A 461373-nucleotide genomic window follows, 5' to 3' on the forward strand; every position below is an offset into this window, starting at 1 on the left:
ATCAGAGACAAACACTTCCAATGGAACAAGCGGAGCACACGGAGGTTATCATAGTGCCCATGGTGGTGGATATGCTTATTCGCATGGTACATCTCAGTCAGGTGGACATGGTTCTGGTGCTCGTGGGCATAATGCTAATCCGCATTCCCGTTCTCATGGAGCACAAAGTACACAAGCGGCGGATAAGAATGAATCCAGTGTATATGGTATAGAACAAATGAGAAGGATGGCTTCTGAACTTGGTCTTGAACAAGGAGATGAAGTTGAGACTTTAGATCATACTTTTAAGCAAAATTGGGGTGGTGCTACGCGGGTGCGTATCGGTTTTGCTGCTGATCGCTTTATGCCTTATCTTGCGGGTGGTATTGCTTATGGGCAGTTCCAAGACACTATATCAATATCCGTTAAGGATGAGGAGGGAACAGTTGTTTCTTCTAAGAACTTAACTGATGAAACAAAAACTATGATTGGTTACACTCTTGGTGGTGGTGTTGATTTCTCAGTGCTAGATAATGTGATTGTACGTGCAGAATATCGTTATTCCGATTTTGGTAAAAAGAAATTTTCGAAGGAAAAACTTGAAGTTAACTACAAAACTAATGATTTCCGTGTTGGTGTAGCTTATAAATTCTAATCTTTTTTAAAAGTAAATTTCTAAGAGGCTCCACTATCCGGTGGAGCCTTTATCTTTTAAAGATCATTTTTTGGTTTCTTTTCTTGTGAATTTCATGATAAAGCCCATAGAGTGTGATGATGTATTTTCTTGATCGCTGCTTAATACGAATGATAAGCTCGGCTTTCCCTATAGATAAAAACCAGAGTTGCAGAGTTCAGGGAAGTTATGCAAAAATGAAATCGTAAAAGTGGACAGGAATATTTCACAATGACTGTGAAAAGTGAAACAATAGATTATTCAAAAACTCTTTATCTCCCACAGACAAATTTTCCTATGCGTGCAGGGCTTCCGCAAAAAGAGCTTGAGTTAATGGCGCGGTGGGAAAATATAGGGCTTTATGCGCAATTGCGCCAACAAGCAAAAGATCGTCCATTTTATATTCTTCATGACGGCCCACCTTATGCAAATGGCCATATTCATATCGGGCATGCTTTAAATAAAGTTCTAAAGGATGTGGTTGTCCGTTCATTTCAAATGCGGGGGTTTAATGCAAATTATGTTCCTGGTTGGGATTGCCATGGGCTTCCAATTGAATGGAAAATTGAAGAAAAATATCGCGCACAAGGAAAAAACAAAGACGAAGTCCCTCTTAACGAGTTTCGTCAAGAATGCCGTGAATTTGCACAACATTGGGTAACCGTTCAAAGTGAAGAATTTAAACGTCTTGGTGTCGTGGGAGATTTTAAGGCACCTTACACCACAATGGCTTTTCACGCAGAAGCACGCATTGCGAGCGAATTGATAAAATTTGCTATGTCAGATCAGATTTATCGTGGTTCTAAGCCGGTGATGTGGTCTGTTGTGGAGCGTACAGCTTTGGCAGAGGCAGAGATTGAATATCATGATCATGAATCAGAGGTGATTTGGGTTAAGTTTCCTATTTTTGAAGCAAGTTCTGATGATTTATATGGTGCTTATGTTGTCATTTGGACAACAACACCATGGACAATTCCAGGCAATCGTGCAGTGAGTTATTCTTCGCAGATTTCTTATGGTTTTTACGAAGTTGAAAGTGCTGAAAATGATTTTGGTCCTCAAGTGGGAGAAAGGCTTCTTTTTGCAGATGCTTTAGCGATGAGTTGTGCAGAAAAAGCCAAACTTGTTTTGAAACGTTTACGTACTGTTTCTGCTGACGAATTGAAAGCTCTTATTCTTTCTCATCCATTGAAAGGTTTGGCTGGAGCGTATAATTATAAGATTGCGCTACTTGAGGGCGCCCATGTGACAGAGAGTGCGGGGACAGGTTTTGTGCATACAGCACCAAGCCATGGGCGTGAGGACTTTGAAATTTGGAATGATTATAAGCTTTTATTAGAGCAAATGGGGATTGATTCATCAATACCGTTTCCTGTTGATGATGCGGGTTTCTATACAAAAGATGTTCCAGGTTTGGGACCGGATCGTGAAGGGGGGCCGGCACGTGTTATTGACGATAATGGAAAAATGGGTGATGCCAATAAAGAAGTCATTAATGCTTTAATTAAAGCAAATCGATTGTTTGCGCGCGGGCGTTTAAAGCATTCCTATCCCCATAGTTGGCGTTCGAAAAAACCAGTTATTTTTCGCAATACACCGCAGTGGTTTATTTCAATGGATAAAGATTTGGGGGATGGTTCAACTTTACGCAGTCGGGCTTTGGAAGCTGTTTCAAAAACGCGTTTTGTGCCATCTTCTGGACAAAACCGCCTTGCTTCTATGATAGAAGATCGTCCTGATTGGGTTCTTTCTCGTCAACGTTCTTGGGGAGTTCCTATTTGTATTTTTGCCAATGAGGATGGTGTTGTTTTAAAAGATGAAGGCGTGAACGAGCGTATTTTACGAGCTTTTGAAGTAGAAGGGGCAGATGCATGGTTTGCTGAAGGAGCGCGTGAGCGTTTTTTAGGTGAGCGTGCCCATGAGTCTTGGATGCAGGTTTATGATATTCTGGATGTTTGGTTTGATTCTGGAGCAAGTCATAGCTTTGTGTTAGAAGATCGGGCTGATTTGCAATGGCCTGCTGATGTTTATTTTGAAGGCTCAGATCAACATCGTGGATGGTTCCAATCTTCTCTTTTGGAAAGCTGTGGTACGCGTGCTTGTTCTCCCTATAAGACAGTGATCACACATGGTTTTACTTTGGATGAGAATGGTAAGAAAATGTCTAAGTCTTTAGGCAATACGGTTGTTCCGCAGGAAATTATTAAAACATCTGGTGCTGATATTTTTCGTCTCTGGGTCATGACAACTGATTATTGGGAAGATCAGCGTTTAGGCAAAAAAATCCTTCAAACAAATGTGGATTCATATCGTAAACTACGCAATGCAATTCGTTGGATGCTTGGAACTTTAGCGTATGATGAAGGAGAAGAAATATCTTATGACGCACTGCCAGATCTTGAAAAATTGATTTTACATCGGCTTTTTGAACTGGATCAGTTGGTTAATCGCGCCTACGACGAATTTGATTTTAAAAAAATTATGCGTGCATTATTAGATTTTTCAATCATTGAATTATCGGCATTTTATTTTGATATCCGTAAGGATTCTCTTTATTGCGATGCTCCTTCGTCACAAAAACGTAAAGCTTCTTTGCAGGTTGTTCGTGAGATTTTTGAACGAATGGTGACATGGCTTGCTCCGATGTTGCCTTTTACGATGGAAGAAGCTTGGTTAGAGCGTTATCCAGAAAGCCAATCGGTTCATTTAGAACAATTTCGCTCTGTACCAGAAGAATGGCAAAACCAATCTTTGGCTGAGCGTTGGAAAAAAATTCGGCAGGTCCGTAAAGTTGTGACAGGTGCTTTAGAGCTTGAACGGGCTGATAAGCGTATTGGATCTTCGTTAGAAGCAGCTCCTATCGTTTTTATTTCCAATCCAGTTTTACGAGAAGCATTAGAAAATGTAGATATGGCGGAAATCTGTATCACCAGTGCTCTTACAATGACGCAGGATACAATGCCTTCCGATGCTTTTACTTTGAATGATGTTGAAGGTGTTGGTGTATATCCAGAGAAGGCGTTGGGGAAAAAGTGTGCGCGATCATGGCGTTATACACAAGATGTTGGGAGTGATCCCACTTATCCAGATGTTTCTGCTCGTGATGCAGCTGCTTTGCGAGAATTAAAAATTCTTGGCAAGATTTAAAATTTTACATCAAAGGAAAGAAATGCAAGTAGATTTCTGATATTGATGAATATCGTTTTTTGTGGTACGAGGTAAATTCCGTTGTTTTATCTGCAGGGGGGAAATTTGTGTATGGACCATTCTCTCATAAATAGCGGGAGTATTAATCGGCCATATACTTGGGAAATGGAATAAGCAGTGAGAAAACGTGAAGTAAAAATATTTCCAGCAGGAATTTTAGGTATATGCTTGGTTTTAACTGGATGCAGTTTATCTGCTCCTACCTATGGGACAAATAAACCGGTTTCAATACAGTTTTTTGAAGATGTTGCTAATATTGCTTCATTAACACCAGTAAATAACAGCAGTCAGATCGTTATGAAACCCCGTCAAGAACTTGTAATACCAGGCCCTAGCTCACGCAAATTTTTACCGTTGCCACAACAGGAGAGATCTGCCAATAAAATAGCGGCATCGAAACAGCATCAAGGAAGCCCTTCTTTTCCGCACAAAGGGTCTTCAGTTAATGGCGTTAGTTCAGAAAATCCTTCACAGTTGAATGCAAAACAACGACAAGAATATTTACGTCGTCAGAGAGCACAAGTTGGAAGTCCAAAATATCGTCGTTATCTCACGGAACCGCCTTTAAGTTATCGCCAACCGGCAAAGACTGCACCTATTGGTCGATAGGGAAAAGGAAAAATATTAAAGAATTAAAGTATGTGAGGTGTTCTTCCTATTACTTATAATATCAAGTTCTCGTTCACGCAGATCTTTACTTTTTCAGCAAGGAGATCTTTATTTCCATGAAATAGCAATATAGCAATAGCATCGAGAGAGTGATTCTGCGTTTTTCTCAAAAGAAATATCTCTCAAGGTTTTTGACTCCATTTCACATCCTCGCTCGTGTGGATGGTATAACGTAAAATCCATTGTGCACCACCATTTTATGCTTATGAAAGAGCAGGTTTGTATCATCATTGTATTTGCCAGCCTCTAATTTTGTGATAGCCTTTGCGCTTGCAAGAGTCTTCATAAGGGACATTTTTAGTCTTTTCTAAATAGTTTTTTATACAGATGGGAATTCAGCTTGTGACGTACAAGAAAGAGTTTTTTATTGGTTTACTATAAACAGATTTGAAATGAGAGTATTCTACGATATTTTTGGATTGTATATTTATATACAAAACTAATGAATTATTCTCATAAAGAATGCATCATCTCATAGAAGCAATATGCAGCGTTAAAAGAGGTTTAGAGAAAAAGTATTTCGAAATAGCTTTCAATATATCAGAAGATATAGAATTTTTTCTAAAGAGTGAAAGTTATAGATGAAGAATTGTTTTTAGGATCGCTTTTGAATAAAGAAATCTTTTAATAATTGAGCAGCTTCTTTTTCTTTAAAACCAGAATAAATTTCAGGTTTGTGATGACAGGTTGGTTGCTGATAAAAACGTGGGCCATTTTCTATAGCTCCTCCTTTGGGATCATTTGTTGCATAATAGAGACGTCGTATGCGTGCAAATGAAATGGCAGCAGCACACATGGCACAAGGCTCAAGTGTCACATAAAGATCACAATCCGGAAGCCTTTCACTTTGTAATGTTTCACAAGCCATACGAATTACGCGTATTTCTGCATGTCCTGTAGGGTCATATGCTGTTTTTATGAAGTTCCCAGCACGTGCGATGATAGTTTTTCCACGTGTAATGACAGCGCCTACGGGAACTTCATCTTTTTTTGCAGCCCACTGCGCTTCCAAAAGGGCTATTTCCATGGGTGTCAAAGTCATAATGTTCTTTCTACTGGCAGCATAGAGAATTTAAAGATTTCTAGATAAGGAATGCTATAAAATGAATAATTTATTATTCTTTTATAATGAGAGGAATACCTTTATTTTTTAAGTGTTTAAAACAAACTTGCAAATCAATAAATACATTACTGTCTTTAAAGGATAGAAAATAATAAATGATTATGCTACGTCCTCTTTCAGGATAAGCAGTATGGTGCATGTGAATAATTTTCTGAACATACTGACAAAGATTGGTTTGAAACGCAAATGAATGAAAATAATGAGAGTGAACGGATTGCTAAAAGGTTAGCGCGTGCTGGTGTTGCCTCACGTCGAGATGCAGAAATGATGATTGTTGCAGGACGTGTTTCCGTGAATGGTACAGTTGTGACAACGCCTGCTTTTAATGTTAGCCGCTCTGATGTTATTAAAGTTGATGGCAAACCTTTATCTCCGATAGAACGAACGCGCTTATGGCTTTACCATAAACCAGCAGGGCTTGTCACGACGAACCGTGATCCTGAAGGCAGACCTACAGTATTTAGTCATTTACCAAAGGGAATGCCGCGCGTTGTTTCTGTTGGAAGGCTTGACATTAACACGGAAGGGCTTTTGCTCTTAACCAATGATGGTGGCTTAGCGCGCGTATTAGAACTTCCTGTAACGGGGTGGGTTCGCAAATATCGCGTTCGTGCCCATGGAAGAGTAAAGCAGAGTGCACTGGATAACCTTAAAAATGGTATTGCGATTAATGGTATTTTTTATGGTTCGATTGAAGCCTCAATTGAACGCGAACAAGGGGCTAATATATGGCTTTCTATCGCTTTGCGAGAAGGAAAAAATCGTGAAATAAAGAATGTTTTAGGGGCATTGGGATTATCGGTTAATCGTTTAATACGTGTATCTTATGGTCCATTTCATCTCTCTGATTTAAAAGAAGGAGCCGTACAAGAATTAAAAGGTCGGATGTTACGAGATCAGTTGGGAGAGCGTTTGATTATGCAAGCCAATGCAGATTTTGATGCTCCTATTCTGAAACCCTTTTCAAATTCTCCAGTTATTGCGGAAAAGCAAAGCCAGAAGGATGTTTCTGTTGCAAATGATGGTTGGGTTTTCTCAAGCGAAAGAGTGATACGGCGCAGATCAAATGATGGTTCTGTTGAGCATGATCGCGCACGATTAAGAGCAAAGTCTCATGAGAATATGAATAAGGGGAAAAGTGAAGAAGGAAAAGCAGAGCGTTTTCTACCACGTTCTCGCCGCGCGAATGTTTGGATGGCTCCTGGTGCCCGTCCGCAGAGTGCACGGAGGAAGCCATCTTATAATGAGGAAAAATCGCATGATCATAAGGGCGATACGGCTGATAAAAAATCCTTTTATCGGGGCAAGGAAAAACGACAAGACAATCACTTGCAGAAAGGGAAGAAGGGAAGTTTTGTTCAAAAACATGGCAAAACATCTTATGAAGAGACGCATACCTTTGGTAAGAAAGATCGCTTTTTAAAGGATAAAGAGAAAATGATAAAAGGTGGTCGTGATGAGCGTTCTTTTGAGAGAAAGGACAAGATAAAATCGTTTAGTGGTGCTATGAAAAAATCTAAACCACATCGTGATGGTGCAAAAACTTCGAAGCGATTTGGAGGTCCACGTGCGGATCATCGGCGGTAAATTTGCTGGGCGTGTTTTGTTTTCTCCTATTGATCAGTCGATTCGTCCGACGAGTGATCGTACGCGTGAAAGCCTTTTTAATATTCTTTCTAGCCGTGAAGAACAGTTTTGGACCAATAAACGCATCCTTGATCTGTTTGCTGGTACTGGTGCTTTAGGCATCGAAGCACTTTCACGTGGCGCAAAGGCGGCTGTTTTTGTTGAAAATTCGGTTGAGGGGCGTGGATTGCTTCAAAAAAATATCGAAGCCTTTGAATTACAGTCTATTGGGAGGATTTTGCGTCGTGATGCAACCAAACTTGGCAATATTGGAACAATGCTTCCATTTGATGTTATCTGTGCTGATCCTCCCTATAGCCGTTGTTTAGGTGAACGTGCTTTTGTAGAAGCTTTACGAGGGGGGTGGGCAAAAGCGGATACACTCTTCGTACTTGAAGAAAAGAAAGATACAATCATTCATTTACCTGACGTGTTTTATCTCGATGATGAGCGTTTTTATGGTGAGACAGCAATACGCCTTTATAAATTACGATCGCTGATATCTTGAGAAAGCTCTTTTTTATCCGGTAGGACGAAAAAACGCTTCTTTACAGTTTCCTTTATTTTATATGGTTTCTTTAAAGGTTAAGAAGAAAATCAATAAAAGATTCTCATGTTAAAAAATTGATGCATTTTAATTTTATTATGCTTTTTGTCCCAATTCCTCTATTTTTTGAAGCTTTTTTATAACTCCAAGAGCAAATCTTTTACATTATAATAGAGAGAGAGGTTCTCTAATCTTCTATTCAGTCAAAAATTGCTTTGAGGTAGATACTATTACACCCGAATGGGCAATATGTGTTGCTGCTAATTTTTGTAAGTTATGTGCTGATTTGTTAATTTCAGCGACATTAAAAGCGAAACAGATTGCCAAAGCTTTCGTATATTATGGGCTTTACTACCGCTGAATGTTTCTTCTCGAATAGGATATATATTTCACGACAACAGTTATGATACCTTTTTGTCTCATTTCTTTCGGTAGAACATTAATCATAAACATTTTATCAACAGTGGACAACTTTAATTTATGTAGTCTACATTTATATCTTAAATGGTGTGTAAATTCTATCTTTTTTATTGTATGAAATTAAAAAACAGATATTTTTATTTAAGGTAGACAATAATATTCATTTACAGTGAAAATTTATTTATGTGTTTATTTTGTAATATCGCTTGTTGATTTAATCATTACCTATTAAATACACTTGAGAATATTAAATATCTTATCGTTGTGCAGCTTTAAGGGTAATTGATATATTACTTCTTGTCACTAAAGATAAGTGATTTTGTAAAAAGGGGAGATTATCATGTTTAAATGGACACACAGCGAAGAAATTAGTACAGAAGCAAGTGCAGAGCAGATTTGGTCTATGTGGGAAGACGTAGCAACATGGCCTTGCTGGGATCATGAACTTGAGTGGGTAGAACTTTCTGGTGCTTTCAAAGAAGGCACTGTAGGGCGCATGAAACCTAAAAAAGGACCGAAAGTAACTTTTATGCTTGATAAAGTGATAAAAAACGTTTGTTTTTCTGATTATGCCAAACTTCCTTTTACACGTATGCGTTTTGATCATGAATATATTTGTTCAAAAGAATCTGCTTCTTCAAATAATAAAATTCGTCATACTGTAACGATGTCTGGTTTACTTTCTCCTTTCTTTGGAATAATTATTGGATCGAAAATTAAATTACATCTTCGCGATGCAATGATTGAAATGAGCAGACGTGCTCTTATTGGAAATAAAACTATTTGATGTGTATTCATAAAGAAGTTGATCTTTTAAAAAGCTGCAGAAACTAAACTCATATTAGAAAAAATCAGTTGTGAATATATGACAAGTCGATGAACTACGGAATATTTTCAGTTAGTCATTGAAATTGTACCAAATCATCTTACGAGCTTAATTTTTTCTAAGGATCTTATAAATTTATTGAATTTTATTTTTATATAAAAACTTATAAGGTGCTTTATGGATAGATTTTTAATGGAAAGAATTTTATGACATTCAGCTCTTTTATGCAAATAACAAAACAGTAAATTATTTTTGTAAATCAAATATTTGATTGAAAAACTATAAGAGCATTTTTTTGATCACTTTTCTAGAGAGTATAGCTCTAAAAGATTCTAGAAGATAAAATAAGCATACACTTTACTCCCGTAAAAATAAATCTTGTATCTATATGTTTGGTTCAAATGTTTTAAAAACTGAATTTTTAAAATATTAATAGATATCCCCGCTTCGACAAATTTTTTATATCTGTTAAGACAATTATAAGCGATAAATTTGCCAAAACTAATTGAGCGAATGTGCTTATTGCAAACTTAATTAAGGCATAGATACAATGTTGAGTTTCGTACAAAACTTTTATTGATTATCACTTTCTGACAATATCACGCTTCTTCATTTTTTAATGGAGGGATGAGAAGGAGAATACTAAATCAAAATCTATCCAGTGTCTAGAGATTTTTGTTTCAAGGAAAAAAGAATTTCGTCAAATTATGCTTGGCTCAATAACAAAGTAAACAATCAAGGATGATGAAGAAGAAAAGATGAATGGCTTTCTACTAGACGCACTAAACCTGAGAAAAAATGTTACAATTATAACTTATTTTTACAATTATAAAAAAGGCGTTTTCTATGACATTACTGATTATGGAGATAAAGAAGGTTATGATAATTCATTTTGTTGAAATCATTAAATGAAAGGAAATATTTTCTACGCTGTTGATGTTTTATTTCATAGACACGATTGCTTTTCTCTTATGAGAGAGCTTGTAGAAGTAAGAAGTGTTCAAAAAGAGAAGTCGTTTTCTTGGTTTTTGCTTGAGAATTAAAGAATGCTATAGGAATGAGGAACGTTATTTGACACTCCAGAGGACAAAAGGTGTGTGGTTTAGGTCGTTTTATGCTTTTTGAATTTTTGAGGATTTTTGCTTAAATCCAAGTGTTATCGCTAAGCCTTCTATTGATTTACGAGGTTTTCTGTTGATCTGATTGTGAGTTGCAGATTTGGCTTTTAAAATGATAAGAGCTCATGAGAAACCTTGAAACTAAAGAGATTTTACGACATATTGCGTTTTTTCATAAAGAAGTTAAAAGGGAAGTAACTTGGTGCATTAAAAGAAAAAGAATGCATGAGATATACGTAATCCTATGAATAAACAGATAAGAGTTATATTCTGATTTGTATAAATTTGTCAGAGTGCTTATCAATATAAATAATAAAATATTTTAGGGAGTCTATAATGACTGACAAGAACCAGATTGAGAAAGCGGTTTCGTTGGTTGAAGCAGCAAGGCGTTCTGGGGCGGATGCTGCTGATGCTGTTATTGTTCATACACATTCCACCAGTGTATCTGTTCGCTTTGGGAAAGTCGAATCGACAGAAGCAGCTGAGAGCAGTGATTTTACTCTAAGGGTTTTTGTTGGAAAGAAAGTAGCAAGTGTTTCTGCTAATTTAGCGTCTTATCCACAAGAACTCGCAGAACGTGCTGTTGCAATGGCTAAAGCTTCTCCCGATAGTTTATTTGAGGGGTTGGCAGATAAAGAGTGTTTGGTTAAGCATCCTAAAGATCTTGATCTTTTTGATGATTTTGTACCAAGCAGCCATTTTTTAACAGAAGATGCTTTAAAAACAGAAGCAGCAGCTCTTGAAGTTAAAGGCGTAAGCAATTCTGGCGGTGCTGCAACAGCTTATGGCCGTAGTGGGTTTATTCTTGTGACCAGCGATGGTTTTTGTGGAGCCTATCGCTCCAGTTGCTTTTCACGTTCTTGCAGTGCTCTTGCGGGGGAAGGGACACAGATGGAGCGGGATTATGATTATACAACAGCCTTACATTTTTCTGATTTAGAGGCTGCAGAAACTGTGGGAAAGAATGCAGGGCTTGGTGCAGTTCGACGTTTGGGGGCAGTTCGTGCAGCGACAGGGGATGTCGATGTTATTTTTAATCCGCGTACGGCTCGCGGGATTGCAGGGCATATCGCATCGATGGTCAATGGAGCTTCTGTGGTTCGTAAAACGAGTCTTTTACAGAATCTCTTAGGCAAGGCAGTGATGAAGCCGGATGTTAATGTAACCGATCACCCTTTGCGATTACGCGGAAATGCTTCTCATCCTTTTGATGGAGAAGGGGTAGAGGGGCAACCACTCAATATTATTGAAAATGGTATTTTAAAAAATTGGTTTCTTTCGTCATCTACAGCACGTGAATTGGGGCTTAAAACAAATGGACGTGGTGTGCGTTCGGGGTCATTGGTGCAGCCGACAAGTACAAATTTTGCTATTGAACCGGGTTTAATATCGCCTTGCGATATGATAAAAAATTTACGAAGTGGATTTTATGTAACAGAATTATTCGGCCATGGCATTGATTTTATTACGGGTCAATATAGTCGGGGTGCTTCGGGTTTTTGGATTGAAAATGGTGAAATTTCTTATCCTGTGAGTGAAGTAACGCTAGGTTCTGATTTGCTTCATATGTTAGCACATTTAACACCTGCCAATGATATTGATCGGCGTTATGGGACAGCGGCTCCAACATTATTAATTGAAGGGATGACACTTGCAGGAACATAACACGCATCATTCTTCTGATTTAAATCTTTTGCGTAACGTTTGTCGAGAGGCAGGAGATTTAGCAATGCGGTATTTTGGAGGCACGTTGGATGTTTGGATGAAAGAGGGGAATTCACCGGTTAGTGAGGCAGATTTTGCTGTTGATCATTTTTTGAAAGAAAAGCTTCTTGGAGCACGTCCAAACTATGGATGGATTTCAGAAGAAACAAAAGATAATCGAGAACAACGAGATTATAAACGCTCCTTTGTGGTTGATCCTATTGATGGAACACGAGGTTTTCTTTCTGGCAGTCCTTATTGGTGTATTTCGGTTGCCATTATTGAGAATGGGCGCCCTATTGTGGGCGTTTTACAGTGTCCGGCTCAAGGAGATGTTTATGCAGCGGTCACGGGTGGAGGGGCAACATTAAATGGGATAAAACTTCCTCGTTTAGCCTTTCAGGTTCATCGAAAATATAAAATCTCGCTTGATAAATCGCTCGCACAAAAATTACCAGATGATTTTCGCAATCGCATCAGTCTTTACCATTATCTTCCTTCTCTTGCTTATCGTCTTGTTCTTGTTGCTCAAGATGAGATCGATATCGTATTAGTTCGTCCGAATTGTCATGAATGGGATATTGCCGCGGCTGATCTTATTTTGCAGGAGTGTGGAGGGTGCTTTTTATCGCTTGATGCCCCTTTACTATCTTACGGAACTGAACCTTATCGATATGGACTTTTAATTGCTGGTAAAAATAATTGCTGTCAAGATATGATTGATATTGTTCATCAAGCAAAGTTAGTTTAATCACATAAAAGCGTGCTAGAATTATCTGAGGATATGGAGACACATATGACTGAAACCAACGAAAAAAAACAATATTTACATCTTGTATTTGGTGGTGAGTTAAAAAATCTTAAGAGCAATCAATTTAAGAATCCTGATGATTTAGATGTGGTTGGTATTTTTTCAAATTATCAATCCGCTCAAGAAGCATGGCAGGCAAAAGCACAAAGCAGTGTAGATAATGCATTACAACGTTATTACATCGTAGATTTGCATCAATTTCTTGATGCTGAAACAGATGATGCAGAGTGAAGCTTGAATATTTGGTCATTATATCCGCTACCTCACGCTTGTTTATCGTGCTCTCTCATAAGCGTGTTCTTTTAAAGAATAGAACGCCATAGAACAAAATGCTATTGTTGTTGTAAATTCATAGACTTTCTTAAGAAAATATTTCTCAAGGTATCCAATTCATTTCATAATGGTGTTCGCGCAAGGTACAATCCATTATTGCATCATCATATTTGCACTTAAAATATTAATAAAAATGCAGGCTTACATTATTATGCACTTTGCTAGCCCAAAGTATGAGGATAAAATTTAGCACTTGAGATAGAGCATAAGAGGCATTTTTACTCCTTTTTTCAGTATTTTTTTATATATCTCCTATCCACCAGTTGTGCGTAAGCAAAAAGTTTTGATTGTTTCAACATAAGAAAGTTTTATGCTATTCAAGGGCAAGTTACGCAATGGGAAATAATTATACATCAATATATTGCCTCATTATGCGAATATAGTGTGATTAAGTTTTTGAATTTTATGTCAGAGTGAGTAAAAAAGTTCAAAAAGACGGTATATTTTTAAGCACCTTTGGTAAAATAAGGAGCATTTACTAGCGACAGGTGGTTTGCGCAAGTGTTTGTTGTGAAAGCAATGGGGGATGCTCTTTTATTTATAAGATAAATTTAGATGACAATTGCAAAGGCACGAAGGAACTTGTAATTCATTTATTATTATCGTTTTTTTTCATAAGGAGTATTGTATTGGAATTTTCTTTTTTCTCAAAGTGAGGAAGTTGTTCCTCTATTTTTCTTAGTTGTGCAAAATAAATATGGAGTTTACAAAACAGTGTGAGCGTAACGTGATTGTGATTGGAATGGAATAATGTCTAGCATATCACGTTCATAAAAAATTCAGTATTATTAACATTTGAAATACCTTTAAATCTGAAAAAATATGGCTATGAATTTGGATATTGCATATGAAATAGTAGAGAAAGCTGTAACAGAGGCATTGTATAGTCAATGATCTATTTCTATTATTCTATTGTATCTATGCTATTTTTATAGGAAAGTTTAAAAAGATAGGGATAAAATTATATTTCTTTTTCTTTAGTGCCTTCAATTTTCCCATGGGAGAAATATTCTTTATCCAAGATACGGATGGTATTAAAAAAATCTGGATGCAACCAATAGTATTGATAAATTTCTTAACAAAATAAGCCTATAGATATCTCAAAACAGCTAATGAGGTGATTTTAAATGGTAGAATTAAAGGCACATGCGGCTCTTTTAACCTATCGGATGATTGGCTTTTTCTTATATCCTGTTATCCCTTTTTACTTGTTTTTTCGTGCTATCCGTGGAAAAGAAGAGTGGTGTCGCAAAAAAGAGCGTTTAGGTAAAAGCTCCCTTCGACGTCCCCAAGGTTCGTTAGTTTGGTTGCATGCAGCAAGTGTTGGAGAAACACTTGCGCTTGTTCCTCTTATAAATCATATTTTATCATTAAAAATCAATGTGTTATTGACAACCGGGACTGTGACCTCTTCCTCTCTTGTGAAAAAACATTTTGGTCATCGGTTAATTCATCAATATGCTCCTTTGGATTTAGATTTTGTTGTGCGGCGTTTTATTCGTCGTTGGAAGCCTGATCTCGTTTTGATTTGTGAATCGGAAATTTGGCCTCTTCGTATTAAAGAACTTGCTAAAATGGATATTCCACAGATTTTGGTTAATGCTCATATGTCTGAACGTTCTTTTAAAGCTTGGAAAAAACAGCACGTTCTTGCTAAACATATTTTTAAGGATATTGATTTGGCGATTAGTCAAAACGAAAGAGATGTTATTTATTATCATACACTTGGCGTAAAATCTGTAACGTTTTCTGGTAATCTCAAGGCTGATGTTTTTTTGGTTGAAGATCAAGCATTGCTTGCACGTTATCGTAATGCTATCGGCAACCGCCCAGTTTGGGCCGCTGTTTCAACGCATGAAGGGGAAGAGGAGATTGCTTTTGAGGTTCATAAGATTGTTAAAAATTATTTGCCAGATTTATTAACAATTATTGTGCCTCGACATCCTGAACGTTTAGAAGATCTTATCAAAAAATGTGACAATCAGAGTTTACGTTTTATTCGGAGAAGTAGAAATACTCTTCCAGATATGAATACCGACATTTTATGGGGCGATACGATTGGAGAAATGGGACTTTTTCTTCGTTTATCCAAAGTTTCTTTCGTTGGTAAGTCGTTATGTGGAAAGGGAGGACATAATCCATTAGAATTGGCTTTACTCGGCTCCGCTATTTTAACGGGGCCTCATGTTTCAAATTTTCAAGAGATGTTCGAACAATTTTTAATGCGTGATGCAGCATGTATGGTTCAAGATACAAAACAGCTTGCGATTCAGGTGTATAAACTTTTAACCAATGAAACACGGCGACAAGAAATGGTTGATAAGGCCCATGAGGTTGCAACAGATATGGCAGGAGCACTTGAGCGCACGTTAAAGATTTTAGACCCGTTTTTACAACCCCTTGTCATACAAACAGGTTTACATCAGCGTCAGGGTGGATATGCATATTAGTGCCCCTCATTTTTGGTGGAAAAATAAAAGCTTTTTACGTTTTTTATTAGCTCCAATTTCATGGGGGTATGGCTATTTTTCATGTCGTTTTATGGGAAGACAGCCCCCCGTAATTGATCTTCCGGTTTTATGTATTGGGAATTTTACATGTGGTGGTACGGGTAAAACGCCGGTTGTTATTGCTTTTGCCAAAGTGGCGAAAGAACTTGGTTTTGTCCCTGGTGTTGTATCACGGGGTTATGGTGGAGCAGTTAAAGGAGTGCATCTTGTAAATGAAAAATATGACACCGCGCGCGATGTTGGAGATGAGGCTCTTTTACTGGCACAGCATGCTTTTGTTGCTGTATCGGCTAATCGTTATGCAGCAGCACAACGGCTGAAAAAAGAGGGATGTAATCTTATTCTAATGGATGATGGCTTTCAAAGCCGCCGACTTTATATGGATTATACGTTACTTGTTGTTGATGCGATGCGTGGTTTTGGCAATGGAGCTGTCTTTCCAGCAGGACCTTTGCGTGTACCATTAAAAACGCAATTTTCTTTTATGGATAGTGTTTTATTGATTGGTCACTCAGATGCGCGTGATAATGTTTCTTTTCTTATTGCGCGTACTGGAAAGCCTTTGCATCGTGCTCATCTTAAGGCAAGGGCCTCTGATGAGGTTGCAGGAAAATCATTTTTGGCATTTGCGGGTATTGGCAATCCAGACAAATTTTTTCAATCCATTAAAGAATTGTCTGGTCATGTGGTGCAAACTTATACCTATCCAGATCACTATTTTTTTACCGATAAAAATTTAACAAGCCTTGTACAAAAGGCTCAAATGTACAATTTATGGTTAGCAACAACAGCTAAAGATTATATTCGTATACAGACAATTCATGAGCGAAAAGATTTGAAAAATCTTATTGTTTTTGATGTGGATGTCGATTTTGTTCAAAAAGATTTCTGCCGTATGCTTCTTGAGGAGGTTATAACCCGCTTTAGAAAACGTTCCTGTGAATTTTCTTGTGCGAAAGGCAAAGGCTAAATTTATAGCTTTTAAGGGGCTATTCTTCTTGTGTTTTTAACAATTGCTTGAGATATGGATTGCATTCAAGTTCGCGATGATAGGAGATTTCACAACTAGCATAGGCTTCTTGGCGGTGATGATTCCAATATTTTAAATCATCTATAGGGATTTTTTGTCCGCTAACAGCACAAACGATATAGGTTCCATATTCTACAATATCATATCCGTTATTAGAATAACGAACTTTTGCTTCGCGTTCATCATGAGAAAACATTTTCTACATTTCCTTTTTACTTGACATTATTACTCAAGAAAATGCCATAAGATATATTATACAGTCCAGAATTAATTTAAAAATATTTTTCTTGTTAAAAGGATTAAGCGTTTATTTTCTGCCAAAAAGCCGTTCTATATCTGCTAATTTGAGTTCAATATAAGTAGGGCGGCCATGATTACATGTACTTGTATTGGGTATTGCCTCCATTTGTCGTAACAGTCTGTTCATTTCTTCGGGGCGTAAAAGACGTCCTGATCGTATGGAGCCGTGACAAGCCATCGTTGCTGCAACATAATCAAGCATTGCTTTTAAATTGTTTGTTGTATCGTACTCAGCAGCTTCATCGGCGAGATCTTTAATAAGGGCTTGTACGTTGATCTTTCCTAACATGGAAGGCGTTTCGCGTACAAGAATTGCACCAGGTCCAAATGGTTCTATTCCTAATCCAAATTTTTGCAAAGCATCTTTGTGTGTTAAAAGGCATGTTGCATCCTCTTCAGAGAGTTCTACAATTTCAGGAATGAGTAATAATTGTGAAGGAAGTGGTTTGGCATAAAGTGCATTTTTGAGTGCTTCATAAACCAATCGTTCGTGTGCAGCATGCTGATCGACAATGATCAAACTATCTTGAGTTTGGGCGATAATATAGTTTTTATGAATTTGTGCTCTGGCCGCACCTAGAGGATAAGATAACTCTTCTGATGAAGGTATAGTGCTTGGAATGTATGCATCTCCGCTTGGTGTATTTAAGCCTTCCATAATAGGCGTGGCATTTTCTTTCAAACCAAAAGAGTTGGTACTATCCAACGGTTTGTGAACCATTGAAGCGGTGGCAAAATGATGAGACTGCGGGCTGTAAGAAGAGGATTGGTGAGCATTTTTAAAATTACCCAAAGATTGTTGTGTCAATGGTTTTTGTGTTTGAAATGCAGCAAGCATTGCTTCAGAACGGGTTGAAGTAGGGCGAATACCAGATTGCTGCAATGCTTCACGAATTGCTCCAACGATTAAACCACGAATTAAGCCCGGATCACGGAATCGTACATCAGCTTTGGCGGGGTGAACATTAACATCGACTTCAGCAGGGGGAAGATCAATAAAAAGAATAGCGACAGGATAACGATCCCGTGTCATGACATCAGCATAAGCGCCTCGGATTGCACCCCATAGAAATTTATCACGCACAGGACGCCCATTAACATAAGCAAATTGATGAAGGCTGTTATTTCGGTTGAAAGATGGCAAACAAGCAAACCCCGTTAAGCGTACGGATTCGCGTTCAGCATCCAATGCAATGCTGTTAGGGGCGAATTCTTTTCCCATAATTTGGGTAATACGTTGTAATTGTCCTTGCGTATTATTTTCTGTCGCAGACAGTTCCATAGATGTTCTGTCTAGTCCTGAAAGAGAAAAGCGGATATGTGGAAATGCAATAGCAATTCGTTTAATCATATCACTAATAGCATTTGTTTCAGCCCGATCAGTTTTCATAAATTTTAATCGTGCTGGTGTGACAAAGAAAAGGTCACGAACTTCAACAATTGTTCCCAAATTTGCAGCAGCGGGCTTGGGACCTACAATTTTTCCTGCAGTTACGGAAATTTCAGCAGCATTCTCAGCCTCTTTTGTTCGTGAAATGAGTTTGAGTTTAGCAACAGAACCAATAGAAGGGAGAGCTTCTCCTCTAAACCCAAGGAAGCAGATATTGTGTACATCATCGGTGATCTTTGAGGTACAATGGCGAGAAACGGCTAAAGTTAACTGATCTGCCGGAATCCCACAACCATTATCACTTACCTTTATAAAATTTTTTCCACCATTCGCTGTAATAATTTCAATGCGCGTTGCACCAGCATCAATAGCATTTTCAACAAGTTCTTTGACAACATTTGCTGGCCGTTCAATCACTTCACCAGCGGCGATTTGATTAATAATATTTTCGCTAAGATGGCGTATAATCATCATAAATTCTAACAGGGTTCTTAAGGGGGTTATAGGAAATTATGATAACATTATTTGTGCAACATTCAAGAATGAGAAGGTATGAGAGATCTTATTTCTAAACATTTCTTATTTTTTCGAGAGCGTATTATACTAAATGTTCTTCATTATTCGAAATATTAACAGATTACTTGAAAAAAATAGAAAAAATAATTTTTATCATCCTAAAATAGCTTGCACCAATTTATCATCTAGGTCAAAAAAGAAACAGTGTAAAAAGGGAAGGCAACATATATGGCGCGTATAAGCGGTATTTTAGCAGATAGTGATATACAAGCTTTGATTGATAATAACTTTCTGAAAGCTCAATATCCATTTGATAGATCTCAAATACAACCCGCAAGCCTTGATCTTCGTTTAGGGGAAAAAGCTTATCGTATCCGTGCTTCCTTTATGCCGGGTCTTGATACAAAAGTTTTGGATAAACTTGAACGGTTAAAGTTACATGAGTTTGATTTACGAGATGGGGCTGTTTTGGAAACGGGCTGTGTTTATATAGTTCCACTTTTAGAAAATTTGTCCTTACCAGAATTTTTATCTGCTATTGCCAATCCAAAAAGCTCTACGGGACGATTAGATATTTTTACACGAGTTATTACGGACAATGCTCAAGAGTTTGATAAAATTTGTGCTGGTTATCATGGTCCCCTTTATCTGGAAATTAGCCCACGAACATTTCCAATTTTGGTGCGTACAGGCTCGCATTTATCACAGCTTCGATTTAGAAAAGGGCAAAGTTATTTAAATGAAATTGAACTGCATGCTTTGCAAAGGAAAGAAACGCTGATATCGGATGATCTTCCTAATATTAGCGCTGGTGGTATTGGGCTTTCCATTAATTTAAAAGGAGATGAAAACAGGCTTATAGGTTATCGTGGGAAACATCATACAAGTGTTATTGATATTGATAAACGTGCTGTTGCTCACGTTTTAGATTTTTGGGAACCTCTTTTTGATCGTGGACAAAGGGAGCTGGTTCTTGATCCTGATGAGTTTTATATTTTAGTTTCACGAGAGTTTGTTCATGTGCCTCCACTTTATGCTGCAGAAATGACACCTTTTGATCCTTTAGTTGGTGAGTTTAGGGTGCATTATGCAGGCTTTTTTGATCCAGGATTTGGGCATATGGAAGCGAGTGGTAAAGGGGCAAGAGCGGTTTTAGAAGTGCGGAGCCATGAAGTTCCTTTTATCTTAGAGCATGGTCAAATTATTGGCCGTTTGGTCTATGAGCATATGCTTAATCGACCATCAGCCCTTTATGGACATGATATTGGGTCACATTATCAAGCACAGGGTTTAAAGTTATCCAAGCATTTTAAATGAGCTGAAAACGACGAATTTTGCTAAAATGTATGGAGAAAATATCTTTTAAGTAAGAAATTTGTTCTTCACAAAATCGGCACCATGCACTCTATTTTCAGTTTTAAAAGTTATGGCAGCCCTTGAATTTTGAGGATATGAGAGGCATTTTTACTTTTTTTTAAGAGTTTTTATTCATACGAGTTCTGTTTATGATGAGAAAAAGAATAGTTTCAATTGTTTCATCGTGAAAAGAGCTGAAATGAAAGATTTTTATTGTATTTAATTCTTATTCAATATGTCATGCATATGTATTATAATAATAAATCAACAGCTTACTGAAATTGGATATAACAATAGCTTATTTGTTTTTCAAAAAAACGTGTAAGACTGGGTGTTGCTATTCACTACATTTTAATAACAATTTTTTTAATGAAGAGTGTTTTAATTTTAGCAACCCATTTATAGCCTCGGGATATAATACCGCCAGAAAATTATTCAACTAAAGGTGAATAATTTCTATGATAATGAACATTAAAAAATTTTTTTATGCTCTATGTGAATGAGATATTGTATATTTTTATGAACTCTCACGAATAAGTAAAATATCTCATTTTTGAATATTACCATATGAGAATATTTCTGGACATACGTGACAGCTTTGTTTCCAGTATTAATTAAAGTTTTTTTCTCTCTTTGGGAGGAGATTATGGGTTATGCTCAATGACAAGAGACTCTATATTCTTATAAATGATAATGTAAGGATTCTTTGGAGGAAGAGATGTCTTTAAATTGCAATTAACTTAATTGGTGGAGCAATCGCTTTCGAATATGTATTCATTTAAAATAGAATATAATAATTTCAATTGCCATGAACAATGTGTGAGTGGATACGTTATGGATACTGCTCCATACTGTATATTTTTATATTTGGAAAAGAGAAAGAAGACATTGTTTTTATCAATTAGTTTTTTTAGAAAGTTGCAATCCCTGTTATCTCTATTTATTCAATGGAGCATTTTGTGAGGATATCAAATAGGAGATACAGGGAGCTCTTATGCGTTTTAGGGTATTTTCCCTTTTCATTTAGGAACAATGGTGCCATCAATGATTATTGCTTCAACATTTGATTATCGGAAGGCAGCAAAACGTCGGCTTCCCCCTTTCCTTTTTCACTATATTGATGGTGGGGCTTATGCTGAAGAAACATTGCGACGTAATTGTAGCGATCTTCAAGCACTTGCACTGCGTCAAAGGATTTTAAGGCAAGTTGGTGGTGTTGATCTTTCAATCAAGCTTTTTGAGCAGCGACTTGATTTACCGATTGTTCTTGCACCTGTTGGGCTCACGGGCATGTATGCACGTCGTGGTGAAGTACAAGCGGCGCATGCCGCAACAGCAAAAGGGATTCCTTTTACTCTATCTTCTGTTTCAGTTTGTCCCATTGCAGAAGTGCAGGAAGCGGTTGGGGGAGGATTTTGGTTTCAGCTTTACGTTCTCAAAGATCGTGGTTTCATGCGTGATGCATTAGAGCGGGCTTGGGCATCTGGGGTTCGCACACTGGTTTTTACCGTTGATATGCCAATTCCTGGTGCCCGTTATCGTGATGCGCATTCGGGGATGTCTGGCCCTTATGCTGGATTACGCCGTTTTTTACAAGCTTTTACGCATCCACATTGGGCTTGGAATGTGGGTATTATGGGGCGCCCCCATGATCTTGGAAATGTTTCCACTTATCTCGAAAAGAAGATTGCATTGGATGATTATGTTGGTTGGCTTGGGGCAAATTTTGATCCATCAATTGGTTGGCATGATCTACAATGGATTCGGGATTTCTGGAAGGGAAAAATGATTCTGAAAGGTATTCTTGATCCAGAAGATGCGCGAGAAGCAGTACAATTTGGTGCTGATGGTATCGTTGTTTCTAATCATGGCGGACGCCAACTCGATGGTGTCTTATCAACGGCGCGGGCATTACCAGCAATTGCCGAGGCTGTAAAGAATGATTTGGTTATTTTAGCGGATTCTGGTGTGCGTTCTGGACTTGATGTTGTACGCATGATCGCACAAGGTGCGGATGCCGTTATGATTGGTCGTGCTTTTGTTTATGCACTTGCAGCAGCAGGTGAGAAAGGTGTTGCTCACCTGCTTGATCTTTTTGCCAATGAAATGCGGGTCGCTATGACACTGACTGGTGCTCAGACACTCAAAGAGATTACATGTGAAAGTTTAGTGAATACAGATGCCTTTAAACAATGAAAGTTATGTTTTATACTGCTTTTAGAAAAAAATCTTTTTTATAGAAGAGCATAATTGTATATTTTACAGCTAAGTTGACGGTTAACGTTAAAGAAAAAAGTCAAAACTCTTCTCCATAAAATGACAAGAAGTACCCAATAACTATAATAATAGTAAAGAAAAAATCTTAATAACAATCAAAGCAGAAAAAGCAAAAATGACATTGCTGCATCTTTTATTCACTTTTTTAAAAGCTTATTCTAAGGATAAAAAGGAACAAGCGCTGCGAGTAAAGGCATAACAACTGTTGATATAGAAAAAATAGATATAAATAATGCTGTGAGCATTTTTCCTCTCCTGTTTATAAAAATATAATATATTAATTATGTATTGTTTTAATACACAATTAAATTCATATAGTATATAAATAATTTTATTTAAAAAGTCAATATGTGTTATTAATAATATATAAATTTATAATAAAAAAGTAGATAGATATGTATAATATAAATATTATTATTTCTAATATTAATGAATAATTATATTATATGTATATGGTATTGTTTTTTATGGAATGTATTTTAAAACAATGAAAAATACAGTATAGTATCTTTTAAATAAAACGCATTCATTAGAAAGCGAGACAACGTGATTTAATGTGCTTATCAGCCATTGTTTTCTTGTCCTCTCAATGATTTATGATAGTTTTGAACTCGCGAGCATATTAGGAGGCAGTTGAATATTTTTTGTATAGTATGCTAATGCTATTTACACTTTCTCGATTGACACCATAATTTACCAAAATATCTATTTTGTTTCTATTGCAGATGTGGTTATTTGGTACTGCTAATGATATAAATTGGTATGGAATGTTTTATTCCATAAGCAATCTAGCAATTGCATCTCTAAGTTTTCATTGATATTATTCTCTTAAAAAATAATCACAGTTCTATGGAATTTTCATAACTTTAGCGCTGTATATTATCTAAAGATCAAATTATTAGCACATCTGTAACTTTTTGTATAATTTCTATTTTTGAGCCTTTCAGAAATATCAAGACAAATATGAACAGTTTCACCAGTAGCAAATACAGAGAGTATCTTTTCCCTTTTATGGGGTCACGCCCTTCATGTAAAACAGAACGCCACCCACTTGCCAATTTACGTGCTTTTTTTTAAGAAACATGTCTTAAGGCACCCAATCCCATTTCACGGTGTCGCCCATGAAGGGTATAACGATAAAGCCCCCATGAAATAATATAGCACCACCATCTTTACGATTATGAAGTAGCAAGCCAGCACCATCATTATATTTGCCAGCTCGTGGGAGTTGCGACAGATCTTGGCACTTGAGAGCGTTCATAAGAGCCATTTGGGGTCCTTTCTTGTATAAATTTTACCCACACACCAGCCCCGCTTATGACGTGCAAGCAAGTGATATGAATTGATTCAATCTGAGAGGGGTTAGAATAAGAAAATCTTACGATATTAGGGACTCTCATTCAATATGCAAAACAGCGAATTACCATTATAAATCAATTCCTTGTCCTTCTATGATAGAAGCTTTATAAATACCGATTTTTAAAGCATTCCTTAAATAAAGCATTATTATGAATATTTTTTAACCAACGCGCTTTCTTAAAACTATATAAATGAGCACAGGATTACTGAGAGTAGAAAAAATTGCAATTTTCGTTTGATTGAATTATGACTCGTAAGTAATTGGATAGATAATATTTACTTTATCGCTGAATGAAAAATTTTTTCTCTTTTAAATAGAAGATGGTTTATTAGCTAACCAAAAGAGGTAGTTTACGAGTAGCCTTTTTGATACAAAATTTAATATCGCAGCCATTTTATTATCGCTTGGAGCTGTGACAAGATGGCTATGATAGATGAGAGAACATAAAAAATAATTGGATATATTTTACGATAAAAATTATAATTTTACGAATCTCGTAGCCTCATATCAGCCACCGATATTGGTGATAAAGAATTTGACAAAAATAATCATTAAAATTATTGAGAGGATTTCTCATCGCGCGTACACAAAGCCTTTTGTCGACGTGGGTATATTTTCTTTAGAAAGAAATTCATTCTATTCGTTAAAATCAGCAAGAATTTCTCAAGTGATGTCGTAATTTTTTGGGAAAATGTTACAATGCCACGATCATTCTTTTATGAAAACTGTTAACCTTTCATATGAGACGCCATGGGGGGGCAACGCTTAATAAAGCAAGATCCAGAAACTCTCACGGATTTAGAATAGGTCTCAAGGTTTTATATTGACAGTGATTATTAGCGGGACGGTAGCCAATTTCGTACGATGAGAGTTGAATCCCGTTGTAGCGCGCGGGTTTAATCCTTTCCAATTTGAAGGCGTGTTAAAACTTATTGACTACCTTTTAGCAGGTATTTGCATTGAACATTTAAGCGGAGCTGATTTTATTGTGCGTTATGAATGTTCAAACACATTGTTTTATTTTGACTCACCTTATTATGGTGTTGAAGGCTATTACGGAAAGAATTTGTGTAAGCGGGAGAATGATCAGATGATGACACGGGTTTTGCACAAATAAAAGGAGGATGCTTTTTGTCTTTAAACAATATGCTAGAAGTTCGAAAAACTTTCAGTTAACTTCATAAGAAAGGTTATACAATTTTATACAGACTGCTCTTCAAATAATGCAATTATTGTTAAGGAATGGAGCATCACTAATCTTGATTTCTAAAACAAAGAAACAATGTGCATTAAAGTTTTTTTTAATTTTGAAGGTTTGTTGAGAATCCTTTCATAATCTTTTGAAAAAAGTGAACTGATACAAGATTTTCTATCAAAATATAGAAACTTTTCTAGCAAGTTACGAATAAATCTAAAAAATATATATTAAATATAAAAAATGCTGCAACATGTTCGCAGAAAGGGCTTTAGAAATGAGAAGCAAAGTGTATAAAGATGCGCAAGGACGCATTACTACATATCTTTTTATAATTCAGTAAAAAATAAGAATTATAGAAAAAATCCTATATCAAAAATTAAAGGAAGTCTGAAGAGCGGACCCAAAAAAGTGAACAGGCAATGCGTGAAAAGGTGGACGAGAAGGTGAATTAGGTAAGGAGGCTTCATAGATTCATCATCAGCATTCGCAAAAGCATATCTCCCTCAAGGGGGATATTGTGATGGGGCAAGGGGATGGTTGAATATTCGAAAAGACAATATACGCTTTTGGTTGTTTCATTATACACATCACAACAAGCGCTGTGAAATGGGGCTTGATTCTATACACAAGACTTTTTTTAAAAGAATTACAAGAGCTTGAAAGAATTATGGTGATATTCTCAAAGAAGGCAATGATCCTATTGTCTTTCGAAAAAAGATTATCTTAAAGCAGGAAAGCAATATCTTCAAGAAATTGTGCAGGTGGCTTTTGAAAGTAAAAAAAGCTGAGTTAAAAAATGAAGGGAAAAATGGGCGTTGGTTTTCTCCATTGGAGTTGCATGTCATTTGATGGATAGGAGGCTTAGCTATAGAAAAATTAACAGCCAATATTATCTGCAATGTTTTGCACCCTTTTAGTATAAAAAGTAGATAAGGATTTAGTCTATCTTCAAGAGTATGACGGTAAAAAACTGAAATTACGTTATTTACAAACGTTATTTACAAATCGCATAAAAAACCAATATTCGTGTACAGCTTTGTGGATTGGTTTTCTTAAAGCATGGACAGATCTCTAGATATTGTTTTGGCTGAAGACAACTTTTCATATCATCAGATCTTTGAATGGCAATCACAGGGTGATCAATAACATCTTTTCTTCTCTTTTTTTGATAAGATAACAGAGATACCCTAGAATATATTGATATACTCAATCATTTTACGCGAATATAACCAGTTGAATCCTTTTGTTTCAAGCTACCTCCGCTTGTCACTTCAATTAAATTAAGCCACTCCAATTAAATTAAGAGACCATCAAAGTGCTTTCACCCTTTAAGTGCTTCTGCTTTTAATTTGAATGTACTCACCTCTTTCAAATTTTTCATTGATTAATTTTTCAGAGGAATTTCATTTTTATCATTTCACCTTTCGTGTATGTTTCCACCCACATAAACGCTCACCTTGTTCGTTATGTTTTAGAATATCTCTTGCCAAATTGGGACTAATGACATTGATGTCTTGTCGATTCAAATAAATTGGCAGCCATCCAATACAAGAGGTTCGTTCATTTGTCGCGCAACCAGTTAGAAAGCTTATCGCGCACATCAGCATCACTTTTCTTGTTAATTTCATTTTCTACCTCAAGCCGTGTTTTCGCTATATTAAAAGCTTCCTTTGTTTGTTTCTGCTTCTCAACTCTTTTACCAAGCAAAAAGGCTTTCACTAAAGCTATAAAAAAAGCTGCTATGATTGCTGACGTCGTCGTCAGATATTTTTTTATCCATAAGATCATAGTCGATGTTCCTGAAAACGTTTAGCAATATACACCATAGCTATACAAGCAGCTAAGACCATAATGCCTGCTAAGGCCCATTGGACAGGCCCATTTCCTGCAAAAAGTCCCCCAAGCCCTGAAAAAGAGCCTATGATTGGTGCAAGAGCTTCTATTTTGCAAATACCTGTCACACCTTCTGGTTCTACTACATGATAATTAGGGGCAACATGAGCACCTTTCGCCCATAATCCTGCTTCGGCTGCTCGACGATTGACAAGACCTTGGATACGTTTTCCTCCTACTCTTGTCCATTTTTGCAATTCAGTCGGTACCGCTTCATATTCACCATTATTGAGTTTTTTTAAAAGTGTAGATTTGCAAAACGCTGTTATTCCTACATTGTAGGAAAATGATACTAAAGCTGCGAATTGCTCATCACTTAAAGGAACGGCAACAGCTTTTTCAATAGCGGCTTCACACTCTCTTAAGTCCTGACAAAGGATTTTTTCAGCTTCTTTTTCTGTAATTTGCATGTCTTTATAGACACTTGGGGCACCAGCCGCACTTGTATGTCCATAACCAATTGTCCATATTCCACCAGAATCTTCATAGGCCTTTAAACGTAAGCCCTCCCATTGCTTAATCAGTGCAAGCCCTTCTTTTGATATTCTTCGCATTATCCTTGTCCTATAAAAAACCACACAAAGCAGGATATGAATTGAAAATTTACATCTACTCATTTTAAAGCACAGAACAGTGAAAGAATCTAAAGATCTAAACCCTCTATAAGAGACTCTATTAAGATCCATATCGTTTTATTAATAAAACAAAGATTATGCTAAAAACTATTCATTTTGCAGCAATTGATCTCCGCTTAAAGACAATAACTTTCAATAAATCCAATTTATAATCAGATAAACTTCACTCATAAATTCTTACATTTAATCCAGAATTATTTGAAACACTTTACTTGAAAACAAATTTCAATAATCCTGATGAAGAAAAAACTTTTCAATAAAAAATAAGAGATATAACAACTAATGAAATAAAACATATTAATTTTTTAAGTAATTGCAGAATCCATAAATTACACCATAGAGATTTTCCATAAAAAACAAAGAGACATATTACAGCTTAATACTATATCTACAAAATATCTTAGAATCAGTATATGCAACACGTAACGTATTATACATATTTAACAAAAAAATCTATAGTCAATTTAATTATTCTTTGTTTTTTCCTCTAATTGCTTAATTTTCTTAAAAACATACCTTCATGAGTGATTTGAAATAGACTGTTACATAAATTTTTTATAAATAAAATATGTTTACATAAAAACATAATGGATACTTATTCCTTCTCTTATAGTCTGTTTCCAACTGAAACAATATATTAGAGAAGCATATTCAATATATAGATCAATGATATTTGATGGTTTTTTGAAGAATATTGTACTGTAATAAAATTGAACAATAGTCTTGGTCATGGTATTTTCCATATGAATAACGCCTTCATTTGCTTAATATGAAGCGTTTCGCGACACGTTTGGGTCAATGGTATCATTTTTGTCTGGTGTTTATTGGTTACGTTTCCAGTAACATCTTAAATGAATCAATCAAGCTTTTGAAATCTTTTTAGGCGCAATGATACAAAGAATACAAAAGATTTTGATAAAAGCAGCTTGAGGTTAGGGAGGAAATTTTTTCTCCCAGCATCTTCACCCATTTATGTAATATAGAAATGAGATGCTCTTTGATAATGGTGATAGATATGTCCACCCCATGAATGTGCACAGCTTTTTAGGGTGTTACAACGCCATTATCACCCTTTTATAGAACTGTTAGCGTTTCAAATAAGCAGCCGTGAGACGTTTGAACGCTTACAGACACAAAATCCAGAAACGCTTACGGATTTAGAACGGGCTTTGCGGTTTTTATATTTGCAGCGTTTAAGTTTTAGTGGGAAAGTAGCAGAGCGTACGTTTAGAGTTGAGACAGACCGTAGTGCACGGTTTAATCCCTTCAAACTTGAAGGTATATTAAAGCTTATTTACCGCCGTTTAGCGAGAGTTATCATTGAACATTTAGACTGGTCTGATTTTATTGTGCGTTATGACCGGCCAAATACCTTGTTTTATCTTGATCCACCTTATTTGGGTGTTGAGGATTATTATGGCAAGGACTTGTTTAAGTGGGAGGATTACCAGACGATGTCTATGCTGCTTGCACAATTAAAGGGGAAGTTTCTTCTCTCTCTCAATGATGTGCCAGAGATTCGAAAAACCTTCAGTCAATTCCATATAAAAGAGGTGAGAACAATTTATTCCTGTAATTTGTTAAATAATGCGATTCCGGCAAAGGAACGCATCATTACCAATTGTGATATTTAGGAGAAGAGAAAAAGATCTATTAAAGGGATTTAAACAATCTTTGAAAGGTCTTTGAAGACCCTTTGAGAACCTCTTAAAACCATCTAAAAGAAAATAAATTGGTACAAAACATAGTGTCAAAATATACAAAATACGCTGGCAAGCTACAGTAAAATTATATAAACTACACGAAGAGGTCTAAAAGATGGTCTGAAAACTGCTATTTAAATAAAAAATCTATGTATTAAACACATAACATGGTGCCGCATGCCGGCAGATCGGGCTTTTGCAACAAGAATCAAGTTATGTAAATATGTGCAAGAGCATATTGATGTCTATAATTTTTTATGTTCCAATAAAAAAATTAAGAATTAAAGAAAAAATCTCAAATCAAAAAATTAAGGTGGTCTAAAAGGTGGACCTAAAAAGGTGGACGAGAAGGGAAATTAAGTGAGGGGAATCCATAGATTATCAGCATTACTTGTCAAGTCTGCTTCTCAGGGTAAATATTGTGATGGAGCAGGGCTATGGTTGAATGTTCGAGAAGACAATACGCGCTCTTGGTTCTTTCGTTATACATACCACAACAAACGCCGTGAAATGGGGCTCGGTCCAGTTGCACAACTTTCTCTGAAAGAAGCGCGCGAACTTGCCAAGCATTATAGTGCTATTCTCAGAGAAGGCAATGACCCTATTGTCTTTCGAGAACAAACCGTCTTAAAACAGCAAAGCAACATATTCAGTGAGATTGCAACAGCGGCTTTTGAAAGTAAAAAAGCAGAATTAAAAAATGAAGGCAAAAATGGGCGCTGGTTTTCTCCGCTGGAATTGCATGTTATTCCACACATAGGCGGCCTCTCTATAGAAAAATTAACGGCTAATATCATTCGCAATGTTCTGGCTCCTCTTTGGCATGAAAAAGCAGACACAGCACGAAAAGCACTTAATCGTATTAACATTTGTTTGAAATATGCTGCGGCTCTTGGTTTGGACGTTGATCTACAAGCTTGTATGAAAGCACGCGCCCTTTTAGGAAAACCCCGTGCAACATCAACAAATATCCCTGCTATGCCATGGCAAGAAGTTCCGGCATTTTATCAAAGCTTAGATGATAATATCCTTTCAAATTTAGCACTGAAGTTACTTGTTTTGACAGGAGTACGGTCATATCCATTGCGCTATTTTCGTCTTGAACAAATAGATAAAAATATATGGACAATACCCAAAGAAAATATGAAGGGCATTGTAGGGAAAGTTTCAGATTTTCGCGTGCCATTAAGTCATGAAGCTTTGAAAGTGATTGAGAAATCCCTCCCCTTTGAAAAAAATGGTTTTCTCTTTTCTGGTCTTACAGGCAAGCCAATTTCTGATGCAAGCATGGCAAAATATATGACAGTTTGTGGTTTGACTTATCGTCCCCATGGTTTTCGTTCCAGCTTACGGGATTGGATAGCAGAGACAACGTCAACACCCTTTGAGATTGCAGAAACTGTTCTTGCGCATTCCGTTGGGAGTTCAGTGACAAAAGCTTATATGCGGACAGATTTTTTAGAACAACGACATACCCTTATGGAACAGTGGGCTGCATTTATAACAGGAGCGACTTGACAGGCTTATAACAATGTGTCTATTGTCGAATCAGGTGCCTGAAAAACACCTTGAATCGATAGCGGATAGATTGCCGAAACAATCTTTTCTCCGCACATTAAAGGCTTTGACTCATTGTATGTTACACACATATAATGGCTTTGTCGGGTGTGGTTACGCTATACAATACCCTTTTGGGGAAAGCGTAACGACGGACTATCGACCGTGTTTTTCAGCACCCGGCATCCTTTGTTGGTTGTCAATGAAAAACCTCTAATCGATAGGAGTTCATTATGAACACACTTATAGAAATTAAAGAACAAATCATTGATCAGGAAACTATTCAGACAGTAAATGCACGTGAGTTGCATACATTTTTGGAAGTTAAATCTAATTTTAGAGATTGGATAAAAAATCGCATTGAGGAGTACGGATTCTTAGAAAATAAGGACTTTATAGGTTTCGCTAAAATTTTAGCGAAACCTAATGCCCCTCAAGAAAATCAAGGTGTTATGAGTTTCGGTAAAAATTTACCGAAACCTAAAGGTGGTCGTCCAAGTATCGAATATCACCTTACCTTAGACATGGCAAAAGAGCTTTCCATGGTTGAACGCAATGAGAAAGGCAGACAGGCTCGTCGTTATTTTATTGAGTGTGAGAAAAAGTTAAAAAGCCAATCTATTGATTATGATAATGATACACGCTTTGATTTGCCAAGTTACTGGGAGGGTATGAGTGCTGGTGAAAAAGCTTTGTATCTTTTAGGTCCTATTCATGTTCGTCTTATTGATGCTTTTAGAGTGGATGAAGAGAACAGAAAATATAAAGCTCTCATTAAAGAAGCTAAGCGGGTTTTAGCAAGATCTGTTACGAAAGCTGCTTAAGTTTAAAAGCATGGCCATCTCCCCGTTTTAAAAGCGGGGAGGGGATTATTGGATAAATCTCTTGACATAAGTTTTAAATGTAGTACACTGTAGTACAAATAAATAGGAGGTTTAAGCGAATGGGTAAAATTCAAGCACGCATACCTGATGAAGTTCAGGAAGTTGCAAGCGCAGTTATTAAATCCACGGGCTTAACTGTATCAGATGCGGTGCGTATGTTTATGACCCGTATTGCTAGAGATAGAGCATTGCCGCTTGATCTATTTCAACCCAATCCGGAAACATTGCAGGCTATTGAGGATGCTGAAATGGGACGTGTCGAGCGTACGTCATTGGATGGTCTGCGAGCCATGATTCGTGATGATAAAGCCGAAGTATGTAAGTCTGAAAAGTGACTTTGGCTAGCGATGCGGGAAATTGTTTATACTAAATCTTTTCGGCGTGATCTGAAACGTGAAAGTAAAGGGCGGTATGCTGATACATTAGAGACAGATTTGCTGCTTGTGATCAAAGCATTAGCGGAAAACGAACCCTTAAAAATGCAGTGGAGAGATCACGCACTAACAGGGCAATGGCGAAACTGTCGTGATTGCCATATTAAACCAGATCTCGTTTTGATCTATCGAAAGCCTGATGATGAAACTTTAGAACTTTTACGGCTTGGTTCACATTCTGAACTGCGTTTATGATAATTTTTCAAGTTTTTGAAAACCACTGTTTGAGATGTGTAAAACGATATTATCTCTCGCATCTGTGAGGCGTGCGAAATTGATAATTCATTTGCTAAACAGTTTCGCACGTTTCAAAGTGTATTTAGAGTCGGATATTTGGTTTTTGTGTAAAAATATTTTCTACAGCATCTATAAGACGTGAAAAATCAAGTGCTAATAAGAGTATAATGAGTACAATCCATTTCGTATAACGTGACATCACTTTTATACTTTTGTAGGTCATGATGATTTCTTGAAGGATTTCTTTTTCTCCTTCTGTAAGTTCTATATCGTCTTGTGTTCTTTTCCTAGCCATGTTTCCACCCACACACACGTTCGCCCTGCTTGTTATGCTTTAAGATCTCTCTTGCTAAATTGGAACTGATGACGTTGACATCTTTTCTCTCTAAATAAATTGGTAACCAACCAACACAAGAGACATACTTATTTGTCCCGCAACCAACGAGAGAGAGCAGCACGCACATCAGCATCACTTTTCTGATTAACTTCATTTTCCACCTCCAGCCGTGTTGTTGCTGCCTTTAAGGTTTTTTCTGTTTGCTTTTGCTGTTCTGCCTTTTTCCCAAGGGTGAAAGCTTTTGCCAAAGCTATAAAAAAAGCGCCTAGAGCCGCACCTGTTAACAGCAGATTTCTTTTCATCCATAAGATCATAAACGGTGTTCCTGAAAACGTTTAGCAACAAAGAAAAGACCAACACCTGCAGCTAAAACCATGATAGTGGCGAGCGCCCATTGCACTGGACCGTTGCCTGCTAATAAGCCGCCAAGTCCAGAAAAAGAACCAATGACTGGTGCAAGGGCTTCGGCTTTGAAAAGCCCTGTTGGTGCTTGCGTTTCTACGGTTTGGTAATTCGAGGAAACAAAAGCACCTTTCGCCCATAATCCTGCTTCTGCTGCACGTCGGTGTACAAGACCTTGCAAGCGTTTTCCACCGGCTTTGGTCCATTTCTGTAATTCGGTTGGGATTGCTTCATAATCGCCACTATTGAGTTTTTTTAATAGGGTCGAATTGCAAAAAGCTGTTGTTCCTACATTATAGCAAAAGGAGACCAATGCCGCGAATTGTTCATCGGTTAAAGAAACTTGAACGGCTTGTTCAATGGCATTTTCAAATTGTCTTAAATCGTGGCAAAGAAGTTCTTCTGCTTGTTTTTCAGTGATTGCCATACCTTTATGAACAAAAGGTTTTCCAGCATTGTTTGTATGTCCATAACCAATGGTCCACACTCCAATGGCATCTTTATAGGCATTGAGACGTAAACCTTCCCATTGTTTAATCAGTGCTAACCCTTCTGGTGATATTGTTCTCATGTATTGCTCCTATAAAAAAGCCCCACACAAGGCGGGGCTGAGTGAAAATCTAAAAATAAATTTCTTTCGCTCTTGACAAATATTCGTTTATAAACGAATATACATTATGTTTGAAATACGTCACTACCTTACCTCTGATGGCAAAGACTTGATAGCCGATTGGCTGCGAAAGCTCCGTGATGTGCAGGCTAAAACTGCAATTATTCGCCGTCTTAATCGTTTAGAGCAAGGAAACTTTGGCGATTTCAAGCCACTTCGTGATGGTGTCTATGAACTGCGTATGAATATTGGTCCTGGTTACCGAATTTATTATGCTCAGTCTGGAAAGACCGTATTATTGTTATTATGCGGTGGTACCAAAAAAACACAAGACACCGATATCACTCGTGCATGTGCTTGTTGGTACGATTGGCAAAACCGTGAAGATTAAGGAGTGCAAAGATGAAAGACCGTAGCCATGATGATGCAATGGCAGAAATATTCCATGATGACCCTGAAGTAGCAGCAGCGACCCTTGATGCAATCCTAGCAGATGGTGACCAAGGGGAACTGCTTGTAACACTTCGTCAAATGGCAAAAGCCTATGGTGGTGTTCAAGCTGTAGCTAAAGCAGCCAAACTGAATCCTACACAACTTTATCGTACACTTTCAGAAAAAGGCAATCCAGAGTTCCGTAGCCTAAATGCTTTACTACGTACCATGGGGCTTCGCTTAGCTGTACAACCTCTTGAACGACCCGTTCCACACGTTTAATCCGAGTGTTGAGTGTATTAAGCATTTTCTAGCCCTAAACAACAGTTTTTTACGGCAAATCATGGTAACCTGTTATCTATCTTCCTCATCCATATGGATAACGCCTTCGCCTTCATCACATGCGTTAGGTGGGGCGTTTGGATCAAGGGTATCATCTTTGTCTGGTGTGGTGTTTGCAACGTTTCCAGCCGTATCTTCTTGGGTTTCATCAAAAAGTTCACAATCTATTTTTGTAGTATAACCACCTGTTTTATCAAGCTTGTGTTTAACGCTTTTGATACGCCATTCTACTGGAATATAGGGGCGGAAAGGGGGCTCTTGAACAAGCTTTGCTTCTGCTTGCACAAAGGGATCACCTCCGATATCACACGAGAAAGAAGATTTCCCACGTGATGATTTGTTGCGATAAGCAGCAATAGCCGCAACAGCTTCTGATTGATTGTGGTAGGTGTATTTGAGTTCATGAAACGGTGGTTTGCCAACCTTGACTTCCTTTTTTTCACCAGTACGGATATCATGATAGTTTGCAAGTACACCGCCTTTTTTCTCTTCTTCTTGCTCTTGATTTTCAGGTGTTTTGGCTTCCGTCTCTGCTTTAGGCAAATTGGGGGCGTCACTTTCATCCATATGGATAACATCTTCGCTGTTATCAACTTCTTCTGGTTCTCGTGCATCAGCGGCGGCTTTTTGGTCATCTCCTGCCTCTGTTGCTAAGCCATTGGCCGCTCCTGCTTCATCACGCGCACTGTATTTAAAATCCCAAGAGCTGCAGAGTTTTTCATGGATAACAATAACGGGGAGTGTTTCACCAGTGATGGCTTTGCCTTCACCCCGTTTGGCAAGCACCAATTTGCCATCAACGGGTTTTGCTACCGCATCATAGTCTTCTGCAAGGCGCGTGGCAAAAGCCATATCGCTTTCAGAAGTTTGGTCAATGTGACGCACAACAATTTTTGCAAGAGCAGGGTCAACTTTTGGTGTATAGCCATTGCGCTGTGCTATCTCTTGAATAATACTGCCAAGGGTTTGTTGGTGATAGGATTGGCTTTTGGGTGTTCTATAAGACGTGTTCATAGAGGCGGCGCGTCCTGTCACGCTTAAACTTTGTGGGGGGCTGCTTACAGAGATTTCATCAATCAGATAGGCTCCCATATCGCGGTTTTTGCCGCCTTCATAGCCAAGTGTGACAGAAATGATTGTTCCGATGAGAGGAATATCAAGAAAGCCATTGTCGCTCTCACGCGCGCGGTCATCAAGTTCTATGGTGATGCGGTCACTTTTGTCTTCTGCTTCATCCGTAATTTCAATCGATAAGACATAGTCCATCAGAGTTCTTGTGATGTCCTCTCCATTTGCCATCACTGTGCAAAAAGGTTTCATGATTGACTGCCCCAAATTCTAATCACCGGTGTGGCTTTAGGATAGGGAAGGGTTGGCAAAACGATTGTGATGCCTGCTTTTAAGATGGGTCCATAGTCTGCAAGACCAAAGTTTGCTGCATAAACGCGTTCAACAGCAAGGGCTTGTTGACCCTTGGCATAGTATTTCCAGCAAATGGCATCAACCATATCGCCTTCTTTTGTCACGTAAAGATCACTCATAGCTCTTCACCATATTCTCTCAACTTTATTGTAAATTCTTGTTTTTTTGGGGTCCCATTTTGGTGAAAAATGCTTTGTTTTTCCTCTACGGAAAGAATGACAAACTTTCCTAAAATTTTCCCCTGACCCGTCACAAGGATATGAGGACCATTATGCGCCATTTGTCGCAAATACTCGATTTGTCCGTGACCGCCTTTAAAATCTGGATAGATCACACCGGTTAAAGAAAACTCTGCATTTGCCACAGCAGGCAATTGAAGAGCAGCTTTGCGCCCCAATCGCCCTTGCTCGACCCATGGAACACCATAAGACATGTCAAGGGTTTGATAAGCGGCCGTTTCAATGGAAAAGATAAAACTACCCAAAGCTAACATCATGATGTTTAATCCGAAAGGCTAGAGGCGATAGCCAAGCGCTGTTGTTTGGCATAGTGTTCAAGGGCTTGATTGACTGCGTTTCTGATTTCATCTTTAAGACCATTGGGGACGGAAATATTTAAATTTGAAATCATCACGCGGGCATCGATTTCTACCGGCTTATGAACGGTAATGGGCTTGGGAGCTTTGAAGGCGCCCGCTTTTGTATTTGGAGCTTCCATATGCTTTGTTTCAACGCCCCCTGTATTAAAGCCACTTTTGCGTTTTTCAGGGGGGGTATTTGTAACCACGGCTGTATCGAGCATTTTTTTTGCCCGTGTATTGGTTTCTTCGGTAAAGGTTTTAATGGTCTGCGTTGAAGTTTTGTTGATTGAAACATTAAACCCTAACTTTTCTTTCATCCAGTTTGGCATCCAACTGGTTAATTTACTCATCATGCCGCTGAGCCAGTCAGACAGAGCGTTCCATTTGCTTTTGATGCCATCCCAAAGCCCATTAATCAGATTGGAGCCTGCTTCCATTAAATCGACACCGAACAGCCATTCAATGAGTTCATTGATTTTTTTCGAAATCCAAGAGAGTGGTGAAAAGTTTTTAAAGAGCGCCAAGAGGTTATTGAAAGCATTACTACATAAGCTTGCAAAAGAATCCCATAGCTTGCTTATAAAGCTTATGACTGTGTCCCAATTTTTGTAGAGCAGATATCCGGCAGCAACAAGAGCTGCAATGCCGCCAAGTATCCAGCCAATAGGTGTGGTCATGATAGCAACACCAAGCGATATAAAAGCAGAACCAACGGCGGTTATTGCTGGAATAAGTGAAGTTACAAGAGATACCGCAAGACCCGCAACTGCGGAAGCAGCCGGGACCATTGCTGCAATGAATGATCCGATAAGAATTGTTCCAACTACAGCTAAAGATGCTGCTATCCAGCCATTGAGTTTATCCCAATATTTATAGAGTACAGCAAGTGTTGCAATACCGCCAATGAGCCAACCGATAGGGGTGGTCATCATAGTATAGCCAAGGCTAACAAACGCTACTCCCACGGCTGTTAATGCGGCAATGAGTGGACCAAAAATGAAGGAACCAAGAGCGACAAGCCCCACCTTGAAAAGAGTTATTTCACCAATTAGAGGTTCTAGCCATTGAAACCAGCCTTTAATCCTTTCTGTGAGATCACTGATACCTTTTCTTAAATCAGAGGTAGGATTAAGCAAATCTTGCAAGACTTTTCTTAAGGTTTTAGCCCAGCTCGCAACGGTTGTTTGAATGAGGTCACGGTTTTCATCAATCAACTTTGAAAAACCGTCAACCATATCATTGATCACGGGCATAAAGCGTGCACCAAGAAAGTTCGCGATACCACCTATTTTTTTCTTAAAGGCACCAAGCTTGTCACTTAAATCTGCGGCATAGCGTGCAACATCGGCGCCTATCAGCCACTTTCCTTTTCTCGCCTTTGCAAACAGCTCTTTGATGGGCGCCATGCCTTGTGCAAGCATGGATGCCATCTCTTTACCATCACCCCCAAACAGCAGAGCAGCAATATGCTGTCTTTGTGCTTGATTTTTCATTTTACTCATTTTTTCGGTAATTTCTTCTAGTAAGAGAGAATTTGATTTGAGTTTGCCAGAAGCATTTTTGACAGAAATACCAAGCGCTTCAAATCCCATCATGCCTCTTTTTTGTCCAGCATATGCTTGCGCAGAACGCCTATTTAAGGTTGCCAAGGATTGTTGAAAGAGTTCGGCAGAATATCCTGAATTATCAGCAGCATCACCCCATAATTGAAGTGATGCAACACTCATACCTAAATGGTGTGAGGCATGGTGAAGACTATCTCCCAGATGCATGGTTTTCATGGTGAGGGCGGTCACACTTGCCACAAGCCCCCCACCAGCAAGCCCTAAGACACCGGTAAAGACCGAAGCACGACTTGCAGCTGTGCTAAGAGCACCTTGAACACCATGAAGACTTTTTGTCATGTTTTTTACAGCAGCAGAAAAGCGCGGAATACCCATTCTATGAGAGAGTGTTTTTGACAATGTATTAAATTGTTTTTGTACACGTTTAAGAGGTGCGGTGAGTTCGTCTTCAAGAGACAATTTCACCTTTGCATCGGCAACTTTTTCACTCATTTTGTCTTATACCTTTCTGCTGCTTGTTTTCGCCAGAATATGAGTTCTTGTGGTTCCATTTCCATCATCTCTGAAAGGGACCAATGGAACACAATGGCGATATCGGCTATGAGTTTTGCGGCGGTTTCCCAGTCGAGGTATCCCGCCGTTTGATAAAAGACTCCAAGATCTCTCCAATGCTTGACAAATCATTGATATCAAGTTCACTGATAGCCTCATGCGGCCATCCAGAAAGGCGTGCGATCATAGCGATTGTTTGCTCTACGCCTTCTTTTTTGTCGATTGCTTGCAAATCTTTTGTTTTGGGGCGCTGTAAGGTAATTGTGGTGTGTTCTTTTCCTTCAAAGGTAATAGGGATAAGCAATTGATGGGTAACACTTTGTTGTATAGTCATTTTATAATCCTATGTTTTCTCTGTGGTCTGCGAGTTGATTGACGCCATTGAATTTTCTCACCAAGTTGAGAACGTCTATCTCAACGATTTCAATGTCCTTCTGGACATATTTGAAATATTGCAATGTGAATGTTGCTGTAGAAGTTGCTTTGCCTCCCGGTTGCCATTCTGCCATTTCAAAGCCTTTGCAAAGTCCTCTCATGGTCATGACAAAACCTTCTGCGGGTGTGCCTTGTGCTTGCATTGAACTGCGCAATGAGATGTTGACATCTGTGCGTCCCAACAGTGCCATTAATTCTGGAGAGCAATCAGAAATGGTCATGCTAAGCGTGAGGGTTTCAAGACCAAGATCAACCTCAATGGAGCTATCCATGCCACCGCCGCGATAACTCTCAACGACCAAACTCAAATTTGGTAGGGTGACACTTTCACATTTTGCTTGATAGGGAATACCGTCGACAAAAATGTTAAAATATTTCAAAACTCTTGGTAAAACAGGTACGGTCATTAAAAGATCTCCTCTAGGTAATCATTGATGATTTGTGAACGGAACGTGATGTGTTCTGCGGGTGTTGTCGGGGTAAATTCCACATTGAAATAGACTTTTCCGCTTTCAATGGCGCTTGCTGTATTAAGCTCTAGATCAGGCGTACAACGCCCACCAAGAATAGCGCCTTGTGCTTTCAAATCACGCAAATAGGCATTGACGCTTTCACTGACATCATGCATGTAGGTTTTTTTGATATTGCGGTCGACAGCCCATAGATGTCCGCGCAAAATAGCATCATTGATCATATCCGCGGTGCGCACCACGGATAAAAAAGCAAATTTTGTATCGCTTGAGAGTGTGCGATTGCCCCAAAGGCGATAGCCATTTTCGCGAATGATTGTTGTGATGTTTTGTTCATTGAAAAGGTTGGCACGGCTTGATCTGTCCCCAATGGAAAAATCAATGGGGCGCGCAGTTCCCACAATGCCATTGATCACTTTATTGGAAGGGGAATGCCAAAAGCCATGGGTAAAATCATTTTTGGCAATGACACCAGCAACCGCTGCACTTGCCGGCTGTTCTATGATCTTTCCAGCACGATTTACCTTTACAAACGGGTCAATGAGAATGGCGCGTTTTGAATCAAAATCCTTTGCTGTGCTAAGAGCTGCTTCATCTGTTGTGTTTGGAGCATCAAGCACCACAATGGCGCGCAAACGCTCTGCAATGCCAATCAGTTCTGCTGCGACGGGGTTGGCAGTTGCACCAGTTTCATTCCCTTCAATACCCACACTGGAAGGGCGTTGATGTGTAAAGCCTGGCGCAATCAGAATACGTGGTGTTTGTCCTACAATGGATTGTGCTCCAATGAAAGCATGAACACCTTCATAAGCGCCATTTGCGTTTACACCGCCTAGAATATTGGTAAGTGTTGCATTTTCGTCGTCACCTTCTTTTACACGGACGACAACGACAATTGCTCCTACTTGTTTAAAAATCAGATCAAGGGCATTGGGTAATGTACCTTGACGCTTACCCGTTTTATCGAGTTTTGCGGCTTGTGAAAGAGAGCCTGCGACCAAAACCGGTGTGTTGAGGGGGAATGCTTGTTCATCGGCATCGGGTGCTGTGCCAACAATTCCGATAACGGCAGACTGAACCGCACGAAGGGAGCGGGTGCCGTCGTCAACCTCAACGACTTCAACACCGTGTAAAAAACCTGTTGCCATTTTATACTCCTTTGAAATATTGGCTAGAAATGAATGGGGAAACGAAGGGGATGATTGCTGTGTTTTAAGCGTCCAGCATTTATAGATGAAATTAACAAAAATATAGAAAGGTGCTTGACATTATTTATGCAATGTGTATTTTCGAATCAGGTGCCTGAAAAACGCCTTAAATACCAAGCGGACAAACTACCGACATAGTTTATTTTCCGCACATTAAATACTTTGACTCGTTATATGCTACGTGCGTATAATAATTCTGTCGGGTGTGGTTATGCTATACAATACCCTTTCGGGGAAAGCGTAACGACGGACTTGGTACCGTGTTTTTCAGCGCCCGACACTCTTTAGAGTGTCAATGAAAAACCTCTATTACCAAGGAGTTCGTTATGAACACACTTATAGAAATATCAGAACAGGTTATTGATCAAGAAACTGTTCAAACTGTTAATGCACGCGATTTGCATGCGTTTTTAGAGATAAAAGCCCGCTTCAATGATTGGATTAAAAATCGCATTAAAGAATATAAGTTTCAGGAAAATATAAACTTTATAACGCTTACTAAAAATTTAGTAAACGGTGGAAAGGTAAAAGAATACCACATTACCTTAGACATGGCTAAACACCTTTCAATGATAGAGCGTAATGATAAAGGGCATGAAGCTCGTCAATATTTTATCAAATGTGAACGGCTTTTGAAACAAGTCGCTACTCCACAAGTTGATTATTCCAAACCAGAAGCATTACTGGGTGTTTTGAATCATCTACAAAGCCAAATCGAGCAAAAAGATCATGCTATTGCAGAATTGACACCAAAAGCCGAAGCTTTGGAAGGTTTAAAACGTTCTGATGGTTTGTTTGGTCTTATTGAAGCGGCAAAGATGTTGGAGGTGCGACCAAAGGATTTAACGGATTACTTGCGTAAACATGATTGGGTCTATCGACGGGCTCCAGGGGCGCCTTTGTTACCTTATCAGGATAAAATCAAGAAAGGCTTTATGGATTGTCCTGCTATCACCATTCAAAGACCGGATGGTACAGAAAAGGTACTCCCTTCAACAAAAATCACATCCAGAGGATTGGCATGTTTGAGAGAACAAATCCATGGAGGTGTGCAATGAATACCAGTATAGACTTTTTATGCGATTTGTGGATGGCGTTGTATCAATTTTCTGATCGTGATGATATTGAAGACAAGGCTTTTAATACTCTCATTGAGACTATGGATGCGATAGAAAAAGCTTTAATTTTTAAGCTTCAAGACGAAACCCCAAATGCACTGAAAATTTTGGCAATGATTACAAATTTTGGAACTTTAAGACCACCTCCGATTATAGAGTCTTTGTTAAAATCTTACGAACCCAATTTAGACAGCCCCATTAAAAAGGTTGCTTAATTAAAAAACATGACTCATCTCCCCGTCTTTAGGGCGGGGAGAAGGTTACGAATGGCTATGTTCCATTTGCGCATTCATTTCTCTAGCTGTTAGTGTTGGAACTTTGCTAACATCTGTTTCCCGCTCTGCATGCCAAGCATCATAATTGGCTTGAAGCTGTAGCCAAAGGGCTGGTCCATTTCCTAACAATTTACCAATGCGAGCTGCTGTTACGGCTGTGACTGGACGTTCTCCTTTAAGGATACCGTGCAAGTGCTGGCGTGTTATTTGAAGAATCCTAGCAATTTCGGTTTTGCTTGCATTTAAATGTTCTAAGGATTCAGCTAAAATTTCTCCTGGATGAGAAGGACAACGATTAGGATTACGTGTGGTCATGGATAGTCTTCTCTGCAATTAATTTTAAAACCGTTACAATTTAAACAATATGCCATCGATATTATACCATTTAAAGAAATTTAAAAAATGAACATCAAGCCTATTCGCACTGAACAAGATTATCAAGAAGCCTTAGAAATTGTGTCTGCAATGTTTGATAATCAACCTCAAGAGGGGACTCCAGAATTTGATCAAATGAAAACTCTTGTTTTGTTAATTGAAGCTTATGAAGCCGAACACTATCCTGTTTCTCCAACTCATGCGTAAAGAGAAGCACAAACTCATGGAGGGAATAAACTTGCACGTCAACATCAAGGATTTTACAACCACACCAATAACTGTCTGATCAAATATTGCTAAAAACTCAGATCTCTTACCATCCTTAATAAAGTGAATACGAAGTTTAAATTCTATTGTCATTTTGCTCTCCAAATCAATGGAGAGACCATAACAATCATCTACACTCTCTCATAAGACTGACACTGTCAGTCAAAAAAGCCCTTTAAAGGGCTTTGAAAGATCTTCAAAGGGGGCTTTAAAGAAAGAAAATCATATACGCTCGCTTATACAACAAGCACCATTTGAATTGTGCTCTCTTTGGTTATGTAATTAATCTTTCCACAATCTTATGAGAACAGCGCCATCAGCTCCAAAACCACGTCCTGCTTTTCCTGAACTATGGGAACCTTGTCCCATCCCACCAGAGCCACCTCTTGATGTATCGCCTCCAGCATCACCACCGTTACCACTTATACCGCTTCCAGCATAACCATTGCCGCCTTTGGCAAGTCCTGGATGTTCGTCTGTTGCTAAACCCAAATTTCCACCAACTCCTCCAGCGCCACCAGAGCCTGAGTAACCCGTTCTTGATGATATGTTATAATAAGCAGCAGTTCCATTACATCCTCCTGTAGCGGTAATAAAATTCTTTCCAACGATTGTTGTTCCTCCAGAATTACCTGTTGCACCGCGCGATGCAACAGAAGTTCCTCCTTTACCAATGATGATATCCTCATGACCGTTTAAACTTGCTTTATAGCCATACCACACGCTGCAACCGCCACCGCCTCCCAAATATGGAGTATCCGATCCACCGCCACTACCGCCACCACCCCAGGCTGTAATTTCGACTTTAGTTTTATCCGTGATCCAATCGGGCCATTCAATTTTGCCATCTAGAGCAATTCAGCATCGGCAAGAGCCGGCCAATTGGTGATTTTATCGGTCAAATCTTTTTTAAGACTCTTTATCCCTGCCAATATGGCGGCATCAACTTCACTCTTGGTATAAACTCTTTCACCGTCAACGGTTAGTGGTCCTTTCAGTATGCTTCCATTTGCGCTTAAACGGGTAACCACTGATTCTGAGATTGAAAAACTTCTTCTAAGCCCGGTAGAGCCGGCGGATAAACCAACTAATGGAGATGTGCTAAATGGTGAATTCTTGACGATCTCCAAACCACCACTCATGGTGACTTTGCTGGTAAACTTATTGTAATTTTTCCATTCATTTGGGCTTGTGAGGCGACCATAGCTGGTCAGATCTTGATTGATCTTGGCTCTAAAATCATCAAGCCCCACGATATCTTCAATCTTATGTTGGTGCGCACCTAACAGTGAGACAGCACTACCAAAGGTAAAATTGTTGTTGCTTGATTTATAGAGAACATAATTGTTGGCGGCGTCCTTAGCCCCCTCGATATCGCTTAAATCAGCAAAAGTGAAGGTTTTATCTGCTGCCATCTTGCCATTAAGGGCACTTTCTAGATCTGTGATTTCGCTTATGGTATGCGTGTGTTGTAAAGGCGCCTTTTCGTCTACCTTTTCCTCAACTTGCGCTATTGCCTGATCAATCTTGGTCAAGTTTTCACGCAAAATAGGGAATTCAGAACTGATAAAACGCCCTTCTTGTGGCAATTCCATGTCGAGTTTTTTGGTTTTAGTCATCTCTTATTCTCCCCTCATAATATACCGGCGCCAAAATCACACACCATGGAACGCGCCGCCGGTCCACCGGTAAGCGTGAGTTTAAGGCGTGCTTGTTTGGCTGTTTTGTCGCTGCTTACAAATTTGCGCTCTGTCCAAAGCGGTTCAGCGAGTTGCTCTGTTTCATCGAGTTTCAAAGGGACAAACGCCCCATCATCCAGCTGCATCTCGAGTGTAAAGGTTGCACCACCTGGCAAGAAGGTTTTGATATAGCTGGTCAACCTTGCCTTTTCCCCAAAGGAAAAAGCCCGCGTGATATAAGTTGCTGTTTTATGAATCTTTCCTGCAATCAACTGAACCGGGGCAAATAAGACCGGAGAGAGTTTCTCTGTGCCTTTAAGAATGGCGCGAAGCTTGACCTTTTCACTGATATATTCGCTAAGGCTTAGCAATTGAAAGGGTAGCAGTTGGTAAACCGTGCCGTTGTTGCGTTCAATTTCAAAGATGACAGAGCAATCGCTTGAAGGCAATTCTACCGCTGCACGCACTTGCAAATCAGAACAATCCACAAGATCAAAGGTGCCTAAATCAACCATCTTTTCTGTTTGCCTGTAGCGTGCAGCCAACACCCGAAAGGCTAATGCTTCATCTTGATGGGCGCTCCAGCTTTGTGCATTGACAGAAGAAAAGCGCGGACCCGTCACATAGGGGTGGCTTGAGACATATCTTTGGCTGTCTTTATCAAAATCCCCAAGTTTAGCCAGTGATACGGAATGATCCGCATCATCGGTTTTAATGACAAAGGCGGTCAGACGGTCATCGGGGACGGTTAAGGGTACATCATAGTGTGCGCCAGCCCAGCCGGTTTTGGCACCCTTCATTGAATAGGAGGTTTGGGCTTGAATATCAGCGGTTGGATAACCGTTTTCGGTGGTGACCAAATCAATCACCAGATCATGGTTTTGATTGCCTATTTTACAAAGATGGAAATCAATCCCCGTGATTTGCCGTGTTTCATCAGGGGTAAAGACTTGGGCTTGCGGGTCTACTTGTGTCCATATTTTCACCGTGGTGGTACGTCGCATCACCTTTACATCAATCACCCCTTGACCGGTAAAAAGCCCTGTTGCAACGGTGCCCCCTCTGCCTCGTGCAATCACATTCTTTGTACCAGCCGTAATATTCGCAGGAATGCTAAAGATGCCTTCAAGGGTGCCTTTGCTATCGGCAACAAGGCGGCTGTTGGGTAAGACATCCACACCATCAAAGGTAAGGCTTTCCAAGATTTCACCACGACCAAAGCCTTCAATCTTAAAATTCAGCTTAATTTGTCTTAAAAAATCGATTTGCTCTCGAGTCTCATTGATGAGGTCATCACGTACTTCCGTGTTACGGATCGTTCTCCCGCGATTCCATCCCATATTGAGTTGATTGGTGACACTTGAAAGCCAATCGGTGCGCTGTTCATGCCAAAAATCTGTTGCGGGGGTAAGGGTGACTATTCCAGGGAGAGGTGCAAAATTTTGATAGGGGTTGATCTTTTCGCAAGCCGTTGTCAATTCTTGCGCAATGATCACTTCATTGGTCCAGTCAAGCGTGACAGGGGCGTTCAGGGGGGCAGTATAAAAGGTTGGATCAATGGCAAGCTGTAAAATGCCATGACCAATAGCCCCTGTTTGGGGAAAACCTTCATCGCGATAACTGTCATCGAGAAAAGGGTCTGCAAACATGCCTTTTTTGGCAACGGGCTCTTTAGAGTCAACATTACTTTTAATGCGCTCTAATTGCATCAGGCGATCAAGAGAGAGCACCCGTTGAAAATAACGCCACATCTCATCATAAGGGGCAACACGTGTGCCATCATTAGCCACTTGGGGGGTGCTAAGCCAATTGTTGGTAATGGTAGCAAGGGAGAGCACATCATCCGGGACACTGGGAGCCATGGGTTGGTCTGCCGAGACGCCTTTGATATAGACAACATTGCCTCCTGTGTTGAGACCAATACGGTCAATGCGGGGGAGTTTATAAGTGTAGCTTACAATGATATCACCTCCCTCAGCCCCTCCTGAGACGGTGATTTCCTGCGCTGTTACTTTATCCGCTTTTATGCTCGCGCGGTATCGATAGGTCACTTTATAACTACTGCCGGGGAGTGGTTCATCTCCCATAGGCGCCCAATCAATGGTGTCTCCGGTTTTTTTGAAATCCTTGCCTTCTTTAAATTCCTTGGTTCCTTGAACAATTTTGATAAAAGCGGTGATACTTTTGTCCGCCACCCCATCACGCCCGGAGGCAACCGCACCACGGGTTATCGTCACGGTTTTTTCTTTCGTCAACAAAAGGGAATGAACAGCAGCAATGGGAGCGTAATAGGTTTTAAAGGTAAAGCTTGTCTTGCCCTTTGGAGGTGCAAAAATATGGGTTTCACTAGGAACGGCACTTGTCGAAAAGTCCTCGAGTTCTTCATAGCGCAAAGCAGCCAAGCGCTTGCGTTTGAAACCATTGATATTGGCTTCTCCCTCTTGAATACTGAACACTTGCTTTTGTCCCTCTTGCCCCAAAGCTGTGACACGGCATCCCCCCACGATATAGTGTCCATGAGCGCGATCATACGTCGCAATGGCTTGCATAGCGGGTTCAAGCAGTGAGGGGGATTTTTGATCAATCAAAACGCCATCTTGCAAAATATAAACCGGAAAAAATGTCCCTTTCTGGTCATCATCTTTGAGAGCCCAGACAAGTTTTGCGACCTCGCGTGCCGCACCTCCTTCTCCTTCTGCCAAGGACCCTGTAACTTGTCCTAAGAGTTCTGGATCATCCTCATAGGTCACCCATTTCTTTTGCAACTTTACACCGATTTCCACGCGCCCCATCATGGAAATATTCGTGAGAACAGCATTTGAGACGGGAAAGATATCGCCTGCGATATAAATCTTGCCCTCCGTTAAGGTAACGGTTTTTGTGTCTTTATTGACAAAGGCATCTGCTCGTTCAACGCGGTCTCCTTCTTGTGCCACAAGGCGCCCCAAACGGTCATGACGCCCCCTGATGATGGTTTGCATTTCATTGAGTTCACCACCTTGAAGAAAAGAGCGCCTGCCATAAAACACAACGCTTTGTTGTTCATCTTTGCCTACCGATCTATCAATTGCAAAGGGTAGTCCGCTTTCATGTTTCATGTTAAAACCTCAATAAAATCTTGAATTGTTCGCGAACATCAGCACGCAAAGGAATGTTGATGGGTGTTTTGAGAATTTCTATACCGCCACGTAGTTCATCAGCCTCTAACCAAAGTTTACCAGGGGGTGTTTGTTCTGCGAGACAACCATGAACGAGGAGGGAAACAGAGGCGGCTTGTTTGTCCTCAACATCCTCAAAATCTGTGCGCGCTGCAAGAAACAGCATGGTGCCAGTTGGGGAAGGATTAAATCTGTTGCCGCAATGGCTGTAAACACCCTCGACCGCTTGTTCGACAGGCTGTACAGCATAGCATCTGCGATAGCCAATCAGAGTGTTATCGAGATCTCTTAAAGCCAAATAAAGGGGACGGTTTTGGAACCACTTTGCCATGAGTATATCGCGTTCGTGTTTTTTGACCGAACACCAGGGGAAATTTGCCAACTCCCAAGGGTAATCGATTTGGTTCCAGCTTAATTCCTCGTCAAAGTCATCAATCCAGTTGCCAATAAGCTTGCCTTCTTGTTTTGTGAGCGTGTGATTAATTTCTGTTGTGCGTCCAAAGGAAAACAGTGTATCTCCAGCTGTTAAGCGCACGCCACTCTCAAAATCCAGCATGCTGTCATCAAGGTGTGACATATCGCACTCTATGGTTTCCACATCATAACCATAGGTGCTACGGCGAAAATCAGAGCGCAAACTTTTGGAAAGGTCGACAATGGCTTCAATGGCTTCAAGGCTGCTTTGTTCAGGCAATTGATCAAAATAAAGTTGAAAGGAATTCCACCATGCACGCCCTGACCATGCGGGTGTAAAGTGTGCAGAAAGCTCTAACCATTGAAGTCCCAACTCAATGGCTGCAACAGAGCCACGCAAGCGCTGCCATGCAAGCCCTTGATCAATCAAATCATAGAGGTTTGGAACATAAGGTGTGAGTTCACCAAGTCCATATTCTTCAATCAACCATGGCAAAAAGCGGGGAGGGCGTGTGATCAGTTTTGCACGTGAAATCCCCAAAACAGACCCATCAACATCTTGATGAAAGTCGCAAGCATCGGCAAGGCGTTTCTCAAATTCTGTTGCATGTGAGGGGAGAAGCGAGCCAACCATTAGCGCGCCCGCCCTTTAAAGTTTAAGGTGATTTTGCCAATCGATAAGATTTCTTCATCACAAACCGCACTGTCCTTTGTGGGTGTAATGGCAATCACTTTCTGGACACCAGTTATCATTAGTTTTGAAACCCACCACGAGAGGCTTAATTCGCGACCAATGGCTTGTTCTTGTTTCCAAGCCGTGCGTAAATTTGCCTCCATTGTCGTGAGAATTTTCAAGGATGTTTCCGGGAGCAGCCAAACATCTGCTTCTAAGTCCAGCACTTTTTTAACAGCAGCATGCACAATAATGGTATCATTGGTCATGATGATATTTTTTCTGTGAAGAGCTTGTGAAACTGTTTGTATGAGATCTTCAGAGGCTGTTCCTTCTTCATTATTGCCAAAAACAGCAACATAGATGGTTGGATTTTTGCCTTTACGATAAATAATCGCATCTTTCACTCGACTATCGGCTGTTAAGGCGATAAGTTTGTAATAGGGTTCTGTTCCACTTCCGTTTCCCCCACGGGCATGAAGCTGTATGCGTTCACGATACCTCTCATCACTCTCACCCTCTAAGCGGGCAATACCATGCCAGTTTCCCAAAGCATCAAGGGATTCACCGGTTGCAAAATCAAGAATGTTGTTGCGTGCCGCTTCGTTAATACGCTGTCTTAAAAGCAACTCTCGATAGCTAAAAGCCTCAATAACTTTTACGGCTGGATCACTTTCCAAAAATGTATATTCGGGTAAAAGCTCTTTTAAATGGGTAAGAACAGCAGCGCGGATTTCCTCAAAAGAAAGTTCTGTAATAATTTCCGGTTTTGCAAGCGCTCTACTCATTGTATCAATAATCCTTCCATGGTAATGGGCTTTCCTGATGGCAAATACATGCCCTCAAAGGACAGAGAAACTTGTCCGGTTCCAAGTATTTTAAAATCAATCTTTTTCAGCTTAAAACGTGGTTCCCACTTGTCTAAAGCCTCAGCAACGGCGGCATAAAGAGCAACAGCAAAGGCGTTATTCACCGGCGCATCAATGAGTTCTCCAATACGTGAACCATAATCACGTCGCATCACCCGTGTGCCAATGCGTGTTGACAAGATATCAATAATCGACTGTCGCAAATGTTCTATGCCAACCAATGGCTTTCCTGTTGTACGGTCCATTCCACTGTTCAATTCGGACCTCCTGTCATGGAACCACCAGGGTAAACACCTCCATGAACATGGGTTGCTCCGACATTGGTGCTGTTATGCTTTAATTCCCTTGAATTGATGCAAACCTCATTGCTTGAATGAAGAGAAATTCCATCTTGTGAATGGAGTGAAATGTTTCCCTTTGCTTTTAAACTCAGATCACTTTCTGAAGTGATTTTGATGCCTTCTGGTGCACTAAGCTCTAGCTTACCAGCATCTCCTTTGAGTGATACGCCATCAGAGATGGTTAGGATAAACTTTCCTCCCGATTTTATATTAAGGGCATAGGTGTTTTGTTCATCATTATATTCAAGGCTGGTGCCATCGGGATAAAGTGTTTTATGAATATTGCCTTTATCGGCTACTTGGTTCGCATCGGTATGAATAGAGCCTACAATGACCCCTTGTGATAAATCGCCTGATGATGAGACAACAATGACTTGTTCTCCAACATCGCGCCCTTCATAAGAGCGTGTTTTACCAGCACGCGCTTGGGTATCTGGAATCCAATCACTGATAAGACTGCCGCTTTTTACCCGGTAGCGTGCGTTTTTATGGTCAACATGGCTAATTTTCCCTACCACAACCATATTGGCTACGCGTCTTTTTAAATCGGTGATCTCTTTATCGCGTCGCTCTAACATGGTCACCTTCAATTTTATGGTATTTGTCTTTGTTTCCCATACCTGTTTCGGGTTTAAAACCGACAAGGGGTTCAACAACTCCTACGGTTGCATTTCCTTCATCAGGGCAGGGGATATTGGTGACATAAGTCACGTCAAAGGTTAAAATTGCACCGTGGAGCGCTAGGGCGCCATTATCACCAAAGGCAAAAGCAATATTTTGCAGGCGGCATGTCTCAACAGTGTTGTTAAGATTGGGGTTGGCATGGAAAACCTCCTCCACTTCCCATGCTAATTGGTCAACAAAGCGTGCACCCTCTTCACATGTTGCATAGCATTCAACATCCACCGTTAAAACACGCCGCCTTAAGCCAAAATCATGTCCATCTTCAATGGTTTCACTTTGCGTTGAGATATTAATAGCTGGCATTGTTTCAATAAATAAATTGAAATCACGCATATTGAAAACATTGTCACCAGCCACTGTTTTTGCTGCCTTTATCAAAGCAACAAATGTTTCTCTTATCCTCTCGCGGGGATGCATGGCGGGCTCCTGTCATTCAATATTTATCCTTTTCTTTAAACTGGTATCATGTTATGATACATAAAAGAACGCATAGAGGTGATTTGGTGATTGAATCTTTTGCGGATAAGCGGTGTAAAGATCTTTTAGAAGGCAAGACACCCAAAGGTTTTCCTGCGACATTGGTACGCATAGCACAAAGAAAATTGTTTATGCTCGATAAAGCAGTTGATCTTAAAGATTTGCGCAGTCCTCCAGGAAATCATTTAGAAGCATTGAAAGGAGAGCGTAAAGGTCAATATTCTATTCGTATTAATAACCAGTTTCGTCTTTGTTTTGAATGGCGTACTAATGGTGCCTATGAAGTTGAAATTGTAGATTATCATTGATCTATAGGAGGTCGAGATGAAAAATTATATTGCAATACATCCTGGAGAAATTTTACGGGAGGAATATTTAAAAGAATATGCTCTTTCTGCTTATGCTCTTGCAAAAGCATTGAATGTTCCACGCACGAGGATAGAACGTATTATTGCGGAAAATAGCCCAATAACTCCTGATACCGCTCTCAGACTGGCTTCTTTTTTTGATACGACAGCTGAGTTCTGGCTTAATATGCAAGCTGCTTATGATGTTCATATTTTACAAGCCGAAAAAGCAGATGAATTTGCCAAAATTAATAAATTTGAATGTAGAACTTAACCACCTCCCCATTTTGAGAACGGGGAGGGAAGTTGTGTTTTTGAACTTAAGCAACCTTTTTAATAGGGCTCTCGAAATTTGGTTCATAAGTGCGCAACAAAGAATGCATGCTATGCGGTAGTTCTGAATCTCCGAAATCTGTTAGAACTGTTAAGATTTTAAGCATACTTGGCATCTCATCTTGTAGTTTTAAAATCAAAGCTTTTTCTATGACACTCATAGTATCAACCAGAGCTGTACAATCTTTATCATTCATATTTCCATGTCTAGAAAATTGAGATAATGCCAACCACAAATCGCATAAGAAGTTGGTATCTATCTTCATTGCACACCTCCATGGATTTGCTTTCTTAAACATGCTAATCCTCTGGAGGTGATTTTTGTTGAAGGAAGTACCTTTTCTGTATCATCTGGTCTTTGAATAATGATAGCAGGGCAATCCATGAATCCTTTCTTGATTTTATCTTGGTAAGGTAACAAAGGTGCCCCTGGAGCACGTCGATACACCCAATCATGTTTACGTAAGTAATCCGTTAAATCCTTTGGTCGTACTTCTAATATCCTTCAGCTTCAATAAGACCAAATAAACCATCAGAACGCTTTAAGCCTTCTAAAGTCTCTGCCTTTGGCTTGAGTGTACTCACCTCATTTCTTAAGTCTTCTAATTGATCGATACTCTCTAAAAGGAGCTGTTTAATCGTAAGAGGATTTTCCAAAGCATTGGCAAGATTCATTTGTGGTGTTGCTGTTTATTTTCCAATTCTTGCCAACGGTCAATTATTTTTGCTCGTAAGGCAGTATTGTAACCTGAGACAAGAATTAAACATTTACGCTTTGGAATGGAAGGTTATAACAAGGGCGTGTTTTTCCTTGTTCATCAATATAACTACTTAAAAATTTAGCTGGCTCAAATTTGAGCTCGCTAAATATTTGCTTAATATCATGCAAAACATTTTTATGCTTCTTACTACATACCTCCGCAATTTCAATGCTAGACATAGTTTGAGCTCTTGCATCGTTAGCAACATTTTCTGTAATTTTTATAAGAGTGTTCATTGTAAACTCCTTGGTAGTAAATTGTTTCTTAGTGACACCCTAGAAGGGTATCTGGCGCTAAGAAACACGGTACACAGTCCGTCGCTACGCTTTTCCCAAAAGTGTATTTTATAGCATAGCTACACTCGACAAGGCTATTATATGCACGTAGCATACAACGAGTAAAAATCTTTAATGCGCGGAGAAGAGATTGTTTCGGCAACCAATAAGCTAGTTGTTTGTAAGTGTTTCTTAGACAGATGATTCAATAATAGACACATTGGTATCATTTTATTAAGAGGTGTCTTAAATTTTCTAAAAATATGATGAAAGCGTCTTTATTTTGTTTGCCGACTCACATTAAATCCATTCGCTTTTTATTTATAGCGGAGGGGAGAATAATGCTCGACATACTTGATGTAATTGAAATGATTGTATGTTCGTTGTCGTTATCGGGGATGGTTGTCGGACTTGTTTTAGTATGCAGAAGAAAATGGCGCAAAATGGGTTTGAAAACTCTTGGTGTTGGTGCTCTATTATTTCTCGGCTCTGCAGTATTAGATGCGTTTTTTTTTCATAAAATCAAATCAGATCAAGTTGCATACAATAATGATTTTTTTTCCTCTTCCTCGACTTTATTAATAAATATTGCTACTCAAAATGAAAGTGTGACACGGGCACTACTTGAGAATACCGATAAGAAAATTATTTCCACTCAAGATAAAAAGTCAGACGAAAATGATGGTCTAGGATTTTGGAGATGGTTCAGGTTAATTTTCTTTGCGTTTATTGCATTATCTATTTTTATTCATTGGCGAGATAAACGCAAAAAACGTTTTAAAGAAAAAGTTTCAGAGCAAGTTTTAATGCCTCCCCCTCATATCCATCCTTCTTCTGATTTATCAGTTGTTAATACAACGTCGCCGAAACTTGAAAAAAAACGCTTAGAAAAGAAGGTAAAGATCTTTCTCCTTTGTATTCTACTGGTTGGAGGCATTGTCGTAATAATAAGTATTACACTATGGTTATTAGTCCCAATACTTATCGTTTTAGCTTTGATTATCCCTGTCTATATTGCAAGTAAAAAGGAAAAACGCTTTGAAGAAGAAGTTGCTTTGTGGCAATCAGATATTCCTCCCTCTAATTTTGAGGAAGCATGTGAAATGTTTCAAGAACTTGACGCAAGTGAATATGATTATCGTTTAGTACAAAATGAAAAACTGTTGGGAGTTCAAGAGCGCGTTACCTTCAATATTGGCGAAAATGCTTCACTTTTAGGACGTCTTTTAGTAACAAATCAAGCTATTATATTTGAAAGCCCTGAAGATAATGAAAGGACTACTTGGGCAAGAATTGCATCAGTATCTATAACATATCAAGGATGTCACATCAGTCATCGTACTGGCGCACCATGGAATTACAGATTTAGGGCTATTCCAAATCCAAGGTTTGCAGCAATAATCCGAGCTCTTGGGCAGCCTTATTGATTTTTAAATACACAAAATAATGATAGATCCATTTTTTAGCTCCCGCAAGATAAGCTTATACATACCGGATTCAGAAGCTTGGACATCTGTGATCACGAAGTGCTCTTGAGAGGTATCTTCAGTGTTTTCAGGAGAAATAATCACAACCCTATTTTAAGGTTTTGGGGGTATACTGCCGATATCATTGATACAAACATCAAGTTCCTTTTTTGCGATTGTGGTGGGGATTCTGCCACCAGCCTCCGATTCCGAATGTTTAATGGTGTAAATCGCTGTAATTTGAAACGAGTGTTGATTATCTTTTCGCGTGTAGATGACGGGTTGCCCAAAGGTGTTGCGCACATCTTGAATCATTTGGTTTAGCAACCCGTGCCATCGCATGTTATTTTCCTCCACTGACCGCTTTAAAGAGCATTTCAGGGCGTGTGCAAATATAAAGTGGATAGCTGTACATCACAAATTTGGCCCATGTATTGTGAACAGTATCTGGAATAAGAATAGTGTAAATAGATTTTCCAATTGTATGAGAAAAATTCTCAGTTTCTGCTGGTGCAAAGGTTTTTTGAAACACTCCCGGTGCATTGGCAGGCAAGAATTGACATTCATCAGGCTTAATGCCTATGGCGCGTTTGGTTCCAGCCTTCGCACTCACATTATAGTTGTGAATACTCCGGTAATTAATGAAAGTAACGCCCGCAAAGTCAAAACTGCCAAAGCTCCCAGAGCCAATCGAACTTGGTGTTGCAACACCTCCAGCACTATTTAAAGTTTGTGCAAGAGCTGTGTTGAGATAAGTCTCACGAATTGTTTTATGGTTTTTCAATTTGGAGAAAAATTCATTTCCACAAAGCCCAATAATGCGTGAACGATCAGAAAACGCTCCCTTTGAAGCTTCAATCATTTTCATAATGACTTGATCAACATGGTCTGCAACATTGGTTGTCTCAACATTGAGTTTAAAATCAATTGGCTTTGGGGGAGTAATTTCCCATTCCTTGTACCAATCTACAATCACCGAGCCATCAGCATCAAGGACAACACCTTGAACAGCGCCAAGTTGCATGTTTTCCCATGTCAATTCGATTTCAGAAATCAGTTTCTTTTGTTTTCTGGCAATATATTTCATTGCTGTCTCTAACTGATCTTCTGTGCCAAATTCACGACGGTTCTGGATTTCTTCTGATTTTACGGTATCACTTTTGGCAATCCGTGTTGTTTTGAAAAACCGAAGATTACGACCCTCTCTATCACCTTCTGCCAAAGGTGCGCCACGTTCACTGGTTTGAATAAGGGAAAATGTATTATCACGCCGTTCAATCCCAACCACTGTGGTACTGGTTTCAACTTCCTCAAAAAGATTAAGAGAGCTTACAAGACCAGGTTGAAACTCATAGTTTTCAATGGCTTTCATCATTGTGATGCTTGAGAAAGCGTCGTGTTTAAAAAAGTTCATATCCATGTGCGCATTCTCCTATCGCAATAAAATATTGTTATGGTCTTCAAGAGACTGAATGGCAGCACTTTTTTTTTCATCTGTAATGGCATCTGGCCATAGTAGTTCAGAAGCCTTTACAGTGCATAAGCGTGCTGTCATCACGGCACGTTGATCTGCCTCTGTTGCATCAACAGTGGCAAAAGAAATCCCCGCAGGGATTTGACTGCCATCTGATGCTGCTGGATTAAGGGGGGTATATTTTTTTGACGCGGTAATTTTTCCCATGACAGTTCCTGCTTCAATGAATGCTCCTGAAGCAAAAACCACTTCTTCGTTTGACATATCCGTATCGTAGGGTCCAAGATAAGCGCCATTGCGGATGTCTTCATAAAAAACTTGACTCATTTTATTGTCCTCCAAGCTGTTTCCCATTTTGCATGAATTTTTTCCTTGCTCGTCCCATCTCTATGGGGAGCTGTGGTTGATAGTTTTAAAGATGCGCTTTTCGAGACAGCTGCGGTTAAAACAACATTTTTTGCTTTCTCAACACTCATGCCGCTTTTAATGGCTTTTGCTGCATCAAAAGAAACGCCTAAGCGCTTTGCTTGCCTTTCAAGGTTTGTCAGTGCCTCGCCACGTTTTCTTTCCTTTTCAAGAGCCGCTTTTACGCTTTCTTGTTTATCTTCGTCCTCATCTTCGTCTTCGTTTTCCTCTTCTTCGTCGAAGTCTTGAGTGTCTTCGTCAATGTCGCTCTCGTTTTCGTCCTCTTCGTCCTCATTGATGACGTCGATAATTTTTTCATCATCTTCTTCGGCGCGGTATAGGGTGCGTGCCATGTGTTTTGTCCTTTTTTTGTTGCTGTTGGGGTTTGTGATATGGAATCCGTTAAGGCTTCCAAAGCTTGCGCAAGAGTGCCCTGCGCATCTGCTAATCCAAGCTCTAAAGCTTGGGTGCCTATAAAAGTTTCTGCTTTTGTGTCACGAATTGCGTCCGCACTCAGAGGTCTGTTTTTTGCAACCCAATCGACAAACATTTCGTAGAGCAGGGTGCAATCGGCTTGCATTTTTATCTGTGCTGTATCGCTCAAGGGTTCGTGAGGATTGCCATGCGTTTTGTGATCACCTTCAAAAACAAAGGTCCATTTAAGCCCCTGTTTCTCATCCGCACGAGATTGGTCAAGATGGGCGCAAACAACCCCAATGGAGCCTACAACACCGGTGCGTGTAATCCATATTTGAGAAGCCGCACAAGCAATGGCATAAGCCGCCGAGCAAGCAAATTCATTGGCATGCGCCCAAATGGGCTTGGCATATTGTTTTGAAAGGGTTTGAAACTCTTCAACCAAATCAAAGATGCCACCGGCTTCTCCCCCACCACTATCAATATCAAGTAAGACAGCATTCACATCAGGCTGTGCAATGGCTTCACGAAAAGAAGCCCTTAAACCTTCATAAGAAGTCAAACCCGATAAAGCTCCAAGCCATGCACCGCGGCGTACAAGCGTGCCATGAACGGGTATTATAGCAACATTGTTTTGCACTACGTAAGTTTCTGGTGGTCTGAAAGGAGCCCCATTCTTTTCTAACAATGCTCTCATGGCAAATTTTTCTCCTTCAAAAAGCCGTGGGGCAAGAGCATTAAGGATGATATCAAGCTTTGTCGATGCAAGCATATGAGGAACACCAAAAAGCCGTGATGCCAAAAACGGCATGTCAAGATTATTCACCATTTGCCTGCGCCTTACTGTCTTGGTTACTTTCATAACTCTCAGAAGTCTCTGAATCTTCAGTATCAATTAGTTGATTGCTAGCAGAGGGCGCTAGCGCATTATCGGTATCAAAGGATAAACCCCGCGTGCGTGCATCTGTGCGTTCTTCTTCGAGTTCGGCATGAATGTTATCAATATCAAAGCCGCGCTCGGCTAGTGCCATACGTCGTGTTTTCAAGCCAGCACGAATTTCTTCTTTTTCTGCCGTGATATCCTTGATGGGATCAATCATTTCAAGGGGTGGTGCAAAGCTTTCACATTGAAGCCATGGCAAGGAATTTTCTTCCCATCCTGGTAAATTCACGCATTTGCCAAGCACTGCCATTTCGACAAAGCGTGCCCAAACAATTCGATTAAACTGAAAAGCAATGATATGTTCTCGCCATTGTTTGACGTGCCGTCTAAACTGAATGATAGAGGTTCGCACATTGGAGAAGTTCCCCCGCGTAACATCTCCTGTCACAACAGCATAAGGCATATTGAGAGCAGAACAAATTCTTGAAATATTGCGAAATTGAAAAGCCTCATAAGAGCCACCAACCTCAACAGGATTTGAGAATGTAATTTGTTTTTCACCATCGACCACGTTAACCGAGCCAGGGTAAATTGGATACTCTTCGGGGACCTCTTCAACCTTCTTTTCCACCTTCTGTTCAATTTTCGTTTTTTCACGATTCTCCTCTAACTCTGCCTCATGAGATTCCTTCCCTGTAATAAATACCGCAAAAAGAGCCGCTGTTTTTTTTCGTTCAAGTTCTGCATCATCATAGGATTCGAGTTGAAAGATTTTTGTCATACAGCGCGTTATTTTTGGAGAACCGCGCAATTGTCCAGCAATCCGGCGCTCTTTGATATGAATGACCATTTCAGCAGGCACACGTATGCGCTCTTGACTCTTAAATGCTTTGTTTGCAGGGTAATCATCATAGGGGTGATGTTTCCAGAAATGATAAGCAACGCGCTTACCACTGGCATCGAATTCAATTCCCATACGAATGTAATTGCCTTCAATCTCAGCCGGTTCATTATAGGTGAGATCTAGCATTTCAGTAGGATAAACTTGCAACTGAAGAGGCACACCAGAGCACCCATAAAGGTCAACATAATGCAATCTTACAAAGCATTCGCCGGTTAAAAAGACCTCTCGTGCAATGGTTGCTTGCAGACCATAAAAGCTGGCATCTTCGTCGTAGTCTGCTTCATCAACCCATTGCCACCATAAGTCTAAAAGCTTTTTCTTTTCTTCTTGAAAGCCTTCAATGCGAGGATAAGGTTTAATCCCATCACTGACAGCCGCAGAGACCCATTCCTCCGTTGCAGACCCATAAAGAGATTCATTGTCATAAAGCCATCTTGAACGAGCAACAATGGTATCACCACATTCTTCAATCGCTTTATTGATATGTTTTTTTGCAGGGTCAAAACCACTCATACGGCGGCTTTTGCTTGCCGCTTCAAAATGGGGATTGTGTTGACGAGAAATTGTAAAAAAGCCTGTAATTTTATTGAACAAACCAGCCATTAATAGCCTCGTGAGATATTAAAATAGAACACGCGTGAACCTTTGCGCCCTTCAAGGTCCGCTATTTGCTTATTCAGCATCTCAAGAGCTCTGCGAAGTTCCTCAACAGAGCGGTTGCTTACTTGCTTATCGCCATGACGCACTGATTGCGCTCCCGAATAAAGAGCCTCTTCAATTTGTTCACGCCGCCTTTTTAAACTTTCCAGTCTGTCAATTTTTCTATTAATTGGTTCTAAAGTTTCATCCACAAATTACCTCCAATCCCCTCGCATATAAGGATTTATCACTGTTCTGAATGGCTTCTTTTGAGGCTGTGCTGCCTGCAATCTTTTTGGAGAAGGGGAGGGCACATGTTCTGATGTTGGCTGCTCTAAAGCGCCTTCAATTTTAAGTTTTTCCAAACGCTCTTCTAAGATATCGACTTCTCGGTTAAGGTTTATTCCTGCCGAAATCAGACCTTGCAAAGCAGCATAAGCATAGACCCTACAATCCAAGGCTTCGTTTCTTGCCTTTTCACTTTTTTGCCATTCAATACGCTTGAAGCCTTTAAAATATTTAATGACTTTTCTTTCAGCGGTTAGCTGGTCAAAATATTCCGGGTCAAGGCTTTTGTGAAAGTGTGTTGCACCAGCCCCCGTTGCTTCAGGACCTGATTTTTTAAACCGTGCTGTAATGATATCTTTCGCGGCGTCAACCCCAACAATATAAAGATTAATCTGTCCTTTATTGTTTTTGCTTGGTCGGCGTGGCCAGACCGCACGCCAGCCAGCTTGTCCCTTAATGCCCCAGATACGCCGCCCCTCCCGCGGGCGTACATAATTATAAACTGCCTGTGTATGTCCACCACCAGTATCAATACAAGCCGCTGTTATCCTAATCCCCTCTTTATAGCCTGGATGCGGCCAGCGTTTTGCAAGATATTCATCCAATTGGTCCCACACTTCAAAAGAAGAGGGGTCACCAAGGATAACTTGGTAATCAATATGCCAACTTTCTTCACTACGCCCCCATCCCACCACTTCAAGCTCTAAACGATCATTTTGCACATCAATGCCTGCTGTCAACACGACGGCTTGTTCTGGTGCAAGGGGATAATCTTCGCGTTTTGCATAGAGGCTGTCTGGATCAACAACTTCGCCTGTTCTGTCCTCCCATGGCTCTCCAAGAACTGTATTGACAAAAGGCTGTAGAAGAGCTGGATCATCTTTGGCATTTAAAAACTCTCTTGCACATTCCCCCCATGTAAGCCAAGGTGAATAGAGTGCCGAAATATGATAAGAACGCAAATTCGGTCTGCTTGACTCACTGGTTGGGACCCAGCATGCACCTCTTTCTTCACACATGAGATCTGTTTTTCGGTGTTCGGCATGTTCATGACCACAATGCGCACAAACAAAAACAGCTTTTTCGGGAGCTCCTTTTGGCCATTTGATTTGTGACCAAACAATCGGCTGGAGTGTACCACATTCATCACAAGGCACGTTGTAATATCGCTGGTCTCCTAGCACAAAATCCTTGGCAATACGGCTTGTGTCACGATGGGTTGGGGTGGACAATTTAAAGATCTTTCGTTGTACAAAGGTTGATGTGCGCTTTTCCGCAATCATCACTGGATCACCTTCGTTATCGACACTGAGAGGATAACCATCCACTTCATCCAAAATCAGATAACGAATAGGCATAGAACGCAGACCAGCTGCACTGTTTGCTCCTGTAAGCATCAGTGCTCCACCATCAAACTCTTTCGAAAACATGGTATTCCCGCTGTCACGTGTTCGCGCTGGGGCTATGCGTTCACTTAAAACTGGACTTGCCATAATCATGGGATCAAGCCGCGTCTTTGAAAGCTTTTTGGCTGTCTCAACGGTCGGCATGACATAAAGGGCAGGTCCTGGACTATAATGAATAGCATAACCGCAGAAATTCAATCCTGCCTCTGACATGCCAACCTGCGCTCCTTTCATGACAATGGTTGTTTCAATCGGTTTGTGAGAAGAAAGATTATCCATGATTTCGCGCAAATAGGGGGTGCGTTTTGTTCTCCACAATCCAGGTTCAGCACTGGCTACGGTGCTAAGGTATCTATTCTTATCCGCCCATTGGGAAACCGTATACGGTGGGTCCGGTTGTCTTGCATCATTGGCATGGGCGAAAAATTCTGTAACAGCATTCTCATCCATTATTCATTCTTTGCTCGCTCCAAAACTCTCTCATTCTGGAGGTTGAGGATCATGATAAGGAACTGGAATATGAACAGCTTCAAGCAAAGCCTTTCGTATGTAATAATCAATGGCACCGATCAGACTTGCAGCATCACATCCAACTTGTGCGGCAATGCTTGCACCAAATCGATGCGGAAAATTCAACATGGCGTCACGGTGTGCTCTTCCAAACTCACGCGCTGCTCTCTTGACTTCTTCACGGTCAACGGTTGTTTCGCGTAAGCGTTCAAGGGCAATCTTCTCGCTTTCAAGAGCAACTTGCATTCGCTCCAGTTTAATCTTGTATTCATTAGCGCCCTCTGTAGAGGTTTGTTTGATCTTTGTTCGCGGTTGACCATCCGGTGCTAAAAATGGAGCAGGGCGTTTTGTTGGATTCTCATTCCAGATGGCTGTTGCAAGCGCTTCATTGACAGAACCATCTTCAAAAAGAGCAGCATCAAATTTTCCTGTCTTAAATCGAGAAACCACCGCATTAGGAGAAACACGCATCTTTTTTGCAAATGCCCGAAGCGATAAACCCTTACGCGTTTTCTTAGTCATAGTGGCTCCATTTTGAATGGTTTATACGAATTATTGTACACTTTAATTATTGACAAGGTTTTATTTTTCGTGTACATAAAATATATGAAGATAGTGTGGGATGAACCAAAAAGAGCTTTGAACATTATTAAACATAAGCTTGATTTTGCTGATGTTATTTACTTTGATTGGGAGCATGCCCTTATTGATGCAACCCATTCAAACCGCATGAAGGCTCTTGGACATTTTGCGGATGGCACAACAGTTATTGTTTTTGCAAAGCTTGGCAATGAAGCAATATCCATTATCAGTTTTCGTCGAGCTAATAAAAAAGAAAGAGAGGTTTTCAATGACTATCAAAAAAACCTTTGAAGCAGGATGTGATTACGCAAAAGAAAATTGGGATGCTGTGGATTCTCCACCATTGACAGATGAAGAGCTTGCACGCTTAAAGCCAGCTAAAGACGTTTTACCAGCCTCCTTTTTTAAGTATGTAACAGAAGAGCGCCGTAAACGTGGGCGTCCCCCCGTTGAATCTCCTAAACAAGCGGTTACTCTCCGTCTCGACCCAAACGTTATTGCTTCTTTTAAAAAACAAGGAAAAGATTGGCGCACACGTATGGGTGAAGTCTTAAAAAAAGCAAGCGGTTGTTAAGATAACCCTCTCCCCATTTTTGAGAACGGGGAGGGGACTTCTGTTTTTGAACTTAAGCAACCTTTTTAATAGGGCTCTCGAAATTCGGTTCATAAGTTTTCAACAAAGGTTCCATAATCGGAGGAGGTTTTAAGGCTCCAAAATTTGTAATCATTGCTAAAATTTTGAGTGCATTCGGACTTTCATCTTGAAGCTTTAAAATTAAAGTTTTTTCTATCGCATCCATAGTTTCAATGAGAGCACTAAAAGCTTTATCTTCAACATCATCACGATCAGAAAACTGATACAACGCCATCCACAAATCGCATAAAAAATCAATACTGGTTTTCATTGCACACCTCCATGGATTTGTTCTCTCAAACATGCCAATCCTCTCGATGTGATTTTTGTGGAAGGGAGTACCTTTTCTGTACCATCCGGTCTTTGAATGGTGATAGCAGGGCAATCCATGAATCCTTTCTTGATCTTGTCTTGATAAGGCAACAGAGGTGCTCCTGGAGCCCGTCGATAGACCCAGTCATGTTTGCGCAAGTAATCGGTTAAGTCCTTTGGTCGCACCTCTAATATCTTTGCAGCTTCAATAAGACCAAACAAACCATCAGAGCGCTTTAAACCTTCTAAAGCTTCTGCTTTTGGAGTCAATTCAGCAATGGTGTTATCCTTCTTCTCGATTTGATTTTGTAGGTGATTCAAGACACCAAGTAATGCTTCGGGTTTAGAATAGTCAACTTGTGGTGTTGCTATTTGCTTTTCCAATTCTTGCCAACGGTCAATAATCTTTGCTCGTAAAGTAGTGTTATAACCAGAAACAAGAATTAGACATTCACGCTTTGGAAGGTTGTAACAAGGAAGTGTACGCCCTGTTGAGTCTTTGTATAATCCTGAAAAATCACTCACCCCAAATTTGGGGGCAGTACTTTCAGAGTTTAATTCTCCTAACATTTGTTTAATGTCACGCATGACATGGTCATGTCTTTTACCGCACAACTCAGCAATTTCGCGACTAGACATAGTCTGAGTGGTAGCACTATTAGCAGTGCTTTCTCTAATTTTTATAAGAGTGTTCATAATGAACTCCTTGTTGATAGATGTTTCTTAATGACACTCCAAAAGAGCGCCGGGTGCTAAGAAACACGGCAACAAGCCCGTCGTTATGCTTTTCCCCCGAAAGGGTATTTTATGACATAACCACACCCGACAAGACCAGTATACGCTATACGCGCATAATGAGTCAAAGCCTTTACAATGTGCGGAAGACTGATTATTTCGGCAACCAATCCGCTTGTTGTTTTGAGGTGTTTCTTAGGCACCTGATTCGACAATATGCATAACGTCACTGCCTTGTCAAGTGATAAAAACTTTTTTCTAAAAATAATACGCTATTGTACAGTGTGTATATGAATACACATTAAATTCGTTATTTTTCAATATATTATGTGTACAATGTACAGTCATTTTGAAAATTCTGTCGCTAGCGATAGTTCGCGCTCGTCCGCCCCGCAACGAAGCCAACCCGCTGGGAAGTACCTTTTGAATTGATTTTATTGACTTTTTTATGGAAAAAACAAAGCATAAATGATGGTCTTTTTTTTAAATTGCAATAAGAATAGGGAATGCTTAAACTCATAAAGATATGGAATATAGAGATAAAGCTTGAGAACATGATCTAGCCTTTTTTATTAGCAGCGTATTCTTGACGTTTAAGTTGTCTCTGTATATTTTTGGTTAATCTTTCATTGGCATATTGTGCAATAGCGCTTGCAATCTCTGGCTTGGACATCACTTTAGCAATTGATGGTCCTTCTTGTTTTGCAATGGGGAATTGGTCTCCATCATCTCTTTGAAACACATTCCCTCCCATTTTTAACTCAACACGTTTTGGAAAACTGCCTCCCATGATAAAACCATGGGGCAAGATTTCTTTCTTTTTAAACAGTGTGTAAGTTACGCCGCGTTTTGTTTCTTTTGCCTTAAAAAATTTAAGAGGTATCGGTGTTCCAGAACCAATGATATCTGTCTCGAGAAACTGTGCGGTAGCCTTGTCTTTAATATAAACACCTTTTTTAACGCGCTTTGGTTGGGCGGATGAGAGGTCGGCAACTTGCTTCTCAGTAAAGCGCTCGACTTGCTTTGCTGCAGTGTTTAGAGCATTACGCAGAGCCCAATTAAGGCGAGGGGCTTGAAGGCTTGTGAAGGTATCTTTTGCCTGTTGAAGATACCATTTTTGGTGGATAATTAATTTCAACTTTTAAGCCTTTTGGGGGGTAGATGTTGATGGCTTGGAAGCTTTAGGTGCTTTTGGTTTTTCGAATGAGGGTTCCTCTGTTACTGTTGAGGTTTCCTCTGTTACTATTTCAGATGATGTTTGGTTGGGTTCTTTTTCTACCTGCTTAATCTGTTCAATTGTCTTGTCGGGTTTTATTTTTGTTTTGACATCAACAAAGGGTTTAGCAGCATTTGCACGCTTGAGACGAGCGTAGACTTGATTAGAAATCTCAACAAATGGATTATTGGGAGTTGAAGTTTCAAAACGAACAGTGCTTTTATTATCGCCAACAACACACATTGGCTTGGTGATGATTGCTTTCATCTTCGCTCCTTTTGAGGCAATGAATTAATGACATCATTGGTCACTTAATGGCTTTTGTTATGTGCAAAATAGGTTAGCCTTTTTTATCAATAAAAACAGTGCTTTAAGCCCTCTTGAAAGCTTAAGATTTTATCAAATTTTAGGGGATATTTTTGAATTTTAGACACAATACGACTAGTGCAGTAACGTCATTAAATAAAATTTTTTACACATTGTCAATAGAAAAAATCTATATTTTGTATTTTTTTATTTTTTTGATCAAAACTTGGTATTTTAAAAGCCGCTTTTTAATTTTCTATAAATAACAACATATTTGTTTCATTTAAACATTTTAGATGTTATACTATATTTATGAATAGCCAAGAATTAAAAAGATATCTTACAAAGCATGGTTGCAGTTTTACTTCGGGGAAAGGCGGTCATTTAATTGTAAGACTTGGTTCTAAAAAAACGGTTTTGCCAATGCATGGTGCGCGAAAAGAATTAGGAACGGGATTAGTTAATAAAATTCTCAAAGATCTTGATCTAAAGTAAGTCTGAATATGGAGATGTAAATGAAATATGCACTTAAATTTATCAAAGATGACAATGATACTCTTCTTGTCGTTTGCAAAGACTTTCAAGAATTTATTACCTATGGTAACGATGAAAAAGAAGCTTTAGAAAATGCTAAAAACGCACTTTTAACAGTTATTATGGGGCGTTTCCAAGATCGAGAAGTTGTTCCGTGTGGTATTTATGATGTTACCTATCCTTTTGTTGAAGTCTCTTCATTGGTCACTTTAAAAATTGCAATACATAACGCTATGATTGAAAAAGACTTACGCAAAGCTGATCTTGTGCGTCTTTTAAAACTTCACCCAATACAAATTGACCGATTGTTGGATTTAAACCATGCAACAAAATTAGATGCCTTAGAATCCACTCTCATTGCTCTTGGAAAAGAGATCTCTATTAATATTCAAAATGCTGCTTGAATTTAGCGGTTTTGTGTAAAATGTTTATGAAGCGCATTAAGAGCAATGCGCAATGAAAGCACAAGGTGTGGTAGTGATTGATCTTCTATAACAAGATATTGTAATGCGGCATGAAGGTTATATTGACGGTGTAAACATTGAGCTTCTTGAACAACATCTTTTACAGCTAAAAGATGTTCTGTTGCCTTCTGTACCCATTTCTCTCTTGCTCCGTTATCAGAAGTTGTAGGCATTTCATCATAAATTGCATTTGGTAAGGCTTTTGCACATAGGTAATTGTTTTTCACTTCAAGATATTTTTGTGCAGCATCATACTGATCTTGATTAATCACACCTTGCAGATAAAGCCGTCCGATATAAGTAGCGGAAAGGGGATTTTTTGCTTCTTCTATGGTTAAGCCAAATCGCTTGGCACGCATTTCAATTGCCAATTTATCAATCGGTTCACGCGGTATTTTTGCTCGCGAGATACGACCATTGGGTTCTCTGATACATCCATTAATACGAGGACGTCCACGTTTTGCATGTTTTTTTCTTTTAGCCATATTTTTTCAATCAGAATGGGACGCTATCATTAAGAGATGCGCTATAATCTTGAGTACCTGAGGCAATAGCATAACTTTGAGAAGTAATGGGTGAGGGGTGTGCCGATTGTTCTTTCTTTGCATCAAGCAAATGCAGTTCACCTTTATATTGTGACAAGACAATCTCTGTTGTGTAACGGTCATGACCATTTTTATCTTGCCATTTACGGGTTTGTAATTTGCCTTCTATGTAAACCTTTGAACCTTTACTGAGATACTGAAGTGCTATTTTTGCCAAATGTGGATTAAAAACCACAATGGAATGCCATTCCGTTTTCTCTACTTTTTGATTGGTTTTTTTATCGGTATAGCTTTCAGAAGTTGCTATACTAAAATTGACTATTTCAGCTCCAGAAGTCATGGTTTTGCTTTCAGGGTTAGCACCAAGGCGTCCGATTAATGTCACTTTGTTTAGCATGTTTTTTCTTACCTTAAATTTGTATTTAAATACGTACAAAATCCTAGCATAATTTTATTATTTTTTCAATTATTTCAAAAGGATATTATTAATTATTAACATATAACATTATGTTTTACGGCATACCTATACGATAAGGAGATCAAGGTAATTTATTTTGCTGTTTCTTTTCTATTTTCTTCATGAATTCCTTGAACTCTGTTAGATTTTTTTGTGAAAGGCACTTAAAATTTCTAACAAACGGGTTAGGCATTTCATGGTTAAGTGGATCAGAAGAGTTTATTGTAAAATTCTTGCGATAAATATCAGCTTCTTTTTTTAAGAGAGAAGCCATATCTTGATCTAAATCGTATAATTCTATGACCTTTTCTTCCATACCAACGGGCACAGATTTTTTGCCAATCTCGACAGAAGATAAAAACGCTACAGATATACCTAATTTCTCAGCCATATCTAATAGACGCTCTGCATGATCTATACGAATTTTACGTAAGGTTTTGCCAAATGGTGTAAGCATTTGATTAAAGCTCCTATTCACGCAATCAAGCTGCTTTGAGAAGTGATATTGTGTTCTTTTCTAAGAATTGAGGCATTTTGATTTTAGGCGAAAAAATCATCAGTTCAGTAGCTTGCCTTTTCTCCTGTAGAGAATACTGTATGTTGAATTCTACTAAGGGATATTTTCTGTACAAAGATTTAATTTCTTCTACATTATCATAGGTGATCAACCAGGGCGCATTCACATGTTGGGAAAGGGTATTTTCTAATACCTGATGATCGTTAGCTTGATAAAACGAAGCATATAATCCTCGTCCTTTTTTAAAATAAGGAGGGTCCATATAAAAGAAAATATTTTCATCTTTATCTGTCCCATAACGTAGCAAAAACTCTCGTGCATCTAACCGTGTTAAATGTATCCTATCTTTGTGCGTACTTATGCGAAGAATGCGTTCAATGATGTTTTTTTTGTTAAATCGGCAATTTATTTTATAATTGCCATTTTGTCCTTTGCCTCCAATTGGACCAGAATTTTTAATAATTCCAGATCGATTTGTACGATTTAAAAAGAGTGCAGCAAATCCTAGGCTAAGTACATCTGCTTGTTCAGAAGAAATTTCTTTTTGTTTATACCATTCTTCTAAGCTAACGGCCGTTGTGTTAATTTTTTCTATTAATTCTTCTGTTTTGTGTAAGACACAATGCCAAAAGCTCCAAATGAATGGATCAATATCGTTAATATGAATATCTTTAACGTCATTATTCAAAAGAAGCTTGAGCGCAAGCCCACATCCACCAGCAAAAGGTTCCCTATAGGAACATCCATTTAATCCATTTTTTTCAAAAATTTCTTTGATTTTTCCATAAAGTATGGCTTTACCGCCTGGATATCTCAATGGTGAGCAGATATGAGTCATTGCTACACCCCTTTCAATATGTTTGTGATTTCTTTAGTTGATTTCATTAATAGAGTGTTAAGAAGATACAAATAGAGTGTTAAGAAGATACAGCACCGATTAACCTAAAAAGTCTTAATAAATTGGAAATTTTGCTATGGCTTTTTAGTACAAGACTGTAGTATGTAGATGGATATATTTATTAAACTGCGTGTACGAAACATAAGAAACAATACACAGCATAAAAAATAGTACCAAAGCACAATGTCTAAATACCCAAATACGGTATCCAATGAAAAAGAAAACTGGTGTTCCACGTGCTTAGAAATGACAGGCAAAGAAACAGCCTCTTCATAACTATTTGGAAAAATTAAAACGACAAGCGCTAAAATTATTAGCTTTAAGAGTTTGTGCATATATTGCTGTAAATCATGTGTTAGGATCACCCAACCCGTTGTATCATCATGTTTATATTTTAGATTATTTTGCAATTCAAAAGGAATATGAGAATTGCATAAAATTACAAAAATATTTGTTATTATTATCAAACCAAAAGATGCAAATATCAAAATACTTTGAATAAAATAGGGATTTTTTTTAATGTCTAAAAAGCATAAAAATATAAAGGCTATAACTGCAAACAAAGCTCTTAACTGTTTATCTGTAAACATATTCATTTCCTGCGGTTTTCGATAGTTTTTTGATCTCTCTGTTAATCTCGTCTATAAGAGGCTCGTAATTGAGAACGCTTTTCGGAATAGCACCACCGTATATCCATGCTTTTACTTGTGCCTTGGTACTGAAATCCGCATTCTTTGGTATGGTGTAATACTGACCACCGTCAAACTTTTCACACTCTCTTGTACCATCAGGATATTCATAGAGATTATAAAAATACTCTGCCGCCCCATCTCCCCAAGGAACATACCCAACAGCCGTTGCAATAAATTTTTTGTGCATTACTTGCATAGGCTGTTTACGTTTTTTAAAGAATCGTCGTTTTAATATTTCCATTTTAATTTCTATTTTTACCAATAGGTTAATTTACCTCAAATTTGATCGTACAGAGCGTTTTGTATTGCGGATGTGGTTTTCATCATAAAATTTTTAAATCGCTCTGTACGGTACATTTTTGTCGATTTAAACGCATATCTAATTACAAAACCATCAGCTCTTTTCACTGAAAAGGATTTAAACCAATCTCCGTTTTTTCAAGCATTTGCATCAGTTTATCCCATTTTTCAGCAGAAACAGGTTCTCCTTTCGGCTTAATCTCTGGTCTATCGAGTGAGGTAAATATCCCTTTAACAGTAGTTCGAATATCGTCTTCAAGCTTTTCACAGTAAAGCAGAAGATCAGCAGAAGCGGGCATGAATGTTGTCGACAAGCCTTCTGCTTTACCCTTCATCACATCCCTTGTTGCGGTTTTGATTGCCCAACGGCTTAAACCATCGAGAGAAAAAAGATAAGCAACAGCTGTGGCTTTTTCATCTTCTCCAGGTTGGCTTTTAAGTCCACCAGAAAGCATGAGAAACATAGCTTTTATTTCTTCCTCAGAAGCTTTTTCATCAAGCATTTGCAAAGCTTCTTTACCCAACGAAATAATTCTCTTCGCTTCTGCAGGTGATGGCTTTTTGCCTGGTAGCCAATGGAATGGAGGGTTTTGCATCATCCTCGAACAAAAATTTGTACGGACTGTCTGCATTTTTGAAATCGGACATGTGTTGTGTAATTCTATAGGCACGACCGCGCTGTTGTCCTGTTTGGGAATTGGTTTGTGTTCCATAATTTTCTCCTTGTTTGTAATTTTTTGAATTTCTCACCCAGTTACGCCACGTTGCTTGCCAATCGATTTTGGTTGCGTTTGCTCCAGCTTTTGAACGCCAGTAATCTCGAAACTTTGCGATTTCGACTTTGATACGCTCTGGAGGCAAGCCCTCTTCGATTGCAAAATCGTAATCGGGTTCAAAGTCTTCAGGCAATCGACAGCCCCGATTAGCTTTAACCCGCTTGGCTTTTTCCGGAACGTTTTCTTGCTCGTGAAGGGGTGGTTGGTTGGTCTCTACCGTTTCGATTTGTTCTGATTGGCTTTTGAGAGCATCATCCTCGATTGGCTCTTCAACCAAATCGTTTGTTTCTAAATTTTCAGAACCAATTTCTTTTTTTGCTAATACGATAGTATTAGTTTTTTTATTATATATGTTATTGTTAATGTTATATGGTATCGTTTCCGTATCGCTTTCGTATTCATTCCGTATAGAATTCGTATCGCCTTCGTATTTAGCTTGTATAGATTTCGTATTATGCTTTACGTCTTTTTCTTTAGATTTTTTCCATCTAGCACTAACAGCTTTTGATGCCGCTTCTGATTTTCCGGCGCTATCACTTAATTCTGCTTCAACATCTAGATTCCATAAACGACCGTCTGCTAAACGAATAATATGACCTGTGCTCTGTAAAACGTCTAATGCTTTGACAAATGCCTTTACTGAATAGCCAGTATAATTAGCCCAAACCTTAATGTTATTTAAAAGAGGTTCACCTGTGTGAAGCATTTGCAACCGTAATCTCATGTATATATTGCCTTCAATAGAAGACAAATAAGTGAGATCAAGAATCCATTTATCAGCAAAAAGCCTTGTCCATGGTATTTTACTGGACATGCATACCCCCTTCTTTCTTTAAATATAAAATTGCCAAAGCATCTGCTTCATTGTCATCACAAGGCGCGTGACCTTTTGCACGCATTGCCTTAATCATTTCTTCTTTTGACGCATTCCCTTTTCCTGTCGTCGCTTTCTTAATCGTACCAACGGGAATGCCTTCATACGGTATCTGATGATGTTCACACCAAGCTGTTAGAGTTGCTAGAAAGCCCCCATAAACATGAGAAGCGTCTGTACCCACATGCCGGCGTACTTCTTCAAAATACACCGCATCAATTTCATAAACAGATCTCTTTAGTTCAGTAAGCCATTTCTTAAAGCGCAGATAACGCATACCACCGCCTTCAAAACGGCGTGATTGAAAATGTTCTGTATCGCTTGTGATAAAACCATCTGCATCACGAAGCGCCCAGCCAGTCTTAGTCCCTAGATCAAGACAGAGAATGGTTTGTGCATTAGTGATCATAATCCCCCCTGCTGTTGCGTATTTATATGTGTGCTATGACAGAGCGTGTGTGATTAAGCTTTTAAAAATTGTGCTGCTGGTGCTCGTTATCATCCGTAGGAGCAGTAGTAAAAGAAGATATTTGAGGTGATATAGTGTCATATGATTGCGCCCCATAAAAAAACGAGAAAAAGTCTTCTGCCTTAATTGGTGCTCCAATTCTTTTAGCTTCATTTAAAAGGATTGGGATATGTTTTATCGGAATTCTTCCACCAGTTCCACCTTTTGATACAGGACGGAGCCAGACATACACACGTGTTCTATGAACCCCAAGCAACTGAGATACCTTACGAACCCCACCTAACAGATTTATTATTTCATAAAATTGTTTCATAGCACATTATGTAGCGATTATAAAAACAATGTCAAGAAGGAAAATTGATAATGAAGTTACATGTTGCTAAATTAGAAAATGACGGTTGTATACAACGTACCTACAATAAAGATATGACAATAAGTATCTCTCAATGGTTACAAAATGCCTTATCTGAAGCTGGATTAAGCCAATCAGAGCTTTCAAGACAGCTAACCGCTTCTTTAGGTCGCTCGATAGATCGTGCTGCCGTCAATAAAATGCTAAAAGGAACAAGAGATATTTCTGCTCGAGAATTATTAGAAATATCAAAACTTACAGGTGCTTCTATTCCCACTAATCACTTAGTTCCTTTGATTGGATCTGTAGGAGCCGGCGGAGAAATAATCGCAATAGATTCTGGTTGTCTAGAAGAAGTAGAAGCCCCGCCATCTGCTCCTAAAGGAACTGTTGCTGTTCGCGTGGTAGGTGATTCTATGTTTCCAGCCATTGAAGAAGGAAGCCTTCTTTTTTATTCCTATCATCTGCCACCAGAGAATCTTATTAACAACCGCGCTATCATAAAAACTAAATGTGGAAAAGTTTATATCAAAGTATTACGTCTCGGAAAAGAAAAAGGGAAATGGGTTTTATCCAGTATAAATGGAAAGTATGCCGATATCGTAGATGTAGAGTTAGAATGGTGTGCACCTATCGACTGGATTAAGCCAGCCAGAATATAAATTAATATTTTTATATTTTTTCCAGCAGGTCTTTAGTTTATTACTTTTAAAAAAATTTTTAAAATCGCTACATTTTTCTATTGACTTTGTTTTTAAAATCGCTACATTGGTATCCATAAATTAACACGAACAATCGCCAAGAGGCGTTAGGGAGGGGAAATTATGGAAAAGCCAATTCTCATTCATTCCAATGAAATTTTATTAGTTGCCTACGATAAAGAGCAATACATTGCAGAGTCTGGACCACTTGATGCAAGCCAAGTTTTAAGCATTGTTGATGAGGTAGATGATGCAATCCAAATCTTTCGCATCAATCCCTCTGAGAAGAGTTGTGAAGATATTTCTGAAGAGATTGCAGACGCATATGTAGAAGCAAATATTGAACATCTCTATGAGGATAGTAAGGTTCATTATTTTGTAGGTGAAAGTGATGCTTACCATGACCTTTTAGATGATTTAGCAAAAGAAAAATATAATGATGAGGTCTACGGGACCTATGAACAGCAGCACCGTTTGCGTCCTTGTGATGTGCTTTAAAAATTCTAAAGGGCGTTTTTAAGAGCGCCCCCTTTTTCCCATCAATCCCAGCCAATATGAGGTCCGTAATGGAAAAGCTAATTGCTATCCAGCAAAATACAAATAAACACGAAACAATTCCCACCATGTCTAGCATTGAAATTGCAGAGTTATGCGGTAAAAGACATGCCCATGTAATGCGAGATATTCGTAAACTATTTAGCGAACTTAAAATCGACCTGAGTAATTTTGCTGGATTATACAAAGATTCAACAGGTCGTACTCTTCCTTGTTACCATCTTCCTAAACGTGAATCTCTTATTGTCATTTTAGGTTACAACACTGTGTTACGCGCAAAAATCATAGATTATTGGAAAAAATTAGAAGAGCAAGCAGCTAATCCCCAAATCGATTTTTCGAGCCCTGAAATACGAGCAGCTATCATGATGCATCTTAAAAATAAAATTAAACAGACTGCATAGGAGTTCATCATGAACACTCTCATAGAGATTAAAAAACAAATCATTGATCAGGAAATAGTTCAGACAGTAAATGCACGTGATCTGCATGCATTCTTAGAGGCAAAACGTGACTTTTCAAATTGGATTAAGGACCGTATTACCAGATACAATTTTATAGAAGGACAAGACTTTGTAAAAACACAAGATTTGCGGTCGCCAAATTTGGCGAGCGCAAAATCTAGGGCTGTTATCGCGATTAACTACTATCTCACACTCGATAGAGCCAAAGAACTTTCTATGCTTGAGAACAATCAGAAAGGGAGAGAAGCCCGTTTATACTTTATCGAATGTGAAAAGCGTGTAAAGCAAGTAGTAACACCACAAATCGACTACTCAAGTCCAAAGGCTATGATTGGCTTTTTGAATTACCTACAAGGTCAAATAGATCAAAAAGACACTATCATTGAAGATTTAACACCAAAAGCCATGGCTCTTGAAAGCTTACAGCGCCATGATGGGCTCTTTGGTCTTACAGAAGCTGCTAAAATACTCGAGATGCAACCAAAACAATTCATTCAATTTTTACAGCAAAAAGGTTGGATTTACAGACGTGCAGCGGGTGGAAATTTGCTACCGTATCAAGACAAAATCCAAAAGCAGCTTATGGATTGTCCAACGATCACACTTCAAACTGCAAGTGGAATAGAAAAAGTCATTCCTTGTGCAAAAATTACCACAAAAGGCATGGGGTTGCTGTCTCAAGAACTTAAACGACAAAGCATGCATTAAGAGGCAATCATCATGGAAAAGAAATACGAACTGACTGATGAAATAGACATGGTTTATTTGTATCAATTTTTGAATTTTTTAATTGACAATATACTATTAGTATATATATGCTCGAATCAGGTGCCTAAGAAACATCTTGAATCGATAGCGGATAGATTGCCGAAACAATCTTTTCTCCGCGCCTTAAAGACTTTGACTCGTTGTATGCGTGTAGCATATAAAGGTTTTGTCGGGTGTAGCTATGCCATACAATACCCTTATGGGGAAAGCATAGCGACGGACTATCGACCGTGTTTCTTAGCGCCCGGCATTCCTCTGGAATGTCAATAAGAAACCTCTAATCGATAGGAGTTCATTATGAACATTCTTATAAAAATTACGGAACAAACAATTGATCAAGAAATAGTTCAAACAGTAAATGCACGTGAGTTGCATACGTTTTTGAAGGTCACATCTCGTTTTAACGATTGGATTATTAATCGTATTAAAGAATACGGTTTCCTAGAAAATAAGGACTTTGTGAGTTTTACTAAAAATTTAGTAAAACCTAATGCCCATCAAGAAAATCAAGGTGTTATGAGTTTCGGTAAAAATTTACCGAAACCTAAAGGTGGTCGTCCAAGTATCGAATATCACCTCACTCTAGACATGGCAAAAGAGCTTTCCATGGTTGAACGCAATGAGAAAGGCAGACAAGCTCGTCGTTACTTTATTGAGTGTGAGAAAAAGTTAAAAAGCCAATCTGTTGATTATGATAATGATACACGCTTTGATTTGCCAAGCTATTGGGAGGGTATGAATGCTGGTGAAAAAGCTCTGTATCTTTTAGGTCCTATTCATGTTCGTCTTATCGATGCTTTCAGAGTAGATGAAGAAAACAGAAGATACAAAGCTCTCATTAAAGAAGCAAAACAGGTGTTAGCAAGATCTGTCGTGAAAGCTGCTTAGATTTAAAATATGATCTCATCTTCTCGTCTTTACAGGCGGGGAGGTGTCAAATCACACAGTCCCTAGAAACAGGATTCTAATAACCAAACCAACTTTTAACACATGCGTGATTCACGCCACGGGGGAATTGCGCGCAATGGAGGAAAGCAAAATGAATGAACAAAGCACGAACTTAACAGAAGTAAACAAAACAAACAATTGTGAAGTCAAATCTACAGCTATGGACCTTATTTTAACAAGAGCCTTAGAAAATGATGTCGATATGGACCGTCTCGAGCGTCTTATTGCATTGCGAGAAAAAGAAATAGAACGACAAAACTATCAATACTTTGTTTCTGATCTTTCTGCTATGCAAATGGAATATCAAAAAATACATAAAAACGCTAAGAATGCCCATACAAATAGCCAATATGCGACCCTTGACCAACATATTGATGCTGTAAAGGAAACTCTGTCAAAATACCACTTCGCTTTGTTTTCTCGTATCAAAGAACAAAGTCATGACACTATCGTCATAGAAATGACGTTGACACATCCTTCAGGAAACAAAATATCAACAGAAGGGAAATTTCCTTATGATGTTAAAGGATGCAAATCAACTATCCAATCGGTAGGCTCCACCATCACCTATGCACGTAGATATCTCTTAGGTATGCTTCTTAATGTAGCAAGCAAAGAAGACGATACAGATGGAAACATGCCTATCAAATCTGCTGTTCCACAACAGATCAATGAAATCAAAAGCCTCATATCACAAACCCAAACAGAAGAGGAAAAAATACTTGCTTATGCAAACGTTGAAAAGCTTGACGATATGTCTAATGGACAAGCACAAACGGTGTTACATCTTTTGAAAAGTAAACAAAACAAGAAAAAGGTAGAAACGGAACACTCTTTACCATCACAAGAACAACAAACGGCGGTGTGAAATGGAACAAAGAACAGCAGAGTGGTTTCAAGCCCGTTTAGGCAAAGTTACCGCTTCAAACGTTTACAACGTACTCAGTAAAACAGCAAAGGGAACCCCTACAAGCAAATATGAAGACTATAAAATTAAACTCATTACAGAGCGTTTAACAGAAGAAGTAAGCCAATTTTATACAACGCCTGCTATGCAATGGGGCATTGAACATGAAGAAGATGCTCTAAAAGAATATGAATTTATTTATGACACGATTGTCACAAGATGCGGATTTATCGAACATCCCACAATCAAAATGGCGGGCGCTAGTCCTGATGGGTTTATTGGTGATGACGGTTTAGTTGAAGTCAAATGCCCACAAACCATCAACCATCTACGCTTCTTTATAGATGACAATATAAAGCCTGAATATCGCGCGCAAATGCAATTTCAAATGGCTTGTACGGGGCGTAAATGGTGTGATTTTATCAGTTATGACCCACGTTTTACGAGGCAATCAACATACTTGCGTATGAAAATCAAACGCATCCACCGTGATGAAGAACAAATTGAACAGATTAATCAAGCGGTTGAAGTCTTTTTAGAGGAAATAGAGCAAGAGATGGAAAAGATTTTGACAAAAGCCGCTTGACGTTATGGGGGTGCTCTCCTCCCAGCACCCCCACCCATTTAAGTAATAAGTAATATAAAAATAGAAAGGTAATGAGATGATATTTGATGATGGCGATAGATATGTAACAACCCGTGAATGTGCACAGCTTTTTAGTGTATCAACCACAACGATTCGCAATTGGGTGCTTCAAGGGGAGTTTCCGCAACCTTATAAACTAGGAAGAGCAGTAAGATGGAGAAAAAAAGAGATTCTAGCCTTTACTCCAAAGAAAAATAGGGAACAAATAACAACAAATTAAGTAAAATTGTATAAATCACAAGAGGTGGTCTAAAAGGTGGTCTGAAAAACAGCGAATCAAATAAAAAATTATATATTTCAATATGTTAAAGAGAAAAAATGGTGCCGCATGCCGGATTCGAACCAGCGACCCCATCATTACGAATGATGTGCTCTACCAACTGAGCTAATGCGGCATAGATTTGTAAGTCAGTGAAACAAAACTAATTTGAGGGTAATAGCTAAAAGTACGTATAAAAGCAAGTATGCATTTTTTTCAATTATTTATAAGATTTGATAATAATTGAGGGGGATAGCTGTACAAAGGTCATGGGGGCAGTATTCTCTGATCTTAATGCTATAAAACGTTTTCCGATTTATGATAGTGTTCAAATTAAGATGCTGGAGACCTAGATATTTAGGATAGAAATGGTGTTAAGCTATCTTAGTAAAGATAAAAATATTTTCTGCTTCTAAGACAAGGGAAAAATTTGTTGAATAAGCGCTTAGGAAACTAAACTTTATATAATGTGAAAATAAGACGCTTAAAATTAGTTGAAGTTACTTTTCAATTTTATAGGAAGAAAAGGGGAGAGGGTTAATAAAGTTAATCACGTTTTTTACTTAAGATGGAGTCAGAAACATGTCGGATGAAAATCGGCTTATAGAACTAGAAACGAAGCTAGCTTACCAAGAAAAATTTATTGAGGAGCTTTCTCATATGGTCACTGATCAATGGAAAATTTTGGATGAGATATCTAAAAAAGTTGATGTTTTAGCGAGACGATTTTCAGATTTAGAAGAGCAAAGCCTTACTGAAGCTGTTATTTATTAATAAAGCAACATGCTGATTTATTAATCATAATTTATCGTTATTCAACTTGAATTAGAATCTTGAATACCGTAGGATTCTCTCATTTCAAATCTCTCTCATATCGAATAAGTAAAACCCGTATCTTTTGCATGTTACAAGCGGAGTGAGTCCGTATGGATAAAAAACTATTAAGAAAGGGCTAAAAATGCCTCTTATGAATCGTCTCAAGTACCAAGGAGTGTAGCAGCATTTTAGGGATGGCAAAATATATGATGGTGTCGACTTGTTATTTTACAAGCGAAAAGATGCAGATGCTGAATGGACTCACCATTATATCATTCATGGCCGATGTCGCGAAATGGTCTTAGGCATATTGAGAGATGTTTCTTAAAACAAGCGCATGAATTAGCAACCCAATGGTGTTCTATTTTATAGGAGAGGCGCGCCCCTATGAAGATATTTTGTAAAAAATTTTTCTAGTAATAATCTCGTATTTTTTTAGATATGATCGGGTGAATACCACAATGGGAGAAAGGTATGAAAAGTTCTTTCTCACGATTGTGCGTTATTTACAGATTATTTTTTATTTAATACATTTTTTAGCATGTAGAACAGTTTTCATAAGCTTTAGAAACTTCCTTATTAATTTCAAAAAGTCTCAATCTTATAAGAAGCGCTAATATTGGAAAACATTTTTATATGTGATTTCTATTACTAAAATTAAGAAAGGTCTTTGTAGAGTATAAAACAACAGCCATAGAAAAATATAGAGACTTCAATGGATTTCAATTTTTTCTTTACAGAGTTTTCTTATCGGCAGGAGTTAAATTTATTCTCTAATTTTTTTGAATTGGTGCAAATGAAATGATGTTATCGATTACAAATCGTGATTGAGCTATATATTTTATTATAATAAAGTGTTTTTACCTGTTCTTACGATCAAATGACTTTTAGTTGTGTTGATAGGGTGAGGGACTCCTCTAAGCTAAAGGTTGTGTATTGTACAGTGAGTTCTAGAAGTCTTTTTCAAGATTAAATTTATTCTTCATTTTAAGTATATGATATTTTGTGAAAAGGATTTGGTTTTTCGTAATTTAAGATACAAAATATTATTGCTAAGGCACCAAAGATAGACCAAGCTGGTAAGTAAGTGAGAGTAATGCAAATAGAGGACAGAAAATCAGGCATTATCTTGCATAGAGATTGATTAAGACTATAAATATCTGTTTTCAGAAGATTGACTAGAATTTTATTAAGAGGGGTTATTGACCAATGTGATGTGATGACAGAGTGCGCATTATCAATAACCAATGCTATAATTGTTAGTGTAACAAAAATGAAAGCCATTAATTTGAATAAAGGGCGAAGCATATTTCTTCCTATAATTTCAATAAAACAATTGCATAATGCATAGAAAAAGAAGGAGTTGCATTATGACAAAAAAATAGGTTTATGTTCTTTTTTATAATTTCTGTTGAAAGAGAATATGTCAAAGATATTATCAACCTTTCGTATAAAGTTTAAAATCAATATCGAGGGAGGGGGGAGTAAGGAATAATGCTTAAGAATGCGAATAATGAATTGAAGCGTAGTCTTCAAAATCGTCACATTCAAATGATTGCTTTGGGTGGTGTTATTGGGACAGGACTTTTTTACGGATCAACAGAGGCGATTCAATTGGCGGGACCCTCAGTCATTTTAGCTTATCTCATTGGCGGGCTTATTATGTATTTCATTATGCGAATGCTTGGTGAAATGTCGGTAGAAGAACCATCTTCAGGAGCTTTTAGTTTTTTTGCTTATAAGTATTGGGGAGAATTTGCTGGTTTCATAACAGGTTGGAATTATTGGTTTCTTTATATTCTTGTAAGTATGGCTGAACTTACAGTGATAGGTTTTTACCTTGATCATTGGATTTTGATTGATCATTGGAAATCATCTTTCATTGTTCTTTTATTTGTTACATTTGTTAATTTATTTAATGTTCGTTTTTATGGAGAATTTGAATTTTCCTGTGCTTTGATCAAAGTTTCTGCCGTTATTGGTATGATTATTTTGGGAATTTTTCTCATTGTCACTGGAGTGGGGGGAAATCAAGCGAGTATTCATTATCTTTGGGACCATAGCGGTTTTTTCCCTTATGGAGTAATAGGAGTTGTTTTAGCAACTTCTGTAGTAATGTTTTCTTTTGGAGGAACAGAGCTTATTGGTATTGCTGCTGGAGAGGCAATTAATCCACAAAAAACAATTCCAGCGGCTATCCGTCAAGTTATGTGGAGGATTATAATTTTTTATATTGGTTCTATCAGCGTTATTATGATAATCAGCCCATGGAATATGATTGGAAAAAACGGCAGTCCTTTTGTTACGATTTTCGAGATTATAGGAATTCCTGCTGCTGGCCATATTTTGAATTTTGTAGTCATTATGGCTGCTGTTTCTGTTTATAATAGTGGCATTTATTCTAATGGCCGTATGCTTTATAGTTTAGCTGTACAAAAAAATGCACCACATATTTTTAGTAAACTTAATTCTGCGCGGGTGCCTTATGTTGCTATCCTATTTTCATCAATTTGTACTGCGATGATTATCATCGTTAATGCTCTTATTCCCAATAATAGTTTTATGCGGATCATGGCTCTTGCTACAGCTGCAGCGGTTATCACTTGGGCCATTATTGTTATTGTTCATTTGAAGTTTCGAAAGGCTCATAAGAACAAAAAAGAAGCGTTTATTTATGCGTTTGGTTTATATCCTTACGCTAACTATCTTTGCTTATGCTTTCTTTTTTTATTATTTTGCATTATGTTTGTCAGTGGTTTTGGGCAAAATGGATTGATGACTCAACTTTTTGATATGATAGGAATCAGGGTATCTTTTCTTGAAACATATATCCCTGTACAGATGCCTGATATGAGTTTGGCAGTCATTATTATTCCTCTATGGTGCTTGTTTTTACTTTTAGGTTATAAACTGAAACGATAGCAAAAGAAGAGCTAATACAAATAGATTGATTGGAATAAATCTTGGGGATTATAAAATTTGATAAGGTAACACAAGTTTTTGGTGATTTGTGTGTATTAAGGAATATTAATGTACAGCTTACCGAAAGACGCATCGCCATTATTGGTGCGAATGGTTCTGGAAAAAGTACATTTGTTCGTCTTATCAATGGGCTCCAATTACCATCTCATGGTTTTGTAAGTGTTGATGGGCTTGATACAAAGCGCGATTCAAAAACAGTAAAGCGTAAAGTGGGATTTGTTTTTCAAAATCCTGATAATCAAATTGTTTTACCATTAGTAGAAGAAGACTTATCCTTTGGTCTTAAAAATTTGAAGCTGAGTAAAGATGAAATTAAAGAGCGTGTAGATGAAATTTTACAGCGCTATGAACTTCAAGATTTCAGAAATCACGCTGTTCATTTATTAAGTGGTGGGCAAAAACAACTCGTTGCTATTTCCAGTGTAGTTGCAATGAAACCAGATTACATTATTTTTGATGAGCCGACGACATTACTTGATTTGCGAAATAAGCATCGCGTTACGCAAGTGATAGAAGAATTACCACAAACGGCAATAGTTGTATCGCATGATTTGGAGTTTTTGAAAAAGTTTGATAGAGTATTAGTTTTTGATAAGGGGGAGATAGCAATTGATGATGTACCTTTTGTTGCTATCAAGGAGTATATAAGAAGAATGTCATGATCGGTTTATATATTCCAAGGGATACATTTATTCATAGGTTAAGTCCTGGCGTTAAGTTATTATTTCTTACAGTATGTGGAACTTTTATAATAATGGTTTCATCTATACCGCTTCTTGGACTCTTTTTATTGTTTGTAATTTTATTCTATAGAGTTGCCAAGGTTCCTTTCAAAGCTGTGATCAAGCAGTTTAAATCGATGGGATTGCTTTTAGTTCTTCTATTTTTATTTCAAACTATTTTTATTGGATGGCTTACGGGAGTGGAGGTTATATTACGTCTTGTTGTCCTCTTTTCTTTATCATCACTTATTTCATCCACAACAAAAGTTTCAGATATGGTGGATGCAATTGAAGCATGGCTTCAGCCCTTTCGTTGTTTTGGTATAAATCCATCAAAAGTGAGTATGGTTATCTCTATGGCGATCAGGTTTATTCCTCTTTTGAGTGAAAAGTTTAATGAAGTCCATGAAGCACAGCAAGCACGGGGACTTAATACGAACATTGTCGCTCTTGCAATACCTTTAATTATACGAACCATAAGAATGGCTTCAGAAGTGGCTGAAGCATTGGAAGCGCGTTCTTATGATGCTGATACTATTGATACAGCATCTCATAATAATCCAAGTTTTTTATAGTGAAAGAAGAATCAAATGAATACAAAAGATTTAGTCTATATTTCTTTATTTGCCGCTATTTATGCTATTTTGGGCCTTTTCCCTTCTATCTATCTTCCTTTTCTTCTAGGGGTACCTATTACAGCTCAGTCGATGGGACCGATGTTAGCAGGGTCTATACTTGGGGCTAAAAGGGGGGGGGTAGCATCACTCCTTTTTCTTGTCCTTGTTGCGATTGGATTACCTCTGTTGCCTGGTGGTCGTGGCGGGATCAGTGTCTTTTCAGGGATTGCAAGTGGTTATTTGATAGGTTTTCCATTTGCTGCATTTTTTATTGGTTTAATGGTAGAATTATTTTGGCAGCGGTTAAATTTTATAACATTATTTGTGATAAATACTGTGGGCGGTATAGGAATTGTCTATGCTTTCGGTGTTCCATGGACCGCATATATGACTAAAGTTTCTTTACTGAAGGTTCTAATCGCTTCCTCAGGTTTTTTGATAGGTGATTGTTTAAAAGTGTTGATTGCATCCTCTGTTGCACTCGCGATTAAAAGATCTGTTCCTCTCATTCATTCAAGGAAAAAATAGGTTTTATTTTGAATAGACTATTATAATACATTTAAAAATAAAGCATAATAAGATAAAATAAATGTATCATTTTGTTATGCTGTTATTAGATATTCATATATCACCACAAGTCCATTGAATTGAGCTGTAATGATTTATGAAATAATCGAACATTGCAGAATCTAATATGATTCATATGAGTAATATTATTAAAATAAATTATTATAATATTTTTTATATCTAAAATAATGGAAGTGTGCTTTTATAAAGCTGATATTTTTGCTTAAGTATACAACAATAACAAAAGATTTTCATAATGAAAGAATAGTCCAGTGAATACAAAAGATTTAGTTTATATAGCTTTATTTGCCGCTATTTATGCTGCTTTAAGTCTTTTTCCTCCTGTTTATCTTCCTTTTCTTCTAGGGGTACCCATTACAGCTCAGTCGATGGCTCCAATGCTAGCAGGGTCTATACTTGGGGCTAAAAGGGGAGCTCTCGCATCATTTCTTTTCCTTGTTCTTGTTGCGATTGGATTACCTCTGTTGCCTGGTGGTCGTGGCGGGATCAGTGTCTTTTCAGGGATTGCAAGTGGTTATCTCATCAGTTTTCCATTTGCTGCATTTTTTATTGGTTTATTGGTAGAATTGTTTTGGCAGCGCTTAAATTTTATACTCTTATTTTTGATAAATACTGTGGGTGGTATAGGCGTTGTTTATGCTTTTGGTATTCCATGGACAGCGTATATGACACAAGTGCCTTTATTAACAGTTTTAATAAGTTCATTAGGTTTTTTAATTGGTGGTTTTTTGAAAGTGCTGATTGCATCCTTTGTAGCGCTTACTATTAAAAAAACTGTTCCTCTCATTCATTTCGAGAAAGGGTAATTCTGTTTCTGAATGAAGTTTTGTATGACAGTACGTGAGAAATCTAGAGCACGAATAGTACCAAGATAAAATGTTTTTACCTTACTGTTTGTATTTTAATGAAATATCTAAAAAAGAGAAATTTATTATAAATTTTAATTTTAGCTTATGAAAGATATCTTGATAAATAATATACGCATATTTAAAGTTCTTATTCACAAATTATAAAATTCATTCTTTAAATTTATATAAAGATAATAATTTAATATGAAATTTTATTAATAATAACAATATTAAAAAATTTTTCATATAATAAATAATATTTATTTTTCTTATTCTATATTTAAATTCATTACATATATTTTAAATATAATATAGACACAAAAATATATTTATGTTAATTCCATTATGAATGTTTTATTAATGGAGGTAATTTATAAAAATGACTATAAAATATTTATTTGCTATATGTGCTCTATTATTAATTTTTTTATCTACAGTAAAAGCATCCGAACGTATATTTTTTCAAGGAGAAGCATCTGTTACTATTAATAATACTATTTCTTCATCAGATTTATTTATTAGTAAACAGAGCGATTTTTTATTAAATAAAATTATTTTACCAGCTCATCCTGGTAATCATAATTTATTTTGGGAAAATATGATATTTATTTTTCAAACAGCAAAACGTGTATATACTAATTTAGGAATGTATTTATATTCTTCAATATTTTCCATATTTAAATGGTAGATTATTTATTTTTTGGGATGAGGTAATAATTTTATTATCAATATAGTTAATATAAATTTATATGAATACCTATACATAATAAACAAATTATGTATTTAACATTAGAATAATTTTATATATTGTAGAAATATGTTATAGTATGTAGTCCGTCAAGGACGTACTTAATAAGTTTTTATAATGAGCTTTAAAAAATACTAATTTTTTATCAAACGATGAGGGTGATTAGTTTATTTGCAATAATTATTTTCGAACTTTATGTCAATTGAGTTTTAAATTTTTACCTCGTTGAAAGAGGAGTGTAAGTTTTATTTTGAAAAAAGGTTTGTAAGTCTTTTATTTTTTTAAGATGGATGAGTATCAATTTCATAAATTTTTTAAATAAAATGGTGTGGGGTAGGTGCGAAGCAATCAATCGCTTGATCATTGCCTTTTAATTTGCCTTTCCGACTTTTCAGAAACGCCCACATCGATATCTTTTTAATAATGGAAATTACGCATTGCTTTATGCTTTTTATTTCAAATTTTTTAAGAGGGTGATGTCCCTTATTTACAAAAAGAACAGCTCAAATGCGATATACTTGTTTTGATCAATTTACGAGTTTGTTTTAAAAAAGCACCTCTTAGAGCATGTTTGATTTTACTGGTTAATTCATATTTTTTGCACATAGGGATACCCTCACAATCTAATGTGATAAACGTTTGAGAAAATTTGGAATGGAAAATTTTCTTGGAAAGCAGGCGCCCCCGCACCGCCTGCGCCGTTATTTACGCAGAATCTTTTATAGACTGATCATCATCATAGATATAATTACAAATTTTTGAATGGCTGTTAACCACAGCATTGTCATAAATTTTTACCTGATGATCAATATTGGATTTACCATAGATCCTAGCATTATCACAAATTTGTGCGAGGTGGCCCACACGAGCCGAGCCAGAAGCCTTGGCATTAGCATAGATATTTGCACAATCTTTAATCTAGGCATTACAAAAGACATGAGCATTATCGTAAACCTGGGCATCATTAGAAATATTAGCATTTTCATAAACCGTTGCATTCAAAAGAACCGCGGCATTATCATATACCCAGAAATTGCCATCATGAGATAAGTTGCTTTTATTTTCTATAAAGCTCCCCCTAAATCCCGCAACTTAATATCATCAAAATCTCTTAGAGCACGTATACGGTGTAAAGTGATCCCATCAAAAGAGAGGTTTTCATTAGTAAATTCGTACTTTTTTGCAGGCTCTTGTTTATTAACAGATGCGGTTTCATTTGCATTTAAAGATATAAGGGGGGGGTGTTTGATATATTTGTCATATTTAAAACCTTGATGTTAATATTGTTTTCAATTGACACCCTTATAGGGTGTCGGGCGCTCAAAACACGGCTACAAGTCCGTTGCTATGCTTTTCCCTCGCGGAAGGGTATTGTATAGCATAGCTACACCCGACAAAATCATCATATGTGCTAACACAAGCATAAAAGATAGTCAGTTTTTATAATAGGATTAGGTTTATCGTAACCCATTCGCTATCTGTTTAGTGTTTCTTAATCACTTGATTATTTATATAACAAAATACGTATTTATTGTCAATTAATATTTTATCTTTTTTGATATTTTTTTGTATTTTTTTAATTGCATTATGTATTAATTTTATTATGTTCTTATGAATTGCTTCTTTTATATTTATATGCCTTTAAAGCTATATTATTGGCGTTCTTAAACGATTGCGTTATGTTTTGAATCTATACATTTATAATATTTAGAAACGCTCTCATAATGCGTTTTTTTATCTTTATAACCTATCAATTTTTTACTAAATGAATTTAAAATTTTTTGTGAATTTTGTTTATAACGCATTTATCATTTAAACTGTCTTAATAGGCACCGCGCTCTTATAACCAATGCATTCATTTGCATTTTTGCTTTATTCAAACAAAGCTACAGTTTTTACGCATTTTCTATAGCTGTTATATGCTATAGTCATGGCATCATTTTCATAAGAGAAACGATAAATAGGATTGAAATTTAGAGACTGTTATGAAAACACTTATAAAAATATCTAAAAAGAGATTGATAATTATAGAGATTAGAAAAATCCCTTTTAATAGACCGTGTCAGTGTTGTCAGTTCTTTTTAAAGCTTATATTATTTTTTTAAATGATAAAAAACTAAAACATTATATTTCAATGGGTTAATGTTTTTAAGACATAATTCATATCAAGAGTACAATCTTTAAAGATAACCAATGATGTGAATTGATTAAAACTTGTCAGTTATGTGTCAGTAAATTGAACTGACAAAAGTGATCATTTTAGTGAGTCATTAAAACGTGTCTTATGAAAAGCGTATGAAAGTAAAAACTGATTACGTTATTAAAATCCCTTGTATGAATTTTATCAGTTCATTTGAATAGATAAACTTATGATTTAGAGAATGATTAAAACGTGCTTTATAAAAAGCATATGATCCTTTAAAGCCTTTCAAAAGAAAGGGATTATAATCATAAGAAATGTTATCAAGACTATTGTGGTTATGAGTTTTGAGGTTTTTGAGGGTTCCTTTTACGCCACTTTATATATTTTTTTCAATCAAAAAATAAAAGTTATTATATTTCAATATGTTAATGTTTTAAATAAACAACCCATATTACACACAACACGTAAATACAATCTGTAATATATATAAAAAGGGGTTTTGAAGGTATTTTGAGGGTTTGAGAAACCTTCAAAACCTATAAGTAATATAAGAAAATGAATATATATAACTCTCTTTAAACAAAGCTATCATTTTAGATTACGATATAATCTTTTAAAGGCAATGTAAAAAAATCTAATTATGTAGAGAAAAGTTAGAGTATTTTTAACTTTTCATATAATTATTCTTTGAAAAGATCAGAGTGGGTTCCTGTACGAATAAGATGTAATTTACCTCCTTCTATTCTATAAATAAGCAGCCAATCTGGTTCGATATGAATATCATGATATCCTACCCAATCGCCTTTTAGTGGATGATCACAGTAATGTCTTGGTAATGGCTTTTCTTCAATTAGAAGACTCAATAGTGTACGCAGCTTATTCATATTTTTACCGCGTTTTTCCGCTTTGCGCACGTCACGTTTAAATTGTCTTGAGCGGACGGGTATCAGCATATTAAATGCCTAAATCCTTAAAAAGGGCATCAGCGTTTTTAAATGTCTTACCTTTACCTTCATCTAATTCCTTTATAGCTTTACGTGTGACACTATTAGGTACTTTAAGATCAAAAGGCAAACAACCTTCTTCAGCGACACGCAAAAATGTTATGCGGATAAGGTCTGATGCACTTAATCCCATACGTTCTAAAGTAATCATCGCTTGTTTTTTCATTTCAGCAGGAATGCGAGCGCGAACAACAGAATCGGTTTTCATGATTGGTACCTCCATTTATAACCTTTATTATAATGTAGCTATATTGTAGCCTCAAATCAACTTTTTAGAATTCAAAACCCTTTGGACAGCAGGTATGGGAAAAAAACTCCACGAAAAGAATCCTTGATTTGCAATAATTAAGAGGAATGTTGCTAAATCCTATTCTCTTAACTTTATTTTGTTATCCGTCATAGTAAAGAAGATTTTATGTAAGCAACAGATTATGGTTATAAGCTCTATACCCCTTGTGAGATTAACATACCCATTATGTGAGCATGCTTTATAAGTTATTCAGTTTCTCTTAATACCAAATTTGGTAAGTTCTTAACGATTTTCATTGTTTCTAAACTTACGGTAATCACCCTTTGAAACAACTCTAGAGGGTAGGCAGGATTGCCAATGGTTTCTCAACAGCATAGCGATTAGCATCATTAACAATGCCGCTCTTTTTATCAGTCTTAACGCATTGACGCCCCATAACCCATTCAAGAGCGGGTTTGCCATTGACGATATACTTATAAGCTTCAAGAGGGATATCTGTTATGGTAATATTGCTATTGTAGATAACAGTTGATTTATCCTTTTCGGCTTTGCCTTTCTCTTTACCTGCTTTTGCGAATTTCATTTCGGTCACATAATAGAATTTTTCGGGATTAGAGATCTCAGTCTGTTTTGGATTACCCTTTTTAAAGGTCACTGGATAAGGTTCTATGCTTTCGTAATTCACGTGCAAATGACCCAGTTCATGTCCTGTTGTTACAAACTTCCAAAAATCATCAGCAGTTTTTACGCAAGGTATACGAGGCAATTCTTTGCATAAATTATCAGCATAACGATCACGATAATCTTCTGAATGAAGTAGACCGTAAACGTAATAGAAGATATCGTTTTTTATTATAATTTTAGTAAGATATGTCGAAAGGTGCTTCTTAAACCTAGTTTTATACTCTTATCTGTTTTTTTTGGCTTCTTATCAGGCGATAATCAATGGAGTGTCTCTTGTTGTCTCTAATATGTAACAGTTCCAATAAATCAGATATATTCTATGAATTAAGAGGCTTTACTTTATTCTCGAAATGATATCATATCCAGCACCTTAAAATTAAGAAGTGTATAGTGTGTGTGATTGTTATTTTATAGTGTCATTGTAAAATCTTCAAAAGTGGGGGGGTGATATGGTTTGTGCGACCAATAAAGCGGGTGTATACAATGCGGTCTACGCTTTTCTCTCAGATTTTATAAGTATTATTCTCATCAAAAAATTAAAAAATTGTTACGCGGTTGGCGATTTTTTCTGTGACGCTGATGATGTGGTTCATTTTGTTGCTCACTTTGAGGGCACAATGAATGGGTAAGTTTTTTTTCACTTTTATTTTTGCGGTATTTTTGTGCTTTTTTTCATTAGCGAGTTTTGCAGAAAGCCTTCGTGATCAAGCGATTGATCAATCCGAGAGGATTCAACGTCAACAAACGCAAGAACAGCGTTTTCAACGATTGCATCGTAGAAACGCAACGCATGAGATTTTATTAAAGGATGATAATGAATCTACGGTATTTCAAAGCGATTCAACCCAAAAAAACTGTTTGCTGATCAAAAGTATTGAGTTTGTTGATGCTCAGTTGATTTCTCGCACCGACCTTCATAACACCATTTCCTTTTGGGAGGGACGGTGTCTTGGTATTGCTGAGATCAACGAAGTGCTTAAAGCGGTAACCAAGCTTTATATGAAGCGCGGCTATATTGCGGTACGGGCTTATTTACCTGAACAGGATTTAAGGGGTGGGCGTCTTAAAATTGTTGTTGTTGAAGGACAAGTAGAAGATATCACCTTGGAGGGTCATAAAGTTGAAAGGCAATATCAAGGGGAAATCATTACAGCTTTTCCAAATTTAGTGGGTCAACCTGCTAACCTGCGCCCTATAGAACAAGGACTTGATCAAATCAATCGGCTTTTCTCTCGTCATGCAACCATCAACCTTGGTGCTGGAGATGCTCCAGGTGATTCTATTCTTGATATTCATATTGATAAGCAGAAGCCGTGGTTGTTTACACTTTCCAGTGATAATCTTGGAGCTAAAGCAACAGGGCTTTACCAAACGCGCGTGAGCTTTTCTTTTGATGACTTGTTAGGGATCAACGATCAATGGTCGTTTAGTTATCAGCGTTCCATGAATGGTGGACCGTATCATTTTTCCGGCAAGCGTCCCAATAGTGATACGATAACAGGTTCATTTTCCATTCCCTATGGCTACTGGACGGTAGGTTTTGATGGCAGTTGGAGCCAATATCATTCGAGTATTAAAGGAATATTTTCCGATATTATGACTTCGGGTAAGTCTTTATCGCTGACGCCATGGCTTTCACGGGTTATTGACCGTGATCAAGAGGGAAAGACATGGATTACAGGGCGGTTGACATGGAAATATTCCGATAATTTTATTATGGGGAGCCGAGTTGATGTTTCCAGCCGTAAATTGGCTATTGCAACCTTAGAGCTTGATCATTCGCGCAAATGGATGGGAGGAGAGCTAAGCGCTCATATAGGGTTTCATAAGGGGTTGGCGATTTTGGGCGCTTATGATGATAAAGAGCAAGAAACTTCGACAAAAAATGCTCCCAAAGGGCAATTTTCAAAATTGTCTTTTTCTTTAGGGTATGTGCGTCCTTTTTCGCTCAAACAGTATAATTTTCGTTATAACACGTTGCTTTCAGGGCAATTGTCACCTGATGCGTTGTTTAGTTCAGAACAACTGTCCCTTGGCGGGAGTTCATCTGTGCGTGGGGTGCGTGAGGCGGTTTATTACGGCAATAATGGGGTGTTCTGGCGCAATGAATTGTCGTTATTGTTGCCAGGTTTTTCTTCGAAAATGGGGCGGAGATTTATGAGCCAATTTGCACCGTATATGGCTCTTGATTTAGGGATGATCGCCAATGCCTCCCTTAGAAACAGTTTTGGCGGGAGCCTCGTTGGGGCAACTCTGGGGTTCCATGCAAGCGGAGAGATCTTGGATATGGATCTGTCTTATTCAAATATTTTAACCCAATCGACACCGAGAGAGCAGGGGAATGCGACAGGGTTATTTCAAGTACGGACATTATTGAGATTTTAGAGCAAAGGGGCGGTTAAAAATATCGTCTAGCGCTTTATACCCATTGGGGTGTTTTTTACAAAGATATAGAGGGTTTTTGAGGAGATTAAGATGCGGGGATTGAGAAATCAAAAGCATAAATTGGGATATGGACGTGCGCTAGGGCAGCATATTCTTGGCGTTTTGCAGCGAGGGGCTCACAAGGGGCTTTCTCTCGTTTTAAGTTTTAGTTTAGCTTTTCAGCCTTTGTTCGTGCAAGCACAAGCAATTGGTGCACAAAGATCACCCGTTCAAGAAGCTCAAGGGATTAAAGCGGCCGATGGGGTTGGCTCACTTTTCCGCCCCACGGTGAGTGAAGCCAGCAATGGCGTACCGCTTGTTGATATAGCGCGCCCCAATGGGCAGGGTCTTTCTCATAATAAATATGACAGTTTTAATGTTGATGCTCATGGCGTGATTTTAAACAATTCAACTGAGGAGGTTTCGCGCTCACAGCTTGGGGGATTGGTGCTTGGCAATGGAAATTTACGGGGTACCGGTGCCGCAAAGGTTATTCTCAATGAAGTGATCAGTGCCAATCGTTCACGCCTTGAGGGTATGAGCGAAGTTCACGGGCATGCGGCAGATGTTATTATCGCCAATCCTAATGGAATTACCTGTAACGGTTGTGGCTTTATCAATACGCCACGGGTGACTTTGTCGACGGGGCAGCCGATCATTGGCGCTAATGGGGCTTTAAGCGGTTTGCGTGTTGAGGGTGGAGATATCACCATTGGCGCCAAAGGCGCTGATGGGCGCACATTGGATATTTTTGATCTGGTTTCGCGCAAGATTAGCGTTGCAGGTCCCATCCAGGTCAAAGGGGATTTAGCTGTTATCGCGGGGCGCAATCATTTTGATTATGACAAACGCGAAGCAACGTCTCTTGGTTCAGATGGCAAAGAGCCGGAATTGGCTATTGATTCCAGTGAGTTTGGTGGCATGTATGCGGGTCAGATCCGCGTGCTTGCCAACGATAAAGGTGCTGGCGTTAAAATGCGGGGAGACATGGTTGCCAATGCAAGCGCCATGAGACTAACCAGTGATGGCAAGCTGGTGATCACCAAAGCCCGTGCTAAAGGTGCAGTGAAAGCTCACTCTCATCACGACAGTGTGCATGTGAAAGATCTGCTTTTTTCAGAAGAGGCTGTTGGGCTTAAGGCTTTGAAGCATGTTGAATTAGCAGAACGTACACGGGTTGCTGCGAGTGGTGCTGTTGATGTGCGCGCCGATGTGATCAAGCTTGGATCTGATGCTCTGTTGGCGAATGGCATTGGCAATGATGGCCAACAGTCAGCGACGGGTTCTTTGCACTTACAAGCAACAAAAATTGAGGCCGGGAGTGGGCGAATTGCGGCTGGAGCGCTTTTACAGATCAATGCCACGACCATTGATCTGGATCGCTTGCAAGACAACAATCAGACAGGGGTGTCTTCTCTTGGCGATTTGACCATTAAAACCAATCAAGTGAGCGCTTTAAACAATCATATTGGAGCCAAGGGGAATGTTGTTTTAAAAGCCGATGATGCGCTCACCATAGGGGCTGGTCATTATAGTGCAGGCGGCTCTCTTTTGGTGGAAGCGGCAGATCTTACATCACGTGCGCGCTTAGTGGCAGAGCAAAAAGTTGATCTTTCTGCACAAGGCGGTGATTTGGTCCAAGAAGGCACTGTGTTGTCCAATGGGGAGATAACGCTGGATGCTCTTGGAGCCCTCACTCACAAGGGTGATATTGTCAGTGTGCAGAAGGTTGCTTTGACAGCTGGGGGCATGCTCACAACCAGCACGAACAGTACGCTTTTGGGTCATGACGTAGATTTGAGCACGACAGCTTTAACGCAGGCGGGAACTGTGGAAGCGCAAGGTGGTGCGCTCACCTTTCAGGTGCGTGATGGGGTCATCAATCTTGGCACAATGCGCGGTGAGAGTGTCGATGCCCGTGCTGGTGCTTTGAAAAATCAAGGGATGTTGATTGCCAGCAATGATTTACACTTGGTGATCAGCCCACAAGGGGGCGCGGATAGCCAACAAGCCTTTCTTGAAAATGTATCTGGTGCGGTCATTCAAAGTGGGGGTAGTTTTGTTTTGTCCGCAGGGCAAGTGCACAATGTTGGAGCGCTTGGCTCTAGTGGTGATGCGGTTGTCCTCAATGTGGTAGGAGATCTGAGCAATCGTGGGCTGATTTACGCCAAAAAATCGATGGACGTATCCAGTGATGGTAATTTAACCAACACACAGGGCAGAATTATTGCTGAAGAGGCTCTCAGTATTGGGGGGCTGAAGGAAGCACGTGCTGGTCATGTCAACAATGAGGCAGGTCTTCTCAGTGCTTTTGCCGGTGAGATGAAGCTTATAGCGACATCTTTTGTCAATAAAGGCGCTGAAACGACCAATTCAGACCAACAAAACGCTACACATGATGAGGGTGCACATGTTTTGGCACGGGATGGTTTGCACATTGATGTGGGCAGTTTTGAGAATATTGATGGTCTCATTTCTACACAAGGAGCTGTTCGTGTTGTTGCAGACAGTGTGATCCAAGCAGGACGCATGGAAGTTGAGCGTGGTGATCTTCAACTAACGAGCCACGGTGATTTAAGCAATAGCGGTACGATAGCAAGCAATGGCAAAATAGCTTTGCATGCGCAAAAAGATCTCCAGCAAACAGGGCGCATTGTTTCCAAAAAGCGGATAGAGCTTTCCTGCGATGGAACATTAACAATGGGCGAGACAAGTGAAGTGGGGGCCTATGATGTGCTGTTGAATGCAGGCACCCTTACGAATGCGGGACGTGTGGAAGCACAAGGTGGGGAGCTTCGTCTCAACAGCTATGGTCTTTTAAGCAATTTCGGTACCATGGTGGGGGGTATTGTTGATGCCAAGCTTGGTTCTTTAACAAATTTCGGAAAACTTTTAGCCAATGGAGCTTTGAGGGTTGTCGCAGAAAACCATGATTCATCTCTGGGGCAAGCTGCTCTTGTTTTAAATGCTGAAGGCGGGGTTCTCAAAAGTGGTGGCGCTTTTGTTTTGACGACAGATGCGTTGAACAATGCCGGCAGCCTTGGTTCCAGTGGTGATGCGGTTGCCCTCAATGTGAGCGGAGATCTGAGCAATAGCGGGCTGATTTATGCCAAGAAATCCGCAACGCTCTCCTTGGATGGAAATTTCGTCAATAAGTTTGGCGATGTCATTGCCGAAGACAATCTCATCATCCGTGGTTTAAATGGAGAGCGGGCTGGTCATGTGATCAATAGCTCAGGTCTTTTAGAAGCTGTCTCAGGCGATATGACCTTCGATGTTTCAGCTCTCACCAACATGCGTGAAGGTGGGGTGGAGGTGACCGATAAAGTGATCTCTCACAGGTTCGTTGCGGGACAATGGAAAGGCACCAATGTTAAACACCAACAGATAAAGGAAGATGTTGACACAACGATCATCCATCAGCAGGCACATTTTACCAATAGTGCTGCACAGATTTTAGCAGGGCGTCATCTCACGGTTCATGCTGGTGATATCCGCAATAGCTATAGCTTGATTTCTGCCAATGGCAACATTGAGATGCGAGGCGATACACTGCTCAATGAAGGGCGTGATTTAATCGAAACAACCAAGATTGTAATTGAAACACATCGCAGGAAGAAACATTGTACTATTGCGAATGGAGGCTGTTCTTGGGGAGGCATAACGTATTATGGGAGCAAGACTGATCGCAAAACAACCACGCGCACCTATGATGCGGTTTATGGCACGATTGAAGCGGGTGGTACGCTTGATGCCAAGATAACAGGCACTATTGACAATCATGCGGTGCGTGAGGGGGTTGAGCAAGTTGGCTTAAGCTCTGGTGATAAAGGCTTGGCTGGTGTTAAAAACACCGATTTTGATGGTTCTAAACCACTAATCAGTGATGATCGATTAGACGGGATTATCAATGGGTTGGCGGGGCACAAAGCGCTTTTTACATCTCAGTCTCAAACAGAGGCACCAGAATCCATACAAGTGCCAAAGCAAGATGGGCTTGGCAACGTCCAAACAGAGTTGGCTGGCACCCAAACACCAGATGTACCATTTTTAGTTGAAACACGTCCAGATTTTATCAACCCCAGCAAATTTTTGGGCTCTGACTATTTCCTCAAAAGGGTTGGCAATTATAAGCCTGAGCATCCGTTTAAAAGGTTGGGTGATGCCTATTATGAATATCGTTTGGTGGGTGAGCAAATTTTTGAACTCACAGGGGATCGTAGCCTCATAGATGTGGATGATCCCAATGCTCAAATGCAAAAGCTTTATGACAATGCACTCGCACAGCAAGATCCCTTAGGGTTAGAGCTAGGAAGACCATTAACACAAAAGCAAATTGCCGGGATCAAAAAGGATATGATCTGGCTTGAGAAGCATGTTGTAAACGGGCAAGAGGTCTTGGTACCTCACGTTTATTTGGCGCCAAACACTTCATTTACGCAAGATATTTATGGGGCAAAAACGCAGCAAGCAAGTCTCGCCAGTGCACACTTAAAAGGCAATGGCGTGACTTTAGATGCGGATCGTTTTAGCAATAGCGGTACCATCTTAAGTGAGAATGCATTGCATGTTTTGACTAGGCAAACTTTGTTTAATGATGGTGGTTTTTTGCTTGGCGGCGGTTCTGTCGATCTCAACAGTGGTGATCTTTTAGCCAATTCGTCAGGGGTTATCTTGGGGAATATCATCACCCTCAATGCGAAGACCATCATTGATGGGACTGCAAAAATTCGTGACACGAATGAATATGGTTTTGTTGATCGGATCGCACAGCAGGCTCAAATTATTTCTATAGAGGATTTGAATATTCATTCTCTTGGCGATTTAAGCATGAGTGGTGGGCAATGGAGCAGTGGTGGACCGATGACGGTCATTGTTGATGGTTCTGCTACATTTAGCTCATTGGTGCTAGAGAGTGACAATAAGCAGACATTGGAAAAAGGACATTATGACGCTCAAAGTAGTCTTCATCATTTAGCAGAAGTCAACAGTGATGAAGATCTGACCATTGTTACAGGGGGTGATCTTAACCTGGGGGGAAAATTTAAAGCCAAGGGCAATGGAAATTTCACCAGTGGTGGGGCTCTCAACGTGGTTTCAGAGCAAAATTTTAGCAGTTTTGATTTGGATCTGAGGGGCAAAGAAGGCGACAAATCCAAGCAAAAGAATAAGTTTCGTCAACAATCAACGGAAGTTATCACAAACAAAACCACGATAGAAACAGAGGGCAACCTCTCTGTGCATGCGAAAGAAGGGGATCTCACATTTAATGCCGCAGGCTTGAAAAGTGTTGGTAAGACGCATCTAGCGGCAGATAAGGGGAAGATCAAGTTTCTGACCAACAAGGATCAAGATTTTAAGGACACGTATCAGCGGAATGAAAACCTTGTGTGGTGGAGTGAGAGGGATAAAGGCTATCTGAATGAGACTATCGAGCATGTGACCATCGAAGCTGGTGGGGGCATAAAGCTTGATGCGGGTGATGGCTTTGTTGTTGAGTATCAGGCAACCGGTGATTTTGACAAATCCCTTGAGCAATTGGCACGCTCTCCAGGACTTTCATGGATCAAGCAATTGCGTGATGATCCAGAATTAGCTAAGCAAGTTGATTGGCAGGCTGTTAAAGCTGAATTTAAAGACTGGGATTATAAAGCCCAAGGTCTGACAGAAGCTGGTGCTGCTTTGGTTGCATTGGCTGTCACGGCGGTTACGGGTGGGGCAGCGTCCACAGCGGCGAGTGCTATTACTGGTGCTTTGGGGCTTGGCTCTAGCACGGCCATGAATGCAGCAATACAGGCAGGTGTCCAAGCATTGATTAACAAAAGTGCTGTGGCTCTTGCGAATAATCGCGGCAACATTGCCGGTGCACTCCATGAGCTTGGCTCATCGAAGAATATTCTGGGTATTGTCTCTGCGATGTTAACAGCAGGCTTAACCAGCCAAATAACTGAGATGGCTGGTGTTGGACAATCTTTACCCAAAACGGCACCTTTGGTTGATCGCATCACCCGTGAGGCGGAAAAGAACTTGATCAAAGCAGCCATTGGCACGGGTGTACAAACGGCTCTTGAGGGTGGCTCTCTTGACAAGAACTTTTTTAACAATCTGCGCATCGCCTTGTCTGATACGGTTGGCAAATCGTTAGCGGAAGAAATCGGCACAGCTAAGGCAGAGGGCAAAATAGACACGGTCACACAGATCGTTGCTCACGCCGGTCTTGGCTGTTTAAAAGGCGCTGTTGCAAGCGGTGCTTGCTCTGCTGGGGCGATTGGCGGTGCTGTAGGTGAAGCCACCGCTATGCTCCAGTTTAAACTGTGGATGCAAAGCATTGTGAAAGAGGAAATGGGGGATCTTAATGGTCGCACCCCAACCGCAGAAGAGCAAGCCCGCATCACTGCAAAGATTGATGCGCAGTTTGCTGACTTTAGAAACCACACCATTGATGTAGCGCGTGCTGCCGGCGGCTTTGCCGCTGCCCTTGCTGGTGGCAATGTTGATGCCGGCGCTGATGCTGCAGGCAATGCCGCAGAAAATAACTACCTCAGCAGTGCACAACATGCTCAGATGGAAAAAGAATTAAAGGAGTGTCCAGACATTTTATGTGAAGCAAAAGTGTCTGCGAAGTGGAATGCGATTAGTGCAGGACAAGGTGTAAGTTTTACGGCTGGTATGGTTGCTGGTGTACCGGCTGAAATATACGATACGGTTGATGGTTTTTTGCAAATAGCCAAACATCCCGACGAGACTTTAAAAGCGCTCAAAGATTTTGTCACCAGTGGTGAGATTTTGTCGACGATTGGGAAAACCTTGGGGCAATCCTATGTAGACCGTATTAATAAAATGGAGGAGGAATATGAGCGAGCCGGTGCCGGTGGATCCTTTAAAGCGGGTGTTGAACTTGGAAAATTATTGACGGATATAGCATCCCTAATAACGGGAGTTGCTGGAGCAGCCAAGAGTGGTATAAAGCTTACCGAAAAGGCTGTGATCAAGTTCATTGCTAGGAAAGATTTTGCCCAATTCGCTTCCAAGAAAAATCTTGCAGAGCTTGCAGCTCAAGGAGATTCTGCCAAACTTGCTGCGAGGAAAGAACTGACCAAACTCGCTGCTAAAGAAAAAAAGAATTGGTTAAAAAAGAAACCCATTAAATTTACCGATAGTAAATTTGGTCAGACAAACAAAGTCTATCAGAGAGACGATTTGTTTGATCCTGACAAAATGGTTAAATGGAGAGTAAACAAAAAAGACGTGTGGGGTACCAATGTTGAAAGAATGAGAGCAAGAAGAGCACCTATAGGATTTGATGGTAGGCCTGTTGAATTACATCATCTATCGCAAACGCCTGAAGGGCCCATAGCAGAAATGAGCTATGAATTTCATAAAAAATATACTTCTGTGATTCATAATAATCCTCAAAAACATCAATCGCTTATAGAGAGAAAAAAGTTTGAGAAGCAGAGAGAGGAATATTGGAAGGAACGCGCTAAAGGGTATAGAGAACAAAAAAACAGTAATTTAGGAGGAATAATTGATATGAGATGGGGTATCATAGGTATAGATTTTGATAGATGGGGCCAGGAGCATCGACAGTAAATGCTCTACGGTTAATTGAAAAGAGAAAAAAGAAACTGACAGAATAATTTATGGAGAAGAATTGATGAAAATTTATACCTTAGATGATGTTGCAGTATTAATTGATAAAGTGAATAAATATGATGATGATATTATCACTTTTGGTAGTGAAGATGATGAAGAGAACGAAACGGATGATCTACAGATTGAAAAGGCCGAGAAAACTCTCGGCTTACAATTCACATCCTCTTACAAAGTTTTTTTAAAGAAATATGGAGGAGGGGAAATTGGTGGTGATGAAGTCTTTAGCATTTATGGAGATTATGGGGAAGGTATTCCTGCTGGTGATATTGTTTACCGAAACTTACTCGATAGAAAAGATGGATTTGCGACACCAGAACAGCTTGTTGTTAGCAGAACAGATTTTGGTGAAACCTTTTACTTTGATTATACGCAGTTTCAGGATGGCGAGTGTCCACTCTATGTCATGCTTCCATCTGAAGATTGCGAATATTACGCTAGTAATTTTTATGAATTCCTTTGCAAAAGAATTAAAGAAAGCGTGGGAGCTGAGATACCTGATGGTGATCAACCGATTGAAAAGATTGAGAACACTCCCAGTCCACAACCTCTCCCTTTTTACAAGAGTTTTTGGAAAAAACTATGGAGAAGATGACATTGGAGGTGTGGAAATTCTAGTTTTTTTGGAGAGCATCAGTGTTACGCAAGTAATTTTTATGTAAAAGAATTAAGGATTATGCTGGGGGGAATGATGATGCAAAGCCAAGGCAGAGGGCAAAATAGACACGGTCACACAGATCGTTGCTCACGCCGGTCTTGGTTGTTTAAAAGGCGCTGTTGCAAGTGGTGCTTGCTCTGCTGGGGCGATTGGCGGTGCTGTAGGTGAAGCCACCGCTATGCTCCAGTTTAAACTGTGGATGCAAAGCATTGTGAAAGAGGAAATGGGGGATCTTAATGGTCGCACCCCAACCGCAGAAGAGCAAGCCCGCATCACTGCAAAGATTGATGCGCAGTTTGCTGACTTTAGAAACCACACCATTGATGTAGCGCGTGTTGCCGGCGGCTTTGCTGCCGCCCTTGCTGGTGGCAATGTTGATGCCGGTGCTGATGCCGCTGGTAATGCCGCTGCAAATAACTTTTTGAGTAGCGCCCAACGCGCCCAGATGAAGAAAGAGTTAGAAGAGTGTTCTGACAAATGGTGTCGAAAAGATGTTGCCGAAAAATGGTTCGAGATTAGTGAAGAGCAAGATAGAATTTTTGAGATAGGTTTTGCGAAGGGTACGATTTTTGGTGTCGTCAAGGCAATAGAAAACGAAATATCTGAGACAGCTCATGACATTAAAGAATTAGGAGTAGCAATAGGAAACAGTTTACCCGGTGAGATCTATCAAAATGTTCTTCAAGGCATTGGAACAGCAACATCTTGGGCCACGAGTGGACATATGATTGATGATGTCTGGGAAGCTGCTGGTCAACGTTGGGAAGGTACTACTCAATTCTGGGGCGGTGTTAAAGATTCCTTTATAGGGCATATAGATCACATACATGAAACAATGGAGAAAGGGGGGATGGAGCATTCAGTGCTGGTTTTGAATCTGGCGAAATGCTAGGTAAACCATTAGGAGATGTGGCTTATATAGTGGGTTCTACAGTGCTTACTGACGGTGCTGTTTCAGCAGCCAAGGGAGGCGTAAAGCTTGCGGGCAAGCTTGTAGAAAAAGATCTCATCAAATTTGCTGCTAAAGCTGAAGAAGCGGCTATAACGGGAGCAACTAATTCTGAAGTAAATACTGCGCATGTGGGGAAAGAAATTGCTCAATCACTAGAAAAAATGAGCGATGAAGCTATTGCAACTCAATATTTGGGACAAGAGAGAAAATTCTGGTCAAAACCTATTGAGGTTGGGTTTGAAATAACTAACAAAGGAGAAAAAATTACTCAGATAAATAAAGTCTATAAAAGCGAAAAAGTGTTTGATCCTAATAGAATTTCTGAGTGGACAGTCAACAATAAAAAAGTGACAGGTACAAATATTGAGAGGATGAAAACAGGAAGAGCCCTCATTGGCTTTGATAATAAACCTGTTGAATTGCATCATATGCTGCAAATACATGATGGTCCCTTAGCAGAAGTTACAAATGCATTTCATAATAAACATCATTCTGCTATTCATATTAATCCTAACACAATGGGATCGGGTATTGATAGGGATGCATTTGCTTTGTGGAGACAGAAATATTGGAAGGAACGTGCTAAAGATTATGAAAAGAAAATATAGAAGCTAAAAAATGACAATTTATGGAGAAAAAATTATGAAAACTTATACTATAGATGATGTTGCACAATTAGTTGATAAATATAGCGATCGTATCAATTTTGGTACTGTTGATGAAGCAGTTAATGATGTACTGATTGAAAAAGCAGAAAAAACTCTTGGTTTGCAGTTTACAACTTCCTACAAAAGTTTTTTAAAAAACTATGGAAGAGCAGAGATCTGTGGTGAGGAAATATTAAGTGTTTATAATACAAACTTTGAAATTGCTCGTAGTGATGATATTGTTTATTATCATATAACGGATATAGAAAATGGTTTAGCAACACCACAGCAGCTTGTTGTGAGTAGAACCGATTTTGGTGAGACATTTTACTTTGATTACTCTAAATTTCAAGATGCGGAGTGTCCACTCTATCTTAGATTTCCACCTAGCGATCCCCAGTATTACGCAGGTAACTTTTATGAATTTCTCTGTAAAAGGATTATAGCTAATTTGGAATGACGCTTTTTGTCGGGCGGTTTCTTTTTGAAATACACTGTTAAAGCCGTCATCTTTTTTTGTTTTTAAAAATGCAAGACCTGTTGATTACTTTTAGAGGAATCATCGATGAAAACCTATACCTTAGATGATGTTGCAGTATTAATTGATAAAGTGAATAAATACGATGATGATATTATCAATTTTGGCACTGCAGAGGATGCGCCTGATGATATATTGATTGAAAAGGCTGAGAGAACTCTTGGTTTACAATTCACATCTTCCTACAAAAGTTTTTTAAAAAATTATGGAGGAGGAGAAATTGGAAGCGAAGAAATATTTAGCATTTATAACGCAAGTTTTGAGGAGCATCCTGCTGGTGATATTGTAGACAAAAATTTATATCATAGGAAATATGGTTTTGTGACACTAGAACAGCTTGTCGTTAGCAGAACAGATTTTGGTGAAACCTTTTACTTTGATTATACTCAGTTTCAGGATGGAGAGTGTCCGCTCTATCTTAAATTCCCACCTAGAGATCCCCAGTATTACGCGAGTAATTTTTATGAATTTCTCTGTAAAAGAATTAAAGAGCACGCAGGTGAAGATTCATGAAAACTTATACTTTAGATGATGTTGCAGTATTAATTGATAAAGTGAATAAATATGATGACGATATTATCCATTTTCGTATTAAAGATAATGCAGTTGATGATCTTGTGATTGAAAAGGCGGAGAAAGCTCTTGGTTTACAATTCACATCGTCTTACAAGAGTTTTTTTAAACATTATAAAGGTGGGGATATTGGTGGTGATGAAATCTTTAGCCTTTATGAGCATCCTATAGGTGTTTCTGTTAATGATATTGTTTACCAAAACTTAAATGCTAGAAAACGCGGTTTTATGACAGCAGAACAGCTTTTCGTTAGCAGTACTGATTTTGATGAAACCTTTTACTTTGATTATACGCAGTTTAGGGATGGAGAATGCCCAATCTATGTTATGTTTCCATCTGAAGATTGCGAATATTACGCTAGCAATTTTTATGAATTCCTTTGCAAAAGAATTAAAGAAAGCGTGGGAGCTGAGATACCTGATGGTGATCAACCGATTGAAAAGATTGAGAACACTCCCACTCCGCAACCTATCCCTTTTTACAAGAGTTTTTGGAAAAAACTATGGAAGAGGTGAAGTTGATAGAGGGAATATGGAGCGTTTATCACGCAAGTTTTGAGGATCATCTATGAAAACCTATACCTTAGATGATGTTGCAGTATTAATTGATAAAGTGAATAAATATGATGATGAGATTATCAATTTGGGTACTGCAGAAAATGCAGTTGATGATCTACTGATTGAAAAGGCGGAGAAAGCTCTCGGTTTACAATTTACATCTTCTTATAAGAGTTTTTTAAAAAATTATAAAGGAGGAGAAATTGGAGGTTATGAAATCTGTAGCGTTTATAGGGATTGTGGAATAGGTATTGCTGCTGGTGATATTGTTTTCCGCAACTTAAATAATAGAAAAAGGGGTTTTGCGACATCAGAACAGCTTATCGTAAGTAGAACAGATTTTGGTGAGACTTTTTACTTTGATTATACGCAGTTTCGGGATGGTGAATGCCCACTTTATGTCATGCTTCCATCTGAAGATTGCGAATATTACGCCAGTAATTTTTATGAATTCCTTTGCAAAAGAATTAAAGAAAGCGTGGGAGCTGAGATACCTGATGGTGATCAACCGATTGAAAAGATTGAGAACACTCCCACTCCGCAACCTATCCCTTTTTACAAGAGCTTTTGGAAAAAACTATGGAGGAGATGACATTGGAGGTGTGGAAATTCTAGTTTTTTTGGAGAGCATCAGTGTTACGCAAGTAATTTTTATGTAAAAGAATTAAGGATTATGCTGGGGGGAATGATGATGCAAAGCCAAGGCAGAGGGCAAAATAGACACGGTCACACAGATCGTTGCTCACGCCGGTCTTGGCTGTTTAAAAGGCGCTGTTGCAAGCGGTGCTTGCTCTGCTGGGGCGATTGGCGGTGCTGTAGGTGAAGCCACCGCTATGCTCCAGTTTAAACTGTGGATGCAAAGCATTGTGAAAGAGGAAATGGGGGATCTTAATGGTCGCACCCCAACCGCAGAAGAGCAAGCCCGCATTACTGCAAAGATTGATGCGCAGTTTGCTGACTTTAGAAGCCACACCATTGATGTAGCGCGTGCTGCCGGCGGCTTTGCCGCTGCCCTTGCTGGTGGCAATGTTGATGCCGGCGCTGATGCTGCAGGCAATGCCGCTGCAAATAACTTTTTGAGTAGCGCCCAACGCGCCCAGATGAAGAAAGAGTTAGAAGAGTGTTCTGACAAATGGTGTCGAAAAGATGTTGCCGAAAAATGGCTTGAGATTGATGACCAACAAGATGTGTTTCTTACGGTAGGTACTATGTCTGGTTTTATTGCCGATATACCAATGAGTCTATACGAGTTCGCTGATGGCGCTGTGAAGAACATAATGTTAAAAATAATAATAGCTGCTAGCAATCCATGGGGGAGCGGTAAGACAACTCTTAACGATGTTGGAACTGCAATGTCTTGGGCGGAGAGTGGACATGTGATTGATGATGTCTGGGAAGGTGCTGATCAATTCTTGGGAGGTGTTCAGGATTCCTTTATAGGGCATATAGATCACATAAAAGAGAATTTTGAAAAAGCGGGAGTTGACGGAGCTTTTAATGCTGGTTTTGAAAGCGGAAGATTATCAGCCGGAGTATTAGAAAACTTTGCTGGAGGAGCTGGAGCAGCCAAGGGAGTTATAAATCTTGGCAACAAGGCTGTGATCAAGTTCATTGCTAGGAAAGATTTTACTCAATTCGCTTCCAAGAAAAATCTTGTAGAGCTTGCAGCTCAAGGAGATTCTGCCAAACTTGCAGTGAAGAAAGAACTGACCAACCTTGCTGCTCAAGAAAAAAAGAATTGGTTAAAAGAAAAACCCATTAAATTTACCGATAGTAAATTTGGTCAGACAAACAAAGTCTATCAGAGAAACGACCTGTTTGATCCTAACCAAATTGTTAAATGGAGAGAAAACAAAAAAGAAGTGTGGGGCACCAATGTTGAGAGAATGGAAGCAGGAAGAGCACCTATAGGATATGATGGTAAGCCCGTTGAGTTGCATCATCTCTCGCAAACGCCTGAGGGCCCCATAGCAGAAACTAGTAAGGAATTTCATCAAAAATATACTTCTGTGATTCATAATAATCCTCAAAAACATCAATCGCTTATAGAGAGAGAAAAGTTTAAAAAATAGAGAGAGGAATATTGGAAGGAACGCGCTAAAGGATATAGAGAACAACAAAACAATAGTTTAGGAGGAATAATCAATATGAAATGGGGTATCATAGGTCTAGATTTTAACAGATGGGAACAGGAGCATCAGCAGTAATGCTCTAAGATTGATGAAAAGAGAACAAACAGAGACTTATAAAATAATTGATGGAGAATAATTAATGAAAACTTATACCTTAGATGATGTTGAAGTATTAATTGATAAAGTGAATAAATACGATGATGAGATTATTAATTTGGGTAGTGAAGATGATGAAACAGATGATCTACGGATTGAAAAGGCGGAGAAAGCTCTCGGTTTACAATTCACCTCGTCTTATAAAGTTTTTTTAAAAAAATATGTAGGAGGGGAAATTGGTGGTGAAGAAGTCTATAGTCTTTATAAGGAGTGTGGAGCAGATATTCCGGGTGGTGATATTGTTTTTCAAAACTTAAATGATAGAAAACGTGGTTTTACGACACCAGAACAGCTTATCGTTTGTGATGCTGATTTTGGCGAAACCTTTTATTTTGATTATACACAGTTTCGGGATGGAGAATGTCCACTCTATCTCAAGTATACATCTGAAGATTGCGAATATTACGCCAGTAATTTTTATGAATTCCTTTGCAAAAGGATTATAGTACACGCGGGAGAAGAGATACTTGATGCTGATCAACCGATTGAAAAGATTGAGAACACTCCCAGTCCACAACCTATCCCTTTTTACAAGAGTTTTTGGAAAAAACTATGGAAGAGGTGAAGTTGATAGAGGGAATATGGAGCGTTTATCACGCAAGTTTTGAGGATCATCGATGAAAACCTATACCTTAGCTGATGTTGCAGTATTAATTGATAAAGTGAATAAGTATGATGATGATATTATCACTTTTGGTAGTGAAGATGATGAAGAGAACGAAACGGATGATCTACAGATTGAAAAGGCGGAGAAAACTCTCGGCTTACAATTCACATCCTCTTACAAAGTTTTTTTAAAAAAATATGGAGGAGGAGAAATTGGTGGTGAAGAAATTTTTAGCATTTATGGAGATGGTGGGGAAGGTATTCCTGCTGGTGATATTGTTTACCGAAACTTACTCAATAGAAAACATGGTTTTGCGACATCAGAACAGCTTATCGTTTGTGAGGCTGATTTTGATGAAACCTTTTACTTTGATTATACACAGTTTCGGGATGGTGAATGCCCACTCTATGTCAGGCTAGCATTGGGCGATTGCGAATATTACGCGAGTAATTTTTATGAATTCCTTTGCAAAAGAATTATAGTACATGCAGGAGAAGAGATACTTGATGGTGATCAACCGATTGAAAAGACTGAGAACTCTCCCACTCCGCAACCTATACCTTTTTACAAGAGCTTTTGGAAAAAACTATGGAGGAGATGACATTGGAGGTGTGGAAATTCTAGTTTTTTTGGAGAGCATCAGTGTTACGCAAGTAATTTTTATGTAAAAGAATTAAGGATTATGCTGGGGGGAATGATGATGCAAACCAAAGACGTAACAGAAATTTTAAAAGGACTTGGATGGGAACCTTATCGTGCTGAAGATGGTAGTATGTTTGCGCATTATCATCTTCCTGATCGCATTGTAGGCATTAGTTATGATGTTGTAGATTATGGAGAGGATGGGGAAAAATTCCGACTATCGGCTAATCTTACCACTGCTCCTTATTGCCATGCCTTAGAGTATTCTAGGGGAGTAGAATCAGAGGATAAATATGAAAATACACTGTTTTATGCGAAAGAAGACTTCGATATTACAGCTTCACATCTGTCAGAAAGCCATATTAAGGAAGCTTTAAACAGAGTACTTGCATGGGCGCAAGCACAGGATATTGAACAAAAATTGCGTGAGGAAGCTGCTGATCACTCTCTTGTTGCAAAGGCTTTGCTTGGTGATATAGAAGCTTTAAAAGATTACAAATCTACATCTCAATTACATATACCAGAATTTTCTGATTATCAAATAACGACGCGGTATGATCGCGTTCTTCTTTTTGCGCAAGCCTATAAAAACGGGGAATTGGATGATGTTTTGGCGCGTAAAAAACCTAGAAAAAAGCTGATAAGCATCACTGCGGCAAGCCGTATTTTCAAAACTCAAGGATGGTTCGCCATGGATCCTGGAAAAATGTGGTTGGCTTTGCCTGACCGCTTTGTTGTGCTTAATTTTGGCTTAGGATATCTTAAGGATAAGCACAATGTCCATATTGAGGCAGATACATCTACAGAAGCGATTTCTCTGGCTTGCAATTATATTCACTATGATAGAGAAGATAAACCCAGATCGTTTAGAACTATTTATAAGCCTTTTCAGACGATTGGAGGAGGCATTTATAGTGGCATTGATAATTGTATTGATGTTTGTGTAGAAATGGTTAATGAACAAGAGCTTATCAAAATTTCTGAGCGAGTAATACAATGGGCACGTGCCCAAGATTTACAAGCATCAATAGAAAGCAAAACACGTGTTCAAAAGTATAGCTACAATATAGATATAGTCTGGCATTTGGCTTGTTTAGCATTGACAGGTCAAATTGATGTTCTGAAATCTTATCAAAATTTTTTAGAAGCCGGTACGATTTCTGAGATTTTGGATGACAGTGAAGTAGAGAGATATATTAACCAGGCCGTTCAATTTGCTGAAGAATATCTGAAAATCCTTAATGAGAGAAAAGCCATAGATGATCGTCTTAGTTTGCAAGATTTGTCTTTTCTTAATACAGTTTCTGAAGACTTAAAAAGGATGGACTGGACAGTTTATCGTGATAAAAATTACAATTGCAATGCTTATTTTATAAAGAAAGATCGTATCATTAATATAGTATACGACCTTGATAAAAACGGAGAGACACCATTTGTTACCTTCAAGGTTTCTCTTTCAACACTTGGTTTTTCTACAGCTTATCGATCTATTTTCATCAATACTCCCCAATATACCGTTCTTAAAGAATCAGAAGAAGTTTATGCAGTTTCTAGTACTGAATTGGATGAAGGCAAGCTGAAACAGATCTGTGCGGATATTCTTGAATGGGCTGATCGACAAAATGTGAATCAAATCATCTATGATTATGCGGCTTTGCCAACAAATAGTGAATATGATCTTATAATACGCCATTTTATTGCGCTTATTCTTATTGGGGATGTTGAAAAGCTCAAATTTTATAAAGAGAATTTTAGAAAGGGAAACTCTTTAGGCTTTGTGGAAGGTATCACGAAATATACGATTGACAACGCTCTTACTCTTGCACGGGGTTGTCGAGCAGGTTTTCCGAAAAATGCACCGATTTTGAGCTTGGATCCGCAAATAGCATCTGTTGCTTCTAAAACAACTTCTGTTGAAGTGGATGAAGCGGATGACACTGATGATCGTCTCACCATGGAAAGTGCTCATGCACTTTTGAAAAGCTTAGGCTGGTCAACCGAGAAAATCAATGAGAATGACCATATGGCAAGCTATCAATTGGCTGATCGTGAAGTAGATATTCTTTACAACGATAAAATTGCCAAAGATTGTCCGCAATTTGATAGCGCCTTTTTGATTAGCACAGGCATTTTGGCTTCAGCTTGCAAATTCATTGATCCTACCCACACGGAAGATATCCCAGATATACAGCTTAATTTTGAAGCCAAGGGACTGGAAATCTTTGAACCAGAAGTCACTGCGGATCGTTTAACACAGGCGCTTGATGATGCGCTAGAATGGTCAGTAACGGCTATTGATCTTTCTGAAAGACTTCGCTCTGATTATGGTCTAGCTCCTTGGCAACAGGATGTAACGGATAAGAGAGATAATACAGATGATGCTTTGCTTCATCTTGGCGCTCTTGCTTTGTTGGGTGATGTTGAAACCTTGCATTCTTATCAGCAAAGTTTTGCAACAGGAGATCATCTAGGCTTCGACGAAAGTATCCAACAGCTTCATCTTGAACGGGCAATAGCTTTAGCCAAAGAGGTGGCAAAATCAAAGCAAGTGAGCTACGCCTTGATTGAACGGGTAGCAAAGGGTTTTGAAAATCACTCAGAGCTTTCTAGTGAAGAATGACCTCACTCTCTTGGAAGGAAAAAATCATTCAGTTTATGGGAAAAAAAGACAAGAAATAGTCCTTTAAAATCTTAAAAATGTATAGAAGATAGAGTGTTGTTCAAAGCTGCTATTGCTAGTTGTATGAAATCAACGTGGTAACGAGAGACATTTATAGGCAGATAAAGAACAGATAAGATTATGACTACCAAGGATCAAGATTTTAAGGACACGTATCAGCGGCATGAAAACCTTGTGTGGTGGAGTGAGAGGGATAAAGGCTATCTGAATGAGACTATCGAGCATGTGACCATCGAAGCTGGTGGTGGCATGAAGCTTGATGCGGGCAATGGCTTTGTTGTTGAATATGAGACAACGGGTGATTTTGACAAATCCCTTGAACAATTGGCACGCTCTCCAGGACTTTCATGGATCAAGCAATTGCGTGATGATCCAGAATTAGCCAAGCAAGTTGATTGGCAGGCTGTTAAAGCTGAATTTAAAGACTGGGATTATAAAGCCCAAGGTCTGACAGAAGCTGGTGCTGCTTTAGTCGCATTGGCTGTCACTGCTGTCACGGGTGGGGCAGCGTCCACAGCGGCGAATGCCATTACTGGTGCTTTGGGGCTTGGCTCTAGCACAGCCATGAATGCAGCAATACAGGCAGGTGTCCAAGCATTGATTAACAAAAATGCTGTGGCTCTTGCGAATAATCGCGGCAACATTGCCGGTGCACTCCATGAGCTTGGCTCATCGAAGAATATTCTGGGTATTGTCTCTGCGATGTTAACAGCAGGCTTAACCAGCCAACTAACCGAAATGGCTGGTGTTGGGCAATCCCTACCCAAAACGGCACCTTTGGTTGATCGTATCACCCGTGAGGCGGAAAAGAACTTGATCAAAGCCGCTATTGGTACAGGTGTACAAACGGCTCTACAGATGATCAGATCAAATTCGGGTAAATCATACTTTTTTTTGCGCATCCGAAATCACTTGGATTGAATGGTAAGTTGAAAACACCACCGTCATTGCATCTGCTAGGTTTTCGCAAGCTTCTTTGGCAAGGGCTTGTGCATCCGTGGTAGCAGGGAGAACAAGATCTGATGTTTCCATACCAACAATATCATCTTGGTTTTTACGACGCTTGCCTACTTTCGTATCCGAACACACAGCAAAAGAACGTAACGGGATTTGTGCATCGGCTGTCCATTCATGGATTGTTTGAGAGATAAGAGCAAGAGAGGGTACTAAAAACAAAACACGCTTGCCTTGACCTGCTATGGTTTCTGCTATCTTAAGACTGGTGAATGTTTTACCCGTACCACATGCCATAATAAGCTTGCCACGGTCTGCTTCTTGTAAACCTTCACAAACTCTTTCAAGCGCTTCTATCTGATGATCTAAAAGCTTTTTCTTTGATTTCTCTTTAAGGACGGCTTGTCCTTGTTCTTTATAAGCGCCCCAATCAATTTGACTGTTTTCTAAATCAAACAGATTAATCTGTTGAATACGAACTTCTTGACCATCACAAGTGTTGTTAGCATTATCACTCCAATTGCTTTCGGTGCTATCAACGAGAATACGACGCGTAAAAATCTTTTTCCCTGAGGCAGCGATAAAGCTATCAATATCTTCTTTTTTAATGATGTGAGAAGCATCATAGCATTTACATTGAATAGCCGCATATCCTCCTTGATCACGGATTGTAGCCACCAAATCAATCCCAATATCACGCCCATCTTCATCATGTTCCTTAGCCCATTCCAAATAAGTTTGAACCTTTTCGTATTCTTGCTTTTGCAACGGGTCTTCACTCAAATAAACCATGACAAGGTTTTCAAACAGCGTTCCCAATTCACGGGGTGATTTAGCTTGTTGACGATAATATTCCAACAGAGAGCGTAGCGTGACATGTTCATGATCAGACTTAAGAGATTGCAGCATATTATAACAGAGCTCCGTTTTGGTATGAGAGGGTTAATTCTTTTCAAAAGAATCAAAATGAAGCTTATTAAATCCATTTTGAACGAATTGAGAAAAAATGCAGAAAAATGCATAAAAACGGATAATTTTTTTCAAAAGGGGTTTTTAAAGGTTGTTTATCCACAGCCTATGATGCATGGTTAGATCAGCAAAGTAGTAAAATTTGCTATTCGTTTCACGGGTTAATCAAGATAAATGCACTATATGCTTTAAAATATCAGAATGAGTATTTTGATGCATTTTATAGATAGGTTTTGAAGGTTTCTAACACCCTCAAAATACCTTCAAAAATATATCATGTGTTGTATTTATATGTTGTATTTAATATAGGCTGTTTATTTAAAGAATTAACGCATTGAAATATAATAACTTTTATTTTTAATTGAAAAAATATACAAAGGGAGGTAAAAGAGATCCTCAAAATCTTCAAAAGTCATAGATAAGGCGTTCTTTGAAGGTTTACTCTATGAATAAGGGGACATGGTTTAACAAATTCATTCTTTATTATTGATGGGGATATTGAGGCTTACATATTGACTTTCCAAATAATTTTGGTTAAAGGTTTAGCAGTATAAGTATGGGGGGGAACAGGTCTTCACACAGTTATAATCAAGGCATTTTATCACTTGGTCTTTGGTGACAGAGATATGTGCTTTTATTAAAAGCGTTATAGGGTGGTGGCTGTTTTAATTTCTATTATCAACAAGGGTTGATGAAGCGATATAACGCTTCATGAATGGTAAAAGCGGGGCAATCTGTATTGTTATTCATCTTTTTGCGTAGGAAGAGTTTTTTAAGGTTTTTTCTTGCCTTAGTGTTGTTTGTCCTGTTGCGTGGCGTAAATGTTTATGCGCGCTCCTCAGCTATTTTTCATTCCCCAACCGATAATTTTTCTCGCAGATATTCAGAAAAGCAGCAATTAGAAAGAATTGAGAATTTACGGGCCTTAACGCCTAAAGGTATGACAAGGACTTCTGAGGGAAAACAAGGAGCACTTTTGGGGAGTGTGTACTGCTTCCCAATTCATGATATAGTTGTTGATGGGGTTTATCATATCAAGAAGAGCTCTATAGCCGCTGTAACAAATCCCTATGTTGGAAGATGTATCGGTCTTGTCGATATCCAGCTCTTAATCAAGAAGTTAACCAAAGTTTATTTGGATCAAGGCTATGTAACGGCGCGTTTTTACATTCCTGATCAAGATATCAAAAACAGCAAGACGCTCAAATTTGTTGTGGTTGAGGGCAAGCTTTCGGATATTTATTACAATGGCTTACCAGCTTCTTCTCATAATTATGTTGTTTGGAGTGCTTTTCCGGGTTTGGAAGGGCACATTCTGAATATGCGCGATATTGAACAGGGGCTTGATCAAATCAACAGGCTTTTTTCAGGGCACGCTCAAAGCGAACTTCTTCCAGGGCGTGAAGAAGGGAGCACCATTGTCAATATTAACAATCATCCCGATAAAACTTTCAAGGTTACTGTTTCTCATGACAATATGGGACAATCTTCCACGGGTTATGCGCGTTATAGTGCGGGCTTAAGGGTAGAAAATATTTTAGGGATGAATGATGCGTGGGGTTTTAACTATCAACGCAGTGAGCCCGATTATTGGGGTGGGAGCAAGCAAGAAGGACATAGCAATAACATTTCAGCGAGTGTGAGTATTCCATATGGTTATTGGACCTTTGGATTGAATGGCACTGTTTATAATTACCAAAGCATAATCCCTGGCAATTTTACCGATATTGAGACGACGGGGGATTCCAGTGAGTTGCACGCCAGTACAAGCAGGGTTCTTTACCGTGATAGTGTTTCCCTTACAACTTTGAATTTGGGTCTTTCTTATAAAAGAACCAACAATTACCTTCTTGGCAATAAGATTGAAGTGGGCAGCCGTCAATATAGCGTCGCCAATTTTGGCATTTCGCATTCGCGCCAGATGTTGGGTGGAACTTGGACCTTTGATGTGAGTTATTTGCAAGGGCTTCCTTTGTTTCATTCAGTAAAGAAACATGCGCCAGGAGCAGGGGATGCGGAGCCACAATTTGCCAAATTTACTGGTACGCTTAGCGTCATGACGCCTTTTAAGGTAGGGGGCTTGGACTTTATACTGAGCAATCTTTTGAGTGGTCAATATTCACCGCATAATTTATTGGGGGCTGAACAGATTTCGTTGGGGGGCGCTTCCAATGTTCGTGGCACGCGTGAGAGTTTGCTTTTTGGCAATAACGGTTTTTTTAGCCGGAATGATTTGTTGCTACGCACCATTCCGTGGAGCAATCACGCGACCTTCAAAAAGGTTTTTGGAGAACTTCGCCCTTATGTTGGTTTGGATTATGGGCGTGTGTTTTCGCAAGTTTTGTATGGGATTAAGAGTGACCAGCTTGCCGGTTGGACAGCTGGTGTCAAGCTTGCGGGAGGCATGGTCTCTCTTGATGCCAGTTATTCCAGTATTTTTTGGAGCACAGTTAAGCACAAAAAATCAGGAACATTTTTTATGACATTAACAATGGAACTTTAAGCATTTTTTATTGGGGAGTTAACGTATGAGATATGAGAAGAGAGCAGAAAGAGCAGCTTTATTAGGTGTTTTAGTCTCCAGTACGATGCTCAAAAAGGTTTTATTTGGGGGACTTGGTTTTTCTTGTTTGTTAGCCCCTTCAGCGTTACAGGCGCAAATTGCAGTTGATCCTAACGCGAATGCCGCCCATCGTCCAGATATAGTGGCAGCGCCCAATGGGGTTCCCTCGATTGATATTGTTACCCCCAATGGCAAGGGCTTATCACACAATAAATATTACGATTTTAATATTGGAAATCCGGGTGTGATTTGGAACAATCATGCGCAAGAAGTGGGGCAATCGCAGTTGGGGGGCATTATGCCGGGCAATCCGCATTTGCGTTTCACGGGTTCAGCGAAAGTGATTTTAAATGAAGTGACCAGCAGCAAGCGCAGTGCGCTTCATGGCCCAGGAGAGGTTTTTGGAAGCCCAGCCGATGTGATTATAGCCAATCCCAATGGGATAAGCTGTGATGGTTGTGGCTTTATCAATACGCCCCATGCGACCTTAACCACAGGTGTACCCGAAATTGATGCGAGCGGTTTTTTGAAAGGCTTTGAGGTGCGAGGCGGGGATATCACTTTGGGGACAAAGGGCGCGAATTTTTTCTCAGGAAAAGGAGCGGTTGATATTGTCGATATTGTCTCACGCACAGTGCATTTTGAAGGAGCTGTTGCGGGCAGAGAAATTGGTGTGACAGCAGGGACAGGTCACTTTGATTATGCTTCACGGGAAATGAAAGAACTGACCGATATTACAGGTAAACCGGAATATGCGATAGATGGTTCTGCTTTGGGGGCTCTACAGGCGGATCAGATTAAACTTGTGGCAACAGAAAAAGGTGTTGGGGTTCGCATGCGCCATGATATGGCCGCCAATGCGGGGCAGTTGCATCTTTCTGCTGACGGGAAAATCTCGTTGAAGAATGTTTTTGGTCATGGGGGTGTTGTCCTCAAATCGAAAAGCCAGAGCGTATTGGCAAAGCACATCACCTCGAAAAAGCATATTGATATTGCCGCACATAAGGATGTGACGTTAGAAACGGTTGGTGCTGATGGTCATTTGAAGATAGAGGCGCAGGATGGGCTTTTATCGATTGCCGGTAAGGCAACCTCTGGGGGCAATATGGAGCTTTCTTCGCGCCAGACACTTCAAGTTTCAGGGCTAGGGTCAGGTGCTGATATGGCTCTTGAATCGGGCAGAGACTTGAAGCTTGAGGGGATTGTTTTAGCGCAAGGGAACCTCAAGGCGCATGCCGGTGGTGATATACAAGCTCATTTTTTAGCAGGTGGGGTTGATATGGCGGCAACGGGTGCTGCTGGTGTTGTTGTTCTTGGCACCCAAGGGGATGTTGATCTCCAGAGCAGTCAAGGTGCGATTGTTGCTGAAAGTGTTTATGGAGCAGGAGATATCACCCTGGTTTCTCATAACGGGCTATCTGTTTCTCAAACAATTCTGTCGCATCAAAATGTTGCCATTCAAGCACAACCAGCAACAAATGCTCCCGTTCATTTTGGGCAACTTTTAGCCTATGGCAAGGCAAATATTGAGGGTGGGGCGGTTGACTTTTCTTCACTGATGACGGGTGAAGAAGCTGTTTTAAAGGTTGGCAGCCTTGATGCAGGGACACTGATGACAGGTGTCGTTTCTACGGGCGGTTCAGGGGATCTTGTTTTAGATGAAAAGGGCTTTCTTTTGATTACAGCAAAAGAAGGGGCGAAGGTTGGTCAGATTGCCAGTGGTGGCAATGTTGAAATTTTTGCAGGCAACGACATCTATTATGATCAGGTCATTGGCTATGGCAACGCAACATTGACATCGGTATCAGGAGAGATCAGTGTTGAGAATGTGTTGTCTGCTGAGGGGGATATGAGATTGACAGCAAACACTCTCGATTTAAGCAATAATCGTTCTCATATTTACACGCCGCAAACGCTGTATTTAATTGCAGATCATATTGATGTCTCAGAGAGCGAATTGGCTTATGGCGGTTTAGACTTTCAAAGCACCAATGCCCTTGAGATTCACCATGCGCGGCTACACGCCGTGACAGATCAGGGTGGGACTGGAGATATTCTCTTTGTTGCTCCAAGTGTTATGGTGGATCAGGTAACTTCTGTTTTAGCGGCACGAGATTTCGTGATCAAAACAGGGGAGTTGCACAATAGTGGTCAATTGGCAGCGGGGCAGAATTTAGTCTTTAGCGTGACGGGGGATGTGACCAACAGCAAAACGGGTTTAATCTATGTGAAGGGCAATGGTGCTTTACAAGTTGATGGAGCTTTGTTGAATGATGCTGGTGCCGTTATGGCAGAGGGTGATTTATCTTTCACCAATGCGGCAGGCACAGGAAAAAGCCTTTCCCTTGTCAATAAAGCAGGCTTGATTCAAGGTGGAGGAAACTTATTGATCCAAACCAAAACCTTGCAAAATGAAGCCGATAGTACGCCGGTTATCACGGAAAAAAAGGAATATAGCGATATTTCTTTCGAAAAACCAGACAAATATAATTTTCTCGATGGTAGGGATTTATATCATGATACGAGATCGAATAGCTGGGGTAAAGGAAAGCTTTCTAAGTGGCCGGCACTTAAAGACAAGAAGAATTTTATATTTGAACAGCAGGTTTGGGCGAGCAAAGAAGAAATCTATGGCACCGCAATTTCAAGCGATGGAACAGTCTATAAGGCTTTTACTTGGGAATATAATGATAACAGAAAAGGCATAGAACAGTATTCTTGGAATGGTTCTCGGCAGAAGGGAGGATGGTTAGGGTCAATAAACGAAAATTGGTCACATATGACAGAAAAGACTGTCACGCAAGGGTTTTCGCATAAACCAACGGTTCAGGGGGTAATACAATCTAGTGGCAATCTCATCATTAACGCTGATACCATTGACAACCATTATAGCTCTATGAGAGCAGGGGGAAATGCCGATATCCACGCCAATGTGCTGACCAATTTAGGGGCAACGGCTTATAAAAACACTTATCTTGGTTGTCAGGCTAATACAGACAGTTGTTATGGTTATAAAGCTGATGGAAGCCGCGATGTTTCTTTAGATATAGCCAATGGCAAGGATCGCCAGATTGGTTCAGAAGCTTTGGAGAGCGTTCCTGGTCTTGTCCAAGCGGGCGGCACTTTAAATCTGGTGGTCGATCAACTCAATAACACGGCAGCGGAAGGTTCGATTACAGGGGATGCACATTTTAAAGCACAAGCAGTTGAAGGCAATCCACTGGAGTCCTTAAGTGGTTTAACCGGGGCTGGCGCTCTCTTTACACCAAAAGTCGATCTCAATAATGCGGGGGAACTTGCTGAAGGGCTTCCTTTACCAAAACCCCAATCGGGGGGTGTTGGGGGCACGCTGCCCAATCAAAATTTCATTTATGAAACGCGGGCAGAATTTCTTGATGTCGGCAAGTTTTATGGCTCAGCCTATTATTTGAACAGAATTGGTTATAATCCTGACAGAGAGATTTTTTTCTTAGGCGATGCTTATTTTGAAAAGGAACTGATTGAAAAACAAATGCGTGATCTTGTGGGTCAAGGTTTGGGTAAAGGTTCCTTTATTCCTGGAAGTGATGCCATTGAACAAGTCAAAAGTCTGCTGGATGTCGGGGCAGACTATGCAAAAGCACACAATCTCCCTTTTGGTGAGGCTTTGAGTGAAGAACAATTGGCATCCCTAGAAGCCCCGATGGTGATTTATGTACGCCAACAGGTCAAGGGCATGGATGTTTATGCACCGGTGCTTTACATCCCCGAAAAAGACAGATCCTCCTTTGTTTCTGCTGGGGCTTTGATCATGGGCAATGATGTCAATATCACCAGCCAAAATACAAGCACTTCAACGATTATCAATTCAGGGCGGATTGCGGCAAACCACCAATTGCATGTGCATGGCGGGGATATCCTCAGTCAAGGGGGGCATTTTGCAGCTGGTGGTGATGCTGTTCTCCTTGCGGAGAAGAATATTCGTTTAGATGCAGGGCGCACAACGGTTGACGGCGTGGAGACCGTATTAAACACCGAGGCGCTTTCTGCTGGGGGTAATGCAACGGTGATTGCTAAACAAGATATCACAGCCTCAGGGGTGAAGGTCACCACAGGGGATGATCTTGCTATGGTTACAGAAGAAGGTAACTTAACGATAGGCGCAGCAGAAACCCATCACCACAGCGAGCATAGTGATGCCACCATGCATCAACAATCAGAAGTTAATTCTGGCGGCTCGACGACACTTGTCTCTGGAAAAGATCTGAATATTTTAGGCTCTGAAGTTCAAGCGCAGGATAATCTTTTCTTACAGGCAAAAGAAAACGTTTCGATTGATGCCACGCGCAACAGTGCCAATAGCCAACGGGGGGATCAAACCTCCCATGTTGCTGTGCACAATGGCTCTCATTTAAGTTCTGGAAAAGATACCACTGTTCTCTCTGGAAAAGATATCCATTTTTCTGCTTCTGATATGGATGTGAAGGGCAATGTTGCTCTTGGCGCCCAAGGGGATATCACAATAGATACCAAATCCGATGAGATGGAGTATCATCTTCAAAATAAAAACCTTAAAGTGGATATGCAAGCCTCGCGAGCCGTTGGCTCTTCGATCAATACTGGGGGTGATATCACCGCTATTGCAGGGCAAGATGGCAAACCACATGATCTCACCATCACGGGCAGTTCTGTTACGGCTGATGGCAAGGTGGGGTTGAAAGCCAGCCACGATATTCTCATCAACAATGCGGAAAATAGTTTACAGTATGAGATGTCGTATCATAAAGAGGGGGGAGCATTTAGTAGCAGCAAATCCCAGCATAACAAGACTGATGCGACCCAAGTTTCCGGTTCACTCATATCGGGGGGCAAAGGCGTTGCCATTGATTCAGGAAACAACACGAAAGTTGTTGCCTCGATACTCACAGCCGGCAAGATAGGGGAGACTTCAGGAGCAAAAACGCCAGAAGACCAAGCAAAAGCCGATATTACCATTCACTCTGGTGGCAATATTCTCATCAAAGGGGCGCAAGAGAAGTATGATCAGCAAGCACAATCGTCAGAAAGTGGATTTTTGAGTAGCAAATCTTCCGATACATCTCAATCCCATACAACAACGGTTTCCTCCATTCTTGGGGCGACGGGCAACATTATTACGCAATCAGACAAAGAGACCACAATCACGGCTTCTCATATGATTGCCAATGAAGATATCCATATGGCAGGACAAAGCGTGACGATTGATGGCATGACAGATCACCATAGCAGCCATTCAGAAACTCATGAAACGGGTTTTGGTGTGGGATCAGGCAAGGGCTTTGTCTCAATCTACGGGAGTGAGGGAAAGGTGCAAAATGAAGAAAGTTTTGAACATCAAGGCTCTTCGCTCAATGGTAAAAATATCACTATCACCGCCGAAAAAGAAGATGTGAACGTGGTAGGTTCTGACTTTACCGCAGAGGAAAATATTAATGTTTCGGCAGTCCATAATGTGAATGTTTTGCCTGGTCACAATAGTTATAGCACAAGCTCAAAGGAAGAACGTACAGGTTTTGGTTTTCAGTTTGAAAAGAGCAAAAGTGGTGCTTCTGTGGGTGTTGGGGTTGAGAGCAATAAAGATACGGGCGATCAATGGGAAAAGACGAATACGCCGTCCAATTTCCATGTGGGCAATGATGCGAATTTTAATGCTGGCAATGATGTGAATTTTCAAGCGGCAAATGTTTCTGCAAATCGTGATGTCAACATTGATGCTGGTAATAATATCACACTATCGGAAAGCTATGATACCTCTAATGCGCAAGAAAAGCATGAAAAGTTCTTTGCGGGTGTGACTACGTCTGTCGATATTGGTGTCCTTGGTACGGTACAAGGCTTAAAAGATTCAGCAGACCGCATGAATAATAAGGATGGAAATAACACAGTTATGAATGGCCTCCTGACCGGCATGAAAATCAATCACCTCTTTACCAAAGGCAGGGAGTTTGTTGATTGGTTGAGTGGTAATACAGGGGAAAGGGGAAATATAACCAAAGGGCTGAGTAGTGGATTAGGAAGTATGGGAGGTTCCACCAAAGATGTTCTTGCTAATATGTCTGGTGCTTCTGGCAGTGTGAGCGTGGGCTTTAAGAGCCAGAAAGCAGAAGCCTCTTCTCAAGACTCCACCGCGGTGACCACAACAATAGAAGGTGGGCGTTCTATCAACATGCATGCCAACAAAGGCAGCATCCATGGTATTGGCGCTGATATTATCGCTGGTACCAATCCAATCTATGTGCTGGAAAATGATGCACAGAGCGGAAATATCACCATGGAAGCAGGTAAAGATATCATCTTTGAAAGTGCACAAAACACGCAAAGCACACAAAACAGCAGTGAAAGTGCTTCAATGAGTGTTGGCACCGGTTATGGCACGGGTGGCGCAGGGGCAACGGGTAGTGCTTCTTTTAGTCAAGGGGAAGGTTCCAGTGAGGAAGTTCAACACAAAAACAGCCATATTATAGGCACCGGCACTGTTCATACCACGAGTGGGGCAAACACCACATTGGCAGGCGCCGTGGTTTCTGGAGAGCGTGTAGAAATGGAAGTAGGGGGTGATTTTGCCATTACCAGCCGTAGTGATACGGGACAAACTTCCAGTAAGCAAAACTCTGTTTCTGTTGGGTTTGGTGCTGGACAAACGGGTGGTGGGGGCTCCATGAGCGCCTCTTTCCAAAAGGATAAATCCTCTAGTGATTATCACAGTGTTGTGGAGCAATCAGGCATCAAAGCGGGTGATGGCGGCTTTAATATCATTGTTAAAGACAAAACAACGCTGACCGGAGGTATTATTGAAAGCACCGCGCCGGCAGATAAAAACAGCCTGACCACAGGAAGCATTAGCACCAGTGATATTGCCAACAGTGCGCATGCGACAGCCAGCAGCCATGGTTTTAGCCTTTCTGGAAATGACACGATAAAAAACATTACCAAGAATGTTTTAAATCATGGTAAAGCCAAAGATTCAGAGGAAGGATACACCAAATCTGCTATCAGCGATGGCACCATCATCCTAACCGGTGAAAGCAACCAGAGGGCGATGGGGCAAGATGCTGGACAAATCATTGGCTCTCTCAACCGCAATACTGCAACAGCCCATCAGGCTGTCGCACCAATAGATGCCACACCGCTTGAAGGAGCAGTGCATAATCGCTTAGACATGATCAATGATTTATCCGATGAGGGATTTGGTTATTGGGATAAAATTTACAAAATCGCTTATGCCACAAAACATCCTGAAGGAGAAGTTGCGCATGATGAAAATGGCAATGTCCTCTATGCAACAGATAAAAATGGAAACTATATAAAAGATAGCTATGGAAGAAACATACCTCTATATCGCTATTTAAAACCAGAGGAAGAGGAGCATTTACAAAAAGGCTCTGATGGCGAGGTTCATATGTTTTACAATGGCATTTTTAATTCACCAGATGATGCCGCGCGTTATGCCGTCCAATTTGCTGACAACGATCATGATCATCTTTATTTTACATATTTTCCGCAAGCTAAAGATATGCTAGTAGAGGCAGGTATAGCGGTTTTTCAGAAGTTTTTTGAAGGTACATTTTTCTTTGGATTGACCAATTCGACCAAGAAGTTCCAGAATACAATGTATCTTTATGGCAATGACGGATTACATATTGATGGGCACAGCCGTGGTAGTATGACGGTAGGTAACGGGATGCATGATTTTGAAAAGCGTGGTATTCACGGTATAGCAGGCAACACGAGTATCAATCTTTTTGGTCCAGCTTACAACGCTCAATCGATGGCTAATACACTCGATTATTTAAGTGATGGCAAGCAAACCTCTGTCGGTTTAGAAAACCACGCATATGACTTTGTTGGTATAAAGTTTGGTGGAAATCCAGCTACTTTTGATAAGATCTCTGCTGGCAGTGGTCCCTGGAACGAGGCGTGGAGAATATTTAAAACTTATCCTACTGTCCATGCTTGTTATGGTCATGCGGATGAAAGGTGTCGGCAAGCTTACGAAGACTCTAATCGTATATACATCCCTTCAAGGAGAAAAAAATGAGACAAATTTTTAAATTATTGAGTGGTATAGTTCTATTAAATACCTCGGGATGTAACATCGACAAGCCTCCTTTAGGTAATGTATATGGGTGGGAAAAGCCAGGAGCAGATTTTACAGAAGTAGGAAAAGCCTTGTTAGAATGTGGCATGCCAAGCCCTGAATATCTTGATAGAGAAAATAGGCGTTTGAGTTACAATGATAGTGCAACAATTTATGCTTGCATGATCCAAGCAGGATTCCATGATAAACTTGAAAGAGAGATAGGAACTTGGTGTGAGAATTTTAAAGAAGAAAACCTTCCCATTTGCCAACCTGGTGCTGTCATCCCAAAACGGAGTGTCGAAAAGCGCTTAAACAGCCCGTTTTGTAAAAAACATCCAGAACAACCTGAATGCCAACCTTAAAAACGCAAAACCATTCGCAAAGCGTTTTAATGAGAATGTTGGCTTTGGTGCTGGACAAACGGGTGGTGGGGGCTCCATGAGCGCCTCTTTCCAAAAGGATAAATCCTCTAATGATTATCATAGCGTTGCAGAGCAATCCGGCATTAAAACTGGTAATGGCGGTTTTGATATTACAGTGGCGGGTGCAACAACCATGACCGGAGGCATTATTGACAGCAGCGCACCAGCGGACAAAAATAAACTGACCACCGGAAGCATCAGCACCAGTGATATTGCCAACAGTGCGCATGCGACAGCCAGCAGCCATGGTTTTAGCCTTTCTGGAAATGACACGATAAAAAACATTGCCAAGAATGTTTTAGACCACGGCAAAGCCAAGGATGGAGCAGAAGGAGAAACCAAATCGGCTATCAGCGATGGCACCATCATCTTAACCGGTGAAAGCAAACAGAGGGCGATGGGGCAAGATGCTGGACAAATCATTGGCTCTCTCAACCGCAATACTGCAACAGCCCACCAAGCTGTCGCACCAATAGATGCCACACCGCTTGAAGGAGCAGTGCATAATCGCTTAGACATGATCAATGATTTATCCGATGAGGGATTTGGTTATTGGGATAAAATTTACAAAATCGCTTATGCCACAAAACATCCTGAAGGAGAAGTTGCGCATGATGAAAATGGCAATGTCATTTATGCAACAGATAAAAATGGAAACTATATAAAAGATAGCTATGGAAGAAAAATACCTCTATATCGCTATTTAAAACCAGAGGAAGAAAATCATTTACAAAAAGGTTCTGATGGCGAGGTTCATATGTTTTATAATGGTATTTTTACCTCCCCCGATGATGCCGCGCGTTATGCCGTCCAATTTGCTGACAACGATCATGATCATCTTTATTTTACATATTTTCCACAATCTAAAGATATGCTAGTAGAGGCAGGTATAGCGGTTTTTCAGAAGTTTTTTGAAGGTACATTTTTCTTTGGATTGACCAATTCGACCAAGAAGTTCCAGAATACAATGTATCTTTATGGCAATGACGGATTACATATTGATGGGCACAGCCGTGGTAGTATGACGGTAGGTAACGGAATGCATGATTTTGAAAAGCGTGGTATTCACGGTATAGCAGGCAACACGAGTATCAATCTTTTTGGTCCAGCTTACAACGCTCAATCGATGGCTAATACACTCGATTATTTAAGTGATGGCAAGCAAACCTCTGTCGGTTTAGAAAACCACGCATATGACTTTGTTGGTATAAAGTTTGGTGGAAATCCAGCTACTTTTGATAAGATCCCTGCTGGCAGTGGTCCCTGGAACGAGGCATGGAGAATATTTAAAACTTATCCTACTGTCCATGCTTGTTATGGTCGTGCAAGTGATGTGTGTACATCGTTCTATGGCTCATCTCACCGTATACAAATTAATTCAATTCAATCAGGGGGCAAGAAATGAAATACATCTTAAAATTATTGAGTGTGCTTGTTTTGTTTATGATAGCTGGATGTAATTTTTTTAAGCCTTCTCCAGGGTATATATACATGTGGGAGAAGCCAGGGGCAGATTTTACAGAGGTAGGAAAAGCCTTGTTAGAATGTGGCATGCCAACCCCTTATGATGAGGATTCAGAAAACAGAAAGGTAAGCATTAATGCAAAAGCGACAATTTATGCTTGCATGATTCAATCAGGATTTCGCTATAAAAATGAGGAACTTTCGAGGGTAGGAGGATGGTGTTATACATTTAGAGAAGAAAACCTTCCCATTTGCCAACCTGGTGCTGTCATCCCAAAACGGAGTGTCGAAAAGCGCTTAAACAGCCCGTTTTGTAAAAAACATCCAGAACAACCTGAATGCCAACCTTAACAGCGCAAAACCATTCGCAAAGCGTTTTAATGAGAATGTTGGCTTTGGTGCTGGAGCAACGGGTGCTGGAGGTTCAATGAGCGCCTCTTTGAACAAGGACAAATCCTCTAGTGATTATCACAGTGTTGTGGAGCAATCCGGCATTAAAACCGGTAATGGCGGTTTTGATATTACAGTGGCGGGTGCAACAACCATGACCGGAGGGATTATCGACAGCACCGCACCGGCGAACAAAAATAAACTGACCACCGGAACCATTAAAACGAGTGATATCACCAACAGTGCGCATGCTCAAGCCAGCAGCGATGGGATCAGCATTTCTGCGGGTGGTCCGATGTATCAGGGCAAATATGGTGTCGGGAAAAACATTGCCAAAAATGTCTTAGATCATTCAAAAGCTAAAGATTCAGAGGAAGGATACACCAAATCTGCCATTAGCGATGGCACCATCGTCATCACTGATGAAGCAGGGCAGAAGGCATTGACAGGGCAAGATGTTGAGCAAGCCATAGCCTCCCTTAATCGTGATACTGCCACCGCCCATAAGGGTGTACAACAGCTCGATGCAGGCAAGCTGGAACAAATCGTCCATGAAAATCGTGAAATGGCAACTCAACTCTTAGAAGAAGGGTTTAAATACAGCGATGATTCCTATAAAACCATGTTTATCAAAGAGCACCCCATTGCCGTTGTCGACCGTGATGAAAAGGGCAATATACTCTATGAAATAGATGCAAATGGGGTACCTATAAGAGACGCTCGTGGACAACCAATACCTCACGCACATTATTTAACGGATGAAGAAAAGCAGCATTTGCAAGAAGGCTCTGATGGCAAAGTGCATGTGTCCTTTAATGGCATCTTTACGCCACCCTATGAAGCTGCTGTTTATGCAGAGCAACATGCGGAGAATAAAAATGAACCGCTTTATTTTGTTGTGTTCCCTCAAGCCGATTCTGCTATCTCAGAACTTTTGGTCGCGGGCTACCAGAAGTTTATGGAAAATAACTTTTGGGGTTTGACCAATTCAACACAAGAAGCAAAAGATTTGATGTATAGCTATGGTCTTACAGGATTAGAACTTTATGGACATAGTCGCGGGACAATGACATTGGGGAATATGCTGAATTCTTTCAAACAAGAAGGTGTGCACGGGATAGCCGACAACACGAAGATCAATTTCTATGGACCAGCCTTTAATGTTTTAGTTGCATCCGGTCTGTTAGGTTATGTGAGTGACGGCAAACAAACCATTGTTGGCTTTGATGGGAATAGATACGACTTTGTCAGCAGAATTATTGGCGGCAATGGCTATACTTACGAGACAATACCTGCTGGCAGTAACTGGTGGAAAGAATGGTGGAGAGTGATCATGAATCCCATAAGCTCCCATACCTGTCTTGGAGATGCGGGTCAAAAATGCCAAAAAAGGTATGGCTCATCTCATTTAAAACAAAAACCTTGAATTAAATCATGGAGGAAAAAATGAAACAAACTTTAAAATTATTAAGCGCTGTAACTTTGTTAAGTATAGCTGGATGTCAGTTTAATAAAACTCCTGGAGGATATTTGAGCGCGTGGGAGAAAAATGGTGTTACTGATTTTACTGAGGTAGGAAAAGCCTTATTAGAATGTGGAATGCCAACCCCTTATGATAAGGATCCAGAAAATAGAAAGTTAAGTTTAAATAAAAAGGCGTTTATTGATTCTTGTATGGTTCAATCAGGATTCCGCTATAAAGATACAGAGGCAGGAACGTGGTGTGAGAATTTTCAAGGAAAGAATCTTCCGGCTTGTCGACCAGGGGCTGTTGTTCCACAGCGCAGTGTCAAGAAGCGCTTAAACAGCCCTTTTTGTAAAAAATATAAAAATGCACCTGAATGCAAACCTTAAAAACGCAAAACCATTCGCAAAGCGTTTTAATGAGAATGTTGGCTTTGGTGCTGGAGCAACGGGTGCTGGAGGTTCAATGAGCGCCTCTTTGAACAAGGACAAATCCTCTAGTGATTATCACAGTGTTGTGGAGCAATCCGGCATTAAAACCGGTAATGGCGGTTTTGATATTACAGTGGCGGGTGCAACAACCATGACCGGAGGGATTATCGACAGCACCGCACCAGCGGACAAAAATAAACTGACTACAGGAACCATTACGACGAGTGATATTGCCAACAGTGCGCATGCGACAGCCAGCAGCCATGGTTTTAGCCTTTCTGGAAATGACACGATAAAAAACATTGCCAAGAATGTTTTAAATCATGGTAAAGCCAAGGATGGCGCAGAAGGTGAAACCAAATCGGCTATCAGCGATGGCACCATCATCTTAACCGGTGAAACCAACCAGAGGTCGATGGGGCAAGATGCTGGAGAAATCATTGGCTCTCTCAACCGCAACACCGCAGCAGCCCACCAAGCTGTGGCACCGATAGACGCCACATCCCTTGAGGGAGCAGTGCATAATCGCTTAGACATGATCAATGATTTATCCGATGAAGGATTGGGATATTTTTATAAAATTTACAAAATCGCTTATGCCACAAAACATCCTGAAGGAGAAGTTGCGCATGATGAAAATGGCAATGTCCTCTATGCAACAGATAAAAATGGAAACTATATAAAAGATAGCTATGGAAGAAAAATACCTCTATATCGCTATTTAAAACCAGAAGAAGAAAATCATTTACAAAAAGGTTCTGATGGCAAGGTTCATATGTTTTACAATGGCATTTTTAATTCACCAGATGATGCCGCGCGTTATGCCGTCCAATTTGCTGACAACGATCATGATCATCTTTATTTTACATATTTTCCACAATCTAAAGATATGCTAGTAGAGGCAGGTATAGCGGTTTTTCAGAAGTTTTTTGAAGGTACATTTTTCTTTGGATTGACCAATTCGACCAAGAAGTTCCAGAATACAATGTATCTTTATGGCAATGACGGATTACATATTGATGGGCACAGCCGTGGTAGTATGACGGTAGGTAACGGGATGCATGACTTTGAAAAGCGTGGTATTCACGGTATAGCAGGCAACACGAGTATCAATCTTTTTGGTCCAGCTTACAACGCTCAATCGATGGCTAATACACTTGATTATTTAAGTGATGGCAAGCAAACCTCTGTCGGTTTAGAAAACCACGCATATGACTTTGTTGGTATAAAGTTTGGTGGAAATCCAGCTACTTTTGATAAGATCCCTGCTGGCAGTGGTCCCTGGAACGAGGCATGGAGAATATTTAAAACTTATCCTACTGTCCATGCTTGTTATGGTCGTGCAAGTGATGTGTGTACATGGCGCTATGGCTCATCTCATCGTATACAAATTAATTCAATTCAATCAGGGGGCAAGAAATGAAATACATCTTAAAATTATTGAGTGTGCTTGTTTTGTTTATGATAGCTGGATGTAATTTTTTTAAGCCTTCTCCAGGGTATATATACATGTGGGAGAAGCCAGGGGCAGATTTTACAGAGGTAGGAAAAGCCTTGTTAGAATGTGGCATGCCAACCCCTTATGATGAGGATTCAGAAAACAGAAAGGTAAGCATTAATGCAAAAGCGACAATTTATGCTTGCATGATACAATCAGGATTTCGCTATAAAGATGAACAGGTAGCAAGAGCGGGAGGGCCATGTTATACATTTAAAGAAGAAAACCTTCCCATTTGCCAACCTGGTGCTGTCATCCCAAAACGGAGTGTCGAAAAGCGCTTAAACAGCCCGTTTTGTAAAAAACATCCAGAACAACCTGAATGCCAACCTTAACAGCGCAAAACCATTCGCAAAGCGTTTTAATGAGAATGTTGGCTTTGGTGCTGGAGCAACGGGTGGTGGAGGTTCAATGAGCGCCTCTTTGAACAAGGACAAATCCTCTAGTGATTATCACAGTGTTGTGGAGCAATCCGGCATTAAAACCGGTAATGGCGGTTTTGATATTACAGTGGCGGGTGCAACAACCATGACCGGAGGCATTATTGACAGCAGCGCACCAGCGGACAAAAATAAACTGACCACCGGAAGCATCAGCACCAGTGATATTGCCAACAGTGCGCATGCGACAGCCAGCAGCCATGGTTTTAGCCTTTCTGGAAATGACACGATAAAAAATATTACCAAGAATGTTTTAAACCATGGCAAAGCCAAGGATGGCGCAGAAGGAGAAACCAAATCCGCTATCAGTGATGGAACCATCATCCTAACCAATACAACCGGACAAAGGGCGATGGGGCAAGATGCTGGACAAATCATTGGCTCTCTCAACCGCAATACTGCAACAGCCCATCAGGCTGTCGCACCAATAGATGCCACACCGCTTGAAGGAGCAGTGCATAATCGCTTAGACATGATCAATGATTTATCCGATGAGGGATTTGGTTATTGGGATAAAATTTACAAAATCGCTTATGCCACAAAACATCCTGAAGGAGAAGTTGCGCATGATGAAAATGGCAATGTCATTTATGCAACAGATAAAAATGGAGAGCCTATAGAAGATAGCTATGGAAGAAACATACCTCTATATCGCTATTTAAAACCAGAAGAAGAAAATCATTTACAAAAAGGTTCTGATGGCAAGGTTCATATGTTTTACAATGGCATTTTTAATTCACCAGATGATGCCGCGCGTAATGCCGTCCAAATGGCTGTTTATAACAATGGTCATCTGTATTTTACATATTTCCCCCAAGCTGAAGATCCACTGGTAGAGTTAGGGATAGCGTTTTATCAGAAGTTTCTAGAAGGGAATATTGGGGGGGGTGAGTAATTCGACGAAGAAATTTCAAGATTTTCTCTCTCGTTATGGCAATGAGGGGGCTATTGTTAGTATGCATAGCCGCGGTAGCTTGACAGGGGGCAATGGATTACGTGACCTTAAAAATCGTGGCATCCATGGTATAGGAGAAAAAACAGATATTTATCTTTATGGACCAGCTGATAGTTCTCTATCGATAGCGAATGCATTCTATTATGTAAGTTATGGTAAAAAAGATCATGTTTATTTACAAAACCATGTATTTGATCCCATTGGTATAGGAATTGGTCATAATCTACCTACTGCTTATAAGGTACCCTTGAAGTTCCCCTATGTATTATTTCCACAAGTAATTCCAATGATAGAGCAAGGGAGAGCGCTACGCGGCCATAATCCTAGTACCACCCATAAGTGTTATGGTGATGCAAGTGGTGCGTGTACGAGACGCTATGGAACACATCATAATGCAATAATTTATGCACCTCATGCGATTTTAGATAATTTATGTTTAGGTTATTTATGGAGAAAAAAATGAATACACTGTTTAAATTATTAAGTGGGATAGTCCTGTTAGGTGTCACTGGATGTGACATATCAAATATTGACAAACCTTCTCCAGCATACGTGAGTATGTGGGAAAAACCTGGTGCAGATTCTACTGAGGTAGGAAAAGCTCTTTTAGAATGTGGAATGCCAAGCCTTATCGATCTTGATACAGAAAATCGAGAGAGAAGCAACAATGCAAAAGCAACAACTTATGCTTGTATGATTCAAGCGGGATTCCGCTATAAAAATGAATATATTGGAGGGTGGTGTTATACATTTAAAGAAGAAAACCTCCCCATTTGTCGTTCTGGTGCTGTTGTTCCACAGAGAAGTGTCAAGAAGCGCTTAAACAGCCCTTTTTGTAAAAGGTACAAAAATGCGGATGAATGCCAACCTTAACAAAACAACACCATTCGCAAAATACTGCGCTCAATGTTGGTTACAGCTACGGAAGTGGCGGTCCAGGCTGAATGCTACATTTATATGTAATCAATAACTTATATAAAGGTAAGGGAATTTTAATTCCATTGATTTTATTAACTTATTTCTCTGTCTATCCCGAACCTTTTTGTAGCTTATTCTCAATCATTTTATCCAAATATGTAACCAGATTTTCCAGTACCTTACTTGACTCTTATTTTTATTAATCGTATAGTATTGGTATACGATAAGGGGTGCTAATGGCAATTGTGAGTTTCAAACATAAGGGCTTAAAATTATTTTACACAACAGGTTCCACAAAAGCTATTCGACCAGATCACGTAAAGAAATTACGCGTTATCTTAACGGCTTTAACAAGTGCTACGACACCTGATATGTTGAGAGCGCCTGCCTTTAAAATGCATCCTCTTAAAGGCGAACTTACAGGATATTATTCTATATGGGTGAATGGAAATTGGCGTGTTACTTTTCGCTTTATAGGAACAGATGTGGAGCTTGTTGATTATCAAGATTACCACTGATGAAAGGAACGAAAACAAATGATGCATAACCCCGCACATCCGGGCGAAGTTCTAAAAGTAGCTTTCTTAGAAGAAATGGGGATAACAATACAGAAATTAGCTGATCATCTCCATATGACAAGAGCTTCTCTATCAAGAGTGATTAACGGTCATGCTTCTATAAGTACCGAACTTGCAATTAAATTAGAATTAGCTGGTTTTAGTAAAGCAAAATTTTGGCTGGATATGCAAACAAACTATAATTTATGGCAAACAATGCAACAGACACAACCACCTATTTCTCCTCTGGTTTCTGATGTATCTCAAACGCAGCTTTGATTTCGTTCATAATTTTGACGGGGCTTTGGTGTGTTTTTTAGCTGCCCGCGCATTTCTCTAACCTTTTTGAAGTTTTTTTATGGCTTCTATTGCAAGGCGTTTTCTATCGGCTGTTTTGGTATAAAGGGAAGCCATTTTATCTTCTGACCAGCCAAAAAGCGCTTTCATTTGGGAAACTGTAGCACCAGCATTGGCGGCGCGTGTTGCTGCTAATTTTCGCAAGCCGTGAGCCGATTTTTTAATTCCTGCTGCATTACATGCTTCACGAAAAAGGTTACCAAAACTTTCTTTTACGAGCTTATTTCCACCTTTTCCGCAAATGAATGTTTCATCACCTACGGGACCAGCTTCAAGCGTTTTGGCTAATTCTGGTAAAATAGGGAGAAAAACATCTGTTTTAAATTGGCTCTTTTCTGTTTTGAGATGAATGATATTATCTTTTACATCTTTCCAACCGATACGAACGGCGTCTCCACGGCGCAAGCCCGTATAAAGAAGCACATCAACCCATACGCGTTCATGGGTATCGACAGACCAATGATGATAATATTTCTCAACATCTTCTTCTAACCATGGGGTGAAACCTTCTGCGTTAAAGGATTTTGGCGGTTTTATGTTAAAAGCAGGGTTTCTGTTTAAAAGAGCATTATCAACCGCCCAATTAAAGAGACCATTTAAAGAAGTCAAAAAATGTTTTGCTGCTGCGGGCGTAGCACGCCTTCTATCTACGGCGTCAAGGATATGATGTTTTCCTATGCTTTTATATGCGCGTTCACCAATATGTTTAGAAACATTGTTCAGAATTCTATACTTAACTTTTTTAGTAGATTCTGATTGATTATGCCATTGTATGCTTCGTAAATATTGATGCAACAACCAATCGAAAGAGCCCTCTACAAGTCTGGTTTGTTTTCTTTTCTTGGAGGTGCCATTTTGCGCTTGCTTAAGAGCAAGCGTATAATTATCGACAAATTCTTGCGTTCCATAGGTTCCTTCAATCCGAAATCGTGGTCCATGACCAATACGTACATACCATATGATTTTACCATGGCGTGTGCGTTCACAAACAAGATATGGTGGACGACGTTTTGGCATGGCTAAAACTTTATACCGTCGACAGAACGACAAGTTTTTCTGGTATCGTAGTCTTCTTGTTCATTTTCAAGCGGTGGAAAATCATCAATGCTATAAGTATTATCTGTCGTTCTGGGTGTTACGATTTTATTGATATGAATTAATAATTCACCAGTAGGCTTGATTTCTACAACCTCTGCTCCTTGCTTTTTAGCTTCTCGTAAAGCACGTGCAATGGCTGGTTGCGTGATAGTAGGTGGACGGTGTGCCATATCTGTTCCCCTTGATTTTAGATGTAATTCACATGTGGCGTGAAACACGCATGTTCTGAAAGTTGTGGTAAGAGGGTGGGGGTGCTGGGAGGAGAGAGCACCCCCATAACGTCAAGCGGCTTTTGTCAAAATCTTTTGCATCTCTTGTTCTATTTCTGCTAAAAAAGCTTCGACCGCTTGATTAATTTGTTCAATTTGTTCTTCATCACGGTGGATGCGTTTGATTTTCATACGCAAGTATGTTGATTGCCTCGTAAAACGTGGGTCATAACTGATAAAATCACACCATTTACGCCCCGTACAAGCCATTTGAAATTGCATTTGCGCGCGATATTCAGGCTTTATATTGTCATCTATAAAGAAGCGTAAATGGTTTGGGGATTGTGGGCATTTGACTTCAACTAAACCGTTATCACCAACAAACCCATCAGGACTAGCGCCCGCCATTTTGATTGTAGGATGTTGGATGAAACCACACCCTGTGACCTCTGTATCGTAAATGAATGCATATTCTTTTAGGGCATCTTCTTCATGTTCAATGCCCCATTGCATAGCCGGCGTTGGATAAGATTGGCTTATTTCACCCGTTAAACGCTCTGTCATAAGTTTGATTTTGTAATCTTCATATTTGTTTGTAGGGGTTCCCTTTGCTGTTTTACTGAGTACGTTATAAATGTTTGAAGCGGTAACTTTGCCTAAACGGGCTTGAAACCACTCTGCTGTTCTTTGTTCCATTTCACACCGCCGTTTTTTGTTGTATTGGTGCATATTCAGTATCTTGTATAGGTGCGTTTATTTGCTTTTGTTGAGCTTCTTCTTTTTGCTTTCGTTGCTTTTTTTTCAAAGAAAACAAAGCGGTTTGTGCTTGTTTATAAGACATATCTTTTAGCTTTTTTACTCCTATGAAAGAGAGAAGCCTACTTTCTTCAGATTGTGTTTTTGTAATTAATTCTTTGATTTCATTCATCTGTTCAGGAGAGATACCTGCAAGAAGCGTTATTCCATCTGTATCGTCTTCTTTTCTTGCAACATTAAGAAGCATGCCTAAGAGATATCGACGTGCGTAGCTTATAGTAGAACCAACCGCTTGTACGTTGTTTTTACTTCCAGTAGCGTCAACAGGAAATTTTCCTTGTGTTGATATTTCATTGCCCGATATATGCTTTAAAGTCATTTCTACAGTTATGTCATTTGAACTCTGCTCTTTGATACGAGAGAATAAAGCAAAGTGATGTTTTGCAAGAGGTTCTTTGATTGCATCAATGTATTTATCAAGCGTTGTATAGGTGCTTTTAGTATGTGTATTAAGGGCGTTTTGTTCGATATTTTTATATTCCGTTTGCATAGCAGAAAGATCACGAACAAAGTTTTGGCGCTCTTGTCGTTCTATCTCCTTTTCTCGTAATTCGAGAAGGCTCTTGAGACGGTCCAGATTAACATCATTTTCTAAAGCTCTTTCTAAAATAAGTTCCATAGCTGTAGGTTTGATTTCACAATCGTTTGTTTTGTTTACTTCTGTTAAGTTCGTATTTAGTTCATTCATTTTGCTTTCCTCCATTGGAGCGCAATTCACCCGTGGCGTGAATCACGCTTGTGTTAAAAGTTGTTTGGTTTGGTTAGAAACGTCCTACGTAGTCCACTAAGTGTTCACTTCTAGGAACCATTAGAGTTTTTCCACGAATTTCAAAATTACCAGAAATATTTACTTGATTGGAAACATATGCGTCGTCTAGAATTCTAATATCTCCAAAAATGCGTGCGTTATCACATATAACAGCCTTGCCATAAACACGGGCATTGCCATAAACAAAACCAAAAACTCGAGCTTTGTCGTAAACCAGTGCATTGTCAAAAATCTGCGCATTATATTCAACACTAGCCTCTCCACAAACCTTCGCATTGTCGTAAACACACGCATTATCTGTAATTGTTGCATTTTCAAATATCTGTGCATTACCAAAAACCTTAGCGTCATGACTAACTTTAGCTTTATACCAAATCCAACAGTCTCCTTCATGACTCAGGTTTTCTTCTTTTTCTACAAAGCCGCCTAGGTCACCTTTTTTAACATTTCTAAAGTCTCGTAATGCGCGAATGCGATAAACCTTACGCAAATAAATTTCATCTATTTCATCAGTAAGTTCGTATTTTTTCACCATGCTTTTTCTCCAGTGGATATTCTGCTATTGCCGCCAATCCAATCGTCATAATCTAAATCCGCATTACCGTAAATTTTTGCATTTCCGTAAATGTGTGCATCACCGCCAACTTTTGCATTTCCATAAATCTGAGCATTTTCATAAATCACTGTACCGGAAACACATGCGTTGTCGTAGATACGTGCATTATCAGAAACTTTAGCACCATTGGTAACCTGCGCATTTCCAAAAACCTTGGCATTTTTACTAACTTGCGATGCAACATCAATTATCGCATTATCACAAACTACAGCATCATCATAAACAGCGGACAAACCACGAACCCAACAATTTCCATTATGCGAGAGGTTTCTTTCGTGCTCTACAAAACCACCTAAATCACCAGCCTTTACATCTCCAAAATCTCTCAATGCACGAATGCGATAAGTTAACTTATTTCCGTATATCCAAGTTGTCTCATCAGTAAGTTCGTATTTTTTCACCATGGTTTATTGCCTCTCACCGGTTGAAACAATTTCATCATTGATGATTTCTGTGTTTCCTTGAATAAATGCATCACCACATATGACGGCATCTCCCCCAACTTTTGCTCTGATAGAAATAAGTGGGCAGTCATAAATTTTAGCGTTTCCATAAATTTTAGCTTTTCCACTGATAAATGCCGTATCATAAACGCTTGCATTTCCGTAGATTTGTGCACTGGCAAAAACACGAGCATGTCCAAAGATCTGCGCATTACCAAAAATATTGGCTTCTCCGGTAACAGATGCACTACCAAAAACGCATGCGTTTTCGTAAATATCAGAAATGCCATCAATATAAGCTTCACCATAAACACGCGCTTTGTCAAAAACATGAGAAAAACCACTAACACGGGCATTGCCATAAACCTTAGCATTACCAAAAACCTTGGCATTGTCATAAATTTTTGCCTCACCACCCACCCAGCAATTACCATGATGCGATAGGTTGTTTTCATGTTCTATAAAGCCGCCTAAATTACCTTTTTTAATAACTCCAAAGTCTCTTAAAGCTCGGATACGGTGAAGAGTTACCCCTTTAAACTCAGCTTTCTCATCTGTAAGTTCGTATTTCTTTTCCATGATTTATCCCCCTACCTTAAAATAGCGTCACTTCCATAAAATGCTGTATCGCCGGCTACTATGGCATTACCACGAACTTTTGCGTTATTATAAACTTCGGCATCATCATAAACCTTGGCATTTTCAGAGATATATGCATTTTGATAAATACAAGCATTGCCTCCAACCCAGCAATTATCATCATGGCTAAGATTCCATTCACTCTCGACAAAGCCACCAAGGTCGCCTTCTTTGACATCATCAAAATCTTTTAAGGCGCGTATGCGATAAAGCGTTGTTCCATCAACTTTGATTGTTTCATCAGTGAGTTTATATTTCTTTTTTATCATGATAGCCTCCTCTTAATGTATGCTTTGTCGTTTAAGTTCTTGAGACAACACACCAATGCCTTTTGCTGTGATTTTTGCGCAAGGAATGACTTTTTCTATTCCACTCGAAGTTTGAAGCGTGATGGTTGGACAATCCATAAGTTGCTTTTGGATTTTGTCTTGATACGGTAGCAAATTTCCACCCGCTGCACGTCTGTAAATCCACCCTTTTTGCTGTAAAAATTGAATGAATTGTTTTGGTTGCATCTCGAGTATTTTAGCAGCTTCTGTAAGACCAAAGAGCCCATCATGGCGCTGTAAGCTTTCAAGAGCCATGGCTTTTGGTGTTAAATCTTCAATGATAGTGTCTTTTTGATCTATTTGACCTTGTAGGTAATTCAAAAAGCCAATCATAGCCTTTGGACTTGAATAGTCGATTTGTGGTGTTACTACTTGCTTTTCCAATTCTTGCCAACGATCAATTATTTTTGCTCGTAAGGCAGTGCTGTAACCAGATACGAGAATTAGGCATTCACGTTTGGGGAGGTTATAACAAGGTCGGCTTTCACCTTTGCCATCAAGATAATAACCACTAAAATCAACCCCCTCAAATTTGAGGACGTTAAGTTCTTCAAGTATTTTCTTGATATCACGCATAACATTATCATGTCTTTTTTCACATAATTGGGCTATTTCAATACTGGACATCGTTTGAACTGTTGTGTTTTGAAAATTGTTTGCAGATGTTGTGACAAAATTATGCATGATGGACTCCTTTCAAGAAGCTTGTATTTTTTTCATATGTTCTAATAAAATTTTGCATCATCACTTCCTTAATTAAAGAAAATGCAAGATTTGATATAATTGTCTGCCCATGTTTCTATGGCGTTCTGTTTGAGCAACTTTTCTTGCTGCGTGAATTTTGAAGTGATGATTATCGGTTTTATCTGTTTCTATTTCAGATTTTGGACAAATCTTTTTTTTGTTCCATTCTTGTTTTGTAAAAACAAAATCCACACTTTCTTTTAGATCAAGCTTTTCAACACAATCATTAAACCAAGTATTAAAATCTTGTTTTAAATTTAAGTACCTATGCATGACATGGGCATTGACCATTTGGACATAACCAATACTGTTGTCTGCCTCGTTTTCAGGTATGAGATATCCTTCACTATCATTATCATGTGTGTTCATAAGATTACTCTAATCAATTATTGATGGGAAAAGGGGGCGCTTTTTCAAATGCCCTTAAGAATTTTAAAGTACATCACAAGGACGAAAACGGTGCTGCTGTTCGTAAGAACCATACATTGCATCATCATATTCGCGCTGTTTTATATCGTCTAAAAAAAAACCGTATGCAGTGCTGTGTAAAATAAAGTCGTGTGGTATGTTTCCGTTAAAACACTGTTCTTCATATTCTCTAAGATAAAGTTCTGCAATATCTTCACAACTCTTCTCAGAAGGATTGATGCGAAAGATTTAGATTGCATCATCTACCTCATCAACAATGCTTAAAACTTGGCTTGCATTAAGTGGTCCAGACTCTGCAATGTATTGATCTTTATCGTAGGCAACTAATAAAATTTCATTGGAATGAATGAGAATTGGCTTATCCATAATTTCCCCTCCCTAACGCCTCTTGGCGATTGTTCGTGTTAATTTATATAAAACTTATACGTAAATGTATAAATAAAATCAAGAAAAAAATTACGAATATTTCACTTTTTTTGCATTTCTGTATAAATATCGTCTTTAGAATAATAGAATCAAAAGCTTTACTGGGATTATTTCATAAGTGGGCGATAAGATTTGTGTGGTAGTATTGCAACTATCTCTCCAACCCATTTTATCTTAGCATTTTTAATCGGGTCTGCATTCCATGACTTGAGTACAATACCTTCTAAAGAACGAGTAATTTGTTTGATAAATCGCCTATTATCTTCTGTTAGAACAACAACTTCATCACCGTAATAACCGCTCACTGGTTTTGTTTGCAGATGTTTAACTACAATTAAATCACCATCTTTATATACGGGATACATAGAATCTCCACGAACCATGAATCCTATTGCTTCAAAAGGCAAATCAAATGGTATTTCGATTGTTTCAAGTCCGTCTTCTGGAATTTGTTCAACATTTGTGTCAATCTCTAGCCCTGCTCCTACATATCCCATAAGAGGAACAAGTGTAGTAATTTGGTTATATCCCTTTAAGCTTTTATAAAGTTCTAAAATTGCATCTCTATGTGAACCTCTAGGGTCTGATTCACTTCCCAACCACCTTGATACGGTTGCTTGAGTTACGTTTAGTCTATCTGCAAGATCTTTTTGACTGAGACCGAATTCAGATTGCAATACTTGCAATGTAGCAATGATGTTTTTTGTCATAATTAATTACTTATGATTTCTTAATTAAAAAAAATCTATTGTTTTTTAAATTAAATTTTATACAATTGCGTATATGGTTAAAAATAATGGATTCAACTCAAATGAACACAGAGGAAAAATTAAAGATTAAATCTATTCGAAAGTGCTTATCGCTAACACAAAAGGAATTAGCAGACCTTTTGGACGTTAAGCAAGCTTCTGTTTGTCGTTGGGAACAAGGCAAAGGATTATCACTAAAAAGTTATCTTAAACTGCAAAAGTTGAAAGATAGTTCTAGCTCTATGTCTGCTTTTATTGCTGCTTCTACAGATAACAACAAACACCCACAGCATCATTCACACTCTTAAACAGGCAAAAATAAAGAGCTCAAATTAATTTAAGGGGGGGATTATGATCACTAATGCACAAACCATTCTTTGTCTTGATCTAGGGACTAAGACTGGCTGGGCTATATGCGGTGCTGATGGTTTTATCACAAGCGATACAGAACATTTTCAATCACGCCGTTTTGAAGGCGGTGGTATGCGTTATCTGCGCTTTAAGAAATGGCTTTCTGAACTAAAGAGATCTGTTGATGAAATTGATACAGTGTATTTTGAAGAGGTACGTCGGCATGTGGGGACTGATGCAGCGCATGTTTACGGTGGCTTTCTAGCAACTTTGACGGCTTGGTGTGAACATCATCAGATACCGTATGAAGGCATTCCCGTTGGTACCATTAAAAAAGTGACAACAGGCAAAGGGAATGCGTCAAAAGAAGAAATGATTAAGGCAATGCGTGCAAAAGGTCACGCACCTGTGATGACAATGAAGCAGATGCTTTGGCAATTTTATATTTAAAGAAAGAAGGGGGTATGCATGTCCAGTAAAATACCATGGACAAGGCTTTTTGCTGATAAATGGATTCTTGATCTCACTTATTTGTCTTCTATTGAAGGCAATATATACATGAGATTACGGTTGCAAATGCTTCACACAGGTGAGCCGCTTTTAAATAACATTAAGGTTTGGGCTAATTATACTGGCTATTCAGTAAAGGCATTTGTCAAAGCATTAGATGTTTTACAGAGCACAGGTCATATTATTCGTTTAGCAGACGGTCGTTTATGGAATCTAGATGTTGAAGCAGAATTAAGTGATAGCGCCGGAAAATCAGAAGCGGCATCAAAAGCTGTTAGTGCTAGATGGAAAAAATCTAAAGAAAAAGACGTAAAGCATAATACAGAATCTATACAAGCTAAATACGAAGGCGATACGGATTCTATACGGAATGAATACGAAAGCGATACGGAAACGATACCATATAACATTAACAATAACATATATAATAAAAAAACTAATACTATCGTATTAGCAAAAAAAGAAATTGGTTCTGAAAATTTAGAAACAAACGATTTGGTTGAAGAGCCAATCGAGGATGATGCTCTCAAAAGCCAATCAGAACAAATCGAAATGGTAGAAACCAACCAACTACCCATTCACGAGCAAGAAAACGTTCTCAAAAAAGCTAAGCGGTCAAAAGCTAATCGGGGTTGTCGATTGCCTGCGGATTTCGAACCCGATTACGATTTTGCAATCGAAGAGGGCTTGCCTCCAGAGCGTGTCAAAGTCGAAATCGCAAAGTTTCGAGATTACTGGCGTTCAAAAGCTGGAGCAAATGCAACCAAAACAGATTGGCAAGCAACATGGCGTAACTGGGTGCGAAAGGCTATCGAGGATTTAGAAAAAACAAAAAACACGAACAACAATGGTGGAAATTATGGAAACTTTTCAAAAGATCAAAGAACTCGTGGTGGTACCGGAGAGACAATCCGTAACCTTATCCGTGAAGCAGGATTTAGTGAATCCACTTCAAAACATTGCACAACAGATGGCGCAATACGTCACAAAGGAGTATCCGTGGACCTTGATCAGTGGCATGAAATTGACACCAGCACTAGAGGAACAAGCTTTCGGAGTGTATCAGACAGTCCAAAACTTACTTACCTTGAAAGCGTCTGTTGAAGATATTGCAGAGGCTCTTGATGTGCTTGAAGGCGGTTTGACAATGCAAAAAGTTTCTAATGCACAAGCACGTGCAAAGGCTTATATCGCAGCTCTTAACGGCATTTCACTCTGGGCTTTGTTGCAGGCTGTTAAAAATCTTATACGGGGAGAAGCCAAAGGCATGTCAACAACGTTTGTTCCCTCTTGTGCTGATCTTGCGCAGTATTGTCGCGATTTAGAAAGCAGGCTTTATGGTGCTGCTGAGAAAGTTTTTATCGCTGTTGAAAATACGCGGAACAAAGCACTGGGTGGTAAACGTATTTCATTCATGAGAATAGGCAAGCCTAGTGAAGAGTGTCATGACAGTAGCAGTTCCAAAGCAGCCTAAAAACAGCAAAATAGTGAAAAGTGCTGATGGTTTTGTAATTAGATATGCGTTTAAATCGATAAAAAGGCACCGTACAAAGCGATTTAAAGATTTTATGATAAAACACACACCAGTAATATAAAACGCTCTGTACGGTCAAGTTTGAGGTAAATTAACCTATTGGTAAAAATAGGAATTAAAACATGGAAATATTAAAACGAAGATTCTTTAAAAAACGTAAATAATCAATACAAAACATTCCTAATTTATGTGCTATAGGGTTTTGTTCTTTAAAGTACTATTGGAGATATCATGATATTTACTTCATTTGAATTAGAAAATTTTAAAGGGATAGGAGAACCTGTAAAAATAGATCTCTCAGGAGGAGATAGGAGCTTTCCTTTTATTCTGGTAGGAAATAATGAATCAGGAAAAACAACAACTTTGCAAGGTATTCATCTCTTGTCACAGCTATGTTTAGGGAAACAATTAACAGACGAAGATTTTGCTTCTATACGTCCTAAAACAGCTTTTTTTGATGAAGACATTGTTTTATCTACCACAATTTTATTGGACGAAACAGAGATTGAAAAATTAGCTAAGATTAAAATACTAAAAAAAATCAAGGATGATTTATCTGAAAAAAGCCAGACATTACATTTATCCTTTAGTATATTCATTTGATAATAGTATTTGCACAGAAAAATATATTAAGATCAACGGTAAAAATTATGGAGATGAAATAGCAACGGCTTTTTTAAATTACTTAAAGAATCATATTCCTGAAATTGTCTATTATGATGATTTTATGTTTGATGTGCCCGATAAAATTAGATTTTTAAAAAGTGCAACTCATGCTTCAAATGAAGAATTAAAAGAAGATAGTTTTTTAAGTGATAAAAAAAATCTTTTATGGCATGATATTTTTAATGATTTACTGATTGGTAGCCGCAAAAAGCGAGCTGGGAAAGAACCAAAATCCGATATTAATTTTCAACGTGATATTGTTGATTGTAGTGATGAAGATGCAGTCGATCAACGTTTGTCTTCTATAAATGATTATCTTAACACTGTTATTACCAAGGACTGGGAAGATATAACGGGAGGAAAGACTGTATTTGATAGATTTAGCGTAGAAAAAGTGACGGGATCTAATCCTAATTTTGCAGATTTTTGTTTAAAGGTCAAAGCTAAAGACCGCACTTTTTCTTTACATGAAAGAAGCAAAGGGTGCCGTTGGTTTTTTTTCTTTAAAGTGCTTACAGATATTCGTACCAACAGAAGCAAAAGTGGAATAATTTTCTTATTGGATGAACCAGCAAGCAATCTACATATTCATCCTCAAGAAAAAATATTACAATCTTTACAGAAATTATCATCTTTTGACAAGAATAGCGTGATTTATTCTACTCATTCCCCTTATTTGATTGAAGAAACTCACGTAGATAATTTATTTATTGTCCGCAATGAAGCCTCTGATTGTGACGATCCTAAAATTCTATGTAGCAAAATTTCTCAGCTAGACAAAGGAAGTGATGAATTGGTGAGATCAGTCGAGCCTATTTTACAGAAAGTTGTAATGAATCAAGTTAAGCAGCTTGGTAAAAACTGGCAAGAAAGAATTCTAAAAATTTGTAACACTACTAAAGAAACAGGTATTATTGCTGAATCTGTCCAAAAAATTATTAATTTAGTACAGACTATTTTTTGATAAGTTATTATCAAAATTAGCCATTTAAAACGCAATATTATATGTTAAAAATAATAATAAATGATGATACAAACATGCTAAACACAGTGATGTTAATTAGGTGCCTTGGTGCAATTCCGATAGCAAAACAATAACATGAGGAGCTCATTTATTTTACTATTCCCAAAAATACAGCTAAGCAGCGTTCAATTTCCACCATTTTATCTGCATGAATGGAGCCAAAAGCTGGACTAACTTTTTCACATCTTACCGTCATAATTTTATCAATCATGACTTGAGAAGTTTTTTGTAAACCATTTTTGCTGTCCGGTTGGAGAGTAATGCGAAGTAATGGCGTATCAACAAGTGTGCTGGTAATGGGTAAAACCGTTACGCTTGTATGTTCACTAAATTGATTGGCTTGAATGATTAACGCAGGTCTTGGTTTACCAAAATCGCCTTGCATAGCTATTGTGACGAGAGATCCACGCATCATTCTGTCCAGCCATCAATATCCATTAAAGATTGATCCATTAACAACTGCATAGATGTATCTGTTTTATCCATTTTTGCGACTAAGCGACATTGGCGTCGGCACTCTTCTGCAAAGTTTGGTTGACGAGTATCTGGTACCCAAATTTGCATTAAGCGCAAACCTGCTTTTCTTTGTGCGTTGCGATGTTTTTGAACGCGTTCATTAACGTGCATTGTAGCCATAAAAAATCTCCATTATGTTTCATGTAACGTATAACATAGAAAAAAGTTACATGAAACAAAATTTTGAATAAATTCGCGAAATTCAATTTTTTATCCCGAAGGCTATAAAACATAATGTTATATGTTAATAATCAATAATATATTATTGAAATAATTGAAAAAACAATAAAACTCTGCTAAGATTTTCACATATTTAAATACGAACTTAAGGTAACAAAAAACATGCTGAATAAAGTGATGTTAATTGGCTATTTAGGGGATGATCCCGAAAGCAAAACGATGACTTCTGGAGCAGAAATAGTCAATTTTCGTATGGCAACTTCTGAAAGCTATACAGACAAGGCAACCAATAAGAAAGTAGGCAAAACAGAATGGCACTCCGTAGTGGTTTTTAATCCACATTTGGCAAAAATTGCTCTTCAGTATCTCAGTAAAGGTTCAAAGGTTTACATAGAAGGCAAATTACAAACCCGTAAATGGCAAGATAAAAACGGTCATGATTGTTACACAACAGAGATTATCTTGTCACAATATAAAGGCGAGTTGCATTTGCTTGATGCAAAGAAAGAGCAATCTACGTCCTCTTCGTCTGTCACTTCTCAAAGTTATGCTATCGCTTCAGGTGCTGATGATTATGGCACAGCTCTTAATGATAGCATGCCATTTTGATTAAAAAATAGAGCAAAAATAAGAATGTGGATTTCCACAGATACGGGGGATGTATGAGAAAGAAAGATGCCTACATTTCACAAGCGAAAATATGTCAAGATTCTGTTAATCAATTGGCAATTGAAATACGTGCAAAACGCTTTGGTTTGACTATTGAAGAGGCTAAAAATCCGCTTGCTGGGTCTTATGTTGGGCGGCTATGTTTGCAAGGCGTGCTTACTCAAGATCAGTATGATGCTGCGCAAAAATATCTTGAAGTGAGAAATGATTATTCGTGTGCAAAAGGTTTGCCAAGCGCTGTTTATGATGAAATGCCATCATCTTCTGATGACAAAGCAAGAGAGAAGTGGGTTGAACGTGCAACAGAACAGTTTTCTAGCATGCAAGAGGTAATCAAAGAAACACAATGCCTCTATAAACAGTATAATTTTTATGCAGCTCTACAATATCTTGTTAGTGAAGATCAAACGTTGCCATATCTTATAAATTCATTGCAGATTGCTCTGAATGCGCTTCATAGACATTTTACGCAAAAGCGCAAAAAAGACTATTGAATAGTAGGCTTTAGAGTGTTATATTTTTATATAATACTGAAGGGAGCGTTTTATGCACACAACAAAATTACGTAAAGTTGGAGGATCAGTGATGCTCTCCATCCCACCTGCATTGCTTGATGTTCTTCACTTGACTGAAAATAGCGAAGTTGGTTTGGCTATTGATAATGGTCGTCTTGTCGTGGGACCATCAGTCCAGCCGCGATACACGATGGCTGAGTTATTAGCTGCCTCCGATTATTCGCAACCACAATCACCTGAAGACCGTGAGTGGGTTGATTCCTCTGCTGTAGGGGGCGAGCTTATATGAGGCGTGGTGATATCTATATGGTAGATTTGGAACCAATCCAAGGACGAGAGCAGCGTGGGTATCGTCCTGTCGTCATTGTTTCTCCTGATGATTTTAATCAAGCAACAGGTTTACCAGTTATTTTGCCGATCACAAGCGGTGGAAATTTTGTTCGCCGTATTGGATTTGCAGTGCCGCTTACGGGTACAAGAACGAGGGGTGTTATTCGTTGCGATCAGCCTCGTGTTCTCGATTTGGTGGTGCGCAATGGGCGTAAAGTAGAAAGTTTGCCAACAGTTATTATGAATGAAGTATTAGCGAAGGTTGTCACGATCTTTAGTTGATCAATTATATGTAGGATCCAGTCTTTCAGATAAGATATTACCACATCTTGTAAGTTCATTACGGATTGTTCTAAATGCTCTACAGAAATATTTTGACAAAAAACTAAATGGTAGATGTTTTATGTTGTTTCTTTCGCTTTGACGTGAAACGTTTTTCTGTACAATTCGTTGTATTTGTATTACAATGAATACAAAGATGAGGACTGCGTTATGACGATATCTATTCGGTTGCCAAGTGATCTCGAAACACGTTTGAATAATTTAGCTGCTAAGACAGGACGTACAAAGTCTTTTTATTTACGCGAGATTATTGAACGTGGAATAGAGGAAGCGGAGGATTATTATTTAGCTTCACAAGTAAGAGAGCGCGTTCGAAGGGGAGAGGGTACTTTTTATAGCTCTGAAGAGGTGAGGAAAGAGCTTGGCTTGGACGATTAGATATGAAAAAAAAGCTCTTAGTTTTTTAAAAAAATGCGATAAAAAAGAAGCACGGAGGATTGTTGATTTTTTAGATCAACACGTTGCTCCTCTTGAAGATGTGCGTGTAATAGGTAAGCCCTTAAAAGGACAATTATCAGGTTTATGGAGATATCGTGTAGGAGATTACAGGATACTTTGTGAACTCTATGATAAGAAGCTTGTCGTATTAGTTTTGGCTGTTGGACATAGAAAAAATATATATAAAGGTTAAGGTAAATCTTTTATAAAATATTTTGATTTTCAATCAAGGATTAAAAGGAGTAATACCGCGCAACTAATTAGAGCTGTTGTTAATAAAAAGAAATAAGCAGGAATTTTCAATTTAAAACGCCAAAGTAAGTTAATGATTATGGACATTATACTAACAAATATGAATATTCCTATTATAATGATAAATATAATGATGAAATGATCAAATGTTATATGTCGTTGAGGTTTTTCATAATCAGAAACAGTGGAAAATGAAATGTTATATTGATTAATTCCACTATCTGAAAAAATCTTTTTTGGATGCTGTTCTGCCTCGTACTGCTTTTGTAAAACTTTAATTCTTTCATATAAGCTTTGATAAATATTAGCAGACTGATAATGAGTAGGGAGTTCACTATTGGCATAATCAGAAAGAAAAAGCCCACTGATTACTATGATTAATAAGTAACTTATTTTTTTTGCTGATAAATAATTCATTGTTTCTTTTATGGTTGGAGTTTAAGTATATATTAAAGATTAAGGAAAAATGCTTAGTAAATATTTTGACTGTTAGACAATTTTCCAAATAAATTTGATCAATGCTATAAACGCTACGATCCCTACAATTTCATCTAAATTTTCTATTATTATAGCAATAAAAATTGACACTCCTAAAAATGCTATTCCTAATACAGGATAAAATACAAAGGCTGCTGCCATAGCTGTATAGCATCCTGTTTGGAATTGGAGGGACAAGAGCTCATAAAATGCGCTGTCAATATTTTCATCTTTTAAACTTAGCTTTTCTTCTCTTGCACATGCACGTAGTATCAAAAAATACGATACAAATGCTACAAATATTGGTACAATTAATTTATCTTGTTGTTGATTGTCTAATCCGAAGGGATTAAAACCCAGTATCATAAAGCCAATTATAGCAAAGAAGGGTAAAAACAAAATTAGTGTAAATGTCTTTTTAATTCTATATGAAACTTCTTTTTTGAAAAATAACACTGAAATCCCCCCGGCTTTTATGATTTTCTGATCATATAATTGATTCGTTTAGAGGATACAATTGTGAGTGGGTGCTTGCTGCTAAAGACACTATATTTAGGCAATAAAATAAAAAATATACAATATCGTGATTTTTTTGTTGACAGGATATGAAAAATAGTGTTTTATGGCGCTGCTGTACTGGTCGAATTGCGTCTAAAATTACAGCAGAGAATTCCTCGTCAACTCCTTTTATTAAATTGACATGATGATTTAGAGCCCTGCGTTTTGCGGTTTTTTTTGTTATTTGGAGAAAGTATTTTATGACAGCGAAAAATACAAAGCAGGCTCCACAATCCAAAAAAATGCCACCAAAGGCGTTCCCAATAAGAATACACATTATAAATAAAAACACAATAAAGTCAATATGTTGAGTGTAATTATTTTATATGAATCCACTTAGGAATCCATCCTTTTATACGTGATTCATTTGACTATTTTTTATATAAGATTGCCATGTATGAATAGATCATAAAAAGCAAATCATGATGCAAATATTATAACGCATGTAAACGTTCAAATGAAATGAAAAGCAGTTATCACTCATAACAGTTTATAAATTTTATGATACGTTTTTATCACAGCACAAATCACATTGTTTAAAATTTAATCGTTTGGAATTATCGATAACATATGTTTTAAAGATTACTTCTTATTTTAAAGATTGGATTGTTAATCGCATAAAATAACAAATTAACGTTCGCCAAAATTGGCGAGCGCAAAATCTAAAGAGTGTTATAGCAATATTAGATCATTCTATAAGAGGGTAATCGTTTGAAACTGTTATAAGGTAAATTGTATCAAAAGATACGCATTTATAGAAAATAGAGATCATATAATTTTTCCCAAAATTGGGAGAAACCATTTAAAATGGCATTAAAGAAATTAACTGTTTGAAACTGTCATAAGCTTATAGGTTTAATTTATAAAGATTGCATAAAAGGATTAAGGACAAGATCGCTTTTAAAATGCTGTCTAAAAGTTTAGAAAACGATAGGCAGGCATTATACAGACCCTATCATCACAACAGTATGAAATTCAAAACGTTATATCTTATGAAATGAAAAGCCTTTTAATGAATATAGTGCATAGCTAGTTTTGAAGAACGGAACTGTTCGCTTCCATAAAAAAATGGAGGCGCATAATGCCATAGCAGTAAAAGACTATTTTACCTTAAACATGATACTAAAAAACATTTTAAAAGTTATAGTTTAAAAATACGAAACCAAATGAGGTCTCCTCAAATTTGAGGGCATCTCTTTAGACAAAGATAAGCAGGTAAAATTCAAAATCGTTATAACATCACAAGGCATAGGATTTACTTAATTTTGAGTCAAAAGCGACATTGTTTAAAGAATGCTCTATTCTAAAGATAACGAGCTCGAATTTGAGCTAGTTGATTTTGCCAACTCAAAATTGAGCCAGCTTATTTGTAAAAAGTTACATTTAATGAAAAGTGAAAATACGCTTATGAGAGCCTTTCTAAATGAACTTTTAAACGTTTGAAACTAATGTTTATAACAGTTTTTAAAGCCTTGCGTTTGATAAAAGCGGTTTTATTTGTTTTATGAGATCTTTTTTTAAAAGCCAACGTTTGCAAATGTAAAAAGAACGTTTTTAAAAAAGACATTAGTCTAATAGGCATTTGCTTTTGATTGTATTGAAATGAATCTAAAAAGCGTTTTGATTTTATACAATGCGTTATTTGAATTTACTCAATTTTAAAGTCAGTATATTGAAACGTTTTAAAAGAAGCATTGTGATCATGGGCTTTGTTTTAAATGACCACCTCACAAATGAGGGCGTTATGATTGATACGTTTGAGATTAACAAAAAGCGTTTATAGGCTCTCTCATTCAAAAGAGTGATTAAAGATCATACGCATTATTTACATTCCTTTTGATAAGTTTTCATATTTTTAATAGAGCACTTGTAATATAATACGTTTTGTATATATGTACTCATTACTCCATTATGAGTAATTAATTTTAATCATAAGAATCATTCTTAGAAAGCCGCGTCATATCAGTTGGCACGGCTTTCTTTTATGAATTCTCTCTTTTATGATGGGGTTATAACCATCAAGAAGGCGCTCCCATACCTATTTTTATTCTGTTTTATCAATAATCTTAACGACATTATCGCTTTGATAAACCTCACAAGAGCCCCCCACGCGCGCATTGCCATAGACCTTGCCATAAATCTTTGCACGACCATTAATCACAGCATAATTATAAATTTTCGCATGGCTATAAATGCAAGCAGAGCCACAAACCCTAGCATGACCATAGACGCGTGCATAACTAAAAACCGTAGCATCATAAGAAACATGCGCATGGTCATAAATATGAGCATCAGCAAGAACGCGGGCAGCACCACTCACATGAGCATTGCCATAGACATGCCCACGCACCTGAGAAAGATGGCGTACTTTAGCATGATCAGAAACGACGGCATTGCAAAAAACAGTAGCATCATCATAGACCCAGCAATTGCCATCATGAGATAGGTTAGTTTCATCTTCAATAAAGCCGCCTAAATCACCAGCCTTCACATCATCAAAATCTCTTAAAGCCCGAATACGATAAAGGTTTGTAATTTGCTTAGTAAGTCTATCTTTAATCTGTTTGATTTCACTAGTTAATTCATATTTTTACACATAGAGATACCCTCACAATCTAATGTGATAAACGTTTGATAAAATTTGAAATGGAAAATTGGCTTGGAAAGCAGGCGCCCCCACAACGCCCGCCGCTGCTTTATTGATTAAACCCAGACAATTTCTAACTCGCCATAAGGAGAGAGACGTTCAATATAGGTTTTAACCTTAGTAGAGCCGCCGACATTTTCACGAATAACAGCAATGCCATGGATATGAGCATTTTCAAAAATATGCACGTCATTTGCTATACGCGCGTTTTCATAAACCCTAGCATTGTCATAAATATAGGCATTATCATAAATAATAGCCTTGCCATACACATGAGCATTGCCATAGACACGGGAATTATCAGAAACAACGGCATTGCCATAAACATGCGCATTATCATAAATATAGCCAGCAGCGATAGCATTATCATAAACGCGGGCATGACCATAGATATGACCACAAGCGACAGCCTTGCCAAAAACCCTTGCGTTTTCATAAACGTGAGCATTTTTAAACACAAGAGCATCATCATAGACCCAGCAATTGCCATCATGAGAGAGGTTATCTTCCTTTTCGATAAAGCCCCCCAAGGCACCAGCTTTAACATCAGAAAAGTCTTTTAATGCTTGGATACGATAAAGGGTATGATTACCAAATACACGCGTTTCATTTGTGAGTGCAAACTTTTTTTGCATAACACAATTCCTTTATAAAGAAGATTAAATTTTAGAATGAGATTTTTAAAGAGGGGCGCCCCTGCCGCGCCCGCGCGTTATTTACGCAGCATCATTTTCATATTCGCTGTCATTATCATCGTCATAATACCATTCACAATCAGCATAATATTCATCACGATAATAATCATCTTCACTACCAAATTCTGGATATGCATCATCACAAATATCTTCATTAGCAGTTAGAGAGGCATTACTATGAATATAAGAATTCCCTGAGATAAGAGCATCACAAACCACGGCATCATCACAAATATGAGCATGATCAGTGACGCGGGCGTTATCATAAATTTTAGCATTACCTTCAATTACAACGGCATTGCTAACATGAGCATTGCCTGAAAGTTTAGCATTGTCCTTTAATGTTCTTCCTTCAAAAATAGCATTCCCATAAATTTGAGCATTGCCATAGACATCAACAAAAAAGCTTTTGATTTTCGCATTTCCGAAAACCCGTGCATTTTGAAAGACGCGTGCTTTATTATAAACCCAGCAATTACCCTCATGAGAGAGATTCTCTTCACTTTCAATATAGCCACCTAAGTCCCCTTTTTTGACATCATCAAAATCTCTTAAAGCTCTAATTCGAGTTAAGAAATGACCATCGATATATTCACCATCATCAATAAATTCGTATTTTTTTGCAGGCTCTTGTTTATTAACAGATGCGCTTTCATTTGAAATGTTAGAGAGAACGGAGGCGTTTTTTGATATATTTGTCATATTTAAAACCTGTTTGAATAATATTGTTATTGACAGCCCAGAAGGGCGCCGGGTGCTAACAAACACGGCAAACAGTCCGTCGTTACACTTTTCTCATAAAGAGTATTGTATGGTGTAACCACACCCGACATAATCATTATATGCTAATCATAACATAAAAGACAGTCAGTATTTTAAAAGATGGGAAAGATTGTTTCGTAATCTACCCGCTTGATGTTTAAGTGTTTCTATCACTTGAGTATTTATATAACAAAATACGTATTTATTGTCAAATGATATTTTATCTTTTTTGATATTTTTTTAAATACGTTGTGTATTGATAATATCTTATGCTTATGAATTGCTTCTTTTATATTTATATATATTTAAAGCTATATTATGGGCTTTCTGAAACGATTGCGTTATATTTTGAATCTATACATTTATAATATTTAGAAACGCTCTCATAATGCGTATTTTTATCCTTATAACCTATCTGTTTTTTCACTAAATGAATTTAAAATTTTTTGTGAATTTTGTTTATAACGCATTTGCAACTTAACAGCTTTTTATAGAGATGATTTTTTTATAACCAATGCATTCTCTATAGCTGTTATCTTCTTTATAGCCACAGTGTTATTTTTCATTCTCATAAGAGAAACGATAAATAGGATATAGGATAATTACGATTTATAGATTGTTATGAAAACATCTCAATAGAAACTGATAATTATAGAGATTAGCAAAATCCCTTTTAATAGGCTTTTGTTATTTTGATTAGTTCTTTTTAAAAGATAAAATTATATTTTTAGTGAGTGATTAAAGCGTATCTTATGAAAAGCGTATGACCTTTTAAAACCTTCAAAAGATAGCTTATAACCCATAAGAGATGCTATCAAGATCATTATGGTTATGAGTTTTGACGGGGTTTTGAGTTTTGAGGGTTGCTGCTATTATGTAAAAAAACGATAAAAATTAAAAACATTATATTTCAATGTGTTAAGATTTTATAGACCTTAAAAAAACAACCCATATTGATAACACAACCTATAAATTCAACTAATAATATACGTTTTGAGGGGGGGGGTGACGATTTTTACACCTTCAAAACCTATAAGCAAAATGAATATATATATAACTCTCTTTAAACAAAGCTTTTGAAAACAATAAAGCTATCATTTTAGATTACGATATAACCTCTTAAAGGCAATCCAAATGAGAGTATCTAAAAGTGCAAGTTTCTTCTTTTTAGAATAACGCATGATAAATTATCCTTTTAAAGATTGTATCTAATCAACTTAACAAAAGAGGTATAGATTATGGTTATAAGCTCTATACCCCTTATGCGTTTATCATACCCATTATGTGAGCATGCTTTATAAGTTATTCAGTTTCTCTTATTTCCAATTTTGGTAAGTTTTTTACGATTTTCATTGTTTCTAAACTTACGGTAATAACCCTTTGAAATAATTCTAGAGGATAAGCAGGGTTTCCAATGGTCTCGACAGCATAGCGATTGGCATCATTAACAATGCCACTCTTTTTATCGGTCTTAACACATTGACGCCCCATAACCCATTCAAGAGCAGGCTTGCCATTGACTATATACTCATAAGCTTCAAGAGGGATATCTGTTATGGTAATATTGCTATTGTAAAAAACAGTTGATTTATCCTTTTCCTTACTATTCCCAGCGAATTTCATTTCAGTTACATAATAGAATTTTTCGGGATTAGAGATGTCAGTTAATTTTGGATTACCCTTTTTAAAGGTTACTGGATAAGGCTCTACATCTTCATAATTCACGTGCAAATGACCCAGTTCACGCCCTGCTGTTACAAACTTCCAAAAATCATCAGAACTCTTTACACACGGGATACGAGGCAATTCTTTAGAGAGGTTATCAGCATAACGAGCACGATAATCTTCCGAATGCAAAATTCCGTAAACGTAATAGAATAGATCATCTTTTGTTATGGTTTCATGAGGATAAGCCGCTTTAAAATGTGCTAATCCTTCATCAGTAATGGCATCACGCCTCTGTAAACCAGCTGTTGTGTTTTTCTCTGTAGAATTTGCAAATAAATGGGTTTGTTTTTCATTTTTTAAAGATTCAACAGATTCATAGAAATATCGTGGAAAGCATTGACTTTTTTCTATTGAATCAAAATTAGGTATATCCTTACCCATGAGTACAGAAAATCCTTTCATTGCACCTGTACCTGTAATTTGTATTACTCTATTTTCAACCGCTTGTTCCATCGGGAATATACATGGAATTTGAGCAACCATTTCATTAAAGGCACGATTATAATAGAGCCATTGTTGTGTAAAAGGACGATATAAACTTTGAATAAGGCATGTATCTTCAAATTCAAAAATCTTTCCTTTAGTTAAATGTTTCTTAAGATTAATACTCCAACTAATTTTGCTTTCATCGGCATTAACAAAATTATCTACAGTTTTAGTACGTGTTTTACCGTTATCATGTGTATAAACACCATTAAAACGCTCCACTTCACTATTGTAGAAAGTAATCATATTACTCATATTCTTCGCGAGAGTTTCATTGCTTGCATTGTATGCCCAAGCATCACGATTGGTCTTTAGACCACAAGAATAAATCTCAAACAGTTTTTTACTATGAGGTTTCTTATCACCTATAGCTAAAAAGGCATTGAAACTGTCATCCCGTTGACCAAGCCAATCACCATGTTTATCTGGTGTAATTATTTGCCAACCTTTTTTGCTCCGTGTAATGCCATCAATGCTCCTAAATTTTTCAATTATTGTTAGCTTTTCTTCTCTATTGAGATAATCCCCAATATCACGGAAATATATTTTCCCATGCTGCTGTGCATTTGGATTTTTAACCAAAATAGAAATCGCTATAGGGGCACGAGAGCCAGAACCAAAAATCTTGCCGCCTTCTTTTCGCGAAAGTTCTCCAGACGTTCGTTGATTGCCCCGTAAATGGAAAATATAAAGGCTGCTAAATTCTTCAACAAGGCACTTTCGCAAGCCATTTAAAGAACATGCATTAATAAACCCTGCGTTTGTCACAAAACCAATAATACCACAATCTTTTATACGGTCACTAGCCCATCGAATTGCTCGTATATAGCTATCATAAAGTGCTTGCATATTGATTGATTCAGATTGAGCAGCATAAGTTTCACTGATACGATTATCTAATATGGGATAAGGAGTATTCTTCGCATTATCATTAGCACTTTTTTGACCAGTTGAATAAGGCGGGTTGCCGAAGATAACTTTAATATCCAGCTTTTTCTGATGTTCCAAATATTCACTGTTTTCTTTGAGTATACCTTCCATAAGATCTTGTTTTTCAATCATTCGAAACGTATCAGTCAAACCAATATGCTTGAAAGGGATATAATTTCCTTTCATAAGACCATGATAGGTTGCTTCGATATTAATGGCTGCTATGTAATAGGCTAGCAAGACAATCTCATTTGCATGGATATCATAACGGTATTTATATTCCATATCCTCGGGTTTGATGAGATCTGATTGTAATAGCCTTGTGATAAAGGTACCCGTTCCAGTGAAAGGGTCAAGAATGGAGACACCTCGTGATCCTAGACTTTTTCCAAATTCATTGCGTAAAACATCATCAACAGAATGAATGATAAAATCAACAACCTCAATGGGGGTATAAACAATTCCTAATTTTTCTACTGTACGCGGAAAAGCATAACGGAAAAATTCATTATAAAGCTCTACAATTAAGCTTTGTTGTGCTTCAAGAGTGGTAAATCCACGCGTGTAAAATTGTACACTCCTAGAAATATTTTTGAGAGCTTGAGATTCTTCAGGAGTAACTTGATCAAGGGTATTAAGTACACGTTGTAAGGCACAAGATACGGGATTCTCCTGAACAAACTTATGCCCTTCAAATAAAGCATTAAAGACTGGACGCGTTACAAGATGTTGCGCAAGCATTTCAATTGCATTTTGTTCGGAGATAGTTGTGTTTAAATTGCTCCGCAATTCGGTCATAAAATCATTAAACACCTGCCGTGTTTCAGTTTCTGATTTTGTTAAAACCTCAGTTAAGCGTGTGATATGGGTTTGAGCAAGATCACCAACATTTATTGCCCATTTCTTCCAATAGCTAGGGTCGTAATATCTATTGACAATAGCAGTTCTAATGGCATCTTCACTTTTAGAAAAAAGGGAGAGTTCTCCCTGTTCTTCACATGTGTGAGAGGATTCGTAAGTTGCTAACCCAATATTAAGTCCTGAATACTCTAATTTTGAGCGTATAGGTAAATCATCAATAACCGTGGTCGTATCTTCTAACGCAAGTTCTTGAGAAGCAGCAACGATTTCAAGAGTATCGCTTACGTCTTGTTTTTTGTGCATATGATGAATTATTTTATTAAAGTTATCATCATGGGCACGTAAAGCATTGAGAACTTGCCAGATGACATTATACTTTTTGTTGTTTTCTAAGGCTATTTCTGGTGGAATGTCAGCGGGTATCCCAATGGGTAGAATGATATAGCCTCTTTTTTTACCCTCTGCTCGACGCATAACACGTCCTATTGCTTGGATAATCTCAATTTGACTTTTTCGCGGGTGTAAAAATAGAACAGCATCAAGAGCAGGAACATCAACACCTTCAGAAAGACAGCGTACATTGGTGAGCGCACGACACGTATTTTCCCCCGCATCTTCCTTTAACCAGTCAAGTTGTTTTGTACGCTCTTTAGCACTAAAGGTTCCATCAATATGGGCAAGGGTACAGTTAAGAGGGGGAGTATCTTTATAGTTTTTATGAAGGGCGCACAAAGATTCTTGCACTTTTTCTTTTTTGAATTCCTTGCATATGCGTTTAGAAGTCTCAATATCTTTGCAAAAAGCTAAAGCTCTACGCATAGGCTTGGGGTCATCTTCAAGATCAAGTTTCAAGTCCATTTTAGTAAGGGCTCTATAACAGCCATTAATCTTGGTCCTATCGTCAAGAATAAGTTCATAATTCTTATCGGTAATAAGATGTTGAATGGATTGACTTACTTCTTTTTCATTGACAACTAATATGATCACTTTACAAGGTGATAACAGTTTATCCTCTAAAGCCCTTGAAAAGCTGTAAGTGTAAAGTTGTTTGCCATAGAGTTTTTCGTTATCCATGGACACCAAAACGTTATTGGATAAGAAAGCATTTCTTTTCAGCTTGTCACTAAAGATCTTAGGCGTTGCTGTCATATATAGACGTTTTTTACCCCGAATGATTCTGTTATCATGAACCTTGATAAATTCAGATTCACGCTTGTCTGTTCCTAACACAGCCCCAGTTGTTCTATGTGCTTCATCGCAAATGATTAGATCAAATTCGGGTAAACCATGCTCTTTTTGCGCATCTGAAATCACTTGGATAGAATGGTAAGTTGAAAACACCACCGTCATTGCATCTGCTAGGTTTTCGCAAGCTTCTTTGGCAAGGGTTTGTGCATCCGTGGTAGCAGGGAGAACAAGATCTGATGTTTCCATGCCAACAATATCCTCTTGGTTTTTACGACGCTTGCCTACTTTTGTATCCGAACACACAGCAAAAGAACGCAAAGGTACTTGTGCATCGGCTGTCCATTCACGGATTGTTTGTGAGACTAAAGCCAGAGAAGGGACCAGAAACAACACACGCTTGCCTTTCCCAGCAAGGGTTTCTGCTATCTTCAAACTGGTGAAAGTCTTCCCCGTACCACATGCCATGATCAGCTTGCCACGGTCTGCTTCTTTTAAACCTTCACAGACTTTCTTGATGGCTTCTTCTTGATGGGGACAGGCTCTTTGGTTGATTTCAGAACCACTTCTTTTTTTGTTGCAAATATTTGCCAATCTATCCGACTGTTTTCCATATGACGAAGGTCAATGCGATAAACGGGTATCGCTTGTCCTTTAATCATGGCATTCACATTGTCACTTAATTCCACTTCCGTACTGTCAACAAGAAGACGATATTTAAAGATGTCTTTTCCAGATGCCGCGATAAAGCTATCAATATCCTTTTTACTAATCTGATGATCTGCTTGATAAAACTTACATTGAATAGCGACATAACCCTCTTGATTGCGAAGCTTGGCAACTAGATCAATACCGATATCATTTTTATTCCAATCTTCACGCTCTTTAGCCCATTCATAATAGCTCTCAACTTTTTCGTATCTCCCATAGTGGAGAGGGTCATACATAAGATATTTTGTCACAAAATCTTCAAACACTTTCCCCCGTAGAGCATTTGATGTTGCCTGTTCACGATAGGATTGTAAAAGGGAGCGTAAAGTGACGTGTTCATGATCAGAGTTAACATATTGCAGCATATTATAACAGAGCTCCGTTTTGGTATGAGAGGATTAATTCTTTTCAAAAGAATCAAAATGAAGCTTATTAAATCTATTTTGAACGAATTGAGAAAAAACGCAGAAAAATGCGAAAAAACGGATAATTTTTTTTCAAAAGGGATTTTTAAAGGCTATTTATCCACAGCCTATGATGCATGGTTAGATCAGCAAAGTAGTAAAATTTGCTATTCGTTTTATGATAAAAAAGACAAATGAACTATGTGCTTTTAAGATATCAAAGTAAGTATTTTGATAAGTTTTATAGAGAGGTTTTGTAGGTTCTTACCCCCCCAAAACCCCTACAAAACCCCTTTTTATATATATTATAGATTGTATTTACGGATTGTATTTAATATAGGTTGTTTCTTTAAAACGTTAACATATTGAAATATAATAACTTTTATTTCTAATTAAAAAAATAAAATAATACCTATAAAAAGCACCCCCAAAACTCATAATGGGGAGTGCTTTGAAGAGTTCACTGTTATATTGTTAATGTTCTATAAGATTTCCAAATTGCCTCAGTGTGATGTTTTATGGCTTTTCACTAAGGGATTCCATTCATAGCGTATGGTAGGGCGACCGCCTTGTGAGCTCTTGTCTTCAGAGATTTCACGTATATAGTTACAACGGCATAAAAGCTCTAAAGCTTGCTTAACGGCTCCATTATCTTTGAAACATTTCCAATCACGTTTATAAATATCCCTTGTTGTAAAAACATCGGGTAAACAATCACAACGCTCGACAATTAATTTTGCCCCCTCTGTTGCTAAGCTATCCGCCGCCGCATAAAGCCTTTTGACATGACTTAATAAATATTTTTCCCATCGCAAGGCTCTTTCAAGGGCATCTCTATTGATTTCAAAACGCCCACCATCAGCCAGTTCAAAAATCAACGCAAGGGTTGGTATGGTTTGATTCATTTTCAAAAGATGTGCTTTTAAACTTGATGAGAAATGACCATTCTTTATTCTTTTCTGGAAATCTTCCCACCATTCACGAAACATTTCTTGGGCTTCGGCAGAAAAGCGTATAGTTATCGGATATTTTGGTGATCCTAATGGTTTATCATAAAGAGAACGAAAAAACCCTTGATAACTTTCCCATGCCTTTTGATTGGGAGGTCTATCAATCCATAACTGCTCTTGTCGTTCATCGGGAAAGATCAGCATTTGAAACCGTTGCATAAGACCATCATCGTTTATTCCACGGTGCATGTCTTGAATAATGGGAATAATACGTGCAGGTTGAATACCCCCTATAATAGAGACAGTTGCATTGGGAATAAAAATGGTTCCCCGCCCTATACGGTCATAGGTGTATGACTTATTGCCATTAAAAGCTGTTAGATAGAAAGAACGGTCTGATTGATATTCCTTTCTTTCCAAATTGGCTAAAAAACCAGCCAGTTCATCACGCACCAACAAGAGACCACGGGGGTTTTCTTTTAAGAGTTCCCCAAGCTTTTCAACGGTCACATCATTGACGATAAGGCGTCGTTTTATAGAACTATCATCTTCCTCACTTTCTTTGTGTTCAAGAGCTTGTGAAAGAAGAGCAAGGGCTTGTTCTTCATCTTGATCTTTGAGTGCTTTATAGGCTTGTTTTTTCTTTTCTCGTTTATCTAATTCACTAAGAATCTCTTTTGTTTCTTGCTGTTTTTTCTTCTTTACCCACTCTTGATGCCATTCATCTTGAAATTCATAGAGAGGTTCTAAAGCAGCGTCCATGGTACCTGTTTTCATGGTCGAAGGTTCCCCCACAATGACACCCCAGAGATTAGGAACAATTTTCCAATTGGCATGTTGTTTTGGGGCAACCCGCACGCCATTGCCAATCACAGCAGCCAAAGCACAGAGAGCAGAGATAGCAATAAAATCCATAGGGGCTTGTTGGCTATCCGCAACGTCATAAACATAGTTCATTAATGGCGTTGGCAACTGTAATAAGCTAAAAGGCTCGACGTGTAAGAGAGCCGTATTAATCGATTGCAATTCCCCCCAACCATTTTGTTGCAATGCTTGTTTATAAGGAATGGCTTCTAAACAAGTCTTATCATTTAAAAAAACATTATCGTTATTATTGCATGAAACATTTTGATTGTTGGTATCGACAATATTGTTGTTATTCTCTCTCATTTATTTATACCTTTCAGTATCAAAACATCATTGAAATCTAGACCATAGGGGGCTTGCATGATAAAAACCTCAAAGCCTTGTCTATAAGCACGTGCAGCGAGGGTAAAACCTGCTTTACGACCAGCCTCATCACCATCCATTGCAATGGTGAGACGGGATTTGGTATCGGGTAAATTCACATGCATCATGCCATGGGTTGAAAGAGACGCCCATAAATTCACGGGCTCTGATAACAACCCAGACAGCAGAGCCAGACCGGTTTCAATGCCCTCACAAATGACCAGATGTTTTGGATTACCTTGACTTAATTGCACCGCGCCACCCGTTACAGATCCCAACATGGCTTTGGCTGGTTTTTGATCTGTTTTACAGCCATTGTTTTGTAAAAAGGTTCTATGAATGGCAAAGAAACCAGCCCCCTTAACAAGAGCAATCAACGCGGGCAGTTTAACTCCAGAGAGGTGTAGACATTTGTCGTAAAAGCGTAAATCAGTAGGCAAATCACACGTGATCCCCCGCATACGTAAATAGGTTTCTGCTAAAGTATTTTTGATTGGTTGGCTTTGTTGCCAAATTACTTTTGCTCTCTCTGCTTTTCGTTTTGCTTGTTTGAGATCAGCACAAAACTGTTTTGAGAAAGAAAGCATATGAGTATAAGCTTGTTTTCCAAGCAGCCCAATTCTAATAAGCGCTTGTATGATCTCTCTAAAAGAGCAGCCAGCATAACAATAGAGTAAAAGACGCCCATCATTTCCATTGGCAATCATTTCCATTGGCAAGGGATAAGCTAGGCAGCCTATCATCATGAGCAGGGCAATGAGCAAGTCCATAACGCCCATGCCAAACCCTCGGCACAGCACGTGTGATGCCCCGCGCATTCTTAAAAGAACACATCATTTTTAATCCTATAACGTTGCGTCACAGGACGGATTGTGCTATTGTGAGGGTGATGAGTTTGAGAAAGCCTTGTCCGTCCTTACGTGACAAGGTTTTTTTATGCCGCGTCACTTTGACGTTGCTGTTTCGCTTGTTCGATTACATTCAAAAGATCCGATTGTAACCAACGGGATAAAAAACCGAATTTTAAAGGTTTTGGGAGAGAGCCATTGGTCACATGACGGCGGAATGTTGAGACACTCATATGAAGCAATTTTGCACTTTCACGGTCTGTTAAAAGAATATCATTTTCTGTCATTCTAAAATCCTTTCATAATAAAAAAATGGTAACAAATCATAAGCATTTATTAACCATATTTTTGAATCATTGGAAAGGTATTTAGTCTATAGAAAACAATATTTTATCATACAATTTCTGATGTGATGATTTATGAGTCTTATTGAGAGAGAATGAGAGAAAAGAGAGCTAAAGTTATCCACAGATCATGGGGTTATGCACCCCATATCTTAAGATTGACCAGTGACATAAGCCGCCCATTTATCCATATAGACCCGACGCTGTTCTAAATAGTCAGTACGACGATAGGCACGCTCTACTTTACCGCCCCGTATGACTTAAAATGGTTTCAGCGACCTCATAGGGGGCATCGGTTGTTTCAGCGAGCCAATCACGTAAACTAGAGCGAAAACCATGGGGGCAGGCTTTAAGACCAGTTTGCTGCATGTATTGAGCCATACAATTTACACCAAGGGGACCGCGACCTTTAGCAGAAAAAAAGAAATCATTGCGAGAGAGCAAACGCGCTTGTTTTAAAATATCTAATGCCTCTGTTGATAAGGGCACGCGAAATTCTTTTGTTGTATCACGCTTTCCTTTCATATTTTCAGCAGGGATAGTCCATATATCCCCATCAATCTGATTTTCACGAATATGACGTAAGGGATTAGTACGAACTCCTGTCAGAATAAGCAACCGCAAAGCCAAATGTGTCATAGTTATTTTTTGGCAAAGCGTTTGATAAAAAGCCGGCACATCTCTCCAATCCATGGCTGGTCTATTAATAACATTATGACGTTGTTTGCCTAAGAGCGCGCGTGCTTTTTCTACAGCTTGTAAATCAACATCCAATCCTAAGGCAGCCGCATGTTTGAGACAAAGATTAAGACGATTCAGTGCTTTACGCGCGGTATCAGCTTTTGTATGCCAGATAGGAGCAAGGGTATTGCGTATTTCTGTTTGCGTAATCTCAGAAACGGGCAGACAGCCTAATTTAGGGAGAATATGAAGGCGTAATGGTAAAAACCAATGTCCATCTTTACCGTCACCTTTTAATTCAGCTTTCCGACTTTCAAAAGTATCCAAGGCAATATCTTTTAAATAATGGAGATTACGCATTGCTTCACGCTTTTGTTTCTCACGTTCTTTAATGGGGTCACGACCCTCATGCAAAACAGAACGCCATTGGTTTGCCAATTCACGGGCTTTTTTTAAAGAAACATGTCTTAAGGCACCCAAGCCCATTTCACGGCGGCGCCCGTGAATGGTATAACGATAAAGCCATTGAGCACCCCCATCTTTACGCTTATGAAGTAACAAGCCGGCACCATCATTATATTTGCCAGCCCCCAATGTTGCGACAGACCTTGCATTAAGACGGTTCATAAGAGCCATTTTTAGTCCTTTCTTATACAAATTTGATCCACACACTCATCCCACTTGTTATGTGCAAATGAGTGGTCTTGATTGATTCAAGATAAGCAGGTTTGAAATGAGAGAATCTTACGATATTCGAGACTCTCACTCAACATACAAAACAGTGAATTATCATTATAAATCAATATCTTGTACGGAACATATCGGTTGGTTGCGTCACAATGGCTATGAGAAGGCACTGATGGTTCTCCCCCATGATGGTGCGACCAGAGACCGTGTGCACAATGTGAGTTTTGAGAGTGCTTTAAATGATGCGGGTTTTGAAACGCAGGTCATTCCTAATCAAGGGGCTGGGGCTGTCAAAATGCGAATAGAGGCAGTGCGACGTATTTTGCCTTCAGTTTGGTTCAATGAAGAGACGACTGTAGCAGGGCGTAAGGCACTGAATTGGTATCATGAGAAATGGGATGAGAAGCGTAATATTGGTTTGGGAGCAGAACATGATTGGTCCAGTCATGGTGCAGATGCTTTTGGATTGATGTGCATTGTTTATGAAGCACCACGCATTAAACCGCAACAAGAACGTTATCGCGCTATAGAAAGAGAAGCGGCATCATGGATGGCATTCTAAGTTATAACTCTAAAAAAACGGCAGATTTTGATGAATATGAACTCTATAGGCGCTTAAAATCTTGGTATAAGGAAGATATTGAACACGTCAATGAATGGCGTGAACAAGCGCGTGAAGATTTTGATTTTTATAATGGTCGTCAATGGGCTGAAGAAGATCTTGCGGTTTTGAAGGCGCAACGCCGCCCTGTTATGACCTTTAACCGTATTGCCCCCCTTGTTAACGCAATTGTTGGGGCTGAACGTAATAACAAGCGTGAAGTACAGTTTCAACCAAGGCAAGCAGGAGCCGCAATATCCAATGAATTACTCACTGGAGCAGCAGAATGGTTTCGTGATGAGGCAGAGGCGGAATATGCCGATTCCGATGCTTTTCAAGATATGGTCATTTGCGGCATGGGCTGGACAGATACACGGCTTGATTATGAAACAGAACCTGAAGGAATTCCTGCTGTCCAGCGTTTAGATCCACTGAAAATGGTATGGGATGCCAATGCCGTAAGACCCAATCTCATTGATGCGCAGCGTATGTGGTATGTTGATCGTAAACCCATTGAGGATGCTAAAAGTCTTTTTCCTGATGTGGCTGTTGAAGATCTCCATGCTGATTGGACAACAGATAATACAACCGCTTGTGAGGAGTATCATGTCTCACTTGATGCTTATAATGATCATGCCAATGCAGATTCTTTATCACAGTCGGCTTTTGAAAAACGCTATGTTACGCTGGTTGAATGCCGTTGGTTTGAATATGAAGCTTATTTCAAGGCACCTGATCTTCAAACAGGACAGATGCGCAGTTATAGTAAACAAGAGTTTGAACAGCTTCAAAGGGTTTCACCACAACTACAAGGGGTGCGTTTTAATAAAAAGGTGATCAAGCGCGCTTTTCTGGGACGGCGTCTTTTAGCAAAGCCGGATAAACCCTTAGCACCAGATGGACAGCTTGGCTGGGAATGTATCACAGGCACACTGGATAAGCTTAAAAACCAGTTTTACGGGATTGTTCGCCCCGCAAAAGATCCGCAAAAATGGTCGAATAAATATTTTAGCCAAGTCATGTATATTTTAAACAGTCAAGCCAAAGGTGGTTTGATGGCAGAACGTGGAGCTTTTGATGATGAGCGCCAAGCATTAGAAAATTGGACACGAACCGATACGATTACGTGGGTTAAAAACGGGGCGCTTACAGGAGGAAAAATCCAACCAAAGCCAAGTGCACAATTCCCTAATGGCTTTTTTCAGTTGTTTAATGAATCGCGTGAAGCAATAACACATGTCACAGGATTGTCGGCGGAGTTTATAGGCACAAGAGAGGTTAATCAAGCAAATGTGTTAGAAAATACACGCCGGCAATCAACGCTTAATTTGCTTGCTGGCTTATTTGATAATCTTAAGCTTTATCGATGTCGACAGGGAAAGATTATCCTTTATCTGATTCAAAACTATCTTTCCGATGGGCGTTTGGTTCGAATTTCTGGACCAGAAAATGCGCAGTATGTTCCATTAACACGTGAAGCTGTCACAACGCTTGAATACGACATTATTGTCGATGATTCACCAACAAGCCCCAATGAAAAAGAGAGAACTTTTGCGGCAATTACGCAAATGTTGCCGTTGCTTGGTGGTTTCTTAACACCGGAGATGATTCCAGATCTTTTAAAGCTTTCTCCACTACCGGCAACATTGGTGGCAAATTTAACGGCAAAAGCACAGCAGGCACAACAAGAACAACAGCAGCAGCAAATGATGCAACAAAACCAAGGAGCACAATTAACTCCAGAGCAACAAGCAAAGATTGCTGCTCTCCAGCAAGAAGCACAAGCAAAGGGCACACTTTATCAACTTGATGCACAACAAAAGCAGGTAGCGTTGCAGCAGAAAAATATTGAACTTTTCTTGAAACAAGAACAAGCCCGCATGCAGCTAGAACTTCAACAGGCAAAAAATGAGATAGCGCAGCGCGACCTAGAGCGAAAGGCGTATCGAGCGCAGTTGGAACAGTATCGAGCAACAACAGCAAGAGCGCAAATCTATTAAAGGAGCAAAAGAGAATATGGAAGAAGAGTTTACACCTGAAGAACAAGCAATTTATGACGAACATTTTGCCAGTGATCATGCTGTTGAGTTAGTCGAGCCTGAGCAAGTTGAAGAGGTGTTTGAAGCAGAAGAAAGTTTTGAACAGCCCCCTGTCGAACCGGTTGGCGAAGAGCCCCATTCTGGTGTGATAGAGCAAGAACGACAAGCACGCCAAAAGGCAGAGCAAAATGCTATGGAAGCGCGTGAACTTGCCATTGAGTTTGCGCAGAAATATGCACAAATGCAAGAAGAGGTGGTAAGACGCCGCGATGAAAATATTCCTACCCTAGAAGATGATCCAAAAGCACATGTTGCATGGCTTAGTCATAAGGTACAGGAACAACAGAAATTGCTTGATGAGTTTTCTCGTATAAGAGAGAGCCAAGAACGTTTGAATCAAGAGGAATATGAACGCCAGCAGTTAGGGGATTATTTTGAAGAATCCAAAGCGCAGGTACAAGATAAATATCCAGATTTAGACAGTATCACCGATTATCTCTACGAAAGAGCAGATAGTGTCCTACAAGCGCAGGCAGATCTTTATCCACAATGGAGAGATCCCGCAGCGCGGCAACAGCAAATTGGTGCTGAATTACGTCAAATATGCCAGCAGTGTCAGAAAGCCAGTATAAACCCAATAGAGGTGCTGGTGCAAAAAGCAAAGGCTTTTGGCTATAGTGGAGCACCAATAAAGGATGACGTGGAAACCCTTCAAGAGCGCTCTCAAGCAGCGCGGACACTTACAGCGCGTGGTGGACAAGTTCCAACAGGTGGTATGGACGTGAAAACACTCTTTTCCATGCCAGAAGCCGAATTTGCTGTATGGGTGGAGAAAAATCCCGAAAAATTTGAGCAAATTATGAGCAGAGCGTGAGATGTGCGTGGTGGCGCAACAGAGATAACCAAGTGATTGTTATCGTTTGGTTATGCCGCAAGGCGAGTTTTAAAAACCAAGAAAGGCATTGTTTGAAATGGCAGTAACACAGGTAAATCTTAATGACCCATTAGCCGTTGGCGTTTGGGCTAAGATGCTAAACACAGAAACTTCAAAAGCGTTGCCCATTGCACCGCTGATGGGAAAAGGAAAAAACAGCATTATTCAAGTGTTGGATATGCTAGGAAAATCCGCTGGTGACTCTGTGACGAGCGGATTAAGAGTCCAACTGATGGGGGATGGCGTTAGCGAGGGACAAACACTGGAGGGGAATGAAGAAGCACTCCAGTTTATGAATGAAACGGTGCGTATTAACGAGCTTTCTCATGCTGTACGCGTAAAATATGAAGGCACCATTGATCAACAACGTGTCTTATTTGATTTACGAACAGAAGCAAAGGATGGACTTGTTGATTGGTATGCAGACCGCTTAAGTTTGATGTTCTTCATTCAGGCAGCAGGTTATACAGCACCATGGATTCACTTTGAAGGACGTACTATAACGCTTAAACCGGTTCATTATGGTTTTAATGCTCCATTAGAGCCAAGCAAATTGCGTATTATTCGCCCGAATAAGAAAAAGACTGATGAAGAACTTACAAAAGACGATGTTTTTACATTAGATCTTATAGATCAGGCTGTTGAACGCGCTAAACTTGCTAATCCACGTTTGCGCCCTGTTCGTGTTGATGGAAAATCGGCATATGTGATGTATCTCCACCCAACACAGGTGACCCAATTGCGTACCAATACAAAGAGCGGGCAATGGTTAGACATTACCAAGGCAGCTTATGATGGTTCACGGTCTCAGAACCCAATTTTTGAGGGCTCTCTGGGGATGTATAATGGAGTTATCTTACGTGAAGCTGAACATGTCCCCAATGGTATCAATTCAAAGACACAAGAGCCTGTAACATCTGTTCGCCGTGCTGTGTTGCTTGGTGCACAAAGTGTTATCATGGCTTATGGGCGCGTTGGCAATGGAGCAACAGGAGGCGATGGGAAAGGGGGAACACGCTATAAACTTGTTGAAGAACTGTTTGATTATCAACGTGAATTTGGGGTTGCAGCTAAAACCATTATAGGCATGAAAAAATCACGCTACACCTTGCCTCATTCTGATCAAGGGGGACAGGATTTTGGTACCATTGTTATCCCTTCTTTTGCTGAAGCAAGCTAATTATTAAAGGATGGCAATTATGGCAGAAAAATCGCTAATTACACAGGAACCTGATGAAACCGGTGAGACTGTTGAAACCGTTGAGACTGTTGGCATGATAGATGAGGGCTTGCCTCCTCCTTTGCAAGGACGCAACAATTGTACACAGCAGGTTAGTTTTTTTCGGGCACGTGTTAAATGTACAGATCAAGGGTTGATAACGAAAATTGGTGTTCTACCCCGCGGGGCTTTTATCAAAAGCATTACAGCTTATATCATGGAGGATTTTGAAGATGTAACAGCTACATTTGGAAAAGAGCCTCATGGTAACGATTATGGACAGACAAATCTTTCACAATCTTATGATGGCAATCTGTACCTGCCTGTGGAGGAACGAGATGTTCCGTTAGAAGCTGAAAATGCGATTTATATGACGCGAGACAAGAAAAGCACCAAAGGTGATGCTGAGGTGATTGTTGAGTTTTACACCAATCGTTAAAGGCATAAGGGGGCGTTTGTTTTTTGCGTCCCCTCTTCTCTCAAGATATTCTAAGGCATTTGGAAGAGAGTCATATGACAATAATAGTACAGACGGGTGGTCCGATTGGAGACAAACAGACCATTGTTCCTCATGATAAAAATTTCATTCAGATGGTGAATGATATTCAGGATGAAATTGATGATCAAACAGATGAATATATTGACCAAGTTCAAAAGGCGATATTTTCGGCTATTCGGTTTTGTGAACGATTGCCTTTTTATTTCAATGAAAGCCGTGAAGTTGTTTTGACCACTATGAATGGCAAAAGCCGTTATGGCGCTGAGGAAAATCCAGTTATTCCAGCTGCTGTTCGTATTGTTGATGCGTACATTTATGAGGATAATCACAGCAAATCAAAGCTTTTGCATACAGACCCGCTTGTTATTGAGAGCCTTGTGAATGATTGTAACCATAGCATGCCTACGCGATACAGTTATTTTGAACAAAAGCTTATTTTGTATCCAATCCCAGACCGAATTTATTCTATCAGGCTTATTTTTGATCCGATAAGAATAAAAGACATTGAGAGTGCGCAAGAAGCTTCAATATGGTTTTTGGAAGCCTATGAACTGATCAAAACGCGTGCAAAATATGAAATTTATACCAATATTATTAAAGAACCACAGATGGCAGCTGCAGCTTTTGCCATGTTCCAAGAGCAACTTGATGCGCTACAAATTGAGACTTCACGGCGCAAGAATTTGTTGAGAGTTCAACATACGGATTTCTGATGACCTTTATTCCTATTGCTGAGTTTAGACCAGATGTTGCATTTATTAATAGCGGTTATTCTAGTGAGATCGTGAACGTTTTACCAGCACCCAATTCCTATATTCCAGTTCCCAAAGTTGCGCCGGTTTCAGAACCTTTTCCGGATGTTATTTTGGGGGTCTATGCAGTAAGATCATTGAGTGGTGTGCGGATTATTATAGGGACATCAACAAAACTTTACGAATATGATAACAGCACGCGCGGCTGGAAAGATATTAGCAAGCTTGGGGAACAATATCACGCCAATGAAACGGCACCTTGGTCTTTTGCCGTCTTTGGTGATTATATCATTGCCGTTAATAACAATGATACACCGCAAATATTCGCCTTAAAGACAGCAGAGAGATTTGAGGATTTAGGAGGGAATCCCCCGCGTGCTGGACTTGTTCGTATTTGGGGAGATTTTGTCTGTTTGATGAAATTAACAGATAAGCCAAATCGCGTTCATTGGTCAGGTCTCAATGATGCAACACACTGGAAGGTTGGTGAGAAAAGTTGCGATTATCAGGATTTTCCAGATGGAGAATATATACAAGGAGCAACGCAAGCAACCAACCCGCTTATTTTTATGCGTTCTGCTATTTATCATGCAACCTTCGTTCCAGGATCTAAAATAATATTTAGTTTTGTCAAAATAAAAGACAAAATAGGGGCAAAAAGTAGCACGGCAATTACAAGTCGTGGAGACTATACTTTTTTTGTTTCTGATGATGGTTTTTATCAAATCAACAATACCGGTGAGATGTTGCCTATTGGCTTTGGCAAAGTCGATAAAACAATCTTTACGCTGTACAATAACTTTGCCATTGATGAGATGAGAGCCTGTATTGATCCGGTCTATTCACGCGTTTATTTTTCTATAAATGACGATATGATGGGGATGAATATCTATGTTTATGATTGGCTTTTGCAAATATGGAGCGTCATCAAAGGTCAGAGACTTCTCTTATTTCCTCTCTTTGCGGCAGGTTATACATTAGAAGGTTTAGACGAAGTACAAGAATGCTTGAGAGATTTACGTGCTTCTCTTGATAGTAAAATGTGGCAAAATGGCGCGCCAATGTTGGGAGCGTTTACAGAAGACAATAGATTTGGTTTTTTTGCTGGTTCTCCTATGGAAGCTGTCATTGCTTCACAAACTGTAGGAGATACAGGCAGACAGATTAATCTTATGAATGAGGCTTTTGTTCAAGCAGATACGACAAATGGTCTTTTAAGCGTTGGAGCTGCTTTTATCATTGATAATAGAAGTCAATTAAATTGGGCGAAAGAGCGTTATGCGGGCTATAGTAGTGGGATGTACAATATTCGCTCTAGGGCACGCTATCACGCTTTGCGACTTAGGATACCAGAAAGCACACCATGGACTCATATAACAGGCTTTGATGTGACGCTAAAACCCGCAGGCATAAGATGAATTTTAAAATTTATAACACCGAAAAATGGAGTGTTGAACAAATGGCGCCCTATTTGGATAAGGTTATAAAATCAATATCTTATTTTCATAAAAAATTCCCTGATGATTATACTCCAGAGATTATTTTAAATGATATTTTGAAGGGAGATAAACTTCTCTGGATTATTGTGGATGAGCAGGAAAATTTTATGGCGCATGTCACAACAGAATTACAAAAACTTGTCACTGGAGTTTTGCGAGCGGTTATTATTACGCTTGGGGGAAAAGGAGGAGCGCCCTTAACGAAGCTTATTCCCCAAATTGAAGCCTATTACAAAGAAAAAGGGGCGAAAGAACTTATCATTATCGGTCGGCGTGGGTGGGAAAAATCCCTTAAATCGCATGGCTATTTCGTTAATCTTTTAGAATATAGAAAGCAGCTTTAACATGGGAAAAAGTTCAAAACCAATTCAGAATACCCAAAACACGACGCAAACAAATGCCCCTCCTGAATGGGCAAAAGGTATTTTTGAACACGCAGCTCAAGATGCCATGACTTTTTATAACCAAGGCAGTGGAAAAGCTGTTTATGACGGGCAGCGTGTTGCGGGTTTAAGTGATCAAACAAAGAATGCGATTAATGGGCTTAGCAATAATACGCATAACTATGATAACAACATTTTAAATGGATTAGCCACAGGGCAAAATTCAACAAGCCAAAACTTAAAAAATATGGCTTCAGGGCAGCAAATAGGCAATAACCCTTATTTTAATGAAGCACTTCAAAACACATTAAATAAAGCAACAGACACGATTAACAGTTCACTTTCGGGGGCGGGGCGTTATGGTTCGGGTGCGCATACTGGGGTTCTTGCTAACGAATTGGGGGGCATAGCAACACAAGCTCTCTCACAGCAATATAACCAAGATGTCAACAACATGATGAATGCCAATGGTCTCATTGATCAAGCAAACCAAAATCAGTTGGCGGGTGCCAATAACTTCTTTCAAGGTCAAGGTCAGGCAAATCTCAATGCGTTGACGGGAGGGAGTGTGCTTGATGCCAATCATCAACGGCAATTGGATGAAGAGCGGCAAAAATGGGAGCAGCAGAACAATCTTGATTGGGACCAGTTAAGTAAGTTGCTCGCAGCTGGTGGGGCTGTTGCTGGAAATTATGGAACGCGAACAGGACAAATGACGACATTGACTCCGCAGCCAAAACCTAATCCATGGGAGATCGTTGGAAATGTTGGAACTATCCTTGGTACTTTTGCTGGGCTTAGCGACACCAGAGCAAAAGAAAACATCACAGAAGCTGGACAGAGAAATGGCTATACACTCTATGAATACAACTACAAGGGTTATCCAGAGCGCTATCGCGGGGTGATGGCACAAGATGTTTTGAAATCAAAACCTGAAGCTGTTTTTTACAATAATGCGACAGGTTTTTTGCATGTGGATTATAGCAAGCTTGGATTTGAAATGGAAAGGGTGCAGTGATGGAACAAAACAGCTTTAATACTTTATCACTATTTATGAATCCAAAAGTTTTGCGTCCTTTAATACATCAGGGTCTTTTTCAATTACCTAAATATTTTTTTCAAAAACATTCCACGCCTTCAAACACACCGTTTGAAGGACGATACAAGCCTAGTTTTTTGGAACGTGCTGCTTTTTGCACAAATCCTTTTGATGCGAGCGACGAGTCTAATAAGCAAGAAAAAGTCGATTTTAGTGGGCTTATTCGTGGCTCTCAAAAAGGAGGAGAAGTTGGGAAAAAAACGCCAGCAGAATTGATTATGTCTACGGATGATTTAAAAAACCAAATGCCTCCCTTGCCGGATTATTCAAATTATTTTGTCAAAGAGAAAGAGGGTGTAGAGCAAGATAAAAATGGCATTTCAGAGCAAAAAGTCGTTGAAACATTGCCTTCTCAATCTTCGTTTGTTGCTAACACAGATAAAGCTGATGAGAATGGAGTACAGCAACAGCAGAAAGATGCCATGGATTATATTGCGCAAAGCAATAGGCAGTTTATGACAGAAAATCCGCAAGGAAGCAGCCCTATCAATGAAGAAACACTTTCTCATACGCCTATTTCAGAAGAAGAACATTTAAAAACAAATGATATGCCAGAACAAGCAACGGATTATGTAAACGCCGTTGGGAACTTTATCCATAAAGACGAAAATCCAAGCAACTTATGGGAGCGTTTTAGAAAATCAGAATTTTCCGAGCATCTCATGGATTTTTTTGCGGGGCTTGCGTTAGGAAAGACACCACAGGAAAGTTTTTCAAATGCATCTATTCTTATGCGGCAGGGAAACAAGGAACGCGCACAACATAAACAAACTTTGCAATTTTTACAGTCTAAAGGATATAACGATAAAGATGCGCAAGCAATTATACAATACCCTGATCTTGCCATGAAAATCATTGGCAGCACATTAAGCCCTCAGGCAAGCGATAGTCAGAAAACTTTAGAGTTTTTGCGTTCAAAAGGGTATAGTAATGAAGACGCACAAGCAGTTGCGCAATATCCAGATCTTGCTCAGAAGGTCATAGGCAACACGTTAAGCCCCCAAGAAGGCTATAGAACACTCACAGCGGAAGAAAAGGCAGAGCAGGGATTGCCTGAGGATATGGCTTTCCAAGTCTCAACAAGCACCGGAAAAATTATCCCAGTCCAAGGGGGACAACGTTCCATTGCTTCTGGACTAGGAGGTGATGCTGATAGCATGCTGTCAAAGCCTGAAGCGGGTTATATGCTTGTTAAGGATGAAAATGCCCCTAACGGCATACGTGCGATGCCAATTGCAGGCAGTGGTGCAGAACATAAATTAATCCAAGAGCAACGCGAACAGGAAATTAAAAATCAAAAAATACAAATGCAAATTCTGGATACAGCGGAGAGGTCCAATCGTATACTCTCGGCATCTAAAGAATTGCTAAAAATTGTTGAGGAACACCCGCATGTTACTGGTTTTACGGGTTATTGGGGGTCGTTCATACCTGGTTTTAAGGCAAAAGATTTTGGGCATATGCTTGATTCATTAAAGGCGAATATTGGGATTGATGCCTTGAGAAAAGCGAAAGCATTTTCACCAAATGGTGCATCTGGCTTTGGGAACTTGTCTAATATGGAATTGCAAACCTTACAAAACTCTGTAGCGGCACTGTATCAAAACCTTTCCGCAGAGCAAATGAAAAAATCTTTAAAAACCGTTATTGACACTTTCAATAAATCCAATGCGGCAACACGAGCAATTCTTTTTGGTGGTGCAGAGGCAACAAGCGAACTCGTCCGAGCAGCCTATGGGGAAGATGCTTATAAGGAAAATAACACGCAGTCAGATGTTCTACTAGAAAAACAGATAGAAGCTTTGCCGGAAGGCATACTGTTTATTGATAGTGATGGACGCATTAAGGAGAAACAAACCAATGGCTGAATTAATTCCTCCTCTCATTCATAGAAAAAATACGAGAGTCATTGGGCATGTAAGTGACTATACACCAGAACAGCTTCAAGAGCTTTTTTCAAAAAATAAGGAAAGGTTAAGGGGTTCTGTTACAGGAAATAATGGTGCAACAGAGGAAACAGAAGAAGATGGTCCACATCCAAGTGTTGCGGGTGCTTTTGGATGGGGAGCTCTTCACGGGTTAACTATGGGCTATGATGATGAAATAGCCGGAATATCAGAAGTGGGTCCTATTGCTTATTGGATGGGAGATAAAGAGGCAGTCAAAAAGTATAATGAAGTGACAAAGCGATGGCGTGATTATCAAAGAGCGGCGAACCGAGATCATTTTTATGCATCTCTTGCGGGGAATTTAACGGGTGCTGCGGCACCCGTAATTGCTTCTGCCCTCTTTCCACCCGCAGCAGCAGCTACAGCTGCTAGTCGTGCGGCAATTGGAGCTGATGTGCTTTTGGGAAGCAGAGCAGGTGCCACAGGAGCACAAATAACCAGTAAAGCTCTAGCAGCAGGAGAAAGGGCGGTGCAATCTGCTTTGGCAGAAGGTGCAGAACGCACAGCAGCAAAAGCGGCAGGTGAAGCAGCAATAAAAGCCGCAGCAAGTAAAGAGGCAGCAAAGTTTAGCTTGGGGCGTGCAGCAAAAACTGGAGCCATTTATGGCGGAATAGCAGGCAGTGGTGAGGGAGAAGGGTTTGCAGATACTCTCATGTCTGCTGGGTTTGGTGCAGGGCTAGGTGGTGCAACGCCATTTGTTGCAAGTGGTGTATCAAAAGTGACACCTTTTGCGACAAAATTACTCAAAGCAGCATTGAGAGGACCGGTAAGTCCAGCTGAAATGGCGGCAAAAGCCGCGCAAATGGCAGAAAAAGAAGCATTTCAAATAAGCGATAGAGCGTTTAAGGATGTAAGCCGGACTTTAGGGGATGAAGGCGTTGATAAGCTTGAGAGGGCATTAAAACAGCGTGGTCCTGATTCAATGATTATTGATCTTCATGATGGGCTTGCAGCAAGAGCTTTTAGAGCGGCAAAAAAAGACCCTGATACCTATTCACTTGTGAGTAATCGTTTGAATGAAAGGCAAGATGCGAGTGTACTGCGGGTAAAGAATGCATTGACAGATGTGATGGGTCCAAAGGTCGATACGCTTAATTTAAAGCAAGAGATTATCAAACAAGCACAGAAAAAAGCTGAACCATTTTATGAAAGGGCGAAAGCTTCTCCTATTTCTAATGCTGTCAGTAAAGATTTATCGCGGTTGCAAGAAATTCCTGCCTTCCAAAAAGCCTATAAAAAAGCAATTGCGCGAATGCCAAATGAAGCGGATGCAACAGTTATAGGGAGCAATGGATATCCAAAGCTGAATATGCGAATTTTACATAAGATGAAAGAGGTTTTGGATGATCAAATTAAGTCTGCACGTATCAAAGGAAAATGGGGATATGCTCGAGATTTGACTGATTTCAAACAACGCATTCTGGACGTTTTGGATACATCATCTCCAGAATATATTAAGGCACGGAAAATTTATTATGACGAGCGTACTATCGGTAATGCTTTGGAGCAAGGAAAAAAAGCACTGAATAAGAGTGTTGATCTTGATACAATCAACAGACAACTTTCAGATTTGGGGTTGATGGAAAAAGAGGCTTTTCAAAAAGGTGTACGGTCACAAATAGAAACTGCGGCAGGCAATGCACAGAATTTTGACCACAATCTTTTGAGTTTGTTTGACACAAAAAATGGTCAAGAAAAATTACAGCGTATTTTTGGTGAGGATAAAGCCAAGCAACTTATGAAAGTGTTGCAACCAGAAGTGGAAAGAACAAAGCTTTTTGCACGATTGCCAAACCATATGGGTGAAGTAGAAGAAAAGACAATAGAAGGGGTGAGTATAGGAAAGATTGGTCTCATCAAGGCAGCTATGAAAACTTTTGCAAGGGAATGGAGACGCAAACTCTTAGGCATTCATAAAGAGACTGAAAGGGATATTGTGGCTCTCATAACAGCGCGGGAAAAAGGGGAGTTTGGGTTAGCAAGAGAAAAAGCTGTTGAATTAATTAAGAAGTTTCACGAAGCAGAAAAGAAACGCTTAATAACAAAAGAAGATCACACAAAATTACTCAATTTTGTTGGCATTCTTTTGAATAGCAGTGTTGATAGAACGGTTATAAACTAATGATCAATTTTCATCCCAATGTGAAACGTGCTATCTCACAGGCAGCACAAAAATATGGTTTGCCAGAAAGCTTTCTTGAACGCGTTGCTATGATAGAAAGTAAGGGTAACCCAAATGCAAAAAATAAAAATAGTAGTGCAGGGGGACTGTATCAATTTATCGATTCAACAGCAAAGCAGTATCAACTGAATAATAAGTTTGATCCCTTTCAAGCAACTGATGCTATGGCACGATTAACGAAGGACAACACGCGTTATTTAGCCACAGCATTAGGCAGAGAGCCATCACCAGCAGAACTTTATTTGGCACACCAACAAGGACCAGCAGGGGCTGTAAAACTTATCAAAAATCCCAATATGCCAGCAAGCCAGCTTTTGGGGCGTCAAGCAGTTGTCCTTAACGGAGGAAATGCGGAGGCAACCGCAGGGGATTTTATGAATCATATTTATGGGCTTTACAATAAAACGGGAGATGCTTTGAAGGGTATGACACAATCCCCCCAAGGCAATTGGCTGAATGCACAAAATGAAGTGGTGCCCAGACGCGGCAGACAGGGCTTTAGCAACAAGAATCAAGTCGTATAAATATGTGCAAGAGCATATTGATGTCTATAATTTTTTATGTTCCAATAAAAAAATTAAGAATTAAAGAAAAAATCTCAAATCAAAAAATTAAGGTGGTCTAAAAGGTGGACCCAAAAAGGTGGACGAGAAGGGAAATTAAGTGAGGGGAATCCATAGATTATCAGCATTACTTGTCAAGTCTGCTTCTCAGGGTAAATATTGTGATGGAGCAGGGCTATGGTTGAATGTTCGAGAAGACAATACGCGCTCTTGGTTCTTTCGTTATACATACCACAACAAACGCCGTGAAATGGGGCTCGGTCCAGTTGCACAACTTTCTCTGAAAGAAGCGCGCGAACTTGCCAAGCATTATAGTGCTATTCTCAGAGAAGGCAATGACCCTATTGTCTTTCGAGAACAAACCGTCTTAAAACAGCAAAGCAACATATTCAGTGAGATTGCAACTGCGGCTTTTGAAAGTAAAAAAGCAGAGTTAAAAAATGAAGGCAAAAATGGGCGCTGGTTTTCTCCGCTGGAATTGCATGTTATTCCACACATAGGCGGCCTCTCTATAGAAAAATTAACGGCTAATATCATTCGCAATGTTCTGGCTCCTCTTTGGCATGAAAAAGCAGACACAGCACGAAAAGCACTTAATCGTATTAACATTTGTTTGAAATATGCTGCGGCTCTTGGTTTGGACGTTGATCTACAAGCTTGTATGAAAGCACGCGCCCTTTTAGGAAAACCCCGTGCAACATCAACAAATATCCCTGCTATGCCATGGCAAGAAGTTCCGGCATTTTATCAAAGCTTAGATGATAATATCCTTTCAAATTTAGCACTGAAGTTACTTGTTTTGACAGGAGTACGGTCATATCCATTGCGCTATTTTCGTCTTGAACAAATAGATAAAAATATATGGACAATACCCAAAGAAAATATGAAGGGCATTGTAGGGAAAGTTTCAGATTTTCGCGTGCCATTAAGTCATGAAGCTTTGAAAGTGATTGAGAAATCCCTCCCCTTTGAAAAAAATGGTTTTCTCTTTTCTGGTCTTACAGGCAAGCCAATTTCTGATGCAAGCATGGCAAAATATATGACAGTTTGTGGTTTGACTTATCGTCCCCATGGTTTTCGTTCCAGCTTACGGGATTGGATAGCAGAGACAACATCAACACCTTTTGAGATTGCAGAAACTGTTCTTGCGCATTCAGTTGGGAGTTCAGTGACAAAAGCTTATATGCGAACGGACTTTTTAGAACAGCGACATGCTCTCTTGGAACAGTGGGCTGCATTTATAACAGGAGCGACTTGACAGGCTTATAACAATGTGTCTATTGTCGAATCAGGTGCCTGAAAAACACCTTGAATCGATAGCGGATAGATTGCCGAAACAATCTTTTTTCCGCACATTAAAGGCTTTGACTTGTTATATGCTACATGCGTATAATAGATTTGTCGGGTGTAGTTACGCTATACAATACTCTTTATGGGGAAAGTGTAACGACGGACTATCGACCGTGTTTTCTAGCGCCCGGCACTCTTTTAGAGTGTCAATAGAAAACCTCTAATCGATAGGAGTTCATATGAACACTCTTATAAAAATTAAAGAACGGATTATTGATCAGGAAACTGTTCAAACCGTTAATGCACGTGATTTGCATGCATTTTTAGGAATCACATCAAAGTTTGCAGACTGGATTAAAAATCGCATTAAAGAATGTAAGTTTTTGGAAAATATAAACTTTATAACGCTTTCTAAAAATTTAGAAAACGGTGGAAAGGTAAAAGAATACCACATTACCTTAGACATGGCTAAACACCTTTCCATGATCGAACGTAATGATAAAGGACATGAAGCGCGTCAATTTTTTAATTTTTTGTTTGACAACATGTCAATATTATGTCTATTGTCGAATCAGGTGCCTAACAAACACCTTAAGCAACTAGCGGATGGATTGCCGAAACAATCTTTTCTCCGCAAATTTAAATTTTTGACTTATTGTATGCGTATAGCGTATAAGGAAGTTTGTCGGGTGTGGTTACACTATAAAATACCCTTGCGGGGAAAGTGTAACGACGGACTAGTTGCCGTGTTTGTTAGCGCCCGGCACTCTCTTAGAGTGTCATTAACAAACATCTAACAACTAGGGGGTCACAATGACTCTCATTAAAATATCAGAACAAGCAATTGGATAAGAGATTGTTCAAACCGTTAGTGCACGCGAATTGCATGCATTCTTAGAGGTAAAACGGGATTTTTCCAATTGGATTAAAGATCGTATCAATAAATATGATTTTAAAGAGGAAAGAGATTATATTTTAACGCTCGCCAAAATTGGCGAACGTCAAAATGTGGTATTAAAAGAATATCACCTCACCTTAAGTGTAGCCAAAGAACTTTCTATGGTAGAGAACAATAAGAAAGGTAGAGAAGCTCGTTTATATTTTATAGAATGTGAAAAACGTGCAAAGCAAGTGACAACACCACAAGTAGATCTTGCCAATGCTTTGGAAAATCCTCTTACGATTAAACAGCTCCTTTTAGAGAGCATCAATCAATTAGAAGACTTAAGAAATGAGGTGAGTACACTCAAGCCAAAAGCCGAAGCTTTAGAAGGCTTAAAACGTTCTGATGGGTTGTTTGGTCTTATTGAAGCAGCGAAGATGTTAGAAGTGCGACCAAAGGATTTAACGAATTACTTGCGCAAACATGACTGGGTCTATCGACGAGCTCCAGGGGCGCCTTTGTTGCCTTATCAAGATAAAATCAAGAAAGGATTCATGGATTGCCCTGCTATCACCATTCAAAGACCGGATGGTACAGAAAAGGTACTCCCTTCCACAAAAATCACATCGAGAGGATTGGCATGTTTAAGAGAGCAAATCCATGGAGGTGTGCAATGAAGACCAGTATTGATTTTTTATGCGATTTGTGGATGGCATTATCTCAATTGTCTAGACATGAAAATATGAATGACAAAGATTGTACAGCTCTGGTTGATACTATGAGTGTCATAGAAAAAGCTTTAATTTCAAAACTTCAAGATGAGATGCCAAGTATACTTAAAATCTTAACAGTTCTTACAGATTTTGGAGCTTCAGAGTTACCGCATAGCATGAATTCTTTATTGCGCGCTTATGAATCAAATTTCGAGAACCTTATTAGAAACGTTGCTTAAGTCATAAATTATGTTCATCTCCCCGTTTCAAAAGCGGGGAGGGGATTATTGGATAAATCTCTTGACATCAGCCTTAGATGTAGTACATTGTAGTACAAATAAATAGGAGGTTTAAGCGAATGGGTAAAATTCAAGCACGCATACCTGATGAAGTTCAGGAAGTTGCAAGCGCAGTTATTAAATCCACGGGCTTAACTGTATCAGATGCGGTCCGTATGTTTATGACCCGTATTGCTAGAGATAGAGCATTGCCACTTGATCTATTTCAACCTAATCCGGAAACATTGCAGGCTATTGAGGATGCTGAAATGGGACGTGTTGAACGTACGTCATTGGATGGTCTGCGAGCCATGATTCGTGATGATAAAGCCGAAGTATGTAAGTCTGAAAAGTGACTTTGGCTAGCGATGCGGGAAATTGTTTATACTAAATCTTTTCGGCGTGATCTGAAACGTGAAAGTAAAGGGCGGTATGCTGATACATTAGAGACAGATTTGCTGCTTGTGATCAAAGCATTAGCGGAAAACGAACCCTTAAAAATGCAGTGGAGAGATCACGCACTAACAGGGCAATGGCGAAACTGTCGTGATTGCCATATTAAACCAGATCTCGTTTTGATCTATCGAAAGCCTGATGATGAAACTTTAGAACTTTTACGGCTTGGTTCACATTCTGAACTGCGTTTATGATAATTTTTCAAGTTTTTGAAAACCACTGTTTGAGATGTGTAAAACGATATTATCTCTCGCATCTGTGAGGCGTGCGAAATTGATAATTCATTTGCTAAACAGTTTTGCACGTTTCAGAGTGTATTTAGAGTCGGATATTTGGTTTTTGTGTAAAAATATTTTCTACAGCATCTATAAGACGTGAAAAATCAAGTGCTAATAAGAGTATAATGAGTACAATCCATTTCGTATAACGTGACATCACTTTTATACTTTTGTAGGTCATGATGATTTCTTGAAGGATTTCTTTTTCTCCTTCTGTAAGTTCTATATCGTCTTGTGTTCTTTTCCTAGCCATGTTTCCACCCACACACACGTTCGCCCTGCTTGTTATGCTTTAAGATCTCTCTTGCTAAGCTCGAACTGATGACGTCAACATCTTGCCTCTCTAAATAAATTGGCAACCAACCGACACAAGAGACATACTTATTTGTCCCGCAACCAACGAGAGAGAGCAGCACGCACATCAGCATCACTTTTCTGATTAACTTCATTTTCCACCTCCAGCCGTGTTGTTGTTGCCTTTAAGGTTTTTTCTGTTTGCTTTTGCTGTTCTGCCTTTTTCCCGAGGGTAAAAGCTTTGGCTAAAGCTATAAAAAGAGCGGCTAAAGCCGCACCTGTTAACAGCAGATTTCTTTTCATCCATAAGATCATAAACGGTGTTCCTGAAAACGTTTAGCAACAAAGAAAAGACCAACACCTGCAGCTAAAACCATGATAGTGGCGAGCGCCCATTGCACTGGACCGTTGCCTGCTAATAAGCCGCCAAGTCCAGAAAAAGAACCAATGACTGGTGCAAGGGCTTCGGCTTTGAAAAGCCCTGTTGGTGCTTGCGTTTCTACGGTTTGGTAATTCGAGGAAACAAAAGCACCTTTCGCCCATAATCCTGCTTCTGCTGCACGTCGGTGTACAAGACCTTGCAAGCGTTTTCCACCGGCTTTGGTCCATTTCTGTAATTCGATAGGGATTGCTTCATATTCACCGTTATTGAGTTTTTTTAACAGGGTCGAATTGCAAAACGCTGTTGTTCCTACATTATAGCAAAAGGAAACCAATGCCGCGAATTGTTCATCCGTTAAGGAAACCGTAACAGCGCGTTCAACAGCATTCTCAAATTGTTTTAAGTCTTGGCAAAGAAGTTCTTCAGCTTGCTTTTCAGTGATTGTCATGCCTTTATGAACAAAAGGTTTTCCGGCATTGTTTGTATGTCCATAACCAATGGTCCATACCCCAATGGCATCTTTATAGGCATTCAAACGCAAGCCTTCCCATTGTTTAATCAGTGCTAGTCCTTCTGGTGATATTGTTCTCATGTATTGCTCCTATAAAAAAGCCCCGCAAAAAGCAGAGCTGGATTAAAAAATTGACCTCTTTCCCATTCGGAAGGTTGGCTTGTTAAAACCTATGTAACTTGTTCATCGGAACAAAAGAATGTATTTGACATTATCTATTATGTAGCATATAAACTACAAATATTTATTGTTAAAAAAACACACTATTTTACAGAGTGGTTAGACTCGTTAAAAGACAAACAAGTGCAAAAGAAAATTGCTGCACGTATTTTCCGCCTTGAATATGGGCTTCTAGGAGACGTGAAATATTTCCGTGGCATTGGTGAACTAAAAATAAATTATGGACCAGGCTATAGGATTTATTTTGTAAAACAAGGGAAACAAATCATTTTGTTATTAAATGCTGGTGATAAATCCACACAACAAAAAGATATCGAAAAAGCCCTTCAATTAGTAAAGGAAATGAAACATGGAAATTACTAAATTTGATGTAAGTGAATATTTTAATACACCTGAAGACTTTAAGATCTTATTAGATGATGCTTTAGAAACCAAAAATAGTGGCTATATTGCACATGTATTAGGTATTATTGCGCGTAAACAAGGAATGACAACTGTTTCTCAAGAGACAGGACTAAATCGCGAGTCTCTTTATCGTTCTTTAAGCGATAAAGGTGATCCACGCCTTTCTACTTTTCTTAGTGTGTTAAGTGCATTAGATTTACAAATGAGTTTAACGCCTATTCAAAAGAATAGTAAAGAGCAAACAGCTTTAGAAGAAGCCTCTTAATCCCCTCCCCATTTTTGAGAACGAGGAGGGAGTATATATTTACTTAAGCAACCTTTTTAATGGGGTTCTCTGAATCTGGATTATAAGCGCGCAATAAAGAATCCATGCTATGCGGTAACTCTGAAGCTCCAAAATCTGTAAGAATTGCTAAAATCTTTGTAATATTGGGTAGTTCATTTTGAAGTTTTAAAACTAAAACTTTTTCTATCAATTCCATAACTTCAACTATGGCATTACAATTTTCATCTCCAATGCCTCGATGATTGGAAAATTTAAACAGTGCCATCCATAAATCACATAAGAAGTTGGTATCTATCTTCATTGCACACCTCCATGGATTTGTTCTCTCAAACATGCCAATCCTCTCGATGTGATTTTCGTTGAAGGGAGTACCTTTTCTGTACCATCCGGTCTTTGAATGGTGATAGCAGGACAATCCATGAATCCTTTCTTGATTTTATCTTGATAAGGTAACAAAGGCGCCCCTGGAGCCCGTCGATAGACCCAATCATGTTTACGCAAATAATCCGTTAAATCCTTTGGTCGCACCTCCAACATCTTTGCCGCTTCAATAAGACCAAACAGACCATCAGAACGTTTTAAACCTTCCAAAGCCTCTGCTTTTGGAGTTAATTCTGCAATGGTGTTATCCTTCTTCTCGATTTGACTTTGTAGATGATTTAAGACACCAAGTAATGCTTCGGGTTTGGAATAATCAACTTGTGGTGTTGCTACCTGCTTTTCCAATTCTTGCCAACGGTCAATGATTTTTGCTCGCAAGGCAGTGTTGTAACCAGACACGAGAATTAAACATTCACGCTTGGGCAGGTTATAGCAGTTTTGAGGCTTTCCCTGTTTGTCTAAATAGGTGCCCCCAAATTTGGGGAGACCTCTTTCAGCGTATAATTCTTCAAGTATTCTCTTAATATCTCGCATAACATGGTCATGCCTTTTACCACACAATTCGGCAATCTCACGACTAGACATAGTCGGAACCGCTGCGTCGTTAGCAACGTTTTCGGTAATTTTAATAAAGGTATTCATGTCAACTCCTGCTCGATTAGACGTTTTTGATTGACACTCTAAAAGAGTGCCGGGCGCTCAAAAACACGGCGAACAGTCCGTCGTCACGCTTTTCCCATAAGGGTATTGTATAGCGTAACTACACCCGACAAATCTATTATACGCATGTAGCATATAATGAGTCAAAGTCTTTAATGTGTGGAGAAGAGATTGTGTCGGCAATCTATCCGCTGTTCGTTTAAGGTGTTTTTGAGGCACCTGATTCGATTATTCATATTGTCGCCAGATTGTCAAGAAAATTTCTATAATTTTTTAATTTTGCTTACATAGCCTCCTCATCCATATGGATAACGCCTTCGCCTTCATCACATGCGTTAGGTGGGGCGTTTGGATCAAGGGTATCATCTTTATCTGGTGTGGTGTTTGCAACGTTTCCAGCCGCATCTTCTTGGGTTTCATCAAAAAGCTCGCAATCTATTTTTGTAGTGTAACCACCTGTTTTATCAAGCTTGTGCTTAACACTTTTGATGCGCCATTCTGCTGGAATATAGGGGCGGAAAGGGGGCTCTTGAACAAGCTTTGCTTCTGCTTGTACAAAGGGATCACCACCAATATCACATGAGAAAGAAGATTTCCCACGCGATGATTTATTGCGATAAGCCGCAATGGCCCCAACAGCTTCTGATTGATTGTGGTAGGTATATTTAAGTTCATGAAACGGTGGTTTGCCAACCTTGACTTCCTTTTTTTCACCAGTACGGATATCATGATAGTTTGCAAGTACACCGCCTTTTTTCTCTTCTTCTTGCTCTTGATTTTCAGGTGTTTTGGCTTCCGTCTCTGCTTTAGGCAAATTGGGGGCGTCACTTTCATCCATATGGATAACATCTTCGCTGTTATCAACTTCTTCTGGTTCTCGTGCATCAGCGGCGGCTTTTTGGTCATCTCCTGCCTCTGTTGCTAAGCCATTGGCCGCTCCTGCTTCATCACGCGCACTGTATTTAAAATCCCAAGAGCTGCAGAGTTTTTCATGGATAACAATAACGGGGAGTGTTTCACCAGTGATGGCTTTGCCTTCACCCCGTTTGGCAAGCACCAATTTGCCATCAACGGGTTTTGCTACCGCATCATAGTCTTCTGCAAGGCGCGTGGCAAAAGCCATATCGCTTTCAGAAGTTTGGTCAATGTGACGCACAACAATTTTTGCAAGAGCAGGGTCAACTTTTGGTGTATAGCCATTGCGCTGTGCTATCTCTTGAATAATACTGCCAAGGGTTTGTTGGTGATAGGATTGGCTTTTGGGTGTTCTATAAGACGTGTTCATAGAGGCGGCGCGTCCTGTCACGCTTAAACTTTGTGGGGGGCTGCTTACAGAGATTTCATCAATCAGATAGGCTCCCATATCGCGGTTTTTGCCGCCTTCATAGCCAAGTGTGACAGAAATGATTGTTCCGATGAGAGGAATATCAAGAAAGCCATTGTCGCTCTCACGCGCGCGGTCATCAAGTTCTATGGTGATGCGGTCACTTTTGTCTTCTGCTTCATCCGTAATTTCAATCGATAAGACATAGTCCATCAGAGTTCTTGTGATGTCCTCTCCATTTGCCATCACTGTGCAAAAAGGTTTCATGATTGACTGCCCCAAATTCTAATCACCGGTGTGGCTTTAGGATAGGGAAGGGTTGGCAAAACGATTGTGATGCCTGCTTTTAAGATGGGTCCATAGTCTGCAAGACCAAAGTTTGCTGCATAAACGCGTTCAACAGCAAGGGCTTGTTGACCCTTGGCATAGTATTTCCAGCAAATGGCATCAACCATATCGCCTTCTTTTGTCACGTAAAGATCACTCATAGCTCTTCACCATATTCTCTCAACTTTATTGTAAATTCTTGTTTTTTTGGGGTCCCATTTTGGTGAAAAATGCTTTGTTTTTCCTCTACGGAAAGAATGACAAACTTTCCTAAAATTTTCCCCTGACCCGTCACAAGGATATGAGGACCATTATGCGCCATTTGTCGCAAATACTCGATTTGTCCGTGACCGCCTTTAAAATCTGGATAGATCACACCGGTTAAAGAAAACTCTGCATTTGCCACAGCAGGCAATTGAAGAGCAGCTTTGCGCCCCAATCGCCCTTGCTCGACCCATGGAACACCATAAGACATGTCAAGGGTTTGATAAGCGGCCGTTTCAATGGAAAAGATAAAACTACCCAAAGCTAACATCATGATGTTTAATCCGAAAGGCTAGAGGCGATAGCCAAGCGCTGTTGTTTGGCATAGTGTTCAAGGGCTTGATTGACTGCGTTTCTGATTTCATCTTTAAGACCATTGGGGACGGAAATATTTAAATTTGAAATCATCACGCGGGCATCGATTTCTACCGGCTTATGAACGGTAATGGGCTTGGGAGCTTTGAAGGCGCCCGCTTTTGTATTTGGAGCTTCCATATGCTTTGTTTCAACGCCCCCTGTATTAAAGCCACTTTTGCGTTTTTCAGGGGGGGTATTTGTAACCACGGCTGTATCGAGCATTTTTTTTGCCCGTGTATTGGTTTCTTCGGTAAAGGTTTTAATGGTCTGCGTTGAAGTTTTGTTGATTGAAACATTAAACCCTAACTTTTCTTTCATCCAGTTTGGCATCCAACTGGTTAATTTACTCATCATGCCGCTGAGCCAGTCAGACAGAGCGTTCCATTTGCTTTTGATGCCATCCCAAAGCCCATTAATCAGATTGGAGCCTGCTTCCATTAAATCGACACCGAACAGCCATTCAATGAGTTCATTGATTTTTTTCGAAATCCAAGAGAGTGGTGAAAAGTTTTTAAAGAGCGCCAAGAGGTTATTGAAAGCATTACTACATAAGCTTGCAAAAGAATCCCATAGCTTGCTTATAAAGCTTATGACTGTGTCCCAATTTTTGTAGAGCAGATATCCGGCAGCAACAAGAGCTGCAATGCCGCCAAGTATCCAGCCAATAGGTGTGGTCATGATAGCAACACCAAGCGATATAAAAGCAGAACCAACGGCGGTTATTGCTGGAATAAGTGAAGTTACAAGAGATACCGCAAGACCCGCAACTGCGGAAGCAGCCGGGACCATTGCTGCAATGAATGATCCGATAAGAATTGTTCCAACTACAGCTAAAGATGCTGCTATCCAGCCATTGAGTTTATCCCAATATTTATAGAGTACAGCAAGTGTTGCAATACCGCCAATGAGCCAACCGATAGGGGTGGTCATCATAGTATAGCCAAGGCTAACAAACGCTACTCCCACGGCTGTTAATGCGGCAATGAGTGGACCAAAAATGAAGGAACCAAGAGCGACAAGCCCCACCTTGAAAAGAGTTATTTCACCAATTAGAGGTTCTAGCCATTGAAACCAGCCTTTAATCCTTTCTGTGAGATCACTGATACCTTTTCTTAAATCAGAGGTAGGATTAAGCAAATCTTGCAAGACTTTTCTTAAGGTTTTAGCCCAGCTCGCAACGGTTGTTTGAATGAGGTCACGGTTTTCATCAATCAACTTTGAAAAACCGTCAACCATATCATTGATCACGGGCATAAAGCGTGCACCAAGAAAGTTCGCGATACCACCTATTTTTTTCTTAAAGGCACCAAGCTTGTCACTTAAATCTGCGGCATAGCGTGCAACATCGGCGCCTATCAGCCACTTTCCTTTTCTCGCCTTTGCAAACAGCTCTTTGATGGGCGCCATGCCTTGTGCAAGCATGGATGCCATCTCTTTACCATCACCCCCAAACAGCAGAGCAGCAATATGCTGTCTTTGTGCTTGATTTTTCATTTTACTCATTTTTTCGGTAATTTCTTCTAGTAAGAGAGAATTTGATTTGAGTTTGCCAGAAGCATTTTTGACAGAAATACCAAGCGCTTCAAATCCCATCATGCCTCTTTTTTGTCCAGCATATGCTTGCGCAGAACGCCTATTTAAGGTTGCCAAGGATTGTTGAAAGAGTTCGGCAGAATATCCTGAATTATCAGCAGCATCACCCCATAATTGAAGTGATGCAACACTCATACCTAAATGGTGTGAGGCATGGTGAAGACTATCTCCCAGATGCATGGTTTTCATGGTGAGGGCGGTCACACTTGCCACAAGCCCCCCACCAGCAAGCCCTAAGACACCGGTAAAGACCGAAGCACGACTTGCAGCTGTGCTAAGAGCACCTTGAACACCATGAAGACTTTTTGTCATGTTTTTTACAGCAGCAGAAAAGCGCGGAATACCCATTCTATGAGAGAGTGTTTTTGACAATGTATTAAATTGTTTTTGTACACGTTTAAGAGGTGCGGTGAGTTCGTCTTCAAGAGACAATTTCACCTTTGCATCGGCAACTTTTTCACTCATTTTGTCTTATACCTTTCTGCTGCTTGTTTTCGCCAGAATATGAGTTCTTGTGGTTCCATTTCCATCATCTCTGAAAGGGACCAATGGAACACAATGGCGATATCGGCTATGAGTTTTGCGGCGGTTTCCCAGTCGAGGTATCCCGCCGTTTGATAAAAGACTCCAAGATCTCTCCAATGCTTGACAAATCATTGATATCAAGTTCACTGATAGCCTCATGCGGCCATCCAGAAAGGCGTGCGATCATAGCGATTGTTTGCTCTACGCCTTCTTTTTTGTCGATTGCTTGCAAATCTTTTGTTTTGGGGCGCTGTAAGGTAATTGTGGTGTGTTCTTTTCCTTCAAAGGTAATAGGGATAAGCAATTGATGGGTAACACTTTGTTGTATAGTCATTTTATAATCCTATGTTTTCTCTGTGGTCTGCGAGTTGATTGACGCCATTGAATTTTCTCACCAAGTTGAGAACGTCTATCTCAACGATTTCAATGTCCTTCTGGACATATTTGAAATATTGCAATGTGAATGTTGCTGTAGAAGTTGCTTTGCCTCCCGGTTGCCATTCTGCCATTTCAAAGCCTTTGCAAAGTCCTCTCATGGTCATGACAACACCTTCTGCGGGTGTGCCTTGTGCTTGCATTGAACTGCGCAATGAGATGTTGACATCTGTGCGTCCCAACAGTGCCATTAATTCTGGAGAGCAATCAGAAATGGTCATGCTAAGCGTGAGGGTTTCAAGACCAAGATCAACCTCAATGGAGCTATCCATGCCACCGCCGCGATAACTCTCAACGACCAAACTCAAATTTGGTAGGGTGACACTTTCACATTTTGCTTGATAGGGAATACCGTCGACAAAAATGTTAAAATATTTCAAAACTCTTGGTAAAACAGGTACGGTCATTAAAAGATCTCCTCTAGGTAATCATTGATGATTTGTGAACGGAACGTGATGTGTTCTGCGGGTGTTGTCGGGGTAAATTCCACATTGAAATAGACTTTTCCGCTTTCAATGGCGCTTGCTGTATTAAGCTCTAGATCAGGCGTACAACGCCCACCAAGAATAGCGCCTTGTGCTTTCAAATCACGCAAATAGGCATTGACGCTTTCACTGACATCATGCATGTAGGTTTTTTTGATATTGCGGTCGACAGCCCATAGATGTCCGCGCAAAATAGCATCATTGATCATATCCGCGGTGCGCACCACGGATAAAAAAGCAAATTTTGTATCGCTTGAGAGTGTGCGATTGCCCCAAAGGCGATAGCCATTTTCGCGAATGATTGTTGTGATGTTTTGTTCATTGAAAAGGTTGGCACGGCTTGATCTGTCCCCAATGGAAAAATCAATGGGGCGCGCAGTTCCCACAATGCCATTGATCACTTTATTGGAAGGGGAATGCCAAAAGCCATGGGTAAAATCATTTTTGGCAATGACACCAGCAACCGCTGCACTTGCCGGCTGTTCTATGATCTTTCCAGCACGATTTACCTTTACAAACGGGTCAATGAGAATGGCGCGTTTTGAATCAAAATCCTTTGCTGTGCTAAGAGCTGCTTCATCTGTTGTGTTTGGAGCATCAAGCACCACAATGGCGCGCAAACGCTCTGCAATGCCAATCAGTTCTGCTGCGACGGGGTTGGCAGTTGCACCAGTTTCATTCCCTTCAATACCCACACTGGAAGGGCGTTGATGTGTAAAGCCTGGCGCAATCAGAATACGTGGTGTTTGTCCTACAATGGATTGTGCTCCAATGAAAGCATGAACACCTTCATAAGCGCCATTTGCGTTTACACCGCCTAGAATATTGGTAAGTGTTGCATTTTCGTCGTCACCTTCTTTTACACGGACGACAACGACAATTGCTCCTACTTGTTTAAAAATCAGATCAAGGGCATTGGGTAATGTACCTTGACGCTTACCCGTTTTATCGAGTTTTGCGGCTTGTGAAAGAGAGCCTGCGACCAAAACCGGTGTGTTGAGGGGGAATGCTTGTTCATCGGCATCGGGTGCTGTGCCAACAATTCCGATAACGGCAGACTGAACCGCACGAAGGGAGCGGGTGCCGTCGTCAACCTCAACGACTTCAACACCGTGTAAAAAACCTGTTGCCATTTTATACTCCTTTGAAATATTGGCTAGAAATGAATGGGGAAACGAAGGGGATGATTGCTGTGTTTTAAGCGTCCAGCATTTATAGATGAAATTAACAAAAATATAGAAAGGTGCTTGACATTATTTATGCAATGTGTATTTTCGAATCAGGTGCCTGAAAAACGCCTTAAATACCAAGCGGACAAACTACCGACATAGTTTATTTTCCGCACATTAAATACTTTGACTCGTTATATGCTACGTGCGTATAATAATTCTGTCGGGTGTGGTTATGCTATACAATACCCTTTCGGGGAAAGCGTAACGACGGACTTGGTACCGTGTTTTTCAGCGCCCGACACTCTTTAGAGTGTCAATGAAAAACCTCTATTACCAAGGAGTTCGTTATGAACACACTTATAGAAATATCAGAACAGGTTATTGATCAAGAAACTGTTCAAACTGTTAATGCACGCGATTTGCATGCGTTTTTAGAGATAAAAGCCCGCTTCAATGATTGGATTAAAAATCGCATTAAAGAATATAAGTTTCAGGAAAATATAAACTTTATAACGCTTACTAAAAATTTAGTAAACGGTGGAAAGGTAAAAGAATACCACATTACCTTAGACATGGCTAAACACCTTTCAATGATAGAGCGTAATGATAAAGGGCATGAAGCTCGTCAATATTTTATCAAATGTGAACGGCTTTTGAAACAAGTCGCTACTCCACAAGTTGATTATTCCAAACCAGAAGCATTACTGGGTGTTTTGAATCATCTACAAAGCCAAATCGAGCAAAAAGATCATGCTATTGCAGAATTGACACCAAAAGCCGAAGCTTTGGAAGGTTTAAAACGTTCTGATGGTTTGTTTGGTCTTATTGAAGCGGCAAAGATGTTGGAGGTGCGACCAAAGGATTTAACGGATTACTTGCGTAAACATGATTGGGTCTATCGACGGGCTCCAGGGGCGCCTTTGTTACCTTATCAGGATAAAATCAAGAAAGGCTTTATGGATTGTCCTGCTATCACCATTCAAAGACCGGATGGTACAGAAAAGGTACTCCCTTCAACAAAAATCACATCCAGAGGATTGGCATGTTTGAGAGAACAAATCCATGGAGGTGTGCAATGAATACCAGTATAGACTTTTTATGCGATTTGTGGATGGCGTTGTATCAATTTTCTGATCGTGATGATATTGAAGACAAGGCTTTTAATACTCTCATTGAGACTATGGATGCGATAGAAAAAGCTTTAATTTTTAAGCTTCAAGACGAAACCCCAAATGCACTGAAAATTTTGGCAATGATTACAAATTTTGGAACTTTAAGACCACCTCCGATTATAGAGTCTTTGTTAAAATCTTACGAACCCAATTTAGACAGCCCCATTAAAAAGGTTGCTTAATTAAAAAACATGACTCATCTCCCCGTCTTTAGGGCGGGGAGAAGGTTACGAATGGCTATGTTCCATTTGCGCATTCATTTCTCTAGCTGTTAGTGTTGGAACTTTGCTAACATCTGTTTCCCGCTCTGCATGCCAAGCATCATAATTGGCTTGCATACGTAACCATATGGCAGCTCCATCACCAAACATTTTTCCAAGGCAAGCAGAAATAGCAGGAGAAACAGGCTTTTTTGCCTTCAGGATATCATAAAGATGTTGGCGTGATATACCGAGCATCTGTGCAATTTCTAATTTTGTTTTGCCTGTCTCAGGAATAATATCTGCTAAAACTTCTCCTGGATGAGTAGGGCAGCGGTTTTTATCTCTTTGTGCAGGAATGTCATTCATAACTGTATCCTTAGTGATATTGTTCAAGATCAACACGGTAAGCATTACATGAGTCAAATTCAAAAGTAATACACCATGGTCCGTTAACGTGGACAGTGTAACGAGTGGGTGAATATCCAATCAAAGAATGAAAGTTAAATCCTGGAAGATTCATATCTTCTGGTCTTTCAGAAAAATCTAAACGATCAAGGCGAACCATGATACGTTTTACAAGTCTCTTATCAATCTTGGATGAATTTCCCGTTTTGAATAATTCTGCCAATGTTTTGCTTTTAAACGTTTTAATCATTCCTTTATATAGCGTGAAAGACTATAAATGTCAACAAATAGCTTACATTGCATGTGCTAAAAAAGCCCTATCGCTTAAGTTTTTTTATTTAAGGTGAGGAGGAGTTTAATAGCCCCCCTTGAGTGACTTATTTCAATTACAAAAGATGTTTTTTTCTCCAGTACGTTGTAAAATATCTTTACATAATACATATTATACGTACAATACGTATTATCTATTAAAAGGCTATCGTTATGAAAAAATATAGTTTTACAGATGTCAACCGCGGGGCAGGTGATATTTTAGACGAGGCTATGTCAACACCTGTTGCTTTGACAAAACGAGGGCGTGAAAAAATCATTATGCTTCCTGTTGATTTATATCATGAATTAATAAAAGCGCGTTCTAGTGTACAATCTTTTTCCTATGCAGATGCACCGCAAAATATATTAGATGATTTAGATCGTGGTTTAGATGACATTTTAAACAGTGATGAACATGTTTAAAGCAGGGGATGTTGTTCGGTATTATTATTTATGGCACGAACAAGCGCAAAAAGGTGAACATTCAGGGCGTAAAGCGCGTCCTTCTTGTGTCATGGTTAAAACTGAAAAGCATCTTTTTTTGTTTCCTATCACTTCTCAAGAGCCAGTTAATTTGCAATTTAGCTTAAAAGTACCTGAGATAGAATGCAAACGTGTGGGTTTGCAAAAGCAATCTTGGGTACGTGTTGATGAATTTAATGTTGTTTCTTGCGAATCTTTGTTTGACTTTGAAGATTTAAAACCACAAGGGCGTTTTAGTCTTGCTTTTATGCGTAAAATTGCACTTAAAATTAAAGAAGTTAAAGCAATAAAGCCACTTGGAAAAGTTTCTAGAGACTGAGTTATACAATTAAACAGTATGGAGTGTCGGAACTTTGCTAACATCTGTTTCACGTTCAGCATGCCAAGCATCATAATTGGCTTGAAGCTGTAGCCAAAGGGCTGGTCCATTTCCTAACAATTTACCAATGCGAGCTGCTGTTACGGCTGTGACTGGACGTTCTCCTTTAAGGATACCGTGCAAGTGCTGGCGTGTTATTTGAAGAATCCTAGCAATTTCGGTTTTGCTTGCATTTAAATGTTCTAAGGATTCAGCTAAAATTTCTCCTGGATGAGAAGGACAACGATTAGGATTACGTGTGGTCATGGATAGTCTTCTTTGCAATTAATTTTAAAACCGTTACAATTTAAACAATATGCCATCGATATTATACCATTTAAAGAAATTTAAAAAATGAACATCAAGCCTATTCGCACTGAACAAGATTATCAAGAAGCCTTAGAAATTGTGTCTGCAATGTTTGATAATCAACCTCAAGAGGGGACTCCAGAATTTGATCAAATGAAAACTCTTGTTTTGTTAATTGAAGCTTATGAAGCCGAACACTATCCTGTTTCTCCAACTCATGCGTAAAGAGAAGCACAAACTCATGGAGGGAATAAACTTGCACGTCAACATCAAGGATTTTACAACCACACCAATAACTGTCTGATCAAATATTGCTAAAAACTCAGATCTCTTACCATCCTTAATAAAGTGAATACGAAGTTTAAATTCTATTGTCATTTTGCTCTCCAAATCAATGGAGAGACCATAACAATCATCTACACTCTCTCATAAGACTGACACTGTCAGTCAAAAAAGCCCTTTAAAGGGCTTTGAAAGATCTTCAAAGGGGGCTTTAAAGAAAGAAAATCATATACGCTCGCTTATACAACAAGCACCATTTGAATTGTGCTCTCTTTGGTTATGTAATTAATCTTTCCACAATCTTATGAGAACAGCGCCATCAGCTCCAAAACCACGTCCTGCTTTTCCTGAACTATGGGAACCTTGTCCCATCCCACCAGAGCCACCTCTTGATGTATCGCCTCCAGCATCACCACCGTTACCACTTATACCGCTTCCAGCATAACCATTGCCGCCTTTGGCAAGTCCTGGATGTTCGTCTGTTGCTAAACCCAAATTTCCACCAACTCCTCCAGCGCCACCAGAGCCTGAGTAACCCGTTCTTGATGATATGTTATAATAAGCAGCAGTTCCATTACATCCTCCTGTAGCGGTAATAAAATTCTTTCCAACGATTGTTGTTCCTCCAGAATTACCTGTTGCACCGCGCGATGCAACAGAAGTTCCTCCTTTACCAATGATGATATCCTCATGACCGTTTAAACTTGCTTTATAGCCATACCACACGCTGCAACCGCCACCGCCTCCCAAATATGGAGTATCCGATCCACCGCCACTACCGCCACCACCCCAGGCTGTAATTTCGACTTTAGTTTTATCCGTGATCCAATCGGGCCATTCAATTTTGCCATCTAGAGCAATTCAGCATCGGCAAGAGCCGGCCAATTGGTGATTTTATCGGTCAAATCTTTTTTAAGACTCTTTATCCCTGCCAATATGGCGGCATCAACTTCACTCTTGGTATAAACTCTTTCACCGTCAACGGTTAGTGGTCCTTTCAGTATGCTTCCATTTGCGCTTAAACGGGTAACCACTGATTCTGAGATTGAAAAACTTCTTCTAAGCCCGGTAGAGCCGGCGGATAAACCAACTAATGGAGATGTGCTAAATGGTGAATTCTTGACGATCTCCAAACCACCACTCATGGTGACTTTGCTGGTAAACTTATTGTAATTTTTCCATTCATTTGGGCTTGTGAGGCGACCATAGCTGGTCAGATCTTGATTGATCTTGGCTCTAAAATCATCAAGCCCCACGATATCTTCAATCTTATGTTGGTGCGCACCTAACAGTGAGACAGCACTACCAAAGGTAAAATTGTTGTTGCTTGATTTATAGAGAACATAATTGTTGGCGGCGTCCTTAGCCCCCTCGATATCGCTTAAATCAGCAAAAGTGAAGGTTTTATCTGCTGCCATCTTGCCATTAAGGGCACTTTCTAGATCTGTGATTTCGCTTATGGTATGCGTGTGTTGTAAAGGCGCCTTTTCGTCTACCTTTTCCTCAACTTGCGCTATTGCCTGATCAATCTTGGTCAAGTTTTCACGCAAAATAGGGAATTCAGAACTGATAAAACGCCCTTCTTGTGGCAATTCCATGTCGAGTTTTTTGGTTTTAGTCATCTCTTATTCTCCCCTCATAATATACCGGCGCCAAAATCACACACCATGGAACGCGCCGCCGGTCCACCGGTAAGCGTGAGTTTAAGGCGTGCTTGTTTGGCTGTTTTGTCGCTGCTTACAAATTTGCGCTCTGTCCAAAGCGGTTCAGCGAGTTGCTCTGTTTCATCGAGTTTCAAAGGGACAAACGCCCCATCATCCAGCTGCATCTCGAGTGTAAAGGTTGCACCACCTGGCAAGAAGGTTTTGATATAGCTGGTCAACCTTGCCTTTTCCCCAAAGGAAAAAGCCCGCGTGATATAAGTTGCTGTTTTATGAATCTTTCCTGCAATCAACTGAACCGGGGCAAATAAGACCGGAGAGAGTTTCTCTGTGCCTTTAAGAATGGCGCGAAGCTTGACCTTTTCACTGATATATTCGCTAAGGCTTAGCAATTGAAAGGGTAGCAGTTGGTAAACCGTGCCGTTGTTGCGTTCAATTTCAAAGATGACAGAGCAATCGCTTGAAGGCAATTCTACCGCTGCACGCACTTGCAAATCAGAACAATCCACAAGATCAAAGGTGCCTAAATCAACCATCTTTTCTGTTTGCCTGTAGCGTGCAGCCAACACCCGAAAGGCTAATGCTTCATCTTGATGGGCGCTCCAGCTTTGTGCATTGACAGAAGAAAAGCGCGGACCCGTCACATAGGGGTGGCTTGAGACATATCTTTGGCTGTCTTTATCAAAATCCCCAAGTTTAGCCAGTGATACGGAATGATCCGCATCATCGGTTTTAATGACAAAGGCGGTCAGACGGTCATCGGGGACGGTTAAGGGTACATCATAGTGTGCGCCAGCCCAGCCGGTTTTGGCACCCTTCATTGAATAGGAGGTTTGGGCTTGAATATCAGCGGTTGGATAACCGTTTTCGGTGGTGACCAAATCAATCACCAGATCATGGTTTTGATTGCCTATTTTACAAAGATGGAAATCAATCCCCGTGATTTGCCGTGTTTCATCAGGGGTAAAGACTTGGGCTTGCGGGTCTACTTGTGTCCATATTTTCACCGTGGTGGTACGTCGCATCACCTTTACATCAATCACCCCTTGACCGGTAAAAAGCCCTGTTGCAACGGTGCCCCCTCTGCCTCGTGCAATCACATTCTTTGTACCAGCCGTAATATTCGCAGGAATGCTAAAGATGCCTTCAAGGGTGCCTTTGCTATCGGCAACAAGGCGGCTGTTGGGTAAGACATCCACACCATCAAAGGTAAGGCTTTCCAAGATTTCACCACGACCAAAGCCTTCAATCTTAAAATTCAGCTTAATTTGTCTTAAAAAATCGATTTGCTCTCGAGTCTCATTGATGAGGTCATCACGTACTTCCGTGTTACGGATCGTTCTCCCGCGATTCCATCCCATATTGAGTTGATTGGTGACACTTGAAAGCCAATCGGTGCGCTGTTCATGCCAAAAATCTGTTGCGGGGGTAAGGGTGACTATTCCAGGGAGAGGTGCAAAATTTTGATAGGGGTTGATCTTTTCGCAAGCCGTTGTCAATTCTTGCGCAATGATCACTTCATTGGTCCAGTCAAGCGTGACAGGGGCGTTCAGGGGGGCAGTATAAAAGGTTGGATCAATGGCAAGCTGTAAAATGCCATGACCAATAGCCCCTGTTTGGGGAAAACCTTCATCGCGATAACTGTCATCGAGAAAAGGGTCTGCAAACATGCCTTTTTTGGCAACGGGCTCTTTAGAGTCAACATTACTTTTAATGCGCTCTAATTGCATCAGGCGATCAAGAGAGAGCACCCGTTGAAAATAACGCCACATCTCATCATAAGGGGCAACACGTGTGCCATCATTAGCCACTTGGGGGGTGCTAAGCCAATTGTTGGTAATGGTAGCAAGGGAGAGCACATCATCCGGGACACTGGGAGCCATGGGTTGGTCTGCCGAGACGCCTTTGATATAGACAACATTGCCTCCTGTGTTGAGACCAATACGGTCAATGCGGGGGAGTTTATAAGTGTAGCTTACAATGATATCACCTCCCTCAGCCCCTCCTGAGACGGTGATTTCCTGCGCTGTTACTTTATCCGCTTTTATGCTCGCGCGGTATCGATAGGTCACTTTATAACTACTGCCGGGGAGTGGTTCATCTCCCATAGGCGCCCAATCAATGGTGTCTCCGGTTTTTTTGAAATCCTTGCCTTCTTTAAATTCCTTGGTTCCTTGAACAATTTTGATAAAAGCGGTGATACTTTTGTCCGCCACCCCATCACGCCCGGAGGCAACCGCACCACGGGTTATCGTCACGGTTTTTTCTTTCGTCAACAAAAGGGAATGAACAGCAGCAATGGGAGCGTAATAGGTTTTAAAGGTAAAGCTTGTCTTGCCCTTTGGAGGTGCAAAAATATGGGTTTCACTAGGAACGGCACTTGTCGAAAAGTCCTCGAGTTCTTCATAGCGCAAAGCAGCCAAGCGCTTGCGTTTGAAACCATTGATATTGGCTTCTCCCTCTTGAATACTGAACACTTGCTTTTGTCCCTCTTGCCCCAAAGCTGTGACACGGCATCCCCCCACGATATAGTGTCCATGAGCGCGATCATACGTCGCAATGGCTTGCATAGCGGGTTCAAGCAGTGAGGGGGATTTTTGATCAATCAAAACGCCATCTTGCAAAATATAAACCGGAAAAAATGTCCCTTTCTGGTCATCATCTTTGAGAGCCCAGACAAGTTTTGCGACCTCGCGTGCCGCACCTCCTTCTCCTTCTGCCAAGGACCCTGTAACTTGTCCTAAGAGTTCTGGATCATCCTCATAGGTCACCCATTTCTTTTGCAACTTTACACCGATTTCCACGCGCCCCATCATGGAAATATTCGTGAGAACAGCATTTGAGACGGGAAAGATATCGCCTGCGATATAAATCTTGCCCTCCGTTAAGGTAACGGTTTTTGTGTCTTTATTGACAAAGGCATCTGCTCGTTCAACGCGGTCTCCTTCTTGTGCCACAAGGCGCCCCAAACGGTCATGACGCCCCCTGATGATGGTTTGCATTTCATTGAGTTCACCACCTTGAAGAAAAGAGCGCCTGCCATAAAACACAACGCTTTGTTGTTCATCTTTGCCTACCGATCTATCAATTGCAAAGGGTAGTCCGCTTTCATGTTTCATGTTAAAACCTCAATAAAATCTTGAATTGTTCGCGAACATCAGCACGCAAAGGAATGTTGATGGGTGTTTTGAGAATTTCTATACCGCCACGTAGTTCATCAGCCTCTAACCAAAGTTTACCAGGGGGTGTTTGTTCTGCGAGACAACCATGAACGAGGAGGGAAACAGAGGCGGCTTGTTTGTCCTCAACATCCTCAAAATCTGTGCGCGCTGCAAGAAACAGCATGGTGCCAGTTGGGGAAGGATTAAATCTGTTGCCGCAATGGCTGTAAACACCCTCGACCGCTTGTTCGACAGGCTGTACAGCATAGCATCTGCGATAGCCAATCAGAGTGTTATCGAGATCTCTTAAAGCCAAATAAAGGGGACGGTTTTGGAACCACTTTGCCATGAGTATATCGCGTTCGTGTTTTTTGACCGAACACCAGGGGAAATTTGCCAACTCCCAAGGGTAATCGATTTGGTTCCAGCTTAATTCCTCGTCAAAGTCATCAATCCAGTTGCCAATAAGCTTGCCTTCTTGTTTTGTGAGCGTGTGATTAATTTCTGTTGTGCGTCCAAAGGAAAACAGTGTATCTCCAGCTGTTAAGCGCACGCCACTCTCAAAATCCAGCATGCTGTCATCAAGGTGTGACATATCGCACTCTATGGTTTCCACATCATAACCATAGGTGCTACGGCGAAAATCAGAGCGCAAACTTTTGGAAAGGTCGACAATGGCTTCAATGGCTTCAAGGCTGCTTTGTTCAGGCAATTGATCAAAATAAAGTTGAAAGGAATTCCACCATGCACGCCCTGACCATGCGGGTGTAAAGTGTGCAGAAAGCTCTAACCATTGAAGTCCCAACTCAATGGCTGCAACAGAGCCACGCAAGCGCTGCCATGCAAGCCCTTGATCAATCAAATCATAGAGGTTTGGAACATAAGGTGTGAGTTCACCAAGTCCATATTCTTCAATCAACCATGGCAAAAAGCGGGGAGGGCGTGTGATCAGTTTTGCACGTGAAATCCCCAAAACAGACCCATCAACATCTTGATGAAAGTCGCAAGCATCGGCAAGGCGTTTCTCAAATTCTGTTGCATGTGAGGGGAGAAGCGAGCCAACCATTAGCGCGCCCGCCCTTTAAAGTTTAAGGTGATTTTGCCAATCGATAAGATTTCTTCATCACAAACCGCACTGTCCTTTGTGGGTGTAATGGCAATCACTTTCTGGACACCAGTTATCATTAGTTTTGAAACCCACCACGAGAGGCTTAATTCGCGACCAATGGCTTGTTCTTGTTTCCAAGCCGTGCGTAAATTTGCCTCCATTGTCGTGAGAATTTTCAAGGATGTTTCCGGGAGCAGCCAAACATCTGCTTCTAAGTCCAGCACTTTTTTAACAGCAGCATGCACAATAATGGTATCATTGGTCATGATGATATTTTTTCTGTGAAGAGCTTGTGAAACTGTTTGTATGAGATCTTCAGAGGCTGTTCCTTCTTCATTATTGCCAAAAACAGCAACATAGATGGTTGGATTTTTGCCTTTACGATAAATAATCGCATCTTTCACTCGACTATCGGCTGTTAAGGCGATAAGTTTGTAATAGGGTTCTGTTCCACTTCCGTTTCCCCCACGGGCATGAAGCTGTATGCGTTCACGATACCTCTCATCACTCTCACCCTCTAAGCGGGCAATACCATGCCAGTTTCCCAAAGCATCAAGGGATTCACCGGTTGCAAAATCAAGAATGTTGTTGCGTGCCGCTTCGTTAATACGCTGTCTTAAAAGCAACTCTCGATAGCTAAAAGCCTCAATAACTTTTACGGCTGGATCACTTTCCAAAAATGTATATTCGGGTAAAAGCTCTTTTAAATGGGTAAGAACAGCAGCGCGGATTTCCTCAAAAGAAAGTTCTGTAATAATTTCCGGTTTTGCAAGCGCTCTACTCATTGTATCAATAATCCTTCCATGGTAATGGGCTTTCCTGATGGCAAATACATGCCCTCAAAGGACAGAGAAACTTGTCCGGTTCCAAGTATTTTAAAATCAATCTTTTTCAGCTTAAAACGTGGTTCCCACTTGTCTAAAGCCTCAGCAACGGCGGCATAAAGAGCAACAGCAAAGGCGTTATTCACCGGCGCATCAATGAGTTCTCCAATACGTGAACCATAATCACGTCGCATCACCCGTGTGCCAATGCGTGTTGACAAGATATCAATAATCGACTGTCGCAAATGTTCTATGCCAACCAATGGCTTTCCTGTTGTACGGTCCATTCCACTGTTCAATTCGGACCTCCTGTCATGGAACCACCAGGGTAAACACCTCCATGAACATGGGTTGCTCCGACATTGGTGCTGTTATGCTTTAATTCCCTTGAATTGATGGAAACCTCATTGCTTGAATGAAGAGAAATTCCATCTTGTGAATGGAGTGAAATGTTTCCCTTTGCTTTTAAACTCAGATCACTTTCTGAAGTGATTTTGATGCCTTCTGGTGCACTAAGCTCTAGCTTACCAGCATCTCCTTTGAGTGATACGCCATCAGAGATGGTTAGGATAAACTTTCCTCCCGATTTTATATTAAGGGCATAGGTGTTTTGTTCATCATTATATTCAAGGCTGGTGCCATCGGGATAAAGTGTTTTATGAATATTACCTTTATCGGCTACTTGGTTCACATCGGTATGAATAGAGCCTACAATGACCCCTTGTGATAAATCGCCTGATGATGAAACAACAATGACTTGTTCTCCAACATCGCGCCCTTCATAAGAGCGTGTTTTACCAGCACGCGCTTGGGTATCTGGAATCCAATCACTGATAAGACTGCCGCTTTTTACCCGGTAGCGTGCGTTTTTATGGTCAACATGGCTAATTTTCCCTACCACAACCATATTGGCTACGCGTCTTTTTAAATCGGAGATCTCCTTATCGCGTCGCTCTAACATGGTCACCTTCAATTTTATGGTATTTGTCTTTGTTTCCCATACCTGTTTCGGGTTTAAAACCGACAAGGGGTTCAACAACTCCTACGGTTGCATTTCCTTCATCAGGGCAGGGGATATTGGTGACATAAGTCACGTCAAAGGTTAAAATTGCACCGTGGAGCGCTAGGGCGCCATTATCACCAAAGGCAAAAGCAATATTTTGCAGGCGGCATGTCTCAACAGTGTTGTTAAGATTGGGGTTGGCATGGAAAACCTCCTCCACTTCCCATGCTAATTGGTCAACAAAGCGTGCACCCTCTTCACATGTTGCATAGCATTCAACATCCACCGTTAAAACACGCCGCCTTAAGCCAAAATCATGTCCATCTTCAATGGTTTCACTTTGCGTTGAGATATTAATAGCTGGCATTGTCTCAATAAATAAGTTGAAGTCACGCATATTGAAAACATTGTCACCAGCTACTGTTTTTGCTGCCTTTATCAAAGCAACAAATGTTTCTCTTATCCTCTCGCGGGGATGCATGGGAGCTCCTGTTCAATTAAGTGTATAAAGTGATTGACTAGGATTAATAATGATACTATTATTGGTTATGAGTAATAAAGTTGAAAAAATAATCAGCTTGATGAAAGCATCACCAAAGAACATTAAGTTTTCAGATTTGTTGGCTGTATGTGTCTATTTCTTTGGAGAACCACGGAACAATGGTACAAGCCACTTTGTTTTTAAAACACCGTGGCTTGGTGATCCTCGTGTGAATATTCAAAAAGATTCTGGTAATAAAGCAAAAGCTTATCAGGTTAAACAAGTCTTACAAGCGATAGAAAGGATGAAACATGAACAATAATCATTATACATATCGTGTTTTGTGGTCGCAAGAAGATGAGGAATATGTCGGATTATGTGCAGAATTCCCATCTCTTTCATGGTTAGATGTTCAAGCAGAGAGAGCTTTAAAAGGCATTATGGATCTCGTTTCAGAGGTTGTTGAGGACATGCAGCATAATGGAGAAGAAGTTCCTGTGCCTTTGTCACATGGTAAATATAGTGGTAAGTTTCAATTAAGAATTCCACCAGAACTTCATAGAAAACTAGCAATTCAAGCTGCCGAAAATGGTGTAAGTTTAAATAGATATATTTCTTCTAAACTTTAAAGCTTTTAAAGGCAGCTTATACGCACCAAAAAAAGATAAATTTTTATGGAAACCTCTCAATTAAAACAAATACCCGTTTTCAAAACGGATGAAGAAGCAGAAAACTTCGTTGATACTGCTAATCTTACGGATTATGACTTAACTGGTTTTAAACCCGTTTATTTTGAATTCTTACCTAAAGAAGCTTCTATAAATATTCGCTTGCCTCAAGCACTTATGAAAGCTTTAAAGGAAAAAGCGAAAAATCAAGCTATTCCTTATACACGCTATGTCAGACATTTGATCGAAAAAGATTTACGAACAAGTCACTGTAATTAACTTTGCGCCTATTATTAATAATAGAGCAAACAGAGAGACATTAAAATGTGTTATAGTATAAACAAAAGCCTTATAACCCAACTGCTTTACGTAAAATGTCATCGACTTTTGATTGCCACCCACGACCCAAGGCTTTAAGTTTTTTTAAAACATCTGGTGACAAACGAATTGATACTTGCTCTTTAGGGTTATCAATTTGTGGTCGCCCTCGAGAACGTTTAATGCTTTCAGCTAAATCAGGAAATACTTCTGCAAATGATTTTGCTTGAGCAATTTGTTCATCTGTCGCTTCTGGAGCGTCTGGATCATATGCAATTTCTTTTTGAATTTCAGCCTCTTCTTCATCGGTGAGAGGTTTAATATATGGATATTTCGTCATAATATTAAACTCCTTTCTTTTTTGCTCGCACGTCTCATAGAAATGATAGAAACCGCTTCATCGCCAAGTGTAGCAAAAACGACTGCAATAACATTATTGGTAAAAACATTAATAGCCATAAAACGTCCTTGCTTTGCTGGAAGGATGATCGCTGTTTCAAAAAATTCTATTTGAAGATCAGCAAAATCAAGCCCATGTTTTTCAATGTTTTTGTGTCGTTTAATTTCATCATAAGTAATAATCATAAATTAATGTATTACATTTATTCAAAGAGGTCAATAATAAAAGTGATACAAAATATCTTTAGTGTTTATTTCCTTTAAATTTCTCTTGGTAACATCAGCGTTCCTGTGCACGTAAAATAAGCTTATACATGCCAGATTCCGAAGCCTGTACATCCGTCACAATAAAATGCTCTTGAGAAAAGCTATCTTTCGTACTTTCAAGCGTCATAACTACAACGCTATCTTGAGGTTTTGGTGGTATTCCCCCGATATCATTGATACAAACATCAAGTTCCTTTCTTGCAATTGTCGTGGGGATTCTGCCACCGGCGTCCGATTCTGAATGCTTAATGCCGTAAATTGCTGTGATACGAAAAGATTGCTGATTGTCCTTTCGCGTGTAGATGATGGGCTGCCCAAAAGTGTTGCGCACGTCTTGAATCATTTGGTTTAGCAACCCGTGCCATCGCATGTTATTTTCCTCCACTAACCGCTTTAAAGAGCATTTCAGGACGCGTGCAAATATAAAGCGGATAGCTGTATACCTCCGGTTTTACCCATGCGTTACGGTCGTGATCAACAATCAACATGGTGTAGAGCGGTTTTCCAACCGTGTTGGCAAAATCCAAACTTTCTCCCGGTGCAAAGGTTTTTTGAAACACTCCCGGTGCATTGGCAGGCAAGAATTGACATTCATCAGGCTTAATGCCTATGGCGCGCTTTGTTCCAGCTTTCGCACTTACATTATAGTTGTGGATACTCCGGTAATTAATGAAAGTGACACCAGCAAAGTCAAAACTGCCAAAGCTGCCCGAGCCAAGAGCGCTTGGTGTTGCAACACCTCCGGCGCTATTTAAAGTTTGTGCAAGAGCTGTGTTGAGATAAGTCTCACGAATTGTTTTATGGTTTTTCAATTTGGAGAAAAATTCATTTCCACAAAGCCCAATAATGCGTGAACGATCAGAAAACGCTCCCTTTGAAGCTTCAATCATTTTCATAATGACTTGATCAACATGGTCTGCAACATTGGTTGTCTCAACATTGAGTTTAAAATCAATTGGCTTTGGGGGAGTAATTTCCCATTCCTTGTACCAATCTACAATCACCGAGCCATCAGCATCAAGGACAACACCTTGAACAGCGCCAAGTTGCATGTTTTCCCATGTCAATTCGATTTCAGAAATCAGTTTCTTTTGTTTTCTGGCAATATATTTCATTGCTGTCTCTAACTGATCTTCTGTGCCAAATTCACGACGGTTCTGGATTTCTTCTGATTTTACGGTATCACTTTTGGCAATCCGTGTTGTTTTGAAAAACCGAAGATTACGACCCTCTCTATCACCTTCTGCCAAAGGTGCGCCACGTTCACTGGTTTGAATAAGGGAAAATGTATTATCACGCCGTTCAATCCCAACCACTGTGGTACTGGTTTCAACTTCCTCAAAAAGATTAAGAGAGCTTACAAGACCAGGTTGAAACTCATAGTTTTCAATGGCTTTCATCATTGTGATGCTTGAGAAAGCGTCGTGTTTAAAAAAGTTCATATCCATGTGCGCATTCTCCTATCGCAATAAAATATTGTTATGGTCTTCAAGAGACTGAATGGCAGCACTTTTTTTTTCATCTGTAATGGCATCTGGCCATAGTAGTTCAGAAGCCTTTACAGTGCATAAGCGTGCTGTCATCACGGCACGTTGATCTGCCTCTGTTGCATCAACAGTGGCAAAAGAAATCCCCGCAGGGATTTGACTGCCATCTGATGCTGCTGGATTAAGGGGGGTATATTTTTTTGACGCGGTAATTTTTCCCATGACAGTTCCTGCTTCAATGAATGCTCCTGAAGCAAAAACCACTTCTTCGTTTGACATATCCGTATCGTAGGGTCCAAGATAAGCGCCATTGCGGATGTCTTCATAAAAAACTTGACTCATTTTATTGTCCTCCAAGCTGTTTCCCATTTTGCATGAATTTTTTCCTTGCTCGTCCCATCTCTATGGGGAGCTGTGGTTGATAGTTTTAAAGATGCGCTTTTCGAGACAGCTGCGGTTAAAACAACATTTTTTGCTTTCTCAACACTCATGCCGCTTTTAATGGCTTTTGCTGCATCAAAAGAAACGCCTAAGCGCTTTGCTTGCCTTTCAAGGTTTGTCAGTGCCTCGCCACGTTTTCTTTCCTTTTCAAGAGCCGCTTTTACGCTTTCTTGTTTATCTTCGTCCTCATCTTCGTCTTCGTTTTCCTCTTCTTCGTCGAAGTCTTGAGTGTCTTCGTCAATGTCGCTCTCGTTTTCGTCCTCTTCGTCCTCATTGATGACGTCGACAATTTTTTCATCATCATCTTCTCTAGCGCGGTATAGGGTGCGTGCCATGTGTTTTGTCCTTTTTTTGTTGCTGTTGGGGTTTGTGATATGGAATCCGTTAAGGCTTCCAAAGCTTGCGCAAGAGTGCCCTGCGCATCTGCTAATCCAAGCTCTAAAGCTTGGGTGCCTATAAAAGTTTCTGCTTTTGTGTCACGAATTGCGTCCGCACTCAGAGGTCTGTTTTTTGCAACCCAATCGACAAACATTTCGTAGAGCAGGGTGCAATCGGCTTGCATTTTTATCTGTGCTGTATCGCTCAAGGGTTCGTGAGGATTGCCATGCGTTTTGTGATCACCTTCAAAAACAAAGGTCCATTTAAGCCCCTGTTTCTCATCCGCACGAGATTGGTCAAGATGGGCGCAAACAACCCCAATGGAGCCTACAACACCGGTGCGTGTAATCCATATTTGAGAAGCCGCACAAGCAATGGCATAAGCCGCCGAGCAAGCAAATTCATTGGCATGCGCCCAAATGGGCTTGGCATATTGTTTTGAAAGGGTTTGAAACTCTTCAACCAAATCAAAGATGCCACCGGCTTCTCCCCCACCACTATCAATATCAAGTAAGACAGCATTCACATCAGGCTGTGCAATGGCTTCACGAAAAGAAGCCCTTAAACCTTCATAAGAAGTCAAACCCGATAAAGCTCCAAGCCATGCACCGCGGCGTACAAGCGTGCCATGAACGGGTATTATAGCAACATTGTTTTGCACTACGTAAGTTTCTGGTGGTCTGAAAGGAGCCCCATTCTTTTCTAACAATGCTCTCATGGCAAATTTTTCTCCTTCAAAAAGCCGTGGGGCAAGAGCATTAAGGATGATATCAAGCTTTGTCGATGCAAGCATATGAGGAACACCAAAAAGCCGTGATGCCAAAAACGGCATGTCAAGATTATTCACCATTTGCCTGCGCCTTACTGTCTTGGTTACTTTCATAACTCTCAGAAGTCTCTGAATCTTCAGTATCAATTAGTTGATTGCTAGCAGAGGGCGCTAGCGCATTATCGGTATCAAAGGATAAACCCCGCGTGCGTGCATCTGTGCGTTCTTCTTCGAGTTCGGCATGAATGTTATCAATATCAAAGCCGCGCTCGGCTAGTGCCATACGTCGTGTTTTCAAGCCAGCACGAATTTCTTCTTTTTCTGCCGTGATATCCTTGATGGGATCAATCATTTCAAGGGGTGGTGCAAAGCTTTCACATTGAAGCCATGGCAAGGAATTTTCTTCCCATCCTGGTAAATTCACGCATTTGCCAAGCACTGCCATTTCGACAAAGCGTGCCCAAACAATTCGATTAAACTGAAAAGCAATGATATGTTCTCGCCATTGTTTGACGTGCCGTCTAAACTGAATGATAGAGGTTCGCACATTGGAGAAGTTCCCCCGCGTAACATCTCCTGTCACAACAGCATAAGGCATATTGAGAGCAGAACAAATTCTTGAAATATTGCGAAATTGAAAAGCCTCATAAGAGCCACCAACCTCAACAGGATTTGAGAATGTAATTTGTTTTTCACCATCGACCACGTTAACCGAGCCAGGGTAAATTGGATACTCTTCGGGGACCTCTTCAACCTTCTTTTCCACCTTCTGTTCAATTTTCGTTTTTTCACGATTCTCCTCTAACTCTGCCTCATGAGATTCCTTCCCTGTAATAAATACCGCAAAAAGAGCCGCTGTTTTTTTTCGTTCAAGTTCTGCATCATCATAGGATTCGAGTTGAAAGATTTTTGTCATACAGCGCGTTATTTTTGGAGAACCGCGCAATTGTCCAGCAATCCGGCGCTCTTTGATATGAATGACCATTTCAGCAGGCACACGTATGCGCTCTTGACTCTTAAATGCTTTGTTTGCAGGGTAATCATCATAGGGGTGATGTTTCCAGAAATGATAAGCAACGCGCTTACCACTGGCATCGAATTCAATTCCCATACGAATGTAATTGCCTTCAATCTCAGCCGGTTCATTATAGGTGAGATCTAGCATTTCAGTAGGATAAACTTGCAACTGAAGAGGCACACCAGAGCACCCATAAAGGTCAACATAATGCAATCTTACAAAGCATTCGCCGGTTAAAAAGACCTCTCGTGCAATGGTTGCTTGCAGACCATAAAAGCTGGCATCTTCGTCGTAGTCTGCTTCATCAACCCATTGCCACCATAAGTCTAAAAGCTTTTTCTTTTCTTCTTGAAAGCCTTCAATGCGAGGATAAGGTTTAATCCCATCACTGACAGCCGCAGAGACCCATTCCTCCGTTGCAGACCCATAAAGAGATTCATTGTCATAAAGCCATCTTGAACGAGCAACAATGGTATCACCACATTCTTCAATCGCTTTATTGATATGTTTTTTTGCAGGGTCAAAACCACTCATACGGCGGCTTTTGCTTGCCGCTTCAAAATGGGGATTGTGTTGACGAGAAATTGTAAAAAAGCCTGTAATTTTATTGAACAAACCAGCCATTAATAGCCTCGTGAGATATTAAAATAGAACACGCGTGAACCTTTGCGCCCTTCAAGGTCCGCTATTTGCTTATTCAGCATCTCAAGAGCTCTGCGAAGTTCCTCAACAGAGCGGTTGCTTACTTGCTTATCGCCATGACGCACTGATTGCGCTCCCGAATAAAGAGCCTCTTCAATTTGTTCACGCCGCCTTTTTAAACTTTCCAGTCTGTCAATTTTTCTATTAATTGGTTCTAAAGTTTCATCCACAAATTACCTCCAATCCCCTCGCATATAAGGATTTATCACTGTTCTGAATGGCTTCTTTTGAGGCTGTGCTGCCTGCAATCTTTTTGGAGAAGGGGAGGGCACATGTTCTGATGTTGGCTGCTCTAAAGCGCCTTCAATTTTAAGTTTTTCCAAACGCTCTTCTAAGATATCGACTTCTCGGTTAAGGTTTATTCCTGCCGAAATCAGACCTTGCAAAGCAGCATAAGCATAGACCCTACAATCCAAGGCTTCGTTTCTTGCCTTTTCACTTTTTTGCCATTCAATACGCTTGAAGCCTTTAAAATATTTAATGACTTTTCTTTCAGCGGTTAGCTGGTCAAAATATTCCGGGTCAAGGCTTTTGTGAAAGTGTGTTGCACCAGCCCCCGTTGCTTCAGGACCTGATTTTTTAAACCGTGCTGTAATGATATCTTTCGCGGCGTCAACCCCAACAATATAAAGATTAATCTGTCCTTTATTGTTTTTGCTTGGTCGGCGTGGCCAGACCGCACGCCAGCCAGCTTGTCCCTTAATGCCCCAGATACGCCGCCCCTCCCGCGGGCGTACATAATTATAAACTGCCTGTGTATGTCCACCACCAGTATCAATACAAGCCGCTGTTATCCTAATCCCCTCTTTATAGCCTGGATGCGGCCAGCGTTTTGCAAGATATTCATCCAATTGGTCCCACACTTCAAAAGAAGAGGGGTCACCAAGGATAACTTGGTAATCAATATGCCAACTTTCTTCACTACGCCCCCATCCCACCACTTCAAGCTCTAAACGATCATTTTGCACATCAATGCCTGCTGTCAACACGACGGCTTGTTCTGGTGCAAGGGGATAATCTTCGCGTTTTGCATAGAGGCTGTCTGGATCAACAACTTCGCCTGTTCTGTCCTCCCATGGCTCTCCAAGAACTGTATTGACAAAAGGCTGTAGAAGAGCTGGATCATCTTTGGCATTTAAAAACTCTCTTGCACATTCCCCCCATGTAAGCCAAGGTGAATAGAGTGCCGAAATATGATAAGAACGCAAATTCGGTCTGCTTGACTCACTGGTTGGGACCCAGCATGCACCTCTTTCTTCACACATGAGATCTGTTTTTCGGTGTTCGGCATGTTCATGACCACAATGCGCACAAACAAAAACAGCTTTTTCGGGAGCTCCTTTTGGCCATTTGATTTGTGACCAAACAATCGGCTGGAGTGTACCACATTCATCACAAGGCACGTTGTAATATCGCTGGTCTCCTAGCACAAAATCCTTGGCAATACGGCTTGTGTCACGATGGGTTGGGGTGGACAATTTAAAGATCTTTCGTTGTACAAAGGTTGATGTGCGCTTTTCCGCAATCATCACTGGATCACCTTCGTTATCGACACTGAGAGGATAACCATCCACTTCATCCAAAATCAGATAACGAATAGGCATAGAACGCAGACCAGCTGCACTGTTTGCTCCTGTAAGCATCAGTGCTCCACCATCAAACTCTTTCGAAAACATGGTATTCCCGCTGTCACGTGTTCGCGCTGGGGCTATGCGTTCACTTAAAACTGGACTTGCCATAATCATGGGATCAAGCCGCGTCTTTGAAAGCTTTTTGGCTGTCTCAACGGTCGGCATGACATAAAGGGCAGGTCCTGGACTATAATGAATAGCATAACCGCAGAAATTCAATCCTGCCTCTGACATGCCAACCTGCGCTCCTTTCATGACAATGGTTGTTTCAATCGGTTTGTGAGAAGAAAGATTATCCATGATTTCGCGCAAATAGGGGGTGCGTTTTGTTCTCCACAATCCAGGTTCAGCACTGGCTACGGTGCTAAGGTATCTATTCTTATCCGCCCATTGGGAAACCGTATACGGTGGGTCCGGTTGTCTTGCATCATTGGCATGGGCGAAAAATTCTGTAACAGCATTCTCATCCATTATTCATTCTTTGCTCGCTCCAAAACTCTCTCATTCTGGAGGTTGAGGATCATGATAAGGAACTGGAATATGAACAGCTTCAAGCAAAGCCTTTCGTATGTAATAATCAATGGCACCGATCAGACTTGCAGCATCACATCCAACTTGTGCGGCAATGCTTGCACCAAATCGATGCGGAAAATTCAACATGGCGTCACGGTGTGCTCTTCCAAACTCACGCGCTGCTCTCTTGACTTCTTCACGGTCAACGGTTGTTTCGCGTAAGCGTTCAAGGGCAATCTTCTCGCTTTCAAGAGCAACTTGCATTCGCTCCAGTTTAATCTTGTATTCATTAGCGCCCTCTGTAGAGGTTTGTTTGATCTTTGTTCGCGGTTGACCATCCGGTGCTAAAAATGGAGCAGGGCGTTTTGTTGGATTCTCATTCCAGATGGCTGTTGCAAGCGCTTCATTGACAGAACCATCTTCAAAAAGAGCAGCATCAAATTTTCCTGTCTTAAATCGAGAAACCACCGCATTAGGAGAAACACGCATCTTTTTTGCAAATGCCCGAAGCGATAAACCCTTACGCGTTTTCTTAGTCATAGTGGCTCCATTTTGAATGGTTTATACGAATTATTGTACACTTTAATTATTGACAAGGTTTTATTTTTCGTGTACATAAAATATATGAAGATAGTGTGGGATGAACCAAAAAGAGCTTTGAACATTATTAAACATAAGCTTGATTTTGCTGATGTTATTTACTTTGATTGGGAGCATGCCCTTATTGATGCAACCCATTCAAACCGCATGAAGGCTCTTGGACATTTTGCGGATGGCACAACAGTTATTGTTTTTGCAAAGCTTGGCAATGAAGCAATATCCATTATCAGTTTTCGTCGAGCTAATAAAAAAGAAAGAGAGGTTTTCAATGACTATCAAAAAAACCTTTGAAGCAGGATGTGATTACGCAAAAGAAAATTGGGATGCTGTGGATTCTCCACCATTGACAGATGAAGAGCTTGCACGCTTAAAGCCAGCTAAAGACGTTTTACCAGCCTCCTTTTTTAAGTATGTAACAGAAGAGCGCCGTAAACGTGGGCGTCCCCCCGTTGAATCTCCTAAACAAGCGGTTACTCTCCGTCTCGACCCAAACGTTATTGCTTCTTTTAAAAAACAAGGAAAAGATTGGCGCACACGTATGGGTGAAGTCTTAAAAAAAGCAAGCGGTTGTTAAGATAACCCTCTCCCCATTTTTGAGAACGGGGAGGGGACTTCTGTTTTTGAACTTAAGCAACCTTTTTAATAGGGCTCTCGAAATTCGGTTCATAAGTTTTCAACAAAGGTTCCATAATCGGAGGAGGTTTTAAGGCTCCAAAATTTGTAATCATTGCTAAAATTTTGAGTGCATTCGGACTTTCATCTTGAAGCTTTAAAATTAAAGTTTTTTCTATCGCATCCATAGTTTCAATGAGAGCACTAAAAGCTTTATCTTCAACATCATCACGATCAGAAAACTGATACAACGCCATCCACAAATCGCATAAAAAATCAATACTGGTTTTCATTGCACACCTCCATGGATTTGTTCTCTCAAACATGCCAATCCTCTCGATGTGATTTTTGTGGAAGGGAGTACCTTTTCTGTACCATCCGGTCTTTGAATGGTGATAGCAGGGCAATCCATGAATCCTTTCTTGATCTTGTCTTGATAAGGCAACAGAGGTGCTCCTGGAGCCCGTCGATAGACCCAGTCATGTTTGCGCAAGTAATCGGTTAAGTCCTTTGGTCGCACCTCTAATATCTTTGCAGCTTCAATAAGACCAAACAAACCATCAGAGCGCTTTAAACCTTCTAAAGCTTCTGCTTTTGGAGTCAATTCAGCAATGGTGTTATCCTTCTTCTCGATTTGATTTTGTAGGTGATTCAAGACACCAAGTAATGCTTCGGGTTTAGAATAGTCAACTTGTGGTGTTGCTATTTGCTTTTCCAATTCTTGCCAACGGTCAATAATCTTTGCTCGTAAAGTAGTGTTATAACCAGAAACAAGAATTAGACATTCACGCTTTGGAAGGTTGTAACAAGGAAGTGTACGCCCTGTTGAGTCTTTGTATAATCCTGAAAAATCACTCACCCCAAATTTGGGGGCAGTACTTTCAGAGTTTAATTCTCCTAACATTTGTTTAATGTCACGCATGACATGGTCATGTCTTTTACCGCACAACTCAGCAATTTCGCGACTAGACATAGTCTGAGTGGTAGCACTATTAGCAGTGCTTTCTCTAATTTTTATAAGAGTGTTCATAATGAACTCCTTGTTGATAGATGTTTCTTAATGACACTCCAAAAGAGCGCCGGGTGCTAAGAAACACGGCAACAAGCCCGTCGTTATGCTTTTCCCCCGAAAGGGTATTTTATGACATAACCACACCCGACAAGACCAGTATACGCTATACGCGCATAATGAGTCAAAGCCTTTACAATGTGCGGAAGACTGATTATTTCGGCAACCAATCCGCTTGTTGTTTTGAGGTGTTTCTTAGGCACCTGATTCGACAATATGCATAACGTCACTGCCTTGTCAAGTGATAAAAACTTTTTTCTAAAAATAATACGCTATTGTACAGTGTGTATATGAATACACATTAAATTCGTTATTTTTCAATATATTATGTGTACAATGTACAGTCATTTTGAAAATTCTGTCGCTAGCGATAGTTCGCGCTCGTCCGCCCCGCAACGAAGCCAACCCGCTGGGAAGTACCTTTTGAATTGATTTTATTGACTTTTTTATGGAAAAAACAAAGCATAAATGATGGTCTTTTTTTTAAATTGCAATAAGAATAGGGAATGCTTAAACTCATAAAGATATGGAATATAGAGATAAAGCTTGAGAACATGATCTAGCCTTTTTTATTAGCAGCGTATTCTTGACGTTTAAGTTGTCTCTGTATATTTTTGGTTAATCTTTCATTGGCATATTGTGCAATAGCGCTTGCAATCTCTGGCTTGGACATCACTTTAGCAATTGATGGTCCTTCTTGTTTTGCAATGGGGAATTGGTCTCCATCATCTCTTTGAAACACATTCCCTCCCATTTTTAACTCAACACGTTTTGGAAAACTGCCTCCCATGATAAAACCATGGGGCAAGATTTCTTTCTTTTTAAACAGTGTGTAAGTTACGCCGCGTTTTGTTTCTCTTGCTTTAAAAAATTTAAGAGGTATCGGTGTTCCAGAACCAATGATATCTGTCTCGAGAAACTGTGCGGTAGCCTTGTCTTTAATATAAACACCTCTTCTTATACGCTTTATTTGGGCTGATGAGATGTCGGTAACTTGCTTTTCAGTAAAGCGTTCAACTTGTTTTGCTGCAGTGTTTAGAGCATTACGCAGAGCCCAATTAAGGCGAGGGGCTTGAAGGCTTGTGAAGGTATCTTTTACCTGTTGAAGATACCATTTTTGGTGGATAATTAATTTCAACTTTTAAGCCTTTTGGGGGGTAGATATTGATGGCTTGGAAGCTGTAGGTGCTTTTGGTTTTTCGAATGAGGGTTCCTCTGTTACTGTTTCAGATGATGTTTGGTTGGGTTCTTTTTTTACCTGCTTAATCTGTTCAATTGTCTTGTCGGGTTTTATTTTTGTTTTGACATCAACAAAGGGTTTAGCAGCATTTGCACGCTTGAGACGTGCGTAGACTTGATTAGAAATCTCAACAAATGGATTATTGGGAGTTGAAGTTTCAAAACGAACAGTGCTTTCATCTTCGCTCCTTTTGAGGCAATGAATTAATGACATCATTGGTTACTGAATGGCGTTTGATATGTGCAAAATAGATTAGTCTGTTTTATCAATAAAAACAGTACTTTAAGCCCTCTTGAAAGCTTAATATTTTATCAAATTTTAGGGGATATTTTTGAACTTTAGATACAATACAACTAGTGCCGTACTGCCACTAAATACGATTTTTCACGTATTGTCAATAGAAAAATCACGATATTATATATTTTTAATTTTTTTGATCAAAACTTAGTATTTTAAAAGCCAATCTTTAATTTTATACAAATAACAACATTTATGTTGTATTTAAACATTTTAGATGTTATATTATATTTATGAACAGTCAAGAATTAAAAAGATATCTTACGAAACATGGTTGCAGTTTTACCTCAGGGAAAGGTGGCCATTTGCTTGTAAAACGTGGTTCTAAAAAATCCGTTTTACCTATGCATGGTACGCGGAAAGAATTAGGAACGGGATTAGTTCAAAAGATTCTTAAAGATCTTGACCTAAGGTAAGTCTGAATATGGAGATGTAAATGAAATATGCACTTAAATTTATCAAAGATGACAATGATACTCTTCTTGTCGTTTCCAAAGACTTTCAAGAATTTATTACCTATGGTAACGACGAAAAAGAGGCTTTGGAACACGCTAAAAATGCCCTTTTAACAGTTATTATGGGGCGTTTCCAAGATCGAGAAGTTGTCCCTTTTGGAGCTCGTGATGCTGCCTATCCTTTTGTTGAAGTATCTTCATTAGTTATTTTAAAAATTGCAATACACAACGCTATGGTTGAAAAGAATTTACGCAAAGCTGATCTTACGCGTCTTTTAAAACTCAATCCAATACAAATTGACCGATTATTGGATTTAAACCACGCAACAAAATTAGACTCTTTAGAATCCACTCTTATTACTCTTGGCAAAGAAGTTACCATTAGTATCCAAGATGCCGCTTGAAACTTATTGGTTTTGCGTAAAATGTTTATGGAGCGCATTAAGAGCAACATACAGCGAACCTACAAGATGAGATAGTGATTGATCTTCACTAACAAGATATTGTAATGCGGCATGAAGATTATATTGATGGTAAAAACATTGTGCTTCTTTGATAACCCCTTTCATTTCTTCATAACAATGAGTTGCTCTTTCAATCCATCGTTGTTGTGCCTTTTCATTTGATGAAGGAGTAAAATCATCATAAATTGCATTTGGTAAGGCTTTTGCACAGAGGTAATTATTTCTCACTTCAAGGTATTTTTGTGCTGCATCATACTGATCTTGGTTAATCACACCTTGCAGATAAAGCCGTCCGATATAGGTACCGGAAAGCGGATTTTTTGCTTCTTCTATGGTCAAGCCAAAGCGTTTGGCACGCATTTCTATTGCTAATTTCTCAATGGGGTCATGAGGCATTTTTGTCCGTGAGATACGACCGTTGGGTTCTCTGATACATCCCTTACTCCGTATAACACATTGATTTTAATGATAATCTAGCGTTATTCATATTGCATAAGAGTCCCGAATAACCTAAGATTGTCTCATTTTAAATCAGTTTATATTGCTTCAATCAAAACCACTCATTTGCACATAACAAGTGGGATGAGTGTGTGGATCAAATTTGTATAAGAAAGGATTAAAAAATGGCTCTTATGAACCGTCTTAATGCAAGATCTGTCGCAACATTGGGGGCTGGTAAATATAATGATGGTGCCGGCTTGCTTCTTCACAAACGTAAAGATGGAGGTGCTCAATGGATTTTACGGTATACCCTTCACGGGCGTCGTCGTGAAATGGGCTTGGGTGCTTTAAGACATGTTTCTTTAAAACAAGCCCGTGAATTGGCAACTGGGTGGCGTTCTGTATTACGTGAGGGGCGTGACCCTATTAAAGAACGCAATAAACAAAAGCGTGAGACAATAAGCAATCTCCATTATTTAAAAGATATTGCTTTAGATGCTTTTGAAAGCCATAAAGCTGAATTAAAAGGGGATGGGAAAGATGGAATTTGGTTTTTACCTTTACGCCTTCATATTCTCCCTAAATTAGGCTGTTTACCCGTTTCAGAAATTACGCAAACAGAGATACGCGATACCCTTGCCCCTATTTGGCATACAAAAGCTGGAGCTGCTCGGACAGCACTGATGCGTCTCAAACTTTGTCTCAAACATGCGGCTGCTTTGGGTTTGGATGTTGATTTACAAGCAACAGAAAAAGCACGCGCTCTTTTAGGAAAACAACGTCATAAGATCACTAATAGACCAGCAATGGATTGGAGAGATATACCCGCTTTTTATAAAACACTTTGCCAAACAACAGCTATAACACAACTGGCTTTGCGTTTGCTCATCTTGACAGGCGTTCGTACGCATTCCTTACGTTATATTCATAAGGATCAGGTTGATGGGAATATATGGACTATTCCTGCTGAGAATATGAAAGGAAGGCGTGATACAACAAAAGAATTTCGCGTGCCTCTATCAACAGAAGCACTGAAAATTATTGAACAAGCGCGTCTGCTTTCTCGTAATGATTTCTTTTTTTCTGCAACTGGTCGAGGTCCTCTTGCTGAGAATGTTATGTCAAAATATATGAAAAAAAATAAACTTGATGCCTGCCCGCATGGATTTCGCTCTAGTTTACGCGATTGGCTTGCTGAAACAACCGATGCCCCCTATGAGGTCGCTGAAACCATTTTAGCTCATACGGTAGGGGGTAAAGTAGAGCGTGCCTATCGTCGTACTGACTATTTAGAACAGCGTCGTGTCTATATGGATAAATGGGCGGCTTATGTCACCGGTCAATCTTAAGATATGGGGTGCATAACCCCATGATCTGTGGATAACTTTCTCTCTCATTCTTTATCAATAAGACTCATAAATTATCACATCAGAAATTATATGATAAAATACTGTTTTCTATAAATAAAATACCTTCAAAAATAAACCAAAATGTGCTTAATAAATAGGCATAATTTGTTTCCATTTTTTGAAAATAAAAGGATTTTAGAATGACAGAAAATGATAGTCTTTTAACAGACCGTGAAAGTGCAAAATTGCTTCATATGAGTGTCTCAACTTTCCGCCGTCATGTTACCAATGGCTCTCTCCCAAAACCTTTAAAATTTGGTTTTTTATCCCGTTGGTTACAATCGGATCTTTTGAATGTAATCGAACAAGCGAAACAGCAACGTTATAACGACGCGGCATAAAAAAAACTTGTCACGTAAGGACGGACAAGGCTTTCTCAAACTCATCACCTTAGAGCTAGCACAATCCGTCCTGTGACGCAACGTTATAGGATTTAAAATGATGTGTTCTTTTAAGAATGCGCGGGGCATTACACGTGCCTTGCGTGGTAGTTGGCATGGGCGTTATGGACTTACTCATTGCCCCGCTCATGATGATAGGCTGTTATTCCTTAATAAATTGGCGTACCTTATAAATTACACTCACTAACGTCCTTAAGAAGTTCTAAAACATCAAGAGAAAATTGGCTATACAAAAAACTCAAGTGTCAATAACAATCCCCTGCTCTGTTTTTTCGATTAAAGCACCAAGCTTTCCTTCTATTTACAGTTTCTATTCAATATGGAGTGAAGCAAAATCATTTTTGTTAGCGTATTCTAACAATCCAAGTTTTTGATTTTCTGTATCTTGTAATCACGAGAAACTCATAAATATGCACAAAATTGTATCATATTAAGTAAAAATATTAATTTAGATCAAAATTAATATTTTATCCCATAAAATAATGTGAATTAAATTATAAGTTTTTTATATGTAAACAACAATCATGTTTTGGATATGAAAATGCAAGATAGATAGAAAATATCTATTCTAACAGTACCTATTGAAGAAATAGTCAAAATGTATTACATTAGAATTATTTTGTAACACATTAAGAGGTAATAAAATGGCTGAGACGACATTTACCTTTCGCGTTGATGATGTATTGAAAAATGAATTTTCCAAAGCAGCAAAAGCGTGTGATAGATCTGGTGCACAATTGTTGCGAGATTATATGCGCGATATCGTAAAAGAACAAAAAGAAAGAAGTGCACACGATTTATGGTTTCGGGAACAGGTTCAATTAGGGATAAATTCTGCTAATGCAGGCGATATAATATCTTCTGAGGAAATCGAAGCAGAAGCAAAGGAATGGCGCTTAAAAATACAAAGTAAACTAGATAGATCAACTTTATGAAGCTAATTTGGACACAAGTAGCACGCGTTGACCGCAAAAAGATACGTGAATACATATCACAAAATAATCCTTCTGCTGCCTTAAAGTTTGATCAACTTTTATCTGAAAAGATAGAAAAACTCGTTAAGTTTTCTACTCTTGGTCGTTTAGGACGAGTTGTAAATACACGTGAATTTATTGTACATCCAAATTATATCATGATTTATGATATTTCAGATGGCGTTGTTCGTATTTTACGTGTGCTTCATACAAAGCAAAAATTCCCTTAATCAACTGTATTTTTATTTATTTGGTAATTGAAGCAAATTATTTTTTTAAATACTGCACTCTATATCAGTAAGTAATGATAAATTATTACTTTTCTAATATTGCGAGAATATGATTGCATGATCGCTTTGCACACCATTTAGTTTCTTACTCGTAAAAGTGACGATGATGTCTCTCGTTTTATTGTCAATGATACGAGCGTGGAAAAGCTTGGGGAACTCTTAAAAGAAAATCCCCGCGGTCTCTTGATGGTGCGTGATGAATTATCCGGTTTCTTAACAGATATGGAACGCAAGGAATATCAAACAGAGCGTGCCTTTTATTTGGAAGCTTTTAATGGAGATGGTCAATTTACTTATGACCGGATTGGGCGTGGAACCATTTTTATTCCTAATGCAACCGTTTCTATTATAGGGGGCATTCAACCCTCTCGCATTCTCCCCTTTATACGCAATGTTTTATATGGCAAAGGCAATGATGGTTTCTTACAACGCTTTCAAATGCTGGTCTTTCCCGATGAGACAAAAGATTGGAAATGGGTTGATAGACCTCCCAATCAAGAGGCATGGGAAACGTATGAAGGGGCATTTCGTTCTCTTTATGATAACCCCCTTGGTTCACCAGAATATCCGCTTGTGATGCGCTTTTCTGCTGAAGCTCAAGAGATCTTTCGTGAATGGATGCAAAAGATTTTTAAATAAGCCAAAGAGAATAAGCTTTCTGAAAGCTTACAAGCGCATCTTTTGAAAATGCCTAAGACCATAGTAAGTCTTGCATTGATTTTTGAATTAACTGAAGGGGGGCGTTTTGAAATCAATAAAGATGCCCTTCAAACAGCCTTGCGATGGGAAAAATATTTGTTCAGTCATGTCAAAAGGCTTTATGCGGCGGCGGATAGCTTAGCAACAGAGGGGGCAAAATTGATTGTCGAGCGTTGTAATCATTTACCCGATGTCTTTACTTTACGTGATATTCATCAAAGAAGTTGGACGCATTTAAAAGATAATCAAACCGTTAAGCAAGCTTTAGAGCTTTTATGTCGCTCCAATCATATTCGTCCAATAGCAAATGAAAATAGCTCTCAAAGCGGTCGCCCTACCATACGTTATGAATGGCATCCTTTCGTTAAAAACAACAGCATCAAACAATGAAGTCATTGTAATCTTTTGTTATCCTTAAAACCTTCAAAGATCTTATCGTACCAACAAAGGGTTTACGTAGTATCTTTGAGGGTTTTTGTTTTATCATTTTTTAAAGAAGAGACATAAAGAGGTTCTTTTAAATCTTGTGTCTAAAGATATCCAAAACACAACCTCTATGAGTTTTGAAGGGGTTTTGAGTTTTGAGGGTTGCTGCTATTATGTAAAAAAACGATAAAAAATAAAAACATTATATTTCAATGTGTTAATATTTTATAGACCTTAAAAAAACAACCTATATTGATAACACAACCTATAAATTCAACCAATAATATACGTTTTGAGGGGGTTTTGACGGTTTTTACACCTTCAAAACCTATAAGAAAAATTCGTAATAAAACTTATCAAAATACTCATTCTGATATTTTAAAGAACATAAGTGCATTTATCTTGATTAACCCGTGAAACGAATAGCAAATTTTACTACTTTGCTGATCTAACCATGCATCATAGGCTGTTGACAAACAACCTTTAAAAATCCCTTTTTGAAAAAAAATTCTGGTTTTGCAAGAATTTCACTTCATCTGACACTCGCTATTTATCCTAAATGGATTTAATAAGCTTCATTTTGATTCTTTTGAAGAGAATCGATCTTTAGAATATATTGTCATGGAGTCGTTCTTTATGTCTCACCCTCTTTATTCTGATAACAAACATGTCTCTTTACGCGCGCTCTTACAATCTTATCGTGAACAAGCGATATCAGAGCAAGAAAAGCAGGCTGCTTTTGAAAAGTTTGTCATTGCCTATTTGACGCAAGACCCGCTTCAATGCCAAGAATACGAAAAGGTTCAAACTTATAGAGAGGTCGCTGACGAAAAGGGATGGAAAGGAAGCGATACAGACACCGATATTGATTTAGTGGCTAAAATTCGTGATCAAGACGATTACGTTGCTATTCGCTGTCAATTTTATGAGACCAATCATCAGATTACCCAAGATGATATTGAAAGCTTTATCGCTATTTCTGGTAAAAAGAGATTTAAATACCGTCTGCTCATTGATAGTACAGAAAGAGATTTAAGCGAAAATGCCAATACCATGATTGAAGGGCAAGCGGTTCCGGTTTATCGGATTAATCTGTTTGATATGGACAATAGTCAAATCGATTGGGGTATTTTTGATAAGACGGGCAACATTGTTCTTTACGAGCAAAAGAAGAAAAAGCTTTTAGATCATCAGAAAGAAGCGCTCAAAGCGGTTTGTGAGGGTTTACAAGAAGCAGACCGTGGCAAGCTGATTATGGCATGTGGAACGGGCAAGACTTTCACCAGTTTGAAGATAGCTGAACACATAGCAGGAACTGGCAAGCATGTATTGTTTTTGGTCCCTTCTCTTGCCTTGATGTCACAAAGCATTCGTGAATGGACAGCCGATGCACAAGTGCCCTTGCGTTGCTTTGCGGTGTGTTCCGATAAGCAAATCGGCAAGCGTCGTAAAAACCAAGAGGATGATGGGGAAATATCGGCATCTGATTTAGCCCTCCCTGCGACAACCGATGCCTCTAGGCTTGTCGAGAAAGTAGGCAACGCTTCACCCCATGCGATGAGTGTTATTTTTGCGACCTATCAATCAATACAAGTCATTGTTGATGCACAAAAGGATCATGGTTTAGCAGCCTTTGATTTGATTATTTGTGATGAAGCGCATAGAACAACGGGGGCTTCATTAGGAACAGAGGACAATGAATCTGATTTTATCAAGGTTCATGATAACACTCTTATTCGAGGCAAGAAACGTCTCTATATGACGGCAACGCCTCGTATCTTTAGTAACCATGCCAAAAGGCGTGCTGATGAGGTTGATGCTGTTTTAGCCTCTATGGATAATGAAGCCATTTATGGAAAAGCGCTTTATACTTATAGCTTCACTGATGCGGTCAAGAATGAACTGTTAACCCCTTATAAGATTATTGTTTTGGGGGTTGATGAGGGGAAAATCAGTGAAACCATGGAGATGCCTACCACAAGTAAAGATTATGAACTTATTTTAGATTATAGAACAAAAATTGTTGGCTGTTATCAAGCTTTAACCAAACTGGATCTGAAAAATGATCTTGGAGATGATACGGCTCCCATGCGTCGTGCCTTGGCTTTTTGTAAAGATATCAAGACCTCTAAAAATATCCGTGATACCTTTCAAGGAAAAGGTGTTAAGAGGATTTTCAACAGACTTTATCAAAAACACCCCGATACGCCCCGTCTGATCTGTGAAATTGATCATATTGATGGGAAGGATGGTGCCAAAGAACGGTCAAGAAAACTGGATTGGTTGGAAGAAAATGTGGGGGAAAATCACTGTCGTGTGCTCACCAATGTAAGATGTTTGTCTGAGGGGGTGGATGTGCCTACCTTGGATGCGGTGATGTTTTTACACCCGCGTAAAAGCCAAGTCGATGTGATACAGGCGGTAGGACGTGTGATGCGGCGCGCGAAGGGCAAAAAAAGAGGTTATATCATTTTACCCGTTGGGGTCCCTGCTGGGATTGCCCCCGAAAAAGCTTTAAAGAACAATCCAAAATACAGTGTTGTTTGGCAAGTTCTCGATGCCCTGCTTTCTCATGATGAGAATTTTAGTAAAACGCTTAATCAGATGAATTTAGGACAAGATGTAAGCCCTATTTTAGAGATTATAACGGTTTCTCAAAATATGGATTTAGAGAATGTCACCACGGTTGTTGATGATATCCCTCTTCAAGCAAGACCAGAGCATGCAAGCGCAAGCAATGTCTCTCCAATTCGTAAATCACTTTCTACGCATAATGGTCAAACAAGCTTTAACTTTATGGCGGCATTCCCTCGCGCCCTTAAAACGGTTCTGATTAAAAGATCAACCCTTTCTGATTATTGGGGCATATGGGCGAACAATGTTGCTGAGATTGCACAAAACCATATCAATCATCTTAAAGATATTCTTTCTGATGAGAAAGGCAAAGCGCGGTGTGCTTTTGATGCGTTTCATAAGGAATTAAAGAGCAATTTAAATGACAGTATTACGCAAGATGAAGCGCTTGAGATGTTAGGACAACATCTTGTGACGCGTCCCGTGTTTGAAGCCTTGTTTGAGGGCAATGAATTTGTCCAGAACAATAGCATCTCACAAGCGATGGAAAGGATTTTAGCTGAGTTGGATAAAACCGATATCAAGCAAGAGTCTTTGGAACTCCAAGGGTTTTATAACAGTGTAAAATTCCGCGCCTCTGGGATTACCGAACCCCAAGCAAGACAGAACCTTATTATCAAACTCTATGAGGATTTCTTTTCCAAGGCATTTAAGAAAACCACGGATAGGCTTGGGATTGTTTATACGCCCGTTGAGGTTGTGGATTTTATCATTCATTCTGTTGATGATGTATTGCGTAATGAATTTGGAAAAAGCTTGGGGTCACGGGGTGTCTCTATTCTTGACCCTTTTACTGGAACGGGTACCTTTATTACAAGGCTTTTACAATCAGATCTCATCAAAACAGAGGATATGGAATATAAGTTCCGAAATGATATCCATGCCAATGAGATTGTTTTACTCGCCTATTACATAGCAGCGATTAACATTGAATCGACTTATCATAGTATCATGAAAGGTGAGTACATTCCCTTTAAGCATATTGGTTTGACCGATACGTTTCGGATGCTTGAAGAGAAGAATCTGCTACAAAAATTATTCAAAGAAAACAGTGAATATTTGGAACATCAAAAGAAACTGGATATCAAAGTTATCTTTGGTAATCCGCCTTATTCTTCTGGTCAAAAAAGTGAAAACGATAACGCAAAAAATACATCTTACCCCATATTAGATGATCATATTCGTAAAAAATATATATCGAATTCAACAAAAATAATAAATCGAAACAAACTTTATGATAGCTATGTACGAGCAATTTGCTGGGCTAGTGACCGTATAAAAGACTGTGGTGTGATTGGCTTTGTTTCTGGTTCTGGTTACATAGAAAAAACAGCAATGGACGGTTTACGAAAATCTTTAGCCAAAGAATTTACCAGTATTTATGTGCTTAATTTGCGGGGTGATCTTCGTAAAAATATGTTAAGCAATGGAGCTGCTCAAGAAGGTGAAAATGTTTTTGGCAATGGTAGTATGACGGGTATTGCTGTAACACTATTTATCAAAAATCCCAATGCTTTTGGACCTTGTAAAATTTACTATCATGACATTGGTGATAATTTTACGACTACAGAAAAGCTGGAGACACTGAAGTATTTTGGTAGTGTCAATGGCGTTACACGCGAACAAGGCTGGCAAATGATTACGCCAAATAAACATAGCGATTGGATTCATCAACGTGATGAAAGCTTTGAAGCATTTTTAGCTATAGGAGACAAAAAGGGTAATGATAAAAAGCTCTTTGAAAATTTTTCGTGTGGTATCTCAACTGGTCGTGATGCTTGGGCATATAACTCAAGCCGTAAGGTTTTAGGCAAGAATATGAGTAATATAATTGCCTTCTATAATAGCGAAGTGAAACGTTTTAACGATACCTATCCACATGCTGAACGTAAGTTACGTGTAAAAGTTGTAAATGATTTTGTTGATACAGATGAGAGAAAGATAAGTTGGAGCAGTACTCTCAAAGGAGCATTATTAAGAGGAAAAATTTCCGAATTTGAAAATATATGCCTTACACAAAGCCTTTATCGTCCTTTTATACAGCAATGGCTTTATTACAATAGCATCTTTAATGAATCAGTTTATCAAATGCCGCGTATATTCCCGATAGGAGAAACGGTAGAGAATAAAGTAATACAAATTACAGGCATAGGAGCAAGAAGCGGATTTTCTGCTCTTATGACTAAGGATTTGCCTAATTATCACTCAATGGATACTAGCCAATGTTTTCCACGCTATATTTACGAAGACACTGAATCTTTAAAAGATAAAAACAAGAAACAATCCCATTTATTTACAGAAGCAAGCGCAACAGTTGGTTTACAGAGGCATGATGCTATTACTGATGAAGGTCTAGACCATTTTAAAGCTGCTTATCCTAATGAAAAAATCACTAAAGATGATTTGTTCTATTATGTTTACGGTTTACTTCATTCAGAAGATTATCGTACACGTTATGCACATAATTTATGCAAAGAATTGCCTCGTATCCCTTGTGTAAAGAGTGCTGATGATTTTTGGAAATTTGTAACAGCAGGACGTGAACTAGGTTATTTGCACGTGAATTATGAAGATGTAGAGCCTTACCCCGTGACCTTTAAAAAAGGCAATCCAAAAGTTACAGAGATCTCTAATCCCGAAAAATTCTATTATGTAACTGAAATGAAATTCGCAAAAATTAAGAATAGTAAGGAAAAGGATAAATCCACTGTTATTTATAACAGCAATATCACAATAACAGATATCCCTCTTGAAGCTTATGAGTATATCGTCAATGGTAGACCCGCTCTTGAATGGGTTATGGGGCGTCAATGTGTTAAGACTGATAAAAAGAGTGGTATTGTTAATGATGCTAATCGCTATGCTGTTGAAACCATTGGCAACCCTGCCTACCCTCTAGAATTGTTTCAAAGGGTTATTACGGTAAGTTTAGAAACAATCAAAATTGTTAAGAATTTACCAAAATTAGAAATTAGAGAAACTGAATAACTTATAAAGCATGCTCACATACTGGGTATGATAAACGCATAAGGGGTGTAAGGTCTTATACCTATAGGTTCCTATACTCCCCTTTATACTCTATACCCCCTTTATACATTGCTTACATACAATCTTTAAAAGGATAATTTATCATGCGTTATCCTAAAAAGAAGAAACTTGCACTTTTAGATACTGTTATTTGGATTGCTTTAAGATTTATAAGAAACCCCATCTTAAATAGAGTTAGATTTTTTTACATTGCCTTTAAGAGATTATACCGTAATCTAAAATGAGTGCTTTATTGTTCTCAAAAGCTTTGTTTAAAGAGAGTTATATATATTCATTTTACTTATATAGGTTTTGTCGGTTCTTAAAACCCCCAAAACCCCTACAAAACCCCTTTTTATATATATTATAGATTGTATTTACGGATTGTATTTAATATAGGTTGTTTCTTTAAAACATTAACATATTGAAATATAATAACTTTTATTTCTAATTAAAAAAATAAAATAATACCTATAAAAAGCCCCCCCAAAACTCATAACCTAATGATCTTGATAGCATCTCTTATGAGTTACAAGCTATCTTTTTAAAAGCTTTAAAGGGTCATATGCTTTTCATAAGACACGTGTTAATCACTCACTAAAATGATCACTTTTGTCGGTTCAATTTACTGACAGATAACTGACAAATATATATTATTAATTGTATTTAAGGTTGTATTTTCGATATGGGTTGCATTTTAAAATGTTAACCTATTGAAATATAATGTTTTTAGTTTTTACGCATTTAAAAAAATAATAGAGGGTCTAAAAGGAACTGACAAAACTGACACAACTGACAAAAGCCTATTAAAAGGGATTTTGCTAATCTCTATAATGATCAATCTCTCTTTAGATATTTTCATAAGTGTTTTCATAACAGTCTATAAATCGCAATTATCCTATTTATCTTTTCTCTTATGAAAATGAAAAATGATGCGGTGGCTGTAAAGCATATAACGGTTATAAAGAATGCGTAAAAACAGTAGCTTTATTTGAATAAAGCAAAAATGCAAATGAATGCGTTGGTTATAAAGACCATCTCTATAAAAAGCTGTTAAGTTGCAAATGCGTTATAAACAAAATTCACAAAAAATTTTAAATTCATTTAGTGAAAAAACAGATAGGTTATAAGGATAAAAATACGCATTATGAGAGCGTTTCTAAATATTATAAATGTATAGATTCAAAATATAACGCAATCGTTTCAGAAAGCCCATAATATAGCTTTAAATATATATAAATATAAAAGAAGCAATTCATAAGCATAAGATATTATCAATACACAACGTATTTAAAAAAATATCAAAAAAGATAAAATATCATTTGACAATAAATACGTATTTTGTTATATAAATACTCAAGTGATAGAAACACTTAAACATCAAGCGGGTAGATTACGAAACAATCTTTCCCATCTTTTAAAATACTGACTGTCTTTTATGTTATGATTAGCATATAATGATTATGTCGGGTGTGGTTACACCATACAATACTCTTTATGAGAAAAGTGTAACGACGGACTGTTTGCCGTGTTTGTTAGCACCCGGCGCCCTTCTGGGCTGTCAATAACAATATTATTCAAACAGGTTTTAAATATGACAAATATATCAAAAAACGCCTCCGTTCTCTCTAACATTTCAAATGAAAGCGCATCTGTTAATAAACAAGAGCCTGCAAAAAAATACGAATTTATTGATGATGGTGAATATATCGATGGTCATTTCTTAACTCGAATTAGAGCTTTAAGAGATTTTGATGATGTCAAAAAAGGGGACTTAGGTGGCTATATTGAAAGTGAAGAGAATCTCTCTCATGAGGGTAATTGCTGGGTTTATAATAAAGCACGCGTCTTTCAAAATGCACGGGTTTTCGGAAATGCGAAAATCAAAAGCTTTTTTGTTGATGTCTATGGCAATGCTCAAATTTATGGGAATGCTATTTTTGAAGGAAGAACATTAAAGGACAATGCTAAACTTTCAGGCAATGCTCATGTTAGCAATGCCGTTGTAATTGAAGGTAATGCTAAAATTTATGATAACGCCCGCGTCACTGATCATGCTCATATTTGTGATGATGCCGTGGTTTGTGATGCTCTTATCTCAGGGAATTCTTATATTCATAGTAATGCCTCTCTAACTGCTAATGAAGATATTTGTGATGATGCATATCCAGAATTTGGTAGTGAAGATGATTATTATCGTGATGAATATTATGCTGATTGTGAATGGTATTATGACGATGATAATGACAGCGAATATGAAAATGATGCTGCGTAAATAACGCGCGGGCGCGGCAGGGGCGCCCCTCTTTAAAAATCTCATTCTAAAATTTAATCTTCTTTATAAAGGAATTGTGTTATGCAAAAAAAGTTTGCACTCACAAATGAAACGCGTGTATTTGGTAATCATACCCTTTATCGTATCCAAGCATTAAAAGACTTTTCTGATGTTAAAGCTGGTGCCTTGGGGGGCTTTATCGAAAAGGAAGATAACCTCTCTCATGATGGCAATTGCTGGGTCTATGATGATGCTCTTGTGTTTAAAAATGCTCACGTTTATGAAAACGCAAGGGTTTTTGGCAAGGCTGTCGCTTGTGGTCATATCTATGGTCATGCCCGCGTTTATGATAATGCTATCGCTGCTGGCTATATTTATGATAATGCGCATGTTTATGGCAATGCCGTTGTTTCTGATAATTCCCGTGTCTATGGCAATGCTCATGTGTATGGCAAGGCTATTATTTATGATAATGCCTATATTTATGACAATGCTAGGGTTTATGAAAACGCGCGTATAGCAAATGACGTGCATATTTTTGAAAATGCTCATATCCATGGCATTGCTGTTATTCGTGAAAATGTCGGCGGCTCTACTAAGGTTAAAACCTATATTGAACGTCTCTCTCCTTATGGCGAGTTAGAAATTGTCTGGGTTTAATCAATAAAGCAGCGGCGGGCGTTGTGGGGGCGCCTGCTTTCCAAGCCAATTTTCCATTTCAAATTTTATCAAACGTTTATCACATTAGATTGTGAGGGTATCTCTATGTGTAAAAATATGAATTAACTAGTGAAATCAAACAGATTAAAGATAGACTTACTAAGCAAATTACAAACCTTTATCGTATTCGGGCTTTAAGAGATTTTGATGATGTGAAGGCTGGTGATTTAGGCGGCTTTATTGAAGATGAAACTAACCTATCTCATGATGGCAATTGCTGGGTCTATGATGATGCTACTGTTTTTTGCAATGCCGTCGTTTCTGATCATGCTAAAGTACGCCATCTTTCTCAGGTGCGTGGGCATGTCTATGGCAATGCTGAGGTCTATGGAAAGGCTTTAATCACTCGATATGCTAAAGTTTATGACCATGCGTGTGTTTATGGCAATGCTCATGTTTGTGATCACACCATCATTTATAGCAATTCCCATATTTATCAACATGCGCGCGTTTCTCATGGTGTTTTGGTTCATGATCATGCCATGATCTATGGTCATTCAAAGGTTTCTGGCTCTGCTTGTATTTACAACGGTGCAAAAATTTATGGACAGGCTGTTATTAATTGCCATGCACAAATTCATGGCTCTGTTTATGGCAATGCTCATGTGAGTGGGCGTGCAAAAATTTATGGCTCTGTTTATGGCAATGCGAAAATCTCTGGTTTTGTACAGGTCTATGGGCGTGCCTATGGACGAGCAAAAATAGGTTTAAAAAGCCATGTAAGGGTCGTTGATCAAGATTATGAGGTTTATGAAAAGGATAATGTCGTCAAGATTGATAAATAGCATAAATAACAGGGCGTGGGGGGCGCCTGCTGTATCGGTATAAACGCATTATAAAATGCATTGCTATAAATATATCATAAAAGAGAGCATTCATAAAAGAAAGCCGTGTCAAGTGATATGACGCGGCTTTCAAATGTCTATCCTTATGAATCAACCCTAATCAAGGTGATGACACATATATACAAAACGTATTATATTACAAGTGCTCTATTAAAGATATGAAAACTTATCAAAAGGAATGTAAATGATGCGTATGATCTTTAATCACTCTTTTGAATGAGAAAGCCTATAAACGCTTTTTGTTAATCTCAAACGTATCAATCATAACGCCCTCATTTGTGAGGTGGTCTTTTGAAATAAAGCCCATGATCAAAATGCTTCTTTTAAAACGTTTCAATATACTGACTTTAAAGTTGAGTTGAGTAAATTGAAATAACTTACATTCTAAAATCAAAACGCTTTTTAGATTCATCTCAATACAATCAAAAGCAAATGCCTATTAGACTAATGTCTTTTTTAAAAACGTTCTTTTTACATTTGCAAACGTTGGCTTTTAAAAAAAGATCTCATAAAACAAATAAAACCGCTTTTATCAAACGCAAGGCTTTAAAAACTGTTATAAACATTAGTTTCAAACGTTTAAAAGTTCATTTAGAAAGGCTCTCATAAGCGTATTTTCACTTTTCATTAAATGTAACTTTTTACAAATAAGCTGGCTCAATTTTGAGTTGGCAAAATCAACTAGCTCAAATTCGAGCTCGTTATCTTTAGAATAGAGCATTCTTTAAACAATGTCGCTTTTGACTCAAAATTAAGTAAATCCTATGCCTTGTGATGTTATAACGATTTTGAATTTTACCTGCTTATCTTTGTCTAAAGAGATGCCCTCAAATTTGAGGAGACCTCATTTGGTTTCGTATTTTTAAACTATAACTTTTAAAATGTTTTTTAGTATCATGTTTAAGGTAAAATAGTCTTTTACTGCTATGGCATTATGCGCCTCCATTTTTTTATGGAAGCGAACAGTTCCGTTCTTCAAAACTAGCTATGCACTATATTCATTAAAAGGCTTTTCATTTCATAAGATATAACGTTTTGAATTTCATACTGTTGTGATGATAGGGTCTGTATAATGCCTGCCTATCGTTTTCTAAACTTTTAGACAGCATTTTAAAAGCGATCTTATCCTTAATCCTTTTATGCAATCTTTATAAATTAAACCTATAAGCTTATGACAGTTTCAAACGATTATTCCTTTGAAGGTTTAGCTCAAAAAAGAGCAAAACTCATACCATTCTTTAAACGTATGCAATTTATGTTATCGATAATTCCAAACGACTAAATTTTTAAACAATGTGATTTGTGCTGTGATAAAAACGTATCATAAAATTTATAAACTGTTATGAATGATATCTGCTTTTCATTTCATTGAATGCACCCATGCGTTATAATATTAGCATCATGATTTGCTTTTTATGGTCTATTCATACATGGCAGTCTTATATAAAAAATGGTCAAATGAATCATGCATAAAAAGATGGATTCTTAAGTGGATTCATATAAAATAATTTCACTCAACATATTGACTTTGTTGTATTTTTATGCATAATGTGAATTTTAATCCGTGGACGCCCACGTTTTGCATGTTTTTTTCTTTTAGTCATATTTTTTCAATCAGAATGGGACGCTATCATTAAGAGATGCGCTATAATCTTGAGTACCTGAGGCAATAGCATAACTTTGAGAAGTAATGGGTGAGGGGGTAGATTGCTCTTTCTTGGCATCAAGCAAATGCAACTCGCCTTTATATTGTGACAAGACAATCTCTGTTGTGTAACGATCATGATCGTTTTTATCTTGCCATTTACGGGTTTGTAATTTGCCTTCTACATAAACCTTTGAACCTTTACTGAGATACTGAAGAGCAATTTTTGCCAAATATGGATTAAAAACTACCACGGAATGCCATTCAGTTTTCTCTACTTTTTGGTGCGTGTTTTTATCCGTATAGCTTTCAGAAGTAGCCAACCTAAAATTGACTATTTCAGCTCCAGAATTCATTGTTTTGCTTTCGGGATCTGCCCCTAAATAGCCAATTAAGATCACTTTATTCAACATGTTTGTAAGTTCCATTTGGTTTGCATTTTATACACATAAAACCTTAGCATAATTTGTTTATTTTTTCAATTATTTCAAAAGGATATTATTAATTATTAACATATAACATTATGTTTTACGGCATACCTATACGATAAGGAGATCAAGGTAATTTATTTTGCTGTTTCTTTTCTATTTTCTTCATGAATTCCTTGAACTCTGTTAGATCTTTTTGTGAAAGGCACTTAAAATTTCTAACAAACGGGTTAGGCATTTCATGGTTAAGTAGATCAGAAGAGTTTATTGTAAAATTCTTGCGATAAATATCAGCTTCTTTTTTTAAGAGAGAAGCCATATCTTGATCTAAATCGTATAATTCTATGACCTTTTCTTCCATACCAACGGGCACAGATTTTTTGCCAATCTCGACAGAAGATAAAAACGCTACAGATATACCTAATTTCTCAGCCATATCTAATAGACGCTCTGCATGATCTATACGAATTTTACGTAAGGTTTTGCCAAATGGTGTAAGCATTTGATTAAAGCTCCTATTCACGCAATCAAGCTGCTTTGGAACTGCTACTGTCATGACACTCTTCACTAGGCTTGCCTATTCTCATGAATGAGATGGGTTTACCTCCCAATGCCTTGTTGCGCGTATTTTCAACAGCTATAAAAACTTTCTCAGCAGTGCCATAAAGCCTGCTTTCTAAATCGCGACAATACTGCACAAGATCAGCACAAGAGGGGACAAAGGTTGTTGACATGCCTTTGGCTTCTCCCCGTATAAGATTTTTAACAGCTTGCAACAAAGACCAGAGTGAAATGCCGTTAAGAGCAGCGATATAAGCCTTTGCACGTGCCTCTGGATTTGAAACTTTTTTCATTGTCAAACCGCTTTCAAGCATATCAAGAGCCTCAGCAATATCTTCAACAGACGCTTTCAAGGTAAGCAAGTTTTGGACTGTCTGATACACTCCGAAAGCTTGTTCCTCCAGTGCTGGTGTCAATTTCATGCCACTGATCAAGGTCCATGGACAATCCCTTGTTACACATCGTATCATCTGATCTGTAATGTTTTGAAGCGGATTCACTAAATCCTGCTTTACGGATAAGATTACGGATTGTTTCTCCGGTACCACCACAAGTTCTTTGATCTTTTGAAAAGTTTCCATTGTTTCCACCATTGTTGTTCGTGTTTTTTGTTTTTTCTAAATCCTCGATAGCCTTGCGTACCCAGTTACGCCACGTTGCTTGCCAATCGATTTTGGTTGCATTTGCTCCAGCTTTTGAATGCCAGTAATCTCGAAACTTTGCGATTTCGACTTTGATACGCTCTGGAGGCAAGCCCTCTGCAAGTGCAAAATCGTAATCGGGTTCGAAATCATCCGGTAATCGACAACCCCGATTAGCTTTTGACCGCTTGGCTTTTTCCGGAACGTTTTCTTGCTCGTGAATGGGAGATTGGTTTTCTACACCCGTTTCGATTTGCTCTGATTGGCTCTCAACAGCATCAACCTCGATTGGCTCGTGAACCAAATCGGTTGTTTCTAAATTTTCAGAACCAATTTCTTTTTTCGCTAAAACGATAGTTTTAGTTTTTTTATTATATATGTTATTGTTATTGTACCCTCTTGAAGAATCTTCTTGATTTTTATGTTTCCTCGTATTGGCTGCTTTCTGCGCTCTTTCTGCAAACTTATTTAAAGTTTCATCCGAATTTTTTAATTCTTCTTCAACATCTGAACTCCACAAACGACCATCTTCTAAACAGATAATGTGTCCAGATCTAAATAAATAATCTAATGCCTTTTGAAACCTTTTTACTGAACAGCAAGTAAAATGAGATAATATTTGCGCATCATTGAAAAGAGGTTCTCTGATACGCAACATTTGCAATCGCAACCGCATATAAACATTGCCTTCAATCGCAGGCAAATGTGCAAGATCAAGTAACCACTTGTCTGCAAAAAGCCTTGTCTATGGTATTTTACTGGACATGCATACCCCCTTCTTTCGTTAAATATAAAATTGCCAAAGCATCTGCTTCATTATCATCACAAGGCGCGTGACCTTTTGCACGCATTGTCTTAATCATTTCTTCTTTTGACGCATTCCCTTTTCCTGTCGTCGCTTTCTTAATCGTACCAACGGGAATGCCTTCATACGGTATCTGATGATGTTCACACCAAGCTGTTAGAGTTGCTAGAAAGCCCCCATAAACATGAGAAGCGTCTGTACCCACATGCCGACGTACCTCTTCAAAATACACCGCATCAATTTCATCAACAGACCTCTTTAGTTCAGAAAGCCATTTCTTAAAGCGCAGATAACGCATACCTCCGCCTTCAAAACGGCGTGATTGAAAATGTTCTGTATCACTTGTGATAAAACCATCTGCATCACAAAGCGCCCAGCCAGTCTTAGTCCCTAGATCAAGACAGAGAATGGTTTGTGCATGAGTGATCATAATCCCCCCTTAGGCTCTACGTATTTATATGCGTGCTGTGACAGAGCGCGTAATCATAAGTTTAAAAAATGGTCTAACTCAACTCAGACACACACTGCACGCATCACTTATTAATTTGATTTCTTCTTTTCTTTTTTCGATGAGGTCATCCCTTAAAAGATCAAGATTACTTTTGACTAAAGCTGTAAACAAAAGCAGCTCATTTAAGCGATAAAAAGATGACAACTCTTGAGAAAAATGATTATCAAACCAAGCTGTAAAAATTTGCGTAAAGACAGATGAAAACCATTGTTTAAAATCATCGTACGGCGATAACGGAAAATATTTTTTATCATCACGCGCAAAGATACTATGCAGTATATAGACAAGACAACCATTTGATAAGGGATCTATGCGTGTTTCAAAACATGTATCTTGAGGCGAACGGACACCATAATATATGTCTTCCCGCCCAATCTTATTAACAAGATCGATCAACTGAACTTTGCTTATAGAGATCTGTGGTTCATTTATCATCTATGATCTTTCTTCTTTAAGAGTGTGAATATCGTCTGTTTTGAAAAAATGTTTTTGAAAAAAAACTCGCAATGATTCATTGTTAATTAACAATCCTCATTTTTGGTTCAGATGACGCAAGAATTAAAAAACTTCTCCTGCAAAAACAAAATCGATCAATCTTGGTTCTTCTTTTTTGTTGATTAACTCAATGAGTTTATTATTTAATTTATCAATTAGCTCCATTTGTGAAGCCAGCTTTAATCTTTGTTCATACAGTGTCTTATTTTTTTGCTTAATTAAAGTGGATAGGTTTTCAAGTACTACTTGCTGTTGTTCAATTGACTTATCTCGCTCTGCAAGAGTGGCTTCATGCCATCTCATCCAACTATCAAATTTTGACTTATGCCATTCTTCTCGTTTTTTAAGAATTGTTGTGTGAGTTTCGTGTCGTTTCACAAGATCTTCTATGCTACAATCACGATCCGGTATCCGTCTAAATTCTTTCACCAATCTATCTCCATTCTTCATTTTCGTATTACAACCTATTAATCTACAAAACTGGGTGTAGATCTTCTTCAATATTCCGTTTCTCATGATCTTTCTTCTTTAAGAGTGTGAATTATGCTGTGGGTGTTTGTTATCAGCTGTAGTAAGTGGCACGCCCACCTCTTCAAGAGAGGGGCGTGGGTATAAATCGACATACCAGTCAACGGGACGAACAACACCATTGGTTGTCTTTTCAATCTTTAAGACAATTTCAGGCTCAGGAAACCGCAAGCCGCGTAAATACCTGTTAATCGTACTCTGTGCTACGCCAACTTGCTTCCCAAATTCGGCTTGAGATAGTTTATTTCGTGTGAGATATGATTTCAATTTTTCCATAATTCAAATAAATACCATAAAAGACTGTTTTAGTCAATAAAAAATACCTTTATGGACTTTGTTAAATAAGCAGTCTTGGTGTAAGGTCTAGAGCATGCATATAATTAAAAAATTGAGGAAAGATTTGGGACTCACACAGGTGAAATTGGCTGAAAAAGCTGGTACCACGCAACCTCAAATAAAACGGCTTGAAAAAGGTGAGCGAAAATTAACCAAAGAGTGGGCGGAAAAGTTAGCACCACATCTTGGTGTAAAGCCGTTTAATCTTCTTTTCCCAGAAAACGAGGAAATACATCCCATATCTAATGCTATTGGAATGATACCGGTGATAGGAAAAGTTGCTGCTAGCTCGTGGATGTCGGTCGAAGATATGGATTTTGGATTTGATGACATAGAATATGTACCCAGCACCTCGAAATACCCAGCTCACTTTCAATTTGCTTTAAAAATCGAGGGCAACTGCCTTAACAAAATTGCTCGTGATGGTGATCAACTTATTTGCGTAGACATAATAAAAGCCGGTATTAATGTGGAACCTAACGATCTCGTGATAGTTGAACGCAGCCGATTCAATGGTCAAATGATTGAGCGTACAGCTAAACGTATACGTCAAACTATTAGTGGATTTGAACTATGGCCTGAAAGTACTGAACCCAATCATCAAGAACCTATCAAAATAAATGGGGCAACTGATGGAGAGGAGATTCGTGTAGTTGGGAAAGTTCTTTGGATTTTAAGAAAACCCTGAAAGCACAAGGAGAAGCGGGAATGGGGACAGTAGACGAGAGCTTAAAAATAATAGCTGATAAAGTCAAAAATCATTCAGATACTATGTTAACTGAAGAAGCGGTCAAAACAGCGGTCGTTTTACCGTTTCTGCGCGCACTTGGGTATGATATTTTCGATCCACTTGAAGTCATTCCCGAGTTTACTGCTGATGCCGTTGGTAAAAAAGGTGAAAAAGTTGACTATGCTATCCGTATAGACGGTGAGATACGTATTCTTTTTGAGTGCAAACCGATATCTTGCGAATTGAGTTCAAAGCATTTAAGTCAATTATATCGATACTTTAGTGTAACGAATGCTAAATTCGCGATTTTGACAAATGGTCGATTTTTTCATTTTTACACAGATCTTGATGCTGCAAACAAGCTCGATAATAGGCCATTCCTTACTTTTGATGTAATAGAATACAATACTGTGGTACTTACAGAGCTTAAAAAGTTTGAACGCTCAGCATTTAATATTGAAAATATATTGGTGACAGCCGAGCAGCTCAAATATGTATCTGGAATAAAACAAAACATCCAAAAAGAAATAGAAAATCCGTCCGAAGGTTTTGTTCGTGTTGCTTGTGCGGATGTTTATGAAGGGCGCCTGACTGCTAATGTCTTAGAAATGCTCACAGGTGTTACTAAAAATGCGTTTCGCGAAGTAATATCTGATGCGGTAAAAAGTCGGCTTTCTAGCGCTTTACAAACAACAACTGAAACCGACAAGCAAGATAATATTGCTACATCTATTGGTAATGAACATGCCAGAATAACGACCGAAGAGGAAGTTGAAGGCTTCATGATTGTCAAGGCAATTGCGCGTGAAGTTATTTCTGCCGACCGTATTGTTATCAGAGATGCAAAGTCGTACTGCGCCATTTTAATTGACAATAATAACAGAAAGCCGTTGGTTCGACTGCACTTTAACAGAAAACGTAAGCAACTAGCCCTTTTCGATACTGATATTGATGAAAAAGTCGGTATTGAAACGCTAGATAATATTTATGATTTTGCAGACAGAATAAGAGAAACAGCAAAAAAATATTTATAAGATATTCTAACAACCTATGTATGCCCCGCTGAAGCGGGGTTTTTTGTTCGTCCGCAGTTTTGATAAAAAAACTACGGCGTTATCTACCCATCGATTGGCTCTGTCTGCACACTGCTCCAATTTTTCCTGCATATAAATTTCAAATACAGCTAACTGATTTATTTTTTTACGGGATACTAGGAAGTATCATGCCTCTACACTGAACGCTACAATACCCAAACCGATTCGTAATAAATATTAAAGTTCATTTATAAAAAAACCATTTTAGCATAAAATGACTTGACCATAATAATCCTTTACGGCATACTCCTCTATAACAACATATCACGAAGAAGCAAAAGCCGATCTGGTGTAGATTAAATTACATTAACACGAACAATCGCCAAGAGGCGTTAGGGAGGAAAAATTATGGATAAGCCAATTCTTATAAATTCTGATGAAATCTTATTAGTTGCCTACGATAAAGAGCAATACATTGCAGAGTCTGGACCACTTGATGCAAGCCAAGCTTTAAGCATTGTTGATGAGGTAGATGATGCAATCCAAATCTTTCGCATCAATCCTTCTGAGAAGAGTTGTGAAGATATCTCTGAAGATATTGCAGAAGCATATGTAGAAGCAAATATTGAAGATCTCTATGAGGATAGTGAGGTTCATTACTTTGTACGCGAAAGTGATGTTTACAATAGACTTTTAGACGAGATCGCAGAAGAAAAATATAATGATGAGGTCTACGGTACTTACGAACAACAACACCGTTTGCGTCCTTGTGATGTGCTTTAAAAATTCTAAAGGGCGTTTTTAAGAGCGCCCCCTTTTTCCCATCAATCCCAGCCAATATGAGGTCCGTAATGGAAAAGCTAATTGCTATCCAGCAAAATACAAATAAACACGAAACAATTCCCACCATGTCTAGCATTGAAATTGCAGAGTTATGCGGTAAAAGACATGGCCATGTAATGCGAGATATTCGTAAACTATTTAGCGAACTTAAAATCGACCTGAGTAATTTTGCTGGATTATACAAAGATTCAACAGGTCGTACTCTTCCTTGTTACCATCTTCCTAAACGTGAATCTCTTATTGTCATTTTAGGTTACAACACCGTGTTACGCGCAAAAATCATAGATTATTGGAAAAAATTAGAAGAGCAAGAAGCTAATCCTCAAATCGATTTTTCGAGCCCTGAAATACGAGCAGCTATCATGATGCATCTTAAAAATAAAATTAAACAGACGGCATAGGAGTTCATCATGAACACTCTCATAGAGATTAAAGAACAAATCATTGATCAGGAAATAGTTCAGACAGTAAATGCACGTGATCTGCATGCATTCTTAGAGGCAAAACGTGACTTTTCAAATTGGATTAAGGACCGTATTACCAGATACAATTTTATAGAAGGACAAGACTTTGTAAAAACACAAGATTTGCGGTCGCCAAATTTGGCGAGCGCAAAATCTAGGGCTGTTATCGCGATTAACTACTATCTCACACTCGATAGAGCCAAAGAACTTTCTATGCTTGAGAACAATCAGAAAGGGAGAGAAGCCCGTTTATACTTTATCGAATGTGAAAAGCGTGTAAAGCAAGCAGTAACACCACAAATCGACTATTCAAGTCCAAAGGCTATGATTGGCTTTTTGAATTACCTACAAGGTCAAATAGATCAAAAAGACACTATCATTGAAGATTTAACACCAAAAGCCATGGCTCTTGAAAGCTTACAGCGCCATGATGGGCTCTTTGGTCTTACAGAAGCTGCTAAAATACTCGAGATGCAACCAAAACAATTCATTCAATTTTTACAGCAAAAAGGGTGGATTTACAGACGTGCAGCGGGTGGAAATTTGCTACCGTATCAAGACAAAATCCAAAAGCAACTTATGGATTGTCCAACCATCACGCTTCAAACTTCGAGTGGAATAGAAAAAGTCATTCCTTGCGCAAAAATCACAGCAAAAGGCATTGGTGTGTTGTCTCAAGAACTTAAACGACAAAGCATACATTAAGAGGAGGCTATCATGATAAAAAAGAAATATAAACTCACTGATGAAACAATCAAAGTTGATGGAACAACGCTTTATCGCATACGCGCCTTAAAAGATTTTGATGATGTCAAAGAAGGCGACCTTGGTGGCTTTGTCGAGAGTGAATGGAATCTTAGCCATGATGATAATTGCTGGGTTGGAGGCAATGCTTGTATTTATCAAAATGCATATATCTCTGAAAATGCCAAGGTTTATGATGATGCCGAAGTTTATAATAACGCAAAAGTTCGTGGTAATGCCATAGTAGCCGGCGATACAGCATTTTATGGAAGTGACGCTATTTTAAGGTAGGGGGATAAATCATGGAAAAGAAATACGAACTTACAGATGAGAAAGCTGAGTTTAAAGGGGTAACTCTTCACCGTATCCGAGCTTTAAGAGACTTTGGAGTTATTAAAAAAGGTAATTTAGGCGGCTTTATAGAACATGAAAACAACCTATCGCATCATGGTAATTGCTGGGTGGGTGGTGAGGCAAAAATTTATGACAATGCCAAGGTTTTTGGTAATGCTAAGGTTTATGGCAATGCCCGTGTTAGTGGTTTTTCTCATGTTTTTGACAAAGCGCGTGTTTATGGTGAAGCTTATATTGATGGCATTTCTGATATTTACGAAAACGCATGCGTTTTTGGTAGTGCATCTGTTACCGGAGAAGCCAATATTTTTGGTAATGCGCAGATCTTTGGACATGCTCGTGTTTTTGCCAGTGCACAAATCTACGGAAATGCAAGCGTTTATGATACGGCATTTATCAGTGGAAAAGCTAAAATTTATGGAAACGCTAAAATTTATGACTGCCCACTTATTTCTATCAGAGCAAAAGTTGGGGGAGATGCCGTCATATGTGGTGATGCATTTATTCAAGGAAACACAGAAATCATCAATGATGAAATTGTTTCAACCGGTGAGAGGCAATAAACCATGGTGAAAAAATACGAACTTACTGATGAGACAACTTGGATATACGGAAATAAGTTAACTTATCGCATTCGTGCATTGAGAGATTTTGGAGATGTAAAGGCTGGTGATTTAGGTGGTTTTGTAGAGCACGAAAGAAACCTCTCGCATAATGGAAATTGTTGGGTTCGTGGTTTGTCCGCTGTTTATGATGATGCTGTAGTTTGTGATAATGCGATAATTGATGTTGCATCGCAAGTTAGTAAAAATGCCAAGGTTTTTGGAAATGCGCAGGTTACCAATGGTGCTAAAGTTTCTGATAATGCACGTATCTACGACAACGCATGTGTTTCCGGTACAGTGATTTATGAAAATGCTCAGATTTATGGAAATGCAAAAGTTGGCGGTGATGCACACATTTACGGAAATGCAAAAATTTACGGTAATGCGGATTTAGATTATGACGATTGGATTGGCGGCAATAGCAGAATATCCACTGGAGAAAAAGCATGGTGAAAAAATACGAACTTACTGATGAAATAGATGAAATTTATTTGCGTAAGGTTTATCGCATTCGCGCATTACGAGACTTTAGAAATGTTAAAAAAGGTGACCTAGGCGGCTTTGTAGAAAAAGAAGAAAACCTGAGTCATGAAGGAGACTGTTGGATTTGGTATAAAGCTAAAGTTAGTCATGACGCTAAGGTTTTTGGTAATGCACAGATATTTGAAAATGCAACAATTACAGATAATGCGTGTGTTTACGACAATGCGAAGGTTTGTGGAGAGGCTAGTGTTGAATATAATGCGCAGATTTTTGACAATGCACTGGTTTACGACAAAGCTCGAGTTTTTGGTTTTGTTTATGGCAATGCCCGTGTTTATGGCAAGGCTGTTATATGTGATAACGCACGCATTTTTGGAGATATTAGAATTCTAGACGACGCATATGTTTCCAATCAAGTAAATATTTCTGGTAATTTTGAAATTCGTGGAAAAACTCTAATGGTTCCTAGAAGTGAACACTTAGTGGACTACGTAGGACGTTTCTAACCAAACCAAACAACTTTTAACACAAGCGTGATTCACGCCACGGGTGAATTGCGCTCCAATGGAGGAAAGCAAAATGAATGAACTAAATACGAACTTAACAGAAGTAAACAAAACAAACGATTGTGAAATCAAACCTACAGCTATGGAACTTATTTTAGAAAGAGCTTTAGAAAATGATGTTAATCTGGACCGTCTCAAGAGCCTTCTCGAATTACGAGAAAAGGAGATAGAACGACAAGAGCGCCAAAACTTTGTTCGTGATCTTTCTGCTATGCAAACGGAATATAAAAATATCGAACAAAACGCCCTTAATACACATACTAAAAGCACCTATACAACGCTTGATAAATACATTGATGCAATCAAAGAACCTCTTGCAAAACATCACTTTGCTTTATTCTCTCGTATCAAAGAGCAGAGTTCAAATGACATAACTGTAGAAATGACTTTAAAGCATATATCGGGCAATGAAATATCAACACAAGGAAAATTTCCTGTTGACGCTACTGGAAGTAAAAACAACGTACAAGCGGTTGGTTCTACTATAAGCTACGCACGTCGATATCTCTTAGGTATGCTTCTTAATGTAACCAGTGATGAAGATGATATAGATGGCAACACGCTTATAGCAGGTGTCACACCGGAACAGATGAATGAAATCAAAGAATTAATGGAACAGACACAAGCAAAGGAAAGCGATATTCTTTCTTTTATAGGCGTAAAAAATCTCACACAGATGTCTTATAAACAAGCCCAAACTGTTTTGTTTGCTTTGAAAAAAAAGCAACGCTCACAAATGAATAAAGCACAACAAGAGCAACAAACGGCGGTGTGAAATGGAACAAAGAACAGCAGAGTGGTTTCAAGCCCGTTTAGGAAAAGTCACCGCTTCAAACATTTATAACGTACTCAGTAAAACAGCAAAGGGAACCCCTACAAACAAATATGAAGACTATAAAATTAAACTCATTACAGAGCGTTTAACAGAAGAAGTAAGCCAATTTTATACAACGCCTGCTATGCAATGGGGCATTGAACATGAAGAAGATGCCCTAAAAGAATATGCATTCATTTATGATACAGAGATCATAGGGTGTGGTTTTATCCAACACCCCACAATCAAAATGGCTGGTGCTAGTCCTGATGGGTTTGTTGGTGATGACGGTTTAGTTGAAGTCAAATGCCCACAATCCCCAAACCATTTACGCTTCTTTATAGATGACAATATAAAGCCTGAATATCGTGCGCAAATGCAATTCCAAATGGCTTGTACGGGGCGAAAATGGTGTGATTTTATCAGTTATGACCCACGTTTTACGAGGCAATCAACATACTTGCGTATGAAAATCAAACGCATCCACCGTGATGAAGAACAAATTGAACAGATTAATCAAGCGGTCGAAGTCTTTTTAGCAGAAATAGAACAAGAGATGCAAAAGATTTTGACAAAAGCCGCTTAACGTTATGGGGGTGCTCTCTCCTCCCAGCACCCCCACCCATTTAAGTAATAAGTAATATAAAAATAGAAAGGTAATGAGATGATATTTGATGATGGCGATAGATATGTAACAACCCGTGAATGTGCACAGCTTTTTAGTGTATCAACCACAACGATTCGCAATTGGGTGCTTCAAGGGGAGTTTCCGCAACCCTATAAGCTAGGAAGAGCCGTAAGATGGAGAAAAAAGGAGATCTTAGCCTTTACTCCAAAGAAAAATAGGGAACAAATAACAACAAATTAAGTAAAATTGTATAAACCACAAGAGGTGGTCTAAAAGGTGGTCTGAAAAACAGCGAATCAAATAAAAAATTATATATTTCAATATGTTAAGCACGAGAGAGTGGTGCCCAGACGCGGATTCGAACCACGGACACGCGGATTTTCAGTCCGCTGCTCTACCTACTGAGCTATCTGGGCATGCTTCATAAAAAAATATAGAGCGTGTGCGGTTATAACATTAAAATTTTCTCTGTCCAGTCATCAAAAGAAAAATAATTGATTTTTTAATCAGTTTGTCTCCCTATTCCGGAGAGGTATCAATAAATCCTTATCATAAAATAAACTTGATAGGTATATCGTGATACGTTAGGGTATCGTTATCAGAATGCTATCTTGTCGTGGTGATGATACGAAAAAAATAAAAGAATCAATTGGAGGCATGATTTAGAAAGATTTTTTTACAAAGTTTCCGTGATTTTTAAGCCTACGAAATAATAGAAAACATTTTTGATTTTTTCTAAAAAGACTTTTGATTAGTCTTTATAACAATTTGTTTTTCTTTATAAAGGAAGCAAAACATCTAAAAGGGGAGAAGTAATGTTACAAAAACCAAGCAGTCGTCCCAAGAATACTAATTTCTCTTCAGGTCCTTGTAGCAAGCGGCCTGGTTGGACTTTTGATGTTCTTAAAAATGCATTAGTTGGGCGTTCACATAGATCGAGAGAAGCAGAATTAAAACTTGCTGAAGTTGTTAATTTAACCCGTGAAATTCTTGAGGTTCCTTCTGATCATCGTATAGGAATTATGCCAGGTTCAGATACCGGTGCTGTTGAAGCTTCTCTATGGTCTTTATTAGGTGAGCGTGGCATTGATATGGCAGCGTGGGAAAGTTTTGGATTTGGGTGGAATAAAGATGTTGTCGAGCAATTAAAACTTTCTGATGTGCGCCGTTTTGAAGCCCCATATGGTGAAATACCAGATTTGACCCAACTTAATTTTGAGCGTGATGTTGTTTTTACATGGAATGGGACAACTTCTGGTGTGCGTATTCCTAATGCAGATTTCATTCCGGATAAGCGGGCAGGATTGACTATTTGTGATGCAACATCAGCAGCTTTTGCGCAATATCTTGATTTTTCAAAATTGGATGTTGTTACTTTTTCGTGGCAAAAAGTTTTGGGAGGTGAAGCAGCACATGGTATGGTGATTTTAAGTCCTCGTGCTGTTGAGAGGCTTGAGAATCATGTTCCGGCTTGGCCTATGCCTCAACTTTTCTGTATGACAAAAAATGGAAAATTGAATGAAGATATTTTTAAAGGAAAGATAATCAATACGCCTTCTATGCTTTGTGTTGAGGATTTTCTTGATGGGTTGAAGTGGGCAAAGTCTCTAGGAGGTGCAGCGGCATTAAGAGCACGGGTTGAGAAGAACTTTTCTGTAATTGATGCTTTTGTTCGTAAAACACCATGGTTAGAATATTTGGCAAAAGATCCTGAAGTGCGTTCTAACACATCTATTTGTTTAGATATTGTGGATCCAGTGATTACTGCTTTAGATACTGAAAAGAGAGTATCTTTTATAAAAGCGGTTGTAAATCGTCTTGATGAGGAAGGTGTTGCTTATGATATTGGTTCGTATCGTGATGCTCCTCCTGGGCTGCGAATTTGGACGGGTATAACAATTGAGGCTTCCGATCTTGAAATTTTAACACAATGGCTTGAATGGGCGTTCCAAGTTGAAAAAGCACAGCTTTAAATAATGACTGGTATTTTTACAACGCGTTTTTAAACAGAAAAAGGATACGAGAGATTATGATGATCTTTCGTATTCTTGTATCAGACAAACAACTTCTAAATAATTGATATGAATTGTAAAAGATTAAGAGGGAAAATGAATGCTTTGTCAGGTGTTGGGTAAAGAATAAAAGCTCTAATTTTTTTACTTTTTGTGGCAAAAATGACAGCTTCAGAATATAGGGGTATTTGTTTATCTTTATTATCATAAATGAAAAAATTTAATTTCTTGAAGATTGAGAAAAATCTGAAATGAGGAGTCGCACTTGCTCTAAGGTTTCGTTATAAAGAAGTATTTGTTTTTGAATGCTGGTTTTTTTGACCAAACATGACGGAGAAAGTTATGGCCAATGTAGTTGTTGTCGGTACACAATGGGGTGATGAAGGTAAAGGTAAAATTGTAGATTGGTTGTCTGAGCGCGCAGATATCGTGGTGAGATATCAGGGGGGGCATAATGCTGGCCACACATTGGTTATTGATGGAGTGAGTTATAAATTATCACTTTTACCGTCTGGTTTAGTTCGTGGGAAGTTATCAATCATTGGTAACGGTGTTGTTGTTGATCCTCATCATTTTGTTGCAGAATTAAAAAAACTATGTGATCAAGGTGTAAAAATTACACCAGAAATTTTACGGATTGCTGAAAACGCTCCCTTAATTCTTTCTTTGCATCGTGATCTTGATGCAATTCGAGAAAGTGGTTTATCGGGTTTAAAGATTGGGACAACGAAGCGTGGTATTGGGCCGGCTTATGAAGATAAGGTGGGACGTCGTGCGATCCGAGTGATGGATTTAGCAGAAAAAGATACGCTTATGGCTAAGATTGAGCGGCTTTTGAGGCATCATAATGCTTTGCGTCGTGGGATGGGTGTTGCAGAGATTGATTCTCAAGCGCTTTATGATGAATTGATGCAAGTTGCAGATAAAATTCTGCCCTTTATGGATTGTACGTGGCGTCTTTTAGATGAAGGTTATCGGGAGGGAAAGCACATTCTTTTTGAAGGGGCGCAGGGTGCTTTACTCGATAATGATTTTGGAACTTATCCTTATGTAACATCATCGAATACAGTTGCTGGGCAGGCATGTACAGGATCTGGGATGGGACCTGGAGTCATTCATTATGTTTTGGGTATTGCAAAAGCTTATACCACACGTGTTGGAGAAGGGCCGTTTCCGACAGAGCAGATAAATGATATTGGTGAATTTCTTGGGACACGTGGGCATGAATTTGGTGTTGTAACGGGGAGAAAGCGTCGATGTGGTTGGTTTGATGCAGTTTTAGTTCGTCAGATGGTAGCAATTTGTGGCGTTCAGGGTATAGCATTGACAAAACTTGATGTTCTGGATGGTTTAGATGAAATAAAAATCTGTATTGGTTATGAGCTTGATGGTAGAAAGATTGATTATTTACCTTCTTCCATGGGAGCTCAAGCCCGTGTAAAGCCTATTTATGAAACATTAGAAGGTTGGAAGGCAAAAACAGCACATACATTGAGATGGGAAGATTTACCAGTGCAGGCTGTTAAATATATACGCTATATCGAAGAACTGATTAATACAAAAGTGGCTTTATTATCCACGAGTCCAGAACGTGAAGATACTATTCTCATTACAGATCCCTTTGCAAATTGATTATTGTTTTTAGTTTTCCATATAGCTTTTTATTCATTTCTGTATCTTTTAACAAAGAGCGTTTTTAAGAGCGCGTGAGAGAAAGGTGTAAAATAACATTGTTTATTTTTCGTATTCATTTTACATTATTACGATAGTTGCACCAATATAAATGACAATTGATTTATGAGGCTAAAAGGTGTTTTGGCTTTAGGGCTGGGGTTTCTTTTCTCAGTTTAAGAGAGATTATAGAGGAAATGGTAGATTTCATTGGAATCTTAAAAAAGGCAATTAATGCGCAAAATAATGTTACACCACAAGTGCGTCAGCGGATTTATAAACGGGCTACCGAAACATTAGAACATCAATTTTTAACAGCGAAAATACCGCAAGCAATAGCAGATGAACAAAGAAGGATTCTTCAAAGTGCTATTACGACTGTTGAAGAAGAATATTTAGAAGTCGAAAAGAGGTTGCTTTCTTCAGCTATGGGGTGGAATCCCAAAGATATAAATGAAGATAAAAGATATATAAAAGAGGTTATCTTACCAAAAAATAATGAATTTTCAGTGGTAAGCACAAAAAGCAAGCAGGATTTTGTTAAAATCTCAAAGGATAACGAAGTACTTAATGAGCCTTGTGTATCAGATATGCCAGAGGCGGAGCCTGTTAATATGCAGGCTTATTTGCCTTCTGAGCATGTTAATCGCTGTGCGTTAAAGGTGTCTCCTTCACAAGAAGATAATCCGCATATTGTTTCGCATATTTTTTCTCAAGCTTTACGTCGTGCTAATAAATCATTGGTGCAAAGGCGTATTGTGATAAGTGCTATTTCTGTTGTGAGTTTTGTTGTTTTAACTGTTGGTATTTTTTTTATTGGGGGGCGTGTATTTGTATCAAATGATCATCAGTTGTTAGGAGAAACTCTTCAAGCTTCTCAGGGGGTACCAAAGGCACTTTCGGTTAAGAGAAAGTTAACACAACGCTTATTAGAGGATGGGAGTGAAGTTGATGTTGGTTTAAAACAAGCGGCAGATTCTTACGATGAAGAAGGAATCTCAAAAGTTGTTGCCAAAAATTTGCAATCGCTTGAAAAATCAGGCGAAGCTGTTTTTTATCAAGCACGTACAAATTATGATGCAGAAAAGGTAGCAACGGGAAGCGCTCGCTGGACGCTTATAAGGGAATCTCATGTAAAGGGGGCTTCAGAAGAAATGGCTATACAAGGTGATATAACAATTCCCGATGAAGGGCTATCATTACGGTTAATTTTACGTCGTAATGCTGATCGGTCATTTCCTGCTGCATATATTATGGACCTTATTTTTATTCTTTCTGATAAATTTTCAGGCAAAGCTATAAGCAATGTTCAAGCATTAACCTTTAAAGCAAGTGAACAATCCATTGGGCAGGCGTTAACAAGAACTATTTCTGCAAAAATTAACGATGATTTTTTTCTTGTTGCATTGAGTGGTAATCATCCATTTCTAGACAGAAATTTACAATTAATGCGAGAATTAAATTGGATACGTTTGGTTTTAACAGATAAAAATGGACGTATAAATGAATTAACCTTTGCAAAAGGACCAACAGGTGAATCTATCTTTAATGAAGTTATTGGACAATGGCTTGCACAACAAGATAAGTTAACAGTTCTTGGTCAAAAAAATAAAACATAGATGCAAATAAGATAAAAGATTATTTCTCACCATCCGGTTTTATTCGTTGTCCCTAAACGTACTCAATAAAGCTCAAACATCAATAACTCAAAGAATTTGAGAGGTCCATTTACAAGTATAAAGCCAATGAATGCTTTTCTCATTTCCAATTTAAGAATGTACAAGCAATTGGCTTTACACCTGATTCTAGAATCTTACACTTGATTTTGAGATAAAGCAGAATCTCTAATAGAGTTTTGTACTTTTTCAAACGCACGCATTTCAATTTGCCTTACTCGTTCTCGGCTAATGTTAAATTCACTAGAGAGTTCTTCTAGAGTTAATGGTATATCGTTTAGACGACGTGCTTTGAATATACGCCTTTCGCGGTCATTAAGATTGTTCATAGCATTGACAAGCATGAAACGACGATTTTCTAATTCACTTTTTTCAATTAAAATTTGTTCCTGATTGTTGGACTCATCCACCAACCAATCTTGCAACTCGCTGTTTTCTCCTTCTTTTGTACGAAGGGGTGCGTTGAGTGAAGTATCACCACCAAGTCGGCGATTCATCGATACAACTTCATCTTCTGTGACATTCAACTGGGTTGCAATTTCTTTTACTTGTTCTGTATTGAGATCACCGCTATCAAGTGCTTGAAGTTTATTTTTCAACTTACGAAGGTTGAAAAATAAGCGCTTTTGATTGGCTGTTGTCCCCATTTTCACTAAACTCCAAGACCGCAATACATATTCTTGGATTGATGCTTTAATCCACCATATTGCATAGGTCGCAAGACGAAAACCACGCTCTGGTTCAAAACGCTTAACAGCTTGCATGAGTCCAATATTGCCTTCTGAAATGACTTCCCCGATGGGGAGACCATAGCCACGATATCCCATGGCGACTTTAGCAACGAGACGCAAATGGCTGGTGACTAGCCTATGTGCAGCTTTTAAATCATTATGCTCACGGTAACGTTGAGCGAGCATATATTCTTCTTTTGGCTCAAGCATCGGAAAACGACGCACTTCTTCCAAGTAACGGTTCAATCCCCCATCACCTGTGATGATTGATAACAAATTCATATGGGCCATATAGCACCCTCCTTTTGTCTGAATTCCCTAAATAAGGCAAATTCTATGTTTAAGATAGCCAACTATCCTTGCAACTTCACTCTAGCATATTTTTCAATTTTGTTCAAAAAAAGATATTTTATTGTGAAATCTTGAGATGGAAAAAAGTTTCAATTCATTTTTTTTAAATGCTTAATAAGTTGAGCCATATCTTGAGGCAGCGGTGCGGAAAACGATATAACTTTACCGGAAGAAGGATGTTCAAAAGTAAGACTTGCGGCATGGAGTGCGTGTCGATTGAATTGATCGATTGCATTTTTAAGAGTGGGATTGAGTGTATTTGATTTTGTTTTAAAAGCGTTTCCATAAACCGTATCACCGATGAGTGGATGCCCGATATGCGCCATATGAACACGGATTTGATGGGTGCGTCCGGTTTCCAGACGACATTCCAGAAGGCTAGCAAAAGATGTCGAGTCTGCATGAGTACCATATTTTTCAAGCAGAGAAAAATGTGTAACAGCATGACGAGCATGAGGGGTTTGTTTATGGACGACAGCTTGCTTTGTTCGGTTATGGGGCGAACGGCCAAGTGATGCATCAATTGTCCAGACATTGCGGTGAGGCGTCCCCCAAATCAATGCATGATAACGTCGATCTAATGCGCAGGTCCGTCCATGATCAGAAAATTGAGCACTAAGACTCTTGTGAGCAAGATCATTTTTTGCAACAACCATAACACCGCTTGTATTTTTATCAAGACGATGGACAACGCCAGGGCGTTTAACACCCCCTATACCAGATAAACTATTCCCACAGTGGTAAATAAGGGCATTAACCAACGTACCAGTCCAATTGCCATTCCCAGGATGAACAACAAGACCCGCTGGTTTATTAATAACAATGACATGATCATCTTCATACAGGATGTCCAATGCAATGGCTTCAGCGCTAGGTTCTGCATCACGAAGGTTAGGCATTTCCAATTCAATTATTTGGTTAGGTTTTAATTTTGTTTTTGGTTCCTTTATGAATTGGCCATCAATTTTAAGACAGCCTTCACGGATGAGGGTTTGCAAACGTGAACGTGAGAGCACATCATGATATTGTTTTGCGAGCCACTGATCAAGACGTTGATCCAGAGCACCTTCATCCGTTACTTTCTGTATAACCATACGATTCCTATTAAGTTTTTTAATAAGATTTTTACCAATATGAAATTGCTTTGCTATCAAGAAATTCTTTAATTCCCCAATGTCCCCCTTCACGGGCGCGCCCAGAGAATTTTACACCTCCAAAGTAGCTTCCATCAGGTAATCCATGTCCGTTAACTTCCACCATACCGGATCGTACTTGTGCTGCAATACGACGGCATTTGTTACGATCTTGCGATTGAATATAGTTTGTAAGACCATATTCAGTATCATTTGCTAAAGTGATGGCTTCTTCTTCTGTACTAAAAGAAAGAATCGAGAGAACTGGACCAAAGATTTCTTCTTTGAAAATACGCATATGAGGTTTTACATCAGCAAAGACTGTTGGACGGACATAATAGCCGCGTTCCATCCCTATAGGTAAACCAGTTCCGCCTGCAACAAGAGTTGCCCCTTCATCAATTCCCGATTGGATAAGATCTTGAATTTTATCATATTGTTTTTTTGAAACGACAGGTCCAATATGATTACCTTCTTGGCAGTTCGGTCCTACTTTTGTTGTTTCTGCAATATCTTTGGCTATTTTTACGGCTTTGTCATAGATGTTCTGTTCCACAAGCATACGAGTCGGTGCATTACAACTTTGTCCACTATTATAAAAGCAATGTCGTACACCACGCTGAATAGCCTCTGAGTCGGCATCAGCAAAGATAATATTTGCTCCTTTTCCTCCAAGTTCCAGACAGACTCTTTTTAAGGTAGCGCTGGCATTTTTAGAAATATCTTTTCCTGCTCTGGTTGAACCAGTAAAGCTGATCATTTCTAGATCAGGATGTGCTGAAAGGTAAGAGCCGACAGTTGCACCATCACCATTGATTAAATTAAAAACACCGGCAGGAAGTGCTGCTTCATCTAAAAATTCAGCAAAAAGCATAGCAGAAAGAGGCGCAATTTCAGAGGGTTTTAGCACCATGGTACAGCCAGCCAAGAGAGCGGGGATAACTTTAAGAGTCACTTGATTCATGGGCCAATTCCATGGTGTAATTAATCCTACAACGCCAATAGGGTCGTAGTGAAGGATTGCTTGCTCATTTCCCTTTATTAAAGTTTCTTGGAATGAAAACTCTTTATAAGCTTCGATAAAATCGCGAATATGGGAACCGCCGGCTGCGGTTTGCGCATTAAGCGCCATATCAATTGGTGCTCCCATTTCCATTGAAATGGTTTTAGCCATATCTTTGGAACGTTTTTCATAGATCTCTAAAATTTTTTCAACAAATCCAAGACGCTCGCTTGGTGGCGTTGTTTTCCATTTTTGAAACGCTTCTTTCGCTGCTTTAATTGCTTTATCAGCATCTTTTGTGCTTCCAAGGCTAATGACAGCACAAGCTTCTTCTGTTGATGGATTAATGACGTCAAAATCATGGGGTGTACTTGGATCATCCCATTGACCATTGATATAAAATTTCCGTTTATTAAACATAATTCACTCCCTTTTTTCTATTTGTATTTATGTAATTATGATTATCTTAGTCTAAGCCTTTTTAGACGAGGATAACAAGGATAATCTTATGAAAACGCGAGAAATTAGATTATGTTATGATCATCAAACATGGAAAGTTAAATAGAGAAATGCTTCTATAACTGTTTGTATTATTGGGATTAATCGTTTTTATAAAATGAGAGGGAAAGAGAGGTATAGAAATTTTTCTTGACGCTTTCTATCATGAAGTTTTCTTCAAAACAAATGAAAGACGAGCGATAGGACACCATAAATTGGCTAATTTACTTCGTAAACCTTAAACAAGGAATATTATGCATTTTGACCTTATTTTTTTATTAAAAAGTAACCATCAGCAAAAGGTTATTAACCTTCATATGATAGCCTCTATGAATTCTTTTTGAAAAGGTCATTTTTCTCATTGCTATAAATTTGTTGGGTGCCATGCATAATTCGAAAATAAAATCTATTTCTACGTCTTCTTGTTCTGATGATGGTACGGAAGGTGCATCAAGAGAAGATTTGTCTATTAAGATTACAGAGATATTTCCTTATCCGGAAGTGTGGAAAAAGGCATTTACCCTCGGAAAAAATGTCCGTTTTACGCGAACACCAGAAGTTGAGATTTTACGTCGTCGTATAGAAACAGATCCAATTTTTGCAAAACAATTTAAGATTTTTACAAAACAAGATCGAAAAAAAATTACGGACATTGTACATTGTAATAAGAAAACAACAAACGTTCCATCGACAAAAAAAGTCATTAATCCTCAATCGATAGAGAATAAAACGTCAGTTTGTCATTCAACGGTTTTAAAGCAGTTGTCACAGCAAGCTATTAGTCTACCATCAACCCATATTTCCCTTGAGGAAGATCAACAAGAGCATGAATTACAAGTGAAAAATGTGCTCCAAAAAATAAAGCCTGCTTTGCACCTTTCCGATGATGCTTTTTTTGAGTGTGGATCTTTGATATTTGAACATGTGGATACTCAAATTTCAAAAGAGGATAGTACACCGATTAATACGACAAATGAAATTACATCTGATGTCCCTTCTGCTTTTGATGAGTCAATAACGGCTCTTTATCGTGTTCTTGAATACCGCTTTCCGCAACTCTATGATTCAATGACATCAGAAACTCCAGCAGAAAGGATGAGAGGCGTTGAGCAAATTTCTGATTTAATGAATACGAATAATGATACTATGAAGGAGTCTCAAGAGGGCGGTTCTAAGCTTTCTGTTGAAGATTCCGCTCATGTGTTAAATGATACTGAGGCGTTAAGGGATGCTGAGGATACTATAGAGACTGAAGAAGCCAATAATACCGTTTCCCATAATATTGTCGATTGTATAACAAAGGATGTCACAAAAAATTCAAAAGAGCTGTCTGTGATGCAAAGAAACGCTGCAACGAAAACATTGCAATCTATCCGCGCACCATCAGGCCATTATAATGCTTCTTTTATGAAAAATATTCAATCTATTGACTGTGATGTTTATGAATTTCCTCCGATTAATTTATTACAGAAACCTGTTTTTCATGAAGGGACGATGATTCCTCAGGAAACATTAGAACGTGGTGCTGGACTTTTAGAAAGTGTTTTGGAAGATTTTGGCATTAAGGGTGAAGTTATCCATGTTCATCCGGGGCCGGTGGTAACAATGTATGAATTTGAGCCCGCTGCGGGTGTAAAGTCATCGCGCGTTATTAATCTTTCTGATGATATTGCACGTTCTATGTCTGCTATTTCCACACGCGTTGCTGTTATTCCTGGACGTAATGTTATTGGGATTGAGTTACCCAATGCGGTTCGTGAAACTGTTTATTTACGGGAATTAATCCAAACACGTTCTTTTCGTGAAAGTGAGTTTAAGCTTGCTCTTGCTTTGGGGAAAGGGATTAATGGCGAGCCTGTTATTGCAGAATTAGCAAAAATGCCTCATTTATTGGTTGCAGGAACAACAGGATCAGGAAAATCTGTTGCAATTAATACAATGATTTTGTCGATTCTTTATCGTATGACGCCCCAGCAGTGTCGTTTGATTATGGTTGATCCTAAAATGTTAGAGCTTTCTGTTTATGATGGTATACCACATCTTTTAACACCGGTTGTAACAGATCCAAAAAAAGCGGTAACCGCTTTAAAATGGGCGGTTCGAGAAATGGAAGAGCGTTATCGTAAAATGGCTAAGTTAGGTGTGCGTAATATTGATGGTTTTAATGCACGCGTTGCACTTGCCGCTCAAAAAGGTGAAACGATCATGTGTACTGTACAGTCGGGTTTTGATAAAGAAACAGGGGAAATGCTTTATCATGAAGAAGCCATGGATCTCACGCAGCTTCCTTATATCATCGTGATTGTTGATGAGATGGCTGATCTTATGATGGTGGCAGGAAAAGAAATTGAGAATGCCATTCAGCGTTTAGCGCAAATGGCGCGTGCGGCAGGTATTCATCTTATTATGGCAACACAGCGTCCTTCTGTTGATGTTATCACGGGGACAATTAAAGCAAACTTTCCTACCCGCATTTCTTTTCAGGTCACATCAAAAATTGATAGTCGTACGATCTTAGGTGAACAAGGTGCTGAAACGCTTTTAGGTCAAGGAGATATGCTTCATATGGCAGGTGGGGGGCGTATTGTGCGCGTTCATGGACCTTTTGTCTCTGATGAAGAAGTTGAAGCCGTTGTTGCACATCTTAAAATGCAAGGAAAACCCGATTATTTAGCAACAGTCACGGATAATGAAGACGAAAACAATGAAGATGTTTCGGCTGATTCAACGGCAGAAATTTCTGAGGAAGAAAATTTTGATGAAGAGGGTGAGAGACTTTATAACCAAGCTGTAAAGATTGTTATGCGTGATAAAAAATGTTCAACATCTTATATACAGCGCCGCCTTTCAATCGGCTATAATAAAGCAGCTTCTCTCGTTGAGCGTATGGAAGAAAAAGGCATTGTGGGAGCCGCTAATCATGTTGGAAAACGTGAAATTTTACTCAATGAAGGAAAATAAGCGAGCATATTTAAAAAAAGCACATTCAAAAATATGTGATTTTTAAAACGTCTGACAGCCATTATTGAGATAGCGAATACGTGTTTTATTCTTTAAAGCAGGTGTGACCATCTATTGATTTCTTTGAGAGTAATATTAAAAAATTGAGTGGAGAGTCATAAAGCCGTCTTTTGACTGCTCATGAGGAGAATAAGCTGATACAAAAGGGGGAAAATGTTTTTAACATTTCTAGATGATTTTGAATGTGGAATAAATGAAGTGAATTTTTATATGAGAAGGGGGGCTTTTTATTCTCTTTTCTTATTGCGTAAGGATTCTTTGTTCAAATAATACGGTAGTATATTTTTAGTAGTCCTGATTAATGGATCACAATCCTTATGAAGAATAGGGTATCATTGTATTATATCTTCATGCATTTTCTTTAAAGAAACATCTAGTAAGTTCCTCAAGTCCATTTCATGACGGTGTTTGTCAATAGTATAGCAAAGCTGTTGAACATCACTATCCTTACGCTTATGAAGTAACAAACCGGTACACCATTAAAATATTTTCTAGCTCTCAATTGCAAAAGAGCTCGGTATTGATGGTTTATAAGAGGCATTTTATATTCCTTCTTTAACGATTTTTATCTATACGCCAGCTCTTTTTGTAACATGCAAGCGAATGGTTTTGGTTGTTTCAATATGAGAGGAGGTATGATGAAAAAAATTTACGATATTCGCAGTTATGATTCAAATTAAAAAAAAGTATTTATCATTATAAATCAATGTGTTGATGGTGAAAAAAAAGATTTTTTGGGGAGACGTTCTAAGAAGAGGACTCAATATATAAGTTTTATTGCATTGGGGGCTTTAAAGCGCTACGCTGAGTTTGTTACTATCTAAATTATTGGCGCAAGAAAGGTGTTTTTACAAGAAGTTTTAGGATAAAGGGATTTTTAATTTCGGATCCTTATAATACAACATACTGATTTATAATAATAATTCCAATCATTTTTTGTGCATTATAATTAAAGTTAGCGCAGGGGTAAAAAAGGAATAAAAAATCTACTTAATTAAAAGCATTTCAAATGCCAAGCATACAGATAATACTAGGGGCTGAAATAATATAATGAGGGCACTAGCGAATTCTTTCAGAAATATAAAAACAGCACGCACGAATGCTTCAATATCCTTTATAGGGACCTTTATATTAGACGAACTCGGATACCGTCATATAATAAGCTTTGAACACAATGTCTCTTTAAGACAGGTACATGAATGCGAAAAATAAGAGTATTCTTCTGGGAGACCTATTTTATGTGAAGGGCATATTTCTATTATTGTAATAAGCTTTCTTACAATAGTGGGTGAATAAGCAACAGCGCTGAGGGTTTCTTTTTACTTTTGTTTTGTTGGTAAAACAGTCAAAATTTTGCTACAGATAATTGATAATAAGATATCAAGTTATTTTAACGAGAGCAGATATTTTGAAATAAATTAGCATTATTTGTTCGAGAGTCAATCCAACACTTTTTTAGTTTTAGTTATGTCATTAAAAGCAGATGAGTTAAGTAACAATGAATTAAAATGTAAGCAAGAAGCTTTTTGTTTTATACCAGAGCTTTTGCCACGACCTTTTACATGGAAAATCGATCACAATGGTTTATTTTGTGAAGTCTCAAAGGAGTTAGCTGAAGTTGTTGGTCCTCTCTCTTCTTCTATTTTAGGTTGTGGCTTTCATGAGCTTGCTCATCAATTTAATGATGAGAGATATCTGGTTCTCAGTCGTTTTATTGAAGCGGCTATGCCGTGGAGTAAAGAGGTTGTTCAATGGCCAGTTGATGGTTGTTCACAATGGCTTGATGTTGAATTGTCGGCTTTGCCAATTTTTGATGTTAAAAAGCAGCTTAAAGGGTTTCGTGGCTTTGGCGTTTTAAAAGTTCAAGAACAAAGAGATGAAAAGCTGGAGACGGAAATGCCGCGTCTTACGGAGATAGAACGCTCAGCTTTTCGTGAGATTGCAGAGCAATTACGTGATGAATTGAATTCATCGGTAAAAGAAGAGAATTTTGTTGAAAAAACAGCTATTCAATTACCATATCCACAAACATTACCGGTAAATGCTATAGAACAAGCTCTCATAAAAGAACCCGCTGCTGTTTTATCATTATTGGAGACAGCAACAGATGGTGTTTTATGGTTAGATGAACAGGGGTTTATTCAATCGGCAAGTAGGGCAGCTTTAGCATTAATGGGTTATGAAATAAATGAACTACGAGGACAGCCATTTTCTTCATTCTTTACTTTGCAAAGCCGATTTTTGGTTGAAAAATATTTTAAATTAATTCGTATGAAGGGGAAAAATCAGGTTTTAAATCGCAGCGAAACAGCTGATTTAATGACGAAAAGTCATAAAAATAGAACCGTTTTGATAACGATTGTATTTTTGGCACCGCAAGGCAATTATGCTGTTATGTTGCGTGATAGAACAAAAAAAGTTTTATCAGAAGAAGAAAAAGCAGAAGAGAATAAAATTGTTGGCGTTGTTCATGAAATACGAACACCTTTGAATGCTCTTATTGGTTTTGCGGAAATTATGAAAGAGGGCCGTTTTGGTTCAATAGAAAATGAGCGTTATCATGGATATTTACGCGATATTATCTCTTCTGGAAAACATATATTATCGCTCATTAATGAATTACTAGAATGTTCGAAGATAAATTATTCTGATTCCAATAACCAGGTTGATTCTTCCCTTATTTCTGAACAATTTGATGTGATATCTTGTTTACGTGCGACGATAGCTTTTCTTGAAACTCAAGCCAATCATAACGGCATTATCATGCGTATTGTTGCTCCACCGCATGTTCCATTTATTCCTGTATCACAACAAATGTTTCGCCAGATTATATGGAATCTTCTTTCCAATGCTATTCGTTTTACCTCCTTGGGTGGACAGATTATTGTTCACGTTTCTTATAGAAAAGAACGCATAAAAATTTCAGTGAGTGATAATGGTATAGGAATGAGTGAAGAAGAAATTGCACATGCCCTGCAACCTTATGGTCAAGTAGAGCGCAAAGATGGCCGATCTGGTGACAGTGTTTTTATGGGAACAGGCTTAGGACTCCCAATGTGTAAGGCAATGGTGGAAGAAAGCGGGGGAGAATTTTTATTGTTCTCAAAACCCAATCACGGAACAACTGTGGAAATGTTTTTTCCTCATGTTCCATGATGTAAATCGTACATAAATTTACTTTTTCTTAGCCAAGAGATCTCTAATTTCTGTTAAAAGTTGTTCTTCTGAAGAAGTTTTATTGGGGCTTTCTCCTTCTTCTTTTCTACGCATTTTATTCATAGCTTTAACGAAGAAAAAAAGAACCCAAGCAATAATGAGGAAATTAATAAGTAAAGTGATAAAGTGCCCATAGCTAATGGTTGCTCCAGCTGCTTTGGCGGCACTCAATGTCGCTTGTTTTTCGCCAGCAAGTTGAATAAACATATTAGAAAAATCAATTCCACCTGTAATAAGTCCAATGATTGGCATAAAAATATCATTGACAATTGAGTTGACTAAGCTACCAAAAGCGCCTCCGATAATCACACCAATAGCAAGATCAATCATATTACCTTTTAGGGCAAATTCTTTGAATTCTTTAAACATTGCGGTTTCCCCTTTATATAAGCGATATACGGTAATCTACTTACCGCTTTTGATGAAAAAGGAAAGGGCAGATTTTATTTTTAGGAGTATACTACAACATTAATATTATTTTCCAAGAATTTTATGAGGCTTAATAAAGAGCTCTATGGAGTCTATTTGAATGTATATATTTCGTAGAGAACAGCTTTTTTGATAAAAACTGTATCTGCTTTTTCCAACGAAAAGGCGAAAATTATTCTTAAGTTATATAATTTCCTCAACACCTTTATGATAACAGTTTAAAAAAAGGGATTTTTACACAGTACCACAAAGTTAGAAGTGTTGAGAATTGATACATCAGGAACTTTTTCGAATGAAGTATTATATATTGGCATAAAAAGAGAATTGAGAATAAAAATTATATTTCAGTACTGATGGGAGAAATGGATAGATAAGGCGGGAGTAAAATTTATAGTGCCAGATAGTTCCTCTTAATTCAACAAGCGATAGAGAAATTAGGGGTATAAGATGATCTAAAAGCTCTTTATACTGTGTTGCATAGGTTGAAAGTGATCATCATTTTGATGCAAGCAAGCATATTATTATTGGCTGGAAGATTGTATCAATTTATAGATAGCAGAACTATAGAGTTTGCAAGAGCATGTTGGTTTAGAAGTTTCTGGTATGATAGGTTCATTCTATAATCAATAGCAACAGCAAAGGAAGCAACACGGATTTTTCAAAATTTTATTGATACGGTATAAACCATGCTGCTAATTTAATGGTGTAGCAATGGCATGAATGTAGATGATTTTACGAACCGTATATTCTATAAATTTATGAGGAAAACAGCTTTATAGAACAAGCTTTGTTTTTGGGGACACAACATTACACAAAGAAACTTTAATGACATAAAAGAACCTTGGGAATAGAGATAATTTTCTTGCCTTTTTAAAGATATTACGAGCTTGCTTGCAAGAGATAAGATTATGGTTTGGTGAAGAGGCATTAATATCTCAACTCGTACGGACATTTTACATTTTATAAGATTTAGGATTTACAGACATATTTAGCTAACTGAACAAGTGTGAAAGAGAGAAATGTTTTTTCCAGAATAATTTTTTTTATTCAGGGTTCATAAATATCCACGCGAATGATGATGACGTGATGAACTATTCTTAATAGAAGGGGGGATATTATTTGAATAATATACTCTTTTGGCGATCTTTTGTGTTAAAAGGTGTATGTGAGATGCGATGGATCATTTTTATGTTGTGGAGAAGGATTGATGAGTTTTTTTCGTTGTATTGGCCGTTCTGCTTTATTTATGTTAGATCCAGAGCATGCGCACCGCTTAGCGATTGTTGGATTGAAAAGTGGCTTAAACGGTTGTCAAAAGGTTGTTGATAAGCGATTGAGTGTAACTATTGCAGGGCTTAAGTTTAAAAATTTTATTGGTCTTGCAGCGGGGTTTGATAAAAATGCAGAGGTTGTTGATGAAATTTTTCGTTTAGGATTTGGTTTTACTGAAATTGGAACAGTGACACCAAAGCCTCAGATTGGAAATCCTAAACCACGGCTTTTTCGTTTAAAAGAAGATGAAGCAATTATTAATAGAATGGGTTTTAATAATGACGGGCATCAAGTTGTTGATGACAGATTGCGGATATGTAAAAAAGCGGGTGTTGTAGGGGTCAATATTGGAGCCAATAAGGATACAGTTGATAAGATTGACGATTATACTGTTGGCATTGCTCATTTTTATGATGTTGCTGATTATTTTACGGTTAATATTTCTTCTCCTAATACGCCAGGTTTGCGCGATTTACAGGCTCGTGATAGTTTGCATCTTTTGTTGAATGCCATCTCAAAAGCGCGAAAGGAGCAAGAGAAAAAACATGGATTTTCCATTCCCATTTTTTTAAAAATTGCTCCAGATTTATCAGAGAAAGAATTGGATGATATTGCAGAAGAAATAAAACTTTCTGATTTTGATGGACTGATTGTTTCCAATACGACTCTTTCACGTCAAGGTCTTAACAATAGTCATTTCAGCAATGAAGAGGGGGGGCTTTCTGGACGTCCACTTTTTGAGCGTTCTACGATTGTGCTTGCAAAAATGCGTCAAAAGTTAGGGAAGGAGATTGCAATTATTGGCGTTGGCGGTGTAAAGGATGCGCAAACGGCTTTGGAAAAAGTAAAAGCAGGTGCAGATTTAATTCAATTATATAGTGGGATGGTTTATGAAGGTCCAAATCTTGTCATAACTATTTTAAAAGAGATTTTGCAGATGATGCAACAAGATGGTGTCGATAACATAAAAGACTATCGTGATCATAATCTTGAGCATTGGGCAAAATTTCCCTTGTAAAAATTTTCTTTGTAAAAAACATTTTTTCTTCACAAAAAATTGCAAGATTTTTTTTAAGGGGCTTGCAAACTTTGTTGATCTTCCTTATGTCACATAAGCGAAGAATAAATGTTTACAAAATCGTGAACAGTTATGATACATTTACTTTTTATGCGGTTGTAGCTCAGTTGGTTAGAGCGCTGGTTTGTGGCACCAGAGGTCGTAGGTTCAAATCCCACCAACCGTACCATTTATCTTCTCCAACTTTTCTAATTCTTATTTTTGGCGTTTTGTGAGGCGGTTAAAAGCTGCGCTTGGCGGTCTTTTTTGCGTGTGAGCTGTCACAGAGCAGAGACCTTACGCGGATGATTTTTCTCAAATTTTGCCAAAAACAGAATAATACGATCAATAATCGCTTGAAATATAAATGGGTTAATTAAATCTATGATTCTGATTGCAATTACAACAATAAATATCTCTATCAGTATATTTATATATTTTTAGTATATTTTGTAAATCAAGAGAATCTTATTTGACTTTCATTATTATTGCTCATAATATAAACTATTAAGTTTAAATACATAAAATAAGTAAGCATAAATTTACTAATATATAACATATTTTTGACACAATGTCCTTGATTTTATCAACTATATATTATAAATATGAACTTGCATGAAAGTGCATTCATATCTCCAGGGGGTGTTTCGGTGGTTGATTATGGGTAGGCCATTCTGGCGCGGGGACATAAGTAACCTTGGGGGAATTTATTTATACACTAAATTGTAGAAAATAAATGGGAAGTTCAAGTTCACATTCAAGTGGTTTGTACAATTATTGCAGTGCCGATAATTTTAGTAGCAAATATAACTCTGGTTTTGCGTTTGGTAGCAAGCATGGTGGTCAGGTTGGCCTTGTGGGTGGTGTTGTCCTAGGAGGGGCAGCGACGGGTAACTTTGGTTATGCCATGGCCGCAGGAAGCTTTGGGCAAGCTGTAGGCAATGAATTCGGAGACATCATAGGCGGTTATGGTGGTTATGGTGTGGCTGCTTTCCAGTGTGGCGCACAGGTGTTGGGTCAATCTATGGCTAATTCAGGTGGTGGGATGTTGATGCACTTTTGATGTAGTTCTTTGGGTTATCCTAAAGCCTAGAACGGTGGTGCTGTAAAAGGTGCCACCTTTATGTTTGGAATATTGTACAGGAGGAGCTATGGGCGAGTTTGGTTTAGTGCTCGTTTGTTTTTATCTGTGGTTTGGCATGTTGTATCTATTCTGCAAAAGTATTGCTATTAATGGAAAAAGCATGTTAGGCAGGGAGAACACGGTTACACTCATAGTGGTGGCATTGGTTGCTCCTCTTCTCATTTATGCCTTTGAGTATTTTGAGTATATAGTCGGTATGCCGATAACATCTTCTCATGTTGCTATAATTATGTTCTTTCTTTCTTTTTGCATTGAATTTATACCCAATATAGTCAACAACATAAAGTGCTTTAGTTTGGCCATTATCGCAAGTTGCCCCATTTTTTTCATCGCAGCTGGTTTTATTGTTATGAGTGATGGCGTTCTGTTAGATTTTTTTGATCTGCAGCTTTCGAGCTATATTTATCTGCTTTTCATTATTCCGTTGATGATAGCGGGGGCTCGCTATGTCCTAATTGCTAAAGCTTTGAAGGAAAAATCTATGTCAGTGCTAGATTTAAGCATTTGCATTGGCTGTGGGTTTGCCATAGGCGTCTTTTTTGTGTCATCACTGCTTTTATCAGACCTTCGAGAAATCTACCAACAGATAGGTTTTGCAAACAGGGAGGCAGTGAAAAAAATGTTTGATTATGCGGTGTTTGGTTTCGCTATTCTAACGGGCCAGGTTTTTTTGACATTTTTGATGGTTCTCTTTGTTACTACAAAGAAATATTATTGGTTGGTCCTTGATGTTCTTGCAGAGCTGTTTTTTAGCCTCTTTGTTTCTTATTATGTAGCGTTTGTTCATACAGACGATGACTATGGAATGGTTAGAAGTTGGATTTGTTTGATGTTTGTTGTTGATGTGTACGCGCGTCACATTAAATCAAAGAATGTGAAGCTTAGCGTGATTAACCCGTTTAAAAAGAAAACTGAGTGAGAAGACAGGAGGCTGTAGTTCTTTGGGTTATCCTAAAGCCTAGAACGGTGGTGCTGTAAAAGGTGCCACCTTTATGTTTGGAATATTGTACAGGAGGAGCTATGGGCGAGTTTGGTTTAGTGCTCGTTTGTTTTTATCTGTGGTTTGGCATGTTGTATCTATTCTGCAAAAGTATTGCTATTAATGGAAAAAGCATGTTAGGCAGGGAGAACACGGTTACATTCATAGTGGTGGCATTGGTTGCTCCTCTTCTCATTTATGCCTTTGAGTATTTTGAGTATATAGTCGGTGTGCCGATAACATCTCCTCCTGTTACTATAATTATGTTCTTTCTTTCCTTTTGCATTGAATTTATACCCAATATAGTCAACAACATAAAGTGCTTTAGTTCGGCCATTATCGCAAGTTGCCCCATTTTTTTCATCGCAGCTGGTTTTATTGTTATGAGTGATGGCGTTCTGTTAGATTTTTTTGATCTGCAGCTTTCGAGCTATATTTATCTGCTTTTCATTATTCCGTTGATGATAGCGGGTGCTCGCTATGTCCTAATTGCTAAAGCTTTGAAGGAAAAATCTATGTCCGTGCTAGATTTAAGCATTTGCATTGGCTGTGGGTTTGCCATAGGCGTCTTTTTTGTGTCATCACTGCTTTTATCAGACCTTCGAGAAATCTATCAACAGATAGGTTTTGCAAACAGGGAGACAGTGAAAAAAATGTTTGATTATGCGGCGCTTGGTTTTGCTATTCTAACGGGCCAGGTTTTTTTGACATTTTTGATGGTTCTCTTTGTTACTACAAAGAAATATTATTGGTTGGTCCTTGATGTTCTTGCAGAGCTGTTTTTTAGCCTCTTTGTTTCTTATTCTGTAGCGTTTGTTCATACAGATGATAAGTATAGAATGGTTATAAGGTGGATTTGTTTGATGTATGTTGTTTATGTGTACGCGCGTCACATTAAATCAAAGAATGTGAAGCTTAGCGTGATTAACCCGTTTAAAAAGAAAACTGAGTGAGAAGACAGGAGGCTGTAGTTTTTTGGGTTATCCTAAAGCCTAGAGAAGCCACCCCAAGAGGGGCCGTTTCTGGAGCAATAGTAGGCGGGGTCCGTGGCGCAGCCGCGGGTATTGCTAAAGCTGGTTGGGATTGTTCTTGCTCTAAGTGGTGAAATTGTTGTTTGACCTGGCTTTTTTAACAAGGTAAAGGCCTTGCTAAGGGGTACGCTATTATCCTCTTAGCAGGGGGGCTCTCCCGCAATAATATCTTGGTATACTTTGGAGGGCAAGGCGCCTTAGGGAAATTATATGTCTGACTTAATTTTTGGAATGCAGCTTGGTTTTGGGATAAGTTCCAGCCCTCGTGTCCTTAAAAACAATGGCTTGTTGGGCGAGCGCGTCATTTTTTGGGGGCTAGCTGGCCTTTCCTGCGCTATCATCTTCGCTTATCCACATAGTGAAAGTGGGCTTCCAGACTTATCTTTGCTTTTAGTATGTTATCTTGGCATGCTTTTAATTCTGCACGAGCGCTACTTATATAAATATTTAGTTCTTGGATTCTGTGGTGCAGTTGCTGCCTTGTGTATTGGGGCAGGTTTTGTATATTTGAGCTCTTTGTTGCCATTGCCTGCTTTGTCTGCTGCTCATAATAGCCAGCAGCAGTTGGTGCATTACATGAGTGGGGTTGCTGCAAACTATCCCTTTTTTATCCTTTTGATATCAGTTTTAACTGCGGAGTTTTTGCGTTTGTGGTTGCTTCGCGTATATAAGCCAGAATTAGCTGCGCATGAGGTCCTTTATTTCGGGCTGGGCTGGGGTGTTCTAGACTTATGCTATAAAACCCTCCCAGCTCTTTTTCTTTACTTGAATTACCGTGTTGATAGGGAGCCACAAATGGCGGGCTATGTCGCATTTGAATCCTGTCCACAAGCGATCAGCTATCTTATTGCCGCGGGCATGATTGTATTGATGCATGTTGTAAATACGCGCTTTATGTATCTTGGTTTCGAAGATAAGCGAAAGGCCTATTCCTATCTGCCTTTTGTAATTCATTTTGCGGTTGGTCTTTTGTCTATGTTTGGCATTTCTTCAGACTACGCAATATTAATAAATTCTATTTCTGAGGCTTACTATAATGCTTGACAAATTGACATTATCTGTTATCGGCGCCGTTTTTTGTCTGGTGCTGATTATTTTTCCTTTGATGAAGAAAAAAACATTGGTTGAACATTTGGTTTTCTTGCTCGTTGTTTTGTGTCTTGTTTTTCTTTATGTTTATGGCGCTGTGAGTTATTTTCCTTATTGTGTTTTGGCGCTTTCGCTTATATTGGGGTACCGCTGGTTACTCTCTTTGGTTAAAGCGTTTAAAGGCACGAAGGCGATTATTGGGTCAAGCGCTGGTTGTTATGTGCTTTTGATTTTTTTTCTATACGGCTTTATGCGTATGATAGGCAGTTTGATTTTTGATTTTGCTGCTTATAGTACGCCTAATATTGTTTTTGCTGTTGGTCTATTCCCTATAAGCATGGCGATTATGCAGTTTTTTTTGCTCTCTCATTGGGTGGCAGAAGATAATGGCAATGGTGTAGAGGCAGCACTGGGCGTGGGAATAGGAATTTGGGGGGCTGCTATAGGGCTTGCACTGCTTACATCTCTACCAGAAGCTGTGAAGATCCTAAAAGGGGCCTTTAGTCTTGATAGGGACGCCTTACTTTTTTTACTTGAGACGGTAATATATTATGCGTTTATTATAGGTCTGAGTCTTTTATCAACTTTCTTAATGCTTTTGGTTTGCCTTGACAAGAAATGGCGTTTTTTTGTTCTTATCCTGCTTTTACAATGCTTGGCGGCTTGGGCGCGCTTTTCATGGCGGGCCGCTGAGCCAGAACTTCTTGCAATTGGGCATTATACAATCGCTACTATTCTTATGTTTGCTCTTATGCGGCAAATTTATGATTTTGTGCAAGACAGATTATCCATGAAGAAAAATAGCAGTTACGCTGTAGTAAATGAGGGGGCATAATAATGTTGGTTTTATTTATTACTTCGCTTTTCGCAGGCCTTATTTATGGCGCTGTCATTTATAATTTTTTTCGCTCTACATTTAGTTGGATAAATGTGCTGTTGAGCGGCATAGTTTTTGGGGTGATTGTTCTGTTAATATGGCGTTACTGGGAAACAGAACATAAACTTGATGCCTTACGTTTATTGCAAGTGCTTGGCGTTGTTTTTCTTCTATGTGTGTTTCATCATTTTCTGAAGTTCAAATTGGTTGTCGCCGGTGCTGTGGGATGGTTTGTTGCTAGCTGCATTGGTGGCGGGCTTCTTGCTTTTTGGGAGCAATCTGTAATAAAAACGCTTTATATGATGAATATTGTTGAAACCAAGAGTCGTGCAGAGCAGGGGCTGGCGCTTGTTTTTTTATTTTTAACATTTACGGTTTTTTTTGTTGTAGCAGAAGAAGTCATGCGTCGTTTGTTAGTTACTAAGTTTTATCGGTGCTCGCCTAGTTTGTTGTGGCGTTTGCCGCTGAATATTGGCATAGGCTGGGGTTTATGCGAATTAGTTTACAAGGCGCTAGGGCCTTTCCTTGTTTATAATGGCTGGCCTATTCGATCTAGCTTATTAGCCAGTGAATATGTAATTTTTTATTCCTGGACGCAAGCGAGTATTTTTTTGTGTGCTTTAATGAGCGTCATACTCATGCATATTTTAAACACATTCTTGGCGTATCGTAGTGTTGTTACGCGTTCTAAATTTTATGCGTGTGCGCCTTTTTTTGTCCACGCTATTGTTAACTGTTTCGGTGCAACAGTGCTGGTTACAGACAAGGTTTGGTTTAATGTTGGGGGCATCTTGTTTATTCTACTTTGTGTGATGTTGTTCGTATATTTTGAAAGCAAAAATCCTTTAATACAAAACATAAAATTGCGCGCTTAAGGTGTTGTAGAGTGATGAATAACTTTGCGTACTCTAAGTATGGCTAGAGAGCCTGATACGCGCTTTCTGTTCTGCAAAAAAATAGAGAAGGTTAGCACCGAGGTAACGCGTCCAGTACCAAGAGCGACGTCATTTCCGCACTAATTGGGGGGAGGGTGTGCCACTGGCCACGCGCATATGGGAGTTTGCAAATATGCTATCATGTAACTTTCTAGTGTCCTCCTTTCTATTATCCTCCATGAGATTGAAGATGGGAATCTTGAGGCGGCGATGACGCATTATTGCAAGGAGGATGCACCATGTTTAACATAATAGTCTCTTTATTCCGTGGAGTATTTACTCCTGGGTTATCAATGGAAACGTTTTAACTCTGGTCGAATGCTCTCGCATCTTGACTGTGATTTTATTGTCCATTATTGCTGCGAATATTAAAATTGTCCGACGGGGGGAGCTCATGATGATTACTAACATTCTGACAGTTATTGTCCTGTTTGTTAATTATTTCGCTGGATGGTCTACACTTTTACTGAACTACCCCATAGTTTTTTGCTATCTGTCACTTGCTCTGGTTTCATTGATGAGCTTGCTGGTAAAGAAACCCTTTACCATTTTTTATGCTAGTGCTGGTGTTTCTGAAGAAAAACGCAAACATATCCTATTTTATCTCATCAATAAATATATTACATGGATTTGGGTAATCATCTTTTTTGCCAATGGTCTTCTAGTGGCTTTTTTTTCATGCTCCCCCCAGCTTTGGTGTGTCACTATGGGTTTAATTTGTGCTGGTATTCTTTTTTCTCAATATCTTCCTAACATCATGCAATATTTTTATCGCATAAAACATCATGGAGCATAATATGTCATTGTTTAATATTCTAACTGGACCCCCTTTATGGGTCTGGATTTTACTTATTTTTCTCATTACGATGGGAATAATCGCATTGAAAGATAGGGAAATGAAGGTTTACCGCCTTTTTCTCTTGCCGTTAGTCTTTCTTTTTTTGGGCGCAAGCGATGTGATTAACAAGCTGGCGTTCCCGGGCTGGGGAGCAATCGCAATGTTGGGGGGACTGATGATCGGCGTTGGCGTTGGCTGGTTGCTCTGGCGTGCTACTGCGCGTTTAAAAATCAAAGAGGGAACGGATTTCATTATTCGGCCTGGTACGCCGTTGACGCTGATATTTATTCTTATCGCTTTTGTCATCAAATTCATATTGATTGTTTTTCTCAATATTGAACCTGATTTGAAATATGTATTTGATTTTAACCTTCTTTTTGGTCTTTTAAGTGGGCTCACTGATGGTGTGTTTTGGGGCGGCACATTAAATTTATATATAGCATTTCGAAAGAATCGAAATTAATCCTTATACCATTAGCTGTGGGTGCTTCCCATCAAAACTATCTCAATAGAAGCTTATTCCTAACAACAACGCTGCATACAAATGCAGCGTTACCTCATAGTTTCAGATTTTTTATCCCAGCGCATGAATACGTGACGGAAGTGATATATCTGACTATGCCCCCCTTGGGGGAAGAGCGAGCTAAAGGTTTAGAATGCTATGAGTTTGAGCTAGCTGGACTTTGAGCAGATGGTTTATCGCTGATAGTAAATCATTTTGTTTTACGATTCAAAAAGAGGAGAGTGATGGTCTCATTGGCGTAGGTGGGCAAGAAAACTCTTAGCTTGGCAATGCGTCAACAATTTGTAGAACTATGTTGTGAAACCCATACGCAAAACGGTTGCTATGATGGCATGATGTTTTTGTCAAACATTATGATATGGTAGGAACCGGTGTTTAAGGGGGCAACTGCGGTCACACTGTACGACCCAGTAGCATTACGTCTGAGTGTTTAGGAGCGGCAGGCTCCGTACAGAGGAATACGCGTACAATATGTGAAGCACGCTTGCGGGAATCAGTGTGCCATTATTGCGTTGTGCACGCAACCCTCTAGCGAGTACTTCATTAGTAAGGCTGTTTTTTGAAGCTGGTTATAATTATCTGTGTGTTTTTAAAGAGAACGTTAGCACCGATGTGTCGCGTGAGTACCATTTTCCTTTGTACAACTATTTTCATTTTTCTTGCTTTTTTCCTTAAAAAAACTGCGATTATCGGTTTTTGGGGGGGCACACGAACGATAACAGAGTAAAGACTTTTCTCTCGTGTTTTTCCTTTTTTTGTTCAAAAAAGCCAAAGCGTCTTAATGAGCAGAGATCTTGTCTAAAAAGGTATTTTTTAGATTTATTACTTTATTTTCAATGGAATAGAGAATTTCTGCTTTTGAGTGTGCAAGTGCACCTTATGATGAGACATAAGATGCGAACCCGTAAACTTGGGCGCGCAGTAGGCTTATAGTAACAACAAGCTTAGGCATATAGTTGGCAGACACCGTTATTATTGAGTTTTTTTTCTAGATTGTGTTTGGTTATGCCACATGTGAAGCAATTTTAAATTTACCCGTGGTGATACGTCGTCAAATTGGAGATTCAGGACTTCTATTTGTCAGAAATATGTCAATGCCAAAAGATAGACGTTTTTGGATGGACTTGTGCCAATTGATCAGCTTGCTGATAATATCTGTAAGTGCCATAATAGTGCACAAGAAGAAATAGAAAATCGCCGTCTTTAATTATGCGAAACAGTGTGCCAACTTAGAGGGGAAAAATTATTGCTCTTGCAATTCACGGGCTTGTTTTAAAGAGACATCTCTCAAAGAGCACCCAAACCCATTTCACAGCGCTGACCATGAAGGGTATAACGATAAAGCCCCCATGAAATAATATAGCAGCACCATCTTTACGCTTATGAACTAGCAAGCCAGCACCATCATTATATTTGCCAGCTCGTGGGTGTTGCGACAGCTCTTGGCACTTGAGAGCGTTCATAAGAGCCATTTTTAGTCCTTTCTTGTATAAATTTTACCCACACACCAGCCCCGCTTATGACGTGCAAGCAAGTGATGTTGATTGATTCAAGATAAGTAGATTTGAAATGAAGAAAATCTTACGATATTCGGGGTTCTAATTCAATATGAATAACGATAGATTATCATTATAAATAAATATGTTAACCTTGAAAAAGTAAGGCAAAAAAGCAAAATGTCAAAATGTGGCAATGCGAATTGATTGAGCTGACTTGCGTAAGCGAAAAGAAATAAAATAAGCACAAGAAACTTAAAAAAAATAAAGAAAACAGCTTATCCGACACTTTGCATGAAAGTAAATTGGCAGAGGACACAGAAATAAATAGGATAAAAGGAATTGCGACGTACAAAAGAAATATTCATAGACATATTTTATACTAAGCGTAATGGAAAAGTGCAAAGATGAGTATAATAGTGGACGACGAATTAACTGGAGTATAAGGGGGTATTGCTAGGGCGGCGTTTTTGGTTAAGAATTGCACTTCGTACGCTATAAGCTCTTTGCATCCTTCATATAGGTTGAGATCATCGCCCAATGCAGCGTAAGGGGGCTGTTTTGTCTTTAGCGCTTGTTTGGCTGCTTCTATAGTGCTCCTTAGCTCTATCAGCCATTATGGTGATAATTTCCTCGTTCAAAGAACAGATCAATCGATTGCGTAATAGGGTAAGTGTGCCTTTTTCGACCGTGTCTTTTTTAAAAACCAGCTGTTATCTCGTGGCAGGGGTGGGTGTGTCTATATGATCAGCCTGCCAAAGAAATGGAATCGTTATCGCGATAGCCACCAATAGTAGTCCAGCGATAAAGGTGGCAGCAAATTGCAACGATATAAAAGAACCAAGGACGCCGACCAAAAAGCTTCCGACCGGCATTCCAGCATAGCCTATCACCCGAAAAGCAGAATTAGCGCGCCCGAGAAGTTGCTTTGGTGTGAGGCGCTGCCTGAAGGCGGTAACTCCAATAAACCATAAGCTTGCTCCAACGCCAGCGATAAAGGTGACGCCCCATACGAAGACAGCACTTTTTGAAAAGGCTGGAATCAGCAGCAAGACAACCGTTCCTAAACCGTCAGTGAGAACAGCTAGGCGCACCGGTGCATAGCGTATACGTGGCGCAAAGAGGGCACCCGCCATTGTACCAAGCGCGTAGGCTGCAAACATCACGCCATATTGGCTGCTATGGAGGCCCAGATATCGACTGTCGGTAACGAAGAAGATGAATGAGGTTAGGAATGCTCCAAATACCACCGATAGAAAGAATGTGAGTAATGTAAGGGAGGTGAGATGCCGACTTGAAAAAATGAAACGAAAGCCGGCAATGATATAACGGAAAGTGATGTTTTCTTTATCAAGTGCTGGCGATGTCGGAACAGCACGGCGAGCGGTAAAAATCAATGTGATAAAAAGCACGATTAACAGGCCGAGAAATAGCAGTGTGCTATGCGCTAAAATGCTGCTTGTTATGACAGGGGCAAGAAAATAGGAGACCCCGAAATCTAAAAACAAGACAATTGAGTAGAAGGTCATCAATCGCTCTCCCTCCATGATAAGTGGTGGAATCGTCATTATATAAGCTTCGGCAGAAACGACGATGAATCCAGCAATGGTTGCATAGAAGAAAATTTGTTCAGCTGGAGCAATCTGTATCATAAGCAGGATGAACAGGACAATATGCAGTAGCATGAAGATGAGGAGAGCTGAGGTGGCAAGTTTTATTTTGTCGCAGCGATCAAGTAAAGTGCCTGCAAGGATGCCGAAAATTGGCCACGCTAATGAGAAGAGACCTTGCGCCCAACTTACTCCAACTACGCCATATCCAGATTGTCTTGCTAATAGCGGGATGGCTGTGCGCAAAGCACCGCTGAGTAAGGCGAGCAGACTAACGGTTAGGCAAAAATAGCGTATGTTCTTGTTGGCAAAAAGCGTGAACATTCTGTTCTCCTTAAGATGCCACACAGATTTCCGCTGGTCCATCAAGTACGGCGGTTGTATTCAGCATGTTTGCGACATAGTCGTCCAAGATATTCCTATCTGCCTGAGGGAGAAGAAAATACATAAGGTTGGAATACCATTGCCAACCATGCTGAGTCAGCTGGAGATCGTTATCACTTTCTGCGACGAGACCTGCACCTATGAGCTGCTGTAAGTTATTGTATACGAAAGAGGGGAGTGCGGTCCAGTCAATTCTTTCTTTTTTGGCATAGCCGTTATAAGGTAGCCGCATACACAAAGCCTTGGAGGCTTGTTGCTCCGCTGATACCTACTTTGGATTTGCCTTTAAATTGTATGTCGGTAATGTATTCGCTTCGACAGGGATTGGCTCGTGTGACGAGTGAGCCGAGAATCGACTGTGCTGATGCCCCAAAGCCAACCACATAATCATCATGATAACCATGCAAATATTTGTGATAGCGGAAATAATTAGCTGAACTCGTTTTAGCAAGCGTTAGAGGAGTATTATTGGAAATTTTGATATAGGAATGCCCATTACACGGCGCATAGCCACAGCTGCGCATAACGATGTCGCTAAATAATCGAAGCATCTGTCGATGCTGTAGGCTGGACGGTTTTAGTCCTTTTTGTGCGTAAGACTTATGCAGTTGCGAGGTGATAGCCAGATTGTTGATTGCATAGAGGTTGATGGTTTCAGGGTGAAGCTTGCTTGCTTCAAATCGTATAATAGTTCTTCGGCTTGCTGGCTGTGCGTGCCATATAGTAGGTCGAAACCGACATGTCCAATTATCTCTTGTGACCAGTCCACGGTATTTTTGATTTGTTCACGTGTTGAAGTGAGGTTAAACAATGATCGGAAACGCTCAATGAAACTCTGTACACCGAAGCTTATCCGGTTAACGCCGATCTCACGGGCAGCATAAAGTTTATCACGTGTGACGCTCTTCGGTTCGCTTTCCAGTGTAAACTCGGCTAAGGAAGAGAGCTCAAATTCGGCATACAATACTTTTCCGATGTGGCGGATATTGTCTGCAGACAAGAGCGACGGTGTGCCACCCCCTATATAGATGCTGCGGATGGGACCTTTAAGCGAGCGAATGAAGTTTCCTTTGTTTCTGATTTCTGTGGTAAGCGCTGACATATAAGATTCGATTTGCTTAATGTACTTGTAGGCCCCTTTCTGAAAGGGACAGAAGGAACAGATGGTTTCACAAAAGGGAATATGCAAATAAAGAGAAATGGTACGCGCTTGTGGAATCTGCTTACTTTGCGCTAGCTTATTAAAGTCTAGGTAATTGTAAAATTCATTTGAAATAGTGCGAAATAGCGGATATGTGAAGTTGTAAATCGGCTTGAGTTGATCGAATTTCACAAAAGGATGATCCACGAGTTGCATAGCTCACCTCCCCCCATTTCTTAACGCGCAATATATTATTGACGGGCGACTAGTGACCCAATCGCCCGAGTGCATTACCAAAGATTTTCACGGAACATAATGAATCCTCCTTTTGTAGAAGTTATATGTATTATACATATAACCTGTTATATGAACAGGCTCGCTTGTTTAAGAGGCAATGTACAGATAAAAAAATGTCTCTTTATAAAAGAACTTTCTCTTGCAGTCTTATGGTTTGATATTGTAATTGGTATCTTGTTTTACGTGGTCGGGCTATGAATGCCTAGAGCGAGAAAAAGCAGGGTATTTTAATGGACGTGCGGGGCATCATTGTTATGTTGCTGGGATTTGGAATTTGCGCCTGATTATGGAATATCATTAGCGCAAAAAGATGGTTTTAAAGGTAGAGATACATTTTTTAATATCCCTGTAAAACTTCGAGAAGAGATAGAATTATCTATTTGCTTATTAGGTTATTGTACTTTGTTGGAGCGCATCTAGTCATAAAGTGCTTTCTGGTTTATGGTGGTAAATCTTTAGTTGCGAGTGGATAGCTTGGTAGGAGGTTATTCCAAAGTGTGGTCGTTTTAGGGGCGCTGCGATAGTTGCTGTCGAATAAAGGAGATATTCTGCAGTTGTATAAAACCTAGTGCGGTGCAAAATGTTCGTGCTTATTTGTAAAACTATTCTATTTCTTGTTTTTTCTTTAAGAAATCAGCATTTCTTAGATTTTTGCGTATGAGTGATAATAGAGCAAAGACTATCCTCTCGTGAGTTCCCTTTTTTATTCAAAATGGACAAACTGTCTCAATGAGCAGAGGCTTTATCTAAAAAGATCTCTGCGTGATTTGTTATTTATTTTTTCAATGGGATAGAAAATTACCACTTTTGAGTTGGCAAATAGATTTTATAGTGGTCATGAATTTATGGGAGATGTCACCAATATAATGTTTACTTGTTCAACTATAACTCTAGAAGAATAGTCGCATCGTGACCACGCTTGGCTTCGAATGAATAATACTCTCTACAGAATCTTTGAAATGCCTCAGCGGCAATTGGCTAAGAAAAGTGTTAGCGAATGCCAAGATGACATTGCTTTATCGCAAAAAGTTTGATCTTGTCTGCGTAGGCAATTTCTGAAAGCAGCGTTTTCAGGTAATTTGAGATGGGTTTTAAGTGTGGTGCACAGCCGGTGAAAAATTGGCGTGAATATAAGCCTACTTTGCCCGAAGGGGCGCTTGAGTTTCTAATTGCTGTAGTGATTGCAACATGATTGGTGCATGAAATACTTAACATGAGCGTGGGGAGGAGAGCAAAACTTTTTATATCAAAATAATAAATTGATAAAAGGTAGCTACAAAGTAGCTATAATGTGTACTTCATTCTAAATTTAATTGTTTTCATTTAATATTAGGAGGTAAAGTTATGAAAACTAAAAGTATGTATAAACCACTGAAAAAAATTCAAATTAAGTGGATTGATGTTACTGTTCTCAAATCCCGATCAAGTGAGCAGAAAATGGCTTCTCGAGGCACTTTTACGAATTGAGGTTTTAAAATATATAAAGCTGGCGGCAAACAAGCTGCTAGCTTTATAGTTTTTGGATATATTAATGACGATAGATTATGAAGTTAAAAAGTTGCTCTATGGCTGTGGAGCAATGAGTGGGGTGCGGTTGATTACTGGTTCCTTCCATGCTTTTTTTTCTTGTCTATGGGCGTTAGTATAGCACAGTTAGCCTTATTGCAAATTGTGTTTAGTGTGGCTATTTGTATTTTTGAAGTGCCTTGTGGGATTTTAGGGGATAAAATCGGCGTTAAACAAAATGTGATCTTATCATGTTTCTTTTTTTCGCTTTTCTTCTTTTTATGTATTTACGCGCCTAATCTTTCTATTTTAATTCCGGCAGAAGTTATTTATGCTTTAGGCTTTGCTCTATGTTCTGGCGCTGATAGCACATGGATTAAAGGCTTAATCGACGGCGGTGGTTACAAGGGTAGTTTGATCTATCACCAAGTAAACGCTTATAAGCGGGAACTGACAGCATTCATGAATACGGTTGCTGGTGCGCTAGGTGTTCTTATTGTTTTGTGTATGGATAATTATCAGTCGGCATATTATTTTTGTTCTTTCGGGTTTCTCGTGCTTGTATTCTTTTTTAGTCGGGTGAGGGGGATAGGTATTGCATCCGTTTCGGGTAGTCAGTTAATAGGTTCGAGTTCTTTGTTGCATGCAACAGAAGCTTTTACTTATTTAGTTACCTCAAAAATCGGGTTATATTACATATTGATATGTGGTTTTATTGTTGCAGCATTGCAGCCAATATTTCATTTTTGGCAACCTTTTATTTTGGGACAAACAGGAGTATTAGACAACGCAACGGGAAAGACTAAAGTTCTTATTCTTGGCCTGTGCTTTGTGTCTTATACTCTCGTAAAATACTTATTTAATCGCTTTGTAATTAAATATCTTATGCACAAATACGCTCCTATGGCGATAACTTTGTGCTCACTCGTCCTGAGTGCTGTTGTTATGTTTGCTCTGCTTCTCGTTGCAAACAGTTGGGCACCTATTATTTTATTCACCGTATTTCACAGTTTTTTTTCTGTCCCTATGACGCAGTTTGAAGCAGAATTTTTTAAACATATTCAACAAAAGAATGCAAATACGGTTTTATCCATTGTTAGTTTTCTTGCACGTATTTTTGGTATTTTAGCGCTTGTGCTGATTGGTTGGTTGGCGAAGAGTGTTTGTATAGAAGCGGCTTTTTGTTTCGCCTTGCTTTGTATATGTTTCGTTATCCCGCTTAATTTGGCTTGGCTTTATACGGATAAAAAGTGAATAAAAGATGAGAGGGGTTGAGGGTGAAGATACAGTTGAATAGGGCCTTGCCTATGACTTACATATAGACACAGGAAAAAATAGTATGTGAGTCATCTTATATGGATTTAGTCGAAATTAATAGCTGTCCATCGTTTTTAGGAGAGATGCTTACCGATTTGAATGCGTCAAATGATTGCGCTGCCATTAGCCAGAAATATCGCGAACGAGCATAACAAAGTACCTGCGTTTTCTGACAACTCGGTCGGCTTTGTTTTTTTACATATGTAAGCAGCGGGTAAGAGAAGGTTAGCACTAGTGTATGACTTGCAGTACCAAAAGTTTTATTAAAAATACTAAAAATGGATGTGCAAGACGAACAAATACTTGCTGAGGATCTTTTATCAACGACTGTAGCTGCTTGGGGGCATAATATTGTATAAAAAAACGTATGGCATGAAGTCCAAAAAAACAATTAAAGGCGCATTGCGCTTCTCTTTTAAGAATTGTGCATCTCCTCTTAGTTTAATGAGTGCTCATTATGCATCCTTTACGCAAGACTTGCGATGGAAAGACCTTACGAAAAAAATCAATGTGTTTTGTTTAAAAGATCCAGGTTTAATAAGCCCTGCAATAGGGAAGGGTATTTCACAATGTTTGTTGTGATGAAGCAATTGCTCTCTCTTGGCATGCCATTGGCTGTTGGGTTTATCTCGCAGATGATGATTTCCTTCACAGATGCAGCGCTTGTGGCGCATTTAGGTGTTCAAGCCTTAAGTGGTACAATGTTAGCTCTGAGTCTGTTTAGTTTTGTGATGTTGTTGGGGCTAGGGATTATTACTGCGGTTGCACCAAAACTTGCGGAAAGTTTTCGCAGACAAGATAGATATGCATTGAAGGCGTGGTTTGATCAAGGAATATGGCTTTCCCTTTTGATTGGAATGATGAGTGCAATCATTTTACTCAATACGAGGAATATTTTGTGTCTTCTCGAACAAGATGAGACAATTGCTAAGATAGCGCAGGAATATAATAGCGGTGCTGCTATAGGGGTGGTGTTTTTTTATCTTTATGTAAATAGCCGTGGATTACTTTCAGCAATTGGTCATCCCAAGCCCTTAACTTTTGTTATGCTTGCAGCTATCCCTATGAATTTTCTTATTTCTTGGCTGCTTATTTTTGGTATAGGTCCTGCAAGCGGATTAGGTGTCTTTGGTGCTGGAATTGCGAGTAGTTTGATCCGTATTTTGATTGTTATGGCAGTGGCAATCATTCTGTCCCACAATTCTGCTTTTCATTCCTTTCACTTTCATTATTTGCGACCAAAGTTTGAGATTTCACGAATCATAAAATTGCTGCTCGTAGGATTTCCCATTGGTATCCGTATTCTTATTTCGGAAGGTTTTCCTTCTGTCATTGCATTCATGATTACGCCTTCAGGGGTCCAAGCTTTATCAGCCCATACGATTGGAATGCGTCTTGATATGCTTATTTCTGTGGTGGCTTTGGGTATTTCTAGCGCAGCCGCGACAATAGCAGCGTGGTATAGGGCAGATGGGAATCATATGGCTTTAAAACAGTTGCGAATGAGTGTCACAGTTTTCGATGTAGTTTATGTCTTGTTTTTATCAGGAGTTGTTTATCTCTCTTATGAATTTATCCTTACAACCATCTTTGATATTGCTGATGTCCGCGTTGTTGTTTTCTCTTGGGAGTTGTTACCATTCATCTTATTGTCTTTTGCTTTTGGCACTTTAGGAGCTATGCTCAATGGCATACTTGTGGGCTTGCTTGATACGTTTTGGCCAACAATTGTTGTCACAATAAGCTATTGGGGGGTAGGCTTATTTGGGGGAGCGCTCATGGCGTATGTTTTTGAATATGGTTTTATTGGCTACTGGCTTGGCATGGTTGGTGCCAGTTTAATCGTTTCTCTCTTTAATTATATGCGCGTGGGGTATTTAATAAAACGCAATCCTATGTTTGGGGCGGGATGAGATTGAGGCGGGAATGAGTTGTTGGTGGCTATGAATGCAGGATTTTTGGCTTGTGCTGGGAGTGTTTTTGCGTGCATAGACACATTTTGCGGAAAGTGCTGCGATTCAACATTTTAGAAGCGTTGGTCAGTATACACTGCGCTTAAGACAGCTTTATTCAAGCTTATTACGAGTTTAGTCATCACTTTTTTTACGCTTAGGTTTTTCCAGGGCTTTAATTTCTTTATCAAAATCAGATTCAAATAACTTATCCTGAACGATGCGGTATTTTTCGCTCTGCGCGGCTCTCTACTAAATCAAGATAAGCATTAACAATTAAGCCAAGCTGCTTAAGTTCATCTTGTGTTCGGTCGTTTTTAGCAATTGTAACATCGGTTTTTACAATTTTACCATGTGGAGAATTCTCACACGTTGCTAAGCCCATATGTTCTTTTTTGCTGTCTGCTCGCTTAAACATCAGTTGCGCTGCTGTGTGTCCGTGCACAGCAAAATGCAATTTATTCTGAACTTTTGCGAAAAACTCGCGTGTCGTTGGTGCATCTTTGTTATAATCTATACTGGTTGTATAAATATCTGTAATTTTTTGATAAAAACGCCGTTCACTAAGGCGAATTTCTCTTATTTCAGCGAGTAAATGTTCGAAATAATTTTCATTAAGGGTTTGGCCGTTTTCAAGGCGCTTTTTGTCTAAGACATAGCCTCTAATTGCAAAATCACGTAATATTTGCGTCGCCCATTGTCGAAATTGTGTTGCGTGTTTTGAGTTAACCCGATATCCAACAGCAATAATGGCATCGAGGTTATAAAATTGAGTATTATAGCTTTTACCGTCAGAGGCAGTTATCCGGAAAATCCGGATAACTGAATTTTCATCTAATTCTTGAGATTCAAATATATTTTTTAAATATTCACTGATTGTACGTACATCTACGCTGAATAACCCTGCCATAAGCTTTTGACTAAGCCAGATTGTCTCATTTTCATAGCGAACTTTGATGCTGTTTTCACCAGCTTGTTGAGTGAAAATCAGAAATTCTGCAGTGCTATTGCGGCTGATTATTTTTTTAGGGGGGCATCTGATACCTTCTTAAAACGCGTCTTTTGCTGCTGAATGTTACGAATTTTCTGTTGGCTGTCAAACGATATTGGCAAAAGGCTAAGGACAATGATTCACGTTCGTTTGCACTGTTTATATAAGAAGAAGATTAGCACGCGATATATTGCGTGCAGGATCATTCCCCCATCATGTTTGATATAATCAGCAGCTTATAATGGTGATAAGAACGATTTTGCTTTGATAGACGTTATATATTCTATAAAAATTAAGTTGATTAAAATTTTTTTATGACTTTCATGCATGGGATGGTACCATAATAGCGGGGCTTGATTGTGTTTTAAGTTGGTGTGTTATGGCTGTGAAAAATGGTAAACAAATAAAAAGTAAGGATTCTAAGCCTGTTTCTGGTTTTCTTAAAAATTTGCGTGGTGTAAGCAACTGGCAGCAAGTTTTACAATGGCTTTCTTTTCGTAATGTAGAAGATATTGAGTGTATTACACCTGATCAAGCAGGTGTACCACGTGGCAAGATGATGCTTTCTAAAAAATTTACTTCAGAAACATCATTAGCGCTACCTTCAGCGGTTTTTATGGCAACAATTTCAGGAGATTATCCTGAAGATGGCCATGGTTTTGAATATCCCAAAACCGATGGCGATCTGCGTCTTGAGCCTGATTTGTCTACGTTAAGTATTGTACCATGGGAAGATGCTCCTACAGCGCAGGTGATTTGTGATCTTGTCTATCAAAATGGACAGGTTGTCGATTATACACCGCGAAATGTTTTGCGAAAAGTAGTCAATTTTTATACGCAAATGGGTCTAAAACCAGTTGTTTCACCAGAAATTGAGTTTTATTTAGTAGAGAAAAATCCTGATCCGGATTATCCTTTAGTTCCTCCTGTTGGTCGTTCTGGACGTTCAATTGGTGGAGGACAGGGCTATTCGATCGCCGGTGTGAATGAGTTTGATGAATTCATTGATGATATTTATCATTTTTCGGAAGCGCAAGGATTGGAGATTGATACGCTTATTCACGAGGAAGGGGCAGGTCAGTTTGAAATCAATTTACGCCATGGCGATCCGATTGAATTGGCGGATCAAGTTTTTATGTTCAAACGCACAATTCGTGAAGCAGCTCTTAAACATAATATGTATGCAACTTTTATGGCTAAGCCCATTCAAGGGCAGCCGGGCTCTGCGATGCATATTCACCAATCAGTCGTTAATAAGAAGACAGGGATGAATATTTTCACGCAGGAAGACGGTGGAGAAAGTATTTGTTTTCGCCATTTTATTGGTGGATTACAAAGACATATGGCGGGAGGACTTGTCATGCTTGCACCTTATGTAAATTCTTACCGACGTCTTATGCCGGATGTTTCAGCACCTGTTAATTTGCGATGGGGATATGATAATCGTACCACAGCATTTCGTGTTCCTCGTTCTGCTCCTCAAGCGCGACGTGTCGAGAATAGACTTCCTTCATCAGATGCGAATCCTTATTTAGCCCTTGCAGCTTCTTTAGCCTGTGGTCTCATTGGTTTACAACAAAAAATTGAACCGGATGAGCCAACAACAAATAATGTAAATGCTGATAATATTGAGTTACCCCGTGGTCTTATTGAAGCGGTTAATTTATTTGAACAAGATACAGAAATACGTGCTATTCTAGGAGATGTGTTTGTTAGTACTTATGCTGCAATCAAACGACAAGAGTTTGAAACTTTTATGGAAGTGATTAGCCCGTGGGAGCGCGAATATCTCTTGCTTAATGTTTGAGGTTTATCACGATGATTGGCTCTAATCCAATTTCTCCAGGAATTTCTTGGTATGAAGATACTTTAAAAGAGCGCTCCTCTTATCCTTCTTTTTGTGAAGATAGACAGTGTGATGTGGTTATTATTGGAGGTGGGTTTACAGGCCTTTCAGCTGCTTATCATTTAGCGAATGCTGGAGTAGACGTTGTTTTGTTTGAAGCATCACGTTTTGGTGATGGTGCTTCGGGACGCAATGGTGGTCAACTGGGAACGGGACAACGGCAATGGGTCGAAACATTAGAAAAAAAATATGGTTTTGAGCGTAGTAAAGTGCTGTTTGATTTAGCAGAAGAAGCTAAAAGAGATATTTTATCTTTATGCGCGATGCCTGATTTTCAATGCGATTTTATGGCAGGGCAGCTTTCTGTAACCCATAAAAGGCGTGAGCTTTTCTCTTATCAACAGCATATTGAGGCAATGCAGCGTTATGGCTATCATGCGCTTACTTTTATGGATAGGGCTGAAACATCTGAGCGACTTGGATCGTCTTTTTATTGTGGTGGTATTTATGATGCGGATACCGGTCATATAAATCCCTTAAAATTGATTGTTGGATTGGCAAAAAGAGCCAAAGATGCTGGTGCTAAACTTTATGAAAAGACACAAGTAACAACCATGAAGAGCAGGGGAGCTCATTGGAAAGTGATAACAGAAAAAGGGAGTATAACAGCAGAGCATGTTTTACTCGCAACGAATGGGTATAAACTTGGGCTTCAGCGTTTTGTTCAGAAAAATATTGTTTCTATTCGCTCTTATATTGGAGCAACGGAACCATTACCAAAGAACAGCTCAATTCTCATGGGGGGTGAATCGGTTGATGATTCCCGTTTTATGGTTCGCTATTTTCGCAAAAGCATTGATAATCGTCTCTTATTTGGTGGTGTAGAAAGTTATAATAATAAGAATCCTGTAAATTTAGATGCACGAATAAAACGGCAAATTGCTGAAATTTATCCCCAATTATCCTCTATCAATCTCAGCCATCGTTGGGGGGCAACGGTTGCCATTACGGTTGAACGTATGCCTTATATTCGCCAACTTTTCTCAAGGATGACTTATTGTGGCGGTTATTCAGGGCATGGCGTTATGCTTGCTCCTTTTATGGGAAAATTGTACGCAGAATGGTTGACTGGGAATCATGAACGTTTTGTCCCTTTTCAGGACTTAAAGATTTCATCTTTTCCGGGAGGAAGCGTTTTGCGTTATCCGCTTATATTTTTAGCAATGCGTTGGTTTTCTTTAATGGATCGCCTTTAATAGAAACATTGATTGAAATGGAGAAAATTAATGGCTTATTTAGGTTCTGTCTGTTTTAATGATGGAAGCTTTTATAAGTAATATGGGATTTCATAATCGAATAGAAAAATAAATAAGTTCATGGTAAGTAAAATTATTCCAGTTTCTCCCTTTGATTGTATTGTTTTTGGTGGCAATGGTAATCTGGCCTCACGCAAACTTATGCCTGCTCTCTATCATTGTCAGTGTGTTGGGCAATTGAGTGAGCCAACGCGTATTATTGGGATTGCGCGTTCTGCATGGAACAACGAAGAGTATCAAAATTTTGTTTGTGCTTCTTTAGAAAAACATGTTCATCCAAAAGATCTTAACCAAATTGAACTTCATCGTTTTCTTGCACGTTTAACTTATGTTTCTGTTGATATTACTTCACATCAAGGATGGCAAGATCTTGCATTGCTGCTGTCCCAAGATTCAGCGGATATTCGCGCTTTTTATTTGGCTGTTGGTTCGTCGCTTTTTGCTGATATTGCGATGAAGTTGGGGAAACGCAATTTGGTGACACCACAAACACGAATTATCATTGAAAAACCAATTGGTTGTAATGCAAAAACAGCTGTTTTGCTTAATGATGCATTTGCAAGTGTTTTTAATGAAGAACAGATCTTCCGCATTGATCATTATCTTGGCAAGGAAACTGTTCAAAATTTAATGGCATTGCGATTTGCGAATACATTTTATGAACCGCTATGGAATTCCAACTATATTGATCATGTTCAGATAACCGTTGCTGAATCTTTAGGATTGGAGGGGCGTACAGAATATTATGAGAGTACTGGTGCTCTACGCGATATGGTTCAAAACCATATGCTGCAGCTGCTTTGTTTGGTTGCGATGGAAATACCATTTATCCACAGTGCCAATGCTGTGCGTGATGAAAAACTTAAAGTTTTGCATTCTTTAACACCTCTTGATGTGCATAATGTAGAGCAGAACACTGTGCGTGGGCGGTATATGGCTGGTCTATCAAATGGTGTTTCTGTAGGTTCTTATCTTGATGATCTTGGAAAAGAGGAGAGTAGGAGCGAAACATTTGCAGCATTGAAGGTTAAGATTAATAATTGGCGTTGGGCAAATACGCCTTTTTATTTACGAACGGGTAAGCGCATGTTCACGCGAATGTCTGAAATTGTTGTTGTATTTAAACCTATTCCTCATAATATTTTTAATGTAGATTCGGATGAGATTTTTTCTAATCGACTTGTTATTCGTCTCCAGCCTGATGAAGGCGTCAAACAATGGTTGATGATTAAGGATCCAGGTCCTGGCGGTATGCGATTTCGTCATATTCCTTTGGATATGAGTTTTGCCTCTGCATTTTCTCAGCGTAATCCTGATGCTTATGAACGCTTATTGATGGATGTTATTCGCGGAGATCAAACACTCTTTATGCGTCGTGACGAAGTTGAAGCAGCTTGGCGTTGGATTGATCCTATTCTTGAGGGGTGGCAAGCAATAAAGCAGCCTATTTATGAATATAGCGCGGGATCATGGGGGCCATCTGCTTCCACAGTTTTGATGGAACGTGATAGGCGTACATGGAATAATTTAGTTTAGAATAATAAGCAATAAGTATGCATGGAATGAATATTGATCGTTTAAATTTTGAAACCCCCACAACACTTGCTTTAGCGTTGGCTGATCGTGTTGCTGCAGAGCTTAGTGTAGCTGTTCTGGAGCGCAAGCGCGCGATTTTAGCAGTGTCTGGTGGTAAAACACCAGAATTGTTTTTTCATTATTTATCAAAAGCGGATATTGATTGGCAAAATATCATTATCACTTTGGTTGATGAACGTTTTGTCCCTATACATGATGAACGTTCAAATGAACATACGGTACAGCGTTATTTGTTACAAAATTTTGCAACGAAAGCACGTTTTGTAGGACTTTATCATAAGGCACGCACCGTTGAACTTGCTGCTTTTTCAGCAGCAAGTCGTGTTAATACTTTGCCCAAACCCTTTGATGTTGTTGTTTTAGGAATGGGGATTGATGGACATACGGCTTCCTTTTTTCCTGATGCTGATCGTTTAAAGCAAGCACTTGATCTTCGAACACAAGCACTTGTTTTACCACTTCATTCCAAGAATGCTGTTGAGCCAAGACTCTCACTAACGCTGCCAGTCATAATGCAATCTCGTTGCATTATTCTCCATTTCGAAGGTTTTCAGAAACGCCATTGTTTTGAAGAAGCTTGTCAAGATGGAGCTGAAATAGAAATGCCCATTCGGGCGATTTTGCGTAATTCTCCTCATCTTGTGCAGGTTTATTGGTCGCCAGCAGAAAATGAAATAAGTGAATTAGAAGATGAGACACAAGGTGAATAGAAACGCACTCTTTCTTTAATGAATGAGGGGAGTATCAATGAAGGGGGAAATAAATATGGCACTTTCCAAGACAATTGCCACAGTTACACGAAGGATTTATGAACGCTCTCGACCTACACGAGAAATTTATTTAGATCGTATTGCGAATGCACAGGCTCACCGTCCCAAGCGGAGTTTTTTGGGATGTGCTAATCAGGCTCATGGTTTTGCTGCTTGTGGTGCAATAGACAAAGAGCGCTTGAAGGAAAATATCGTTGGGAATATCGGCATTATCACGGCATATAACGATATACTTTCAGCCCATCAACCTTTTGAAAAGTTTCCTCACTTAATTAAAGAGGCAGCCCGTATGGTTGGTGCTGTTGCACAGGTAGCAGGGGGAGTTCCTGCGATGTGTGATGGTGTTACGCAGGGGAATAGGGGGATGGAGCTTTCCCTTTTTTCGCGTGAAGTGATTGCAATGGCGACAGCGATAAGCTTATCACACGATGTCTTTGATGCAGCTTTGTATCTTGGGGTGTGTGATAAAATCGTCCCCGGTTTATTGATTGGAGCACTAACATTTGGTCACTTACCAGGAATCTTTATACCCGCTGGTCCTATGACAACAGGTCAAGGGAATGATGAAAAAGCAAAAATACGTCAACTTTACGCGGAAAATAAAATAGATCGCCAGACACTCTTGGAATCAGAAGCTCGTTCTTATCATGGACCAGGAACATGTACATTCTATGGAACGGCTAACTCAAATCAGGTGATACTAGAGATGATGGGGCTGCATATGCCGGGAGCTTCTTTTGTCAATGCGAATACACCATTGCGTGATGCTTTAACAAAAGAAGCGACAAAGCGTGTACTTGAAATGACCGATCTTGGTGATCATTATAGACCACTTGGTATGATCATTGATGAGCGTTCTTTTGTGAATGCCATTGTAGGATTAAATGCAACAGGAGGCTCTACCAATCATACGATTCATTTGATAGCTATCGCTGCGGCTTGCGGTATTCAATTGACATGGCATGATATTGCGGAAATTTCATGCCATGTGCCTCTTTTAGCGCGAATTTATCCGAATGGTTTGGCTGATATCAATCATTTTTATGCAGCAGGGGGAATAGGATTTATTATTCGCGAGCTTATTGAGGCCGGTTTAGTGCATGAAGATGTTTCTACAGTTTTTGGTAAAGATCTCCATGCTTATGCAATTGAAGCAAAGCTTTCTGCGGATGGCTGTGTGGTGCGTGAAGCTGCTCTTAAGGAAAGTGGTGATCATAAGGTGTTAGCAGGGTGGAAAAAACCATTTCAATCTGAGGGGGGGCTTCGTGTTTTATCGGGAGATTTGGGAACCGCTATTATAAAAGTTTCATCTGTTAAACCAGAATATTGGCAAATTAAAGCACCAGTCCTTGTCTTTAATGATCAAGAGGAGCTCCAAAAATCTTTTCAATCTGGTGCGTTGCATGATAAAGATTTTATCGCTGTTATTCGCTATCAAGGACCAAAAGCCAATGGTATGCCAGAACTTCATAAATTAACAACCATTTTAGGCGTTTTACAAGATCGCGGTCAAAGGATAGCATTAATAACGGATGGCCGTATGTCCGGAGCATCAGGAAAAATTCCTTCTGCCATCCATGTGACGCCAGAAGCTTTGGATAATGGTCCCATTGCACGTTTGCAAGATGGTGACATTGTTTTCCTTGATGTTCATGGGGGTAAATTAACTCTTTTAGAGGATTTAGCAAAATTTAACGCACGAACAATCACACCTCCTGATCTTACAAAAAACGAACAGGGTGTTGGACGTGAACTCTTTCGTGTTTTTCGTCAATCGGTTAATCGTGCAGATCAGGGGGCATCTGTTTTTATGACTTGAGGAATGCAAAAAGAAACAAGATGAACGACGTGTAATGCAACCATGTACAATGAATTGTTACAATTCTTAGAATTTTGGTATAGGAAGATTGTGTAATCGGGCGGCGGCTTTAAGTGTATTAACCATAAGCATGGCAATAGTCATGGGGCCAACACCTCCTGGAACAGGAGTGATTGCAGCAGCTTTTTCTTTTACGTTTTCAAAATCGACATCCCCAATAAGATGGGTTTTTCCTACACCTTTTTCTGGAGCTGGAATGCGATTAATGCCTACATCAATAACAATAGCATCCTTTTTAATCCAGTCTTTTTTTATCATTTGTGGGCGACCTACAGCTGCTACGAGAATATCGGCACTCCGACAGACATCATCAAGGTCACGGGTACGACTGTGGGCAATTGTCACAGTAGCATTGGCTGCAGTTAAAAGGGCAGCCATAGGTTTGCCAACAATATTAGAGCGTCCAACAACGACAGCATCAAGCCCAGATAAATCTCGCCCACAGTGTTGTTCAATCATCATCATAGCACCAGCTGGTGTACAGGGAATAATAGCATCTTCAAGTGCATTTGCTGCGAGTTTTCCTACATTGACATAATGGAAACCATCAACATCTTTTTGGAAAGCAACGGCTTGTGTTATGCGGTTTGTATTGATATGGGCAGGGAGAGGCAGCTGGACCAAAATACCATGAATTTTTGGATCAGAATTTAACGTTGCAATAAGCTGAAGGAGCTCTTTTTCTTGTGTTTCTTTGGAAACGACATGTTTGATGGAAAGAAATCCACATTCTTCAGCTTTTTTATTTTTTGAAGCGACATAGACTTGGCTTGCAGGATCGTCTCCAACGATAATAACAGCGATACCAGGTTGTATATTATAGTTATTGCGGAGTTTTATGGTTTCAGCCTTAACTTTCACAATAATCTCTTCAGCAAGTTTTTTTCCGTCGATAATATTATTCATGAGAGAGACCCTTTCGGTAAGGCTATTTGTTTTTTTGTAAAGCATTTTCTAATAATACGATAGAGTTTTATAGCAATATTCATATGAGAACAGTAAGAATGGCTTAATAATGTTGTGGATTTATCGTTTTAGAATACTTTTAAATAATTGCTTTATAAAGAAGCAGCAATATTGCTGTTTGAATAAACTTTGGATAAAGAACAAAAATAATGAAAATACAAAATGGGTATGGTCAATTATAGGGTTATAAAAAGCCTTTTAACGATTATTTAAGTTTATTTTCAATCTGTTCTAGGGGATAGGTATAGAGGGATATTGTGCGCATCAGAATAATAAAATTTTTGAGCGGAATTTTTATTACAATTATCTTTTTATTTGGAGTGGGGATTTTCGTTTTACCTTATCTTGTTTCTACGGATATGATTCGTGTTCGTTTAGCGCAAGAGTTGAGTGCATGGACAGGCTATAATGTGCAATTGCGTGATCCACCGCGGTTAAATCTTTTTCCTTATCCTAAAGCGTTGCTTTCCGGTGTTACTTTATCATCAAAAATAGATGATGTTGCGCCATTAATGGAAGCTGAATCAATAGAAGTTGATCTTTCTGTCGTTGATCTTCTTTGGGGACGTGTTTCTTTTTCAGAGACGCGGATTGTGCGTCCTCAATTTGTTATGGAAAAGCCCGTTAAAACAATGGCAGATTTTTTTGATCGATTTTCTCGCTCGCAAGGTGCCTTAGGGTTAGCCATACGCAAGGCGCGTGAAATATTAAAACATAACCCTGAACATCCAGAGATAGAGCATCTTTTAAAACAACCTTTTGGGCGGGTTTTTATTGAAAATGGCGCCCTTGTGTATCATGATAGCCTTTCAGGAGTAGCAGAAAAAATAACAGGGTTAAATGCGACTTTAGATTGGTCTGAATCGACACAGGAAATACGGTTGCGTGCAGATGCTCGTTGGCGCGGAGAATTTACAAAATTATCAATCGATGCTTCTCAAGCATTGTTGCTTTTGGCAGGAGGAAAAAGCCAGATTAAGGCAAGTCTTAACTCTGTGCGTGGAGGGATAACTTTTACAGGACAGGCTCGGTTATCTGAATATTATATTTTTGACGGAAAGGTGTCGATGCGTTCTCCGGGCTGGAATCAAACTTTGTCTTGGGTTGGAGGAACTCATTTTTGGGGACATAGATTAAAAATACCCATTGTATGGGAATCTCATTTTTTAGCGCGACCAATGCATATTCAAATGAATAATGTTACATTTACGATGGGGAAAGCCAATGCGCGTGGGGCTTTGAAACTTGATTTTCAAGATTATGTACCAAATGTCATGGGCTCTTTAGCATTTGATAACCTAGACCTCAACCTCTTAGGCTCAATGTTTTTTTCCGTTAAAAAGAAAAATTCATTCTTTGATATGGCGCTTTTTGATCGTATAGGGGTGGATATACGACTTTCTGCGCCACAAGCCAAAATAGGAAATATTCCACTCACAAATTTAGCTGCTGCGATACAAATAAGAAATGGGCGTGGGATTTTTGATCTTGGACATGTCAATATTTGGGGTGGGTCTGTTCAAAGTAATATTGAAGTTACACCATCTGGACAGAAAATACGTATTGGAGGAACGATGTCAGGGTCTTCTATTGATACGCAGGAGGCTTTAGAAGCCTTAGGATTTATTCCATTTGTGCAGAGTAAAACAAATTTTACCACAACGATACAAACACTTGCGGATTCTTGGATGGAAGTTTTTACAAAGATGCAGGGTGGATTAACATTGAAGATGTCTTCTGGCTGGCTCTTAGGGTATGATTTGAATGAATTACAAACAAAACTTTCAAACAAACAACAATTTCTTTTAACAAGTAATGATTCTCTCTCTACAAATTTTGATCACTGGGATATTCAGGCAAGCTTTTCAGAAGGGATGATGAAGGTAACCGAGTCATTGATGCGTACAGAAGACTTGAGTTTATCTATACAGGGGGCGATTACCATGGCTATTGCTCAAGGGCAGCAGAATGAATTGATATTACAGGCACAATTACACAAAAACCACAGCTCAGAAACTTTATGTAAAGATGTCCAATGCCTTGCTAACAGCCTTGCATGGCCTTCTACATTTTCGCTGAGCTCTAAAGGACAAGATCATGGTAATTTTTTGATTACAAAAGACATTGATACAGATTGAGCATTGTTTTTCATCTGTATAAAATATGATTCTATAATCATAATTCGTCTATTTGCAATTTAAAGTCATCTTTAAATTAAAATAAGAGATTTCAATATCGTAAGATTCTCTCATTTTAAATCTATTCGTGATGAAACCAAAATTTTTCCTCTCCGTCATCAGAAGCAATTAGTATGTAGATAAAAGATTGAAGAGACAAATAAAAACGCCTCTCTATGGAATCTTTCAAATACAAGAGATTTATAATATGAGTACAAATCTCAGAAAATTTCTAAAAAACATTTTATTGCATTAAAACTTTAAAGACATATCGGCCAGTGCTTATTGAATCTGAGAAGAAATACCATAGCCATCTTTGGTAACTGTATGCTTTCCATCTGCTCCAACAGAACCAATTCCCACCGTAATCAAAATAAAGGCCAAGAGGGTTGTAATCGTAATAATGGTAGCTTTTTTAGCAGACATATCTTTTCTCCATTGATGCATCAGTCACTGAATGCAAAGATGAATGGTGTATTATTTAAACTTTTATGAAAGCAGAATCACTTAACGATCTATTGGTTCCCACCATTATCTCATAAAGCTAAAAAACTCTATAATTCTTTAATGTATTATAGCTCTATAGATATAATTTTTTCTTTTTGTTATATATTTTTTTCTTTTCTTGATGACGATAGTGAGCATTGGCAAGATTTTATGCGCATAAATTATAAACTTAAAAGATTGTTTATCCGACAGACATTAGCTTTGAATGAAGAAATAAAGATAGAGGGGGCACAAGCTTCTTATCTTATGCATGTTTTGCGGATGAAAGAAGGAGCGGAAATTCTAATTTTTAATGGACAGGATGGTGAGTGGCTTGCTAAACTTATCATTGTTAAGAAAAAATTTGTTGTGGTTCAGCTTATTCATCAAGAAAGATTACAAACGACACATTCCAATCTTATTTATTGCTTTGCTCCACTCAAAAACGCGCGCTTGGATTATATGGTGCAGAAAGCGGTTGAAATGGGGGCATCGATTTTGCAGCCTGTTATAACGCATCATACGCAGGTTACGCGTATCAATATGGCTCGTATGGAAGCCAATGTTATCGAAGCTTCTGAACAGTGTGGCATTTTATCTCTCCCTGAATGCGTATCGGCTCTATCACTAGCAGAGCTTTTAGAACGTTGGGATGAGACACAGCCTTTATTCTTTTGTGATGAAGAGCATAAATCGCCTAATCCATTACCTTCTTTTAAAAAGCGTAACGTTACAACGCCAGGTGTTCTCATTGGACCAGAAGGTGGGTTTAGTGAAGAAGAGCGGAGCTTTTTAAAAAAGCATCCCTTTGTGGTTCCAATGTCATTAGGTCCACGCATTTTACGCGCTGACACTGCCGCTGTTGCGGCTTTGGCTCTTCTTAATGCTACCGTGGGGGATTGGTCAATGGATTGAGATGTCTGTAAAATCATTCTAAATAATTCATTGAAGATGATAACACCAATGGTAGGATACGATAAGTTATGGCACTTGATATAATGGATGAAAGTGAAGTTTATAACTTAGATTCCTTGGTTAGCTATTTCCAAGGAGGGTATAAAGCAGAAGATGATTGGCGTATTGGTACAGAACATGAAAAGTTTCCGTTTTATAGAGAGGGGTTTCGTCCTGTTCCTTATGATGGTGAGAGGGGAATCAGAACGCTATTAGAAGGGATGCAAAGCGCTTTAGGATGGAAACCTATTTTAGATGAAGGGAATATTATTGGGCTCGTAGGACCCGTTGATCAGGGGGCTATTTCTTTGGAACCTGGGGGACAGTTTGAATTATCTGGAGCACCATTAAAAACAGTAGGTGATACGTATCACGAGTTGATGGAACATTTATCTCTTCTCAAAAAAATTGCAGAACCATTGGGTATTGGTTTTTTGGGGATAGGCGCTAGCCCAAAGTGGACGTTAGCTGAAACACCGAAAATGCCGAAATCACGTTATCAAATTATGACTGATTATATGCCGAAAGTCGGGCATAATGGTCTTAATATGATGTATCGTACATCAACAGTTCAGGTTAATCTTGATTTTTCCTCTGAAAGCGATATGCGGAGAAAAATGCAAGTATCCATGAAGTTACAATCCGTTGTGACCGCATTATTTGCAAGTTCGCCTTTTACAGAAGGACGCCCAAATGGCTTTTTGTCATGGCGTTCTGAAATTTGGCGTGATACAGATAATCAGAGGACAGGGGTTCTTCCCTTTATATTTTCTGAGCGTTTTGGTTTTGCTGATTACGTTGAATGGGCCCTTGATGTTCCTATGTATTTTGTTGTACGTGATGGTCATTATTATGATTGTACACATATAACGTTTCGTCAGTTTATGAATGGAGCATTAAGAGGACAAGTTGCAAATTCAATTCCAAACATGGGAGATTGGATTAATCACTTATCAACGTTATTTCCTGAAGTCCGCTTAAAAAGATTTTTAGAAATGAGAGGAGCTGATTGCGGTTCTTGGAAGCGCATCTGCGCATTGTCGGCTTTTTGGGTTGGGCTTCTTTATGATAGAGAAGCGCTTAACGAGGCAGAGGCTTTGACCAAAGATTGGTGTTTTGAAGAAGTTTTAGAAATGCGTCAACGTGTTCCCAAAGAAGGGTTAAAAACTCCTTTTCGTCAAACCATTCTTTTAGAATTAGCCCGTCAAACTATCGCTATTGCGCACAAAGGCTTAAAAAATCGCAAACAGTATGATGTAAATGGTTTTGATGAAACAAAATTCCTTAATCCTTTAGAAGAAGTTGTGGTAACGGGGCAAACAGATGCTGAAAAACTTTTATCCCATTACTCTTCTATTTGGGATGAGTCTGTTGAACCTGTATTTTTAGAATATGCCTATTAAATTTGAGGAAAAGACACTTTGTATTTTCTTAACAATGCATATCATCGTAGTGGTTTATTCACTCACTTGTCTTTAAAGAGAATATCCCTCTTGCTTTCAACATTTCTCATAAAGGGATACAATACAAAAATTTCTTGAATACTGCAGATTACTACAATCACGGTATTTCCAGAGCCTCCATGTTATATCTTTGTGCTAAAGATGATTTGATCTATTTAGCTTGTTATCGAACATTTTTTTATCCACTTGGCTCATTCCCTTTATGAATAGGGCAGAAAATAATTTTTTCGCTTTAAAATAGGGGATAAAAAACATTATTTTCGTTCAATAGTCTCACTGTTATTGCTTATAGAAACATGAAGTATTTTATTCTATAGAATAAAATACAAAAACTTAGCTCGTTACGCTTGTGAGTCACAAACACTTCTTTTATTTTTTTAAAACGTAGAGTACACTTCTTCACAGTTTATTGCTTCCGTTTTTAATAGCAAGACTGTGTGGGGGCTCTTATGCCTTTTTTATCATGATATGATATAATTATACAGTCATCATGCATGCAATTTTAAAACGGGTAGGGAAATTACAGGGGATTATTTTCTCTAGACAGTATGTTTGTTCTTTTCGATTAATGCCCGTTGGAGAATCTAGATTTTTTTACGTATTCAAACATCTAATTACTAAAGTCTGCTTAGAGTTCTGCGAGAGAGGGGTGTTTTCCCTTAATAAATCAAATGGCATCCTATTCGACGACTTAGCAAGCCTTTATATTGAAATTCTTTACCTAAATAAAATAAAACACCCACAAAAAACAAGTATCTTGGGGTAATACCTTAAAATATCTAATTATGAAGATTCAATTTTTCATTCTATTAAATATTTCTAAAACGATTCCTTATCCTATTTTATCGATGTGACGGGTTCTATCTTACTCTAAAACATTTTGATATATTCTTTTACTATTTCCTCTTTGTCGCGATATTCTGAATCTCTACAGTTTTTATTGAGGTATGACTGATAAAGTCCATTGTACAGATTCAGATCGTTCACTTTCGTATATCCGAGTGATATTAATACAGCAAACACAAGTATCAATAGAGAAGATAACACAATAAATGCCATGGTACGTTTCATGAGTGATTTAACTCCTTATCTTTGATAAATAGACCGATATTGAATACAGCTATTATGACGGTTGATATCACTTAACTTGGTTATATCGACAGGATATAGGATATTTTTGTTGGTATTGTGTTTTAGGTTGTATTAATCAATATTATGTATTTTTAATTGTGTTTCATTTTATAGGCATTGTGGCTTTTAAAGCCTTCACATTTGCGATTTTTTTGTTATTGAGAGGGCGTATTTTTATGTCTATAAAAATAATTTCGAAAAACAAAAAAACTTTCCCCAAAAGCTCTCATTGAGGGCAAAGAAAGAATGTATAATAGGTATTTTCAATAAAAGAAGTTACATTTAAAGGGGTGATCAAAGCTTTTGAGAGCGCTATCCATAAAATTGGTAAGAGGAGCTTGATGGTTTACTCTCCAGAATAATTCATGAGTGTTCTTTTGTTAATGAATCTTTTAAAGAGAGCTCTTTTCAATTCAAAGGGCAAAAGAGAGCAATAAGGACATTGATAGGATAAGATACGTTGGAATTATTCGGTATTAAGATGCAATGAATTTTGTTTATATTTCGCTTTTTAAACTATTTTATAAGATCGTAAATTTTAAATAATAGGGAAATAATTTTATTTATTTTCTTTAAACAGTTATTCGTAGATAAAAAATTCTCTTTTAATCTATAAATTTAAAAAATAATGACTTTTTAAAAGCCTTGTAAGCTTTATACCTTAATTTTAATATTATGCATATTATTCACCATCAATCATAACAATAGTGGGTATAGACTGGGTATAGACAATGACATTTAACTTTTTCATCAATTTATTTCTATTTGTTATTTTTTTATTGTGGGTCGCCCAAAGTAAGAGAATGCAATGGAGTCTTTCATTCCGTGTTATGCTAGGGCTTATCCTTGGCTTGATTTTTGGAAGTGTTTTGCAGTTTTTTTATGGAGAGGGTGAAGCCACTTTATTGAAATCCGTTGAATGGTTTAACATTGTTGGTGAAGGCTATGTCTTATTGTTACAAATGATTGTTATGCCACTGGTTTTTATCTCTATCGTTTCAGCGGTTTCTCATTTACATTCTGTTTATGCTGTTGGAAAGATGAGTATCATAACGATTTCAATATTGCTTATTACAACGGCTCTTTCAGCGTTGGTTGGCGTTTTGGTTGTTAATGCTTTTGGATTAACAGCAAGTAGTTTAGTCCATGAAGGGCAAAATGTTTCTTCTCTTCTTGAAGGTCATATTTCTCAACTTGGAGATATGAATATACCAAAGATGATTTTGTCTATGATTCCTAAAAATCCATTTGCTGAGTTGAGTGGAGCTAAGCGTACATCAATTATCAGTGTTGTTATTTTTGCGTCATTTTTAGGGGCAGCGGTTCTTCTTTTAAAGAAAGATGAGCCGGAAAAAGGAGAAAAAGCACTTTTGTTTATTCAAGTGGCACAAGCTTGGATTATGCGGTTAGTTCGTATTGTGATTTCTTTGACGCCTTATGGTATTTTTGCTCTTATGACAAAAGTAGGAGCAACTTCGCGTATTGCAGATATTTTAAATTTACTCGTTTTTATCATCGCCTCTTATATCGGTATTATCCTTATGTTTGGCATACATGGTGTATTGCTTGGCATTTCTGGGGTAAATCCCTTTCGTTTTTTCAAAAAAGTTTTACCAGTTTTAACATTTGCCTTTAGCAGTCGTTCAAGTGCTGCAAGTATTCCTTTGAATATTGAAGCGCAAACGCGGTGGATAGGTGTACCGCAATCCATTGCGAGTTTTGCAGCTTCTTTTGGGGCAACAATTGGACAAAATGGGTGCGCTGGTCTTTATCCAGCGATGCTTGCGACCATGATTGCACCGACCATGGGGATTAATCCTCTTGATCCTACTTGGATTGCTACGCTTGTTGGGATTGTAACGTTGAGTTCTATTGGGGTTGCTGGTGTTGGGGGAGGGGCTATTTTTGCAGCATTGATTGTTTTGCCAATTATGGGGCTTCCTGTTACTTTGGTTGCTGTGCTTATCTCTATTGAGCCGCTGATTGATATGGGACGTACCGCTCTAAATGTGAGTGATTCAATGATAGCTGGAACGATCACCAGTCAAATGTTACGGACAACGGATAAAAGTATTTTAAAAAAATAATTTTGGGTTATGTTTTTTGGGGTTGTAAAACATCTGTCAGAGATATTTGTGCCGAACCAGGTTGTAGAGGTTTTTGTTGATTGGGGTGAGGAGCCCAACCGGAAAGCCAGATGAAAGAAAAATGTGCACGAATACGTCCATCAGGATCGCTAAATTTTTGTGCATAGATTTCAGCAGCACGGAGAAAAAAGCGTTTGGAGACAGGGCGTCGTGAGCGATTGGTAAGCGCATTTTGCATTCCCATCGCTTTAAGATCGTTTATGAGATCAAACATTGTATTATAGCGTATTGTAATCTCTTCAACATCTGCTACAGGCAGAGCAAAACCAACACGCTGTAAAAGAGCACCTGCATCACGAATGTCGGCAAAAGGGTAGATCCTAGGGCTTGCTCCACCATAAATTTCAATTTCGGCTTGTAGAAGACATTCACGTAATTCTTTGAGTGTACCTGCTCCCGCCATAACAGCTAGAAATAAGCCATCTGGTTTAAGAGTGTTTTTTATCTGGCTTAGAACACCAGGGGTATCATTCGTCAATTGTAATGAAAGAAGTGAAACAATAAGATCACAGTAATTTTGAGGAAAATCAAGAAATTCTCGATGACGTAAATGAAACTTTTTATCATGGCTTTGATAAAGTGTATCGGTCTCAATACGTTCTATAGAACAAACCTTTCCAGATTTCATGAGAGCTTGCGTGGCAAGATCTGTATGGCTGTGTAAATCGAGCGCTAATGTAAAGAGGCGATCAACAGTGCTAAGACGTTTATAGAGGTCTTCTGCCATGAGAGAGAGTAAAAAATCGTGTCCTTTTTTTGCTTTTTTGAAGGCGCGTTTGCGGAATTGTTCAATGCGGTTATGATCAAAAATTAAAGGATGAGACATATTGTGGAACACTTCCGATCTATGAAAGAATGCATTTTGAAAAGGTCCATGATTGTGCGAGCTCTGTCAAGTTTATAATGTGAAAGAAAAATAAGTTTATAGGAGGTTAAGATTTTTTAAAGAAATTAAATTTATAAATTGAGGAAATACAAAGGAACTTTTGTTCTACGGGGAGACTTGTAAAAGCCTAAATTTATAATGTTTTACTTTCGCGAAGCGGCTTTAAATAGCGGGGATATACTCAGTCAATTCATTGAGCGTTTTAAAACGATGCTTTATCCACCAATTTGTCCTGGATGTAAGCAAAATGTTTCTACTTATGGCACGATTTGCTCTGAATGTTGGAAAGACCTTCAATTTATCACGAAACCTTATTGTCCTGTTATGGGGACGCCTTTTGTTTGTGATATGGGGGATGGTTTTCTCAGTGGTGAAGCGCTTCGTAGTTCTTACCCTTTTTCACGTGTTCGCTCAGTCATTGTTCATAAAGGGCTTGCACGTACTTTGGTAACGCGTTTAAAATATGGTGATCATATAGAATTGGCATCTTTTATGGCTAATTGGATGGTGTCTGCTGGACGTGAGGTTATTGATGAGTGTGATGTTATTATTCCCATTCCATTGCATTTTCGTCGTTTTTGGGAGAGGCGTTATAATCAATCTGCTGAGCTTGCACGTTATATTGCAGCATCACAAAAAAAACTTTTAAAACCGGGTTGGCTTATTCGTTGTCGGCATACGCGTCCGCAGGTTAGTCTTTCTTCGCGAGAGAGAAAACTTAACGTAAAAAATGCTTTTAAGGTTTCGCATAAAGTTAAAAAATATCTTAAAGGCTGTTCTGTTTTACTGATTGATGATGTATTTACAACGGGAGCAACAGTTACAGCAGCAGCATCTGCATTAAAATATGCAGGTGCACGACAGGTTGATGTGCTAACATTTTCGCGTGTCCTTAAAGAAGATTCTATTTTTCCTTCTTCTTAAGGGGATGTAAATTGGATATTATTAAAAAATACTTGGAGGATAATACTTATGAAAGAGATAATCATTTATACACGCCCTGGTTGTCCTTATTGCACAAAAGCACGTGATTTACTGGACAAAAAGGATGTAAAATATAAAGATATTGATGCTTCCACATCCCTTCGTCAAGAAATGGTACAACGTGCGAATGGGCGGAATACATTTCCACAAATTTTCATAGGTGATTATCACGTTGGTGGTTGTGATGATCTTTATGCTTTAGAAGCTGAGGGAAAACTCAATTCTTTATTGCAAGACCTATAATCGCCGTAAACGACATACCCTTAAGACCGTTTTGCGAGAAGGAGATAGTTAACATCCATGTCTTTTGAGCGATTCCAGCTGTCGTTTAATGGGTTATAAGTAATTCCTATCTCATCAATGACAGTTAGAGCGTTTTTTGATAAGAAATTTTTAAGTTCTCGAGGTTTTAGGAATTTTTTATAATCATGGGTTCCTTTAGGGAGCCAACGGAGGATATATTCAGCACCTATAATAGCAAACCCCCATGCTTTCCACGTGCGGTTGAGTGTTGCAACAAACATTAACCCTTGTGGTTTCAGCATTTTTGCTGTCGCGTTTATGAAGAGATTAACGTCAGCGACATGTTCAACAACTTCCATATTAAGGATGATATCAAATTTTTCCCCTTCATTGGCGAGTGCTTCTGCCGTGGTCGTGCGATAATCAATTGAAAGGTTATTTTGGGCAGCATGGATTTTTGCGACGTCAATATTCGTTTGTGCGGCATCAACGCCTACAACTGTAGCGCCAAGACGTGCCATGGGTTCACATAACAAGCCCCCCCCACAGCCAATATCAAGAATTTTCAAATTGTCAAAAGGCATCAGCGAGACAGGGTCACGATTGAATTCTAAACAGATTTTTTCTCTGATGTAGGCAAGACGTGTTGGGTTAAATTGATGAAGAGGTCGAAATTTTCCTTGTGGATTCCACCATTCTGTAGCGATACGTGAAAAGTGATCAAGTTCACTTTGATCAACAGTTGTTCGTGTTTCATCGATCATGGTGCCTTCCTTTATTTTTAGATCCAGTCTAAGAGATTTTATACAAAGTCAAGAGAAATTAATATAATCATAATGAAACTTGCACAAATGATAGATATTCGCTATGTCGAGAAAATGGTTCGTTGATAGAGCATGTTATTCTCATTATCGTTTGAGATAAGAGATGTAAAGGTAAGAGTGTTATTAATGGCGCGCATTGTCATGAAATTTGGTGGAACGTCTGTAGCAAACATTGAATGTATTCATAATGTTGCACGGCACGTCAAAAGAGAGGTTGATGCAGGCAATGAGGTTGCTGTTGTTGTCTCTGCGATGGCGGGTAAAACCAATGAGCTTGTCCAGTGGACGTGTGATGCTTCGCCCATACAGCGAGATGCTCGTGAATATGATGTTGTGGTGGCTTCTGGTGAACAGATCACTTCAGGTTTGCTGGCTTTGACACTTCAAACAATGGGGATTAATGCACGTTCATGGCTTGGCTGGCAGATCCCTATTCGTACAGACAATGCGCATGGTCGTGCTCGCATTACTGATATTGATGGATCTTTTTTAATAAAGTGTTTTCAGGAAGGTCAGGTTGCCGTTATTGCTGGTTTTCAGGGGGTAGCTCCGGATAATCGGATTTCTACCTTAGGGCGTGGGGGGTCAGATACAAGTGCTGTTGCGATAGCAGCAGCTGTACAAGCTGATCGCTGTGATATTTATACGGATGTGGATGGTGTTTATACAACGGATCCACGTATAGAACCGAAAGCGCGCCGTTTACAAAAAGTAGCTTTTGAAGAAATGCTAGAGATGGCTTCTCTTGGAGCGAAAGTTTTACAGGTTCGTTCTGTTGAATTAGCAATGGTTCATAAGGTTCGTACCTTTGTGCGTTCAAGTTTTGAGGATTTTGATGCCTTAGGCATGGAGGATTCAATGAGTTCTTCTGGAACACTTATTTGCGATGAGGATGAAATTTTGGAACAACAAAATGTTACTGGTATTGCTTTTGCTAAGGATGAAGCACAAATTTCGCTGCGTCGACTTGCTGATCGTCCAGGGATTTCGGCAGCAATTTTTGGTCCCTTGGCTGAAGAGTGCATTAATGTTGATATGATTGTGCAAAATATTTCTGAAGATGGCTCAAAAACGGATATGACTTTTACAGTACCATCAGCAGATGTAGAAAAAGCCGTTGCTCTTCTTGAAAAAAATCGCAAAGAAATCGGATTTGATGTTCTCCAATTTGAAAGCGATCTTGCCAAAATATCTGTGATTGGTATTGGAATGCGTAGCCATGCAGGCGTCGCGGCGACAGCTTTTAAGGCTTTGGCTGAAAAGGGTATTAATATTCAAGCAATCACAACTTCCGAGATTAAGATTTCTGTTTTGATTGATAGCGCTTATACTGAACTTGCAGTGAGAACATTACATGCTGTTTATGGATTGGATAAGAGTTAAGTATTTTAAAACGCTCAATTTCAAGAACATAAAATTTTAATATATATGAGCGATTTGCTTTATAAGTATAACGCGCACTTATTAATGTAAATAAGAATAATTAATACAGTGCAATTCTTTCATTGAAGCTTTTCTTATGATGAAGCCAAAAACTGTTTTCTTGCGTATTATAAACAAGATTGGCATAGGAATAAAAACTATTTAAGAGATAACATAAAATACTCTTTATAAATTGTTTAGTGATAAGATAAAGGAAAAGGAGAATTGTTTACAACAGATGTTTTTGAAGAGTAGAAGAATGCACTATGTGTCTGTTATGAAAGGGGGATTTATAATTCAGAGTCAACATCATAGAGCTTACAGAATTTGCTTTTTAGTTGGCTAAAAATTAAAAATGTTATCCTAGTAGTAAATAATTTATAAAAATTTCAAGCTCTCACGCTGAAGGGGAGAATGTTCTTGATATCATACCTCTGATTTCAAGAGATAAAATGCCTTATTTCTAGACAAGAAGATTTTAGATGTAAAATAATGTAAATTATATGAATGGAGAGAAAGTGTATCTTAAGAAAGATATTTATAATTCCATGTGGTCTTCGAAGCAATATGCTGGTTCTTTTGTTGTTCTATGCGGATTTGATGGGAGTGGAAAGACCACTCAAGTACAAGAGATTTCTCGCTATTGGGCACAAGAAAAACATATCATACAAACCTTTCAACCCAGTCATTGGTATAGAAATAATCAAGAGGTTAGAGATTATTTAGAGAGTGGAAAATCAATTGATCCATTGCTTTTAGCACTTTTAGCTGCGACAGATAGACGAAAACATACGCTTGAAATTATCGAGCCCTCTTTAACTTCATCGCAAAATTTTATAATTAGCGATCGATATGTTTATTCTAGTCTTGCTTATTTTTACGCTCGAGGGCTTTCACTTGAAAGTGTGATTAAATTGAATCAATTTATCCCAAGACCTTGTATCACATTTTATCTTCATTTGCCGCCTACGGCTATTATCGAACGATTACAAAAAAGGGATGGTTTAGCTTTAAAATACGAAGAAAAGCTCTCATTTATTGAAAAAGTTTATGAAGTCTATCAACTTTTATCAGAAATAGACGAACGATTTATCGTCATTGATGGAACCGCTTCTATTTCTTCAATTCATAATCAAGTACGATACCATATAGACAAGGCTTGTTTTAATGATAAATGAAATACACCCATTTATGAATATTATTGAAAAATTTATCTGTGCTCTATTTTCCTTTATGATCTAGTTTCTATGTGAAATCTAAAGTTTTAAAAGTTAGTTCGCGATAACTTAAGCGTTCTAAAAAAATATTATATATCTTAATATGTTAATGAGATGATTTATGATCATTAAACTGCAGCGCATTTTTTTGAAAAGTTTGGAAGAGGGAAGCTATTTGAAAAAATAATTAAGTTTCTGTTATGATAATGATATTTTCATTCTCTTGAAATACTCATATGGCGATATAAGAACGACTCGTAGAGATCTGCACAAATATATTTGAGTAGAGAGAATAGGCTAAGAGCGGAGGCGATAGTAACAACAACTCTTTTTGAAGTTTAATATTCTTATCTCTGATCAATGAAACAAAAAACAGTTCTTAACGTTTTTATGGGGACTTTCAAATTTGCTCCTTTAACCAGAAAGAACATAAGATAAAAATACCCTAACAAGAAGATACCTCCATTTCAAGGATTGTAGGTAAAATCTTGGTTGTGTTAAAAGATCAGTCCATCAAAACAGACGATTGTTTGGTTTTATTCAGAACTATGAGGAATGTCTTTATTGCGCTTAATATAAATAAATCCATATCCAAGACCGATAAGAGCAGATAAACCAGAACCACAAAGCACCCCAATTTTTGCAGCATCAAGAAGGATAATATCCTTAAACGCAAGCATTGAAACAAAGATGGACATTGTAAAGCCAATTCCTGCTAAAAATCCAATGAGTAAAATGCCGGCCCATGTCATTTGAGGAGGAAGGCGGCATAGTCCTGATTTTACAGCTAGATAACTGGCAGTGATAATACCAAGGGGCTTACCAACGAAAAGACCAATGACAACACCAAAAACAATTAAGAATGATTTGCCAGAAGAAAGATCAAAGTTTGCAAAACTAACACCAGCATTTGCAAAGGCAAAAACCGGCATGATACCGTACGCAACCCATGGGTGCAATGCCTTTTGAATGCGCGTTACTGGAGCAATCATAGCCCTTTGCCCTTTGCGCATTTTTTTCAATGCAGTTGAAATATGATGGAGATCCGTTTTTGTGTTTTTTTCTTGGAGAATTTGCATAGCGTTGCTGAGCATGGTGAGGGGCGCTACAAGAGTGCGTGTAGGAAAAACGGGCGTCATCATACCTAAGATTACACCAGCAAGTGATGGATGAACACCTGTTACCATTAACCCCCACCAAATGATGGCACCAGGTAAAATGTACAACCATGCTGATGCGAGACCGATCCATTGGAAAAAGAGTACCAAAGCAATACCTCCTCCAGCAATCAATAAACCACTAGGATCAATATTTGTTGAGTAGAAAAAAGCAATAATAAGAACAGCGATAATATCATCAATAATCGCTAATGAGAGAAGAATGATATGAAGATTAGAAGGAATTTTTTTTCCAAGAAGAGCCAGAATACCAAGAGCAAAGGCAATATCTGTTGCTGTTGGCACAGCCCAACCGTGGATATGTCCCTCGTTAAAGTTGAAGATGAAATAAATAATTGCAGGGACACAAACGCCGCCTATTGCAGCAACAATTGGTAAGATTGCTTGTTTAAAATCGGCAAGAGCACCTTCATGAATTTCACGTCGAATTTCCATTCCAGCGACGAGAAAGAAAATAGTCATCAGGGCATCATTAACCCAGAAATGTAAATCCCATGAAAGCGTAAAATGGCCCAAATTGAAGCCAAGAGGTGTATGCCAGAAAGATTCATAGAGAGCCGCATATTGAGAATTGGCAAAAATGAGTGCAGAAGCAGCAGCGAGTAAAAGAACAATACCACTAAGAGCTTCAATATGGAGAAAACGCTCGATAGCAGAAAGCGCTTGATTGGTGACACGAGAAGCACGATTAGGCAAGCGATTTGAAGATAAATCAGACATGAACAACTCCAATTATCGACACTTTTATGATTCTATATTCACTGTGTAAATGACTCTATCATGATGCTTTCTGTATCATATAAAAGCAAAAAGAGGAATAAAGTTCTTGATTTATAGACAAGATCATCATGTTTAAAGCACAATATGTTTAAGGCGATGCTTCATTTTTAATAGAGAGGTCTACTTTGTTTAAAGCCTTGGATAGATCATTTTGTAGAGCGGATTCGAGATCAACCATTGTGAGTCCTTTATTATCTTTTGCTTTAATTTTAACGATCAATGTTTGTGGATTTTTAGCAAATTCACCTAAGGATTTTGAAATTTTTTCTGCTTCGTCATGATTTTTTAGCAGCATTTTTGGGGTTTGCGTCATCATTAAATAGAAATCGTCATAGAGTTCCTTTTTAAGATCATGTTGGTTGTCATTAAGGTTTTTCGCAAGATAAGAAAAAAGCTTATCGATAAAACCTGCATCTCTATATTGTATATCAATTTCATTGATGCCAATGTTTTGAGAAGCAACAATCATGACGTTTTGTTGACCAGAAAAAAGCTTTTCATCAACATCAATAACCTTAGCGGATACGTTTCCAGACCCAACGTCTTTCATATCGAAAGACATTGTATCAAGAAAGAGCATGCGTTTTTTTTCATCATAAGAAATATCAAGTTTTCCTGAAAAATCGATTTGTTCAAACCCCATCTGTTTAAAGAGTTCTAAGTCTTTTTCATTCATTTTTTTCGGTAAAACCGAAAGGTTATTGAAAGAAAGAAAAAGTTTTTTTGGGATAGGGTGTTTCCACAAGCTTGGTTTAAATTTGAATGATTCGAGAGTTGCTTTCAATGATGGAATATCAACGGTGACATTATCAATTTTGGCATCAGCAGAGGTAATGGCGAGCAGTATGTTTAGAAGGAGACCATTTTGTGCTATTTTTTCCGAGACTTTATTCTTCTCTTTTCTGGCATTAAGATAAGCTTTAACCAATTTTTCAGGCGTTTGTTCAAGTGGTTTCATCTTTAGACCAGATGTTTTAAATTGGCCGAGGAAGAAAGAGCTATTTTTTTCTGCTTTTTCAAAAATATCAACACTTATATTGTTCAGAGAAATAGGGCCAGTAACGGTTTTTCCTTGAGTGAGAGCGTTATTTTTTCCGAAAATGATAGAATAGGCATAATTGATGTCGATATCTTGGGCTTTTATTGTATCACTTTTAGCCATCAGCTGCATTTGTTTATCACTATTGACTGCAACTGTTTTAAGATCCATATTTTTGATACTAACGGAACGAATATGGCCGCCTTTAAAATCAGAAAGCTGAAAATTTTTGACTTCAACCGTTTCTGCTTGTTTATTTTTATTTTTTATAGAAAGTTGTATATTAGGAGCACTCATTGAGGCAAGCTCAATACGCATCATTGATTGTAAAAGATGTGATGTGATTGTTCTATCTTTGTCTTTTAAGGATACATTTTTAAGAGAAATTTGGGGAATTTTTACATGAATATTATTATGCTTTAAATCAACATTATAAAATGTAAAAGTTCCAGGAATAAAAGAAAAAGGAGGACGAGCAGAAATGGCACCAATTTTAAGCGATGTACCGGCTGGAACGGGGAGTGTAACATTCTTCAAATTGACTTTACCTAGAATGCTGACTTCAGCTGTTTCTGCTTTTATGGCACGACGGGCTATCTCTTGTTTGACAAAACTGTCAAGATAGGGTTTTGCGATATAAAATCCACCAACAATTATAATTGCCAAGATAGCAACAAATCCAATAATGCAAGTGAGCCAATATTTTAGGTGACTTTGATACCCACTATTAAGATTGACCATTCTTTCTTCTTTCATTTTTATCACTCTTTGAATTGAGAGTGAAGATAAACTCTTTTAAGCAACGACAAAGGTTAAAATATAGCGTGTACCAGTTTCAACAGTCATCTACCCTCTATATTAGAGTTATTCTCAGCTTTTTTGCAATATCACTTTATCAACTTTTATCGATTTTCTTTGGATTCAGCACGTTATAGAAAAGCACGCATAATGAAGGAGAGGTAAGTTTATGCGCATCATATTTTTTATCACTTTAAATTATCATAAAATATTCCTATGTCCGCTTTTATCTTGCTGCTGTTTATAGGAATATTTAAAACATATAAAGATATGTTTTTGTTCATTATAATTTAATGGGGAGAGGTGAGTGTTATGACAGAAAATCAAATAATGGCCTTTTTGATCATTGGTCTCATGATGGTTGTTTTTATTTGGGATCGATTTCGTTATGATCTTGTCGCTATTTGTACATTATTAATAGCGTGTGCTCTTGGTCTTGTCAGTCCAAAGGAGGCTTTTAGCGGTTTTAGTAATGATATTGTTATTATCGTGGGAAGTGTGTTTGTTGTCAGTACGGCTGTATCACGTTCTGGTATAATGGAATTTATTATTCAGCGGATATGGCCAGATGTGAAATCGGTGCGTCTTCAATTAGCTTTTTTGGTTCTTTCTGTTGTCGTTTTATCAATGTTTGTTAAAAATATTGGTGCTTTGGCGATTATGCTTCCGATCGCTTTTCAGTTTGCTCGTCGTTCTCAGGTTTCTCCCTCTGTCTTTTTGATGCCCATGGCCTTTGGTTCTTTGTTGGGGGGGCTTATGACACAGATAGGGACATCTCCCAATGTTGTTATTTCAGCGATGCAAGAACGTTTAGCAGGAACACCTTTCACGATGTTTGATTTTACACCAGTTGGTGCGGTTATTGCGACGGTTGGTGTCTTATATTTGGTCTTTTTTTATTGGCTTTTGCCTGTACGTGTGCGTTCAGGTGGATCGTTTGATAAAGCCATTGATATTCGTAATTATGTTGCAGAAGTGCATATTCCAATAAATTCACCGATTGTGGGGAAAAGTATTATTGATTTGGTTAAGCCATCAAGTGGTGATGTTATGGTGATTCAAATCATCAGAAACAAAGTATCTATTTCGCCACTACCGGATTTTGTTTTGTCTGAAAACGATATTGTTTTGCTAGAAGGGTCACATACAGGAATAGATAGTGTGATGAACTCTGCTCGTTTAGAGTTTCCTAAGGAGCGAATGCTTTCTACAGGTGATAAGGACAGTGACATTGATATTATTGAAGCGGTCATCACGCATAACTCGCCTCTTATTGGCGTTAGTGCAAAAGAGCTTTCCCTATTTGATCGCTATAATGTCAATTTGCTTGCGTTAAGTCGTCAACATGAAAGGGTGAGGGGAAGACTTGATGATATTATTTTCCATCTTGGAGATGTGATTGTTTTGCAAGGACAGGATGCAGTTATTCCAAATTTGTTAAGGGAATTGAAATGTCTACCCCTAGCAAAACGAAATATTGTGTTTGGAAATTTACGGCATGGTTTTATATCTCTAGCCATTTTATTTATAGCCATTATTTTTACAGCTTTTCATATTGTTCCAGTTGCTTTTTCTTTCTTTTCTGCAGCCGCTGCAATGGTTATCTTTCGCGTTTTGCCCGCGCGTGATCTGTATCAGGCATTAGATGGCCCAATATTAGTCCTATTAGCGGCTCTTATTCCCGTGAGTGAAGCGTTAGAGAAAACGGGCTGTACGGATCTCATTGGTCAATGGCTGAGCCAATTGGCAATATTTTTCCCACCATCTGGTGCTTTAACACTGATGTTGGTGACAGCCATGTTGGTCACGCCATTTTTGAACAATGCAGCGACGGTTATGATGGTTGCACCCATCGCGTCAAGTTTTGCTCATTCTCTTCATTATAAGCCTGAAGCTTTTTTGATGGCTGTTGCAATTGGTGCGGGGTGCGAGTTTCTTACACCTATTGGACATCAAAGCAATATGCTCGTGATGGCGCCAGGAGGATATCGTTTTAGTGATTATCCACGTTTGGGGGCTCCATTGGCGGTGTTGATCATTATTGTTGCTGTTCCCATGCTTATGTGGGTTTGGCCATTACAATAGGATGTTTTTAGAATCTTTAAGGATCGATGACAAAAGGTTGTTAATCGTATGAAGATTAAGTTGAAGGGATATACTTTGTATGAAAATTTTTACTTGAAGCTTGGGGGAGCGTATTTTTAATAATGTTCCAGTATTTTTTCTTCTGGATGAAAATTTGTTTATTTGATTTTAAGCAGGAAAGTTTAGTGATCGTTTTTTATAAAGAGTTTGCATTTTTAATACAACTCTAAAATAAAAGATAAAGAACCAGTCGCTTTTAAGGGCTTTAAAAGATTGTCTTTAGCATATATTAATGAAAAAAGAATGGCTCATATTATTGACAAGCATGCTAGACGATTAAGATCATGATCTTTTTTATAAATTCAAGTTATATAAAAATTGTCGTGTGAAGCAAAAGGATATTTACATCGTTTTTAATTGATACAGTTGCAAAAGCCACATCGATTAGGATACATGTTGCTTTGAAGTGAATAAACGGAGAAACTTGAAGACTTTTCGTTAATGAGGGCTACCCTCTTTGTCCATTTATGCGTAAAAGATAGAAAGTAAATTTTTTACAAGGTATGTTATATGTCGTATGATAGTTTTATTGCTGAAGTTAATGCAGAATTTCGTCAAGAAAAGGCGCTTGCTTTTTGGAGACGCTATGGTTTTTCAATGATTGGGGCCGTTCTTCTTTTCATTCTCATGATAACTATTTATCAAATTTATCATCATACGCAAATAAAGAAAGCCAGCTATGTTGGTGATGCATTTGTAAAGAGTCTTGAACTTGCGGATACACGTCATTTTGATAAGGCGATAAAGCAATTGGAGAATGTTAGAGACTCTCATTTCGGAGGATATCCTTTTCTTGCCCGTTTGCGGGAGGCTTCTCTACTTATGGAGCAGGGTGATTTTATTAAGTCGGTGGAGATCTTTGATTCTGTTGCGGCAGATGAGAAAGCACCGCAGATTTTGCGGAAAGTTGCGAAAATTCGAGCAGCCTATCTTTTAGTTGATTCAGGGACCTTGGATGATGTCAAAAAGCGCGTCAAAGATATGACAAGTGATATTGATCCCATGCGCATGTCCGCACGAGAGGCTTTAGGCTTAGCTGCTTATAAAGCAGGGAAGGTTGATGAGGCTGTTGATTATTTTCAGAAAATTTCTGAAGAAGGTGTTCTGAGATCAAATATAACAGATCGGGCTCGAATAATGCTTGAGCTTATGCAAGCTGAGGGCAAGGTAAATAAGGAATAAATCGATGAGCCTTACCATTGCTATCGTTGGTCGTCCCAATGTTGGGAAATCAACACTTTTTAATCGTTTGGTTGGGCAAAAATTGGCTTTGGTTGATGATAAGCCTGGTGTAACACGTGATCGGCGTATTCATGCGGCAAAACTTCAAGATCTACGTTTTGATGTGATTGATACGGCTGGGCTGGAAGAAGCAGGAGATCACACCCTTGAGGGGCGTATGCGTTCTCAGACAAAAGCTGCGATTGATGAAGCAGATCTTATTTTATTCGTATTTGATGCAAAGAGTGGAATAACACCGAGTGATTTAAATTTTGCTTCACTGGTTCGCAAATCAGGAAAACCGATTGTGCTCGTTGCTAATAAGTCTGAGTCAAAAGCGGCAACAGGGGGAGAGTATGAGGCATGGTCCTTAGGTTTGGGAGAGCCGTGCCCAATATCGGCTGAACATGGTTTGGGACTGAGCGATCTTCGTGATGCCATTATAGACGCTGTTGGGTCAGAGCGCGCTTTTAGCAACAACAAAGAAGAAGATATGACGATACAGCCTGCATCTGTTGGTGATGATATAGAAGATTTGCAGGAGGAGGGGCTTATTTACGATGAAAGCAAGCCTATTCGGATTGCCATTGCCGGGCGTCCCAATACAGGAAAATCCACTCTTATCAATAGTATGTTGAAGCAAGATCGGTTATTAACAGGACCAGAAGCAGGGTTGACACGCGATTCTATTTCTGTCGATTGGGAATGGCGTGGTCGTCATATTAAACTATTTGATACTGCAGGTTTACGTCGAAAATCGAAAATTCAAGAAAAATTAGAAAAGCTATCGGTTGCTGATACTTTACGTGCCATTCGTTTTGCCGAAGTGGTGGTCATTGTTTTTGATGCAACGATGCCTTTTGAAAAGCAGGATTTACAAATTGCTGATCTTGTGATTCGTGAAGGGCGTGTTCCAGTTATTGCTTTCAATAAGTGGGACCTTATTGAAAATAGTCAGGCTACATTGATTGATTTGCATGAAAAATGTGCGCGATTTCTTCCTCAAGTTCGTGGTTTGAGGGCTGTTCCTTTATCGGGGCAATATGGTCAAGGGATTGATAAACTCATGGAAAATATCATGATGATGCACCGTGTATGGAATCGTCGTATTTCTACGGCTAAATTGAACCAATGGCTTGAAATTGTTGTGGCACATCATCCACCACCTGCGATTTCCGGGCGCCGACTTAAGGTTAAATATATCACACAAGTGAAAACACGTCCCCCTGGATTTATGATTTCTTGCTCGCGTCCCAAAGTCATGCCCCAGTCGTATTTGCGTTATCTTGTCAATGGATTACGTGAAACATTTGATATGTCTGGTATACCAGTGCGCCTATCATTACGCGCTTCTGATAATCCTTTTGCGACACGTGCTAAAAAGAAATAATACCTCTTTATTTAAAAGTGAATGAAATCTACAGAGCCTTAAAAATAAGCTGTTTCATGATTTGTCGTGTTCTAAATATCGAAAATGAAATGATAACTTCAAGAGGCAAATTTCTCCTTTTTCATAAAAGAAAAAATCTTTATTTTCTAACATCTTGATTTATTAATAATCATTTATCATGAGTGCTATAGAGTTTTCTCATTTTAATTTCTCTTGATAAAGATTCTTTATTCGCATGTTATGAGAAGAATTTAATAGGGAGTATTTAAGAAAGAGCACACAATCCTTTTAAGGGTGTATTTTAATACAAAAATAAATACAATCTGAGGAGAGGGGATATAATGATGATGCTCATTTGAAAAGAAGCATTAAATTATCTTTTCATAAAAATAAAGGGTATTCATAAGCGCTTTTGCTTGCGATAATTATTTCTAAATAAAAAGCAAAAATATCTGCGGAATCTAACAATATTCAATTGTAAAGTGTGAGATTCAAAAAGTGGATTAAAATTGTATAAAGAGGTATAGCGGTCGTATTCAAGTTTTATTGGGCTCTATCTAAAATTGTAAATTTATTATATCTCGTACTTAAAGAAAAATCTCTTTATGCTTCTAAGCCTATTTCACGATGGTGCCTGTAAATAGAGGTATAACGTCAAATACCTTGCAAGTGGGATCATATACAACCCGTTGAGAATTTTCAGTTAAACAAAAAGTGCAAGTCTACTTGAATAAAAAGCATAAGCGAATGCTTTTATATTATTTTCAGCTTTCAAGGGTGTATCAATTCTATTTGTACCAATTCTCGTTTTGAAAAAGAGCATAAAAGGCAATTTTTCAACCGTTTTTAAGCACACATCAACCCTTCTTGTGATAGACAAAAACAGTTTTGATTACTTCAATATGAATACGCAAGAATATCTTATCAGAGTTTTTTTTAAAGAAGAAAATTATAGATTATAATTATAAATCAATGTGTTGTGCTAAAATGATCCCCCCATTGGATTCCATTTTCCTTAACGCATGATGGGTAAAGCCTACGCGATTGATTTACATTCAGTGAATATGTGTTTAGTATATTATGTTACCAAGAATAAGACATTAGTTATGTTTGTGCTATCTTATCAAAATGTTACACGATATATTTTGTATGTTTTGTGTAGATGAATTGACATACGTTCAAAATATTTAAATGATATAAGGAAAAATATGATTTTGACGGAAAACAAGACAGCATTCCATTTGTTTGCAAGCTAGAATAATGATGTGCAAGTGTGTTAATTTTAGTGTTTTAATTTAATAATACTTTGATTTATGATAATAAACCATCACTTTTTATCTTGAATTAAGAACGTCGAAAATCATAAGATTCTTTAATATTTCAAACATGTTCATGTTGAATTAAGAAAAATCTTTTGTTTGTATATCCCAAGCAAGATTAATGTGTGAGTAAAAACAGTTGAAAAAAAGAATTGTTTTTTATGCTTTTTTTCAAGATTAGGGCCGTTACAACATTGGAGTTAGCAAAGCGTATAATGGTGTCGGCTTGTCTCTTCATAAGCATAAAGATGGTGAATTTAAGAGTTTTATATTATTCAAGGAAGCTTTTATGCATTTTCTGGTGATGTTGTGAAATCAGTTTAGGGACTTTAAGAAATATTTTTTTTAAAAAGCATGTGAATTGAAAAATGCGTTATTTAGGCGATAAAATTTATACGATAATTTGTGATAGATTTCTTTTAGTATCTTGACGAATAAATTCGAGAACAATATGATGCACAAGACTTTACACGATGCATTTTTGCTTTGCTTTTTGATGAAGGAGCCGATGATGGCGATGGGCGAAAAACCCGTTACAAGCCGCAAGGAGACTGAAGGAAAAAAGCAAAGAGAGTGTTTTCATTCAGAGGATTTGGAATGTCGTAGTAAGAACTTAAGCGCAGCTTTAGTGCACAAGCAAGCGTTAAGGAAGCGGGAGCATAAGGATAGGCAGAAAAAGTCACAAGGAAGGATAGCGGATGCAGTTAAGCTTTCCAGTGAATTTTTAGCAAGTATTATTGTTGGTATTGTTTTGGGGGTGGGTTTTGATAAGTTAGCAGGTTCATGGCCGTGGGGATTGGTATTTTTTCTCTTTCTTGGATTTGCTGCTGGTGTATTGAGTATTCTTCGGTCTGTGGGGTATGTTTCCTCCAGTCAATTAGGGCAAAAAGGCGTATTGCGCCAAGATGAACAAAATAAAGGGACCAATGAGAGGTCCGATAAATGAGGTTGAAGTGACAGCGCACGCTCCAGATCCTATTCATCAGTTTGAGGTTTCACGGCTGATTAAGATTTCCATAGGAAATATGGATTTATCGTTTACAAATGTATCATTGTTTACAGTCGTTACGGTTGTTATAACTGCTGCTTTTCTCTTTATTTCATCATCAAGTCGTGGATTGGTTCCAACGCGGATGCAATCTCTTTCAGAAATGGCCTATGAGTTTGTCGCATCGACTCTGCGAGAATCATCTGGTGTGCAGGGAATGCAGTTTTTCCCTTTAGTTTTTTCTCTGTTTACTTTTATTTTGGTTGCTAACTTTATTGGTCTTTTTCCCTATTTTTATACGGTGACCTCTCAGATTATGATTACGTTTTCGTTGGCAATGGTGGTTATTTTGACGGTGATTGGTTATGGCTTTTATAAGCATGGGATCAGTTTTTTAAAACTGTTCGTTCCCAGTGGGGTTCCTGTCGTCGTTTTGCCTCTCGTGACAATGATTGAGATTATTTCTTTTCTCTCCCGCCCCATCAGTCTTTCGCTTCGTCTTTTTGCGAATATGCTTGCTGGTCATATTACGCTCAAAGTGTTTGCTGGGTTTATTGTTTCGATGATTGGGGTAGGAATTGTGGGCGTTGGTGGTGCGGTTTTGCCCCTTATTATGACTGTGGCGATTACGGCTCTTGAGTTTTTGGTTGCATTTCTTCAGGCTTACGTCTTTACAGTTTTAACATGTATGTATCTTAATGATGCAATTCATCCAGGACATTAATAGAATTGGCGGTTTTCCGTCGAATAGTGCAATTTCGCTTAAAAGGAGAATAATATGGAAATAGTGCTTGCAGCAAAATATATTGGCGCTGGTCTTGCTTGCTTTGGTATGGCTGGAACCGCTTTAGGGCTTGGTAATATTTTTGGCAGCTATCTTTCTGGTGCATTACGTAATCCATCAGCAGCAGATAGTCAGTTTGGACGTCTCGTCTTTGGTTTTGCTGTGACAGAAGCTTTGGGTATTTTTTCGTTGCTCATTGCTTTATTACTTCTTTTTGGGGTTTAATCATCATCAAAAGGGTATGTTTGTTCTCGCTATGAGGAAAGATTTACCCTTTTAGCTCTCAACCAGAAAAGTTGTTTGTCATTTATCATCGGCTAAAGAGGGTTTAAGCTATTTAAAGGATGAAAGAGGATGTTTATTGCCAGCGCTTATGCACAGAACACTGAAACGTCGATAGAACATATCAAGAAAGTGGCAGAGCATGCAAATCGTGTGTTTCCACCTTTTGATTTTGTTCATTTTAGTTCGCATTTTTTCTGGTTGGCAATTTCTTTCGGATTTTTTTATCTGTTTATCTCTCGTGTGATTGCGCCGCGTATTGGTGGTGTTATTGAAACACGTCGAGATCGAATTGCATCTGATTTAGATCAAGCAATGCGCATGAAGCAGGAAGCAGACACCGTTGTTGAAACTTATGAGCGGGAATTAGCAGAAGCGCGTTTGAAAGCGCATACGATAGCACAAGCAGCTGGTGAAGAATTAAAACAAAAAGCTGAGCTTGAACGGAAGGAAATTGAAGAGCGTTTAGAGAAAAAACTTGCAGATGCTGAAAAACAGATAGCAAAAATTCGGGATAAAGCGATGCAAAATGTTGGTTCTATCGCTGAAGAAGTCACTCTTGGAATTGTGAAAAAATTGATTGATGTTGATATCAACAAAGAGACTGTTCGTTCAGTTATTAAAACTGCGAATTATTGAGGAAGGCAAAAATGAGTGATACTTTTTGGGCTTTTGTTGGGTTAGTTCTTTTTTTGGCTCTTTTAGTTTATTTCCAAATTCCGCAGAAGATTATACACCATCTTGATGCGCGCGCAAAGCGTATCAAGGATGAGTTGGATGAGGCTCTGCGTCTTCGTGAAGAGGCACAAGAAATATTAGCTGAATATCAACGCAAACACGCGGAAGCAGAAAAAGATGCGCAAGAAATTATTGCAGCAGCAAAGCATGAAGTTGAATCTGTTATTGCTGAGGCGCGTACAAAAGCAGAAGAATATGTAAAAAACCGCAATAAATTGGCAGAGCAAAAAATCGCTCAGGCAGAAGCGGATGCAATACGCATGGTTTCTTCATCGGCTATCGATTTGGCAATTTCTACGGCACGTGTCCTTATCGCAAAGGAATTAGATTCTAACAGAGCAGATGAACTCGTTAAAGAAGCTCTTTCGAAAGAATCATTGAGCAAAATGAAAACACATCTTAATTAATGGCATTCTAGAGATAAAAAACTGTTTCTTTAGTTGGAGATTTTCTTTCAATATTGAATGCTTTAATCTACAATGTTGTGATGCTCGTTTTGAATTGGTTATGCATTGAGTTTAGAGAGCTGTATTTCCTAGCTTAGATTCGTCTTTGATTCTATTCATGGAAATTATAATGAGGCGTGCTATTGTTTTTATTTTTATGAAGCGATAAGCGAGTACCGTTATTGTGGTATCAATGAAGATATTTTGATGATTTTTGTATTGCGTAACTGCTTTTATGTTTAGCGGTTTTATGGAAAGCACCTCTCTCATTTTTCAAGAAATCTTTTTATCAGTTTTTAATCCCTCTTATCTATCACCATCATCTGAAGACGGTTATTACTCATGATGGGAGAGTTTAAAGTCAGAGATTTTTATTCTATATTCTCATTGAATCTGGAATAGCGATAAGCTGATGATTATAAAATCAATAATTTTGCTTCTTGATGATTTATTCAATTTTCTAATCAATCATTACAAAGTATCATTTATACTAGAGATTCTACAATTTTTTAAAGTTACCTCGAAACTTACAGGGGAATTTTTTAAGTGGAAGTATGCTCTTTATGGAAAACAGAGTTTTTTGACATACAATATATTTGATTTATATCACTAATTTAGCGTTGTTCAATTGGGATTAGAATCCTGAATACCGTAAAATTCTCTCGTTTCAAACCTATTCCACGTTGCATCAATCAAAATCATTTTCTTGCACGTGACAAGCGGAGGTGGTTTGTGGGCAAAAATTGTACAAGAAAGGTCTATCTCTTATGAACTTGTTTCAAGAACTAAGGGGTATCGGTGGTATTTGGGGCAGACAAAGTGTGTGACGGAGCTCCCTCTCTCCTTTATAAGCGGGTAGTACTCAATGGCTTTATTATTATACCATTCATGGGCTCCATCGTGAAAAGAGCTTGGATGGCTTAAGAAATTTTCTTTAAAAACAAGCTAATGAATGAATAATCCAATGGCATTTTGTCTTACAGAATACCTATGTACTAAATATTTATTCACTTGTTTTTAAAAGACATTTTTCAACATATCTCTTGCTTCATTTTACGACGACATCTGTGAAGAGTAGCACCTCCCCATAAGGTGTATAAAATCTACGGAGCGTGATCATTTTTTTATTTTAATAAAAATTCAGACCGATAGCATTTATATTACTTGGTCAATGCTCCTAATTTTGCAATAGCACTTGGCACCGTTCATAGGAAGCGCTTATACTCTTTTCGTCAATATGGTATCGACATCCTCTCTCGATTTGTGGTGTGCAAAGGAGCACTTTTAGTTGATTCAATAAAAGAGAAGGAACTTGTAATGAGAAAGATTTACGATATTCAGTGTTATTGACGATAAAAGTTCTACTACTTTTTAAAGTTAGATCAAATCTCACGGGAAACTTCTTTATAAGGTTTTGGAATATTTATTAATAAAAAAATCCATTCTCATTATTTTTATCAGTTAATGGACATTTTAGGTTTACAGGGCAAGTTTTGAAAAGTCTGCAACCGCTTGTGTAATCGTGTGAGTACGTTTGAGAAGAGCAAGACGGTTAGCACGAACATCAGGTTTTTTATCGTTCACCAATACCTTTTCAAAAAATAGATCAATCAATTTTCCAAGTGGCGCTAGAATACCGAGTGCAAATGATAAATTTGTTATATTGATGGGTGCAAGAACCTTTTTTTCTACTTCACAGATTGCATGATAGAGCTGCTTTTCTTCTTTCTCAAAAAAGAGCTCAGGATTAATTTCATTCGCTATTGTTGTGCTTTTTTGAAGTTCATTTTGAAGAATATTGGCAGTACGTTTTACAGAGGCTACAAAGTTCATTCCATCATGGGTATTGATAAAAGCGATAAGAGATTCGACATGACGTGCAACCAATAAAAAATCATCAGAATCTTTGTTTAAAACGGCTTCAAGGGCATCGTAACGAGCACCTTCCTCTTTTAGATAGATTTTTAAACGGTCATGAAAAAAGAATAACAGATCTGATAAAATAACCTCTGTTGTTTCTGGAAGAAGATTCTGCAATTGTGGATTTTCTCTTTGAGAGATTTCATATTTATTTTTTTGTTGTACAAAAAGATTCGTTGCCAATTGAAACAATGGCATAAGATTGATTTTCCAGTCTCGCGAAAGTATAAGTCTAATAATTCCTAGGGCTGCTCTTCTTAACGCATAGGGATCTTTTGAGCCCGTTGGTTTTTCATTAATAAGCCAAAAGCCAACCAGCATGTCAATCTTGTCGGCGAGCATAATGGTTATAGCAAGTGGTTCTTGCGGAAGACGATCTGCTGGTCCTTGAGGTTTATAATGCTCTTCTATTGCTACAGCTACGCGAGGATCTTCCCCTTGAAGAAGGGCATATTTGTGCCCCATAACTCCTTGTAGTTCAGGAAATTCTCCGACAATTTCTGTTTGCAAATCAGCTTTTGCAAGAATTGCAGCACGATTCGCTAAGAGAGGATCTGCTTGTATCAAAGGTGCAATTTTTTGTGCGAGTGTAGCAATGCGCTCTACTCTTGCACTTTGCGTGCCTAATTTGGCGTGAAAAGTTACATTCAAATGATCAAGTCGTGCCATTCTCTGATCAAGAGGTTTCTTTATATCAAGATCAAATTTTTTTATAGAAGATTCCAATTGTTGAATATCGGGCAAATCACGCTGATCTTTTTGCCAAAAATAGAGTGCATCAGAAAGACGGGCACGGACAACCTTACTATTTCCTTTCGAAATTTCTTTGCCTTCATCATTTGCAAGAATATTAGAAACAAGAATAAAATGATGAGAAAGTTTTATTTTTTCTCCTTGTTTCCGGGTGACAAAACATTTTTGATTGGCTCGAATGGTCAAGCGAATAATTTCGGGAGGAATATCAAGGAATGACTTGTCAAAATCCCCCATAAGGATAACAGGCCATTCAACAAGACCAGCAACTTCTTCTAAGAGGGCTTCATCTTGAATGAGTTCTAAACCGTTTGCAAAGCAAAGATTTTGGGCGTCCGCTAAAATAATATTCTTTCGTCTTTCGGCATCCAGAATGACTTTATGAGTTTCAAGTTGCGTCACATAATCATCAAAGCGGCGCACTTGAAATGGCTTTCCGTCACTTAAGAAACGATGACCATAAGTTAGATTGTTACTTTCAAGAGAACCAATTGTAAACGGAATAACATGCGTCTCGCCAATTTCTGGTCCGAAGATGCAAAGAATATTTTGCAAAGGTCGAATCCACTTTAGAGCACCACTTTTTGCTGAATCCTTTCCCCAGCGCATAGATTTCGGCCACGGAAAGTTGCGGATAATATCTGGTAAAATATCGGCAAGAATTTCTTCTGCAGCACGGCCTTTTTTTACAATTTTAGCAATATAAAAATCACCTTTTTTATCATCATGTCCAATATGTGCTTCAGAAATATCGTTGAGTCCCGTTGCACGTAGAAAACCATCAATGGCATACTGTGGTGATTTTGTACTAGGCCCTTTTCGTTCCTCATGGACATCTTTTGAACGTATAGAAAGTCCGCGTATGTCCAATGTTAGTCGACGAGGTGTCCAATATTCACGAGCAGCTTTATAGGTCAATCCAGCATTCACAAGTTGATCTGTAACAGTTTTTTTAAGGTTAGCTGCAGCTTTTCGTTGCATACGTGCAGGGATTTCTTCACTGAAAAGTTCAAGAAGAAGATCAGACATTAGGCTTCTCCAGTATATATTTGTCCAGCTTCTGTGAGTAAGAAGGCTTCCCCACAACGGCGAGCGAGATCACGAACGCGAAGAATATAATTTTGTCGTTCGGTTACAGAAATAACGCCACGTGCTTGCAGGAGATTAAAGATATGGCTCGCTTTAATACATTGATCATAGGCTGGAAAAACACAGCGGTGTAATGCATTTTCTTTATTGGGTTTTCCCACATCAAGAAGAGCGTTGCATTCGCATTCGGCATCGATAAAATGCTGGTGGAGCAATTTTGTATCAGCAAATTCGAAATTATAATATGAATATTCCTGTTCTGCCTGTAGAAAAATATCTCTATAACTTATTTTATTTTCTTCCTCCAAACCATTAAAGTTAAGGTCATAGACATTATCAACTCCTTGGATATACATTGCTAGACGCTCAAGACCATACGTGAGTTCTCCTGAAACTGGAGCGCATTCAATGCCGCAAACTTGTTGAAAATAAGTAAATTGAGAGATTTCCATCCCATCACACCAACATTCCCATCCAAGCCCCCAAGCGCCAAGGGTTGGGCTTTCCCAGTCATCTTCAACAAAGCGAATATCATGCAATTTCGTATCAAGCCCGATAGCTTGTAGCGACTTTATATAAAGTTCTTGTAGATTGGGCGGAGAGGGTTTGAGAAGCACTTGAAATTGATAATAGTGTTGTAATCGATTTGGATTCTTACCATATCGACCGTCCGTTGGACGCCGAGAGGGTTGGACATAAGCAACTTTCCAAGGTCGTGGACCTAGAGAGCGTAGCGTTGTTGCTGGATGAAAAGTTCCAGCTCCAACTTCCATATCGTAAGGTTGCAAAATTGCACATCCATAGTGGGCCCAATAATTTTGCAAAGTTAAGATTAGTCCTTGAAAAGAACTTTTAGGGTTAAGATACTCAGGCAGTTTCACGCTTTATACTCTTTAAATATTGAACGACATAGAGAACGACCAAAGAAACTTTAATCTCTTTGTTTGTTATTTTATGTGGTTTACGGTTAAGCATTGTTTATTGCAAACCAAATTTCAGTTTTTCTTGAATTTGTTTAGAATTTTCAGGTTTTCCGTCAATTGCGTGGTTCCATTGAAATATTGCTTCACGTTTACGTCCAACTTTCCAATAGGCATCTCCTAAATGATCATTCAGTGTTGGATCCTCAGGTTGTAGTTTGACAGCATTTTCCAATATTTGGACTGCTTTGTCGTATTCTTTTAGTTTATAATAAGCCCATCCTAAAGAATCGAGAATATGACTGTTGTGAGCTTGCAAAGCAGAAGCTTTTTGCAGCATATGGAGAGATTCTTCAAGCTTTTCACCTCGTTCTACAAGGGAATAGGCCAAATAATTCAGAACCTGCGGTTGGTTGGGGAAAAATTCAAGTGATTTTCGCAAGTCAATTTCTGCTTTTGGCCACTGTTTTAGACGTTCAAAAGCAATACCACGCTGATAAAAAAGTTTCCAATCGTCCTGCTGAAAGTTTTTTATCTGGGCAATAGCATGGTCTAGAGTTTTAGTCGCTTCAAGAAATTTATGGTCCTGCATATAAAAGGCAACAAGCGTTATCAAGATGTTACGATCATTGGGAAATTTTTTATTTAACAATGTGAGTAATTTTATTGCTTCTTTATAACTGTTGTTATTGGCAAGAAGGAATGCAAGATGAAGTTGTCCATCTTTATAATAAGGAGATTGAGGGGATAAAGCGCGATAAAGTTTAATTGCTTGATGAGGATCGTCCAATTTAGCAGAAATGTGTGCGAGCTGAAACAGTGTTGCGTCATTTTGAGGATATAGGGCGAAAGATAATTGTTTGAAAATACGTGCAATGCGTCCTGAGTTTTTGTGATTGAGAGATGTTCCAAAATTATATAACACCTCGGCGGCTCCTTGTTGAGGTGTTTTAATCAATCTTTCTAAGAAAGCATTTTTTTCAATTTTTTCTCGAAAGTTTTTCAGGACTTCTCGACCCGACAACATTTGTTCGCCATGCTGGATTGTCTGAAGAGCTTGATTGCGCATATTATGGCGCAATTGGAATGAGGCATAGGCTGTAATAATACGTTCATAGGTATTAGGAGCGATAAGAGTCCCTTGTTTGTTATTCAGTGCTTTAATAAAATATTTTTTTGCATCTTGTGGTTGTTCTGCAAGGTCGCTCATAAGTGCTAGATGATAAGATATAAAAAGCTCATACCAGACAGGACCTTTGAGCTTCTTAAGTTCAGAAATTGCTTGAGATTTTTGTCCAGATCCAAATGTAATCCAAGCTCCAATGAGTTCAGGTATTGGGTTATTGGCTGTCGGAGGTTCTTTTAACTGCAGAAAAAGCTTAGCATTTTTATAGTCTCTTTTGATGAGACTTTCTATTGACAATGTTAAGGAAACAAAGGGAGTTATAACATCTTGCTCTTTGAGTTTTTTGGCTTGTTGCACAGCTTCTTTAAAGTCTCCGACCAAGAGCATAGCTTCAAGGAGTTCTTTTTGTGTTTCAATGTTATCAGGTTGATAAATGAGTGCCTGTTTAAGATAATTGATAGCAAGATCTGTTTTATTTTCATGATTTGCTACCCTTCCGGCTAAATAAGCACCTGTAAATGAGCTTGTATGAGTCGTCATGCTTATTTTACTGTAGGTAGGGGATGGCATCAGCATGATACCCACGATAAAGAGGGTAAAAAGTCGGGATACCGTTGCAGAGCACATGGAGCTAATCCTTTTCAAGATAATCAATCGATTGTGTCGTTTATAAATCATATCTCATTACTTTTTTGAAAAAATACTGCGATTCTTGCACAGAATCAGTTTATGCGTGCAATACAAAACTCAACAGTTTCCACGAGAGCATTATAAGCAGGATTTTCATTCATGGGAATAAGAGCATCAATTGCACGTTTTCCATAGACGCGTGCTTGTTCTATGGTATCTGTGATACTATTATATTTCTCCATTAAGTGTTGTGCGTGTGCGAAGGCTTCATTACTGTTATTGCCGTCTTCAAGGGCTTGTTTCCAGAAAGCTTTTTCATCCATATTCCCACGTTCATAGGCAAGAATAACAGGCATTGTGATCTTTCCTTCCCGAAAATCGTCCCCTATATTTTTTCCTAAGTTTTGAGCACTACCACTATAGTCAAGGGCATCATCAATCAATTGGAAAGCTAATCCCAAAGATGTTCCATATTCACGTAATGCAGAACGCTCTTTATGTCCATAGCCAGCAACAATGGGGCCTACTTCAGCAGCTGCTGAAAAAAGTGCTGCTGTTTTTGCATTGATGATTTTGAGATAGTCTGAAGAGCTGGTTTTGATATTTTTTGCGGCGGAAAGTTGCATAACTTCTCCTTCAGCAATAATTGCAGCAGCATTTGCTAGAACAGAGAGCGCTTCTATAGAGCCAACATCGACCATCATTTTAAAAGCTTGTCCTAACAAGAAATCTCCAACAAGAATACTTGCTTGATTTCCCCAAATCATTCGTGCTGTAGATTTTCCGCGCCGTAAATCACTTTCATCAATTACATCATCGTGTAACAAGGTCGCGGTGTGCATAAATTCAACAGCTGTTGCAAGCTTTATATGTCCGTCACTTTGATAACCAAACATATGAGCAGAAGCTAATGTGATCATTGGGCGTAACCGTTTTCCCCCTGATGAAATAAGATGATTGGAAATTTCAGGGATCATCTCAATTTCTGATTTTGCCATAGAGAGGATAAATTGATTAACGCGCTCCATATCTTTTTGCGTAAGATCAAAAAGTGATTGAAGAGAAATTTGATTATTTCTTATTTGTTCTGGTTTGATAACTGCACTCAATATGTTGACTCCTAGAATATTGCAATGGACATATATAAATTTTATTTACTCGCTAACATAAAGGGGGTTTTGTTTTGACTCAAGCTTTTGATGGCGCTTTGAAGTGTAAGCTTGGAATGATATTGGCAAGAATTTTTTTTAGTGGGTATAATGTTGTTGTTTTGAAATGATAAAAAAATTAAAACAACAGCTGAAGGATAAAAGGGTGGTTTATAAAGGTGAACATTAGGCTTTTAAATGGATGAAACAACGAATCAGATCAGTGAAACAATCGACAGTTTTCATCGCGGGAAATTTTATTTGGTTCAACCCTATAAACATGGTCATCGTTCTGGAATGGATGCGATGTTATTAGCCAGTTTGGTTCCTACTGATTTAAAAGGCAAGGTTGCTGATTTAGGGGCGGGGGCTGGAGCAGCAGGGTTAGCTATTGCTTCGCGTTGTCCGCAAGTTCATGTTACATTGGTTGAACGTTCATCTTTTATGGTATCTTATGCACAAAAAACGCTCATGCTAAAGCAAAATAAACAATTTACTGGCCGAATTTGTTTGTTAGAAGCAGATGTTACCCTCAAAGGGAATGCTCGTATAACAGCAGGTTTGATAGATAATAGCTTTGATTTTGCGATTATGAATCCGCCTTTTAATAATCCTACTGATCGTAAGACACCTGATAAACAAAAATCTGAAGCACACGTTATGCCTGAAGCGATGTTTGATAACTGGTTACGCAGTGCAGCAGCTATCGTTAAGCCAGGCGGATACTTAGGCCTCATTGCGCGTCCACAATCTCTAACAGATATCTTGCATGCTTTAGAAGGCCGCTTTGGTGGTATTTGTATCATTCCCATTCATGCACGTGCAACAACTCCGGCAATTCGTCTTTTATTTTACGCAAGACGGGGGAGTAGAGCAGCTTTATCTATTTTACCGGCATTGATTATACATGAAGGGAATAGCCATATTTTTTCACCACGGATTGATGCAATCAATAATGGATATATAAGCTTGTGGGAACTTTTTTAATGGTCTCTTGTATTTTTCAGTTTATTATTTAAAGTTCAAACTTTGTTATGAGGAGGCTTAGCTTTGGGTGAAATTATATTTCTGGTTGTCATGTGGGGATTGATCGGCGCTTTTGGATGCTATCGCGTTCTTCCTATTTTTTTTCCTGGCCTATTTAATTGTTCTTAAATTAAGGAGATTTTGTTTTGATAGATGTTTTAAAAAATTTTATTCAACGCCGTTTTTCCTCCAATAAATTTGAAATTCCTGTTGTTCGCCTTAAAGGGGCAATTATGGATTCATCATCTATATCGCGTACGCTTTCCCTCAGTAGATGTGCCAATCTTTTAGAGAAGGCTTTCGCGCACAAAAAGTCACCGGTTGTTGCACTTATTATTAATTCTCCTGGAGGATCACCTGTACAATCGCGTTTTATCTTCAAGCGTATTCGTGATTTGGCAGAAGAAAAAAATAAAAAGGTTCTTGTGTTTATTGAAGATATCGCAGCATCGGGTGGTTATATGATTGCTTGTGCAGGGGATGAAATTTTTGCAGATCCTTCTTCGATTGTTGGTTCCATTGGGGTGGTTTCAGCTTCCTTTGGTTTTCCGGAACTTTTGAAGAAAATTGGTGTGGAGCGGCGCGTTTACACAGCAGGAAAGAATAAAGTTACACTCGATCCATTTCAGCCTGAAAAAAAGGCGGATATTGAGCATTTGAAATCTCTCCAACTTGAAGTGCATCAAACTTTTATTGATTTAGTTAAAGAACGGCGTGCGACAAAATTATCAGATGATTCGAATCTCTTTACAGGAATGTTTTGGAGTGGGAAAAAAAGCGTTGAACTTGGTCTTATTGACGGGTTGAATGATGTCCGTTCTGTCATTAAAGAGCGCTTTGGTAGTGATGCAAAACTTCGATTGATTACACCTCCAAAAAGTTTTTTAGGATTTAAAGCGCCTTCAGGAGTGACGGCTCATACGGTTTATACAGCTGTTGATAGTGCATTGATGGCAGCAGAAGAGCGGGCACTTTGGCAACGTTACGGTTTGTGATAGACGGGGATCATTCAAGCAAGAGGGGATTTTATCTAAAAAACAGATGTTAGAAGAAATAAAGGCTTGAAACGATACCAATGAGAACGTGTCATCTATTTTATGTGAGAGTTTTTCGTAATATTTGCTGTTTGTTTAGAAAAAATGAAGAATATTTCGAACTGTTTATAGGGCTGGTGTTAAAAGTATGAATAAAAGGGAGATTGTTGTAAAAGAGCCCTATAAAAGTGAATATTACGTCATATGATATCGGATGTACAAGTTTCGTTCCAAAGATATGTCTCATGTATTTACACCTATTAAATTGAATTTAGCTCTGCACGTTGTAGGGCAACGTGCTGATGGTTATCATTTAATCGAAAGTTTAGTTTATTTTAGTCTTAGCGGTGATTATCTACACTATGAACCTTGTGAAAGTGATCAGTTTGTTTTAACGGGACCGTTTGCGAAAGAACTTATATCTCATCCAGATAATTTGGTTGTTCGCGCACGGGACTTTATGCATAAGACTTTCCCTGAAGGGGCACACCCTACTTTTTTTCGTCTTGTAAAAACACTCCCTGTTGCTTCAGGCATTGGTGGTGGCTCAGGCGATGCCGCAGGGGTTATCAGTATATTGCGTCAACAATGGAATCTTGATTGCCCTTTTGAAAAATTAGCAAAAATGAGTTTAGTCCTTGGTGCTGATGTCCCCATGTGTCTTTTTGCATTGGAATATCATCAGCCACTTTTGGTTAAAGGGATTGGCCAAGAGATTATACAACTAAAAGAAGCTTGTTCTCTTGCGATAGTATTGGTTAATCATGGACAAGAGATTTCAACACAAGCTGTTTTTAAAGCGTTAGACAAGCGCCATCATCCTTCTTTAAAAATTGATCCAATCGCTTTAAAAAGCGTTGATTCATTGGTTGAAGCTTTACAAGAAACGCGTAATGATCTTTTTTCTCCGGCATTAAAAATGGCACCTCAGTTAACACAAGTGCTATCTATATTGGATGAATGTGGTTCTCTTTTTTCTCGTATGTCTGGAACGGGAGCAACTTGTTTTGGCATTTTTAAAAATCAACAAACAGCGCAACAGGCAGCTCTTTTGATCAAATCAATGCACCCAAATTGGTTTGTAAAATCGATCATGACTTTAGGAACTATTTGAGAAATAAATAGCTTTCATTTTGTCCTGACTCTACTATACATAATGAAGAGGGGTACTAAAGAAATCTATTTTTTGTTTTTTAGATAAAATGAATACATGCGAGAATAATCTTTTAGAAGCGAAAATAGATGATAGGGTACTCTTTTTTTATTTCTATATTTTGTGCAAAAGTTTACGCAATGTTTGAAAAGCTATTTAAAACTGTAACGCTTACAAAAAATAAGCAGGTTGCAGAAATAGGTGTATGTTTTTTGTATTTGTGATTTATCAAAGAGGTTTAGTTTGTCGTTTCAACCAAATTTTTTGTGCGAATTAGGTTTGCAGAAACAAGGTTTTTTTCATGTAGCAGGGGTTGATGAAGTAGGACGGGGACCTCTCGCTGGTCCTGTGGTAACGGCAGCAGTTATCTTGGATAAAGATCGTATTCCTGATGGGTTAAATGATTCAAAAAAGCTTTCTTTTCTCCAACGAAATAGGCTTTATCATGAAATTTTGCAAAGTGCATTAGCCGCTTCAATCGCTAGTCTTTGTGCCCGTACAATTGATCAATCTAATATTAGAAAAGCAACTTTAGAAGCAATGCGTCGCTGTATTATAGGGTTAGCTGTTCCAGCCCACTATGTACTTGTTGATGGACGCGATATCCCCTCTGAGTTGCCCTGTCCTGCAATGGCATTGATTAAGGGTGATCAGCGTTCGGTTTCAATTGCAGCAGCATCTATTATTGCGAAAGTAACGCGTGATCGGATGATGGAGTGTGCAGGACAAGTTTACACAAATTATGGTTTAGAGAAGCATGTAGGGTATGCAACATTAGCCCATCGTAGGGCTCTTGATAAATATGGTCCAATTGTAGGGCTACATCGCTATAGTTTTGCCCCACTTAAAGAGCGTTATAGGAATGATGTATCATGACGATTCGACCGCTCAATAGCGTTTCGATAAAAGAAGCAATAACGCTTCTTGAACAAGGCAGGTTGGTAGCGTTACCAACGGAAACTGTTTATGGATTAGCGGGCGATGCAACCAATGGAAGGGCACTTTCTTCTATTTTTTCTACAAAAAAGCGTCCGCAATTTAACCCTCTTATTGCGCATGTCAACGGTATCGAAATGGCGGAACGCTATGTTGAAATTGATTTTCTTTCGCGTCGCTTAATGGAGGTTTTTTGGCCTGGTCCTTTGACATTGGTTTTACCTTTAAAGAAACAGCATAATATCCATCCTTTAACGACTGCCGGTTTGGATACATTGGCTATTCGTTTTCCAGACAGTCGTTTTGCGGAAATTGTACAATGTTTGGGGCGTCCACTTGCTGCGCCTAGTGCGAATCAATCGGGGCGTCTTAGTCCTACTTCGGCTGAGGCTGTTTTTACATCTTTGGGGGAATCTGTTCCTTTGATATTGGATGGAGGACCTGCTAAAATAGGACTTGAGTCAACGATTATTAAGATTTGTGGTGAAAGGATTTATCTTTTGCGTCCAGGGGGGCTTGCGGCTGATAAAATTGAAGAAGTTGTGGGAAGGTCTTTAAAACGGATAGATCAAAGGGCGGCGATTGAAGCTCCAGGAATGTTAAAGACACATTATGCGCCCAATGCCGCGATTCGTTTGAATGTAGAAAAGGTGGAAAATGGTGAAGCGCTTTTAGCATTTGGTCCAAAGCGCGTTATGGGGGCTGAAAATGCCGCTTTTATTTTAAATCTTAGCGAGGGAGGAACGTTGGAAGAAGCAGCTTCTCATTTATTTCAATACATGAAGGAGCTGGATTCATTTAAAGTGCGATGTATTGCGGTAGAACCTATTCCTTCATGGGGACTAGGGGAAGCGATCAATGATCGTCTTATACGGGCTGCGGCTCCAAGGGAGAAATGAACATGGAGCAGGAATTAATTGAAAGGTTTAAAGAAATTGTTGGTGCCAAGTATGCTATAACAGATCAGGCATTGATTGCGCCGTATTTGCTTGAAGAGCGAGGACTTTTTCACGGCAAAACACCCTTACTTTTACGTCCATCTTCACCGCAAGAAATCTCATTGATTATGCAGTTAGCGAGCCAAACACGCACACCAATTGTACCTCAGGGTGGAAATACAGGGCTCGTAGGGGGGCAACAACCAGATGAAAGAGGAGAGAGCGTTCTTTTATCCATGGAGCGATTAAATAAGATTAGAGCGATGAATCTTGAGGGAAATTTTGTTGTTGTAGAAGCGGGTGTTATTTTACAGGATTTACAAAAAAAAGTGGATGAAGCGGGCCGTTTTTTCCCGCTTTCTTTGGCTTCTGAAGGTTCTTGCCAAATAGGAGGAAATCTTTCGTCAAATGCTGGAGGGACTGCTGTTTTAGCCTATGGCAATATGCGTGATCTTTGTCTTGGTTTAGAAGTTGTTTTACCGGATGGTCGCCTTTTGGATGATTTGCGCTTTGTTAAAAAAGACAATAGCGGTTATGATTTGAAAAATCTTTTTATTGGAGCAGAAGGTACATTAGGCGTTATAACTGCAGCCGTTTTGAAGATTTTTCCAAAAATAAAAGGTAAAGCCATTGCTTTGGTAGGATTATATAGTCCAGCGAAGGCTCTTGAGTTTTTATCTCTGGCTCAAGAATATGGAGGAGGGATGGTGACGGGTTTTGAGTTCATGGGAAATCTCAGTTTTCAAATGGCTTTAGATTATAAGATGTGTGAGAAGTCTCCCCTCCAACAGAAACATGAATGGTATGTATTAATGAACATTTCATCGTTGCAAGGCGATGATGAAGCTTTATCTGTGTTGAGCATTATATTAGAAAAAGCCTTAAAGAGGGCGGTGATAGAAGATGCAATTGTTGCGCAATCCTTAAAACAGCAAGATTTTTTTTGGCAATTGCGGGAAAGTATATCATTGGCACAGAAGTTGGCGGGAGGGTCTATTAAGCACGATATTGCAGTACCACTTGCTTCCATTCCTGATTTTATTGCTAAGGCAGCTCTTATTGTTGAAGATATTGCTCCAGGCGCACGGGTGGTCTGTTTTGGACATATGGGGGATGGAAATTTGCATTATAATATTACACAACCAATAGGTGCTGATACGACAGCATTTTTGCAGTTATGGTCAAAAATGAATCATCGCATTCATAGGTTAGTGATGGACTATCAAGGTGCATTTTCTGCTGAGCATGGAATTGGTCAGCTTAAGCGGGAAGAACTTCGTTCTTTTAAATCGCCTGTCGCATTGGATATTATGCGAGGGATTAAAAGAATACTCGATCCTTTAGGAATCATGAATCCTAGAAAAGTATTATAATTCAAGAATGCTGGTCTATATTTTTATTTAGGTTTTAATAACCAAAAAAGAAATCTGTTGTTTTTTATTCAAACTTTTAATAATCCAATGAGGAAAAGCTGCTAAAAGGTGTATGTTATCTAAGTTAAATTGGGACACTGTATATGGCTAATCAATGCTTTAATCAGGCAAAAGCGGTGCTTGAATTTCGGTTAGATCCGTGCCATTTGCCACAAACGACGACATATTTTTCATCCAAAACGGGCAATGAGGTCATTTGTTCGTTAAATGAGCGCGGTGTTTTTTTTAAAATGGATAAGCTTTCAAGTTTATCGCATTTAGTCCCCCCTTGTCATTTCAAAGGAATTGCGGCACGTACCGTAAAAACGCGTTCAGGAGAAAGAGCTGTTGCATTAGAGTTACTTCATGCAGATGAGGAATCTTGTATTCCGCTTTTGGTTTCCAGAGATTTGAATAATGTTCTTCTGGATTGGCGTTTATGGGCAGATACTTATAATCTTCCCATGCTTATGATTAATGAAGATAATCGCATCGTGGTTGTAAAAGATCGTTCTGATTTACATCATTTTTTTTATGCAACGCCACGTTCTAAACAAAAGCGTTTTTCACTTCGTTATAGCAACCCGTTAGGTTTGCGTTTAGTGATTGCGAATCGAATTGCACTTCAGTAATATCAATATGTATTCATTTTTATGCGATCATAAGCATTGATTTTGTTGAGCTGTGAAGCGCTGTTATTCAGCGTGATAATGCGAGGTATATAGGCTTCGCTACATGAAGTGTTTTTAGGGGACGTGGTGAATATTCTCCAGTTTTCTTGTCACGTTATGTCAGTGAAACATATGAGTGTAAATTTCAGGGAAAACTCAAGAGGAGGCCACTCAATAAGAAGCTTAATTGTGTGAAGGCTGGAGCTATTAGGAGTCTTCATTCTTTAAGGCAAAGAGGAAGTCAAGGATTGCAAATGAGAGTTTTTTTTGACAGTAGATATTGGCAGCAGAAATTGATTATATCCAATGCTTTTTTATTAATGATGTAATTTTTAGTTTTGCTACATCGTTAAAACACGAGCAGATGGCTGGGAGTATTTTTAATTTCCTTTTTTGTAAAGCAAGTTATTGATTTATAAAAATAATGAATCACTTTGTTATATTGCATGAGAGCTAGGAATATAATATTGCCATTTCGTTTCTCTCTTATAATCAAAATCATTTTCTTGCACGTTACAAGGAAGGGATGCGCCCATGTGGGTGAGAACCATTAAAAAAACAAAAACTTCCTGATAAGTTTTCTAAATAACAAGGGTTATCGATAACATTGGGCGTTGGGTACAACGATAGTATGGGTTTTTATCTTTATTTAGTTAAGATTGCAGAATGGGCTTATACTCTTCACGGTTAAGATCGTGAAGGGAAAGAAAGAGCATGAGAGATATTGCTTTGTTCGTGAATAACATGAAGCGCATTCTTTTTTAGGTATTTTACTTTTTTAAGGAAAATATACTTATTTTTTTCAAAGTTATGGTCAAGATAAAATAATAAGAAAATTAGCGTATCGTGCTGTTAGGTGAAAGAATCAAATCATAAAAAAGAATACCAAAAGATTTAGCTTTCTCGGGCAATGGCTCGCCATCCGATATCACGACGAACAAAGCCTTCTGGCCAATCAATACAATCAACTGCTTCATAAGCACGTTTTTGTGCGTTCGTAATGGTTTTTCCTGTTGCTGTTATATTGAGAACACGTCCTCCATTTGCAATAAGTTCTCCATTGCGCAATGCTGTACCAGCTTGAAAAACTTTTACATCAGGAAGCGTGTTTACTTTATCAACGTTACGGATAACAGTTCCTTTTTGGGGAGAGGATGGATAACCATGAGCAGCCATAACAACAGTAAGAGCAGTTTCATCGGACCACTGAAGAGGTTTATTTTCAAGCTTTCCTTGAGCTGCGGCAAGAAATATCGGTAGAATATCATCTTTGAGGCGCATCATTAAAACTTGACATTCGGGATCACCGAATCGTACGTTAAATTCAATGAGTTCGGGTCCTTTTTGCGTTATCATCAATCCGACGAAGAGAATGCCTTTAAAGGGGGCACCTATTTCGTGCATACTTTTTAAAGCAGGTTCAACAATTTCTTTGAGGGTACGATTCACCATTTCTTCGGTCATAATGGGCGCTGGTGAATAAGCTCCCATACCACCGGTGTTCGCTCCCGTATCTCCATCTCCCACACGTTTATGATCTTGAGCAGATCCAAAGGGAAGAGCAATTTTACCATCACAAAGACAGAAGAAGCTTGCTTCTTCACCTTCAAGAAAAGATTCGATAACAATTTTGTTTCCTGCATCTCCAAAGGCACTTTTGAAGCAGGCATCGACTGCGTTAAATGCTTCTTCTATCGTTGTTGCAACCACAACACCTTTGCCAGCTGCTAAGCCATCTGCTTTAATGACAATAGGAACCCCCCGTTGATGAATGTAAGCTTTGGCTTTCGCCGCATCATTAAAGCATTGGTAACTTCCTGTAGGAATGTTATTCTTACGACATAAATCTTTTGTAAAAGCTTTTGAACCTTCTAGTTGAGCAGCTTTTTGAGTAGGACCAAATACACAGATTTTAGCCCTATTAAGAGAGTCAGTTATACCAGAAACCAATGGTGCTTCTGGTCCCACAATCACAAGATCAATAGAATGTTCTTTACAAAAATCAATAACAAGGGGGTGATCATCAATGTCTAAATTAATATTTTCACCAAATTCTGTTGTTGCAGGATTTCCAGGAGCGCAATATAACTTTTTCAGCAGTGGTGATGCTGCTATCTTCCATGCTAAAGCATGTTCTCGTCCACCTGAACCAATAAGAAGAATATTCATGGCTTGCTCCTCTCATAAAAGATGATTAATCTCATTTCCTTCTCATAAGAATGAAATGTCTCTATCGCAAGACTAAAGGTAAATCATTTGATGAAAAAAAATAAAAATATCGCACCTGTTCAGTCCTATGATAGCCAAGGACGGGTTATGGATGCATCCTCCAATCAATGGGTCTATAATTTTCTTCCCTGTTCTTTATGGTTTTATGCGCAATTGGCGCGTTGGGATCGGCCTATCGGATGGCAATTGTTGATGTGGCCTTGTTTTTGGTCAACAACAATGGCTTTTCTCTCTCATGACATGCATGATAAACCTCTTTTACCAATATTTCTTCATTGGGTTTGGTATCTTTTTCTTTTTTTTCTAGGATCCATCGCTATGCGAGGGGCAGGATGTACTTGGAATGATCTTGTTGACCATAAAATCGATTCTCAGGTAGAGAGGACACGTTCTCGCCCATTACCGACGGGTCATGTGAGTCGGTTTCAGGCAAAAGTTTTTATACTTGTGCAATGTTTGGTTGGTTTAGGTGTTTTATCACAATTTAATACGTTTAGTTTTTTTCTAGGTATTTCGTCATTGATAGCTGTTGCATTTTATCCTTTTATGAAACGCGTCACCTATTGGCCGCAGTTTTTTTTAGGCGTTGCATTTAATTGGGGAGCATTAATGGGGTGGGCTGTTGTGTTTGGAAGTTTAAGCTGGGCACCAATTTTACTTTATGTGGGATCAATCTTGTGGACCATAGGATACGATACAATCTACGCACATCAAGATAAAGAGGATGATGCTACTGTTGGTATCGGTTCTACGGCACTTCTCTTTGGTAAAGGAACTAAGCGTGCTTTAGTATTTCTGTATGGTGGTTTTGTCATATTCGTTAGTTTAGCATTTTATTTGGCTAAAGTTCCTCTCTTGAGTTTTTTGGGGATTTTAGCGGCAAGCATTCATATGTTTATTCAAATTAAAGTCATTGATATAGATGACAGTTCACAATGTCTCAGGCTTTTCAAGTCTAATTCGCTTATTGGTTTTTTGATTTTTGCTGGTTTAGTCTGTGGTGATCTATGGATGATATTTTATCCTACAGTTTAACAACGCGTTAGCTAAAGTCATACATTCTATACTGATGAGGAGAGGAATGAAAATGCAAAGATACTTTCATTGATTTTAAAGTTTATTATTTTTTTCATTTTCACAGTTTGATTGTATTTTACGATTGGTTTTGTTCTAGAACTTTCTTATTTGAAATAACGGCTTTGTTAAATTTATTGAAATAAAAATAGGTTTTAGAAGGAATAGACAACTTTTTTAATTGAAAGTGCACTTTCTATTTATTCATCAGAATCAAATTATATTGCGACTGTTTTATTTTAGGCTGCATTTAAATATTACTGCTTTGCTTATCAGAAATTCAAAAGTAAAATCGTAGCTTTTGCTGAATACAGCATTTTTTCTTCAATTAGCTTATTGCTAACCTAGCTTCAAGCGATAGAGAATATTATCAATCAACTTTTATCGTAAAAATAAAATTCTTCTTTCAATGAAAGAAGTCATCTCTTTTAAGAATTTTGCAAATAGAAAATAATCATTTAGCCGTTAGGAAAAAACTCAGAACAATGAAGCTTGAAGGATTATGGGTAGAGTTTTTGTCTTTTCCAATTGTTTTGTTCAACACAATCGCGTGTAAAAAGCAGACGATCATGTAGACGAAATGGGCGATCACACCAGAACTCTATAGAAAGGGGGTTAACACGAAAACCAGACCAATAAGGTGGCCGTGGAATATTGCCTAGAGCATAACGTGCAGTATATTGAGCAATTGCTTTTTCGAGCACAAAACGATTTTCTAATGGTTGAGATTGTTTAGATGCCCATGCTCCAATGCGACTCCCACGGGGGCGTGATTGGAAATAGGTATCAGCTTCCTGTTGACTGACTTTTTCAACAATTCCTCTTATTCTAACCTGACGACGGAGCGATTTCCAATGAAACCCTAAGGATGCTTTCATTGATTTTAAAATTTCTTGCCCTTTACAGCTTTCATAATTGGTATAGAAGACGAAGCCTTGAGGACTATAGTCTTTAAGGAGAACCATACGAACATTAGGGAGTCCGGTTTCGTCAACTGTTGCAAGTGCCATAGCATTCGGATCATTTATTTCGCTGATCGCTGCTTCTTCAAGCCACTTTGCAAAAAGTTCAAAAGGTTTTTGCATTTGCATAAAATAATCGTCTGTTGGTATTTTATCGCTCATAGTGTCTCCAAATGTCAGTGAGCATGGGACATTTTCTCATTTACTTTTTCATCAAGAAGTAAAGTACCATTTTTTCTTATTTTCAAAAAGTGAATGCTTTCATATATTTTTAACGCGTATTTTTATGGTGATCTCGTTATTTTTGTCTTTAGCATAGACGACAATAAGCTATATTAAATAAATATCTCATTTTATCTGGTATTTTAGTTTCTTGATAGACATATAAAAGAAAAGAGGAAATTATTCTCTAGAATAGACTGATAAAGCTATGAGGGGTATTGAGCAACATATCCGTTGATATTTTGAAAACGAAAAAATTGAAAAGAGGGCAATATGCGTGATCCCTACACGATTCTGGGTGTGGCACGTACCGCAAAACCGCAAGAGATTAAATCAGCATTTAGAAGGTTAGCAAAGAAGTATCATCCAGATCACAATAAAGATGATGCAAAGGCTAAAGAAAAATTTGCTGAAATTAATCAGGCTTATGAAATTATAGGTGATAAAGATAAAAAGGCACAATTTGACCGCGGTGAAATTGATATGGAAGGCAGACCGCTTTATCAAGCCTATGGTGCTGGTGAAAATTTTAACAATAAACAAAATCCCTTTTCCGGAAGAACGAAAGGATTTGATTTTTCCTCTTCAGGGGGGCCAGGTTTTGATGCGAGTGATATTTTTCGCGATCTGTTTGGAGGAGGAGGTAGCTTTTCGAATTCCACACACTATAATCGTCCTCAACAAGGAGCTCATGTTCGCGCTAATCTTACCATAACATTAGAGCAGATGGTTGGCGCAGAAAAGGTGGAAGTTGTTTTTCCTCATGGAAAAAAGTTAAACATTAAACTTCCTGATTATATTGAAGATGGGCAAACTATTCGTTTGAAAGGTCAGGGAGAAGAGGTTCCTCATGGACAAGCAGGAGATGCGTTGATTACCATTCAGATTCAAAAACATCCTCGTTTTCGAGTTGAAGGAAGGGCGCTTCATCTTGATTTACCCGTTTCTCTTAAACATGCTGTTTTGGGAGCAAAAGAAGAAGTTGAGACATTGGAGGGACGTGTGGTTTTAACGATTCCTGCTTGGTCAAGTTCTGATCGCGTTTTGCGGTTGAAAGGAAAAGGGCTTCGTTTAAAAAATGGTACAAGAGATGATCTTTATGTGCATGTTCGTGTTATGTTGCCGGAAGGTAAAAATGCAGCGCTAGAACAGTTTTTGCAAACGCAAAAAGATTAATTTTTAAAATTTTTTATGCATACAAAGCGTAGTTTTTGTTTGATTTTAAACCAATTACTTGAAGAAAAAGTTGACCTGTGTCATAGGCAGATGAATAATATTAATTTTAAGTAACAATGGGGCAGTGCTGATGGCTAAGGGTAATGGTTTGTTGTATGGTAAACGTGGTTTAATTTTGGGGTTGGCCAATAATCGCTCCATCGCTTGGGGAATCGCTAAAGCAGCGAATGCTGCAGGGGCAGAGCTTGCTTTCACCTATCAGGGTGAAGCAATGAAAAAGCGTGTTGAGCCTTTGGCTGAAGAGTTAAATGGGTTTGTTTGTGGACATTGTGATGTTTCTGACAGTGCCTCTATTGATGAGGTCTTTAGAGCCATAGAGAAGAAATGGGGCAAACTTGATTTTTTAGTTCATGCTATTGGTTTTTCTGATAAAGATGAATTAAGTGGTCGTTATGTTGATATCAGCGAATCAAATTTTATGATGACCATGAATATTTCGGTTTATTCCCTAACAGCGCTAACGAAGCGTGCAGAAAAGTTGATGTTAGAGGGTGGTTCAATCTTAACATTAACCTATTATGGTGCGGAAAAGGTTGTTCCCAATTATAATGTCATGGGGGTTGCTAAAGCAGCTCTTGAGGCGAGCGTGAAATATTTAGCGGTAGATTTAGGTCCTCAAAATATTCGTGTTAATGCGATATCTGCTGGACCAATTAAAACCTTAGCGGCTTCAGGTATTGGTGATTTTCGTTATATTCTAAAATGGAATGAATATAATGCTCCCTTACGTCGTACAGTATCAATTGAAGAGGTAGGTGATTCTGCCCTTTATTTTCTTTCGGATTTGTCTCGTTCTGTTACCGGTGAAGTTCATCATGTCGATTCAGGTTATAATATCATCGGTATGAAAGCCGTTGATGCACCAGATATTTCTGTCGTTAAAGAATAAGTTTGGTTTAAGGACCCGTATTGGACAGCGGTGATTTGACAAAATTTAAAACGACCAAGAATATTTTGGAATAAAGAGCTGTTTTGTGTATAGCTCAACATGTATTGTCTTTGCGTATATTTGACAGAGAAACGGATCTTTTTTCATGTCGCATAATACATTTGGTCATTTGTTTCGTGTAACAACATGGGGTGAAAGTCATGGAGCTGCTCTTGGTTGTGTCATTGATGGTTGTCCACCTGGAATTATTTTTACTCTTGCAGAAATTCAAGCTTATCTTGATAAGCGTAGACCCGGGCAATCTAAATATACAACGCAGCGCCAAGAACAAGATCAAGTAGAACTCCTTTCAGGAGCGATTACTCAGGAAGACGGGACAACATTCGTTACAACAGGCACACCAATTTCTCTGTTGATTCGAAATACAGATCAACGCTCTCAAGATTATGGAAAAATCGCTCATCAATATCGTCCTGGTCATGCAGATTATACGTATGATGTTAAATATGGCATTCGTGATTTTCGAGGGGGAGGACGTGCTTCAGCACGCGAGACAGCAGCGCGTGTTGCGGCTGGTGCATTGGCGCGTAAAGTTGTGCCTCATTTAGTTGTACGAGGAGCTGTGATAGCAATTGGTCCCCATCATATTAATCGTGATCGTTGGGATTGGTCAGAGGTTGAGAATAATCCTTTTTTTACAGCAGATGCAGAGATGGTTCAGATTTTTAGTGATTATATCCGTAAAATCCGTAAAGATGGGACATCTGTTGGTGCGGTTATTGAGATCGTTGCAGAAAATGTTCCGGCAGGTTTAGGCGCCCCTATTTACGCAAAACTTGATCAAGACATTGCCTCCTTACTTATGTCAATTAATGCGGTAAAAGGGGTTGAAATTGGTGATGGTTTTGCGGCAGCCCGTTTGAGGGGAGAAGAAAATGCCGATGAAATGCGTATGGGAAATGATGGAAAACCACTTTTTTTATCCAATCATGCGGGTGGTATTTTAGGAGGAATATCGAGTGGACAGCCAATTATTGCACGTTTTGCTGTAAAGCCTACTTCATCAATTTTAACGCCTCGTCGCTCCATTGATGTTGATGGTCATGATGTAGACGTTATAACGAAGGGACGCCATGATCCATGTGTTGGGATTCGTGCCGTTCCTGTTGGTGAAGCGATGGTTGCTTGTGCACTTGCTGATCATTATTTAAGACATCGCGGTCAAGTGGGGTGATTGAGAAGGTGAATAATGGCGTATAATGAAGAAAAAATTGTTTCTGCGCTGAAAGCTTTTGAACGCGGTGAAATTGTTGTGGTGACAGATGATAATGACCGTGAAAATGAAGGTGATTTAACGGTTGCTGCAGCGCATTGTACAGAAGAAAAGATGGCATTTATTCTTCGTCACACAACAGGTATTGTGTGTACACCTATGCCCAAAAAAGAAGCACAACGATTTCATCTTGCTCCTATGGTACTAGATAATGATTCTGCGCATCGTACCCAGTTTACTGTGACTGTTGATTTTAAACATGGAATAACGACGGGGATTTCAGCACACGATCGTACATTAGCGGTGCGTAATCTTGCTAATTCGAATGCAAGTGCGGATGATTTTGTTCGTCCAGGACATGTCTTTCCTTTGATCGCGCATGAAGGGGGGGTTCTCATGCGTTCAGGTCATACAGAAGCTGCTGTTGATTTATGTAAATTAGTTGGTTTGCCCCCCGTTGGTGTTATCGGTGAATTGGTCAATGATGATGGGAGCGTTAAACATGGCGATCAGATTACAAAATTTGCACAAGAACATGGGTTGCGTATCATAACGGTTGCAGATTTAATTGCTTACCGTCAGCGTAAAGAAATATTGATCAAGCATGTTGGAGAAATGCCGATTGAGACACCTGTAGGTCCGGCTATTATTCAAAGTTATCAACTCCCTTGGGAAGCTGTTCAGCATATCGCGATTATTTTTGGTGATATCCGTGAGGGTGAGGACATTCCTGTGCATTTTCATCATGAAAACATTATAAATGACGTTTTTTGTCAATCTTCAGATATTATGGTGATGATGCAGCGTATGATGGAAAAAGAAAAACGTGGTGTGTTTGTTTATTTGCGTGAAAGATCTGTTATACAATCAACTATGGGCATTCAAAACATGGCAAGAGACGTTTTAGAAAACCATGTGCAGGCGATTGAACGCGAAGAAGAATGGTGCAAAATTGGTGTAGGTTCGCAAATTTTGAAATATTTAGGAATAGGCTCTGTTGTTATTTATGCTTCTAAAGAGCATCATTATGCAGGTTTAGAAAGTTTTGGAATTCGTATATCTAGAACAGATATTTTTTGAGGTTCATATGAAAAAAGAGATACAAGAGGGGGATATTACGACTTTAAGCTTTGAGCAAGCGCTTAAGCAGCTTGAAGTTATTGTTGAAAACTTAGAACGTGGCGATGTGCCTTTGGAACAATCCATTGATATTTATGAACGTGGTGAAGCGCTTAAAAAACATTGTGAAAAACTCTTGAAGGTTGCTGAAGCCAAAGTTGAAAAAATTCAGCTTTCACAGGAAGGTTCTCCAGAAGGCGTAGAGCCACTTGATGCTCAATAATATTAAATATTTTGGGATATTTATTGTGGGACTCTAAGAGATGCAATAATCTTAGTTTATAGAAAGCAAATTTTATTGATTTCTTTTTTATAAAATAAGTTAAAAATGGAAAAGATCATCAATCATCTCAAAGAGAGAAGAGCATTTTTCAGTAAAAAAGATGTAAAGCTCTCAATAAACGAGTAGAAAAGATATATTTTTAATCGTTGCTTTCTCTTGAGCTAAGATAATAGAAAGGAATTTTTTTGTCTCAGGTCTTAACACCATTGCTTGACCGTGTTTGTTTCCCGCAAGATTTGCGGGCATTACCTGAGTCTTATCTGGTACAGTTGGCTAATGAGTTGCGGACCGAAACGATTGATGCGGTTTCTGTAACAGGAGGTCATCTTGGAGCAGGACTTGGTGTTGTTGAGCTTACAGTTGCATTACATTATATTTTTAATACACCAGAGGATAGGATTATTTGGGATGTTGGTCATCAAACCTATCCACACAAAATTTTAACGGGGCGTAGAGAAAAAATTCGCACATTACGTCAAGAGGGCGGGCTATCAGGTTTTACAAAACGTGTAGAGAGTGTGTATGATCCATTTGGAGCGGGGCACTCATCAACTTCTATTTCGGCAGGGCTTGGCATGGCGGTGGCAAGTGCTTTGAAAGAAGAGAAAAAACGCAAAGTCATTGCTGTCATTGGTGATGGTGCAATGTCTGCGGGTATGGCTTATGAAGCAATGAATAACGCTGGTGCTTTGAATGCACGCTTGATTGTTATTCTGAATGATAACGATATGTCTATCGCACCGCCTACAGGTTCTATGAGTGCACATCTTGCACGGTTAGTCTCTCGTCCTTCTTATCGTCATTTACGTGAACGCGTAAAAATGTTGAGTGAAAAATTGCCAAAGTTTTTTTGGGACAAGGCACGTCGTTCAGAGGAGTTTGCGCGTGGACTTTTGGTAGGGGGAACGTTATTTGATGAGCTTGGCTTTTATTATGTTGGCCCCATAGATGGGCACAATTTAGGGCATTTATTGCCTGTTTTAAAAAATGTTCGAGAATACCCTCATGGTCCTGTTTTGGTGCATGTTGTAACCCATAAGGGAAAGGGATATCCACCTGCAGAAGCCTCGTCCGATAAATATCATGGTGTTAATCGTTTTGATGTCACGACAGGAAAACAGGTTAAGGCATCAAGTAATATCTTACCCTATACCAAGGTATTTTCTAAAGCTTTAGTAGAAGAGGCATGCCATGATGATAAGATTGTTGGCATAACGGCAGCGATGCCAACAGGGACAGGGCTTGATTCTTTTGCAGAAAAATTTCCTGAAAAGATGTTTGATGTTGGTATTGCTGAGCAACATGCCGTAACTTTTGCGGCAGGACTTGCTTGTGAAGGGTATAAGCCTTTTGTTGCAATTTATTCTACTTTTTTACAGCGTGCTTATGATCAAATTATTCATGATGTATCAATTCAAAAATTACCGGTCCGTTTTGCCATTGATAGAGCAGGTTTTGTGGGGGCAGATGGGGCAACGCACGCTGGCAGTTTTGATATCGTTTTTTTGGCTACGCTTCCTGAGTTTGTTGTTATGGCGCCTTCAGATGAACTTGAGCTGATGCATATGGTACGTACAGCTGCAGCTTATGATCAGGGGCCCATTTCTTTTCGTTATCCACGTGGTGAAGGTATTGGTATAGATTTACCGCAACGTGGTGAGATATTAGAGATTGGAAAAGGACGCGTTCTGCGTGAAGGAAATAGGATCGCTCTGGTTTGTTTTGGAACACGAATGTCAGAAGTGTTGCGAGCTGCTGATAGGTTGGGAGCTAAAGGGTTATCGACGACGGTTGCAGATGCACGGTTTGCAAAACCTTTGGATAAGGATTTGATGCGTCGTTTAGCACGTGAGCATGAAGTTTTGGTGACAATTGAAGAAGGTGCAATCGGTGGATTTGGAGCGCATTTATTACAATTTTTAGCACAAGAAGGGCTCTTAGAGCATGGTTTAAAAGTTCGTACACTAAAATTTCCTGATGAATATTTGAATCATGGTTCACCAGAAAAAGTTCTCTCAACGATTGGGCTTGATGCTATGGGTATTGTCAACACGGTGTTAACGGTCGTGGGACGCGAGATTCGAATGGAATAGAAAATTCGAGTATGAGATGGCTTCCAGAAAAAGGCTCGATATTCTTTTAGTTGAAAAAAACTTTTTTACAACACGTTCCCGTGCACGTGATGCTGTTATGCGCCAAACTGTTAAAGTTAATGGTGAAATCGTTTGTAAAGCGGGGCAAACCTTTTTTGAGAATGCAGAGATTGTTGTTTGTGATCCAGCGCAGAATTATGTTTCGCGGGCAGCATTGAAATTGATTACAGCACTTGATGCATTTCCGATTGTAACGGACAAAGTGACAGCCATTGATGTTGGGGCATCAACAGGTGGTTTTACACAAGTTCTCTTAGAGCGTGGAGCAGCCCATGTCATTGCTGTTGATGTTGGGCATCATCAATTTGATAAACGTTTATTGGGCAGTTGTGCTATAACCTTATTAGAAGGCTTGAATGTTAGAGATTTTCAACAGGAACATTTAGGCGGGCGGGAAATTGATCTTATTGTTTCAGATGTTAGCTTTATTTCTCTCAAACTTGCATTGCCTCCCGTTTTGTCTTTAGCCAAAAAAGGCGCCCAAGCTGTTTTATTGGTAAAGCCTCAGTTTGAGGTTGGTCGTAAACACCTTGGTAAGGGAGGAATATTAGATCCATCAAGAGCGAAAGAAACCGCTGAAGGACTTTTTGTTTGGCTCAATACGCAAACAGGATGGTGTGCAAAAGGTTTACTTCCTTCTCCTATTACAGGAGGTGATGGCAATATGGAATATTTACTATTTGGAGAAAAGAAACAGTGAGTGACAATGTCATCATCGACCATATCGAAACAAATGGTTATGGTACTTCCAAGACACCGTATGGCTTTGTTTATGTTCCTTTTACTTTACCAGGAGAATGTGCTGAAATTATTGTTCATGGAAAATATGCAACATATATAGCATTAAAAGAAAAATCACCAGAACGCGTTGACGCTCTTTGTCAGCATTTTGGAGAATGTGGAGGCTGTACGCTTCAACATTGGCGTGCTAATGCTTATCGCGTATGGAAACGACAATTGGTTGTTGATGCGCTGAAAAAGTATGGAATTAATAGCGTTGTTGCACCTTTAATAGAGTGTAAACCCTATAGCCGACGGCGGGTGACTCTAACAGCATCCGTGACTCCACAAGGTCAAAAAGTTGGTTTTAATCGTTATCTTTCTCATGAGATTATAGCTCTTGAGGAATGTCCAGTCAGCCATCCAGAGCTTATTTCTCAGTTGCGTAATATCAGAGAGCTCTGTGCTTTTCTAAGCAGCTCTGTCAAACGGTTTCATGTTACGATCACACGTGTTCAAAATGGTTTAGATGTTGCTTTAAGCGATTGCATTATACACCATGAGTCACTTCGTCAGGAAATGATCAATGCAGCTCTTTCGTATGGGATGATACGTTTGTCTGTTGACGGTGAAGTTTTGATTGAACGAGAAAAACCAGTGATTTATTTTGGAGACGTCCGTGTTGAATTTCCTTCTGGTGGTTTTCTTCAAGCAACCTGCGAAGCTGAAAATGCAATGGGCAACATTATTTTGACTCATTTAAAAAAAGCAAAGAATGCTCTTGATTTGTTTTCAGGGGTAGGAACATTTGCTTTGCGTATGGCTAAAAAGATGAATGTTCATGCTGTAGAAAATGATGAAAAAGCATTAGAAAATTTGAGTTCAGCAGCACGTTTTTCAACAGGTTTAAAAACAGTCACGTGTGAAAAACGCGATCTTTTTCGCTATCCACTTTCTGTAAAGGAACTTGAATGTTTTGAGAGTGTTGTTTTTGACCCTCCTCGTGCTGGTGCAGAGGGACAAGTTCGTGAACTGGCGAAGGCAACAGTATCACGTGTTGTGGCAATTTCATGTAATCCTGCCACATTTGCGCGTGATTTATCTCTCCTTGTTGCAGGGGGATATACAATAGAAAAAATCACACCAATTGATCAATTTTTATGGTCATCCCATGTTGAAGTTGTTGCTGTTTTGAGCAAAAATAAAAAGAAGAAGGGCTGGAAACTTTAGCTTAAAAATTTTTTTACACCATGAAGATTTTTAAAAAAGTTTACTTGGGGATTATTATAAAAATCTCTCTAAAATTTATCACAATAATAACCTTTTTCTTATTGAAATTAAGAGCACTAAATATAGACAGTGTTTTTACTTTAAACTTTTTTATTATGAAACAGACAGTATTTCCCCACATAAAAGACTAATAACGTATTACGAAAAAGGTATGTTTGAGGGTATATCTGAAAAAGCCGGCACTAACGCTATATTTGCATCTCCCAATGTCGTGACAGCCCTTGGGATTTGAGATAATTCATAAGAGGCATGTTTTTTGTACAGTTTCATCCCATACAGCACTCTCTACTTGTAACATACAAACCAATGGTTTTACTGATTCAACATACACAGATTTGAAATAAAAGAATTCCATGGCATTCAAGGTTTTAATTTAATATGAACAGCGCTGTATTATTTTTATAAATCAATATATTATAACAGAATCCCCTCCCCAAAAACCGTCTTGGTAGATGAGAAGGGAGCAATACTTGGAAGGAATGAAAATGAGTAAGCTTATTCTTTTATAGCGCAGTTCCACCAATTGTCATATTATTGATTCGCAAATGAGGTTGTCCAACACCAACAGGAACATTTTGTCCTGCTTTTCCGCACATACCAATACCGTTATCCAGTTTACTATCATTTCCAATCATTGTGATACGTTTCATAGCCTCTGGTCCATTTCCAATAAGAGTTGCACCTTTTATTGGTGCACCAATTTTACCATTTTCTACTCGGTATGCTTCAGTACATTCAAAGACGAACTTACCAGAAGTAATATCAACTTGTCCTCCACCAAATGAAACAGCGTAGATACCACTCTTAAGGGAAGAAAGGATTTCTTCAGGTGTTTTATCTCCTCCTAGCATGATTGTATTCGTCATTCGTGGCATTGGGGCACAAGCATAGGATTCACGCCGTCCATTTCCGGTTGATTGACTTCCCATAAGCCGTGCATTAAGCCTATCTTGCATAAAACCAACGAGTTTTCCATCTTCAATGAGAACGTTATATCCTGAAGGGGTCCCCTCATCATCAATCGTGAGAGAACCACGGCAATGAGGAATTGTTCCATCATCAACAACTGTAACACCTTTTGCCGCAACTTGTTGTCCTAAAAGTTCAGAAAAAGCAGATGTTTTTTTGCGGTTAAAATCACCTTCTAAACCATGACCTACAGCTTCATGGAGCATAACACCAGGCCATCCATTGGCTAAGACAACATCAAATGTTCCTGCAGGTGCTGCTTCTGCTTCTAAATTTGTTAAAGCCATACGTAAGGCTTCATCCGCGGCTTGTTTCCAATTTTCTTCACAAATAAATTGATCAAATGCTTGTCGTCCCCCACATCCATAAAAACCATTTTCACGTCGATTGCCTTCAGCCGCAACCACGGATATAGAAAGGCGTACAAGGGGACGAATATCACGAACCAAATATCCATCTGCACGTAAAATTTCGATATGTTGTAGTGAGCCAGAAAGAGAAACAGTTACTTGATGCAATTTATCATTTTTTGCTCGTAAATAAGCATCAATTTTTTGCAAAAGAGCACTTTTTTCTTCAAATGATGGGGTATCAAGGGGATTATGTGGTTGATAAAGCCTCTTATTTGTTTGTTGAGGAGCTATACTATAAGGTCCGGCATGATTATTATAGGTAACAGCTTTAGCTGCTTCACAAGCATGTTTGAGTGCAGCAGCTGATAATTCATTAGAGTGTGCATATCCAGTCGCTTCTCCAGCAACGACACGCATACCAAACCCCATATCTTGATGGAAAGAACCGTTTTTAAGTTGTCCATTATCAAATAAAAGGGCTTCGCTTTCTGTGTACTCGAGGTAAAGTTCTCCATCATCAGCATGATGAAGCGTTTCCTGCACAAGTGATTGCACTTTAGAGGAAGCAATATCAAAATGATCAATTAGCGATTTCATAAAAATTATCCTATTTTTATTGGGGGCTTAGAAGATTTTTATTGATCTAATTTAAGAAGCTCTCAAAATATATGAGGAGATTTTAATCATCCAATGTGTGTTGATTTCATTTACGTGGGCAAGGTTGCATAGGCATCGCCAAGACCCTGAAGGTCAACGAAACCTCCAATTCCTTGTTCTGGGGTTGTAAAGATAAAATAGGTTGCCATTTTTCCTTTTAAAAAGAGTTGTAATATATCTTCTTTAAGAAAAGCTTCAGCAACACAATTATCACCAAGACAACGACGATATTCCATTCTACCCATATTTTTATCGTCAATTTTAATTCCAACACCAGGACGTAATTCAACGCGAATCGGAACAAAAACACGCATTAAAGCCCCTTGCTTTTGAGGAAGCTTATAAAATGTAACGCGCAAAGTAATATCATGACGACCTTGTGTATGGACGTTTTGTACAACCTCACACTGCATATTAGGTGTCCCTGGTGGGAGAGCACAAACTTTTGTCCATGCACCATAGGTTTGTGGAGCAGGGACATTTTGCGCATAGGGTGTTTGTGCAAAAGCGTAATTAATAGAACTGCTATAAAGTGGGTGAAGAACAGCACCAATAAAAAAAACTTTTTTGAGTAATTTATAAAGTATCACAAAAAATCCTATCCAACTCAACACATACACAATCATGCACAGACTGTGCATAAAAAATGAATTCCTCACATAAAAACTATAACACAAAACCAGTATCTACCAAAATATATTCATCTCTATATAATAAATAAAGGGAAATGAGAAAAAAAACATTTTATAGGAGATAAATTTTCAGCATGGCTTTATGCTGTTTGGTAGGATACACTTTTATGATACATTTGTAATGTCAGAGAAAATGTGATTGAAAAAATGTATTTTTGTTGCAAAGAGTTCTACCTATTTTAGGAGATGCCTACGAGATATATTTTCTCAAAAATACGATTGGTTTTAATGGATCATTCCCATACGCTAGATAATATTTGCCAAATAATATTTGCCAAATAATATTTATTTGTGAATGACAGAAATGAAAAAGGGTGTTGAGTGGAATGTCTGTTTCAGGAGAGTTATCGGTTGCAAATGGCAAATCAACGCCACCAAAATCCAGCATTAGTGATTATATTGCATTATTAAAGCCGCGTGTTATGTCACTGGTGGTCTTTACGGCACTGGTTGGTTTAATGGTGTCTCCTGTTCCCATCAATCCGTGGTATGGTTTTTTAGCAATTATATGTATTGCTGTTGGTGGTGGGGGTGCGGGAGCATTGAATATGTGGTATGATGCTGACATTGATGCCGTGATGGAACGGACTAAAAAGCGCCCCATTCCTATGGGTAAAATCAGTCCTCCAAAAGCATTTATTTTTGGCATGGTCTTGTCTCTGCTTTCAGTATTGGTTATGGGGAGCTTCATTAATTGGTTTGCGGCATTTTTTCTTGCATTTACAATTTTCTTTTATGTCGTTATCTATACAATCTGGTTAAAGCGTATCACACCACAAAATATTGTTATTGGTGGTGCTTCTGGGGCTTTCCCTCCAATGATTGGATGGGCTGTTACAACTGGGGCGGTAAGTCTTGATAGCTTTTTATTATTTTTAATCATTTTTATGTGGACGCCCCCTCATTTTTGGGCTCTTTCTCTCTTTTCATCTCTTGATTATGAGGCTGCGGGTATCCCTATGATGCCTAACGTACGAGGTGAATACTCAACAAAAAAACAGATCCTATTTTATACTGTTTTGATGGTATTATGTGCTACTGCTCCTTGCTTCACGGGTCTTGGTGGAGTTTTTTATGGTATTTTTTCAACAATTTTAGGCATTATTTTTATTTATTTTGCCTATCGTTTGTGGAAAGCTAATACACATGATGAAACTATTTTGATGGCCAAAAAAACGTTTTTCTTTTCGTTACTTTATTTGGCAGCTGTCTTTGGAGCTCTTTTGATTGAATCTCTTGTTCGATATTTTATCGACCTTTAGGCAAATAAAATAAAAAAGTAAATTTTAAAAGAGCTTTTCTTCAGGAAAGTGCTGTAAGAAAACGCTATAGAGTGTGTTCTTATGCAAAAGATAATATTGCGTGTTTTTTTAAGATTGCTTATTCATGTATAATGATAGGTTGTTTGAATATGAGACTAAAGCTATAGCGATTAAGGATGATTTATGTCTGGACTTCCCCCTTTAACGATACGTCTTTGTGGTCCACGTGGATTTTGTGCAGGGGTTGATCGCGCTATCCAGATTGTTCTGCTTGCATTAAAAAAATACAGTGCTCCAGTGTATGTTCGTCATGAAATTGTACACAATCGCTACGTGGTTGAGGGATTACAGCAAAGGGGAGCCGTTTTTGTTGAAGAACTTGATGAGATCCCAGAAGAACATCGCAATCAACCGGTTGTTTTTTCTGCCCATGGTGTACCAAAATCTGTCTCAGAAGAGGCACGACGTTATAATTTGTTTTATCTCGATGCAACATGTCCGTTGGTCTCGAAAGTTCATAAACAAGCGATACGGCATCAACGTCACGGCCGTCATGTTATATTAATTGGTCATGCTGGTCATCCTGAGGTTATAGGGACCATGGGACAGCTTGAAGATGGGGCTGTGACGCTTATTGAAACGATAGAAGATGCTTTGCATTATCAACCAGGTGATCCAGATAAATTAGGATTTGTCACACAAACAACGCTATCTGTTGAAGACACAGCAGGAATTCTCGATGTATTACAACAACGTTTTCCTACATTAGCAGCCCCAGCGGCTGAGTCAATTTGCTATGCTACAACGAATCGGCAAGATGCGGTTAAGGCAGCTGCAAAGGGGAGTGATTTGTTTTTGATTGTTGGAGCGCCAAATTCTTCTAATTCACGACGTTTGGTAGAAGTTGCTGAAAAGTCTGGGGCACGGCAAGCTATTTTAGTTCAACGCGCTGATGAAATTAATTTTGAAAACCTAAAAGCTCTTTCTGTTGTCAGTCTTTCAGCAGGGGCTTCGGCTCCTGAAATTATTATTGATGAAATTATTTCAGCATTTCGTGCGCGTTATAATGTGACCATAGAATTAGCTGAAACAGTGGTGGAAACGGAAAGATTTTTAGTAAGTCGCGAATTACGTGACGTCATTTTAACGTCTCAAGATATGGCATTCGTGAATGGTCAAGCAAATAATGCAAAAAATGAAAATCAGAATACAGACATGTTCACAACGAAAGCAGAATAATGGCCGTTTATACAGATATTCATCCAAATGATTTAAAAGTGTTTTTAACACGTTATGCAATAGGATCACTTTTGTCTTATCAAGGGATAGAAGAAGGGATTGAAAATTCTAACTTTATGCTGGAGACAACACAAGGGCGGTTTATTTTAACACTTTATGAAAAGCGTATTTCAAAAGATGATTTACCTTTTTTTTGTCGCTTGATGCAGCATTTAGGACAGCGTGGAATTCCTTGTCCTCAACCCATTATTCAAAATGATGGAGTGATGATTGGTGAACTAGCAGGACGTCCTGCTGCTATTATTACTTTTCTGGAAGGAGAGTGGATTCGTCAGCCCGATATAGATCATTGTGGCGAAGTAGGGACAGGGTTAGCGCAATTGCATTTGGCAGGACAGGATTTTACACTCAGTCGTAAAAATACGCTTTCTATTATGGATTGGCAAGTATTGTGGCAACGTTGTCAAATCACAGAAGATGCATTGTTAAAAGAGTTTGGACAAAAAATTGAGTCGGAACTGGCTTTTTTACAGGAAAATTGGCCGTTCAATTTACCAACAGGTATTATTCATGCGGATTTATTTAATGATAACGTCTTTTTTGTGAATCATTGTCTTTCTGGTATGATAGATTTCTATTTTGCGTGTAATGACTTTTTTTCTTATGATTTAGCGATTTGTTTAAATGCTTGGTGCTTTGAGCCTGATTATTCCTATAATCTTATCAAAGCACGTAAATTATTGGAAAATTATCAAAAAATAAGACCATTGATCCCTTTAGAATTGGATAAGATTGTTTTATTGGCTCGTGGTGCGTCTTTACGTTTTTTACTCACACGTCTTTATGATTGGTTTAATACACCGCCTGATAGCTTTGTTATTAAGAAAAATCCATGGGAATATTGGCACAAGCTTTGTTTTTTCAGTAACGTAAATTCTCTAAGCGAATTAGGTTTTTAAATTTTATGGCAAGTCAACAAAAAGTCGTTGAAATTTATACAGATGGTGCTTGCTCAGGAAACCCTGGAGTTGGAGGTTGGGGAGCAATTTTACGCTGGAATGGTCATGAACGTGAGCTTTATGGTGGTAATGCGCATACAACAAACAATCAAATGGAACTTATGGCGGCAATTTGTGCACTAAAGGCACTTAAAGAGCCCTGTTTGGTCGATCTTTATACAGACTCAGTTTATGTGCGTAATGGTATATCTAAGTGGATTGAAGGTTGGAAAAAGAATAATTGGCGCACTGCATCAAAAAGTCCTGTGAAAAATATGGAGCTATGGCAAACTCTTGAAGATGCTTGTTCTTGTCATGCAGTCAGATGGCACTGGGTAAAAGGGCATGCGGGCCATCCAGAGAATGAACGCGCTGATGCCCTTGCGCGCAAAGCAATTGCACAATATCGCGAAAATGGGCGTTTTCCAACATAATTGCTGTTTGAGAATTTTTTTTCTCTTATCATGGGATAGAAAGAGGGGGGGACTGTGTATGAAATAAAAATGTTCCACTTAAGGCGTGATCTTTAAAAGAAACTGTATAAAAAATTTTTTGGTTGGTTTCCTCTGGTACGAAGTAGAGTGGAGCACTAAAGAGTGTATATTCTGCATTATCACTGATTTTTTTTGCTGCTCCAATTTGCATTTCTCCTCCATCTAAAAAGAGAGCGTAAGGCGTTGTTTTGTTGTTATTTTGTATTTTTATAAGGAGGGTGTTATTATTTTTTTCAGCGCTTATTTTTAGGGCATTTTGTGTCATGCGCGGCAAAGAATTTTGGGCATCTTTTAACAAGGAAGCGGGAAGATGTTTATTTTTAAGAGACGATGGTGAAAAATCAAAGTTAACAGTCAATGGAAGGCAGATTTTATGGCATAATCCAAGAGTGAAAGCACCACTTAAATTTTGACTCGAAGAAGATAGATTAAAAGGCAATATCACTTTATCTTTATAGCCTAATGACCAATCATTTTCTGTTTCAAAAAGCTGTGGAGTAGGATAAAAGATTTCATAAGAAACCTGTTGGTTGAAATTAAAAAAGGGTGCCATTCCTGAATTACCTGGATTACGCCAGTATGTTTTCCATCCTGGTTTAAGCACGATTTCAATAAAGCCTTCTCTCTTTCCAGAAAGAGAAGGTTCAGTAATTGCTAATCGGATACGACCACCTTCTGATTCATACCAAGAGGTTGAGAAAAGCTGAAGTTTTTGTTTTGTTTGAGCATTTACAGAAATGTTAAGTAATTCTAAAATTATGAATGTTAAGCTTAAAGTAACGAAAATCTTTTTATAAAAGAAAGTTGCGATATTTTGTAAATTTGTAACTATGTAACTTATTTTCATTGGAGTTTTATTTTCCTAGTGTACTAAATGAACAAACTTTTATCATGTAAATTATGGAGAATAACAGATTAATGACGCAGTGTAATGGCTTTTTAGGTGGGCAATTACTCATAGCAATGCCTGGGATGAATGACAAACGCTTTATGCGTTCTGTTATTTATATTTGCGCGCATTCTGATGCTGGTGCGATGGGTATTATTCTCAATCAATTGCATCATATTGACTTTCCAGAACTTTTGCTTCACCTTGGAGTAATAGACAGTGGACAAAAAAAATGTCTTTCTGAACCAATAAAACAATTTCCAGTTCGCTATGGTGGTCCTGTTGATCCTTCGCGTGGTTTTGTCCTTCATTCTGATGATTATGCTTGTGAAGAAACTGTTTTTATTGCAGATAAAGTCTGTTTTACTGCGACAATTGATATATTAAAAGCGATTAGTTGTGAACAAGGACCGCAACATGCACTGGTAGCGTTAGGTTATGCTGGGTGGAAAGCGGGTCAACTTGAGGCAGAAATTTCTACAAATGGTTGGTTAATCAGTTCGACATCACCTAGTTTTCTTTTTGAAAGTGATTTAAGTTGCAAATATGATAAAAGTTTAACACGTATGGGGATTGATCCAACCTATCTTGCTTCTGAAATGGGACATGCGTAGAGTTTTTTCTGAGCTTTTTAACTTTAAACGTATTCTATCTTTTATGTTTTTCTTTTAAAGAAACATCCCTTAGTGTGTCTAAGGCTATTTTGCAAAGGCGCTTGTGGGTGGTATTATGATACATCCATTGAGCTCCTCCATCTTTACGCTTGTAAAGTAACAAGCTGGGCACTATCGTCATATTTTCCAGCTTCCAATATTGCGACAGCTTTTGGGACTTAAGACGATTCATGAAAAGGCATTTTCCCCCTTTTAAAATTGTTTTTTCTTCACCTGGGCTTTCCCTACTTGTGATGTGCAAGCGAATGGTATTCAGAATTTTAATTCAAGTTGAATAACGCTAACTTATCATTATAAATCAGTATCTTGTCTTATAAGGGAAATGGCTTTGAACGAGCGTAATTAATTCTTCTATGGCAAGTGGTTTCGTCACAAGTGTGCTTTGAACATATTTACAGCCTTCTTGACGAAGGAAGATTGCTTCTTTTTCATTTTCAACACCTTCTGCAATAATTTGCAAGTTAAGATCTGTTGCCATATTAATGATAGACTTGAGAACGAGTTTCTTTTTGAGAGAGTCAATTGAGATAAGTGAACGATCAAGTTTAACCATATCAAATGGATAACGCACGAGATAGGTCAGTGACGAATAACCTGTTCCAAAATTATCGAGTGCCAGGTTCATCCCAAGTGTTTTAATTTGTTCGAGAAAGTGGGCTGATTGTTCAGGATTATTTCTTAGGACAAACTCAGATATTTCAATCATCAAGCGCCCTTTATGGAGCGGATGGCGAAGCAGAGCGGCACGCAATTGACTGATAAAACGAGGATGAATCATTTCTGCGCTTGGTAAATTAATTGAAATAAAGAAAGACTGTTGGAAAAATTTTTCTTCTACATTTATAAGATCAACAATGGCATTATCGATGATAAATTGTGACAAATCCATAACGATTTGTTCGTTTTCTACGATCTTTATGAAATCAGAGATGTTTAATTTCCCATAAGTTGGATGATGCCATTCTACAATTGTTTCAAAACCAATAATATGCCCGTCTGATAAATTAAGAATAGGATGGTAGAGGATTTTCATCTCATGACGTTTTATGGCATAATGAATATCTTTCTCCAGAATATTCTGCTCAAGACCCAATGTGCGAAAATTAGGACGAAAAGGTTCAATATGGTTTCCTCCCATTTGTTTTGCACGAATCATTGCTAATTCACTATCATTAAAAATATCTTTAGCTGTTGATCGACTTTCACTCCATGTAACCAATCCAATAGACGTTGAAAGGATTATTTGGTTTTCTGACAATGAAATAGGTGCTGAAATTGTTTTGTGCAAATGATCTGCAAATGCAGCAATTTTTTCTGATTCAGTTTCACTAAGTAAAATAATTGCAAAACGGTCTGCTGAAAGGCGCGATAAGGTATCTTGAAAGTTAATAAGACGATTTAAACGACGAGCGATTATAAGGAGTACAGTATCCCCAACAGCTATGCCTAATTTACGATTAATCTGGCGAAAATTATCAAGATCAATCATAAAGACGGTTGGTCTAATTTTAATATTTGCTTTCGCCAAAGAGGTATAATTTTGTAGCCGGTCAAAGAAAATTTGTTGGTTGGGAAGACCAGTTAAGCTATCGTGGATTGCATCATGCAATAAGCGTTCTTCAGATTTTTTATGATTAGTAATATTGACAATGGTTCCAATGATACGTGTGATTTTCCCATCTTTTTGCATAGCTGGACGTGCACGAAGAGAAAACCAATGATAATAACCGCCACCAGAAGAAAGACGAAAAATTTGATCAATACGCCCTTTTTTATTTTTAAGAATGATATCCAATACAGCTTGAAAGCGTTCACGATCATCATAGTGCAAAGCTGAAATCCAGTTGCGCATAGTCCCATTGAGGTTGTGGATTTCAGTACCAAAAAGGGTTGTCATATTTGGATGAACGACAATACGATCACGCTCAATATTCCAATCCCAAATAATATTTCCAGCTCCTTTTGCGGCGAGGACTTGTTGTTCAAGGTCAGAAAATATTCCTTCATGGAAAGCATCATTAGAAAAAGTTTGTTGCAGAACAGTAAAACTAATGAGAAGAACGATGAGCACTAATCCTCCCGCTAATGCTGGTTGGATAATATCATTATTTAAATGTCCTTTTATGCAAGCATGGGCTCCCACACACCAAAAGCTAATAAGCAACCATGTTGGGATAAGCATAATAGCGCGGTCATAACTTCGAATTGAAAAATAGATGATTAACAGTATACCCAACACAGCGGTAAGGCCAAATGATAGACGGGCAATTCCTGCTGCTCTAATTGGATCATAAATAGCAAAGGCTCCTAAACTGCAAAAGGCAATGATCCAAGCGATAGCACCATAATTAAAATGATAATGCCAGCGATTAAGATTGAGATAGGTGAAAAGAAAAATGAAAAGTGTTGCGGCAAGTGCTACTTCTGTACTAGCACGCCAGATTGGTTGTGTCGTGAGTGTAACTGCGAAGAATTTATTTAAAAAGTTGAAGTCAATACCAATATAAAAAAGTACGGACCAAGCAACAGCGGCTGTTGCAGGAAACAACCCTGTTCCACGGACAACGAAGAGAACGGTTAACAAAAGTGCTAAGAGACCTGATATTCCAAGAAGAATACCATGATAAAGTGTATAAGAATTAATGGAATCCTTATAAGCTTCAGGTTGCCATAAGTAGATTTGCGGTAGATTTTCAGAATTAAGTTCGGCTACGAATGTAACAACAGCACCGGGATTGAGAGTAATATGAAAGATATCAGAATTCGTACTAGGTTGACGATCGAGAGAAAAACCTTCACTTGGTGTTATAGATTGAATCCGTGCTGATCCAAGGTCTGGCCAAAAAAATCCAGAACGCGCCATGCGGTAATGGGGTGCAACGATGAGACGATCGACTTGCTCATCTGTTGGATTTGCGAGAGAAAAAACAGCCCAATTTCCAGAAAATTTTTCACTTTTTGCCTGCACTTCAATACGCCATACAATACCATCTGGTCCTGGTGCTGTACTTGTTTTAAAAATAGAATTGTTTGTGTGATGAATTTCAATTGCTTTTGAGAGATCAAGCACAGCATCCTGAGAAGAAATCTTAACGGGCTCAATAGCGTGTGCGGATGTAAGATGGACAAAAAAACTAACGACGATAATACAAATGATGTTAATTATTTTACGCAAACTCTTCACAATGTCCCACTCTCAATATTTTAGGGTGTTTAATTTTCATTTAGATTTTTGAGAAAAAACGTCCACCTTATTATAATTTATTTACATAATAAATTGTTATCGTTTTCTCTTAAATTATATGATTTTATATACAAATAGACCATTTACCCATTTTCTTCAATGAAACTTAAAGCGGATGGAATTTTATATTTTAAAAAGGGCAAAGTTAAATCATGAATTTCTAAATTTCACGGATATATCTTTACGCATTAAATCCCTCTATCACATGAAGGAGGAATTGGATAGTTTTGTACGCTCCTTTACCCAATATTTCCAAAACTTATTTAATGAGAAGAGTTTTAGTGGTAAATTTAATGATAAGATAAAATATATTGATATTCATTGTAATGCTTCTTTAGAGAAGCAGTTTTTTATTTTATCTTACATGAAAGAGTTGACGTTAAATCATCAAAATTCATGAGGGGTCCTACAGGTCCGACAGCAGTAAGTGTTGGCGTGGAACTTGTAAAAAGGCGATGCGCTAAATCCGTTAACCTTTTGGGTGTTATGAGATTGAGGCGTTCAATTGTTTCCGACATTGGAATGGGGCGACCGTAAAGAAGTATTTGGCGCGCAATGAGATGTGCTTGACTAGAAGGATTTTCCTGTGACATTATGAGATTAGCACGATATTGTGTTTGTGCTCGTTGGAGTTCATTGGCCTGAATATTTTTGCTCGTTTTGGAAAGTTCATCAAGAATCACAGGTAGAAGCTCTTTGAGCCCTTCTTGTCCAGTAGCCGCATGAACACCAAAAAGCCCAGTATCTGAAAACCCCCAATGAAAAGCATAAATAGAATAGCATAATCCACGTTTTTCTCTTACTTCTTGAAAAAGACGTGAGGACATTCCTCCACCAAGAATGATTGAAAGAATTTGGGTCGCATAAAAATCACGCGCGTGATAAGCACGTCCTTCAAACCCTAGAACAATTTGAGTATCCATTAAATCGCGATATTCACGAAAGTCGCCGCCGACATAATTGGCAAGATTAGTAGGAGAGGCGGTTGAATAGGAGCGAAAAGTGCCAAGACGATTTTCAACTTCTTTTAGAAAACTTTCGTGTTTTACAGCTCCTGCCGCAACAACAATCATGCGATCTGCACTATATTGTTTATTGATGAAATCATGAAGATCAGCAGATGTAAATGATCGAATAGTTTTAGCTGTTCCTAAAATAGAACGACCAAGGGATTGATGGCGAAAGGCTGTTTCTGTAAAATGATCAAAAACAATATCATCAGGCGTGTCATGGGCGGCACCAATTTCCTGAAAAATGACTTGTTTTTCTCGTTCTAGTTCGTCTTCGTCAAATTTTGAATGCATCAAAATATCGGCTAAAATGTCGATAGCAAGTGGGATATCGCTTTTAAGGACACGTGCAAAGTAAGCTGTTGTTTCAATACTGGTTGTGGCATTGATTTCACCACCAACATCTTCAATATCGGTTGCAATTTGAAAAGCAGTACGGTTTTCGGTTCCTTTAAAAGCCATATGTTCAAGCAGATGGGCAATGCCATGCTGTGTGAAGGTTTCATTGCGTGAGCCTACTTTAACCCATATTCCCAGTGCGACACTATCAATCTGTTGCATTGTATGTGTGGCGATAGTCAAACCATTACTAAGACGACAGACATCTACATCCATGTATTTACGACTCCATTAACAAGCTAAATACCTCATTGTTAAGGGTATTAGAATATTCTTGACTTAAATTAATGCAGCTAACTTTAATAAGATGCACGCGATTTTAAAGAAATATAATCTTTGACTGTTTTTTCATCATTAGCAAGACTTATGAAGTGTTCTTCACCTTCCATGATATCATTGAGATGAGATGGCCATGGGGCATGAAGTCCACAAGCATTTTTAATCGTATCAGGAAATTTAGCCGGATGCGCCGTGGCAAGGACGATCATTGGAATATGCGGTTTTTTATTTTCGCGCGCTACTTTAAGGGCGACGGCTGTATGTGGATCGACAAGATATCCACTTTCTTTATAGACACGATCAATTGTTTGTGCGGTTTCAGCCATGTTACTTTTTCCAGCGGAAAAGAGAGAACGAATATTTTTGAGTTGCTTTTCATTAAGAGTGAAAGATCCCATTTTTTTCAAATTTTCCATTGCGTTGCGAATCCACATTGGATCACGATTACCACTTTCAAAAAGTAAACGTTCAAAATTAGAAGAGACTTGAATATCCATAGAAGGTGAGGTTGTATGGACGATTGGTTGTGTTTCGTAAGTACCGCTGGTCAATGTACGTGCAAGGATATCATTATCATTCGTTGCAATAACCAATTGAGCAATGGGTAATCCCATACGAGCAGCAACATAACCTGCAAAAATATCACCAAAATTTCCAGTAGGAACAGTAAATGAAACAGCTCTATCAGGAGCACCTAAAGAAAGTGCAGATGAAAAATAGTAAACAATTTGCGCCATAATACGCGCCCAATTTATAGAATTAACACCTGAAAGAGCTCTTTTTTTACGAAAATGATGATCATTAAACATTGCTTTGACAAGAGCTTGGCAATCATCAAAATTTCCTTCAATGGCAATGGCATGAACATTTGTACTTTGATTAGTTGTCATTTGCCGTTGTTGAATAGGTGATACACGTCCTTTAGGAAATAAAATAAAAATATCTGAGTGTTCTTTTCCAGCACAAGCTTGTATCGCAGCTCCTCCTGTATCACCCGATGTTGCGGCAATAATCGTTGCAAATCTATTTTTTTTAGTCAAAACATAATCCATTAGCCGAGAAAGAAACTGCATTGCGACATCTTTAAAAGCTAAAGTAGGCCCATGAAAGAGTTCAAGGATAAACTCATCTGTTCCAGTTTGTCGTAACGGACAGATTGCTGGATGGTGGAAGGTTGTATAAGATTCAGCAATCATATTTTCAAAAGCTGTGTACTCGATCTCGTTATTTACAAAGGGCCATAGAAGTGTTGTAGCAATTGTTGTATAAGACTGACCGCGAAGTGCGCGTAACGCATCAAATGATAATTGTGGAAATTTATCTGGAAGATAAAGTCCACCATCACTTGCCAGCCCTGTCATGATTGTTTCCGTAAAGCTTAAAGCAGGAGATTCACCTCTCGTGCTGATATATTGCATAAGTTTTATCCTTTTTTATTTTTGGAAAATTGATGAAGTTATTTATTTCATGTTTTTTATAATATTTAAATTATTAAATGGATAGAAGCTTATTTTTTTCTTTTTAAATCAATAATGAAAGAAATAGTCTGAAACATTATTATTTTTGAGATATAAACGTCAAATGTTCACAAAAAATCTGTTACATTTGAGAATTTTCTCTCTTATTATTCATTTTCTTAAATTTTACAGTGTGTCTTCACTTATGTGTCTTCGTAAATAATAAAATCAAATAGATAGAATGGTATTTATTGAATAAACTTTGTTTAATTTATCATTTTGTATGCAAATTAAGGATTACATTTGTGTTATACAGTATGGTGATCTAAAGCTTATTTATAGAAAGCATAAAACAGCCTGCCAAATGATGCAAGGCAGGCCGTAAAATATTCCTATTTTAAATAGAAAAACAATTGAGTATCTTTGAATTATTTTCCTTTAATTATTCCGATTGCCCATCCGATTATCCCGCTAAATATGGCCATAACAGATCCGGTCAAGAATCCAAAACCCAAAGCTCCTATTGTAGAAAAAAAACCTAGAGTAATTGGTTCAAAAACTTTTTCAAATTTTCCTTCAATGACGGATTCATTTTTTGCTTCATGCGTGAAATTGGGTACATAAAGAGCAGCTATATTGACAGTGTTTTTCTTTTCTTGTTCGATGAGAGAAATAGTTTCCCATTGAGTATCATTTTTCAAATGATTAGCATGGACAGTTATCACTTGTGAAAGTAAAAAAGAAATCGCTATAAAAATATTTAATATGTAAGTTTTCAATCCTTTAGTCATAATTTATCACCAATATTTTTACTTCTATTTTAATCTGAATTGAATAGATACATCGGCAGAATTAGTACACATTGAGAAAACAAAAGCATTTAAAGCTTTTTTCATTTTTAATGTGATAATTCATTCGTTTTTTGTCATAAACTATGGGTAAATATAGAATATATCCATAGTTGATGTTTCATCCGAGAAGATCTTATTCTGCTGAACTTTTAATTTTAACGAGATTTAAAATACGAGACTATTTTGCTGATTATCCACCCTATAAACATGCCTATCGTACTTGATGCATATCCAAGAGCCATCCCAATACCAAAAGTTCCGATGGTAACAGGTTCAATGACCTTTTCAACTTTTCCTTCAATGGCAGTTTCATTTTCCACATCACCATTGAGACTTGGTGTATAGAGAGAAACGGTATGGATTGCATCCTTTCTTTTCTGTTTTATTGTAGAAACAAAATTATTCTCACGATGAGTACTATTTTGCAAATAGTTTGCATGCACATCTACAACATGAGAAAGAGAAAAGGCAGACATAATAAAAATACTCAACATATGATTTTTAAAAATTTTAATCATAATTTACCTCAAATACTTTATACTATTCAATATATATGCGTAAATTTATAGTTTGGATATTTGGATATAATCTACATCATTTATATTTTGTATTATGACTAGCTTCATTATGTAATGATTTGCAGTAAATTCAGTAATACATAATGAAGCTATTATTCTAGAGCTCTACACTAAATTAAATTATTTGAACATCAACACTATGTCTTTTATCCAACTTATTATCGATCCTATAAAACTCATTGCATATCCAGCGAACAATAGTCCCACTCCTACAGTCATGGGTTCAAGGACCTTTTCAACTTTTCCTTCAAAGGTTGTCCCATTTTCTGTTTTATAATTTACAGATGGAACATAGAAAGCAGTTGTAGAAACTGCATCAGATTTCGCATTCTTTACTTGTTCCATTAGGGGAACAGAAAATTCCTCTTTTGGAGAACCGTTTTTCAAATAGTTTGCGTTAACATTTACGGTTTGTGAAAGAAAAAAAGTGCTCGCTATAAAAACACTTAAGACATAATTTTTAAATATTTTTACCATAACTTTACCTCAAATATTTTTAATTATATATGTAAGTAAATGTAATATAAATATACAATATGTGCATATAACTTACTTTATATAGAAAGCACATATTTCATTATGTATTTTTAGTCAATACAAAAATACATATTAAAAATTTAAATATAAATTTTTATAAACGTTATTGTAAATAAGTAACAGTAATAATTATATAAAATATTTTATTATGTGTTATATATAAAATAATATTATTTATTAATCGCATCATTTTTATTAAAGAATTTAACTTATTTTTTAATACATTTAGATATAATAAAATTGATCAGTTTTTTACAGATTAAAGCTATAAAAATTTATTTAATATCAATCGTATAATAAAAAATATGAAAATTATGATGTATTGTGAAGAGATTTTCAGCAATTAAACTATGACGAACAGGAAAGATCTGAGATTTTTTCGCTATAGTAGTTATTATAGGGAGTTATAATGATAGAATGTATGTTCTGTAGATGATATTAAGTTCTTATTCAACGGTTGTGTTTAATTGTATCACGATAATATAATATTATCATTTTTTTAGTCCTTAATTTATATATACTTTTATGGCATAGATACTAAAAAATGCACGGTTCTCTCATAGTATAAAGGAGAGCTCGAGTTGGATAGAGATCAATGATATTATCTTTAACGTTTTTCTCGCCCATATGAATAACCCATTATTATGTATTATGGTGAAAAGCGATGTATAGAAGAATATCAATTCAGACACATTGATGAGCGCTAGAAGATCAGCATTGGAAAATATCTTTCAATATTTTCTTCTTTCCTAGCTGAAAAACTGCTTTTATTTTTTAGAAAGGACGTTTTTTATAAAGTGGGATTATTTTTGAAAAGATCAGGCTTCATTGCTTATTTAAAAAGTCTATTAGGTGCTTTCGGAAAATTTTGAGCAACTGCTTGTCTTACGTTTTCTAACATCAACTATTATATATATCATATTTGCGTTCTTATTAAAAAAATTTTCTTAAGATATTCAAGCTTATTTTTCAATGATGCTTGTGATTGATAGAATGATAAAATTCCATAATATAAAATTTTTAGAACATCAGCATCTTTGATATTTATAAAGACAGAAAGATGGTACCGTCATATACTTTGCTTGCTTCTAATATTGCTAAGTCCTTGGTATCTAGAGATGATTCATTAAGAGGCGTTTTTATTCTTTTTTTATTTGATGCAACATATCCAGATTTGAAATAAGAGAATTTTACGACATTCATTTTTTTGTTTATGCTGAATAACGCTAGAAGATCATTATAAACCAATATTTTGTATGTAAATTGCTTCGTGTGGAATGTTTTCTATAAAGCGCATATCATTTATAAGGATGTATTCTTTTTGTCTTTTGTAATTTTAGAAAGGCTGTATCAGTTGATGCTATCAAAACACTGTTTAAGTAGCAATGCCTAATAAACCTTCAACAAATTTACGAGATTTAGATTGAGAAAGTACGAGCCCTTATAACTTAACAAGGGTACTTTTGTCGTTTTCAATAAACTCTTGTGTTCTATAGCTTCCGAGAACTTTAATGTGTTCCCCTATGGTCAATACGAACATAGCATACAGTTTTAACATGTTGGATAATATATTTTTAATGAGCAGAGGAGGGTGTGTTTTTGGCGTAGAATTTACGTCCTATTGAGCAGGACGTAATATTCTTTTTTTTTTGACAAATCTGGTCATTTATCAGGATAGGTTGCTGTTGTTTGGAGGAGGGGATTGGATTGTAGAGAGATAAGCAGTTTACTGGTACATTTAATTTCCCAAAAGTTAGATTTCCCAGAAAATGAGATTTTTATGCATTCGTCTCTCAGCTTTTTTGCTTCTTTTAAAGCATGTGCAATGGTTAGACTTATGATTTCTAGATGAAGGACCATATTTTTTCTTCACATTGAGATGCAATCGCCCCATGTTGTGAAGCACTCATTTGTTGAAGTTATTATAAAAGGAGAAAAGCGAGAAGGGGAGAATATTGGGGTAAAAATGCTTCCTTACATAGAGTCTACAAATTGATATATTTGAGAGATTTTTTTATAATAAATCGCGCCATATTGCCATTGCTTCTAACACTTCTCCTAAATGAGAATGTTTTGCGATAACCGTTTCGGCACCAGCTTCTGCAAGCGCATTAGAGTGGCCAAGATAGCTATGTGATCCTCCCGTAAAGCCGATGACACGCATACCTGCTGCTATGGCGGCATGGACACCGTGAAGTGAGTCTTCTATAACGATTGTGTTTTTAGGCTCTACCTGTAATTGTTGTGCGGCAAAAAGAAAAACATCAGGGGCAGGTTTCGTTTTTTTTGTTCCAACTTCAGGTGCTGAAAATATTTTACCTTCAAAAAGGTCATAGAGACCAACAGTGGTGAGCATCTCTTTAATATCTACGCTCTTTGCATTAGAGCAGATACAGTAGGGATAGCGTGTTTGAATAACTTCTATAGCTTCTCTTACATTATCAATAGCGCGTAATTCAGTTTTTATTTGTGTACGAAAAATATTGGTCATCTGATCTATGAGATGAGCAGAAATTGGTTTTTCTGTTTCCTGTTCAACGTGTTTAAGAATATCGCGAAAGATGAGCCCTGCAAAACGCTCACTCAATTCTTCCGCTGATATTTCATATCCTGTTTGTCTGAGCAATTGAGATCCAATTTTTGCTGCAAGATATTCAGAGTCGACGAGGACTCCATCACAATCAAAAATAATAAGATCTATCTGAGGCATAAGATATTCCTTTACATGTTACAAGATGGACAACTTTCGTAAAAATAATATTAAGAGGACCTTACTTCATAAAAATACGCTTTGAAAATGATTTTTAATTCTTTTTCGAAAGAAAAGATATGGGAACAGTACATTAAAAAAAGAAAAATAAGGACTCATTGATACGAAAGTTTTTTTACTTAAAAAAAATAAAAATGAATATCAATTTTGCAGAACTTTAACGATACGTTTACTCTATTTTGTAAATATGGATTGGTAATGCGGGCCTATAAACTATTTTGATTGATTATAGGGCAAATTCAGTTCATTTTGTTGGGTTTTTCATGACAGTTATTCAGCTTCAAAAAGATTTCATTCGTACTCCCTCACAGATGCCATGGCGCAATAAAATTTTTAAAGGAGATTGTGTTGCCGTTTTAGAAAAACTGCCAAAACATTCCGTTGATATGATTTTTGCGGATCCTCCCTATAATTTGCAATTGGAGGGTGCGCTATACCGTCCAGATCATTCGCTTGTTGATGCGGTTGATGATGCATGGGACCAGTTTGAGAGTTTTGCTGCTTATGATGCTTTTACGCGTGCCTGGTTGCTTGCGTGTCGTCGTGTGTTAAAACCCAACGGAACGATTTGGGTTATTGGATCATATCATAATATTTTTCGAGTTGGTACAGCCTTACAAGATTTAGGTTTTTGGATGCTTAATGATATTATTTGGCGCAAAAATAATCCGATGCCTAATTTCCGAGGGCGCCGCTTTCAAAATGCCCATGAGACGCTTATTTGGGCTGTAAGAGATCAAAAAGATAAAAAGTACACATTTAATTATGATGCTTTGAAAGCAGCAAATGAAGATTTACAAATGCGTTCAGATTGGCTTTTTCCTCTCTGCACAGGAGCTGAACGTTTAAAGGATGATTCAGGGCGTAAATTACATCCAACACAAAAACCACAAGCGTTATTAGCGCGTATTATTATGGCTTCTAGTAAACCTGGAGATGTTATTCTTGATCCGTTTTTTGGTTCAGGAACAACAGGTGCTGTTGCCAAGCTTTTAGGGCGTGATTTTGTTGGTATTGAACGCGAGCAAGATTACATTGATGCAGCATGTGAGAGAATTGCGGCGGTTAAACCTTTAGCGCAACCAGAACTGGCGATTTTGGATAGAAAAAAAGCAGAACCACGTGTAGCATTCAATAGTTTGCTTGAAGCAGGTTTGCTCTATCCTGGAGAAGTTCTTTATGATCGCAAGAAGCAAGTATCTGCTATTGTAAGAGCTGATGGTACGATCATGCATGGTGGTGAAGCAGGTTCCATTCACGCAATGGGAAGAAAGGCTCAAGATTCGCAGAGTTGTAACGGTTGGACTTTTTGGTATTATGAGGAAAATGGACGGTTGAAGTCCATAGATCACTTAAGAATGATCATACGTTCACAAATGTTAAAAACGGGTGTTTTATGAACTAAGATGATCACTTCATTCTATTGACCATATGTATCCGCCCTTAATTGAGAGAGACATACGAGCAAGTTTATGCCTTCTCAAGCGTTAACATGCTAGTTTGGCTAGCAAGCGGCAAGCGTGTATTTTTATGTTTCTTGTAGAAGAAATTAAAATGCAAAAGTTTCATTTTATGCTCTCATTTAAGTTCCAAAATAATCAAATTATCAATCGAGATACTTTTGTGAAAATGATAGAATTAAAAAATTCGTTCAGAAGTTCAAAATTAAGTGTTTTGGGGGGAGCATATACATTTATGGACGTGCGTGCAATATTGTAATATATGTGACTTATAAAGATAATTTTGAATTATTCAACTTGAATGATCCCCTCCGAATATCGTCAGGTTTTCTCATTTTAAGCCTGTTTATATTGAATCAATCAAAATCACTTTGCGTGTCATAAGTGGGGGGGGCATATGAGTAAAAATGACTAAAGAAAAGAGTAAAAGTATCTCTTATGAACTATCTCAAGTGCCAAGGGCTATCGACAACATTAGAGATTGGGTAAAGTGTGTAATGGTGCGTGTCGGTTTGCTCTTTGCATTAAGTAAAAAGGAGATAATTCCTGAAATTTAAATCCAATATTTCTAAACTTTTCTATCCCTTATTAATTCTTAATCCGTAGAAAAAATTGATCATTTTACTTCCTTAAATTTTTCTTTTACAGAGAAAGAAATGGTCGCTAGAGATAGCACAAGTTTCTGTGAGCAAAAATTTTATAGGGAAGGTTATTAAAATCTAAAAGAATTGGGAAGAGCTATGGCGATGGCTTTTTTCATAACTGTAGGGAGTGCTTCTTCGGCAAGATGTTGAATGTTGCACCACCAACCGTTTTCACAATTCATTTCATGAATATCGTCAGTATAGTAAACATCGAGTTTTAGAGAAAAGTGCGTAAAAACATGGGTAATTTGTCCTTTGAATTGCCAATTGGCAGTAAAGGGGGCGTTTTGGAGCCCATTTTCGTTGTTTATGCCAATATTATTAGGAATTTGGGTCATTCCACCAAGAAGTTTTTGCGTTTGTCGTTTTTCCAAATAAATTTGTCTCTTTTTATTAAGGACGACAAAAGCAATCCCTGTTTTTGAAGGACGTTCTTTTTTGGGAGCTTTGACTGGAAAAAATTCTGCTTGTTGCATCTTTGCCGCTTTACATAAACTTTGAAGAGGGCAGATATAACAAGATGGTTTGCGTGGAGTACAAATTGTTGCTCCCAAATCCATCATTGCTTGAGCAAAGTCGCCTGGACGATTTAAAGCAGTAATTTTTTGTGTTTGTTCTTTAATTTCAGCTTTTGCTTTGGATAATATTGAAGTGATAGCAAAAAGGCGGGCTACCACACGTTCGACGTTACCATCAACCACTGCTACAGGGTGATTAAAAGCAATTGCGGCAATGGCTGCGGCCGTATAATCTCCAATACCCGCGAGAGTTCGTAATGCTTTTACAGATTGTGGAAATTGTCCTGCGTAGTTTTCAACAAGCTGTTTTGCACATTTTTTAAGATTACGTGCGCGTGAATAATAACCAAGTCCAGCCCACGCTTTCATGATGTCCTCTTGTGAGGCTTTTGCTAAAGAAGAAAGATCAGGCCAAAGTTTCAGAAATTTTTTAAAATAGGGCTTAACCGTTTCAACGGTTGTTTGTTGCAGCATGATTTCAGAAAGCCAAACTTGATAAGGATCAGGACGGATACCTTGTTTTTGCTCTTCGGGGGTAATCCGCCATGGGAGATGTCGGTGATTTTGATCGTACCAAGAAAGGAGGTGCGAAGAAATTTCATACATGATTGTTTTCAAGCATAGAGAGATGTAAAATGCAAAAGAAAAAAGTATTTATTTGGCAATCTATGTTTTTTGCTCCTTTATTTTTATTGCGAGATTCTAGTGAGGGGAGAATTTTTATTTTGTTGATATTTTATAAATTGGGAAGACGATAATTTTTAGATGAAACAAATGATTGTAATTGAATAAACGGTTGAACAATGATCTAAAAATGAGAAAACAGCTCAAAAAACATGCTTTTTATTCTCTTTCTGAGACGGTACTGAAAATACTTGATCCAGTTTTACGCAAACGGACAGGGCTTAACGTCGCGCTTATAGAGCATTGGCCACAAATTGCGGGCTATGATATTAGTGAGCATACAATGCCTCTTAAAATTATTTGGAAACGTCGCGCGGATCAAGATGAAGTTTTTAAGCCAGCAACACTTGTTGTCGCCTGTGAAGGATTTGCTGCATTAAAATTGATGCATGAAACAGAGGAATTGCTTCATAGAATTAATGGATTTTTTGGTTATATTGCTATTGACCGCATTAAGATTGAACAAAGGAGTATGTCGGTTTTTATGAATCATGTTCCTTTAAAGCTGGCATTGAGTGAACAAGACAAAAAATGCGTAGAAAAAATGCTTGAAGGAATTGAAGATAAAAGTTTACACCAATCACTTTATAAACTTGGCTGTTGCATTTTTTCAGAAAAAAATAATAAATAGCAAGATATTTTAGATATTTTTCTTTAATATAGGGGAAAGCATTGGATTCCTATTCGTTTAATAACAACAGAAAAGTATTATTTATGATAAAATATCGTTCTTTTTTATTTTTCGGGATAATTTTTCTCTTCATAACGATTGTACAAAACAGTGTAGCAGTTGCTTTAGCGCGCGGTATCAAACCCGTTGCAACAGTGGATATGGCTGAGCTTCTTCAATCGGGTAAAGTTAAGGACCGCGTTGAGGGAGAAGCAGATGCTCCAGTCATCATTGTTGAGTATGCTTCGTTGACATGTACGCATTGTGCGCATTTTTATAATGATATCCTTCCTCAAATTCGTAAGAAATATATCAAAACAGGAAAAGTGAAAATGATTTTCCGCGATTATGCTTTTGATCCTCGGGCAACGGCAGGTTTTATGTTAGCACGATGTGCACCAGAAGATCGCTATTTTCCTTTGATAGAGGTTTTATTTCAAAAACAAAATGAGTGGGTTTGGGGAAAAGATGCTCTGACACCGTTGAAAAAAATTAGCTTAATGGCGGGTTTTACAGATGAAAGTTTTACGGCTTGTTTGAAAAATCAGACCATTTTAGATGAAGTGAATGCATCTTTTGAGCGTGGTAAAGAACTTGGTGTCTCAGCAACGCCTACTTTCTTTATCAATGGTGATAAATATGAAGGTGCCATGAAAGTAGAAGAGTTTTTTTCTTTGATTGATAGTTATCTTAAAAACTGAATTTTAATATTCCAAAAGTTGGATAAGAGAGACTTGTGATCCGTTCTCTTTTGGAAACATTGTTATTATGCATTTATGAAGCGATCTTTTTTGTTTTGCTGATTTTAAAATCAAATTATCGCTTTTAAATGAGCCTAGGTTGAATAGTATTTTGATGCTGATATGGGAGGATTTGTACAATGAAAAAATGGGTTTATAGTTTTGGAGATGGTCGTGCAGAAGGAAGTGCAAGTGAGCGTAATCTTCTCGGCGGTAAAGGCGCTAATTTGGCAGAAATGAGTAATCTTGGTTTGCCTGTACCACCCGGCTTTACTCTGACAACAGAAGTTTGTAATTTTTATTATGCCCATGACAAATCATATCCAGAAGAGCTACAGGAATCTGTTAAGAAAGCACTAAGACGCGTTGCTGAACAAACAGGACGTGAATTTGGGAGTGAACAAAGACCACTTTTGCTTTCTGTTCGTTCAGGGGCACGGGCTTCTATGCCTGGGATGATGGATACAGTGCTGAACCTTGGCATGAATGATGAGACTGTAAAAGCAATTGCTTTACAAGCCAATAATGAACGTTTTGCTTATGATAGTTATCGGCGCTTTATCCAAATGTATTCCAACGTTGTTTTGGGGCTAGATCATTCGTATTTTGAAGAGATTCTTGATGAAGCAAAAGCACGCAATGGTTACACTATTGATACAGAAATGACAGCAGATGATTGGAAGAATGTTATTATTTCTTATAAAAACTATGTTGAAGAAAAATTAGGAACCCCTTTTCCACAAGATCCTGAACAACAGTTATGGGGGGCGATTGGAGCCGTTTTTTCAAGTTGGATGACAGCACGCGCAGTTACTTATCGCCGTTTACATAGCATTCCTGAAAGCTGGGGAACGGCAGTTAATGTGCAAGCGATGGTTTTTGGTAACATGGGAGAAGATTCGGCAACAGGTGTTGCTTTTACACGCAATCCGTCGACAGGGGAAAAAGAACTTTATGGTGAATTTTTAGTTAATGCGCAAGGAGAAGATGTTGTAGCGGGTATTCGAACGCCTCAAAATATTACAGAAAATGCGCGTATTGTTGCTGGTTCAAATAAGCCGTCTTTAGAAAAAATTATGCCTGAAGCTTTTTTGAAGTTATGTCAGATCACGCAGAAACTTGAGCAGCATTATCGAGATATGCAAGATCTCGAATTTACCATTGAAAAAGGTAAATTATGGATGCTGCAGACTCGTTCAGGGAAACGCACAGCGCGTGCGGCTCTCAAGATGGCAATTGAAATGGTTGAGGAGGGGTTAATAAGTCGTGAAGAGGCTGTGATGCGTATTGATGCAAAATCACTCGACCAACTTTTACACCCAACACTTGATCCAAAAGCAGAACGTTTGGTTATAGGGCGTGGTTTACCGGCTTCCCCTGGAGCCGCAACGGGTGAAATTGTTTTTACTTCAGAAGAGGCAGAAACAGCATTGGCAGAAGGGCGCAAAGTTATTTTGGTTCGTGTCGAAACAAGCCCAGAAGATATTCATGGTATGCATGCTGCTGAAGGAATTTTAACAACACGTGGCGGTATGACAAGCCACGCAGCTGTTGTGGCGCGAGGGATGGGAAAGCCATGTATCTCTGGTGCAGGTAGTGTACGGATTGATTATCATACAAATACGCTGCTTGCTTCAGGAGAAAGTTTTCAAAAAGGTGATATTATCACGATTGATGGTGGAAGTGGAGAAATTTTCAAAGGGAAGGTTGCGATGTTGCAGCCTGAGTTGTGCGGAGACTTTTCAAAGTTAATGGAATGGGCTGATGGGATGCGACGTCTAAGAGTTCGCGCCAATGCTGAGACACCATCTGATGCTCGTATGGGGCGTTCTTTTGGGGCTGAAGGTATTGGTCTTTGCCGTACAGAGCATATGTTTTTTTCTGGTGAACGCATTGTTGCCATGCGTGAAATGATTTTAAGTCATGATGAAAGTGGACGTCGCAAAGCGTTAGACAAGCTTTTGCCAATGCAGCGTTCAGATTTTAGCGAATTATTTGAAATTATGTGTGGTTTGCCTGTGACCATTCGCTTGCTCGATCCGCCACTCCATGAATTCTTACCAAAAACCGATGCAGAAATTCTTGAGGTTGCAACAGCTATGGGCGTTTCTGCTGAAGTACTTTCTGAACGTGCACAGCAGTTGCACGAATTTAACCCTATGCTTGGGTTACGAGGATGCCGTTTAGCCATTACTTATTCTGAAATTGCTGAAATGCAAGCGCGGGCGATTTTTGAAGCAGCAACAGAAGCTGCCCAAAAGTCCGGATCTCCTGTTATGCTTGAAATTATGGTGCCACTTATTGCGCTTAAATCTGAACTCGATTTTGTAAAAGCGCGTATTGATCAGGTTGCTGAGGAAGTGATGAAAGAAAAGGGAAGCACTATTCAATATATGGTTGGGACGATGATTGAGCTTCCAAGAGCAGCGCTTCGAGCTGATGAAATTGCTGAAACGGCGGAATTTTTTTCGTTTGGAACAAACGATTTGACACAAACCACTTTTGGAATTTCCCGTGATGATGCAGCTCCTTTTTTGGCAACCTATTTTCAAAAAGGTCTTTTAGAGCTCGATCCTTTCGTCTCTATTGACCGTGATGGTGTTGGAGAACTGATTGCCATTGCTGCACAGCGTGGACGCTCAAAGCGTGCCAAAATAAAATTGGGAATTTGTGGTGAACATGGGGGTGATCCTGCTTCTATTGCTTTATGTGAAGAAAATAATCTAGATTATGTTTCATGTTCTCCTTTTCGAGTTCCAATTGCTCGTTTAGCAGCAGCACAGGCCGCAATAGCCAAAAGGGTATAACAGGTTAACATTTTTTATGGTATCGTGACCATTGAAATAAATTTTTATGTACACGCTTTTATTTCCTTCCTTAAAGAAAATAAAAGGCTTTTAGAATGCACTATAATTTATCTCACGTGAGAGAGTGTATTTTTGAGAGGTTTATGAGAAAAAATATAAAGAAAAGGTGTAATTCATATACGTTCAAGTATTGACGCGACTCTTGAGAGAGAGCAACGCGCTATTTTGCAGTTAATTCACACGTTTGCTTTTTAACAGGGGGGATGTTTCACGCAAAACAGAATGCTTCAAACAAATGCATTTATTTTGTACATTTATGGGCTGTTTTTAAGAAATTTCTCTTAACATATTTCACGTCACCACTCGTGGAATGGGATTATTTAAAACTCCCTGAAATTATAAAATCCTCCCCCAGAGTTTATAAACTCCACTATGTGATGCCATCTTCACACTTATAAAAGAATATTGAATTATATAATATATTGATTGATAAAATTTTTATTTCTCATGTTGGATGAGAGCCCTGAATATCATAAGATTTTCTCATTTCAACTTCTTTTATAATGAAAAAATCAAAACCAATTTTGTACTTATAAATGGAGCTAGCATGTCGAAAAAACATTCAAAAAATAATTAAAAATGTTTCTTATGAACACTTTCAAGTGCTGAGAGCTGTCGCACCATTAAAGGTAGGTACAAATGTAATGATGCAAGCTTGCTCTTTTAAAAGCATAAGAATGATAGTGCATAGTGGGGCTGCTATGATATTATTTACGGGCATTGTTGCGAAATGGGTTTGAGCACTTTGAGAGATGCTTTTCTAAAGAAAGATCCGTGAATGGCAAAGTATATTCCGTTTGGGATGTTTTGTTTTTCGTGGAGTGGGAGGGCGTAAGCTCAAAAAGACACGTGATAAATAAAAGCATGATGCAATAGGTAATTTCTATTATTTATAAAAGAAGGCACTGCTTGAGATATCTTTGAAAGTCGTAAAGCTGAATGAAAAGAAAATGGTCAAGATGGGAAATGGTTTCTATCCTTAAAATTTTATATTTTTCCCAAATTAAGCTCTCACCCTGTTTTAAGAGATTACACAAACAGAGATAGACAATATGTTTGCACCCATTTGGCATACAAAAGCTACAACAGTAGAAAAAATACGCCTTAGTCTTTATCTCAAACATGCGATTGAATGTTGATTTATAAGCAACAAGAAAAGCACGGGCTTTTTTTAGAAAACAACGCCATAAAATACAAGATTTTCCAGTAATAAATTGGAGAAGTGTGCCGGCTTTTTATGAAACATTTTTCGAAACAAAAAACATAACACAACTGACTTTTCGTCTACTTCTTCTTAAAGGTATTCGTACATATTCTTGGCATCATATTCACAAAATCAAATTGGCAGTAGTATATGAATAATTTCTGGCTAGAGAATATGAAAAGAAGGTGTGATGCGACAACAAAATTTCCTGTCCCTTCATCATCAGAAGCGACAAAAATTTAAAAAAGTGCGTTTGCTCTCTTACAATGATTTCTTTTTTCTGTAACTGGTCATAATCTCCTTACTAGCAAATTGTATGGTTCAATATGTAATGTGTAAGAAAATCATTCTGATTGATTCAATACAAGAAGGCTTCAGATGAAGGAATATTGTTGTACTTGGGTAGGTATTAAACAAGCAGATGATCAATTATCATTATAATAAGTTAAGAGATTATTTTTATAATGTAGATATGATTAAGCTTTAATTTAATAAACCAATTTCACGCATTTTCATCAAAATTGTGTGGTTAATTTTTCCCGTGACAGGAAGATCAAACATTTTTTGAAATTGTTTTAAGGCTTCTATCATCTTTTGATCTTCTATTCCTGTGACAAGAACTTCCTCATGACCAAAATTACGTAAAGCTTTTTGTACCTGTAAAATATCTTCAACAGAAGGATCTAAAATAGCTTCTTTCGAATTTGTTATATTTTTTGTTGTTGTATTCTTTGCCATTTCTATTTCGCTCTGTTTAATTAATATCGCAATTTCATCTGTTGTGGGATTAGATAAAACGTTTTTTTGCTTTTTGGGGGTAGCTTGTTGTTTCCATAAAGCGATAGCACGACGCGTTTTAGGTCCATCCAGTCCATCTAAAGGTCCATCATAAAGTCCTAATTCTGCGAGTTCTTTTTGTTTTTCCAGCATGCTTGCTGATTGAGGGGGGAAAGGTGAATCTGTGCGGTGATGACTTGGAGAATGGAGTGAAGTTACACGAGAGAGTTCTTGTGACTTTGCTTCTTTTTCGGATAAATTAGAGTTTTTTCCTATACTTTGAGCAGAAAAAAACGTCATTTGAGTTAAAATATTTTGATGTACCGTCGTTTGTGAAAATAAAGCATTAAATGAAACAAATAAAAAACTGATGATAAAAAGAAGAGATCCAACAAAAAATAAAATATTTTTTCGTGTATAAAAATAAAGAGTTTTTGCACTCCAAAAAATAAAATAAAAAATTATCAGAAGAAGAGTGATAACAATACTATTATTGTATTTACGCTGTTTTACAGTTTTTTTTCGGGACGTCTTTCGCTTTGTTGCCATTATTTTTGATTTTCAGTTTCGTTTATTTTCCACAAAGGACGAATGTAAAGTATTTATTATTTCAAGCTAGAAAGAAGCGCATTGATATGATTGCTTTTTCCTTTCAAATTCCTAAAATAAGCAGTTTCATTATATCCATTTATAAGTTGATAAATCGACAAGAGCTCTTATCAACTTCTATTAATTTCATAGTTTACAAATCTTTAATATATCAAAGAAAACATCAAATAATTAACACTCAAGATCATCTTGGTTTTTTCAAACGATCATTATCACATCTAAACAATCATGCCACGTTATTCTCCATTTTTGGCGCATATGTTTGCCTAATATTAAAAATCGAGTTGAGAATAGCTTCCAATAACGATAGAATGACGATAGTCATTATTCTTCTTTATAATTTACATGGAGAGGGTTACTTATCCGTAAACGGTTTGGTAAGAGCAATTCTCTCTTAATGTTATTATATTTGGGCATAAATTTCTTCTATTCATATCCAATAATTTTCATAAGTATCAATTAAATTGATATTTACAATGTTATAGAGAAAATCTCGATTTGAGATGGAATCATAAGGGATGCATTTTTTTTAACATTCTTATTGATATGTTGATCATTTTCATAACGTGCCAGTAAAAATTTTATAGACAATATAAAATATTATATCGACACGAGAGTCAGATTAACAGAGTTTTATTCTTCTTTAGCCTTTTCAACTAAGCTTAAAATGATGGATTATTATTTAAAATAAGTATATACACAGTATGGAAAAGAAATTAGATTATGTTTTTAATTCTTATCTTATTGCTACACTTTCTCGTGGAATAAAAGGCTATAAATGTGAAGCGTATACTTCTCCATTATGAATGATTACGTCTCTTATTTTTTGTATAATTTTGATATTAATTCTTTACCGAATAAACAATGTGTTCCATTTTATACAGCGGTATTGTTTCATATTTATAAAAAAAGCCAATGATATAGGTCCAATAAATGATTACTCAATTTTATAAAAAACTCATTTTATAAATTTTTTATAAAGAAGCAGTGTGTAAAATACTCCTTTTATTGCATTTACCATTTCGGTACATCGATTGCCTATGATACGTTTTTTAATCAAATTATCATTTTTTTTATTTTTTATTTTTGTCATTATTTCATTTTTTGTAGCAAATCCAAGCAATAATCACTCTTCTAATCCAAAAAATAATGAGACAACAACGAGCGATGTGATTATTGCGTTTAAGGAAGCTTTAAATGACTTAGGAACATTTTGTGATCGTAATAAAGAAACCTGCAAAGTAGGAAAGTCCTTTTTAAGTTTACTTAGTGAACGTGCATATTACGGTGCAAGAGCTGCTTATGAATATTTAGGGCATATATTAGGGAACAAAAATAATATAGAGATTTCCCCTCATGCTTCTCGCAAAATGGAAATACAAGAATTTTTACAAAATCATACAATGTTATCTTGAAATAAGAATTTTTAATATTCTTCATATTTATTATGTTAGGAAAATAAATATATTCAACATGATTATAAAAGGGAAACAGGACTAAGATAATGGCGGAAACAATCGATAATATTATAGAGAATTTTTCGCTTTTGGATAATTGGGAAGATCGTTACCGTTATGTCATTGAACTTGGCCACGAATTGCCACCTTTTCCGGAAAATGCTCGAAACGACACCCATAAAGTTCCTGGTTGTGTCAGCCAAGTGTGGCTTTTATCGTCACGCAATAATTCGGAGGACCCAATATTAACGTTTCAAGGTGATTCCGATGCCCATATTGTGCGTGGACTCATTTATATTCTTCTTGCTTTTTATTCAGGCAAAAAAGCTTCTGAAATTCGCAACTCTGATGCTCAAGATCTCTTTGAAAAACTTGGCTTAAATGAAAATCTTACACCACAACGATCCAACGGCCTGAAATCAATGATCAAACGAATTCATAACGAGAGCTATATATAATTCCTTTTCTAAAAATGATGGTACACAAAAAAAACTTTACAGAAAATGGTATTCTAAAAAGCAACTTTATATATCAATTTATACAGAAATTATTTTTTCGCAAAATATAATTATTTAGCTTTTTTCCGTTTGCTTTTGCGTCCAAGACCCATTTCTTTGGCTAAAGCTGATCGTGTTTTTGCATAATTAGGCGCCACCATAGGATAAGAACTGTCTAACTGCCATTTTTCACGATATTCTTCTGGCAACATTCCATAATGTGTCATGAGATGACGTTTGAGAGATTTAAATTTTTTCCCATCTTCAAGACAAATAAGATAATCAGGAAATACTGAACGCTTTGGATTAACGGCAGGCCTTTGTTTTTCAACTTCGACCTCTGTTAACTCTAGATTCCCCGCTTTACGAAAAGCAGCATGGACATCAGCAATTAAACTTGGCACTTCGGTCGGTCGAATAGAATTATTACTCACGTAGGCAGCAACAATATCAGCAACCAATGTAATAACTAAATTGCTTTCAGTCTCTAAGACTGCACGATGTTCCATTCTTGTTTCCTTTAATTCAAAATCGAGTAATTCAAATCGAGATGTAGTGCATATACTCATAAAATCTTATGCACATGAGTTTCATATTGTACAAAAATCTTTTTTGTCAATTCAATTATTCTATAAAATTGCCAAAACACAAAAAAATCAAATAAATACCTCTTTTTTGTCATAATATACAATAAGAAAAACAAAATTCTATATGCTAATATATAGCTTATATTCTATTACAGATCATACATAATATGTAATATATCACAAATATAAAAAAATATAAGATAAAATTTTATTTATTTTTTTAAAAAAGTAAAAATAAAATTACGAATTACAAAAATAAAACATATATAATATTATTTTTGTTTTAATTATTTATAATTAATTAATCATATTTTATATAAATTTTAAATTATTTTTATGGTTTATATTTCTAAAATTTAACAAAAAAAGACAGTATATGTTATAAATATGACGGAATATCCCTATTTGCAATATGCAGATATTCATCAAAATGACACAAAATACTTCTTTATAATTTTATAATATAATATTAATACTTTAGATATATTTACTAATATCTATAAAATTATACATTTATACTGTTTTAAAAAAATAAATTATTTTCCTCATAACTTATATTGTTTTATCCATAACTTCCATTATAAAAGTGGTATTTTATCCCCAGAAAACAATAGCTATGACAGTTAATGAATAGAAGGATATTTAATGGTAAAGATTATCACGACGCTATTTTGGCAAGTGCGTAGAAACTTATATTTTCGCACTTGTATCAATAATTGTGATTCTAACAGATAAACAAAGCTATTAACATATTTAAATATAGGATTGTGTATGGCCCGCACTTTTACAACTCCTCCCAAAGCAACTAGAATCACTCATAAAGAAATATATCATGGCATTTTTCGTGATGATCCCTATTATTGGCTACGTGCATCTAATTGGCAAGATGTTTTTAAAAATCCTAACTGTCTTGATTCCAATATTCGAGATCATCTCGAAGAGGAAAATGCTTATCAAGCGGCTCAAATGGCTGATACAAAGCCATTACGAGATTTGCTTTTTAACGAAATGAAAGGCAGGATCCAAGAGAATGATAGTTCTGTTCCTATAAAAAATGGACCTTTTGCTTACGGATTTTCTTATGTCACCAGCGGGCAACAACCACATTATTTCCGTACGCCAAGGAATGGTGGAGAAAAACATGTTTATCTTAATGGTGATCTTTTGGCTGAAGGTAAAGAATATTTCAATTTTGGTTCAGTTCAAGAATCTCCTGATCATAGATATGTTGTATGGACCTATGATGATAAAGGATCAGAATTCTATACAGCTAAAATTCGTAATTTAGAAACATTATCTGATTTTACAGACACCATAACTGATACATCCGGACAAATTGTGTGGGATGCCCGATCTGAAGGTTTTTTCTATACAAAGGTGGATGAAAACCACCGACCTTCAGAGCTCTATTATCATCGCTTAAACACCGATCAATCACAAGATAAGCTTATTTTTCGTGAAGATAATCCAGGTTTTTTCTTAAATGTAAGCGGTTCTAAGCTTCATGATGTTATTTATATTAATATTCATGATCATGAAACATCAGAGATCTGGTTAATTCCTGCTGAATCACCTCTTAGCGTTCCTCAATGTGTACGAAAACGGCAAAAAGGTGTTGAATATTCACTTACAGAAGGTGGTGATGTCTTTTATATCCTTACCAATTTAGATAACGCAAAGGATTTTAAAATTATGGTTGCGCCGCATGAAGCGCCGCAATCAGAAAATTGGTCAGAATTGGTGTCTCATCAGCTTGGATGTTTGATCCTGTCCCATGATGCGTATCAAGACTTTCTCATTTGGCTCGAACGCTTTGAAGGACTTCCTCGTATAAAAATTATGGAGCGTACGACAAAACAAATCCATTCCATTGCTTTTGATGAAGAGGCTTATTCTTTAGGTCTACAAGGTGCAGCGGAATATAATAGTCCGTCCATTCGCTTTTCTTATTCATCTATGACAACGCCTGATCAAGTATTTGATTATGAGGTGAGAAGTCGCAAACGAATATTGTTAAAGACGCAAATAATTCCCTCTGGCCATAATAAAGATGAATATATAACGCGACGTATTATGGCCACTGCAGAGGATGGTGAAAAAATTCCTATCTCACTTTTTTATCATAAAACGACACCTCTTAATGGTTGTGCACCTTGTTTGCTTTACGGTTATGGTGCTTATGGAATCTCTATTCCTGCCAGTTTTAATAGTAATATCCTCTCTCTTGTAAATAGAGGTTTTATTTATGCTATTGCTCATATTCGTGGAGGCAAAGAAAAAGGGGTTGAATGGTATGAGAAAGGAAAACATCTTTTTAAATATAATACATTTACCGATTTTATTGCTTGTGGGCGCTATCTTGTAAACAATAAATTCACAGCGCATGATCGGCTTATTGCGCATGGTGGTTCGGCTGGCGGAATGTTGATGGGAGCTATTGCCAATATAGCACCACAGGATTTTGCTGGGATTATAGCCAATGTCCCTTTTGTTGATGTTTTAACAACGATGCTCGATGCTTCTTTACCTCTAACGCCCCCTGAATGGCCCGAATGGGGCAATCCTCTTGAATCACAAGAAGATTATAATCTTATAGCTTCTTATTCTCCCTATGATAACGTCAAGGCGCAAAAATACCCCCCTATGCTTGTGATTGCAGGATTAACGGATCCACGTGTAACTTACTGGGAACCTGCAAAATGGGTAGCAAAATTGCGTGAATTCAAAACAGATGATAATGCAATTTTATTGCGTATTAATATGGATGCAGGGCATGCTGGTGCGGCTGGACGTTTTTCAAAGTTAGAAGAAGTCGCTTATATCTATGCATATATTCTAAAGATAGCAGGAAAAGACTGTTGCTAATCTATAATACTTTTGTTTATAAGTCCCTATAATTTACTGGATTATAGGGACTTATAGACGTTTAAAAATTATCTAGATGGCTTACAATCCACAATCTTCATAAAGTTTTAAAACATAATCCCAATTGATCAAATGATCCACGAAAGCTTCGAGATATTTCGGACGAGCATTGCGGTAGTCAATGTAATAGGAATGTTCCCACACGTCCACACCTAGAATAGGTTGAGCATCATGAACCAAAGGATTCTCACCATTAAGCGTTTTCATAATTTCAAGCTTACCATTTTTTACAGCAACCCATGCCCATCCGGAGCCAAATTGGGCACCACCAGCAGCAATAAAATCAGCACGGAATTTGTCATAGCCACCTAGATCAGATTCGATAGCTTTTGCTAGTTTTTCAGGCAGCTTTTGACCACCACCATCTTTTTTCATCCAATTCCAAAAATGGTTATGATTGTAATATTGCGCTGCATTATTAAACAAACCAATATTTTTTCCAAAACTTGTTTTAACAATCTCTTCAAGGCTTTCATTTTCCAAGCCTGCATCTTTTATAAGGTTGTTGGTATTGGTAAGATAAGCGAGGTGATGCTTATCATGATGATATTCAAGCGTTTCGCGTGACATATAGGGCGAAAGAGCATCGTAATCATAAGGCAATGCAGCCAATTCAAAAGCCATTTAAAAATCTCCTCGATTCTAATTGTTAAGCTTACTTAAAAATCCTAATTTGCCATTTGCAGCACTTAAAAGCAAATGCTGAATACCTATATATGTTAATTAATTTTTATGCCCCTCTCTTCATAAAGGTATCTCTAAGTTTATGATCTTAACCAACCCAAATGTTATTGATTTATAATGCATTGTTTCTGAAAAATTTTGAACATTTATGAACAGGTAAAAAAAATATCACGACCTTTTGAATAAAAAACAGACGGAGATAGCTATTATCTCTTAATTCTTGTACCTGAAAATATTTTTCTCAAATATTGTACAAACTGTTTTTAATTTTTACAAAACTTTTCTAATCTATTACCTATTGATGCGGGAGTATTATAGAGCTTGCAACGGAATATGTAAGTGTTATTTTAAAAGGAATATTTCTCAATACGCTTGATCTCATTTCAAAGCGCTATTCATGCGTATTATAACGTAAAAGCCATTGGATATCATCATCTTTACGCTTATGAAAGAGTACAGCGGCACCATCATATATTTTACTGGTTTTCAATGTTGAAACAGCATTTGTTTTGATATGGTTTATAAGAGGTATTTTATTCCTTAATCTTCTATAGTTTTTTACCCATACCACCGCTTGTAACAGGCGAGAGAGAGGCTTTGATTGTTCAATATAAAAAGATTTGAAATGAAAAAAATTATGATATTTGAGGTTGCTACTCAGACGTGCAAACTGATTAATCGTTATCATAAATCAATATTTATCTTTTTCAGATACTGCTGATCTTGGCACAGATTTTAAAAAACATTTTGTAAGGTTTATTACAATTGAATGTTTACACATATTGATTAAAAATAAAATTTTCTATAAGAGAACTTATTATGTTTGTTGTGCGTTATAAAAGCGATCTACCTTTAAAGAAAGGTCAGTTATTTTATATTGAAGAAGCCAAGAACAAACATACAGTTGAAAAGATAAAAAATAATCAATACACAAAGTTTTCTCATCTCTTTTAATTAAACAAGACGAGATGCGAATATATCAGAAAAGTAAAGCATATGCTAGTTGATTAAATACATGAGTAAATTACAGGATTTTTATTTTATGCCCTTAGAAAGTCGATAAAAGAGCAAAATAATTGATGGATAAATGGTTGTGACTTGTGTTAGAAGGGAAATTGTATATTATTTTTGCTGCGAATTTGTATCGTTACGGTATCGTACAAGGTGTAGAGACTTTATGATAAAAAAGTAAAGTCTTTGATTTTCAGATATTGCGTCCAATCGCAGGAATCGCTATAAGGTGCAAAAGTAATTATAAAGCGTATTTTTTTTGGGGTATAGCCAAGCGGTAAGGCACCGGTTTTTGGTACCGGCATTCCCTGGTTCGAATCCAGGTACCCCAGCCATCCTTTAATGAAATGAGTTAAGTCGAATTTTTAGGAAGCTTTGAGTGGATTAAATTTTTTGACGATTTGTTGCTATTGATATTAATCCGGTAAGCTGAGAAATATCCGTTTTTAGCGCGTTAGCTCTCAATCAATACGCTAAGATTCTCTTTTACGATAATGATTTCCAACTCGCTCTTTTAAAAGATTCTTTTCTATTAAGAGAGTGGGTTTAAATGATTGAGGCGCACTTAAGTAGATAAAAGCTATTTGGATGGGTTATAGGAACACCAGCGAGCAATTTTTCGTATTCCGCCATCTTCATTACGTCGTACAGCATAAAAATAACGCTGATCAGGAAATATATTTCGTTGCATATCGCGGACAATATGTGCAGTATGGCCATAAGGTGCTACATAATCAATAAACCATACGTATTTTCCAGTCTGCCAGTCAGCATTGGGCAAAAGCTCTCCCATTTCAAGCATGGATTGATGATTTTTTTCATCTAAAAAAGCCCAAGTGATAAAGGCGCAAAATTCTCCATGTTCATTTTGATAGAGTTTGTATTGCCCAACCCGTAAGGCTGGACCTAAGTTTCGTTCAATATCCCAGATTAGCCAACGGCGGTGTAGGGGGGATTGAAGCATTAAAACGACCATAGCTCCTAAAGCCATTATTGGGTTTATGAGTGAGGGTGATGGAGTTTCATTCATACAGATTATCTTTCTTTTAGGGATTGTTCTAAAATTTTTGTAATAGGTTCAAAGAAATAAGAAATGAGGCGCCGTTTTGAAGTAATGACATCAGCTGTCACGGTCATGCCAGGGATAAATTTCAGCTCTTGGTGATTAAAAGTGATGTGATCTTGGTCGATTTTGATTAAAACAGCATAAGCACCATTAATTTCTTGCTCATGGCGCGCTGTTGCACCTACATTCATAACTGTACCGTAGACAACACCGTAGCGTTCAGGTGGAAAGGCAGAAAATTTTACGTAAGCACGTTGGCCTTTTTCTAAAAAACCAATATCTCGATTATCAAAAAACGCTTCAACAATGAGCCCGCCTGTGTCAGGGACAATACGCATGAGCGTTTTACCGGCTTCTACAAAGCCACCCAAAGTGTGGATACTTAAATCATCAATGCGTCCATCAACAGGTGCATAAAGTGATAAGTGGTCAAGACGATATTGGCTGCTGTCAAGTTTGGCTTTTAAGCCTTGCAAAGAGAGTTCTGTTTCACGAGAAAGCTGCTGATAGCGGGCGATTTCATCGGAAATAAGGCTTTGTCTTTGTTGGTGGAGTGCTTCTATTTCAGCGGTATTTTCTTCCAAGCGTCTTTTATTGGCTAAAATTTCATGTTCTACATTTTTAAAATCATGGAGACGTTCTAAATAAAGAGAGTTGCTGATGACTTTTGTTTCCATCAGACTCTTGGCAGCTTTGAGTTTTTCTTGGCTTAATTGTTGATCATCTTGTAATTTGTCCAATTGTGCGTATTGGACAGCACCGCTGCGTGTAACACGGTCAGCCTGAGCTTTCAGTGTTTTGACTTTATCTTGGAGCGATTGAAGAGTCGCGTGGATGAGTTTTTCCCCTTTCAGCCTTGCTGTATTGCTGCTAGAGGCAGGAATTTGCAAATAAGAAAGCCCTTTGGTTACAAAATCCGTATCCAAAGGATCTCGTTCACTCAAGGCAGCTAAGATAGCGGCGGCAATTTGCGCTTGAAGGGTCTGTTGAGCAATATCGGCTTGAACGCGTGCGCGTTCATTTAAGGCTTCACGGGGATCTAATTGAATAAGGAGATCACCTTGATGAACAAATTGCCCTTCTTTTACAAGAATTTTTTTAATGCGTCCTGTATTTTGCGCTTGGACGAGTTGAACATAGGAGGTGGGAATAACCGCCCCTTGTCCCCGTGCAACAATCTCTGTTTTTGAGATAAAACTACCAATGACAATAAAGAGGAATAAGGCGACAAAAACAGCAACCACCATATGAAGGGTTGGCGATAAAGGGCGCAAATGAGGAGCTTTATCTACCATTTTGTGTTCCCATTTCAGTGAAATTTAATAGGGTTGCATGCTTGGGAAAAAGATCGCGTTTGTGGGTAATGACGAGAACAATACGCTCTTGCGAAAGCATGTATAAATGTTCAACAATTTGTGCACTAACCCTGTCATCCAATGCGGAAGTGGGCTCATCCAAGATAAGAATTTGCGGTTTGATGAGAAAAAAACAAGCCAATGCTAGGCGCTGGCGTTGACCTCCTGATAAAAAGCCCCCTTGTTCACCTACTTGGGTATGAAGCCCTTGAGGCAATTGAGAGATCAAATCATGACAAGCACTCGCATGAAGGGCAGCAACGATTTCATCCTCTGTAGCATCTGGTTTGGCAAGAAGCATATTTTCAAGAATGGTTCCGGAAAAAAGGCAAGGGCTTTGGGGAAAATACGCGATTGTTTTGCGCACACTACGGATATCAAAATTTTGTAAAGATTGATTGTTAAGCAATATTTTCCCACTTGATGGGGGATAAAGAGCACAGAGGAGTTTGGCTAAAGTTGATTTTCCACATCCTGAAGGACCAAGCAACATAATAGGCCTACCAGGTTGTAAACAGACATCAAGGTGGTTGATAATAGGTGTGTCTCCATAAGAAAAACAGATATCTTTAGCTTCAAGATGGGGCTTGGTGGTGAGTTGAAGGGGGGGCTTTTCCTTTTCCCATTCTGAAGGTGCGTTAAGAATATCACCCAAACGAAGACGAGAAATTTTTAAATGCTGCCATTCTTCCCATAAAGACGCAAGGCTTAAAATGGGACCAGAAACATTGCCAGCAAGAAGATGAAAGGCAATAAGTTGCCCTAGCGTAATCTGGTTTTGCAGCACTGCTTGAGCACCAAAAAAGATGATAAAAATAGTGAAAAGATCACCAAAAATATGGCTTAAAGCCCCATTTAAGAGATGAAATTTACTGGTTGTGAGGCTTTGATCTAGACTGCGGGCTAAAGTTTCTTGCATCCGTATCGTATGAGCAGCTTCTTTTACATGCGCTTTGATGGCTTCAAGATTGGTAAAACTTTCAATAAGGCGTGATTGATGGGCGGCTTGTAGAGTGAACGCACGGCGTAATTGGCGGCGCAAGAAGGGACCGACGAATGCCAAAGAGCCCATTTGTAAAGGTAAAATGATAAGGACAATAAAGGTAAGTTTCGGACTAATAGAAAAGAGTGCAGCAAGATAAATAATGGCAAAGAGAACATTCAGTACGGTTGTGGCAATGGTTCCTGTTAAAAAACCGCGAATTGTATCAACCTCTCCAATACGCGAAAACAGTTCCCCCACTTGCCAATGACGTAACACAGGCAAAGAGAGACTTAACAGATGGGTATAAATACGTCGTCCAAATTCTAATGTAAGCCGATTGGCTAAATAAGCACCTAGGTAACCTGATAGAGTGCTAAGAGCTGTGCTAAACAGCATGATAGCAATCATAAGGATAACAATAGCATAGAGACTTTCAATGCGCTGAAAGGGGAGAATACGATCAATAATCGCTTGAAAAATAAAAGGGTTTACCAAACCCAGCAAACGCAAAACGATGGCAACGCAACTAAGTTCAAGAACATAATAAATATATTTCTTTGTTGTGCTTGTAAACCAAGAGAAGGCTACTAGTTTTTCTTGTGAATGATTCATTTGATTTTATGATTTTGTTTAAGAGAAAGAGGGCTTTGTGTCTCATATTTTAACAGTATTGTAAATAGTATTATTGCTTAATTTAAATATACATTTTGTATGAACACAATACAAACAAAATGTATTTATTATTTTATACAGTATTTTTATTGTTATTTTTAAAAATTATATTTGACAGTTGTCTAACCCGCATGCTAGCCATGTTAATTGTATCGCTCTGATACGTTTTTTAATAAACAAGAAGGAAGATTAATATGTTTGGTTTAAGCTCACGTAGTCATTCATCAAGTTCATCTACGGCATGTGGTATTAAAGATTATTTCCATGCTGCGCAAACAAAGAAGATAGAGGTAGGAATCGTTGGAGGAGCTGTGGGAGCTCTGTATGGAGGATTAAGGGGATCGCGAGGTGGTCTATGGGGTACGATTGCAGGTGCTGCAGTGGGTGGATATACAGGTTATACATTTGGCAGCAATGCGGGGCTTTTTATAGGTCCTATGAGTAAGTTTCAGGACTGTGGTGGTCGCGTTCACCTTTTTTGATTTGTAGATAATTCTTAATAATATATTTTAAAATCAATTTTTAGACATATATTATTAAATATATGTCTAATTTCGTTTATAGTGTGTATTTTGTAGATATATATCATTATAATATTTTATGTAAAATTTTCATTTCGGATGTTTATTATGTATATTGGTGATAATATTATTTCACTATTAATGGGTAATGTTTTTAATTTATTGTATTCAATATTTATTTTTATATTTTTATTTTCATTAATTTATAGATACACTGGTGACAGTTGGAAAAATAGTATAAAGGAATCGCTTAAGACATTTGGTTTGTTCTTTTTGTTCTTTTTGGTGTTTTGTTTTATTTATGTTGCATTAAAATATATTAAATATTAGCATTTATATTTAAATTATATTTTATAAAATATAATCTTCATTTAAATAAGTTTCTATTATTTTTAATTATATATATTACATTTTTGGAATCTCTTATTGTGGATACTTTAGAAGTTATTAAAACTGCGTTATTTTTAATAAGTATTATTGGTTTTTTTAAAGTTTTTTCTTATATACTTAGATTCAGAAGTTGGAAAAAACATATAAAATCAGATTTAGTTGAGTTAAGTTTATTATTTATAGCATACTCAATTTCTATCTTTATCTCTCTATATATAAAATCGTTCGTAAAATAGATAAGTATTTTTATTATATATAATATTTCTATACGATAGGTATTTTTTATCAGATTAAATAAGATTTATTTTTAGTAATTGTTTCATATCTTTTTAGACATTTTATTTTTCAAAAAATGAGTTGCCTTAGTTAAAAAGAGACAGAAAAAGCAACATATTATTTTTTGTTATTGATTTTTTGCGTAGCTATAAGTTTATAATGAAGTTTGCTAAATTTATTTTTTTACAGAGTTTTTTTCTTAAAAAACCGCGAATTGTATCAACTTCTCCAATACGTGAAAATAATTCCCTCACTTGCCAATGGCGTAACACAGGCAAAGAGAGGCTTAACAGATGGGTATAAATACGTCGTCCAAATTCTAATGTAAGCCGATTGGCTAAATAAGCACTAAGTAACCTGATAGAGAGCTAAGAGCTGTGCTAAACAGCATTATAGCAACCATCAAGACAACGATAGCATAGAGACTTTCAATGCGCTGGAAAGGGAGAATACGATCAATAATTGCTTGAAAAATAAAAGGGTTTACCAAGCCCAGTAAACGCAAAACAATGGCAACACAACTGAGTTCAATAACATAATAAATATATTCCTTTGTTGTTCTTGTAAACCAAGAGAAGGCTACTGGTTTTTCTTGTGAATGACTCATTTGATTTTATGATTTTGTTTAAGAGAAAGAGGGCTTTATGCCTCATATTTTAACAGTATTGTAAATAGTATTATTGCTTAATTAAAATATACATTTTGTACGAATATAATATAAACATAATGTATTTATTATTTATAAAGTATTTTTATTGTTATTTTTTAAATTATATTTGACATTTTCTAAAATGCATAATAACCAAATTTTTCTGTATCATTGCGATGCAGTTTTTAAATAGATATACAAGAAGGATTTATATTTTGGGTTTATTTGGATCTAGGATATCTAATGGTTGGTCTAGGTTTTCATCAATAAATCTCTCAAGCAGTGGAACATAGTATGGATGTACTGTTGGAGATTATCTCTTTGCAGGACTTTCAATGGGATATATGGGACATAGTATGGGAGTGGTAGTTGCTGGACTTATGGGGCAGCTAGAGGACCAGCGGGCGTTTGGGCAGGCATGCAACTAGGAGGAAGTGCTGGCTATGCAGGAGGATTTACGACAGGTTTAGGATATAAAGCCTATGCATGCTATTATTAATATATGAAATCAGAAGATATTTCTGAAGTGAACAGTCTTGTAGGCGTAATTATATGTCTGCAAGACTGATAAAGAAGCTTCAAGGGCATATTTTTCTGAAAAGTTATATATTTCAATTTGGATTCTTTTTATGATTGATATTATTAGTATTATTGTAGAATTATTATTTTCTATAATATTTTTTATTTATATACGTTATTTCTATGAATAATGAGTATTCATTATTAATTCATAATTATAGATTAATTTGGAAAATTTATTTGTTATCTATATTTTTAATATATTTTATGAATTGTTTTTTTTATTTAAGTATATTTATTTAAATTGTATTATGTATCTAAGTTATATAATGAAAAAAATATTAAAGTTAAATCATTAATTAAGAATAAATTCATTTTTTATATTATTTTAATTTATTAATTTTTATATGATATAATATATATTAATATTTGTTGTTTTTATATATTTTTAATTTGGATTTTTTATGAGTGATATTATTCGTATTATTGCAGAATTATTATCTTCTATAGGTTCTTTATTTATATTTTTCTATGCAATGTTTTTACGGTATAAATTTAAAGGTTATAGTAACAAAGAAATTGTGAAAAAAATGTTGTTAAGCACATTTTTGTTCATTATATTCATTATATTACTCTCTATAACATTTTTTATTTGTATACATTATTTATACGAACAGTGATTATAATTTATAAAATTTTTATTAATAATATTTATTATCTGTATATTGTTTTTTTTAATATCATTTAGTTAATAATATATTATATTTAATTTTTATATGTTAATTTGGACATTTTATGTGTTATGTATATTTTAAATATCTTTTCTGAATTATTTTTTACAGTTTGTTGTTTAAGCATATTTATATCTTTGTTTGAATTGTATTATGTCTCTAAAGGATACGATGAAAAAAATATTAAAAAAAAGTCATTAATAAGAATAATTTTATTTTTTAGTTTATTCTTTATTTTATTTTCTTTAGTTAATTTTTATATAAAGTAATATATATTGTTTAACTAGTTTTTATATATCATAATAAGATGTATTAATATATTAATTTAATTGGAAAATATTATGGAATCTATTTTATTTAATATTAAAAATGCGTTACTTGCAACAAACATTTTTTTAATTTTAAGTATACTTTTTTCTAAATTACAATTTCCTACTTGGAAAAAGTCTATTAAATTAGGGTTAGCTATAATTATTATATACTTTATAATATATTTTGGACTTTATTATTTAATTAAATGATATTAGTATATAAAATATTAATGTTTTTTAGCTTTCATTATAATTTATTTTACTAATGTAAAATATAATCTTATGTAAAAAATAACACTAGATAATTATATTATTTATATTTTTATTATCAACTCTTTTATTGGTTATTATTAATGTGGAAAGATTTTATTAATTTTATTGTAAATATGTTGCTTTCAATAATAAGTGTAATTACAATAATATATTATTTATTGTTAAAAAATAAATATAAAAATTATAATACGAAAGAATACAAAAGAAATATATTATTATTTATAATAAGTTTAATTTTTATAATTATTTTTATAATATTTTTTATGATTATATTTTATAAATTTAATTTATTTAATAGCATATTAAATATATGAATTAAATTATAGTAATATTTTAATTTTTAAAATATATTAAAGAGCGTCTTTAAAAAAATGTTTACTGATTGCAGTGAGACAGAGTCTTTAATATAAGCATTATCATCAAGAGTTCTGTTTTTTGTTTTTTAAGCTTTTTAATTGCTTCACGAGTGTATCGTCTTTAGATTATTATCTTTTGTGTAAAGATTGTCATATTGTTATCGTTCCATAAAAAGTTCTCACAATTATGAGTTGCTTATGATCATCCCTTTGGGGTGAATTTTACTTTCAGTATAAAAAATAAAACTGTAGAAAATTTTTATGGTATGTATGGTACAACATTTAATCACACCTCACGTGTTAAGAAGCTGTTAACTGGGGGAATTGTCAGTTTATAGTTTTTGAAAAGTGATTGTTTGCTTATGTATCATGTTTATTGAAAAATAGGCAATTTTTATGAAATAAAGTGCCTTATCGCTCTTGATCGTTATCCATCATCTTGTGAGAGAGGAAGGGAAGCAATTTCTGTATCAAGGGCATCCATAAAATCGATAATAAAAGCAGCATTGGTCCCCAAATCTCTTGGCAAATAACGAGAAGCAGAACGTATATCAACAAAGGTGGTATTGCCTTCATCAGTTAAACGAATGACAATGTCTGAAATAAAACCAAGGTAAAAAGTTTTAGCTCTTGTTTCAATATAAATCTCATTTTCTTCGCCTTTGAATTCTCGTTGTGCGACAATAGGCCAATCATAGGCTTCTAAAACATTGAGAACGGATTCGCGAATACGGTTAGGTGAGCCATCATAACGGCGCCCCGACATTTCTGGCCATTGTGAGTTCTGTAATATTGCTTGTTCAGTTAAGGTACTTTTAAGTGGCAAAGCATCGCTGGGACGTATTGTGCGAAAAAAAGCCGGTGGCCTTTGTGTATCGGTAGAAACATCATAAAGAGCAGGTAAGGTAAACCAAAGTCCAAAAAAGAGCATCAATGGTGTCGCAGTTATGAGTGAATAAACGATCCCCTTTAAAGCTTTCATTCCCCCTAGGGCTCCATAGACCCATAAACTATGAAGTGCTTTAATCGCGAGAAAAAGAGAAATAATCACACAACAAGTAGAGATTCCTATCAAAATTATAAAGTCGCTTACGTTAAGCACGGAAAAACGTTGTAAGATGATCGAAAATAATAAAATAAAAAACGCTAATCCACCAAAGCGAGGGGACCATACCGCTGCTCTTGAAATTAGTCGAACATATTTCTTCTTCATGAAGTTTTTTCCCTCAACTGTAAATTATAAGCAAAGTTTTTTCAAATTATCTATCTTACAAAAAGCTTTTGCTTATAAGACAAAAGTAAAGCACTTATTTTTGAGGTCAAGGATGCGAGATGTCTCATCAATTTCTAGCGATTATTTTAGCGCTTCATTGAAGGTAATAAGTATTTCTTCAGCACTTTATGATGTCATTGATCGAACTTGATAAGAATGTTCGTAAATACGTAAAAATAAAATCAACGAACAAGTTTTCCAGTTGTTATCAGCATATAGAACTTTCCTCTTTTTTCTCTCATTGCGGAAAATTTTTTCTGTCAGATAAGCCTATCGAATAACGCAACACCATTAGGTTGCCAATTTACGCACTTGTTTTTAAGAGATATCTCTCAACGCTTGTACACTCATTGCGCGACAGTGTCTATGAAGGGTAATAACGATAAAGCGATTCAGCATCCCCACTTTTACGTTTATGAAGAAAAAAACCAGCATTATCATTCTATTTGTTCGCTCCAATGTTGCGATAGCTTTTGAGTAGACCGTTTATAAGAGACATTTTTAGTTCTTTCTCGTACAGTTTTTATTTACACGCCAATCTCGCTTTTGACGTGCAAAAGACATGGTTTTGATTGATTCAATATGGGATAAGTTTGGAATGAGAGAATCCTGCGATATTCGGAGCACTTATTCAACAGTTAAAGAAATCAATTATCATTATAAATAAAAGTATTTTGCAAGTATAATATGAATATGTAAAACAGAGATTTTATCTCATATTACTAATTAATAGGCTACTTTTTTCTTTATACATGTGGTTTTTATTTCAATAGAAGATTATATGAGAGTTTTAAAATACTTTTCTATCTCAATAAAAAATTTAAGCATCTAAAATCAGACAAACCGGAATTCGAATATTTGATCAATAGAGGAAAAAGATAACCGTTTTGATAGATTTTGTTTCGTTTTTATTAAAAAGAAGGTCGTTGTACAAATGAGAAGTGAGAATATTTTTATTCATAAAATATGCGGCAGGTCGCTGATGAAAGAAAAGCTTCACTTTCTTTTTTTGCAAGGGAAGAAGGGGAAAAAATACGTAAAATAACAAAACCTTCATTCAAATTTTTAGCAACCAAAACTGAATTGGCATTTTTTTGAGGCTTTGATTTTTTGAGTTCTATGATTTGTATTGGTTTTCCAATGATAAGATCGAGTGTAGCATCAGGGGCTGTTCGGTCATTAAGGCTATAGAAAATAATTCCGTTGTGTGTATAGGCTGCCAGTGACCAAAATTGTCGTGTTTTTAAAGCTTTTAAATGAACAGGTCCATTTTCAAGATTAAATCTGCAGACTTTAAGAAGAAAGAGTGGATCAGCAGATTGTTGAATAGGATTATCGGGAGGTAAATCAACAAATTGATAAGGGGCTCCAGATTTTTTAAGGCTTGTCCATATATTATTTTGTTCCCAAGTAGGGATCATAAAGAGAACGCAAATATGAACAATAATAGCGCCAATGATTGCAAGAAGTGCGGTATGAATAAATCTAGTCACAATTTATTTGTCCTGATGGGATTTGTTCTATAGAGGGCATTGTAAGCTTTTGTAATGCCGTTGCTGAGATGATTGAGGTATCGTATAAGGTGAGAATAAGCCCGAATTCTTTTTGGCTCACTGTTGCAAGCCAATTTCCGGCTTGCGGTGTGGATGAAATATTGATGCGCAAGGAGCCATCATGTTCATAAGTAATAGCATTTGTGTGGAGTTCAAAAGGTATATCTTTCGATGAAGTATAGGGTTTAAGGGATTGATCAGCTGTATAAAGGGTAAAAAGACGGGTTTCAGGGATGGTGCCTTGGAGCAAATAATGACAGCGAGGGTGGAGTGGACGCCCGTGGTTATCTTGCCAAATCTGGAACCTAATACCTTCAGTGCGTCCGAGTGATACAATGCCTTGTTTGGCAGTGCGGGCACGGGTGTAAGGATCCATATTGGTGGTTCCTACTTGTGGGTAAGCACTCCATTTTCCAATTATAAAGCGTCCAAAATGAGGAAAGGAATTGAGCACATAATCGACACTCAATGTTCCCCATAAAATCGAAAAAGCGAAGATAAAAAAGAAAATGGCAATATTAAAAAGTATCCGTGAATATCTTGAATTCAAAATGTTGAATCTCCCGTTGTTTTCATTTTTAAAAAAATTGCAGATTGTTTTTTAAGATCTTTGTTAATCAATCGCACGATATTCAATGTTTCAGGAGAAAGCGTAGAGGGGATTGGGGGGGGAAATTCAGAATTAGCATGGGAGGAAAGTGTTGGTGGCTGATAAGGAAGGAGGGAATCTTTTACACCGTAGAGCTGTTTGAGCATGATATTTTGGTGTGCAGCGAGCATGATGCGATGCCATATCATGGCAGGAACACCACCCCCAAAAGCACGATTCATTGGTGAAAAGTTATCATTTCCCATCCATACCGCTCCAGTATAATTGCCCGTAAAGCCAACAAACCAAGCATCACGATAGGATTGTGATGTTCCAGTTTTTCCAGCAACAAGTGTCATGGGTAGAGCAGCACGCTTACCGGATCCTCGTGTTGTAACACCGACCATCATTTGGTTCATATAAGCTGCTGATTGTTCACTGAGTACTCGATGCAGCTTATTCCCGTTATGCTCAAAATCCCATAGCACATGACCATCGATTGTTCTTATTTGTATGAACCCATGGCGATTACCAGCTATCCCACCATTCGCAAAGACATTAAAGCCCGTTGCTTGATCCATGGGGGTCATGTTGGAAGTCCCAAGGACCATCGTTTTGTGTGATAAAATATGTGCGTTAATCCCCATATTCTTGATGAGATCTATGATGGGTTTTGTATCGCGGTTAAGATATTGATAGGTGAGATAAACAGGGACTGTATTAATGGAAAAGGCTAAAGCCGTTGCTAAATCAATTTTTCCCAGATAACGACCAGAATTATTTTTGGGTGTCCAACCGCCCCAATTCACAGGGGCATCTAAAACGGTTGTTGAGGGTGATAGACCGTGTTCCAGGGCGGTTGCGTAAACATAAGGTTTGAATGAAGAACCAGTTTGTCGTCCACCTTGGGTCGCTCTGTTAAATTGGCTTTTTTTATAATCCAGTCCTCCAACAATGGCACACACAGCGCCGTTATTGTCAAGTATAACAGTGGCGGCTTGTGTTACGCGATATTGTTGACCATATTGATGCAAATGATATGTAATTGATTCTTCTGCTAATTTTTGAAGTTCTGGATCAAGCGTTGTTTGAATAATTAAACTATGGCTTGGAAGTTGATCACGCATTTTTTTGACTTCTTCGAATGCCCAATCAAGAAAATAATCAGGTTGATTATTTTCTATTTGGGGAAGTGCCCTAGCAGGATGGTGATGCGCGTTGATAATTTGACTTTCCGTCATAAAGCCACCGTTAACAAGATTAGAAAGGACGACATTGGCACGTGTTTGAGCAGCAAAGAGGTGACTATGAGGAGCATATTTTGTTGGAGCCTTAAAGAGTCCGGCTAGCATAGCCGATTCACTTAAAGAGACATGACGTATATTTTTTCCAAAATAAAATTTTGCTGCGGCTACAATACCAAAATTGTTTCCTCCCATATAGGCGCGATCAAGATAAAGTTGCAAAATCTGTTTTTTGCTAAAATTTGCTTCTAACCAAAGAGCAAGATAAGCTTCTTTGATTTTACGTGTTATAGTTCTCTCGTTTGTTAAGAATAGATTTTTAGCCAATTGTTGTGTGAGAGTTGAGCCACCTTGCACCACACCTTTCGCTTGCATATTTTGTGAAATTGCCCGTGTAAGTCCCTGAAAATCAATGCCCCAATGATCGAAAAAACGCCGGTCTTCTGTCGCGAGAACCGCTTTGATAACGGTGTCAGGCATTTCTTCAACAGGGACAGAAATCGCCGGCAGTGCACCACGGTGACCAATGGAATTTCCATAGCGATCTAGAAAAAGAATGGAAAAGTTTTTAGGAGAAGACCAATCTGTTTTGGTTAGTTCAAAAACAGAAATGCCCAAAATAGTAAAAAGAGTAAAGCCTATCAACCCTAATGTGAGTATTTCATCAAAAACTTCAACGATAAAGCGTTTCCATCCTTGAAGATGAAAATTTTGTGAGATGATTTTTGCCTTATTCCAGAAAAAACTGTTTGCAGAACGAATGCGATAAAGCGCTGTATCTAATCGTGCATCTAATTCGATGAGAGAAGGGCTGTGAAATGGCTTATGGTGTTTTCCTTTCTTTTTTTTAAAAAAATCAAACATTTAAAGAGAGCCTATGGTAAAGCAATACAATCAAACAAATCTACAATAATTATATGGAGTAGAAATATTCTTTTGCTATGGTGCTAACAGAGAAAGAATTTATTTTAGAATTATTCATTTTTTGTGAGAGAGTGTATTAAGGATTTATTATTTAATAAATTTTCTTATTATTATTAAAAAGATTTTAGTTTGAATTTTAAAAAATCTGGAGTAATATTAAAGCGTTATTCTGTAAGGTAAAGGATAAATTATTTTCCATTTGTGATTTTTAAATCGACCCCAAAAAAAACATTATTTCTTTTATCCTTCAAAAGGAGGAAGATAGGTTGTTGAGATATCGATGATGAAAAGAGTTTTCTTATTCTTAATGTTAGCCAATTTTTTAGGAGCAGATTCTGTTCTGGCTGCTAATTGTTCTGAGGTGGGTAAAAAGGTTGCTACTCAAGAGAAAGGGGTTCTCGTCCGTTCAAAACTGGTTGTGCACGATGGAAAGGATATGTGTGAAATTGTGGTTGTTGTACCAGCTCGTAATGGTGAGAAGTTGCGCCGTGTGGAGTTTTCTATTCCTGCTGATTAGTTTTTGGCAGATGGTGTTGTGATGCGTATTTTAATCGTTGAAGATGATCGAAATCTTCACCATCAATTAGCAGAAGCTGTAAGACAGGCAGGATATGTTTACGATAGTGCTTTCGATGGTGAAGAGGCTTATTTTTTAGGCAGCACGGAGTCTTATGACGCGGTGATACTTGATATAGGGTTGCCGTATATTGATGGTGTTCGTGTTGTTGAAAAATGGCGTCAAGAAGGGCATACCATGCCTGTTTTAATGCTAACGGCACGAGATCGTTGGTCTGATAAAGTTCTTGGTATTGATGCAGGGGCTGACGATTATGTTGTGAAGCCATTTCATTTGGAGGAAGTGATGGCACGTTTACGGGCATTAATTCGTCGTACGACAGGACATGCAACAAGTGCTTTATGTTGCGGAAATGTTTTACTGGATACGAAGACATCTCGTGTTTTTGTGGATGGTCAATTGATTAAACTAACATCTTATGAATTCAGACTTCTCTCATATCTCATGCATCATTGTGACAGAGTCATTTCAAGAACGGAGCTTACCGAACATCTTTATGATCAGGATTTTGATAAGGATTCGAATACGGTGGAAGTCTTTGTTGGTCGATTACGGAAAAAGCTTGGTGTGGATTTGATCGAGACTATTCGAGGAATGGGGTATCGCGTGAGAACGCTAGGTGATGGATGAATGTTTTCAAAGAGAATAATTGGTTTCAGAGGTTCTTTTTTGTCATTACGCGATCTCTTAGTTTACGTGTTATGATCTTATCAACACTATGGGTTGTTATTTCTCTTTTATCGATTTCTGCAGTGAGTATTTTATTTTATAAGCGTTCAACTGAAGAGAGCCTAGAACGGATCCTTTCTGCTCAACTCTACAGTTTGATTGCAACAGTGACGGTAGCCCCAGAAGGCACTTTGAGAGGAGGGGCTGGGATTGATGATATTCGTTACTCTGATCCAACAACGGGATGGTATTGGGAAGTTGTTGCCATATCCCATAATTTAAAAGGAAGATTGACATCTCCTTCATTGGGAACAGAAGAGATATTTACACCCAGCGATGTCGATATACCTTTTGACAATAAATTCTTTCGCTCTTATCGGATAAAAGGAAACAATGGTCAAAAGCTACAAGTGATTGAGAGTGATGTTGTTCTTGATAATAAAAATCATATTGCACGTTTTCGACTTGTTGGGAATATTGATGAAGCGCATGCTCAAGTAAAGGAATTTAAGCGAACTTTACAAATTTTTCTTTGGAGTTTTGGTATCGGAAGTGTTCTGATTAATATTGCTCTTATTTTCTTTAGTTTTCAACCATTTAAGCTTATTCGATGTGCATTGAATGATATTCGAGAAGGAAGAGTTCACTATGTTAATACCGATTTAGTCAGCGAAGTCATGCCGCTTGTCCAAGAGATGAATGCTCTCATTAAGAATAATCAGCGTATTATGGAGCGATTTCGCACACAGGTTGGTAATCTTGCGCATTCATTGAAGACACCTCTGTCCGTGATTATGAATGAGACAGATAAGATGCGCGGAGAAAAAGCTTGTTTGTTGAGAGAGCAAACGCAAATAATGCAAGCTCAAATCAATCGTTATCTTCAGCGGGCGCGGATTGCAGCACAATGCGATAGCATTATCTATCATACGTCTGTTCGCAGTGTGGTTGATCGTTTAGTGCGGGTTATGAAAAAGCTTAATCCTGAAAAACAAATTGAATTTATGATGGACGTTGATGATATTGTTTTTTCTGGAGAGAAAGAAGATTTAGAAGAAATTATAGGGAATTTGATTGAAAATGCTACTCAGTGGTCTCGCGCAAAGGTGTTGATCTCTTGTTGTTTAGAAGAAAACGTTGAAGAAGAAAAATATTTTAGTCTCCTTGTAGAAGATGATGGTCCTGGTTTAAAAGAAGACGAAATTGATGAAGCGTTAAAAAGAGGGCGCCGGTTTAATGAAAGTAAGCCGGGGACAGGTTTAGGATTAGCAATAGTTTCAGATGTGGTCAATGAATACGGTGGCAGTCTCTTTTTATCGCGTTCTGATTTGGGTGGGTTGTGTACAAAAGTCTTATTACCCAAAATGGGAGAATAACATATTTTCTCCTTAAGCAGGAAACATCTATAAATTTTGTAAAGAAATATCTTAGACAATACAAAGAAGTAGGGACAAAAAAGGAGGGAGGCATTTCAGAAGATCCGTATTTATAATCAAAATAGAAAATAAAATCTTGTTTTTGTTTTCTTGGTAGAGGTGAGCTATATGAAAGAAATGAACAATAGATTTTACGATGTTCTTCATAAAAAGATGAATTTTTATCATTTCACATCACTCTTCTCATGAATAAGGTAAAAGTAAGCGCGTTATCTTCTGTTTGTATTGGAAAAAAATGATATGCTCTTGTTTATTTTTGCAGCATTTTTTCTCACTTTTCTGGCAATTATTCTGTTTTTTTCACTCCGTTTTGACGATGGGGGAGAGAAAAAGTGGCACGTTCAAACCATAAATGGTTATAGAAGTCATATGCATACGGTTAATGTTCATAAGCTTTATAGGCATTATAAAAAAAGAAATATCCTTAAAGCTTTAAGTATTTTGTTTGTTCTTCTTGTGACATGGAGTATCTATGGGCTGACAGGTAATCCAGAAGTGAAAAGTTATTTTTTTAGCGAATTAATGGATAAGGATCCTAAAATTCTAAGTCAACAAGAAAAACTTGTGCGTCTACAAGTGCTTTTTTTCCGCTCTCCTCATGATGGCAAGCTAGCAGATGCGTTAGCGGTAGGGTATCTTGAAGAAAGCTATTTTCAAGAAGCTGTAAATACTTATTTAGATGCCCTTCGTTTGAATGGAGAAACAGCGCCAAGGCTTGTAGGATATGGTTTAGCATTGGTTGGTTATGAAGGGGGAGTGATAACGCAAGAAGCACAAAATGCTTTTCAAAAAGCCGCAGATTTAGCGCCAACAGATTTTTATCCGCGCTTATTGTTGGCCGATGCATTTCATCAAGCCGGAAAAACGGCGCAGGCAGTACAGTTTTTACAAAGCTTTCTTGATACAATGCCTGAAAATTTTGCCGGACGATTACGGGTTGAAAAAATGATAATTCAGTTACTTGGCTCATCAAGTGAATAGACAAAGAAAAATCGTTGTCGCCAATTGAGATAGAGAAATAAAAAGAGAAAAGCTATTTAGAATGATAAGAGCAGTAATCATCTTAGAAATGGAAGGTGTATGTGGAGGGGGCGAAGAACAGAAATGAAAAATGTCAAGAGCGCGGCAGAAGTCGTTATAGATTAAATAAAATTGGTGTAAAAATCAAAAAAAGAAGAAAAGTATTGGTAAACTTATTAGCAAAGGTAAAGTATTGGATAAAAAGTTGCGCCTCTATAGAAGATGTGCAAAACTCTTTAAAAAATAAACTATAGAAATGGGTGTTTGTATAACGTGTTTAAAATTTTTTCGTAGATTATGAACAATTCCTCTTTAGAGAATTCTGCTTCGTTGAAGGTTATTTTAAAGCAGCGAAAAAAAAAGCGCTTACTGATCATCTTATTATGTTGTTTGGTTATGGCAATTGCAGCAAGCCTCGTCGTGTATGCAATGCGTCATGCGGTCAGTTTTTTTAGAATGCCCTCTGAAATTACAAGAGAAGATATTTTAACGGGACGCCCTTTGCGTTTGGGCGGCTTTGTTGAAAAGGGAACCGTTCGATATGTGGGAGAGAGTGGTGTTATTTTTTTTGTAACGGATAACAAAAAACATGAAAAAGTGGTTTTCAATGGTGCCTTACCAGATCTTTTTCGTGAAGGTCAGGGAGTGATTGTAGAAGGGCATTTTGATAAACAGGGTTTTTTTATAGGGACGCGTATTCTCGCAAAACATGATGCAACTTATATGCCTAAAGAAACCGTTGATCGCTTAAAAAAACATTACAGTGTGGAGAAATAATTCGATTGTGCTTGTCGAACTGGGGCATATTTTTTTAGCTGCAGCACTTGCTGTAAGCTTATTAGAAGCTTTCTTACCTGCTTTAGGTTTTTGGAAGAAAGAGCGTTTGTTAATGCAAACAGCTATTCCTTTAACATACATCACTTTTACATTATTGCTCTTATCTTTTTTAGTAATGATTTACGCTCACGCCGTATCTGATTTTTCTGTTTTGAACGTTATTGAGAATTCTCATTCAGAAAAACCGATGCTCTATAAAATCACGGGTATTTGGGGCAACCACGAAGGTTCTATGTTGTTATGGGTTTTATGTCTCACTTTTTTTAGTGCATTGATGGCTTTCTTTAGCCAAGATTTGCCAGAAGATTTTAAGACACTCATTTTAATTTGCCAAAGTTGGATTACAAGCGCTTTTCTTTTATTTATTCTTTTTGTATCGAACCCATTTTTACGTGTGTATCCACCAGCATTACAGGGAAATGATCTCAATCCTCTTTTACAAGATATCGCATTAGCGATTCATCCCCCCCTTCTTTATTTAGGTTATGTTGGTTTTTCACTCTGCTTTTCTTTTGCCATTGCGGCATTGATTATCGGGCATATCGATAAGATTTGGGCACGTTGGGTGCGTCCTTGGCTTTTACTTTCTTGGTGTTTTTTGACATTGGGGATTATGGTTGGCTCCTATTGGGCTTATTATGAGCTAGGGTGGGGAGGGTATTGGTTTTGGGATCCTGTTGAAAATGTTTCGTTTATGCCTTGGCTTTCAGGAACGGCTCTTTTACATTCTGCTCTTGTTCTCGAAAAACGAGGAATATTGAAAAGTTGGACTTTGTTTTTAGCATTGCTCACTTTTTCTTTTTCTCTGATGGGAACGTTTCTTGTTCGTTCGGGACTTTTGGTTTCTGTTCATAGTTTTGCTGTTGATCCAGCACGGGGGCAAGCAATTCTTGCAATTTTATTTTTCTTCACGGGAGCGGCTTTTCTTCTTTTTGCTTTGCGCATCCCTCTTTTAAGAACAGAAAGCTTTTTTCAACCAATTTCGCGTGAAGGGTTTATTGTTTTAAATAACTTATTACTAACAACAACAACAGCAACAGTATTGATTGGTACGCTCTATCCTTATTTTATTGAGATGTTAACAGGGCAAAAAATTTCTGTAGGGGCTGCTTTTTTTAATCTTACCTGTGGACCGCTCATGCTTTTGCTGTTGTTTCTTGTTCCGTTTGGGCCAATGATGGCATGGAAACGCGGTGATTTTTTCGCAGTTTTTGAACGGTTGTGGTTTGTTTTTGTCTTAGTTGCTACTGTCTGTTTTATATTATTTTATGCGACATCTTTGCGTGATATTCTCGCAGTTTTAGGCATTGGGCTCTCAGCATTTGTTTTTTTAGGCAGTTTAGCGGATCTGTGGGGAAAGAGTGGTTATGGCAAGAAAGCTTTTTCAGTACGTGTTAAGAGATTTCTTGGATTGCCATGGTCTGTTTTTGGTGCAGCAATGGCACATATGGGATTGGGCGTTACATTATTTGGTATTGTTTGTGTGGCAAGTTTCGGGCAAGAACGTATTTTAACCATGAACATAGGAGAGTGGGTGACGATAGCAGATAAAACGCTTCATTTTGATACCGTGCATAATCGTTTTGGTTCGAATTATTCGGCAATGGAGTTTCGTTTTAAAATATATGAAAATAAAAAAATCGTGGGTCATGTAACAGCTTCAAAGAGATTTTATGCAAGCCAAAATACATCAACAACAGAAGTTGGTCTTCAAAATCATGGTTTATCGCAGCTCTATATTGTGCCGGGACATTTCGATAATCGGGGGCTTGTTGTGCATATATGGTGGAAGCCTTATATCATATGCATTTGGTTAGGGGCATTCATGATGGCTATGGGAGGATGTTTTTCTCTTCTGGGGTATTGGTTTCGCACTGGAGTGTACAAGAGGGGGCTGTTTGCTTTAAATTTTTGGAGAAGATATTGAGATGAAAAAAAATCTTTGGATTTTATTTTTTTTAATCGCAACGTTTCCTTTTCGATTAGCGATAGCAGTAGAGCCGGATGAGATTTTAAAGGATACAGTTCTTGAAAGACGCGCGCGCGATATTTCATCGCATTTACGTTGTCCGGTTTGTCAAAATCAATCAATTGATGATTCAGATGCTTCTCTGGCACGTGATTTAAGGCTTTTAATTCGAGAAAAACTAAAAATGGGTTATAGCAATCAGCAAGTGATTGACTTTCTTGTTGAACGATATGGTGAAGTTGTTCTCCTAAAACCACCATTAAATAAAACAACATGGTTTTTATGGTTTTCGCCTTTGATTATTATCATTATTGGCGCAAGCGTCATATTTTTACAGTTAAAACGGTATAAGTATGAGAAATAATAATTTATGTGGATGAAAAAGAACAGTCAAAGATACCATTGCATTAAAAAAATGTTACATAAAAGAAAAGTTCAGATCATTTGCAATAAACATTGAACTTTATTGTCATTATATGGAGGATACTGAAACCTTACAAAACTTTAACAATTTAGACAGAAAACGGTAAGGTCTGGTATTTTATAAGGGATCAGATTGGGATAGAAAGTATGATTGAATAGGAGCATGGAATAAATGTTAAAAAAAACTTTCTTTAAAACATTTGTCGCAGTAAGTTTTTCGGCCGTATTAGAGAGTGCACTGTTTTTTAGTGGGTGCGCATCAAGCTTATGGATGACAAAGGCTCATGCGAGTTCTGTGTTTACTTCGTTAGTGCAACAACAAGGGTTTGCTGATATCGTTGCTCAAGTAAAACCAGCGGTTGTTGCGGTGCAAGTAAAGAGCAATAAAAAGAAAGAAGATTGGTTCTTTAGCAACTTTTTTAGTGGTCCAGGGATTGACCAATTACCCGATCAACATCCTTTGAAAAGGCTTTTTAAAGAGTTTTATGATTTTGATAAGCCTAAAAATAAATTTCCCAATCATTCACAAAGACTCCGTCCTGTTGCTTTTGGATCGGGTTTTTTTATTTCATCTGATGGTTATATTGTGACCAATGATCATGTAATTTCTGACGGGACAAGTTATACTGTTGTTCTTGATGATGGTACAGAATTGAATGCAAAGCTCATTGGGAAAGATCCTAAAACCGACCTTGCTGTATTAAAGGTGAATGATACAAGAAAATTTTCCTATGTTGATTTTGGGGATGATTCAAAGCTTCGTGTTGGAGATTGGGTTGTTGCTATTGGTAATCCATTTGGTCTTGGTGGAACTGTGACAGCAGGTATTGTTTCGGCACGTGGGCGTGATATTGGTACGGGTGTTTATGATGATTTTATTCAGATTGATGCTGCTGTTAATAGAGGAAATTCTGGAGGTCCAACTTTTGATTTGAATGGCAAGGTTGTTGGCGTTAATACGGCGATTTTTTCTCCTTCAGGAGGCAATGTTGGGATCGCTTTTGCTATTCCGGCAGGGACAGCGAAACAGGTTGTGCAACAACTTATCGAAAAAGGTTCAGTTCAACGTGGTTGGCTTGGGGTTATGATTCAGCCAGTAACGAAAGAAATTTCTGATTCGATAGGTTTGAAAGACGCGAAAGGTGCTTTGGTTACGGATCCATTAAAAGGACCAGCAGCAAAGGCTGGTATCAAGGCAGGTGATGTCATTATTTCAGTAAATGATGAGAAAGTTAATGATTCTCGTGACTTGGCAAAGCGTATTGCAAATATGAGTCCGGAAGACACCGTGACTTTAGGGATTTTGAGATCCGGTAAGGAGGAAAAGATCAAAGTTAAACTTGCTGCAATGCCTGAAGATGAAGGGAAGAAAGAAAATTCAAAATATTTAAATGAACGTGGTGATTCAGATGAAACATTGGAAGATTATGGGTTAATTGTTTCTCCTTCTGACGATGGCTTAGGATTGGTTGTAACAGATGTGGATTCGGATTCAGATGCTGCAGATAAGGGAATCCGCCCAGGTGATGTCATTGTAACAGTGAATAATAAATCTGTTAAAAAAACCTCTGATATTACTGATGCAATCAAAAATGCCCAAAAACTAGGGCGAAAAGCGATACTTCTACAGATCCGAACAAATGATCAAAATCGTTTTGTCGCTCTTCCAATTTTCAAAAAATAGCACTTTATGATGAGTGGGACAGAGATTTTTTAGATTTCTGTCCTACAAGTAATTTTATAAAAATAACGGAGATGCGTTTTATGAAAATACTCGTTATCGAAGATGATCGTGAGACAGGACGTTATCTCGAAAAAGCTTTTTTGGAGGTAGGGCATTCCATTGATGTTGCCTATGATGGTGATACGGGATACGCTTTAGCGACCACGGAAAATTATGATGTTATGGTTGTTGATCGAATGCTTTTGCATCGTGATGGCCTTTCTATTATTACTGAATTGCGGGCTAAAGGCAATGAAACACCGGTTCTCATCCTTTCAGCTTTAGGGCAAGTAAATGACCGTGTGACGGGTTTGCGTGCAGGGGCGGATGATTATTTGACAAAGCCTTATGCTTTTTCTGAACTTCTTGCGCGTGTTGAAGTTTTGCAACGGCGGAAGAATCCTAAAGAAGCAGAAACTGTTTATTGCGTAAGCAATCTTGAGCTTGATCGGTTAGCTCATACGGTAAAACGGGGTGATAGAAACATTCTATTGCAACCACGTGAGTTTCGTTTACTTGAATATTTGATGCGCTATGCGGGGCAGGTTGTTACACGCACTATGCTTTTGGAAAATGTTTGGGATTATCATTTTGATCCACAAACAAATGTCATTGATGTCCATATTTCTCGTTTGAGAGCCAAAATTGAAAAAGATTTTGATGTTCCGCTTCTTCATACTGTGCGAGGCGCTGGATATATGCTGAAAGCACCAGATAACAAAGCATGAATCGTTTGATTAATATAATGCGCACGACAGCGCTAAGGCTTTCAGCGCTTTACATTTTATTGTTTGGATTGGTGGCAACAAGTCTTTCTATTTATATGACGGCATTTTCTGCTTCGTTGTTAACAGAGCAAACTGAACAAGCTTTACATGAAGAATTAAAGTATATTGAAAATGCTTATAATTATGGAGGGCTTCCTTTATTAATACGCACGATAGATTATCGTTCAAGACAACCAGGGGCATTTCTTTATCTTGTCACGGATCCTATGGGGCGTATTTTAGCAGGCAATGTAGCACGTATTGAATTAGGTCTTTTAAATCAGAGTGGTTTTATTTCGACCTCCTTTTTGTATTCACGTTTTGGAGAACATGGCAAAACAAGTGAACATCGCGCTTTGGCGGTTGTTTTTGATTTGCCTAATGCTATGAAGATTCTTATAGGACGCGATTTAGATGAGCCAGAACGTTTTGCCGCGGTTATTCGTAAAGCTGTGATCATTGCACTTGCTGCAATGGTGGGAGGCGCTTTACTCATATGGTTTTTTGTTGGCAGGAGAGCTTTACAAAGGATTGATCAGGTCACGGCAGCGTCACGGCGCTTGATGGATGGTGATTTCAGTGGGCGTTTACCGGTTTCTGGGGTAGGAGATGAGTTTGATCGATTGTCAACGAATCTTAATGTTATGTTAGATCGCATTGAAGAGTTAAATGTTGGTTTGCGTCAAGTATCAGATAATATTGCTCATGATCTGAAAACACCGTTAACGCGTCTTAGAAATCGTTCTGAAGAGGCGCTTTCGGCAAATAAGACAAAGCTTGAATATCGTCAGGTTCTTGAGAGTGTTATTGCTGAATCAGATCAACTTATTCGTACATTTAATGCGATTTTAATGATTTCACGCATCGAAGCGAGCAGTGCAATTGAGCATCTTGAGATGATGAATATGAAACTGATCCTTGAAGATGCTGTTGAGCTTTACGAACCTTTTGCTGAAGAGTCAGGTGTTTTACTTCAGTTAGGAGATATATTTGATAAAGAGCTTAAATTGAATCGTGAGCTTATTGCGCAGACAATTTTTAATCTTATCGATAATGCAATTAAATATGCATCTAAAGATAGGGAAAAAGCGAAGGTTTGCTTATCAATGGAATATCGTGATGAACATTTATTAGTTGTTGTAAGCGATAATGGTCCAGGAATAGCAGAGGATAAACGTGAAAAAGTCACAGAACGATTTGTTCGTCTTGAAGAAAGCCGTACACAACCTGGCTTTGGGATTGGTTTAAGTATAGCAAAAGCAGTTATGAAGCTGCACGGGGGTGAATTGTTATTTGAAAATGCAAATCCAGGGCTTAGGGTTGTTTTGTTATTTCCTTAAAAATATTTTCTTCATTTTTTTCTTTTCATACGGAACGACTGTTTTAAAAGTATAATGCAATGGATAAGGAAGGCAAAATGCTTTTCAAGGGAGATGAGATGAAACAAGCTTTTTTAAAAACACAGCTTCTCCCTTTATGCCCTCTCAATGAGAGTGGTTCCCAGTGGTTAAAAGACATGGAAGAACAAGCAAGGAAAGAAGGTTTAGAACCGCTTGTTTCCATTATTTCAGAAAATGGAATGCAGATTGATTTTATCCGTGCGGTTATGACCTTATCTCCTTTTTTGCGTGAGGTTTTAATTGCTAATCCATCGTATCTTAGTCCTTTATTGCATGTTGATATAGAAACAAGGCTGAGCAAAATTATCGATGATATTACGGTTATCGATAAGGATGAATCTACAAATGAAACTTCATTGATGGCTGCTTTAAGGTGTAAAAAGCGAGAAGCGCACGTTCTCATTGCTTTAGCTGATTTGAGTGGTGTCTTTACTTATGAAGTTTCATGTGCTTGGTTGACGCGTTTGGGTGAAGCTGCATTAGGTGTAGCATTGCGTTTTCTCTTAAGAGAAGCCCATGATCATGGTAAGATCAATTTGCTGAACCATGAGAATCCGGAAAAAGACTGTGGTTTAATCATTTTAGGGATGGGAAAATTAGGAGCAGGAGAACTTAATTATTCTTCTGATATTGATCTTATTGTTTTCATTGATGAAACGTCCCCTCATATTGGTAATCTTTCTGAAAGTGTCGACGTATTTTCTAAAATGGTACGTCGATTAATCCGTATCATTCAAGAGCGCACTGCGGAAGGATATGTTTTTCGTCTTGATTTTCGTCTTCGTCCAGATCCAGGATCAACACCTTTGGCTTTACCAGTAAGGACTGCCTTGCGTTATTACGAAGGGCGTGGACAAAATTGGGAACGAGCGGCTATGATTAAAGCACGTCCAGTTGCTGGCGATAAAAAAGCAGGCTTTCACTTTCTGAAAGAGCTTTTTCCTTATGTGTGGCGAAAATATTTAGATTATGCTGCGATTGCTGATATTCATTCGATCAAACGTCAAATTCATGCGTATAAAAATTATGGTCAAATTGCGGCTTATGGCCATAATATAAAGTTAGGTCGTGGTGGTATTCGTGAAATTGAGTTTTTTGTCCAGACACAACAACTTATTGCTGGTGGACGTTTTCCTCAATTACGTGGACGTCAGACAGTTGCAATGTTAGCAGAACTTCATACGCTTGGTTGGATTAGTGAGGAAACAAGAGATAATCTTATAAAAAGTTATGCTTTTCTAAGAAATGTGGAACATCGTATTCAGATGCTTGCGGATGAACAAACGCATCTTCTTCCAAGTGATATTTCTCAATTTACGAGTATTGCTTATTTAATGGGTTATCACGACAGGAGCAGTTTTATCCGTGATTTATTAAAAACACTTCAGGTTGTTGAAAAACACTATGCAGCACTGTTTGAGAATGAACAGGAGCTTGGTTTAGAAATTGGTAATTTAGTTTTTACAGGAGAAGAAGATGATCCGGAGACATTAATAACATTAAGCCATTTAGGTTTTGAAAGAGCGAGTGATATTTGTCGGATTATGCGTACCCTCCATTGTGGTCGTTATAAAGCAACGCAATCCGCTGAAGCGCGTGAGAGATTAACAGAATTAACACCAGCTCTTTTGAAAGCTTTTGGCGCAACAAAACGAGCCGATGAGGCGATGTTGCGCTTTGATCGTTTTTTACAGGGCTTACCCTCAGGAATTCAGCTTTTTAGTCTTTTGCAGTCTAATCCCTCTCTTTTAGATATGCTTGTCCTTATTATGGGGGCTGCACCACGTCTTGCGGAAATTATTACACGCAGATCTCACGTTTTTGATGGAATGTTAGATCCAAATATTCTTTCAGAATTACCGACAAAAACTTATTTAGAAAAACGGCTTGAATATTTCCTTGAAGATGTTCTTTCCTATGAGGAAATTCTCGATCATTTAAGGATTTTTGCAGATGAACAACGTTTTTTGATTGGTATTCGAATTTTGAATGGTACAATTACAGGAGAAAGAGCAGGTTTTGCTTTTACTGCGCTTGCTGATCTTATGATTACAAAAACATTTTCTGCTGTTCAAGAGGAGTTTTCTCGTCTTCATGGCCGTATTAAAGGGGGACGTGTTGGCATATTGGGAATGGGGAAACTTGGAAGTCATGAATTAACAGCGGGTTCGGATGTTGATATCATTTTGCTTTATGAACACGATGATGATGCAGAAATATCTGATGGAGAAAAGCCTCTTTACATCTCTCAATATTATACGCGTTTAGCACAGCGCCTCGTTTCTTCTTTATCTACACTTACAAGCCAAGGTGTTCTTTATGCTGTTGATTTAAGGTTACGGCCCTTAGGTAATAAAGGACCTATTGCTGTTTCTTTTCCATTTTTTAAAAAATATTATCGTCAAGAAGCATGGGTATGGGAATATCTCGCTTTAACAAGAGCTCGAGGCATTACAGGAGATCCTGATTTTTTACAAAAGTTAGAAAATGAAGTGTGTACAATTATTGCTGTTTCTCGTAATAAGAACCAAGTCGCAAAAGAAGTGTGTGAAATGCGCTCTTTGATTGCAAAAGAAAAGCCGCCAAAAAATCAATGGGATTTTAAAACGATGTCTGGTGGCATTATGGACTTGGAGTTTATCGCTCAATTTGCTCTTATTACGCATGTCATTGAGTTTAAAATTGGTGCGACGACAGCGGATATTTTAGACCATTTACCAAATGGTTTTCTTAATCAATCATGTATTGCTGATTTACGTTATGCCTATGGTCTTTATACAAATTTGAGTCAAATTATACGACTTTGCTTAAATGATCCTCTTGATCCCAATGATATGCCACCTGGATTAAGTGACCTTTTGTTAAATAGTGTTGGTGAACCTGATTTACTTCGTGTTGAAAAATTAATTGCAGAAACTGGGCAATTGGTCTGTTCAGTTTTTACAAAAATTATGAAATATTAAAAATATATTTTATAATAATTTTATGAAATTATTTTTAGATAAAACATAAACAGATATTATAAAATAATAAACACTATTCATTCCATTTTTATATCTTAATTTTGATATTTCATTATATGCTTGAGAGCTTTAGAGAGTAAAAATTTTTCTCTAATTGGTTTTTCAAGCGTGATGAAAGATTTTTTTGTTCAATGAGCTTATTCTAGGCATTATTCTTTATAAAAAAGCAATGTAGTGACGACCTTTTAGTGAGTGATTATAACCTTAGTTCATGGAGATGATAGAAGCATATGGCTCATTTATAAAGCAGCAGTCTCTTAGATACACTGATGAATTGAGAAATCTTCAACATAAGAATATGGACAAGAGTGTTTTTTATCACCCAGTTTTAGATAACCTCTTATAGAGGGAGTGGTTATATATGACTTCTTATAACACTCATATTACGAAGATATTTAAGTAAATAAGACAAAGATTTTTATTGATTATCGCTCTCATTTTTTCAAAAAATTGATATTATAATTATTTATACAATGCTCGATAATAATGAAAAATATGAAGATATAAAAGATATTATAGAGTAATAATTAATGGAAATGTAAAGCATATTTAAAATTTTTTATAATATATTTATTAAAAAAATACTTTTATTGTTTAAAGTATAAAATTTAATTTTTTATAAGTGTGTCATTTTTGCTATAGATTTTTTTCAAAAAGTGTGAAACGATTTACTATTATTTATGTATCACATTAGCTTTTAGGGGAGCAATTATGATTACAAAGTATTTAATCTCAACATCTATCTTTTCTTTAATTTCAATTTCTGTATTACAGGCAGCAGATATCGTTGTTTCTGAGCAGCCTGTTCCTGTTATTACAGTGCCTTCTTTTTCTTGGACAGGATTTTATCTTGGAGGGCAGATTGGTAACTTTTCAGGTAAAACAACTGCAAATTATTTAACAAAAGAGACAGGGATATGGAATCCAGTTGAAAAAGAGTATTTACCTAAACTTTCTGGTTTTATGGGGGGCGTTTATGCCGGTTCGAATATTGATATCGATAATGGTTTTATTATAGGTATTGATACAGATGTTATGTGGTCTAATAAAAAGAGTACGAAGGATATCCTTCTACCGAAGAAAGATGAAACTGGAGAAAAAAAATCTTTAGAAAAAACAAGTCACACAAGAGATTCTCATGAAGATGCTTCAACAACGCTTGTTGAAGGTGTAAGTCATACTTTAAAACAAAAATGGTCTGGTGCTACGCGGGTGAAAGTTGGTTTTGCATTTGAACGTATGATGCCTTATGTTTCGGGAGGGATTGCTTATACGCAGCTTCAGAATATTTTGTCGGCAGTCGTTGATAGCGCAACGGTAGCTGATAGCGAAAGTAGAGCAATTGATTCTTCCGATTGGTTGCATGATGAAAAAAAGACCATGATTGGTTATACCCTTGGAGGGGGTGTTGATTTTGCAATGACTGATAATGTTATTGTACGTGCGGAATATCGTTACTCGGATTTTGGTAAGAAGAAGTTCGTACAGGATAAAGTTGAAATGAGCTACAAGACAAACGATTTTCGTGTGGGTGTAGCTTATAAATTTTAATTTTTTGCAGAATTAAACAATTTAAAAGCCTCATTTTCAAATGAGGCTTTTATTTTTCAAATAAATACTGGAAAATATTCCTTCACTCAGATTGGGTGCTATTTTATCCGAATAATATCTTGATTTATAAAGATAATTCGCTATTTCATGCAGAATGAGAATTACGAATATCATAAGATTCCCTCATTTTGAACCTATTTATTGTATGTTGGAACAATCGAAATCATGTCTTTTGTACGTCAAAAGTTGAGAGAGTTGTGAGGATAAAAAATATTAAAGAAAGAAAAAAATGCCTCTTATGAATCGTCTCAATGGTTGTGCTACATTAGGGATTGGCAAAGTGTGAGATGGTACGACTTTTTTTTCATAAACATAAAGATGGTGCAGCTCAAAGGGCTTATCCTTATACCACTCACGGGCACCGTCACGAAATAGGTTTGGGGGCTTTAAAAGAGATCTCCTTAAAATAAACGCACGAATTGGAAACACAATGGCGTTTTGTTTTTATTGGAAAGATCTCTCGTACAATCAACTTTTCGTTGTTTTACATTATCATAAAATATTTTATTTAATAATAAAAAAAATCGCATGAAACGACATCCGTAAGATAACTCAATAATAATAAAAATTCATAGCATAATTTTTCATTATTACTGGATATTTTATGCTTTATTATAGATAATAATACAGAGTAATACAATAATTATAAAGAGTATTATGAAGTAATTTATAATAAAAAAGAGATAGAAAATTAAGAGTTTATCAAGACATAAAAAATGTTATTACCTATGCCTATTATTGAAATATAATCGAACATTTTTTATAAATTTTTTAAATATACGATAATAACTGTAGCGTATAAGAGTAGGGGATAATTTCAAATCTATTTACCATAAATCAACCAACATCGTTTGATTATGAATCGCAAGGGGAGTGGATTATTGAAATGATATGTTTTCGGTGTTATTGGACTTTTTATCGTCATTGATATTTAGCTATAGAAGCTAAATGAGATTATCTGTTATCCTAAAAAATATTATGACTGTAGATATTGAGTATTTTTTTTATGAGATGCTTTTGGAGGAGTATGCGAGGAAGTACAAAGCAAGGTTTATAAAACTTTGTGAGATAAATCACATGCGCAATTGGCAGGTGAATGCACCCGTACGAAAAAATCCAGATTTTTATAGTTCAGATATGGTAGAATTTTTGTTCTTGAGAATAGGAAGGAAGTCAACCAATGAATTTGTAAAGTCAGTCACATAAGTGAGGTTCCCAATGGAGCTCTCTGAGAGAAATTGATCTATCGACAAAGAAGGGAGAATTTTGTTCAGAGAAGAAGGGCAATAAAATTATGATTTATAAAGGAATATGAAGTGAAAATATTTTCACTTTAGATTGTTTGGATAATGTTGGATATGCTTAAGAGTATTTAAAGATTAATTGTTTCAGTACAGGCTATCTCGTTTTGGGGGGTGATAATGCTATAACGTTGCAACTGACAATGCCATTGATTTCGTAAGTGTTCAATGGAAAATAAATTAAAGCCTGCGGGTGGTTTTTTATCACCAAAAGCTTGTGATGCAGAAGGAACACCAACAATAGGGATTTTTTTAGTTGGTCCTTCAGTGTATTTTAAAGTGGGTAAATGAGTATGTCCGTGAAGAATAAGTTCGCAACCGTGATGTTTAATAACGTTTAGAAAACGTTTTGTATCCCGTAATTTTTTATGCCAGGACGTTGCTTTGGGAAAAGGGGGATGGTGGATCATGACGACACGAAAAAGGTTGCGCTGCGCTGCTTCATTTAAAAGGTGCGGTAACATTTGCGCTTGCATTTTACCAAAATAACCAGAAGCGTGAAAAGGGGGGGTCGCAATGGCGGAAGAAGCAGCTATGATGGCGACATCTTTGCGAATGCGCATATAAGGAAAAGGAAAGACGCTTTTTTGAGGCACGTCACCTGTAATCCAAGGTTTAAAGAGAGTACATGCTTTTTGAAGGGCTCCACGGACATAGGCATCGTGATTTCCAAATGTCAAAGAAATATCTTGAGGTTGTCCCAAGTTAAGGAGCCAACGATGAGCTTGTTCAAATTCCTTATCGAGAGCAAGGTTCACAAGATCACCAGAGATCACAAGATGATCAGGCTTTTTTTGGTTCAAGGCATCTATTAAAGTTTCGAGGACATTTATGGTGATTTGATTCTTACGTTTTTTTTGCCAATTCAAATAACCGGTAAGACGCTTTCCAGAAAGTTCAAAAAGGGAAGGTTTTGGAAGAGGGGAAAGATGTACATCCGATATATGGGCAAGATAAAACATAAAATCTCATAGAGTATTAAAAATGATTTAAAGAATAAGCATAAGATAAGTTTATGCTGAAAGGCAAGGAGGATTGTAAAATGAAAAATAGCCTATTGAAAATACGATGAAATATTGGAGAGAATTGATGTTGTATTATATTTTTTATGAAAAAGAATAGGGCAATACAACAGATCATTCCTAGCAACCGATATGTCTTTTGTATGATAGGATAAATTTTAAAAGAATAGTCATAAAATTTTAAGATTTTTAAACGGCTTTTATACGACCAAATATTATCATAAAAAAATCTAATCACTCAGTGAAAATGCAAAAGAATGTATTGTATTTATCAGGATTTTTTATGGCTTTACGCTGCCATATATCACTTTTAATGGGAGATGTTTTTACACAAAACAGAACGCTTTAAGAGGAATATCCCCCAATAAAATATCATTATGTTGTACATTCACATATTTTTTGGAAAAATATTTTCTAGAGCGCTTGATTTCATTTCACGAAAATTTTCAATTCTATGAAAAGTCTCGTTTATAAGATTTATTATGCACTACTATCTTTACACTTATACAGGTTGCTAACCAAAAGCATCATACTACTTCATCCCAACTTTATAAAAATCCTTACTTTAATAGGATTCATAAGAAACATTTTTTTCTCCTTTTCAATAGTCTTTATTCATACAATTCTCTTCTAATGATGTGCAAGAGAACAATTTTCATTGATTTAATATGGAAAGGATTACAAATAAGGAAAACCCTACAGAGAAGAATAGCGCAATATGAATAAATGATAAATTATTTTATTATAAATCAATACCTTATCTAAATATAAAAAACAAGTAAATACATAAAAAGATAAGCTGAATTTTAAAACTATTTTACGAAATCTTAAGATTTTTTAACGGCTTTCACGATACCACATGCTGCTCAACAGTAAAAGGCAAACAAGCAGTGCCAAAAAACCAGAAAATACCGAAAAATAAAAGGTATTGATTAAACGAGTTTCTGTCGCTTCTTTCAAAATAATTGAATGTGCTGGGGAAGATGATAGGCTTATTTTTGATTGAATCAGCTGGAAAGGAGGAAGATGAATGTTTTCTTTTCCATCAGGGTGTAAACGTCCAATGTAGCCACCAGTGTGCTTAATAATAGGGGCTAATTTTTCTTGTGTTGAAATTAAGTCAAACAATTCAAGATTATCGAGCATCCCTACAGAAGACAGTATTGTTAGATCGCCATTTTTGATGGTAAAAATCCCTGTCTCATCAGTGGCGGCAGTTGCGGTGAAGAGGCCTTCTTGCGCTTTAGTAAGGATGATCTGTTGTTTTTTCCCAGAAGGAAAAGTTATTTCAGCGGGTTCTGGATGGTCTTTCAGAGTTTGGCGGCGAATTGTTAAATGATGATGGCTGCTGGTCGCGCTTAATTTTTCTTCCTCAAGTTCTGGTTCTTTCATGAGCCAATGGGCAATTCTACGATAAAGAGCTGCATAAGGACCACCACCTTCAAAACCTCGTGCCCAAAGCCAACTTTCATCGGAAAGCAACATACCTACACGCCCTTTATCAACATGGGAAAGAAGTAAAAGTGGTTGTTCATCGGCTCCTTTCATGAGAGCAATGCCGTTGTTACTATTTTGAATAGCAATTTGTCGCAGCCATCGCCCCCATTGAGAAGCCTGAAGGTTAAGCGTTGCAAGATCCCTCGTAACAGGATGACGCTCACCCTCTCTGGTTAATGTGGGACGAAAAGGCTTTTCAATAATATCTCCATTAGGCAATGCCGGTAGAATGCTTATTAAAGGTGTTTTTGCAAGTGAGTTTTTTTGGGTAAATTCAGGTCCTGTTACCATCAGCAATGCGCCACCCTTTTGTACATATTGGGCAATATAATCATAATAGATTAAAGGCAGAACAGCAGAGTGCTGGTAACCATCAAGGATGATGAGATCAAAGTTATTAATCTCTTCAACAAAGAGTTTTCTTGTGGGAAAAACCACCAAGGATAATTGGCTTAAAGGCGTATTATCTGCTTTGGTGGGGGGACGCAAAATCGTAAAGTGAACAAGATCAATATTGGAGTCGCCTTTTAAAAGGTCTCGCCATGTCCGTTCTCCATTATAAGGGGCCCCTGAAATAAGAAGAACGCGTAAATTTTCTCTAATGCCTTCAATGGTTGTTATGGCGCGGTTGTTTTCAAAGCTTAGTTCAGCTTTGTAAGATTCAGTTGTCGCTTGGATAATATTTTTTTCAGCGTGAGTAAGGGTAATTTCAGTTTGAAAAATAATACCAGGAGTCACAGAATAATGGCCAACTTCTTGCCCATTAACACTAAGTGTAATATTGGCTTTCTGGGGTATTGTTTCTTGAGGGGCTCCTTGATCCTCTACCAAAATGGAGAGCTTTTGTGGTTTATTGACAAGGGCAAAGCGTGGAGGAGAAATAAACTTGATTTGACGATCAAATTCATCCGAACGCCCTGTGATCAAAGCATTAAGAGGTGCATCATGATGAAGATTTGATAGGTCAGGAATGTCATGCACTTGTCCATCAGTGATAAAAATAGTTCCGGCATAACGAGAGGGCGGTACATCAGAAAGTGCTTGTGTTAAAGCATTAAACAACTTCGTTGAGGGAGCATATCGGTTATCAGTAAGTTTTCCAGCTTCAATAAAACGTGGTTCAAATTGTGGATAATGTGCCAATGTTTCGATTAATTGCGCGCGCGCTTCATCACTGTCCTTTATTCGTGCTCCAAAAGTTTGGCTTTTGCTGCGATCAATAACAATACCTACTGTGCTTTTCAGGGGTTCGCGCTGTTCTTTGATAATCATTGGATTGAGCAAAGCAAGAATGAGAGTGCTCAATGTCATCAGACGAAATAAAGATCCTTGACGTCGTGTAACGAGACCAACAACGACAAAAAGAATGGATATTCCGCTTAACAGCAGAATCCAAAAGAGCGGTAAAAAAGGCTGAAAAGTGAACAGTGGTATCATTGCCTTCTTTCTCTTTTAAAGCGTTCTAAGAGCGCTGGAACATGAACTTGGTCTGCTTTATAGTTTCCAGTAAGCACATAAAGGACAATATTGAGTCCTGCACGAAATGCCCATAGACGTTGCATCGGATCATTGGGAACAAGGGGATATTTCCATGTCCCTTTTTCATCGAGTGCCCAAGCACCGGCAAAGTTATTTGCGGTGATAAGCAGGGAACTTACATTATCGCCGCTGGCAAGGGAATTTTTATTTTTTTTGTTCGTTGATGAGGATTCAATCCATAAAGGTGAACCACGATAGAGACCAGGAAAATCTGGCATAATATAAAAAGAACGAGCAACAACGTGATCTGTTGATGCGGGCTCAATAGAGGGAATGTTCAATCCTTTTAAGATGGTTCGTAATCTTTGTGTTTCTGGAGTAGCATCTCCTTCAAGATTAAGATTGCTCTTTATCTGATCGCGCGTGTCAAATAAAATAGTTCCCCCATGCTTCATAAAATTATTTATTTTTTCAAGATTTTTTGGAGTTAGTATAGGCCCCTTAACATCAATGGGCCAGTAAATAAGAGGATAAAAGGAGAGTTCATCTTTATCGAGATCAAGTGCTGTAACAGAGCCGGGGGTAAGCATTGTGCGTTCTGCAATAAATTGGCTTAAGGCTTCTAGACCACTTTTACTTGTTGTATCAATTTCATGATTGTTGGTTATAACGTAGGCAAGATGCGTTGCACCAGCAGCTTCTATACTATCATGATAATTTTCTGTCGTTTGTGCATGAAGCCTTGGGTCATATGAAAACAGGGCAATCAAAATGATGAGAGGGAGGAGAAATATATTACGCCGTTTATTAAAAGAAAAAATACCTCCCATCCATAAAATGAGAAAATTATCAAAAGCGAACAATAAGAGGGCTAATCCTAAAAGAGGACCAATAAGATTTTTTTCTTTTGTATTATAAGATAAAGGGCTCTTGTTAAGAGAAGTTGGCAATGATGATTGTTTCATCAAGTGCGATGAATCCGTTAAGAGATTGAGTGCATAAAAATCGTTTTTAACCCCATAAAGTCCTGGAGGCGTATGATAGGAAGGATGGGGTGGATTTTGAGCGTCAAAGACCAGTCGAACAACATCAGAGGGTGGTACTTGTAATTGTCCATCAGCGGCTATAGTTCGCCAAGGATTTTGGACCATTGTTCTTTTTTCTCTGTGTGTTAGGTTTGTGTTTTCGTAAGACCCTAATGTGATTAGTTTTTGCAACATTTGTGCAAAAAAGCCAGAAAGAGGAAGATTAGACCACGTAGGGTCAGGGGCAATATGAATGAGAACGAGAGTTCCTTTACTACGTTTTGCTGCGGTAATAAGAGGGGTTCCATCCGAAAGGCTAAGCCATGTTTTTTCAAAAAGATCTGGGATTGGTTCTGCCAAGATTTGGCGCGAGATAGTGACATCTTCTGGAAAAGGAAGATCAAAGAAAAAGCTATTTTTTGCAAAAGGGGCAAGCTTTTGTGGTTTCGTCCAAGACATAATACTTCCAAGAGAACGTTGCCCTTGACGTAGCGGTACCGGAAGAAGACTATCGTAATGTTCTGCACTACTGAGTTTTTCTCCTGCAAAGCGGATGAGTGTTCCCCCTTTATTCACAAAATCAGAAAGCTTTTTTTCTGCTTTTTCAGGGATATTAACCATGTCGCCCATAATGAAAACAGATGGATTTTGTTTAAGCAAATGATCAATATCTGTTGAAAGTTCTCTTCCTCCGGAAGTTATAAGCTGTGTGTGGCCTCGTAATGCTTTGATAATATAATAAAATGGAGAAAGTAAAGGCTGTGCCATTTCATTGGTATCGGGGGAGAGAAGAGCAACACGGCTCATTCTGTTATGGCTGTCTACTAAGAAAGTTGCCGCAGCATGGTTTTGGTTATTGATTTTTATCCAAGCAATATCGTTGCGTAGTTCAAGGGGGACATCAAAAGGAACAAGAGCTGTTGTTTCGCCTTCAGAGAAATTTTTTGTAAATCGACCGAGAAGTTGATTGTTTAAATCGTAAAGGCTGAGTGTAACAGGCGTTGTGCCATGTGTTGTTGAGCGAATAATACGCGCAACCATATTTCCATCGTTATTTTCTATGGATGTTATGCCGGTTAAATCGGAAATATCAGCCAAATACCATAAGAAGTTTTTAGGCTTTAATTCTTCAAGCAGAGCAAAAGTTTGCTCATCTTCATTTGTTTGTAATCCATCACTTAAATAAGCGATATCAAGAGGTTTTCCTTTGGTTATTTCGCTAAGTTTTTTTAAGGTATGCACACGATTGACAGGCCAAGGACGCGGTTGCAAATGCATTAAATGCTTCTTTATAATCTTGGCTGGTTGGGGTTCTATATTGGAGATATCATTTTCAGCCGTTGCAACAAGATAAATATTTTTTTGCTGTTTTTCTGCCTGTGCAAGGAGCGTTTCAGCGATAGAGATGCGTTTTTTCCATTCTTTTACAGATGCCCAACCATTATCAATAATGAGTGCAAGGGAGTGAGATCCGGAAAAGCTTATTGGTTTTTGATTCCAAGTGGGGCGGGCTAGAGCGATGATAACAAGTGCAGCGATGGTTAAACGCAACAAAAGAAACCACCAAGGGGTATGTTTTGCTTCTTTCTGTTGATGAGTTGGCTTGGGTAAGAAACCGAAAGGCGGAAAGAGCTCTTTACGCGGAGATGGAGGGGTTATCCGCAACAGCCACCAAATGACCGGTAGAAACAAAAGTCCTAATAACAGAAAAGGAGCAGCAAAACTCAAAGTGCCCTCCTTTTTTGCAATGAAGAGTCACGCATTGTATTTGCAAGATGTAAAATGGTTTCTGCTAAAGGTTGATCCGTTGTACTCACGTGATAAGACCACCCTTGGCGTGCGCAAAAATTGACCAATTCTTGTCGCCGTGCTTGATATAGTTTACAATAGTTTTTACGAAGATTTTCTGCTTTTCCAAAAATGTGTTTTTCTTTCGTTTCAGGATCAGAAAATTCTGTATGCCCTGTGTAGGGAAAGCTTTCTTCTGCAGGATCAGCGATTTCAATTAAATGAGCTGTTACCTGTTTTGTCGATAAAATGTTTAAATGTTGGATGATTTTTTTAGGATGGTCGAGGAAATCACTCATTATAATGGCATGTGAAAAGCGTGTAATCGTTGAGAAATCCGGAAATGAATTTTTATCTGAATAATCTTCTAAAGCAAAGGCTATTCGTTCTACAACATTGGATGTCATTGTGGGAGGCATTAAGTTGGGAATAGCAATATGTTCACCGCTGCGTGCAAGAAGTGATGCCAAGGCAAGGGTCAAAATGATGGCATGATTGCCTTTAGAGATTTTAGAAAAGCGCGAACAGTAATGCATCGATGCGCTCTGATCAGTCCAAAGCCAAACGGTTTGTGTCATTTGCCATTCGTGCTCGCGTAGATACATATTTTCATCACGCGCTGAGCGACGCCAATCAATGCGGGTAATGGATTCTCCTTCCATATAGGGACGAAATTGCCAAAAATTTTCTCCATTACCGCGTTTGCGTTGTCCATGCCAGCCGGTTATCAATGTATTGGCAATATGACGTGCTTGTAAAAGGAGATATGGCATTTTGCCAGTATCCTTATACAACTCTTTTGCCAGAGACAATGGAGATTTTTGTAAAACTTTTTTGCCAAGTGCCATTTTAAAGAGCATCTTTCACAAGGTTATTGATAATATCTTTTACGGTTATATCTTCAGCACGAGCAGAAAAATTAAGTGCCATGCGGTGTTGTAATACGGGATAGGCCAATGCTTCAACATCATCAAGTGAGGGGGCTAAACGCCCATAATAAAGAGCACGAGCGCGAACACAAAGTGAAAGGGCTTGTGCTGCGCGCGGTCCAGGTCCCCAAGAAACATAAGTATTGGCAAGACTATTGTCTTTATCAGGGCGGGCTGAGCGAACAATTTTTAAAATAGCTTCGATTACATTTTCTGAAAGAGGCATTTTGCGAACGATATTTTGAATTTTTTGCAATTTTTGGGCGGATAAAATTGCTTTTGCATTTGATTTTTTTTCTTGTGTTGTTTCTAAAATGATCCGCCGCTCTGTTGTAAGATCAGGATAGTCAATATTAATTTGCATCAAAAAGCGATCGAGTTGAGCTTCAGGAAGTGGATAGGTCCCTTCTTGTTCGAGGGGATTTTGCGTTGCAAGAACATGAAAAGGTTGTGGCAAATCATAACGGGTACCTGCAACGGTTACATGATATTCCTGCATAGCCTGTAAAAGAGCTGACTGCGTGCGCGGAGAAGCACGATTGATTTCATCGGCCATGAGAAGTTGCGTAAAAATAGGACCTTGGACGTAGCGAAAAGAACGTTTTCCCTCTTTATCTGAATCCATAATTTCAGAACCGATAATGTCCGATGGCATTAAGTCTGGGGTAAATTGAATACGTTTTTCATCAAGCCCTAAAACGGTTCCCAATGTTTCCACAAGACGTGTTTTTGCAAGCCCTGGAGCGCCGACAAGAAGAGCATGACCACCAGCAAAAATAGCCGTTAAAACATATTCAATGACATGACTTTGCCCAAAAATAACTTTGTCAATTTCTTGTTGTATAATATCTAATTCTTTGTGTGCTGCATCAATATCCTCAATAATGACTTGTGCCTCATGCTTGGTATTAACCTTTTTCACAGAATTAGATGCTGGATCACGGTGATTCATATTTTTTCCTTAAGGCGTTTGTCGCAAAAATAGTAATTTTCTCTGTATGATAACGGATATCTTATTGTTTGTAACAGAAAATAAGAAGTGTCATAAGCCTTTTTTTCATAATCGTATAGACGAAGAGAAAAGTTTTTCTGAAAGAAAAAGACAGGTTTTATAAGGGATGTTTTAAAAATTTTGTTTTATGAAGAGGGGTCTTGAAAACAATGAAGACAACTTTTTGGGAAGGTTAAAGGGTGAATATAAGACAGAACTTCAAACAGGTTGCATGGTTACAAAAAAGTGATATCCAGACACTTCTTCGTGTTTTATCTTTAGAGGGGGAAGAGGCGCGTATCGTGGGGGGAGCGGTGCGCAATCAACTATTAGGGCAACCTATTAGTGATATTGATATTGCGACAACCTGCTTACCGCAACAGATTATCACGCGTGTAGAAGAAGCTGGATTTAAAGCTATTCCTACAGGGATTGCGTTTGGTACAATCACAGTGGTTGCGCATTCATGTGCTTATGAGGTCACAACACTTCGCAGCGATATTGAAACAGATGGTCGTCATGCAAAAGTGGCTTTTGGTCGTGATTGGAAAAAAGATGCTGAACGGCGTGATTTTACGATAAATGCCCTTTATTGTGATGCTGCTGGCAACCTTTATGATGATGTGGGAGGTTTGAGCGATATTGAAAGCCAAACAGTTCGTTTTATCGGTGTTGCAGAAAATCGTATTAGCGAAGATTATTTGCGTATTTTACGTTTTTTTCGCTTTTTTGCATGGTATGGAGTGGGGCGACCGGATGGGGAAGGATTGAAGGCATGTGTTCGTTTAAAAGATGGTTTACAAAAACTTTCTTCTGAGCGTATTTGGGCAGAAATGAAAAAGCTTCTTTTGGCTTCTGATCCAACACGTGCTCTTTTATGGATGCGACAAAGCAGAATTTTGTCACTCATTTTTCCTGAAACAGAAAAATGGGGCATTGATGCAATTCACGCATTGGTGGAAACAGAACAGACACTTGGTTGGAAAGTTGATCCATTTTTACGGCTAGAAAGTCTTCTTCCTCCTGATCCTATACGTCTTCATAAAATGGCACAGCGCTTGCGTTTTTCCCATAAGGAAACAACACGATTAAAGGAATGGGCTGAGTTAGAAATAATAAGCCAAAATTGTTCTGATCATTTTGTGCAAAAACTGATTTATTTTCATGGGCGACAGCCGGTTTTAGATCAATTATCCTTATCTATCGCTGCATCACATGTCGATACTCTAGAAAAAGGGGATGCTTTGCAAAAAACAGAAGATTATCTCAAACTTTATCAGCTTGTTCAAAAATGGCAGATTCCAACTTTTCCCATTAATGGTAACGATTTAATAAAAAAAGGTTTTTCAAAAGGTATCCTTTTAGGAAAAAAGCTTAAAGAACTAGAAATGATATGGGTTGAAAGTGGATTTTTAATGGATCGTCATGCATTATTAGAAAAAATTGATTTATAATATAGGGGTATAAGGGGTGTAAAAGTACGGTTGTTTTTTTTAAAAATTAATATATTCATTTATAATAAGAATTTATCATTATTCATATGAAATAAGAGCGCCGAATATTGTGAGATTATCTTATTTCAAACTTGTTCATATAACATCAATAAAAATTATTGCTTTATGCGCTATACGCGAGGGAGGTCGTGTGAGGAAAAACGGTTATAGGAAGGAAGAATGCCTCTTATGAATCATAACAAAGTAAGGAGTGTTGCGAGATTTTGAACTGACAAAAAGAATAATAATAACGGTTTGTTCTTTGGGTGAGCATAAAGAGGGGGATGTCAAATGGTTCTTACTATGAGGGATATTTAATCATTCACAGGTGGTGATATGAAATGGATGTAATGAGCAATAGAATGGCACTTGCTGCTTTGTGAGAGAAGTGACTTTAATTAAAGAATTCTTCTTCTTTTATAGCGGTTTATTTGATCAGCCCTTGATTGTCGGGAAACGATAGGTCGTATGCTTTAACTGTTATTTATAGGATAGCTTATGCGCTTTTAGAGGCTTTATTTCAAAAGTATCGTTGAAAAGTATCTGCTTTTAAGATTTATAAAATTCTTGAAAGATGAGTTTTTTCTCCTTATTTGAGAACCAGAGTTCATACATTTTGATTATTCTATTAAAGCTTTGATAGAATTGTTGTGTTTTTATAGATTACAGTTTCCTTCATGATAACCAATTTGACGCAGGGCTTCCCCTGTTGTTATGGCTACACTCATGGCGAGATTGAGAGAGCGGGACTGTGGTTGCATGGGAATTTTCAATGTGTAATCGGCAGATTCATGGACGTAATCGGGGACACCAGCTGATTCACGACCAAAAAGTAAAACATCATTTTTTTGATAGCATATCTGCGTATAGCATGTTTTTGCTTTTGTACTTAAAAGCAACAGACGGCGGTTAAAGCGTTTCATGGAGCTTATAAAATGTTGCCAATCAATGTGTCGTTCTAAGGAAGCATATTCGAGATAATCCAATCCTGCACGTTTGAGATTACGATCTGACAGATTAAATCCTGCGGGTTCAATAATGTGCACATGTAAACCAAAACAAGCACTAAGACGTAAAATCGTTCCAGTATTACCAGCAATATCAGGTTGGAAAAGAGCTATATGAAGTGTCATGTTCTCTGTAATATGATTTTTTTCAACTTTGTAAAGAAGTGCTGTAATTGATTCGAAAAATATTTTTGAGAAATAATTTAGTTTTTATGCCCTTTAAGTTTAAGGGAAAAAGTTACGGATAAAGATTTGTTTGAGATAAGAGTAAATCTCTTGATTGATGATTTCCTTTGATTGAGCAATACATGAAATGAATTGGCTTATTATGGTGAAAAGTAGGATATTTAATGAGGTTGGATCATTCATTTTGACTGAGATGTGACCATAACAGGAAAGTTTTTTCTTTAAGAGTGTTTATTTACCTGTTCTCTCCATTTTTATCAGGGAAGAGAAGGGTTTTGATTGATTGAATAGGAACAGAGATTTGAAATACAAGAAACTTACGGTATTTGGGTTTCTTATTCACTCTGTAAAACGATAAATTATCATTAAACTCATTTTGTGCTAATCATGCAAATAACAGAAATTTTCTACAGGGATATTTTATGGGTTAAGACAATGGATTGATCAGTCATTGTACAAGGGGTGAGGCTATGATAAAAGAATATTTTTGAAAAGTGTCTCTTTGAAGTTAAGGTAATGGGTAAGCAGACGAGGCGGGATTTTCTGTTTTTGGTAACAGCTGTTGCAGGAGCAGTTGGCATGGGAGTTGTTACATGGCCTTTTATCCGTCAGTTGCGCCCAGATGAGGCTGTTTTGGCATCTTCTTCTGTTGAGGTTGACCTTTCTGGTATTGAAGAGGGGATGTCGGTAACGGTAAAGTGGCGAGGACAGCCTGTTGTTATTCGAAATCGTACGGCAAAAGAAATTTCTGATGCGCGCGCTGTGAATTTGAGTCTTCTAAAAGATCGTCAAGCTCGAAATCCTAATTTTGAAGGTGAAAAAGAAGCGACGGATTTTGCACGTTCAGCCGGCAAAGGGCGTGAAAATTGGCTTATTGTCATTAATCTTTGTACGCATTTAGGCTGTGTAACACTTGGGCAATCGGGTAAGTTTGGAGGGTGGTTGTGTCCGTGTCATGGATCTGTTTATGACACCGCTGGAAGAGTGCGCTCAGGTCCAGCGAACTATAATTTAGCTATTCCGCCCTACCAATTTCTTTCTGATACTTTACTCAAAATAGGATAAGTCCATGACAAGGTTTCCTCCTTATTGTCCTAAAAATGCTCTTGCCCGTTGGTTTGATAAGCGTTTTCCTCTTCCTCGTTTTTTTTATAATGCATTTGTGATTTTTCCTGTTCCGCGTAATCTTAATTACTTTTATACATTTGGCGGTATTTTAACCATTATGCTTTTAGCACAGCTCTTGACGGGTCTTGTCTTGGCGATGCATTATGTTCCAGATGTTTATTTGGCTTTTGAAACGGGTGAACGATTTCGGCGTGAGGGGCAGTTTGGGTGGCTTTTTCGTCCATGGCATAGTGTAGGCTCTTCGTTTTTTTTTATTGCTGTTTATATCCATTTGGCGCGCGGACTTTATTATGGTTCTTATAAAAATATGCGAGAAATGGTGTGGGTCACAGGGATTTTGATTTATATCATTATGATGGCAATTGCTTTTTTTGGTTATGTGCTTGTTTGGGGGATGATGTCTATTTCAGCCGCTTCAGTGATTGCAGGGCTTTTAAAAACGATACCTTTGGTGGGGGCATGGTTGCATGAGACACTTCTTGGTGGTTATGGCGTAGGACAACCAACATTGAATCGTTTTTATGTTTTCCATTATGTTTTATCATTTGTTTTGCTTCTTTTTGTAGGGCTTCATATTTGGGCAATTCACTGTGTGGGGCAAGGAAATCCAACGGGTCTTGCGATACAATCAGAGAAGGAAACGGTACCGTTTTCGCCTTATGCGCTTATCAAAGATATTTTTGCCATTACGGTTTTCCTGATCTTTTTTGCTTGGTTTTTATTTTATATGCCCGATTATATGGGGCAAGCCGAAAATTATAGCGTAGCTGATCCTTTAAAGGCACCGCTTCGTGTGGTTCCAGAATGGTATTTCTTGCCTTTTTATGCGATGCTGCGTGCTATAACTTTTGATATTGGTATTTTTTCTTCAACTTTTGTGGGCTTTGTTCTCTTCGTCAGTTCGATTTTCGTGTTAATGTTTGTTCCATGGTTAGATCGTTCTAAAATATGTTCAGCGAGATATCGACCTGTTTATAAAATTTTCTTTTGGGCCTTTGTTATTGATGTCGTTTTTCTTGGTTGGTTGGGGTCAAGGGAAATAAGTGACAGAATTCTTTTATGGACGCAATTGGCTACGGTTTATTATTTTATATTCTTTTTGGTTATTTTGCCGATTTTGCCTAGGTTTGAAAAAAGCCGTTCTCTTCCTTCTTCAATTATGCAAGATTTGAAACAGAAGAAAAAGAGACTATGGTAAATGTTTTTGTCAGACTGGTTGTTATTATTGCTATGAGCTTTTCTGCGCAGAGTTTGGCGAGTAATATCTCTGATCGATCTGATCAAGAGGAAGAATTTATTTCTTTTCCTTTACAGATTCCTAAAAAACAAGAATGGAGTTTTTCAGGGCCATTTGGGTTTTATGATAAGGCGCAATTGCGGCGTGGGTTAAAGGTTTATAAACAAGTTTGTTCCAGCTGCCATGGGCTAAAATATGTGGCTTTTCGCCATTTAAAAGCTCTTGGATATGATCAAGAACAGATTAAAGCTTTGGCAGGGCAATATGAAGTGCGTGATGGCCCCAATCGAGAAGGAAAAATTTTTAAACGTGCTGGGGTTTCAACGGATTATTTTCCTTCTCCCTTTATGAACGAAGAAGAAGCAAAGTTTGTTTTGAATGGTTCTTATCCTCCAGATTTATCATTGATAGCACGTGCACGTAGTGTATCTTTACCGTTTCCTGCTTTAATTACTGATATATTGACTCATTATGATACGGCGGGTCCAGATTATATTACAGCTCTTTTAACAGGATATCAGGAAGCACCAAAGAAGATAGAAATTGTAGATGGTTATTGGTATAATCCTTATTTTATTGCCAGTCATTCTTTAACCATGGCGCCTCCTTTGCATGATGATATGATTGCTTATGAAGATGGAACTCCCCAAACCGTTGAGCATTATGCGCGTGATGTTGCTGCTTTTTTGATGTGGGCTGCCGATCCTCATATGGAGATTCGTAAAAAAACAGGTTTTCGTGTTATTTTATTTTTAATCATTTTTGCAGGGCTTGTTTATATTTTAAAAAATCGTATTTGGTTTGGTTTAGAGGAAGAAACAAAAGAGGAAATAAAGAGAAAAGGATAAATTGACTGCTTTTGAAAGAGTAGAGAGTATAAAGAGCATAAGGAACAAATCTGTTTATAATGCATTGAGGTTTTATAAAGTAAAAGCAAAGTAAAAACGGAGATGTTAAAATGAAAAAAATTGCATGTACTACTCTTATGTCAATTTTGATGATTTCTAGTACTTATGCTCAGTCTTTTGAAGTGCCTTCTAAACCTGAAATAATTTCTTCGACGGGTATTGTACAGGTAGGGATCGATAAGTCTGTGCGTTATGTGACACCTTTAGCAACGGATTTTGTTGCTTCCAGCCTTATAGGCGCCAATGTTTATAATATAGAAGATGAAAATATTGGTGAAGTAAAGGATATTATTCTACGTGAAAATAATATTGTAGGGTTTGTGATTGCTGTTGGCGGTTTCCTTGGCATAGGGGAGAGTTATGTGGTCGTTTCTCCAGAAACAATTCAGATGACAAATGATTATGGTAAGTGGAAACTTATTACAAATGCAACAAAGGATTCTTTGAAGAACGCTCCAACATTTAAATACGAAGGACGTTGGATACGCTAATTTGATATTTCCATTCTTTAATGGGTGAAACTGTTGCTGTCATAATAATATGATCGCAACAGTTTTTTGTTCAAGAGAGCTTTGGGAGTGTTTGCAACAATCTTCCATGGATTTATTACAGGATCTTCAAGATAAAATATTAAGGGAGAGTGAAGATTTAAGTATTATGTTTAAATAATATGATATCGCCATCTTGCACAATGTATTCTTTTCCTTCATCGCGAGCTTTGCCAGCTTCTTTTGCACCGCTTTCTCCCCCCAAAGCAATATAGTCATCGTAGCTGATGGTTTGAGCACGAATGAAGCCGCGCTCAAAATCTGAGTGAATAACGCCAGCGGCTTGGGGAGCTTTTGTACCATGTGGAATTGTCCATGCTCGTGTTTCTTTAGGTCCACAGGTGAAATAAGTAATGAGATTAAGTAAATGGTAACCAGCGCGAATAAGGCGATTTAAACTTGGTTCAAAGAGTCCTAGAGCATCGAGATATTCTGATGCTTCAGCATCACTCAATTGTGTGATTTCCGCTTCGATAGAAGCAGAAATGATAATGCTTTGCGCATTTTGCTCTATTGCCATTTTTTCTACTGTTTGGGTAAAGCTATTTCCATGAGCGGCGTCATTTTCGCTTACGTTACAAACATAAAGTACAGGCTTTGAAGTTAAAAGATTCAAATTTTTAAGAACGCAGTGTTCATCGGAAGAGATATCGTTGAGTAATAAACGGACAGGATTTCCTTGTTGCAGGATATTTAATGCTTTTTCCATAACGGGTAGAATTGTGAGAGCTTCTTTGTCTTTTCCCGTTGCTCGTTTACGAATTTGTACGATTCGTCTCTCAAGACTTTCTAGATCCGCAAGCATGAGTTCAGTTTCAACTGTTGTCGCATCACAAACAGGATCAATACGTCCTTCTACGTGAGTAATATCTTCGTTTTGAAAACAGCGTAAAACGTGGACAATAGCATCGACTTCGCGAATATTGGCTAAAAATTTGTTCCCTAAACCTTCACCTTTTGAAGCACCTCGTACAAGCCCCGCAATATCAACGAAATTAATACGTGTAGGAATAATTTCTTTTGAACCTGCAATCGATGCAATTTTTTCCATTCGTAAATCTGGAACAGCAACTTCACCGGTATTGGGTTCAATGGTACAAAAAGGATAATTGGCAGCCTGTGCAGTGGCTGTTTTGGTTAATGCATTAAAAAGAGTTGATTTCCCAACATTAGGTAATCCGACAATACCGCATTTAAAGCCCATGAGAGTCTTTCTTTTCTATTGATTTATGGCTTTTCTATTGATTTATGGTCAAGATAAAGCTTCTTTTCTATAGCATATTTTCAAAAGAGTCATAGTCTTTGTGTTGAGATAAACGAGAAAAAAGTCTACAGTGGCAAATAATCTGCTTTTTTATCTTAATAATTAAGAAAACTTCGAGTTAATGTTAATAGTGTGCTAAGTTTTTCATGGTACGCAAATCTACATAAATAATTAACTCGGAGAAAATAGAAGAGTGTTATCTCGTTGTGCCTTTTTAATTGCAGCACTTTTAGCTTTAGCTGGATGTGCTACACATCAGTCAGATATGTCATCGGCTTCTTTTCAACAAGCTCGATACATTCCACCAGAAATACAGGCTTTGTATGGTCCTGTAACCGATGAGACTTATCAGTTACCTGCTGTTGATCTTGCGACAATTGATCCAAAATATTGGCGACAAGAAGTTATTTATTATACATCTTATCCCCCTGGAACATTGGTTATCGATACGCAAGAATGTTTTCTTTACCTTATTGGTGAAAATGGAAAAGCTTTGCGTTATGGGATTGGGGTCGGTAAAGAAGGCCTAGCATTTGAAGGTGAGGGGGTTGTACAGCGCAAGCGTCGGTGGCCAAATTGGGCTCCTACTGCAGCAATGATGACTCGAGAACCAGAACGTTATGGTCATTTGGGGAAAGGAATGCCACCAGGACCTGATAATCCATTGGGTGCGCGCGCGCTTTATCTTTTCAAAAATGGGAAAGATACACTTTTCCGTATTCATGGTTCACATGAATCGTGGTCAATTGGGCGTGCTATATCAAGCGGGTGTATCCGTTTACTCAATCAAGATATCATTGATCTTTATGATCGTGTTCCCGTTGGTTCGCGTGTCGTGGTATTGCAAAACAATAGGAGTATGCCTACAGTTTACAGCCAACAAACTAATGGCTACGATCCACTACAATCAACCATTCAGCCAGATGATTTTTAATTCTAGGGAGAAGATTGGAGAGAGCCATTTGAGTATTTTGGTTTGCTATTCAATCTTCTCTTTCTTCAAAAAGAGAGTATAGCTCTCTCTTTTTCAAAAGGTATGTACAAATATCATTATGCTATTTGCCAGCTTTTTATGTTGTCCCAACAGGCTTTGCCTTTGAGAAGACTTATAGTAGGAATTTTTCTTTCTTTTTTCAAGAGTTTATCCGTATAACCGTTCAACTTTTGAGGTGTAAGCCAATGGTTTTGATTATTTCGTTATCAATAGATTTGAAATGAACCTTATGATATTGGGCGTTTTTATTCAGCTTACAAAACAATTAATTTTATAAATCAATATGTTATATAAAACTTCTATAGAGAAGAGTTGATTTTTTGCCGATGAGAGAAATAAGCGATTAGAGTAAGTTCTTGTTTTTTATTGTCTGTGAAACTTCATTCATAAAGAGAGATTTGTCACCTTTTATGAGGAGAGCAATATTTTTTGCAAGTGCATCTAAGAGAGGGGATAACCATTCTTGATCAAATTTGGTAAAATTTCCTAAAACATGCTGATGAACAAGTTCTTTGCTTCCAGGATGACCAATTCCTATACGTATACGACAATAGTCAGTACCACAATGAGCATCGATAGACTTAATACCATTATGCCCATTATTTCCTCCTCCGATTTTTATACGAACTCTTCCCGGAGATAGGTCTAACTCATCATAAATGATGATCAAGTTCTTCAAATCTAATTTATAAAATCGCAAAGCTTCGCCAATAGCTTGACCAGAGAGATTCATGAAAGTTTGCGGTTTTATAAGAAAAACTTTCTCATTATTGATGAAACCATTGGAGATTTCTGCTTGAAACTTCTTCGACCATGGAGAAAAAGAAAAGGACTGATAAACAGCATCAACAGCCATAAAACCGATATTATGGCGGTTATTTCGATATTGTGAACCAGGATTGCCAAGACCAGCAATAAGCCACATGTGTACCTTTAGTCGAAGTGAGAGGGGGCATAAATTAAGGCGGGAAAAATTCCCGCCTGTTGAGTTTTATGAAGTTTGCGTCTCGCCTTCATCCTTTTCTTGTTCAGAAGTTTCATCACTGACATCCAAGCTAGCAGGAGCTGCAATGGTTGCAATGGTAAAGTCTCGATCTTGGATAATGGGTGTCACATCTTTTGGCAGTTGCACAGCTGAAATGTGAATAGAATCGCCAATAGAATAGCTGGAGAGATCAATTTCAATGGCTTCAGGAATAGCATTGGCTGGAGCCGTACATTCAATTTCGTGGCGAACAATATTGAGGACACCACCCTTTTTAAGTCCAGGTGCTGTATCTTCATTGAGGAAGTGGACAGGAATATTCACTTCTACAACGGATTTTGCTGAAATGCGTAAGAAATCGACGTGCAAGGGAAAGTCACGCACAGGATCTAATTGATAATCTTTTGGCAAGACCATAATTTTTTGCTTGTCGAGAACAATTGTTGCAATGGTGGTACGAAAGCCACCAGCATGGATTTTGTAGAAAATTTCTTTATAGGGAACTGTTATTGCCAAAGGAGGTTGTTTTTCACCATAAATGACAGCAGGAATAAGACCGTTGCGGCGAAGTTCACGGGAGGACCCCTTACCAACCCGCTCGCGTTTTTCGGCCTTAAGAGTGTAGCTTTTACTCATAATTTAAGTCCTTTTTACATGATTGGAGATCCTTCAAAAACAATAAAAGTTTTTGCATGGATATGAAGATATACGCTGATAAGCAGCGATTGCTCCATTCTACGTTGCCTCCAAGGGTGTCTACGTAGAAGTTTGTTCTATAATTCAAACTATTCATAGATGCAAGAGTTGTGGGAAAAATCGATGATTTCTACCGTTAAAAAGGAGGAAATGTTACAAATCGCGGTACGGATAGAGAATCAACCGATAGGCGCTGATATATTTAAAATCAAACACTGGAGATGTTATGAAGGTTGAAATTGCCTTAGGTGAGGTATCAGAGAGTCGTGCTTTGCATAAATCGATGCCAGCACTTCTTGATTTGGAAGAGTTATTGGCGACGCGTCTTCTTGTGCAAGGTAATTCCGGTTCAGGGAAATCACATCTTTTGCGCCGTCTTTTAGAGCAAAGTGCTCAGTGGGTGCAGCACTGTGTGATTGACCCAGAAGGCGATTTTGTAACCTTGGCGGATAAATTTGGTCATGTGATTGTGGAGGCTCAACGCAGCGAATTAGAGTTGACGCGTATTGCCCATCGCATTCGGCAACATCGGGTTTCAGTGGTATTTAATCTTGAAGGATTGGACACCGAACAACAGATGCGTGCTGTGGGGGCTTTCCTTGGGGCATTGTTTGATGTGGAGCGTGATTATTGGTATCCTATGCTTGTGGTGGTTGATGAAGCACAATTGTTTGCTCCAACTGCGGCAGGAGAAGTTTCCGATGAAGCGCGTAAAATTTCTCTGAGCGCTATGACCAATCTTATGTGTCGAGGACGCAAACGTGGTCTTGCTGGTGTTATTGCGACACAACGTTTGGCTAAGCTTGCTAAAAATGTTGCTGCTGAAGCTTCAAACTTTTTAATAGGGCGGACTTTTTTAGATATTGATATGATGCGTGCGGCTGATCTTTTGGGAATGGAGCGTCGTCAAGCGGAAATGTTTAGAGATCTTGAGCGGGGACATTTTATCGCTTTAGGCCCTGCTTTATCACGACGTCCCTTACCAATTATCATTGGTTCGGTTGAAACTTTAGCACGCTCTTCTAGCCCTAAATTAATGCCCCTTCCAACAGAGCGAGATGATATACAAGAACTCGTTTTTACTCCTTCACCAGAGGAAATTTTAACGCCATTTAAACAAATACGAGAGCCAGTGAGAGAAAAATCAATGCACGAAATGTTAGAGGAGGTCGTGCATAAAAAACAAGAGGCGTTGGAAGAACCTCTAAGTTTATTTCCTGAACTTTCTGATGTTGAGCTTGATCGTCAAGCAGAACATGTTATTCGGGAAATTCTTCAGGACCCTGAGGCTTTTTATCGTTCAACAGCGGTGCTTTATCAAGATTTTTCAGTTCGTTGCCGTATTCATGGTATGTCACAGGTTCCTTTTAATCTTTCACAATTTCGGCGTAAATTGGCGATTGCTCAAGCTTTTGTCGACGAACAAACAGCTGTTAGTGAGCACTGGAAACATATTCTGCAGATATCAGAAAGTTTGGAAGATGATGTTCAAGGAGTCTTCTTGAATGTGGCACAGGCCGCATTGAGCGGGAAGCCATGCCCATCCGATGCATTTTTAGCCCGTCTTTATGGGACCCATTCTTTAAGCCGTGCACGCCGACTTTTAACCTACTTTGAAGAGCGCGGACTCATTGTTATTCATACGCACTTTAGTGGTCAACGCATTGTTGCATTTCCCAATCTGGGTGTCGAAACAGCACCCGGAGATCCCAAAGAACCACTTTAACCAAATAAGCTTGAGACAGATTGTTCTGCTGCTGTTCTAGCGATTGCTTCTCCAATGAGATCAGCAATGGGTAAAACACGAATATTATGAGCTTTCTCAATGGATTCTGTTGGCATAATTGAATCTGTAATAACCAATTCTTTCATTTCTGAATTGGTAATGCGTTCGATTGCAGTACCAGAAAGAACACCGTGCGTGATATAAGCTGTGACACTATTGGCACCATGTTTCAGGAGAGCACTGGCTGCATTGCATAAAGTTCCACCTGAATCAACAATATCATCCAGCAAAAGACAATCTTTTCCCGATACGTCTCCAATAATATTCATAACTTCTGATTCACCGGGACGTTCACGACGTTTATCTACAATAGCAAGCAAACTGTTTAAGCGCTTGGCAAGTGAGCGAGCGCGTACCACACCACCCACATCAGGTGAAACAACAATAACATTTTCAAGAGAATAATGCATTTTGACATCGCGAGCAATGACTGGAACAGCATAGAGATTATCCGTAGGGATGTCAAAAAAACCTTGAATCTGTCCGGCATGAAGGTCCAACGTTAAAACGCGATGAGCACCTGCTTCAGTAATCAGGTTGGCAACAAGTTTTGCAGAAATGGGAGTTCGTGGTCCAGGTTTCCTATCCTGGCGGGCGTAGCCAAAATAAGGTATTACGGCTGTAATACGACGTGCAGAAGAACGACGCAAGGCATCAATCATGATGAGCAATTCCATCAAATGATCATTTGCAGGATAAGATGTAGATTGCAAAACAAAAACATCTTGTCCCCGTACATTTTCATGCAATTCTACGAAAATTTCTTGATCAGCAAAGCGCTTTACAGTGGCCTTGCCTAAAGGTATGTTCAGATAATTTGTAACATCTTCAGCTAGGCGTGGATTAGAATTTCCGCAGAAAAGTTTCATAGTAGAACCTCTGAATAATCATGGTAGGAATGCGACACGGTTTTTAATTTCTTTTTATTAAATTGCAAGAAAACAATTACAAAAGCCTTACAATTTTATCGATAATTATTAAAGAGCTATGCGGTATGTTTTCTCTTTTTCCAAAATTTTTGTTTCTTTTAGAATTAATTCTTGAAATTGTTAAGAAAAAACAGAGGATGCGGTTTATTTGTACGGGGGAATTCTCTGATAGAGAGAGACTGATTCATTGTATCTGTTGTGATCATTAATAAGTAAGATCGCTTAAAGGGCTTTGTTACAAAATTTCAGTTAAATAGGTATGCTCTCTTATTTTTAAAATGAGATCGTCCACAATATGATGAATTTTATTTCACAATTTAAAGATATATATTTATGAACCTTTATATATTACTTGTTTTCATTGTAATGCGTGTCATGTTTTTTATTTTTTGGGATTTCTAAATGTTTTTTTTAATTGATGTGTCATTATTTGTAGAGAAAGTAAAAACAATAAAGATATTTCTAAATGATTAAATTTAGCTTTTTCTTCAATTGCTTGATTTAGAAAACAATTTCAATAATATTTTATATTTAAATAATTACGTGTTAAAGGTTATTATAAGCAAACATTGAAAAGAAGAATTCGTTTTATTTCTCATAGCTACAGTTTTCATGTTTTGTGAAGCCAATAAGAATTTTTATGAAAAAGGTCATACTAGAAAAAAGCTTACTTATGTTATTAGTATTATTTTATTGGCGGTTTTGATACTTTTGTGAGGTAAAAAATGTTTATTTCAACATAATAGCAGAAATTTGCCGCCCATAATCAGGTTCGTTGCGGTGTATTGCACGTCGATAAGAAAAGAAATTCTGTTCATTTTGATAGGTACAAAGCTCTACGCAAGAAGCATTAACACCGGCTTCTTTGAGTTGATTTGTAATAAATGCCCATAGATTAAAATGAAAGTGATTGACTTTTTCTGTTTTTAAAAAATATTTTTGAAACTCGCTATGACACTCAATAAATTGGTTGTAAAATTCACTTGTTACTTCGTAGTAGTGTGGCCCAATACAAGGTCCAAGGGCTGCTATTATTGCTTGTCTTTTGGCTCCTTGTTTTTCCATAACAGCAATTGTTTTCTCAATAATTCCATTTAAACTTCCGCGCCAGCCAGCATGCGTTGCGGCGATGACGCCAGCTTGAGGATCAGCAAACAGTATTGGGCCACAATCTGCTGTAAGAATCCCAATAACAAGTCCTGGTGTGGAGGTAACAAGAGCATCTGCTTTGGGGGGCTCGTCAATAAAAGCTTGATTTACTACGACAACGTTACAGGAGTGTATTTGATTGACCGTGACGAAATTTTGTACCTCAATAGAAAAATAATTAGCGATCAAAAGATGATTCTGTACAATATGTTCAGGTTGATCATTTGAACCTTTTCCGACATTAAGGTTGTGACAAAAATTTTTTGAAACACCAGCTTGACGTGTAAAAAATCCATGTTTTATCCCATGGATGTGTAAAGGGGAAAGATTTTTTGCGAGGATAGGATGATGGATAAGCTTCATAAAAGTTCCTTATGAGATTATTTGAAGTGGAAGAGATGTTTGTATTTGTTAATGAATATTTCGGATAATGATGTACTTATTGACAAAATTACTGATCATCAAAATTGGGGAGGTATGGGTATATTTTTATCACTGAAATGTAAAACTTTAAATAGTTTACCCATTTGATCTGGGCTAGCGAGCCGTTCGATATCTTGGCGGATTTTGTCTTGCAAGGAAGCACTTTTTCCCGCTCCGAGTTGTTGTGCACGTTCTAGCAGCCCCATTTTTAAAAGAAATTCTCCTTGCTCGAAGATTTCAGCAAAACAGCCTTGTTCAAGGGCTATATTTTTTAAAAAAGAAAAATCAACATGGGATGTTAAATCATGTTCACCAGGGGCATCAAAAACATCACGAAATCTATGTTTTGAGAGTGCTTGCAAAGTATCACCAAAGGCAAGATCACGAGCCCCATAATCGATAAGCAAAGCAGAACCTGTTACTTGTACTAAATGGTTGCTGATTTGTTGCATAAATTGATGTCGCAAGGGGGCATGTTCGAAAATTGTTCCGTCGGGGACTTTAGAACAATAGGTTTGTAGACAAGAAGAGGGAAGCTTATGCGGGGCAGCAATAAAGATGAAATCTCCATCTTGATTGATTGTAATACAGCGTTCTTTCCATTCCCCATTGACTTTAATATATTGGTTGATGGGGAGTGTATCGAGGAATTCATTACCAATGAGGAAGAGAGGTTTTGGAGGAATTTGATTAAGATTTTCAATGCTATGGATTTTTTTTTGATAAGAGAAAAGACGCTGTTTTTGTTCTTTTGCGAGTTTTTTACTTATTTCAATCAGAAAAATTTCAGCAGCATTAAATGCTATTGCAGAAAGTTTTTGGATGGTTCGCAAAATGTCATCCATCAAAGTTCCACGTCCTGGACCTATCTCAGCGAGAATAAAAGGATGAGGACAGCCTTGCGCTTTCCAGCTCGCAAGGGCCCAAATGCCAATCATCTCTCCAAATAATTGGCTTATTTCAGGCGCTGTAATGAAATCACCAGTGCGCCCAAAAGGTCTTTGTGTTTGATAATAACCAAATTGATGATCTGTGAGCGCCAATGTCATATATTCACTGACAGTAATGGGACCATGAGATGCGATAATTTCTTTAATTTTTTCTTTGAGGGGTGTCATTTTCGGTAGATTTGTCTTTAAATGCTTGAAGGAGGAGATAAAACCCTAAAAGAAGCATGGGAAGAGATAAAGCCATGCCATAAGTAAAGCCTGTAGAATGGAAAAGGGTCGAAAACCATTCTGGATCTTCTTGAGGAGCACGGTAAACTTCTGAAATACTGCGTGCGATTGCATAACCTATAATAAATATTCCTGACACAGTTCCACGGCGTTTGAATGCTTTGAAGGTAAAAATAACAATGAAGAGAATCATGAAGAGAATAAATCCTTCCATGAATGCTTCGTAAAGTTGGCTTGGATGGCGCGGTAAATAGTAAGGATCTAGAGGAAAACAAACTGCCCAAGGTTGTGTGGTAGCGTTGCCCCATAATTCTTGGTTGATGAAATTGCAGATTCGTACAATGCCGATACCGATAGGAGCTCCGGCAGCAATGATGTCAAACATAGATCGTATGTTGATGTTATTTTTACGAGCGAACAAAATCATTGCAATGATAATGCCAATGAGACCACCATGAAAGGACATTCCCCCATCCCATACGGCAATGATAGAACTTGGATGACTAAAGTAATAAAGAGGATCCCATACAAGAACTTGTCCTAAACGCCCTCCGACAACAACACTGATTGCAGACCAGACAACAAAATCTCCGATCTTCTCTTTAGTCATAGGAGGGTGGTTTTTATGCCATAGAGATGGTTTTTTTAATAATTTTTGCGCATACCACCAAGCAAAAAGAATACCCACAACGTAACCAAGTCCATACCAATGAAGTGTTATGGGGCCTAGTTGGATAATGACAGGGTCAAGAAAAGACGGAAAAGCAATGGCTGGACAGACAAGATTGTTCATGAATTAAGCACTTTACATTATATGGGATGGATATGAAGTGACTCTTATGATCAGAAATGACAGATGAATGCGTAACGGTCAAGTCAGGAAGAAAACAACTCAAAAAGGGGAATAGATTTCCACTAGTTTATTACGGTAAAAAATTATCATGAAAAATTGGTACAATAGGACAAAAATAGGGTAAAAGGAACAAATTACAGTATCTAAATGTTATGAGAATACGCTATAATGTGTGCGTCAATAATTAAAATTTAAGGAAAAATGTTATGCGTAATGGATCAAACCGTATTCTTGATGAATTAGCAAAATTAGCAACAGATGCCGCTGACGTCGCGCAAGGTGTACGACGTGAAGCTGGAACAGCTTTTCGTGTGCAGGCTGAAAAGATAGCCAACAAACTTGATCTCGTTTCACGCGAAGAATTTGAGACCTTTAAGGAGATGGTGCTGAAGGTTCATGCTGATAATGCTGATTTAAAAAGGCGTCTTGATGATCTAGAAAAAGATAATTTGGAAAAAAGCAGACACAAAAAAAAATAAAATAGTTTCTCTAAAAAAATATCCCCAATTTTTCAATATGATGCGTGAAACTAAAAAATGCTTAATCTTGCGTCTGTTAGAGCGGAGCATTTGTTTATTTTTAATTTTTTTGGGGGTAAAATGCATTTTTTTGAATCAGGGGGGCTGGCGCTATGGAATTGTATCAATACACTGAAAAGACTTGATGATTCGTTTTATGATAATCAGGTTACCCTAGAGAGTGCGATAGTGTTCTGGGGGGGGGTAGTATCAATGTTTTAATGTGTATTTGTTTGGTGTAAAGGTTTTGATTGTAACAAAATATTGTTACAATTTAAGTGGTTTGTATTCTGTTGACAATGTAGATGATTGAGGATTGTGATGAGGCTTGCATTTTGCGCCACAGAAAGAAAAGAGCATCCTGTTGACTTTATCGAACAGATGGCTTGTGAATATGATTGGTCGTTTGAGCGGAATGCACAAGATGAAATTAGTGTTTGTGTGGAAGGAAAACGGGCAAATTATCATCTTGCTTTTTCATGGATGGAAGAGCAGGAAGCACTTCATTTGGCTTGTTCATTTGATCTTTCTATTGAAAATGCTCGAACAGCCGAAATACAACGCTTATTGCTAGCGATTAATGAAAAATTATTGTTGGGACATTTTGATTACTGGCAAAGAAATAATTCGGTTATTTATCGGCAAGGTCTTCTTTTAGCTGGTGGTGTGCACCCATCCCATATACAGGTTGAAACATTGTTGATACACGCCCTTAAAGCCTGTGAAAGCCATTATGTTGCCTTTCAGATGGTGGCTTTATCGGGAGAAAGCGCTTACAAGGCACTGCAATACACTTTGTTTGAAACTGTAGGGAATGCCTAAAATATCAAGCCTGGTATTTTTTACAGATGGTTTGCTGAAAGATTGCTTATAGGGGGATATCAAGAATAGCGCGTAATCCCCCCAGAGGGCTCTCATCGAGTTGTATGTTTCCACCATGGCTGCGTGCTATGTCTTGAGCAATAGAAAGACCAAGTCCTGTTCCACTTGCATCTTGATTTCGTGCTTTATCAATTCTGAAAAAAGGTTTAAAAACTTCTGTGCGCATATTTTTATGAATTCCAGGTCCATCATCGTCGATGATCAATATAAAAGATTCTTGTTGAGAGTTGGCTGTTAGTATAACCGTTGTGCCGTAACAAAATGCATTTGAGACAAGATTGCTAACCAAGCGGGTGAAAGCACGGGGGCGTACTTGTATTTGTGTAGCGCCTTCAATGGTATAAGAAAATTGACGTTTGTGAAGATGAGCATCAGTGGAAAATTTTTGCATAAGAGTATTTAAATCAAAGGTCTTGACACTTTCATTTCCTTTACCACGGGCAAAAGCAAGATAATCTTCTAACATATTTTGCATATCATTGACATCTTGCTCAAGCGGTTTAATATCAAAGTCAGTATTTGCTAGTGCGAGCTGAAGTTTAAAACGTGTAAGAATAGTTCTTAAGTCATGGCTTACGCCTGAGAGCATCATAGTGCGTTGTTCTATTTGGCGTTCAATGCGTTCGCGCATGCGTAAAAAAGCAATGCCAGCGCGACGAACTTCATCGGCTCCTTGCGGTTGAAATCCTTTTGGTAAGGGACGCCCTCGTCCAAAACTTTCAGCTGCTTCAGCGAGTTGTTGAATTGGTTTTATTTGGTTGCGCAAGAAATAAATTGCTATCAGCAATAAAACAAGAGCCGTTCCTACCATCCAGCTTAAAAAAATAGCAGTGTTGGAAGCATAGGCTTGGCTGCGTGGCGCAAAGACACGCAAGATATTGTGACCAAGATGAATACGGATTTCAACAAGATCAGAATCTCCTACGGTATCAATCCAGAAGGGACGGTTAATTTGGCGGGTGATTTCTTCACTGAGAAAATAATCAAGAATTGCAAAAAATGGCTTAGGTCCTGGAGGGGGTAAGGGGGCAGGAGAGAGAATAGAAATATTTAATCCCATACGTTGTTGTGCAATACGCTTGATATCTTCATAGTTATCTTGCTGCGGATACATTTCAATAATATCAATAATGGCTGAAATATCATGCACGACAGCCGTTGAAAGACGCTCAGTTACCATTTGCCAATGACGTTCCATAAAGACGTAAGCAATGACTGTTTGCAGAAGCACCATGGGAGCAATAATAATGATCAAAGAGCGGGCATAAAGCCGTTTAGGCATCTTTTTCGTTAACCATCGAAAAAAAAATCTTAAAGGTTTGATCATTCTTGTGCCTATTCAATTGAGAGTTTATACCCTATTCCTCGTACGGTTTGGAGCCATATAGGCAGAGCCGGATTTCTTTCGATTTTACGACGAAGGCGGTTGATTTGTACATCAATAGCACGTTCACCGATCGTGTTGTCATCCATTGCAAATTGATGACGCGGAATAATGTTTCCTGCATTTTCTGCAAAAATAATCATCATTTTTTGTTCTTTATCGGTTAATTTAATAATTTCTCCTCCCCTTTTGAGTTCGCGCCGTGAAATTGAAAATATATAAGGACCAAAAACGATTTGCTCAATTTTGGGTTGGCTAAGGGGAAAACCGCGTCGCAAAATGGCGTTGATACGAAGGAGAAGTTCACGAGGGTCAAATGGCTTAGCCAAATAATCATCTGCGCCTGCTTCTAATCCACGGATACGATTGTCCGTTTCGGATAAAGCTGTCAGCATAAGGATAGGAACATCTTTTGTTTGGCGGAGTGAATAGGTAAGGCTAATACCGTTTTCACCAGGCATCATGACATCAACAATAAGAAGATCAAAATCTAAACTTGCCAATAGTTTTCTTGCCTCATTGGCATTGGCTGAAACTGAAACACGAAATCCATTTTTAATGAGAAACTGCAATAAAAGATTGCGAATACGTGTATCATCATCAATCACAAGAAGGTGGGGTGCATCGTCACACAAAACTTGAACGTGATTGGTCATTCTTCAAAACCTTTAAACGACGTTTTCAAAAGATTTAACTTTACATAAGTTGCATAAAGCTGTCGAGCAGGCTATCCTATAGAATGAAGGAAATGTTTCTTGTAAGCTTAAAAAGATTTATTTTAAAAAGGATTTCATGAGTCATTTTAGTACCCACATTATTCCCGTTACGCCTTTTCAGCAAAATTGCACCCTGCTTTTTGATACAGAACAAAAAGGAGGGGTTCTAGTGGATCCTGGTGGAGATTGGCGTCGAATTCAAGAGGTTATTGAAAAGAAAGGTATTACGGTTGAAGCGATTTGGATAACGCATGGTCACTTTGATCATGTGGGAGCAGCAATGCAAGCAAAAGAGGACCTTGGCGTTAAAATTATCGGTTCGCATTGCGATGACAGACCTGTAATGGATGCTGTGGTTGAGAGTGCAAGAAGCTATGGTATCACGGATGCATCTGTTTGTATTCCTGATCAATGGTTAGAAGATGGCGATAGTGTTCATTTTTCTGACCACGTGTTTAGGGTTTTTCATACACCAGGGCATTCTCCTGGTCATGTTATTTATTTTAATGAAAAAGAACGTTTTGCTTTATTGGGTGATGTTCTCTTTCGTGGTTCTATTGGACGTACAGACTTTCCTTTTTGTTCGCATGAAAAATTGATGAGATCACTTCGAGAAAAAATTTTACCTTTAGGGGATGACGTTCGTTTCATTTGTGGGCATGGTCCTGGAAGTTATCTAGGCTATGAGCGTCAGTGGAATCCTTTTCTTCAAGAGCTCAATACATAACCCCATAACACTTTAAAGCGTTTTGGGGTCACTCAAAATTTTCTGAACCAAAGCAAAAATATTAGTTCAATGGAGCATAACAAAAGTGGTCTTGTCCATCATAGCCTCGAAAAGTACCTGTTTGGGGGTTAAATGAACGGTATTTTTTCTTGCAATATTGAAGCCAGCCACGCGTCCATGGTTGCTGGAGTGGTTGGTATGTAGCTGTTGACTGGGATTCATAAATGATTTGGGTTTGAGGAACTTGTTGATACACCACTTGCGGAACCTCTTGATATACGACTTGCCTTTGGGGCATGGGTTGGTAGATAATTTGTGGCTGTTCTGTTTTTTTCAAAACATTGCCAAGAACTGCTCCGGCCGCGAGACCAAGAATACCTGCTGCTAAAGCATCTCCTGAGTTATTACGCGTTACATGATGCTGATGTATATGATGATGTGTTGTTTTTTTGCGCTCTACATAATGATATGTTTTGCGTTCAACATGATGACGATGATGTTCTCGCCTTTTATGGTCAACATGGCGGTGAGGATGAGAATGAGAGGAATGATGTCTTTCAACAGTAGAACGGCTGTTAGAACTATAAGAAGGGAAATGCGCATTCATTCCTTTTCTCATATCTTCTATTTGCTTATTCATACCGTTTCTCATATCATTTATTTGCTTCTCAATAGGATGTTCACTATTCATCCATTGGCTATTTGCAAGCGCTGTACCTATTGGCACCAAAATGGTTGCTGCTGATATCGCTGATAATACCGCTAGTTTAGTAGATTTTTTCATAGCGACACTCCTTAACTTAAATTCACATTTTTTCACATCATATACGTGACAAACTGAATATAATCTGAATGACTTTTGGCTTTATTTTGACAAAACGAATAAAGAGCTATTTGGTTGACAAAAAATGATAAAATAAACGAGGAATAAAGATCTTTTTTCATAAAAAAACACTCTATTTATGTTAACTGACAAAAATTATATCTATAAAGTCTCATTTTCTACAAAAATAACAAAACTTTTTATTGAAGAGATAATTCTTGCATCATACGATTCCATATAACTTAAAAAAACAAAAATATGAATCAAAGATATTACCTCTATTATCATAGAGTTATAATTTTATGATAAGAAAATATTTTATATTTTAAAGTGCATAGATCATTCTTCATTTTTCGATAAGTTAAGTTTTTTCTGTAGATTTGGAAGAAAAATCAGTGAGCAAGATGTTTTTCTTCAAGAGATTTACAATTTGCTTACCAAAAAAGCAAAGGGTTATCATAAAGATTTTTATAATTAAGTTTCCGTATTTATTTGACTGGTATATTATTTATATGTTTTCGAGAACTTTGTATTGATTTTCATTAACAGAGAGCTGGTAGAAAAAGAGGTGCTTTGTAGAGAAAATTTAAGAATCTTGTTGTTTATTTTTATGGATGCATCCCTCAACTTTTAAAATGTATTAAACGAGCATATTTTTTTGATTAATAAAAATGGTACCATATGAAGGCGTAAAAATAAAAATATATTTTCCATCTTGAGTATTCTTTTAAATTTGACTTTACACTTTTCAAAAGTATTCACTGTATTTAGAAGAAAATATTATGTATTTCTTTAGGTTATTTTTATAGTTTAACTTAAAAGACATGATTTTTATTTAAAATAAAACGCTATTATACTTTGCATGCACTTATTAAAAAATATTTCGTGTTTTTTTCAAGGAAACTTCAGTGTATTGCTCGTAAATGATATGCTGCATCATCTTTACACTTATAAAAGTACAAGGGGGTTGTATATCTATGATCTCTTTATTTTGTGATAGGTTTTGACATTGAGATAGTTCAAGAGAGATGAGAATCTTTTTAAAATGAGTTTTATTTAAAAGAACGTTATTTTTATCAGGTGCAAGTCGAATGTTTTTTGGTTTTTATGCAATATAAAAAACGATAAATATATTTATTACATCAAATCTTATGGTCATAAAAACATTTTCTTTAATTTTTTATTCCTTATTGGGAATTTAGAAATGTTTTTAGAAAATCTTATCGCTTTTTAGTATAATATATTTAATAAGAAAAAATTGTTTAAAAAGATTTATATTTGAAGTTTTTCAAGTATTTTTTCTTTTTTTGGTTTTTCAAAACGTTAGTGTCTATGGTTGAATCTTCGTGAGCAAGATTTGTACCCCTTATAAGAGTTAATGGGAGCATGAGTGGGGTGTTTTCTGTACTATTTTAAAGGCTCATCCGCGATTTCTAGTTCTATTTTCTGGAGTTGTTTTATTTCATCACGAAGTCGAGCTGCTTCTTCAAAATTAAGATCTGCTGCTGCTTTACGCATTGATTTTTCCAGTGATTGAATATGGCTTGCTAAATTGTTGTGATCCATATTATTTTGCGTGATAAAATTAGAAATCCTTGTAAGAGTTTTTTGGTTTTCATTGCCTGCATTGAGAATATCGTCGATATTTTTTTTGATACTGGTTGGTGTGATATGGTGCTCTTTATTATAGGTTATCTGTTTTTGTCGACGTCTTTGTGTTTCTTGTAAAGCACGTTCTATAGAGCCCGTAATTGTATCGGCATAAAGAATAACCCGACCATCTACGTTGCGTGCGGCGCGTCCGATGGTTTGTATGAGCGAAGTTTCTGAGCGCAAAAAACCCTCTTTATCGGCATCGAGTATGGCAACAAAACCACATTCTGGAATATCTAAACCTTCTCGAAGAAGGTTGATTCCAATGAGAACATCAAAGGTACCAAGCCTCAAATCGCGAAGAATTTCAATACGCTCTAATGTATCAATGTCGGAATGCATATAGCGGACGCGAATACCTTGTTCGTGGAGATATTCCGTTAAATCTTCGGCCATGCGCTTGGTGAGGACAGTGACCAATGTACGGTAGCCTTTTTGAATTGTGTTACGGATTTCATTGACAACATCATCAACTTGAGTGCGTGCTGGACGAATTTCTGTTTCTGGATCAACAAGCCCTGTTGGACGAATGATTTGTTCAGCAAAAATACCATGGGATTGTTCTATTTCCCAACGTCCTGGTGTTGCGGAGACGGCAATTGTTTGTGGGCGCATAGCGTCCCATTCTTCAAAGCGCAAAGGACGGTTATCCATACAGGAAGGAAGGCGAAAACCATATTCTGCGAGAGTGGCTTTTCTGCGAAAGTCACCGCGATACATGCCACCAATTTGGGGAATCGTTACATGGCTTTCATCGATAAAAACAAGAGCATTGAGTGGAATATATTCGAATAAGGTTGGTGGTGGTTCACCAGGATTTCGTCCAGTTAAATAACGTGAATAATTTTCAATTCCCGGACATGAACCCGTTGTTTCTAACATTTCTAAATCAAAAATTGTACGTTGTTCTAAGCGTTGTGCCTCTAAAAGCCGTCCAGCAGCATTCAATTCATCAAGACGTTGAGCCAGTTCCATTTTGATGGCTTTCATGGCTTGATTTAAGGTTGGACGCGGTATTACATAGTGTGAATTGGCATAAATTTTAATAGATTGAAGGTCCTCTGTTTTTTGTCCTGTGAGAGGATCAAATTCCGTAATTGTTTCTACTTCATCGCCAAAGAGCGAGATACGCCATGCTCGATCCTCAAGGTGGACTGGAAAAATTTCAATTGTGTCTCCTCGCACACGAAAGGAACCACGAGTGAAATTGATATCTTGTCGATAATACTGTTGAGAGACTAAATCAGCCAAGAGTTTTCGTTGATTGAGTTTGTCCCCTTTTTCTATTTGGAAGGTCATGGCTGTGTAGGTTTCTACCGAGCCAATCCCATAGATACAGGAGACAGATGCAACAATAATAACGTCATCACGCTCTAAGACGGCGCGTGTTGCAGCATGGCGCATCCGGTCGATTTGTTCATTAATAGAGGATTCTTTTTCAATATAAGTGTCAGAGCGTGCAACATAGGCTTCTGGTTGATAATAGTCATAATAAGAAACAAAATATTCGACAGCATTGTGAGGAAAAAAGCTTTTAAATTCCCCATAAAGCTGTGCCGCTAAAGTTTTATTGGGAGCTAAGATGAGAGCTGGACGTTGTGTTTGTTCAATGACTTTCGCCATCGTATAGGTTTTTCCCGAGCCAGTAACCCCTAAAAGCACTTGTGTGCGTTCATCTTTTTCAATTCCCTCAACCAGAGTTTTAATGGCTTGAGGCTGATCTCCTGCCGCTTTAAAGGATGTCTCGAGTTGAAACGGAATACCACCTTCAGATTTTTCAGGGGGAATAGGGCGGTGAGGTGTCCATAATGCACCATTCTTAAAAAGAGGATTACCTGAAGCAATGAGGGCAGAAAGAGCTTCTACGGTTGCAGTAACACCATTTTTCATTGTTGTATCCTTTGATAGAAAAGTGCTCGTAATTTTAAAGGGAATACGAATTTTTACAACTTCATTACGATAACAGCAAAACGTTATTGAACAAGTTTATTTTGGTTGACTGAAGCTTTCGTTAGGATATTGATCAAGTTTTTTCTATGAGATGAATTCTTCGAAATATTTCTTTGTAAAAGACATGTTTGTGGTTGTTCATGGACATTATTTATATTTTTGCCATGATGATGTTCAAGAGGGGGCATTATGACTGTTATGAATTATATGTGGTATGTTTGGGAGCCAAAGACTATGATTTAGGAATTAAAGACATTGTGTATGTGTGATAAAGATCACTTCCATCTTTAAACGAAAGATAACGAGAGGAAACCCAGCCTATTTGAGCGTTATACCGGATATGACACCAATTTCCTTCACAATTTTTAACAAAAACCAATTCTCCAGCAGAAATTAAGCCACAAACTGTATACTGAGTGCTGGGGCCTGTTCTAAAATTAAGATCTGCTGTCACAAAGGCTTCTGCTGCCTTGGATATTGTTGTGGTTAAAAAGCAAAGGCCCAACATAAAAAAAATGACGAAAACTTTCATTTTTCTGCAAAGAAATCCTTTAAAAATTATCCTTCTTTCTTCGTATCCTATGTGATCTCTTTTGCGAGACTATGATAAAATAAACAAAATTACAATTCTTTCTTCTTTGTGAGACTTTAAGGAGGAGAGTAAAGTTTAACGTTTTAAACACCAAAATGAGATGTTTTAAGCACTATTCGTGCATGTTTTGTTCCCTTTATTTATTTTTATATGGAAAACAGGGATACTGTACTATATAATGAAAAAGATCGTAGTTTTCGGATTCCAAAAGTAATTTTGGAAGCCGTTTTTTGTATTTTTATTAAACCTTCCGTGTAATAGAAAGGGACGGATTATGGAAAAAGTTCCGATGACTACAGCTGGTTTTGAAAGTCTTAAAGAAGAGTTGCGTTGGCGTCAACAACAAGAACGTCCACGAATTATTGAAGCAATTTCTGAGGCGCGTGCCCATGGTGATTTGTCAGAAAATGCCGAGTATCATGCTGCTAAAGAAGCACAGAGTCATAATGAGGGGCGTATAAATGAGCTTGAAGATTATATCGCGCGGGCAGAAGTTATAGATGTCTCTCGTCTTTCAGGCGACAAAATCAAATTTGGAGCGACCATTAAACTCTTGGATGAGGATACTGAAGAAAAAAAAGTGTATCAGATTGTAGGGGATCAAGAAGCTGATGTAAAGATTGGTAAAATCTCTATTTCTTCACCGATTGCACGTGCACTCATTGGCAAGCAAGAGGGTGATGTGATTGAAGTGAATGCGCCTGGTGGTGCGCATAATTACGAAATCATTAAGGTTCAATACATCTAAATATCTAAAGTGTTATGCGTGTGTCTTTGGAAGAAACTGAAATTATAGCGCCTCACTTTAAAAGGCCTTTATCGGGAGAGACATCTACGATTGTTCAGCTTGTTCCATTGATGCGCGAACAAGGGGTGCGTATATCTACTCTGGGGGTTGGATTGCCAAAAAAAATGCCGGCTCTTGCCTTTAGAGACCTTTTCGGACTTTGGAAAAGTCCGAAAGGGAAGTCGTTTCGTATTTGGCATGCAAGGCGTAATATTGAGATGCTTTGTGGGATCTTTTTGCGCGATATTTTGAAAATGAAGCTGAAACTTATCTTTACATCGGCTTCACAACGCCATCATAAGCCTTTTACAAAATGGTTGATTCGCCGTATGGATAGGGTTATTGCGACCAGTACACATACGGGCGCTTATCTAGAAGTGCCACATAAGGTTATTATGCATGGGGTGGATGTAAGGCGTTTTACGCCACCACAGACGCATGATGATTGTTTTGCTTCAACAGGATTTCCAGGAAAATATGCGGTAGGGTGTTTTGGGCGTGTGCGTTATTTAAAGGGTACGGATTTGTTTGTCGAGGCAATGATAGCATTATTGCCTCACTATCCTGAGTGGACAGCGCTTATCGCTGGTCGTACGACAGAGCAACATTATCATTTTGAAAAAGAATTGCGCCAAAAGATTGCTAAGGCTGGTCTGGATGATCGTATTATTTTTCTTGGTGAGATTTTAGACATCCCTTTGTGGTATCGCCGCTTGTCGCTGTATGTAACACCTTCGCGTCTGGAAGGTTTTGGTTTGACGCCTTTAGAGGCAATGGCATCACAGGTTGCGGTTGTAACGAGTGATGTAGGAATTTTTAAAGAGTTGGTGGTGGAGGGAACAGGAACGGTTGTAAAAGTAGGAGATGGTTCGGCTTTAACGGCAGCAATTGAACCTTATTTTGCTGATGTAGAAAAAACATTGGCCGCTGGAAAGAAAGCTTTAACGCACGTTCGTACGCATTTTCCTTTGGAAAAAGAGGCAAACGAGATTGAAAGTGTTTACAAAGAACTGTTTGCGGAAAAAATACCTTAGATTATATCAAAAGTCTTCTTGAGGAATGATAAAAAGTGCTTTCCTTAAAGATTATTTCATAATCATCAAGAAAATAGCGCAATGATATAAACGTTATTTTATAAAGTTGATCTTGGCTTTAGTAGAATACTATAAGAAGTTCTAAAAAATTTAAATAAAAGACTAAAATGTATAGGCTTGAGAGCGATATGTGGCTTATGATAAAAGCACACAAGGAGGGAGAAAAGCTATTTTCATTCTAGTGATATTTTAGAATAAGAAAATAGTGTTTTAACTCAAGTCCAGAGATTTATGCACTATCTTAACGGTGGTGTGCTGGTATTGTTACATTTTATAAAATTTAAATAGATAGCAAAAAAATGCTTTCTTATCTTAAAAAAAGATAATGATTGTATCGCCATGAATAAAATATTCATCCATATTTTCAATTAATTCATAATAAGATGGGTCTAAGATCAATATATTGATTCATATAGATAATTTATCTCTTCAATTTGAATAAGAACTTTGAATATCGTAAGATTTTCTCATGTCAAATCTGTTAATATTACATCAATGAGAGCCACAATTAGAAGATGGCATGTGGTAGATAAAAACTATTGAAGATAAGGTGTAAAGAGATTTCTTATAAATTGCCTGAAATGCAGATTTTTGTAACATTAACAGAAAGAAAATAGTATGGTGGTGTATTTATATCTTTTTTTCTGCTATCGACTTGCAGCTTATTATTTAAATAAAAATAATAATGATCATTTTATCTTTCATGAAGACTGTCATGAAATGGGAGTGAAGAGCATTGTGAGATGTTTTTTTAAGATTATGAGTTTGTAACAAATGATATTTTTTTTACAAAGACATGACTTATTAGAGAAGAAACATTTTTATCAGTAAATATTCATATTTTTTGTGTGAGAGCTTATTCGTAAAAAAGGATGTTCTATCTATCCATTTTATTTGATAGAGAATCTTAATAATGTAATGTGAAGTGTTATACGTTATGGCTTTGAAAGCTGTTGACACTTGATTGTTTTTTCGAAATATTTTTATTGTCGATCATTTATCCGCTAATTTATTTAAAATTTTAAGAAATATTCAGTTGATTAATTGAAGATTGAATATTATTCCGCATATTGTTCATGCCTGTTTGTCTTGTTAATTTTTTACCATGGTAGAATAAAATGCTCTATGCATTAGAATTGTTCACGCCAGAAAGCGGGAATAAAAAGGACGAATATTGTTATGATTTCAAGGCGTCCAGCTAACATGAGAAAACTTAAAATCCATAAAGCATTATCGTTGATTGTAGAGAAATTACCAACGGGGCCAATAATATCTCCAAAGCCTGGGCCAACATTTGAAAGTGCTGTTAAGACGCCCGTAAAAGAAGAGGTAAAGTCAAGACCGGTTGTAAGCAAAAGTGCAGTGCCGATAATAAGGCAGAACATATAAAGACAGACAAAAAACAAAACGGCTTGAGCAACATCGTTTGATATATTTGAGTGATCGTAGCGCGCTTTTACAACGACATGAGGAGAAAGAAGTTTTTCTATATTGGTTTGTGTAATACGCCAAAGAATAATAAGGCGATTGATTTTCATGCCCCCAGAAGTAGAGCCAGCACATCCGCCTGTAAAAGAAATAATGAAGAAAATTCCAAGCGCAAATGGTCCCCAAAGTTGATAATCTTCAGCGCTGTAACCTGTGGTGCTAATAATGGATGAAAGGTGAAAAATGACATCAAGGAAAATCAAGTGGAAAGCGCGATGATCATGAAATCGTAGCCATGCTGCTAAAGCAAAGCTGAAAAGGAGAACGATGTGGAGAAAAACAATCACTTGGGGGTCAAGAAAGCGTTTGGAGTGTCCAGGAAGGACTAATTTAACATAAAGTACGAAGGGCAAAGCAGAAAGCAACATGAAGATTGTTGAAATAATTAAGATGGCTGGTATATCAGCAAAATAGCCAAAAGAAGCATCATGCGTTGAAAAACCAGCCGTTGCTACTGTACTCATTGCATGGTTAATGGCATCAAATAAACTCATGCCTGCAGCAAAATAAGAAAGCATACAAGCCAACGTGAGTCCAACATAAGCGATAATAATTCCGTTAGCAATTTGGTTGATACGAGGCAATATTTTTTCAGATTTATCAGATGATTCCATATGGAAAAGTCGTACGCCCCCCACACGCAGTGAAGGCAAAAGCAAGAGAGCTAAACCGATAAAACCAATTCCTCCAATCCAGCATATAATAGAACGCCATAACAAAATACTTCGCGATAAATGATCAAGACCAGAAAGAACAGTGGAACCTGTTGTTGTAATGCCAGAAACAGATTCAAAAATGGCTCCTGCGAGAGAAATAGGAAGGGGAGAAAGATAAAGCGGTAAGGCACCTACGATACTTCCTGTAAGCCAAAGACAAACAGTGAGCATAAAGCCAAGCCGTGCTGAAAAACGACAAGTAGCTCCTTTCGTTGCTAAAAGAAGCAGTGTGGCTAACATGGTGGTTATGGCACAAGAATAGAGAAAGATTATCCAATTACGGTTATTGTCGTGCAAATCCACAAAAATTGGCAAAAGCATCGCTCCTCCCATGATTAACGCAAAACGTGCACAGACATTGATAATAAACTGAAAAATGACCGTTCCCTATCTTTGTATCTCTTTTTTTATTATGGCTTTGTGCTCATAAAAATTTACGTTTTTCTCTTTATAGGATAAAGATTAATTCTTAACATGAATATGCCTTGATGAATTGGCAATCAGACCTTTTCATAAAACTTGAAAAGGAGTATACCTATAGCATAATTGAGACTCTTTAAAAATATTTTTTTAAAAGGCTGCATTCCGTTATCATTTATAGAATAATTAAGTTGTAAAAAGTGAAGGGGATTGAATGATACAATCGCATATTCGTTTGCTGATTATTGGCTCAGGTCCGGCTGGTTATACAGCGGCGGTCTATGCGGCAAGAGCAATGCTCCAGCCGGTTTTAGTGACAGGCTTGCAGCAGGGTGGACAGTTGACAATTACAACGGATGTTGAAAATTATCCGGGTTTTTCTGATCCTATTCAGGGACCATGGTTAATGGAACAAATGGCAAAACAAGCTGAAAATATGGGGGCAAAAATTGTCTATGATACAATTATAAAGGCAGATTTATTGAAGTATCCTTTTATCTTATATGGGGATTTAGGAACACAATATTCTTGTGATGCACTGATTATTGCAACAGGTGCTAAAGCGCGCTGGCTTGGTTTAGAAAGTGAGCAGACCTTTATGGGCGGTGGTGTTTCTGCTTGCGCTACATGTGATGGCTTTTTTTATCGGGATAAGGATGTTATTGTTGTAGGAGGAGGAAATACGGCCGTTGAAGAAGCCCTTTATTTATCGCATATAGCAAAAAGTGTAAGCGTGGTTCATCGGCGAGAACAGTTTCGGGCAGAGAAAATTTTGCAAGATAGGTTGTTTGCTTGTAATAATGTACGTGTTCTTTGGGATCATGTGGTCGAAGAAATTGTGGGGATGCCAGCTCAAGGGGCAAGGGGGGCTGTTGTAACAGGGGCACGTTTGAAAAATGTTAAAACAGGTGACGAGATGAAAGTGGAAGCAGAGGGAATATTTATTGCCATTGGGCATGATCCTGCTGTTTCTCTATTTGAAGGACAATTGAAACAAAAACAAAGTGGCTATTTATGGACAGCACCAGATTCAACAGCAACAAGCATTGCGGGTGTTTTTGCTGCAGGGGATGTAACAGATGAAACATTTCGCCAAGCTGTAACAGCCGCGGGAAGGGGATGTATGGCAGCATTAGAAGCAGAACGGTTTTTAGATCTATCTAAGCGTTAATAATTCATTGAGAATAGAGAGAATCTAGAGGTAGAATTAATTGTGGCGCCACCGTTGGATTGGGATAAGTTAAGGGTTTTTCATGCTGCAGCAGAAGCGGGATCTTTTACGCACGCTGCCCAAAAGCTTCATTTATCCCAATCAGCAGTTTCACGACAGGTATCGGCTTTAGAACAAGAGGTTGGAGTATCTTTATTTCAGCGTCATGCGCGTGGTTTGATTCTTACACAACAAGGAGAAACTCTTTATCGTACAGCGCATGACGTTTTGATGAAGCTTGAAAGTGTACGTTTGCAATTGAGTGAAAGCTACGCAAAACCAACAGGGCATTTGCGTGTAACTTCGACCTTTGGAATGGGGGCAGGGTGGATTGCAGAGCGTATGCCAGAATTTCTTAGTCTTTATCCAGATATGCAGGTTCAGCTTTTGCTTTCCGATGAAGAACTTGATTTGACAATGTGTCATGCAGACTGTGCTGTTCGACTCCATCAACCCCAACAACCTGATCTTATACAAAGAAAATTATTTACAATTCATATGCATGTTTATGCTTCAGAAAAGTATATTGCTAATTATGGAAAACCTGAAAAATTGTCTGATCTCGATGAACATCGTATTATTTCATTCGGAGAACCTGTTCCCCCTTATTTGTCGGGTTTAAATTGGTTGGAAAAAGCTGGTAGAAATGATGGATCATTGCGTGTTTCAGTCCTACAAATCAACAATATCATCTCAATCAAGAATGCGCTTATGCGTGATCTTGGAATTGCTGTGCTGCCTGATTATATTGTCAACAATGATGAGCACTTGGTACGTCTTTTTCCTGATATGGTTGATATTCCTTCTTTTGATACTTTTTTTTGTTATCCTTATAATTTAAAGAATTTGGCAAGGTTGAATGCTTTTAGAGATTATATTTTTTTGAAAGCGCGTCAGTGGTCTTTTTAATATCCATGCCTTAGATTTATAAGGAACAATTAATTGTTTTGCACCTTAAGACTCTCTTAATATTCTCTTCTTTTAAATTTTCCCATATTGAATCAATCAAAATCACTTTCTTGCACGTCACAAGCGGGTGGGACATGTGGATAAAAATTGTACAAGAAAGGCATGCCTCTTTTGAACCGTCTCAAGTGTCAAGGTCTGTCGAAACATGGGGGCTGGCAAAGTGTGTGATGGTGCCGGCTGGCTTCTTCATAAGCGTAAAGATGGAAGGGTTCAATGGCTTTATCGTTATAACGTTCACAGGGCACCGTCGTGAGATGGGGCTGGGTGCCCTGAAAGATATCTCTTTAAAACAAGCGTGTGAGTATGCAACGCAATGGCGATCTGTTTTACATGCAGGTATGAAGGTCGTGACCCTATTAAAGAACGCAATAAACAAAAGTGTGAGGCAATAGCAATCTCTGTTATTTAAAGGATATTTCTCTCAAAACTTTTGAAAATCGAAAAGCAGAATTAAAAGGCGATGGTAAAGAAAGCCGTTGTTTTTTTACCCTTAAAAATTCATATTTTCCCTTCAACTAGGTTGCCTTCTCTTTTCAGAAATTACAAAGAACAGAAATACGCTCATTTTTATTTGGCATTAAAGGCTAATATGACTCGTAAAGCGCTGAACTATCTTTGTTTCAAATATGCTGCGACTCGTTAGATTTGGATGTTGATTGATAAGCAGTAAAATAAGCACGGATTTTCTTAAGGAAACAACGCTATAAAACTCAAAACAACATACCGCCAATGGATTGGGGAGGTATCTCAATTTTTTACAAAATACTTTGCCAAATAATAACCATAATCACAACTGACTTTGCGTTTGCTTATTTTTACAAGGAGACATTCTTTTCCCTTATGTCATATTCATAAAAATCAGGTTGAGGATGATATTTGGATCATTCTTGATTCGAGAATATGAAAGACCGACAGATACGATAACAGAGTTTCACGTGCCTTTATCATTAGAGGGATTAGAAATTTTAAAACAAGAGCGTCTACTGTCTCACAAAGATTTTTTCTGTTAAAAATCGCCATTACTTTGCTGATAGTTCTATATCAAAGGATATGAAAAAAATAAACTTGAAGCTTGTTCGCATGGGTTTTACTCTAGTTGACAGAACTGGCTCGCTGAAACAACCAATGCTCCTTATGAGGTCTCTGAAACCATTTTAGGTCATACGGCGGAAGGTCTTCGTGTGGATAAATACTTTTGCAGAAAGGGATAAAATATCTTTTATAAATGCGTTCAAATGTGAAGGCCGTTATAACATTGAAAATTGGACAATCGTATGAGGGTGATTTCTTTCTATTTAATTATAGAGATAAATCCAAGATTGAGAAAAAATTAAAGCTATGTGTTTGTTGCATAGCAGATACGCTTAAGTCTTTATTGTGCTTCTGCTTATAAAATGACATAGAATATTATCTCTTGATTATGTTGCCTCCCATTGCATTTTCTTGAGTGTTCCCTTACGAAGATCTTACAGATCGATTTTATCTCTGAAGATTTTCCAAATTCGCCGGGCATTGGTCCGGCTTTTTTTTTATTCCTAAAAGAATGCCAAGAAATAGAAAAGATTTAATTGTAAAGACATTTAATTGTAAGGATAATTGTTTTTTTAAAGTACGAGGTCTTTCTTAGTGTTATAAATTGGATAGAGAAGGCAAATTTTATTAATTTGCGCGCTTCTTTAAGAAATGTTTTTCAGTATGCCTAAGCTTTCTGATATCCGTGAATAGCATCACGTAAAAGTTTTGACAAAATGGTATAAGATTCACTGTACAACCATTTTTACACTCATGAAGAAGTAGGTTGAGTATTATCATTCTTTATAAGCTTTCAATAGTTGCGTAATTCTTGCATTTGAGAGAGGGAGGTATTTTGCTCCTTTTTTTTAAGTTTTTACCAACACATCAACTCTGCTTGTGAGATATATAAGAAAATGATATCGACTGGTCTCAGATAGGCAGATTTGAAATAAGAGAATCTTACAAGGGGATAATTCAAGTTAAGAAACAATGAATTATTATAAATCAATATTCTTCTATGTATCACTTATTATAACTTAACGTGACTATAAAATATAATATAATTTGTATTGTATCTGGAGAAAATAAAGAGATGCGAAATTTAAATCGGTTCATTTCCATAGGAGGGTGAAAGACCACAATAGATTTCCAAATTTGGGGAAAAATATTATACGATGTAAACTTTGTTTAAGAGGCTTTGGTTTATAATCTCTCATATGAGACATACGTTCAAAAACGATAGAAACAACTAAATTTTTTAATGTATAAAGATATCTCTTTTTTAGAAATTCCTCTGTATATAGAAAAAACATTGATTATAATTCAACTAAAATTCGCGAGAAGAATGCCCGTGCCTATATAAATTAAAAGAAATGTAGATATAATGAGCTTTATCTGAAATTCCATTTTTATCGTACATTTATAACAAAAAATGCATCATCCTTTCTAAGTGAGGAGAGGGCGAACAAAATAACTTCTTAATTTGAATTTCCCTATTAATCTTGAAATTTATATTTTCGATAGAGAAAACTAAATAGTTGTTTCATCTCTCATGACAATAAACTGATTCATTTATTTGATCGCTGGATTTTGTTGATCTTTATCTGCAGCTTCTATTTTTTTATTATATTTATTCATGAATATTTTTGTTAAATCGATAGGCTCTATCCTTAACATAGCTTTCTATATTTTGTCGGATAGATTGGCATTCGGCAAAAAAACAATTACAAGAAATAATGTTAAAAATTTTAAATTAAACTGTTACAAAAGCACTGGATACGTGTGCAGGCTTCTTCAAGTAATTTTTCTGATGTTGCGTAAGAAATACGAAAAGTTGATCCAAGTCCAAAAGCAGACCCTTGAACGACAGCAACAGCTTCTGTTTCTAGAAGTGCTACAGCAAAGTCTTCATCATTCCGAATATATTGGCCGTTCGGTGTTTTCTTGCCAATGAGTTCTGCACAAGAAGGATAAACATAAAAAGCACCTTCGGGTGTTGGACAATGAATGCCGGAGGTTTGGTTTAGCATGGAAACAACGAGATCACGGCGCGCTTGAAAAATATTTTTATTTTTAGCGATAAAGTCTTGAGGTCCATTAAGTGCTTCAACAGCAGCCCATTGAGAAATAACACTCGTGCCAGATGTTTGCTGACCTTGAATGATGTCCATCGCTTTAATGAGTTCTTGTGGGCCACCTGCATAACCGATTCTCCAGCCCGTCATTGCATAGGTTTTGGAAACGCCATTCATTGTGAGTGTACGCTCATAAAGCGCTGGTTCTACTTGAGCGGGAGTTACAAAGGTAAAACCTTCATACGTGAGATGCTCATATATATCATCGGAAAGGATATAGATATGAGGATATTTTACTAAAACATCCGTGAGTTTTTTCAATTCATTATATGTATAAGCGGCACCTGATGGATTTGAAGGAGAGTTAAAGATGAACCATTTTGTTTTGGGGGTAATGGCAGCTTCGAGCTCTTGAGGTTGGAGTTTATAAGAAAATTCCGCTTTTGTTTCTAAAAAGACAGGTGTACCATCGTTAAGTGCGACCATTTCTGGATAACTTACCCAATAAGGAGATGGAATTATGACCTCCTCTCCTTTATTCAAAGTTGCCATCAATGCATTAAAGAGAATTTGTTTTCCACCGGTACCAACAATAATTTGTTCTGGTTGATAAAGGAGATTATTTTCTCTTTTAAACTTTGCAGAAATTGCTTGGCGCAACTCTGGAATTCCAGATATAGGAGGGTATTTTGTTTCTCCCCTTCGAATGGCTTCAATGGCCGCGTTTTTGATGTTGTCTGGGGTATCAAAGTCTGGCTCCCCAGCACTTAAAGCAATAACATCGCGTCCTAATGTTTTTAAGTGACGGGCCTTTTGGGAAGCAGCAATTGTTGCAGAAGGTTTGATACGAGACAGCTTGTCGGCAATAAAAGCCATAATTTAAAATCCTTATACTATATCAACAAATGATTATTGCTTTAAGGATATTCTATAAGAGATTATATTGTATGCAATAAAAAACTTCTAAAATACTCTGATACGCGTTTTTATAGTGTTGTTTTTTGAGAATTTTAACAAGGAATTCTTCTCTTAAGGATTATAAAAATTTTAGAGGAAGGATAGGAATGTCTTGATAAATTGTGCAAAATAGATAAACTGTATTTTCTTTTATCCAGGTCAATTTTGCTTTCTACAAAATAAAAAAATCTCCGTCGCTATAGACGAAGATTTTTAAATAAAATATTGCAGAATTCAAACTTTAAAGAGCTGCAAGGTTGCCAGCGGCAAATTTCCCTGAACGACGATCTTGAAGAACATCATAAGACACTTTTTGCCCTTCATTAAGATTGCTTAGACCAGAACGCTCAACGGCAGAAATATGTACAAATACATCTGCACTGCCATCACTAGGTTGAATGAATCCGAAACCTTTTGTTGTATTAAACCACTTCACTGTTCCTGTAGACATAGGAAACTCCTTAAATATATAATTATATTGTGTACTGAAGCTACAATTCTTCAATACGGCTGTAGATCGAAATTAGGTGGGAGAAGTCTCGTCAAAAGTGCAGAATACACAGGAAAGAAAGTCACGTAACCGAAAATTCGATAAAACTCGTATAGGCGCCTTTAGAATAAAAAGCAAGCTTTAATTGCTATTTTTTATAAAGAAAAAATCGAGAAAAAGTATCAAAAAGCGTATGCTTTTCCACATAGCAAGAAATTCAACTGAAATAACTTTGCAGGGAACGCACTTTAAGGCGCTTTTTTTTGAGTGCTTTGATCGCTTCTACAACGGCTTCGGCACCTGCTATTGTTGTATAATAGGGGACATTTTGCATGAGTGCTGCATAGCGTAATGATTTAGAATCTGAGATGGCACTGGCAGTGCTGGTTGTATTAAAAATCAATTGAATTTGGCGATTACGAATAGCATCTTCAATATGAGGGTGTCCTTCTAAAACTTTGTTGATTTTTTTTGCCTCAACATGATGTTCGGTGAGGAACTTTTGTGTTCCACTTGTGGCAACAATAGAAAAGCCAAGCTCTGTTAAACGTTTTACAGGATTTAAGATGCGTTTTTTGTCTTCATCTCTTACAGAAACGAATACGATTCCCTCCTTAGGGAGTTTTACACCAGCTCCAAGTTGCGCTTTAGCAAAAGCAAGCGCAAACTCATAGTCAAGTCCCATAACTTCACCGGTTGAGCGCATTTCTGGACCAAGAAGTGTATCAACGCCTGAAAAACGAGCAAAAGGAAACACGGCTTCCTTAACGGCAATATGTTGTTTTTCCTGTGAAGAAGGTAATCCACCATAAGCTTGGAGAGCATTGTGAAGCGTTTCTCCTGCCATAATACGTGCCGCCATTTTAGCAATAGGGCGACCAATTGTTTTGGCAACAAATGGAACCGTCCGTGAAGCACGGGGATTGACTTCTAAGACATAAATAGTGTCATCTTTAATGGCATATTGTACATTCATTAAGCCACGAACATGAAGTGCTTGTGCTAATGCTTTGGTTTGGCGCTCTAATTCAGCGACTACACTATGTGAGAGCGTATGGACCGGTAAAGAACACGCGGAATCACCGGAGTGGATCCCTGCTTCTTCAATATGTTCCATAATCCCCACGATCAGTGTTTCTTTACCATCACAGAGACAATCAACATCTACTTCAATTGCTTCTGTTAGATAGGTGTCAAAGAGAAGCGGATTTTTACCAAGCAATATATTGATTTGTCCTGTTTTGTCGTTGGGATAACGGGCTTTGATATCTTCTGGAATTAATTCAGGAACACTTTCAAGTAAATAATGTTGCAAGCTTCGCTCGTCACGGATAATTTGCATAGCACGTCCTCCTAAAACATAAGAGGGACGTACAACCAATGGGAAGCCTAGTTCATGGGCGATAAGGCATGCTTGTTCGATAGAGTGGGCAATACCATTTTGAGGTTGTGTTAAGTTAAGTTTAAATAACAGTTTTTGAAAGCGATCTCGATCTTCTGCTAAATCAATGGCATCAGGTGAAGTGCCTAAGATGGGAATGTTGTGTTTTTCAAGAGCACTTGCCAATTTCAATGGTGTTTGTCCACCAAATTGAACGATGACTCCCACCAATTCGCCTTTTTCCTGTTCTGCTTCTAAAATAGCGATAACATCTTCTGTTGTTAAAGATTCAAAGTAAAGACGATCAGAGGTATCATAGTCAGTTGAAACGGTTTCAGGATTGCAGTTAATCATAATCGCTTCAAAGCCTGCATCACGCAGTGCAAAAGCTGCATGGCAGCAACAGTAATCAAATTCAATCCCTTGCCCAATGCGGTTTGGACCACCGCCTAGAATAGCAATTTTTTTGCGTTCAGAAATCTGTGCTTCTGAGTGTTCTACACCGGCAAAGGGAACTTCATATGTTGAATACATATAGGCTGTAGGAGAAGAAAATTCAGCAGCACAAGTGTCAATTCGTTTGAAGACTTGTTTAACATTCAGTGATTTGCGTAAAGCGGCGATATCCTCGGGTTCTTGTCCTGTAAGGGTGGCTAATCGTGCATCTGAAAATCCCATAGCTTTTAACATACGTAAGTTATCTGCGTCTTGGGGTAATCCATGGATGCGGATACGCTGCTCCATTTCAATGATGGAGGCTATTTGTTCTAAAAACCACAGGTCAATTTTGCTGATTTGGTGAATTTCATTTAAGGGTAAGCCCGCGCGCATGGCTTGGGCAATATAGCGCAGACGATCAGGGCTTGGGATGGCAATGGCTGAGCGTATAGAACTTTTTTCATCACCTTCAGCATGTTCTGGGATGACAATTTCATCAAAACCAGTAAGTCCTGTTTCAAGTCCACGGAGTGCTTTTTGTAATGATTCTTGGAAAGTGCGTCCAATGGCCATGACCTCTCCTACAGATTTCATTGCAGTTGTCAGGACAGGTGATGACCCAGGAAATTTCTCGAAAGCAAAACGAGGAATTTTTGTCACGATATAGTCAATAGAAGGCTCAAATGATGCGGGTATCGCACCACCTGTGATATCATTTTTTAATTCATCAAGTGTATAGCCAACGGCGAGTTTTGCTGCTACCTTGGCAATGGGAAAACCCGTTGCTTTTGAGGCAAGCGCTGAAGAGCGAGAAACGCGTGGGTTCATTTCAATAACAATGAGACGCCCATTTTCAGGATTGACAGCAAACTGTACATTGGAACCTCCCGTTTCAACACCAATTTCACGCAAAACAGCAATCGAAGCATTGCGCATACATTGGTATTCTTTATCGGTTAAGGTGAGAGCAGGGGCTACGGTGATCGAATCACCAGTATGAATCCCCATCGGATCAATGTTTTCAATAGAACAAACAATGATACAGTTGTCATTCTTATCACGAACAACTTCCATCTCATATTCTTTCCACCCTAAAACACTTTCTTCAATGAGAACTTCTGTTGTAGGAGAAGCTTCAAGCCCCCGTTCAATAATTTCATAAAATTCGGAGCGGTTATACGCAATTCCACCCCCAGTCCCGCCAAGGGTAAATGAAGGACGAATAATAGCTGGAAGTCCAACAACATCAAGCGCCTGAACTGCTTTTGCTGTTGCATGGGCGATATAATGTTGTTTGCGATCAGTTTCGGTATGTCGCCAGTTGCGTTCAAGTTCTTCGAGGGCTTTTTCAAGGGCTACACCAGAAAGTTTTTCTTTAAGTTCAGCACGCGTTTTTGCATGTTGTCGGCGATTTTCTTCTTTCAGTTCTGTTGCATTGGCCAACATAGACCGTGGTGTTTCCAAACCGATTTTTGCCATCGCTTGTCGGAATAAAGCACGATCTTCCGCTTTATCAATAGCTTCGGCATTGGCCCCTATCATTTCAACATGATAGCGGTCTAAAATACCCATACGCTTTAATGATAAAGCGGTATTGAGCGCTGTTTGTCCTCCCATGGTGGGTAAAAGGGCATCAGGACGTTCATGGGCAATAATTTTGGCAACGATTTCAGGCGTAATGGGCTCTATATAAGTTGCATCCGCTAAATCTGGATCTGTCATAATCGTGGCAGGATTAGAATTAACCAAAATAATTCTGTACCCTTCTTCTTTTAATGCTTTACAAGCTTGTGTGCCTGAATAGTCAAATTCACATGCCTGACCAATGATAATAGGTCCTGCTCCGATGATAAGAATAGATTTTATATCTGTGCGTTTGGGCATGGTTTTTTCCTATGACAAATATCTGTGCACGATTATGGCAAGAAAAATATTTAAGTTTTGAGGCTCCGATCATTTTATAAGTTATGTGACAAAGAAAGTAAGCACTAAAATACCTTTTCCATGCTTTTTTTCATAAAATTGAAGATAAATTTCTTTTTTGAGGTTGAGTTACCTTATCACTATATCAAAAGGATAACCTTTGATAAGAAAATAAGAATGCTTAGAAGAATGAGAATATTCAAGCATTCGTGGGGAATAAAACATGAATCATTATGCTTTGATGAAGTTTTGTAAAATGAAATGGGAAGTTTATTGTGTTGTTCCGTAAAACACGACTGTTTAGAGCGGTGATATAAGGCATAAAATTATACATGAGGTATTTTTGTTAGAGTGTGCGATAAAATTCAATCTAGGATTTTTTAGGAGAATTTATGAAATGAGTCATATTGAGGTGGTTAAGGTTGGAGACTGCGAGAGGAGAAGTTGGATTATTTAAAGATTGTCTCTTGTCGTAGTCTTGGTTTTCTAGGGGAAGAAGAAGGTCAATCTCTGTTTGTGTCTATTCCATAAAATAGTAAGAGTGTATTTTAGGACAGTAATGAAGAAAATAATTTCAGAATCATCATGTTTGGTTTTAAAAGATAGTAAATACTTTCCCTTTATTTTATGATGATGTTCAGAACTTTTTGAAATATAGAGAAAGTTAAAATGCTGAACATTTCCCAAAAGAGAATATTCTGTCTAAAAGATGTATCCATAGGAAAACTTTTGGTGGCTAAGTCTCAACAAGGGATTTGCCATATCGCATTAGGGGATACAACAGAGCAATTATTACAGGAGTTTACGGTACGCTTTGGTGATGCACAACAAGTTGTGGGTGACAATGCATTTAAGAGAGACGTTGCTCATATTATAGCCATGATAGAAACGCCTAAGTTGGTAAAAAAATATAATTTTCCTTTAGATATAAGTGGTACAGTTTTTCAACGGCAAGTATGGGCGGTATTATGTGATATACCGTGTGGTGAAACAATTTCATATGAGGAATTAGCGTGCCGTGTAGGGATGCCAAAAGCTTTTCGTGCCGTTGCTAATGCGTGTGCACGTAATGAATTGGCTGTCATCATTCCTTGTCATCGTGTTGTGCGTAAAAATGGTTGTATTTCAGGGTATCGTTGGGGAGTTAAACGGAAACAGATTTTGCTACAACGGGAACAAAATGGGGAAATTAAAAAAAATTAACTTTGCGTGATGGGCATTATAATCGTTACCGTTGTTCCTTTCATTTCTTTTGATGTAATTTCAAGTTTTCCTTTGTGTAGTTCTAATAAGGAGCGTGAAATAGCCAATCCAAGACCCGATCCCGTATGGGATTTAGTAAGCTGATTTTCAACTTGTTCAAAAGGTTGTCCAAGTTTTTTGATGGCTGATTGCGGAATACCAACGCCTGTATCTGTAATTTTAAAAATAAGGTTATTTTTTTTCTTGAAAGCGCAGACATCAATATTTCCACCAGAAGGCGTAAATTTAACGGCATTAGAGATGAGATTAAGGAAAATCTGTTTCATTGCACGCCCATCAACTTCAGCATGAAGTTTTGGGGTGATATTTGTTGTAACAGCAATATTTTTTTCTTGAGCTTGAGGCGTTAGTGTTCGTACTGCTTCACTAATGATGGGCTCAAGATCGGTATTTTTACAATCAAGCGTAAATCTTCCAGCTTCGATTTTTGACATATCAAGGATATCATTGATAAGGGTTAGAAGATGGGTTCCTGAATTATAAATATCATGCATATATTCCTTATAGCGTTGTGAACCAAGAGGGCCAAAAGTCGATTGCAACATGATATCTGAAAAGCCGAGAATAGCATTCAGTGGTGTGCGCAATTCATGAGACATATTGGCTAAAAATTCTGATTTAGCCTTATTAGCACTTTCGGCGCGCTCTTTTTCTGCTTTCAGACTTTTATTAAGTTTTTCAACTTCTGTTGCACGTTGTTGAGCACTTCCTCTCGTACGTTTGAGTTCTTGAATAAAAGAAAAAAGACGCCTTTCACTGTCTTCAAATTTTTCTTGTTGTTGTTTAAGCTCAGAAATATCAGTACCAATACAAACCAATCCTCCATCTTGGGTTCGCCGTTCATTAATTTTAAGCCAATAACCATCTGCCGTTTGGCGAATACTGGTTAAGTTGCCAGTACCATCATCTTTGAGGGGATATTCACTGAGTGCAGGGCGGGCCATGGCTTCAACGGTTGCACGTTGAATCCCTGATTGTAGAATTTGTTTAGGAATAGCGGCATATTCGCAAAATTTGCTGTTAGACATGACTAAACGTCCCTCAGCATCCCACAAGACAAAAGATTCTGAAATATTTTCAATTGCATCACGGATACGAAGGTCGGCTTGTGCTGTTTGTTCAGCCAGTTGTTGCTGTTCACTAATGTCGAAAGAAATACCAACCAAATGAGGTTCTTCTTCTTCAGTAACTTCGGCGCGAAGCCGCATCCATACATAATGACCATCAGCATGACGCATGGGAACATTGATATCGATATGTTTTTTTTTGCCTCCCATTAATTCTTGAGCAAGGTCAAAAAAATTAGCATCATTGGGATTGATAATGGCGCTAATTTGCGAAATTGAGAGCAATGCATCTTGAGGGACATAGCCAAGCATTTCGTACATTGCACGTGACCAATAGACGCGCCCACTTGCCATATTCCAATCCCATAATCCACAACGCCCACGCATCATTGCCATATCAATACGGTTTTGAAATTTTTCTGAAACAAGATCTGTCTTACGTGCTCGTAAAAGTTGATTATAATAAGCATAAAGAAGAACAAGAATAATACCGCTTGTTCCGATGAAGAGGGTTATATTAAGCGAAAAAAATTTGCGCCATTCCATAGCGCTATCTTGCATCTTTTCACTAATGAATACGCCATATTGCCCGTTTTCTGTTTGGTGAAATGAAGCAAGAGCAGGGGTATCCTTGCCTATTGTGATTTTCATAATTCCAGCGCGTTGTCCAAGAGATTGCAAAGCAATGCTGTCAGAGATAAAATCTTGCAAAGGCTTTCCTAAGACAATCTCTGAACTGGATGAAGCTAAGACATGGCCTTTTTGATCAACAATGGCGATTAGAGCGCTGGGATTAATAAGATCTTGATTGCGAAAAGTGGCGAGAATATCTTGTAAGTGACTATGAGAAAGGGCAGAGACTTTTCCTTTCTGAGAAAGAGCCAATAAGTCACGATCAATTGTATTAGTAATATGAGAAGCTAAGAGCGTGAGGGTAGAACGCGTGCTTTTATCAACTGTATTGCGCCAATCATAGATTGATACAAAACGAATGACCGCAAGGACAATAAGAAATGCGACAATGACAAATGGAAGTGAGCGTCGTAACCAAGGTTCAATAAAGAGAAGCTTTTGATAGGCAGAGCCAGAAAGCAGATGAATAGGTTTTGTCTGCGCTTTATGATTTTGAGCGCTCGATTTTGAATCAGCATATATCTCCGTTGGCGCATTATATGCGTCCAATTTAGTCATCTCTTGTTCCTTTAATTCCGGAATAATGTGATTTAAAAACTGCTTCGATCTTCATGAGTAAACCCCATGAGAGCGCAGTGAATCAAAACAGGAGTCTTCTGTCCAGTCTTTTTTTTAAAAAAAAGTATTTTACTTTTATGAATGTGGAATATGAAAAGGAAAAGGCATTTGAAACATGACCAATAAACAGGCGATTTAAGCCTGTTTATTGGTGTCAATGATAATCGAGGTGTTTGTAGAATTTATTTTAAAAATATTATAGCATATTGATTTAAAATATTTTTTTGTCTCAAGTGAGCAGACGATTGATGATATCAGCGACATCGCTTGATAATTTTGGCGCAGAAGCAATTGTTTTTAATTCTGTTTTAAGTTTTTGCTGTCGAATGGGTTCTAATTGTCGCCAAGAGCGCATCATGGTTAATAATCGTGAAGCAAGCTGTGGATTTTTTTTGTCAATTTCCAAAATGATTTGGCAAAGAAAATGATAAGATGCGCCATCCATCCTGTTGAAGCCTGTGAGGTTGTGAGATGCAAAGATACCAATCAGGGACCGTACACGATTAGGATTATCTTTTGAAAACAGCGGGTGTTGCATGAGCTTTTGAACATTTTCGAGTGTTTCTGCGCCAGCAACCATTGCTTGAACAGAAAACCATTTATCCATGACCAA

Annotated in this window: 410 protein-coding genes, 4 tRNA genes and 21 pseudogenes (2 of these 435 only partly in view); 236 read left to right on the forward strand and 199 right to left on the reverse strand. The window is 38.2% G+C overall.

From position 1 onward, the window contains the following. The 3 genes from BTR_RS01370 to BTR_RS01380 form a co-directional block, all read left to right on the forward strand. A protein-coding gene (locus tag BTR_RS01370; protein WP_012230705.1) for an outer membrane protein crosses the window boundary here: on the forward strand, nucleotides 1-634 show its final stretch. The gene continues 1001 nt to the left of window position 1, outside the view; the window shows 634 of its 1635 coding nt (coding positions 1002-1635); the start codon falls outside the window, past its left edge; it ends in the stop codon at nucleotides 632-634. Between the two features lie 249 nt (nucleotides 635-883). Next, nucleotides 884-3799: an isoleucine--tRNA ligase gene (gene ileS / locus BTR_RS01375; protein ID WP_012230706.1), complete on the forward strand. Its 2916-nt coding sequence runs from the start codon at nucleotides 884-886 to the stop codon at nucleotides 3797-3799. A gap of 177 nt (nucleotides 3800-3976) precedes the next feature. Then, nucleotides 3977-4468, forward strand: coding sequence for a hypothetical protein (locus tag BTR_RS01380; RefSeq protein ID WP_012230711.1), 492 nt, complete (start codon nucleotides 3977-3979; stop codon nucleotides 4466-4468). A 655-nt stretch (nucleotides 4469-5123) separates the two neighbouring features. Here the strand turns inward: BTR_RS01380 and BTR_RS01385 are convergent. Beyond that, nucleotides 5124-5570: a nucleoside deaminase gene (locus BTR_RS01385; protein ID WP_012230713.1), complete on the reverse strand. Its 447-nt coding sequence runs from the start codon at nucleotides 5568-5570 to the stop codon at nucleotides 5124-5126. Nucleotides 5571-5837: 267 nt separating this feature from the next. On the opposite strand from BTR_RS01385, the gene BTR_RS01390 reads away from it, so the two are divergent. The 8 genes from BTR_RS01390 (at nucleotide 5838) to lpxK (ending at nucleotide 16519) form a co-directional block, all read left to right on the forward strand. Next, complete coding sequence (locus BTR_RS01390; RefSeq protein ID WP_012230715.1) at nucleotides 5838-7238, forward strand: pseudouridine synthase; 1401 nt, start codon at nucleotides 5838-5840, stop codon at nucleotides 7236-7238. Then, a complete protein-coding gene (gene rsmD / locus BTR_RS01395; RefSeq protein WP_012230716.1) occupies nucleotides 7219-7785 on the forward strand; it encodes a 16S rRNA (guanine(966)-N(2))-methyltransferase RsmD in 567 nt (188 codons plus the stop codon). The genes BTR_RS01390 and rsmD overlap by 20 nt, the downstream gene beginning before the upstream one ends. Before the next feature lie 799 nt (nucleotides 7786-8584). Continuing rightward, nucleotides 8585-9031, forward strand: coding sequence for an SRPBCC family protein (locus tag BTR_RS01400; protein WP_012230724.1), 447 nt, complete (start codon nucleotides 8585-8587; stop codon nucleotides 9029-9031). 1493 nt (nucleotides 9032-10524) lie between these two features. Further along, on the forward strand, nucleotides 10525-11856 hold the full coding sequence (locus tag BTR_RS01405) for a TldD/PmbA family protein (protein ID WP_012230726.1): 1332 nt from the start codon (nucleotides 10525-10527) through the stop codon (nucleotides 11854-11856). Next, nucleotides 11843-12646 (forward strand): 3'(2'),5'-bisphosphate nucleotidase CysQ, encoded by an 804-nt coding sequence (locus tag BTR_RS01410; protein ID WP_038473230.1) that lies wholly within the window; start codon nucleotides 11843-11845, stop codon nucleotides 12644-12646. Before BTR_RS01405 ends, BTR_RS01410 begins: the two co-directional genes overlap by 14 nt. Nucleotides 12647-12691: 45 nt before the next feature. Continuing rightward, nucleotides 12692-12937: a DUF4170 domain-containing protein gene (locus BTR_RS01415; RefSeq protein WP_012230730.1), complete on the forward strand. Its 246-nt coding sequence runs from the start codon at nucleotides 12692-12694 to the stop codon at nucleotides 12935-12937. 1229 nt (nucleotides 12938-14166) lie between these two features. Further along, nucleotides 14167-15489, forward strand: a complete 1323-nt coding sequence (gene waaA, locus BTR_RS01420; protein WP_012230731.1) for a lipid IV(A) 3-deoxy-D-manno-octulosonic acid transferase — start codon at nucleotides 14167-14169, stop codon at nucleotides 15487-15489. After that, the gene (gene lpxK / locus BTR_RS01425) at nucleotides 15479-16519 is read left to right on the forward strand and encodes a tetraacyldisaccharide 4'-kinase (RefSeq protein WP_012230734.1); all 1041 of its coding nucleotides are present in this window, start codon (nucleotides 15479-15481) and stop codon (nucleotides 16517-16519) included. The genes waaA and lpxK overlap by 11 nt, the downstream gene beginning before the upstream one ends. A gap of 19 nt (nucleotides 16520-16538) precedes the next feature. Here lpxK and BTR_RS01430 read toward each other — a convergent pair whose 3' ends face one another. Both BTR_RS01430 and mutL read right to left on the reverse strand, forming a co-directional pair. Continuing rightward, a complete protein-coding gene (locus BTR_RS01430; protein WP_012230735.1) occupies nucleotides 16539-16775 on the reverse strand; it encodes a DUF2093 domain-containing protein in 237 nt (78 codons plus the stop codon). A 111-nt stretch (nucleotides 16776-16886) separates the two neighbouring features. Next, nucleotides 16887-18740, reverse strand: coding sequence for a DNA mismatch repair endonuclease MutL (mutL, locus tag BTR_RS01435; RefSeq protein WP_012230736.1), 1854 nt, complete (start codon nucleotides 18738-18740; stop codon nucleotides 16887-16889). Between the two features lie 273 nt (nucleotides 18741-19013). Between mutL and BTR_RS01440 the strand changes: the two genes are divergently transcribed. Both BTR_RS01440 and lldD read left to right on the forward strand, forming a co-directional pair. After that, nucleotides 19014-20102: a 2'-deoxycytidine 5'-triphosphate deaminase gene (locus BTR_RS01440; protein ID WP_012230737.1), complete on the forward strand. Its 1089-nt coding sequence runs from the start codon at nucleotides 19014-19016 to the stop codon at nucleotides 20100-20102. A gap of 1083 nt (nucleotides 20103-21185) precedes the next feature. Next, nucleotides 21186-22337, forward strand: a complete 1152-nt coding sequence (gene lldD / locus BTR_RS01445) for an FMN-dependent L-lactate dehydrogenase LldD (protein ID WP_012230738.1) — start codon at nucleotides 21186-21188, stop codon at nucleotides 22335-22337. Nucleotides 22338-23425: 1088 nt separating this feature from the next. On the opposite strand, the pseudogene BTR_RS01450 reads toward lldD, so the two are convergent. Continuing rightward, nucleotides 23426-23688 (reverse strand): annotated as a pseudogene (locus BTR_RS01450) (Arm DNA-binding domain-containing protein); the annotation flags it as partial. Nucleotides 23689-25477: 1789 nt separating this feature from the next. Here BTR_RS01450 and BTR_RS13800 point away from each other — a divergent pair. Next, nucleotides 25478-25888 (forward strand): annotated as a pseudogene (locus BTR_RS13800) (integrase); the annotation flags it as partial. A 500-nt stretch (nucleotides 25889-26388) separates the two neighbouring features. Here BTR_RS13800 and BTR_RS13805 read toward each other — a convergent pair. From BTR_RS13805 to BTR_RS01465, 3 genes are read right to left on the reverse strand one after another with little or no spacing between them, the layout of a single operon-like run. Beyond that, nucleotides 26389-26604: a hypothetical protein gene (locus BTR_RS13805; RefSeq protein ID WP_012230742.1), complete on the reverse strand. Its 216-nt coding sequence runs from the start codon at nucleotides 26602-26604 to the stop codon at nucleotides 26389-26391. After that, the gene (locus BTR_RS01460; protein WP_038473233.1) at nucleotides 26537-26764 is read right to left on the reverse strand and encodes a hypothetical protein; all 228 of its coding nucleotides are present in this window, start codon (nucleotides 26762-26764) and stop codon (nucleotides 26537-26539) included. The genes BTR_RS13805 and BTR_RS01460 overlap by 68 nt, the downstream gene beginning before the upstream one ends. Next, entirely contained in the window at nucleotides 26761-27423 is a 663-nt protein-coding gene (locus BTR_RS01465; protein ID WP_012230743.1) for a lysozyme, read from the reverse strand. The genes BTR_RS01460 and BTR_RS01465 overlap by 4 nt, the downstream gene beginning before the upstream one ends. A 1121-nt stretch (nucleotides 27424-28544) precedes the next feature. On the opposite strand from BTR_RS01465, the pseudogene BTR_RS01470 reads away from it, so the two are divergent. The 5 genes and pseudogenes from BTR_RS01470 to BTR_RS01490 form a co-directional block, all read left to right on the forward strand. Then, a pseudogene (locus BTR_RS01470) lies at nucleotides 28545-29138 on the forward strand (DNA adenine methylase); the annotation flags it as partial. 429 nt (nucleotides 29139-29567) lie between these two features. Next, nucleotides 29568-30725 carry a tyrosine-type recombinase/integrase gene (locus BTR_RS01475; RefSeq protein WP_012230745.1) on the forward strand — a complete coding sequence of 386 codons (1158 nt, stop codon included), beginning with the start codon at nucleotides 29568-29570 and terminating at the stop codon, nucleotides 30723-30725. Between the two features lie 272 nt (nucleotides 30726-30997). After that, nucleotides 30998-31588, forward strand: coding sequence for a phage antirepressor Ant (locus BTR_RS01480; protein ID WP_012230746.1), 591 nt, complete (start codon nucleotides 30998-31000; stop codon nucleotides 31586-31588). Between the two features lie 119 nt (nucleotides 31589-31707). Beyond that, the gene (locus tag BTR_RS01485; protein WP_012230747.1) at nucleotides 31708-31983 is read left to right on the forward strand and encodes a type II toxin-antitoxin system RelB/DinJ family antitoxin; all 276 of its coding nucleotides are present in this window, start codon (nucleotides 31708-31710) and stop codon (nucleotides 31981-31983) included. 12 nt (nucleotides 31984-31995) lie between these two features. After that, on the forward strand, nucleotides 31996-32277 hold the full coding sequence (locus tag BTR_RS01490) for a type II toxin-antitoxin system YafQ family toxin (RefSeq protein ID WP_012230749.1): 282 nt from the start codon (nucleotides 31996-31998) through the stop codon (nucleotides 32275-32277). A gap of 124 nt (nucleotides 32278-32401) precedes the next feature. On the opposite strand, the gene BTR_RS01495 is transcribed toward BTR_RS01490, so the two are convergent. From BTR_RS01495 to BTR_RS01505, 4 genes are read right to left on the reverse strand one after another with little or no spacing between them, the layout of a single operon-like run. Continuing rightward, nucleotides 32402-32614 carry a hypothetical protein gene (locus tag BTR_RS01495; RefSeq protein WP_012230750.1) on the reverse strand — a complete coding sequence of 71 codons (213 nt, stop codon included), beginning with the start codon at nucleotides 32612-32614 and terminating at the stop codon, nucleotides 32402-32404. Next, nucleotides 32607-32810 carry a hypothetical protein gene (locus BTR_RS13315; protein ID WP_081458149.1) on the reverse strand — a complete coding sequence of 68 codons (204 nt, stop codon included), beginning with the start codon at nucleotides 32808-32810 and terminating at the stop codon, nucleotides 32607-32609. The genes BTR_RS01495 and BTR_RS13315 overlap by 8 nt, the downstream gene beginning before the upstream one ends. Further along, entirely contained in the window at nucleotides 32743-32970 is a 228-nt protein-coding gene (locus BTR_RS01500; RefSeq protein ID WP_012230751.1) for a hypothetical protein, read from the reverse strand. Before BTR_RS01500 ends, BTR_RS13315 begins: the two co-directional genes overlap by 68 nt. Continuing rightward, nucleotides 32967-33629, reverse strand: coding sequence for a lysozyme (locus BTR_RS01505; protein ID WP_012230752.1), 663 nt, complete (start codon nucleotides 33627-33629; stop codon nucleotides 32967-32969). The genes BTR_RS01500 and BTR_RS01505 overlap by 4 nt, the downstream gene beginning before the upstream one ends. Nucleotides 33630-33735: 106 nt before the next feature. Here BTR_RS01505 and BTR_RS01510 point away from each other — a divergent pair, with 106 nt between their 5' ends. Together BTR_RS01510 and BTR_RS01515 are read left to right on the forward strand one after the other, a co-directional pair. Continuing rightward, entirely contained in the window at nucleotides 33736-34059 is a 324-nt protein-coding gene (locus tag BTR_RS01510; protein ID WP_012230755.1) for a type II toxin-antitoxin system RelE/ParE family toxin, read from the forward strand. Between the two features lie 11 nt (nucleotides 34060-34070). Then, nucleotides 34071-34382, forward strand: coding sequence for a helix-turn-helix domain-containing transcriptional regulator (locus BTR_RS01515; protein ID WP_012230757.1), 312 nt, complete (start codon nucleotides 34071-34073; stop codon nucleotides 34380-34382). Nucleotides 34383-34454: 72 nt separating this feature from the next. Here BTR_RS01515 and BTR_RS01520 read toward each other — a convergent pair whose 3' ends face one another. The 8 genes from BTR_RS01520 to BTR_RS01550 are packed head-to-tail and all read right to left on the reverse strand — an operon-like array spanning nucleotide 34455 to nucleotide 40614. Next, the gene (locus BTR_RS01520) at nucleotides 34455-35762 is read right to left on the reverse strand and encodes a phage late control D family protein (protein ID WP_012230759.1); all 1308 of its coding nucleotides are present in this window, start codon (nucleotides 35760-35762) and stop codon (nucleotides 34455-34457) included. Beyond that, on the reverse strand, nucleotides 35759-35983 hold the full coding sequence (locus tag BTR_RS01525) for a tail protein X (protein WP_012230761.1): 225 nt from the start codon (nucleotides 35981-35983) through the stop codon (nucleotides 35759-35761). Before BTR_RS01525 ends, BTR_RS01520 begins: the two co-directional genes overlap by 4 nt. Continuing rightward, nucleotides 35980-36360 (reverse strand): phage tail protein, encoded by a 381-nt coding sequence (locus BTR_RS01530; protein ID WP_012230762.1) that lies wholly within the window; start codon nucleotides 36358-36360, stop codon nucleotides 35980-35982. Before BTR_RS01530 ends, BTR_RS01525 begins: the two co-directional genes overlap by 4 nt. A gap of 5 nt (nucleotides 36361-36365) precedes the next feature. Next, nucleotides 36366-38501, reverse strand: coding sequence for a tail protein (locus BTR_RS01535; RefSeq protein WP_012230763.1), 2136 nt, complete (start codon nucleotides 38499-38501; stop codon nucleotides 36366-36368). Then, nucleotides 38498-38569 (reverse strand): GpE family phage tail protein, encoded by a 72-nt coding sequence (locus BTR_RS13320; RefSeq protein ID WP_081485993.1) that lies wholly within the window; start codon nucleotides 38567-38569, stop codon nucleotides 38498-38500. The genes BTR_RS01535 and BTR_RS13320 overlap by 4 nt, the downstream gene beginning before the upstream one ends. Before the next feature lie 38 nt (nucleotides 38570-38607). Next, complete coding sequence (locus tag BTR_RS01540; RefSeq protein ID WP_012230764.1) at nucleotides 38608-38895, reverse strand: phage tail assembly protein; 288 nt, start codon at nucleotides 38893-38895, stop codon at nucleotides 38608-38610. 1 nt (nucleotide 38896) lies between these two features. Continuing rightward, nucleotides 38897-39403 (reverse strand): phage major tail tube protein, encoded by a 507-nt coding sequence (locus tag BTR_RS01545; RefSeq protein WP_012230765.1) that lies wholly within the window; start codon nucleotides 39401-39403, stop codon nucleotides 38897-38899. Beyond that, the gene (locus BTR_RS01550) at nucleotides 39403-40614 is read right to left on the reverse strand and encodes a phage tail sheath subtilisin-like domain-containing protein (protein ID WP_012230766.1); all 1212 of its coding nucleotides are present in this window, start codon (nucleotides 40612-40614) and stop codon (nucleotides 39403-39405) included. Before BTR_RS01550 ends, BTR_RS01545 begins: the two co-directional genes overlap by 1 nt. A gap of 386 nt (nucleotides 40615-41000) precedes the next feature. Between BTR_RS01550 and BTR_RS01555 the strand changes: the two genes are divergently transcribed. Both BTR_RS01555 and BTR_RS01560 read left to right on the forward strand, forming a co-directional pair. Further along, nucleotides 41001-41732, forward strand: a complete 732-nt coding sequence (locus BTR_RS01555; RefSeq protein WP_012230767.1) for a phage antirepressor Ant — start codon at nucleotides 41001-41003, stop codon at nucleotides 41730-41732. Then, complete coding sequence (locus tag BTR_RS01560) at nucleotides 41729-42007, forward strand: hypothetical protein (protein WP_012230777.1); 279 nt, start codon at nucleotides 41729-41731, stop codon at nucleotides 42005-42007. The genes BTR_RS01555 and BTR_RS01560 overlap by 4 nt, the downstream gene beginning before the upstream one ends. 45 nt (nucleotides 42008-42052) lie before the next feature. Here the strand turns inward: BTR_RS01560 and BTR_RS01565 are convergent, their stop codons facing one another. Next, complete coding sequence (locus BTR_RS01565; protein WP_012230778.1) at nucleotides 42053-42382, reverse strand: HigA family addiction module antitoxin; 330 nt, start codon at nucleotides 42380-42382, stop codon at nucleotides 42053-42055. 87 nt (nucleotides 42383-42469) lie between these two features. On the opposite strand from BTR_RS01565, the gene BTR_RS01570 reads away from it, so the two are divergent. Beyond that, nucleotides 42470-42649: a hypothetical protein gene (locus BTR_RS01570; RefSeq protein ID WP_012230779.1), complete on the forward strand. Its 180-nt coding sequence runs from the start codon at nucleotides 42470-42472 to the stop codon at nucleotides 42647-42649. 342 nt (nucleotides 42650-42991) lie between these two features. Here the strand turns inward: BTR_RS01570 and BTR_RS01575 are convergent. The 7 genes and pseudogenes from BTR_RS01575 to BTR_RS01605 all read right to left on the reverse strand — a co-directional run bounded on the left by BTR_RS01575 (nucleotide 42992) and on the right by BTR_RS01605 (nucleotide 50944). Further along, nucleotides 42992-44328, reverse strand: a pseudogene (locus BTR_RS01575) (Bgr_08870 family protein). Between the two features lie 14 nt (nucleotides 44329-44342). Further along, entirely contained in the window at nucleotides 44343-47486 is a 3144-nt protein-coding gene (locus BTR_RS01580; protein ID WP_012230782.1) for a DUF4815 domain-containing protein, read from the reverse strand. A gap of 1 nt (nucleotide 47487) precedes the next feature. Further along, nucleotides 47488-48594: a phage tail protein gene (locus tag BTR_RS01585; protein WP_012230791.1), complete on the reverse strand. Its 1107-nt coding sequence runs from the start codon at nucleotides 48592-48594 to the stop codon at nucleotides 47488-47490. Next, nucleotides 48594-49421: a baseplate J/gp47 family protein gene (locus BTR_RS01590; protein ID WP_012230798.1), complete on the reverse strand. Its 828-nt coding sequence runs from the start codon at nucleotides 49419-49421 to the stop codon at nucleotides 48594-48596. Before BTR_RS01590 ends, BTR_RS01585 begins: the two co-directional genes overlap by 1 nt. Next, the gene (locus tag BTR_RS01595; RefSeq protein WP_038473244.1) at nucleotides 49418-49759 is read right to left on the reverse strand and encodes a GPW/gp25 family protein; all 342 of its coding nucleotides are present in this window, start codon (nucleotides 49757-49759) and stop codon (nucleotides 49418-49420) included. The genes BTR_RS01590 and BTR_RS01595 overlap by 4 nt, the downstream gene beginning before the upstream one ends. Next, nucleotides 49756-50421 carry a phage baseplate assembly protein V gene (locus BTR_RS01600; RefSeq protein ID WP_012230800.1) on the reverse strand — a complete coding sequence of 222 codons (666 nt, stop codon included), beginning with the start codon at nucleotides 50419-50421 and terminating at the stop codon, nucleotides 49756-49758. The genes BTR_RS01595 and BTR_RS01600 overlap by 4 nt, the downstream gene beginning before the upstream one ends. Beyond that, nucleotides 50402-50944, reverse strand: coding sequence for a hypothetical protein (locus BTR_RS01605; RefSeq protein ID WP_012230801.1), 543 nt, complete (start codon nucleotides 50942-50944; stop codon nucleotides 50402-50404). Before BTR_RS01605 ends, BTR_RS01600 begins: the two co-directional genes overlap by 20 nt. Before the next feature lie 53 nt (nucleotides 50945-50997). Here BTR_RS01605 and BTR_RS01610 point away from each other — a divergent pair, with 53 nt between their 5' ends. Together BTR_RS01610 and BTR_RS01615 are read left to right on the forward strand one after the other, a co-directional pair. Next, entirely contained in the window at nucleotides 50998-51312 is a 315-nt protein-coding gene (locus BTR_RS01610) for a type II toxin-antitoxin system RelE/ParE family toxin (protein ID WP_012230802.1), read from the forward strand. Nucleotides 51313-51328: 16 nt separating this feature from the next. After that, nucleotides 51329-51625, forward strand: coding sequence for a HigA family addiction module antitoxin (locus BTR_RS01615; protein WP_012230805.1), 297 nt, complete (start codon nucleotides 51329-51331; stop codon nucleotides 51623-51625). Nucleotides 51626-51671: 46 nt separating this feature from the next. Here BTR_RS01615 and BTR_RS01620 read toward each other — a convergent pair whose 3' ends face one another. Together BTR_RS01620 and BTR_RS13325 are read right to left on the reverse strand one after the other, a co-directional pair. Continuing rightward, complete coding sequence (locus tag BTR_RS01620) at nucleotides 51672-51950, reverse strand: hypothetical protein (protein WP_012230806.1); 279 nt, start codon at nucleotides 51948-51950, stop codon at nucleotides 51672-51674. Next, nucleotides 51947-52681 (reverse strand): annotated as a pseudogene (locus tag BTR_RS13325) (Rha family transcriptional regulator). The gene BTR_RS01620 and the pseudogene BTR_RS13325 overlap by 4 nt, the downstream one beginning before the upstream one ends. Nucleotides 52682-53061: 380 nt before the next feature. Between BTR_RS13325 and BTR_RS01635 the strand changes: the two are divergent. After that, nucleotides 53062-54147 (forward strand): hypothetical protein, encoded by a 1086-nt coding sequence (locus BTR_RS01635; RefSeq protein WP_012230810.1) that lies wholly within the window; start codon nucleotides 53062-53064, stop codon nucleotides 54145-54147. Nucleotides 54148-54150: 3 nt separating this feature from the next. On the opposite strand, the pseudogene BTR_RS01640 reads toward BTR_RS01635, so the two are convergent. The 9 genes and pseudogenes from BTR_RS01640 to BTR_RS01680 form a co-directional block, all read right to left on the reverse strand. Next, a pseudogene (locus BTR_RS01640) lies at nucleotides 54151-54528 on the reverse strand (head-tail joining protein). Between the two features lies 1 nt (nucleotide 54529). Beyond that, nucleotides 54530-55606: a major capsid protein gene (locus BTR_RS01645; protein ID WP_012230813.1), complete on the reverse strand. Its 1077-nt coding sequence runs from the start codon at nucleotides 55604-55606 to the stop codon at nucleotides 54530-54532. Nucleotides 55607-55618: 12 nt separating this feature from the next. After that, a complete protein-coding gene (locus tag BTR_RS01650) occupies nucleotides 55619-55987 on the reverse strand; it encodes a head decoration protein (RefSeq protein WP_012230814.1) in 369 nt (122 codons plus the stop codon). After that, entirely contained in the window at nucleotides 55984-56364 is a 381-nt protein-coding gene (locus BTR_RS01655; protein WP_244393515.1) for a hypothetical protein, read from the reverse strand. Before BTR_RS01655 ends, BTR_RS01650 begins: the two co-directional genes overlap by 4 nt. Next, nucleotides 56247-57311 (reverse strand): S49 family peptidase, encoded by a 1065-nt coding sequence (locus BTR_RS01660; RefSeq protein WP_038473247.1) that lies wholly within the window; start codon nucleotides 57309-57311, stop codon nucleotides 56247-56249. Before BTR_RS01660 ends, BTR_RS01655 begins: the two co-directional genes overlap by 118 nt. Next, nucleotides 57301-58872: a phage portal protein gene (locus tag BTR_RS01665; protein WP_012230821.1), complete on the reverse strand. Its 1572-nt coding sequence runs from the start codon at nucleotides 58870-58872 to the stop codon at nucleotides 57301-57303. Before BTR_RS01665 ends, BTR_RS01660 begins: the two co-directional genes overlap by 11 nt. Beyond that, complete coding sequence (locus BTR_RS01670; RefSeq protein ID WP_012230825.1) at nucleotides 58872-59120, reverse strand: phage head-tail joining protein; 249 nt, start codon at nucleotides 59118-59120, stop codon at nucleotides 58872-58874. Before BTR_RS01670 ends, BTR_RS01665 begins: the two co-directional genes overlap by 1 nt. Nucleotides 59121-59123: 3 nt before the next feature. Next, nucleotides 59124-61052, reverse strand: coding sequence for a phage terminase large subunit family protein (locus tag BTR_RS01675; RefSeq protein ID WP_012230826.1), 1929 nt, complete (start codon nucleotides 61050-61052; stop codon nucleotides 59124-59126). Between the two features lie 30 nt (nucleotides 61053-61082). Next, entirely contained in the window at nucleotides 61083-61634 is a 552-nt protein-coding gene (locus BTR_RS01680; protein WP_012230827.1) for a hypothetical protein, read from the reverse strand. Between the two features lie 84 nt (nucleotides 61635-61718). Between BTR_RS01680 and BTR_RS01685 the strand changes: the two genes are divergently transcribed. Next, the gene (locus tag BTR_RS01685; RefSeq protein ID WP_038473250.1) at nucleotides 61719-61985 is read left to right on the forward strand and encodes a BrnT family toxin; all 267 of its coding nucleotides are present in this window, start codon (nucleotides 61719-61721) and stop codon (nucleotides 61983-61985) included. Further along, nucleotides 61963-62268 (forward strand): BrnA antitoxin family protein, encoded by a 306-nt coding sequence (locus tag BTR_RS01690; RefSeq protein ID WP_012230834.1) that lies wholly within the window; start codon nucleotides 61963-61965, stop codon nucleotides 62266-62268. Before BTR_RS01685 ends, BTR_RS01690 begins: the two co-directional genes overlap by 23 nt. A 52-nt stretch (nucleotides 62269-62320) precedes the next feature. On the opposite strand, the gene BTR_RS01695 is transcribed toward BTR_RS01690, so the two are convergent. The 4 genes from BTR_RS01695 to BTR_RS01710 all read right to left on the reverse strand — a co-directional run bounded on the left by BTR_RS01695 (nucleotide 62321) and on the right by BTR_RS01710 (nucleotide 64858). Further along, entirely contained in the window at nucleotides 62321-62599 is a 279-nt protein-coding gene (locus tag BTR_RS01695; protein ID WP_012230838.1) for a hypothetical protein, read from the reverse strand. Then, a complete protein-coding gene (locus BTR_RS01700) occupies nucleotides 62596-63336 on the reverse strand; it encodes a phage regulatory protein/antirepressor Ant (protein WP_012230839.1) in 741 nt (246 codons plus the stop codon). Before BTR_RS01700 ends, BTR_RS01695 begins: the two co-directional genes overlap by 4 nt. Nucleotides 63337-63934: 598 nt before the next feature. Further along, the gene (locus tag BTR_RS01705; protein WP_012230840.1) at nucleotides 63935-64513 is read right to left on the reverse strand and encodes a hypothetical protein; all 579 of its coding nucleotides are present in this window, start codon (nucleotides 64511-64513) and stop codon (nucleotides 63935-63937) included. Nucleotides 64514-64516: 3 nt separating this feature from the next. Then, nucleotides 64517-64858, reverse strand: coding sequence for a hypothetical protein (locus BTR_RS01710; protein ID WP_012230843.1), 342 nt, complete (start codon nucleotides 64856-64858; stop codon nucleotides 64517-64519). A gap of 351 nt (nucleotides 64859-65209) precedes the next feature. Here BTR_RS01710 and BTR_RS01715 point away from each other — a divergent pair, with 351 nt between their 5' ends. Beyond that, a complete protein-coding gene (locus BTR_RS01715) occupies nucleotides 65210-65392 on the forward strand; it encodes a type II toxin-antitoxin system HicA family toxin (RefSeq protein WP_038473253.1) in 183 nt (60 codons plus the stop codon). A 20-nt stretch (nucleotides 65393-65412) separates the two neighbouring features. Then, a complete protein-coding gene (locus BTR_RS01720) occupies nucleotides 65413-65835 on the forward strand; it encodes a type II toxin-antitoxin system HicB family antitoxin (RefSeq protein WP_012230844.1) in 423 nt (140 codons plus the stop codon). A gap of 2 nt (nucleotides 65836-65837) precedes the next feature. On the opposite strand, the gene BTR_RS01725 is transcribed toward BTR_RS01720, so the two are convergent. From BTR_RS01725 to BTR_RS01770, 10 genes are all read right to left on the reverse strand, one after another. After that, nucleotides 65838-66380 carry a hypothetical protein gene (locus tag BTR_RS01725; RefSeq protein WP_012230845.1) on the reverse strand — a complete coding sequence of 181 codons (543 nt, stop codon included), beginning with the start codon at nucleotides 66378-66380 and terminating at the stop codon, nucleotides 65838-65840. Between the two features lie 10 nt (nucleotides 66381-66390). Beyond that, a complete protein-coding gene (ssb, locus tag BTR_RS01730) occupies nucleotides 66391-66837 on the reverse strand; it encodes a single-stranded DNA-binding protein (RefSeq protein ID WP_012230846.1) in 447 nt (148 codons plus the stop codon). Between the two features lie 142 nt (nucleotides 66838-66979). Next, nucleotides 66980-67354, reverse strand: coding sequence for a helix-turn-helix domain-containing protein (locus tag BTR_RS01735; protein ID WP_012230847.1), 375 nt, complete (start codon nucleotides 67352-67354; stop codon nucleotides 66980-66982). Nucleotides 67355-67379: 25 nt separating this feature from the next. Further along, on the reverse strand, nucleotides 67380-68252 hold the full coding sequence (locus BTR_RS01740) for a DNA adenine methylase (protein ID WP_012230849.1): 873 nt from the start codon (nucleotides 68250-68252) through the stop codon (nucleotides 67380-67382). 134 nt (nucleotides 68253-68386) lie between these two features. Next, nucleotides 68387-68902 (reverse strand): hypothetical protein, encoded by a 516-nt coding sequence (locus BTR_RS01745; RefSeq protein WP_038474438.1) that lies wholly within the window; start codon nucleotides 68900-68902, stop codon nucleotides 68387-68389. Beyond that, entirely contained in the window at nucleotides 68889-69245 is a 357-nt protein-coding gene (locus BTR_RS01750; RefSeq protein ID WP_012230851.1) for a hypothetical protein, read from the reverse strand. The genes BTR_RS01745 and BTR_RS01750 overlap by 14 nt, the downstream gene beginning before the upstream one ends. Nucleotides 69246-69408: 163 nt before the next feature. Next, nucleotides 69409-69828 (reverse strand): hypothetical protein, encoded by a 420-nt coding sequence (locus BTR_RS01755; protein ID WP_012230856.1) that lies wholly within the window; start codon nucleotides 69826-69828, stop codon nucleotides 69409-69411. After that, nucleotides 69821-70894: a DUF1376 domain-containing protein gene (locus tag BTR_RS01760; RefSeq protein ID WP_012230859.1), complete on the reverse strand. Its 1074-nt coding sequence runs from the start codon at nucleotides 70892-70894 to the stop codon at nucleotides 69821-69823. The genes BTR_RS01755 and BTR_RS01760 overlap by 8 nt, the downstream gene beginning before the upstream one ends. Next, on the reverse strand, nucleotides 70884-71363 hold the full coding sequence (locus BTR_RS01765; RefSeq protein WP_012230860.1) for a crossover junction endodeoxyribonuclease RuvC: 480 nt from the start codon (nucleotides 71361-71363) through the stop codon (nucleotides 70884-70886). The genes BTR_RS01760 and BTR_RS01765 overlap by 11 nt, the downstream gene beginning before the upstream one ends. A 61-nt stretch (nucleotides 71364-71424) precedes the next feature. Next, on the reverse strand, nucleotides 71425-71736 hold the full coding sequence (locus tag BTR_RS01770) for a helix-turn-helix domain-containing protein (protein WP_038473256.1): 312 nt from the start codon (nucleotides 71734-71736) through the stop codon (nucleotides 71425-71427). 50 nt (nucleotides 71737-71786) lie between these two features. Here BTR_RS01770 and BTR_RS01775 point away from each other — a divergent pair, with 50 nt between their 5' ends. From BTR_RS01775 to BTR_RS01815, 8 genes are all read left to right on the forward strand, one after another. Beyond that, nucleotides 71787-72437 carry a LexA family transcriptional regulator gene (locus BTR_RS01775; RefSeq protein WP_012230862.1) on the forward strand — a complete coding sequence of 217 codons (651 nt, stop codon included), beginning with the start codon at nucleotides 71787-71789 and terminating at the stop codon, nucleotides 72435-72437. 162 nt (nucleotides 72438-72599) lie between these two features. Next, nucleotides 72600-72974 (forward strand): hypothetical protein, encoded by a 375-nt coding sequence (locus BTR_RS01780; protein ID WP_012230863.1) that lies wholly within the window; start codon nucleotides 72600-72602, stop codon nucleotides 72972-72974. A gap of 68 nt (nucleotides 72975-73042) precedes the next feature. Continuing rightward, on the forward strand, nucleotides 73043-73435 hold the full coding sequence (locus BTR_RS01785) for a Rha family transcriptional regulator (RefSeq protein ID WP_012230865.1): 393 nt from the start codon (nucleotides 73043-73045) through the stop codon (nucleotides 73433-73435). A 9-nt stretch (nucleotides 73436-73444) separates the two neighbouring features. Then, nucleotides 73445-74203 (forward strand): phage antirepressor Ant, encoded by a 759-nt coding sequence (locus BTR_RS01790; protein WP_012230867.1) that lies wholly within the window; start codon nucleotides 73445-73447, stop codon nucleotides 74201-74203. A gap of 357 nt (nucleotides 74204-74560) precedes the next feature. Further along, entirely contained in the window at nucleotides 74561-75151 is a 591-nt protein-coding gene (locus tag BTR_RS01800) for a phage antirepressor Ant (RefSeq protein WP_012230869.1), read from the forward strand. Nucleotides 75152-75302: 151 nt separating this feature from the next. Further along, a complete protein-coding gene (locus BTR_RS01805; RefSeq protein WP_012230871.1) occupies nucleotides 75303-76079 on the forward strand; it encodes an ERF family protein in 777 nt (258 codons plus the stop codon). Nucleotide 76080: 1 nt separating this feature from the next. Then, a complete protein-coding gene (locus tag BTR_RS01810) occupies nucleotides 76081-76704 on the forward strand; it encodes a lambda exonuclease family protein (protein ID WP_012230877.1) in 624 nt (207 codons plus the stop codon). A 76-nt stretch (nucleotides 76705-76780) separates the two neighbouring features. Beyond that, on the forward strand, nucleotides 76781-76984 hold the full coding sequence (locus BTR_RS01815; RefSeq protein WP_007347214.1) for a helix-turn-helix transcriptional regulator: 204 nt from the start codon (nucleotides 76781-76783) through the stop codon (nucleotides 76982-76984). 99 nt (nucleotides 76985-77083) lie between these two features. Here the strand turns inward: BTR_RS01815 and BTR_RS01820 are convergent. Next, nucleotides 77084-77159, reverse strand: a tRNA-Thr gene (locus BTR_RS01820). A 446-nt stretch (nucleotides 77160-77605) separates the two neighbouring features. Between BTR_RS01820 and BTR_RS01825 the strand changes: the two genes are divergently transcribed. Then, complete coding sequence (locus tag BTR_RS01825; protein WP_012230878.1) at nucleotides 77606-77797, forward strand: SlyX family protein; 192 nt, start codon at nucleotides 77606-77608, stop codon at nucleotides 77795-77797. Nucleotides 77798-78826: 1029 nt separating this feature from the next. Here BTR_RS01825 and BTR_RS13750 read toward each other — a convergent pair. Further along, the gene (locus BTR_RS13750; protein WP_012230880.1) at nucleotides 78827-79147 is read right to left on the reverse strand and encodes a hypothetical protein; all 321 of its coding nucleotides are present in this window, start codon (nucleotides 79145-79147) and stop codon (nucleotides 78827-78829) included. A 186-nt stretch (nucleotides 79148-79333) separates the two neighbouring features. Between BTR_RS13750 and BTR_RS01835 the strand changes: the two genes are divergently transcribed. The 6 genes from BTR_RS01835 (at nucleotide 79334) to BTR_RS01860 (ending at nucleotide 84284) form a co-directional block, all read left to right on the forward strand. Continuing rightward, complete coding sequence (locus BTR_RS01835) at nucleotides 79334-80761, forward strand: amino acid permease (protein ID WP_012230881.1); 1428 nt, start codon at nucleotides 79334-79336, stop codon at nucleotides 80759-80761. Nucleotides 80762-80802: 41 nt separating this feature from the next. Beyond that, nucleotides 80803-81483 carry an energy-coupling factor ABC transporter ATP-binding protein gene (locus BTR_RS01840; RefSeq protein WP_012230883.1) on the forward strand — a complete coding sequence of 227 codons (681 nt, stop codon included), beginning with the start codon at nucleotides 80803-80805 and terminating at the stop codon, nucleotides 81481-81483. After that, the gene (locus tag BTR_RS01845; protein ID WP_012230885.1) at nucleotides 81480-82118 is read left to right on the forward strand and encodes an energy-coupling factor transporter transmembrane component T family protein; all 639 of its coding nucleotides are present in this window, start codon (nucleotides 81480-81482) and stop codon (nucleotides 82116-82118) included. Before BTR_RS01840 ends, BTR_RS01845 begins: the two co-directional genes overlap by 4 nt. A 15-nt stretch (nucleotides 82119-82133) precedes the next feature. Continuing rightward, the gene (locus BTR_RS01850; protein WP_012230887.1) at nucleotides 82134-82688 is read left to right on the forward strand and encodes a biotin transporter BioY; all 555 of its coding nucleotides are present in this window, start codon (nucleotides 82134-82136) and stop codon (nucleotides 82686-82688) included. Between the two features lie 311 nt (nucleotides 82689-82999). Further along, complete coding sequence (locus BTR_RS01855; protein ID WP_012230889.1) at nucleotides 83000-83554, forward strand: biotin transporter BioY; 555 nt, start codon at nucleotides 83000-83002, stop codon at nucleotides 83552-83554. A 421-nt stretch (nucleotides 83555-83975) separates the two neighbouring features. Then, a complete protein-coding gene (locus tag BTR_RS01860; RefSeq protein WP_038473261.1) occupies nucleotides 83976-84284 on the forward strand; it encodes a hypothetical protein in 309 nt (102 codons plus the stop codon). Nucleotides 84285-85049: 765 nt separating this feature from the next. Here the strand turns inward: BTR_RS01860 and BTR_RS13755 are convergent. The 4 genes and pseudogenes from BTR_RS13755 to BTR_RS01875 form a co-directional block, all read right to left on the reverse strand. After that, a complete protein-coding gene (locus BTR_RS13755) occupies nucleotides 85050-85208 on the reverse strand; it encodes a hypothetical protein (protein ID WP_012230891.1) in 159 nt (52 codons plus the stop codon). A 1959-nt stretch (nucleotides 85209-87167) separates the two neighbouring features. After that, nucleotides 87168-87440, reverse strand: a complete 273-nt coding sequence (locus BTR_RS01865; protein ID WP_038473264.1) for a type II toxin-antitoxin system YafQ family toxin — start codon at nucleotides 87438-87440, stop codon at nucleotides 87168-87170. A gap of 1 nt (nucleotide 87441) precedes the next feature. Further along, nucleotides 87442-87699 (reverse strand): type II toxin-antitoxin system RelB/DinJ family antitoxin, encoded by a 258-nt coding sequence (locus BTR_RS01870; protein WP_012230893.1) that lies wholly within the window; start codon nucleotides 87697-87699, stop codon nucleotides 87442-87444. 287 nt (nucleotides 87700-87986) lie between these two features. Further along, a pseudogene (locus BTR_RS01875) lies at nucleotides 87987-88597 on the reverse strand (type ISP restriction/modification enzyme); the annotation flags it as partial. Nucleotides 88598-89046: 449 nt separating this feature from the next. Between BTR_RS01875 and BTR_RS01885 the strand changes: the two are divergent. From BTR_RS01885 to BTR_RS13820, 13 genes and pseudogenes are all read left to right on the forward strand, one after another. Continuing rightward, entirely contained in the window at nucleotides 89047-90810 is a 1764-nt protein-coding gene (locus BTR_RS01885; protein WP_012230898.1) for a ShlB/FhaC/HecB family hemolysin secretion/activation protein, read from the forward strand. A gap of 90 nt (nucleotides 90811-90900) precedes the next feature. Next, nucleotides 90901-98442: a two-partner secretion domain-containing protein gene (locus tag BTR_RS01890; protein WP_012230900.1), complete on the forward strand. Its 7542-nt coding sequence runs from the start codon at nucleotides 90901-90903 to the stop codon at nucleotides 98440-98442. A gap of 64 nt (nucleotides 98443-98506) precedes the next feature. Next, nucleotides 98507-99097 carry an SMI1/KNR4 family protein gene (locus BTR_RS01895; RefSeq protein WP_012230902.1) on the forward strand — a complete coding sequence of 197 codons (591 nt, stop codon included), beginning with the start codon at nucleotides 98507-98509 and terminating at the stop codon, nucleotides 99095-99097. Nucleotides 99098-99203: 106 nt separating this feature from the next. Continuing rightward, a pseudogene (locus BTR_RS13815) lies at nucleotides 99204-100720 on the forward strand (HNH/ENDO VII family nuclease); the annotation flags it as partial. Nucleotides 100721-100754: 34 nt separating this feature from the next. Further along, nucleotides 100755-101219 (forward strand): SMI1/KNR4 family protein, encoded by a 465-nt coding sequence (locus tag BTR_RS01910; protein WP_012230907.1) that lies wholly within the window; start codon nucleotides 100755-100757, stop codon nucleotides 101217-101219. A 105-nt stretch (nucleotides 101220-101324) separates the two neighbouring features. After that, complete coding sequence (locus tag BTR_RS01915) at nucleotides 101325-101810, forward strand: SMI1/KNR4 family protein (RefSeq protein WP_012230909.1); 486 nt, start codon at nucleotides 101325-101327, stop codon at nucleotides 101808-101810. Beyond that, nucleotides 101807-102385, forward strand: coding sequence for an SMI1/KNR4 family protein (locus BTR_RS01920; RefSeq protein ID WP_012230911.1), 579 nt, complete (start codon nucleotides 101807-101809; stop codon nucleotides 102383-102385). Before BTR_RS01915 ends, BTR_RS01920 begins: the two co-directional genes overlap by 4 nt. Nucleotides 102386-102437: 52 nt before the next feature. Then, entirely contained in the window at nucleotides 102438-103019 is a 582-nt protein-coding gene (locus BTR_RS01925; protein WP_012230913.1) for an SMI1/KNR4 family protein, read from the forward strand. Between the two features lie 106 nt (nucleotides 103020-103125). After that, a pseudogene (locus BTR_RS13340) lies at nucleotides 103126-104634 on the forward strand (HNH/ENDO VII family nuclease); the annotation flags it as partial. 64 nt (nucleotides 104635-104698) lie between these two features. Further along, a complete protein-coding gene (locus tag BTR_RS01935) occupies nucleotides 104699-105280 on the forward strand; it encodes an SMI1/KNR4 family protein (RefSeq protein WP_012230917.1) in 582 nt (193 codons plus the stop codon). A 52-nt stretch (nucleotides 105281-105332) separates the two neighbouring features. Then, on the forward strand, nucleotides 105333-105923 hold the full coding sequence (locus BTR_RS01940; RefSeq protein WP_012230919.1) for an SMI1/KNR4 family protein: 591 nt from the start codon (nucleotides 105333-105335) through the stop codon (nucleotides 105921-105923). Between the two features lie 96 nt (nucleotides 105924-106019). Continuing rightward, complete coding sequence (locus BTR_RS01945) at nucleotides 106020-108584, forward strand: DUF6990 domain-containing protein (protein WP_012230921.1); 2565 nt, start codon at nucleotides 106020-106022, stop codon at nucleotides 108582-108584. A 234-nt stretch (nucleotides 108585-108818) separates the two neighbouring features. Beyond that, nucleotides 108819-109502 (forward strand): annotated as a pseudogene (locus tag BTR_RS13820) (DUF637 domain-containing protein); the annotation flags it as partial. Here BTR_RS13820 and BTR_RS01955 read toward each other — a convergent pair. Continuing rightward, a pseudogene (locus BTR_RS01955) lies at nucleotides 109499-110507 on the reverse strand (restriction endonuclease); the annotation flags it as partial. The pseudogenes BTR_RS13820 and BTR_RS01955 overlap by 4 nt on opposite strands. A gap of 775 nt (nucleotides 110508-111282) precedes the next feature. On the opposite strand from BTR_RS01955, the gene BTR_RS01960 reads away from it, so the two are divergent. The 14 genes from BTR_RS01960 to BTR_RS02025 all read left to right on the forward strand — a co-directional run bounded on the left by BTR_RS01960 (nucleotide 111283) and on the right by BTR_RS02025 (nucleotide 130047). Continuing rightward, entirely contained in the window at nucleotides 111283-113070 is a 1788-nt protein-coding gene (locus BTR_RS01960) for a ShlB/FhaC/HecB family hemolysin secretion/activation protein (RefSeq protein WP_012230927.1), read from the forward strand. Nucleotides 113071-113095: 25 nt separating this feature from the next. Then, on the forward strand, nucleotides 113096-121186 hold the full coding sequence (locus BTR_RS01965) for a hemagglutinin repeat-containing protein (RefSeq protein WP_012230929.1): 8091 nt from the start codon (nucleotides 113096-113098) through the stop codon (nucleotides 121184-121186). Further along, nucleotides 121183-121590 (forward strand): hypothetical protein, encoded by a 408-nt coding sequence (locus BTR_RS01970; protein ID WP_012230931.1) that lies wholly within the window; start codon nucleotides 121183-121185, stop codon nucleotides 121588-121590. The genes BTR_RS01965 and BTR_RS01970 overlap by 4 nt, the downstream gene beginning before the upstream one ends. A gap of 76 nt (nucleotides 121591-121666) precedes the next feature. Then, nucleotides 121667-123055 carry a hypothetical protein gene (locus BTR_RS01975; RefSeq protein WP_012230933.1) on the forward strand — a complete coding sequence of 463 codons (1389 nt, stop codon included), beginning with the start codon at nucleotides 121667-121669 and terminating at the stop codon, nucleotides 123053-123055. Next, nucleotides 123052-123465, forward strand: a complete 414-nt coding sequence (locus BTR_RS01980) for a hypothetical protein (RefSeq protein WP_012230935.1) — start codon at nucleotides 123052-123054, stop codon at nucleotides 123463-123465. The genes BTR_RS01975 and BTR_RS01980 overlap by 4 nt, the downstream gene beginning before the upstream one ends. Before the next feature lie 76 nt (nucleotides 123466-123541). Next, entirely contained in the window at nucleotides 123542-124930 is a 1389-nt protein-coding gene (locus BTR_RS01985) for a hypothetical protein (RefSeq protein WP_012230936.1), read from the forward strand. Between the two features lie 20 nt (nucleotides 124931-124950). Further along, the gene (locus BTR_RS01990) at nucleotides 124951-125358 is read left to right on the forward strand and encodes a hypothetical protein (RefSeq protein ID WP_012230938.1); all 408 of its coding nucleotides are present in this window, start codon (nucleotides 124951-124953) and stop codon (nucleotides 125356-125358) included. Further along, complete coding sequence (locus BTR_RS01995; protein ID WP_244393494.1) at nucleotides 125336-126823, forward strand: filamentous hemagglutinin; 1488 nt, start codon at nucleotides 125336-125338, stop codon at nucleotides 126821-126823. Before BTR_RS01990 ends, BTR_RS01995 begins: the two co-directional genes overlap by 23 nt. Continuing rightward, nucleotides 126820-127233: a hypothetical protein gene (locus BTR_RS02000; protein WP_012230942.1), complete on the forward strand. Its 414-nt coding sequence runs from the start codon at nucleotides 126820-126822 to the stop codon at nucleotides 127231-127233. Before BTR_RS01995 ends, BTR_RS02000 begins: the two co-directional genes overlap by 4 nt. 76 nt (nucleotides 127234-127309) lie before the next feature. Continuing rightward, a complete protein-coding gene (locus BTR_RS02005; RefSeq protein ID WP_038473276.1) occupies nucleotides 127310-128233 on the forward strand; it encodes a hypothetical protein in 924 nt (307 codons plus the stop codon). After that, a complete protein-coding gene (locus BTR_RS02010; RefSeq protein WP_038473279.1) occupies nucleotides 128226-128756 on the forward strand; it encodes a hypothetical protein in 531 nt (176 codons plus the stop codon). The genes BTR_RS02005 and BTR_RS02010 overlap by 8 nt, the downstream gene beginning before the upstream one ends. Further along, a complete protein-coding gene (locus BTR_RS02015; RefSeq protein ID WP_012230944.1) occupies nucleotides 128753-129166 on the forward strand; it encodes a hypothetical protein in 414 nt (137 codons plus the stop codon). The genes BTR_RS02010 and BTR_RS02015 overlap by 4 nt, the downstream gene beginning before the upstream one ends. A gap of 281 nt (nucleotides 129167-129447) precedes the next feature. Continuing rightward, on the forward strand, nucleotides 129448-129729 hold the full coding sequence (locus tag BTR_RS02020; RefSeq protein ID WP_012230946.1) for a type II toxin-antitoxin system RelE/ParE family toxin: 282 nt from the start codon (nucleotides 129448-129450) through the stop codon (nucleotides 129727-129729). 18 nt (nucleotides 129730-129747) lie between these two features. Further along, nucleotides 129748-130047, forward strand: a complete 300-nt coding sequence (locus BTR_RS02025; RefSeq protein WP_012230948.1) for a HigA family addiction module antitoxin — start codon at nucleotides 129748-129750, stop codon at nucleotides 130045-130047. A gap of 57 nt (nucleotides 130048-130104) precedes the next feature. Here BTR_RS02025 and BTR_RS02030 read toward each other — a convergent pair whose 3' ends face one another. The 12 genes and pseudogenes from BTR_RS02030 to BTR_RS02085 form a co-directional block, all read right to left on the reverse strand. Beyond that, on the reverse strand, nucleotides 130105-131142 hold the full coding sequence (locus BTR_RS02030) for a tyrosine-type recombinase/integrase (RefSeq protein WP_012230950.1): 1038 nt from the start codon (nucleotides 131140-131142) through the stop codon (nucleotides 130105-130107). Nucleotides 131143-131144: 2 nt separating this feature from the next. Continuing rightward, nucleotides 131145-131393 carry a hypothetical protein gene (locus BTR_RS02035; protein WP_012230952.1) on the reverse strand — a complete coding sequence of 83 codons (249 nt, stop codon included), beginning with the start codon at nucleotides 131391-131393 and terminating at the stop codon, nucleotides 131145-131147. A gap of 111 nt (nucleotides 131394-131504) precedes the next feature. Next, complete coding sequence (locus tag BTR_RS02040; protein WP_012230954.1) at nucleotides 131505-132128, reverse strand: lambda exonuclease family protein; 624 nt, start codon at nucleotides 132126-132128, stop codon at nucleotides 131505-131507. Between the two features lies 1 nt (nucleotide 132129). Then, the gene (locus BTR_RS02045; protein WP_038473282.1) at nucleotides 132130-132936 is read right to left on the reverse strand and encodes an ERF family protein; all 807 of its coding nucleotides are present in this window, start codon (nucleotides 132934-132936) and stop codon (nucleotides 132130-132132) included. Nucleotides 132937-133009: 73 nt separating this feature from the next. Then, nucleotides 133010-133552, reverse strand: coding sequence for a hypothetical protein (locus tag BTR_RS02050; RefSeq protein ID WP_012230958.1), 543 nt, complete (start codon nucleotides 133550-133552; stop codon nucleotides 133010-133012). Further along, nucleotides 133546-134037: a hypothetical protein gene (locus BTR_RS02055; protein WP_012230960.1), complete on the reverse strand. Its 492-nt coding sequence runs from the start codon at nucleotides 134035-134037 to the stop codon at nucleotides 133546-133548. Before BTR_RS02055 ends, BTR_RS02050 begins: the two co-directional genes overlap by 7 nt. Nucleotides 134038-134040: 3 nt before the next feature. Further along, a complete protein-coding gene (locus tag BTR_RS02060) occupies nucleotides 134041-134655 on the reverse strand; it encodes a hypothetical protein (protein WP_012230962.1) in 615 nt (204 codons plus the stop codon). Nucleotides 134656-134666: 11 nt separating this feature from the next. Beyond that, nucleotides 134667-134984: a hypothetical protein gene (locus BTR_RS02065; RefSeq protein WP_012230964.1), complete on the reverse strand. Its 318-nt coding sequence runs from the start codon at nucleotides 134982-134984 to the stop codon at nucleotides 134667-134669. A 12-nt stretch (nucleotides 134985-134996) separates the two neighbouring features. Beyond that, nucleotides 134997-135728, reverse strand: a complete 732-nt coding sequence (locus BTR_RS02070; protein ID WP_012230966.1) for a Rha family transcriptional regulator — start codon at nucleotides 135726-135728, stop codon at nucleotides 134997-134999. Nucleotides 135729-135800: 72 nt separating this feature from the next. Continuing rightward, nucleotides 135801-136157, reverse strand: coding sequence for an antA/AntB antirepressor family protein (locus BTR_RS02075; protein WP_012230968.1), 357 nt, complete (start codon nucleotides 136155-136157; stop codon nucleotides 135801-135803). A gap of 63 nt (nucleotides 136158-136220) precedes the next feature. After that, nucleotides 136221-136583 (reverse strand): annotated as a pseudogene (locus BTR_RS02080) (hypothetical protein). A gap of 167 nt (nucleotides 136584-136750) precedes the next feature. After that, nucleotides 136751-137353, reverse strand: a complete 603-nt coding sequence (locus BTR_RS02085) for an XRE family transcriptional regulator (protein ID WP_012230972.1) — start codon at nucleotides 137351-137353, stop codon at nucleotides 136751-136753. A 101-nt stretch (nucleotides 137354-137454) separates the two neighbouring features. Here BTR_RS02085 and BTR_RS02090 point away from each other — a divergent pair, with 101 nt between their 5' ends. The 6 genes and pseudogenes from BTR_RS02090 (at nucleotide 137455) to BTR_RS11915 (ending at nucleotide 141417) form a co-directional block, all read left to right on the forward strand. Further along, nucleotides 137455-137700, forward strand: coding sequence for a helix-turn-helix transcriptional regulator (locus tag BTR_RS02090; RefSeq protein ID WP_038474456.1), 246 nt, complete (start codon nucleotides 137455-137457; stop codon nucleotides 137698-137700). 43 nt (nucleotides 137701-137743) lie between these two features. Next, nucleotides 137744-138222 (forward strand): annotated as a pseudogene (locus BTR_RS02095) (crossover junction endodeoxyribonuclease RuvC). After that, nucleotides 138212-139357 carry a DUF1376 domain-containing protein gene (locus tag BTR_RS02100; protein WP_012230977.1) on the forward strand — a complete coding sequence of 382 codons (1146 nt, stop codon included), beginning with the start codon at nucleotides 138212-138214 and terminating at the stop codon, nucleotides 139355-139357. Before BTR_RS02095 ends, BTR_RS02100 begins: the two are co-directional and overlap by 11 nt. Then, nucleotides 139311-139727, forward strand: a complete 417-nt coding sequence (locus tag BTR_RS13350) for a hypothetical protein (RefSeq protein ID WP_244393496.1) — start codon at nucleotides 139311-139313, stop codon at nucleotides 139725-139727. The genes BTR_RS02100 and BTR_RS13350 overlap by 47 nt, the downstream gene beginning before the upstream one ends. A 291-nt stretch (nucleotides 139728-140018) precedes the next feature. Then, entirely contained in the window at nucleotides 140019-140390 is a 372-nt protein-coding gene (locus BTR_RS13650) for an AAA family ATPase (protein ID WP_012230981.1), read from the forward strand. Then, complete coding sequence (locus BTR_RS11915; protein ID WP_012230983.1) at nucleotides 140335-141417, forward strand: AAA family ATPase; 1083 nt, start codon at nucleotides 140335-140337, stop codon at nucleotides 141415-141417. Before BTR_RS13650 ends, BTR_RS11915 begins: the two co-directional genes overlap by 56 nt. A gap of 148 nt (nucleotides 141418-141565) precedes the next feature. Here BTR_RS11915 and BTR_RS02120 read toward each other — a convergent pair whose 3' ends face one another. Together BTR_RS02120 and BTR_RS02125 are read right to left on the reverse strand one after the other, a co-directional pair. Beyond that, nucleotides 141566-141889, reverse strand: coding sequence for a type II toxin-antitoxin system PemK/MazF family toxin (locus BTR_RS02120; RefSeq protein ID WP_038473287.1), 324 nt, complete (start codon nucleotides 141887-141889; stop codon nucleotides 141566-141568). Then, nucleotides 141889-142113 (reverse strand): antitoxin MazE family protein, encoded by a 225-nt coding sequence (locus BTR_RS02125; RefSeq protein ID WP_012230987.1) that lies wholly within the window; start codon nucleotides 142111-142113, stop codon nucleotides 141889-141891. The genes BTR_RS02120 and BTR_RS02125 overlap by 1 nt, the downstream gene beginning before the upstream one ends. Nucleotides 142114-142335: 222 nt before the next feature. Between BTR_RS02125 and ssb (BTR_RS02130) the strand changes: the two genes are divergently transcribed. The 6 genes from ssb (BTR_RS02130) (at nucleotide 142336) to BTR_RS02155 (ending at nucleotide 144660) form a co-directional block, all read left to right on the forward strand. Next, the gene (ssb, locus tag BTR_RS02130) at nucleotides 142336-142782 is read left to right on the forward strand and encodes a single-stranded DNA-binding protein (protein ID WP_012230988.1); all 447 of its coding nucleotides are present in this window, start codon (nucleotides 142336-142338) and stop codon (nucleotides 142780-142782) included. Between the two features lie 53 nt (nucleotides 142783-142835). Continuing rightward, nucleotides 142836-143336, forward strand: coding sequence for a hypothetical protein (locus BTR_RS02135; RefSeq protein WP_012230989.1), 501 nt, complete (start codon nucleotides 142836-142838; stop codon nucleotides 143334-143336). 52 nt (nucleotides 143337-143388) lie between these two features. Next, nucleotides 143389-143646 (forward strand): AbrB/MazE/SpoVT family DNA-binding domain-containing protein, encoded by a 258-nt coding sequence (locus BTR_RS02140; protein ID WP_012230990.1) that lies wholly within the window; start codon nucleotides 143389-143391, stop codon nucleotides 143644-143646. After that, nucleotides 143643-143969 (forward strand): type II toxin-antitoxin system PemK/MazF family toxin, encoded by a 327-nt coding sequence (locus tag BTR_RS02145; RefSeq protein WP_012230991.1) that lies wholly within the window; start codon nucleotides 143643-143645, stop codon nucleotides 143967-143969. Before BTR_RS02140 ends, BTR_RS02145 begins: the two co-directional genes overlap by 4 nt. A 210-nt stretch (nucleotides 143970-144179) precedes the next feature. Continuing rightward, nucleotides 144180-144407 (forward strand): type II toxin-antitoxin system RelB family antitoxin, encoded by a 228-nt coding sequence (gene relB / locus BTR_RS02150; protein WP_007346764.1) that lies wholly within the window; start codon nucleotides 144180-144182, stop codon nucleotides 144405-144407. Then, nucleotides 144391-144660, forward strand: a complete 270-nt coding sequence (locus BTR_RS02155; protein ID WP_012230995.1) for a type II toxin-antitoxin system RelE family toxin — start codon at nucleotides 144391-144393, stop codon at nucleotides 144658-144660. Before relB ends, BTR_RS02155 begins: the two co-directional genes overlap by 17 nt. A gap of 548 nt (nucleotides 144661-145208) precedes the next feature. Here BTR_RS02155 and BTR_RS02165 read toward each other — a convergent pair. From BTR_RS02165 to BTR_RS02185, 5 genes and pseudogenes are all read right to left on the reverse strand, one after another. After that, the gene (locus BTR_RS02165; RefSeq protein WP_012231000.1) at nucleotides 145209-145652 is read right to left on the reverse strand and encodes a hypothetical protein; all 444 of its coding nucleotides are present in this window, start codon (nucleotides 145650-145652) and stop codon (nucleotides 145209-145211) included. Nucleotides 145653-147798: 2146 nt separating this feature from the next. Beyond that, nucleotides 147799-148323, reverse strand: coding sequence for an LbetaH domain-containing protein (locus tag BTR_RS02170; protein WP_081458153.1), 525 nt, complete (start codon nucleotides 148321-148323; stop codon nucleotides 147799-147801). A gap of 134 nt (nucleotides 148324-148457) precedes the next feature. Beyond that, complete coding sequence (locus BTR_RS02175) at nucleotides 148458-149036, reverse strand: hypothetical protein (protein ID WP_012231004.1); 579 nt, start codon at nucleotides 149034-149036, stop codon at nucleotides 148458-148460. Nucleotides 149037-149117: 81 nt separating this feature from the next. Further along, nucleotides 149118-149798, reverse strand: coding sequence for a hypothetical protein (locus BTR_RS02180; protein ID WP_012231005.1), 681 nt, complete (start codon nucleotides 149796-149798; stop codon nucleotides 149118-149120). A gap of 1362 nt (nucleotides 149799-151160) precedes the next feature. Further along, a pseudogene (locus BTR_RS02185) lies at nucleotides 151161-156124 on the reverse strand (DEAD/DEAH box helicase). Nucleotides 156125-156181: 57 nt separating this feature from the next. Here BTR_RS02185 and BTR_RS02195 point away from each other — a divergent pair. Next, nucleotides 156182-156361, forward strand: a complete 180-nt coding sequence (locus tag BTR_RS02195) for a hypothetical protein (protein ID WP_038473297.1) — start codon at nucleotides 156182-156184, stop codon at nucleotides 156359-156361. 305 nt (nucleotides 156362-156666) lie between these two features. On the opposite strand, the gene BTR_RS02200 is transcribed toward BTR_RS02195, so the two are convergent. The 5 genes and pseudogenes from BTR_RS02200 to BTR_RS02215 all read right to left on the reverse strand — a co-directional run bounded on the left by BTR_RS02200 (nucleotide 156667) and on the right by BTR_RS02215 (nucleotide 160852). Further along, nucleotides 156667-158283, reverse strand: a complete 1617-nt coding sequence (locus BTR_RS02200) for a YfjI family protein (RefSeq protein ID WP_012231008.1) — start codon at nucleotides 158281-158283, stop codon at nucleotides 156667-156669. Next, complete coding sequence (locus BTR_RS02205) at nucleotides 158280-159089, reverse strand: DUF7146 domain-containing protein (RefSeq protein WP_425276992.1); 810 nt, start codon at nucleotides 159087-159089, stop codon at nucleotides 158280-158282. Before BTR_RS02205 ends, BTR_RS02200 begins: the two co-directional genes overlap by 4 nt. Beyond that, on the reverse strand, nucleotides 159031-159180 hold the full coding sequence (locus tag BTR_RS13825) for a hypothetical protein (RefSeq protein ID WP_425276993.1): 150 nt from the start codon (nucleotides 159178-159180) through the stop codon (nucleotides 159031-159033). The genes BTR_RS02205 and BTR_RS13825 overlap by 59 nt, the downstream gene beginning before the upstream one ends. Before the next feature lie 97 nt (nucleotides 159181-159277). Then, a complete protein-coding gene (locus BTR_RS02210; protein WP_007347209.1) occupies nucleotides 159278-159478 on the reverse strand; it encodes a helix-turn-helix transcriptional regulator in 201 nt (66 codons plus the stop codon). Nucleotides 159479-159687: 209 nt separating this feature from the next. Beyond that, nucleotides 159688-160852, reverse strand: a pseudogene (locus tag BTR_RS02215) (tyrosine-type recombinase/integrase). A gap of 175 nt (nucleotides 160853-161027) precedes the next feature. Between BTR_RS02215 and BTR_RS02220 the strand changes: the two are divergent. The 18 genes and pseudogenes from BTR_RS02220 to BTR_RS02305 all read left to right on the forward strand — a co-directional run. Continuing rightward, nucleotides 161028-161465 (forward strand): annotated as a pseudogene (locus tag BTR_RS02220) (PBSX family phage terminase large subunit); the annotation flags it as partial. Next, nucleotides 161450-163504 carry a portal protein gene (locus BTR_RS02225; RefSeq protein ID WP_012231012.1) on the forward strand — a complete coding sequence of 685 codons (2055 nt, stop codon included), beginning with the start codon at nucleotides 161450-161452 and terminating at the stop codon, nucleotides 163502-163504. The pseudogene BTR_RS02220 and the gene BTR_RS02225, both read left to right, overlap by 16 nt. A 16-nt stretch (nucleotides 163505-163520) precedes the next feature. Beyond that, nucleotides 163521-164417, forward strand: a complete 897-nt coding sequence (locus BTR_RS02230; protein ID WP_012231013.1) for a hypothetical protein — start codon at nucleotides 163521-163523, stop codon at nucleotides 164415-164417. Between the two features lie 97 nt (nucleotides 164418-164514). Next, nucleotides 164515-165657 carry a N4-gp56 family major capsid protein gene (locus BTR_RS02235; RefSeq protein WP_012231014.1) on the forward strand — a complete coding sequence of 381 codons (1143 nt, stop codon included), beginning with the start codon at nucleotides 164515-164517 and terminating at the stop codon, nucleotides 165655-165657. Nucleotides 165658-165676: 19 nt separating this feature from the next. After that, on the forward strand, nucleotides 165677-166135 hold the full coding sequence (locus BTR_RS02240) for a hypothetical protein (RefSeq protein WP_012231015.1): 459 nt from the start codon (nucleotides 165677-165679) through the stop codon (nucleotides 166133-166135). A 74-nt stretch (nucleotides 166136-166209) separates the two neighbouring features. Next, complete coding sequence (locus tag BTR_RS02245; RefSeq protein ID WP_012231020.1) at nucleotides 166210-166908, forward strand: phage adaptor protein; 699 nt, start codon at nucleotides 166210-166212, stop codon at nucleotides 166906-166908. Next, complete coding sequence (locus tag BTR_RS02250; protein ID WP_012231022.1) at nucleotides 166908-168365, forward strand: hypothetical protein; 1458 nt, start codon at nucleotides 166908-166910, stop codon at nucleotides 168363-168365. The genes BTR_RS02245 and BTR_RS02250 overlap by 1 nt, the downstream gene beginning before the upstream one ends. 41 nt (nucleotides 168366-168406) lie before the next feature. Continuing rightward, complete coding sequence (locus tag BTR_RS02255) at nucleotides 168407-168790, forward strand: hypothetical protein (RefSeq protein WP_012231024.1); 384 nt, start codon at nucleotides 168407-168409, stop codon at nucleotides 168788-168790. Nucleotide 168791: 1 nt separating this feature from the next. After that, nucleotides 168792-169847 (forward strand): tail fiber domain-containing protein, encoded by a 1056-nt coding sequence (locus BTR_RS02260; protein ID WP_012231026.1) that lies wholly within the window; start codon nucleotides 168792-168794, stop codon nucleotides 169845-169847. Further along, complete coding sequence (locus tag BTR_RS02265) at nucleotides 169847-171796, forward strand: hypothetical protein (protein WP_012231028.1); 1950 nt, start codon at nucleotides 169847-169849, stop codon at nucleotides 171794-171796. The genes BTR_RS02260 and BTR_RS02265 overlap by 1 nt, the downstream gene beginning before the upstream one ends. Next, nucleotides 171789-173999 (forward strand): hypothetical protein, encoded by a 2211-nt coding sequence (locus tag BTR_RS02270; RefSeq protein ID WP_012231029.1) that lies wholly within the window; start codon nucleotides 171789-171791, stop codon nucleotides 173997-173999. Before BTR_RS02265 ends, BTR_RS02270 begins: the two co-directional genes overlap by 8 nt. Further along, nucleotides 173999-174583: a transglycosylase SLT domain-containing protein gene (locus BTR_RS02275; protein WP_012231030.1), complete on the forward strand. Its 585-nt coding sequence runs from the start codon at nucleotides 173999-174001 to the stop codon at nucleotides 174581-174583. Before BTR_RS02270 ends, BTR_RS02275 begins: the two co-directional genes overlap by 1 nt. A gap of 139 nt (nucleotides 174584-174722) precedes the next feature. Beyond that, on the forward strand, nucleotides 174723-175880 hold the full coding sequence (locus BTR_RS02280; RefSeq protein WP_012231031.1) for a tyrosine-type recombinase/integrase: 1158 nt from the start codon (nucleotides 174723-174725) through the stop codon (nucleotides 175878-175880). A 271-nt stretch (nucleotides 175881-176151) separates the two neighbouring features. After that, nucleotides 176152-176439: pseudogene (locus BTR_RS13760) on the forward strand (antA/AntB antirepressor family protein); the annotation flags it as partial. A 328-nt stretch (nucleotides 176440-176767) separates the two neighbouring features. After that, complete coding sequence (locus tag BTR_RS02290; protein ID WP_122364083.1) at nucleotides 176768-177472, forward strand: antA/AntB antirepressor family protein; 705 nt, start codon at nucleotides 176768-176770, stop codon at nucleotides 177470-177472. Beyond that, nucleotides 177469-177747, forward strand: coding sequence for a hypothetical protein (locus BTR_RS02295; RefSeq protein ID WP_012231039.1), 279 nt, complete (start codon nucleotides 177469-177471; stop codon nucleotides 177745-177747). The genes BTR_RS02290 and BTR_RS02295 overlap by 4 nt, the downstream gene beginning before the upstream one ends. A gap of 119 nt (nucleotides 177748-177866) precedes the next feature. Further along, nucleotides 177867-178142 carry a type II toxin-antitoxin system RelB/DinJ family antitoxin gene (locus BTR_RS02300; RefSeq protein ID WP_012230747.1) on the forward strand — a complete coding sequence of 92 codons (276 nt, stop codon included), beginning with the start codon at nucleotides 177867-177869 and terminating at the stop codon, nucleotides 178140-178142. Between the two features lie 12 nt (nucleotides 178143-178154). Beyond that, nucleotides 178155-178436, forward strand: coding sequence for a type II toxin-antitoxin system YafQ family toxin (locus BTR_RS02305; protein ID WP_012230749.1), 282 nt, complete (start codon nucleotides 178155-178157; stop codon nucleotides 178434-178436). Between the two features lie 124 nt (nucleotides 178437-178560). Here the strand turns inward: BTR_RS02305 and BTR_RS02310 are convergent, their stop codons facing one another. From BTR_RS02310 to BTR_RS02325, 4 genes are read right to left on the reverse strand one after another with little or no spacing between them, the layout of a single operon-like run. Beyond that, entirely contained in the window at nucleotides 178561-178773 is a 213-nt protein-coding gene (locus BTR_RS02310) for a hypothetical protein (protein WP_012230750.1), read from the reverse strand. Then, complete coding sequence (locus tag BTR_RS13360) at nucleotides 178766-178969, reverse strand: hypothetical protein (RefSeq protein ID WP_038473308.1); 204 nt, start codon at nucleotides 178967-178969, stop codon at nucleotides 178766-178768. Before BTR_RS13360 ends, BTR_RS02310 begins: the two co-directional genes overlap by 8 nt. Then, nucleotides 178902-179129 carry a hypothetical protein gene (locus tag BTR_RS02320; RefSeq protein ID WP_012231042.1) on the reverse strand — a complete coding sequence of 76 codons (228 nt, stop codon included), beginning with the start codon at nucleotides 179127-179129 and terminating at the stop codon, nucleotides 178902-178904. Before BTR_RS02320 ends, BTR_RS13360 begins: the two co-directional genes overlap by 68 nt. Continuing rightward, complete coding sequence (locus BTR_RS02325) at nucleotides 179126-179788, reverse strand: lysozyme (RefSeq protein WP_012231043.1); 663 nt, start codon at nucleotides 179786-179788, stop codon at nucleotides 179126-179128. Before BTR_RS02325 ends, BTR_RS02320 begins: the two co-directional genes overlap by 4 nt. Nucleotides 179789-179947: 159 nt before the next feature. Between BTR_RS02325 and BTR_RS02330 the strand changes: the two genes are divergently transcribed. Together BTR_RS02330 and BTR_RS02335 are read left to right on the forward strand one after the other, a co-directional pair. Next, nucleotides 179948-180250 (forward strand): type II toxin-antitoxin system RelE/ParE family toxin, encoded by a 303-nt coding sequence (locus tag BTR_RS02330; RefSeq protein ID WP_006589072.1) that lies wholly within the window; start codon nucleotides 179948-179950, stop codon nucleotides 180248-180250. After that, the gene (locus BTR_RS02335; RefSeq protein WP_012231054.1) at nucleotides 180237-180557 is read left to right on the forward strand and encodes an addiction module antidote protein; all 321 of its coding nucleotides are present in this window, start codon (nucleotides 180237-180239) and stop codon (nucleotides 180555-180557) included. The genes BTR_RS02330 and BTR_RS02335 overlap by 14 nt, the downstream gene beginning before the upstream one ends. Before the next feature lie 43 nt (nucleotides 180558-180600). Here BTR_RS02335 and BTR_RS02340 read toward each other — a convergent pair whose 3' ends face one another. The 10 genes from BTR_RS02340 to BTR_RS02380 all read right to left on the reverse strand — a co-directional run bounded on the left by BTR_RS02340 (nucleotide 180601) and on the right by BTR_RS02380 (nucleotide 188062). Further along, nucleotides 180601-180879 (reverse strand): hypothetical protein, encoded by a 279-nt coding sequence (locus BTR_RS02340; RefSeq protein WP_012231055.1) that lies wholly within the window; start codon nucleotides 180877-180879, stop codon nucleotides 180601-180603. After that, the gene (locus BTR_RS02345; RefSeq protein WP_012231056.1) at nucleotides 180876-181601 is read right to left on the reverse strand and encodes a Rha family transcriptional regulator; all 726 of its coding nucleotides are present in this window, start codon (nucleotides 181599-181601) and stop codon (nucleotides 180876-180878) included. Before BTR_RS02345 ends, BTR_RS02340 begins: the two co-directional genes overlap by 4 nt. A gap of 301 nt (nucleotides 181602-181902) precedes the next feature. Next, a complete protein-coding gene (locus BTR_RS02350) occupies nucleotides 181903-183210 on the reverse strand; it encodes a phage late control D family protein (RefSeq protein ID WP_012231057.1) in 1308 nt (435 codons plus the stop codon). After that, nucleotides 183207-183431 (reverse strand): tail protein X, encoded by a 225-nt coding sequence (locus tag BTR_RS02355; protein WP_012230761.1) that lies wholly within the window; start codon nucleotides 183429-183431, stop codon nucleotides 183207-183209. Before BTR_RS02355 ends, BTR_RS02350 begins: the two co-directional genes overlap by 4 nt. Then, nucleotides 183428-183808, reverse strand: a complete 381-nt coding sequence (locus BTR_RS02360) for a phage tail protein (protein ID WP_012230762.1) — start codon at nucleotides 183806-183808, stop codon at nucleotides 183428-183430. The genes BTR_RS02355 and BTR_RS02360 overlap by 4 nt, the downstream gene beginning before the upstream one ends. Nucleotides 183809-183813: 5 nt before the next feature. After that, nucleotides 183814-185949, reverse strand: coding sequence for a tail protein (locus BTR_RS02365; RefSeq protein ID WP_012230763.1), 2136 nt, complete (start codon nucleotides 185947-185949; stop codon nucleotides 183814-183816). Further along, nucleotides 185946-186017: a GpE family phage tail protein gene (locus BTR_RS13365; RefSeq protein WP_081485993.1), complete on the reverse strand. Its 72-nt coding sequence runs from the start codon at nucleotides 186015-186017 to the stop codon at nucleotides 185946-185948. The genes BTR_RS02365 and BTR_RS13365 overlap by 4 nt, the downstream gene beginning before the upstream one ends. A 38-nt stretch (nucleotides 186018-186055) precedes the next feature. Continuing rightward, nucleotides 186056-186343 (reverse strand): phage tail assembly protein, encoded by a 288-nt coding sequence (locus BTR_RS02370; RefSeq protein ID WP_012230764.1) that lies wholly within the window; start codon nucleotides 186341-186343, stop codon nucleotides 186056-186058. Between the two features lies 1 nt (nucleotide 186344). After that, nucleotides 186345-186851, reverse strand: coding sequence for a phage major tail tube protein (locus BTR_RS02375; protein ID WP_012231058.1), 507 nt, complete (start codon nucleotides 186849-186851; stop codon nucleotides 186345-186347). Then, nucleotides 186851-188062: a phage tail sheath subtilisin-like domain-containing protein gene (locus BTR_RS02380; RefSeq protein WP_012230766.1), complete on the reverse strand. Its 1212-nt coding sequence runs from the start codon at nucleotides 188060-188062 to the stop codon at nucleotides 186851-186853. The genes BTR_RS02375 and BTR_RS02380 overlap by 1 nt, the downstream gene beginning before the upstream one ends. Nucleotides 188063-188448: 386 nt before the next feature. Between BTR_RS02380 and BTR_RS02385 the strand changes: the two genes are divergently transcribed. Together BTR_RS02385 and BTR_RS02390 are read left to right on the forward strand one after the other, a co-directional pair. Then, a complete protein-coding gene (locus BTR_RS02385) occupies nucleotides 188449-189180 on the forward strand; it encodes a phage antirepressor Ant (protein WP_012230767.1) in 732 nt (243 codons plus the stop codon). Beyond that, on the forward strand, nucleotides 189177-189455 hold the full coding sequence (locus BTR_RS02390) for a hypothetical protein (RefSeq protein WP_012230777.1): 279 nt from the start codon (nucleotides 189177-189179) through the stop codon (nucleotides 189453-189455). Before BTR_RS02385 ends, BTR_RS02390 begins: the two co-directional genes overlap by 4 nt. A 45-nt stretch (nucleotides 189456-189500) precedes the next feature. Here BTR_RS02390 and BTR_RS02395 read toward each other — a convergent pair whose 3' ends face one another. Further along, nucleotides 189501-189842, reverse strand: coding sequence for a HigA family addiction module antitoxin (locus BTR_RS02395; protein ID WP_012231059.1), 342 nt, complete (start codon nucleotides 189840-189842; stop codon nucleotides 189501-189503). A gap of 10 nt (nucleotides 189843-189852) precedes the next feature. Then, a complete protein-coding gene (locus BTR_RS02400) occupies nucleotides 189853-190131 on the reverse strand; it encodes a type II toxin-antitoxin system RelE/ParE family toxin (RefSeq protein ID WP_012231060.1) in 279 nt (92 codons plus the stop codon). Between the two features lie 233 nt (nucleotides 190132-190364). Between BTR_RS02400 and BTR_RS02405 the strand changes: the two genes are divergently transcribed. After that, nucleotides 190365-190616 (forward strand): type II toxin-antitoxin system prevent-host-death family antitoxin, encoded by a 252-nt coding sequence (locus tag BTR_RS02405; protein WP_012231061.1) that lies wholly within the window; start codon nucleotides 190365-190367, stop codon nucleotides 190614-190616. Then, nucleotides 190609-190995, forward strand: a complete 387-nt coding sequence (locus BTR_RS02410) for a hypothetical protein (protein ID WP_012231062.1) — start codon at nucleotides 190609-190611, stop codon at nucleotides 190993-190995. The genes BTR_RS02405 and BTR_RS02410 overlap by 8 nt, the downstream gene beginning before the upstream one ends. Before the next feature lie 9 nt (nucleotides 190996-191004). Here the strand turns inward: BTR_RS02410 and BTR_RS02415 are convergent, their stop codons facing one another. Beyond that, nucleotides 191005-191301: a HigA family addiction module antitoxin gene (locus BTR_RS02415; RefSeq protein WP_012231063.1), complete on the reverse strand. Its 297-nt coding sequence runs from the start codon at nucleotides 191299-191301 to the stop codon at nucleotides 191005-191007. 87 nt (nucleotides 191302-191388) lie between these two features. Between BTR_RS02415 and BTR_RS02420 the strand changes: the two genes are divergently transcribed. Then, nucleotides 191389-191568: a hypothetical protein gene (locus BTR_RS02420; RefSeq protein ID WP_012230779.1), complete on the forward strand. Its 180-nt coding sequence runs from the start codon at nucleotides 191389-191391 to the stop codon at nucleotides 191566-191568. 342 nt (nucleotides 191569-191910) lie between these two features. On the opposite strand, the pseudogene BTR_RS02425 reads toward BTR_RS02420, so the two are convergent. From BTR_RS02425 to BTR_RS02455, 7 genes and pseudogenes are all read right to left on the reverse strand, one after another. After that, nucleotides 191911-193247: pseudogene (locus BTR_RS02425) on the reverse strand (Bgr_08870 family protein). Nucleotides 193248-193261: 14 nt separating this feature from the next. After that, nucleotides 193262-196405, reverse strand: coding sequence for a DUF4815 domain-containing protein (locus tag BTR_RS02430; protein WP_012230782.1), 3144 nt, complete (start codon nucleotides 196403-196405; stop codon nucleotides 193262-193264). Nucleotide 196406: 1 nt separating this feature from the next. Then, nucleotides 196407-197513: a phage tail protein gene (locus BTR_RS02435; RefSeq protein WP_012230791.1), complete on the reverse strand. Its 1107-nt coding sequence runs from the start codon at nucleotides 197511-197513 to the stop codon at nucleotides 196407-196409. Further along, nucleotides 197513-198340: a baseplate J/gp47 family protein gene (locus tag BTR_RS02440; RefSeq protein WP_012230798.1), complete on the reverse strand. Its 828-nt coding sequence runs from the start codon at nucleotides 198338-198340 to the stop codon at nucleotides 197513-197515. Before BTR_RS02440 ends, BTR_RS02435 begins: the two co-directional genes overlap by 1 nt. Further along, nucleotides 198337-198678, reverse strand: coding sequence for a GPW/gp25 family protein (locus tag BTR_RS02445; protein ID WP_038473244.1), 342 nt, complete (start codon nucleotides 198676-198678; stop codon nucleotides 198337-198339). Before BTR_RS02445 ends, BTR_RS02440 begins: the two co-directional genes overlap by 4 nt. Next, nucleotides 198675-199340, reverse strand: coding sequence for a phage baseplate assembly protein V (locus BTR_RS02450; protein WP_012231064.1), 666 nt, complete (start codon nucleotides 199338-199340; stop codon nucleotides 198675-198677). The genes BTR_RS02445 and BTR_RS02450 overlap by 4 nt, the downstream gene beginning before the upstream one ends. Further along, nucleotides 199321-199863 (reverse strand): hypothetical protein, encoded by a 543-nt coding sequence (locus BTR_RS02455; protein ID WP_012230801.1) that lies wholly within the window; start codon nucleotides 199861-199863, stop codon nucleotides 199321-199323. The genes BTR_RS02450 and BTR_RS02455 overlap by 20 nt, the downstream gene beginning before the upstream one ends. Before the next feature lie 49 nt (nucleotides 199864-199912). On the opposite strand from BTR_RS02455, the gene BTR_RS02460 reads away from it, so the two are divergent. The 3 genes from BTR_RS02460 to BTR_RS02470 are packed head-to-tail and all read left to right on the forward strand — an operon-like array spanning nucleotide 199913 to nucleotide 200810. After that, nucleotides 199913-200185 (forward strand): toxin HicA, encoded by a 273-nt coding sequence (locus BTR_RS02460; RefSeq protein WP_012231065.1) that lies wholly within the window; start codon nucleotides 199913-199915, stop codon nucleotides 200183-200185. Then, nucleotides 200175-200492 (forward strand): type II toxin-antitoxin system HicB family antitoxin, encoded by a 318-nt coding sequence (locus tag BTR_RS02465; RefSeq protein ID WP_012231066.1) that lies wholly within the window; start codon nucleotides 200175-200177, stop codon nucleotides 200490-200492. Before BTR_RS02460 ends, BTR_RS02465 begins: the two co-directional genes overlap by 11 nt. 45 nt (nucleotides 200493-200537) lie before the next feature. Further along, entirely contained in the window at nucleotides 200538-200810 is a 273-nt protein-coding gene (locus BTR_RS02470) for a CopG family antitoxin (RefSeq protein WP_012231067.1), read from the forward strand. A 70-nt stretch (nucleotides 200811-200880) separates the two neighbouring features. Here the strand turns inward: BTR_RS02470 and BTR_RS02475 are convergent, their stop codons facing one another. The 11 genes from BTR_RS02475 to BTR_RS02525 all read right to left on the reverse strand — a co-directional run bounded on the left by BTR_RS02475 (nucleotide 200881) and on the right by BTR_RS02525 (nucleotide 208994). After that, the gene (locus tag BTR_RS02475) at nucleotides 200881-201192 is read right to left on the reverse strand and encodes a BrnA antitoxin family protein (RefSeq protein WP_375694351.1); all 312 of its coding nucleotides are present in this window, start codon (nucleotides 201190-201192) and stop codon (nucleotides 200881-200883) included. Beyond that, complete coding sequence (locus BTR_RS02480; protein WP_012231069.1) at nucleotides 201186-201434, reverse strand: BrnT family toxin; 249 nt, start codon at nucleotides 201432-201434, stop codon at nucleotides 201186-201188. The genes BTR_RS02475 and BTR_RS02480 overlap by 7 nt, the downstream gene beginning before the upstream one ends. Nucleotides 201435-201528: 94 nt before the next feature. Further along, the gene (locus BTR_RS02485) at nucleotides 201529-201885 is read right to left on the reverse strand and encodes a head-tail joining protein (protein ID WP_012231070.1); all 357 of its coding nucleotides are present in this window, start codon (nucleotides 201883-201885) and stop codon (nucleotides 201529-201531) included. Nucleotide 201886: 1 nt separating this feature from the next. Then, a complete protein-coding gene (locus BTR_RS02490; protein ID WP_012231071.1) occupies nucleotides 201887-202963 on the reverse strand; it encodes a major capsid protein in 1077 nt (358 codons plus the stop codon). Between the two features lie 12 nt (nucleotides 202964-202975). Further along, the gene (locus BTR_RS02495) at nucleotides 202976-203344 is read right to left on the reverse strand and encodes a head decoration protein (protein ID WP_012230814.1); all 369 of its coding nucleotides are present in this window, start codon (nucleotides 203342-203344) and stop codon (nucleotides 202976-202978) included. Then, nucleotides 203341-203721 carry a hypothetical protein gene (locus BTR_RS02500; RefSeq protein WP_244393515.1) on the reverse strand — a complete coding sequence of 127 codons (381 nt, stop codon included), beginning with the start codon at nucleotides 203719-203721 and terminating at the stop codon, nucleotides 203341-203343. The genes BTR_RS02495 and BTR_RS02500 overlap by 4 nt, the downstream gene beginning before the upstream one ends. Further along, nucleotides 203604-204671: a S49 family peptidase gene (locus BTR_RS02505; protein WP_038473315.1), complete on the reverse strand. Its 1068-nt coding sequence runs from the start codon at nucleotides 204669-204671 to the stop codon at nucleotides 203604-203606. Before BTR_RS02505 ends, BTR_RS02500 begins: the two co-directional genes overlap by 118 nt. Continuing rightward, the gene (locus BTR_RS02510; RefSeq protein ID WP_012230821.1) at nucleotides 204661-206232 is read right to left on the reverse strand and encodes a phage portal protein; all 1572 of its coding nucleotides are present in this window, start codon (nucleotides 206230-206232) and stop codon (nucleotides 204661-204663) included. The genes BTR_RS02505 and BTR_RS02510 overlap by 11 nt, the downstream gene beginning before the upstream one ends. Next, entirely contained in the window at nucleotides 206232-206480 is a 249-nt protein-coding gene (locus tag BTR_RS02515; RefSeq protein ID WP_012230825.1) for a phage head-tail joining protein, read from the reverse strand. Before BTR_RS02515 ends, BTR_RS02510 begins: the two co-directional genes overlap by 1 nt. A 3-nt stretch (nucleotides 206481-206483) precedes the next feature. After that, nucleotides 206484-208412 carry a phage terminase large subunit family protein gene (locus tag BTR_RS02520; RefSeq protein ID WP_012230826.1) on the reverse strand — a complete coding sequence of 643 codons (1929 nt, stop codon included), beginning with the start codon at nucleotides 208410-208412 and terminating at the stop codon, nucleotides 206484-206486. 30 nt (nucleotides 208413-208442) lie between these two features. Further along, complete coding sequence (locus BTR_RS02525; RefSeq protein WP_012230827.1) at nucleotides 208443-208994, reverse strand: hypothetical protein; 552 nt, start codon at nucleotides 208992-208994, stop codon at nucleotides 208443-208445. 84 nt (nucleotides 208995-209078) lie between these two features. Here BTR_RS02525 and BTR_RS02530 point away from each other — a divergent pair, with 84 nt between their 5' ends. Together BTR_RS02530 and BTR_RS02535 are read left to right on the forward strand one after the other, a co-directional pair. Next, nucleotides 209079-209345, forward strand: a complete 267-nt coding sequence (locus tag BTR_RS02530; protein WP_038473250.1) for a BrnT family toxin — start codon at nucleotides 209079-209081, stop codon at nucleotides 209343-209345. Next, nucleotides 209323-209628 (forward strand): BrnA antitoxin family protein, encoded by a 306-nt coding sequence (locus BTR_RS02535; protein ID WP_012230834.1) that lies wholly within the window; start codon nucleotides 209323-209325, stop codon nucleotides 209626-209628. The genes BTR_RS02530 and BTR_RS02535 overlap by 23 nt, the downstream gene beginning before the upstream one ends. A 52-nt stretch (nucleotides 209629-209680) precedes the next feature. On the opposite strand, the gene BTR_RS02540 is transcribed toward BTR_RS02535, so the two are convergent. The 4 genes from BTR_RS02540 to BTR_RS02555 form a co-directional block, all read right to left on the reverse strand. Beyond that, on the reverse strand, nucleotides 209681-209959 hold the full coding sequence (locus BTR_RS02540; protein ID WP_012230838.1) for a hypothetical protein: 279 nt from the start codon (nucleotides 209957-209959) through the stop codon (nucleotides 209681-209683). After that, nucleotides 209956-210696: a phage regulatory protein/antirepressor Ant gene (locus tag BTR_RS02545; protein WP_012230839.1), complete on the reverse strand. Its 741-nt coding sequence runs from the start codon at nucleotides 210694-210696 to the stop codon at nucleotides 209956-209958. The genes BTR_RS02540 and BTR_RS02545 overlap by 4 nt, the downstream gene beginning before the upstream one ends. A gap of 598 nt (nucleotides 210697-211294) precedes the next feature. Then, nucleotides 211295-211873 (reverse strand): hypothetical protein, encoded by a 579-nt coding sequence (locus BTR_RS02550; protein WP_012231073.1) that lies wholly within the window; start codon nucleotides 211871-211873, stop codon nucleotides 211295-211297. 3 nt (nucleotides 211874-211876) lie between these two features. Further along, nucleotides 211877-212191: a hypothetical protein gene (locus tag BTR_RS02555; protein ID WP_012231074.1), complete on the reverse strand. Its 315-nt coding sequence runs from the start codon at nucleotides 212189-212191 to the stop codon at nucleotides 211877-211879. Between the two features lie 314 nt (nucleotides 212192-212505). Between BTR_RS02555 and BTR_RS12170 the strand changes: the two genes are divergently transcribed. Both BTR_RS12170 and BTR_RS02560 read left to right on the forward strand, forming a co-directional pair. Next, the gene (locus tag BTR_RS12170; RefSeq protein ID WP_038473319.1) at nucleotides 212506-212688 is read left to right on the forward strand and encodes a type II toxin-antitoxin system HicA family toxin; all 183 of its coding nucleotides are present in this window, start codon (nucleotides 212506-212508) and stop codon (nucleotides 212686-212688) included. 20 nt (nucleotides 212689-212708) lie between these two features. Further along, nucleotides 212709-213131: a hypothetical protein gene (locus BTR_RS02560; RefSeq protein WP_012231075.1), complete on the forward strand. Its 423-nt coding sequence runs from the start codon at nucleotides 212709-212711 to the stop codon at nucleotides 213129-213131. Between the two features lie 3 nt (nucleotides 213132-213134). Here the strand turns inward: BTR_RS02560 and BTR_RS02565 are convergent, their stop codons facing one another. After that, a complete protein-coding gene (locus BTR_RS02565) occupies nucleotides 213135-213587 on the reverse strand; it encodes a hypothetical protein (RefSeq protein WP_012231076.1) in 453 nt (150 codons plus the stop codon). A gap of 227 nt (nucleotides 213588-213814) precedes the next feature. Here BTR_RS02565 and BTR_RS02570 point away from each other — a divergent pair, with 227 nt between their 5' ends. The 10 genes and pseudogenes from BTR_RS02570 to BTR_RS02610 all read left to right on the forward strand — a co-directional run bounded on the left by BTR_RS02570 (nucleotide 213815) and on the right by BTR_RS02610 (nucleotide 227272). Further along, a complete protein-coding gene (locus tag BTR_RS02570; RefSeq protein WP_012231077.1) occupies nucleotides 213815-214981 on the forward strand; it encodes a tyrosine-type recombinase/integrase in 1167 nt (388 codons plus the stop codon). A 200-nt stretch (nucleotides 214982-215181) separates the two neighbouring features. Continuing rightward, a complete protein-coding gene (locus BTR_RS02575; RefSeq protein WP_012231078.1) occupies nucleotides 215182-215382 on the forward strand; it encodes a helix-turn-helix transcriptional regulator in 201 nt (66 codons plus the stop codon). A 97-nt stretch (nucleotides 215383-215479) separates the two neighbouring features. Continuing rightward, nucleotides 215480-215629, forward strand: coding sequence for a hypothetical protein (locus BTR_RS13090; RefSeq protein ID WP_169309786.1), 150 nt, complete (start codon nucleotides 215480-215482; stop codon nucleotides 215627-215629). Between the two features lie 457 nt (nucleotides 215630-216086). Then, nucleotides 216087-216377: a CopG family ribbon-helix-helix protein gene (locus BTR_RS02580; protein ID WP_012231079.1), complete on the forward strand. Its 291-nt coding sequence runs from the start codon at nucleotides 216087-216089 to the stop codon at nucleotides 216375-216377. Further along, a complete protein-coding gene (locus tag BTR_RS02585; RefSeq protein ID WP_012231080.1) occupies nucleotides 216374-216646 on the forward strand; it encodes a type II toxin-antitoxin system RelE/ParE family toxin in 273 nt (90 codons plus the stop codon). Before BTR_RS02580 ends, BTR_RS02585 begins: the two co-directional genes overlap by 4 nt. A gap of 153 nt (nucleotides 216647-216799) precedes the next feature. Next, nucleotides 216800-217795 (forward strand): annotated as a pseudogene (locus BTR_RS02590) (DUF3987 domain-containing protein); the annotation flags it as partial. 672 nt (nucleotides 217796-218467) lie between these two features. Continuing rightward, complete coding sequence (locus BTR_RS02595) at nucleotides 218468-223453, forward strand: DEAD/DEAH box helicase (protein WP_012231081.1); 4986 nt, start codon at nucleotides 218468-218470, stop codon at nucleotides 223451-223453. A 1633-nt stretch (nucleotides 223454-225086) separates the two neighbouring features. Beyond that, nucleotides 225087-225767 carry a hypothetical protein gene (locus BTR_RS02600; RefSeq protein ID WP_012231005.1) on the forward strand — a complete coding sequence of 227 codons (681 nt, stop codon included), beginning with the start codon at nucleotides 225087-225089 and terminating at the stop codon, nucleotides 225765-225767. Nucleotides 225768-225848: 81 nt separating this feature from the next. Then, nucleotides 225849-226427 carry a hypothetical protein gene (locus BTR_RS02605; RefSeq protein WP_012231004.1) on the forward strand — a complete coding sequence of 193 codons (579 nt, stop codon included), beginning with the start codon at nucleotides 225849-225851 and terminating at the stop codon, nucleotides 226425-226427. A 134-nt stretch (nucleotides 226428-226561) separates the two neighbouring features. Continuing rightward, nucleotides 226562-227272 carry an LbetaH domain-containing protein gene (locus tag BTR_RS02610; protein ID WP_038473327.1) on the forward strand — a complete coding sequence of 237 codons (711 nt, stop codon included), beginning with the start codon at nucleotides 226562-226564 and terminating at the stop codon, nucleotides 227270-227272. Nucleotides 227273-228946: 1674 nt separating this feature from the next. Here the strand turns inward: BTR_RS02610 and ssb (BTR_RS02615) are convergent. The 8 genes from ssb (BTR_RS02615) to BTR_RS02650 all read right to left on the reverse strand — a co-directional run bounded on the left by ssb (BTR_RS02615) (nucleotide 228947) and on the right by BTR_RS02650 (nucleotide 233222). After that, nucleotides 228947-229390, reverse strand: a complete 444-nt coding sequence (gene ssb, locus BTR_RS02615) for a single-stranded DNA-binding protein (RefSeq protein WP_038473329.1) — start codon at nucleotides 229388-229390, stop codon at nucleotides 228947-228949. A 142-nt stretch (nucleotides 229391-229532) separates the two neighbouring features. Further along, nucleotides 229533-229907 (reverse strand): helix-turn-helix domain-containing protein, encoded by a 375-nt coding sequence (locus BTR_RS02620; protein WP_012231084.1) that lies wholly within the window; start codon nucleotides 229905-229907, stop codon nucleotides 229533-229535. Between the two features lie 25 nt (nucleotides 229908-229932). After that, on the reverse strand, nucleotides 229933-230328 hold the full coding sequence (locus BTR_RS02625) for a hypothetical protein (RefSeq protein ID WP_012231085.1): 396 nt from the start codon (nucleotides 230326-230328) through the stop codon (nucleotides 229933-229935). Then, the gene (locus BTR_RS02630; protein ID WP_012231086.1) at nucleotides 230303-231283 is read right to left on the reverse strand and encodes a hypothetical protein; all 981 of its coding nucleotides are present in this window, start codon (nucleotides 231281-231283) and stop codon (nucleotides 230303-230305) included. Before BTR_RS02630 ends, BTR_RS02625 begins: the two co-directional genes overlap by 26 nt. Nucleotides 231284-231362: 79 nt before the next feature. Continuing rightward, nucleotides 231363-231842 carry a crossover junction endodeoxyribonuclease RuvC gene (locus BTR_RS02635; protein WP_012231087.1) on the reverse strand — a complete coding sequence of 160 codons (480 nt, stop codon included), beginning with the start codon at nucleotides 231840-231842 and terminating at the stop codon, nucleotides 231363-231365. Between the two features lie 78 nt (nucleotides 231843-231920). Then, nucleotides 231921-232358: a hypothetical protein gene (locus BTR_RS02640; RefSeq protein ID WP_038473333.1), complete on the reverse strand. Its 438-nt coding sequence runs from the start codon at nucleotides 232356-232358 to the stop codon at nucleotides 231921-231923. 123 nt (nucleotides 232359-232481) lie between these two features. Then, nucleotides 232482-232934, reverse strand: a complete 453-nt coding sequence (locus tag BTR_RS02645; RefSeq protein WP_012231088.1) for a hypothetical protein — start codon at nucleotides 232932-232934, stop codon at nucleotides 232482-232484. Between the two features lie 12 nt (nucleotides 232935-232946). Then, nucleotides 232947-233222, reverse strand: coding sequence for a helix-turn-helix domain-containing protein (locus BTR_RS02650; protein WP_038473334.1), 276 nt, complete (start codon nucleotides 233220-233222; stop codon nucleotides 232947-232949). A gap of 94 nt (nucleotides 233223-233316) precedes the next feature. Between BTR_RS02650 and BTR_RS02655 the strand changes: the two genes are divergently transcribed. The 12 genes from BTR_RS02655 to BTR_RS02710 all read left to right on the forward strand — a co-directional run bounded on the left by BTR_RS02655 (nucleotide 233317) and on the right by BTR_RS02710 (nucleotide 240787). Continuing rightward, nucleotides 233317-233970: a LexA family protein gene (locus BTR_RS02655; protein ID WP_004856665.1), complete on the forward strand. Its 654-nt coding sequence runs from the start codon at nucleotides 233317-233319 to the stop codon at nucleotides 233968-233970. Further along, nucleotides 233949-235046 carry a type I restriction endonuclease gene (locus BTR_RS02660; RefSeq protein WP_425276994.1) on the forward strand — a complete coding sequence of 366 codons (1098 nt, stop codon included), beginning with the start codon at nucleotides 233949-233951 and terminating at the stop codon, nucleotides 235044-235046. Before BTR_RS02655 ends, BTR_RS02660 begins: the two co-directional genes overlap by 22 nt. 408 nt (nucleotides 235047-235454) lie before the next feature. After that, complete coding sequence (locus tag BTR_RS02665; protein WP_012231090.1) at nucleotides 235455-235829, forward strand: hypothetical protein; 375 nt, start codon at nucleotides 235455-235457, stop codon at nucleotides 235827-235829. Nucleotides 235830-235897: 68 nt separating this feature from the next. Continuing rightward, a complete protein-coding gene (locus BTR_RS02670; protein ID WP_012231091.1) occupies nucleotides 235898-236290 on the forward strand; it encodes a Rha family transcriptional regulator in 393 nt (130 codons plus the stop codon). 9 nt (nucleotides 236291-236299) lie between these two features. Further along, nucleotides 236300-237058, forward strand: coding sequence for a phage antirepressor Ant (locus BTR_RS02675; protein ID WP_012231093.1), 759 nt, complete (start codon nucleotides 236300-236302; stop codon nucleotides 237056-237058). A gap of 12 nt (nucleotides 237059-237070) precedes the next feature. Continuing rightward, complete coding sequence (locus BTR_RS02680; RefSeq protein WP_012230964.1) at nucleotides 237071-237388, forward strand: hypothetical protein; 318 nt, start codon at nucleotides 237071-237073, stop codon at nucleotides 237386-237388. Nucleotides 237389-237399: 11 nt separating this feature from the next. Continuing rightward, nucleotides 237400-238014, forward strand: coding sequence for a hypothetical protein (locus tag BTR_RS02685; RefSeq protein ID WP_012230962.1), 615 nt, complete (start codon nucleotides 237400-237402; stop codon nucleotides 238012-238014). A 3-nt stretch (nucleotides 238015-238017) separates the two neighbouring features. Further along, nucleotides 238018-238509: a hypothetical protein gene (locus BTR_RS02690; protein WP_012230960.1), complete on the forward strand. Its 492-nt coding sequence runs from the start codon at nucleotides 238018-238020 to the stop codon at nucleotides 238507-238509. Continuing rightward, entirely contained in the window at nucleotides 238503-239045 is a 543-nt protein-coding gene (locus BTR_RS02695) for a hypothetical protein (RefSeq protein ID WP_012230958.1), read from the forward strand. The genes BTR_RS02690 and BTR_RS02695 overlap by 7 nt, the downstream gene beginning before the upstream one ends. A 73-nt stretch (nucleotides 239046-239118) precedes the next feature. Then, nucleotides 239119-239880, forward strand: coding sequence for an ERF family protein (locus BTR_RS02700; RefSeq protein ID WP_038473337.1), 762 nt, complete (start codon nucleotides 239119-239121; stop codon nucleotides 239878-239880). A 1-nt stretch (nucleotide 239881) separates the two neighbouring features. Further along, nucleotides 239882-240505 carry a lambda exonuclease family protein gene (locus tag BTR_RS02705; protein ID WP_012231098.1) on the forward strand — a complete coding sequence of 208 codons (624 nt, stop codon included), beginning with the start codon at nucleotides 239882-239884 and terminating at the stop codon, nucleotides 240503-240505. A 78-nt stretch (nucleotides 240506-240583) separates the two neighbouring features. Further along, nucleotides 240584-240787, forward strand: a complete 204-nt coding sequence (locus BTR_RS02710) for a helix-turn-helix transcriptional regulator (protein WP_007347214.1) — start codon at nucleotides 240584-240586, stop codon at nucleotides 240785-240787. A 100-nt stretch (nucleotides 240788-240887) separates the two neighbouring features. Here the strand turns inward: BTR_RS02710 and BTR_RS02715 are convergent. Continuing rightward, nucleotides 240888-240963 (reverse strand) — tRNA-Phe (locus BTR_RS02715). A gap of 399 nt (nucleotides 240964-241362) precedes the next feature. On the opposite strand from BTR_RS02715, the gene BTR_RS02720 reads away from it, so the two are divergent. The 3 genes from BTR_RS02720 (at nucleotide 241363) to BTR_RS02730 (ending at nucleotide 245849) form a co-directional block, all read left to right on the forward strand. After that, complete coding sequence (locus BTR_RS02720; RefSeq protein WP_012231100.1) at nucleotides 241363-242520, forward strand: phosphoserine transaminase; 1158 nt, start codon at nucleotides 241363-241365, stop codon at nucleotides 242518-242520. Nucleotides 242521-242901: 381 nt separating this feature from the next. Then, nucleotides 242902-244191 (forward strand): adenylosuccinate synthase, encoded by a 1290-nt coding sequence (locus BTR_RS02725; RefSeq protein WP_012231101.1) that lies wholly within the window; start codon nucleotides 242902-242904, stop codon nucleotides 244189-244191. A gap of 236 nt (nucleotides 244192-244427) precedes the next feature. Next, nucleotides 244428-245849 carry a membrane protein gene (locus BTR_RS02730; RefSeq protein WP_012231102.1) on the forward strand — a complete coding sequence of 474 codons (1422 nt, stop codon included), beginning with the start codon at nucleotides 244428-244430 and terminating at the stop codon, nucleotides 245847-245849. 194 nt (nucleotides 245850-246043) lie between these two features. On the opposite strand, the gene rpoH is transcribed toward BTR_RS02730, so the two are convergent. The 3 genes from rpoH to BTR_RS02745 all read right to left on the reverse strand — a co-directional run bounded on the left by rpoH (nucleotide 246044) and on the right by BTR_RS02745 (nucleotide 249544). Next, the gene (gene rpoH, locus BTR_RS02735; RefSeq protein ID WP_012231103.1) at nucleotides 246044-246928 is read right to left on the reverse strand and encodes an RNA polymerase sigma factor RpoH; all 885 of its coding nucleotides are present in this window, start codon (nucleotides 246926-246928) and stop codon (nucleotides 246044-246046) included. A gap of 149 nt (nucleotides 246929-247077) precedes the next feature. Beyond that, nucleotides 247078-248082: an RluA family pseudouridine synthase gene (locus BTR_RS02740; protein ID WP_012231104.1), complete on the reverse strand. Its 1005-nt coding sequence runs from the start codon at nucleotides 248080-248082 to the stop codon at nucleotides 247078-247080. Nucleotides 248083-248113: 31 nt separating this feature from the next. Continuing rightward, nucleotides 248114-249544 carry an aldehyde dehydrogenase family protein gene (locus BTR_RS02745; RefSeq protein WP_012231105.1) on the reverse strand — a complete coding sequence of 477 codons (1431 nt, stop codon included), beginning with the start codon at nucleotides 249542-249544 and terminating at the stop codon, nucleotides 248114-248116. 462 nt (nucleotides 249545-250006) lie between these two features. On the opposite strand from BTR_RS02745, the gene BTR_RS02750 reads away from it, so the two are divergent. Together BTR_RS02750 and BTR_RS02755 are read left to right on the forward strand one after the other, a co-directional pair. Next, nucleotides 250007-252583 (forward strand): DNA translocase FtsK, encoded by a 2577-nt coding sequence (locus tag BTR_RS02750; protein WP_012231106.1) that lies wholly within the window; start codon nucleotides 250007-250009, stop codon nucleotides 252581-252583. Nucleotides 252584-254110: 1527 nt separating this feature from the next. Continuing rightward, nucleotides 254111-255799 (forward strand): PAS domain-containing sensor histidine kinase, encoded by a 1689-nt coding sequence (locus BTR_RS02755; protein ID WP_012231107.1) that lies wholly within the window; start codon nucleotides 254111-254113, stop codon nucleotides 255797-255799. A gap of 18 nt (nucleotides 255800-255817) precedes the next feature. Here BTR_RS02755 and mscL read toward each other — a convergent pair whose 3' ends face one another. Further along, a complete protein-coding gene (gene mscL, locus BTR_RS02760; protein WP_012231108.1) occupies nucleotides 255818-256228 on the reverse strand; it encodes a large conductance mechanosensitive channel protein MscL in 411 nt (136 codons plus the stop codon). Between the two features lie 1267 nt (nucleotides 256229-257495). Between mscL and BTR_RS02765 the strand changes: the two genes are divergently transcribed. From BTR_RS02765 to BTR_RS02810, 11 genes are all read left to right on the forward strand, one after another. Then, entirely contained in the window at nucleotides 257496-258578 is a 1083-nt protein-coding gene (locus BTR_RS02765) for a quinone-dependent dihydroorotate dehydrogenase (RefSeq protein ID WP_012231109.1), read from the forward strand. Between the two features lie 152 nt (nucleotides 258579-258730). Beyond that, nucleotides 258731-258807: transfer RNA gene (locus BTR_RS02770), tRNA-His, on the forward strand. Nucleotides 258808-259353: 546 nt separating this feature from the next. Further along, on the forward strand, nucleotides 259354-259680 hold the full coding sequence (locus tag BTR_RS02775) for a hypothetical protein (protein ID WP_012231110.1): 327 nt from the start codon (nucleotides 259354-259356) through the stop codon (nucleotides 259678-259680). An 88-nt stretch (nucleotides 259681-259768) separates the two neighbouring features. After that, nucleotides 259769-260680: a hypothetical protein gene (locus BTR_RS02780; protein WP_012231111.1), complete on the forward strand. Its 912-nt coding sequence runs from the start codon at nucleotides 259769-259771 to the stop codon at nucleotides 260678-260680. A 101-nt stretch (nucleotides 260681-260781) separates the two neighbouring features. After that, nucleotides 260782-261693 (forward strand): hypothetical protein, encoded by a 912-nt coding sequence (locus BTR_RS02785; RefSeq protein WP_012231112.1) that lies wholly within the window; start codon nucleotides 260782-260784, stop codon nucleotides 261691-261693. Beyond that, nucleotides 261690-261845 (forward strand): hypothetical protein, encoded by a 156-nt coding sequence (locus tag BTR_RS12865; RefSeq protein WP_158305289.1) that lies wholly within the window; start codon nucleotides 261690-261692, stop codon nucleotides 261843-261845. Before BTR_RS02785 ends, BTR_RS12865 begins: the two co-directional genes overlap by 4 nt. A gap of 136 nt (nucleotides 261846-261981) precedes the next feature. Continuing rightward, nucleotides 261982-262815, forward strand: a complete 834-nt coding sequence (locus BTR_RS02790; RefSeq protein ID WP_012231113.1) for a hypothetical protein — start codon at nucleotides 261982-261984, stop codon at nucleotides 262813-262815. Next, complete coding sequence (locus BTR_RS02795; protein ID WP_012231114.1) at nucleotides 262808-263695, forward strand: hypothetical protein; 888 nt, start codon at nucleotides 262808-262810, stop codon at nucleotides 263693-263695. The genes BTR_RS02790 and BTR_RS02795 overlap by 8 nt, the downstream gene beginning before the upstream one ends. Before the next feature lie 2 nt (nucleotides 263696-263697). Further along, nucleotides 263698-264612: a hypothetical protein gene (locus tag BTR_RS02800; RefSeq protein ID WP_012231115.1), complete on the forward strand. Its 915-nt coding sequence runs from the start codon at nucleotides 263698-263700 to the stop codon at nucleotides 264610-264612. Nucleotides 264613-265066: 454 nt separating this feature from the next. After that, nucleotides 265067-265468 (forward strand): hypothetical protein, encoded by a 402-nt coding sequence (locus tag BTR_RS02805; RefSeq protein ID WP_012231116.1) that lies wholly within the window; start codon nucleotides 265067-265069, stop codon nucleotides 265466-265468. Between the two features lies 1 nt (nucleotide 265469). Further along, nucleotides 265470-265973 carry a DUF6622 family protein gene (locus tag BTR_RS02810; protein WP_038473341.1) on the forward strand — a complete coding sequence of 168 codons (504 nt, stop codon included), beginning with the start codon at nucleotides 265470-265472 and terminating at the stop codon, nucleotides 265971-265973. 1306 nt (nucleotides 265974-267279) lie between these two features. Here BTR_RS02810 and BTR_RS02815 read toward each other — a convergent pair. The 4 genes and pseudogenes from BTR_RS02815 to BTR_RS13380 form a co-directional block, all read right to left on the reverse strand. Further along, a pseudogene (locus tag BTR_RS02815) lies at nucleotides 267280-267505 on the reverse strand (Arm DNA-binding domain-containing protein); the annotation flags it as partial. A gap of 737 nt (nucleotides 267506-268242) precedes the next feature. Further along, the gene (locus BTR_RS02820) at nucleotides 268243-269463 is read right to left on the reverse strand and encodes an MFS transporter (RefSeq protein WP_012231118.1); all 1221 of its coding nucleotides are present in this window, start codon (nucleotides 269461-269463) and stop codon (nucleotides 268243-268245) included. 10 nt (nucleotides 269464-269473) lie between these two features. Further along, a complete protein-coding gene (locus BTR_RS13375) occupies nucleotides 269474-269755 on the reverse strand; it encodes a hypothetical protein (protein WP_162467690.1) in 282 nt (93 codons plus the stop codon). 345 nt (nucleotides 269756-270100) lie between these two features. Beyond that, nucleotides 270101-270880: a radical SAM protein gene (locus BTR_RS13380; protein ID WP_012231119.1), complete on the reverse strand. Its 780-nt coding sequence runs from the start codon at nucleotides 270878-270880 to the stop codon at nucleotides 270101-270103. A gap of 1713 nt (nucleotides 270881-272593) precedes the next feature. On the opposite strand from BTR_RS13380, the gene BTR_RS02830 reads away from it, so the two are divergent. Both BTR_RS02830 and BTR_RS02840 read left to right on the forward strand, forming a co-directional pair. Then, the gene (locus tag BTR_RS02830) at nucleotides 272594-273721 is read left to right on the forward strand and encodes an MFS transporter (protein WP_012231120.1); all 1128 of its coding nucleotides are present in this window, start codon (nucleotides 272594-272596) and stop codon (nucleotides 273719-273721) included. Nucleotides 273722-274353: 632 nt separating this feature from the next. Continuing rightward, nucleotides 274354-275697, forward strand: coding sequence for an MATE family efflux transporter (locus BTR_RS02840; RefSeq protein ID WP_012231121.1), 1344 nt, complete (start codon nucleotides 274354-274356; stop codon nucleotides 275695-275697). A 247-nt stretch (nucleotides 275698-275944) separates the two neighbouring features. Here BTR_RS02840 and rhuM read toward each other — a convergent pair whose 3' ends face one another. Beyond that, on the reverse strand, nucleotides 275945-276646 hold the full coding sequence (rhuM, locus tag BTR_RS02845; protein ID WP_012231122.1) for a RhuM family protein: 702 nt from the start codon (nucleotides 276644-276646) through the stop codon (nucleotides 275945-275947). Between the two features lie 460 nt (nucleotides 276647-277106). Between rhuM and BTR_RS02850 the strand changes: the two genes are divergently transcribed. The 5 genes from BTR_RS02850 (at nucleotide 277107) to edd (ending at nucleotide 284074) form a co-directional block, all read left to right on the forward strand. Next, nucleotides 277107-278534: a glutamine synthetase family protein gene (locus BTR_RS02850; protein ID WP_012231123.1), complete on the forward strand. Its 1428-nt coding sequence runs from the start codon at nucleotides 277107-277109 to the stop codon at nucleotides 278532-278534. Between the two features lie 11 nt (nucleotides 278535-278545). After that, on the forward strand, nucleotides 278546-279829 hold the full coding sequence (locus BTR_RS02855) for an NAD(P)/FAD-dependent oxidoreductase (protein ID WP_012231124.1): 1284 nt from the start codon (nucleotides 278546-278548) through the stop codon (nucleotides 279827-279829). A gap of 120 nt (nucleotides 279830-279949) precedes the next feature. Next, a complete protein-coding gene (gene zwf / locus BTR_RS02860) occupies nucleotides 279950-281425 on the forward strand; it encodes a glucose-6-phosphate dehydrogenase (protein ID WP_012231125.1) in 1476 nt (491 codons plus the stop codon). Nucleotides 281426-281442: 17 nt separating this feature from the next. After that, nucleotides 281443-282195, forward strand: coding sequence for a 6-phosphogluconolactonase (pgl, locus tag BTR_RS02865; protein ID WP_012231126.1), 753 nt, complete (start codon nucleotides 281443-281445; stop codon nucleotides 282193-282195). A 55-nt stretch (nucleotides 282196-282250) separates the two neighbouring features. Further along, nucleotides 282251-284074 (forward strand): phosphogluconate dehydratase, encoded by a 1824-nt coding sequence (edd, locus tag BTR_RS02870; RefSeq protein WP_038473347.1) that lies wholly within the window; start codon nucleotides 282251-282253, stop codon nucleotides 284072-284074. 66 nt (nucleotides 284075-284140) lie between these two features. On the opposite strand, the gene folD is transcribed toward edd, so the two are convergent. Next, nucleotides 284141-285040, reverse strand: coding sequence for a bifunctional methylenetetrahydrofolate dehydrogenase/methenyltetrahydrofolate cyclohydrolase FolD (gene folD, locus BTR_RS02875; RefSeq protein WP_012231128.1), 900 nt, complete (start codon nucleotides 285038-285040; stop codon nucleotides 284141-284143). A gap of 317 nt (nucleotides 285041-285357) precedes the next feature. On the opposite strand from folD, the gene BTR_RS02880 reads away from it, so the two are divergent. Further along, nucleotides 285358-287238: an AsmA family protein gene (locus BTR_RS02880; protein ID WP_012231129.1), complete on the forward strand. Its 1881-nt coding sequence runs from the start codon at nucleotides 285358-285360 to the stop codon at nucleotides 287236-287238. Between the two features lie 321 nt (nucleotides 287239-287559). Here the strand turns inward: BTR_RS02880 and BTR_RS13100 are convergent, their stop codons facing one another. Further along, a complete protein-coding gene (locus BTR_RS13100) occupies nucleotides 287560-287703 on the reverse strand; it encodes a hypothetical protein (RefSeq protein ID WP_005773989.1) in 144 nt (47 codons plus the stop codon). Nucleotides 287704-287934: 231 nt separating this feature from the next. Between BTR_RS13100 and BTR_RS02885 the strand changes: the two genes are divergently transcribed. The 3 genes from BTR_RS02885 to BTR_RS02900 all read left to right on the forward strand — a co-directional run bounded on the left by BTR_RS02885 (nucleotide 287935) and on the right by BTR_RS02900 (nucleotide 293398). Then, entirely contained in the window at nucleotides 287935-288678 is a 744-nt protein-coding gene (locus BTR_RS02885; RefSeq protein ID WP_012231136.1) for a 16S rRNA (uracil(1498)-N(3))-methyltransferase, read from the forward strand. A gap of 68 nt (nucleotides 288679-288746) precedes the next feature. Continuing rightward, nucleotides 288747-290120: a glutamate--cysteine ligase gene (locus BTR_RS02890; protein WP_012231137.1), complete on the forward strand. Its 1374-nt coding sequence runs from the start codon at nucleotides 288747-288749 to the stop codon at nucleotides 290118-290120. Between the two features lie 1922 nt (nucleotides 290121-292042). Continuing rightward, nucleotides 292043-293398 (forward strand): L-cystine transporter, encoded by a 1356-nt coding sequence (locus BTR_RS02900; protein ID WP_012231138.1) that lies wholly within the window; start codon nucleotides 292043-292045, stop codon nucleotides 293396-293398. 7 nt (nucleotides 293399-293405) lie between these two features. Here BTR_RS02900 and BTR_RS02905 read toward each other — a convergent pair whose 3' ends face one another. After that, entirely contained in the window at nucleotides 293406-294284 is an 879-nt protein-coding gene (locus BTR_RS02905; protein ID WP_012231139.1) for a methyltransferase domain-containing protein, read from the reverse strand. A gap of 198 nt (nucleotides 294285-294482) precedes the next feature. Here BTR_RS02905 and BTR_RS02910 point away from each other — a divergent pair, with 198 nt between their 5' ends. Then, on the forward strand, nucleotides 294483-295268 hold the full coding sequence (locus BTR_RS02910; protein WP_012231141.1) for a ComF family protein: 786 nt from the start codon (nucleotides 294483-294485) through the stop codon (nucleotides 295266-295268). Nucleotides 295269-295316: 48 nt separating this feature from the next. Beyond that, on the forward strand, nucleotides 295317-295571 hold the full coding sequence (gene grxC, locus BTR_RS02915) for a glutaredoxin 3 (protein WP_012231143.1): 255 nt from the start codon (nucleotides 295317-295319) through the stop codon (nucleotides 295569-295571). Nucleotides 295572-295591: 20 nt separating this feature from the next. Here the strand turns inward: grxC and ubiG are convergent, their stop codons facing one another. Further along, entirely contained in the window at nucleotides 295592-296335 is a 744-nt protein-coding gene (gene ubiG / locus BTR_RS02920; RefSeq protein ID WP_012231145.1) for a bifunctional 2-polyprenyl-6-hydroxyphenol methylase/3-demethylubiquinol 3-O-methyltransferase UbiG, read from the reverse strand. Nucleotides 296336-296521: 186 nt separating this feature from the next. Here ubiG and BTR_RS02925 point away from each other — a divergent pair, with 186 nt between their 5' ends. Then, the gene (locus BTR_RS02925) at nucleotides 296522-297778 is read left to right on the forward strand and encodes an aspartate kinase (RefSeq protein ID WP_038473353.1); all 1257 of its coding nucleotides are present in this window, start codon (nucleotides 296522-296524) and stop codon (nucleotides 297776-297778) included. A gap of 557 nt (nucleotides 297779-298335) precedes the next feature. Beyond that, nucleotides 298336-298995 carry a dTMP kinase gene (tmk, locus tag BTR_RS12185; RefSeq protein ID WP_012231155.1) on the forward strand — a complete coding sequence of 220 codons (660 nt, stop codon included), beginning with the start codon at nucleotides 298336-298338 and terminating at the stop codon, nucleotides 298993-298995. Nucleotides 298996-299570: 575 nt separating this feature from the next. Here the strand turns inward: tmk and nhaA are convergent. Together nhaA and BTR_RS02945 are read right to left on the reverse strand one after the other, a co-directional pair. Beyond that, entirely contained in the window at nucleotides 299571-300932 is a 1362-nt protein-coding gene (gene nhaA, locus BTR_RS02940; RefSeq protein ID WP_012231157.1) for a Na+/H+ antiporter NhaA, read from the reverse strand. Nucleotides 300933-301080: 148 nt separating this feature from the next. Continuing rightward, a complete protein-coding gene (locus tag BTR_RS02945; RefSeq protein ID WP_012231158.1) occupies nucleotides 301081-302787 on the reverse strand; it encodes a hypothetical protein in 1707 nt (568 codons plus the stop codon). A gap of 354 nt (nucleotides 302788-303141) precedes the next feature. Between BTR_RS02945 and BTR_RS02950 the strand changes: the two genes are divergently transcribed. From BTR_RS02950 to BTR_RS02985, 8 genes are all read left to right on the forward strand, one after another. Continuing rightward, the gene (locus BTR_RS02950) at nucleotides 303142-304914 is read left to right on the forward strand and encodes an SLC13 family permease (RefSeq protein WP_012231161.1); all 1773 of its coding nucleotides are present in this window, start codon (nucleotides 303142-303144) and stop codon (nucleotides 304912-304914) included. A 570-nt stretch (nucleotides 304915-305484) separates the two neighbouring features. Beyond that, the gene (locus BTR_RS02955; RefSeq protein ID WP_012231163.1) at nucleotides 305485-306156 is read left to right on the forward strand and encodes a DUF2659 family protein; all 672 of its coding nucleotides are present in this window, start codon (nucleotides 305485-305487) and stop codon (nucleotides 306154-306156) included. Between the two features lie 4 nt (nucleotides 306157-306160). Beyond that, nucleotides 306161-307585 (forward strand): ribosome biogenesis GTPase Der, encoded by a 1425-nt coding sequence (gene der / locus BTR_RS02960; RefSeq protein WP_012231164.1) that lies wholly within the window; start codon nucleotides 306161-306163, stop codon nucleotides 307583-307585. A gap of 1830 nt (nucleotides 307586-309415) precedes the next feature. Further along, complete coding sequence (locus BTR_RS02965; RefSeq protein ID WP_012231165.1) at nucleotides 309416-309850, forward strand: AtpZ/AtpI family protein; 435 nt, start codon at nucleotides 309416-309418, stop codon at nucleotides 309848-309850. A gap of 7 nt (nucleotides 309851-309857) precedes the next feature. Further along, entirely contained in the window at nucleotides 309858-310616 is a 759-nt protein-coding gene (locus BTR_RS02970; RefSeq protein ID WP_038474497.1) for a F0F1 ATP synthase subunit A, read from the forward strand. Between the two features lie 54 nt (nucleotides 310617-310670). Next, nucleotides 310671-310901 carry a F0F1 ATP synthase subunit C gene (locus tag BTR_RS02975; protein WP_012231167.1) on the forward strand — a complete coding sequence of 77 codons (231 nt, stop codon included), beginning with the start codon at nucleotides 310671-310673 and terminating at the stop codon, nucleotides 310899-310901. A gap of 129 nt (nucleotides 310902-311030) precedes the next feature. Then, the gene (locus BTR_RS02980) at nucleotides 311031-311597 is read left to right on the forward strand and encodes a F0F1 ATP synthase subunit B (RefSeq protein ID WP_012231168.1); all 567 of its coding nucleotides are present in this window, start codon (nucleotides 311031-311033) and stop codon (nucleotides 311595-311597) included. A gap of 11 nt (nucleotides 311598-311608) precedes the next feature. After that, nucleotides 311609-312103 carry a F0F1 ATP synthase subunit B gene (locus BTR_RS02985; protein WP_012231169.1) on the forward strand — a complete coding sequence of 165 codons (495 nt, stop codon included), beginning with the start codon at nucleotides 311609-311611 and terminating at the stop codon, nucleotides 312101-312103. A gap of 1518 nt (nucleotides 312104-313621) precedes the next feature. On the opposite strand, the gene glyS is transcribed toward BTR_RS02985, so the two are convergent. The 4 genes from glyS to BTR_RS03015 form a co-directional block, all read right to left on the reverse strand. Beyond that, the gene (glyS, locus tag BTR_RS03000; protein ID WP_012231170.1) at nucleotides 313622-315844 is read right to left on the reverse strand and encodes a glycine--tRNA ligase subunit beta; all 2223 of its coding nucleotides are present in this window, start codon (nucleotides 315842-315844) and stop codon (nucleotides 313622-313624) included. After that, nucleotides 315844-316785, reverse strand: a complete 942-nt coding sequence (locus tag BTR_RS03005) for a glycine--tRNA ligase subunit alpha (protein WP_012231171.1) — start codon at nucleotides 316783-316785, stop codon at nucleotides 315844-315846. The genes glyS and BTR_RS03005 overlap by 1 nt, the downstream gene beginning before the upstream one ends. A 97-nt stretch (nucleotides 316786-316882) precedes the next feature. Next, nucleotides 316883-318577, reverse strand: coding sequence for a tetratricopeptide repeat protein (locus BTR_RS03010; protein WP_012231172.1), 1695 nt, complete (start codon nucleotides 318575-318577; stop codon nucleotides 316883-316885). Nucleotides 318578-318672: 95 nt separating this feature from the next. Then, nucleotides 318673-319689, reverse strand: coding sequence for a polyprenyl synthetase family protein (locus BTR_RS03015; RefSeq protein ID WP_012231173.1), 1017 nt, complete (start codon nucleotides 319687-319689; stop codon nucleotides 318673-318675). Between the two features lie 237 nt (nucleotides 319690-319926). Here BTR_RS03015 and BTR_RS03020 point away from each other — a divergent pair, with 237 nt between their 5' ends. The 7 genes and pseudogenes from BTR_RS03020 (at nucleotide 319927) to BTR_RS03050 (ending at nucleotide 326859) form a co-directional block, all read left to right on the forward strand. Then, a complete protein-coding gene (locus BTR_RS03020) occupies nucleotides 319927-320715 on the forward strand; it encodes a tRNA1(Val) (adenine(37)-N6)-methyltransferase (RefSeq protein WP_012231174.1) in 789 nt (262 codons plus the stop codon). 185 nt (nucleotides 320716-320900) lie between these two features. Then, on the forward strand, nucleotides 320901-321749 hold the full coding sequence (locus tag BTR_RS03025; RefSeq protein ID WP_012231175.1) for a S49 family peptidase: 849 nt from the start codon (nucleotides 320901-320903) through the stop codon (nucleotides 321747-321749). A gap of 243 nt (nucleotides 321750-321992) precedes the next feature. Continuing rightward, nucleotides 321993-322902 (forward strand): annotated as a pseudogene (locus BTR_RS03030) (4-(cytidine 5'-diphospho)-2-C-methyl-D-erythritol kinase). Between the two features lie 240 nt (nucleotides 322903-323142). Then, nucleotides 323143-323817, forward strand: a complete 675-nt coding sequence (locus BTR_RS03035; protein WP_012231177.1) for a ribonuclease HII — start codon at nucleotides 323143-323145, stop codon at nucleotides 323815-323817. After that, nucleotides 323814-324776, forward strand: coding sequence for an L-threonylcarbamoyladenylate synthase (locus tag BTR_RS03040; protein WP_012231178.1), 963 nt, complete (start codon nucleotides 323814-323816; stop codon nucleotides 324774-324776). The genes BTR_RS03035 and BTR_RS03040 overlap by 4 nt, the downstream gene beginning before the upstream one ends. Nucleotides 324777-324778: 2 nt before the next feature. Beyond that, entirely contained in the window at nucleotides 324779-326188 is a 1410-nt protein-coding gene (locus BTR_RS03045) for an FAD-binding oxidoreductase (protein ID WP_012231179.1), read from the forward strand. A 143-nt stretch (nucleotides 326189-326331) separates the two neighbouring features. Next, nucleotides 326332-326859 carry a DUF6101 family protein gene (locus BTR_RS03050; protein ID WP_012231180.1) on the forward strand — a complete coding sequence of 176 codons (528 nt, stop codon included), beginning with the start codon at nucleotides 326332-326334 and terminating at the stop codon, nucleotides 326857-326859. A 933-nt stretch (nucleotides 326860-327792) separates the two neighbouring features. Here BTR_RS03050 and purD read toward each other — a convergent pair. Next, entirely contained in the window at nucleotides 327793-329067 is a 1275-nt protein-coding gene (gene purD / locus BTR_RS03055) for a phosphoribosylamine--glycine ligase (protein WP_012231181.1), read from the reverse strand. Nucleotides 329068-329157: 90 nt separating this feature from the next. Between purD and ubiA the strand changes: the two genes are divergently transcribed. Continuing rightward, the gene (ubiA, locus tag BTR_RS03060) at nucleotides 329158-330162 is read left to right on the forward strand and encodes a 4-hydroxybenzoate octaprenyltransferase (protein ID WP_012231182.1); all 1005 of its coding nucleotides are present in this window, start codon (nucleotides 329158-329160) and stop codon (nucleotides 330160-330162) included. 539 nt (nucleotides 330163-330701) lie between these two features. Here the strand turns inward: ubiA and pdxH are convergent. Next, nucleotides 330702-331325: a pyridoxamine 5'-phosphate oxidase gene (pdxH, locus tag BTR_RS03065; protein WP_012231183.1), complete on the reverse strand. Its 624-nt coding sequence runs from the start codon at nucleotides 331323-331325 to the stop codon at nucleotides 330702-330704. 333 nt (nucleotides 331326-331658) lie between these two features. On the opposite strand from pdxH, the gene BTR_RS03070 reads away from it, so the two are divergent. From BTR_RS03070 to BTR_RS03105, 8 genes are all read left to right on the forward strand, one after another. Continuing rightward, entirely contained in the window at nucleotides 331659-332561 is a 903-nt protein-coding gene (locus BTR_RS03070; protein WP_012231184.1) for a DnaJ C-terminal domain-containing protein, read from the forward strand. 130 nt (nucleotides 332562-332691) lie between these two features. Further along, nucleotides 332692-333510, forward strand: coding sequence for an enoyl-ACP reductase FabI (gene fabI / locus BTR_RS03075; protein WP_012231185.1), 819 nt, complete (start codon nucleotides 332692-332694; stop codon nucleotides 333508-333510). A gap of 145 nt (nucleotides 333511-333655) precedes the next feature. Next, on the forward strand, nucleotides 333656-334744 hold the full coding sequence (gene aroC / locus BTR_RS03080; RefSeq protein WP_012231186.1) for a chorismate synthase: 1089 nt from the start codon (nucleotides 333656-333658) through the stop codon (nucleotides 334742-334744). Between the two features lie 15 nt (nucleotides 334745-334759). Then, nucleotides 334760-335863, forward strand: coding sequence for a 3,4-dihydroxy-2-butanone-4-phosphate synthase (ribB, locus tag BTR_RS03085; RefSeq protein WP_012231187.1), 1104 nt, complete (start codon nucleotides 334760-334762; stop codon nucleotides 335861-335863). 7 nt (nucleotides 335864-335870) lie between these two features. Further along, a complete protein-coding gene (locus BTR_RS03090) occupies nucleotides 335871-336125 on the forward strand; it encodes an exodeoxyribonuclease VII small subunit (RefSeq protein WP_005773944.1) in 255 nt (84 codons plus the stop codon). A gap of 245 nt (nucleotides 336126-336370) precedes the next feature. Next, nucleotides 336371-338278, forward strand: a complete 1908-nt coding sequence (dxs, locus tag BTR_RS03095) for a 1-deoxy-D-xylulose-5-phosphate synthase (RefSeq protein WP_012231188.1) — start codon at nucleotides 336371-336373, stop codon at nucleotides 338276-338278. Nucleotides 338279-338294: 16 nt separating this feature from the next. Next, nucleotides 338295-339038 (forward strand): TlyA family RNA methyltransferase, encoded by a 744-nt coding sequence (locus BTR_RS03100; RefSeq protein WP_012231189.1) that lies wholly within the window; start codon nucleotides 338295-338297, stop codon nucleotides 339036-339038. Then, entirely contained in the window at nucleotides 339035-340288 is a 1254-nt protein-coding gene (locus BTR_RS03105; protein ID WP_012231190.1) for a class I SAM-dependent RNA methyltransferase, read from the forward strand. Before BTR_RS03100 ends, BTR_RS03105 begins: the two co-directional genes overlap by 4 nt. A gap of 563 nt (nucleotides 340289-340851) precedes the next feature. Here the strand turns inward: BTR_RS03105 and tldD are convergent. Together tldD and BTR_RS03115 are read right to left on the reverse strand one after the other, a co-directional pair. Then, the gene (tldD, locus tag BTR_RS03110) at nucleotides 340852-342267 is read right to left on the reverse strand and encodes a metalloprotease TldD (RefSeq protein ID WP_012231191.1); all 1416 of its coding nucleotides are present in this window, start codon (nucleotides 342265-342267) and stop codon (nucleotides 340852-340854) included. 110 nt (nucleotides 342268-342377) lie between these two features. After that, nucleotides 342378-342968, reverse strand: coding sequence for an invasion associated locus B family protein (locus tag BTR_RS03115; protein WP_012231192.1), 591 nt, complete (start codon nucleotides 342966-342968; stop codon nucleotides 342378-342380). 377 nt (nucleotides 342969-343345) lie between these two features. Between BTR_RS03115 and BTR_RS03120 the strand changes: the two genes are divergently transcribed. The 4 genes from BTR_RS03120 (at nucleotide 343346) to rnhA (ending at nucleotide 346952) form a co-directional block, all read left to right on the forward strand. Continuing rightward, nucleotides 343346-344281 carry a heme o synthase gene (locus BTR_RS03120; RefSeq protein WP_012231193.1) on the forward strand — a complete coding sequence of 312 codons (936 nt, stop codon included), beginning with the start codon at nucleotides 343346-343348 and terminating at the stop codon, nucleotides 344279-344281. 183 nt (nucleotides 344282-344464) lie between these two features. Continuing rightward, on the forward strand, nucleotides 344465-345520 hold the full coding sequence (gene ispH, locus BTR_RS03125; protein ID WP_012231194.1) for a 4-hydroxy-3-methylbut-2-enyl diphosphate reductase: 1056 nt from the start codon (nucleotides 344465-344467) through the stop codon (nucleotides 345518-345520). Further along, on the forward strand, nucleotides 345520-346479 hold the full coding sequence (locus BTR_RS03130; protein WP_012231195.1) for a homoserine kinase: 960 nt from the start codon (nucleotides 345520-345522) through the stop codon (nucleotides 346477-346479). Before ispH ends, BTR_RS03130 begins: the two co-directional genes overlap by 1 nt. Nucleotides 346480-346484: 5 nt before the next feature. Further along, entirely contained in the window at nucleotides 346485-346952 is a 468-nt protein-coding gene (gene rnhA, locus BTR_RS03135) for a ribonuclease HI (protein ID WP_012231196.1), read from the forward strand. A gap of 28 nt (nucleotides 346953-346980) precedes the next feature. On the opposite strand, the gene BTR_RS03140 is transcribed toward rnhA, so the two are convergent. After that, complete coding sequence (locus BTR_RS03140) at nucleotides 346981-347859, reverse strand: protein-disulfide reductase DsbD domain-containing protein (protein WP_012231197.1); 879 nt, start codon at nucleotides 347857-347859, stop codon at nucleotides 346981-346983. Between the two features lie 71 nt (nucleotides 347860-347930). On the opposite strand from BTR_RS03140, the gene BTR_RS03145 reads away from it, so the two are divergent. After that, entirely contained in the window at nucleotides 347931-348515 is a 585-nt protein-coding gene (locus BTR_RS03145) for a YqgE/AlgH family protein (RefSeq protein WP_012231198.1), read from the forward strand. A gap of 358 nt (nucleotides 348516-348873) precedes the next feature. Here the strand turns inward: BTR_RS03145 and BTR_RS03155 are convergent, their stop codons facing one another. The 7 genes from BTR_RS03155 to BTR_RS03195 form a co-directional block, all read right to left on the reverse strand. Then, nucleotides 348874-351759 carry an EAL domain-containing protein gene (locus BTR_RS03155; protein WP_012231200.1) on the reverse strand — a complete coding sequence of 962 codons (2886 nt, stop codon included), beginning with the start codon at nucleotides 351757-351759 and terminating at the stop codon, nucleotides 348874-348876. Between the two features lie 410 nt (nucleotides 351760-352169). Beyond that, a complete protein-coding gene (locus BTR_RS03165) occupies nucleotides 352170-353444 on the reverse strand; it encodes a M16 family metallopeptidase (RefSeq protein ID WP_012231201.1) in 1275 nt (424 codons plus the stop codon). Between the two features lie 83 nt (nucleotides 353445-353527). Further along, nucleotides 353528-354925 (reverse strand): threonine synthase, encoded by a 1398-nt coding sequence (thrC, locus tag BTR_RS03170; protein WP_012231202.1) that lies wholly within the window; start codon nucleotides 354923-354925, stop codon nucleotides 353528-353530. 467 nt (nucleotides 354926-355392) lie between these two features. Continuing rightward, complete coding sequence (locus BTR_RS03175) at nucleotides 355393-355755, reverse strand: hypothetical protein (protein ID WP_012231203.1); 363 nt, start codon at nucleotides 355753-355755, stop codon at nucleotides 355393-355395. 215 nt (nucleotides 355756-355970) lie between these two features. Then, a complete protein-coding gene (locus BTR_RS03180) occupies nucleotides 355971-356333 on the reverse strand; it encodes a hypothetical protein (protein WP_012231204.1) in 363 nt (120 codons plus the stop codon). 180 nt (nucleotides 356334-356513) lie between these two features. After that, a complete protein-coding gene (locus tag BTR_RS03185) occupies nucleotides 356514-356870 on the reverse strand; it encodes a hypothetical protein (protein ID WP_012231205.1) in 357 nt (118 codons plus the stop codon). Nucleotides 356871-358944: 2074 nt separating this feature from the next. Next, nucleotides 358945-359640: an HAD family hydrolase gene (locus tag BTR_RS03195; RefSeq protein ID WP_012231206.1), complete on the reverse strand. Its 696-nt coding sequence runs from the start codon at nucleotides 359638-359640 to the stop codon at nucleotides 358945-358947. A gap of 371 nt (nucleotides 359641-360011) precedes the next feature. Between BTR_RS03195 and BTR_RS03200 the strand changes: the two genes are divergently transcribed. Beyond that, the gene (locus BTR_RS03200; protein WP_425276996.1) at nucleotides 360012-361100 is read left to right on the forward strand and encodes a site-specific DNA-methyltransferase; all 1089 of its coding nucleotides are present in this window, start codon (nucleotides 360012-360014) and stop codon (nucleotides 361098-361100) included. Between the two features lie 772 nt (nucleotides 361101-361872). On the opposite strand, the gene mutY is transcribed toward BTR_RS03200, so the two are convergent. Beyond that, nucleotides 361873-362928 carry an A/G-specific adenine glycosylase gene (gene mutY / locus BTR_RS03210; RefSeq protein WP_012231208.1) on the reverse strand — a complete coding sequence of 352 codons (1056 nt, stop codon included), beginning with the start codon at nucleotides 362926-362928 and terminating at the stop codon, nucleotides 361873-361875. A gap of 208 nt (nucleotides 362929-363136) precedes the next feature. Between mutY and BTR_RS03215 the strand changes: the two genes are divergently transcribed. From BTR_RS03215 to ppdK, 3 genes are all read left to right on the forward strand, one after another. Further along, on the forward strand, nucleotides 363137-363637 hold the full coding sequence (locus BTR_RS03215; RefSeq protein ID WP_012231209.1) for a DUF721 domain-containing protein: 501 nt from the start codon (nucleotides 363137-363139) through the stop codon (nucleotides 363635-363637). 83 nt (nucleotides 363638-363720) lie between these two features. Continuing rightward, nucleotides 363721-364377: a DsbA family protein gene (locus BTR_RS03220; RefSeq protein WP_012231210.1), complete on the forward strand. Its 657-nt coding sequence runs from the start codon at nucleotides 363721-363723 to the stop codon at nucleotides 364375-364377. A gap of 179 nt (nucleotides 364378-364556) precedes the next feature. Further along, nucleotides 364557-367223: a pyruvate, phosphate dikinase gene (gene ppdK, locus BTR_RS03225; RefSeq protein ID WP_012231211.1), complete on the forward strand. Its 2667-nt coding sequence runs from the start codon at nucleotides 364557-364559 to the stop codon at nucleotides 367221-367223. A 1747-nt stretch (nucleotides 367224-368970) separates the two neighbouring features. On the opposite strand, the gene BTR_RS03235 is transcribed toward ppdK, so the two are convergent. Next, nucleotides 368971-369813: a peptidoglycan-binding domain-containing protein gene (locus tag BTR_RS03235; RefSeq protein ID WP_012231214.1), complete on the reverse strand. Its 843-nt coding sequence runs from the start codon at nucleotides 369811-369813 to the stop codon at nucleotides 368971-368973. Nucleotides 369814-370913: 1100 nt separating this feature from the next. On the opposite strand from BTR_RS03235, the gene BTR_RS03245 reads away from it, so the two are divergent. After that, nucleotides 370914-371288 (forward strand): DUF5330 domain-containing protein, encoded by a 375-nt coding sequence (locus BTR_RS03245; protein ID WP_012231216.1) that lies wholly within the window; start codon nucleotides 370914-370916, stop codon nucleotides 371286-371288. 89 nt (nucleotides 371289-371377) lie between these two features. Continuing rightward, a complete protein-coding gene (locus tag BTR_RS03250) occupies nucleotides 371378-371788 on the forward strand; it encodes a SufE family protein (protein ID WP_012231217.1) in 411 nt (136 codons plus the stop codon). 110 nt (nucleotides 371789-371898) lie between these two features. Here BTR_RS03250 and BTR_RS03255 read toward each other — a convergent pair whose 3' ends face one another. After that, the gene (locus tag BTR_RS03255; RefSeq protein ID WP_012231219.1) at nucleotides 371899-372336 is read right to left on the reverse strand and encodes a Ros/MucR family transcriptional regulator; all 438 of its coding nucleotides are present in this window, start codon (nucleotides 372334-372336) and stop codon (nucleotides 371899-371901) included. 849 nt (nucleotides 372337-373185) lie between these two features. On the opposite strand from BTR_RS03255, the gene BTR_RS03260 reads away from it, so the two are divergent. Further along, nucleotides 373186-375279, forward strand: coding sequence for a S9 family peptidase (locus BTR_RS03260; protein ID WP_012231221.1), 2094 nt, complete (start codon nucleotides 373186-373188; stop codon nucleotides 375277-375279). Between the two features lie 81 nt (nucleotides 375280-375360). Here the strand turns inward: BTR_RS03260 and BTR_RS03265 are convergent, their stop codons facing one another. Next, nucleotides 375361-375963, reverse strand: coding sequence for a superoxide dismutase (locus BTR_RS03265; RefSeq protein ID WP_012231222.1), 603 nt, complete (start codon nucleotides 375961-375963; stop codon nucleotides 375361-375363). Between the two features lie 1331 nt (nucleotides 375964-377294). Here BTR_RS03265 and BTR_RS03275 point away from each other — a divergent pair. Next, nucleotides 377295-377369: transfer RNA gene (locus BTR_RS03275), tRNA-Gln, on the forward strand. A gap of 245 nt (nucleotides 377370-377614) precedes the next feature. Here the strand turns inward: BTR_RS03275 and BTR_RS03280 are convergent. From BTR_RS03280 to BTR_RS03290, 3 genes are read right to left on the reverse strand one after another with little or no spacing between them, the layout of a single operon-like run. Then, a complete protein-coding gene (locus BTR_RS03280) occupies nucleotides 377615-378064 on the reverse strand; it encodes a toxin-activating lysine-acyltransferase (RefSeq protein ID WP_012231224.1) in 450 nt (149 codons plus the stop codon). Between the two features lie 5 nt (nucleotides 378065-378069). Further along, entirely contained in the window at nucleotides 378070-379395 is a 1326-nt protein-coding gene (locus BTR_RS03285; protein WP_012231225.1) for an HlyD family type I secretion periplasmic adaptor subunit, read from the reverse strand. After that, on the reverse strand, nucleotides 379385-381052 hold the full coding sequence (locus BTR_RS03290; RefSeq protein ID WP_012231226.1) for a peptidase domain-containing ABC transporter: 1668 nt from the start codon (nucleotides 381050-381052) through the stop codon (nucleotides 379385-379387). Before BTR_RS03290 ends, BTR_RS03285 begins: the two co-directional genes overlap by 11 nt. Nucleotides 381053-381306: 254 nt before the next feature. Between BTR_RS03290 and BTR_RS03295 the strand changes: the two genes are divergently transcribed. Continuing rightward, entirely contained in the window at nucleotides 381307-381594 is a 288-nt protein-coding gene (locus tag BTR_RS03295; protein WP_012231227.1) for a hypothetical protein, read from the forward strand. Between the two features lie 1042 nt (nucleotides 381595-382636). On the opposite strand, the gene BTR_RS03300 is transcribed toward BTR_RS03295, so the two are convergent. The 5 genes from BTR_RS03300 to BTR_RS03325 form a co-directional block, all read right to left on the reverse strand. Then, the gene (locus BTR_RS03300) at nucleotides 382637-382906 is read right to left on the reverse strand and encodes a 6TM ABC transporter family protein (protein WP_012231228.1); all 270 of its coding nucleotides are present in this window, start codon (nucleotides 382904-382906) and stop codon (nucleotides 382637-382639) included. A gap of 2659 nt (nucleotides 382907-385565) precedes the next feature. Further along, nucleotides 385566-386351: a DUF1499 domain-containing protein gene (locus BTR_RS03310; protein ID WP_012231229.1), complete on the reverse strand. Its 786-nt coding sequence runs from the start codon at nucleotides 386349-386351 to the stop codon at nucleotides 385566-385568. A gap of 1013 nt (nucleotides 386352-387364) precedes the next feature. Further along, on the reverse strand, nucleotides 387365-387904 hold the full coding sequence (locus BTR_RS03315; protein WP_012231230.1) for a DUF1254 domain-containing protein: 540 nt from the start codon (nucleotides 387902-387904) through the stop codon (nucleotides 387365-387367). Continuing rightward, nucleotides 387897-388493, reverse strand: a complete 597-nt coding sequence (locus tag BTR_RS03320; RefSeq protein WP_038474508.1) for a DUF1214 domain-containing protein — start codon at nucleotides 388491-388493, stop codon at nucleotides 387897-387899. Before BTR_RS03320 ends, BTR_RS03315 begins: the two co-directional genes overlap by 8 nt. Nucleotides 388494-388510: 17 nt before the next feature. After that, the gene (locus tag BTR_RS03325; protein ID WP_012231232.1) at nucleotides 388511-390661 is read right to left on the reverse strand and encodes a transglycosylase domain-containing protein; all 2151 of its coding nucleotides are present in this window, start codon (nucleotides 390659-390661) and stop codon (nucleotides 388511-388513) included. A 340-nt stretch (nucleotides 390662-391001) separates the two neighbouring features. Here BTR_RS03325 and BTR_RS03330 point away from each other — a divergent pair, with 340 nt between their 5' ends. The 12 genes from BTR_RS03330 (at nucleotide 391002) to BTR_RS03390 (ending at nucleotide 406116) form a co-directional block, all read left to right on the forward strand. Continuing rightward, entirely contained in the window at nucleotides 391002-391238 is a 237-nt protein-coding gene (locus BTR_RS03330; RefSeq protein ID WP_012231234.1) for a hypothetical protein, read from the forward strand. Between the two features lie 21 nt (nucleotides 391239-391259). After that, the gene (locus BTR_RS03335; protein ID WP_012231235.1) at nucleotides 391260-391928 is read left to right on the forward strand and encodes a response regulator transcription factor; all 669 of its coding nucleotides are present in this window, start codon (nucleotides 391260-391262) and stop codon (nucleotides 391926-391928) included. Beyond that, the gene (locus BTR_RS03340; RefSeq protein WP_012231236.1) at nucleotides 391925-393343 is read left to right on the forward strand and encodes an ATP-binding protein; all 1419 of its coding nucleotides are present in this window, start codon (nucleotides 391925-391927) and stop codon (nucleotides 393341-393343) included. The genes BTR_RS03335 and BTR_RS03340 overlap by 4 nt, the downstream gene beginning before the upstream one ends. 300 nt (nucleotides 393344-393643) lie before the next feature. Continuing rightward, the gene (locus BTR_RS03345; RefSeq protein WP_012231237.1) at nucleotides 393644-394384 is read left to right on the forward strand and encodes a tetratricopeptide repeat protein; all 741 of its coding nucleotides are present in this window, start codon (nucleotides 393644-393646) and stop codon (nucleotides 394382-394384) included. Between the two features lie 336 nt (nucleotides 394385-394720). Further along, entirely contained in the window at nucleotides 394721-395200 is a 480-nt protein-coding gene (gene ccmE / locus BTR_RS03355; protein ID WP_012231238.1) for a cytochrome c maturation protein CcmE, read from the forward strand. A 7-nt stretch (nucleotides 395201-395207) separates the two neighbouring features. After that, the gene (locus BTR_RS03360; protein ID WP_038474514.1) at nucleotides 395208-397187 is read left to right on the forward strand and encodes a heme lyase CcmF/NrfE family subunit; all 1980 of its coding nucleotides are present in this window, start codon (nucleotides 395208-395210) and stop codon (nucleotides 397185-397187) included. A gap of 1 nt (nucleotide 397188) precedes the next feature. Beyond that, nucleotides 397189-397593 carry a cytochrome c-type biogenesis protein gene (locus BTR_RS03365; protein ID WP_012231240.1) on the forward strand — a complete coding sequence of 135 codons (405 nt, stop codon included), beginning with the start codon at nucleotides 397189-397191 and terminating at the stop codon, nucleotides 397591-397593. A 231-nt stretch (nucleotides 397594-397824) separates the two neighbouring features. After that, nucleotides 397825-399336 (forward strand): Do family serine endopeptidase, encoded by a 1512-nt coding sequence (locus tag BTR_RS03370; protein ID WP_012231241.1) that lies wholly within the window; start codon nucleotides 397825-397827, stop codon nucleotides 399334-399336. An 80-nt stretch (nucleotides 399337-399416) separates the two neighbouring features. Continuing rightward, complete coding sequence (locus BTR_RS03375; RefSeq protein ID WP_012231242.1) at nucleotides 399417-400103, forward strand: response regulator transcription factor; 687 nt, start codon at nucleotides 399417-399419, stop codon at nucleotides 400101-400103. Beyond that, nucleotides 400100-401482, forward strand: a complete 1383-nt coding sequence (locus BTR_RS03380; protein WP_012231243.1) for a sensor histidine kinase — start codon at nucleotides 400100-400102, stop codon at nucleotides 401480-401482. Before BTR_RS03375 ends, BTR_RS03380 begins: the two co-directional genes overlap by 4 nt. 98 nt (nucleotides 401483-401580) lie before the next feature. After that, nucleotides 401581-404505, forward strand: a complete 2925-nt coding sequence (locus tag BTR_RS03385) for a bifunctional [glutamine synthetase] adenylyltransferase/[glutamine synthetase]-adenylyl-L-tyrosine phosphorylase (RefSeq protein WP_012231244.1) — start codon at nucleotides 401581-401583, stop codon at nucleotides 404503-404505. Between the two features lie 771 nt (nucleotides 404506-405276). Continuing rightward, nucleotides 405277-406116 carry an outer membrane protein gene (locus tag BTR_RS03390; RefSeq protein ID WP_012231245.1) on the forward strand — a complete coding sequence of 280 codons (840 nt, stop codon included), beginning with the start codon at nucleotides 405277-405279 and terminating at the stop codon, nucleotides 406114-406116. Between the two features lie 1432 nt (nucleotides 406117-407548). Here the strand turns inward: BTR_RS03390 and BTR_RS03405 are convergent. The 5 genes from BTR_RS03405 to BTR_RS03425 form a co-directional block, all read right to left on the reverse strand. Then, complete coding sequence (locus tag BTR_RS03405; RefSeq protein WP_012231247.1) at nucleotides 407549-408439, reverse strand: metallophosphoesterase family protein; 891 nt, start codon at nucleotides 408437-408439, stop codon at nucleotides 407549-407551. Between the two features lie 897 nt (nucleotides 408440-409336). Then, nucleotides 409337-411433, reverse strand: coding sequence for a glutamine amidotransferase (locus BTR_RS03410; protein WP_012231248.1), 2097 nt, complete (start codon nucleotides 411431-411433; stop codon nucleotides 409337-409339). After that, nucleotides 411430-414228: a DUF4159 domain-containing protein gene (locus BTR_RS03415; protein ID WP_012231249.1), complete on the reverse strand. Its 2799-nt coding sequence runs from the start codon at nucleotides 414226-414228 to the stop codon at nucleotides 411430-411432. Before BTR_RS03415 ends, BTR_RS03410 begins: the two co-directional genes overlap by 4 nt. Beyond that, nucleotides 414225-415136 (reverse strand): DUF58 domain-containing protein, encoded by a 912-nt coding sequence (locus BTR_RS03420; RefSeq protein ID WP_038474517.1) that lies wholly within the window; start codon nucleotides 415134-415136, stop codon nucleotides 414225-414227. Before BTR_RS03420 ends, BTR_RS03415 begins: the two co-directional genes overlap by 4 nt. 1 nt (nucleotide 415137) lies before the next feature. Continuing rightward, nucleotides 415138-416169 carry an AAA family ATPase gene (locus BTR_RS03425; protein ID WP_012231251.1) on the reverse strand — a complete coding sequence of 344 codons (1032 nt, stop codon included), beginning with the start codon at nucleotides 416167-416169 and terminating at the stop codon, nucleotides 415138-415140. A gap of 239 nt (nucleotides 416170-416408) precedes the next feature. Here BTR_RS03425 and BTR_RS03430 point away from each other — a divergent pair, with 239 nt between their 5' ends. After that, entirely contained in the window at nucleotides 416409-417662 is a 1254-nt protein-coding gene (locus BTR_RS03430) for a CCA tRNA nucleotidyltransferase (protein WP_012231252.1), read from the forward strand. Between the two features lie 695 nt (nucleotides 417663-418357). Here the strand turns inward: BTR_RS03430 and BTR_RS03435 are convergent. Beyond that, nucleotides 418358-418834 carry a tRNA (cytidine(34)-2'-O)-methyltransferase gene (locus BTR_RS03435; RefSeq protein WP_012231253.1) on the reverse strand — a complete coding sequence of 159 codons (477 nt, stop codon included), beginning with the start codon at nucleotides 418832-418834 and terminating at the stop codon, nucleotides 418358-418360. Between the two features lie 576 nt (nucleotides 418835-419410). On the opposite strand from BTR_RS03435, the gene petA reads away from it, so the two are divergent. The 4 genes from petA to BTR_RS03455 all read left to right on the forward strand — a co-directional run bounded on the left by petA (nucleotide 419411) and on the right by BTR_RS03455 (nucleotide 422658). Continuing rightward, complete coding sequence (gene petA, locus BTR_RS03440; RefSeq protein WP_012231254.1) at nucleotides 419411-419959, forward strand: ubiquinol-cytochrome c reductase iron-sulfur subunit; 549 nt, start codon at nucleotides 419411-419413, stop codon at nucleotides 419957-419959. 4 nt (nucleotides 419960-419963) lie between these two features. After that, nucleotides 419964-421220 carry a cytochrome b gene (locus BTR_RS03445; protein WP_012231255.1) on the forward strand — a complete coding sequence of 419 codons (1257 nt, stop codon included), beginning with the start codon at nucleotides 419964-419966 and terminating at the stop codon, nucleotides 421218-421220. Next, nucleotides 421214-422107: a cytochrome c1 gene (locus BTR_RS03450; protein ID WP_012231258.1), complete on the forward strand. Its 894-nt coding sequence runs from the start codon at nucleotides 421214-421216 to the stop codon at nucleotides 422105-422107. The genes BTR_RS03445 and BTR_RS03450 overlap by 7 nt, the downstream gene beginning before the upstream one ends. A gap of 110 nt (nucleotides 422108-422217) precedes the next feature. Then, complete coding sequence (locus tag BTR_RS03455) at nucleotides 422218-422658, forward strand: PRC-barrel domain-containing protein (RefSeq protein WP_012231259.1); 441 nt, start codon at nucleotides 422218-422220, stop codon at nucleotides 422656-422658. Between the two features lie 157 nt (nucleotides 422659-422815). On the opposite strand, the gene ychF is transcribed toward BTR_RS03455, so the two are convergent. Next, the gene (ychF, locus tag BTR_RS03460; protein WP_012231260.1) at nucleotides 422816-423919 is read right to left on the reverse strand and encodes a redox-regulated ATPase YchF; all 1104 of its coding nucleotides are present in this window, start codon (nucleotides 423917-423919) and stop codon (nucleotides 422816-422818) included. Between the two features lie 253 nt (nucleotides 423920-424172). Between ychF and BTR_RS03465 the strand changes: the two genes are divergently transcribed. Then, nucleotides 424173-424913, forward strand: a complete 741-nt coding sequence (locus BTR_RS03465; RefSeq protein ID WP_012231261.1) for a L,D-transpeptidase — start codon at nucleotides 424173-424175, stop codon at nucleotides 424911-424913. Nucleotides 424914-425316: 403 nt separating this feature from the next. Here BTR_RS03465 and pth read toward each other — a convergent pair whose 3' ends face one another. Both pth and BTR_RS03475 read right to left on the reverse strand, forming a co-directional pair. After that, nucleotides 425317-425898, reverse strand: a complete 582-nt coding sequence (gene pth, locus BTR_RS03470; RefSeq protein ID WP_012231262.1) for an aminoacyl-tRNA hydrolase — start codon at nucleotides 425896-425898, stop codon at nucleotides 425317-425319. Nucleotides 425899-425964: 66 nt separating this feature from the next. Continuing rightward, entirely contained in the window at nucleotides 425965-426594 is a 630-nt protein-coding gene (locus BTR_RS03475; protein WP_012231263.1) for a 50S ribosomal protein L25/general stress protein Ctc, read from the reverse strand. 286 nt (nucleotides 426595-426880) lie between these two features. On the opposite strand from BTR_RS03475, the gene BTR_RS03480 reads away from it, so the two are divergent. Next, nucleotides 426881-428380, forward strand: coding sequence for a helicase HerA domain-containing protein (locus tag BTR_RS03480; RefSeq protein WP_012231264.1), 1500 nt, complete (start codon nucleotides 426881-426883; stop codon nucleotides 428378-428380). Here the strand turns inward: BTR_RS03480 and BTR_RS03485 are convergent. The 4 genes from BTR_RS03485 to lgt form a co-directional block, all read right to left on the reverse strand. Next, a complete protein-coding gene (locus BTR_RS03485; protein ID WP_012231265.1) occupies nucleotides 428377-429309 on the reverse strand; it encodes a ribose-phosphate pyrophosphokinase in 933 nt (310 codons plus the stop codon). The two genes, BTR_RS03480 and BTR_RS03485, sit on opposite strands and share 4 nt — an antisense overlap. Before the next feature lie 789 nt (nucleotides 429310-430098). Further along, on the reverse strand, nucleotides 430099-430881 hold the full coding sequence (gene pgeF, locus BTR_RS03490; RefSeq protein ID WP_012231266.1) for a peptidoglycan editing factor PgeF: 783 nt from the start codon (nucleotides 430879-430881) through the stop codon (nucleotides 430099-430101). 98 nt (nucleotides 430882-430979) lie between these two features. Then, complete coding sequence (locus tag BTR_RS03495) at nucleotides 430980-432059, reverse strand: class I SAM-dependent methyltransferase (RefSeq protein WP_012231267.1); 1080 nt, start codon at nucleotides 432057-432059, stop codon at nucleotides 430980-430982. Then, nucleotides 432034-432912 (reverse strand): prolipoprotein diacylglyceryl transferase, encoded by an 879-nt coding sequence (gene lgt / locus BTR_RS03500; RefSeq protein WP_012231268.1) that lies wholly within the window; start codon nucleotides 432910-432912, stop codon nucleotides 432034-432036. Before lgt ends, BTR_RS03495 begins: the two co-directional genes overlap by 26 nt. Before the next feature lie 266 nt (nucleotides 432913-433178). Here lgt and BTR_RS03505 point away from each other — a divergent pair, with 266 nt between their 5' ends. Together BTR_RS03505 and BTR_RS03515 are read left to right on the forward strand one after the other, a co-directional pair. Next, nucleotides 433179-433451, forward strand: coding sequence for an accessory factor UbiK family protein (locus tag BTR_RS03505; protein WP_012231269.1), 273 nt, complete (start codon nucleotides 433179-433181; stop codon nucleotides 433449-433451). A 360-nt stretch (nucleotides 433452-433811) separates the two neighbouring features. After that, nucleotides 433812-434312, forward strand: a complete 501-nt coding sequence (locus BTR_RS03515) for a type III secretion system chaperone family protein (RefSeq protein ID WP_012231270.1) — start codon at nucleotides 433812-433814, stop codon at nucleotides 434310-434312. A gap of 46 nt (nucleotides 434313-434358) precedes the next feature. Here the strand turns inward: BTR_RS03515 and BTR_RS03520 are convergent, their stop codons facing one another. Together BTR_RS03520 and BTR_RS03525 are read right to left on the reverse strand one after the other, a co-directional pair. Then, nucleotides 434359-435699, reverse strand: coding sequence for a sensor histidine kinase (locus tag BTR_RS03520; protein WP_012231271.1), 1341 nt, complete (start codon nucleotides 435697-435699; stop codon nucleotides 434359-434361). 8 nt (nucleotides 435700-435707) lie between these two features. Further along, complete coding sequence (locus BTR_RS03525; RefSeq protein ID WP_012231272.1) at nucleotides 435708-436412, reverse strand: response regulator; 705 nt, start codon at nucleotides 436410-436412, stop codon at nucleotides 435708-435710. A 136-nt stretch (nucleotides 436413-436548) separates the two neighbouring features. Between BTR_RS03525 and BTR_RS03530 the strand changes: the two genes are divergently transcribed. Continuing rightward, nucleotides 436549-437199: an MBL fold metallo-hydrolase gene (locus tag BTR_RS03530; RefSeq protein ID WP_012231273.1), complete on the forward strand. Its 651-nt coding sequence runs from the start codon at nucleotides 436549-436551 to the stop codon at nucleotides 437197-437199. 61 nt (nucleotides 437200-437260) lie between these two features. Here the strand turns inward: BTR_RS03530 and BTR_RS03535 are convergent, their stop codons facing one another. The 3 genes from BTR_RS03535 to BTR_RS03545 form a co-directional block, all read right to left on the reverse strand. Beyond that, complete coding sequence (locus BTR_RS03535; protein WP_012231274.1) at nucleotides 437261-437983, reverse strand: BA14K family protein; 723 nt, start codon at nucleotides 437981-437983, stop codon at nucleotides 437261-437263. Nucleotides 437984-439429: 1446 nt separating this feature from the next. Then, nucleotides 439430-441565, reverse strand: a complete 2136-nt coding sequence (gene uvrB / locus BTR_RS03540; RefSeq protein WP_012231275.1) for an excinuclease ABC subunit UvrB — start codon at nucleotides 441563-441565, stop codon at nucleotides 439430-439432. A 292-nt stretch (nucleotides 441566-441857) separates the two neighbouring features. Continuing rightward, nucleotides 441858-442157 carry an SH3 domain-containing protein gene (locus BTR_RS03545; RefSeq protein ID WP_012231276.1) on the reverse strand — a complete coding sequence of 100 codons (300 nt, stop codon included), beginning with the start codon at nucleotides 442155-442157 and terminating at the stop codon, nucleotides 441858-441860. A 334-nt stretch (nucleotides 442158-442491) separates the two neighbouring features. Between BTR_RS03545 and greA the strand changes: the two genes are divergently transcribed. Next, on the forward strand, nucleotides 442492-442965 hold the full coding sequence (gene greA, locus BTR_RS03550; protein WP_005773808.1) for a transcription elongation factor GreA: 474 nt from the start codon (nucleotides 442492-442494) through the stop codon (nucleotides 442963-442965). A gap of 14 nt (nucleotides 442966-442979) precedes the next feature. Beyond that, nucleotides 442980-444038, forward strand: coding sequence for a glycosyltransferase family 4 protein (locus BTR_RS03555; RefSeq protein ID WP_012231277.1), 1059 nt, complete (start codon nucleotides 442980-442982; stop codon nucleotides 444036-444038). Nucleotides 444039-445228: 1190 nt separating this feature from the next. Here BTR_RS03555 and BTR_RS03560 read toward each other — a convergent pair. Further along, complete coding sequence (locus BTR_RS03560; protein ID WP_012231278.1) at nucleotides 445229-446623, reverse strand: TrkH family potassium uptake protein; 1395 nt, start codon at nucleotides 446621-446623, stop codon at nucleotides 445229-445231. A 313-nt stretch (nucleotides 446624-446936) separates the two neighbouring features. Between BTR_RS03560 and trxB the strand changes: the two genes are divergently transcribed. Both trxB and BTR_RS03570 read left to right on the forward strand, forming a co-directional pair. Further along, nucleotides 446937-447893, forward strand: coding sequence for a thioredoxin-disulfide reductase (gene trxB, locus BTR_RS03565; RefSeq protein WP_012231279.1), 957 nt, complete (start codon nucleotides 446937-446939; stop codon nucleotides 447891-447893). Nucleotides 447894-447935: 42 nt separating this feature from the next. Then, the gene (locus BTR_RS03570; RefSeq protein ID WP_012231280.1) at nucleotides 447936-448841 is read left to right on the forward strand and encodes a LysR family transcriptional regulator; all 906 of its coding nucleotides are present in this window, start codon (nucleotides 447936-447938) and stop codon (nucleotides 448839-448841) included. Nucleotides 448842-451663: 2822 nt separating this feature from the next. Here the strand turns inward: BTR_RS03570 and BTR_RS03580 are convergent. The 3 genes from BTR_RS03580 to carB form a co-directional block, all read right to left on the reverse strand. After that, entirely contained in the window at nucleotides 451664-452866 is a 1203-nt protein-coding gene (locus tag BTR_RS03580; RefSeq protein ID WP_012231283.1) for a pyridoxal phosphate-dependent aminotransferase, read from the reverse strand. Nucleotides 452867-453188: 322 nt separating this feature from the next. Further along, nucleotides 453189-453398 carry a cold-shock protein gene (locus tag BTR_RS03585; RefSeq protein WP_006590201.1) on the reverse strand — a complete coding sequence of 70 codons (210 nt, stop codon included), beginning with the start codon at nucleotides 453396-453398 and terminating at the stop codon, nucleotides 453189-453191. 256 nt (nucleotides 453399-453654) lie between these two features. After that, nucleotides 453655-457140, reverse strand: a complete 3486-nt coding sequence (carB, locus tag BTR_RS03590) for a carbamoyl-phosphate synthase large subunit (RefSeq protein WP_012231284.1) — start codon at nucleotides 457138-457140, stop codon at nucleotides 453655-453657. Nucleotides 457141-457848: 708 nt separating this feature from the next. Here carB and BTR_RS03595 point away from each other — a divergent pair. Next, a complete protein-coding gene (locus BTR_RS03595) occupies nucleotides 457849-458382 on the forward strand; it encodes a methylated-DNA--[protein]-cysteine S-methyltransferase (protein WP_012231285.1) in 534 nt (177 codons plus the stop codon). On the opposite strand, the gene BTR_RS03600 is transcribed toward BTR_RS03595, so the two are convergent. Both BTR_RS03600 and pepN read right to left on the reverse strand, forming a co-directional pair. Beyond that, the gene (locus BTR_RS03600) at nucleotides 458379-460700 is read right to left on the reverse strand and encodes a sensor histidine kinase (RefSeq protein ID WP_012231286.1); all 2322 of its coding nucleotides are present in this window, start codon (nucleotides 460698-460700) and stop codon (nucleotides 458379-458381) included. The genes BTR_RS03595 and BTR_RS03600 overlap by 4 nt on opposite strands. Before the next feature lie 289 nt (nucleotides 460701-460989). Beyond that, nucleotides 460990-461373 carry the end of an aminopeptidase N gene (gene pepN, locus BTR_RS03605; RefSeq protein WP_038473406.1) on the reverse strand. Its footprint extends 2244 nt past the window's final position, so 384 of the gene's 2628 nt are visible here — the last part of the coding sequence; the start codon falls outside the window, past its right edge — the gene reads right to left on this strand; the stop codon is at nucleotides 460990-460992.

It is taken from the genome of Bartonella tribocorum CIP 105476 (assembly GCF_000196435.1).
GTDB lineage: Bacteria > Pseudomonadota > Alphaproteobacteria > Rhizobiales > Rhizobiaceae > Bartonella > Bartonella tribocorum.

Excerpts from the sequence above, each read along its gene's own strand:
- ileS (WP_012230706.1), top strand. The coding sequence starts at position 884 with ATGACTGTGAAAAGTGAAACAATAGATTATTCAAAAACTCTTTATCTC.
- BTR_RS01385 (WP_012230713.1), bottom strand. The coding sequence starts at position 5,570 with ATGACTTTGACACCCATGGAAATAGCCCTTTTGGAAGCGCAGTGGGCT.
- BTR_RS01390 (WP_012230715.1), top strand. The coding sequence starts at position 5,838 with ATGAATGAAAATAATGAGAGTGAACGGATTGCTAAAAGGTTAGCGCGT.
- BTR_RS01400 (WP_012230724.1), top strand. The coding sequence starts at position 8,585 with ATGTTTAAATGGACACACAGCGAAGAAATTAGTACAGAAGCAAGTGCA.
- BTR_RS01405 (WP_012230726.1), top strand. The coding sequence starts at position 10,525 with ATGACTGACAAGAACCAGATTGAGAAAGCGGTTTCGTTGGTTGAAGCA.
- BTR_RS01415 (WP_012230730.1), top strand. The coding sequence starts at position 12,692 with ATGACTGAAACCAACGAAAAAAAACAATATTTACATCTTGTATTTGGT.
- waaA (WP_012230731.1), top strand. The coding sequence starts at position 14,167 with ATGGTAGAATTAAAGGCACATGCGGCTCTTTTAACCTATCGGATGATT.
- lpxK (WP_012230734.1), top strand. The coding sequence starts at position 15,479 with ATGCATATTAGTGCCCCTCATTTTTGGTGGAAAAATAAAAGCTTTTTA.
- BTR_RS01430 (WP_012230735.1), bottom strand. The coding sequence starts at position 16,775 with ATGTTTTCTCATGATGAACGCGAAGCAAAAGTTCGTTATTCTAATAAC.
- mutL (WP_012230736.1), bottom strand. The coding sequence starts at position 18,740 with ATGATTATACGCCATCTTAGCGAAAATATTATTAATCAAATCGCCGCT.
- BTR_RS01440 (WP_012230737.1), top strand. The coding sequence starts at position 19,014 with ATGGCGCGTATAAGCGGTATTTTAGCAGATAGTGATATACAAGCTTTG.
- lldD (WP_012230738.1), top strand. The coding sequence starts at position 21,186 with ATGATTATTGCTTCAACATTTGATTATCGGAAGGCAGCAAAACGTCGG.
- BTR_RS13805 (WP_012230742.1), bottom strand. The coding sequence starts at position 26,604 with ATGAAATTAACAAGAAAAGTGATGCTGATGTGCGCGATAAGCTTTCTA.
- BTR_RS01460 (WP_038473233.1), bottom strand. The coding sequence starts at position 26,764 with ATGATCTTATGGATAAAAAAATATCTGACGACGACGTCAGCAATCATA.
- BTR_RS01465 (WP_012230743.1), bottom strand. The coding sequence starts at position 27,423 with ATGCGAAGAATATCAAAAGAAGGGCTTGCACTGATTAAGCAATGGGAG.
- BTR_RS01480 (WP_012230746.1), top strand. The coding sequence starts at position 30,998 with ATGAACACACTTATAGAAATTAAAGAACAAATCATTGATCAGGAAACT.
- BTR_RS01485 (WP_012230747.1), top strand. The coding sequence starts at position 31,708 with ATGGGTAAAATTCAAGCACGCATACCTGATGAAGTTCAGGAAGTTGCA.
- BTR_RS01490 (WP_012230749.1), top strand. The coding sequence starts at position 31,996 with ATGCGGGAAATTGTTTATACTAAATCTTTTCGGCGTGATCTGAAACGT.
- BTR_RS01495 (WP_012230750.1), bottom strand. The coding sequence starts at position 32,614 with ATGGCTAGGAAAAGAACACAAGACGATATAGAACTTACAGAAGGAGAA.
- BTR_RS13315 (WP_081458149.1), bottom strand. The coding sequence starts at position 32,810 with ATGAAGTTAATCAGAAAAGTGATGCTGATGTGCGTGCTGCTCTCTCTC.
- BTR_RS01500 (WP_012230751.1), bottom strand. The coding sequence starts at position 32,970 with ATGATCTTATGGATGAAAAGAAATCTGCTGTTAACAGGTGCGGCTCTA.
- BTR_RS01505 (WP_012230752.1), bottom strand. The coding sequence starts at position 33,629 with ATGAGAACAATATCACCAGAAGGGTTAGCACTGATTAAACAATGGGAA.
- BTR_RS01510 (WP_012230755.1), top strand. The coding sequence starts at position 33,736 with ATGTTTGAAATACGTCACTACCTTACCTCTGATGGCAAAGACTTGATA.
- BTR_RS01515 (WP_012230757.1), top strand. The coding sequence starts at position 34,071 with ATGAAAGACCGTAGCCATGATGATGCAATGGCAGAAATATTCCATGAT.
- BTR_RS01520 (WP_012230759.1), bottom strand. The coding sequence starts at position 35,762 with ATGAAACCTTTTTGCACAGTGATGGCAAATGGAGAGGACATCACAAGA.
- BTR_RS01525 (WP_012230761.1), bottom strand. The coding sequence starts at position 35,983 with ATGAGTGATCTTTACGTGACAAAAGAAGGCGATATGGTTGATGCCATT.
- BTR_RS01530 (WP_012230762.1), bottom strand. The coding sequence starts at position 36,360 with ATGATGTTAGCTTTGGGTAGTTTTATCTTTTCCATTGAAACGGCCGCT.
- BTR_RS01535 (WP_012230763.1), bottom strand. The coding sequence starts at position 38,501 with ATGAGTGAAAAAGTTGCCGATGCAAAGGTGAAATTGTCTCTTGAAGAC.
- BTR_RS01540 (WP_012230764.1), bottom strand. The coding sequence starts at position 38,895 with ATGACTATACAACAAAGTGTTACCCATCAATTGCTTATCCCTATTACC.
- BTR_RS01545 (WP_012230765.1), bottom strand. The coding sequence starts at position 39,403 with ATGACCGTACCTGTTTTACCAAGAGTTTTGAAATATTTTAACATTTTT.
- BTR_RS01550 (WP_012230766.1), bottom strand. The coding sequence starts at position 40,614 with ATGGCAACAGGTTTTTTACACGGTGTTGAAGTCGTTGAGGTTGACGAC.
- BTR_RS01555 (WP_012230767.1), top strand. The coding sequence starts at position 41,001 with ATGAACACACTTATAGAAATATCAGAACAGGTTATTGATCAAGAAACT.
- BTR_RS01560 (WP_012230777.1), top strand. The coding sequence starts at position 41,729 with ATGAATACCAGTATAGACTTTTTATGCGATTTGTGGATGGCGTTGTAT.
- BTR_RS01565 (WP_012230778.1), bottom strand. The coding sequence starts at position 42,382 with ATGACCACACGTAATCCTAATCGTTGTCCTTCTCATCCAGGAGAAATT.
- BTR_RS01570 (WP_012230779.1), top strand. The coding sequence starts at position 42,470 with ATGAACATCAAGCCTATTCGCACTGAACAAGATTATCAAGAAGCCTTA.
- BTR_RS01580 (WP_012230782.1), bottom strand. The coding sequence starts at position 47,486 with ATGAAACATGAAAGCGGACTACCCTTTGCAATTGATAGATCGGTAGGC.
- BTR_RS01585 (WP_012230791.1), bottom strand. The coding sequence starts at position 48,594 with ATGGTTGGCTCGCTTCTCCCCTCACATGCAACAGAATTTGAGAAACGC.
- BTR_RS01590 (WP_012230798.1), bottom strand. The coding sequence starts at position 49,421 with ATGAGTAGAGCGCTTGCAAAACCGGAAATTATTACAGAACTTTCTTTT.
- BTR_RS01600 (WP_012230800.1), bottom strand. The coding sequence starts at position 50,421 with ATGTTAGAGCGACGCGATAAAGAGATCACCGATTTAAAAAGACGCGTA.
- BTR_RS01605 (WP_012230801.1), bottom strand. The coding sequence starts at position 50,944 with ATGCATCCCCGCGAGAGGATAAGAGAAACATTTGTTGCTTTGATAAAG.
- BTR_RS01610 (WP_012230802.1), top strand. The coding sequence starts at position 50,998 with ATGATACATAAAAGAACGCATAGAGGTGATTTGGTGATTGAATCTTTT.
- BTR_RS01615 (WP_012230805.1), top strand. The coding sequence starts at position 51,329 with ATGAAAAATTATATTGCAATACATCCTGGAGAAATTTTACGGGAGGAA.
- BTR_RS01620 (WP_012230806.1), bottom strand. The coding sequence starts at position 51,950 with ATGAAGATAGATACCAACTTCTTATGCGATTTGTGGTTGGCATTATCT.
- BTR_RS01635 (WP_012230810.1), top strand. The coding sequence starts at position 53,062 with ATGCTCGACATACTTGATGTAATTGAAATGATTGTATGTTCGTTGTCG.
- BTR_RS01645 (WP_012230813.1), bottom strand. The coding sequence starts at position 55,606 with ATGGATATGAACTTTTTTAAACACGACGCTTTCTCAAGCATCACAATG.
- BTR_RS01650 (WP_012230814.1), bottom strand. The coding sequence starts at position 55,987 with ATGAGTCAAGTTTTTTATGAAGACATCCGCAATGGCGCTTATCTTGGA.
- BTR_RS01660 (WP_038473247.1), bottom strand. The coding sequence starts at position 57,311 with ATGGTGAATAATCTTGACATGCCGTTTTTGGCATCACGGCTTTTTGGT.
- BTR_RS01665 (WP_012230821.1), bottom strand. The coding sequence starts at position 58,872 with ATGGCTGGTTTGTTCAATAAAATTACAGGCTTTTTTACAATTTCTCGT.
- BTR_RS01675 (WP_012230826.1), bottom strand. The coding sequence starts at position 61,052 with ATGGATGAGAATGCTGTTACAGAATTTTTCGCCCATGCCAATGATGCA.
- BTR_RS01680 (WP_012230827.1), bottom strand. The coding sequence starts at position 61,634 with ATGACTAAGAAAACGCGTAAGGGTTTATCGCTTCGGGCATTTGCAAAA.
- BTR_RS01685 (WP_038473250.1), top strand. The coding sequence starts at position 61,719 with ATGAAGATAGTGTGGGATGAACCAAAAAGAGCTTTGAACATTATTAAA.
- BTR_RS01690 (WP_012230834.1), top strand. The coding sequence starts at position 61,963 with ATGACTATCAAAAAAACCTTTGAAGCAGGATGTGATTACGCAAAAGAA.
- BTR_RS01695 (WP_012230838.1), bottom strand. The coding sequence starts at position 62,599 with ATGAAAACCAGTATTGATTTTTTATGCGATTTGTGGATGGCGTTGTAT.
- BTR_RS01700 (WP_012230839.1), bottom strand. The coding sequence starts at position 63,336 with ATGAACACTCTTATAAAAATTAGAGAAAGCACTGCTAATAGTGCTACC.
- BTR_RS01710 (WP_012230843.1), bottom strand. The coding sequence starts at position 64,858 with ATGAAAGCAATCATCACCAAGCCAATGTGTGTTGTTGGCGATAATAAA.
- BTR_RS01715 (WP_038473253.1), top strand. The coding sequence starts at position 65,210 with ATGAATAGCCAAGAATTAAAAAGATATCTTACAAAGCATGGTTGCAGT.
- BTR_RS01720 (WP_012230844.1), top strand. The coding sequence starts at position 65,413 with ATGAAATATGCACTTAAATTTATCAAAGATGACAATGATACTCTTCTT.
- BTR_RS01725 (WP_012230845.1), bottom strand. The coding sequence starts at position 66,380 with ATGGCTAAAAGAAAAAAACATGCAAAACGTGGACGTCCTCGTATTAAT.
- ssb (WP_012230846.1), bottom strand. The coding sequence starts at position 66,837 with ATGCTAAACAAAGTGACATTAATCGGACGCCTTGGTGCTAACCCTGAA.
- BTR_RS01735 (WP_012230847.1), bottom strand. The coding sequence starts at position 67,354 with ATGCTTACACCATTTGGCAAAACCTTACGTAAAATTCGTATAGATCAT.
- BTR_RS01740 (WP_012230849.1), bottom strand. The coding sequence starts at position 68,252 with ATGACTCATATCTGCTCACCATTGAGATATCCAGGCGGTAAAGCCATA.
- BTR_RS01745 (WP_038474438.1), bottom strand. The coding sequence starts at position 68,902 with ATGTTTACAGATAAACAGTTAAGAGCTTTGTTTGCAGTTATAGCCTTT.
- BTR_RS01750 (WP_012230851.1), bottom strand. The coding sequence starts at position 69,245 with ATGGAAATATTAAAACGACGATTCTTTAAAAAACGTAAACAGCCTATG.
- BTR_RS01760 (WP_012230859.1), bottom strand. The coding sequence starts at position 70,894 with ATGTCCAGTAAAATACCATGGACAAGGCTTTTTGCTGATAAATGGATT.
- BTR_RS01765 (WP_012230860.1), bottom strand. The coding sequence starts at position 71,363 with ATGATCACTAATGCACAAACCATTCTCTGTCTTGATCTAGGGACTAAG.
- BTR_RS01770 (WP_038473256.1), bottom strand. The coding sequence starts at position 71,736 with ATGAAACAATTTTATGAAATAATAAATCTGTTAGGTGGGGTTCGTAAG.
- BTR_RS01775 (WP_012230862.1), top strand. The coding sequence starts at position 71,787 with ATGAAGTTACATGTTGCTAAATTAGAAAATGACGGTTGTATACAACGT.
- BTR_RS01780 (WP_012230863.1), top strand. The coding sequence starts at position 72,600 with ATGGAAAAGCCAATTCTCATTCATTCCAATGAAATTTTATTAGTTGCC.
- BTR_RS01785 (WP_012230865.1), top strand. The coding sequence starts at position 73,043 with ATGGAAAAGCTAATTGCTATCCAGCAAAATACAAATAAACACGAAACA.
- BTR_RS01790 (WP_012230867.1), top strand. The coding sequence starts at position 73,445 with ATGAACACTCTCATAGAGATTAAAAAACAAATCATTGATCAGGAAATA.
- BTR_RS01800 (WP_012230869.1), top strand. The coding sequence starts at position 74,561 with ATGAACATTCTTATAAAAATTACGGAACAAACAATTGATCAAGAAATA.
- BTR_RS01805 (WP_012230871.1), top strand. The coding sequence starts at position 75,303 with ATGAATGAACAAAGCACGAACTTAACAGAAGTAAACAAAACAAACAAT.
- BTR_RS01810 (WP_012230877.1), top strand. The coding sequence starts at position 76,081 with ATGGAACAAAGAACAGCAGAGTGGTTTCAAGCCCGTTTAGGCAAAGTT.
- BTR_RS01815 (WP_007347214.1), top strand. The coding sequence starts at position 76,781 with ATGATATTTGATGATGGCGATAGATATGTAACAACCCGTGAATGTGCA.
- BTR_RS01825 (WP_012230878.1), top strand. The coding sequence starts at position 77,606 with ATGTCGGATGAAAATCGGCTTATAGAACTAGAAACGAAGCTAGCTTAC.
- BTR_RS13750 (WP_012230880.1), bottom strand. The coding sequence starts at position 79,147 with ATGCTTCGCCCTTTATTCAAATTAATGGCTTTCATTTTTGTTACACTA.
- BTR_RS01835 (WP_012230881.1), top strand. The coding sequence starts at position 79,334 with ATGCTTAAGAATGCGAATAATGAATTGAAGCGTAGTCTTCAAAATCGT.
- BTR_RS01845 (WP_012230885.1), top strand. The coding sequence starts at position 81,480 with ATGATCGGTTTATATATTCCAAGGGATACATTTATTCATAGGTTAAGT.
- BTR_RS01850 (WP_012230887.1), top strand. The coding sequence starts at position 82,134 with ATGAATACAAAAGATTTAGTCTATATTTCTTTATTTGCCGCTATTTAT.
- BTR_RS01860 (WP_038473261.1), top strand. The coding sequence starts at position 83,976 with ATGACTATAAAATATTTATTTGCTATATGTGCTCTATTATTAATTTTT.
- BTR_RS01865 (WP_038473264.1), bottom strand. The coding sequence starts at position 87,440 with ATGCTGATACCCGTCCGCTCAAGACAATTTAAACGTGACGTGCGCAAA.
- BTR_RS01870 (WP_012230893.1), bottom strand. The coding sequence starts at position 87,699 with ATGAAAACCGATTCTGTTGTTCGCGCTCGCATTCCTGCTGAAATGAAA.
- BTR_RS01885 (WP_012230898.1), top strand. The coding sequence starts at position 89,047 with ATGGGTAAGTTTTTTTTCACTTTTATTTTTGCGGTATTTTTGTGCTTT.
- BTR_RS01890 (WP_012230900.1), top strand. The coding sequence starts at position 90,901 with ATGCGGGGATTGAGAAATCAAAAGCATAAATTGGGATATGGACGTGCG.
- BTR_RS01895 (WP_012230902.1), top strand. The coding sequence starts at position 98,507 with ATGAAAATTTATACCTTAGATGATGTTGCAGTATTAATTGATAAAGTG.
- BTR_RS01910 (WP_012230907.1), top strand. The coding sequence starts at position 100,755 with ATGAAAACTTATACTATAGATGATGTTGCACAATTAGTTGATAAATAT.
- BTR_RS01915 (WP_012230909.1), top strand. The coding sequence starts at position 101,325 with ATGAAAACCTATACCTTAGATGATGTTGCAGTATTAATTGATAAAGTG.
- BTR_RS01920 (WP_012230911.1), top strand. The coding sequence starts at position 101,807 with ATGAAAACTTATACTTTAGATGATGTTGCAGTATTAATTGATAAAGTG.
- BTR_RS01925 (WP_012230913.1), top strand. The coding sequence starts at position 102,438 with ATGAAAACCTATACCTTAGATGATGTTGCAGTATTAATTGATAAAGTG.
- BTR_RS01935 (WP_012230917.1), top strand. The coding sequence starts at position 104,699 with ATGAAAACTTATACCTTAGATGATGTTGAAGTATTAATTGATAAAGTG.
- BTR_RS01940 (WP_012230919.1), top strand. The coding sequence starts at position 105,333 with ATGAAAACCTATACCTTAGCTGATGTTGCAGTATTAATTGATAAAGTG.
- BTR_RS01945 (WP_012230921.1), top strand. The coding sequence starts at position 106,020 with ATGATGCAAACCAAAGACGTAACAGAAATTTTAAAAGGACTTGGATGG.
- BTR_RS01960 (WP_012230927.1), top strand. The coding sequence starts at position 111,283 with ATGGTAAAAGCGGGGCAATCTGTATTGTTATTCATCTTTTTGCGTAGG.
- BTR_RS01965 (WP_012230929.1), top strand. The coding sequence starts at position 113,096 with ATGAGATATGAGAAGAGAGCAGAAAGAGCAGCTTTATTAGGTGTTTTA.
- BTR_RS01970 (WP_012230931.1), top strand. The coding sequence starts at position 121,183 with ATGAGACAAATTTTTAAATTATTGAGTGGTATAGTTCTATTAAATACC.
- BTR_RS01975 (WP_012230933.1), top strand. The coding sequence starts at position 121,667 with ATGAGCGCCTCTTTCCAAAAGGATAAATCCTCTAATGATTATCATAGC.
- BTR_RS01980 (WP_012230935.1), top strand. The coding sequence starts at position 123,052 with ATGAAATACATCTTAAAATTATTGAGTGTGCTTGTTTTGTTTATGATA.
- BTR_RS01985 (WP_012230936.1), top strand. The coding sequence starts at position 123,542 with ATGAGCGCCTCTTTGAACAAGGACAAATCCTCTAGTGATTATCACAGT.
- BTR_RS01990 (WP_012230938.1), top strand. The coding sequence starts at position 124,951 with ATGAAACAAACTTTAAAATTATTAAGCGCTGTAACTTTGTTAAGTATA.
- BTR_RS01995 (WP_244393494.1), top strand. The coding sequence starts at position 125,336 with ATGCACCTGAATGCAAACCTTAAAAACGCAAAACCATTCGCAAAGCGT.
- BTR_RS02000 (WP_012230942.1), top strand. The coding sequence starts at position 126,820 with ATGAAATACATCTTAAAATTATTGAGTGTGCTTGTTTTGTTTATGATA.
- BTR_RS02005 (WP_038473276.1), top strand. The coding sequence starts at position 127,310 with ATGAGCGCCTCTTTGAACAAGGACAAATCCTCTAGTGATTATCACAGT.
- BTR_RS02015 (WP_012230944.1), top strand. The coding sequence starts at position 128,753 with ATGAATACACTGTTTAAATTATTAAGTGGGATAGTCCTGTTAGGTGTC.
- BTR_RS02020 (WP_012230946.1), top strand. The coding sequence starts at position 129,448 with ATGGCAATTGTGAGTTTCAAACATAAGGGCTTAAAATTATTTTACACA.
- BTR_RS02025 (WP_012230948.1), top strand. The coding sequence starts at position 129,748 with ATGATGCATAACCCCGCACATCCGGGCGAAGTTCTAAAAGTAGCTTTC.
- BTR_RS02030 (WP_012230950.1), bottom strand. The coding sequence starts at position 131,142 with ATGCCAAAACGTCGTCCACCATATCTTGTTTGTGAACGCACACGCCAT.
- BTR_RS02035 (WP_012230952.1), bottom strand. The coding sequence starts at position 131,393 with ATGGCACACCGTCCACCTACTATCACGCAACCAGCCATTGCACGTGCT.
- BTR_RS02040 (WP_012230954.1), bottom strand. The coding sequence starts at position 132,128 with ATGGAACAAAGAACAGCAGAGTGGTTTCAAGCCCGTTTAGGCAAAGTT.
- BTR_RS02045 (WP_038473282.1), bottom strand. The coding sequence starts at position 132,936 with ATGAATGAACTAAATACGAACTTAACAGAAGTAAACAAAACAAACGAT.
- BTR_RS02050 (WP_012230958.1), bottom strand. The coding sequence starts at position 133,552 with ATGGTGAAAAAATACGAACTTACTGATGAAATAGATGAAATTTATTTG.
- BTR_RS02055 (WP_012230960.1), bottom strand. The coding sequence starts at position 134,037 with ATGGTGAAAAAATACGAACTTACTGATGAGACAACTTGGATATACGGA.
- BTR_RS02060 (WP_012230962.1), bottom strand. The coding sequence starts at position 134,655 with ATGGAAAAGAAATACGAACTTACAGATGAGAAAGCTGAGTTTAAAGGG.
- BTR_RS02065 (WP_012230964.1), bottom strand. The coding sequence starts at position 134,984 with ATGATAAAAAAGAAATATAAACTCACTGATGAAACAATCAAAGTTGAT.
- BTR_RS02070 (WP_012230966.1), bottom strand. The coding sequence starts at position 135,728 with ATGCATAATTTTGTCACAACATCTGCAAACAATTTTCAAAACACAACA.
- BTR_RS02075 (WP_012230968.1), bottom strand. The coding sequence starts at position 136,157 with ATGAACACACATGATAATGATAGTGAAGGATATCTCATACCTGAAAAC.
- BTR_RS02085 (WP_012230972.1), bottom strand. The coding sequence starts at position 137,353 with ATGACAAAAAACATCATTGCTACATTGCAAGTATTGCAATCTGAATTC.
- BTR_RS02090 (WP_038474456.1), top strand. The coding sequence starts at position 137,455 with ATGAACACAGAGGAAAAATTAAAGATTAAATCTATTCGAAAGTGCTTA.
- BTR_RS02100 (WP_012230977.1), top strand. The coding sequence starts at position 138,212 with ATGTCCAGTAAAATACCATGGACAAGGCTTTTTGCTGATAAATGGATT.
- BTR_RS13650 (WP_012230981.1), top strand. The coding sequence starts at position 140,019 with ATGATATTTACTTCATTTGAATTAGAAAATTTTAAAGGGATAGGAGAA.
- BTR_RS11915 (WP_012230983.1), top strand. The coding sequence starts at position 140,335 with ATGATTTATCTGAAAAAAGCCAGACATTACATTTATCCTTTAGTATAT.
- BTR_RS02120 (WP_038473287.1), bottom strand. The coding sequence starts at position 141,889 with ATGCGTGGATCTCTCGTCACAATAGCTATGCAAGGCGATTTTGGTAAA.
- BTR_RS02125 (WP_012230987.1), bottom strand. The coding sequence starts at position 142,113 with ATGGCTACAATGCACGTTAATGAACGCGTTCAAAAACATCGCAACGCA.
- ssb (WP_012230988.1), top strand. The coding sequence starts at position 142,336 with ATGCTGAATAAAGTGATGTTAATTGGCTATTTAGGGGATGATCCCGAA.
- BTR_RS02135 (WP_012230989.1), top strand. The coding sequence starts at position 142,836 with ATGAGAAAGAAAGATGCCTACATTTCACAAGCGAAAATATGTCAAGAT.
- BTR_RS02140 (WP_012230990.1), top strand. The coding sequence starts at position 143,389 with ATGCACACAACAAAATTACGTAAAGTTGGAGGATCAGTGATGCTCTCC.
- BTR_RS02145 (WP_012230991.1), top strand. The coding sequence starts at position 143,643 with ATGAGGCGTGGTGATATCTATATGGTAGATTTGGAACCAATCCAAGGA.
- relB (WP_007346764.1), top strand. The coding sequence starts at position 144,180 with ATGACGATATCTATTCGGTTGCCAAGTGATCTCGAAACACGTTTGAAT.
- BTR_RS02175 (WP_012231004.1), bottom strand. The coding sequence starts at position 149,036 with ATGCAAAAAAAGTTTGCACTCACAAATGAAACGCGTGTATTTGGTAAT.
- BTR_RS02180 (WP_012231005.1), bottom strand. The coding sequence starts at position 149,798 with ATGACAAATATATCAAAAAACGCCTCCGTTCTCTCTAACATTTCAAAT.
- BTR_RS02195 (WP_038473297.1), top strand. The coding sequence starts at position 156,182 with ATGAAGCTTATTAAATCTATTTTGAACGAATTGAGAAAAAACGCAGAA.
- BTR_RS02200 (WP_012231008.1), bottom strand. The coding sequence starts at position 158,283 with ATGAGAGAGAATAACAACAATATTGTCGATACCAACAATCAAAATGTT.
- BTR_RS02205 (WP_425276992.1), bottom strand. The coding sequence starts at position 159,089 with ATGATGATAGGCTGCCTAGCTTATCCCTTGCCAATGGAAATGATTGCC.
- BTR_RS13825 (WP_425276993.1), bottom strand. The coding sequence starts at position 159,180 with ATGATGTGTTCTTTTAAGAATGCGCGGGGCATCACACGTGCTGTGCCG.
- BTR_RS02210 (WP_007347209.1), bottom strand. The coding sequence starts at position 159,478 with ATGACAGAAAATGATATTCTTTTAACAGACCGTGAAAGTGCAAAATTG.
- BTR_RS02225 (WP_012231012.1), top strand. The coding sequence starts at position 161,450 with ATGGATGGCATTCTAAGTTATAACTCTAAAAAAACGGCAGATTTTGAT.
- BTR_RS02230 (WP_012231013.1), top strand. The coding sequence starts at position 163,521 with ATGGAAGAAGAGTTTACACCTGAAGAACAAGCAATTTATGACGAACAT.
- BTR_RS02235 (WP_012231014.1), top strand. The coding sequence starts at position 164,515 with ATGGCAGTAACACAGGTAAATCTTAATGACCCATTAGCCGTTGGCGTT.
- BTR_RS02240 (WP_012231015.1), top strand. The coding sequence starts at position 165,677 with ATGGCAGAAAAATCGCTAATTACACAGGAACCTGATGAAACCGGTGAG.
- BTR_RS02245 (WP_012231020.1), top strand. The coding sequence starts at position 166,210 with ATGACAATAATAGTACAGACGGGTGGTCCGATTGGAGACAAACAGACC.
- BTR_RS02250 (WP_012231022.1), top strand. The coding sequence starts at position 166,908 with ATGACCTTTATTCCTATTGCTGAGTTTAGACCAGATGTTGCATTTATT.
- BTR_RS02255 (WP_012231024.1), top strand. The coding sequence starts at position 168,407 with ATGGCGCCCTATTTGGATAAGGTTATAAAATCAATATCTTATTTTCAT.
- BTR_RS02260 (WP_012231026.1), top strand. The coding sequence starts at position 168,792 with ATGGGAAAAAGTTCAAAACCAATTCAGAATACCCAAAACACGACGCAA.
- BTR_RS02265 (WP_012231028.1), top strand. The coding sequence starts at position 169,847 with ATGGAACAAAACAGCTTTAATACTTTATCACTATTTATGAATCCAAAA.
- BTR_RS02270 (WP_012231029.1), top strand. The coding sequence starts at position 171,789 with ATGGCTGAATTAATTCCTCCTCTCATTCATAGAAAAAATACGAGAGTC.
- BTR_RS02275 (WP_012231030.1), top strand. The coding sequence starts at position 173,999 with ATGATCAATTTTCATCCCAATGTGAAACGTGCTATCTCACAGGCAGCA.
- BTR_RS02295 (WP_012231039.1), top strand. The coding sequence starts at position 177,469 with ATGAAGACCAGTATTGATTTTTTATGCGATTTGTGGATGGCATTATCT.
- BTR_RS02300 (WP_012230747.1), top strand. The coding sequence starts at position 177,867 with ATGGGTAAAATTCAAGCACGCATACCTGATGAAGTTCAGGAAGTTGCA.
- BTR_RS02305 (WP_012230749.1), top strand. The coding sequence starts at position 178,155 with ATGCGGGAAATTGTTTATACTAAATCTTTTCGGCGTGATCTGAAACGT.
- BTR_RS02310 (WP_012230750.1), bottom strand. The coding sequence starts at position 178,773 with ATGGCTAGGAAAAGAACACAAGACGATATAGAACTTACAGAAGGAGAA.
- BTR_RS13360 (WP_038473308.1), bottom strand. The coding sequence starts at position 178,969 with ATGAAGTTAATCAGAAAAGTGATGCTGATGTGCGTGCTGCTCTCTCTC.
- BTR_RS02320 (WP_012231042.1), bottom strand. The coding sequence starts at position 179,129 with ATGATCTTATGGATGAAAAGAAATCTGCTGTTAACAGGTGCGGCTTTA.
- BTR_RS02325 (WP_012231043.1), bottom strand. The coding sequence starts at position 179,788 with ATGAGAACAATATCACCAGAAGGACTAGCACTGATTAAACAATGGGAA.
- BTR_RS02335 (WP_012231054.1), top strand. The coding sequence starts at position 180,237 with ATGGAAATTACTAAATTTGATGTAAGTGAATATTTTAATACACCTGAA.
- BTR_RS02340 (WP_012231055.1), bottom strand. The coding sequence starts at position 180,879 with ATGAAGATAGATACCAACTTCTTATGTGATTTATGGATGGCACTGTTT.
- BTR_RS02345 (WP_012231056.1), bottom strand. The coding sequence starts at position 181,601 with ATGAATACCTTTATTAAAATTACCGAAAACGTTGCTAACGACGCAGCG.
- BTR_RS02350 (WP_012231057.1), bottom strand. The coding sequence starts at position 183,210 with ATGAAACCTTTTTGCACAGTGATGGCAAATGGAGAGGACATCACAAGA.
- BTR_RS02355 (WP_012230761.1), bottom strand. The coding sequence starts at position 183,431 with ATGAGTGATCTTTACGTGACAAAAGAAGGCGATATGGTTGATGCCATT.
- BTR_RS02360 (WP_012230762.1), bottom strand. The coding sequence starts at position 183,808 with ATGATGTTAGCTTTGGGTAGTTTTATCTTTTCCATTGAAACGGCCGCT.
- BTR_RS02365 (WP_012230763.1), bottom strand. The coding sequence starts at position 185,949 with ATGAGTGAAAAAGTTGCCGATGCAAAGGTGAAATTGTCTCTTGAAGAC.
- BTR_RS02370 (WP_012230764.1), bottom strand. The coding sequence starts at position 186,343 with ATGACTATACAACAAAGTGTTACCCATCAATTGCTTATCCCTATTACC.
- BTR_RS02375 (WP_012231058.1), bottom strand. The coding sequence starts at position 186,851 with ATGACCGTACCTGTTTTACCAAGAGTTTTGAAATATTTTAACATTTTT.
- BTR_RS02380 (WP_012230766.1), bottom strand. The coding sequence starts at position 188,062 with ATGGCAACAGGTTTTTTACACGGTGTTGAAGTCGTTGAGGTTGACGAC.
- BTR_RS02385 (WP_012230767.1), top strand. The coding sequence starts at position 188,449 with ATGAACACACTTATAGAAATATCAGAACAGGTTATTGATCAAGAAACT.
- BTR_RS02390 (WP_012230777.1), top strand. The coding sequence starts at position 189,177 with ATGAATACCAGTATAGACTTTTTATGCGATTTGTGGATGGCGTTGTAT.
- BTR_RS02395 (WP_012231059.1), bottom strand. The coding sequence starts at position 189,842 with ATGAATGACATTCCTGCACAAAGAGATAAAAACCGCTGCCCTACTCAT.
- BTR_RS02400 (WP_012231060.1), bottom strand. The coding sequence starts at position 190,131 with ATGATTAAAACGTTTAAAAGCAAAACATTGGCAGAATTATTCAAAACG.
- BTR_RS02405 (WP_012231061.1), top strand. The coding sequence starts at position 190,365 with ATGAAAAAATATAGTTTTACAGATGTCAACCGCGGGGCAGGTGATATT.
- BTR_RS02410 (WP_012231062.1), top strand. The coding sequence starts at position 190,609 with ATGTTTAAAGCAGGGGATGTTGTTCGGTATTATTATTTATGGCACGAA.
- BTR_RS02415 (WP_012231063.1), bottom strand. The coding sequence starts at position 191,301 with ATGACCACACGTAATCCTAATCGTTGTCCTTCTCATCCAGGAGAAATT.
- BTR_RS02420 (WP_012230779.1), top strand. The coding sequence starts at position 191,389 with ATGAACATCAAGCCTATTCGCACTGAACAAGATTATCAAGAAGCCTTA.
- BTR_RS02430 (WP_012230782.1), bottom strand. The coding sequence starts at position 196,405 with ATGAAACATGAAAGCGGACTACCCTTTGCAATTGATAGATCGGTAGGC.
- BTR_RS02435 (WP_012230791.1), bottom strand. The coding sequence starts at position 197,513 with ATGGTTGGCTCGCTTCTCCCCTCACATGCAACAGAATTTGAGAAACGC.
- BTR_RS02440 (WP_012230798.1), bottom strand. The coding sequence starts at position 198,340 with ATGAGTAGAGCGCTTGCAAAACCGGAAATTATTACAGAACTTTCTTTT.
- BTR_RS02450 (WP_012231064.1), bottom strand. The coding sequence starts at position 199,340 with ATGTTAGAGCGACGCGATAAGGAGATCTCCGATTTAAAAAGACGCGTA.
- BTR_RS02455 (WP_012230801.1), bottom strand. The coding sequence starts at position 199,863 with ATGCATCCCCGCGAGAGGATAAGAGAAACATTTGTTGCTTTGATAAAG.
- BTR_RS02460 (WP_012231065.1), top strand. The coding sequence starts at position 199,913 with ATGATACTATTATTGGTTATGAGTAATAAAGTTGAAAAAATAATCAGC.
- BTR_RS02465 (WP_012231066.1), top strand. The coding sequence starts at position 200,175 with ATGAACAATAATCATTATACATATCGTGTTTTGTGGTCGCAAGAAGAT.
- BTR_RS02470 (WP_012231067.1), top strand. The coding sequence starts at position 200,538 with ATGGAAACCTCTCAATTAAAACAAATACCCGTTTTCAAAACGGATGAA.
- BTR_RS02480 (WP_012231069.1), bottom strand. The coding sequence starts at position 201,434 with ATGATTATTACTTATGATGAAATTAAACGACACAAAAACATTGAAAAA.
- BTR_RS02485 (WP_012231070.1), bottom strand. The coding sequence starts at position 201,885 with ATGCGATGGCACGGGTTGCTAAACCAAATGATTCAAGACGTGCGCAAC.
- BTR_RS02490 (WP_012231071.1), bottom strand. The coding sequence starts at position 202,963 with ATGGATATGAACTTTTTTAAACACGACGCTTTCTCAAGCATCACAATG.
- BTR_RS02495 (WP_012230814.1), bottom strand. The coding sequence starts at position 203,344 with ATGAGTCAAGTTTTTTATGAAGACATCCGCAATGGCGCTTATCTTGGA.
- BTR_RS02505 (WP_038473315.1), bottom strand. The coding sequence starts at position 204,671 with ATGGTGAATAATCTTGACATGCCGTTTTTGGCATCACGGCTTTTTGGT.
- BTR_RS02510 (WP_012230821.1), bottom strand. The coding sequence starts at position 206,232 with ATGGCTGGTTTGTTCAATAAAATTACAGGCTTTTTTACAATTTCTCGT.
- BTR_RS02520 (WP_012230826.1), bottom strand. The coding sequence starts at position 208,412 with ATGGATGAGAATGCTGTTACAGAATTTTTCGCCCATGCCAATGATGCA.
- BTR_RS02525 (WP_012230827.1), bottom strand. The coding sequence starts at position 208,994 with ATGACTAAGAAAACGCGTAAGGGTTTATCGCTTCGGGCATTTGCAAAA.
- BTR_RS02530 (WP_038473250.1), top strand. The coding sequence starts at position 209,079 with ATGAAGATAGTGTGGGATGAACCAAAAAGAGCTTTGAACATTATTAAA.
- BTR_RS02535 (WP_012230834.1), top strand. The coding sequence starts at position 209,323 with ATGACTATCAAAAAAACCTTTGAAGCAGGATGTGATTACGCAAAAGAA.
- BTR_RS02540 (WP_012230838.1), bottom strand. The coding sequence starts at position 209,959 with ATGAAAACCAGTATTGATTTTTTATGCGATTTGTGGATGGCGTTGTAT.
- BTR_RS02545 (WP_012230839.1), bottom strand. The coding sequence starts at position 210,696 with ATGAACACTCTTATAAAAATTAGAGAAAGCACTGCTAATAGTGCTACC.
- BTR_RS02555 (WP_012231074.1), bottom strand. The coding sequence starts at position 212,191 with ATGATGTCATTAATTCATTGCCTCAAAAGGAGCGAAGATGAAAGCACT.
- BTR_RS12170 (WP_038473319.1), top strand. The coding sequence starts at position 212,506 with ATGAACAGTCAAGAATTAAAAAGATATCTTACGAAACATGGTTGCAGT.
- BTR_RS02560 (WP_012231075.1), top strand. The coding sequence starts at position 212,709 with ATGAAATATGCACTTAAATTTATCAAAGATGACAATGATACTCTTCTT.
- BTR_RS02565 (WP_012231076.1), bottom strand. The coding sequence starts at position 213,587 with ATGCCTCATGACCCCATTGAGAAATTAGCAATAGAAATGCGTGCCAAA.
- BTR_RS02570 (WP_012231077.1), top strand. The coding sequence starts at position 213,815 with ATGGCTCTTATGAACCGTCTTAATGCAAGATCTGTCGCAACATTGGGG.
- BTR_RS02575 (WP_012231078.1), top strand. The coding sequence starts at position 215,182 with ATGACAGAAAATGATAGTCTTTTAACAGACCGTGAAAGTGCAAAATTG.
- BTR_RS13090 (WP_169309786.1), top strand. The coding sequence starts at position 215,480 with ATGATGTGTTCTTTTAAGAATGCGCGGGGCATTACACGTGCCTTGCGT.
- BTR_RS02580 (WP_012231079.1), top strand. The coding sequence starts at position 216,087 with ATGGCTGAGACGACATTTACCTTTCGCGTTGATGATGTATTGAAAAAT.
- BTR_RS02585 (WP_012231080.1), top strand. The coding sequence starts at position 216,374 with ATGAAGCTAATTTGGACACAAGTAGCACGCGTTGACCGCAAAAAGATA.
- BTR_RS02595 (WP_012231081.1), top strand. The coding sequence starts at position 218,468 with ATGTCTCACCCTCTTTATTCTGATAACAAACATGTCTCTTTACGCGCG.
- BTR_RS02600 (WP_012231005.1), top strand. The coding sequence starts at position 225,087 with ATGACAAATATATCAAAAAACGCCTCCGTTCTCTCTAACATTTCAAAT.
- BTR_RS02605 (WP_012231004.1), top strand. The coding sequence starts at position 225,849 with ATGCAAAAAAAGTTTGCACTCACAAATGAAACGCGTGTATTTGGTAAT.
- ssb (WP_038473329.1), bottom strand. The coding sequence starts at position 229,390 with ATGTTGAATAAAGTGATCTTAATTGGCTATTTAGGGGCAGATCCCGAA.
- BTR_RS02620 (WP_012231084.1), bottom strand. The coding sequence starts at position 229,907 with ATGCTTACACCATTTGGCAAAACCTTACGTAAAATTCGTATAGATCAT.
- BTR_RS02630 (WP_012231086.1), bottom strand. The coding sequence starts at position 231,283 with ATGCGGTTGCGATTGCAAATGTTGCGTATCAGAGAACCTCTTTTCAAT.
- BTR_RS02635 (WP_012231087.1), bottom strand. The coding sequence starts at position 231,842 with ATGATCACTCATGCACAAACCATTCTCTGTCTTGATCTAGGGACTAAG.
- BTR_RS02640 (WP_038473333.1), bottom strand. The coding sequence starts at position 232,358 with ATGATAAATGAACCACAGATCTCTATAAGCAAAGTTCAGTTGATCGAT.
- BTR_RS02645 (WP_012231088.1), bottom strand. The coding sequence starts at position 232,934 with ATGAGAAACGGAATATTGAAGAAGATCTACACCCAGTTTTGTAGATTA.
- BTR_RS02650 (WP_038473334.1), bottom strand. The coding sequence starts at position 233,222 with ATGGAAAAATTGAAATCATATCTCACACGAAATAAACTATCTCAAGCC.
- BTR_RS02655 (WP_004856665.1), top strand. The coding sequence starts at position 233,317 with ATGCATATAATTAAAAAATTGAGGAAAGATTTGGGACTCACACAGGTG.
- BTR_RS02665 (WP_012231090.1), top strand. The coding sequence starts at position 235,455 with ATGGATAAGCCAATTCTTATAAATTCTGATGAAATCTTATTAGTTGCC.
- BTR_RS02670 (WP_012231091.1), top strand. The coding sequence starts at position 235,898 with ATGGAAAAGCTAATTGCTATCCAGCAAAATACAAATAAACACGAAACA.
- BTR_RS02675 (WP_012231093.1), top strand. The coding sequence starts at position 236,300 with ATGAACACTCTCATAGAGATTAAAGAACAAATCATTGATCAGGAAATA.
- BTR_RS02680 (WP_012230964.1), top strand. The coding sequence starts at position 237,071 with ATGATAAAAAAGAAATATAAACTCACTGATGAAACAATCAAAGTTGAT.
- BTR_RS02685 (WP_012230962.1), top strand. The coding sequence starts at position 237,400 with ATGGAAAAGAAATACGAACTTACAGATGAGAAAGCTGAGTTTAAAGGG.
- BTR_RS02690 (WP_012230960.1), top strand. The coding sequence starts at position 238,018 with ATGGTGAAAAAATACGAACTTACTGATGAGACAACTTGGATATACGGA.
- BTR_RS02695 (WP_012230958.1), top strand. The coding sequence starts at position 238,503 with ATGGTGAAAAAATACGAACTTACTGATGAAATAGATGAAATTTATTTG.
- BTR_RS02700 (WP_038473337.1), top strand. The coding sequence starts at position 239,119 with ATGAATGAACTAAATACGAACTTAACAGAAGTAAACAAAACAAACGAT.
- BTR_RS02705 (WP_012231098.1), top strand. The coding sequence starts at position 239,882 with ATGGAACAAAGAACAGCAGAGTGGTTTCAAGCCCGTTTAGGAAAAGTC.
- BTR_RS02710 (WP_007347214.1), top strand. The coding sequence starts at position 240,584 with ATGATATTTGATGATGGCGATAGATATGTAACAACCCGTGAATGTGCA.
- BTR_RS02720 (WP_012231100.1), top strand. The coding sequence starts at position 241,363 with ATGTTACAAAAACCAAGCAGTCGTCCCAAGAATACTAATTTCTCTTCA.
- BTR_RS02725 (WP_012231101.1), top strand. The coding sequence starts at position 242,902 with ATGGCCAATGTAGTTGTTGTCGGTACACAATGGGGTGATGAAGGTAAA.
- BTR_RS02730 (WP_012231102.1), top strand. The coding sequence starts at position 244,428 with ATGGTAGATTTCATTGGAATCTTAAAAAAGGCAATTAATGCGCAAAAT.
- rpoH (WP_012231103.1), bottom strand. The coding sequence starts at position 246,928 with ATGGCCCATATGAATTTGTTATCAATCATCACAGGTGATGGGGGATTG.
- BTR_RS02740 (WP_012231104.1), bottom strand. The coding sequence starts at position 248,082 with ATGGTTATACAGAAAGTAACGGATGAAGGTGCTCTGGATCAACGTCTT.
- BTR_RS02745 (WP_012231105.1), bottom strand. The coding sequence starts at position 249,544 with ATGTTTAATAAACGGAAATTTTATATCAATGGTCAATGGGATGATCCA.
- BTR_RS02750 (WP_012231106.1), top strand. The coding sequence starts at position 250,007 with ATGCATAATTCGAAAATAAAATCTATTTCTACGTCTTCTTGTTCTGAT.
- BTR_RS02755 (WP_012231107.1), top strand. The coding sequence starts at position 254,111 with ATGTCATTAAAAGCAGATGAGTTAAGTAACAATGAATTAAAATGTAAG.
- mscL (WP_012231108.1), bottom strand. The coding sequence starts at position 256,228 with ATGTTTAAAGAATTCAAAGAATTTGCCCTAAAAGGTAATATGATTGAT.
- BTR_RS02765 (WP_012231109.1), top strand. The coding sequence starts at position 257,496 with ATGAGTTTTTTTCGTTGTATTGGCCGTTCTGCTTTATTTATGTTAGAT.
- BTR_RS02775 (WP_012231110.1), top strand. The coding sequence starts at position 259,354 with ATGGGAAGTTCAAGTTCACATTCAAGTGGTTTGTACAATTATTGCAGT.
- BTR_RS02780 (WP_012231111.1), top strand. The coding sequence starts at position 259,769 with ATGGGCGAGTTTGGTTTAGTGCTCGTTTGTTTTTATCTGTGGTTTGGC.
- BTR_RS02785 (WP_012231112.1), top strand. The coding sequence starts at position 260,782 with ATGGGCGAGTTTGGTTTAGTGCTCGTTTGTTTTTATCTGTGGTTTGGC.
- BTR_RS02790 (WP_012231113.1), top strand. The coding sequence starts at position 261,982 with ATGTCTGACTTAATTTTTGGAATGCAGCTTGGTTTTGGGATAAGTTCC.
- BTR_RS02795 (WP_012231114.1), top strand. The coding sequence starts at position 262,808 with ATGCTTGACAAATTGACATTATCTGTTATCGGCGCCGTTTTTTGTCTG.
- BTR_RS02800 (WP_012231115.1), top strand. The coding sequence starts at position 263,698 with ATGTTGGTTTTATTTATTACTTCGCTTTTCGCAGGCCTTATTTATGGC.
- BTR_RS02805 (WP_012231116.1), top strand. The coding sequence starts at position 265,067 with ATGATGATTACTAACATTCTGACAGTTATTGTCCTGTTTGTTAATTAT.
- BTR_RS02810 (WP_038473341.1), top strand. The coding sequence starts at position 265,470 with ATGTCATTGTTTAATATTCTAACTGGACCCCCTTTATGGGTCTGGATT.
- BTR_RS02820 (WP_012231118.1), bottom strand. The coding sequence starts at position 269,463 with ATGTTCACGCTTTTTGCCAACAAGAACATACGCTATTTTTGCCTAACC.
- BTR_RS13375 (WP_162467690.1), bottom strand. The coding sequence starts at position 269,755 with ATGCGGCTACCTTATAACGGCTATGCCAAAAAAGAAAGAATTGACTGG.
- BTR_RS13380 (WP_012231119.1), bottom strand. The coding sequence starts at position 270,880 with ATGCAACTCGTGGATCATCCTTTTGTGAAATTCGATCAACTCAAGCCG.
- BTR_RS02830 (WP_012231120.1), top strand. The coding sequence starts at position 272,594 with ATGGGCGTTAGTATAGCACAGTTAGCCTTATTGCAAATTGTGTTTAGT.
- BTR_RS02840 (WP_012231121.1), top strand. The coding sequence starts at position 274,354 with ATGTTTGTTGTGATGAAGCAATTGCTCTCTCTTGGCATGCCATTGGCT.
- rhuM (WP_012231122.1), bottom strand. The coding sequence starts at position 276,646 with ATGGCAGGGTTATTCAGCGTAGATGTACGTACAATCAGTGAATATTTA.
- BTR_RS02850 (WP_012231123.1), top strand. The coding sequence starts at position 277,107 with ATGGCTGTGAAAAATGGTAAACAAATAAAAAGTAAGGATTCTAAGCCT.
- BTR_RS02855 (WP_012231124.1), top strand. The coding sequence starts at position 278,546 with ATGATTGGCTCTAATCCAATTTCTCCAGGAATTTCTTGGTATGAAGAT.
- zwf (WP_012231125.1), top strand. The coding sequence starts at position 279,950 with ATGGTAAGTAAAATTATTCCAGTTTCTCCCTTTGATTGTATTGTTTTT.
- pgl (WP_012231126.1), top strand. The coding sequence starts at position 281,443 with ATGCATGGAATGAATATTGATCGTTTAAATTTTGAAACCCCCACAACA.
- edd (WP_038473347.1), top strand. The coding sequence starts at position 282,251 with ATGGCACTTTCCAAGACAATTGCCACAGTTACACGAAGGATTTATGAA.
- folD (WP_012231128.1), bottom strand. The coding sequence starts at position 285,040 with ATGAATAATATTATCGACGGAAAAAAACTTGCTGAAGAGATTATTGTG.
- BTR_RS13100 (WP_005773989.1), bottom strand. The coding sequence starts at position 287,703 with ATGTCTGCTAAAAAAGCTACCATTATTACGATTACAACCCTCTTGGCC.
- BTR_RS02885 (WP_012231136.1), top strand. The coding sequence starts at position 287,935 with ATGCGCATAAATTATAAACTTAAAAGATTGTTTATCCGACAGACATTA.
- BTR_RS02890 (WP_012231137.1), top strand. The coding sequence starts at position 288,747 with ATGGCACTTGATATAATGGATGAAAGTGAAGTTTATAACTTAGATTCC.
- BTR_RS02900 (WP_012231138.1), top strand. The coding sequence starts at position 292,043 with ATGACATTTAACTTTTTCATCAATTTATTTCTATTTGTTATTTTTTTA.
- BTR_RS02905 (WP_012231139.1), bottom strand. The coding sequence starts at position 294,284 with ATGTCTCATCCTTTAATTTTTGATCATAACCGCATTGAACAATTCCGC.
- BTR_RS02910 (WP_012231141.1), top strand. The coding sequence starts at position 294,483 with ATGTTTTACTTTCGCGAAGCGGCTTTAAATAGCGGGGATATACTCAGT.
- grxC (WP_012231143.1), top strand. The coding sequence starts at position 295,317 with ATGAAAGAGATAATCATTTATACACGCCCTGGTTGTCCTTATTGCACA.
- ubiG (WP_012231145.1), bottom strand. The coding sequence starts at position 296,335 with ATGATCGATGAAACACGAACAACTGTTGATCAAAGTGAACTTGATCAC.
- BTR_RS02925 (WP_038473353.1), top strand. The coding sequence starts at position 296,522 with ATGGCGCGCATTGTCATGAAATTTGGTGGAACGTCTGTAGCAAACATT.
- nhaA (WP_012231157.1), bottom strand. The coding sequence starts at position 300,932 with ATGTCTGATTTATCTTCAAATCGCTTGCCTAATCGTGCTTCTCGTGTC.
- BTR_RS02945 (WP_012231158.1), bottom strand. The coding sequence starts at position 302,787 with ATGAAAGAAGAAAGAATGGTCAATCTTAATAGTGGGTATCAAAGTCAC.
- BTR_RS02950 (WP_012231161.1), top strand. The coding sequence starts at position 303,142 with ATGACAGAAAATCAAATAATGGCCTTTTTGATCATTGGTCTCATGATG.
- BTR_RS02955 (WP_012231163.1), top strand. The coding sequence starts at position 305,485 with ATGTCGTATGATAGTTTTATTGCTGAAGTTAATGCAGAATTTCGTCAA.
- der (WP_012231164.1), top strand. The coding sequence starts at position 306,161 with ATGAGCCTTACCATTGCTATCGTTGGTCGTCCCAATGTTGGGAAATCA.
- BTR_RS02965 (WP_012231165.1), top strand. The coding sequence starts at position 309,416 with ATGGCGATGGGCGAAAAACCCGTTACAAGCCGCAAGGAGACTGAAGGA.
- BTR_RS02975 (WP_012231167.1), top strand. The coding sequence starts at position 310,671 with ATGGAAATAGTGCTTGCAGCAAAATATATTGGCGCTGGTCTTGCTTGC.
- BTR_RS02980 (WP_012231168.1), top strand. The coding sequence starts at position 311,031 with ATGTTTATTGCCAGCGCTTATGCACAGAACACTGAAACGTCGATAGAA.
- BTR_RS02985 (WP_012231169.1), top strand. The coding sequence starts at position 311,609 with ATGAGTGATACTTTTTGGGCTTTTGTTGGGTTAGTTCTTTTTTTGGCT.
- glyS (WP_012231170.1), bottom strand. The coding sequence starts at position 315,844 with ATGTCTGATCTTCTTCTTGAACTTTTCAGTGAAGAAATCCCTGCACGT.
- BTR_RS03010 (WP_012231172.1), bottom strand. The coding sequence starts at position 318,577 with ATGTGCTCTGCAACGGTATCCCGACTTTTTACCCTCTTTATCGTGGGT.
- BTR_RS03020 (WP_012231174.1), top strand. The coding sequence starts at position 319,927 with ATGGATGAAACAACGAATCAGATCAGTGAAACAATCGACAGTTTTCAT.
- BTR_RS03040 (WP_012231178.1), top strand. The coding sequence starts at position 323,814 with ATGACGATTCGACCGCTCAATAGCGTTTCGATAAAAGAAGCAATAACG.
- BTR_RS03045 (WP_012231179.1), top strand. The coding sequence starts at position 324,779 with ATGGAGCAGGAATTAATTGAAAGGTTTAAAGAAATTGTTGGTGCCAAG.
- BTR_RS03050 (WP_012231180.1), top strand. The coding sequence starts at position 326,332 with ATGGCTAATCAATGCTTTAATCAGGCAAAAGCGGTGCTTGAATTTCGG.
- purD (WP_012231181.1), bottom strand. The coding sequence starts at position 329,067 with ATGAATATTCTTCTTATTGGTTCAGGTGGACGAGAACATGCTTTAGCA.
- ubiA (WP_012231182.1), top strand. The coding sequence starts at position 329,158 with ATGAAAAAAAATAAAAATATCGCACCTGTTCAGTCCTATGATAGCCAA.
- pdxH (WP_012231183.1), bottom strand. The coding sequence starts at position 331,325 with ATGAGCGATAAAATACCAACAGACGATTATTTTATGCAAATGCAAAAA.
- BTR_RS03070 (WP_012231184.1), top strand. The coding sequence starts at position 331,659 with ATGCGTGATCCCTACACGATTCTGGGTGTGGCACGTACCGCAAAACCG.
- fabI (WP_012231185.1), top strand. The coding sequence starts at position 332,692 with ATGGCTAAGGGTAATGGTTTGTTGTATGGTAAACGTGGTTTAATTTTG.
- aroC (WP_012231186.1), top strand. The coding sequence starts at position 333,656 with ATGTCGCATAATACATTTGGTCATTTGTTTCGTGTAACAACATGGGGT.
- ribB (WP_012231187.1), top strand. The coding sequence starts at position 334,760 with ATGGCGTATAATGAAGAAAAAATTGTTTCTGCGCTGAAAGCTTTTGAA.
- BTR_RS03090 (WP_005773944.1), top strand. The coding sequence starts at position 335,871 with ATGAAAAAAGAGATACAAGAGGGGGATATTACGACTTTAAGCTTTGAG.
- BTR_RS03100 (WP_012231189.1), top strand. The coding sequence starts at position 338,295 with ATGGCTTCCAGAAAAAGGCTCGATATTCTTTTAGTTGAAAAAAACTTT.
- tldD (WP_012231191.1), bottom strand. The coding sequence starts at position 342,267 with ATGAAATCGCTAATTGATCATTTTGATATTGCTTCCTCTAAAGTGCAA.
- BTR_RS03115 (WP_012231192.1), bottom strand. The coding sequence starts at position 342,968 with ATGCACAGTCTGTGCATGATTGTGTATGTGTTGAGTTGGATAGGATTT.
- BTR_RS03120 (WP_012231193.1), top strand. The coding sequence starts at position 343,346 with ATGTCTGTTTCAGGAGAGTTATCGGTTGCAAATGGCAAATCAACGCCA.
- ispH (WP_012231194.1), top strand. The coding sequence starts at position 344,465 with ATGTCTGGACTTCCCCCTTTAACGATACGTCTTTGTGGTCCACGTGGA.
- BTR_RS03130 (WP_012231195.1), top strand. The coding sequence starts at position 345,520 with ATGGCCGTTTATACAGATATTCATCCAAATGATTTAAAAGTGTTTTTA.
- rnhA (WP_012231196.1), top strand. The coding sequence starts at position 346,485 with ATGGCAAGTCAACAAAAAGTCGTTGAAATTTATACAGATGGTGCTTGC.
- BTR_RS03140 (WP_012231197.1), bottom strand. The coding sequence starts at position 347,859 with ATGAAAATAAGTTACATAGTTACAAATTTACAAAATATCGCAACTTTC.
- BTR_RS03145 (WP_012231198.1), top strand. The coding sequence starts at position 347,931 with ATGACGCAGTGTAATGGCTTTTTAGGTGGGCAATTACTCATAGCAATG.
- BTR_RS03165 (WP_012231201.1), bottom strand. The coding sequence starts at position 353,444 with ATGGATGTAGATGTCTGTCGTCTTAGTAATGGTTTGACTATCGCCACA.
- thrC (WP_012231202.1), bottom strand. The coding sequence starts at position 354,925 with ATGCAATATATCAGCACGAGAGGTGAATCTCCTGCTTTAAGCTTTACG.
- BTR_RS03175 (WP_012231203.1), bottom strand. The coding sequence starts at position 355,755 with ATGACTAAAGGATTGAAAACTTACATATTAAATATTTTTATAGCGATT.
- BTR_RS03180 (WP_012231204.1), bottom strand. The coding sequence starts at position 356,333 with ATGATTAAAATTTTTAAAAATCATATGTTGAGTATTTTTATTATGTCT.
- BTR_RS03185 (WP_012231205.1), bottom strand. The coding sequence starts at position 356,870 with ATGGTAAAAATATTTAAAAATTATGTCTTAAGTGTTTTTATAGCGAGC.
- BTR_RS03195 (WP_012231206.1), bottom strand. The coding sequence starts at position 359,640 with ATGCCTCAGATAGATCTTATTATTTTTGATTGTGATGGAGTCCTCGTC.
- BTR_RS03200 (WP_425276996.1), top strand. The coding sequence starts at position 360,012 with ATGCCATGGCGCAATAAAATTTTTAAAGGAGATTGTGTTGCCGTTTTA.
- mutY (WP_012231208.1), bottom strand. The coding sequence starts at position 362,928 with ATGTATGAAATTTCTTCGCACCTCCTTTCTTGGTACGATCAAAATCAC.
- BTR_RS03215 (WP_012231209.1), top strand. The coding sequence starts at position 363,137 with ATGAGAAAACAGCTCAAAAAACATGCTTTTTATTCTCTTTCTGAGACG.
- BTR_RS03220 (WP_012231210.1), top strand. The coding sequence starts at position 363,721 with ATGATAAAATATCGTTCTTTTTTATTTTTCGGGATAATTTTTCTCTTC.
- ppdK (WP_012231211.1), top strand. The coding sequence starts at position 364,557 with ATGAAAAAATGGGTTTATAGTTTTGGAGATGGTCGTGCAGAAGGAAGT.
- BTR_RS03235 (WP_012231214.1), bottom strand. The coding sequence starts at position 369,813 with ATGGCAACAAAGCGAAAGACGTCCCGAAAAAAAACTGTAAAACAGCGT.
- BTR_RS03245 (WP_012231216.1), top strand. The coding sequence starts at position 370,914 with ATGATACGTTTTTTAATCAAATTATCATTTTTTTTATTTTTTATTTTT.
- BTR_RS03250 (WP_012231217.1), top strand. The coding sequence starts at position 371,378 with ATGGCGGAAACAATCGATAATATTATAGAGAATTTTTCGCTTTTGGAT.
- BTR_RS03255 (WP_012231219.1), bottom strand. The coding sequence starts at position 372,336 with ATGGAACATCGTGCAGTCTTAGAGACTGAAAGCAATTTAGTTATTACA.
- BTR_RS03260 (WP_012231221.1), top strand. The coding sequence starts at position 373,186 with ATGGCCCGCACTTTTACAACTCCTCCCAAAGCAACTAGAATCACTCAT.
- BTR_RS03265 (WP_012231222.1), bottom strand. The coding sequence starts at position 375,963 with ATGGCTTTTGAATTGGCTGCATTGCCTTATGATTACGATGCTCTTTCG.
- BTR_RS03280 (WP_012231224.1), bottom strand. The coding sequence starts at position 378,064 with ATGAATGAAACTCCATCACCCTCACTCATAAACCCAATAATGGCTTTA.
- BTR_RS03285 (WP_012231225.1), bottom strand. The coding sequence starts at position 379,395 with ATGGTAGATAAAGCTCCTCATTTGCGCCCTTTATCGCCAACCCTTCAT.
- BTR_RS03290 (WP_012231226.1), bottom strand. The coding sequence starts at position 381,052 with ATGAATCATTCACAAGAAAAACTAGTAGCCTTCTCTTGGTTTACAAGC.
- BTR_RS03295 (WP_012231227.1), top strand. The coding sequence starts at position 381,307 with ATGTTTGGTTTAAGCTCACGTAGTCATTCATCAAGTTCATCTACGGCA.
- BTR_RS03300 (WP_012231228.1), bottom strand. The coding sequence starts at position 382,906 with ATGAGTCATTCACAAGAAAAACCAGTAGCCTTCTCTTGGTTTACAAGA.
- BTR_RS03310 (WP_012231229.1), bottom strand. The coding sequence starts at position 386,351 with ATGAAGAAGAAATATGTTCGACTAATTTCAAGAGCAGCGGTATGGTCC.
- BTR_RS03325 (WP_012231232.1), bottom strand. The coding sequence starts at position 390,661 with ATGTTTGATTTTTTTAAAAAAAAGAAAGGAAAACACCATAAGCCATTT.
- BTR_RS03330 (WP_012231234.1), top strand. The coding sequence starts at position 391,002 with ATGATGAAAAGAGTTTTCTTATTCTTAATGTTAGCCAATTTTTTAGGA.
- BTR_RS03335 (WP_012231235.1), top strand. The coding sequence starts at position 391,260 with ATGCGTATTTTAATCGTTGAAGATGATCGAAATCTTCACCATCAATTA.
- BTR_RS03340 (WP_012231236.1), top strand. The coding sequence starts at position 391,925 with ATGAATGTTTTCAAAGAGAATAATTGGTTTCAGAGGTTCTTTTTTGTC.
- BTR_RS03345 (WP_012231237.1), top strand. The coding sequence starts at position 393,644 with ATGCTCTTGTTTATTTTTGCAGCATTTTTTCTCACTTTTCTGGCAATT.
- ccmE (WP_012231238.1), top strand. The coding sequence starts at position 394,721 with ATGAACAATTCCTCTTTAGAGAATTCTGCTTCGTTGAAGGTTATTTTA.
- BTR_RS03365 (WP_012231240.1), top strand. The coding sequence starts at position 397,189 with ATGAAAAAAAATCTTTGGATTTTATTTTTTTTAATCGCAACGTTTCCT.
- BTR_RS03370 (WP_012231241.1), top strand. The coding sequence starts at position 397,825 with ATGTTAAAAAAAACTTTCTTTAAAACATTTGTCGCAGTAAGTTTTTCG.
- BTR_RS03375 (WP_012231242.1), top strand. The coding sequence starts at position 399,417 with ATGAAAATACTCGTTATCGAAGATGATCGTGAGACAGGACGTTATCTC.
- BTR_RS03380 (WP_012231243.1), top strand. The coding sequence starts at position 400,100 with ATGAATCGTTTGATTAATATAATGCGCACGACAGCGCTAAGGCTTTCA.
- BTR_RS03385 (WP_012231244.1), top strand. The coding sequence starts at position 401,581 with ATGAAACAAGCTTTTTTAAAAACACAGCTTCTCCCTTTATGCCCTCTC.
- BTR_RS03390 (WP_012231245.1), top strand. The coding sequence starts at position 405,277 with ATGATTACAAAGTATTTAATCTCAACATCTATCTTTTCTTTAATTTCA.
- BTR_RS03405 (WP_012231247.1), bottom strand. The coding sequence starts at position 408,439 with ATGTTTTATCTTGCCCATATATCGGATGTACATCTTTCCCCTCTTCCA.
- BTR_RS03410 (WP_012231248.1), bottom strand. The coding sequence starts at position 411,433 with ATGATACCACTGTTCACTTTTCAGCCTTTTTTACCGCTCTTTTGGATT.
- BTR_RS03420 (WP_038474517.1), bottom strand. The coding sequence starts at position 415,136 with ATGGCACTTGGCAAAAAAGTTTTACAAAAATCTCCATTGTCTCTGGCA.
- BTR_RS03425 (WP_012231251.1), bottom strand. The coding sequence starts at position 416,169 with ATGAATCACCGTGATCCAGCATCTAATTCTGTGAAAAAGGTTAATACC.
- BTR_RS03435 (WP_012231253.1), bottom strand. The coding sequence starts at position 418,834 with ATGACACTTCATATAGCTCTTTTCCAACCTGATATTGCTGGTAATACT.
- petA (WP_012231254.1), top strand. The coding sequence starts at position 419,411 with ATGGGTAAGCAGACGAGGCGGGATTTTCTGTTTTTGGTAACAGCTGTT.
- BTR_RS03445 (WP_012231255.1), top strand. The coding sequence starts at position 419,964 with ATGACAAGGTTTCCTCCTTATTGTCCTAAAAATGCTCTTGCCCGTTGG.
- BTR_RS03450 (WP_012231258.1), top strand. The coding sequence starts at position 421,214 with ATGGTAAATGTTTTTGTCAGACTGGTTGTTATTATTGCTATGAGCTTT.
- BTR_RS03455 (WP_012231259.1), top strand. The coding sequence starts at position 422,218 with ATGAAAAAAATTGCATGTACTACTCTTATGTCAATTTTGATGATTTCT.
- ychF (WP_012231260.1), bottom strand. The coding sequence starts at position 423,919 with ATGGGCTTTAAATGCGGTATTGTCGGATTACCTAATGTTGGGAAATCA.
- pth (WP_012231262.1), bottom strand. The coding sequence starts at position 425,898 with ATGTGGCTTATTGCTGGTCTTGGCAATCCTGGTTCACAATATCGAAAT.
- BTR_RS03475 (WP_012231263.1), bottom strand. The coding sequence starts at position 426,594 with ATGAGTAAAAGCTACACTCTTAAGGCCGAAAAACGCGAGCGGGTTGGT.
- BTR_RS03480 (WP_012231264.1), top strand. The coding sequence starts at position 426,881 with ATGAAGGTTGAAATTGCCTTAGGTGAGGTATCAGAGAGTCGTGCTTTG.
- BTR_RS03485 (WP_012231265.1), bottom strand. The coding sequence starts at position 429,309 with ATGAAACTTTTCTGCGGAAATTCTAATCCACGCCTAGCTGAAGATGTT.
- pgeF (WP_012231266.1), bottom strand. The coding sequence starts at position 430,881 with ATGAAGCTTATCCATCATCCTATCCTCGCAAAAAATCTTTCCCCTTTA.
- BTR_RS03495 (WP_012231267.1), bottom strand. The coding sequence starts at position 432,059 with ATGACACCCCTCAAAGAAAAAATTAAAGAAATTATCGCATCTCATGGT.
- lgt (WP_012231268.1), bottom strand. The coding sequence starts at position 432,912 with ATGAACAATCTTGTCTGTCCAGCCATTGCTTTTCCGTCTTTTCTTGAC.
- BTR_RS03505 (WP_012231269.1), top strand. The coding sequence starts at position 433,179 with ATGCGTAATGGATCAAACCGTATTCTTGATGAATTAGCAAAATTAGCA.
- BTR_RS03515 (WP_012231270.1), top strand. The coding sequence starts at position 433,812 with ATGAGGCTTGCATTTTGCGCCACAGAAAGAAAAGAGCATCCTGTTGAC.
- BTR_RS03520 (WP_012231271.1), bottom strand. The coding sequence starts at position 435,699 with ATGATCAAACCTTTAAGATTTTTTTTTCGATGGTTAACGAAAAAGATG.
- BTR_RS03525 (WP_012231272.1), bottom strand. The coding sequence starts at position 436,412 with ATGACCAATCACGTTCAAGTTTTGTGTGACGATGCACCCCACCTTCTT.
- BTR_RS03530 (WP_012231273.1), top strand. The coding sequence starts at position 436,549 with ATGAGTCATTTTAGTACCCACATTATTCCCGTTACGCCTTTTCAGCAA.
- BTR_RS03535 (WP_012231274.1), bottom strand. The coding sequence starts at position 437,983 with ATGAAAAAATCTACTAAACTAGCGGTATTATCAGCGATATCAGCAGCA.
- uvrB (WP_012231275.1), bottom strand. The coding sequence starts at position 441,565 with ATGAAAAATGGTGTTACTGCAACCGTAGAAGCTCTTTCTGCCCTCATT.
- BTR_RS03545 (WP_012231276.1), bottom strand. The coding sequence starts at position 442,157 with ATGAAAGTTTTCGTCATTTTTTTTATGTTGGGCCTTTGCTTTTTAACC.
- greA (WP_005773808.1), top strand. The coding sequence starts at position 442,492 with ATGGAAAAAGTTCCGATGACTACAGCTGGTTTTGAAAGTCTTAAAGAA.
- BTR_RS03555 (WP_012231277.1), top strand. The coding sequence starts at position 442,980 with ATGCGTGTGTCTTTGGAAGAAACTGAAATTATAGCGCCTCACTTTAAA.
- BTR_RS03560 (WP_012231278.1), bottom strand. The coding sequence starts at position 446,623 with ATGCTTTTGCCAATTTTTGTGGATTTGCACGACAATAACCGTAATTGG.
- trxB (WP_012231279.1), top strand. The coding sequence starts at position 446,937 with ATGATACAATCGCATATTCGTTTGCTGATTATTGGCTCAGGTCCGGCT.
- BTR_RS03580 (WP_012231283.1), bottom strand. The coding sequence starts at position 452,866 with ATGGCTTTTATTGCCGACAAGCTGTCTCGTATCAAACCTTCTGCAACA.
- BTR_RS03585 (WP_006590201.1), bottom strand. The coding sequence starts at position 453,398 with ATGTCTACAGGAACAGTGAAGTGGTTTAATACAACAAAAGGTTTCGGA.
- carB (WP_012231284.1), bottom strand. The coding sequence starts at position 457,140 with ATGCCCAAACGCACAGATATAAAATCTATTCTTATCATCGGAGCAGGA.
- BTR_RS03595 (WP_012231285.1), top strand. The coding sequence starts at position 457,849 with ATGCTGAACATTTCCCAAAAGAGAATATTCTGTCTAAAAGATGTATCC.
- BTR_RS03600 (WP_012231286.1), bottom strand. The coding sequence starts at position 460,700 with ATGACTAAATTGGACGCATATAATGCGCCAACGGAGATATATGCTGAT.